The sequence below is a fragment of the Stenotrophomonas sp. 93052_Sma genome, assembly GCF_056481145.1.
The window spans coordinates 2,684,291-3,131,856 of sequence record NZ_CM151134.1 but is presented as its reverse complement, the minus strand read 5'-3'; the positions used below and the strand labels follow the sequence as shown (position 1 = coordinate 3,131,856).

The window sequence follows — 447,566 nt, the reverse complement described above, 5'->3', positions numbered from 1 at the left end:
GGCACGTGCAGGCGCTTGAGTACGCCCTGAACCTGGTCGTCGAAGGCTTTTTCGACCTTGTTCCAGGTACCGGAAGCCTTCTCGCGGGCCTCGTCCAGCGACGTTTCAACGTTGTCGCGCCAGCCCGGGCCCTGTTCGCCGTTGCGTTCACGGCGGCGGGCTTCCCAGGCTTCGCCTTCCTTCACCAGGCCGTCGAAGAAGCGGCTGCCTTCGGCCTGTGCACGGCCAAGAGCGCCCAGGCCGGCCAACCAGACCTGCTGCGCCGAGTCACTCAGCTTGCGCGAGAAGCGCTCGGCCTGGTCACCGAAAGAGGCGTCGTCGTTGCGGCGGTCGTCGTTCTCGTAGTGGTTCATCGCACTTCCCGTGGGAGTTGGGCCTGCCCCGAGAGTAGCGCTGGCGTTGCACGGCCGTGATGGCCGCCGCCGGGGTTCAGCCCAGCTTTTCCTTCAGCACGCGCTGGATCTCGCCTTCGACCATGCCCTTCATCGCCGACAGCAGGAAGCCCAGCTTGGCCGTGACGCGCACGGCGCCCGGCTGCAGTTCGATCGCGCCGTCCACGCCACTGCCGGAGAAATTCAGTACGTCGGCAGTCCAGGACGACTTCAGGCCGAAGCGCTCGGACAGCTTGGCGGCGACCTGTTCGATCGCGGCGCGCCTGTGCATCGGGCAGGGCGTGGGCGTGGCGGACATCGATGGTGGACATGCAGGCTCCTGGCGCAAAGCGGGGATGATCAATGAGGGCGAGCATTGTGCGCATCGAGGGCCTTCGCGCCAAGCACTCATCGTGGGTTCTTCTTCGTTGGCGACCAACCTGCTAGGCTGCGCCGCGTGCAGAACCTGCTTGTTCACTTCAGCCAACAACAACAGCCCGACCAGCCGCTGCGGCCCGGGGTGCAACGCATCGTGCGCCAGGCCAATGGCAGTGTGAGGCTCGGCGACGCCGGCCACGGAGCCCTGCTGCTGGCACAGTTCTGCGTGGATGATCGCGGCCTCTGGCTGCAGGTCGGCAACGGTATCCGCGGCATTCATGTGAACGGTCGCCCGGTGCGGCGCATGGCGCTGCTGCGTGCGGGCGATGCGGTGTATGTGGACGGCGTGGAAATGGTCCTGCAGGGCGAGGTGGAGAGCCTGCTGCAGGCCCCCGCACCGAACAGCGGTGACGGCACCAATGAGCAGCAGCGCCTGCTGCGCGGTGTCGGTGGCCTGCACCATGGCCGCAGCTTCACGCTGTCGCGGTCCCGCCTGATCGGCCGCGGTGGCGACGCTGACATCGAGATCAATGAGCCGGCCTTCGCCGAACAGCACGCCCGCGTGGAAGTGCATGGCGAGCGCGTGCTGTTGCGTGACCTGGGCAGTGCCGATGGCACACGGGTCAATGGCGTGGCCGTGCGCCACTGCTGGCTGCAGGCAGGCGACCAGGTGGTGTTCGATGGCCAGCACCGGTTCGTGCTGGAAGTGCCGCATGACCCGCGCCGGCGCCCGCTGCCGGATGAAGACGAGTCCAGCCAGGACGCCGAGCAGGCGCCGGTGCTGCCGGCCGCGCCGCGCAAGGTCCGGCGCTGGCCGTGGCTGCTGGTGAGTGCGCTGCTGCTGGCCGCACTGCTCAGCCTGCTGCTCTGGTTCGGCGCGCTGATCTGAACCGGCCGTATCCGCTCTGGTAGGTGCCGACCTTGGTCGGCACGCTCCTTCGGCGGGGATGACGCCTGACGGCGTACGCCGACCAAGGTCGGCGACTACCGGGGCAATGCTGCTGGCCAATGGATTCCAATGAAACCAAATTTCCCTTGCCGCACAAGGCCGCAAGGCTGGTGCACTGCGGCATACTAGGGATCTTGCCCCACAGGTGTGACATGACGCGCGCGTTCAACTTCAGTGCCGGCCCTGCAACCTTGCCGGAATCGGTCCTGCGCCAGGCGCAGGCGGAAATGCTGGACTGGCACGGTACCGGTGCCTCGATCGTGGAAATGAGCCATCGCGGCGCGGAGTTCATGTCCGTGGCCGCCGAGGCCGAGGCCGACCTGCGTCGACTGCTCGATATCCCCGAAGACTATGCGGTGCTGTTCCTGTCCGGTGGTGCCACCACCCAGCAGGCGCTGATCCCGCTCAACTTCGCCACCCCCGGCCAGCGTGCCGATTACGTGGTCAGTGGTCACTGGGGCAAGACGGCGGTCAAGCAGGCCGGTGTCTACGTTGATGTCAACATCGCCGCCAGCAGCGAGGCCGATGGTTACCGCACGCTGCCGCCGCGCGCCGACTGGCAGCTGTCGCCCGACGCCGCCTACGTGCACCTCACCGCCAACGAGACCATCCACGGTGTCGAGTTCCGTGATGTACCCGATACCGGAAACGTCCCGCTGATCGCCGACTTCAGTTCGTCCATCGCCAGCGAACCGCTGGATGTGCGCCGCTATGGCGTGATCTACGCCGGCGCTCAGAAGAACCTCGGTCCGGTCGGCATCGCGGTGATGATCATCCGCCGCGATCTGCTGGAGCGCAGCGGCCAGCCGCGGGCGGACATCTTCGATTACCGCTCGCACGTCGCTCGCGACTCGATGCTCAACACGCCGCCCACCTGGAACTGGTATCTGGCCGGCCTGGTGTTCAAGTGGATGCTGGCCGAGGGCGGCGTGGCCGAGTTCGCCAAGCGCAATGCCGCCAAGGCCGCGCTGGTATACGGCGCCATCGATGGTTCCGGGGGCTTCTACCGCAACGAGGTCGCACACCCGGCACGCTCGCGGATGAACATCCCGTTCTTCCTGCCCAATGCCGAGCTTGATGCCCGTTTCGTCGCCGAAGCCAAGGCCGCCGGCCTGCTGGCGCTGAAGGGGCACAAGGTGGTCGGGGGCATCCGCGCCTCGCTGTACAACGCCATGCCGCTGGCCGGGGCCGAGGCGCTGGTCGCCTTCATGGCCGATTTCCAGCAGCGTCACGGTTGAGCAATGAACGGCGCGCACCGTCGGGTGCGTGCCCCGCAACAAGGAACTCCGATGGCAAGCAGCAAATCCAGCAAGAAGGCGCCGAAGAAGGCTGAACCGGCCAAGGACAGCGCGCCCACCAAGGCGAAGGGCAAGGCCAAGGCCGCGTCGAACCCGGCACCCACCCTGGCGCCGCTGGCGCTGGCCGATGTGCGCTCGAAGATCGACCAGATCGACCGCGACATCCAGAGCCTGATCGCCGAGCGCGCGCGCTTCGCCCACCAGGTCGGCAAGGCCAAGGGCAAGCTTGCCGCCGCCGTCGACTACTACCGCCCCGAGCGCGAAGCGCAGGTGCTGCGCATGGTGGTGGACCGTAACGAAGGCCCGCTCAGCGATGAGCTGCTGGTGCACGTCTACCGCGAGATCATGTCGGCCTGCCTGGCCCAGCAGGAGCCACTGAAAATCGGCTACCTCGGCCCGGAAGGCACCTTCAGCCAGCAGGCCGTGCTCAAGCACTTCGGCCGCTCGGCGCTGGGCCTGCCGATGGCCAGCATCGAGGAAGTGTTCCAGGAAGTGGAAGCGGGCAACGCCGATTTCGGCGTGGTGCCAGTGGAGAATTCCGGGCAGGGCACCATCCAGATCACCCTGGACATGTTCCTGACCTCCAACCTGAAGATCTGTGGCGAAGTGGAACTGCGCGTGCAGCAGTACCTGATGTCGCGCAGCGGCCGCATCGAGGACATCGAGCGCATCTACGCGCATCCGCAGTCGTTCATGCAGACCTCGGCCTGGCTGCGCGCCAACCTGCCGAAGGCCGAGAAGATTCCGGTATCCAGCAACGCCGAAGGTGCGCGCCGCGCCCGCAATGCCGACGATGCCGCCGCCATCGGTGGCGAGAGTGCCGGCCATGTTTACGGCCTGAAGAAGGTGGTCACCAAGCCGATCCAGAACGATGCCGACAACACCACGCGATTCCTGGTGGTGGGCCGCAACATCTTCCCGACCTCCGGCCATGACCGCACCTCGGTGCTGGTGTTCATCCATGACAAGCCCGGTGCGCTGTTCGACGTGCTCAGCCCGTTCGCCCGCCACGGCATCAGCATGAACCGCATCGAGTCGCGGCCGTCGCACCACGGCAAGTGGGAATACGGCTTCTTCATCGACCTGGCCGGCCACATCGACGATGCGCCGATGCAGTCCGCGCTGGCCGAACTGGAAGCGCACTCGGCACAGATCAAGGTACTCGGCTCCTATCCGGTGGCCGTGCCCTGAGTGCTGCGGCGGCGGCCACGGCCGCCGCTCCCTGATGCATCGCCGGCGCTGCCGGCGTTTACGGAACGATCGAACGATGAGCAACGCGCAACACTGGATCGCCCGCAAGGGCCAGCCGCTGCAGGGCAGCCTGACCATTCCCGGCGACAAGTCGGTCTCGCACCGCTCGGTGATGTTCGCCGCGCTGGCCGATGGCACCTCGCATATCGAAGGTTTCCTGGAAGGCGAGGACACCCGCGCCACTGCGCGCATCTTCAGCCAGCTGGGCGTGCGCATCGAAATGCCCAGCGCTTCGCAGCGCATCGTGCACGGCGTCGGTATCGATGGCCTGCAGGCGCCCAGCGCACCGTTGGACTGCGGCAATGCCGGCACCGGCATGCGCCTGTTGGCCGGTCTGCTGGCGGGCCAGGCATTCGACTGCACGCTGATCGGCGATGAGTCGCTGTCCGGCCGCCCGATGCGCCGCGTGACCGGCCCGCTGTCGCAGATGGGCGCGAAGATCGACACCCAGGAAGACGGGACGCCGCCGCTGCACGTGCATGGCGGGCAATCGCTGCACGGCATCGACTTCGCCTCGCCGGTGGCCAGCGCGCAGATCAAGTCGGCGGTGCTGTTGGCCGGCCTGTACGCGCAGGGCGACACCCAGGTGACCGAACCGCACCCGACCCGTGACTACACCGAGCGCATGCTGTCCGCGTTCGGCGTGGACATCGAATTCTCGCCGGGCAAGGCGCGCCTGCGCGGCGGCCAACGCCTTCGTGCCACGGATATCGTGGTGCCGGCCGACTTCTCGTCTGCGGCGTTCTATCTGGTGGCTGCCAGCATCATTCCGGGCTCCGAGCTGCGCCTGAAACAGGTCGGCCTGAACCCGCGCCGCACCGGTCTGTTGCATGCGCTGCGCCTGATGGGTGCCGACATCACCGAAGAGAATCCGGCCGAGCAGGGCGGTGAACCGGTGGCGGACCTGGTGGTGCGCTATGCCCCGCTGAAGGGCGCACGCATTCCGGAAGCACTGGTGCCGGACATGATCGACGAGTTCCCGGCGCTGTTCGTGGCCGCTGCGGCCGCCGAAGGCCAGACCGTGGTCAGCGGGGCCGCCGAACTGCGGGTAAAGGAATCTGATCGTCTCGCCGCGATGGCGACCGGCCTGCGCGCGCTGGGCATGCAGGTGGACGAAACCGAAGACGGCGCCACCCTGCACGGCGGCGTGCGCCTGGGCAGTGGCACCATCGAAAGCCACGGTGACCATCGCATCGCCATGGCCTTCGCCATCGCCGGCCAGATCAGTGACGGCGAAGTGCGCATCAACGATATCGCCAACGTCGCCACCTCCTTCCCGGACTTCGATGGCCTGGCGCGCAGCGCCGGGTTCAATCTGGCCTGAAAGGCCACGCCCGGCGGATGACGCAACCCGATGGGTGCCAACCTTGGTTGGCACGCTCACATCACCCGGTAGGTGCCGACCTTGGTCGGCACGCTCATATCACCCGGTAGGTGCCAACCTTGGTTGGCACGCTCACATCACCCGGTAGGTGCCGACCTTGGTCGGCACGCTCATATCACCCGGTAGGTGCCAACCTTGGTTGGCACGCCTTTCCGCATAAAAAGACGGAGGCCGAAGCCTCCGTCGAAACATCACGAACCCCTCGTCCGCGATCAACGCTGCTCGGTACGGAAATCGACCGGGACCCGCACCACGCTTGCTACTGCGCGGCCGTCATGCACCGCAGGCTGGAACTTCCAGTTCTGCACGGTGTTCAGCACCGCACGGTCCAGGTCGCGGCTGCGCTCGCCGCTGCGCGAAACGATCGCAGCGTTGGCGACATTGCCACGGGTATCAACATTCAGGCTGGCGATCACGCTGCCCTGCACGCCACTGCGCAGTGCGGCAGCGGGGTAGGTGGGCATGCGGTTGCTGGCCAGAGGGCGTGCTTCGCGATTACGCGCGACCGGCGCAGTCTTGTGCTGGCTGGAGGCCGGGGCGGCCTGGCGCGTTGCAGGTGCTGCTGCATCGGTCACCGCAGCCTGCTCAGGGGCGGGCAACATGCGCTCACCGACCGGTGCCGGCGCCACATCCTCCTGGTTGGAATGGCGCAGCCACAGCAGGGCGGCCGCAAACATCGCCACAATCAGCGCGATCCACATCCAGGGCGACGTGGGCTTGTGCTGCACGCTCGAATCCTGCTGCAGCTGCGGCGAATGAAGGTCTTCGTGGGTGGTGGCAGTCATCGCAAACTCCTTCCGTCAACTGACGACGTGGGAAGTGTTGCCCGAGCCATGGACGGGAAGTGTCAGCGCTGCGTCAACGCCACCGGCAGGGTTCAGTTTGCCTGCCGGGAAGCGTTCAGTTACTGCGTCTTGAAGTCGAACGGCACTTCAATGCTGCCGGGCACGGCCTGGCCATTGCTCTGCGCCGGGGTGAAACGCCAGCGGCGCACCGCGTCGGTGGCGGCACGGTCGAGGTCGCGTGAACCACTGCGCTGGATCACTGTGGCGTTGTTGGGATAGCCGGTGGCGTCCACGTCTACGCGTACCACCACGGTGCCGGTTTCGCCGGCGCGCAGGGCGGCGGCGGGGTACGACGGCGGCGGCGACTGGCCGGCAATCGGCATCGGCTGGCTGTTGCTGGTCGCAGCCGGCGCAGCGCCCGGGGCGGCCGGGGCCGGCTCGGCGATCGGGGCGGGTGGCGGCGGAGCGGTTTCGACCAGCTTCGGCGCTTCTTCCTCCACCGGTGCCGGCTTGGCATCGGGCATGTCGCTGGAACCGGCGGCAGCGGCCAAGGGTTCCGGCAGGGGCTCGATCTGGGCGGTTTCCTGCGGGGTCTGTGCGGCCGGGTCGGCGCGGAAGAACTCCTTGTCACGGCCGGTCAGCCAGACCAGCACGAACAGCAGCACGCCCACGCCGAAGGCGATGCCGGCGATCTTCAGGGCGTTGCGCGGGATATGCACAGTGAACGACTTGGCGGACGACGAGCGGGGTGCAGACATGGACCGGACCAGTACGGAATAGCCCGATTCTGCCACGCCGGGAATGAACCGGGCGGCAGAAATCCGTATAACAAGCGATAATCCCATCCCTGATACCCACCACGACACCTGCCATGCTTGATCCAGCCCTGCTCCGCCACCAGCCCGCCGACCTCGCCGAACGCCTGCGCACCAGCCGCGGCTTCGAGCTCGACGTGTCTGCCCTGGAGTCCCTGGAGGCTGATCGCAAGCGCATCCAGGTGCGGACCCAGGAGCTGCAGAGCCTGCGTAACAGCCGTTCCAAGGCCATCGGCCAGGCCAAGGCCAAGGGCGAGGACGTCTCGGCCATCATGGCCGAGGTCGCCGCCTTCGCCGACGAGCTGAAGGCCTCGGAAGTGGCGCTGGACGAGCTGCGCGAGAGGATCGACGCCATCTCGATGGGCATTCCGAACCTGCCGGCCGATGACGTGCCGGCCGGTGCCGACGAGAACGACAACGTCGAGCAGGCGCGCTGGGGCACCCCGCGCCAGTTCGACTTCAAGGTGCTCGACCACGTCGAACTGGGCGCCCGCAACGGTTGGCTGGACGGCGAAACCGCCGCCAAGCTGTCCGGTTCGCGCTTCACCGTGCTGCGCGGCCCGATTGCGCGCCTGCACCGTGCGCTGGCGCAGTTCATGGTCGACCTGCACACCGGTGAGCACGGCTACGAGGAAACCAACGTGCCGCTGCTGGTCAACGCCGATTCGCTGCGCGGCACCAGCCAGCTGCCGAAGTTCGAGGACGACCTGTTCAAGACCGCCGTGGGCGACTCCACGCGCTACCTGATCCCGACCTCGGAAGTACCGCTGACCAACATCGTGCGCGATGAGATCGTCGATGCCGAACGCCTGCCGCTGCGCATGACCGCCCACTCGATGTGCTTCCGTGCCGAGGCCGGCAGCGGTGGCCGCGACGTGCGCGGCATGATCCGCCAGCACCAGTTCGAGAAGGTCGAGCTGGTCTCGATCAGCCGCCCGGAAGACAGCGATGCCGAACACCAGCGCATGACCCGCTGCGCCGAAGTGGTGCTGGAAAAGCTTGGCCTGCCGTACCGCAAGGTGCTGCTGTGCACCGGCGACATGGGCTTCTCGGCGGTGAAGACCTACGACCTGGAAGTCTGGCTGCCGTCGCAGGAGACCTACCGCGAGATCTCCTCGTGCTCGAACTGTGGTGACTTCCAGGCCCGCCGCATGCAGGCCCGCTGGCGCAACCCGGCCACCGGCAAACCGGAACTGGCGCATACCCTGAACGGTTCGGGCGTGGCGGTGGGCCGCGCGATGATCGCGGTGATGGAGAACTACCAGAACGCCGACGGCAGCATCACCGTGCCGGAGGCCCTGCGTCCGTACATGGGCGGCCTGGAAACCATCGGCTGATAGCCTGATGGGGTGGGTGCCATGCTTGCATGGCACTGCTCTGGCTCTGGTGGGTGCCATGCTTGCATGGCACTGCTGCGGCTCTGGTGGGTGCCATGCTTGCATGGCACCGTATCCACGCATGGCGTGGATCTACGATGCGGGCTACATCCACGCAATGCGTGGATGAACCACCGTGATCACTCCACAACCCGCACCTTCTCCAACGGCACCCATCCCGGGTCGCCCGTCTCCGGCACGCACCACGCCCAGCCATTGAGCGTGCGCTCGCCACGCAGCAGCTGCCCGGGATCCACATCCAGTTCGCGCGCACAGTAGTCTTCCGTGGCAAATGCGCCACCCTGCGCGTCGCGGCCGATCACCGGCGCGGGCACGAATCCCGGCTGCTGGCCCTCTGCCTCGCACAGGAACCAGTCTTCCCAGCCTTCAGGCCCTTCATAACGTTCGCCCACCACCAGCGCCTGGCCACGGCGCAGGGTGATCGGGTGCGGAAATTCGCTGCGGTGTGCAGTGGTCACGATGTAGTTCATGGCCCCAGCCTAACGTTCTGGTGAGCGTCGCGCATGGCAGCGTATCCATGCGCACGTGCGGTAGAGCCACGCCATGCGTGGATGACGTAGCGCTCAGTCCATACGCCACAAAAAAACGGCCCCGCAAAGCGGGGCCGCCAGGGTGGGCCGGGATGGGGGAGGGGATACCGGCCCGCGTTCAGCGCCCAGACGAGGAGAGAGCGGCGCCGAACGCTGGAACGCGTTACGCCGCGGCGGCCTCGGCCGCTTCGTGCGACGGCAGCGCAGCCAGTGCGCCGGCAATGGCGTCTTCGCGGTGCTGCGGCGAGTAGGCGATGCCTTCGGCACGTACGAACTCGACATCGTTGATGCCCCAGAAGGCAAACGTCTGGCGCAGGAACGGCTCCTGGAAGTCCGCGGGCGAATCGGTGTAGATGCCGCCACGGCTGCTGGCGATGATCACCCGCTTGCCACCGGCCAGGCCGACCGGGCCGTTCTCGGTGTACTTGAAGGTGCGCCCGGCCACGGCCACGCGGTCGATCCAGGCCTTCAGGGTGGACGGAATGCTGAAGTTGTACATCGGCGCGCCGATCACCACGATATCGGCCGCCAGGAACTGCTCGAGTACCTGTTCAGCATCGGCGGCTTCGGCAGCGTCGGCCTTGGCAAGCGATCCGCTGCGCAGGTGCGGTACCGGATTGGCGTCAAGATCGCGATAATCAACCTGCAGGTCGTCGATCTGCTGCGTGAACTGGGCCACCACGGCGGCGGTCAGGTGGCGGGAGACGGAGTTGTCGCCAAGCACGCTGGCGTCGATGTGCAGAAGCTTCATGGCAGTACCTAGGTTCGGGAGAGGTGGCGGACTTGCCGCCGACGGAGAGAACGATAGGTTGTTGCAAAGGCGGGATAAAGGTGGTTGAATGCCACGTATTGTTCTAGATATGGAACTCGGGCATGCATGACCTGAATGATCTGTACTACTTCGCGATGGTGGTCGACCATGGCGGATTCGCCGCCGCCGAGCGCGCACTGGGTATCCCCAAGTCGCGCCTGAGCCGCCGCATCAGCCAGCTGGAAACCGACCTGGGCGTTCGCCTGCTGCAGCGCTCCACGCGTCGTTTCGCCGTCACCGATGTCGGCACCAGCGTGCACCGCCACGCGCAGACGATGCTGGCCGAGGCACAGGCCGCACGCGAAGTGGTGGACCGCCTCAGCGCGGAACCGCGCGGCGTGGTGCGCGCCAGCGTGCCGGTATCGCTGGCGCAGATGCAGCTGCCCAAGCTGCTGCCCAAGTTCCTTGAGCAGTACCCGAAGGTGCGCCTGCAGTTGAACATCAGCAACCGCCGCGTGGACATCATCAATGAAGGCTACGACGTGGCCCTGCGCGTGCGCTCGCGCCTGGACGACGATGGCAGCCTGGTGATGCGCAGCTTCGGACAGGTGCAGGAACTGCTGGTGGCCAGCCCGAAGTACCTGGATCGCGCCGGCCGGCCGAAGGATCCTGAAGAGCTGACCCAGCACGTCACCCTCAGCATCAGCGAAGACGAAGCCCGCCAGCGCTGGGAGCTGCACGGCCCGGAAGGCGAGGTTCGCCGGGTCGACCTGCAGCCGCGCGTGGCCGGTTTCGACTTCCCGCTGCTGCAGAGCATGGTGAAGGACGGTTTCGGCATCACCATGCTGCCGGAAACCGTGTGCGCCGATGCGGTGCGCAACGGCGAGCTGGAAGTGGTGCTGCCGGACTGGTCGCTGCCGCAGGGCGTGTGCCATGCCGTGTTCGCCTCGCGCCGCGGCTTGCTGCCGGCGGTGCGCGTGTTCATCGACTTCCTGGCCGAGCACCTGCCGCCGCAGCTGGAGGCCTCGCGCCTGGATTGCGGTGGCGCCTGTGAAAAGGCCAAGGAGCGGATCAAGGCCAGTGCGCTGGGCGCGTTGGCGGTGGATGCGGGCTGAGGCTCCTGGCCGCAACCGCACCGCCAATCTGTGAAACGGTAGCGCCGGGCCATGCCCGGCGTTGCTGCTTTCCGGCCCCGGTCACTTCCGGCCGAACAGCCGATCCCAGAAGCTGCGCCGCGGCGGTGCGGTCGGTGTGGGCTCGGCAACGACCGGCGCTTCCAGCACCGCCATCAGTTCCGCGCTGCGTGGCTTCTTCAGGAAGCGGGCGTAGTCCATGTAGCTGGTCACCTTGCTCATGTGCAGGCGCTCCGGCATTGCCGGCAACGCGCCGCCCTGCAGCAGCACCCGCAGTGCCTGTGGACGGTCCAGGCGGATCGCCTCGAACAGGGCGGTGCCGCCGCAACCGGGCTCGATCTGGTTGGCGCGCTGTGGCGCATCCTTCAACAGCTCTCGCAGCGCATCCGGGTCGTCGCGGTCCACGGCGGCAACCAGCCGTGCCAGCGCTTCAGCTTCTTCGGGTGGAAGGCTATCGCGATAGGCCTGGTCGGCGATCTCGCGCTCGTCGCGCCCGTCACCGCCCTGGATGCACAGGAAGTCGGTGACCAGGGCGACCGGAATGCCGGAGGTATCCAGCGCCCAGTAGCTGGGATAGACGCCGTCGCCCCAGCCGCTGGTGAATACGACCAGGCCGTGTGGAGAGTCCTCGCCCCAGGGGCGGTACTCGGCGCCTTCATCCAGGCCGTCATGGTCGATCAGCGCATCCGACCATTCGCTGTCTTCGTCGCCATCGGCCTGTTCGATCAGGGCCAGCAGTGCCTGCTGGGTGTTGGTATCCATGAAGCAGCCGATGCCGGCGTCGACCGGATAGCCAATGAAGCTGTCCTCATCCAGTCCAGTGAGGTCCTGCGTGGTCCAGCGTGCCATCTGCCAGTGCAGGGCAGACGCAGTGAGGGCATCGCGGGGCTTGAACCAGACCACGGCCAGCGCCGGGCGGCCGCTGTGCACGATGATCTCGACCGGATGCCGGCCCAGCGGGGCGGTGTAGTCGGCCAGCGCGGGCGCCTCGGCCTGGACCAGCGGATCGCAGACCACCAGATGCCCACTGCTGACCGGCAGGTGCCCGGCGAACGTGCGGTGCAGGGCCACTGCGGCCAGCTGGGTGTCGTCCAGCAGGGTGGTGCGCAGGTTGGCCAGATCGAGGTGGGCCATGGGGGCTCCGATTGCAGTGAAGGCCCCACCGTGCCGGATGCGAAGGGCGGGGGCAAGGGTGGTCTTGGGCAAATGCTCTTCACGTGCGAGAATACGCCGCTGCCCGGGCGACCGGGACCCGATTGGAGAGATGGCCGAGCGGTTTAAGGCACCGGTCTTGAAAACCGGCGAAGGGTTAAACCTTCCGTGGGTTCGAATCCCACTCTCTCCGCCAATCCTTAGTAAGTGTTTGTTTTTAAACGACATTTTTTAAGGTCTTGAAGGGCGGCTTGGGGCACAAATCGGGGCACAACTCCGATGCGATTACCAAGCTATCTCACTCGCTCTTCCACAGGTCGTTACCAGTTTCGCATGCGCGTTCCGACGGACATGCGCGGTATCGTCGGCAAACCTTTCGTCAAGCATCCCTTGGGCATCCAACTGCATAGCGCAAGAGTGGCTGCCTTGGCCATCGCGCAGCGTTATGCTCAAGCATTCGATGCCATCAGGGATGGGTGCATGACCAAGAAGGGACTCACGGTTGAGGATGTTCTGCGCAGCGTCGCGGAGAACGGCTCCCGGCGTTATGAAATTGACTTGCCGGGCTTCCGTCTTCGGACCACGGATGCGGCCGACCATGCTCGAGCAATGGAGGCGCTGGAAGAAATCGGCAAGTTCCACTTCCGTGATGCGGGTGCAGTTCCGGCGGCGGCTGGGCCAAACCCGTTGGAATCAGCGGCGGCGCAGCCCCTGCCATCTGAGACCATCAGCCTGATCGATGCGAAGCGAATCTGGCAGGATAAAGTCGCCGCCGAGGACATCGAGGTCAAAACGGTCGGCATCAAACTGCTTCCCGTGACAGAGCTGATCGAGTTCTTGGGCGCCGAGCGCGAGCTGCACACCATCACGCGGCCTGAGATGGCCCGCTTCTACGACCATTTGGCCAAGCGCGGGTTAACGCGTTCTACGCTCAACAATCGCCAGAGCTACCTCGCAGGAAAGAGAGGATTCTTCACTTGGGCAATGGCTTCAGGCTACGTGCTCAAGGGAGACAATGTCGCCGCAGGTCACGTCAGCGTTTCGATGGCGGAGAAGCGCAAGCGCAGAAAATTTGGCTTCCAGGCCTTTACCTTGGATCAGGTTCATCAACTCTTCGCGCCTGATAGCTTCAAGCAGCTTTCAACGGGGCGCGCTGGGCGGCTTTGTTGGGCCTGTATACGGGCGCCCGGGCAGGTGAGGTGGGGCAGCTGTTTACCCTCGACGTCAAGGAAGAGGAGGGAATCCCGTGCATACGGTTTACCGATGAGGGGGAGGATCAGCGATTGAAGACCGATGTTTCCAATCGGGTCGTCCCGTTGCATCCCGACCTGATCAAGCTTGGTTTCTTGGACTACGTCGCCGAACGAAGGGAGAGCGGGGACTGGCGATTGTTTCCGCAGGCTGACAGTAAGGCGAAGAATGGTGCGGGGAACTGGATATCGAAGGCGTTCAGCTACTACCTCCAAAAGCACAGTGGTGGGTGGTCGAAAGCGAAACGTGGTTTCCATAGTCTCCGAAAGACCGTGATTCAGGAGATGCAGGGCAGCGGTGTGGCCTCTGAGATGCGAGCCCAAATCGTCGGCCACGAATTGGACGACGAACACCACGCGACTTACAGCAGGCCCTTTACGGTGAGTGAGAAGCTCAACGGTGCCGGAGGAACGCCAGCTTTGGGTGTCCTAGATTACGGAATCGACCTGGAGGCGCTGCGCACCCTGCCGGCGCGCAAGGTCGGGCGGCGAAGCAGCAATGCTGCCGCGCGCTCTTCAAAGGTCGGCCGTAAGGGGAGCGAGCCGAACTAATGGCCCTTACTGCTGCTGATGCTTACCGCCGCGCCATCGATCGCTTTCTCGGCAAGCTCTCTGGCACCGAAAACGTGGGCCAGATGGAGAAGAAGATCGCAGACCATTTGCGCCTAGCGAAACAGCGGCCCAAGGTGGACGTGGCGTTGAGCTTCAATGAGGCCGCTGGGGTGTTGGCGATCAGCACGGCCCAATTGCAACACCTCTTGAAGGAACACTCCCCAAAAGGGACGCTGTTCACGGTGAAGGGAACTCGCAAGCGCTCGACCACCCTTGTTCCGTTGATGGCCTGGGCAGCCGAGCTCAAGGCTAAGGGCCTGTGGAAGCCGTTGAGCGAACGGGGCGTTGCGATCGACACCCTCCTAACTGCAGAACTGCCGTTTCTGGTGGCCAAAGGGTCCAAGGCTAAGCAGTTCTTCCTGGAGCCACTGACTGACCAACCCATCAGCGATGCGTTAATTCGCCAGCTCCAAGCATTGGGCGTGCAAATCGGGCTTGGGATTCGGGTCTGCACGCTGACCGAGGCCTTCGCCCAGCCTTGGCAAAACCCTGACGTCAAGCGCCAGTGGGTGGACGCATTCAACAACGCAGCCCAAGCCCAGGCCAGCCGTCTGCGGGACCTGGCTCAGCAGCTCGACGCCTCGCGAGCTGGGGTGATCGAACAAGCGCTGCACGAACGCCTGCAGCCGGCGCCTCCAAAGATGCCCGACAAGCGCAATGGGCGAATGTAACGGCTGCTAACGGATATTGGAGGCCTCCAATATCCGTATCGATGGAGGCTCTCAGTTCGGATGATTACTCCAACGCCTCGGTGGTCGGGGCGATGGAGCAAGCCGATGGGCCTCGATATGTATGCGGTCAAGACCCGCACTGATGTGCGAGATCGCACTCAAGAACTATTTTTCTACTGGCGAAAGCATCCGAACCTTCATGGTTGGATGTTCAAGTTGCACAGTGCTAGGACGGGGCAGGTTGATCCCTTCGATTTCAACCAAGTTCCCGTATTCCTTGGATTGGACGATCTTGATGCGTTGGAACAGGCTGTGCTGAACGATGATTTGCCTTATACCCAAGGCTTCTTCTTCGGTGAATCGGATCCCGATCGAGCTGAAGAAGATCTGGACTTCATTGCGCAGGCCCGCGCATTGATCAACGACGGTTGGGACGTGTTCTACAACTCTTGGTGGTAACCCGCCGCCAGCAGCGCCTCTCGGGCTGGTTCAAGCCCAACTCCCAAAACCCATTCTTCAACGCGGCAACGCAGCCGTGCTGACGGAGCCTTGCCTGGAGAATCCTCATGCAGCCCAAGTCCAACGTTCTGCCGTTCAACGCAGCAACCCGCTCCAAGCGCCTCGTAGCGGCTAAACCCACCCGGCTCACCTCCGTTTGCTACAAGGCAAGCGACAAGGCCCACACGAGCGTCGATTGGTATACCCCGCCTGCCATCGTCAGGGCGCTGGGGGGAAGGCGCGGCTTTGACCTCGATCCTTGCACGCCCGAAGACCCGTCGCGGCTGCCCGCACCCACGGCCAGCCGGATGATCCCGCCGAGCCAGGACGGCTTGGCTACGCCGTGGCCCAAGCAGGCATTCGTGTGGATGAATCCGCCTTACGGAAAAGGGATTGAGAAGTGGTTGAGCAAGCTGGCCAACCACCCCGGCGGCGGTATCGCCCTGGTGCCGGTCAACATGGAGACGGGATGGATGCACGACTGCGTGCTTTCCCACCCCAACGCGACGGCGATCCTGTTCACCCGTGGGAGGCTGAGGTTTGTGCGTCCCGACGGAACCACCGGCACGGCAGCGCCGTCGGGATCGTTGGTGGTGACTTACGGCAAGCGCGCCGCCGATCACCTTCAGCAAGCGCAGGCGAGCGGTGCGTTGCACGGGAAGTTCTTTGCCATCCAGCGGGTAGGGCAGGTGGCCACGGCGAACCAGGAGAGCTCCAATGGCTGATCGCTGGAACGTTGTTGTCTTGGGCCGCGCGACGGCCGAATTGGAAATCCGAATCGACGCGGACTCAGAGGCGGCAGCCTTGGAGATTCTGAACTCGATGGGAGTGGCTGACATTCATGCCGGTGGCTGGCGTACCGAGTTGGAGGAGATCTACGGCTTTGTGGAGGTCATCAGCCCCGATGGTTCCGAACGCGAAGATCTCAACTGGCCTTGTCCAACCATGCGCCACCACCTCAACTATTAGGAGGAGCCGATGGGAACTTACGAATTCGTCGTCCGGGGTGACTACTTGGTGAGCAAGGTGATTGAGGTCTTTGCCCAGACCCAGTCCGAGGCAATGGAGGCATTCGCGCGACTGTCCTTGGCGGAGTTGGATGCCATCGATTGGCACCATGGCGCCCTTACGATTGAAGAACACGTGGTGGTGACGGAGGTGGAAAGCGGGAGGGAGTTTCAGCATCCGTTCTTGACCGATCGCAAGCGCGAGCAACTGGAGTGTTTGGCCGAAAATGAGTAGGAACTTCCGGCTGCTGGTCTTCCACTAGCCAGCAGCGATCGAAGGCCAGCAGGAAGACCAGTAGTGCAAGGTCGTTGAATCCCAAGGGATTTCTGCGACTAAAAGTGCGCTGCTGGCTTGCTGGCTTTCGATTCAACTCCCCTGTGCAAATGCGTCCAAATCGCATGGAAAGTGTTGGTATCTCAAATTTCAAAACCGATTCTTTTTTGACCCAGCAGACCAGCGGAACGGTTTTCTATGAATGCAAAGCTTTTGGAATCAAGGGTTTGTAGCTGCTGGTCTTCCTGCTGGTCTTCTCTTTCTGCTGGCTAATGGAAGACCAGCAGGGAAGGGAAAGCCAGCAGAACAGGGCTTCCGGAAAAAGTGCGAGAGATTCCGCAGTTTTCGTGTTTAGTCAAAAACCGTGGGTTGCGGAAAGCTCCTGGAGTGGTTGAGTGGAAGTGTCCCCCATGTGGGACACACCAAACCTTTCACCTTCGGAGTTGCCACCGTGAACGCCGCCACCCATCCCTCGTCGCCGCCGACTTACAGCATCCGCGCCAGCGTGAAAAAGCACGTTCGGATCAAACGCCCCTTGGCCGAACGCCTTCGTCTCGCCGCGGCCGAAAACGAGATGACAGAGAGCGAGTTCATTCGCCGCGCCTTGGAAACCGCTCTCCCGCGCGCTGCCTGAGCAAGCCTGTCCCCCCACAACGACAAACCCCCACCGGCCAGGGCGAGGGTTTGAGAGGAGCCAACAACAATGTCTACAACCAATGTGTCCCCAAAAGGGAAGGCTGTCAACCCGACGACGGAAGAGCCAAGCAACATCGTGCCATTCGAAGCGTCGCGCTTCCTGGGTGCGGAAGCCTCCGCCCGCAAGGTCAACCTGGAGGCAGAGGAGCACAAGCAGCTCTACCGCCACTCGGTTGATCGAGAGGGCCAGCGCAAGCCACCGTCGCTCCCCATCCTGTTTGCCCGCCGCACCACCGAATGCGTCGATCGCTTGTGGGCGTGCCAAGCCACCAGCGGCACCGGCGAGATCGTACACCATTGGAACGGTACCTACTGGCAAGCGATCAGCGACGCGGAAGGTGTGGGTGTGGCATCCGATTGGATCGACCGCAACGCCGATTTCGCGGGCAGCCCCAAGCTCGCCAAGGACTGCTGGGACATGGCTTCCCTTCGGCTGCGCCAGAAAAACCCCATGCCAGCCCAAGCCAAGCGGGCCATCGTGCCGGTGGCAGACGGCTACGTGGACATCCTTCCCGGCGGTTTCCATGTGCTCGCTCCTGATCCCGCCTTGGGCATGACCCACGCGGTCAGGGTGGCCTGTGGTGGCAGGCAGGGCCATGCATACAAGCCCCAGCCTTTGCCGGCTGACTCGCGATTCGCCAAGTTCCTCCGCCAAGCCCACGACGACCCGCGCGTCATCGACCTGCTCCAGGAGCAGTGCGGCATGACCCTGTTGCCGGGTGTCTACAGCCAGGCCGCCTGGTGGCACGGCGTCGCAGGTTCTGGCAAATCCACCCTGGCGGAAATCGTGGAAGCGATGCACCGTCAGGTGGCCCGCTGCAACCTTGAAACTTTGGGCGACCGCTTCAGCCTGGAACCCATGATTGGCGCCAGCCTGATCCTGGTGGACGAAGTGGAGTGCGAGAAGTGGGCCGAAGGTCGGTTCAAGACGATGGTCTCTGGCAATGGCATTGGCATCGACCGGAAGAACCAGAAGCAGCTGGCGAGCTACCATTCCACGGCCAAGTGGATCATCACGTCCAATTCGGCCCCCTTCATCCGCGACAAGAGCAACGGGGTGTGGCGCCGCCTCACCGTCGTGCACTGGAAGAAGGCGGTACCGGTCAACCAGCACGACCCTGATCTGGTCAAGAACATCCTGGCAGAGGAAGGCCAGCTTGTGCTGGACTGGATGCTCGAAGGCGCCCGACGCATCGTGGCCCGTGGTAGGGCGTTGTCCGACACCGACGCCGACATGCCCGAAGCCGTGCGCGCAGCGAAGCTGGCCGCCCGCCATGGCAGCGACCAGGTCATGGCTTGGGCTCAAGCCGAGCGCGTGGTGCGCATTGAGACGGATGAGTGCACGCTTTCCATGCGGCAGGTCTACGAGAACTACAAAAACTGGGGCTACCGACAAGGGCTGGCGGACATCGATCTCCTCACCGGTCGCCAGTTCTGGCGAGGCTTGAAAGAGATGGGCCTGGACGACGGCGCCCGCTCGAACCGTCGCATCAATGGCAAACAGGAAGAATGCGTGCGCCTGCGAATCAACGGAGCAGCCACCGTCGGCGAGGCCTGTGGCGATCTGCCGTTGAGATCATCGGCGACCGTGACAGCACTGCGCGTGGCGCAGGAGCGCTCTCAGTCTTTGGAGCCTTGGGAAACCGATGTGACGCCCACCCTCGAACAGCAAGGGGCTCGGCAGGAAGAGATAGAGCGTCGATTCGACCGCTTGAGCGCTCAGCAGCAGGCGGCTGAGATGGGAGCTCTCCATGCCGATGCGTTGAGGGAGGAGGCAGGGCGCACCAGAGCCAAGGCAATCCAACTCCAGCTGCAGGAACGTATCAATGAACTGGAGATTCGTGCGCTGTTCGGTGAGCCGTTGGCGGGCCGAGAAAGCAGCGAAACCCAAGGTGGCGGAAAGGTGGGAGATGGGGATGCGCGCCAACGGCGGTCGTAAAGGCGGGGCCAAATCCGTGTTCCCATCTTCCGTATCAGCTCTAGCCAATGGATTGGTCGGTGACGCTAACGGTCCAGCCCGGACTTGCCAAATCCGTATCCTGTCGCATGCTGAAACCATGACCCCTTCCGATGCCTTTGTAGACGACAGCATGGACCGCCAGGACTCCCTGGCGGCGTCCCCCCGTTTCACCGTGCAACGAACCCCCGAGGGCATCCGCGTGCAGCTCCAGGAGGGCGACGGGGGCCCCGGCACCGCTTTGACCATCGAACGGGCCTTGGCTTTGCTGGAGAACCTGTTGGAGCAGGGACGCGCCGTCACCATTCACGATTGAAGTTTCCAGCCTAACCCCCTTGGCGTTGCCGACAGGCGCCTTTCCTTGCCTTCCAGGAGAGCCTGCCCGTGTCCGATGCCACCCCCAACGAAAGCTTCCTTCAGCGCCATTCCCGCGACGTCGTCGAGCGCTTGATCCGCCAGATGGAGGAGGGCACCGGTCCCTTTCTCGAACCCTGGGACGCCCGCGTGGACCTCGGGTTGCCCATGAACCCCACGACTGGCAAGAGCTACCGGGGCGGAAACCTGCTCCACCTGTGGGCCCTTCAGAGCGCCTGGGACACCCAGGACAACCGGTGGATGACTTACAAGCAAGCCGCGGCCGTGGGCGCTCAGGTGCGCAAGGGCGAGAAGGCCAGCGTGATTGAGTATTGGGATTGGTCGCGGGTGGAGGAGGCCAAGAAGAGCGGGGACCCCGACCTCATCGCCAAGGCCCACCCCAAGGTCTTCTTCCCACGCGTGTTCAACGCGATGCAGATCGATGGGTTGCCGGCACTGGTCCTGCCAGCCGCGCGCCCAGAGCCCGACATTCACCAGGCCTGCGAAGCGGTGCTGAGAGACAGCGGAGCCGAGATCCACCACGACGGGGGCAACCAAGCGTTCTACCGTCCGATGACCGACAGCATCCACTTGCCCCAGCGCAACACCTTTCACTCGGCCAGCGGCTACTACGCCACCGCGTTGCACGAACTGGGCCACTGGACCGGCTTTCCCACCCGCCTCAACCGCGATCAGAAAGGGGCTTTTGGGAGCATCGACTACGCCAAGGAAGAACTGGTCGCGGAGGTGTCATCCATGCTGATGGGCGAACGCCTGGGCATTGGCCACGATCCCACCCAGCACGCGGCTTACGTGAAGTCGTGGATCCAAATCCTCCGGGACGATCCCCGGGAGCTCTTCCGAGCCGCGGCGGCGGCCGAGCGGGTGGTGGAGTTCCTGAAGGTGCCCGAGTTGGTTCGAGAGCCGCTCCAGAAGGTTGAGCAGCAGCGGCAGTCCGTGGCGGCCAATCTGCATGAGATCGAAAAACATGCCGCCAACGACCGGTCTCGATCGCGCTTCAAGGCAAGAGGGGCGCGCCTGAACTTGGCAGTTTGATTCGTGAACAAGCGACTGAACGCGCACCCGCCTGTCGGGAGGCAGCAGGGTGCGCGACAGTGGCTGACAAATTCTGGTTATTTATTCTTCGACAGCACGTCCATGCGCAGGAGCATCTGCTTGAGAACGTCGATGACGGAAACCTCGTCAGCATCCTTGGCCGGAGCCAGGGCAAGTGCCCAGTTGCGGACCGATGGGCTCAAGTCCTCTCCCAGTTCCACCACCAAGTCCTGAAGGTCGTCTAACGGCAGATAGGCCGTCGCAGCCAAGATATCATCGAGCTTTCCCGACAGGTCTTCTTCGTGTGCCTTCCGAAGTTCTCTCGCGGTGGCTCCGCGCTTTCTAAGCTCGGCGGCGTGCTCCACCTTGATCTCTTCAATCTTTGCTTTCGCTGATTTGCTCTTCTTGCGAACGGCGCCGCGAACAATGTCACGCACCAGCTTGGCGTCGTGCGTGTCTGTAAGGCTGGCAATGAGTGTGTCACTTTTAACGCGTGCCGGTCGGTAGACGCGGACCTTGCTGACCTCATCCCCCAGCACTCGCTGCGTCCACTTTTCCATCGTCTCCTTTGCCTTCTTTTGACCGGTTAGAGGCGACGGAACGTTCTTGAGGCGTGGTTTACCTTCGAAGTCCACCAGCAGGCCATAAGTCTTGAGGATGCGGTGGCTGTAGGTTGTGTCGGACATCCAATTTCCCCCTGTGAGTGATCCTGCAATTTTGCCAGTTCCGTAGACGGTTTGGCAGGTTGAGGGAGAGCGTTCCCACATCATCACAGGTTGAATGTCGATCAGGAACATTGCACGACAGGAGAGCTTGCCGGTTTCAGATTCCTTGCCAGACGCGGAGGGGCGAGAGAGAAAGGGGAAGAAATGGCCAGTCTGATCTACGTGCAGTAACAGAAATTCCGATCCGTGTGCTATCGAGCATGCGCGAACCCATCGTGCATCCCAACGTGTAGGCGCGGACTGCACCGCACTCCGCCGGCTGCTAGCCCTGCATGAACGGCCTCAGTGCGCTCGGGTTTGAGCGTCACGCCGCACTCTGGCTGCGCCAGCGGGGCATTGAGGTCAACGTGGCCTTTTGGTCCAAGGGCTTGAGCCACAAGTTGGTAAGAGCGGCCACCAAGGTTGCTAGCTTGGATGGCCACTTGCAGACATTGACGAAGCCTGCGCGACGTAGAGGGAAACCGCTTGTGGCAGTGGGCCAGGCAGAGCGGTTACTTCTTGGATGCCATGCGCTGGTAGAGCTTGTAGACGCCGAACATCGCCGCACCACCCGCAATTGGTGCAGCCGCGACCACCCCCAGTCCAGCAAGCATGCCACCGCCCACAACGCTCCCGACGGTTGCCAAGCCGGAGGTCACGGCGGCTGCACCGGCGGTCCCGGCCGCTGCACCACTGGTTACGCCGAGGATCGCAGAAGTTGCGCCAGCGACGGCTCCGCCGCCGGTCGAAATCGCGGCACCTGCGGCCGATGAACTCTTCTTCCTTGCCATACATTTCCCTGTTGGTTTTGAGTTGTGGGCAGAATCATCGCCTGAGCATCAATCTCTGTCCATATGCTTCATTTTGTCGCTTTTCCGTCAATTTAATGACGCGGACTGCAGTCTGTGTAACCGCGCTCCGAAGCCCCCCCCCCTTGCGCATTCCCAGAATCGATCTATGCATAGGTGAACCTACTCACGAAATGGAGGTGCACCTTGAAACCCATCGTTCTGGCCCTTGCATTGGCGTTGTCTGCTCCGGCCGCCTTTGCCGCCGATTCCACCTCCGCTCGCCGTTACGGTTCGTCCGAGGCCCTATCCGTCCAGGACGCCCGACTGGGCGAGGTCCTGATGGTTCGCACGGTTCAACTGACGTCCGACCAGCGTCTGAACGCCGGCTCCGCCATCGGGTCGGCCGTTGGTTATGGGGCTGCTAACCAGGTCAAGAACCGGGAATACCGCAATGCAGCCCGGGTGACCGGTGGCGTCATCGGTGCGGCTGCCGGAACCGCGGTTCACAAGGGCCTCAGCGGCCGGCGTGCGGTGGAGATCTACGTGCGCGATCTGTCCGATCGCCGCCAGCGCGTCCTCGCGGTGGTCCAAGACGCCGATGTGGATGTGCGCGAAGGTGATCGGGTCTTCTTGGTGGGGAAGGGTAAGAAGACCCGGGTGGTGCCGCTTGATGCTTCGCCGGTGCGCATTGGCGATTATTCGTGCGGAAGCCCTTGTGCCATTGGCATCAATGCCCGGTCGGACAACAACAGCGCTCGCGTGCGCGTGGGGCCGTAAGGATGCACAAAAGCGAACGCGTTGGTGGAGGCGTGTATTGCGAAGGCACGGCTTGCGGGCTTCTGGTTGAGCTCATGAAGCGGCCATCCGTTGCCCACCGCCGCTCCGAAGTCGCCCGGATGGTCCGAGAGGGACACGGCCGCGCCGCCATCGCCCAAGCCCTGGGCGTTCCATCGCCCGTGGTGAGCGCCGATCTGGCCCACCTGGGGTTGCGTCAAAAGCCCCGGCGCCCACTGGCTGACCAACACGCTCTGGTGGTGCGCCTCCTGGAGCAGGGGAACAACGGCCCTGCAATTGCCAAGCGCCTGGGCGTGACCCGACAGGCAGTCCACGCTTACCTGCAGGCCCATGGCCTGCTCCCAACCCAGAGGAGGATCCCATGACCGTTATTCTGGTGGTCGTGCTGTTTGAGCTCGCCATGTTTGCGATCACCTTCGGAATCGCGTGGCTGTGCGCGTCCAAAGCCCGCAGCGCACGCAGGGGCTGGGAGGCGTTCCAAGCCGGCCAAGAGGACGCCCCATCCGTGGTTGCGTTGATGTGGCATTTGGCCGTGTTCTACGCGTGCTTGGCACTGCTGGCTTACCAGCTACAGCACGTGGTGAGCCAAGTCTGGTTGGATCCTTCCAACCTATACCTGTCATCCACGCTGGCTCTTGTCGTTTATTCGATCGCATGCGGGCTGCTTCACGGCAGCGGGCTGGCGCGGAGGCGGGCATGAGAACGAGTCACGGTCGGTTGCGCCCAGACCCCGTCGACGCCCGCCCACGCCAGGATGGGCTGTTCCAAGGCGAAGACACAGGCGAAGAGATTCACGAAGAGCGTGACCCGTTGCTTCAAGCGCTTTACACCGAATCGCTCCATGCCCGCGGGGACGTGGACGCTGTCGATCGCTTGCTGGATGCCCACCGAGAGGCGCTTGGGGAGCCCGAGCAAGTCGCCTATGCCCGTCAGCAAGACGAACGCCATGATCGGACGTTGCCATTGCCGAGCGGTGGCCTGCCGTTGAGGCCGTCCACGGAGCGCTACCTAGAGGAGCATCGGTCATGGAACCCGCCGACCGCCAAAGAGGCCGCCATCGCACGTTCCAGGGGTCCCACCATGGTGCTCGAAGGGAAGGCATGGCGCGCTGAAGACGACGTTGCCGAGGTTACGGTGGAGGCTCCCAAGGACGACCCGTGGCAGCGGATGCGTTGAGTTCGTGTCTCAGCTGGAGAGACAGTTGGGCACCATCATTGCTGCTAGGAACACGGTGTTCCCTTCGGCTATCCTGCCCAGGGTATCCATCACTGGTATTGCTAACAACAGGGGGCGTTATGGCAAGCGTGACAGTAAGGACGCGGGATGAGCTGGAAGCGGCCAAGAATGCAAAGGCGCAGCAGATTGTGGTTGTGGGCAAGTTGGCAGACGACCTGAAGAAGACGCGCAAGTTCGCCAAGCTTGGTGCCGTCGGTGTTGCAGCAATCGTTGCTGCAGTTGGGCTCGCTCCAGTAACGGCTGGGCTCAGCACGCTCAGCCTGGGGGCGGTCGCGACAGTCACTGGAGTCGAGATCATCGGCATCATCACCGCCGCAAGCCTTGGTCTCTCTTTGATCCTCGCAATCTACAAAGGCTACGATGTGGAATACGAGGCTGGCGGAAAGGTCATTTTCAAGCGCAAGGAAGGAAAGTGATGCCCGGCTTCGTTCCAGGGGCGCCTTACCTTTTTGTTTGCGAGAAGTGCAGTCATCACTTTCAGCGGAAGATCAACTTGGGGCTCTTCTGTCCGGCATGCAAGTCGCTGTCCGTGAAGCCTCGTTTGGTCTGTAAGTAGTGCTCGTTGGCCGCCAGAAAGTTGGCGGCCACTTCCAATGACCGGTCGAATCGGGTTTAACATCGCGGTCTCAGGTGCCCCGTAACCCTTTTGCTTCAAAGCGCTCCAGTATCGCCGTCACGGCTTCTGCGGCACGGTCCGGTGACGCATCTATGCGTTCCAAGCCCGTCATGGCGACGGGCAACGGCGCATTCGGATCGGTCGTGGCCACCACGGCCAGGACTCTTCCTCGGATGGTGTCTTCCACCGTGGTCCATTCGTCGGCGAGACGCTGGGGTTTATCGGTGAGAAGGACCACCATGACGGGGCCGGGTGTCAGCAGGCGGTTGGAGCGTCCCCGAAGTGCTGCGCTGTTGTGGACATGGATGGCCCGGCGGTGCCCATCTTCGGTCAGTTGGACCAGGACGCTGTGGCAGCTCGGCGCGCCCATCTCGTTGCAAACGATGTGGATGCGACCCTTGGCCCATTCCTGAAAGCCCACTGAGGAGGGCGCCAACTCATCGCTGGTAAAACAAGCCTCCACGAACCGTCGGCCTGCGAGGCTCAGTCCTTTCTCTTCGATCAGGCCCCAGCGTTCAAAGGTCTGGCGATTGATGCTGCTTTTCGACTGCAGTCCAAGGAATTCTTTTGGGTCCAGGTTACCCCCGCCGGTGCCAGGAAACACGTGGTGACGCTCGGTGATTAAAGCGCGTCGCAGAAGATCGACCTGGCCAAACGACAGGTCGCTCAGCGCCTTAATGAAGTGGCGCTTGAGATGGCCTGCGGTTTTGCCGGTAGCGATTGAACAGGCAAGGCGGCCATAGACGGTGGCCTTCTCGGCCTCGATGTCCATCTCCAATGCCCGCAGCATGGCCAGAAAATCTTCCGAGGTCATGGCCTCCGCGTTCTCGGGGAACACCTGACCCTCAAGCGCGGCACGGGTGAACTCCCGGTAGCGCTCCTCAGTGCGCTTGGCAAGCCAGGCGGCGATGAATTTTGGGCCCTTCGAAAGAAGGGCGAACGGACCGGAGATTTCCTCCAGGGGGGCAAGGTCAGGGTAGTCCATCGGGGTCTCGTGACGGTTTGCGGGTCCAGGTAGCTCATCCTCAAGCCTTCAAGCCCGTTCTTCAATCCTCCGGTTGAATTCCCCATTGGCAACGCGCGTGAGCTCGAACAGGTTGAGCGCTGGGAGCGCTGCAAGGCTAGTCTGCGCGCGAAGGTCGAGCATCCGTTCCGGGTGATCAAGCGGCAGTTCGGCTACACCAAGGTGCGCTATCTCGGCTTGATCAAGAACACGGCACAGGTGCTCACCCTGTTCGCGCTGTCCAACCTGTGGATGGTGCGCCGGAAGCTGTTGGCGGCACAGGGGTAACTCCGTCTTGAGGTGCCCGCAAGGGCACTTCGAGAGCGGAAAACATGGCAGTCCGCCGCGTCTGAAGGCCCAGGATGACTCCGGCGCTGAAAACCCACGACTCAGTGTGAATTGATCAGACCATCCCTATTTCTACTTTTGGCCGCTGCTAAAAATGGGGGGATTACCCGACGAGCTCCGCCAGGCCGCTTTTGACGAGCATTGGGACGACGAGACAAATTAAGATGAGTGGAAGGAGGACGCCCGCATCGACAGCGGCAAGACTACGAGGCCTTCCTGACGGCCGCGACCGAGTATCCGCTCCACTTCGCTGTTGCATGCGGCGATGCAGAATGGGCCGGTGACCTGCTCAAGGCTGGACGCACGCCTCAGGATCCCGATTTAGAAGGAACAACGCCCACGGATCTTCTGGGGCGGCCAGGTAATGATCAATCCGATCAGGTCATTCGTGCCCACAACCGATCCAAGCTTTTTGACGAGCTCCTTCCCGCTGCCAATGCTTGGAAGCCACCGGAAGGCGGATTTGGGGCCGACGCCAAACGTCAAGTCGGTGCGGCCATGAAAGCCCAGGGTGAGGAAAGGGAAGCCAGAAGCCTCGAATCCGACAACGGTTTTGACATGGAAAAAGAAAGGCGGCAAGAGCCGTCTTCTTCTATTTAATTCCCTTGCGAGGTTCTGATTTTCTGCTAATGGTGGGAGGTCAAAATACTATTGTGGAGGTGTGGGTTGAATATTTCGAATCTCAAAGACGTTCTTCTGAAGCAAATCGGGCTTACCAAAATCCCCGCTGATGTGAACGCAAGGGATGAAGATTGGCTGGATCAAACGCCACTTCATGATGCGCATCACCCGCGCGAAGTTCGGAGGCTGTTGGATGCTGGGGCTGACATCGAAGCGAGGGATGGCCTTGGAAATACGCCGCTTCATTCTGTGACAAGCGAGGGAGCCGTGATTGAACTGATCAAGGCCGGGGCAGACATCAATGCGCAGAATAACCAAGGGGAAACACCGCTTTTTAACGCGAGAGGGCAAGGGGATGCCAGGGCGTTGATTGCGGCCGGGGCAGACATTCATGCGCGCGATAACCGAGGGAAAACGCCCCTTTTCGGAGCGAGCGAAGGGGCTTTAAGGGAGCTCGTGAAGGCTGGCGCTGACATCAACGCTCGCGACACCCAAGGGAACACCCCGTTGTTTGGCGCACACAACGACAGTCTCAAAGCGTTGCTGAAGGCGGGAGCGGATGTCAGCGCGAGGAATAATGAAGGGCAAACCCCTCTCTTCCGAGCAACCGGGCAGACGGAGGCCCGCGCCTTGATTGCGGCCGGGGCAGACATCCTAGCCCGGGATAACCGAGGGCGAACCCCTCTCTTCGAGGCGAACACGGGCGCGCTTAAGGAACTTCTGAAAGCAGGCCTTGATCCCGCGGCGAGCGATGACCAGGGGAATCAACCGCTGCATATAGCCAGGGACCCCGAGGCGGTGGCCTTGCTCACCCGTGCAGGCGCAGACGTCATTGCACGGCGAATGGACGGCCAGGCGCCGATCCACCGTGCGATTTTTCCAGAGACGATTGAAGCGCTCGCCAAGGCAGGGGCGGATATGAACGCCCAAGACAACAACGGGAATACCTCTCTTCATGCGGGCCGCGATGCCACTGTCTGGAGTGCGCTGATTGAGGCGGGCGCAGATCCCCACATCCAAAACCAAAAGGGCGAAGCGCCGATCAACAGCGGCAAGCCATTTTTCAACGACTTGCGGGCTCAAGAGAGGGCCAAGCTCCTGGTCAGCCTGCTCCCGCCCGCCAACGCTTGGAAGCCACCGGAAGGCGGGTTTGGGGTCGATGCCAAACGCCAGGTTGGTGCGGCCATGAAGGCCCACGGGCAGGACAGCCAAACCCAGGAAGCCCCTCGCTTGCGAGCGCGCTTCTAAGCCCAAGGGAAAGGCGGCGAAAGCCGCCTTTTTCTTTTCTAGATCCCGTTGCGCAAACCAAACCTTTTGTTATGGGTAGTGCAACCCATTCATGAAAGGAGGCCTCATGCGCGTCTTGGTTCTTTCTCTGGCCCTTGTCGGCCTGCTCCCACTGACCGCCTCCGCCGCAGACACCACGCCCGCCCGTCGCTAATCCCGCGCCGGTGGAGAAAGCAAGTGAAGCGAGCCAACGACATTCGGGCCCAATACCAGCTGGCCATGGACGATGAGGGCATCCTCTTGGCCGCCTCGCACATCTTGGAGCGTCGCCTGCAGCGCCACGAGGCCATCACCGACCCCTCCAGTGCCAGCAACTACCTCACTGCCCGCTGCGCGCACCTGGATCACGAAGTGTTTGGCACGGTGTTCCTGGACGCCCGCCACCGCATCCTTGCCACCGAGCACCTCTTTCAAGGCACCATCGATGGGTGCGAAGTCCATCCCCGCATCGTCGCCAAGAAGGCGTTGGACCACAACGCCGCCGCGGTCATCTTCTTTCACAACCACCCCAGCGGAAACCCCGAGCCCAGCGCTGCCGACCGCGCCATCACCGACCGCCTCAAGCAGGCCCTTGCCCTTTTCGACATTCGAGTGCTGGATCACCTTGTGATCGCGGGCACCTCGCACGTGTCGATGGCTTCACGAGGGTGGGTGTGACCACCCCCTTTAAAGCAAAGACCTGCGGCGGAAGCCGCCGGCGGCCGCTGCGCGCCGGCATCTGAAAAAGCATCCGCATGGATGGAAAGCACCAACGCCTTCGGCGCGATAAGTGATGTTAGGAAAAACTGCGGCCTTAGCGCCGCATTTTTTGCTTTTAGTCAAGATTTTGTCCACTAAGGCCGTGGACAAATTTCCAGGGCGATCTACCTTGAATTAAGGGGTAGGCAATGCCGCCGACCAAGCCAAGAGGTGTCACATGAGCGCAACCGTCACAACCAACGAAACCAAGATGATCGCGTTGGGATTGAATCCCGGCTTGATTGAAAATTATGCAGCGGTCTCCTTGGAGCCCGTCAGCTTTGAAGAGGACGACAGCCTGGGCTGGGCGACCACTTGGACCGCGGTTCATGCCGTCGAGCTCCACAACGGCGGGAAGGTCAACACTTACGGACGATCCTTCCACGTCCCCCAAGCCAAGCCCGGTTACAAACACCTGCTCAAGTGCTGGCGAGAAGAGCAGGGGCGGCGCGCAGAACTGGCTAATGATGGGTGACGTGACTCCTCCGATGAACGGTTATTGGGGAGACGGAGAGCTCGGAAAGAGTGAGAGGGCATCCGTGCTTCACGGCATCCATTTCGTCAGTCCCTCGGTGGGTGGCCCGCTCTTCAATACGGTGTGGCTTCCCACGCTTGCCGACTTGCGGGCGCTGCTCACTGACGCCGACCTTTGCAAAGCAGCCGAAACCGAGGTGAGGGCGTTCATTGACACGTTCGTGGACCCGTTGCCCCCTGAGCTCGACGAGGTCATTCACCAGCCATCGATAAAACAGATTTCCAGCTTGCCGGATGATTGCGGGATCGGCGTGGGCGTTTTTGTGACTGACGCGTTTGCGTTCGTCCTTCAGCGGATGATTCAGGAGGCAATGGCTCAGCACCGTGCGCGTGAGCTGGATGGGTTATGGAGACAGTCAGCGGCCGGTGGCAAACGAGCCAGGCTCTGACCGCTGGCTCAATGCCCACCCTTGCGCGTTTTCAGATTCGAGGTATCGGTAAGGGGATGGCCCATTCTGGGGCTACTCATCCCCACTCAATCCCTCTCAAGGAGACGATACCCATGACACGCAAGACCTTCCTTCGCGCCCTTCTGCCCATCGCCCTGGCTTCGCTTGCAGTGCCCGCGTTCGCCGCCGACACCACCGCGGACCTGACGATTCAGGGCACCTTGACCAACACCTGCCAGCTGTCCGTGACCTCCATCGAAGGCACGGACTGGTCGGGCATCTCCGAAGCTGCCGCCCGCACCTCCGGGCTGAGCATCGTGTGCAACGCGGGCACGACTTACTCCATTTCGCCGGGCCAGGGGCAGAACTTCGGCCTGCTGTCCGGGTATGGGACCTATCGGGCTGTGACCAACGGCGCCGGGGCTTACATCCCCTACGGTTTCTTCAAGGACCCGCAGGGAAGCCAAGTATGGGGGGATGACACCGACGCGTTCACCGGCGTTGGCGACGGCACCGTCCAGAGCTACAACTACGCGGTGCGCTTCCTGGCCCTCAAGCAGGCCGTGGGCGGCAACTACACCGACACGGTCACCGTCACCGCCACTTACAACTGATCCCCATCGGTTGTCCCGACGCCCCCGGCTTGCCCCGGGGGCTTTTTGTTGCCGAAAAGATGAGTAGGTATGGGTTGACGGAATGGTATTCCGATCTAGTTTGAATGGAGACGCCCCTAAAGGAGACCCCATGACCCATTCCCAACGTTTTTTGGCCGTGGCCGCCGCGTCCTTGCTGTCCTTTTCGGCGTCCGCCGGTTCCATCTCCGTCGGCCCCACCACCCTGATGGCCGATACCTCGGCCAAGCACGTCGCCGTGACCCTGCACAACAGCGGCGACGCGTCGGTGCGTTACCAGGTGAAAGCCGTGGGGTGGGATCAGGCCACAGGGCAGAACGTGTTTTCACCCACCACGGATATCGTGGGGGCGCCCACCTTCGTGGACGTCCCGCCCCAATCCAAGCGCACCGCCCGGTTGATGAGGGTGGGCGCGCTGGGCGAGCGGCGCTACTACCGCGTCCTGCTAATGCAGCTCAGGGCTCCCAACGTCCAAGGCGTCCAGTTGCTGGTCAACCAGGACTTGCCCGTGGCCTTTGAGGTCGCCAACGCGCCTGTCCCCCAGGTGACCGTCCAGGCGGTGCCCAAGGGCTACCGGCTGACCAACCACGGCCAGACCGCCGCCCGCGTGTCGTCCATCGGCCCGGCTGGTGGCAAGCCGTGGCGCGAGGGTGCGTTGGGTTGGACCCTGCCGGGGGCCTCAATGACCTACGAGGCCCAGCCCGGGCAGCGCGCTGAAAACCTTTCAATCACCGTCAACGGCCAGCCCGTCACCGTCCCTGTGGGGCGGTGATCCATGCGTGGCCACGCCTTGGCGTTGTTGTTGCTGGCTGCATCGTCGGCCAGCGCAGCGGTGCCCGAAGGCGTGGCACCCGCGTTCCTGGTGCCGGTGATCGGCGGCAAGGCCAAGGCGGATCCGCTCACGTTCTGGCAGCAAGGCGGTCAGTGGTTCGCCGAGCCGGCCACGTGGCGCGAGGTCGGACTCCAGCTTCCACCGGGTCAAACGGATCCGATGAGCGCCCAGGCGCTGGGCGTGGGCTTTGCCGTGGACGAGGCCAGCGCCACGGTCGCTCTGGACTTGCCGGCAGACCGGCTCAAAGCCCAGCGCGTGGCCCGTGTCCGCGCCGAGCGCGGCCCCATCGCGCCGCCCGCTCCCGGGGTGCTGGTGAACTACAGCGTGGCGGGCATGGTGTCCGAGCAACAGCAGGCGCTCTCCTTGGGGCACGAAGTCCGCAAGGCGGGCCGTTGGGGCGTTGTCAGCACCAGCGGGCAGGTCAACACCGACGCGTCGGGCACCGGCTACGTTCGCGGCGTGACGCGCTGGCAGAAAGACGATCCCAACCGCTTGGTGACTTACCAGGCCGGCGATGTGTTCGCTGGTCCGTCGTCCTCTCCGGTCAACCTGGCTGGGATGCGCGTGGCCAAGGACCCGCGGGCGTTGGACCCGTTGACGCCCACCTATCCCGTCCCGATGCTCGGTGGCGTGGCGCTCGATCCGGCCACGGTGGAAGTCCTGGCCAACCGCGCCCGTGTGCTGCAGGGCCAGGTGGGGAAGGGGCCGTTCACGGCCGATGGCAGCGCCTTGGGCACCGGTGCGCAGCAAACCCGAGTGGTGGTGCGAGACCCTTACGGCCGCGAAACCGTGGTGAGCGATCAGCGTTTCTACGTCGCCCCCACGTTGCTCCGCAAAGGGCTCACCACCTGGGAAGTCGCCGCCGGCCGTGTGCGCCAAGGGGAGAGCGATTATGGAGCGTTGGGCGCGACCGGGGCGGTGGCTTGGGGCCTCAATGACCGGTGGAGCCTGCGCGGCACCGCCCAAACCTCATCGAACGGTAAGGCCAACGTGGCGTTGGGGGCCACCACGGTGCTTGGCACCTACGGCACGCTGGATCTGGAAGTGGGCACGTCAACCCAAGGCGGCCAACGGCAGGCCATGGCTTACGACTACCGCGGCCCGGGGTTTGGCGTGCGCCTGGAGCACGAGCGCCAACAGGACTACTGGCGCCTGCGCGCCTCCAATGCGGTGGAGGTGGAGCAGCGCACCCGAGGCTCGGTCTTCTGGCGGCCCACGCCCCAGTGGTCCCTTCGGGCCAGCTATTCGGACGTGCGCACGCCACGCTTTCGCACCGCTTACGCCGACGCCGGGCTGACTTGGCGTGGCTACGGGCACACCGTGGCCGTCTCCGCGTTGCGCGATCTGGAGCGCAAGGAAACCCGGGTGGAGGTGGGCTACAGCTACGATTTCGGCCGGGGCAAGGGCGTGAGCGTTAGGGCCCGGCAAGCCCCCGATGCCACCGCTTGGGCCGTCCAAGGACGCGCCCGTCCCACGGTGTTGGGAACCCCTGTCGGCTTGTCTGCTTCGGTGGACGAGGGAGCGGCTGGCCAGACCGCCCGGGCCAACGCCAACTGGACCACCCGGGCAGGGTGGGCCCAGATCAACGCCGAGCACGGGCCCAGCGGCACCTGGGCTTCCGGTTCGATGGCCGGTGCCGTCCACCTGGACCGCCAGGGCGTGACGTTCCTAGGTCCGGCCGAATCCTTCGCCGTGGTGGACGTGCCCGGCCAAGCCGGGGTGCCGGTGAGGGTGGGCGGCAGATTGGTGGGGAAGACCAACGCCCAAGGCCGCCTGGTGGTGGGCGAGGTGACCCCGATGGTGCCCACGGAGGTCCGCGTAGACGATCGGGCGCTGCCACTGGGCACCCAATTGGCCGAGATCGAGCAAGCCGCCACCGCTGGCCGCCAAGCCGGCATGCACCTTACCTTCCCGGTCCTGACCGAGGCCGCGCGCACCTTCCGCCTCACTGGCTCGGCCATCGAAGCGGGCACGGTGGCCAAGACGGCGACCGAGACCACCCAGGTGGGCTATGACGGGGTGCTCTACCTGAAGCAGCCGCGCCCCGGCCAGACGGTGGAGGTGGAAGGGGTCTGCAAGGCCACGTTGCCCAGCAACTTGGGCAACGCGACGGTCGCTCTCGATCTGGATTGCAAGTAGAAATTTGTCAGGACGGCGTGCTAGCACTCCAGCGGTGATCGTTTCGGACCCCATCGGGCAATGGCCGAATCGATGGTGTGTATTTTCCAGACACGGCCGTTGCTTTGAGGGAATCGGACCAGCGCCACAGATCAATGAGGTCGCCGACGGTGCGCTCGGAAATGTCAGCGTCCGTTTCCCCCATTTCCTCTGAGTGCTTGTCCAGTCGTGACTGGATTCGTTTGAGGATCTCCAGCGCGTCTGCATACAGAACACTGCCTTGATAGCCCACGGAGTTGAAGGCCGTCTGGAGCTGGTGCAGCCGGCGATTGATCTTGTGGCCCTCTTCCTCAAGCTTTGCTAAGCAAGAGGCGGCGGCGACCCGTCCATCCTTTGGAGCTGGCTTGGTGAGTCTATGCTCCTGAAGAAGCCGTTCGTAATTTGCGTAACCGTTGATGGCGCCTTCAATGGCTTGGGTGATCTCACCCAAGATAGGCGCGATGAAGACTTTGGCTTCGGTGCGCTTTCGGCGCTCCTGCCAATTCGCGAGCCATGCACCAGCTCCAACTGCAAGGAACGAACCTACGGCCGGGCCGACAATGACGTTGGCAAGCTCTGGAACCTTGCTGTGTTGTGCTCCCATGAGAATACCTGCAATCAATGCAGTGACGACCAAGACGATCGCCCAAGGATTGATGGACAGCCATTCGGGCAAGCTGATCTTCTGCGAGTCTGTGTCATGAGCCATGCGGTTCCCCTTAATTTCCGTTTGAGAGCCTGCGCGTTGTCATCCCCTGCGCAGTTTTTACTACTCTAACCTCACTCGACCCCAAGCCGGGCGAGAGGCAGGTGCTCCAAGAGGTGTCGAGACAGGGGGGGGGGGGCAAGGCGAGGCCACTGTCTCAGGGGCTGAGAGGGGGCTCATATGCTGCTTATGAACAATGCTTGGGCCAACAAGCCGTGTCCTCTGGTGGTTTGGAGGTCGTGCGTAGCGATTGCCTGGTTCGCATGACGGCTCATCTACCGTGTGACTGCCGCCAGGAGGCTCATCACCTCCGGAGCACTACTGTCCCTGGTCCATGGATCTGAATCTGAAGGCTGGAAAGGGTAGTATCGCCGAAAGTATTGTTGTGATAAATGATTGATATGCTGGGCAACGGTAGACCTTCGGGGCTAACCAGGCTTCGTCGCTCGTCTTGCTGAAGGGCTCCTGCTGGTGGTGGACTACAACGGCGGGGACTGATCTACGGCTGGCCGGAAAATGGGAGGGCGCCTGGTCGGACAGTTGTGGGCCGAGCGCAGCGACGGGCGGGCCGTCTGCCTCATCGCGCAGTTGAGGGATGAAAACAACAGCAGCCTTACCGATCAGCTGCAGCGATCGGTAAGTAATCAGGATAACAGGGGGCAATGGAATGGCTGTCTACATCTCAAGTTTGGATGTTCTGAATTTTAGATCATGTGTTTCCACAAGCTTGCAGCTGACCAGCTTTACACCGCTGGTTGGGTTGAATAATTGCGGGAAGAGCAATTGTCTTACCGCGCTCCAATGGCTCGTGCGTAAGGCAAAGCTTGGTGTGGAAGATTTCCACGAGCCGACCCTGCCGGTGCAAGTGATGGGAACACTGCGTGGGATCACCGAGGCTGATCTGGCGGTCCTGGAGCAAAAGCACCGAAAGAAGATTGAAGGACACGTTCGGGACGGGGCGCTGATGGTTCGTCGCGAACAGCAGGTGCCTGGGGGCGACACCGAACTGACCGTGATGAATCCCGACACAGGCGACTGGGAGCCGAACCCTACGGGCATCGATAACGCCATCTCAGCACTCTTTCCAGATCCTATTCGCATCGGAGCAATGGAGAATGCTGAGGAGGACGCCAGTAAGGCCAAGACGACGACCACGATCGGCAAGCTGCTGGCCTCGATGCTTGCCGCTATCCAAGAGCAGCACGAGGAGGCCTTGACCCCGCACTTGGCAGCCATCCTAGGAATGATCTCTGCAGAAGGTGGGGATCGTTTTAAAGAGTTGGGTCGCATCGACGATTCAATCAATCGTAAGATTTCGGATCTTTTTCCTGGTATCCACATCAAGCTGGATTTCCCAGTGCCGGTCTTCAATGACCTCATTAAGGCGGGAACTGTCAAAGTTTACGAAGGGGAGGGGCGTGGACGTGCCTTCGGGTCATACGGCCATGGCGCGCAGCGCGCCATCCAGATGGCCATGGTCCGGCATCTGGCGGATCTCAAGCGTGGAGCAGCGGCTGCGGGCGGAGTAACGCTACTGCTGGTGGACGAGCCGGAACTCTTCATGCACCCCTTTGCAGTGGAGCAGGTGCGTGAAGCCTTGCGTGCGTTGTCAGAGGCTGGATATCAGGTCGTGTTCTCAACCCACTCTGCTCAGATGATCTTGGCCAAGGACGCGAAGAACGCTCTGCTAATGACGAAAAAGCATCCGGAGGGAACCAAAGCCCGTCCGCGCATGCAATCCGTCGTAGAACAATTGGTGGACAATCCCACGCATCAACTCCAGCAGCTATTCAGCCTGACAAATTCGTCTCAGATATTGTTTGCCGACAAAGTCGTGCTCACAGAAGGGAAGACCGAACTCCGGCTGTTGCCATCCATCTTCCAGTTGGTGGCGGGCAAAACCATGGGGCAGTCATCGTTGGCAATTGTTGCGATGAGTGGGGTCTCGGATACTCGTAAGTCAATGGAAGTTTTGTCTGCCCTAGGGTTGCCTGCGTGTGCCATCGTGGACTTGGATTTCGCTTTCCGCCAAGCAACAAAGCATGGTTTCCTGCAGGCGGATGATCCCGATGTTGCTGCGTGCAAGAACGTTCTCGCGAGGATGGCAGGCGCGGGCGTCGTGACTTTAGACGGAGCGTTGCCTTGCAAGGGGATTCAAGGGCCGGCTTCGAAGGCATTCGAGTTGCTTGCGGCCGATGACCAAGCAAAGCCCCACATCGCTGCTTTAATACAGAAACTGCGTGCTCAAGGCCTTTGGTTGTGGGGCGCTGGTGCCATTGAGCCTCACCTTGGGATTTCGGAGAAGTCGGAACACGCCTGGCTATCTCTCCAAGTCCGATTGGAGAGCGAGCCACTGGAAGATTGCTGCTCGGACGCAGATGGCATTCGATCCTTGATCGAATGGCTGGATGCCCCGCCTGCGGTTCAGCCGGCATGAGCGGCCGCGAGTGGAGCGCCTATCAGCTGGTGGATTCCGAACGGGAGCTCCGCGTCTCGGAGCATCGGTTCTACGTTGAGCAGGCCAAGACCCGCCTTCTGTCTCAGTTCGCCAACATTGAGGCGGAGGCCGATCAAGCGGAATCCGAGCACTGGGAGCGCAGCGGTCAGTCCTTCGACCCTGACTGGCACGACCCTGGCGATCTAGCGGACGCTGCGCGCGATCACGGCGTCGAGTTCTACCAGCTTCTAAGTGAGATGCATGATCGAACCCGCCTCAGTGTGGTGGCTGGCATGTATCACCATTGGGACAAGACATTTCGACGCTTCCTCGTTCGTGAGTTTAGGTGGCCCAAGTTGGTGATCGGCGACAACACGCGGCGCGCTCTTTGGAAGCTGGATAGCGCGAAGCTGGAGAGGTTGCTTGAAGCCATCGGCTTGGACCTTTCTGCTCTCGCCTGTTACCCACGCATTGATGCCATGCGGTTGGTCGTCAATGTGTTCAAGCACGGGGAGGGGAAGTCATTGGACGATCTCCAGCTGCGCTACCCGGAGTTCTTGCGAGCAAGTTCTCACGGATGGAACTTGTTCGACGACACCGACATGGAGGTGTCGGATGTTCACGTCGATGACTTTGCTGCGTCTATTGAACTGTTCTGGCGTGAATTGCCGGCTACCGTAAAGTTCGACGAGGCAAACCTAGATGTTCCAGACGATTTTGCAAAGGCCTGGAACAAAGACCTTGAGGCGCAGAAGGTATCTCGCTTTGTCAAACAGCACGACATTTAACCGGTGTTGTCTCTTTGAGTAGCCCGGGTGAGCGCTTGGTTCCATCGAAATAGTGAAATGGTGGAATCGAAGCGCTCGTGGCTCAGGGCGGAAGTCGGGGCTGGGGCGGCGGCGTTAGGTGCTCCGGAGCGCGATGTTCTAACGAAACTTTTCGTAGATGAGCTTTCCCGACCGTTCGAGCCCCGCATGGAGGATCGGGGTTTCCTCGGGGCCATGGTAGAACTCCAAGTCAACCGGGATGGGCAGTCGTTGCGCTAGTTCGGCCTCCCAGTGCTCGGAGTATCGGCTGAAGGTCGCGAACCCATCGCTAAAGTCGACTCCTGGTGCCGCTGAAAGATCAAGCTCCACCGCGATGTCAATGTCGCTGTCGGGGCGATGATCGCCTCTTAGCCGGCTCCCGAACAAGTGGATCTTCGCGATGATAGGTTCTTGGCGAGCCCATTTCAGCAGCACTGCTTCGATCACTTCTAGGTCCATTGCAACTCCAATGTCAGATCAGCTGTCCAGCTGGGGCGGACTTTATCATCCTATGATGCGTGCTCTTGGATCTGCTGCCGCGCGCACAGCAGCTTACCGGTCGGCCGGTGTCTGCCGGCGACAAGCTATTCGGTCTTCAGGTAAAGCATGGGCGTCCCATCTCCCCCACGGGCCTACCCCCGATCTAAGCGTGCCATAGTTCAGCAGGTGAAGCGGGCACTCGGCCACGTCCAGTGCGGCGGCGGCCCACTCGTCATCATCGCCCAAATGCGGCTCCTCCTTGCCCCCGTGGAAGAGGTTGTTGCGCACGCGGCGTGCCGCTTCGATCAAAGCGCGGGCATTGGATTGATGAAGGGGCAGGCGCTGGAAGACAGCGTGGTTGAGGCCGTTGATCACCGCCACCTCCTGGACCATCGGGCGATCACGTGGAGGTGTGAGGATTTGCTCGCGCGTGCTGTCCGACACCCGATCGAAGAAGAGTGGATCGTCCAGCCGTGACACCGCCTCATCCACCGCAGGCCAGTTCACCTGGGCCATTCGGTAGGGACCGGCCCGAAGAAAGCCTGGGTCGCTCTTGAGGCGAAACTCCAACTGCGCGAACGCCCGCAGCAGGTCGAACGCGAGGGGATCAGAGACGGGCATGGGTGCCTTCAAGGTCGGTGGAGGATGCGGGCTTCTGAATCTGTCGGCCAGAGGCCGCACATTCTGAGTTTAGCCGTCCCGAAGCCCTGGACACCGCGCCGCTCTCTGTTTGCATGGGGGAGAAGGAATACAAACGTATTCCAGAAAGGAGGGTGCATGAAGGGTTGGGACCGGGCGTGGGACATCCTGAGCGAGGTTGGTAAGTTCACCCTGGGGATGTCGGCGCTTTTTTGCGTCCTCTTCACCATCGCCGTTTTGACGGAGAAGCTGGAAAAGAAGGATGCGGTAACCAAGAGGGCGCAGGCGATCGAGGAGGCGATGCCCATGGCTGCCGAGATCATTGCCGTGGCCGACGAGGGCGTTCCCAAAGAATGCTCCGATGGAACGTGGGAAAAAGATGGGCTGACTTGCAGGCTGAACGAGGCGCGTGTGGCGGCAGCCGACAATTTTAAGGTGCTCTACCGGATGAACGTGCCGGGCACTGAGAAGATAGAGGCTTACAAGCTCTTCCAGAGGGGAGAGGATGAGGTTAAGCGCTACCAATGGGCGGTTTGCCTGAAAGGCGACAACAAGGAGTTGGTGGATTGGGAGGCCGACTACGCGCTTGGCGCTTATGAGTTTTCGAAGAACATTCTGGAACGTCCTTGCAGCCATTCCAGCCAATACCCTGAGGCGTGCAAGAAGGAAGGCCTCTGGTGATTGATCTCTCGTGCCTCTGTCGCCAGGACATCATCGCCCACGGCATTTCTTTCAGTGCGCTGTTGGGGACACCTTTGGACAGGCTTCGCTGGGGCGGTTCGTGCCTGTCTGTGTTGAAGTTGCGCGGACAGGTGACCGAGCAAGCCATGCGGCGCTTCGCGTTGGGCCAGGACTTCGATGGGATTCAGCAATTGTGGGAGGGCGCCGCTCATTACGAAAGTGCAGCGGGCTACCGGGTGGGGTTTCGCCTGCCGGAGGGATTTATCGATGAGTTGGCGATGGCTGACGCGGAACAACGCGACCTGCTGCGGTTCGCCCACCTTCGAGCCGTTGGACGTGCGTTGTTGTCGCTGGCATGCCAACGGGATCACCAGGTGCTGTTTGTCGCGTCCGATCGCTTGGGGGGCGACTGGACGCATCACTGGCTGTTCGCCACCGCCTGCGCCCCCGACGGAACCTGGGAGCGCCTGACTGAGGCCTTGCGCGTTGGGTTGGGCCCCGCGCCCGATCGCCAGGGCCACCTGGGCGGGGTTGCGCTGTTGAATTGCAGCGAGTAAGTCGGTGTTGGCCATGCGTCCTCCTGACCCACTGATTTTCCGCTGTAGCGGAAACGCGCAAGGGGAGGGTGACAGTTTGGCAAACTGTCGTGCAACCCCAGCGTTTTTCCGCTTTAGTCAGTAAAGCCCTCTGGACAGGATGTCCCTTTCTGCTTGCATGGATCTGAAGGGATACAAATGTATTCCATGGGGGGCTGACATGAATTTCGTGGCAAGTATAAAAAAGGGTGTGCGGGGATGGTTAAAGGATTTGCGTAACCCACCAAATCTATTTCAAGAGCCGATCTGGAAGGTTCGCGTGGAGTTCCTTGTATTGACGCTGCTGTCTCCAATCCTGATCCCCCGCTATGTCATTGAGAAACGCATGGGTAAATGGAGAAGGCATCGCCGGATGCCACCCATCTTTCAGCTATTCGACCGCGAAGGAGGGTTCCAGCTGAGGGAGCTTGAGCAGTTGATTGCAGATGGCGCTGATGTGAACGCTCGGGAGCGAAAAGATGGAAAAACGCCACTTATTCTTGCTGTTATGCAGGACAGTCCATGGGAAGAAAATGGGCGAAGGTGGCTCGAGGTTTGTCGCGTGCTGCTCGAAGCTGGCGCAGATCCGGACGCGGATTACGACTGTGGCGAGATAAGGCGGTCACCTATCTATTTCGCCTATCTGGCGGGCAACGTGGAGCTGCTCGACCTGTTGTTGCAGGCAGGGGCCAATCCGCGTTCGAAGGCTTGGTTGCAGTTTGTCAATGCAGAGCCACGTCCCGATGCGTGGCTCGAACAGCAACGTCCGGAAATACGCGATCGCCTATGCAGATGGGAAACGGAACAAGAGGCCCTGCGTTTGGATGCGACTCTCCCTGGCGCAACGAAAGCCGTTCCTAATAGTAGGGCACGGCTATGAGGGTGATCCCATGAACCTGCAACTCACCTGCCTCTGCCGGGAGGACGTGTTCGCCGATGGGTTCGCCTTCGCAGAACTGCTGGAGGCGCCCTTGGCCGCGTTGCGCTGGGGTGGTGCGTGGTTGACCCAGTTGAAGCCCGGTGGGCCAGTGACCGAGGAGGCCATGCGGCGCTTCGCTATGGGCCAGGATTTCGATGGGCAGCAGCGGTTGTGCGAAGGCGAGGGCCACCACGCCCGGGCGGCGGGCTACCGCGTTTCGTTGCGCCTGCCCAAAGGGTTCGCGGCGTTACTGGACACCGACGGCGAGGAGAGGGCACGGCTACAGGCTGCCCACCGCCATGCGGTTGACCAGGCGCTGTCGTTCCTGCCGTTCCAGCGTGATCACCGGGTGCTCTTCGTTGCATCCGATCGGTTGGAGGATGACTGGACGCACCACTGGTTGTTCGCCATCGCATGCGCACCGAACGGAAAGTGGGAACGGCTTGCGCTGAGCTTGCGGTTGGCGGCCAGCGAGGACGCTTATACCCACGCCATGGGGGCCTTCATGGAAGCGTTGCTGGAGACCAAACGATTGGAGCGCTTCTTCCGCCCAGCCCCCGTGGGCCGACTGAGGCAGAGGCTGTGACGCTGACGTCCAAGCCTCCCTTGACGGCCGTGCTGCCGAAAGTGTCCCTTTCTTCAACCTTGCGCCAGGCATTGGCCGCACGCGCTAGAGCAGCCGGGTGAGCGAGAGCGAAGCCGTGCGCCAATGGCTCACCGCCTACCTGGCGCGCCCCCAACTGCTGCGCTCTCCCGTTGCCGGCCCCAGGGACGACCGCTTGCCGCCTATCCGGGCTTCCCGAGACCTGGCCGACCGCGTCCGCCGCGAGGCGCAGCGGCAGCACGTGAGCGTGGCGGAACTCATCCGTCGGGTGGTTGCGTTCCACGCGTTTTGAGGCGCAACTTGGCCACGCTCGGCGGGTGCCACTTGCCCTTCGCCAAGCGTTTCTGCACGAACGCGCGGTAAGCCTCGGGGGAGGGCGGCGACTTGCGTTTGTGCCGGCGCATGTTGCAGAGCCAGCAGGCGGCAGCGATGTTGCCTACCACGTCCTTGCCGCCCTCTTGCTGGGCCACCAGGTGCTCAGCGGTGCAACGGAGCGGCGTGGCCGTTTTGGCGCTCAGGCCGAACGGCCTTAGTTCATCGGGAGAGGCGTTCCACATCGGCAGGCTGCAATAGCAGCACCGGCCCTTCTGGGCGAGGAAAGCCTCGGTTCTCAACCGTTGGAGTTTGGGCATGCTTAGATCTCAAAAAACAGGAAAAACCATCCCGTCGTCGCTTGTGCGATCGAATCGGGAACCTGTTGCCTTGAGCTAAGCAGGCAATACGCCGGGGGCATTTCCCCTCGCGGCAAGGGAGTTATCGCGCCCCAGGGTGGTGGGTGTCAAGATGGGGCCCGTTCGGGTGGCCATGCTAGGAACGATGGGCTATAACCGTTGGATTCCCTACCGGAGCGCTCCTTTGGCCCTGACCACCCTGAAATCCCTCAACGCCGAAATCAAACAGCTCTAAGCCCAGAAGAAACTGGTGGAGAAGCGCGACGGCGAGGTGCCCAAAGCCCTGGCGGTCCTGCAGAAGTATGCGAAGGTCCTCAGTCCGGCCCAGCGGCGGCAGGTGGCCAAGCTCATCGGAGAAACGATCGACGCCAAGCCGGCGCACGCCGCCAATGCTGCCCCGGGACCCCGAAAGGGCCGCAAGCTGGGCAAGGTCGCGCCGAAGTATCGCCTCCCAACCGGTGAGACGTGGGCAGGTCGGGATTTGGCCCCCAAGGCCTTCACCGCGTGGGCCAAGTCCGCCGAGGGCAAGGCGTGGGCTCAGGCCAACCCCGGAGCGAAGTTCCCCCGGCCCATGGCGCATCGAAGAAGGCACCGGGCAAGGTGGTCAAGAAGGCGGGCAAGCCGGTGAAGAAGGCCGCCCAGAAGGCCGTCAAGAAACTTGCGAAGAAAGCCGTCGCCAAGAAGGCCGGCAAGAAGGCCTGATCATGCGCGGCCTGTGCCCCAAGAAGAAGAGCCGGCTCTCGCCGCAAGGCAAAGCCATCGCGGCCGCCCACGTGCTGCTGGACAGTGCCGAGGGCCGATTGGACGAGAAGGCCGCCGGCAGGCGCTTGCGCGAGGAAGTGGGCCTCCAATGGTCCTACCTGACTTGCATCCAATACCTGTCAGGGCAAGAAGCCTTGGCGGCCATTGAATCGCTCCCCAAAGGGTGGGAGGAAAACGGGCGCACCCAGGGGCACCTGTTTGGGGCTGCAGTCATGGCTGCGCACACGGTGGCCAACCTGCGTTCGGACGGCAGCTCGTTGTGCGCCAGCTACTTGGCCCAAGAGCTCAAAGGGAAAACCGTGGAGCAGTGGCTGGCCGAGAAATTCGACGTGTTCCGGGAAGAAGTCTGACACCGGATGCCCATGGGCCCCTGATGGTGGCCCGAAGAGCTTTGGTTACCGTGGGTGTGCCGTCGAGGCCATCTCACCCGGCAACGGGGGACGGGGGCGAGAATCCCCATTCAAGCGCAGATCACCGCGGTCACACGCGAAGGGCCTTGGTTCGTCTGGCTTGCTGTTGCATCTGGTCCTGCATGCGATCAAATCAGGATGCAGCGGTAAAGGCCTAAGTCTTGATATCGAAACTGATGGGTGAGGGTGTGGTGCGGCAGAGGGAATTGAAGCTAGCTGCTGCCTGCCATTGGCCTCAGCGGCTAAAGCTGATCGGGCGTAGATGTCCGCCGGAGGCTTTTTCTTGGCGCCTCATCCGCGATCGATTGCGCACCAGCGCCGCATCTACTCGGTTGATTTTAGAAGCGGCGGGGAAACTGTGTCGAACGGTCAACGTGCGGGAGTTGACCCATCGGTAACGTAGCGGCCAGTGTCGGATGATTCTTCCGAAAGATTGGCAAGGCTAACTGATGGAAATAGGCACATTGCCTGAACCGTTCAATCAACTCGACTTGGCTGGGGTAGAGCGCCGATGCAGGGGTACCTTTGGGTGGATTCATAGGCAAACGATCGGCAGATGACTTTCACGCCGATGTCACGCGGTTGCGGCGATCTTCACCCCCAAGCGGACAGGGGGCCGCTGAGCGCCAATGGCCCGGGCGCTATGACTTGCTGCCAACCCGTGGGACTGTAGGACCCCATCATGGAACTACTTTTGTCTCTTGCTATGGTTATCTTGGCTTCCGCAACTGGTCTGGCGCTGCTCCAGCTTGTAATCGCGCTCTTCAAGGCGCCGTCCTGCCGGGAATGGTTGCGCCGCAGGAGAGCGAGATGATGCGTTCGTTTCACTACGCCTACCAGAAGGCTCGCGCTTGGCACAGCTCCGTAGCGACATCGATTTGGGCCGGAGTCCGCTATTCGTTGACGGGCGACACCGGCTATTTCAAGTCGCACGGTGGCTGGCGTCTGTCTCGCGTGCACCGGGGGTCTGAATCGGCGGAGCAATGATCGCTTCGGCTGAGCCTGTCGGGCCGCCAAAGGATTTAAGCCCTACACAGCCCGCTCGGTTTGTTTCGCTTACAGATCGGCCGTTTGTGGTGCGTGGAGCCCATCTACCCGGACGGCCAGAATGACGGGCGGCGCGCAGGCGTTGCTCTCACCGCTGCCGCTGTCGGATACTGATCCTGTCCATCGTTCGTAGCTCGCAATTCGCGCCGCCCACGGAGCCACAAGAGGGACGAATCGATCAATCAGGCCAACAACGAGCAGCCCGATGATACGTAGCAAGCTTGCTCACAGACGCGTTCTCGCCGAGGGCGGACCGATTCTGGTGTGGTTGACCTCGTTTAAAAATCATTACGTATTTACCGCCAGTGGCATCGGATTGTCTGGAAAATACGGTGTGGAGCTACGGCAGGACACGAAAGCAAGTCGGAGAGCCCTCCAAGCGCGCTTTGCGGGGTCGAAGTTTCACGAAGTGTTCGTGAGCGATGTGCCAGCTTCGGTGATCAGTGTCAACCGGTCTCTGACGTCGGCTGGGCCGCGAGACGGGATATTCTTCCTCTGCAACACAGAGGTCGTCCAAGCCGCGGTTCTCGCGCACCTCGGGGCCGTGATCCCTAGCGAGGTCATCGCTCTTGCAGCCAACTTGAGTCGGGGACGGGGCTAGCCATGGTGCACTCTTAAAGGTTCAGGAATAGCGCAACTGAAAACTGAAATTCAAGCTGGCCTGCGTTTTGTACACAGCTGATCCACGTTGGCCGGCTTGCACTGGTGCCGAGTGAAAGGTAGCCCGTAATGTCTAAGTGTGCGGTGGTGTTCGTAAGCGCGGCTGTGGAAGAGATCGGTGAGGAGCGCTTGCCCGAAGTCATGCGTGCAGGCCGAGAGTTCAATGCCAAGTGCGGCTCGCGTGCAGTTGTATGCTTCGACGGCAGCAGGTTTTTAACGTATTTGGAAGGCACAGCGAGTGCGGTGGCTGCGAGCTCCGTTTACACCCAGTCCTTCACCCTGCATACCGAAATCGTTGAGCTGGCGCGGGGATCCATCCAGCAGTTGCGGTTCCCTGCGCATGCATTGCTCTTCCTGCGGATTTCAGAAGCCGAGCTCAAAGCACTGATGAGGTCGAACTGGGTGAATTTCTCCCAACGCTTCGGAGGGAAATTCATCCCAGAAACGGGGATGGAGCGGCTTGCCGCATTGGTCGGCAATCGTCTCGATGACGTTCCGCAGTGATGGGTAACGGATTTCCTCTGTAGGCCGCCCGATTCACGTTGCACAGTGGAAGCAGGGGAGTCATGAATTTGAGGCATTCGACAGGGGCATGCCATGCGGTTGGAATTTACTCACAGCCACATCTACCCAGGGGCCACCGCGTCCCTGACAGGCGAGCAGGCTGAACTGGGCGAGAGAACCACCTGCTTGGTCGAGCTCAGTGACGGCGTGGTCCTCTCGACCAGCTGTCTGATTCAAGGGGGGGAGATCATGCTATTCATGCCGGACTACCTGACCGCCCGTGGGGCAAAGATTCCGGCGAAGGACTGGGTGCTGCGGAAGGATCTGGAAACAGGCGCCTGGAAGGCAAAATCAAAGGTTGCCGTGTAGCACTTGCTGCTCTTCCCGACCCGTCAGGTTGTTGGGTCTGAAGCAATCTTAGGAGCGTGTCATGCCAAACCGTGCGGTGGTTTTTGTGAGTGAGGCCAGCCCCTACCTTAGCCTTGGGCGGCTGGTTGAGTTGATAGCCGACGCGGAGCGGTTCAACAGACAGGCCGGCGTGACCGGGGTGACCTTGTGCGACGGGGCCCGGTTCCTGTCCTACCTGGAGGGTCCACCGGATGGCCTTCGCGTTGCCTACGCCAGGGCATCCGAAGTGCGCAGCCACCTGAACTTCATCGAGTTGGCACGCGGGCGTGTCTCGCAACGTCGGCTGCCGCGGTGGCCTATGCGGCTGTTTTTGGCCAAGGAGGGCCAGCTGCAGAGCATCGCGATGGCAGACTGGGCCAGCTTCTCTCAGCGGGGCGATGCGGACGCAATGAATTCAACGGCGATGGATCTCCTTGTGCGCTTTGCCGAAAGCAGAAGTCGTCCCAACTAGCTTGAACCAGCTGCTGACCGTGTGGAAAATTTGACCCGACCTTGTGGAACGGCAATCCACATGAACGTTCTCTTCGTGGACATTGAAACCTCCATCTGTGAGTTGGTTGGAGTCGAACTAAGAGAGCTCGGCTATGACGTCGAATGCTTGGAATTCAGCTCAGGAGCCTTGCGCGCAGCGCAAGCGGGGCACGTCGACGTCGTCATTCTGGATGTGCCCGCCAGCCCTGACGCCCGGCGCAGTGCATACAAGTTGGCAGACGAACTTCGGCGCGATGGCATCGCTTTCTTCTTTACCTCCACGCTTCATCCGAACGATGTGATCAGCCGGCACCGGGATCGGGGTGTTTTGTCCAAGCCCTACGGCGTCAAACAGATCGATTCCTGGATCGAGGCGCTTGGCAAAGATTGCAGAGGCGAACCGGCAGGCGCGCACGTGCGCTAGCTGACTGGCAACATGCATCCGCCCTTTGGAGTGCATTGGACCGCAAGCCTTCCTCTTTACAGTGGATACGCTGGAAGCGAACGTCGCTGCTGCCCATCAATGCGCGCTACTTGCATGATCAGAAGCACTGTCGTTCAGCACCGTCACTTTCAAGACGGCGACCAGATCGTTGTCCTGCAGACAGCGTTCAAGAACTGGCTCCTGAATACGTCGTTCGCCATTGGATTTCCCGACTCCAGCAATCGGCCGCTTTCTGATCGAGCGGAGCAGGCCAAGCGCGCTGTTGGCCACGGCGAGCGAGATCAAAGGCCACAGTTACCAGGAGGCCTTCGTCAGGTCTCCTTTCGCCGCGCTTATCTCCATTCATAGCGCGTTGAGTGCTTCAAGCCACGGCGACGCCGTGTTCTTCCTGTGCGCCGACGAAGCCACGTCGGAAGCATCTCCAAAAAACTGATGCTGGCATTCGCCATAACGACCAGCATGACCTTGGCGTTGGGCATCTTCACTATTGTCCGCGCGTCACATTCGAAGCAGGAGTTGTCCAGGATTGAGTCCGTCTGGGCGCCTGGCAGCTATGCCATCGGAGAGATGCGTGCGCAGTTCGGCGATCTCCGCATCTACGAAACCTCCCAGGTCAGCGAAGCCACTTCCGCTGAGGCCGTCAAGCAATACGAACAGCGGATCGTGGCGGGCAAGGCCAAGATCAACGAGCTGGTGAAGCAATACCTGCGGTCCTTCGCCGATGGCGAAGATGCCGCGTTGTTCAAGCCGGTCAGCGCTGCGTTGAGCGATTACTTTGTCATCCACGATCAGCTTCACGCTGCGCTCCTCGCTGGCGATGCCGAGGCCGCGCAGACGATCTCGGTGACAGAATCCAGGGCAAAGCGCGTGGCGCTGTTCGACGCCATGGATAAAGTCAGCGAATACAGCCTTCGCGGCATGAAGGCTGAACTCGCAACCAACGCAGCAAGCCTCAACAACCTGATGTCGATCACAGGCTTGGTCTTGGCGGTGCTGTACTTGGTCGCAAGCGTGCTGGGGTGGGCGATCAGCCGTTCGGTCACCCGGCCCATTGGTGAGGCGTTGCCCGCTATCCGCAGCGTGGCCAATGGCGACCTCAACGTGCGAACCGACTACCAGAGCCGCGATGAGGCGGGCCAGATGCTGCTCTCCCTCCGTCAAATGGTTGCCACCTTGGAGCGTTTTTCGAACGACACCAAGGTCATGGTCAAGCTTCACGAGGCCGAAGACATCTCGCACCGGATTCCGGAGGACCTGCCCGGTGTCTACGGCGAGCTGGCCAAGGGCATGAACACAATGGTGTTCGAGCACCTTGAGGCCATCCTGGATGCCATCCAAGTGCTCAACGAGTATGCGGCCGGTGACCTGCGGCGTGACGCGCGACGCCTGCCCGGCTCCCGGGCGTGCTCCACGAATCGATGGACGCTGCCAAAGCAAGTCTGCTGGCGATCAACACGGAGATCAAGCGGTTGGCAGTGTCGGCTGCCGACGGCGACTTCTCCGCCCGCGGTAACACGTCTGCGTTCCAGCACGACTTTGAATTGATGGTTTCGGACCTCAACCGTCTGATGGAGACAGCTGACCACAGCCTCAGCGCCGTCTCCACCTTGCTTCAGGCCATTGCCTCTGGCGACTTGACCCACCGCATGGAAGGCGACTTCCGCGGCGTCTTTGCGACGATGAGCGAAGACGCTAACGCGACCGTGGCTCAGCTGACCGATATCGTCTCCCGCATCCAGCAGGCATCCACGGCAATCAATACCGCGTCGACGGAAATTGCCGCGGGCAATGGCGACTTGTCGCGACGCACCGAACAACAAGCGGCCAACTTGGAAGAGACGGCGGCGTCCATGGAGGAGCTTACCTCCACCGTGCACCAAAACGCTGAGCATGCACGCCAGGCCAGCGAGTTGGCCAGTGGGGCCTCGCGCGTGGCCGGGCAGGGCGGTGGAGTGGTCGGGAAAGTAGTGGAGACGATGGGGGGTATCGAAGCCTCGTCGCGCCGCATCGGGGACATCATCTCCGTGATCGATGGCATTGCTTTCCAGACCAACATCCTCGCACTCAATGCGGCCGTGGAGGCGGCTCGAGCCGGGGACCAGGGTCGAGGGTTCGCCGTGGTGGCCTCCGAGGTGCGCACGTTGGCACAGTGCTCTGCCTCTGCAGCCAAGGAGATCAAGGGGCTAATCGAGGACTCTGTGGCCAAGGTCGCTCAAGGATCGGCGCTGGTTGACCAGGCTGGCCAGACGATGTCTGAGATTGTCAGCTCGGTTGAGCGCGTGTCCAACGTCATTGGTGAGATATCTGCCGCCTCTCAGGAGCAGGCGTCGGGCATCGAGCAAGTGAACCAGGCTGTTTCTCAGATGGACGAAACGACCCAGCAGAACGCCGCGTTGGTGGAAGAAGCGACCGCCGCTGCCCGATCCATGGAAGACCAGTCGGTACAGCTGGCAACCGCCGGCGCGGTCTTCAAGGTGAATGAACGCGCGCAGGGAAAGACGCCAGCCACGGCCAGTGCAAGCTTGGCCAAGCCAGGTGCTGTGGACGGCTCCCGCCTTTCTCAAACCGCCTACGCGGGCAAGCCAACCCCGCCGAAGGCATTGCCAGCTCGTCCCGCACGGCAGGTATCTGCGGACGCAGCGCACTGGCAGGAGTTCTAACCGCCCTTCCAAGGCCAGTGCGAACGCATGGTCGCTCGCAGGGCATGGTTGACCGAAGTTGCCGCTGAAGTCACCGTGGGTGAGGCCGCCTGGATGGCGGCCTCAGACCCGCAAGCGCGCCGAAAGCTCGGCGCCTTGCGCCGTGAGGCGGCGAGGCGGCAATGGCATTGGCCGAGGTTACGGCCGCCCGATGGCCGCTCCGCTTTGGCAGTTCAGCGGCTCGGAGACGGGGGAATGCCAGCCAATGGTTCCCTCAGGATGCCCAGCCATGGCTCGACGATCTCCTCGAACGCGAAGACATGGTCCCGGTGCTGGTCCATCCCTTGGAGGTAGTGCCGAATGCTGCGCTCAAACTCGTCTGCGACGTTGGCGTTGCCGGCGTTCGTGCGAAGCAGGAGCACTGTGGCGGCTTCCAGCGCCGCAACACGTATATGCATGCGATTCATTGCTTCTTGAAGACGCAAAAATGCGTCCCTGACCTCGTCGTTCACCAAGCCCTCCGCGAGCAGGCACATCAACACAGAAGAGGATCAGTGGCTGCTGCTTGAGCCCGGGATCGTCAGGCGAGCACGGTTGGCGGCGATCAGAAGGGCATTGCCAATTCGCTCCGCTTGCGTCGGAGTCATCGTCGAGCCGCACATGGTCGAGTCACCGGCCGCGTTGCGAACTTGGTAAAGCCCGAGTGCAACCACTGCTGTTTCGGCGTCAATGCCGACTTCAAACCTGTCCAGTGGGAACCACGTTGCTCCGTCGAATTTCTCCATCGAGCGCCCCATGCACGGAATCGCGTTGTCAGCCAGAGATTACCGCAAAGCGTGGAACTTGGAACGCGCGCGAATCGGTTGCAACTGAAAGCGGCAGCACCGTGCAGCATTGGGCAATCAACCTGAATCGATCTCCAGCCGTTGCTGAATGGATAGGGCACGACCAGGGTCAATGACGGCGACGCGTTTGCCGTTCCCCAGCTGCACGCCCTGCGGGCAGAGCTCAGCGAATCGGTCGCTGTGAGCGGCAGGCTCGGCACGCCAGGCAGACAGGCTCTCGATGACCAAGACTTCGTCCACTGCAAGGGCGAACAGCTGAACCGCGGATTGAACCAACAGCATTGCTGGACAACCCGTCCCGACTGCATCGCCTCCGGTGATCAAGCCCAGATCAACCACAGGGACGTCTTGCCCTCTGATCGAGACTACAAACTGGCGGTCCCGGGTTCGGGTCAGCGTCTCTGGTCCGCGTATTTCCACGGCCGACTCGACATCCACACCGAACAAATCGCAGCCCACACGCACAATCACCAGCTCCAGCAATGGCTCTGATGAGGCCTGCAGAAATGGATCATAAGGCAGGGGAACGGTCATGGTTTCTGTGGGCAAAGACCAAAGGGCGATCGCATCATGCCCTTAATGTGTCCACCGTGGCAATTCATGCCCTAGGAAATCCGAGGCGTTCAGATTGGCAGGCCAAGGGCCTCACTCTGACAAGACCTGCCCGTCGTCCGAAGACGATGGGTTAGCGGTGGCTGTAGCGTTCGTGCCGGCCATTCGCTTCATGAACTCTTCCAACCTCATCCGGCTCACCGCTTGGTGGTTCTGGCAGTGTGGGCACACCATCACACCGGCGCCTTCCAAGTCCGTCAGGCCCTCGCCCGGTGCTAGCAGCGAGGTGAGACCACAGCTGCTACAAGTGGCCTCAACAGCATGCAGACGCGCCAGAGCGCCGTCGGAGGTCAGTTCTCCATTGACAAAGCGAAGCAAAAAAAACCCGGTTTAGCCACGGGTAGGGTCCTGAAATAGGCCAGAGGCAGTCAGCGGCCTCAGCGATCTCGCAGACTTCCTGAAAGCGATACGCACGCTGCAGGATCCTTCCGCGTGCTTCCATCCGGGACGGTTCGTCGGCTGGAAGACCGAGTATCAAACTCCCTCGGGTCAGGGCGCAAGGAGCTCGGCCAACTCAATGGCGCTGATGGGTCTGGAAAGCGCGAAACCTTGAATTTCGTCACACCCAAGGCCTTGGAGCTTGGCGACCTGACCGTTCGTCTCGGCTCCTTCAGCGACGGTCGAGTAGCCCAGATCATGGGCCAGACCGACGATCGCTTGGACCTTGAGCAACGCGCGTTGGTCTTCGGAAATATCGTCTATCAGCGACTTGTCGAGCTTGAGCGTGTGAATGGGCAACTCGGTCAGGTATCCGAAATTGCTGTAGCCGCTGCCGAAGTCATCCACCGCGAGCCGAATGCCTGACGAGGCCATCCGCTTGAGTTGCTCGCCCGGCAGCGAGTTGACCCGCAGCCATTCTCCCTCGGTGATCTCGACCTCCACGTCCTGGCAATCCAACCCCTGCGCGTGGATTTTGGCCACGAGTTCATCGGCCATTCCTTGCCGCGCGACATTCCGAGCGGAGAGGTTGATGGAAAGGCTCAACGCAAGGCCAGCACGCTTCCATTGCGCCAATTGTGCCAATCCTAGGCGCAAGCGAGCGGCCCCTGGGGGCACTGGTGGCCGCGGCCACCCAGTCGCGTTACTCAATCTCCCCCGATTGGCAGCAGGAGCAGATTTATCGCCAAGGGGACATGGCCGAGCTCAAGGCCACTGGGGGCAACTGGCGTCAACAGCTGATCCACCCCGAGGACAGGCCCGCGGTGGAATTGGCCATTGCTCATGCCCCGGAGTTGGCGTCGCCGTTGGAGGTAGAACACCGCGCCTTGTTGCCAGACGGCTCCGTCCGCTGGATACAGTTGCGGGCAGTCCCGTTGATGGACAGCGAAGGCAACGTGAGCGAGTGGTTCGGTGCAGCCTCCGGCATCACCGATCGCCGCGTGGCTCAAGAGCGTTTGCAGCAGTTGACCGCAACGCTTGAAGAGCGGGTGCAGGCCGGCACTGACGAACTGATGGCGATGGAGGAACGGCTGAGACAGGGCCAGAAGATGGAGTCCCCCGGCCAACTGGCCAGCGGCATTGCCCACGACTTCAACAACATGCTCACCGGGGTCTCCATGGGCTTGGAGCTGTTGGAGATGCGCGTTGGCCAAGGCCGTTTGGAGGACCTGGGTCGCTACGTGGAGATGGCTCGAACGGGGGCCGACCGAGCTGCAGCGTTAACCCAACGACTGTTGGCGTTCTTTCGCCGGCGGACGTTGGCACCGTCGGCCATCCACGTGTCGGCCATGGTGAACAGGACGCTCCACATCCTGGCCCGCTCCATCGGGCCCTCCATTGAGATCGAGACGCGGTCGGATCAAGTGGAGGACGTCGTGCGGGTGGATGCTCCGCAGCTGGAAAACGCCCTTCTCAACCTGTGCATCAACGAGCGCGATGCGACGCCGGATGGAGGGCGCATCTCGATTGAGGCCGAGCTCTCACACGTCGATGGCGGACTGGCGGAGCGTTTGGTGCTGACGCCTGGACCCTATGTTCGCTTGTCGGTCCGAGACACGGGAACCGGCATGGACGCGAGCGTTGTTGAAAAGGTGTTCGAGCCCTTCTTCACGACCAAGCCGATCGGGTAGGGCACGGGGTGGGGCTTGCCGATCTACGTATTCACGCGCCAATCCGGCGGTCAGGTGGCGGTTGACTCCATCCCTGGGGTGGGAACCACGATGCACCTTTATTTGCCGCAAAGCACGGCTGATACCGATGACCGAATCCAGGAAACGCCCGCGCTTCCCCCAGCCACGTCGCCTGGTCGCTCGGTCCTTCTGGTAGAAGACGAGACCGCCATGCGCACGCTGGTGAAAGAGGTGCTGAGCAGTTTGGGCCACCGCGTGAAGGCGGCTGCAAACGGCAGCGACGCCCTCACTGTGCATGCCAGCGAAAAGCACTTTGATTTGCTGATTACGGACGTGGGCCTGACGGGCTCGCTCAATGGGCGGCAGGTGGCGGACGCGGGCCGGCAGCGCCGTCCGACACGCCGGTGTTATTCATCACCGGCTATGCAGCAAGCGTCGCGGTAGGAGCCGGCCAGCTTGAGTCTGGCATGGAGATACTCACCAAGCCGTTCGCCGCGGGGGAGTTGGAAAGAAGAGTGACCGAGTTGTTGCTGGAAGCCGTCAAAGCGTCGAACGAACCGTTCCCAGCAACTCCAGCAGCGTGAAAGCTTCTTGAGCAGCATAACGTCGTTTTCGAGGAAGTGTGGGTCTGCGCCGGAAACGCCCCCGTGACCGGTGACCAGCAGGACCGTCACGGAAGGGTGGCGTGCCATGGCGTGCTTGGCGAGATCGTGCCCGTTCATCCCCGGCAGGCCCACGTCGGAGATGAGGAGATCGAAGGCGGGTTGCTGTGCCAAGCGCTCCACAGCCGCTTCAGCGTCTCCGACCGCAGTGATGTCATAGCCGCTGTCTTTGAGAACGTCCTGCATCGATTCGCGGATGGCGACGTCGTGCTCTACAAGAAGGATGCGAGGGTACGAGAGGCAGTCATAGCAAACCTGGTTGATCAAAAATTCGAGGAATCATGCAGGACGGGGAGTAAAGCGCTGGTGCATCCCTGTGATGACGGCAATCACGGGAAGGCGAGGGCGCCGTCGCGCCTTGACGCGGTTTTGCCGCGAGGGCTGGATACTCAATCCCCACCCCCTCCCGCCTGGACACTCCCACTATGGCCCGATCCGCCCCCGATTTGCCGGCAGCGTCGCCCCACGCCCTTCGCGTCGAAATCATGCCGCTGGAGTGCGGTGATACCGCGGTGATCGTCGAATTTGAATCCGAACCGCCCGCGTCGTGGCGAGCTCTTCTGACGAAGAAGTTGGCAGACGTGGAGGGGCTTGAGCTGGCATCCGCCCAGTTTGAGGGGCGGGTTCTCTACGTGCTGGGTGCGGAGGGGGGTAGGGGAGGAAGCGTCCACAGGGTGAGTCAATTGTTGCGGTCTCTTCCCGGACGTCCTGGGGGCTCAAACCTGCTGGATGAGCCTGTGAGCCGGGGCGTCCCGGGGCCGGAGCAGGCTCTAGCGACGCACGCCTGAGCGCGTTGTTCAAAAGACGAGTTAAACGCCCGGCCGGAAGATAGGCCGAGCTCGGTTCGATGGCGCTAGCATCGCAGATTGATCACGCAAGGCAGCTATGTACGTTGAGGTATACCACCGGGTGGGATTTTGGGCCCGGATCACCGGGGCGGAAGGTTGGCGCTGGCGGCTGGTGGCGCCACGCGGGCATGTTTTGATGGCTCCCCGGGAGACGTTCGCCAGTCGGCAGGCGTGCTTGGCGGCCTTGGCTCTGCTGCAGATCGGGCCCATTTCAGCGGTGGAGTCGGCCGGAGATGCCCCGAACGCGGTGGGCGCGGCCCCCTCACTATGTCCCGCCCTTTCAACGCCATGACGGCCACCCCAGGTTGGGCAGGTCACGGTCACATCGCCGGCATCCAATGAGGACTGGGTCTGATCCATCGGGGGGCATTTCGCTTGAGTGTGACTCCCCGCGTCGCAGGAAGGCGATCAGTTGAGGCCAGCGGCGTTCGCGTGCACACTGCTTTTGAACAGTCAGGGTTCGAGGGCCATGGGTACTTCCAAGCCGGGCAAAGATTTAGAACGGGTCACCTTGTCGGTGGGAGAGCACGTTTACACCTCCGAGATCTGGCGGCTCAGTGAAAGCCGTTGGGTTCTTCTCGCTGTCGAGGTCCATGGCGTCGGAGGGCGCTCGGATTTGAGCATCAAAGCGTCGTCGTGCCTCCATGCGTTGGACGCGGGAGAGCGGATTGCGTCTGAGATTCTCAACAACCCCTATGGCTGAATTGGCGTTGGAAGGTTCAATCGACTGAATGGATCCCAAGGACGGCAGATGAGCATTTTGAACGTGTTGCTGAGTGCCGATCACTTGGCTGTGACCGTCGATACCCTTGCGCAAGATGCTCAAACCGGGGCGCACTCAGAGGGCGCCAAGTTGCTTCTGCTGCCTCAGCACAACGCCGTCTTGGCCACGCGTGGGTCGGCCCAGTTCTTCCTAAGAATCTACGAGCTCTGTCTCCAAGCCAGTTTTCGAGCAGACTTCACGATAGAGCGGCTGTCCGGCGAGCTTGGCGGCGTGATTGATCGCCTCTGGCCAAACTACGTGAGCGCGGCGGCAGCCGCTGGCATACCCATCAGCGCTATGCACACCGAGTTGGTTTTGGGCGGCTGGTCGGCGCACGCCCAGCGCATGGTTGCCACCGCTTATGCAAAGTCCGAAGATGGCCGTCCCGCCGTGGTCCAAGCGCTGGTGGGAGGCTTGGCGTCGCCAGGAGAGCCCTTGCGGAATCAGCCAGCAGGCATGGGACGGGCGGAGTTGATGGCAGCAGGACGCTTGCAAGCCGCTTACCTCAACGGCGACAGCGAGCGGCCATTAGCGGGCGGTCGTCTGTTGGCAGCAATTCTCTCAAAGGGCCAAGCAACCGTTCTCGATCTGGGAGGTCTCTAGGGGGCAGGGCAAAGCGTCGATTTGCTCGGCCACGGACCTCAGTCCATGACGCAAGCCAAGCAGAAAGTCTGCATTGGAGCGTTGGCTGGGGAGGCACATGGATGTCGACGATCATGGGCATCAGGTGGGCCCATGCAAGGCGCACCGCGGTGGGATTGGCAGAACTGGCCACCAAAGCCCTGACCGCATACTCCAAGGCATTGGTTTCGCCCTCAGCGTTGGGCAGGCGCCTCTCGCACTCGCTCAGGCGGAGCTCCAACTTGACCAACGCCTCCGTCTCAGCCTTGTGCATACCCCTCCTCCATTGGCTGGCCACCGAATCGCGGTCTGGCAGCAGGGTGGCCCCAAGCTCAAGCGTTGGAAACCGGTGAGCGTTCCGCTTGACTGCACCGTCAATCGGCCCTTTCGGGCCAGCACACAGCGGTCCACTCTTCAATCAAGACTCGCCATGCGCGGGTGGTTAGGTTGGGGGCAAAGCTTTTCCAACCTCGCGCGTGCCACCGCCTAGCGGTTGTCACAGAGCGGGCAAGTGAGCACGGCGGCGCCGTCCAAGTCCAGCAGGCCATGCCCTGGAACCGATCGCAGTTGGCGGCCGCATTCCAGACAAGCGCAACTGATCCGCGTGACCTGCAAGAGCGAGCCGTCGGCCCGCCGCACACCCTCAACCTGATCGATGAAGAAACGTCTAATGTTGGGCATGAAGATGAACAAAAAGCTGAACAGAGCGGAATGCATATGATGCACCGCGACAACCCCACCGGAACCAGATGAGACAATTGGATTCTGAAGAATTCATCTACGGGGTCGTCCGCGCAGTCCGCACGCCAGATACCGCTGTCCGATCCCTCTATTGCCGTCGCAGGAGCATGATAAAGAGGCGGGCTGCACGGCGACAGCCTTAGGCACAGGGAAGTAACCGAGCGGCGCTGTTGGAAAGCGCTGAGCCAGTTCGTTAACCAGCAAAAGGCCAGACCGGCGCCCAGTCGGTTGCGACCACTGCTGAGGGTGTGTGTCGCGCGTTGCCCTAAAGAGGCCGCCTGCTAGGGGTGCCGATCACGACGATGCCCTGAACTGCCGGGGCGTCACCTAGGGGAGGGGGAGTCACCCCTTTGGGTTCGGCGGCGCCAACTGGGGTCAGCGCCATAGCGGAGATTTTCACGATTGTCGCGTCCATCGGACGCACGGACATCTTGCTAGGGCGAACGTCAAGCGCCAGTGAACGCGCTCGGGTCGACCCGTGCGCGAGGGCTACCCAACTTGGATGGCGGCAAGCGCGTCTTTGGTTGAGAGAGGGCAGCCATAGTGCCACCCTTGGCCAATAGCCTCTGGAGCAATCCGGTAGAGCAGCAAATCTTGCGCCTCTGATTCGACGCCTTCTGCGATGACATCCAGCCCAAGCTCACGTGCGATGCGATACATCCCTGGCAAAACGGGCCGCAGGGGGGAGTCCTCGTTGATAGCGGCCACGAACATGCGATCGATCTTGATTCCTCGAAACGGCGATTGGGCGAGGCGGGAGAAGTTGGCGCTGCCGGTCCCGAAGTCGTCGATCAAGAACCGGTATCCCAGAACAGAGAGGGCCTGCATGTTGCTCTTTGCGGCAGCGGACACGAGTTCTTCCCGCTCGGTGATCTCGATGCGAATTTGCTCTGGCAACACGCCAAAATCGTTGGTGACGCTGCCGATGTAGCGAACGACGCACTCTTGGGCCATGTCCACGGGCTCGGCATTGATGCTTACGTAGAGGTTCCTATGCTCCCTCAGCGCGGGGGCGAGATCATTCATGGCACGGGCCAGCACGTATCGAAAAAGATCAGGACTCAGGCCGAATCGGTGGGCGATGGGCACGAAGATGGCCGGCGGGATTTCATCGTCTCCCGGCGGGCGCCAGCGGCTGAGCGCTTCAAATCCCACGAGCTCCCGCGTGCCAATTCGACGCAGTGGCTGGTAGGCCAGTTCGATCTCGCTGCGCTTCAGTGCAAGCACCAACCGTTGCTGGATGGTTTGCCGAGCCGTGATTTGGTGTTTGATCAGCAAGAACGCGAGCAAAAGCCCTACCGAGGCACCCGCTGCCAGGATGGTGGTGAGCAACGCCGAGGGCAGTTCGGACACCACGTGCCTAGGGCTGGTAACGAACGCGCAAACGTCGGCCACCCGGCTGCAATGTTGAGCTTGGACGAGAGACGGGCTGCCGACGCGGCTGGTCGGGGACAAGGTGCGGAATGTAAACGATCGGTCCTTCGTTTCGATGCTGATGGAGCTGCTGCGCGCAGGGTCCAAGCTCTCGAAGGCAGACGGGGAGGACACGGTGAACGTGTCGCCTTGGGCGATCAGATTGGACCCGGTGTAGGGGGAGCCAACGAGATCCGACGCGTGCCAAAGCCGGACAGCGCCGCTGGAGAAGCGTGGGGCGGGGAGGGTGTAGGGGCGCGAGCGCCCCCAGAGAGCGCTGCAGACAAGGCGTCCGTCTCGGATGCGACCGATGTCGCTCATGTAGATGGAGCGGAACGCGATCTCCTTTAGTGAGTCGATGTCGGTGTCGGAGCAAGGCGGCTGTCCGATGCGAGAGGCTTGTTCGGCCGCTACGCGCCGGTCACGAGATATGGCCTCCGCGCGCGTCACCGCGGCTTCCGCCACTGCCTCCGCCCCTTCCTTGTCACGCACGTAGAGGATGGCTTGGGCGACCGCGAGCATCGCCAAGAGGCACACCGCCGTGGCTCCTATTACGGTCGAGACGTAGCGACGCCGATTTTCTCGAACGCTCAAAGCAACCCCCGATCTGAAACGCGCCATCGCTTCGCTTGGCTTCTCGCCTCATTTACCTTGTTACAGGTTTATCGGCAAGCTTTCCATGAACTTCAGCCCCAGCTCCACTGGCTTGCAAGCCTCGATCGAACAACCATGCATCTGCGTCTGAACTGTACAGCAATAGGCCGTGAGCCCGGCGATCGCCAGCATTGACACCTGCGGCGTCTGTTACGAAGATCAATACGGTTGCACGGATGGCGCAAGCGGGCACTTGGTAGCGCCTAGGCTTGCGAGAGCACGCCTGCGCTCTCCGTCAGACACGCCATGCCCTTGTGCTATGGTGCAAGGTGCGGACGGGACGGCTGTCGGCAGCGTCGGGTGGGCGATGGCGCTTTCTGTGCGGTCATGGGCGCGCTAGGTTGCTCTTTGATCAGCCAAGCGAGGAAGGCAAGGCGGTCCGGGAGAATTTCAGGTCGAACGCCCAAGCGCAAATTGCACTCGAATTCGTCGAAGTAAGCCATTCCAGCCGAGAACTCCGCGTTGTTCGGTCGCATCGATTTGGCACTGGCGATTGGATCATCCACGGTCCCGCAGCAACACGCCTTCAGCATCTCCATCAGCTGGGACTTACCCAGCTTGGTGAGTCCAAACTGGGCTGGCTTGCCCGGCTGGAACCAGACCAGGTCTTGATCACACAACGCCGTCAGCCTCGCTGGCGAGGGACGAAACCCCTGGGCAGCCATGCACAGGTCTGCGAACTGATCAAGATGAACGGTCATAGCAGTGGTCGTCTTTGCTCATGAAAGGCCTTTTTTCACTGTGATCCCCTGCGATCGAAGGCGCAAGCCTCTATGCGTTCAGCGTTGGCCGAGGCTTCGACCGTCTTTAGGGGCGGCGGCGGCCCTCAAACCGCTCGAGCGCTCCCTTGCTGGCGCACCCGTCCAGGGAGCCCCGAGGTGGGACCGGGAAGCCCATTGGCCGATGATCGCCAAGGTTCGGCCGGCAGGTTCATGCTCAACGCCCTGCCAGTCAACGGGGTGGTCGCGCTCCGCCTCCCGGAGCCCAAAGACGCCTGAACCCCACGGGGCCCTTCGGGGTCCCTTTCATTTCCTAAGAGAGAACGCCCGTGACGACCATCAACGCCCAGTGGTGCACCGCCTTCAACGCCGCTCTGCAAGCGCACTTCGCCCTCCCCATCCAGAACGCGGGGCTCACCGACACCGAGTTGTCCCGCTACAGCGACCTGCAGCCCAAAGAGGCTGCCCTCACCTTTGGCGAAGACCACGATCTGGAGCGCGTGGATCGCGGGTGGTTTGGCTAGCCGCTTTGGCTGCCATGCCATGCCAGACAAACGCCACTGGGACCAACTCGGCTCGGGCAGACTGTGAGGGGTGTCACGCAATCGGTAAACTGTGCCCGCGCCAAGGTAGGCGCTATCAGGGGCACCATGAAAAAGTTCGTTCTTCCTCTCGGCATCTTGCTGCTGTCAGGCTGCGCCACGTTTGCGCCAGCGCCGCCGCGGCAGGTGGCTTTGACCACCACTTTCGATCCCAGCGAAGTTGCTTGGTTCTCTGAGAAAGGCACTGGCGCCATCAACGGCCAAGCCTTCTTCCAAACCCGGGGTGGTCAGCCCAGAACCTGCGCGGGGTTGGAAGTCTCCTTGCAGCCCAAGTCCGGCTATGGTCGCGAGCGCCTGCTCGCGCTTTACGGCAGTGCCGAGAGCGGGTATACCACCGTGGGTTCGGCCAACGTGCAGTTCATCCCTGACAGCGCCGATTACAAGCAGGCGCGTAAGACATCGGTTTGCGACGCCCAAGGCAATTTCAGTTTTACTGGGCTGCCTGCAGGAGAATATTTCCTGACCACCGGCATCATGTGGTCCGTTCCCGGTCAAGAGTTCATGCCTCCGCAGGGTGGGCTTTTGATGCAAAGCGTCAAGCTCTCGGATGGGGAATCCACGCGAGTCATCATGACCCGTTGAGGTTGGCCGCCGCAAAAACACCACGCCTTCAGCCGGCAGGTGAGTGAAGTGGACTGAGTGGGGGGGCATTGCGTGCCCCCCGAGTCAGTCAGCCAAGAAAGTTGGATGCTCGGTCGCGCCCTTGCCCAAGGGCATTGAATTGTTGAGTCAACGCCTGCAGCCCCTGCTGCAAGGTCGTGTTGTAGGTGAGCGTCTGGTGGCCGGCATGGGCGTCGGCCATTCCCGCGAGAGCCATGTTCCAAGCGACAGGCAGTAGTTGGGGGCTCGGGTGGCTGGCAATGATCGTTCGCAGCCCATGACCTGCCCCCTTTCTCAGGGCCACTAGCTACTTAGTAGAGTCCAGGTTGGGGAGCATACCGCTCCGGTGGGTCAGGTTTCGATCAGCGGTCGAACCAGTCAAGGCACCTTCGTTGCGCAGCGCGGCGGCGAACTCGGCAGGCGTGCATTTGGGCAGTGAGCTGTGCGGACGCACCTCGTTGTAGTCCTTGCGCCAGATGGCGATTACCGCCCGTGCGTGCTCGAGCGAGATAAACCAGTTTTCGTTCAAGCATTCGTCCCGGAACTTGCCGTTGAAGCTCTCCACATAGGCGTTCTGCGTGGGTTTCCCTGGCTGGGTCAGCACAAGCGTCACGCCGTTGGCGGTCGCCCACTGGTCCAGCGCCCGGCCGGTAAACTCGGGTCCCTGGTCGGTCCTGATCGCCGCGGGGTAGCCGCGGAAACGGCATACCGCATCCAGGATGTCGGCCACGTTCTGGCCATTTATCCTCCGGCCGACGGCGATTTCCACCGCTTCCTTGGTGCAATCGTCCACCACCGTCAGGCACTTGATCGGGCGCCCGTTGGCCAGGGCGTCGAAGACGAAGTCCATCGACCAGGTGTGGTTGGGCCCCGACGGCAGCTGCAGCGGACGGCGCTCGACGGCCACGCGATCGCGCTTGCGGCGCTTGCGCACCGCCAGGCCAGCGTTGCGGTACAGCCGGTAGATTCGCTTGTGGTTGGCGATCCAGCCCTCCCGTTCCAGCAGGATGTGCAGCCGTCGGTAGCCGAACCGGCGACGTTCGCCCGCCAACGCAACGAGCCTGGCCTGCAACGGCGCGTTCGCCATGCGCGGCTGGTAGTGCAACACGCTGCGTGACAAGCCCAGTGCCCGGCAGGCCCGCCGCTCCGACAGGCCCAGCTTCGCCCGCACGTCCGCGACGGCAGCCCGTCGCGTCGGCGGGCTCAGTATTTTCCCCGCGCCACGATCCTCAGCGCTTCGTTGTCCAACATCGACTCGGCCAACAGCTTTTTGAGCCGCGCGTTCTCCGCTTCCAGTGCCTTCAGGCGCTTGGCGTCGGGCACATCCATGCCGCCGAACTTGCGCCGCCACAGGTAGAACGACGCGTCACTGAAGCCGTGCTTGCGGCAAAGCTCCTTGACCGGCGTGCCGGCGGCCGCCTGCTTCAGGAAGCCGATGATCTGCTCTTCGGTGTATCGCTTCTTCATGTCCGTCCTCTTGTGAGACGGACTCTACTAAGATCAGGTTGGCCCGGAAAACGGGGGGCAGGTCACCCATACTCCAACGCCTTGAGATATCCGCGATGGGCTTCCAGATCGACTTCGCAGGCATCCAATCGCGCTGCCAGGTCTTCTAGGGTTTGGGCCATGATCGGGCTCGACAGGGGGGAGATGAGGCCCGATAGTGGCAGAAAGCCGCCAGACTTTTGCGATGAGCATCCTCAACGTTCTGCTGAGTGCCAACCAGCTGGTTGTGACCGTGGACACATGGGCCGAAAACGCGCACAGCGGACAAGCTTCGGCGGGAGCCAAACTGCTCCTCATTCCCCAGCACCAACTGTTGCTGGCGACCCGTGGGTCAGCCCAGTTCTTCCTTCGCATCTACCAACTGTGCCTGGAGGCAAGTTTTCGGGCCGATTTCACGATGGAGCAACTGAGTGCTGAGCTCGGGCTCGTGATCGATCAGCTTTGGCCCAACTACATGAAGGCCGTTGCCGAGGCTGGGTTGCCGGCGGAACACTGCACCACGGAGTTGGTCTTGGGTGGTTGGTCGCCCAAGAACGGCCGGATGATGGCCACGGCCTATGCCAAGCACGACTTGACCGTTCCAGCGGTTGTCCAGCCCATAGGAGGACAGCTGGCGTCGCCCGGCGATCCGCTCAGGGAGCGGCCGCCCAGCATGGCCACCCAGGAGCTGCTGGTGGCAGCGCAGCTCCAGGCTCGATACCTCAACGCCAGCATGAGGCGGACCGTCGCCGGCGGACGGTTGCTATTGGGCTTTTTGAAGCCTGGCCAGGCGGTGGTCAAAGACTTGGGCCCGATTTAGCCCTGCCAATTTCGTCAGTCGAACCGTTCAAAGCAATGCCCCAGTCGAGCGCCGGCTGACGGGCAAGTGCAGCCGCGCCTGCAGCGTGATCGGGCTTTTCTCCCAATTTTTAGCTTTAGTCAAAATAACCCCCTTGTGGGTTTCGCGTGTCGGTGTATCCCAAACGTATGACGTTCGCGATGCGTGCGTCTGACACCGACCAACGAAACGAAAGGGGGGAACATGTTCATTGGATTCAGACTGACGAAGCGGCTTGTCGTCAACGCCGTGGTTGTCCTGGTGCTGGCGCGATTGCTGTTTATGGGCATGGACGGCTTGGACCGGTTTTCCGACACGTGGAACCGCACCTTTGGGGCGAGCATGCCCAACGCCAGCGGGTTGCGCGGCGCCGTCAACGGCGCACGCCAGGTTTTCCCGTCTGGGTTGGACGAGTATGCGCGCCAGGCCGAACGGGACGCGGCCCAAAGCACCTCGCTGTTGGACGTGTTTGCCAGCGTGTTCGGACGCGTGAAAAACGAGGAGGTCATGTTGCCCTCCACCATCAATTCCGCTGGAGGGGAGGGCTCGATCTATGACCGCTATGACCATTGATTTTGAGTGGCTGTCCATCCTCTCCGGGTGGTCCTTGCTCAACGACAGCGCGGCGCTGCTGCGCACCCCCGGCCAACGCTGGGCGGGCTTGGAGGGATTGCTCATCGGCTACGGCCTCATCGCTGGACAGTGGTTCGTCCTGGCCACCATGGCAGGGGCGCTGGCATGACCACCGTGGGCGCGGTGTTGGCCGCCGTCCTGGCTGCAGCGTTCCTGGCCACCGTGTTGGGCCTGGCTGGCATCTTCTGGGTCAATGCACGGCACGCCAGCGGGGCGCTTCGTGTGCGTTACCGCTTGCGTGCCCAAATCCTGGCTGGGCTAGTGCTGGCGTGGGTGCTCACCCTGGCGAGGCTGTCCACGTGAGCCGGCCACCTTACGTGCAGATGGCCGTCCGCGTGCCACAGGAGCTGAAAGACCGGCTGGAACAGGCGGCAGCCCGGGAGGGGCTGCATGTCAGCGAGATGGTTCGCTTGTTGCTTTGCGAGGGATTGGCGCGCCGTGCGGCGATCAACGGGCAGGGGTCTTCACGATCCGGTGGTTTCGCAGCGGCCGAATAAAGTTGGCCGGTGTGGACTTGTCCAACGGTTGGGCGCGCACTTGGTATTGCCCGCTCTCGCACAAGCGCAACAGCTCAGCTTCGTCGTGGATCTCGCGCTGGCCATCCTTGGTGTTGCCCATTTTGGCCACCCGGAACGCCACGTTTCCCGTGTCTCGGTCCCTCATCCGCACCGCGACGATCACCCTTCCATCGTGGCGAACCAGGTGGAAGGCTCGGGCAAAACGGTCGCCGTTGGACGCCCTAGCTGGTGAAATCGGGTCAGGCGGCGTGGCACGCTGGATCGGTGCCGGTGCCGGTGCCGGGCGAGGCGGAGCTGAAAGGGGCTGCGCTGGGGCCTTGTGACCCAACGCTTGGCGCGCCAGCTGCTTCTTGCGGCCCGGTTCGGTGGCGGTGTCACCGTCGATCCAGGCTTGAAAGGTCCCGTTGGCCGGGCTGGGGTGCGACGCAAACACCCATGTCCGGCCTTGGGCGCTGAAGGCTACCTCGTTGATTTCTTGGAAGTCGTTGAATTGCTGGCGCATGAGCGCCTTGACCCCCTTCATGTAGGCATCGGTGGTCCCCAACAAGACCACGCGCTCCACACTGTCAGGCAACGGGTCCAGGTGGCGTGCCACGCATGTTTTCATGGCTTCCAAAGGCAACGACGAACGCATGGCCTTGGGCATGATGGTGCCACTGCTGACCAGCTTGCCGTTGTCCATCACCGACAACCCGCAGCGCACCAAGGAGGCGGCGCCCATGTGGCGGCTTTCGGCGGTCAGGGCGTCGTTGATCGTTTGCCCACCCAGATCGATCCCAAGCTCGTGCAATACAGCTGCGAGGCGAGGGCGCATAGCACCCGCGAAGGCGACCCCATCGAAGCTCCCGTGTTGGGCGGCGGCAATTTGGGTGGCCCCCTTGGAAAACCCCAGGACCAAGGTTTTAGGGACGCTGGTTCCCCAGTAGCCGGGATTGGCACGGAGGTGCCAGCCTCCCTCCACACGCACATCAAGTCCTGGTGCATGGCATGCGCGGCACGCCTGCCAGCCATGGTGAGTTGTCATGGGGCCTCCGCAGGATCCTTGAAGGCCCATACAGTTAAAGCACGTGCGAGCGGTATGCAAGAGCTTTTTGTCGGCTAAATGTGGCGGAAAAATGGGATGGCATGGGATGGCGTGCAATAGCTGCGTGGCAGCACGGTGTGGAGTAGCCTGACACCATCATACGAAGGTCAATGGCATGGATGATCCGGCTGAGTTGAACATGGAAGCGTGGCCGGCTGAGGTGGCCTTCGTGCCCTACGTCGGCCGCGGCTACTGGAAGGGAGTTGAAGGGCGCCGCGTCTTGCTACTGGGCGAGTCCCACTACCGGGAGGCTGGGTGGACCGACGACCCCGTTATCACTCGTCCATTCACCCGCGAGACGTTCGGCGACATGGAGACTTGCAAGAGGACAGGTGGTGGCAAGTTCTTTGATGAGCTGGATCGCCTGCTGACTGGTCAAAGCAGCCCAAATGTTGTGGATGCCGCCCACGCCTGGCAGCACGTCGCATTTTGCAACTTGTCCCAGCGCTTTGCCGGCAAGAGAGCTGGACACCGTCCGTCAGGAACCGACTTCAGTCAAGGCGGGAAGTTGTTGGTAGAGGTGATCCTCCCTCTGCTCCGGCCAGAGGTGATTCTGGTGCTCGGCCGCACCGCTTGGCGAATGTTCGATCACGGGAAGCGGTCGGACCAGCCTACCTTCCAGGCTCGCCATGCCAACTCCGAGGGCAGGAGGCGGCGCTATCTGGAGGAGCGCCACGTATGGTCTCTCGATTATGGCAACGGGGGGGGGCGTGGATGACTTGGGTCTACCATCCATCTTGGAACGTAGATTGCTGGGAAGATCGTGCCGCAGCTCTGAGGCATCTTTTGAAATACGCGAATGAAGGGCAAAGGATATGACGCACAATTCGTTGAAGGATGCGATCCGCGATGCGCTGGAGCCGCGTGCTGCCACGCGGCAGCCCACGGCGTTGGACATCGCACAGGAGGCCAGAGAGGCCAAGGCCAGCCTGGAATCGAACATGTCCTGCATGGCCCGCATCACTGTTCCCGCCGGCAGCGAGCGTCACCGGGCGGCTTTCCAACTGTTGAGGGCCTCGATGGACTACGGGCGTGCGTTGCTGTTCCTGTTGGAAACCCATCCCATCGATCTTCCAGCGGTGGCCTTGGCAATGCACCGCTCCCAGATTGAGCAATTCCTGCGGGCGGTGTTTGTCCAGTTCCTTGCCGACGACGAACAGCTGGCGGACTTTCTCCAGGAAGATCGGGGCCCTCGAAGGAAAAACGAGAAAGGAAAGTGGGTGGCTATTGCCCTCAAAGACCTGGCCGCGGACGTGGAGCAGGCCATTGCACGCATCGGGCAGGACGATGAGCCTCAGAAGCTGGCTCGGACGGTGACCAATTCGTGGGACCCTCTTTGCGGGCTGGTCCATGGCGGGAAGGCCATTCGGGTGATGTATCAAGATCCCAATGGACAGATCGGGGCGCACGTGCCGGCAGCCATTCTGTTTCAGACCACCGTCAACGCGGTGGCCACCACCAGCTTGTGCGTCATTGCAGCACTGACGGCGGTTGGGGTTGGGGCCTTTGAGGAAAGCCCCGTTGTTGAGCAGTGCGCCAGCGGGATGTTGCACTACATGCAACGGAGGAAAGCCCGCATGGAAGAGCTGGCCTGGCCGCCTTAAAGGACCGGACGCGTATTGTCGTGCCGCTCTGTATCCCCACCAACGATCGCTGGCGGGGAGAGTTGCAATCGGAGGTCTGCGAATCCTCGGTTTAGGCGGCGTGCCTTCTGGCCAAGGGATTCCCAGGTTGAGTCTGCGGCGTCGGATGGAGGCTTTTCGTTGAGGATCAGCTGGGCCGATGCCTTGAATCTCTCAAGAAGTGCTGCTTCATGCCCCGGTGGGTCCAGTTCAACGCGGTTGCGGGCCTCCGCTGCGTTGAGCTCCAGCATGTTCAGTTCGATCAGTGTGGCCATGGCAATGGCGGACCGGGTGGGCTCCGTCCTATTGCGGCGGCAGAGGTGGGTGATCCATGTCCACATGGGGTCGATTCGTCCTTGTTCGCCGATGCCCTAATCCTTGACGGGCGGTAACAGTTGCTCGATGAGTGCGTTGCGCTTCTTCGCCGGCAGCTCACCCAAAACGCCCAGCAGTTCGGCAAAACGTTCCTGCTGGGCCACGCTCTGCTCGCCCAAAGCCAAGATCGCATCGGCCATCGCTGGGCTGGTCGCCAAGAGATAGGCCGGGGGCACCTCCAAGGCCTGGGCCAGCTCGAAGAGGGCTTCCAGGCTGATCGACATGCCCTCGGATTCATACCGAGAGATGCGGGCCGACGCAGCGTCCTTGTCCATCCCCATCCGCACTCCGACCTCGCGTTGGCTAAAGCCCCGCAGGACGCGGGCTTGGCGCAAACGCGCGGCAACCACGGCTCGGGGAGCGGGCGGGGCGGCAGTCACGGGCTGAACGGATGCAATGCAGGCATGCGGACAGGATGACCCAGAGGCTACGCCCCGGGTAGACTCTACGTGCCACGTAAGTTGGCCGCAAGATCCCAAATCTATTGGTGGGAACAGGGGGTTCCATGAAGAGGGTCAGAAGAACCGTGCTGATCGGGGCGTTTGCCCTGACTGCAGCGGCTGGAGCGCAGGCACAATCGAGGGCCGGATCGGACCTGCTTCGCCACATCGGCCGAGCCATCCAAGGCACGCCGAAGGTGGTCAGCGATAGGTCGCGGAGCCCTTACCTTGAGCCGCCTGGGACCTACTGGGACCTGGATCAGGAAGGCTTGGAAGGGGTTCAACACCTGCGGGCCGGAGTGACGGCTGTCGGAGGCGGGGGCGTGGACACCTGCGACATGCAGCTGCTGGCAATGGCCCATTCGGCCTATCGGATCGACGCCGACAAGCGCCAGTGGTGCCTGAGGCAATGGTGGCTGATGGACACGAAGGCCCACGGCGCCAACGGTGTCTCGGGCAATGATCCGGCTGCCATCGAGCGCCGTTATGGCCCGGCCTTCGACGCGCGCCTGCAGCGCTTCAAGGCCATCCGACGGTTTGCGATTCGTCCCACGTTCCAAGCGCTGGGCGATGTCGCCTATCGGGCCGACCGTGGCGTGCTGGAAGGATTCATCCCGATGCCTCAGGTGTCCGCGGCGGGACAAAGCGTCACCGGCAAGGGCTTTGTGCCGTGGGTTCACCGCACCTCCACGGGGGTGTCCAGCCCACCCAACGCCGGCCGCTTCCATCTGCTCATCCGAATGGACGCCCAAGAGGCCGCGAACTTGGCGCGACAAGGTCGCAGCTACCGCGACGATTTGGTGGTGTTCTCCGTCAACCGGGTCTGGGTGGAGGGAACGGTGCCAAAGATGGACGTGACGATAGAGAGGGTTCGGCTCGGATACCGCGATGAAACGATCGACGTTGATTTGACCCATACGCAAGGAGCTCCGGCATGAAAGCAACCCTCGTTTCCCTCGGCCTGATCACCGCAGGGTTGGCTGCCTGCAGCAGCAAAGCTGATCTTCCCACCATCGAACAAGTCGCCCACGCTTACGAGGCGCATGCCAATGCCAACCTCTCCAGTGAAATGGGCCAACGAATCGAGGTCCGGGGTTGGAAAGACCTCACCGCGGATTGCACCTCAACTGGTCCCCAGCGTGCCACGTGCGTGACCGGTGGAACGTTGGACGTGGTCGGGTTCCAGGGCGGGCAGCAGTTGAAGCCCGATCCCGTCCCCGTGCCGCCGGCTTACGACTTCGTCTTTGAGAAGCAGCCCACCGGCTGGGTGCCGGCCGGAGCCCAGAAGAAGGGCTGACCTTGCCAAGGACCGGAATCGCGGTATGCATTGAGGAACACCACTTTAAGGAGGTCCCATGTCTTACAACGCTCACCACACCCCCGGCGGTCACATGCAGTGGGGCTTGTTGGCCCCCGCCACTGTGATCCTTGGGGGAGCGGGCTTGCTGTTTCTTGCCGGGGCCCAAGAGATCGGCCAGAACGAGGGCTACGGCTGGCAGGCCGGCCTGGCAGCCGCTGGTGGGGCAGCCGTGCTGCTCTTGCTGGCGATTCTCTACGTGTTGAACTGGCGAGCGGCCCGCGTGCGCGCGGCAAGGGCCAGCGGGCTCCCGGTTTCGCCGCCCAAAGGTGGCTTTGGAAAGGGCGCCCTGGTGGGCTTGCTCGTCGTCGTTGCCCTGCAGCTGGCCAGCGTTGCTGTGGGCCTGCTCTACCCGGGGTTGGAGGAGAGCGAGCGAAACTTCTTCACCTCCGTGCCCCCGATGGCTCTGACGGCGCTCATGCCGGTGGCCCTCATCGTCGGTGGCATCGCAGGCAAGCTTTGGCGCTCCACCAGCCTGTAAGATCAATCCATGTCCTTTGGGGCCCCCGCGAGGGGGCCTTTTTTTGTGCCAAGAAAAGCTCAGTGCCGCCACCGGTCGCTTCGCGCCGGCTTCTGTAAAAGCGGGGGTAGGAAAAGAGCGGATGACGCCTTCGGCGCGATAAGTGATGTTAGGAAAAGCTGCGGCCTTAGCTCCGCAGTTTTTGATTTTAGTCAATATTTTGTCCACCAGAACCGTGGACAAATTTTCAGGGCGATCTACCTTGGATACATGGGAAGGCAATAGTGCCAACCGACAAACAAGGATCTCGCCATGAACCACACGATGCTCATCACAAACGACACCATCACCGTCAAGGAAGCTCACGAAGCTGCGCATGCCGCTGCCAGCACTTTGTTTGACCAGTTGTCTGGGTATACCTATTCGACCGGCGCGGCGGGCTATCCCGCGTTCCAGTCTTCCGCTGAAGACGCATTGCTGGCTTTCCTGCTGAACCGCAATTGGGCAGAGCTGGGACGCGAAGACGACGAGCTGCTGGCTGAGCAAACCGTCTCTGTCAATGTGCAGCGTCAAGAGGACGGGGAGCTCCTCTATGAAGTGGGGCTCGACATCGAAGGGTCGGATTACGGCACCAATTGCAAGGTCAAAGACCTGGCGACGCTGAACGAATGGTTCGATGAAGAATGGATCGACGTGGAGTGCGCGGAGTGAGACGTGCTGACAAAAGAATACTCGCGTAAGAACAACCAATGTCCTTTAAGGCCCCCGCCAGGGGGCTTTTTTTTTGAAAAAAACAAAGCCCAGAGCCACTGCCGGTCGCTTCGCGCCGGCTTCTGTAAAAGCGGGGGTGGGAAAGGAGCAGGTGACGCCTTCGGCGCGAGAAGTGATGTTAGGAAAAAGTGCGGCCTCAGTGTCGCAGTTTTTGCTTTTAGTCAAGATTTTGTCCGCTACAGTCGTGGACAAAACTCCAGTGCGATCTACCTTGAATTTGTGGATGGGCAATCGCGCCTTCCGAAAACCACCAAGGAAATCGACATGAAAATTCATCACCTCGTCAGCGACGGAAACCAAGCGGTCGCCATCACGCAATCGGCATCGAGTGGTGGTGGTTACGCGCACCCGGTGAAGCTCTCCGCCATTCGCTTCAACGTGCAAGACGCTGAAGCGGCGCTTGGCGAGCTCAACAAGTCTGGCCACCGTCACGAGAAGGCGTTCGAAGTGATCGAGCGTTGGGACGTCGATGCTCGCAACCAAGGGCCAAAGTCAAAGTTCGGTCGAACCCTTGCCGCCCTTGTGGACGAAGCGCAGGGCCACTTGAAGGGGCCGGTGATCTACGAAGCCAAAAGCATGCAGGAGGACACCGCGCGTGCGCTCAACGCCGCAGCGAAGCAAGCCAGGCTTTCGCAGGTCCTTCCTGCTACAGGTGGCCCGAGCATGATCATCGGTGGGGAAGTGTGGAACCCGCGCCAAGAGGCCCAGAGCCAAGCGCCAGCTCCGGCGGCGGCCCTGGAACCTCCCCGTCAGCGCGTGCGTCTGTGACCGCCGTCCAAGGAAAGAGAAGTGCTTAAACCCGTCCGTTCCCCAGACTTGGCCACCCTTCCGTCCTCCCGGGGCTACTCCCGTGATCTGGAGCGCTTGCAGGCGGCCGCCGCGCGCGTGCAGGTCACGCGAAACGAAGCCGTGCGCCAAGTGCTCGCCATGTATGCCGCCAAACCTTACCCACTGAGCAAGCGTCGGCTGGGTGGGGAACGGGACGTGCGGCTGGCCTACCTTCCGCTGCAGCGCAGCGTCTTGGAGGCGGTGGAGCAGGGCGCGGTGAACGCTGGGATTTCCACCGCAGAAGCGGTGCGCCAGATCATCCGAGACTACGTCCAAGGACATCTCATTCGGAACCAGGTTCGGGGCAGCCGCCATGGCTGACCGCCACCCACCACCGCCAGGAAGTCCGAGCGCTGAGCTGATTCACGCGTGCGTCGAGGGAAGCCTTTTCGGCGCTCTACAGGCCCTGCGGCAGGGCGCCAACCCCAACGCGTGGCGCCTCAACGAAGGTCCCGCGCTCCATTCCGCACTTGCCTGGCCCCGCATCGTCGAAGCCCTCCTGCAAGCTGGTGCGCACCCTCAAGAGAGGAACCACTGGTGCGAGCGCCCGCTGGAAAAGCTGGCGGCGGACTACCAGCTGAGCGACGACGCCGACGAGCGCAGCCGACTTGAACAGACGGCGTTGCTGCTGTTGCGGCTGGGCGGCAACCCTCACCGGGGCAGCCCGTTCTGGAACACGCCATCGCTGAAGGCGGCGATGCCGCACGTGGTGGCCACGGTGGAAGCCGAACAACGTGCTGTCCACCTGGAGCATGCATGGGCAGCCCGGGGAAGTGTCAGTGCAAAGCGGGCAAGGCTGTAGAGCCAACGGCCCAACGCCGCCACCGGTCGCTGCGCGCCGGCATCTGTAGAAGCAGCGGTGGAAAAGAGCAGGTGACGCCTTCGGCGCGAGAAGGGATGTTAGGAATAACTGCGGCCTTAGCTCCGCAGTTTTTACTTTTTGTCAAGATTCTGTCCACTACAACCGTGGACAAATTTCCAGGGCGGTCTACGTTGGGATCAGGAAGAACGCAACGCTCTACCCACCGACTGGAACCGCCGACATGACCCTTTCTCTTCTCGCCATCGCTGCCCCCATCGCCCTTCCTTTCAGCGTTAGGTTGGCCCAGCGCCTTGAACGCTGCATCGATCGTGCCCTTTGGGCGCACTGAGGGAAACGCCATGACCACGCGTGCCGCCCGCCACCGCTATTACGCATACGAGCGCCGCGATGGTTCTGTGTGTTACCTGCCAAAACTGTTGCACGAGGGGATTCAGCGCTACCCACGAACGATTGCGCACTACCACCTGGTGCAGTGGCTGGGAGTGTCCAAGTTGCTCAGCAAAGACGAATACAAGCAAATGGCGTGGCTGGGTTCACAGCGGGGCACGCTCCGAAACACCCATGATTCAGCGCAGGCTCGTCTCACCGGCTGACACCCAGGCAGGGCAAAATGGCTCCATGACCCACGCTGCCCCTCCATCCACCCTTCAGGCTCCGGCCTACGGCCTGCTGCTCGGCCACACCGAGTGCCATTTCTGCCACGCCCCGACCCCCACCGCCGCGATCTGGGTGCCCTCGCTCGAGGAGCACGACGACGAGGGTCTGGTGGATCAGGGGGAGGGTGCCGTGTTGCGCTACATCGAGCGTTTGGACGAGGACACTGTCGCTTTCGTGGCGGGCCACGCGCCCTGGCTTCGTTTCGCCACTACTCGAACGTCAGGGCAAACCTACCTGGCCCATCACTGCACCACCTGTGGGGCCCTTCAAGGGGACCACTTCGTGTTCTCGCCGGATGGTCCTTACTGGCCCCAGAGCGACGTCGAGCTTGCACGCCTGACGTTTGTCCAGGGCCTTGGCCCGCTCACCGCCCAAGCATCGGCAGGGCAGAGCACCTGGATGGACCGGGTCCCTCTGGCCTGCGCCCAGGCCTGACGGTATTCCCAAGTTCAACGCCGAATCGGTGTGCCGCCCGCGGCACCTCATTCAAGCCCTGTGCGCTGCGCGCGGCCCCAACGCCCGGCTTCTCCGGTCAAGGGCCATTCCAGGGCCCGTGTCCTCGCTTCGCTGCGGGCCGCGCCAGCCCTTCCATTTCCTCCCTTGACCGCGCCGAGCGGTGGGGCGGTGGGTTTCCCATTCCAAGACATCCGCACCGGATGCCCTGGACCGGGCCATTACTCACCAAGCGAGGAAACAACATGTTCGAGCCTTCCGACCTCATCCATTCCTACACCCGCGCCCAGGCGATCGAGGACGGCGTCTTAGTGGACGTGTCCGACGTGGCCAAAGAAGCCGGTTTCAAGTTGCCCGTGGCCATCACCCGCGCTGCGTGGGCACGCTACGTGGAAGTGCCCGCGGGACTGGAGGTGCGCGGCCAGTCGGTGGACGGCCGGCTCTGGGATGTGCTTTTTATGCTCCACGTCGCCATCAAGCGGCATCAGGGCAACGGTTCGGAGATCCACTACCAGCTCCACGTGGCTCTGTCCGACGCCGGCGACTGGTTGTCAAACGAAGCCCACCCGGAGGCCGGGTCTGGCCTGACGCGGTCGACCCATCGCCTTGTCACCTTGAAAGCACTGTGTGGGCCCGGGGACGCCCTGGAGCCGGTGGTCACCATCATGCTGCCCAACGAGGATTGAGAAGGGAGGGGGCAGGACATCGGCCCCCATCGTTTTCCCGTGCTGGTCCCGCCGCTACCATGGCGAGACGACAAGGGAGGAGTAGAGGATGGAAAAGTTCGATTGGTCGAAGGTGGAGTTTGCACGCACACCCTGGCGGAGCCGGGTTATCCCGGACGCGCTGCCCATCCTCATCCGGTGGGCGCAGGAGGGTGAAGCTCATTCCTACAGCGACCTGGCCCAAGAGCTGCACGACACCTTCGGACACGAGATCAAACCCCGCAAAGACCTCTACGGCACCGTCGCCGGGGGAGTGGCCCAGGCCCTGCAGTGGCTCAGCGAGCAGTGGAAGGAACCCATCCCGCCCCTCCACGCAATCGTCGTCAACAAGAACACGAAACACCCTGGCGAGGGGGCGATCACCATCTCGCCAGCTTACTTCGCGGGGAAGAAGCTGGACACCGAGGAAGAGCGCCGTGCGCACTTGCGAGAGGCGATGGAAGACGTTTTCACCTATCCCAATTGGGACCGGGTCGCCCGCGCTCTGGGAGCCACCATGCTGACCCCGTCCGCCGGGGCGGTTGAAGAGGTGGCAGCGGATGCGCCTCTTCCCCTTCCTAAAGTCCAGGAGGGGGGGGCGGCCAGAGAGCGACGAGCACAAAGCGTTGAAGGCGTGGGTGGCCAGCCATCCCGAAGAGTTCGTGGACTTTGGGTACTTCCCCATGGGGAGCAACGAGAAGTTGTTGAGCTCGGGTGACCGACTGGACGCGCATTTCGATAACGGAAGACATCGCCTGGCGGTGGAAGTTAAAACCAGCAAGTGCTCGGAGGACGAACTCCAGCGAGGCGTCTATCAAGCGGTGAAATACCGCGCCGTTCTCCGGGCCGAGCAGAAGGCCATCCGCCACGTGCCCAACGGGGAGGCGGTGCTGGTGTCCACGCGCGCTCCGAACGCGGAAACCCGTGCGCTCATCAAGCGGCTGCAGGTGCGTTTCCAGCAGGTGCCGCTGGAGGCGGAGCAAGAATGAAGCCTGAGGAACTGGAACAACGTATTCGCCAAATCGATGGATTCGTTCGGGTGCTCACGCAGGAGTGCCACATCCTCGACGAGCGCCGGCACATTTTGTCCCCACTCATTCAAGACCCCGCGATCCAGGCAGGGCTCAAAGCCAAATTGGATAAGACCCCCGGCGCCAATGCGTGGAACCACTTGGCTCCGCTTCTTGGGCAAGACCTGGTGCGCGATCAGTCACGGCTTTTTCTGGACAACGATCTCAGGTCGGGTAGCCTGACCAACCTGTGGAGAAAGCTGCAAGCAGATCCAGCCATCAAGGAGCACTACCGGGAGCGCTACGGGCGCATGTTCGATCACTTCCACGACGAACCGATCAGTGACCTGCCGCCCGAAAGCTCGGCTGTTTTCCAGGAGAAGTTCAGACAGAGCGATCGGGACGAAAATTACTCGCGCTTCGATAATGGCTGGGAAAAGGTCTCCAATGAAATGGTGATCCTTTCGGCTGATCCCGTGGCAGCGAAAATCAAGACCCTACGGGACAAGCACCACGCCCACCTGGAAATGCGCAAGCTGGACGAGGAGCCTGGCGCGTTTGACATCAACACGCTTGGGTTGACCTTCAATGAGGTCTTGGCTTTTGGCGATCGCTGTCAGGCCATCGTGGCAGAGCTGGGGCTGCTGCTGACCGGGACCAGCTGGGATCCACAGCAATACGCATCGGTTCACGAAGCCCAGGGCAAGGCGATGTGGAAAACCCTGGCTGGGGTTTGACTTCGAGGCACAACAGCGAAGAGCCCAGAAGCCGCCGCAGGTGGCCAAGCCACCTGCCTTCTGAAAAGCACGCTTGGTGCGAGGGCATTGCCTCCGGTCGGTTTTGGAGATCCGAAGCTTTGCCACTTCGAACGTGAGGGATGCCCCCCGCCTTCTTTGCCGTCAGGGGCATTTGAATTCAAAGCCCACCCAGTCGCTCGCTCCCAGGTCTTGCCAGTAGAACCGCGCGCCTGGACCCACGACGCTGCACGAGCAAGCCGCCGGCCAAACCGCGGTGCCTGGGTGGTTGACGAAGCCGTAACCTGGCATCGGAGTTAAGTTGGCGCGCAGCGCGTAGACACAGGCTTCCAAAGCCGGTGTTGGGCGGGTCACGCCAGGTGGCTCTGGCGTAAACGTGGGGGTGTCGTTCGTTTCGTATTGCCAGGTGCATGCCAACGAGGTGGCTTGAAGCTCGGCCAGGGTCCGGGGAGCGTTGCAGAAGATCGCCCAGCCGTAGTGCCCTCCGTCTCCCCACGAATGCCAAGATCGCCCGGTGTATTCGGGAAACGTCGGGGGTGGTGCGTTGGGTGTGCATGTATTGGCCTCGTTGCGACGAACCCCCGTCTCCGCCCAATTTGTCCAAGTGGTGAACGTCGGGCTGGGCAGCGACCACGTGGTGGCCGGGCAGTTGTAAGACCCCATCCTGGTCCGCCGCTGCTCGGCCTGCCACGTGTGCGATCCACTTTGGCCTGCCGGGCAAGCGGCACTCGCGGCGACCCACTGGGTTTCGGCTTGTGGGAAAGGTGCTGGGCAAGCCGCGCAGGTGGTGTTGGTTTGCGTCCAAGCGTCCCACGAACCGGTGCCCGTGCATGAGAAGGTCCGCCGCTGGCCGATCGAGCCAAACTGACCTGCAGGGCATCCCACGTTGCGGGTCTCGGGAGCAGGGCACGGAGTGCAGGTGCTGCTGGTCGTGGTCCAACTGCCGGCCGTCGTGGACCCAGCCCACGCCTCGTAAACACTCGGGTCGGTTCCGCAGTGGTGACGGCGGTGTTGGAACACCTGGCCCACCTGGCCCACTGGGCAGTTGATCGTTCGGTTCTCGCTCCACTCTCGGCACGGCATCGTGGTGCTGATCGGCGGCGGCGTGACCGGCGGTGAAGTGGGCGGAGCCGGAGGCGTCACGCTCACCGGGGGAGCGGGCGGCGTGACCGGTGGGGGCGTCGTGGGCGGAACGCTTGGTGGCGGGGCGGTTGGGGGCGACACCGGCGTGGAAGGTGGCACCGGCCCCACGGGCCCCACCGGGAATCCCACGGGCGGAGAACCGGGTGGAGTGGCCGGAGGTGTTGCTGGCGGCAATACTAGAGGCGATCCGGTCCACTCGCCTCCCAACAATCCGCTGTGGTAGACGAAGACCACGCGCGATTTGTCCGCACACGTGCGGCTCAGCAATCCGACGTCGAGTTGGCCGCCGGTGTTTCGAATCACCGACACGTCCGACACCTGCGCGTCCCACACCCCGCCCGCGTTGGCCGCGACCAGGGCCACGCACGCTTGACGAGGAAGGCCGGCGTAGCTCACGGAGAACGAATCGCCGAAGCGATCCACGGTGTAAGGCTGGACGTCCACCGCGCCGCCCCACGCGTTGGTCAAAACGTTTTCCCCGGCGCCGAGCTGGGATTCAGGGGCCAATCCATCGACCACCACGGCCGTGGTGCTCACCCCGCGGAACGTCCCCACCACCCCAAAGCTGCTTTCAAGACGACGGGACAGCTCGCGCAGGTTGCGCGTCTCGCTGGCCACCTTGGACTTTGCATCGACCTGGCCAAAGAACAGGAACATCGCGCCCGTGGCGGCGGTCACGGCCCCGAGCGCAAGCAAGGCCTCGGTGAGGGTGAAGCCCAGCGCGCTGCGCACGCCCTTGGAAACGTGGGTGAGAGTGGGCGAACAACGGGGGCGGGTTGTGTGCGTCATGCACTCAGCATGCGATGCACCTGGGATTCCGCAAGCCCCTGTTTTTAGTCAAAAAAAGGTCGATTTTTCATCTTGACATTGCTCGGCGATCTGGTTGCATGAGGTCAAGTGAGTGGGTCGACCTACGCACGAACGTAGCTCCAAACAACCCAAGAGACCGCCACCATGATTGAAAGCCCCGCCAACTTGTCCCGCCTTATTGCTGGCCTTCCTTTCGCGCACATCCCTCCCACGGTTCCCGCGTTCCTGCCCGAAGGCAAACTTCGCCGGCAAGCCCGCCTGGCGCGCGAGCAACGCCACTTCGAGCGCCAGCTGCGCAAGGAGCTGAAATGGAAATGACCACAGACCGGCGTGCTCAACGGCTTCTGGATGCCATCGAGCACCGCAACCCACAGGCTTTGAAGAGAACCATTGCGGCCATCCGCGAGGCACGTCTGAAGGCGTGGAGGGGCCTGACGGCTTTCCCGTCCTTGGACCACCCGGTGGGGCCCAACGGAATCACCGCTTTCCACGTCGCTTGCATGGCGTGGCACGTGAACCAGGATGACCCGGCCAAGCGACAGTGCTACGACAAGATGACTGGAATGCTGGCTGAAGCCGGAGCGGACGTGTTCGCGGAGTTCGGTCCGGCAAAACAACGCTGGACGATCATCGAAGCACTGCATGGCGCTGCGCCACCGTCTGTCAAAGCATGGATGGCCTCTCAGCCGTTCGATCTGCATTGCTCGGCGTCAAACACCGCCCACACGCTGCGGTGGGACTGCCGTCGTCCAGCCGCCTTGTCGGAAGGATAGAAAATAATCCAAGGGCTGAACGGCCCGAAAGGGTTGCAAAAACATGCACTTGCGCTATGGCAGCGTCGGGGTAGATTCGAGAGAAACCCCTATCTACTCACGAAAGGATGTCCTATGCGACTGTGCAACTTCTCACTCAAGGGTGGCGTCGGCCGCACGACGCTGGCCCTGAATCTAGCCGGGTGCTATGCCCGTGACCCCAGCCTGCGTGTGCTGGTCAATGACCGGGACCCCCAAGGCGGGGCCTGCGCGTTTGCCTCACTGTCGGACGAAACACCGTTCAGTGTCGGGCGATCGCGCTCCCCTGGCTTCGACGTGGAGATCACCGACACCCCGCCGCGTCTGCCGGACAACGAGGTGATTCCCGAGGCGGACCTCTACCTGGTGCCGACGTTGCTCGACGGGGCCAGCTTCCTCATCTTCCTGCGAACCGTGGATGTTCTTGAAAAGAAGGGAAAGCGTTTCCTGCCCATCGCCAACCGGGCCAACGAGAGGCGGGCAGCCCATCGACGTCGCCTGGAGCACCCCAAGATGTCGGGCGCCATGCTGGTGCGGGATCGTGCGTTGTTTGCGGACTGCTACGAGGAGGGAAAGACCGTGTTCGACGCCAACGGCCGCTGGGCCCGGGTGGCCCAGGAGGAGATCCACGCCTTGGCGGTCCGGGTGCGCGACATCCTGGCTGCTGGTGCAGGCCGGAGGGCTGCGGCATGATGGAGCTTCCCTTGGTTTCCCTCCCAGACCTACCCATGGCCACTCGCAAAGCTCCTGCCAAGAAGGCTGCCACGAAGAAGGCCGTCAAGCGCACCTTGGATGACGTCAAGGACGTGACCCATGCCAAGCCCCGCCGGGCCAGCAAATCGGCAAGCGTTCCGATTGCCCGCATCCCGGAGCACCTGTTGCTGGGGCCAGGCGACTACCCGGAGCGCAAGTCCTACTTTGACTACGACGACAGCCAGAAGGCGGGAAGCGTGGGAGGCAAGCGGGTTCACATGGTCATGCCCCGATCGGTCACCCTGCACGACTACCGCCGTCGGGAGGACGGGCTGCGCCACCACCGGGCCATGGTGACGATCCCGCCAAAGCTCCGCGAGAACATCGCCAAGCTGTTCGGCTTTGACGATTCGGAGGACGCCGGGAGTGAAGTCGCGTTGACCACCGCCATGGTGGCGCTGGCAGACTACGCGGCCGCGTCGCTCATCCAAGACAACACGCTGTTGATCGTGAGCTCGCCGGTGGACGAGCACGCGGAGGACCGCAAAGCCGCCAGGGTAGCGGTGCGGAACTTGGGGATGAGCAAGAACGGAAAGATCTACTGACCCTCACAATCAGGGGGACGAAGAAAGCGGCTATGGCCGCTTTTCTGTGTCTGTGGATCATCCCGTGGGCAGAGCAAAAGCAGCTGAAAAAGCGTCCCCTGGCGGGAGCTGGCATACGCCTACGGCGCGAAGAACCGTTGATTGAACTTCCGGATCCACGCGGAGGGCGTTCCTATCATGAGCAATGATTCGATTTGTCCGATCAGCCGGAGCTTTGGGGCGGCTCATTGGGGAAGGCTAGCAACCTCCAGTTCGGACGATTCATTGCCCGCCAGTCGCCGCCGCAGGGCCTCTTTGGACATCTTGGGCGGAGTGTCCAGCGAGAGCTTCTTTCCGTCCAACGAACGGTAGAACGGATCGTCCACCCCCGCGCTGACGTAGACGACCAGGTCCGGCCCGATCGTTAACAGGCCTGCATCGAACAACGCGTGGATGTCCTTCCGTAGCAGTAAGCCATTGCTCAAAGCATTGGTGGCTGCCCCGTTGTAGGGGACGATGTGAGCGGCGTCGATGACGCTTGCCAAGGCGGTCCCGGTGACCATGCACACGGCTCCGTAGTGAGCGACTAGGCGTTTACGAAACTCCGCTTGGCCCTCTCGGATCACCCGAAGGACTTGTTCCACCCGCTTGCCCTCGGCAACGACGGCTTCCGCCGCTGGGGGCAGTGCCTGTTCCACTGCCAACCGCCCGCTCTCCTCAAGGACGCCCTGGAGGGCTTGGATGGCGTCGTATCCAAGCAGCTCTGCTGCCGGGCGCAGCTTTGGGTCAATGCCGGATCGGTGTCGGATATGGGCCAACAGGAGGGCGGCGTCTTCGAGGTAAGTGAGCTTCTCTCGGCGCATGCTCCAGAGCTGATTCAGCTCTTCTAGGTTCCAGGTGCGCAATGCTAGCCCAAGCTCATTGGTGGACATGCGTCGGGTGAGCTGGCCCTTCCCCAAGTGTTTGCGAACCAGGTGCTCTTCGAACTCCTTTACATCTGCAGCGTCCTTGTCCGTCAAGGTGAAATGACTGCTGTAGGACCTGCTGTTTTGCTCGTCCCACTTTCTCTCTCGCCGCATCTGCTTCGTCAGACGCCAATTTGCAATCCGTTCCTTGTCTGTGTCGTCCATGGTGGCTAGCTGGTCGTTTGAGGCTTGAACAATGGTAGTGGATCACGGCCGCTGAGAGCGGCCTTCCGCTTTCCGCTGGCGGGCTTTCAACCACGCAGCCGCCAGATCGTCCACGTCGGCCTGCAGCGCGGCCCGTTCCCCAGGGAGCCATGGCCTCAACGTCCCACTGGCCACCCCAGCGTCCCGGTCCGCTAAACGGCGCCGGGCATTGAGCCACTGTGCCTTGGTTTCCTCCTGACGAGTGGCTTGGCGCTGTGTCCGCATGCGAACCGCGTTGGGCTTGTCGCTGTAAGTCCGGGCATGGTCTTTGCCTTGGCTAGGCCAGGGTGTTTCGTGCGCGCCCTGTCGCCGCCGGCGGATCTGGCTCAGGCTTGGATACCGGGCCATCCACCGATTCTCAAACGTTCGATCGGGAGGGGGTGCTTCTTCTTGGGCCAGGGGGATGACCAAGGCGTGGAGGGCGATCAGTTGCCACACCGCTGATTGAAAAACATCCTCGGTCAACCGGAAGGCCACCACCTCGGGGTGTTCCAGCCATTCGCCTTGGTGCACGTTGCGCAAGAGCGCCGCCAAGTCGTTTCGCGTCAGATGGGCACGGTGGGCCAGTGGCCACCCCAGCATCCAGGTGTCCGAATGCCGTTCGGCATGAACGACGAATCGGGGGTGTTTCCAGCGCTCTTGAAGCTGGGCAAGGACGGTGGCTGGCTTGGCAAAGCGCCCTACCTCGACCAGGTGGTTATCGGAGCGCTGCAGGACAAACAGTCGGTCGGCCAGCAGGGCGTCCAGGGGTTCTGGTGGCAGCCGCTGGCTCAACTCGGGCCAGGCCAACAGGTCACGGGTGCCCCGCTCGGTGATGCAGCGCTTGCAAGCCATGCGCAGGTTCTCGGCGTCCCTTGGGCCGGCTAGGCTCAACGGAACGAGCGGTGAGAGCCCCCAGGCGTGGCGACGATCCAAGTCCAGGGGGGCGGTGCAGAAAGCGCACACAGGGCGTTCGGAACGGCGGGCCACGTCCAGCGTCCAACGGGGAGTGGCAGGCGCACGGGCGCCATGGAAGGCCAGCACGCGACGGGCAAACGCGCCCAGGTCAGCGGTGGTCATGGGAGCGCTCCTGAAACGAAAGCCGGCAAATCACCGATGGGCCAATGGCGGTGAATGGAGGTCATGGGGCGCACCCTCGCTTGACTAAAACGAAATGCGGCGAGGGCTCCGCGCTTCCCTTCCAGGGGTTCTTTGGCTCCCCACTTGTGATTCGGAAAACACGGTGGCGGTGTATCCATGGGCACTGCACACGTTTGACTAAAACCAATGTGGCTTGGGTGTCGTGGGTCGGTGCTGCGGGTGGGTGAGGGCAACCTGTCCTGGGGATCCGGGGCAATGCGAAACGGTGGGCTGAAAAACTCCACACGGACTCCTGGGGTGGGGCATCGGTGGGCGTGAGGGGTGGAAGAGCGGGAGCGTTGCGTGGGCATGGCGTGGGCGGTGGTCCTGTGGGGGCGAGGGGGCGTAGACCACCAATAGCGCAGTTGGGGCAACACGCAAGGGGCCGCCGAAAAGCAACTGCAAGAGCCCAACGTGGGTGGAAGCAGTGTCGGCAGGGGCAGAGAAGCAGGAGCCCGGACGGTTCCCCAGAGTCGTCATACACATGACGCACTGAAGTGGGAGTGCGCTTTTCGCCCAAAAATCGGCCTCACATCTGCCGGAACCTCAATGCAATCAAGGCCTGACCCTGTCACCACTGAATGGAGACAGTGTCAGTGCTTGTTAGCTCGTTTGGCCCATGTTTTTCAGGCTCCTGACGTGGGGCCTTGCCAACTCCGAGATTCGCGGTATCGGTGGAGTAGTCCAGAAACGGAGTTACTCGACCAATGGCGTTGGTTCGTCAAAACGTAAACCTCGACCGTGGGCAACTGAAACTTGCTCAGCGGCTTGCCCGTGAATCGGGCAGTGGGTTTAGCGCCTACGTGCGAGAGGCGCTGGAGCGACACAACACTTCCATGTCTGTGGCGAGTGTACTGGAGAACTCTAACGCTCACTTGGAACAGCTCATCGACGAGTTGCGGGAAGAGAACGCGTTGTTCCGGAGTGCGCTCCAGGAAGACCTGCGGCGGCTGCGAGACGAAACGAAGGCGGAACAGGACAGCGCCATCCAGCGCTACGAAGAAGCGCTTCGCAAGGTGGTGACGGCGGCCCTCTCGCAACCCTCTCCCAAAGGTTCTGGTGCGGCCAAGGTGCCCGCAGCCGGTCCCATGACTGCTCCACGCACCTAACTTTCCCCCACAGCAGGAGATCCAACCCATGAAACGTTTTTCCCTTTCTCTCACTCTCTGCCTGGCGGCGTTCATGCCGCTTCACGTTTCCGCCCAGGCCGCCGCTGATGCGGTCCATGCCGCAGAGGACGATGGCAAGCCCAAGGCCGATAAGAGGCGCCTGTTCAAGGCCGGAGGCATCGGTTGCGTGGCCGGCGGAGCCATCGCCTTGCTCACGGGCAAGAAAGACAAGGCCTTGGGCGCTTGCGCCGCGGGTGCTGCAGTGGGTGCTTCCGCGTCCTACGTGAAGCAGCAGCGGGAACACGCCGAGCAGGCCGCCGACGCTGCCCGTGCGGCTGGCATGAAGGCCGAAGTGGTCACCAAGACCGAAACCGTGGAGGGCAAGCAGGAAGCCGTCCTGGATTCGTTGCGCTTGAACTACAACCCCACCGACATGAAGCGGTTGAACAGCGACACCCGGGCCTTCCTCGACAAGTTCGCAGGTCTGTTGAACAAGTCCAGCAACGGGTTGACGGTGGTGTTCCAAGGAGCCGACAAGGCCGCCTGCCAAGTGCCCATCGTTGAGCTGGCCAAGCGTGGCGCGCTGTCCAAGGTCACGGTGGACGACCGCTGCGGCAGCGGTGAGCCCGTGATCGTCGTTACCCCGGTGCCTGACGTCCGGTGATCTCAGTGCCCGGGTGTCGCTCGATGCTCGGGCTTCCTTCCCCCTTCCGAGGAGCCCACATGACCCCAGAAGAAAAGAACCAGAGAATCCTGAAGCGCAAGCGCGAAGAATTGCTGAAGCGTGCCAACGCAACCCCGACCGCATCGCCCACGCAAGAAGAGCGGCTGGTTTCCGACGGCATGAAAGAAAACCTGAAAGCGGCCAGTCACTGGGCTGGAGTGATCAGCAAGCGCACTGCCGAGTTGACCCAGAAGGGCGTTGCTGCCGCTGCAGAGAAGGCAAAGGAAGCCAAGGCACAGCTGGACGCGAAGCGCGCCCGGGAAGCCCAGGAACATCGTGCTGTCGAAGAGAAGCCTCAAGACGCTCCGCTCACCTTGGAGGAGGAAATGTTGGTTAGGCAACTGACGTCCGATGCAGCTGCACCGGTTCTCGTAGGAGCGGGTGATAAGGGAATGTGCACCGTTTGGGAGCTGGTTGATGAATTTGGAGAGCCCGGCGCACAGGTTGCAGATGGATTGGGTGGCCCTTCGGTGGACGCCAAGGCGTTGAGCAATGAAGATACGGCAGCCTTGGTCAAGCTGTCTCAGCAGGACGCGGTGGAAGTCCTGTCCGTTTCCGCGGGGCCTGAAGGGTCCAACCGGCCCCCGGAGGCCGCGTCACCAGAGCAGCCAGTAACTCCAATCCAACCCAGCCCCCGCTCTCGTTTGCCTTGGGTCTTGACCGGTGTGGTGGCGGTGGCATTGGTCGTGGGGGCGATCTACTTCTTGCTTGGGAAGAACAACCAAGTGCCTCCAAGCACACCGGCTCCCATGGCACCGGTTGCCACTCCAGCCGCTCCCGAGCAGTTGCCCGAGGTGGTGGAAGTCCCCGTGGTTGCGCCTGCTCCAGCAGTGCTTTCAGAACAGGCCAAGCCAGAAGCCACGATCGAGAAACCCGCACCTGTCGCCGCTCCCCCGGTATCGACGACAGCGCCAATTGCGCCCCAGCCAATGCCTTCGCCGAAACGTGCAACCGCCCCATTGCCGAGGAAGCCCCCCGCACCCGCCGCCGAACCGCGGAACGACTGGCAGCAAAAAGCCAATGCAGACCTAGACGCTTGGGCGAAGAAGTCGGGGATCGACTGATCCCCCTTGCGCATCCGCGGATTCGATCTAGAAAGAAGTGACCTACTCACGAATAAGGGGGAAGCATGTTCAAGTGGCTGTTCACGCAATACCGGGAGCCCGGAAAACTTCATTTCGGCTCAAAGTGGCTGAACCTGCACGGGCGCTTGTTCCTCGGCAGCCCTGAATCGTTTGGCATGGGCCACCTGAGCGAAGGCGTCCGCCGCACTTTCTACTACTTGCGCGCCGATCGCAGGCCTCCGGTCAGAGACGACGCCGCGTATGACGCATGGACCAAGGATCGGCTCTACGCGAGCAAGGTTGAGCAGGTCGCAGAGCGCTGGGTGGCCAAAGCGGGCTTTCTGGCGTGCGCGCCGCTTTGCTTGGTGCTTGCCGTCTTGGCGCATTGGCTTCGTTGAATTGACAGGGGAGGGAGACAGAGATGGCAGCAATCAGTTTGTTCAACGTGCTTGACTGGACGAGCGGCCTGGGGCGCAAGTTCCGCCGGAAGAGCGGCGAGCCTTGGAACGTGAAGGAAGAAATCATCGTCAGATCCGCCGAGGAGTATGAAAACCTGGTGGGGCGCTTTGACGTGACCGATCGCGTTCGCAGTCGAGAGCTCGATGTGCCAGAGGCTGACCGGGATTTCGCGCTGGAGTGCGGCGCCGTCTGGGACGAGAACGCCCAGGGGTTCAAGGTGCCCGACGGACGCAGTGAGGACGAATTCCAGGAGTGGTGGCCGAAGGTTTCGGAAGATTTGCGCGACACCCAATCGCGGATCATCACGACGAAGCTTGGACGGCGTGCCGAGGGCTTCTTGCAGGGCAACGACATGGGGCAGGGCGGCGACAGCCTGGCCACTCCCTTGATGTATCTCGCCTTCCCCGTGATCGGCGTTCTGGCGACCTTCCTAGTGAGCCTCATCGGCTGGGCAGGCTGGGCCGCGCTGCTGCTGACCATTCCATACTTCATCGCCCTCAAGCAAGGCGAGGGCATGAAGGAGGCCCTGAAAGCCCTGGTGCTGCTGCAATGGGTTCCGATGGCGCTTCAGTTCATGGTCGGCGGCAGCAAGGGCGGCACCGAGGTGGCAATGCAAGCCGGCGGCATGGCTGTGTATGCCCAGATGGCCAAGACCTACCTGTGGTGGGCCTTTGGCTTGGTCGGCATCCTGTTTGTGGTTTGCTTTGTGGCGGCGGCCTCGCACCCGCACCGGGGCGTCATTGGCGGGACAGCCGCGCGCTTCATTCAAGCGATGAAGTGGGTGGGGCTCATCTTTGCCACACTGGTGGTCGCCAAGGTCCTGCCGTTTGGCTTGGGCGAGGCGGCGCCTTACGTGCTGGCATGCATGTATGCGATGCAATACGCCGAAGGCAACTTTGTCCAAAACGCCGCCCGGCTTTACCTGCAGAACAACGACAACAACCTGGCCACCCAGGGGGCGCTGATCAACGCGCACGTCAAGGCGCGTGAACAGCAAGCTGAGGCGGCACTGCGGGACAAGACCCCGCTGATCACCATTGGGCGCGCCACGGGACACCTTTCCGACAAGGGCTATGGCTACTCGCCCGACCTGGGCACCGTGATGATGTTCTCGTGGAGGGATTGTCAGCAGGGCCTGCTCGTGTTCGGAGCCATCGGATCTGGCAAATCCTTCGCCGCGCTCAGACCCATCGCTCGTCGGTTCCGTAGAGCCGCTTTGGCGATGGCATGTGTGGCGCCAGGCCACGCAGATGCAAGGGAGCGCTTGAAGCAGCAGAAGCTTGCCGGCGGTGGCGCGCTCATCGCCGACGGCAAAGACGGGGCGATCATCTCGGACTTGGAAGGTTTGTTCGATATCGTCGTCAAACCCGGGATGCGGGTGGCGCCATACGAGGGGTTGGCGCCCGATCAGGTCGTCCGGGCATTGCGCGGTGCAGCCGGTGGGCGAGTGGACGAGAAATCCAAGCTTTGGACGGACGGCGGTGACGCGTTTCTCTACCACACCGGCATCATCCTTCGTGCGCTCGTGGATCACGAGATGGCTTACAGGTCTTGGTGTTCGGCCAAGCTGGAAGGGCTGGAGCGTGCACAGTTGGACGCGGAGTTTGAGCTGGTCAAACAGCGCAAGCTGGACGAGGACGTGGCCGAGACTGAGGCATTGCTCGAGCGCATCGCCGAGCAGATCGCCATCCATCGAATCCCTGTGAGCGACGACAGACAATGGCAATACACGCCATTCCACCACGCCAAGTTGTTGTCCATTGTGGAACGCGTGATTCCCGCCAGCCCCGCGCCTCGTGCCAATGCAAAGCTGATGGAGGTGGTGAAATACTTGGGCTTGGAAGAGGCGGACACGAGCCATGACGAAGAAGGGCGGCTGGCCTACGCGGCCTACCTGCAACAGCACCGCCTTCGTCAAGAGAGCGCTCCGCAGACCATCCACCCGGATCTCTTCCGTCCCATGTCTCAGCTGCAGAGCTCGCTGGAATGGGCGTTCCTTGAGATTCCCGCGATGCATCCGGAACAGAGGCAATCGTTCACGCTCAACTCACGAGGGCTGCTGGAGAAGCTCTTGCGAGGCGAAAAGCTGCGTGACAGCAGAACGGACATGCCATGGCACTCGATCGAGAAGGGCGAGGTGGACGTGTCCGATGCGCTCTACGGAGCCATGGTAGGCCTCTTCTTGCCCCCGACCCAATTCGGTGAAGCGGGTGAAATGATGATGCGCCTGCTCAAACAGCGGGTCATGAATGGAATCAAAGCGCGTGGTGCATTCGGCGACAAGTGGCGCGAAGTGTTGCCTGGGCAAATTGAAGTGATGTTGATGATGGACGAGGCCCACCTGCTGTTGACGGCCGATGACATCAACCTGTTCTCCGTTTCGCGCTCGCTGGGGTTGATGCCCGTGCTTGCAACGCAAGGGTTTGAGAGCTTGGTCAACGCCTTTGGGTCGGTCAACGAGGCGGAGCTGATGGCCAACACGATGCAGTCGGTGATCGCGCTAAAGTGCTCGCACAACACCCACGAATACCTGGAAAAGCGGTTCGGGCAGGCCACATTGACCACCTTCAAGCAGCGCACCCGGGGCATCGACTACCAAGGCGGTATGAACAACTGGCGCCACTCTGTGCTCAACGACCCAGATCATGCATACGCGTCCGCCTACGACAAGATGCGCATGGAAGGGGCGGGGCGGTTGACGGCTTCGCGCATCGACGCCGTGACGGGTCGCCGCTGGCGGATTGGATCGGAGGACACGCTGGGCCAAGACGAGATCGCGCGCGACATCGACATGCCCACCGGGGGCAAGCGCGAGGTGCAGCCGCTCTTCCTGCAGGAAGAATACTCCGCTCTTCTTGAGCCCCGCGGTCACGCCATCGTGGCGCTGAGCCGTGCCGGCATCAAGCGCTTCGACCTGGCGGAGCTGCTGCCCGACGCGGATTGATGCGGATAGGCGAGGGGGTTTGCCCCCTTGCCAAACCTGCGGATTGATCAACGATGAGCCTATTCACCCCAGCGGAGGAAACAAACATGAGCAACACCCTCTCCCAACCCATCGAAGAAATGACCGAGCTGCGAGCACTCCAGGCGCAGCGCAACGAGCGGCTTCTGGGCGATCGCCCACCGCCCCAGAAGGACAGCGCGGCGCGGGCAGACTTCGAGCAGAACGTGGCCCAAGACCAAGCCGCCATCGAGCAACGCCGACAGCGTGTTCTGGATTGGGCAGAGAAGGCCTCGCCCGATCAGATCGCTGCGCTCCAGGCAAAGATCCAGGAGGCCGACAAAGCCGTTCGTGATGCAAAGCCGGACGACAAGCGCGAGCAGGTGGTTCATGCGACCGTTGCGCAGTGGCGGCAGCAACGCGGGGCCCAGCGGGAGGAGAGTCCTCCCATGTTGACCCGTGAGCAGCGGATGGAGAACGGACCTGGGCGCCTGGGATACGCCGATTACGCCCGCAGTTCGTTGAAGGAGGCGGCTTTCATGAAGGACTACGCTGCAAATTACGATTGGGAGAAGCACCAAAAGCAGGCCCAGCCGAACGTCTTCCGACAGTAATCTTTACCGATGTTCAGATCTGCCCGGTTCTTCGCAGAATCGGGCATTTTTGCGTCTTGACGTCCAGTTTTATGGTGCTTTACTGGTTAAGTAACGAGTAGGTAGACCTACTCATACAAACCCCAGGGAGAGCCACCATGTCCACGTTGTTCAATGCCCTCAAAGACTTCGCTTTCGAGAACGCGGTCCCACTGCTGACCGGCTTGTTCCTGCTGATCGCGGCCTTCGCAACGGCTGTCCTCGCCTACCCTCCGGCCGTTCCGGTTCTGCTCAAGGTAATGGCCATAGCGGCGGTGGGCTTTGTGACCATCGGGGTGGTGGTCCAGAGTTCCTTCCGGTGAGCAGGCGGCGCTGGCTCAAGCTGCGCGCGCGGTGCAGGAAGCGTTGGCGCCGGTTTGACTGGGAGGGGTTTGATCTCTGGTTCTATCCCGCGCTGATTTTCTACATGTTGGGTTGGGTCGTCTTTGGCCCGCCCGACAGCGTTTAACCCGTTAGCCCACTAATTCACCAGCGATCGAGCTGGACCTTTCCGATGAGGCACATCGGCTTACCACTGCAGGAGGACCCGATGAATATCAACAACACCAACTTCCACCGTTTTCCCGACGTTGCTCCCGAGCATTTGAGTTCTTTCGCCTTGGTCGGCGGGTATGTGGATTCCCAGGTTCTGGCTGGAAGGAGCTTGGACGGTGTGCTTCAGGAACTGGACAGCAGTAGCCCAGGGCAGAAGCTCTGGCATGACACAGAGATTCTTCGGCATTTCAGTGTTGCGGTGGCTACTCGCCTCAACAGCTAACACGTTCTCTTGACGGTCGCGGATTCGGCTTTACAACAATGGAGATGGACATCCAAGAATCTCTGTTGCGCCTCTTGCGTCCCCTGGGCCTCCAACGAGCGGAGGCCTTGGCGGGCGCGCTCGCGCGCGAAGCCGGCGCGTCCAAAGGCCTTCACGATTCGCAAGTGTTGGCGCGTGCCCACGCCCTGAGCGTTGCCCCTGTCGAGGGTCGATTGGGCGATCTGGTTTGGCAGGTGCGCCAGCGGGAGCACGATGGGGCACCGCAAGTGGACCTGCGTTGGGGCTTGCATCGGCTGGGGTTGGACGCACCCTCACGGGCCTCCACCCGGGACCTGGTGCGTGCTTACGAGAGGCGCTTGGCAGACCGTAACGAACCGATGGTTTACAGCACCCTGGCAGAGAGGGTGGCTGGGTCCATGGCTGAGCACACCTCGCTCTTCCAAGGCATGGCGATGGCGGTAGAGGAGGCGCGGGCTCGGCGGTCGGACGCAAACCGGTTGCGGGAGAACGCACCGTGGCAGGGCTGGCTCGTGGGGGCGTCCCGGGCGGGCCACGAAGCAGCACTGCTGGCCTGCATCGGCATGGGCGCAGACGCCCGGCTGCCCGATGCCAGCGGCAACACACCACTGCATCATGCGGCCCGGTTTGGTCACTTCTCGCTGGTCACGCCTCTGGTCGAAGCCGGCGCCGACGTGGCGGCCCTCAACGCCCACGGGTGGGCGCCGCTCCACCTTGCCGCCCTCCACAAGCACGCCCGGGCCTGCCTCCACCTGATGGCCCACGGCGCCAATCCTGAGCAGCCAGGGTGGCGGGGGCGGACCCCAACGCGCATGCACCGACATGAGCAAACCCAAGCCCTTTGACGCGCTGGGCGACGTGCCCGGCAGCGTTGCGCCTTCCCAGCCGGTCCGATACTGGCACCGCGCCGTTCTTGCCGGTGCATTCGTTTTTGGCTTGGCCTACGTGGGGAGCATGGGCGTTGCCTGGCTCATCCCGAATCCCGATGGCTCGCTCATCCGCTTCGCCGATGCTTTGAAAGGCGGTCTGGTGACCGCCTACCACTTCCTGACCGTCGGCATCTCGGCTCGCGCCCCGGCACGGGAGTTCATCGAACTGGTGTCCTACCATCACCCAGTGGCGACGTGGTCCCGGATCGGGGTGTCGCTTCTGCTGGCGGCGGGCCTCGGTCTGCGGGTGTTCCTCAAGGCGACCGAGCCGGTGAGCAACACCTGGCACCTGTCCGGACCGCGGTTGTTGGAAGGAAAGGAGGCCGTGGACGAAGCCCGGCACCGCTCGGTAACCCCTAAAGACGCCGAGGCGGATCCCTTCGCCCTGTCCCTCCACCCCGATCTGTTGCTGTCTAAAAAGCATTGGGCGCGCCACGTCCTGATCACCGGCTCGGTGGGGTCGGGCAAGAGCGTCATCCTCAAGCACATCCTGGAACAACTGACGCGAAAGAGGGACGCAAAGCTGTTCCTTTACGACATCAAGGGTGATTTCACGTCGATTTTCAAAAGGCCCATCATCGTGTCGCCCTTCGATGCGCGCTCCCACGTGTGGGACGTCGCCGCCGACGTGCGGACCCCGACCCAAGCGGCGGCGTTCGCCGCCTCTCTCATCCCAGAGGGCGACGGGAACGCCAAATTTTGGAGCATGGCCGCCCAGGACTTGTTGATTGGGTGCGTGCGCGAGCTCCAAAACACCCGGCCTGGCGAGTGGGAATGGCCCGATCTGGCGGCCTTGGTGCGCCGCCCGGCCGCGGAGATGGCCGCAGGCATGCGCCCGCATTACCCCCGCGGTGCCGCACTGGTGCGTGACCCGGAGAGCCAAACCACGTCCAGCGTGCTGTCTTCCCTGGGGGGCTTCACCCGCCTTATCGACGATCTGGCCACCGCATGGCCCAAGGTTGGCAAGCGCCGTTTCTCGATGACCGAGTGGATACGGGACGACTACAACGGGCGCAAGCAGGTCATTGTTCAATCCGGACCGGACCCAACCCTGACGAAGGCCTACATCGCCGCCATGATCAACGTGGCCGTCCCGGATCTCATTGGGCCGGGCTTGCCGGACGACGAGGGCGGGCGTGGGCTCTACTTCGTGTTCGACGAGCTGACCAGCGCCGGGCGCTTGAACATCGATCCCTTGCTGGCGTTGGGGCGCAGCAAAGGCGTGGTGGCCATCATGGCGGTCCAGGATCACTCCCAGGTTGAGCTGGTCTACGGGGACAAGACCGCGCAGGCCCTCTCGTCCCTGGTGGGCACCCACGTGGTGTGCCAAGTGCAGATGGGAGCCACCAGGGACAAGCTGGCCAGCCAGCTCGGCAAGCGGAAAATCGCGTGGCGCGGGCACGAGAACAAGGCCCAGGTCCACGAAGAAAGCCGCGCGTTGGTTTCCAGCGGTGAGCTCACCGACCGGCTGGGTTTCCGCAAAGGCAATCGCTACGGTCCCGAGAAGTGGGGCATCGAGGCGATCGTGCAGATGGGCGGGGACGTGCTGTTGCTGACATGGCCCGGGAAGAGCCATCCAACGGTTCGCGAGGGGCAGGTGGCCGCTGCGTGGACCACCAAGCCAGCCGGACCTGAAGGGCCGTCGCCGGCAACGTCCCCTTCAAACGCTGGCGCGTCGGCCTTCCCAACCACCGCCGAAGGCATCGATGCGGTGCAGCGGGTGTTGACCATGACACCCGAGGAAGTCGACGCGCTATTCTCCCGTTGAACACCATGTAGGGAAGCAAGTATGGCAACGATCACCGTGCCGATTTGGAAGCCAGTCGCCAAATACGCTGTGAAGGCAGCCTTGACCTCGCGTTTTCGGGAGGAGCTGGACGAGGTGGCCAACAATCGAAAGGGCTCCACCAGTCGGATTTTTACTTTGGTCGTCCTGTATCCCGATAACACCAACACGGCGGACCAAAACGCGGTGGCCGTCATGACACAACAGGCGCCACCCAGGATGCTTGGGTATTTGCCACGGGAGGTGGCCGCAGAATATCGGCAGCGCATGGCTCAGGCCGGCTACGAACACATGGTGTCTGCGTGTGAGGCGGTTCTGTCCGGCGGGCTGGTGACCACGGACAAGGTTTACGACTACATCTTGGAAGTGGACCTGGACATGTCCATCGACCCGCATCCGGATCACCTCGTCACTCATCCCGAGATGGTCCGCCATACCGCTGACCCGGAGTTCAAGAAGGACACCGATGGGGCATATCGCTTCAAGTGCTGGATCCCGCACGATGCGGTGGGCCACCTCCATCCGAAACAGCGCACCAAGGGTTGGACCACGGACTCCTGGACCACGGTCAACTACTACCTTAGCAACGCGCAGAGCATCGGCTTGGGTTTCAAGGTGCTTTCGGTGCCCAAGTCCAAGCACGCGGGAGTCTTCGGCGAAGAGCCAGTAACCGCCGTCGTGGAGGAGATAAAACGCCGTTGGGTCACGCTGCGCCTGGAGAAGTAAACCCCCCTTGCGCATTGGTGGTTTTCTGGGACCTTGGTTCAATCAACGTTCCAGGAGGTCCCTGTGATCAATTGCACCCGCATCGATGCCCGCGGCCACAACAAGCGCAACGGCAACATGTTCGACTACATGCTGGCCACCGAGCGCCTATCCATCGACAGCGCCGTGGCTTACTACGCGGGCAGCGGTCCTGATCCGAGGCAGACGCTCAATTGGGGCGGCAGCCTTGCCGCCGAGCTCTGCCTGGAAGGGCAGCCGGTCACCCGCGAGGTGATGGAAAAGCTGGGGAAGGGCTTTTCACCCACCGGAAGGCCGTTGTGCAAAAACGCGGGCAAGGAGGCCCGATTGGTCATCAAGACGGATCGCTGGGGAAACGTGCGGTTGGACGACGACGGCAAGCCGATGGAGAAGTGGGAGGGCGGCCACCGGGTGGGGTTCGATCTGACCATTTCCGCCCCCGGGGACGTGAGCGTGGCGTTTGCCCTTGCGGATGAACGCGAGAAGCTGGCCATCTTGGAAGCGCACCGCCAGGCCTGCGCCGTGGCGATGCGCTACATCGAGAGCAAGGTAGAGACCCGGCGCGGAAGAGCGGGGAAAGACGTTATAGACACCCAGGGGTTGGTGTGGGCAGCCGCCGATCACACAAGCAACCGGAACGTGCAGTGCGATTTGCACACCCACCATCTTGTCTTTGGTGTTTCGAAGGGGGAGGACGGCCGTTGGGGCACGTTTGATGCCATCGAGATCTACCGCCACCGCCATGCGGCCGATCACCTCTACAAGGCCGAGCTCTACAGCGCGATGAAAGCGCTGGGCTATGGGATTCAGCGGGAGCGCGAGGTGGACGTGATAGGGCGCGAGACGGGCCAGATTCTCACCACGATTGCCGGCATCGACCGTGAGCTGGTGCTTCAGACGAAGACCCGCCGCCAGGAAATCCTGGACTACGTCAAAGAACACCCCAACGCCAGCCACGACGAGGCCTGCAAGGCCACCCGCAAAAAGAAGGAAGAACCGCCCTTCGAGCAGGTGGTCAAGGACTGGCAGCAAACCTTCGCCAACATTGCCCGAGAAAGGCCAGACCTGGTTCCCACCACCCAGTCGCTCAAGCAGACCCAAGGCCAGCACCTGGACCCGCATACCTTTGACGAGGTCTTGCAGCGCATGCACGAGAACGAGGCGATGTTCTGCGAGCATGACCTGGTCCGGGAGCTGGGGATGGAGTTCGCCGGGCAAAAGAACGCGGAGGAGATCCTCAAAATGGTGAAGGAGTTCACCGAACAGGACGACCTGGTGCGCGTTAAAGCCGAACACCTCCACAAAGACGACCGTGGCACTCGTTTGGCACGCAAGCACCGGGAGGATCGCTTCTGCGCCACCTGGATGGTCGAATGGGAAGCCGAGATCATCCGTCGTTCGAAGGAGCGGGAGAACGAGACGGACCTGAAGCTGTTCCGCTCCACCGTAGACCGGGAAATCGCCGCCTATGAGAAGCGAAAGGGGTTCACCCTTACCGAAGAGCAGAAGGCTGCCATTGGTCATTTGACCCATGGAACGGCAGGTGTCGGCGTTATGTCAGGGTTGGCCGGGACCGGCAAGACCACCGTGGCCGAGGTCTACAAGCAGTGCTTCGAAGCCGAAGGAAAGCAGTTGATGGGCTTGGCCGTGTCGGGTAAAGCCGCGGCTAAGCTGGAAGAAGAGTCCGGCATGCTCTGCATGTCGGTTGCAAAGTTCTTTTCCCAGCTCCGGCAGGGCAAGGTTGCTCTGACGAAGAATGTTGTGGTGGTGCTCGATGAAGCCGGCATGGTGGCTACCGATGACACCTTGAAGCTCATGACCTACTGCCAGGGGGTCGGTGCCAAGCTTGTCATGCAGGGAGACAGTGACCAGCTTCAGCCCATCGCTGCGGGCAACGGCTTTGAGCTGGCGAAGATTGCCTTGGGCGACACGAAGCTGACCGAAATCCGCCGGCAGAAGAACGCCGGTGACCTGATCACTGCCAACAGCTTCTACGAGCGGGACCACCAGGGGAAGGTCAAGGACATGCGCCGCGGGCACCGCAGCCGCCAAGGCACCCTCGATATGGGTGCGCAGACCCTTCGCAATCTCAAGGAGAGAAATTGCATCGACGACTTCGGCACGGAAAAGCAGGCCATCAAGGCGTTGGTGGACGACTACCTGAAAGACCCCACCCCGACGGACGAGAAGTTGGTTCTGGCCCACACGCGCTCTGAAGTCAAAGCCCTCACCACGGGCATCCGAAAGGGGCTCCAGGAGCAAGGCGTGCTGGACAAAGAGGAGTTCACCTTCCGCTCGATCGTAAAAGGGCAGTGGGAGGACCTGACGCTCTCCCGCCGCGACCGTGTGATGTTCACGGCGACCAACAACGACTTGGGCGTCATCAACGGCACCGAGGGCACGGTTGAGAGCATTCGGAAGGACAAATCCGGTGGCTACGACCTGGTGGTGCGCATCGACTCTTCGAACCCGAAAGAGGACGGGCGCATCTTGAAGTTCAACACCAGCGAGCACAACGCCTTGGCCCACCGGTATGCCATGACCGTTCACAAGGCGCAGGGGCAGGGGAAATCCGAGGTTTACCACCTGGCCACGAACATGGGCATGCTCGACCAGCAGTCGGCCTTGGTGGCGTTCACCCGCCTCACCAAGGGCAGCTACCGCATGTATACGACCGACGAGATGATGGAGCGCATGGCCGAACGGCTGGGAACCGAACGGCACAAGGAAATGGCGCTGAGCGTCGGCTTGTCCGAGACCCAGGCTGCTCCGGTGCGCAACCTGGTCCAGGACGTGGAAGAGCTGTTGGCAGGATTGAAACCGCAAACCCAGGTGCCAATCACAAACGCGGAACGGCGCGAGATGAGGCTTACCCGGTGACGCATCGGGCCAGTGTCAATACGCTGATCACCACCACTACCCACGGCCACCACCCCACGCGTTCGGAAGGCGCTTTGACCGGTGTTCCCAGCTGCCACCGCCGTTGGTGGGCCAACCCGCGCACGTGGGCCGTGGCCCGCCGGTGGGGGTTGACCACGATCCCCGGTGGCTTGGCGTAGATGCGCCATCCCTCCCGGGAGGCCTTCACCCGCCACGCCTGCTCATACGCCTCGGTTTCCGCCCGGGTGGCTGTCACCACCTCCAGCGCATGGAACCGGAAGGGACGGTGCCAGCCGCCTTTGGGGGAGCGGTGCTGCTTCTCCCGCTGCTGGGGGTTTGAGCTTTGGCCGATGTAACAGCCCCCGTCGTCGAACAGCAGGGCGTAAAGGGTGCGGGGCAGGGCGTGATACTTCTCGCTGCGTCCCAGGTTGTGGCGGTGGGTCATGGTCTCTCCGTGAGTAAAACGACCCACTCACGAATAGATCAGAATTTGAAGTTGGCAAGCCTGCTGCGAAGGACGTGAGAGGCCACACGTCGCTTGCGTGTAATCTCTTCGCAGTTCATGGCGAGCATGGGGCGGGCGAGTGACCTTTAAGTTCCCGGTTGGACCTTCCAAGGGGCGTTGCAACATATGCGGGCAGGAAACCGACCTGACCGAAAACCACGTGCCACCCAAGGCGTGGGCTCAAGGCATCGCTCTGAGGGTGTCCAGCGTCGCCGACGCAATCAGTGGAGAGAAGAAGCCGCGGTCCCACAAGATGCCCAATGGTGTTTGCTTCAGGTGCATCTGCAGGACCTGCAACGGCTCGGTGCTTTCTCGATACGACAAGGCACTTGTATCGATGAGCCGGCAGGTGACGGAGATCTTGCGTGATCGAAGCAAGGTCACCTACAACCAGAGCATCCGCATCCAGCCGCAGCTTGTGGCAAGGGGAGTTCTGGGCCACTTGTCATCGGTGGGCTTGAATCGCTACGACGAACGCCACAGCCAGCACCTGTTCGATGACCGGTCAGATCTTCTACGCCAGGTTCGGCTTCACTACTGGGTGTATCCCTACAGTGGTCGAACGGTTCTTCGCGACTTCGGGCTGGGCATCTTGGGCGGGAAAGGCAGTTCGGCGATCTATGTCCTGAAGGCCTATCCGCTGGCCTTTGCAATGGTCTGGAACAGGGACTTTCAGTTCGAGGACTGGCAGCCGCAGAGCTTTGACCCGTTCGCTGGGTTCGAGCCAGACCAAGAGGCGAACCTCCCGCTGGAGTTCGTGGGCCTGCCGGGACAGGTTTGGCCAGAGCACGTCCAGGGGAACACGTTCGCGCTCCTTCATTCCGATGGTGCGTTCGTGGCAACGGAGAAAGGACGGGGCTAGGTTTGGGCGGTTTCGGCTCTTCCGGAGCGGAGGCGCTGCGGATAGCAGCAGCGTTCCAAAGAAAAAGCCCGGGCTGGGCCCGGGCTTTTCATATCGGTCAACGGGGAGCATGGCTCACCGCGCGTTGACCTGTGTAATGTAAGGAGCGCGCTTGCTCCTACAGCAATTGTCGTGTCGTAAATCACCTTGAAGCCCACGCCAAGGGCTCTGCAAAGCGGGTGTTTCTTGAAGCGTGTTGCGAGCGTGTTGCTGTTAGTTGTTTCTTTATTCATTGAAGTGTTCCTGTAATTGTTAGTGCTGCATGTGTCATCTTCCTTTGCGTCGTGGTTGGTCAACCATTCCCTGACGGCTTCTAGGGCAATGGCAAGCATTGGCGTGAGTAGTGCTACGACAGCGGTAATCACTGCAGGCGGGATTGTCAGTCCGGCTCCTACACTGCTTAGCGGTGCAGATGCTACCAGCTTCCAATGCCTTGGTAAATCGTAAGTTATTGTATATAGATACAATTTCAATAAATTGACGCCACGAACAAGGGCCCCGAAGGGCCCTTGCCGAGACACGATCACCTCCTTTTCGCTGCTGATATTCGTTACCAACCGATGGCCCAGGCTGCGCCCACGGCCGTGTCCTGCCCGCTGCGGGAAACCCCGATCGAGAAGGCCGATGGGGATCCGCGTGGGGTGGTCACGTCGCGGGTGTAGCCGATGGAAATGGCGGCTTGGCCGCTGCAGCCACCTACGCCTACGGCCAAGCGGTTGCGGTTCTCCCCATGGATGGCCGACGTCGAGGTGGCCATCTGGGCGTTGGCTTGGGCCATGGCGCAGATACCGCTCACCCGCTTGTCGAGCTGGCGGAAACGGCGGTCCGTCAGGTTCCAGCGGTCGTCTTGCTGCCGCTGGTAATCCCACAATTGGCCACCGTTGATCGCGTCCGAGGACCCTGCGGCGATCGCCCCCGCTGCCACCCCGGTTACCCGCTGGTTGCCGGCGTTGATCCCGGATCTGGTGACCGATGGACCGCCCTGGACAGTGAAGCCGTCGCTGTTGTGGATGGCCTTGGCCACCTGGACCGAGCCCTTTTCGGACAGTCCAACGTTGTCTTTCAAGCCAACGGTTTGGGTGCCGTCCCCGTTGTCAGTGACCTCGATGTTGGCCCCGGCCACCGTGGTGCTGCTTCCTCCGTCCTTACCGTCCTTGCCTGCTGGGCCTTGCGGACCGGTGGGGCCCTGTGGACCGGGGGTGCCACCACCGCCGCCAGGGTTTTGTTCCAGCTGGTGAACGCGCCCATCGAGATCGTAGATGGCACCGGCCACGGTGGTGTAGTTGTTACCGCTGCTCAGCTGGTAGTTCGGCGCCACGATCAAGCCGTTCACCATGGAGGCGCCAGCGCCCAAGGTTTCCACGGCGGTCCGCAGTTGGCTGACGGCCACGGCGTCGTCGTCCGCTTTGCCCAAGGCAACTTGGGTCAAGCGGCGGTTGCCAAAGGCTGCAGTGTCTTCTTCATCGCACGTGGTGTTGGCGCCCACGGCCACGCATCCCCATGCGTTGGCCACGGCACGGGGCCCCAATGCCACACTTTCTGTGGCGTTGGCCGTGGCAGACGCGCCGAAGGCGGCAGAGTAGGGCGCAAACGCCTGTGCCCATGGACCCACGGCGGTGCCGGCCTCGCCGGCAACGCCAGCGCTGTAACCGTAGGCGCCGGCAAAGTCGGCGGTTGCGTTGGCACCGGGCCCCACGGCGGATGCACCTTCGCCCTCGGTCTGGGATGCGGCGCCCAACGCGAGGTTGCGATCGCCTTGAGCATTCGCCCCGGCCCCGAAAGCCGCCGCGCCGTTTCCATCGGCTCTTGCGGTTGAGCCTACAGCGGTCCCGCCATCCCCGAGCGCGCGGGCACTAGAGCCGATGGCCACACCGGTGATCCCGCTGGCCAGGCTGTGCCCGCCAATGGCCACCGCGGAATCGCCGGTGGCTTGGGCTTGGGCTCCGACGGCGACGGCGTAAACCGCAAATGCCTGTGCGCGAGAGCCAATGGCGAGCGCATTTGAGCCCTGCGCTTCGCTCGAGAACCCCAGAGCGGTTGTATGGCATCCGCGAGCGGTGGCGCGATTGCCCACCGCAGTGGCCCCCAGGCACTCACCCGGAACGCCATTTTCATCCACCATTATCCCGCCGTCGGCGAGGGCGTCCGCCCCGATGGTCGTGGCCCCAACGGTCAACGATTGGGCGCGGTCGCCTACCGCAGTGGTCTCGGGTTTGGTGGCAACGGCACCGTTGCCCACTTGAACCTGGGCTTGCGCCGTGCCAGCAACAAGGCCTGCCAGCAAAGCGCAGTGGATGAGGGAGCGTTTCATGGGGTGGCCTCCTGGGTCTGAAATGAGTGAGCGTGTGCACTCACGAATAGATCAGATCCTGGAATGCGCAAGCCCCCCCCCAACGAAACTTCCCGGCGCAACGGCAGGAGGGGCCGTTGCGCCAGGAAGCGGTGGGGCCGACTTTTCCCCACCCCTGTTCTTCTACGACAGGGAAAAAATTCCGCAAGCCCCCTTGCGCGTTTTCGATTCTCCGCTTGCATGGGTGTATCGCTCATGTGAGTAAGGAGGCCTACTCATGTTTCAACGCTTGTTGCTCGCGCTCGCACTGGCCAGCGCACCCGTCTTGGTCCACGCGCACGCGGCAGCCACCGATTCCGTTGAGGTCCACGGGAAGAAGCCTGGGTTTTTCAAACGCCTGTTCCACCGCCACAAAGACGCCCCGCAGTGGGACGGTGTCCAGCCCGAGCTTCGCTCAGCGCTGGAACGCATCGCCTTGCAGATGAAGGACGAGGGCTACGACCTGCGGCTGATGGAGGGCTACCGTTCTAAACAGCGCCAGGCCGAGCTGCTCGCCAGCCAAAAGGGCGTGACCCAGGTGGGGCCAGGCAGCAGCTGCCACAACCACGGTTGGGCCGCGGACATGGTCATCTACAAGCGCGGGCGCCCTTCTTGGGACCTGAAGGACGAGCAGGTGCGGCAGGGCTACCAACGCTTCGGTGAGCTCGCCCAGCAGGCGGGATTGAGGTGGGGCGGGGCTTGGAAGAGCTTCAAGGACATGCCCCACGTCGAGATGCGCAGCGAGTGCCTGGTAGCCATTCGTGGCGGATCTGCCCCCCGCCGATCGCTGCAAACAGTGATTGCCAAGGCCGAGTCAGTGTCTGACGCACCGAAAGCACCCCGTTGGGCCTGGAGCGTCGATTCCGAGCTGGCGCCGGACTGGGCGTGCGAATCCGTGCTTTGCAGTGTGTCGTGGGCGACGGTGAGCCGGCCATGGAGCTATGGCGTAAGGCCGCCGTTGAAAGGACTCCGTCCAGAACCGTTTGCTGAGGCGTCCTGTCCCATGGCCCCAATTGCCCTGAGGCACACATGAGGAAGCGGTCCACCGGATTGCTTCCCTTTTCGGCGGAGAGTGGGGGCGAACGGGTCATCTGCCCTGATCGCGCCGGTTTGGAGAAGATCGAGATTGGCGATCCCAAGGGCGGCAAAAACGGCTGGATCCGTTGCACCGCAAGGGGTATGCTCATCGCGGGCACATTCAAGGGCACCTCCCAGATTCGTGAAACCCAAGCCGTCCAAGGGGTGAGGGCACTTCTCAAGGAAGTCCCACTCTCTCCGCCAGCTGTTTCAAAGAGCCCCTGGAAACAGGGGCTTTTTCGTTTCTACAGCCTTCGCTACCCGCCCGCTTACCCATCCACCTGCAAAGGTCGATTCTGCGCGATCTGCTGCAGAGCCCAGCCTTGCGCCTCGGATTGTATCCAGAGTGCGCGGCGACCGATGCGGATAGAGCGCGGGAAGCGGCCGGCCTTGATCTCTCCGCAGATAAAGGTGGTGTCCATACCGGTCATCTGGCGCACGCGATTCAGAGATAGCAACTCTTCCAGTTTTTCAGCTGCGCCCATGATGACCTCCGATACAGCGAGCCTTCGTAGAACGTTCGGCTAGCCCAAGCTGGAGCTGCAGAACGATGTCGATCCGCATATCGACCGATGCGGGACGCGCGCTGCGGGTCGGGCGATTCAGTCGGCGCCTGGCCTTGACGGCCTTGTCGGGATCGGCGTGCTTGCTGGTCGACCTGCAGGCGCACTCAACCAAGTAGCCACCGCCAGCGGACGCACAGCGTTTGTCGTAGATGTGGCGCGCGGTGACCGGCGGCGCAGTTCGGTAACCCTTCCGGGGGAGCTGATGTGTTCCTGGGGCATGTGTCAGCTCTGTTGGAAACGTGGGGGGCGGCGGGCGCTCTGAATCGTCGGGTTGATCTGTGCATCCGTCACCGCCGTGGCAGAATCCCGCCTGCCAAATTCCGAGATCCATTTATGCGTAGTTTCCTCACTGGGTTCCGTAGCTGGTTCTTGCAACCCCACGTTCTTGGACCGATATCGGCGGCAGTCGGAGCAGGCGCAGTAGTTTGCGTGTTAGGTATCCCAAAGCTCTGGACGGCTGAGGCAGCAGGCTGGGCGTCCGCTTTCGGCACTACTGTCGCCGCAACTGTTGCTTTGTATGTTGGCATCGCGCCAGAAGTTGCTCGCAGGAAGGCGAGCACCAAACGAGCGCTCGCGGTCACTCAGTGGGCGGAGGGATCGTTGGGCCGGCAGCTTGTACATCTGAAGTACGCAATCGAAGCTATGCGAGCCGCAGTTTTGAATCACGAAGAACGTGCGCTGGTTGTAGACGACCTGGGGGTTTTGGACGCCACTCCCGTGAGATCGATGGTGGACTACTTCGACTCGCTGGGACCAGAAGTTGTCCGGCATGCCGGTCGTTGCGTAATCGATATCGAGGCTGCGGTTCAGTCGACACGTAACATGAAATCGCTGCCGCGCGACTCCACGCTCGGCATGGACGGTACTCGAGAAATCTTTATCAACGCGTACATGTCGATTGACGACGCACGCATCGCATTCGCGACGTTGGTTTATGGAGAAGTGGAGAGCTTCTCGCCGCCCATTGAGGTCGTAATGGCGCGCAGAGCTGAACGCTACCGCGTGACACGACTGCAGGCTGACCAGCTGTAGGTGGGCTTATCCATTGCTCTGCTCCTGCGAGATGGTTGCCATGCGGGTGATCGTTCCGTCGGCTGCGACTTCGGCCGCGACGGTTGTGTCGCTGCCGGTGGCCAGGTCGAGGCCGATACGGGTAGGCGGAGGGATGGGCGGGATGCCGAGGCCATGGCGGCGAAGAAGTCGTGGTCGGTCACCACTGCACCCCTGTGAAGCTGAAATTGCAGGTGTGCTGACAGGTGCGGACCTTGGCCTCCCACAGCGGCGACGCGATTTCCTCCTCATGCGGTACCACGACGTCTTTGATGGCCTGGAACGAGGGCAGGGTGAAGTCTTGGAAGGCGGACAGCTTCTCGGCCAACCATATGGCGCGGTAGGGCGTCGGCAGACCGCGTTGCACGCACGCTCCGGTTTCCGCGTGTAGCAACGATGTTGTTCACGGTGGTGTCGGTGCTGTCGGCACCATTCATCGCCATTGACCGCCGGAAGTTCTCCTTCGCCTGGTTTCGGAGCAGCAGCGCACCCTTGGCGAGTGCGAGCTTGACCGGGCCGCCCCTCTTGCTAACAACGTCAGCCGGCAGCGCCTGTAGTGCCGAGAGCACGCTCTCGATCCCGTGAATCTGAACTTCGACCTTCATACCGGCTGCCGCCCGTCGTTGACGCCGGCTGACACCGGGAGGGTGATGTATTCGAGACCGGAAGCTTTGTCCGGCAGGAGGCTTGCGATGTTGCAGATCTCGCCTCGATGGATAAGGCGCATGGACGGCAACAGACAGTCGCGGAAAAGCATGGTGATGCGCGGTGACCGCCGATTGGGTCTGCCCAGACTGGATGAACTCACGGGCGGACAAAGCCATGAGGTTGCCACGGGACGGCGTGACGGCTGAGCTGAGGATGGATCTGCCGATCCCGCAGCTGGGCATCGTTCCAACTGCCGCCGCGCTCTGTGCGATCCGCATCGCCTTGTCCCCGAACTGGATGCTGATTACAGAGGCGCCGCAGGACGGCGTAAGGCTGATGTTTTGGGACTCAGTGAGCAAGCGGCCGGTGCTCGGCAGCTGGTGGGGCGATAACCTCAGGATCACGCACTATGCGGCCGAGCCGGTCGGACCGGAGTTTGACTGATGCACTTACAAATATGCTGTCGATCACTCACGCCTGATGAGACTTTCAATGGCCTTCTCGGCAGCCTTAGCCAACGGCATCAGACTCTCCGAGCACGACTCGAAAAATTTGTAGTCGTTCTCCTCGAAGGTCTCCTGAGCTCTGCAAGTAGCCAGATACCCGTAGACGGTTTGAGCCCCTGAAATGACGTCCAGCACAGGATGAATTGCATCGCCCAGGTCCAGGGCGTCCATCGCACGGTGTCTGATGCCAAGGTGTGCGCCATACTCCGCGAATGTTGTCGCAGGGCTTTTCAGGTTGTCTCGAAGATGGATTGTAGACACAACGGAGAGGAAGCCGGTCATCTCAATCCGCATAGAGACTGCAATGGCGCGAGCTCTTGTCGCTGCATTCGCGGTCTTTTCCTGCTGCAGCAAATCGGCGGCGGTCTTCCGCTCCAAAGCGCTTTTTTGCCGCTCCGCCCTCAGCTCTTCGTTAGATTCGGCTTTTTCTTTGGCGGCATTGTCGCTTGCTACCTTCTGGCGCCACATGGCAAACGCAAAGGTCCCAACAGTCAATCCTGCTTGGGTCCAGGTCGCCCATTCGCTTTGCGTCATGCAGATCGAGCTAGCGAGCCAGCTGCAGTAGTTGATTGGGTCCGCCACGCCACGTTCTCTGTAATTGTTCGGAGGATTGTATGCGCGAGGAACGCCTGATGCAGAGCAACCACAGGGATCGCGCGCTACTTGGCCTGGTCCACCAGTTCAGCTGCACCCTGCGAATTCTCTAGGTGTGCGAGGGCGGACCGAGCGAGCCATGCCACGGTAGTTAGTCTCGCAACGGGAAGGGCGCTAGCATCGAGGCCCACGACTGTGTCTTCGCCAGCGGGTCTCGGAGACTCCACCACGAGCGGACCCAAGGCAAACCCTTTCCGCGAAGAGAAGGCGGACATCTGGCGGCGGGCGAATGATCTAGAGGTGCTCCAGCTGTGGCGGCAGGGCCTCCCAAGGACATGGGCGGTGCGTGCATGAACGAGCTCATCCTGCCGTGGCCTAGCAAGGACCTGTCGCCGAACGGTCGCGTGCAAAGGAGTCAGAAGGCCAGGGCGGCGAAGCATGCCCGACAGACGGCGGTGGTGCTGGCGCACGAGGCCGGGTGGCGCGCTGCAGCTGCCGGCGGGGAAGCTGCACTTGTGGGTCAGCTTCCACCAGGCGCCGAGCAAGGCCCTGCCGGACGACGACAACATGCTGGGACGGTTCTAGGCGCACCGGGACGGCATCGCCCAGGTGCTGGGCTTCGACGACAAGCGGTTCATCAGCCACCCGCTCGTGAGCAGCGAGCGCCGGTCTCGCGGCCGGGTGGTGGTGCGGATTACGGGCGGGGCGGAGGCGGCCGGTCAATCAATGACAGGGGAATGGGCATGAATCCACGCGCGTCGATGGGGCGGCTGGGGCCGACGACGGTGAAGTTCGATATCGGCCGGGGTGGCGGCAAGCCGGACCTGACGAACCAGGACATTGCCGCGGCGCCGGGGATGGTGCTGGCCGGGCCGGGCTGGGCTGGGTCGGGAGCTGCTGGAGGAGTGCTGGTGGCCAGACGGCGGCGCCGCGCTGCGCCGGCACAAGCTGCGGGACGCGGTGATCGCGCTGGTGACGCTGGAGCTGCAGCGGCAGCAGCGCCGGCTGGCGGGGGCCCGGGCGGATCTTGGTCTGGCCGAGGTGTGCATCGGCTGGGGCGGCGCGGCGACGGCGGAGCGGCGGGCTAACCGGGATGCGGCCCAGCAGTGGCTGGGTCGGGTGAGGGCGCAGTGCTGGCCGATCAACACCCTTGAGTTGTTGCCGACGCTGGCGTCGGCGGTGATCGGCGAGATCGCCAAGCGCCCGCACTGCGCGGCCTGCGAGGGCAGGGTCCAGGCGATGCTTGGGGAGCTGCTGGTGCCATGCACGGTGTGCGGAGGGGCGGGGCTTGGCGCCGTAAGTGACGGCCGCAGAGCTGCCACCATTGGCCGGGATGAATTTACCTACCGGGCTAAGTGTCGCGGGGTCTATGAGTGGCTACTGCAGCGAATGGCTGAGGCTGAACAAGAAGCCGCTTGGGCGCTTATGATGACGCTGGACAGGGGAAATGGATAGGTTGCATGAATGGACACAAAGTTTAAGCGCCGAGCGCTGGCTGTAGTTATGTTGGGTGGGGCCCTGTGGGTGTTCGTGCGTAGGCCATTTGTTGTTCTTGCGTTCTGTGCGGCGCTTTACTTTAAGGCCGAGAGTTGGCTTGGAGTTCGGCCGCTGAGCGCGTTAGAAATCCTGCAAGTATTGTCAGGTGCCCCTGAGGTAGCTGTGGCTGGCGCTGGTGTGCTGGTGGCGATGGCGTCAGTAATCGCGTTCCGAAACGTCAAGCGCCTAGACTTGGAGCTGGCTGCCGCTGCGTCGATATCTGTTGTCATCCGGGACACTGGGGCGCTCCTAGTCCGGAATCGCCTGTACTGCGAGCATTTGCTGGAGGCACGAGATCTATACTTCGCGTGCTTCGATGGTGAAACGGCATCGTTTGCAGAGAGGACATCCGCGCGCAGGGATCGGGATGTCTCGTGGGCATGTCTTCTTGATACTACCGACCAAGCTCGAAAGGATCGCGCCGAGATATGGGTCCTCGTAAGAAGGATCATTGACCTGAATGATCAGCATGGGCCGATCATTCGAACCAGTATTATCGTACCGTGGCTCTTGGAGAGGGCCCAGGAAAACCTTGAGGTTCTGGCTGCGGCGACGGTTTTTGTCACCCCGGAGAGGGATAGCAAAATCACCGAATTCATGCCGGCTTTCTTTCTTAACGGAGTCAAAGATGCCGCTGATTATCTGTGTGTAGACGACAAGCATCGGCTGAAGGTACTTGCATACCTTGGCGGGGCGGCCTCAATTGGCTCCACGTCAGTGGCCCCTGTGTCGCTAGTCACTGCTGTCCGGATGTTCGCCAAGATATGGAGGATCTAGGTGCGGGATTGATGCTCCCGCACTTTATGGCGTAGATTCACTACCACCGCGCACGACCTGATCCCGGCCATCCAGCAGGGGCTTTTCATTTCCGGACCCGCCATGATTCTGACCGCCTCGACAATCCAGCAGGCTGTCGGCTGCAGTGTCGCAGTCGCCGCCCCATGGGTGCAGCCCCTGATCGAGGCCTGCACGGCGTTCGGCATCAGCACCCCGGCGCTCTTGTTCAAATCGGACGCGACGCCGATGACCGCGCCCACGCCTGCCAAGCCGTCATTGCAGCAGACCGTGCCGAGGTGACACCGTGAGCCTGCACGTCCGTCTGCATCGGATCGAGATGATGGGCGCGCCGCGAGGATCGCCCAGGGCAAGCGCTACGCTGAACGCTGGTGCGCGGCCAGGCTCTACCCGGAGATGCGCCTGCGTGCGGCTGTGGCCCGGCTGACTGACACCACGCCGATCCAGCGGGCACTGCCACCACCAGGGCTGCCGCTGACCTGTGAGCAGCAGCAACAGGCCCGGCGCTTGGCCGAGGCCGGAGCTGTAGAACTGGCGCGAATCAAGGAAGCGCTGGAACCGCGCCGACCGCCGAAGGGGATCAAGCCCAGGACGAAGGATCCGATGAAGGCATGGGTGAGGGCAGGGCGAGCGCAGCTCCGCAGGGGCTACTGACCAGTAGCCCGTTTCCGGCTTTCTCGAGCTCAAGCTAGGGAAAGTGGCTGCCAAGCTGCCAAGCATTACGAAGGCTCTGCCGCCGCTTGGCTGAGGTGGGAACGAATGAGCTGGAGCGAGTAAAGAAAGCGCTGAAGCCGCGTAGGCCGCCGGTGTTGGCCAAAGCTAGGGTCAATAGACCCAATAATGTCTTGACAAAGGAGTTGTGTTTTCTGGCTTTTAGCCTGAAGTAAATTAAAATGGGATGTCAAAAGGAACGATGTCGAGCTTTCCCAAGTATCGCGCTTTCTTCTTGAAAATTTCGCTCAGCTCGGCCTTAAGTTCGGCGTCTGTGTTTAGCGCCTCTGCTTCACGCTCCGTTAAATCAATTGATATTTCAAGTCCATCCTTGGTTGCGCTAAGGAATACATCGCCAGAAGGCATGGATATCCCCAGTCTCGCACACGCCTTGCTCAGGTATTGCTTTACAAGGTAGCTGGTCTCGCCTTTGAAGTATTCGCGGACTGCATGGGATGTGGTTATGGATTCGAAGCTTTTGCTTACTTCTTTTTCAAAAAAATCTCTGTTGTGAATATGAAGAAGGTTTAAATTATGTATCCATCCGTCAATGGCGGATGATTTAACAAAGTGCACAGATGCGCTCGTGTCCATCTTCTTTACGATGTAGCGAGTAAAGCAGGTGATGCCGTCGGTGGCATGTACTTTTTTTGATGTTCCATCGAATTGAACATCCACCATTTCTGCGTCGAATACGGCATGCAGGGAGAAGGTGTAGATTCGCTTTCGATGTGGTTTATCGGATTGAACTCTTTTGCTAAGCTCGTGATCAAGCGCCTTTATTAGGGTTGTGAATGAATTGAAGTAGGGTAAATTATTGTGCGCAGCTCCCTTATCGTCCACCATCTGGAAGGCAAATACATCGCGTTGGGCTATGAGCGTTTGCTTTACTGAGTCTTGCATACTCTCAAAGTATCGATCCTTCCATTTGGAACTTGCCAGGTGTGACTTCATCGGCTGTAGCCGGGTTACGTGATGGACTGGTTCCCAATCAGCATTTGGGTCCCTCGCTGGGCGTGGGCGCGATACAAATGCTGCAATATTCTTTGCATCTTTTTTACAGCTGATTAGCGCGCATGTGAGGACATGAATTTCATCTTGCTGGGCGATCTTGTAGGCAAGTATGTCAAGCTCCCGTGCTTGGTTGCTCACATCGTCTATGTAGTAGCTTCCGCTAATGGTCTTCCATCCTTCGTTCTGTAGAGAAGTCACTACGTCATGCTCAAGCACGAACCCGGTTTTAGCGATGGCTTCAAGTATTTTTTGATCCTTCGGCATTGAGGATTCCTCGCTAGTCTTCTGTTGGCCAATCATATCCCGCGCGCGTCGGCCAAGCCGATCACGTGCAGCGGGCCTAAGCCCATTTCCTACTCATCCATGTACCCGCCCAGCATACGCGGCTTCCTGCGAAGGCGTACGAACCAAGCCGGGTGATAAAGCGTAGCTGGCGCAAGGGCTGAGACTGGTTTCACGAAGGCGCGCGGACGCTAGGGACCCCGTAAGTTCAGACACTCTCTCCGCCAGGATTCCAGAAGGCACCTAGAGATAGGGGCCTTCTTGATTTCTCAGGCGTCTCTACCTGCGTAGCTGTCCTCAGCTGAGGGCAGGGATGGATGCTAAAACTCCTGGCAGAGCATCAAGAAATCGATTTAGACTTTTGCTGCAGTGAAGTGATCCCGCTGTTTCACGCGGAGTCTGCTTGCGCCGTATCCCTATGTCCTTGCTGAGCCGGCGGATAAGAAGCGCCTCCACTGGATCGGTGGGATGTACCGAGGGACAACAGCACGAAACGCCGTGTACTGAGCTAGTATTCAGGTTTCACGGACAGGACTAATCATGAGTGAAATGGATGCGGTGGACCCGGCTTCGGCAGAACAGTCACGAGTAGAGAGTGAGACGCTGCCGCTTGTCATCCAGACGGTCGGAGGTTTGTCGGCCGCGGTTGGCGTCATCAGCATCGTGTTGGCGCTTACTGGCATTGTTCCCTGGCTTTTGGGATCAGGCGTCTCCGCGCTTCTTGCTGCGCCTTTCCTCTATGGCTTTGCGGACATCGTGCTCAGCTTGAGAAGGCTGTGCTCAAAGCGTTGATGCAGGTGCTGGAAAAGGATCCATAAGCCGGCCCAGTGCCGGCTTTCTCTTTGTGGGAAAGTGGGAGTCCGTGGTCCTGCCGCCCGCTACAGCCGGCCGCTCACCGCTGAGGTGTGGTGTCTGCGTGCTCGAACGGATGGCATTTCTTGGACGGCTACCCGCGTCGCCCAACCTTCGGCTTGTTGTGGCACAACGGATAACTTGAGCACGACCGGAAAGCCCCATGCGGCCCATTGCGGTCCACAAACACGCCGACCTTGCACACTGGGCAGCGTTCTTCATTGATGGCCACGCCAGACAGGCTTGTTATTTCCACTGCCCCGTCCTTCACCAGCTCATCCAGGAACGGCGAGCGCTTCCCCTGCAGGGTGAACATGGCCACCGACCGTCGCGCCCGCGTCAGCGCGACATAGAACAACCGCCGTTCTTCGCTCAGTGGGTAGGTATCCCCCTCCGGCATTGCCAGGGAAAGCACCGGGTCATCCGCGCGCAGGCTCGGGAAGCTGCGGTTGATCATGCCCGGCAGGATCACGTAGTCCGCTTCGCGCCCCTTCGATCGATGTGCGGTCAGGAACTCGACATCCATCGTGCTGCCGAAGGCCGTCTTCCAATCTGAAGGCACTGCACCGCGATCCGCGCGATACCGCCCCAGAACAAAGACCGTCACACGCCCGTTGCGGCCCTGTGGAACGGCCCCGGACAGCAGCTGCTGATGCAGCTTGGCGAGGTACTGGCGAACACCATCCTGCACCTCCTCACGCCGGTTCATCTGGAACGCCTGCAGTACCGGGCCCATCGCCGGTGCAGCTGAGCGAACTGCTTTGGCGATCTGCGCGGGGTTGCGACTGATGAGGCGGCTGGACACATCGCAGAGCGCCTGTGGGCAGCGGAACGTCTGTTCCAGTTTCAGCACCTGGCCATGGCCCATCCACTCGCGGAATCCGGTCATCACCGAAACGTCGGCCCCGGCGAAGCGGTTGATCGATTGCCAGTCATCGCCCACCGCAAACAGATGGCGGCCCGGTTGGCTGACCAGCGCACGGCAGAGGCGTGCGCGGGCGCGCGAAGCGTCCTGGAATTCATCGGCCATCACCAGATCGTAAGGCGATTCGTAGCGGCCCTGTTCCAGCAGTCCAGCGGCCATATTGAGCATGTCTTCGAAGTCGATGCCACGCTCGTCAGCCAGCGCGTTGTCCCAGGCCTGGAAGACCGGCCCGGCGATTTCCAGGAAGCGACGGTGCCGCTCCTTGAACTGGTCTTCGGGCATCTGCCGCAGGCGTGCGGCCATATCGTCCAGCGTCAGGCAGTTGCTCTTGGCGTGGGCAATGAAGGTGCGCATCAAGCCGATCAGGTCCGCATCGGGCATCGGTTTGGCGCCCTGATCGGGCAGCTCGCGGTCCGGGTTCGGGTCGAGCTCGATGTCGCACTCGCCCAGCTTCTCTGCGAGGTCCAGCAGGGCATGCCCGCTGCGCAGGCCAAAGGATGTCGTCTCGACAAGGGCCGTGCCGCGTGCCACATGCTGCTGGCGCTTCCAGTGCATCCCTTCGCTGTAGTTGGCAATGTGCTTCGGCGGCTGACCATCAGCATCCAGCGCAAAGTGCTCGTGATACAGCCCGGCGTCCGGATAGTAGAAGTCCGGGCGATACTGGCGATGGGTGTCTGTCGCGGTATCGAACTCGTAGCGCCGCTCGTAGTCGTACGTCACGCCGTTGTAGAAGAGCCAGTCGGCGATGACGCACTCTTCCAGGCTCTTCACCCGTTCCCCCTGCAGGGTACGGATGTAGGGCGTGCCATCGCGGTCGTAGCCATCGGCCTCCATTTCCGCGCCGAATGGCGGCAGGTCGCGCCCGAACACCAAGCGGAACATGTCCCATTGGGTACGGAAGTGGGTCGAGCGATCCTTCAGATCGTCCACCAGTTCGGCCAGCTTGTTGAAGCCCAGAGTGGCGTCAGTGGTCCATTCGGGGATGTCGGGCTTGCGACCGGTGGCCTTGGCGACGATGGCCAGGCCGAGGGCGTGGAAGGTCCGGGCTTCAACCACGGTGTCGCCCATGCCGAGCCGGTCGAAGCATTGCTGCGCGCGCTCTTCAAGCTCCCTGGCGGCGTCCTTGTTGAAGGCGAGCATCACGATCCGTTCGGGTTCGACAAAGCCGCGATCAATGGCATAAGCGGCCTTGGCGACCATGGTGGAGGTCTTGCCAGAGCCAGCGGAGGCGACGACCTGCACGCGGTTGTCGAAACAGATGACGGCGCGGGCCTGTTCGTCGGTCAGCGGCTTGCTCTCGACCCGGTCCAGGAAGTCCTTGGCCAGTACCAGCTCCCGCGTCGCCATGGTCGCATTGGCGTCCCCCCATACGGCGGGCCAATCCAGCTGCCAGTCGTGCAGGGCATCCAATGCGGCACGATGGCTATGGGAGTGCAGGTCGTCGTGCACATCCTCATCAAGGAACAGCCGTTCCAGCTCGGCCGGCGACAAGGGCAGGGTGGGGCGCTCGGCCAGCAGGATGTGCTGCTGTTCGTGGGTGATCCAGCGGCGGCCGGCGGTGCCCCGGTCAGTGAGGGCGTCGGCCTCGGCCAGCCACGACTGGATCTGCTCCAGGATGTCCTCGAAAAGCGCCTTGCGCCCGCGTGTGGTGCGCGCGAAGAGCACCTGCTGGACAGCAGCCGCGAGGCGGGAAGCTTGGCCGTTGGGAAGGCCGTCCACGGACAGCGTTTCGCCGTCCTCGCTCTGCAGCGCAACCCTGGCCCAGAACAGGCCCGGAAGAATCCGCACACGCTGGTCATCATCGATGTGTTGGCGGTACTGCCGGCCTTCAATCAGAAGCTCGACATGCTCGCCATCCAGCCGCAGCCGCCAGTCCGGCGAGCGGGTCACACGCTGGCCCCAGCCCGAGGGGCGCCATTCCATAGACATCCAGATACTGCCTTGCGTACGTCACTGGGCGTAAAGTGCCCTTACAGCCCCATGATAAGGGGGCTTGATCAGGCGCGTGACTGTTGCCGTGTGGTCGGAGTGGGTTAGGCTGTCGCCATGCCGTAGCGGATGGCTCCGACTACTCCGTGGATGGCGCCCCGGGAAGGAATCCAATGCCTGCAGGAATGTTCTCTACATCTGGCCGCAACTGCCTTCTGGCTGTTGTACTGTCTTTGGCAGCACTGCCTGCGGCGGCGCAATCGTCCACCCCATCACTGTTCTGTGGCTTCTGGACTGAGGAAGCGGACGGAACATGGAGTGTGTCCCGGGAGGTGGACGCAGCAACGGGTGCCACGGCATCGCGCGACACCTACGAATGGACGTCAAACAGCACGCCATTCGGCACTGGCATGGCCAGCAGCTGGACCCTGAATTACTACTGGCCACAAGACGCGACGCGCCAGAAGGCTGTTCCAGAGGCTGAGGTCGTAGTGGTCATGGGTTTCCGTTTTGACGCCAAGGAAATCGGCCAGGAGCCGAAGGATCCCGGACACACCTGGATACACCTGTATCGGTCGGAAGATCCGAACAAGCAGTTTTCGGTCTACTCCACCAGCCTGACAGGCAATATGGACTGGAATCGCCGCCGAAACGGAAACCTCGGCGGAAGGGCTTTTCTGTCTTTGGATACGCTGCTGGCTTACGGTACGGGCCTGGAAAAACTGGTGTGGCACATCCGCGGTGCGCCTAACGCTCTGGGTGTGACGGAAAGTTACGCCAAGGGCGTGCTGCCCATCGCGACGATGCGCAGCAAGCTGGCGAAGATTCCGAAGCTACGTGCTGAACTGGACCGGAAAGCGGGGAAGTTTCGCAGCGAATGCAAGCTGCCGATTGAAGTTTCAGAATAGCGCTGCATTGACGCACAGCACGGCATCGGCCCCGCGGCGGCAGCGTGCCACCGCGGGACTGCCTGCCGTCACGCATTCACATCCACAACAATCCGCCCACGCAACTTGCCCGGAATGATCTGGTCGTAGACGTCCAGCACGCCGGCAAGCCCGATCAACTGCACGGTGCTTTCCAGCTTCTGCGGGTCCAGATCGGTGGCAAGACGATCCCAGGCGCGCTGGCGGACGGCCTGCGGCGCATTCACCGAATCCACGCCGGCAAGCGTCACGTTGCGGAGAATGAAGGGCAGCACCGAGCCATGCAGATCATCACTCTGCGCCAGCCCGCAGGCGGCCACTGCGCCACGGTATTTCGTCTCGGCAATGGCGTTGACGAGGGTGGGGCCGCCCGCCACATCGACCACGCCGGCCCAGCGCTCGGCACTCACCGGCCGCTCGCGCGGGGCTGAAAGCTGCGCGCGGTCGATGATCTCGGCGGCGCCCAGGCTGTGCAGATACTCGGCGTGTTCAGGTCGCCCGGTGGCAGCCACTACGCGATAGCCAAGCTTGGACAGGATCGCCACCGCAATCGAGCCGACGCCGCCGTTGGCGCCGGTGACCAGCACATCGCCCTTCCCGGGCGTCACGCCTGCATCTTCCAGTGCCAGCACGCACAGCATGGCGGTATAGCCTGCTGTGCCGATGGCCATGGCGTCGCGGGTGCTCAGGTTGGCGGGAATCCTGTTGAGCCATTCGCCGCGAACACGGGCACGCTGGGCGAGGCCGCCGTGGTGGCCCATGCTGAGATCCCAGCCGTTCAACACCACGCGGTCACCGGGTTGGAAACCGGCATTGCCCGATTCCAGTACAACGCCAGCCAGATCGATGCCAGGGATTAACGGGAACGTCCGGATCACCGGGCGCGTGCCGGTGAGGGCCAGCGCGTCCTTGTAGTTCAGCGTGGAGTACTCGACCTGCACCAGCACGTCGCCATCCATCAGGTTGGCTTCATCGAAATCGACCAGCTCCGTGGAAACGCCGTCGTTGGTCTTGCGGGTCAGCAGTGCCTTGAAACTCATGGTGCGGTCTCACGTTCAGTGGATGAGCCCATGCTAGGCTCGCACCGTTATCGCAACAAGAACGATGATTTTCCGTAGGTACTATGGTTTTCCGGAGTATGCATGCGTAGCAGGCGTTGGGACGGCAAGAGCGGTTGCGCGGTGGAAGTCACGCTGTCGGTGATGGGCGGCGTGTGGAAGCCGATCATTCTGTTTCACCTGATGACAGGCAAGCGACGCTTCATGGAGCTGACGCGGCGTGTGCCCAACGCCACCCAGTCCATGCTGACCAGCCAGCTGCGGGAACTGGAGGCTGACGGCGTGGTGATCCGCCACGTGTACCCGGAAGTGCCGCCGAAGGTGGAATACGAACTGTCTGAATTCGGGCGCACGCTGGTGCCGGTACTCCTTGCCATGCGCGAGTGGGGTGAAACCTATCGCGGCCATAAGAGCGAGGACGCCAACAGCTGAAGGATGAAGGGGCCGCGTACGTGCTTTCGCTGCGCGCACTTCGGTTTCGCCAACGGCCGCGGTCACCGGTGGGCAGCGTGTGTCTCGATGGACGTGTCGTGTATGGCTGGATAGGGTGTCCAGATAGCGCACGCCAGCCGGGCACGTTTGCTGGCGAAGTGCATCAGTCGATGGATAACCCGCCATGCCGTGACGCTACCGGCGTAAGACCGCGTCAGCGCGGGGTTTTCCTACTTCTCAGTGCAGGTTCAGTGCGGCAATCATGCCCGCGCCAAGGCACTCGCCCTGGCCGGGATTGGCGTCCCGAACTTACGTACCACTACCGGTCGTGCTTGCTGCCTTGGCGGCAGCCGCGACAATGCACCGCCTGCCAGTTCATGGCGGACGGTGCGTGGGGATTTCCTGATCCGCCGGCTTTATTGGTACGTATCCGGCACGCCAACCCGCACCGTCCGCCACCTTGCATCTGCAGGTGGCCACACCGTGAGGTTGTCGCCATGCCTGACCGTACCCCTGACGTTCCCCGCCTGCGCGAGCTGCTCGGCACCGCAGTGCGCGATCTTCCCGCGGCCCTGGCCGAGAAGCTGGAAGGCGCGCTCTGTGAATCTGCGGAATCCGTCGTGCCCTCAGCGTTCTTCGCGCACCTTCAAGCGCATGGCGGGAATCTGCGCGCCGACGGCCAGCTCTGGACCGAAACCCGGCTCAGCCCAGGCCGAGCCTTCGATCTGGCCCTGGCCACCCGCAGCGCGTCGGGCATCACTGCGCTTACCGCCTTGCTGCATGCCGCGCATGTGGCGCGGGAGAGCGACGATCCCGCGTGCTACCCGTCCGCAGCGCTGGTCGACGGGCTGTTCAACGCCTGCCAGGCCCTGTCGCTGCAGCTGGAATGCTGCCTGGTTCCGTGAAAGGCCGCGATGCGGTTCCTGTTCCGTTGACGCCCGCTTGCCTATAGTGGCCCAGGAGCCCTGCAATGGAATGCCCATGCACGTGATGTCCCCCCGCCGTTGTCTGCCGCTGGCACTTGCCATCGCAGTGAGTGCCAGCGCGTGTGCACGGCCGCCGTCCACCGAGAATGAAAGGAATCCCGCCATGTCCGGCGCAACCCAGACCGGCCGCACGATCAACGGCCACACCTATACCGATGCGCCCGTGGACGTGAAGCTCGGGCCGAATACCTTCCGCATTCCGGCCAATTATCTGGACAGCCAGATCGCACCGTGGCCCGGAGAAGGTGTGACCCTGGTCATCGAATGGCCGGACATGAAGCCGACGCCGCCGGGCGCCCGGGCGAACCCACGTACGAATGATTTCCGGAAGGAGATTCCCATTCGGATCAACTACGTTGATCGGGTTCCCGTCGAAACACTGCTCTCAAGGCTGTCGTCAAATGAAGCCATCACGGAGGAGGGTTCTGTGGAAAGGGAGGATCCCAGGGACCGTCTCGATCAACGCGTTGCACAGCCGGAGACCTTGGGTCTGACGCCCTATGCAATCGATGAAGCGAAGATGGTGTTGTACGCGAAGAAGCATGAGGCGCGGTACGGGAAGCCGCCTGTTCGCAATCCGGCCTATGAGAGAGACTGGTACATCGCACGCCAGGGCGATGGCCGGATCAGCTCGTTCATCAAATGTGACGGCGAGGAATTCCGACGCGATGGCGTGCGGTTGGAGGGGGGCGAGGTGATCAGCGAGCCGGGAGAAGTGGCAGCGGGCTGCGTTCACTATTTCGTGGACATCGACAACAGGCTGTCCATCAGCCTGGACTACAAGAGAGCGTTTCTGAAGGACTGGAAGCGTATGGAAGCGGCCGTCAGGGATGTCATCGCGCGCACCCGGTCCAAGTGATCGGTGGTTCAGGGAAGAGAAGGGGTAAGGCATGAGTGGATTGACCGAACACGATCTCAGAATCCTTGGCAGCTATGCCAGAGATGGCAACCGCGAGCTTTACTGGAACTACCTGTCGCAGCTGCCGGGCGCCGATGGGTACGGGACACTGGCGCTGGGTGTTGTACGCAATGACAGCCTGCCGGGGCGCGTAGCGAACAGCTATGCACAGAGCTACGCGAAGACCCAGCAGGAAGAGGGATCCCGTTTCTCGAATGCACAGTTGACCGAGCGGCAATGGGAGTCCTTCGGGCAGACCCTGCTCGAAAGAGATCTTGAACTGCGGCGGCAGTGGATGAACGAACGCCGCCCAGACCTGGCACTGAATCTTCCCGGCAAGGATGTGATGCTGGCCCACGACCGGGCATTTGAACGGCATGAGCTCGATCCCAACTGCTGGACGCCGCGCGTGCTGCTGCAGGCGGCGGAGCAGAAGAGCGGCCCCGAGAAGCTGGAACAGATCTGGACCAACATGCTCAACAACGACTACGCCGGAGGCCCCCGCGTAGGCAACACCAGCGTCGATGCCATCAGCCAGATGGGATGGACGAAGGGCGGCCAGTACCTGACCCGCTTGAGTGTGCTGGAAGCCACCCAGGCCCTGGAAGGGCGCTCGGCGGTCGATCCGAACATCATCGGTGGCAACAGCTATTACGCGATGTACTTCGAAGCGGACAGAAAATGGGCAAGCGTCAATGCGGGCGGCGGTCACATGTCGCTGCGCGAGATCACCGATCCCGCCCGTATCGCTGAACTCAACGACGCGCGCGAGGTTCGTCTGGAACGCCAGGAAAAACGTACCCAGTTCCACCCGGACGACCCGTATCGGACCATTACCCGCAGCCCGCTGACCGCAGCGGCGGACGACGTGCCGGATCCCTCACAGGCGCCGACCCGCCTGGCGGACATCGGCCCAGGCCATCGGGAGTACGCACTGATGCAGCAGGTGCGCGAAGGCGTTGCCGCGATCGATGCCAGCGCCGGGCGTACCCACGATGAGAACAGCGAGCGTCTTGTGGCGAGCGTGATGGCCTTGGCCCGCCGCAACCAGCTTGAACGCGCCGATCACGTGCTGCTGAGCGCCCAGACGGCCGACACTCCCGCAGGGCGGAACGTGTTCGTGGTGCAGGGCGAGATGAACGATCCCGCCCACCTGCGCGTTTCAATGCCCACAGATGTAGCAGTGCATACGCCGGTTGCGCAGTCGTTGCAGCAGATGGAAGCCGCCAGTCTGGAGCGGCAGCAGACCGCCGGGCAACACCAGCAGGATATCGAAATGCAGGCGCGCGAAAATAACGCGATGCGGATGGGATGAAATCACTCCGCCCACGCGTATGGAACCTCTTCAGTAGCAAGGGGCAGCGCCTGGCAGCCAATGCCAGCCCCCGAAATGGGGGCCGGCACACATCACGGCAGTGCGTGACTTACGGGATGGTGCAGCCGCTGTTCCGCAGGCAGCGGGCAAAAGCCGGGTAGCACACCTTCTCGCCATTGCCCGCTGCGAGGCAGGCCTCGTACGCGGTGTAGCACGGGGTACAGCGGGACTGCGCGGAGGCACTGCCGATTCCCAGGGTCAGTGCAGCAGCCGCAATAGCAACAGACAGCTTGAATCCAATCTTCATGCTTCACTCCGTTGATAGCCCTCCTTGGGCACCTCGGAGGCTAACGTGGGAAGAGGGTGTATTCAACCCGCACCGCGCCCGAATGGGTATCCATCTTCAGCGCCCCGCCCTGGATTTACTTTGTTGTTGCGTCTGCAGTCTGAGCGGCAACCATGGCCTGTTGCATTTCCTTCAGCGACAGATAGCCATCACCATCGGTGTCCAGGCCCGCGAAGTACTTCGCGATCTCCGGCACCACGTTGGCTTCCTCCTTGCTGATCCTGCCGTCTTTGTTCCTGTCCATCGCGGAAAACGCGGCGTCGATGGAATCGGCCTGCTTGCTGAAACGTTCCTGCTGAAATTTCGCGTACTCGACCTTGTCAACGCGTCCGTCGTTGTTGGCATCCATGGCGGTGAATGTGGCGTCGATGTAGGCCTGCTTCGGGTCGGTCGGTGAGGCCTGGGCCAGCAACGGAGCAGCGCACAGCGCGATCAGTAGAGTGATCCTGGTCATGGGTGGTTTTTCCTTGAGAGATACAAGTCAGCGGCAGGGATAGGTGTAGCCGTCGGAGCCGCGATAGGTGTCGTTGCGGCGGTCGTAGTTGCCGTAGCGGTTCATGCAGTAGTCGGCGCGCTCGCGGGTCTCACGCTCGCGTTTGGCGGCAGCGGCAATCACGCCGGCCACCACCGCTGCACCTACCACGCCCATCACGACACCGGCGGTCTTGGCATCGTGCCGGCGCTCGCGTTCGCGCTCATGATTCCGCTCACGTTCGCGCCGTTCCCATGCATCGCGCTCCCGATCGCGGTAGTCCTGGTTCCACTGCGGGTTGTAGCGGTCGCCACGCTGCGCATGGGCGTCGCCGGCGTACGGCATCAACACCAGCTGCGCAGCGACCGCCAGAATCAGCGCGGTTCTTCCTGTCTTCAGAAACATCGTCCAGCTCCTGTGCGGACATCGTTGGTAGCCGTAGTACACCCTGCAGACATTGCGCGAACCTGCCGTCAGGGCGAGCAATTGCAGCGGCTATCGAACCAGCGCCTCCACAGGATCCAGCTGTGCGGCACGGCGTGCCGGCAGGAAGCCGAAACCAACACCGATCAGGCTGGAACACACGAATGCAGCCAGAATCGAATTGACGGAGAACACCAGGCTGAAGCCCGCATCGGCCAGCTCCATCACCGCGCCCAGCGCCAGCGCCACGCCGATGCCGAGCACGCCACCGAGCAGGCAGACCAGCACCGATTCGATCAGGAACTGCTGCAGGATGTCGCTGCGTCGCGCGCCCACCGCCATGCGCACGCCGATCTCGCGGGTTCGCTCGGTCACCGAGACCAGCATGATGTTCATGACCCCGATTCCGCCCACCACCAGTGCGATGGCAGCGATGGAGCTGATCATCATGGTCAGGATGCCGGTGGTCTGTTCAATGGATCTACGGATCTGCGCGTTGTTGCTCATGTAGAAATCGGTGCTGCCGTGGCGGCGAGTCAGCAGTCGCGCGATGGCCTGCTCGGCCGCTTCCATGCTGATCGCATCCGAGACGCGCACGGTGATGCTGGAGACGTGGCTCTGCCCCAGTACGCGCGCCATTGCGGTGGTGTAGGGCAGCCATACCCGCAGCAGCGATGCATCACCGGCCGCACCGGCGTCCTTCTTCACCACACCCACCACACGCACCGGAACATTGCCCAGCAGCAGGGTCTGCCCGATCGGGTTGTCGGTCGCGGCGAAGAAGCGTGCGCGGGTATTGGCGTCGATCACCACCACCTGCTGGTAGCCGGCCACGCCGGGTGGACCGAAGAAGGCGCCCTCGCCGAGCTTCAGGCCATGCACGCGGAAGTACTGCTCGCTGACGCCCTGCACCTGCACACTGGCAGAGCGGTTGCCGCGCAGGGCGGTGCCGCTGGTGGCAACACCCGGGGTGGCGCTGTCCACGAATGGCTGCCGGGCCAAGGCCACGCTGTCGCCGGGGGTGAGTGTTTCCACCCGCGCCGAGTGCAGGTCGCCAAAACCGGAACCGGGATAGATCTCGATCGTGTTGGTACCCAACGAGGAGATGTTGGACAGGATGGCCTGCCGTGCACCGGTGCCCAGTGCTACCACCGCCACGACCGAAGCAATGCCGATGATGATTCCGAGCATGGTCAGGAAGGTGCGCATGCGGTGGGCGTTCATCGCGCGCAGTGCCATGCGGAAGGCTTCAGCGAACCGGTCCCGCCAGACCTGCCAGCCGCTGCTACCCACGGATTGGGGCGCGGCTGGCGTCGCCACGCCCGCTGCCAGAGCTGTACCGGTTGCACGATCATCCACGATCCGCCCATCGCGGATTTCGATGATGCGCTGCGCATGCTCGGCCACGGCCATGTCATGCGTGACCAGCACCACGGTATGACCCTCCGCGTGCAGCTCGCCGAGGATCTTCATCACCTCCTTGCCGGAATGCGTATCCAGCGCACCCGTGGGTTCGTCGGCGAAGATCACCGCGCCACCATTCATCAGCGCACGCGCAATCGAAACGCGTTGCTGCTGGCCGCCCGAGAGCTCGCCAGGGAGATGCTGCATGCGCTCGCCCAGACCCAGCCGCGACAGCAGGGTGGCTGCCCGTGCATGGCGTGCTTCGGCAGGCATGCCGGCGTAGATCGCAGGCACCTCCACATTGCTCAGCGCAGTCAGATCGGTCAGCAGGTGGTAGCGCTGGAAGATGAAGCCGAAGTGCTCGCGGCGTAGTTCGGCCAGTTCATCAGGCGACATCTGCGCGATCTCGCGCCCGGCGATCTGATAGACGCCGGCGGAAGGGCGATCCAGGCAACCCAGGATGTTCATCAGCGTGGACTTGCCCGAACCGGATTGGCCTACGATGGCCACCAGTTCACCTGCGTGAATATCCAGGTCGATGCCGTCGAGTACCACCAGTGTCTGCTCGCCCGCGGCAAATTCACGGCGTACGCCGCGAACGCGCAGCAGTGGCTCGGTCATGGTCGTACTCATTTGGGCTGAGCGGGTGCGCTGGTGGCTTCGACGTTGGCCTGCGCCAGCACGACCTGTTCGCCTTCCCTCAGCCCGTCGCGTACTTCCACCTGGATCTGGTCATCCAGCCCGGTGGTGATGCGCCGCGTGCTGGCGCGGCCGTCGGCACCACGGACCTGCACGCTGTAGCTGCCATCGGCGGTGCGCGCCCCCAATGCGGCCGAGGGAATGGTCAGTACGTCGTTGGCGCGGCCCAGCACGATGCGAACCTGCGCGGTCATGTAGCTGCGCAGGCGGCCATCGGCGTTGTCCACGTCGAACTGGCCGTTGTAGTACATGGCCGTGCGGCTGCCACCCGACACCGCCGGTGCGGCGAGGCTGGAACTGTCTTCGTTGGTGATCGATTCCGGTGCTGGCGCTATATCCCGAAGCCTGCTGCTGTAGCGGCGGCCGGCATCACCAAGGATGGTGAAGAACGCCTCCTGCCCAACAGCGGTGTGTACGACGTCAGCCTCGGAGATCTCGGCGTACACCGTCATCACGTCCTGATTGCCCAGCATCACGATGGTCGGTGCGCTCTGCACCGCATTCACGGTCTGCCCCTGGCGCGCGACCACGGCCAGTACGGTGCCGTCGGTGGGGGCGGTGATGCGGGTGTACTCGAGATTGGTCTGCGCGACATCGACGTCGGTCTGTCGGCGCGCAACTTCACCGTCCAACGCGGCGATCTGTTCACGGGTGGCGTCGACCTTGGCCTTGGCTGTATCGAAGTCGGCGCGGGCAACCAGTTGCACGGCAGCCAGTTGCTGCTGCCGATGCAGTGTCAACTCGAACTGGCGCAGGTCGGTGGCCAGTGCATCGCGGTTGGCGCCGCGGTGCGCTGTGCGGCCTGCGCGCTCAGCAATGCATTGCGCTGCGTGCGCGAATCGATATCGGCGATGGGATCGCCGGCTTTCACTTTGTCGCCCAGTTTCACATGCAGGGTGTCGATGCGGCCGGAGACCTGCGCACCCACGCTGACCAGCCGCGAGGGCTTCAGCGTGCCAGTGGCTTCCACCACCTGTTCGATGTTGCCGCGAACGACCGGCGCAACCTGCAGGTTCGGAGGTGGTGCGGGCCGCAACCATGCAAACAGAATCAGCGCGCTGCACAGCAGGGCGGCAGCAATCATGAGCGCCCGGCGGCGCTTGCGTGGTGCGGCGCTCATCGTCGCAGCATCCAGTAGAGACAGGTCATCGCGGGTCCTCGTGGCAGAAGAGACACACGTCTGGCGTGGCAGACGGGGTTGGCCGTCGAGTCTCGATGCGCTGGGTTGCGTGAACCTTGCGGGGCTATCGCTGTGTCAGCGTGCGGCAAGAAGGGCGAGCAATGCTACGGCGATGAACTGCAGGGCGCTACCGAGAACCAGCAGTGCATTGCGCAGCCGGTGACCTGACAATCGCGCACCGAAGAGTTGACTCACCGCGCCGGCCAACAACCAGAAGAATGCTGGAACAGGCAGCTTCGTCATTCCTGCACCGATGGCGATCAGCAGCGCGCTGGCAATCATTATCCCAGCGGCATGATCATCTAGAGCGCGCAGCAGTGGTGACATCGGGCGCGAGGTTGCCGCGCGCCATGCCGCCAACCCATGCAGCGCGGCATGCACGGCAACGAACAGGAGCACGGCAGCGGCCGCCGCTGCACTCGCGTGCCTATACGTTGAAGCCACCAGTGCAATGCCGGGCAGCAGCAGGAACAAGGCGCCGAACAACCGCATCAATACACCTGCGCGCTCGGTTTCGGGAACTGCCCGCAGCCAATGCGGCCAATGTTCCAGGCCGAGTGCGCGGCCAGTGCGTGGGCGGCGATTCCATGCGGCAGCGGTAAGGCCCGGCGAATTCCGCGGTGGCACAGTGCGCGTGGAAGAGGACGGTGGAGGAGCTCCTTGGGTCACATGCAGGCTTCCTGTCAGATCGGAACGCGGTGGCACGGCAGGTGCCACACCCCGATGCTCTGCAGCGAACATTGCCGCAACCTTGCCTGTCCTCGCTACCGGCTTCGCATGGACAGGTGCTAGTTACACAGGTGCATGCGGTGTGTTCAGTGCTCCAGCGGTGGCGCGCTGGTCACGCCCGGGTGCAGTGGAAACTCAACACGGATCAATGCACCACCGCCAGGCGCATCCAGAATCGTGACGTGGCCGCCGTGGCGGTCGATCACCTGGCGCACCAGGTTCAACCCCAGGCCTGCGCCTGTCTGCCGTGGCCGTAGCCGCTGGAAGGGTTCGAAAACCCGTTCGCGCTGGTCGGCCGGTATGCCGGGGCCGTCGTCCTCGACCTCCAGGCAGCTGCCCTGAACGCGCACGATGATCTGGCGTCCGCCATGTTCGGCAGCATTCAGCACCAGGTTGGAGATTACCCGCTCCACTGCGCCGGTCTCGCCGAACACCGGGAAGTGCGATTCCACCACCACGGCTACGGTCTTGTCCGACTGGATCAACAGCGGCGCCAGATCGGCGGCCACCCGTTTGGCCACCCGCGCCAGGTTGATGGTTTCCTTCGGCCCGTCTTCGTCCATGCGGTGCAGATCCAGCAACTGCTCTGCCAGTGTCGCCAACCGTGCCACTTCCACGGCCAGGTTGCGCGTGGTGGCGTCGTCGGCCGCATCGACCTTCACCCTCAGAATTGCAATGGGGGTGCGCAGCTCATGCGCGGCGGCGGCGATGAAGCGGCGTTGCCGCTCGTGCCCCTCGTCCAGCCGCTCCAGTGCTTCATTCACCGCCGTCACCAACGGAGCGATCTCCACCGGCACCGCGGTTTCTGTCAGGCGGACACCGCGCCGACTGGCGGAGATGTTGCGGGCTTCCTGGGCGATGCGCTCCACCCCGGCCAAGGCTCGTCTCACGATGATCGGTGTCAGGACGATGGTGGCCAGGCCCAGCAGCAGGAAGATCGGCAGGGTGATGATGTGTGCCGCCAACGCCATCTGCCAGGTCAGCGTATCGGTTTCGCCATGGGCCATGATGGTCAGCTTGCCGGCCGGCCCGCTGTGCTGGCGGACCACGACGGCCAGGCCATCGCTGCGGTCGCGCCCGCGCAGGTCGCCAAAGGGGATGCCATCCAGTGCGCCAACCAGCGAGGCATAGGCCGGCGGCACAGGCCCGAACGTAACGTGGTGGCCGTGCTCATCCTCGGCGATGAACCATGCACCGGGAACGACCTTCAGCAGTTCGGCCAGTTCCGGCGTGTTCTGCACGTAGAGGTCGCCATTGCGGTCGCGGTGCACCGCGTCGGCCGCCACCGGCGCGAAGGTCTGGATGGTGTAGTAGCCACCGCTGTCGGCACGTATCAGCACCATCAGCAGCGCGAAGAACGCCACCAGCAACGCCAGCAGCTGATAGATCAGCGTCTTGACGATCAACGGGCGCTTCAGCGAGGGACGGCGCGCCATTACTTGGCTTCCCGCATCAGATAGCCGACGCCGCGGATGGCGTGTATCTCTACTCCTGCATCGGCATCGGCCAGCTTGCGGCGAAGGCGCGAGACGTGCGAGTCGAGCGTGTTGGAATGGATGCCGTCATCGAATCCATACACCGCCATTTCAATCGACTCGCGCAGCACGGTGCGCCCCAGCCGCCGGGCCAACGCGGTCAGCACACGGATCTCGCGGCGCGGCAGCTCAAGCCGTTGCCCGCCCACACTGGCTTCACCCGATGCCGGGTCGAACACCAACCGGCCGATGCTGACCAGTTCCACCTGCATGCCGCTCGGCCGGCGCCCTGCAGCGCGGATGCGGGCGAACAGTTCCTCAAGTGCGAAGGGCTTGGTCAGATAGTCGTCCGCGCCCTCATCCAGGCCGGCGATGCGGTCCGGCAGCTGCCCCAGCGCGCTCAGCACGATGATCGGCACCCCTGGGTTGCGCTCACGCAGCAGGGAAATCAATCCCAGTCCGTCACCGTCGGGCAGGGTGCGGTCCAGCAGCACCAGATCGTGCGATCCGCACAGGGCCGCTTCGCGGGCCAGTGCCAGCGTGTTGGCCAGGTCCACCACGTAGCGCTCGCGCTGCAGGGCGGATTTCAGGGTGGCGGCCAGTTCGGCTTCGTCTTCGATCAGCAGGATGTGCATCGGCAGGGCTTGGGCAGGAAGGGCGTGGCAGGGCGGTTCGGCACGCGCCGGCACCGTATTACAGGAACATTGCGTGAACATGGCGTGCCTTCCCGATCTTCCGCACGGCTGTGGTGACGCAGGAAACACGCTGTCGGCGCAAGGTTCGCGCAATCCAGGCACTCCAGCCTTGGCGCCCACTCGCTGCCCCCCAATCCCTGGAGTACCCATGAAGTTGTTCGTTCCGTTGTTGCTCGTGGCCGCGTTGGGTGGCTGTACCACCGCGAAGATGACCGTTACCCCTGATGGCCGGCGCGGCGTCTCCATCGACTGCAGCGGCTCCAGTTCCTGGAGTGGCTGCTACGAAAAGGCCGGGCAGATGTGCCCAGGCGGCTATGTAGTCTTCAGCAAGGATGGCGACGACGGCAACGCCATCGCGGTGGGCAACAAGAACGGCTTCACCTCCACCCAGTTGGCCACCCGCTCGATGCTGGTGGCCTGCTCGCACTGACACCCACAGGGGAGGTGGGTTGCCACCTCCCCATCATCACCGCCCCCAGCCCTGCGTCAGAAGCTGTAAGCCGCCTGCATATACACCCGCCGTGGCTCGCCCGGGAAATGCCCGTTGCGTTCGATGAAGCCACTGGCCGCGTACACCTTGTCGAACAGGTTCTTGACGTTGGCCTGGAACTGCCACTGCTTCCATGTGGTCTTCCAGCTCATGTCGAACACGGTGTAGGCCTTGACCGTCTGCCCGTCCAGACTGACGCGCTCACCCACATGGTCAGCACCAAAGCCGATGGCCGAATTGATCGACGGCAGGTCGTAGCGCGTCCACAGACCCAGCTTGTTGCGCGGCGCATTGGCGAATCGGTCGCCGGAAGCGTTGGTGATGCCGTTCGGGCCTGCGTCCTTCACCCGCGCATCGTTGTAGGCGTAGGTCAGGTTCAGCACCCAGCGATCGGTCACGTCGGCCAGCAGGTCCAGCTCCATGCCGGTACTGCGTACCAGGCCCAGCGCGGCCAATTGGTTCACGCCACCGATCACTTCGCCGGTAGCCTGCACGATATTGCTGCGGTCGATCCGGTAGGCGGCCATGTTCAAGGTCACACGGTCGGCCAGCAGGGACTTCATGCCCACTTCCCACTGCTTGCTGCGCTCGGCATCGAACGGTCCGCCGGCAGCCGGATTCTGGTTGCCGGCACTTTGCGGTACGAAGCCGCTGGCCACATTGGCGTAGACATTCAGGCCTTCGCGGACGGTGAACGTGCTGCCCAGCCGCCAGCTGAGGTCGTTGCCATCCACGCTGCTGCCGGCAATGCGGTCGTCGTCCTTGAAGCCATCCCAGCGCAACCCGGCCAGCACATGCCAGCGTGTGCCCAGTGCCAGTTCGTCCTGCAGGTAGCCGCCATAGCGCGTGCTGCGGGTGGACGTGCTGCGCCAGGGCAGGGCCGCCAGGTTGTAGTCGTGCCAGGTACTGGCGCCGTACACGGGATTGAACAGGTCGATGCCGCGCACCGGCCCCGCACCACGGGCAAGGTCGGCGCTGTTGGCGGTCTGTGCAGTGAAATCCGCATCCAGCTGGTACACATCGGCACCGAACAACACCTTGTGCTCAACCGCGCCGGTCGTCACCCGCCAGACTGCATTGCCGTTGGCAGTGAATGCTTCGTTGTCGCGGATCTGGTTTCGCAGCTGGCGGGTCATCCACTCGGCCACGCCATCGCGGTCACGATCGATCAGGCCCATCGGCTCGTGGTACATCTGGTGCTCGTTGTTGCTGAACCAGCGAGCGGCGAAGTCCACATCCAGATTGTCGCGTGGTGCGAAGCGGTACTGCGCCAGCGCCACTTTGGCGCGCATGTCGAGGAAGTCGCTGGCCTCGTTGTGGTTCCAGCGGCGGTCGGTCAGGAAGGTGCCCGCATCATTCACCGGCACGCCGCGCAGGCGGTTGCCGCCGAGGTTCTGGGTGATGTCGGTGAACTGCAGCACCAGCTCGCCGGTCTGGCCGATGTCGAAGGCCAGCGAGGCGTCGCCGATCACGCTCTCGCTGTCGGTGTTCCAGCGCACGCCCTTTTCACTGTCGGCATACAGCCCGGCGCGATAGCGCACGCTGCCGGAGGCATTCAACGGCCCGGTACCCTCGATCGATCCGGCACGGAAGTTCTTGTCGCCCAGCTGGATCTCGATGTTGCGTCCGGCACTGGCTTTCGGTTTGCGGGTTACATAGTTGATGACGCCGCCTGCATCACCACCGCCATACAGCGCACCTGCCGGTCCCTTCAGCACTTCCACGCGCTCGATGTTGAACAACTGCGGGACCGAGAAACCTGCATACGGGTCGCCGCGCAGGCCGTCATACAGCACGTTCTCCTGGCGGAAGCCGCGCAGGGTCACCCCGGCATAGCTGAAGTAGCTGATGCCGCTGATGCTGCGATAGAGGTCGGTCACCTGACGCGCGGCCTGATCGTCGATCAGTTCACGCGGGATGACCTGGATCGATTGTGGGACCAGCTCCAGCGGTGTATCCGTGCGGGTGCCGACCGCAGCATCGTCCACCCGGTACAGGGTCTGTGCACGTCCGCGAACTTCGACCTTGTCCAGGTCCTTTGGCGCGGCAGTGGAGGGCTCGACAGCATGGGCAAGGGTTGCCAGGGGCAGGGTCAGTGCCAGGCACAGGGCGCGTTGCAGGGGCATTGGAAAAGGCATCGGGAGAGGGGGTGTGTCTGCAAATGAGAAAGATTAGCATTTGCAACACTTCGTGACCTATCCCCCGAATGCGTTATGGACGCGCCGGGGTCCGTATACGGGGTGCCCGCCAAGGCCACCAGTACCCCGCTGGCGCCGCGCACGATCAGCTGCAGCATGGCCTCACGCGGGTCCTCGCCCTGCAGTTGGCTTGCCAATCCCTTCTCATAGGCCGCCACCATAGACGCCAGCAGCATGGCCGCGCCCAATCGCGCTTCGGCGTCATGTTCGGGCCGGCCGGCAGCGTCGGCCATCAATCGCGCCAGGTCGTCAGTCAACTGCGCCTGCAGCCGTCGCGCGTGCGCGACCAGTACCGGGCTCTCCGCCACGGTGCCCCAGAAGGCGGCAGCGCCGGCATTGATGCGCAGCAGCGGATGGCCAGCCTCCAGCAACTCGCGCACCAGCGACTGGAAGGCCGCCAGCGGGGTCATGCCGCTGCGCGCCATCATGCCCTCGCGCAGCAGCATGCGCGCCTCCTCATCGCGATCGAACACCAGGTCTTCCTTGCTGGCGAAGTAGTTGAAGACCGTCTTGCGTGAGACGCCCGCGGCTTCGGCGATTTCGGACATGGAGACGGCCTCGAAGCCACGCCGGATGATCAGCTCGGTGGCGACGTTCGAAATCGCTTGTCGGGTCTCGGCCTTGCGTTGTTCGCGACGACCTGGAGGCGGGGTCATGGGCGGTTCACTTGTGTAAACGTACACCGAGTGTAACATGTGACCCGCCAGAGCGCCGACCCGGCGCTCACAAGGATTCCCCATGCTGTACGACGTCGTCATTGCCGGTGCTGGCCCGGTGGGCCTGTTCCTGTCCTGTGAACTGGCCCAGGCCGGGTGTTCAGTGCTGGTGCTGGAACAGGCCAGGTCCGCCGGTTCGCCGTTGAAGCGCTTGCCATTCGGGCTCCGCGGCTTGAACGCCCCCACGCTGGAGGCATTGGATCGGCGCGGCCTGTTGGACGCGGTCGCCGCGACACAGGTGCTCAAGCCTGAGAAGGGGGCGCCGCCGCCCGGCACCGCACATTGGCTCGCTCAGCCGCGGGCGCTGGGCGGCCACTTCGCCGGAATACCGTTTGTCTTGGACGACGTCGACCGCACGCGCTGGACCTGGCGCCTGCCGTCACCGGTGGGCACCCAGATGGCGGTGGAGCTGCAGGCCCTGGAAACGGTGTTGGCCGAACGTGCGACCACGCTGGGCGTGCGCATCGAAGGCGGGCGTGCGGTACAGGCGGTGCGCGCCGGTGCAACCGAAGTGGAGATCGAGACCGCTGACGGGGCGGTACGTGGTCGCTGGCTGGTAGGTTGCGATGGAGGCCGCAGCACCGTGCGCAAGCAATGCGGTTTCAGTTTCATCGGCACGGATCCCGAATTCACCGGTCATTCGCTGCAGGTCGATCTGGAAGATCCCGGCGTGCTGACCCCGGGCCGTCAGTACACCGCGCAGGGCATGTGCAATTTCAATCCCCCCGGTGTGCTCGCGCTTGCCGATTTCGATGGCGGTGCCGGGCATCGAAAACCTCTCGCGCTGGATGAAGCGCAATCGCTGCTGCGACGTGTGTCTGCCCGCGACGTGACCATCACCGCGCTGCATCTGCACAGCACCTGGACCGATGGTGCGCGCCAGGCCAGCGCCTATCGCAACGGCCGCGTGCTGCTGGCAGGCGACGCTGCGCACGTGCATTCCCCGTTGGGAGGGCAGGGCCTGAATCTGGGCATCGGCGATGCGATGAACCTGGGCTGGAAACTGGCCAGCGTGATACGCGGTGACGCTGACGTGGCGCTGCTGGACAGCTATCACGCGGAACGGCATCCAATTGGCGCCAACGTACTGGACTGGTCGCGCGCGCAGGTTGCGCTGATGCGTCCTGGAGCCGGTTCGCGCGTTGGCGGCGGTCATGGCCGATCTGGCCGGCACCCGCGATGGCGCCACCTATCTGGCCGAACGGGTCTGGGGCGTGTCGCAACAGCTCGATCTTGGCGATGGCCATCCATTGGCCGGTCGCAGCGTGCCGGACTTCCTGCTGGCCGATGGCCGCCGCATGGGAGAGGTGCTGAGGACGGGGCAGGGGGTGTTGCTTGTGCTCGATGAGAACGTCGCTTCGTACAACCCCGTCGACCGTTGGCGGCAGCCGTTCACCTGCATTGCCTCGGCGGTGGACGATGCGCTCGGCCTGGGGGCGGTACTGGTGAGGCCCGATGGAATTGTCGCGTGGGCCTGCGATGCGGGAGGTGATCAGGCAGGGTTGCGCCAAGCGTTGCAGCGCGGGTTCGGACTGCCGGAGGCTGACTGACGTACAGGGCGGAGGCGCAGCCGATGTGGGCTGCGCCGGGTGCGGTTACAGATCCTTCTTCTTGCCGCTCAGGTCGATCGGCCTGTCACTGCCCTTGCGCTCGCTCGACCACACTTCCATGCTCTTGTTGCAGCGGCTCTCGCGAGCAGCCACTTCGCGCGGCAGGTCCTTCAGATGCGGCGACTCCTGGCAGGCCTGATGCATGTTGCTGTCGTCATAGGTTGCACAGGCGCTGAGCGAGGCCAGGGTGATGGCGGCGAGGGTGGTGCGGAGCAGGGGCTGCAGGTTCATGGGAGTGTCTCGGGTGGTGCCGGGCTGGCCATGGAATTCAAATCCGTGACACCGGGCGCAGACAATCCGACCAATCGCACTTGTTATTCTGTAACAGATGCGCGATAGTCCGGCGCCTGCTGCTGTCAGGCGACGCAGATCATCAGCATCATGCTCAGCGCCAGCATCAGCACGAATACGCGCCGGCTGAGCGCAAGGCAGGCCAGGCAGGCGGCCAGTGCCCAGGCAGCCAGCAGCGCACAGGCCAGCAGCCACAGCCCGATCACAATCAAGGATCCGGTCGCCAGCGCCGACAACGCGATGGCCTTGTACAGAGCCACGCCCAACACGCTGCCGAGCACTCCCGCCTGCAGGGCAATGGCATCGTGATGTGCGGGGGCAGGCGCGTGAAGCATGGTGGCTGGATGGTTCCAAGCGTGAGCGGCGCGCGTACTGTGCCCGAATGCACATCCACGCCATGTGTACTTCGCCGACGACGTAATCAGTGACGGCGGCGCGATAGCAATAGCCCAATGCCCACCACGGGCACGATTCCAAGCATCGGTGCTTTGTACAACGGCCAGCCCTGCAGTACGCCCGTGATCACCAGTGCCGCCGTCGCCAGCAACAGGACCGCACCCCAAGCGCGTGCGGGCCAGGCACCGAAGAAGTGGCGACGTTGCGGAGCGGCGGCAGCATTGGCGGGCCGCTTCGCGAGAGCCTCTGCCAGCGCGTCCCGGAAGGTTGAGAATTCATGCGTCGATGCCCGTGTGCGCTGGAGCAGCACGCTCGGTCCATCGATCAGGGTCAGATCAACATGATCGTCCAGGTTGTAGGACCGGATCTGCTTGAACGGGAGAGGAGCACGGTGCTGGAATACCAGACGATCATGTTCCAGTGCCACCCGGTCCCGTCGAGGGGGATAGACAACGAAGGCGAGGATCAACGCCGACAGCGTGAAAACCGCTGCCGCACCCAGTGCGGTGAGAAGTCCAAGTTCGGGTGCGCGGGCGAACAGGAGTATTGCCAGTGGTACGGCCCCGATGGCAAACATGGCGTACTGGTGATAGCGCCTGAAGATGCGCACTTCACTGTCGATCTTCCGGGGCCGGGCGGGGAGGCGGGAGTGGGCGATGGGTAACTTCATGGACTGTGTTCGATCACGGCTTTCCGGCAAGAGAGCGTGGCGTCGCGTTGCAATGAAGTCCATGCAACTATTTTGAATCCACCCTTGCTGGACCTCTGTGTGAGTCCTCGTGCGCCTTCGCCCACGCATCTGCTCAGTCGAACTCACCCTCGGCCGATTCCAGCCGTTGCCGGTAGGCAGCGCGGTGCTGATACAGGCGCTGGCATTCGGCCGACCTGTGGATGCGGCTGCCGGGTTCGTTGGCTACCGAGTCGCACATCCGCGCAATATGATTGTTCTCTGCCAGCTCGGTGACGAAGAACACGGCGGTGATGCCGGTACCGAGCAGCAGCACGTAGAGCAGGCGGCTGAGCCAGCGCGACAGCTTGCGCTCGAAGTGCTGCTGGATGGTCAGGTCGAAGCGGATGATGCTGAGCACGATCCAGATGATCGCAACCAGGAAGCAGAGCGTGGGCAACAGGCCGCGCCAGAGCCCGGCCTCGTAGACCGATTCGTTGTAGTGGACAGCGGCCCCGGCACCGGCGATGGCGATGGCAAGTGCCCAGTTGCGGCCCAGCGAGAGCAGGTCATCGAGCAGCTTCTCGCGGTTCCTGGTCGATCCTGCTGCCACGTGGGTTCCATCTCCATGCTGCGACCGGCGGCGGACTGCCGCCGGCCCTGCAGATGGTGGAGCATCGCTGCGGCGATGAGAAGACCGCGCGGCTCAATGTGCGATGGCGCGGGCGCTGATCCAGCGCCGGTAGCGGCGGGTCCGACACTTTGCGGCCGCCTGTGCCAGCAGCAGTGCCCACGCCGGTGAAACCGTAGGTGCGGTGGGGTGGCGCCGGCTCAGCCGGCCCAGCTGATACTTCACTGCCGCCATGTGCGCGCTGGCCGCCAGCGGCTTGCTGCGCCAGTTGATGTTGCGCAGCGTCGGCACCGGGTCGCGGCCCTGCTGCCAGTGCTGTGGCAGATCCGGCTCGATCGCCAGTGCGGTGGCGATGCCGACCATGGCCACGCCGCTGGCCAGTACCTGTTCTGCCACCTCGCGGCGGCGGATGCCGCCGGTGACCATCAACGGCATCGTTGCCACCGTGGCGATCTCGCGTGCGAATTCGAGGAAGTACGCTTCGCGGGCCACGCTGCGATCGTCGCGTGCGGCGCCGGTCATGGCCGGTGCTTCATAGCTGCCGCCGGACAGTTCGACCAGATCCACGCCGAGGGGGGCCAGCATCTCCACCACTTCGCGTGCGTCCTCGGGCGAGAAACCGCCGCGCTGGAAATCGGCGGAGTTGAGCTTCACCGCCACCACGAACGTGGGCGCTACCGCCGCGCGTACACCCTGCACGATCTCCAGCAGCAGGCGCGCACGGTTTTCCAGGCCGCCACCCCACTGGTCCTCGCGCCGGTTCGACAACGGCGACAGGAACTGGCTGAGCAGGTAGCCGTGCGCGGCATGGATCTCCACCCCACTGAAACCGGCACGCTCGGCCAGTTCGGCACTGCGGATGAAGCGCGCGATCACCGAGTCGATGTCGTCCTCGGTCATCGCCTTCGGCGGCGCGAACTGCTTGGACAGCGCGCCCATCTGCAATGCAACGGCCGAAGGCGCGAGCGCGGGTTGACCGAGTGCGGCCGGCATCTGCCGCCCCGGGTGATTGATCTGCATCCACATCTGCGCACCCCGCGAGCGGGCAGTGTCCGCCCAGGCAGTGAAGCGGTCGAGGTGGCGGTCATCCTCCAGTACCACGCCGCCGGGCCCAGTCATGGCGCGCCCATCGACCATCACGTTGCCGGTGATGATCAGTCCGGCGCCGCCGTCGGCCCAGCGCTGGTACAACTGCAGCAGCGCTTCGGACGGAGCGTGGTCAGCGTCGGCCATGTTTTCCTCCATCGCCGCCTTGGCGATGCGGTTGCGGATGACGGCACCGGAGGGCAGTGCCAGGGGCGAGAACAGCGACATCGGACAGCTCCAGGACAGGGGAATGGGGCTACGCTAACCTTCAAGTTTGATTGAAGGTCAACAGGCTTCCATGTCGAGGATTCAGGCAGATGAAGATCGGTGAGCTGGCCCGCCGCACGGGCCTGGCAGCGTCGCGCATCCGCTTCTACGAAGAGGCCGGGTTGCTGGTGGTCCAGCGCCAGGCCAACGGCTACCGCGATTATCCGGAGCAGGCGGTGCTGCTGCTGGAACTGATCACCGGTGCGCAGCGCGCCGGTTTCAGCCTGGAAGAGATCCGCGCGCTGTTGCCGCCGGACATGGGCCAGTGGCAGCACGAGGCACTGATCACGATGCTGCAGCAGAAGGTGGCCGACATCGAGGCGCTGCAGCTGCGGCTGGCAGAGAGCCGTGCGCACCTGCTGGCCCTGATCGAAGATATCCAGGCGCGGCCGGAGGGCATTGATTGCGCGGCCAACTCGCGGCGGGTGCTGGACCGGGTGAAGCGTGGTGAGCTGGCGCGGCCGACGCTGGCGGCCGGCGATGTGGCGATGCTGCGACCGGATCGCCGCCGCCGCATGGGCCGCGACTGACGATCCGGCGCGATGTTCAGTGGCTGCCGGCTACGGCGGCCTTGCGCTTCTTGTCCAGCATCACCGCCACGCACCACAGCAGCAGGCCGCCGATGGCGGTGGCCGCGCCCACATAGCCAGTGCTGGCCGGGCTGAAGCCGGCGCTGATCGCCATGCCGCCCAGCCACGGGCCGAGCGCGTTGGCGGTATTGAAGGCGGCATGGTTGGAGGCGGCAGCCAGGGTCTGGGCTTCGCCGGCCACGTCCATCAGGCGCGTCTGCAGCACTGCCGCCAGCGCACCCATGGTGCCGACGGTGATGATCATCGGGCCGATGGTCCACACCGATTGCGCGGCCAGCGGATACAGCAGCAGCATCACGATCGACCACAGCAGCACCACCGCAGCGGCCTTGAAGTGGAACTTGTCGACCAGCCAGCCACCGGCGATGTTGCCGATGATCGCGCCGATGCCGAACACGCCCACGGCCAGTGGCATCCACGATTCGGCCACGCCGGTGACCTGCACCAGCGTCGGCGCGAGGTAAGTGAACACGCAGAACATGCCGGCGAAACCGACCGCGCCGATCGCCAGCGCCAGCCACACCTGGGGGGTGTTGAAGGCACGCAGTTCGCGCATCGGCGAGGTGCGCACCTCGTCCGGGTCCGGCAGCAGGAAGCGCGCGATCATCGCCACGGTGGCGATGGCCAGCACGCTGACCAGGGCAAAGGCGGTGCGCCAGCTCAGCTGCTGGCCCAGCCAGGTGGTCAGCGGATTGCCGACCAGGATCGCGATCGACAGGCCCAGCAGTACGCGCGACATCGCCTGGCCGCGCTGGCCGGCCGGACTGATTGCGGCGGCCACCAGCATCGCCACGCCGAAGTAGGCGCCATGCGGCAGGCCGGCAACGAAACGTGCGATCAGCATCGTGCCGTAGTTCGGTGCCAGTGCGCTGGCCAGGTTGCCGACAGCATAGAAGCCCATCAGCGCCAGCAGCAGCTTGCGGCGCGGGAAGCTGGCGCCGACGAAGGCGAGGATCGGCGCACCGACGACCACGCCGATGGCATAGGCGCTGATCAGGTGGCCGACCTGGGTTTCGGAGATCGACAGGCCACGGCTGATCTCCAGCATCAGGCCCATGCTGGCGAACTCGCTGGTACCGATGGCGAAGCCGCCCAGGGACAGGGCAAGGATGATCAGGGTGCGCTGACGGGGCGTCAGCCGCGCAGCCAGGGAAGAGTTGGGGCTCATGCGGGGGCGCGATGGGGGCGGGGAGCCGTGCATTGTACTGCTGCACCGCAACAGCAGCAGCCATGCTGAGGGTAAATCAGCGTTTGATCCGTGGGGTTGCGGCAAGCCGGGCACAGGCTCGGTACGAAAGCAGGTTCGGCGCATTGTTGTCGGCGTCCTGCATGTAATGACGACATGGACGTCGGCATGATGCGAAACACAGGGGCTGCGGAGTGCTGGAACAAGGAGGATGTCGATGCAGGAATTCAGGCATGTGCTGGAGACGCGCGGCCGCTATCAGCTGGTAGCGGTGTCCTACGCGCCGGTGTACGCTCCGGGCGATGTGGTCGGCCATGCGGTCGTCGCCGACGATGGGGATCGTCTGACCGACCTGATGTCGCTGGCCGAAGCGCGCCAACGCCTGCAGGCACTGGTGCGTGAAGAGGGCGAAGAGCCCGGGCTGGAGAACGAAAACCACCTGCGGAAGAAGGCGTCGCGCTGGCGCCGCCGCTAGGCCGTCGCGCCCTTGTGCGCATCATGGAGGATCCGGGTGTTGCCCAGTACGAAGTATCTGCTCATCGCCATCATCACGCTGGCGACTCTGCTGCTTGGTTTCGTGTTTTCCGGTTACCTGACCCTGTTGTTGCTGGGGTTGGACACCAAGCTGTTCACCTGGAACACGTACTACCAGTATTACCACGCCATTGGCCAGCCGCAGGTCGCGCCGTTCGTGGGCAAGATCAAGTGGGCCGGTTATCTCGGCTTCGGCCTGCCGCTGCTGGTGCTGCTGGTGACCGGCCTGGTGCTGCTGCTGAAGAAGGACAAGCGCTCGTTGCACGGCGACGCGCGCTTTGCCACCGGCGCCGACCTGTCCAAGCACGGCATGTTCAAGAAGACCGGCCAGAGCATCGTGGTTGGCAGCCATGGCGGCAAGCTGGTGCGGCTGGACGGCCAGCAGTTCGTGATCCTTGCAGCGCCCACCCGTTCAGGCAAGGGCGTGGGCGTCGTCATCCCGAACCTGCTGGAGTACGGCGAATCGCTGGTGGTGCTGGACATCAAGCAGGAGAACTTCGACCTGACCAGTGGCTGGCGTGCCAGCCAAGGGCAGGAGATCTACCTGTTCAATCCCTTCGCTGAAGATCGGCGCACGCACCGCTGGAACCCGCTCAGCTATGTGTCCGATGACCCGGCGTTCCGTGTCTCGGACCTGATGAGCATCGCCGCGATGCTGTATCCGGATGGTGCCGAGGACCAGAAGTTCTGGGTCAGCCAGGCGCGCAATGCGTTCATGGCCTTCACCCTGTATCTGTTCGAGAACTGGGATGACGAGCGCAGCAGCGGTTTCCCGGGCGGCTCGGGCACGCCCACCCTGGGCGCTGTCTACCGGTTGTCATCGGGTGACGGCAGCGATCTGAAGAAGTACCTCAAAGCCCTGTCGGAGCGGTCGTTCCTCAGTTCCAACGCGCGCTCGGCGTTTGCCAACATGCTGTCCCAGGCCGATGAGACCTTCGCCTCGATCCTGGGTACCTTCAAGGAACCGCTCAACGCCTGGATCAACCCGGTGCTGGACAAGGCCACCAGCAGCAACGACTTCCTGCTGACCGATGTCCGCAAGAAGAAGATGACCATCTACATCGGCATCCAGCCCAACAAGCTGGCCGAGAGCCGATTGATCATCAACCTGTTCTTCAGCCAGCTGATCAACCTCAACACCAAGGAACTGCCCAAGTCCAACCCGGACCTGAAGTACCAGTGCCTGCTGTTGATGGACGAATTCACCTCGATCGGCAAGGTCGAGATCATCGCCTCGGCGGTGTCCTACATGGCCGGTTACAACATCCGCCTGCTGCCGATCATCCAGAGCATGTCCCAGCTTGATGCCACCTACGGCCGGGAAGTGTCACGCACGATCATCACCAACCACGCACTGCAGATCCTGTACGCGCCGCGCGAGCAGCAGGACGCCAACGACTACTCGGACATGCTGGGCTACACCACCGTCCGCAAGAAGAACGTCACCCATGCCCGTGAGAAGACCCACAACTTCACCGAAGAGCGGCGTGCACTGATGCTGCCGCAGGAGCTGAAGGCGATGGGGCCGGACAAGGAAGTATTCCTCTACGAGGGCATACCGCATCCGGTGAAGTGCGACAAGATCCGCTATTACAAGGATCGCTATTTCACATCGCGGCTGCTGCCGAAGGTCGACGTTCCGATGCTTAACGTCTAATTCACGTCGCTAAATTTGTGACGTAGATTCATATTCACCGACGTGAAACCGTGAGCTGAGTCAAAAAGTCGGCATCTGTTCATGGATTTTCAGACTTGTCTGACATGGAATTGACGCGTGGTTGTGTAACTCTGTGTGCGTCATCCAGAAGTGTGTGCTGGATGGCAAAAGTTGTAACGCAGGGTGGCCAGGAGTTTGTGCCATGGAAACAAGGATGGTTTCGACGTTGGTGAGGGTGTGCGGGTGTGTCGTCGGCAACGTCTGGCGGCCCCGCGACCTGGTTGGCAGCTTTCGGGCTGCAGGGGAGCCGGGGCAGGTGTGCTGCATGCCAGCGCGCCTCCCCGATTCCGGCGTGCGCCATGCAGCGCCGGACGGCCAGGGAACCAACGCTCGGGACTGCTTTTTCGTACGTCAAAGTGAAGCCCGTATGAATCAGGCGTTTATCGCGAAAATCTCCATCGCCGCGGTCGCGGCGCTGATGGTGGCAGGGTGTGCCACCAAGCCGGCCCCCGATTTCGGCGGCCGCTGGAAGCCGGTCAACCGCTTCGCCGCGGCCACAACCGAGATCCCGCTGTACTCCAGCTACGTCTACCAGGCCTCGCCGATGGATGGCACGCTCAAAGCCATGCTCGAGCGCTGGGCCAAGGATTCTGGACGCACGCTCGATTACCGCCTCAGCTCGGACTTCACGCTGTATGGCGCGGTCTCGAAGATCGACACCACCAATGCGCAGCAGGCCGTGATCGATCTGACTTCGGCGTATTCGGCGCAAGGCATCTCCGTCTCCATCGTAGGCAACCAGATCGTTGTGCAGAGTGCTGGCTCGACGCCCACCGCGTCGGCGCAGGGCGCTGATTCCAACAGCGGCACCTGAGTCCACCTCGAAACCATCGAACGTGCCGCTCCCCGCGCCTGTCGCAGGGGCTCCATGCCCATTGATGTTTCAGCAGTACGGAAGAATCCATGTTCCGCAAGAAGGATCCCGGCAACAGTCCCAAGGTCGAGCAGTCGGTCGCCAAGGCGGTCAGCTACGAGATCACCGTGGCCGACATGGCGCGTCGCAGCGAACGCCGTGCCTGGTGGGTCGCCACGGGCTCGTTGCTGATGTCGCTCGCACTGGCGGGCGGCTACTACTACATGCTGCCGCTGAAGGAGAAGGTGCCGTTCCTGGTGATGGCCGATGCGTACACGGGTACCGCGACGGTCGCACGCCTGAGCGGGACCTTCCAGGGCGAGACGATTACCAGCAGCGAAGCGATCAATCGCAGCAATGTGGCCCAGTACGTACTGGCGCGCGAGTCGTACGACTCGGCGGTGATGGGCCTGCGCGATTGGGAACTGGTGTTCGTGATGTCCACCGATCCGGTGGCGCAGTCCATGCGCGTGCGCTATGCCGGCAACAACCCGCAGAACCCGTTCGTGATGTATGGCCGCGAGCGTGCCATCCGGGTCAAGATCCTCAGCATCACGCCGCTGGGCGCCGAAGCGAACGGCAGCTTCCGCGGCGCTTCGGTGCGCATCCAGCGCAGCCTGCTGGACAAGCGCACTGGCGTTGCCACCTACCTGGACAACCAGCTGGTGACGATGCGCTTCGGCTACAACCAGAACCTGGCGCTGTCCGAGCAGGATCGCATCCTCAACCCGCTGGCGTTCCAGGTCACCGAATACCGCGTCGACAACGATTACTCGCGTGGCGTGCCGGTGCCGGATGACGGCGCCATGCAGGCGCAGGCGCAGCAGGCCGCGCAGGCCGCGCAGCAGGCGCAGGGTGTCTACGATCCCAACAATCCGGCCGCGGCCACGATGATCGACCCGGCTACCGGCCAGCCGGTCGCGGTTCCGGCCAACAGCCAGGTGCCGGGCCAGCCTGTACAGGGTCAACCCATGCCGGGCCAGCCTGTACAGGGTCAACCCATGCCGGGTCAGCCGGTGCAGGGGCAAGCAATGCCGGGGCAGGCCGTGCCCGGACAGCCGGCCATGAGGCCGGCGCCGAACAATTCCACCGGAACTGCTGATGGAGCAAGCAACCGATGAGTAGTCGAAATATCAGGGGAAGCGCGCTGGCGCTGCTGTCGATGTTGTCGTTGCTGTTCTCAGCAGCGGCGATGGCGCAGGCGGTTGACCACTACGAGTACGAGAAGGACCGCATCTATCCGGTTCGCACCGGCCTGGGCCTGACCACCCAGATCGAGTTGAGCCCGAACGAGAAGATCCTCGACTACAGCACCGGCTTCAGCAGCGGCTGGGAACTGACCCGTCGCGAGAACGTGTTCTATCTCAAGCCGAAGAACGTCGACGTCGACACCAACATGATGGTGCGCACCGAGACCCATTCCTACATCTTCGAGCTGAAGGTAGTGGCCACCGACTGGCGCCAGCTGGAGCAGGCCCGCCGTGCAGGCGTGCAGTACAAGATCGCCTTCGTCTATCCGAACGACACCGTGTTCGGCGTCGCCCAGGAAGCGGTCGAGGAAGAGGCCAAGCCGTTGTTGAGCTCCGAACTGGCCAAGGACCGCCAGTACAACTTCAACTACTCCTATTCGACCAGCAAGGCGAAGAAGATGGGGTGGCTGATCCCGGTCAACGCCTATGACGACGGTCGTTTCACCTACCTGAAACTGCCGAATTCGCCGGAGTACAAGACCGGCATCTTCCCGGCGGTGTTCGGTCGCGAAACGGAATACGGTGAAGACTTCGTGGTCAACACCACGGTTGAAGGCAATACGCTGATCGTGCACGGGACGCACCCGTACCTGGTCATCCGCCACGGCGACTTCGTCGTCGGCCTGCGAAGGAACGTGAAGAAATGAGCCAGCAGAACACTCCCGGAAACGACCCGAACAACGGACGCGACGAGAGCCAGAGTCCGTACGGTGCACAGGCTGCTCCGGAGGCGCAGACGAATCCGTACTTCGGCACGACCCAGGCTGAGCCTGCACCGGATCTGGACGCGGCCGCGCCGCAGCTGCGCTCGGCTGAAGAGCAGCGATTGAACCGCAAGGCGCTGCTGTTCCTGGGCGGTATCGTGGTGCTGCTTGTTGCCATGGGCTTCCTGCTGTTCCGCAAGGGCCAAGACAAGGACGATGCGCCGAAGGTGCCGGATGTTGCGCGCGCGAGCACGCCAACACTGCCGGATGCTGTCCAGACCGATCCGGGTCCGGCGCAGGCAATGCAGCCCGTTGATCCGATTCCGATGTTGCCGCCGCCTCCATTGGGGCCGAGTCGCCCTGAGCCGCCAGTGACGTTGGAAGATCGCTCCGCGGGCCCTCGTGGTCCGACGCTTGCCGAACGTCGGATGGGTGCCAGTGCCGACGGTTTCGTTGGCAATGGCAGTTCACAGGATGAGGAGCGCTCGCAGCAGGCGGGCATGGACGAATACACGCGGGCAATGCTGCAGCAGATGAACGGGCAGCAGAATGCAGCGCCAGCGCGCGTGCGTCGTGGCCCCGACGTGGATGACGTGTCCAATGCCAGCTACATCCGCAGCCCCGATGCGCTGCTGGTGCGAGGAACCTATCTGCGCTGTGTACTGGAAACCCGCATCATCACTGATATCGCGGGCTACACCTCGTGCCTGGTGACAGAGCCGGTGTACTCGATCAACGGCCGCAATCTGCTGCTGCCGAAGGGCTCCAAGATCTATGGCGCCTATGGTGGTGGTCCTACCGGCAAGCGGGTGGAAGTGATCTGGGACCGCATCACCACGCCGAACGGTATTGACGTGGCAATGTCCAGCCCGGGCGTGGATCAGCTGGGTGGCGCCGGTCATCCGGGCCAGTACAGCGCGCACTGGGGTAGTCGTATCGCCTCGGCGCTGATGATCAGCTTGCTGGCTGATGCGTTCAAGTATGCCGCCGCCGAACATGGCCCGGAGACCACCACGGTGGCCAACAACGGCATGACCATCCAGTCGCCCTATGAGAGCGCCACCGCGCGCACCATGGAACGCCTGGCCAACGAGTCGCTCAGCCAACGTCGCCCGCCGACCGTGACCATCAACCAAGGCACCATCGTGAATGTGTACGTCGCCAAGGACGTCGACTTCACGAGCGTGCTGCATCCTCGCCGGTAACCCAACGAACGATCATGGACGCTGAAGTGTCACCCCTTGCCCTCGTCTCCAGCGATTTCCTGCGCTATCAGTACGAAGTGCTGGGCATCGCCGAGTACATGACTTCCCCGGAAGTGACGGAAATCTGCATCAACCGTCCCGGTGAGCTGTACCTGGAAACCCGGGCGGGGTGGCAGCGGGTGGATGTGCCGAGCCTGACCTTCGAGCGGGCCCGGCAGTTCTGCACGGCGGTGGTGAACGAGAGCAACACCGGCCAGCGCATCACTGATGCCGATCCGGTGGTCTCGCTCACGTTTCCCACCGGCCAGCGTGCCCAGTTCGTGATTCCGCCGGCGTGCGATGCAGGCAAGGTGTCGATCACCATCCGTCTGCCGTCCAAGCACACCAAGTCGCTCAGCCAGTATCACGAAGATGGGTTCTTCAACCAGATCCTGGAAAGCGATGGCAGCATCAGCGAGCAGGATCGCGAGCTGCTGGAGCTGCGTCAGCAGCGCGAGTACGCCGAGTTCTTCCGGCGTGCGGTGATGTACCGCAAGAACATCGTGGTATCCGGTGCGACCGGTAGCGGCAAGACCACCTTCATGAAAGCGCTGGTCAATCATATTCCGGACAACGAACGCCTGGTCACGATCGAGGACGCGCGCGAGCTGTTTCTGACCCAACCCAATGTGGTGCACCTGCTGTACTCCAAGGGTGGGCAGAGCACCAGCAATGTCAGTGCCAAGAGCTGCATGGAAGCCTGCCTGCGCATGAAGCCCGAGCGCATCATCCTGGCCGAGCTGCGCGGTGACGAGGCGTTCTACTTCATCCGCAACTGCGCATCGGGCCACCCGGGTTCGATCACCAGCTGCCATGCAGGCAGTCCGGAGCAGACCTGGGACCAGTTGGCCCTCATGGTGAAGGCCTCCACCGAAGGTTCGGGCCTGGAGTTCAACGTGATCAAGCGACTGTTGATGATGACCATCGACATCGTCGTGCATATCAAGGCGCACGCCGGTTCGCGCTACATCACCGGTATCGATTTCAATCCTGGGCGTGCCCAGGGGCAGGAGGGCTGAAGGATGCTGCCAGGACTGGAGATGATGGCGTGCCCGGAGATGGCGGTGTCGATGGACGTGATGCAGCACGTCATCAACGTTGAATCGTCACGCAACCCTTATGCCATCGGCGTAGTCGGTGGCGCTCTGGTGCGCCAGCCCAAGGCGCTGGACGAGGCACTGGCGACGGTTCGGATGCTGGAAGAGAAAGGCTACAACTTCTCCATCGGGCTAGCCCAGGTCAACCGCTATAACCTCGGCAAGTACGGTCTGGATTCCTACGAGAAGGCTTTCCAGCAATGCCCGAACCTGCAAGCGGGTTCTCGGATCCTCGCCGAGTGCTACAAGCGCTCCGGTGGTGACTGGGGCAAGTCATTCAGTTGCTACTACTCGGGCAATTTCGAGACTGGCTTCCGCCATGGCTATGTGCAGAAGGTCTATGACTCGATGCGCCGCGAGCAGCAGCTTGCCAGCAATGGTGTTGCACCGATCGACGTGGTGAGTCGCGGCGAACGCCGCAGCGTGAAGGTCGAGCATCACCCGCAGCTCGCTTCGCCGGCGCAGGCGCGCATCGTTGCGCAGGCGAGTGGCCCGGTGTACGTGCCGTCGGAAGACCCGGCACGTGCGTATGTCGTGTATCCGTCTACCGGTGCAATGGCGCGGGGCAGCCTGCTGAACATCGCCGACCAGGCGCTTTCCAAAGTGGTACTGGGCTCGGTGGATCGGATGATGCAGCCGCAGGCGCAGCCCACCCAAGGGGCCGCGTATCCGCAGCAACAGGCCGCTGGCATGCCGCAGCAGCTGCCTCAGCAGGGTCCGGCGCAGGCGATGGCCATGCCGCAGCAGTTGCCAGGTGCTGCAGGTGGCAGCAACGAGGGCCCTGTGATGTTGCGGCCCTGGAATGAGCGCAATCAGCCAGTGGCCGGCAATGGCAGTTCATATAACGCACCGGCACAGTCCGCACCGGTGCAGCAGATTCCCGCAGGGGATGCGGCCTTCGTGTTCTGACGAAGTCGTGGTACGGCCAGTCCCCCGGCTGGTCGATTCAGTTGTGTTAGTCCATCAACAAGGAAATCAATCCATGAAGCGATCCAATCTCGACCTCGTCCAGGCCCAGCGCACGCTGAAGACCCTGCTGATGGCCACTCTGTTCGTCGGCGCACTGTTTGCCCCGCAAGTCTTCGCCAACGGCGCCACCGACTTTGGCGGCACCGACAAGAAGGTCTGCAGCTTCTTCAACAACATCAACGGCCTGCTGAACATCGCCTCGATCGCCGTGGTCACCATCGCGGTGATCTTCGCTGGTTACCAGATCGCCTTCGCGCACAAGCGCATCGCTGACGTCGCCCCGATCCTGATCGGTGGCGTGCTGATCGGCGCCGCAGGCCAGATCGCGCGCATGCTGCTGGGTGATGGCAGCGACGGCAAGTGCGGTGGTGGCACCAGCACCTCCTACCTGATCAACCACGTGATCCAGTACTACAGTGCATAAGAACGTCGTGTTCCGCGGCTGCACGCGTCCAGCGATGTTCCTGGGCGTTCCCTACCTGCCATTCTTCATGGTGGCAGGCGGGCTGTTGCTGCTCAGCATGTACACGAACTTCTGGTTCCTGCTCACCATTCCGGTGGCGGTCTTCATCATGCGGCACATGGCCAAGCGTGACGAGATGATCTTCCGTCTGCTGGGCCTGCGCCTGATGTTCAAGCTGAAGGTGCGCAACGTGCAGGAGCACGATGGCATGTGGGTGCTCAACCCCAACCATTACCGCAACAAGCCGGCCCGAATGGATTGAGGTCCGGATCCGGCCTGGCGGGCATCCGCGCCCGCCAGGTCTCTTGAAACTTCTTGGCAGTACCTCTTTGGAAGCAGTCGTATGTTCAGCCCTGACACCTCCATCAGTGAGTTCATCCCGTTGTCGTCGCATGTCGCCCCGAACGTGGTCAAGACCACGGGCGGCGACTACCTGCTGACCTGGCATCTGGAAGGGCTGCCGTTTGTCGGCCGAGAGGAGTGGGAGCTCGAGCATCGCCACAACACGTTCAACCGTCTGCTGCAGACGTTGCGCGCCTGACTTTGTCAACGTAGCCTTCTGGGTGCACGACATCCGTCGCCGTCGCACGTTGAAGGGCAAGAGCAACTACAGGCAGCGCTTCAACCAGGACGTTTCCGACCAGTACATGGGCATGCTGTCCTCGCAGCGCATCATGCAGAACGAGCTGTACCTGACCATGATCTATCGCCCGGTGGTGGCGGGCAAACGCTTCGTCGAAAAGTCGGCGAACGTGGAGAAGCTGCGCGCCGAGCAGGAGCAGGCGGTAGAGAAGTTGATGGAACTGGCCGGCAACGTCGAGGCCGTGATCCGCGACTACGCGCCGTATCGCCTGGGTATGTACGAAGCCAAGAATGGCGTGGTGTTCTCGGAAACGCTGGAGCTGTTCGGTTACCTGATCAATCGCATCGACGAGCCGGTGCCGGTGCTGTCGGCACCGATCAAGGATTACCTGCCGGTCAGTCGCCACATGTTCTCGGCCAAGACCGGCGATTTTGCGATCAATACTCCCAACGGTGCCAATCACTACGGCGCCATTCTGAACATCAAGGAGTATGCCGAGGGGACTTACCCGGGCATCCTCAACGGCCTGAAGTACCTCGACTACGAATACGTCATCACCCATTCGTTCAGCCCGATGGGGCGCCAGGACGCGCTGAAGGTGCTCGACCGCACCAAGGGCATGATGATCTCCTCCGGCGACAAGGCGGTCAGCCAGATCGTCGAGCTGGACCAGGCCATGGATCAGCTGTCGTCGGGCAACTTCGTGCTGGGTGAATACCACTTCATCATGGCGGTCTACGGCGACACGCAGGCCAAGCTTTCGCAGAACGTCGCCTCGACCCGCGCCGAGCTGTCCAACGCCGGGTTCGTATCGACCAAGGAAGACCTGGCGGTTACCTCGTCGTTCTATTCGCAGCTGCCGGGCAACTGGCGCTATCGCACACGCCTGGCCAATGTCAGCTCGCTGAACTTCCTGGGCCTGTCGCCGCTGCACAACTTCGCCACCGGCAAGCAGCACAACAACCCGTGGGGCGACTGCGTCACCACGCTGCAGACCACCAATGGCCAGCCGTACTACTTCAATTTCCATGCGACCCATCCCTCGGAGAATTCGCTGGGTGAGAAGGCGATCGCCAATACCATGGTGATCGGCAAGTCCGGTACCGGTAAAACCGCGCTGATCAACTTCCTGCTCAGCCAGGTGCAGAAGTACGAGCCGTCGCCGACCATCTTCTTCTTCGACAAGGATCGCGGCGCGGAGATCTTCGTGCGCGCCTGCGGTGGCAACTATCTGGCCCTGGAGAACGGCGCACCGACCGGCTTCAACCCGTTCCAGTGCGAGAACAACGAAGCCAACCTGCAGTTCCTGGCTGACCTGATCAAGGTGCTGGCCGGCAAGCGCGAGTACAGCGCCCGTGAGGAAGAGGATATCTACCGCGCGGTGGAGAGCATGCTCGATACGCCGATGCACCTGCGCAGCATGACCAACTTCCAGAAGAGCCTGCCCAATATGGGCGACGATGGCCTCTACGCGCGCATGCGCCGCTGGACCTCGGGCAACTCGCTGGGCTGGGTGTTCGATAATCCGATCGATACCGTTGACCTGAGCAAGGCCAACATCATCGGCTTCGACTACACCGACATCATCGACAATCCTGAAGTGCGCGTGCCGGTGATCAATTACCTGCTGCACCGCTTGGAGTCGCTGATCGACGGTCGTCCGCTGATCTATGTGATGGACGAATTCTGGAAGATCCTGGACGGCGAAGGTGGCCTGAAGGAGTTCGCGAAGAACAAGCAGAAGACCATCCGTAAGCAGAACGGTCTCGGCATCTTCGCTACGCAGAGCCCGGAAGATGCGCTGAAGAGCGATATCTCCGCCGCCCTGATCGAGCAGACCGCTACCCTGATCCTGCTGCCGAACCCGAATGCCAGCAAGAGCGACTACATGGACGGCCTGAAGCTGACCGAGGCCGAGTTCAGGGTGGTGACTGCACTGGACGAGCGCTCGCGCTGCTTCCTGGTCAAGCAGGGCCATGCCTCCAGCGTGTGCCAGCTCAACCTGCGCGGCATGGACGACATCCTGTCGGTGATCTCGGCTTCGACCGACAACATCGATGTCATGCATCGGGTCCTGCAGACGGCCGCGGTCCGCAATCGCGTCACTGTAGACGAGCTCAGCCCGGAGCAGTGGCTGGAAGATTTCTACAAGAACCGGAAGGGGTCGGGAAAGGAACCCCGGTCCGACGCGGCCTGATGGCCGTGCGAGCAGGAGACAGGCAAGTGGACGTCAATCAGAACAACAGGAGTTTTCCCATGAACAACGTCAAGCGTCGGGCCAGCGCCCGCAAGGTACTCAAGCCGATGGCCAAGGTGCTCGGCGTTGCCTTGGCCCTCTCAGCGACCAATGCGGGCGCCATCGGCCCGGTGCAGGAAACGGGTCCTGCACTGTGGCAGCACATCCTCAATCAGATCAATACGTACCAGGCCCGTTTCCAGGAGAAGTACCAGTTCGTCAAGGAGAACACCCAGTGGGCACGGGACTGGGCGCAGACGATCAAGGAGTACCAGGAGACGATGGTCCAGATCCAGGGCATCGTGAATTCCTTCGGGTTGCCGGATTCCGCCCCGCTGACGCCGGTGCCACCCAATTATCTGGTTGCCGAGACCTGCGGAATCGGCACCGACCTGAAGACTCTCGCGACCCGGGTCGTTTTCAATTTCAAGGGAGATTGGAAAGATCAGCAGCAACAGATCTGCGTGAACATCCGGATGATGCAGAACCGCAAGTACAACGATGCGGTGGACTTCATGCTCAAGACGATGCCGTCGTTCTTCGATAGCCTCGATGCAATCGAGAAGCAGCGAAATGTCAGCAATCTGCTCGGCAACGTCAACGCAACGCAGAACGACACGTTGCGCACCGCGAACGACATGGCAGCCAAGGCAAAGTCCTTCGAGGCACAGCAGAAGGCCTACGATGCCTACATCGAGGTGATGGAAGCCAATCAGAAAGTAGTCGCACAGGCAGCGTTGAAGGGCGACCCGATGAAGACCATTGCCAGTGATCTGGTCAAGACGGCGGCGCTGAAGGCAGCGCTGTCCATCGACTGATGCATGGAATGGAGCACCAAGGGTGCGCGCGTCAGCGTCGCCCCTCATGTGATTGCAGTATTACCAAGGGAATGTGGGTATGACGATCAGGTCGATTGCCAACTTTGATTTTTCGGGCGGATTCCAGGATCTGATGGGGCACGTCGCACGTGTCCAGTCGATTGGCGATTTCGTGTTCTTCAAGCTGATCCTGGACTACCTGCGGGACAGGATCGGCAAGTTCGGCTTCGACCTGATGGACAACATGATGGCGTGGGTGGGCGGCATCGCGCTGACCCTCATGACCTTGTGGGTGCTGATCCAGGGCTATCGAATCGTTACAGGCCGCAGCCGCGACTCGATGATGGTCCTGGTAACCAACATGGCGCGGGCAGCGTTGATTGTGGCCGTTGCCACCAGCATGGGCATGTTCGGGCGCGATCTTCATGAGTTCCTGACCGAGGACGTGAAGGGGCTGATCACCCATGTTGTCACTGGCAAGGATCAGAAGCCGGAAGAGCAGATCGACAAGAGTCTGGCTTGGATGCAGGTGGCGCTGTCCAGCATTGATGGCATCAAGATTCTGAATGACCCTGGATTGCAGGAAGACAAGACCCGGGCCATGTGGTTCATCGGCCTCGGCACCGGTGGTCCAGCGGTAACTGCGGGTTCAATGCTTCTGCTCTACGAAGTAGCAATGGCGTTGTTCATCGGATTCGGGCCGTTGTTCATTCTTTGCCTTCTGTTCGACCAGACCAAGCAGTTGTTCCAGCGATGGCTGTTCTACGGCATTGGAACCATGTTCTCCATGGCGGTATTGGCAGCCATGGTCTCGATTGCGCTGGACATGGTGATTCGCGTGTCTGCGTCGTTCTGGGTGACGGCGCTGGTGAACAAGTTCCCGCTGATGGGCGCGTCCAGCGACGGCATGACCAGTCAGGCGATGCAGCAGGGCGGCATGGGATTGATCCTGACGACCCTGATTCTGACTGCGCCCCCAATGGCGGCCATGTTCTTCCAGGGCACCTTGGGTAGCTTCATGGCATATTCGCAGATAGGTGGCAGCCCTGTTGCGCAGGCGCCGGGCCCGAGTGGGCAGCCGCCGGGTAGCTACTACTCGCCGGATAAGCCGGAGAAGGGGCGTACTGCAGACGCCGGTGACTACAGTAATCAGTCAACAAGCCGCATGACATTGCCGCAGTCGGATGCAACAAGGATTGCGGAAACTGGCCAGCGAGCTGCTCATCCTGGTAGACAGTGATTTCAGGCGTATTGGAGAGTTAACGTGAAGCGCATTGTGATCTCCCTCTTTTGGATTTGCTCTGCTTTGTTCTTGCTTGTGACAGCAGATGTCCAAGCGGAGGGGCGCTGCCCGCCCGGACAGTATCCGATTGGCGGACAGGGGGTTGGTGGATGTGCGCCAATACCGGGCTCCAATGGAGGCGCTGCGGGGTCCAGTGGTCCGGTCGCGACAGGCCGCTGGATCAAAACCTGGGGAGCTATTGCAACCGCAGTAAGCACGGGCGATATGGGGGCATCAGTCGGAAGGCGTTCAAAGCAGGAAGCTGTGTCCGAGGCGCTTTCCCGTTGCGCGACCCATGGCGCTAGAGATTGCAAAGTCGGAACTACCTACAAGAACCAGTGCGTTGCATATGCTGATCCCGAGAGGGGGAGTAAGGGGCGCGTCTCCTATTCGGTTGCAGGCTCCAAGGAGGAGGCTACAAATCGAGTTTTGTCCCATTGCGCGGACATCGGTGGTGGGCAGTGCAAAGTTCTATATACAGATTGTTCTGAGCCGATCTTTGAGTCGTTCTAGTCTCATGATTGCCGTGACATCCCACCGAGATCGAGTGGCGCGACGGTCCTAGTGGGCAAATGTTCTTTTACTGCGCTGTGGAGAAGTGTTGCAAGGCTATCGAATCGTTACAGGCTGCAGCCGCGACTCGATGATGGTCCTGGTAACCAACATGGCGCGGGCAGCGTTGATTGTGGCCGTTGCCACCAGCATGGGCATGTTCGGGCGCGATAAGCAGCGCACGCTTTCCGCGCAACCTCAGGCCGGCGGGGCTGCGGGAGGCGATGCATCCCCGGCGCCATCCACCGCGGATCTGTTTTTCGGATAAGCCACCATTCACGTTAACTGCGCTTTTTCTGTGATCAAGTGCGCTTTTCATCCAAAGCTCCCTTCGACGAGCCCCGCCTCCTCGAAGTAAGCTGCGTGCGCGTCAAAATCCCGACGCATCGGTGCCATCGAACGCAGGAGCTTTTCCGTCCATGAGGACTCTGACGACCCACGATGCGGATGTTGATTGCGACCATCGCAGACGCCGCAGGGCCGGGGCTATCATCCGCCATGGTGGAAACCGGAGCCTGCAGCGCAGCGCATGGTTTCCCGGTCGTCGCGCGGGTACTGGAAAGTCAGGATTGAAGGAGTCGCAGGGGATGCAGAAGGGGAGTGGCGTACACATGGACAATGCCTTGGCGTTCGTTCCGTCCGGCGCGAACCTGCTGGAGGCGGTACGCGGCGATCTCACCGGCAACGGGATCGACGACCAGTTGCTGGTGATCGATCAACCGGCACCCGACGGCTTGGTGCCCGGCGAGCACGGTCCCAACCGGGTGTTGTTGCTGCTGCTGGGTGACGCCGCGGGCCGATGGCAGTTGGCCGCGCGCAACGACAAGCTGGTGCCGTGCTCCACCCGTGGGGGCATTGCCGGCGACCCCTTCGCGTACGTGACCATCGAGGATGGCGCGTTCAGTGTGATCACCAACGGCGGGAGCCGTGAGCGCTGGAGCAGCATCTACACGTTCCGCTACGTTCCGGCCGACGAGGCCTGTTGGGTGCATGGCGTGCAGCGCAGGGTGGTCGACACCGAGACCGAGGCCAGTCATACGCGCGATTTCTCGGCGGCCGAGCTTGGCCGGGTGCGGTTCGAGGATTTCGACCCGTCCGTCGTCGCCGACGTGAGCTTGCCCTGAGTGCCATGCCTGTGAGGAGGCGGGAGTACCCAACGATGATCGAGCAGGAGTTTCACCGTGTCGCAGGATAGAGAGTCGCAGTTGCTGCGGCAGGCCACGGAGGCCGGCATCACCTCGTCCCGGGAACTGGCCAACTTCATGGCGCAGGCCGGGCACGAGTCCCGTGGCCTGAGCCGGCTCAATGAAAGTTTCAACTTCACCCGGGGTATCTCGCAGATCCCGGTGGAAGCGGCGTGGCGCAATGGCAATGGCGCGCTTGAGGGCGCCCGCCAGGACGCGTTGCGCGGCCGTCCGGAGAATCTGGCCGAGCTGATGTACGGCGGGCGCATGGGCAATGATGCGCCCGGCGACGCATTGAAGTATCACGGTCGCGGCTATCTACCGCTGGTCGGCAAGGAGAATTACGAGCGTGCCGGCAAGGCGCTGGATCTGGATCTGGTGAATCAACCGGAACTGGCCGCGCAGCCTGAGCATGCGGGCCGTATTGCGGTGTGGCAGTGGCAAACGCGCGTGCCGGAGGCGGCGCGCGAGGATGTGCGCGAAGCGACGCGCGCGATCAATGGTGGCCTTAACGGCATCGAGGCCCGCCAGCAGCGATTCGATGCGTGGCAGCAGAAGCTGACGCCTGATGTGATGGCGCGGCTGGAGCGGGGCGAAGTAGGGGCGCCGGCGCAGCAGGCCACCCTGCGCGACATGTCGCAGCCGGGCGAGCCGGGACACGCCCTGTTCCAGGGGGCACGCCAGCACCTGCAGCAGATGGGGGCGCAGAGCGGACTGCGCAGTGAGCAGGAACTGGACAACGCCGCCGGCGCGCTGGCGTTGAGCGCGCAGAAGGCCGGCCTGTCGCGTATCGATCATCTGCTGGCGGGCAACGACGGGCGCACGCTGTTTGCGGTGCAGGGCGCGCTGGGAGATCCGGCGATGCTGCGTGCGTCCGTTGACCGGGAGCAGGCCGCCCAGCAGCCGCTGGCGCAGAGCAGCCAGCAGTTGGCTGCCAGTGTCGCCCAGCAGGACCCGGCGGCTGCGCTCGCCCGCGAGCAGGAGCAGCGTTCTCGATCCCTGTAACACCTGATGCCGGCGGGCAGGGTGCCCGCAGGCGCTTTACGTACGACGCGTGGCGCCCTGTGGCGCCGACATGGAAACCCACTCGTAAGGACACCACATGCGAATCGTTCCCTCGAATGCCCGGCACGCCGCCGCCCGCTGCAATGCATCGATGCGCCGCCTGCCGCCGCTCTGGCTGCTGTCGCTTGGACTTGCCGCAGCGTCGGCACAGGCTCAGGCTCAGGAGACAGCGGCGCCCGTCGTGGAGGCGCCCATCGCCGCCGAGGCGATCGTTGACGCGCCTGCAGGGATGGCACCTGTTGCAGCGCCCATGGCCACCGAAGCCGTTGTCGCGGTGCCGGCTCCTGATGTACCGGCTGCCGTGACACCTCCTGCGACACCAGTGGTGGACGCGCAGCCGGCGCCGGCTGCAGACCCGACGCCTGTGCCCGTTGCACCCGCAGCGGCGGCGCCTGTCGCTGCACCGCCTGCTGTCGTCGAGCCAGCCGTCCCGGCGGTAGCTCCCGCGCCACCCGCCTTGGTCATCGCGCCGTTGCCGCCCGAGCAGGCGACCGAGCGTGCGCTTGGTGCCCGCTGCCCGGTGGATCTGGCTGGGCGGCTGGCGGCCCAGGGCGAGCTGCTGATCGGCGCCTGCCAGGGCACGATGCCGGCGCATTTGGCCGCGCTGCTGGTCGCGCTGCCCCAGCAGGACATCCACCTGCCGCGCAGCTGGCGCGAGCGTGAGGTGCAACAGAAGGTTTGGTTCAAGGCGGTGCCGGGCTACGGCCAGCGCCCGGACTTCATCGCGCGGATGGGCGACATCTGGGTGCGCTCGCTGGAAGGACGCGACGCCGACAGCACGTTCTACCTGGTGTCGGCACCGTTCACCTGCAGCGACCGGGTCGCCAACCGCGATGAGTACGGCGCGGAGCCGGTACGTGTGCCAGCGGGTGACTGCGGCGAGGCCTATGTGGCCCAGCGTGTGTACCAGGTTCGCGGGGACGCCGCGCCGAGGGATGTGACCGCCGATGCCATGCCGGCCATGCCCCAGGTGACGGAGGCCGATCGTGCGCGGCAGCTGTCGCGCGAGGGCCGGATCAGCCTGGACCACAGCAAGTTGCAGTACGGCCCGGCCATGCGCTGGTTCGTGCAGTACCCGGAGACGGCGCAGAAGGTCGGTCCGCGTGCCTACAGTGACTGGAACCGCGAGCACCTGGCCTTCGTGGTCTGGACTGGGGATCGCTTCGAGCTGCGCGAGAAGGTCGCGCGGGCGCAGTGGCCCTGTGATCCGGTAGCACCGGGCGATCGCGCCTGTGGTGGCTTCCCGGATTCCGGGCCGGATCTGTTCGTGACCGCCGGTGCGTCCGCGCCGGTCGCGGCCTCCAGCCCCTGAGGCAGAGGGCCGAAGTGACGCGGGAGCCGGATTGACCGGCTCCCGCGCTGTTCATCAGGCCTGCATGCTGCGGGTCTGGTTCTGCTGTTGTTCCAGTTGTTGATCGCGGTCCTGTGCCAGGCGCTGTCCCGCAGCTTGCTGATCAATCCGCTGGCTGCTCTGCTCCAGCGGGGTGTTCATCGCCACGGCCGTGTCCACCGACACGCGCAGATGCGCCGGGTCGCCGCCCAGACCCTGCACCGCGAAGCTGCGCGAGGCGTCGGCATTCATCACCACCTCGTCGATGCGCTTGCCGCCTGCAGCGTGCATCTCCGCCGCCAGGCTACCGGCCAACTGCGTACTCATCACATCCGGCACGCGGCCGACACGAACGTCCTGCGCATGCACGCCACGGATCGCGTCGTTGAACAGCGGGTTGCCCAGGTGATTGGCATCGTCCATGCGCAGCATGCTGGTGTGATGGCCGTTCTTCTCCGCCTCGCGACGGGCCGGCTCACCGGGTTGCAGCGGGCCACGGATGTGGTCGTACAGATCGACGGCACCGCCCGGAATGCCACGCGCTGCACGGGTAACACCGCGGCGCAGTGATTCGACGTCGTCGCGGTACTCCTCGATCATCTTGGCGTTGTCTTTCGCCAGTTTCTGCGTTTCCGGGTGCTTCAGTACCGAGCCTTCGTTGAGGAAGTTGCCCAGTTTGTGCGCGCCGAATGAGCTGGTGGCCGCGATGATCGGACGGTCTGGAATCAGATCACGCAGGGCGTGATTGCTGAAGCCGTTCGCTGCCAGCGTCTTGATCTCGTCGGGCTTGGCGTAGATGCGGACCTGGCCGAAGTGCGGCGAGGCAGCGCTGACCGGATCGGAGGCCATGACGTGGTTGATCATGGTGTTGCCGCCTTCCGGAATGCGGTAGCTGAGGCTGACCGCGCCGTAGGCATTGAAGGTCTCGCCCTTGACGTTGAAGTGGTGCGAGGTGATCTGGGCCAGGGCACCGCCGAGGGAGTGGCCGGTGACGGTAACTTCGGGCGGACGTTGTCCGAGATCCTGCCCTTCCTTCTTGGCGTAGGCGAGGGCGCGTTGAGTCAGCGCGATGGCGTCCGGAGCCTGCACGTTGGTGCGGGCGACGACCATGCCACCATCGGTCAGAATTGCATCGCGTGCGATCTGTTCGGTGCCGCGATGTGCGACGACAATTTCATTGGTGTCGACTCGCTGGTAGATCGTTCCCTGATAGCCGTTCAGTCGATTATCAACATGCTCAAGAATCTTGTACTTGTGGCCGTTGATCGGGACGATCTCTTCTTGACCAGGTGCACGACGACCGACCGCATAATCCTTGTATGCATCTTCGGATAGTGCAGCATAGTCCTGGCTGTTGAGGCTCATTGGCGCACCTCACTGGCTTCAAGCGAAGCGGAGAACAGCGCATTCTGCAGTTCAGGCCGGAACTTGGTGGGATCTTCCTGGCCGCTTGCGCCGTAATCAGGAATCTCGTTCACACGCGGATAGTCTGCGCGAGGATAGTGGCGAGTTTCGGTCTCGCCTTTGACGAACGGCGCTGCCTCAATGAACGACAGGAAGCGCGTTTCACCCTCGGCGCCGGTGGCTTTCAGCATCGCGCCGGCGCCGCTGAATTCCCACTTGCAGACGCCACGACCGTAGTAGTCCTCATCCAGCATCCGGTCGAGGTACACGGTGCCGCGGTATTCGCCGTCGGCGACCTTGCGCAGCTCCACCGGCTCCTGGCTGGTGATGCGTGCGGCGGTACCGGTGGCCGGTTCGATGTGCCCGCACTGGTCTTCGTTGGTCACGTCGTACTGCGCGACACCTTCAACCAGCGCGAAATCACCGGGGGCATCCTTCAGGCGCAGCACCAGTTCATAGGCCTTGCGCGGGCTGGGGTTGAGCTTGGCGAGGCCACGCCCACCCTGGGCGACATCGGCTTCAGCAGCGGCACGTTCCTGGTTCATGGCGGTCTCCGGATTGCAGGCGGTCAATAGAAGCAGAGCAAGGCACGGGATCATCTTGTGGCGCAATGTCGGCCTCCTTGGGGGTAGGAATGGTTGAACTGGCAGCTCATGGCGCGAGTTTCTGCACAGTGGTGGTGGTCGAGAACAGCGCGTCGCGTAGATCTTCGCTGTACTCTGATGGATTCTCCTCGCCACTGGCGCCATAGTTGGCGACGGTGGCGGCGAGTGGATAGATCAACTTTGGGTAGTAGAGCGTCAGAGGAGACTCGTTCTCCATGCGCTCCTTGTCGATGAACGTCAGGAATCGCGTATCCGCCTCGCCGGTCGTAGCGCGCAACATCGCACCGACTCCCGTCAGCGCCCAATGGCAGACACCACGCCCGTAGTAATCCTCGTCCTGCATTCGGTCGAGGTAGAACGTGCCGCGGTATTCGTTCTCGCCCACCTGGCGCAGTGCGATAGGTTCCTGACTGGTGATGCGGCCCGCAGTGCCCGTTGCAGGTACGATCCGCCCACATGCTGCATAGTTGCGTGCGTCGTACTGGGCAACGCCCTCGACCACCGCGAAGGGACCAGGGGCATCCTTAAGTGTCAGTACCAGCTCGTAGCCCTGCTTTGGTGCAGGGGTGAGTTTGGCCAAGCCGCGTCCACCAGCAGCGACGTCGCGCTCGGCATCAGCATAGGGTGAGCATGCGGCCAGTGGGATAAGGGCGAGCAACGCCAGCAGCGGCTGCCTTTTCCTTTCAGGGAGCGCTACTCCCATGGCCTGATCCTGCATCGTGCGTCCATGTCCATATATCCTTCCTGGGTGACAGGTTTCTCGATTATGGAGCGTGTCAGGAACGCTGCGCCACCGCCGCGACGGCTTTTTGACGCGCCCGATGCGGTGTATTCCGGCGAATCGATTGCAGCACAGGGGATTCGGGCGTCGCGTTGGCCTTGCTGGCAGGGGCTGCTCGCGGCTGAATCTGCGACCTAAATCAATAATTCACGCATTCATCACATTATCAAAGGCGTTCTCTTGAACTGCATGATCCGCACCGAAACCACGGCCGACCACGCCGCCATCCATGCACTCACCGAGGCCGCCTTCCGCGAAGCCCCGCACAGCAGCCACACCGAGCAGTTCATCGTCGACGCCCTGCGCACCCGCGGGGAGTTGAGCATTTCGCTGGTCGCCGAAACTCAGGGCCAGGTGGTCGGTCACATTGCCCTGTCGCCGGTGACGGTCAGCGATGGCAGCACGGGCTGGTTTGGTCTGGGCCCGATCTCGGTAGTGCCCGCGTGGCAGGGGCAGGGCATCGGTGCGGCCCTGATGCGCGCCGCACTTGAAGCACTGCGTCAGCAGGGTGCGCATGGCTGTGTATTGCTGGGCGAGCCGGCCTATTACGGGCGCTTCGGCTTCCGTGCCGAGCCGGGCCTGGTGTTGCCGGGCGTGCCGGCGGAGTACTTCCAGGCGCTTTGCCTGCAGCCTCCGCTGGCTCAGGGCGAGGTGCAGTACTCACCGGCCTTCGAGGCGACAGCCTGAGCCACGGCGGGCGTGCGCCCGCTCAGGGCGCGCCAGACGGTCGGTTCGGGTTGCGGTTTCGGAATGCGGTAGCCGCCGATATGCTCGAGAAGTTCATTGGTACGACGCTGCTCGAGCAGTACCTCACGTAGCAGGTTGCGCACGGCGAAGATGGCGAACGGCACCAGGATCCAGACTAGGCTGATGCCCAGCGCAAACAGGGTCAACAGGGCTTTTGCACCATCCATGTACGGCATTCCTTGATCGAAAGCAGCCACGCTAGCACGCAGCTGCTGCCAACGGATGTCAGGCCTTATGCCGAAGGTGGATCAGCGGATACGGGCGGCCCTGCGAATCCAGCGGCGAACGACCGGTTTCGACAAAGCCCATGCGCAGGTAGAAACCTACGGCCTGCGCGTTCTGTGCGTTGACGTCGGTGGTCAGCTGCGGATGCTGGGCCAGTGCGTGCTGCAGCAGTTGACGGCCGATACCGGTACCGCGCACGCCCGGATCGATGAACAGCGCTTCCATGTGGGTGCCATCGATCAGCATGAATCCCTGCGGCTGGTCCTGTGCATCGACGGCGACGGTCATCGGCGCCTGCGGCAGGAAAGCGGCCACTTCGGCGTCGATGGCCTGGCGGTCTTCGGTACTGAGGAAGTCGTGGGTGGCGTCGACGGCGCGGCGCCAGAGGTCGACAAGGGCGGCGCCATCGTCAGCGCGAGAGGGACGGAGGGTGGTCATATGTTCACCAAGGTGCTTGCAGGAATGCGAAGTATGAAGCTTTCCGGTTGTGCCTGCAGGTACGGATTCATCCGGCATCGCGATGGCGGATGAAGGGACTGTAGGCAGTCGCTTCCGCGCACAGCGCCACACCATCCTCGAAGTCCTCGCTGTTGTTGAAGGGCACGGTCGGCCACTGCCGCCATCGCGACAGTCGCTCGCGGTAGGAAAGGGTGGCTGCAACCAATGCTTCGTCGTGGGCCTGCACGCGTTCCGCTGCAAGCCCTGAGCGCACGCCGTGCACCATATGCGGCTCCATCACCTCGAAGCCGACGTAGCGCAGGCTGTACATCAACGGCCACAGCAACAGCCGGGTATCGCCTTCGCGGCCATCGACCGCGCACGCCCGCGCCGAAGAGCCGGTGGTGACGCTCAGCAGCGCACGCTTGCCCTGCATCACGCCGCGCTCGTGGCGTTGCCGGCTGTTGTACATCGGCCCGTAGACCAGCACGCGGTCCAGCCAGCCCTTGAGGATGGCCGGCGCCGCGAACCACCACAGTGGGAACTGCAGGATCACCAGGTCCGCGGCCCGCAGCAGTTGCAGGTGACGCTGCACATCGGCGGGCAACTGGTCGTGTTCGGCGCTGTAGCGTTGTTCGCGCTGGGCATCGAAGCGCTCGGGCTGCAGGCGCCGTGGATGGTGCCAGGCCGCTTCCAGCGGATCGAAGCTTTCTGCATACAGGTCGACCATGTCCACCTGCAGATGGTTGTGCCGCAGCTGCTCGGCCGCCTGCGTGGCCAGGTGGGCATTGAAGGAGCGGGGTTCGGGGTGGGCCAGCAGGATCAGGGCGCGCATGAGGGAGGGGCGTATTGGGATGTGCGACCATCCTCGCGATGCCGGCATGCCCCGGCAATTACGCACTTTGAGGTAACCATGGCCTTTCCCGGTGATATCTATGCCGCCGACTGCTCGGCGCGCGATGCGCTGGCACTGATCTCCGGCAAGTGGGTGATGCTGCTGCTGCCGGCATTGGCCGAGGGCCCGCAACGCAATGGTGCGCTGCTGCGGAAGATCGAAGGCATCTCGCAGAAGGTGCTGACCCAGACCCTGCGGCAGCTGGAGCGCAATGGCCTGATCGAGCGCTGCGATCTGGGCGGCAAGCCTCTGCACGTGGAGTACCGGTTGACCGAGGTTGCGTGCAGTCTGGTAGACACCCTGACCGCGTTGGACCGTTGGGCCGAGCACAATTTCCCGGCGCTGGACGCTGCCCGCGAGCGCTTCGACGCGCGCTAGCGGCGCCTGCACGGCTGCGGGCGTACAATGCGGCCCCGGCGGCCATCCTGGCCCTGCAGACACGCGAGAACCGCCATGACCGACGCCCTGGGTGTGCCGGTGCACGACACCGACGAACACTGGATGCGCCACGCGCTGGCGCTGGCCGAGCGCGCACAACGCGAGTTCGACGAGATCCCGGTGGGTGCAGTGCTGGTCGGTGCCGACGGCCAACTGCTGGGCGAGGGCTGGAACCTCAACATCGCCTCGCATGACCCCAGCGCACACGCCGAGATCGTGGCCATGCGGGCGGGCGGAAAATTGCTGGCGAACCATCGCCTGCTTGGCAGCACGCTGTATGTGACCCTGGAGCCGTGTGCGATGTGCGCTATGGCGATCGTGCACGCGCGCTGTTGCACGGTTGGTCTACGGTGCGAGCGACCCCAAGACCGGTGCCTGCGGCAGCGTGTTCGACCTCATTGGCGATGCCCGCCACAACCACCGGGTGGAGATCCACGGTGGGGTACTGGCCAAGGAAGCCAGCATGCGCCTGACCAACTATTTCCGCGCCAAGCGTGGCAAGCCGCCGCTGTTGCTGGAAGACCACGCCGGCGAGGGCTGAGGGGCGAACGGGTATGATAGGCGCCTCTTTCCATCACCGGTAGGCCGCGCGCCTGCCCAGCAACGAGGCGACACATGGCGGACAACGGCGCGGCCAACGAACGACTGATCTGGATCGACCTGGAAATGACCGGGTTGGATACCGACAACGATTCGATCATCGAGATCGCCACCGTGGTCACCGATGCCCAGCTCAATGTGCTGGCCGAAGGTCCGGAATTCGCCATCCACCACCCGCTGGAAACGCTGGAAGCGATGGATGAGTGGAACCGCAACCAGCACCGCCGTTCGGGCCTGTGGCAGCGCGTGGTGGACAGCACCACCACCCTGGGCCAGGCCGAGGCGCAGACGGTGAATTTCCTGGCGCAGTGGATCCCGGCCGGCCTGTCGCCGATGTGCGGCAACTCCATCTGCCAGGACCGCCGCTTCCTGCATCGCCAGATGCCGCGCCTGGAGAAGTACTTCCACTATCGCAACCTGGACGTCTCCACCGTGAAGGAACTGGCCAAACGCTGGGCGCCGAACGTGGCCGCTGGCGTGGGCAAGAACAGCAACCACACCGCGCTGAGCGACGTGCACGATTCGATCGCCGAGCTGCGCCACTATCGCCAGTTCATGGGCGCGCTGTCCGGCCTGCCGGCTTCCTGATCGGTAGTGCCGGCCGCTGGCTGGCAATTCCAGGGCTTTCGTGAGGTCCAACAGGTTGCCGGCCAGCGGCCGGCACTACGCTTCGTTCAACTCCCTGGCGCTAAGATCGGCGCCATGAACGAGCCCATCCTGCTGCCCCGCGACATTGCCCACGACGCCCGCGACTGGTCCGACCTGCAGCGGGCGGTGACCCTGCTGGAAGCCCCGACCCTGACCGCACGCATGGCCAACCTGGTCGGCACGCCGTTGGAATTCGCGGTGAAGGCGCTGCCCAGTTCGGTCTCCAACCGCATCCATGGCGCGGTGCAGGCGGCGCTGTCCAAGTCGGCGCAGGCGGCGCTGTGGAGCATGGACAACACGCCCGGCAAAGGGGCCTCCACGCGCTGGCACAAGGTGGCGGCAGCCACCTCGGGCGCGGTCGGCGGGGCCTTCGGCTTCGCGGCACTATTCATCGAGCTGCCGGTGTCGACCACCATCATGATGCGCGCGGTGGCCGATGTGGCCCGCAGCGAGGGCTTCGACCTGTCCGAGTTCAGCACCCGCCAGGCCTGCCTGGAGGTGTTCGCGCTAGGGGGTAACTCACCGCGCGATGATGCCAGCGAGACCGGCTATTACCTGGCCCGTGGCTTTACCACCGATGTGATGCGCCATCTGTCGGCCGAACTGGCCGGGCGGGTGGTAACCGGCCGCGACCTGACCCTGGGCGTGGCACCGAAGGAGGCCGGCAAGCTGCTGGCGAAGATGGTGGAGAAGGTGGCCGCGCGCTTCGGCGTGGTGGTCACCGAGAAATTCGCCGCACAGGCGGTGCCGATCGTCGGCGCGGCTGCCGGTGCGACACTCAGTACCATGTTCACCGATTACTACCAGGACATGGCGCGCGGCCACTTCATCGTGCGCCGGCTGGAGTTGAAGTACGGGGAAGATGTGGTGCGCAGCTGCTATGACCGCGTGGCACACGGCGCGGTGAAGATCGAGCCGACTCTGTAACCGGCTTTGGGGTCAGAGCCCTTTGCGTTGCAAAGGGATCCGACCCCGGTTGCGCGTGGGGTCGGATCCTCTTCCGCAGGCAGGGGCTCTGACCCCTGGTCACGCCATCCTTGCCTCGGGGGAACAATTGTTTTGCCAGCGCATGCCTGTTGCGTGGCAGCCGGCATCCCCATCCTTTGCGGCACTCCCCCCCGCAAGAGATTGCCGCCATGATGTTCACTCCTCATCGCCTGGGTGCACTGACGCTGCCCAACCGCGTCGTAATGCCGCCGATGACCCGCTCGCGCTCCTCGGCCGGTAATGTGCCCACTGCCGAAATGGCCGCCTACTACGCGCAGCGCGCCAGTGCCGGCCTGATCGTCAGCGAAGGTACCCAGATCAGCCCGCAGGGCCAGGGCTATGCCTGGACCCCGGGCATCCACAGCCCGGAACAGGTGCAGGGCTGGCGCCGGGTGACCGATGCCGTGCACGCTGCAGGCGGTCGCATCTACGCCCAGTTGTGGCATGTGGGTCGGGTCTCGCACGTGGCGCTGCAGCCTGGCGGTGCCGCGCCGGTGTCGTCGTCGGCGCTGCTGGCCGAGGGCGTGAAGGTGTTTGTCGACCCCACCGGCGCCGGCCCGGAAGCGGGCGTGGGCGAGATGATCCAGCACTCGATGCCGCGCGCGCTGGCCGAGGCCGAGATTCCGGGCATCATCGCCGACTACGCGCAGGCCACCCGCAATGCGCTGGCCGCCGGCTTCGATGGTGTCGAGCTTCACGGTGCAAATGGCTATCTGATCAACCAGTTCATCGACTCGCAGGCCAACCAGCGCACCGACGGCTATGGTGGCTCGCTGCAGAACCGGCTGCGTTTTCTGCGCGAGGTCGTGCAGGCGGTGACTGCAGAAGCCGGTGGTGAGCGCGTTGGCGTGCGTCTGGCGCCGTTGACGACGTTGCAGGGCGCGGTGGACGATACGCCGCAGGCCACCTACCTGGCGGCGGCACACCTGCTGGGCGAGCTGGGCGTGGGCTACCTGCACATCGCCGAGGCCGACTGGGATGACGCACCGCTGATGCCAGTGGCGTTCAAGCAGGCGCTGCGCATGGTCTACCCAGGCACCCTGATCTACGCCGGCAAGTACACCGCCGAGCGCGCCGAGCAGGCACTGGCTGAAGGCTGGGCCGACCTGATCGGCTTCGGTCGCCCGTTCATCGCCAACCCGGACCTGCCCGAGCGCCTGCGTCTGGGGGCGGAGCTGAACCCGCCGGATCGCGCAACGTTCTTCGGCGGTGGTGCGGTCGGGTTCACCGATTACGCGACGCTGGAAGAAAGCGTCACCGCCTGATCCCGGAGGCTGCCGGCCAGCGGCCGGCACTACCGATGTATGGAGATGGGGTGGGTGCCGGCCAGCGGCCGGCACTACCAGGGTGCGCGGGGCAGGGTAGTGCCGGCCGCTGGCCGGCATTTCTGTTTGGGATCAGGGCTTGTCGCGCACCAGCGCATCGGCCTCGACCACGCCGCCATCCTTGCCGTGCAGGTACAGGTGCATGTCCTGCTGCGGATACGGAATGTTGATGCCGGCCTTGTCGAAGCCCAGCTTGAGCTGCTCCAGCAGCGTGACCTTGGTGCCGAACCAGTCGGCCGACTTCACGTAGCAGCGGATGCCAAGATTGATCGCGTGCGCCCCCAGCTCGTAGACGACCACGTCCGGTGCTGGTGCCTGCAGCACGCGCGGGTCGGCCTTCATCAGCGCCAGCGCCGTGTCGCGTGCCAGCTGGATGTTGTCTTCGTAACCGATGCCGATCACCAGTTCGACGCGGCGGGTCGGCTCGGCGGTGAGGTTGATGATCGGTGCGGCGGTGATTAGCGTGTTGGGAATGGTGGTGTGCTGGTTGTCGGCACCGGTGATGACGGTCTGGAAGATGCGCACTTCGCGCACCGTGCCGGTCTGGCCGGCCACGGTCACCACGTCGCCCACGCGGAACGGGCGCAGCGTCACCAGCATCACGCCCGACGCGATGTTGGACAGCGAATCCTTCAGGGCAAGGCCAACTGCCAGGCCAGCGGTACCGAGCACGGCCAGCAGCGGGGTGATCTGCACACCCAGCGTGCCGATCGCCAGCACCACTACGATCACCAGCGACGCGGCGTACACCACGTTGCGCAGGAAACTGCCCAGCATCGGGTCCACGCCCATGCGCGCGGTGGCGCGTGGCATCGCGTTGGACAGGCGTCGTGCCACCCACATGCCGACCAGCAGCACCACGATCGCGGCCAGCAATGGCACGCCGTAGGTCTCCAGCAGGCGTTCCCAATCGAGGGAGTGGAACCAGGGTGTTGCGGCGGGGGCGGGTGGGGCAGTGGCGAGCATGCGGGCTCCTTTGCAGCGGGGGAGGTGGCGCGCGCAGACGCCAGAAACAACAAGCCCCGCAGAGGCGGGGCTTGCATGCAGCTGAAGTATGGGCCGGCGCCGATGAAAGCGACGTCAGCCCTCAGCAATCACGGTCTCAGCCGTTGGCCTTCAGCTTGGCCAGGCGCAGCCAGGTATCGACCACGGTGTCCGGGTTCAGCGACACTGACTCGATGCCTTCCTGCATCAGCCACTCGGCCAGATCCGGGTGGTCGGACGGGCCCTGGCCGCAGATGCCAACGTACTTGCCCTTGGCACGTGCTGCCTTGATCGCCATCGACAGCAGCTTCTTCACCGCCGGGTTACGTTCATCGAACAGGTGCGCGACGATCGACGAGTCGCGGTCCAGGCCCAGGCTCAGCTGGGTCAGGTCGTTGGAGCCGATCGAGAAGCCGTCGAAGATCTCCAGGAACTCATCGGCGAGCAGTGCGTTGGACGGCACTTCGCACATCATGATGATCTTCAGGCCGTTCTCGCCCTGCTTCAGGCCGTTCTGTTCCAGCACCTCGATGACCTTGCGGCCTTCCTCCAGGGTGCGCACGAACGGAATCATGACCCACAGGTTGTCCAGGCCCATTTCGTTGCGCACGCGCAGCACGGCCTTGCACTCCAGCGCGAAGGCGGCCGAGAAGCTCGGGTCGACGTAACGGCTGGCGCCGCGGAAGCCGATCATCGGGTTCTCTTCGTGCGGCTCGTAGTTGCTGCCGCCGATCAGGTTGGCGTACTCGTTGGACTTGAAGTCCGACAGGCGCACGATCACGGCGTTCGGTGCGACCGAGGCGGTGAGGGTGGCGATGCCTTCGGCCAGGCGGTCCACGTAGAAGCTGACCGGATCACCGTAACCGGCGATCTTCTCGTCGATCTTCTTCCTGGTTGCCGCATCCTGGCGGTCGTATTCCAGCAGCGCGTTCGGGTGGATGCCGATGTGGCTGGCAATGATCATTTCCAGACGGGCCAGGCCGATGCCGGCGTTCGGCAGCTGGCCGAAGTCGAAGGCACGTTCCGGGTTGGCCACGTTCATCATGATCTTCAGCGGTGCCGGCGGCATGTTGCCCAGATCGGTGGTGGTGCGCTCGAAGCCGAGCTTGCCTTCGTAGATGAAGCCGGTATCGCCTTCAGCGCAGCTGACGGTGACCAGCTGGCCATCTTCGATGACCTTGGTGGCGTTGCCCGAACCGACCACGGCCGGCACGCCCAGCTCGCGCGCGATGATCGCGGCATGGCAGGTACGGCCACCGCGATTGGTGACGATGGCCGAAGCGCGCTTCATCACCGGTTCCCAATCGGGATCGGTCATGTCGGCGATCAGCACGTCGCCCGGCTGCACGCGGTTCATGTCGTCCAGCGTCTTCACCACGCGGGCCACGCCCGAACCGATCTTGGCACCGACGGCGCGGCCCTCGGCCAGCACGTTGCCGCCCTTTTCGGTCAGCGCGAAGCGCTCGATCTGGGTGGCATGGCTGCGCGACTTCACCGTTTCCGGGCGCGCCTGCACGATGAACAGCTTGCCGCTGACACCGTCCTTGGCCCACTCGATGTCCATCGGGCGGCCGTAGTGCTTTTCGATGACCAGCGCCTGCTTGGACAGTTCCTGCACGTCCTCGTCGCTGATCGAGAAGGTGTTGCGCAGTTCAGCCGGGGTGTCCTCGATCCTGACGCGCTCACCCGGAACATCCGAATACACCATGCGGATGGCCTTGCTGCCGAGCGAGCGGCGCAGGATCGCCGGCTTGCCGGCCTGCAGGGTGGGCTTGTAGACGTAGTACTCGTCCGGGTTGACCGCGCCCTGCACGACCATTTCGCCCAGGCCGAAGGACGAGGTGACGAACACCACATCGCGGAAGCCGGACTCGGTGTCCAGGGTGAACAGCACGCCGGAGGAACCGACGCCCGAACGCACCATCAGCTGCACGCCGGCGGACAGGAACACGTCTTCATGCTTGAAGCCGTGGTGCACGCGGTAGGCGATGGCACGGTCGTTGTACAGCGAGGCGAACACTTCCTTGACCTTGTGCACGACGTCGTCGGCGCCGGTGACGTTGAGGAAGGTTTCCTGCTGGCCGGCGAAGGAGGCATCCGGCAGATCCTCGGCGGTGGCCGACGAACGCACGGCCACGGCCACGTCGCCGCCGCCGTTGTCGGCGCTCAGCTGGGCGTAGGCAGTGCGGATGTCCTGGTCCAGCTGCGGCTGCAGCGGGGCATCGATCACCCAGGTGCGGATTTCCTTGCCCGCTGCGGTCAGCGCGTTGACGTCCTCGACGTCCAGCGTGGCCAGCTTGTCGAAGATGCGCTTGGACAGATCGTTGTGCGCGATGAAGTCCTTGAAGGCTTCAGCGGTGGTGGCATAACCGCCCGGCACCGAAACGCCCAGACCGGCCAGGTTGCCGATCATCTCGCCCAGCGACGAATTCTTGCCGCCTACGCGGGCCAGATCGGCCAGACGCAGTTCGTGCAACCACAGGATGTTCTCGTTCAAGCGCGATGCTCCGTTTGGCCATCGCCCGAGGCGGGCTGGAATGGCCGCGTCCGTAGGAAGAAGCCGATATGATGCCGGGCAGAGTACCGTCGGCACAAGCTTGTGCTGGCGGCCTTTTTAGGCTTCGTGGGGGGTAAAAGCGCGCATGTCGACCATCCGTCCGGTGTTCTACGTTTCCGATGGAACCGGTATCACCGCTGAAACCATTGGGCACAGCCTGCTTACCCAGTTCTCCGGGTTCAGCTTCATTACCGATCGCATGTCGTTTGTCGACGACCCCGAAAAAGCGCGTGAAGCCTGTGCCCGGATCCAGGCGGCAGGGGAGCGGTACCAGGTCCGGCCGATCGTGGTGAACTCCTGCGTGGACCAGAGCCTGAGCCTGATCCTGGCCGACAGCGGCGCGCTGATGCTGGATGTGTTCGCGCCGTTCATCGAGCCGTTGGAGCGTGAACTGGCCAGTCCGCGCCTGGCCCGGGTCGGCCAGGCCCACGGCATGGTCGATTTCGACACCTACCACCGCCGCATCAACGCGATGAACTTCGCCCTGACCCATGACGACGGCATCGCGGTGAACTACGACGATGCCGACGTGATCCTGGTGGCGGTGTCACGCGCCGGCAAGACGCCCACCTGCATCTACCTGGCCCTGCATTACGGGGTGCGCGCGGCCAATTACCCGCTGACCGACGAGGATCTGGAAAGCGACCGCCTGCCGCCACGCCTGCGCAACTACCGGCGCAAGCTGTTCGGCCTGACCATCGACCCGGACCGGCTGCAGCAGATCCGCCAGGAGCGCCGCCCGAACTCGCGCTACGCAAACCTGGACACCTGCAAGCGCGAGGTGGCTGCGGCCGAGGTGATGTTCCAGATGGAGCGGATCCCGACCCTGAGCACCACCCATACCTCGATCGAGGAGATTTCCAGCAAGGTGCTGGCCACGCTGGGGCTGCAGCGCGAGCTGTATTGATCCTCGTCTGGTAGAGCCGGCCGCTGGCCGGCTGGTGGATGAACCCTCGGCCGCGATGCAGAGCTGCCGGCCAGCGGCCGGCACTACCCAGGGGTTGGCTTGCACGTGCGCGCCCCCACGTTGAAGCACCAACGTGTAGGATCGACCCATGGCCCGAGCCTTGCCCCGCACCGAACGCATTCCCCGCCTGAGCCGGCTGAGCTGGCTCATGGGCCTGTACGCGGAAAACTACCGCCATCTGGTGCGTCTGTTCGAACCGGCCGGACTGGTGGCGGGCAGCTACATTTCCTCGATCGGCGACGGCCTGGATGTCCGCCTGGACGTGATCGAGTGCCACCGCTACACGGTGGAACTGCGCCTGACCTACGACCTGGCCGACCCGGTCACCGGTGAGCCGGATCCGTCGGCCTATGTGCGTCTGTACCGTGACGCGCGCCAGGCCGAGACCACCCATTGCTACGTCGGCCGCCGCTGGCAGGACACGATGGGCCTGTATCCGCCGCCGGCGGAGCTGATCAGCCACCGCATGCGGATGAACACCTTCCTCGGCAAGTGGCTGGAATACCTGGCCGAGCGTGGCCACGGTGTCGCCACCCTGCGCCGCGATCCCGACGGCGCCAGTGCGCCTGCCGAGCGTCGCCTGTCGCTGGTGCGCTGATCGGCCATAATCCACGGCTGACCTGCCGCTGGATGCTGCCCCATGCCGTACACCCCGATCGTCGCCACCCTGGGCTACGTGCTATCGCCGGATCGTCGCCAGGTGCTGATGATCCATCGCAATACCCGTCCCGGTGACCACCACCTGGGCAAGTACAACGGCCTGGGCGGCAAGATCGAAGCGGACGAGGATGTGGCGGCCAGCATGCGCCGCGAGATCGCCGAGGAAGCCGGCATCGACTGCACCGGCATGCGCCTGCGCGGCACCATCAGCTGGCCGGGCTTCGGCAAGCACGGCGAGGATTGGCTGGGTTTCGTGTTCGTCATCGATGGATTCGAGGGCACCCCGCACGGCGGCAACCACGAAGGTACGCTGGAGTGGGTGGACCTGGACAAGCTGGACACCCTGCCGATGTGGGAGGGCGACCGCAACTTCCTGCCGCTGGTGTTCGACGCCGACCCGCGCCCGTTCCACGGCGTGATGCCGTACAAGGACGGGCGCATGGTGAGCTGGTCCTTCAGCCGCCTGTGAGCCGGGAAATCGGGTAGCTGCCAACCTTTGGTCGGCACGCTCTTCTGGCAAATTAATACCCGGGCAATATTGACGGGAGAGAATTACCCGGGCAATATTCGCGCATCGCCTCTGATGCCGTTGCCATGCCTGCGTCCCGACTTCCTCCCTTCAGTTGTTTCGACGGCCATCGCCTGGTCGCTTCCGGTACGCCGGAAGTGGCCGCGCTGGCGCTGAAGCAGCTGCGTGCCGACAACGCTGCCGGTCCGCTGCTGGTGTTCGACAACGCCACCGGTCGCACCCGTGATTTCGATACGCGTGGCAGCGACGCAGAACTGCTTTCGCGGGTTGCTGCCGCGTTCCCATCGGCCGTGCAAGCGGACGCCGGAATCGCTCCTGAAGACGCGCCTGTTGCCCCGCGAGGCCGTGGCCGCCCCAAGCTGGGTGTGGTCGCCCGAGAAGTGACCTTGCTGCCGCGTCATTGGGCGTGGCTGGCCGATCAGCCGGGTGGGGCCTCGGTGGTGCTTCGCCGGCTGGTGGAAGCGGCCAGCCGTGCCGGTGCCGACAAGGACCGCCAGCGTCGTGACAGCGAGCGTGCCTATCACTTCCTGCAGACCATCGCCGGTGACCTGCCGGGTTTCGAGGAGGCGATCCGTGTCCTGTTCGCGCATGACCGCGCGGGCCTGGAAGCGGCGTTGCGGAGTTGGCCCGCGGATGTGCGCGCCCACGCTCTGCGCTTGGCCTTCGACGATCCTGCGGACCACATCGACGGCTGAGCCATCGCGCCGTTGCTGAGCGACGGCCCCACCTGACCGCGGGTCCAGACCCGCTTCCCCTGTGCGTGCTTTGCTGGCGGAAACGCCGGGCAGGGCGGCGCCTTGCCCAGAGAACCCCATGAGCCCCCCTGTACATCCGATACCTCCGGCAGCACCCCCGCTGTGGCGCACCTATCTGACCCTGCTGCTGCCGATGCTGCTGACCAATGCGCTGCAGCTGGCCGCAGGCACGCTGGACAACATTTACCTCGGCCATCTGCTCGGCACACAGGCAGTGGCTGCAGCGGCTGCGTTCTTTCCGGTCTTCTTCCTGCTGTTGGCCCTGGTAATGGGCCTGGCGACCGGTGCGATGGTGCTGATCGGCCAGGCCTGGGGCGCGGGCCGCCCGCAGCAGGCACGCGCCGTGGCTGGCAGCGCGGTGGCGCTGATCCTGCTGCTGTCGGTGCTGGTGATGGCTGTGGGCGGCGGCTTCGCGCCACAACTGCTGGTGGCGTTGGGCACGCCGGCAGCGGTCCTCAGTGAGTCCATTGTCTATGCACGCGTGCTGCTGCTGACGGCACCGGTGTTCTTCCTGCTGTGGCTGGCCACTGCGGTGAGCCGCGCGGTGGGCGATGCGAAGACACCGCTGCATGCGCTGCTGCTGGCAACGGTGGTCGGCCTGCTGTGCACGCCGCTGCTGATCCTCGGCTGGGCCGGCCTGCCGCAGCTGGGTTCGGCCAGTGCGGCAGTCTCGGCGGCGTTTGCCTCGCTGCTGGCCCTGGCCTGGCTTATGTGGCGGTGGCAGAGGATGGGGCACCCGTTGGCGCCGGGACGTGAGCTGCTGCGTGCCATCCGTTTCGATGGCGTGCTCATCCGCGCGATGCTGCGCATCGGCGTACCGTCATCGCTGCAGATGCTCAGCCTGGCCATTGCCGAAATCGTGTTGCTGGGCTGGATCAACCGCTACGGCTACACGGCCACGGCCGCCTACGGTGCGGTCAACCAGTTGATGAGCTGGGTGCAACTGCCGGCGATGTCGCTGGGGATCACCGCCACCATCCTCGCGGCGCATGCGATGGGTGCGGGGCGTACGGCACGGCTGCCCGCCATCGCTCGCACCGGTGTGCTGCTTGGGCTGGCGATGCTGAGCGTGGTGGTGCTGCTGGTGATGGCGCTGGCGCCCTGGCTGACCGGGCTGATTCTGGCGGCCGCAGAGGTGCGCGAATTGGCCGCATCGCAGCTGCGCACGGTGGTATGGGGCGTGCTGGCGATGGGAGGCAGCGCGGTGCTGGTCGGAGTGATGCGAGGCAGTGGCACGGTGATGTTGCCAGCGTTGCTGGGCATGGCAGCGGTACTGCTGCTGGAGCTGCCGTTGGCGATGTGGTTGCAGGCGCGGCATGGGCTGGCCGGCCTGTGGTGGGCGTGGCCACTGGGGCTGCTGGCGATGCTGGTGATGCAGGTGTTCTGCTTCGCGCGTTGGCGGCGCCGGGTGCAGGCTGGGTAGTGCCGGCCGCTGGCCGGCAATCCGGAATGCCGCGGCAGCCGGCCAGCGGCCGGCTCTACCACGTGGTCGGATCACCGTCGTTGCGGCGGCTGCGGTGGGCCGACCACTGGTGATGCGGGTGTTCTGTGTTGCTCGCTGGCGGCGGGTGCAGGCCGGCTCTACCACTTCAGCGCCGCTGTGCCAGCAGCAGATGGAAGTGCTTTTCGCGGATCTGGCCGTCATTGCCGGCTGCGGATTCCCGGTGGCTGCGCCAGGCCGAGACGCGGAAGCCCGATACCCGCAGCGCCAGCTCCACCGCGTCCAGCTCATGCAGTTGGAAGTCGGCAGCAAATGGCAGGCTTCGCATGAAGCTGGCGTCGCCAAAGGCCAGGCACAGGCGGCCGCCCCGGCGCAGCACCCGCGCCAGCTCGTCCAGCACCGGCGCCAGGTTCGGCCAGAAGTACAGGGTGTTGACCGCCAGCGCGGCATCCATCGCGGCATCGGCGACCGGCAGCGCATGAGCGTCGCCGTGTCGCATCGCGGCACGCTCGGCCAACCCGGCGCTGGCCAGGCGCTGGTTGCCGGCCTCGACCATGGCGGTGGACAGCTCAATACCCAGATAGTGGCTGTCGGTGGCCTGCAGCATCAGCGGCGCGAAGGCCGCATTGCCGGGGCCGATCTCCAGGACCCGTTCGCCAGTACCGACGGCCAGCAGCCCGATCGCGGCCAGGTTGAGTGCGCCGTTGCTGCGGTTCATCGAGTCAGCCACCGCCAGCGCGGCCTCGCCATGGGGCTGCCGCAGCTGTGCGGCCAGAGTGGGAGCATCCAGCATCATCATCGTCCGTTGCAGAGTTTCGGACGTGGCGGCGGCGGGTCCGCCGGTGACCATAGCGCCGACCTTGTGGCTTGGGAAGTAGGGAAACCCCGCTTCGGGGTGATGAGGAAATGTCCAGCGTCGCAGTCGGTGAGATCTGGTTGTCCACAGGGGGTGTGGATTACGCGTGGGCAACTTTGTGGATAAGCCGCGACAGGCGCCACCCCCCTAGGCTGTCAAGATGGGTGGCGAAAAATTCACCGCCGGTGAGGACAGGTGAGGGAGCGGTGAAGGCTGGGGCCTGCCAGCGCTGTCGCCAGTGGCGGCGCTCGCGGTAACCTGTGGGCCTTGATGCTCCGTGAGACCCCATGAAACGTCACTTCTCGATGCTGCGCGAATTCCAGCTGGCCGACTGGTTCACCCTGGCCAATGCTTTCTGCGGCACCGGTGCGGTCTTTGCCGCAATGCGCTTCCTGCAGGACGGCGAGCGCGGCTACCTGCTGTTCGGCATGGCGTTGATCCCGCTGGCTTTCATTTTCGACGCCCTCGACGGGCGCATCGCGCGCTGGCGCAAGTCCAGCTCCACCCTGGGCCGCGAGCTGGACTCGCTGTCCGACGTGATCTCCTTCGGTGTGGCCCCGGCGGCGCTGGCCTACGCCTGCGGCATGCAGGGCGGCTGGGACTGGCTGGTGCTGAGCTATTTCGTCTGCTGCGGCGTCAGCCGCCTGGCGCGCTACAACGTCACCGCAGAGGCGCTGGCCGGCGACGAGGGCAAGGTCGCGTATTTCGAGGGAACCCCGATCCCGACCAGCCTGGTGCTGGTGATTGTGCTGGCGATCGCCGCCGGTACCGATGCCATCGGCCAGAACATCTGGTTCGGCCAGTGGCAGATCGGCCCGTGGCAGCTGCACCCGATGGTGTTGTTGTTCGCCTTGTCCGGGTCGCTGATGATCAGCAAGACCCTGCGCATTCCCAAGCCATGAGCCAGCCCTGCGGAGGCCTGCGATGACCAGCTCGGCCCACGACGCCGGCAGCAGCGATTTCGAAACCCTGGCCCGGCAGTACTTCGGCGCCTGGGGCGATGCCCTGCGCCACGCCAGCACGCCCGGTGCGCCGGCAGGTGACGACCCCGGCAGCTGGCAACGGCTGTTCGACTGGTGGGGCCAGCTGTTGCCCGAGCAGGGGCAGGGCGCGCCGGAAGATGCCGTGCGCCGCTTCCGCGAACAGGCGGGCAGCTGGTACGGCACCATGCAGGAAGTGGCCGCGCGTTTCGCCGGCCGCGACGCCAGCAGTGCCGATGTGGCACAAGCCTGGCGCGAGGCGGTGCAGGGGCAGGGCGACGGCATGCTGCAGTGGATGCTGCAGGGCGCCCGTGGCAGCACCCACGCTGGCGCCGCTGTACCGGAGTTTGCCGCCTGGCTGCAGCAGTTCCAGCTGCAGGCCGGTCCGTGGCTGCAGAGCCCGGCGTTCGGGCCCGGCCGCGAGCACCAGGCGCGCTGGCAGGCGCTGCTGCGGGCGCAGGAGGAATACCAGCAGCATTCGCGCGCCTATGTCGATCAGATCAAGCAGGCGCTGGATGAGGCCTTCGCGTTGTTCGAGCAGCGCCTGGCCGAGCACGAGCAGCCGGGCAGCCAGCTGACCAGCGCCCGCGCGATGTTCGACCTGTGGATTGAAGTGGCCGAGGAGGCCTACGCCAAGGTCGCCATGTCCGAACCATTCCAGCAGGTGTATGCCGCGCTGGGCAACGCTCAGATGCGCCTGCGCGCCGGCCTGCAGCGCGAGGTGGAACAGATGAGTGAACGGATCGGCCTGCCGACCCGCAGTGAGATGGACGCCGCGCACCGCCGCATCGCCGAGCTGGAGCGCAGCCTGCGCCGACTGCAGGCACAGGTGGCGGCCATGGCCGGTACGGGCGAGGTCGATCCGGTGGCACAGCCGGCGCCGGCGAAGGTGAAGCCGGTCGCGCGCAAGGCCGCGAAGAAGGCCGCGCCGGCAAAGAAGGCGGCTGCGAAAAAGGCGCCTGCGAAGAAGGCTGCACCAAAGGCAGCACCCCGTACCTCCACGCGGACGCGTGACCGATGAAAGGACCGCTGGGCTTCAACGCTGATGACCTGATGCAGGAAACCCTGGCCATGCAGCGCAAGCTGATGGAAGGGCTGAAGCTGCTGCCGCAGGTGGAAGACGTGGACTATGGCGTGACCGCGCGCGAGGAAGTCTGGCGCGACGGCAAGGTGGTGCTGTACCGCTTCGTCGGCGAACAGGCACCGACCCGCCGCACGCCGTTGCTGATCGTCTACGCGCTGGTCAACCGGCCGTACATGGTCGACCTGCAGGCCGACCGTTCGCTGGTGCAGAAGCTGCTGGCGCTGGGGCAGGACGTCTACGTGCTGGACTGGGGCTACCCGGATCGCTCGGAGCGCTTCCAGACCCTGGAGGACTACCTGCTGCGCTACATCGATGGCGCGGTCGATACGCTGCGCGCGCGCAGTGGCGGCCCGGTCGACCTGCTCGGCATCTGCCAGGGCGGGGTGTTCGCGCTGTGCTACGCCGCGCTGCGCCGGCAGAAGCTGGGCAAGCTGATCACCATGGTCACCCCGGTCGATTTCCACACCGCCGACAACATGCTCTCGCACTGGGCGCGGCAGGTGGATGTGGACCTGCTGGTTGACACGCTGGGCAACATCCCGGCCGACCTGATGAATGCCAGTTACCTGATGCTCAAGCCGTTTCGCCTCAACGTGCAGAAGTACGTGGGCCTGCTCGACATCCTCGATGACAAGGCCGCGCTGGAGGATTTCCTGCGCATGGAAAAGTGGATCTTCGATTCGCCGGACCTGGCGGGCGAGGCGTTCCGCGACTTCATCAAGCAGTTCTACCAGGGCAACGGGCTGATGAACGGCACGGTGCGGATCGGCGAAGAGGCGGTGGATCTGTCGAAGGTGACCCTGCCAGTACTGAACATCTACGCCGAGCAGGACCATCTGGTGCCGCCGGATGCCTCGCGCGCAATGCGTGGACGCCTGGGCAGCGAGGATTACACTGAGTCCAGTTTCCGTGGCGGCCATATCGGCATCTACGTGTCCGGTCGCGCGCAGCGCGAAGTGCCGGCCACGATCGATGGCTGGTTGAAGGCGCGCGACGTGTAAGGCTTGCTTCGCTTTTGTAGAGTCGAGATCCTATGTTCGTGGTCAAGCCTGCTGGAAGCAGGCTTGACCCACCTTCAGCATGGCCGGATCGAAGTCCCGGCCGCTTTTGAAGACACCCCAGGCGATCCTGGCCAGCTTTCTGGCCAGGATGTTGAAGACGGCGGTGCTGGGGTGACCGCGTTTTGACAGCTCGTCGTAGAGCGGTTGCCCCTGGCGACACCGCTTGAGCCCCATTGCGGCCATGTAGAGCATCTGGCGCAGCACTGGCGCGCCCTGTTTGGACAGCCGACGCCGTCCCGTTCTGCCGCCAGACTCGTTGGGCCGGGGATCCAGGCCCGTGCAGGCGATCCACGCGTTGGCGTTGGCCAACGGCCAGCGCGTCATGTAGTAAATCAGGTGAGCGGCGACGGCGGGGCCGATACCAGGGATGGTCAACAGGCGCTTGTAGAGCGTGCCATGCTCTCCATCGCGACCCAAGCGCTGCAGTTCGCTTTCCAGCTCGGACAGCGTCCCAGCCAGAGCGCAGAACAGATCTGACAGCTCCCCGGGGGCACTTTTGCTTACCCCGAAGGATTGCTCCAGGCGCGCGTGTCTTTACCAGCGTCTGCCGCTTGCGCAGCAAATCGTGCATCTGTTGCTGCTCATCGGTACGCGGTACGTATTCACGCAGGCGATCGTTCTCCTTCTTCACGTATCGGGCGATCGCTTCGGCGTCCATGGCGTCTGTCTTGCCACGCGAGCCCGTCGCCCGGCCGTAGTGCTTGATCAGACGTGGATTGATCACATAGACAACGTGGCCTGCCTGGCCAGCCATCCGAGCCAACAACTCGTAGTACCGCCCCGTCGCCTCCATGCCAATCCGGCATCGCTGGGGCAAGGTGTTGAGCCACTGGGCTATGCCGGCCCGGGTGTTGGCGATCCTGTCGCCGGCCTTGCGGTCGGCCACTGCCGGTACGAACTCCTTGGAGTCCACGTCCACGCCAATATCGAGAGAATCAGACATTTGTACGGCTCCCAGCTATCTTTAAGGGGCTGGGGTGGTACCGCACCGACGTTAGCTTGCCTACATCGACGATCCCCTTTGGGGGCCGTACGATCCTTTATCGACGTTCGTGTGCGGGATGGGGATCGCTCGACTCGTCTGTCGGCTAGTATCCGCAGATGCATGCTTGACGGTCCCTCCACCCTGGCTCCTACATACCTCGTAGGAGCCGGGAGGAACATACAAGCTTGCTCGACTGCCTTGGAGAATAATGATGTCGCAACGGTTCACGCTGCTGCTTGCCACGCTGCTGCTGGCAGTACCTGTTGCCCACGCCGCACCCAGTACGGATGCACGCCGGGAGATCGCCCAGCTGATCTCCAGCCTGGACGGCTCCCAGTGCCGGTTCCAGCGCAATGGCAGCTGGTACGACGGCAGCGATGCGCGGTCGCACCTGCAGCGCAAGTACGATTACCTGCTGAAGAAGAACATGGTGGACAGCGCCGAGCAGTTCATCGAGCGCGCCGCCAGCCAGAGCAGCATGAGCGGCAAGCCCTATCGCATCCAATGCCCGGGGCAGCCTGAACAGACCGCGGCCGCTTGGTTCGGCGCCCGCCTGCAGGCCCTGCGCCACCGCACGCCGTAGACATAGGGGCGGTGTAGAGTCGAGCCTTGCTCGACTGCTTTTTCCCGTAGCCCAGGAGAACCGCCATGAACACCACGCCGCGCACGCTGTCACGTTCATTGAACGACCGCATGATCGCCGGCGTGATGGGCGGTATCGCCCACCGCTTCGGCTGGAACCCCACGCTGGTGCGGATCGTGTTCGTGCTGGTCTCGATCGGCTCGGCAGCCTTCCCGGGCATCCTGGTCTACCTGATCCTGTGGCTGCTGATTCCCAACGAGGCCGATTGAAGACTCCCGTGACGCCCTGGCCGGTCTGGCTGCGCGCTGCAGGTGCTGGGCGCGGTGTGGACGTCCCCCAATTCACTGCTCGGCCTGATCGGTGGACTGGCCGGCATGCTCGGCGGCGCGACGCTGCGCTGGAGCGGCCGTGACTGTGCGCTGGTTTTCGATCGCTGGCCGTGGGGGCCGGGTGGGGCGATCACCCTGGGCAATGTGATCCTGCACACCGGGCATGACCTGGGCATTTCCTGCCGCACCTATGCGCACCAGGCGGGGTGGGGCGTGGAGCCGCTGATCCGGCTGGATGACCACGAACGCGCGCACGTGTACCAATACATGGTGCTGGGGCCGCTGTACCTGCCGGTGTACCTGCTGTGTGGCGGGGTGAGTGCGCGCAACCCGTTCGAGCGCGGCCGATCATTTCGCCCGGTTCGGGCGTGGCTGGTGGCCGTAGGTTCCAGCCAACGGCGCAGCCCCTCGTGGCTTGGTCGCGGAATACGTTTCATGTGATTGGGCCGGGCGGGGTGGGTTCGCGGGACACGCCGTAAACCCGTCCCTGGGGGCTCGATGGCGCCATCCATGGCGCCAACGGTCCCGCGAACCCACCCCGCCCCGCCCCTGACAGTTTCCGTGCGCGTCCAGCCACGGAGAAGAAATAGAACAGCAGAAGCGGGGTCGCGCTGCGCTTGCTCGCGAGCGGGGCATGGCTTGGCTTGGCTTGGCTTGGCTCTACAGGAAGCAACAAATCAGCCGGCCAAGCTGTTTTTGCTTTTGATCTTCTTTTTTCTTTTCCGTGGGGGAGGCAGGCATCAGGAACCTGTCAGCGGCCGGGAGGGCGGGTGGGGCGGGGTGTCCGCGGCATGGATGCCGCGGCCAAGCCCCCAGGGTGAAGTGACCCCCGAGACTTGGACGGGGTCAGGCGGCCGATTGGGTCTGCTCCCGGTACTTTATCGGGCTCAGGCCTTTCAGTTTCAGTTTGATGCGTTCTTCGTTGTAGTACTGGATGTATTCCACCAGCCCAGCCTCCAGACTCTCGAGGCTGTCAAAGCTGTTCAGGTAGAAGAATTCCGACTTCAGCGTTCCAAAGAAGCTCTCCATCGCCGCATTGTCCAGGCAGTTGCCGCGCCGGGACATGCTTTGCTTCAACGAGTGCTTTTCCAGCATGTGCCGGTAGTTTTCATGCTGGTACTGCCAGCCCTGGTCGGAGTGGATCATGGGGCGCTCATCCGGGGAAAGCTTCTTGATGGCCTCCTCCAGCATTTGACCCACCAGATCAAATACGGGCCGACGCTTGATCTGATAAGCCACGATTTCGCCGTTGTAGAGGTCCATGATCGGCGACAGGTACAGCTTCCTGCCCTGCACCTTGAACTCGGTCACGTCAGTCACCCACTTCTGGTTGGGCCGCTCGGCATGGAACTGGCGATTGAGGTCATTGCCAACCACAACATTGGCCGCCCCCTTGAAGGCCTGGTAGCGCTTCACACGCACCCGCGATTTCAGTCCCATCTCCCCCATCAGGCGCTGAACCCGCTTGTGATTGGTCCGATGGCCCTGATTGGCTAATTCCAGCGTCACCGTGCGATAGCCATAGCGCCCTTGGCTTTGATCGTAGATTGCACGGATGCGCTCGCACAGGGCTGCCTCATCCTGATCCGGATGGGCCAGGACATGGTTCTGGTAATAGAACGTACTGCGTGACAGCTCAGCTGCTTCGAGCAGAAGCGACAGCGTATGAACCTGCCTCAATCCTTGGACGGCTTGCGCTTTGCGTCCTGCGCCGCCTGCTCTTCCCGGATCAAGGCATCGAGTTTTTTTAGGTAGTCGGTCTCCGCACGCAGATAGGCGACTTCCTTGAGCAGCTCATCGCGGCTCATATCTTCAGGTGGCTTGGACGAACGGGTCTTTTTCATCGGCTTTCGGGGCGGCGGCGGAGGGGGTGCCAACGCTTGGGCACCGCCTTGAGCATACAGGCGCCGCCATCGCCCCACCGCGCCGGCATCGCCAATTTGAAAGTAGGTGGTGGCCTCCCGCCCGGACAGGCCGTCCTGGCTCATTTTCTCCAGGACAGCCAGCTTGAACGGGAGGTCATAGGACCGGGCCTGGCGATGAAATCCCCGCCAACCATGCAGCCGATAGGTCGCCACCCAGCGCCTGACCGTGGAGAACTCCAGGCCGTGGCGACGGGCAATGGCTTTGACCGATGTGGAGGTCTTGCAGGCCTCTTTGGCGACCTGCAGTTTGAAACGCGCGTCGTATTTGTTCATGTATCCCTCGGGGTTGGATCTAGCGTCCAACTCCCGGGGGTCACTTCATGGACGGGTTCACGGCGTCCCCGCACTACCCACCCTCCCGGCCAGCCCCCGGGAAACCAGCTTTCCGCGAACAACCAAACCACCCACGAGGGGCTGCGCCGTTGGCGGGAATCCCCCACGGATTCGTTAGCCGGAAGTTAAAGATCCATAAGCATTCTGCTGCGATCCCGCAGTCATCTGCATGCAACCGATCGTCATTAGCCTTCGTGACGTTCCAGTCAGGTTCGACGCGGTAAGCTCTCCCTCGATGAGCTCGCAGCATCGCTCATCGAGTGCAGTACGCAGTAGCAATTTGGAGGAATACATCACATGGCAATCGTTCTTTATGTCGGTGGTAGCAAGGATGGCGAGAAGGGCGTGGTGCCCTACGGCTTCAGCAAATCCCGCGCCGACACCGCGCTGGGGCCGGAGTTCTACACGGAGCGGTTCATGGAACTGCAGGGTGTCGGCAAGGTCCGCCTGATGGCCCTGGAAGGCATGCGTGACGAGATCGTCATGCAGCGCGCCGCCCGCCACTACCGCTGACCTCCGCAACACGCGGCAGGGCGCGCCCACCATCGCGCGCCCGCGCCGGCATCCCAGCCCAGGGCCAGTCCGAGCCCTCTTTTCGCCAGGATGCCGGCGTCCACTCCGGCCCCGCCGCTGAACCTCGCCCCCTGTCAATGCCTTGTCCGGCTCCGTCGTGGATTGCCAGAATGGGGTCTTCCCGTAACGCGGCACAGACCTGAAGCAATGCACGACGCCAAGAACGCCCAGAGCGCGCTCGCCCAGCAGATCGCCCAGACCATCGCCGACGAGATCGGTGCCCAGTCCGCCCAGGTACGTGCCGCCGTCGGCCTGCTCGACGAGGGCGCCAGCGTTCCGTTCATCGCGCGCTACCGCAAGGAAGTGACCGGGGGCCTGGACGACACCCAGCTGCGCAACCTGGAAGTGCGCCTGACTTACCTGCGCGAACTGGAAGACCGTCGCGCGGCGGTGCTGGCCAGCATCGGTGAGCAGGGCAAGCTCAGCGACGAACTGCGCAACGACATCCTGGCCGCCGACACCAAGAGCCGGCTGGAAGACCTGTACCTGCCGTACAAGCCCAAGCGCCGTACCCGCGCCCAGATCGCCCGCGAGGCCGGTCTGGAACCGCTGGCTGATGGCCTGCTGGCCGACCCGACGCAGGACCCTCAGGTCTTCGCGGCTTCCTTCGTCGACACCGACAAGGGCGTGGCCGACACCAAGGCTGCGCTGGAAGGTGCACGCGCGATCCTGATGGAGCGCTGGGGCGAAGATGCCGCGCTGGTCGGTGAGCTGCGCACCTGGCTGGGCGAGACCGGCGTGATCCGTGCCCGCGTGGCCGAGGGCAAGGAAACCGAAGGCGCCAAGTACCGTGACTATTTCGAACACGCCGAGGCGCTGGCGAAGATTCCCTCGCACCGCTTGCTGGCGCTGTTCCGTGCGCGCCGCGAGGAGATCCTGTTCCTGGAGCTGGACCCGGGCAACGAGGCCGAGGCCGGCCACCAGTACGCCGAAGGACGCGTGGCGCGCAAGGCCGGCATCGCCGATCAGGGCCGCGCCGCCGACCGCTGGCTGCTGGATGCCTGCCGCCTGACCTGGCGTGCCAAGCTGCACACCCATCTGCTGCTGGACCTGTTCAACCAGGCTCGCGAAAAGGCCGAGGCCGAAGCCATCGCAGTGTTCGGCGACAACCTGAAGGACCTGCTGCTGGCCGCGCCGGCGGGCCCGAAGACCGTACTCGGGCTGGATCCGGGCATCCGCACCGGCTGCAAGATTGCCGTGGTCGATGCCACCGGCAAGCTGGTCGCGACCGACACCATCTACCCGCACGAGCCGCGCCGCCAGTGGGAGCAGTCGCTGCAGACGATCAAGCAGCTGTGCGCCAAGCACAACGTGGAACTGATCGCGATCGGCAACGGCACCGCCAGCCGCGAAACCGACAAGCTGGCCGGCGAAGCGATCAAGGCTGCCGCCAACCCGAAGCTGCAGAAGGTGGTGGTCAGCGAGGCGGGCGCGTCGGTGTACTCGGCGTCCGAGTTCGCGGCCAAGGAATTCCCGGGGCTGGACGTGTCGCTGCGTGGCGCGGTGTCCATCGCGCGCCGCCTGCAGGATCCGCTGGCCGAACTGGTCAAGATCGAACCCAAGGCGATCGGTGTCGGCCAGTACCAGCACGACGTGGACCAGTACCGCCTGGCACGGGCGCTGGATGCGCGGGTCGAGGACTGCGTGAATGCCGTGGGCGTGTACGTGAACACCGCTTCGGCCGCGCTGCTGTCGCGCGTGTCCGGCCTGTCGTCCACGGTGGCCGAGAACATCGTGCGCCATCGTGACGACAATGGCCCGTTCAAGCGTCGCAAGGACCTGCTGAAGGTCGCGCGCCTGGGCGAGAAGACCTTCGAGCAGTGCGCCGGCTTCCTGCGTATCGCCGATGGTGACCAGCCGCTGGACGCCTCGGCGGTGCACCCCGAAGCCTACCCGGTGGTCGAGCGCATCGTGGCCAGCACCGCGCGTCCGATCAAGGCGCTGATCGGCGATGGCAGCTTCCTGCGTAGCCTGAAGGCAGAACAGTTCACCGACGACACCTTCGGCGTGCCGACCGTGCGCGACATCCTGAAGGAACTGGAAAAGCCGGGCCGTGACCCGCGTCCGGAGTTCAAGGCGGCGCGCTTCGCCGAGGGCGTCGAGGACATCAAGGACCTGCGCGAGGGCATGGTGCTGGAAGGTGTGGTCAGCAACGTGGCCGCCTTCGGCGCCTTCGTCGATATCGGCGTGCACCAGGATGGCCTGATCCACATCTCGGCGCTCTCCGATACCTTCGTGAAGGACCCGCGCGACGTCGTCAAGGCCGGCGATATCGTCAAGGTCAAGGTGCTGGAGGTGGACGTGGCGCGCAAGCGCATCGCCCTGACCCGGCGCCTGGACGACACCCCCGGGCAGGCCACCAGCCGCCCGGGCCAGCGTGATGAGTGCGGCCAGGGGCAGGGGCCGCGCCGCGACGCAGGCGGCCAGAACCGCGGGCCAAACCGGGGCCAGGGCAATGGCGGCCGTCCCGCTCAGTCCGCGCCCCCGGCCAACAACGCCCTGGCGGAGGCCTTCGCCCGCGCCAAGCGCAGTTGAGGACCGTGTCCCCCGTCACGCTTGATTCGTGGCGGGGGACTTGTCGATTTTCCCCGTGATTGCGCACACTTGCGCCTGAGGGGGGCGTTTGGCCTCCCCGCTGTCGCTGGGGAGGGCCATGACGCCAGCAGGACCCGTTGTCTTCGTTGAGGGCTGCAGCGTTGTGCTGCGGCTGCTGCCCGCCTGTGCGGGCCGGGGACCGGATTGATGGCGGGCCAGGGAAACAACGGCAACGGGCTGCTCGAGCGGCGCCTGCAGGAACTGGCAGAGGAGCGCCGGCGCCTGGCCATGATCATCGACGGCACCGCTGCCGGTACCTGGGAATGGAACGTGCAGACCGGCGAAATGCGGGTCAATGCGCGCTGGGCGGAGATTGTCGGCTATCGCCTGGAAGAGCTGGAGCCGGTGTGCCAGAAGACGTTCCTGAAGCTGGTCCACCCCGACGACATCGTTCTGTCCGACGCGGCACTCGAGGATCACTTCGAAGGCCGCAGCGACAACTATGTCTGCCTGCTGCGCATGCGCCACAAGAATGGCCAGTGGATATGGATCCACGACCGTGGCCGCGTGTTCGAATGGGACGGGCAGGGACGACCGCTGTGGATGGCCGGTGCGCACGCCGACGTGACCGAGCTGCAGCAGGCGCGGCAGGATGCGGCCGAGAGCCGGCAGCGATTGCAGGCCGTGGTCGACGCGTCCGATGAGGTGGCGGTGATCGCGACCGATACCGAAGGCACCATCACCCTGTTCAATACCGGCGCGGAACGCCTGCTGGGTTACAGCGCGGAAGAAGTGGTCGGCCAGCGGCGACTGGGTGATTTCCACGATCCGGACGAGCTGGCGGCCTGGCTGCGTCCGCTGGCGGCTGCGGACGGAAGCCTGCCGGGCGCGTTTGAAGCACTCAGCGCCCGCGCCGATGAGCAGACCTATTCACGGCAGTGGACACTGCGGCGCAAGGATGGCCAGCCACGCCAGGTGCGCTTGTCGATCAGCCGCATGGATGGTGCCGGCGGCGCGCGGATCGGCTATGTCGGCATGTCCATCGACATCACCGAGATCCTGCAGGCGCGCCGGAAGCACGCCTGTCGGCAGAGAAATTCGCCGGTGCGTTCACGTCGGCGGCGCTGGGCATGGCGCTGGTGTCGCTGGAAGGACGCTGGCTGGACGTCAATGACGCACTGTGCCGGATCCTGGGCTACCCCCGCGAAGAACTGCTGCAGGTTGATTTCCAGCGCCTGACCCACCCCGATGACCTGCAGACCGACCTGGCCCTGGTGCAGGATCTGCTGGCCGGGCGGCGCAGCCACTACCACCTGGAAAAGCGCTATCTCGATCGCGACGGCAAGGTGATCTGGGCGCGGCTGTCGGTGTCGCTGGTGCGCACCGAGCACGGTGAACCGCTGCATTTCGTGTCGCAGATCCAGGACATCAGCGCCCAGCGCAGCAGTGAGCAGCGCCTGTTCGAGAGCGAGCAGCGCAGCCGTATCACGCTTGATGCGGTCGCCGACCTGGTGCTCAGTGTCAGCCTGGATGGCCGTATCGACTACGCCAATGCCGCCGCAGTACGCACCCTGGCGGGTGATGGCGCGCTGTCGCTGGCCGGGCACAAGGTGCAGGACGTGCTGGCACTGACCACCGAATATGCGCCCGGCTCGGTACTGGATGTGTCGGTCCTGCTGGACCCGGAAAGCAATGCGGTGGACCTGCACGCCGATCTTCTGCTGCGCCTGGGCACGGCCACGATCCCGGTCGACCTGACCCGTGCCTGGCTGCGCGATGATGAAGGTCATGTACGCGGTGCAGTGTGGGTACTGCGTGATGACACCCAGCAGCGCGCGCCAGCGCGAAGCGCGCCATCTGGCCGAGATCGATCCGCTCACCGAGCTGAGCAACCGTCGCGGTTTCGAGGTGCATCTGCAGCAGGCGATCACCCGCGTCGAGCGAACTGGCCAGGCCGCGTCGTTGATGTACATCGACCTGGACCGCTTCAAGCCGGTCAACGACACCTGGGGCCATCTGGCCGGCGATGCCGTGCTGTGGGCGGTGGCCAGCGTGCTGCGCCACGGTGTGCGCGATTCGGACGTAGTGGCGCGTCTGGGCGGCGACGAATTCGCAGTGATCCTGTCCGGCTGCACGCCGCGTCGTGCCGCGCGCATCGGCGGTGAACTGCTGCACACCCTGGCATCGCTGTCGATTCCGTGGGACCGGGACCGCCTGCATGTGGGTGCCAGCATCGGTATCGCGCCATTGGCGGGTGGGATGAGCGTGGACCAGGCCGTGGCAGCGGCTGATGCCCAGTGTTACCGGGCCAAGGCAATGGGTCGCAACAACGTACAGGTGCAGGGCGAGGCCAGTGAGCTGCCCGGCGATGATTCCGAAGCCGCCGAGGGCTGATCTCAGCCTGTGAGAGGGCGTGCGCGAATACTGCGCGCACATCCACTCATGCAGGTGATCCCATGAAGGTCTGGAACCCGGTTGCGATGCGGGCCTACGCCCCGGCGATGGTTGGCTGGTGCCTCGCGCTGGCCGCCTGCCTGCGTGCGGAACAGCTGCGCGGCGACCTTCACGCGCAGGCCCTGCTGCCGGTACTGCAGGGCGGCGCGGTCGCCCTGCTGGTGTTCACGCTGTCCTGTATCGGTGCCGCCAGCATCGTGCTGTGGCGGACGGGCAGGAAGGTAGTACCGCCTCATGCTTTTGATGCTCAGGCCCATGCTTCACGGAAAGACGCAGAGATCACCTGAAGGGAAAGAGATGTTACCTGTCGATAGAACGCCTGCAACACCACCCTTTGCATTGATGCCGTTGCAGTTTCCAACACCCAAGCGACGATTCTGAATGAACCGGTTGGAGCGGAATGTTGCCGTGGTACCGCCCGATGTCTCAAACACCGCTCCACCATAGTTCGCACCGCTTACAGCATTGTTTTCTGCAAAAAAGCGCTGTGAACCCTGTACGACGTCAATACCCCATTCACCAGGGCGTTCGATCACCGAGTTCTTGATGGTGCAGTCGACGCAGTTCACCAGATAGATGGCGCTGGCGCCGGAGTCGATGACGCGGGCGCCATCAATCATGACGTTGCTCGAGTTGTAGATGGCCATCTCGCCATCGCCCCCCGGGCCATCCTTGCGTCCGGTCAGCTGCCCATAGAGGATGGTGACGTCGCGGGAATCGGTGATCCACAGATTCGGGTCTGCCACATTGTTGCGCGCTATGCCGTTGGCACGCATGAAGGTGTCCCATATATCCACACCTTTCCCGCCCACGACACCAGTGCTGATCTGGAAGCCGACGATATCGAGGCTCCAGATGATGATGCGGTCCTGATGATAGGCCAGTACACCGAAGTTTCCGCCTGCACCGGTGGACAATGTGAAGTTGTGCAGCATGGTGCCGCTGCCGAGCCCGATTGCCTTCTGTGGGGAGCCATGGGCGGAGATCACGACGTCGGCCATGCTCGCACCCAATCCCTCGATGGTCGTGCCGGAGGGAACTTCCAGTGGTGCAGGCCCAGTGACGTAGGTGCCAGGCCGCAGGCAGATTTTCTTGCCAGGTGCGGCGGTCACTGCGGCAGCAAGGTCACCACCACTGTCGAGAGTGAGATCGCATGCCGAGGCCTGCGCAGCACCGGCCAGGCCTATGGCAAAGAGTACGGCGGAAATGCGTTGTTTCATTATGGGTTCCTTCCGTGGAGTGGTTGAAGTTGCATCCAAGATACCGCAGCCGACCGGCTTGACGTCAACGCAGTACTTCATCCGAACTGACCAGCTGCACGTCATGCATCAGGTTGAGGTAAGCCTCGTAGTAGCCCTTGTGCGAGGCACCGACGATGGTCAGCATGCGGGTGCCTGGATGCTGGCCCAGGATGTCGCGCATGTTGGCGACCATGCGCAGGTTGCGGGTTTCCCAGTAGCCCACGTAGTTGCGGCCGAAGCCTTCCGGCGAGGGCTCGACGAGGGTCGCGCCGAAATCGCTGTTGAAGGCCACCATCGCGGCCTCGGGCGTGTTGTAGGCGCGATACATTGCGAGCAATCCATCCGGTTGAGCAAGATTGGCCTCCAGTCGTTCATCGGCCGCCCTGCGCGCTTTGACGAAGGAATTGTCCCAGGCACCGCGTATGGCGGCAGCGTAGGCCTTCTGCTGCGATTCCGGTGTTGGCGAATCTGCAGTGTGGTCGTCGACCGACCACAGGCGCTCCAGCCCCAGGCGTGCCGCAAGTACGCCGGCCACCAGTCCGGCCTCGTTGCGGCGGGCCATACGCGTGTCGAGGAACTGCACCAGTTCCGGTGTCAGGCTGTCCGAAGCACGTCGCTCTTCCCTGGGCAGCCGCAGCCATTGGACGACTGCCGAGCTGCTTTCGCCCGCGGCTAGGAACACGGCGGCCAATCGGCGCCGCTGGGCAGCGGTCGGCGCCTTCGGCCAATCCGCAAGCAGGCGTTCCATCTCCACGTTGGCGCTGGGCACGTCCAGGCCGGTGGCGGCCTGCGCCGGTGCCGGATCGATGCAGTAGTCCGCTACGCTCTCCGCGTATCGGGCCGGATTGCGGCGCATGAAGTCACACTGCAGGCCGGACAGGTTCTCCACCGCGATCGCGGTGGGCCGCCAGGCTTCCAGGCGCTGCAGAAGAGGTTCCAGCATCGCCGGCGTGAAGGTCTCCGGCAGGCTGGACAGGTGCGGGCTGCCCAGCACCAGCACTTCGTTCGGGCGTCCTGCGGGTGGTCCCTTCAGCTGGTCGGGGTGGAAGGCGGGTCGATAGGCGGCGTCGTTGGCCAGCGCGCTGCTGCTGCACAGGGCCAGGAAGAGAAGGCTGGCAAAGCGAGGGAACATGCGATCTCCATGTCGATAAGCATCCTGCGGGACCTTCATGCTGGTCATTTTCTCCTGCTGGGGAATCCCGCATTGGTCATGTAAACCTTTCTGCCTTGAGCTGCATCCTTCTGCTGAGCGATGCTGTACGCAATGCCCAGGCGATGCAGAAGATGACATTGGACGACTGGACCATCGACAGTCCGCGGCTGCACCTCCGGCCATTCACGCCCGGTGATGCCGACGAGGCATTTGTGGCAATCACACCCGGGCTGACCCGCTATATGGCGTTCGAGCCGCCACCCTCGAAGGAGGCGTTTGCTGGCGTCTGGCGGGCGTGGCTGCTTACCATCGCCGACGGGACCGACATCACGTTGGTGATCCGCAGGCGCGGGGATGGGGTATTCCTTGGCCTGGCAGGCCTGCATCGAGCCCGTGAAGCAGAACCCGAACTGGGCATCTGGATCGCAGAAGTGATGCATGGGCACGGCTATGGCCGCGAGGCAGTGGCGGCGGTGTGGTCGGCGGCCTCCGGGCGCCTGCGCTGTGCTGCGTTCCGCTACCCGGTGGCGGAACGGAACCGGTCCAGCCGTGCACTGGCTGAGTCCCTTGGTGGGCAGGCTGTGGCACGTGAGCAGGGCGTGAAGTACGCGGCAATCGTCTACCGCATTCCGGCTGCAATGCACAGAGTTGCGACGGACGTCGCGGAATCCCGCTAAAGCGGCCGACGGCGTCGCCGATACTCCCTCTGGATCCCGCTCCAGTCACCCGCCGCAGGACCCCAGGCTGCCCCCGACGGGTGGTCCGCGCAGTGTGTTCCGCCGTTTCCAGATGCCGATCGCACCCGCAGCAGACGTTCTTGGCAGTCGCTCGAGAGGTGCCCGTTGGCACCTGTAGTCCCTGGCAACTGATGTTGCCGCCGGGCATCCCGCCCGTCGGGTCACAACCGCTTACCGGACACCGAGGATCAGACAATGCTCATTCCAGGCTTCACGGCAGGCGCGCAGGCGCCGGCCGAGCTGCATACCCGTTGGTCGCCCTGGCGTGCGCTGCTTGGCGTGCTGGCGCCGCAGCAACGCACCAGCACAGAGGCGGCGATGACCGACCGCACCGAGCTGGAAGCGCAGGTGGCCGCGCTGCATCGCGTGCAGGCCGTCATCGAGTTCGCTCTCGACGGCACCATCCTGCGGGCCAATGACAATTTCCTGCAGGCGATGGGTTACCGGCTGGAGGAGATCCAGGGCAAGCATCACTCCCTGTTCGTCGACCCCGAGCAGGCGCGCAGCGCGGAATACCGCGACTTCTGGGTGCGCCTGGGACGTGGCGAATATGACGCCGGACAGTATCGGCGCTTCGGCAAGGGCCAGCGTGAGATCTGGATCCAGGCCTCGTACAACCCGGTGCTGGACCGCCAGGGGCGGCCGTACAAGGTGGTCAAGTTCGCGACCGACATCACCGCGCAGAAGCTGCAGGCGGCCGACTCGGCGGGGCAACTGGCCGCGATCGCCAAATCGCAGGCGGTGATCGAGTTCAGCATGGATGGCCGCATCCTGTCGGCCAATGACAATTTCCTGGCCGCTACCGGCTACAGCCTGGACGAAGTGCGCGGGCAGCACCATTCGTTGTTTGTCGAGCCTGAGCATCGCAGCAGCGTCGAGTATCGCCAGTTCTGGGAGAAGCTCGGGCGCGGCGAATATGACGCCGGCCAGTATCGGCGCCTGGGCAAGGGCGGGCGCGAGGTCTGGATCCAGGCATCCTACAACCCGATCCTGGACCTCAATGGCAAGCCGTTCAAGGTCGTCAAGTACGCCACCGACATCACCGCGCAGGTGCACGAGAACCAGGCCATGCAGCGCGCCGTGGCGCAGACCCGCGAGGTGGTGGCTGCCGCCAAGCAGGGCGATCTGACCCAGCGCGTGGCCACCGCCGACAAGAACGGGTCGATCGCCGAACTGTGCGAAGGCGTGAATTCGCTGGTCGAGGCGATGGCCGCGATCATCGGCCAGATCAAGTTCGCCGCGGACACCATCGCAGTCGGCGCGACCGAAATCGCACAGGGCAACAGTGACCTCTCGCAGCGTACCGAGCAGCAGGCGGCCTCGCTGGAGGAAACCGCTGTGTCGATGAAAGGCCTGGCCGAGACCGTGCAGCGCACGGCCACCAACGCGCGCCAGGCCAGCCAGCTGGCCGGTGGAGCGGCCGACGTCGCCGCTCGAGGCGGCACTGTGGTGCATGAAGTGGTCGAGACGATGGCGGTGATCAATGCCTCGTCGCGGCGCATCGTCGACATCATCGGAGTGATCGACGGCATCGCCTTCCAGACCAACATTCTCGCGCTGAACGCAGCGGTGGAGGCTGCGCGTGCCGGTGAACATGGCCGCGGCTTTGCCGTGGTCGCCACTGAGATCCGCGAGCTGTCGCAGCGTTCGGCCAGCGCAGCCAAGGAGATCAAGCACCTGATCGATGAGTCGGTTGCCAATGTGGGCGCCGGCACGGCGCAGGTTGAGAGCGCGGGCCGTACCATGGATGAAATCGTGACCAACGTGCGCCGGGTCAGTGACCTGATGACTGAAATCAGCACGGCCTCGCAGCAGCAGAGCGACGATATCCAGCAGATGAATCATGCGGTCGACCTGATCGATCAGGGCACCCAGCAGAACGCGGCCCTGGTCGAGGAGGCGTCGGCGGCGGCGCGCAGCATGGAAGAGCAGTCGGCGCAGCTGCTGCAGACCGTGGCCAGTTTCCGCGTGCAGGGCGGGGCCGGGCACCGGCACGGAACAGCGGGGCTGCACGCGGTCTAGGCGCGGCGACCGGACGGGTCTTCCTTGCTATCGGTGTCGCCGCGTACGCAGTTGCGACCGGCATGTTTGGCGCGATACAGGGCCTGGTCGGCGCGTTCGACCAGGTCGCGCGGATCGCGGTCTTCGCCGGGTGCCTGCCAGGCCACGCCGATGCTGATGGTGACGGTGGCCTCGGGGGCGGGCAGGGCTGCGGCTTCGACCGAAGCGCGCAGCCGTTCGCCCAGGCCCAGGGCGTGGGCGGCATCGGGCGAGGGCAGGGCGGCGATGAACTCTTCGCCGCCATAGCGCGCCAGCAGATCGTCACCCCGTTGCAGGCAGCCATCAAGAATGGCGGCGACCGACTGCAGGCGACGATCGCCCTCCGGATGGCCATAGGTGTCATTGAGCCGTTTGAAGTGGTCGATGTCGATCATCAGTACCGCCAGCCCGAGTCCCTGGCGGCGTGCGCGGCCACGGGCATTGCCAAGAGATTCGTCGAAGCTGCGGCGGTTGCCCAGCCCAGTCAGCGGATCGCGCCGCGCCAGCGTTTCCAGCTCATCGCGCTGGCGCTGGATCTCCACCTGGCTCAGCACGCTGCGCAGGGCATAACTGAGCATGGCACCAATGAAGCCCACCGTGGCCAGGGTGGGCTGCAGGCGCGCGACCAGCAGCGCCACCATCATCAGCAGCAAGGGCAGCATCAACGGCACGCCGGCGTCGACGATGCGGCGCAGGCTGCGCGATACCTCCACCGCCGGATAGCGGCGCTTGCTGGCGGCCATGACGGCCAGCATCACGAACAGTCCGCTGATCAGCAGGTCCCCCCAGTTGCCGTCAGGCAGCTGCGGCTGGTAGGTGTTGATGTAGAACGCCAGCAGGAAGTAGCCCAGCGCGTAGATCGCAAGTGTCCGGAAAAAATCGCGGCGGTCGGGATTGTCCTCGGCCAGGAAGCGGATCAGCGCGAAGCAGAACACCAGGCTGTTCTGTAGGTTGCTCATGGCGTTCAGGCACTGCGTCCACAATGCGGCGTTGAAATGCGCCATCGCCCGCGTGTGCCCGAAGTACAGCAGCCACAGCAGTGCGATGATCAGCAGGTCCACCGCGCGGATGCAGCGGTTGCCGCCGCCCGGGCTGGCGGCCACGTAGGTCAGGGGGATGCGGTAGAACACGTACAGGATCAGCGAAGACACGGTCATCTGCGCAGGATCGAGGCCGGCCACATTGCGGTACAGCAGGGCGAGCAGGGCCAGCGAGAACAGGCCCACGGCAGTGCCCAGCGTCCGCCATTTGCAGGCCGCCTGGCGGCTGTCACGTGCACGCCGCACGCAGGCCAGTGCAGCCAGCAACGGGGCGGTGATCAGCATCAGGTAGGAGCCGACCGGGTCCTGCGGGCCAACAAAGGCAATGACGAGCGCGTGCGTGACCAGAAAAAACAGTGCCGCACGCAACGTCATGCATTCCCCCGCCCCCAGCTCCGGCTGGGATCACGATAGGCAGAAGCACGTGTGGCTTGCAAGAAAAGTGTGCGCTGCGTCTATTTCGAAGCTTGCCGGAAGTCGCAGTTGTGTTTCAGCATGGTGACGCGGAGCCTTCGACGCGGGCGTACATCCAGAAGTCACGGGGCTGTCCTCGAACCCGCCGGTAAGCGCGCAGCAGGCCTTCGCGCTGCATGCCGAGGCGTTCCAGCACGGCGATCGAGCGGGCGTTGCTGTCCAGGACAGTCGCCTGGATTCGGACCAGGGCGAGTGCGGCATGGCCCCATTCGAGCACCGCGCGTGCTGCGTGCGTGGCCAGTCCCTGACCCTGCCAGCGCGGATCGAGATCATAGGCAAGTTCGCCGCGGCCATGCGACAGGTCGATTCCGTTCAGGCCAACGGTGCCGATCAGCTGGCTGTCGGCGCCCACCAGCGCCCAGCGCTGGTCCGTTGCCGTGGGCAGGTAACCGGCGATCTGGCAGCGCAGTGCTCTTTCGGAAACGTCGCCCCAGCTGGTGTGCTCGGTCACGCCCGGCAGCGAGAGATAACGGGCCCAGGCGGCAGCATCATCCACGTGCAGTGGACGCAGACGTGCGGGCAGGGTGGCGGGGAGCGTGGGCAGGGCGGGCGTTGGCATCGTCGCCGGTGTCGGCGCTCCGGTCCTGAAAATGCAAAAGGCCAGGTCGGGGACCTGGCCTTTGATGCAGTGGTGCCGGTGAAAGGACTCGAACCTTCATGGGGTCACCCCCGGCTGATTTTGAGTCAGCTGCGTATACCATTCCGCCACACCGGCAGGCAGCGTGCGAGTGTAACCGAGGTCGGCACGGCTTTCATAGTGGGGAGGCCGATCGGGGCGCGTCCTGTCGGCTTCGGCCCTGTCATGGCTATACTGCGGCGGCTTGAATGCCTCCAGGAGCGGTAGCCGATGACAGTGTTGCAGGACCTGAGGGTGCTGGTGGTCGAGAACGACGAGATGAGTGCCGCACTGCTGCAGATGCAGCTGGTGCATGCCGGTGCGACGGTGGTGGGGCTGGCCGCGAGCGTGGCTGAAGCGCTGCGCCTGCTGCAGGCGTCGACCCCGGACGTGGCCCTGCTCGATTACCGCCTGGCCCGCAATGAGACCAGCGAGCCGGTGGCTGCGGCACTGTCGGCGCGCGGAGTGCCGTTCGTGCTGGCCACCGGGATGCAGGCCGAGCAGCTGCCCGAGCCGATGCTGGCCGGCGTGCTGCTGGTCAAGCCCTATCTCTCGGCAGATCTGAGCCAGGCGCTGGTACGCGCAGTGGGCCGCGCCAGCGCCAGCGCCAGCGCCTGATTGGCGCGTGCTGAAGCGGTGGGCGTATCCTGCCCGGGCCTGAATGCTCAGGCCTGCAAGGAGAGTGGCATGAAGAAGTGGATCAAGCGCATGGTTGCTGCGGGTGTCCTTTCGATGGCGGTCTTCGGTGGTACGGCCTCTGCCGCGTGGTGTGGCCAGCCCTGTTTCCAGCTCTACAAGAGCTGCATCGCGCGGGGTGGAGAGGTCGAACAATGCCTGCAGGAACAGGCCTTCTGCGAAGAGGCGATGTGCGGCGGCAATCCCTGATCCATGAACCCCGCCCAGGCGGGGTTTTTCATCTGTGCGCGGTGTTCAGCCCGCTTCTTCGTATACGTAGCGGATCTCCTCGTGGTCGTCGAGGATGCGGTACTGCCGCGCCAGGTCATCCGGATCGGGATTGAGCCAGGCATCGAGGTGTTCCTTGCGGATGGGAACGACGCCGCGGTCATGGCCCGCAGCGGCGACGTCGTGCGGAGGCGTGTCGGTGATCGTGGCAAATGACAGGAGGCGACCTTCCGGTCCTTCCCATTCCGCCCACAGGCAGGCCAGCAGCAGGTCGCGCGGGGGATCGGGCCGGAACTCCAGCACCACGTCCTGATCCTTCTCATCGGCACCCAGCGTACGGCCGGCGATGGCATGGCGTGGCACGTGCTCATAGAACGCCTGCACCACCACCACGCCGTGGCGCAGCCCGAATGCACCGCGCCAATAGCCTTCCAGGCTGTCGCGCCGCGCGTTGTAGGTGCCGGGATAGAGGATGTCGTTGCGCACCGGCTTGTCCGGCAGCCGGCACTGGTAGCGCATCGGCTTGATCACGCGTTTGCCGCCCTCGCTGATCATCACCGGTGCGTAGGTACCGGGGAAAATGCGGTTGTCGCGCGGCAGCAACTGCACCCGGTGCAGGTCTTCCAGCCGAGCCTGCGCACGATCGATGCGGTTGCCGGCCACGCGCAGGTCGTTGCGTGCCTTCTGGGTGGGGCGGGTCGCCAGCGTGGCATTGGCAATATCGCGTCGCTCGCGCTGGCGGGCCAGCTCCGCTTCCAGATCCTGGCGTTCCTGCGCATGCCACTGCTGGATTTTCGCGACGATGTCGCGGCCCTGCTCGGTGCGCGCGCCGGCGAAGCCGTCATCCATCGCCTTGGGAGTTCTGGGGCGCTTCTTGCCAGGATCGTGCGCGTACAGCTCCGCGAATTCTTCCAGCGACAGGATGGCGCCGAACTCGCGCACCAGCTTGGCGTAGTCGGCGCGGATGAGGGCGGAATAGCACATGGGAACTCTGCGGGCGTGCGTCGCAGCAGCTGCGACATGGATGAGGCAGGATAGCCCGACCTACAGGGAGATAGCGCATGAATGATTCCGTCGCCTGCCAGTTCCGCGACGCCGTGCCCACGGTCGAAGACTATTGTCAGCTGCGTGTGCTGGCGGGCCTCAGTGCCAAGAGCCAGGAGGCGGCGGCACGCGCGCTGCCCAATACCCTGTATGGCGTGTGTGCCTACCAGGGTAACGAGCTGGTGGCGATGGGGCGCATCGTCGGCGATGGGGGCTGCCACCTGCAGGTCTGCGATATCGCTGTGTTGCCGCGCCTGCAGGGGCAGGGCCTGGGCAAGGAAGTGATGCGTCGCCTGGAGGGCTGGATGCAGGCGAACCTGCCGCCGTCGGCATACGTCAGCCTTCTGGCAGATGGTGAAGCGCACCGGTTGTACGCGCAGTTTGGTTTCGCACCCACCGCACCTGCATCGATCGGGATGTATCGCCGGTTCTGAGGTGTGGCCGAGTTGAAGCCATCCACGCATGGCGTGGATCTACTGGGCCAACCGCCGCCGGATCCATCCCGGCCCTGCAGTAGATCCGCGCCATGCGTGGACAGGGCCTTCCCAGGAATCACAGGCAAAGAAAAACCCCGGCCGAAGCCGGGGTTTTAAAGAATTGGCGTCCCCACGGGGATTCGAACCCCGGTCGCCACCGTGAAAGGGTGATGTCCTAGGCCTCTAGACGATGGGGACGCACGAAAACTTCAAGTTGTAGATCCTTCGACGGCCTAATGTCGAAGTGGTGGAGCCAAGCGGGATCGAACCGCTGACCTCCTGCATGCCATGCAGGCGCTCTCCCAGCTGAGCTATGGCCCCAATGAAACTCCGGATGATCTGCCGGGAGCAGAGTCCGTTTTGAAACTGGCGTCCCCACGGGGATTCGAACCCCGGTCGCCACCGTGAAAGGGTGATGTCCTAGGCCTCTAGACGATGGGGACGCACGAAAAACTTCAAGTTGTAGAACCTTCGACGGCCTAATGTCGAAAGTGGTGGAGCCAAGCGGGATCGAACCGCTGACCTCCTGCATGCCATGCAGGCGCTCTCCCAGCTGAGCTATGGCCCCGTGTTACCGAGCCGCCTATCATACCTGCGTGTTCACGTTTGTGGAAGCTTTTTTTGAGCTTTTTTCGCTCCGGTTCAACCGCGACCACGAGGGCAGGAGAACCGCAACGCCACAACCTGAATGCCGGTAGGCGGTGAACAAAAAAGACCCGGTTATCGGCCGGGTCCTCGTTGTTCGTGATGAGTGGCGTCCCCACGGGGATTCGAACCCCGGTCGCCACCGTGAAAGGGTGATGTCCTAGGCCTCTAGACGATGGGGACGCAATTCTCATCAATGTTCTTTAGCGACCTTTCGACGGCCTAATGCCGAAAGATTGGTGGAGCCAAGCGGGATCGAACCGCTGACCTCCTGCATGCCATGCAGGCGCTCTCCCAGCTGAGCTATGGCCCCACGTCGCTGAGGAGCGAAATAATAGCCTTGCCCCAGGGGGTTGGCAAGCATTTGTTGCACTTTTCTTCACATGCGTTGCGAAGCCGATGTCAGTCGCCTTTCGCCTGTGCAGCGTCGTCGGTCAGTGCCGCCAGGATCGGGCACTGGTCCAGCGCGCCGTGACCTCGGCAGGCGTCGACCAGCAGCGAAAGTGCAGTGTGCATGCGTTGCAGCTCCGCCATCCGCTGTGCGATGTCCTGCAGGCGGGCCTGCGCGGTGTCACGCACGCTGCCCATGTCCTGCTGGTGGTGATCACTGAGCGCGAGCAGTTCTCCGATTTCCTCCAGGCTGAAGCCCAGTGCCTTGGCGCGGCGGATGAAGCGCAGCCGGCGCAGATCCGGCTCGCCGAAGATGCGGTAACCCCCCGCCGAGCGCGCCGCCGTCGGCAGCAGCTGTTGCCGTTCGTAATAGCGGACCGTATCGATCGGCACGCCCGCCTGACGGGCCAGTTGTCCAATGTTCATGGCGGATTCCTGCAGGGGCTGCCGACCATTGTGAAGCCTGGAGTCTGGTCGAGAGTCAAGGCTTGGCCCGGGTGCGCGCATTCAGCGCACTTTGCAACTTTCTTCATAGCCCCGCCGATGGACCAGTTCCTACCCTTCGCCTGAACCGGCCGTTCGATGGCCTGCAACGAACCGAGGAGGTGGTCTGTGGAAGGATTCAGGAACGAAGGATTCGTCGAGATCGCGGTGGTTGAATACCCGGGAGGTGATCCGTCTGCCGCCTCCGTACTGGCCGAAATGGCGCACGTTGCCAATCGCCTTGCCCAGCAGCAGCGTCGGCCGTTCAAGCGGGTGCTGGTCACCCGCTGGATCGTGCCGGCCAGCCAGACAGGGGTGCATCGTATTGCGGGTGCGGAAATGCTCGATGCGGCCATCCCGGCTGTGATCGCGGTTCCCGGCCAGATCAGTGCCGGCGCGTGCCTGCGCGCGGACGAGGTCCTGCTGGACTGGCTGCGTGCGCACTATGACGGCGGCAGCCTGCTGGCCGCCGCCAGTGATGGCGTCAGCGTGCTGGCACGCGCCGGGTTGCTGGCCGGGCGTACGGTCAGTGGCCCCGATCTCGGACGCCATCCAGGCCTGCAGGCGCAGGCCGCGAGCTGGGTGCCGAGCGAGCGGGCGCTGGTGGATGACGGTGACCTGCTGACGGTCGGCGGGGCCCAGGCCTGGCGCTTCCTTGGCCTGCGACTGTTGTACCGGCTGCACGGGCAGGGCGTGGCCAGTGCGGTCGCACAGCAACTGGGCATCACCGTGCCCGCCACGATCCAGCAGGACCTGGAGCGCTTCAGCGCCAACTTCGCACATGGCGATCGTGATGTGCTGAAGGCACAGCGCTGGCTGCACACCACGGCGGCACGCGGCGCCACCCTTGCCGCGATCTGCGAGGTCTCCGGGCTGGAGCCGCGCACACTGCAGCGGCGGTTCCTCAAGGCCACCGGCCTGCGGCCGATCGAATACTGCCAACGGCTGCGCATCGCCAAGGCGCAGACCCTGCTGCAGCAGGGGGCGGGTATCGATGAGGTGGCGTGGGGTGTCGGCTATGCTGATCAGAGTGCTTTCCGCCGGTTGTTCCTGCGCATCGTTGGCATGACGCCGGCCAACTATCGGCGTCACGTCAGCAGCAAGCGTCGCGAGCGGCCCTTGATGCCGTCGGTGGCAGGCAGCCTGCGCGGGCTGCAATCGCCGTCGGTGATGCAACTGGGGCGCAGCGCGGCCTGATGTCGGCGGCATCGTCGCGCTTGCAACCGGAGCGCGACACTTCGACCATGCAGTCAGTGGACGATTGAACAGGTGGTCTGATGTCGAGCGTTGGGCCGGTGCCGATGCCGGTGGTGTTGATTCTCGTGTGCGTAGTGATTGCCATGGCCGTGGCGCGTCTGTGGCCACGCAGGAAGGACGGCATGCCGCTGCCTTCTGCACCCAGCATGGTTCTGGACATGCTGCTGGTGGGCCTGCTGTGTGGTCGCATCAGCTTCGTGGCCTTGAACTTCGCCCTGTATCGCGAGGCGCCGTGGAGCATTCTGCAGATTGCCGATGGTGGCTACCACCTGGTGGTTGTCCTGGTTGCGGGATCGGCATGGGGGCTGTGGCGGGTGCGCCCATGGCGGGCGTTGCGCGCCCCGGTGCTGGGCGCGGCGTTGGCGGGTGTGCTGCTATGGGCGGGCGGTAGTCAGCTGCTGTCCGCATGGCAGGAGCGGCAGATGCCCTTGCCGGTACTGCAGGTTGCTGATCTGCAGGGGGGCAGGGTTGATCTGCAGCAGTTCCGGGGAAAACCGCTTGTGCTGAATCTCTGGGCGACCTGGTGCGGGCCCTGCCGGCGCGAGATGCCGGTCCTGGCTGCGGCGCAGCAGGCGCATGCGGACGTGCAGTTCGTGTTCCTCAATCAGGGTGAAACCCTTGAGGAGGTCCAGGGTTTCGTTGCGCGCGAACGGCTCCTGCTGCACAACGTATTGCTGGACGATGACGCTGCGGCATCCACGGTGCTGGGCGTGCAGGCCTATCCCTCGACCCTGTTCTTCGACGCCGAAGGGCGCCTGCGTGAACTGCACCTGGGCGAACTGACGGCAGCCGGTCTTGAACACAAACTGCGCCGGCTGCGGTAGCCTGCGCGGGCATCTCACTACGGAGTTCCCATGTTGTCGACTTCCCTGCGCACCGCCCCTGCGGTGCTGTTGCTGCCGGTCCTGCTGGCATTGGCCGCCTGCAGCCAGGCACAGACGCCACCGGGCAAGACAGCCGCGGCACCGGCAGCGAGCGCCACAGCCACGGCCAACAAGGGCGATCGTCCTGCGGTGCTGAAGGGCATCGAGAAGCATGGTTTCGAGGTCGTCGCAGAATTCGATGCCCCCGGTGGCCTGCGGGGCTTCGCTGGCGTGGTCGGCGGCCAGCAGCCGGCAGCGGCCTATGTCACCGCTGATGGCAAGCACGTACTGGTCGGCAGCCTGTTCGATGCGGAGGGCAACGATGTAGCCGCTGAGGCCGTTGAAAAGCTGGTGGCTTCGCCGATGTCGGCCAAGATGTGGACCAAGCTGGAAGCCAGCGCCTGGGTGCGTGATGGCAAGGCCGATGCGCCGCGCGTGGTCTACACCTTCAGCGATGCCAACTGCCCGTACTGCCACAAGTTCTGGGAAGCGGCACGGCCGTGGGTCGATGCCGGCAAGGTGCAGCTGCGTCACATCATGGTCGGCGTGATCCGCGAGGACAGCCCGGCCAAGGCCGCGGCGATCCTTGCCGCGCGTGACCCGAGCGCAGCGCTGCTGCAGAACGAGCACGATTTTGATCGCGGTGGCATCAAGGCGCTGCCGAACATCAGCCGCGAGATCGCTGGCAAGCTCGACGCCAATCAGGTGCTGATGATCGAGATGGGCTTCCAGGGCACGCCGGGCATCCTGTTCCAGGACGCACAGGGCCAGGTGCAGCGTCGTGCGGGTCTGCCGCAGGGTGCCGATCTGCAGACGGTGCTTGGCCCGCGCTGAGTGGCGCCAGCCCCATGAAACATTGCGCAGGCCCGCATGGCAGCATGCGGGCCTGTCGCATTCCATGGCGGGCATTGCGGTTGCGGGCCCGCGCAACAGTGGTTCATCGTCACGTCTGAATCGTGACTGACATCAAGCATCCCGCCTTGATTCCAATCAAGGCCAAAAACGACAGGCGGATTAGCCTGTGACGCATGGAATACAGCGTCAATGCGCGATGGATGCCGCGCTCGCCACGCCCTGATCAGGGTCGGCTGGCACAGCCATTCACGACACTCTCACTCCGTGCTTGTTACCCAGACCGCTGCGGTCGCCACCTCTCTGGCAGCGCGGCCTTGATGGCGTCGACATCGGTGCGGGCAGGACAGTGTCATCGTCCTGTTGCCTGCCATGCGCAGGCTGGCCGGTGTCGTCGACGCAGTATCCGCATTTCCAGCAACGGCAGCACGAGGCCGGAGTGGCGCATGCGTGCGTCCCGTCTGCGTGCTGCGAACAGGGGTCGTCCAGGGAGGATGCAATGCGCGTGGCGGTACTGAGCCTGGCCTGTGTGACAGCACTGGCGATCACGCCGGCGTATGCACAGGTGGATGACAAGGAGGACGCGCAGGCGCTGCGTCGTGAGATTGCGGTCATGCGGCAGGCACTGGAGGGCATGCAGCAGCGGTTGGACCGCCTTGAGCCGCGCGACGCAACCGTTGCGCCTGCTACAGCACAGGCACCCGCGGCCGTGGTCGCGCCTGCCAGCACTGCCAACCTGCTGCACCCCACCCAGGTACCGGGCGTGGCACAGCCGGTGCTGCCGCAGCGCGAATCGGTGGCCGATCCGTCCACCGCCGCGTCGCGACCGGACAGTGCGGCCGGCCCGACCGATCCGGATCTGAAGGGCTTCTTCGCCATTCCGGGTACTGACACGGTGATCCGTATCGGCGGCTACGCCAAGCTGGATGCCATCGCCGATTCGCGTGCAGCGGGGGATGAGGATCAGTTCATTCCCTCGTCGATGCCGGTCGGCGGCAGTCATCGTGATGTCTCAAACTTCAACATCCACGCCAAGCAGACCCGCTTCAGCTTCGAGGCGCGGCGTCCGACCACGCACGGCAACCTGCGCTTCTATCTGGAGAACGACTTCTTCGGCAGTAGTGACGGCTACGAATTCCGGCTGCGCCATGCCTATGGCCAGCTCGGCAATACCTACGCCGGCTATGGCTATTCCAGTTTCATGGATCCGGACAGCCTGCCCGACACATTGGATTTCGCAGGTCCCGGCGGTGCCGGCTACCTGCTGGTGGCAGGCATCCACCACAGCTTTGCGATGGGCAAGGGCAACAGCCTGACCGTCGCCGCCGAAGATCCGAAGACCGAACTGGCCGGCGCCAGCGATGAGCGAGCGGCAGTGAACCGCCTGCCCGACGTGACGGTGACCGCGCGCATGGAGCGCGACTGGGGCCACCTGCAGCTGGGCGCGGTGGCACGCAGCCTGGCCTATGACGGCGATGGCGAGCGCGACCGGCGCATGGCCGGTGGCCTGCAACTCAGCGGTTCGGCGTCGGTGGGCGAGCGCGACCTGCTGCTGTTCGGTGCCCTCGGCGGGCGCGGCCTCAGCCGTTACACCGCCGACCTGACCGGCTCCGGGCTGGACGCGGTGGTCGGTGCCGATGGCCGCCTTGATGCGCTGGACCTGCACGGTGGGTTCGTTGGCTACACCCACTACTGGTCCGAGCTGTGGCGTTCGAACCTGATCTTCGGCCAGCTGACCCTGGAGCGGAATGCTGCATTGGCAGCCGACGCATTCCGTCAGAGCCGCTACGGCGTGTTCAACCTGATCTGGAGCCCGGCACCGTCGTGGACGATGGGCATGGAGCTGCTGTACGGCCGCCTGGAACAGCAGAGCGGCGCGCGCGGCGACACGGTCCGGGTGCAGGGCAGTCTGCAATACAACTTCATCAAATAGGCGCCAGCGGTCGTACGCCAGCGTAACCGTCCCCACGCCCGGTTGTACCGGGCTCATGCCAGTACAGGAGATTGTCATGGCAGAAGCAAAGAAAATCGGGGTGGTCGGAGCCACCTTCCTCGTCGCCGGCAACATGATGGGCTCAGGCGTGTTCCTGTTGCCGTCCAGTCTGGCCAAGATCGGCACCGCCTCGATCTGGGGCTGGCTGATCACCACCGCCGGTGCGCTGCTGCTGGCCTTCGTATTCGCCAAGCTGGGCAAGCTGGCACCGAAGGCCGGCGGTCCCTATGCCTACGCGCGTGACTGGTTCGGGCCCTACATGGGCTTCCAGACCAATACCATCTACTGGTTCGCCAACTGGATCGGCAACGTCGCCATCCCGATCGCGGCGGTGGGCTACTTCAGCTACTTCTTCCCGATCCTGTCCGAGCCGCTGGTGCGCTGCATCGCGGTGCTTGTGCTGGTGTGGGCGCTGAGCTTCGCCAACATGATCGGCCCGGCCTTCGTCAGTCGCGTGCAGACGGTCACCACCAGCTTCGCGCTGGTGCCGATCCTGGGTATCGCCATCTTCGGCTGGTTCTTCTTCGATGCCGACATCTTCAAGGGCGCCTACAACGTGTCCGGTGAATCCAACTTCGGCGCGATCTCCAGTGCCGCGGCACTGACCCTGTGGGCCTTCATCGGCGTCGAATCCGCTTCGGTGACTGCCGGCGTGGTGGAGAATCCGGAAAAGAACGTGGCCCGCGCCACCCTGGCGGGCGTGTTCCTGGCTGCCATCGCCTACATCGCCAGTTCGTCGGTGATCATGGGCATGGTGCCCAATGGCGAGCTGCAGACTTCTGATGCACCGTTTGCACTGGCTGCCGCCAAGGCCGTCGGTGGCTGGGGTGGCGCGCTGGTCAGCCTGTGTGCCTTCATCGGCGCTGCCGGTTCGCTGGGCGGCTGGATCCTGCTGACCGCACAGAGTGCCAAGGCGGCCTCCGATGATGGCCTGTTCCCGAGCATCTTCAGCAAGACCAACAAGGACGACGTGCCGGTCAAGGGCGTGCTGATCGTGGCGGTGCTGATGACCCTGGCGGTGCTGGTCACCTCCACCTCGGAAACCGCGTCGGCCCAGTTCGACGTGATCACGTCGGCGGCGGTGGTGCTGACCCTGCTGCCCTACATCTACTCGTGCGTGGCCTGCTACTTCGTGGTCGAGCGTTCGCACACCCTGGTCCACACCGGTGCGTTCTGGACACTGACCAGCCTGACCGTCGTGTACTGCCTGTGGGCGATCTACGGCTCGTCGGGAACCATCGTGCAGTACGCCTTCCTGTTCGTGCTGTTCATCACCGTGTTCTATCCCTTCTTCAGCGAGGAGCGCCGCCAGCAGCGGCAGCGCGCCCGCGAGGCATCGGCCATCAGCGCCGGCGCCCAGCGTTCCTGAGTTAGTCAAGGAGAATCAACGTGTACTTCAAGTCCCTGGATTACCCGGTCATTGTCATCGACAACGACTACGAGTCGCCCCGCATCGGTGGCATCCTGATCCGCGCCCTGGTGGAAGAGCTGCGCAGCAACGACCAGCGCGTGCTGTGCGGCCTGAACCTGGATGATGCCCGCGCCGGTGCCCGCACCTACGTGGCGGCCTCGGCGGTGCTGATCTCGATCGACGGCAGTGAAGAGGTGGATGGCGAGTTCCAGCGCCTGACCGCCTTCCTGCGCGAGCAGAGCGCACGCCGCGCCAATCTGCCGGTGTTCCTGTACGGCGAGCGCCGCACCATCGAGAAGGTGCCGAGCAAGCTGCTCAAGTACATCCACGGTTTCATCTTCCTGTTCGAAGATACCAAGAGCTTCATCTCGCGGCAGGTGATGCGCGCGGCCGAAGACTACATGAAGAACCTGCTGCCGCCGTTCTTCAAGGCATTGATCCACCATGCGGCCGAGTCAAACTACTCCTGGCACACGCCCGGCCATGCCGGCGGCGTGGCGTTCACCAAGTCGCCGGTCGGGCGCGCGTTCCATCAGTTCTACGGCGAGAACACGCTGCGCAGCGATCTGTCGATCTCGGTGCCGGAACTGGGTTCGCTGCTCGATCACACCGGCCCGATCAAGGACGCCGAGAACGAGGCCGCACGCAACTTCGGTGCCGACCATACCTTCTTCGTCACCAATGGCACCTCCACCGCCAACAAGATCGTCTGGCATGGCACGGTGGCGCGCGGTGACGTGGTGTTCGTCGATCGCAACTGCCACAAGTCGCTGCTGCACGCGCTGATCATGACCGGTGCGGTGCCGGTGTACTTCACGCCCAGCCGCAACGCGCACGGCATCATCGGCCCGATCAGCCTGGACCAGTTCACGCCGGAGTCGCTGCAGCAGCGCATCGCTGCCAACCCGCTGGCCAGCCAGGCCTACAAGGCCGGCTCCAAGCCGCGCATCGCGGTGGTCACCAACTCCACCTACGATGGCCTGTGCTACAACGCCGAGAAGATCGCCGACGAGATCGGCAGCGCGGTGGACTTCCTGCATTTCGACGAAGCCTGGTACGCCTACGCTGCGTTCCATCCGTTCTACGAGAACCACTACGGCATGGCCAAGGGCAAGCCGCGCGAGCAGGATGCGATCATCTTCACCACGCATTCCACGCACAAGCTGCTGGCCGCGTTCTCGCAGGCCTCGATGATCCACGTGCGCAACTCGGCGCAGCGCGACCTGGATGCCGAGCGCTTCAACGAGTCGTTCATGATGCACACCTCGACCAGCCCGCATTACGGAGTGATCGCGGCCTGTGATGTGGCCTCGAAGATGATGGAAGGCGATGCCGGCCGTTCGCTGGTACAGGAAATGCACGATGAAGCCATCGCCTTCCGCCGCGCGATGCTGCATGTCCGCGATGATCTCGGCCGCGACGACTGGTGGTTCAGCGTGTGGCAGCCGACCCAGGTCGAGCGCAGCCTGGACAAGGGCGATACGCCGGCACCGATGGTGGCCAAGCGCGAGGAGTGGTACCTGCAGCCGGATGCGCACTGGCACGGCTTCGAGAACCTGGTGGATGACTATGTTCTGATCGACCCGATCAAGGTGACCCTGCTGACCCCGGGCCTGGCGATGGACGGCAGCATGGGCAAGCTGGGCATTCCGGCGGCGGTGCTGAGCAAGTTCCTGTGGGGCCGCGGCATCACCGTGGAGAAGACCAACCTGTACTCGGTGCTGTTCCTGTTCTCGATGGGCATCACCAAGGGCAAGTGGAGCACCCTGGTCACCGAGCTGATGGCGTTCAAGGAACTCTACGACCGCAACGCACCGCTGAGCCAGGCACTGCCGACGCTGGCTGCTGACTATCCGAATGCCTACGCCGGCTGGGGCCTGCGTGACCTGTGCGACGCGCTGCACGCGTTCAACCAGGAATTCGCCGTGGCCAAGGTGATGCGCGAGATGTACGTGGATCTGCCGACGCCGGTGATGACCCCGGCCGATGCCTACAACCACCTTGTGAAGGGCGAGATCGAACGGGTCGACATCGAGCAGATCAGTGGCCGCATTGCGGCGACCATGCTGGTGCCGTACCCGCCGGGCATCCCGACCATCATGCCGGGTGAGCGTTTTGGTGACAGCGACGAGCCGATCATCCAGTCGCTGCGCATCGCCCGCGAGCAGAATGCGCGTTTCCCGGGCTTCGAGTCGGACGTGCACGGGCTCATCATCGAGCAGGAGGGTGATGCGGTTTCGTACAAGGTGGAGGTGCTGAAGGCCTGACCGGCAACGGTCGGCCGTTCGGCGAACGATGGATACCGCGCGCGAGCAACGCATCCTGAAGTTCTCGATCGGGGTCACCCTGGCGGTGAGCGCGGTCGGCTTCATCGGTGGCCTGCTGGTGGGATCGCAGGCCATCCTGTTCGACGGCGTGTACAGCCTGGTCGATGTCGCCCTGACCCTGGTGTCGTTGTCGGTGCTGCGGCTGGTAGCGCGGGAACAGAGCCCGCGCTTCCAGTACGGCTACTGGCACCTGGAGCCGATGGTCGAGGCGCTGGGCGGTGTGATCCTGTCGCTGGCTTGCGTGTATGCGCTGGCCAACGCGGTGATCGGTTTGACCACGGGCGGACACGAGGTGAAATTCGGGCCCGCGCTGTGGTGGGCGGCGCTGCTGAGTGCCAGCAACCTGGCGATGGCGGCGTTCGTCGCCCAGCGGGCGCGGCGCCTGCGCTCGGCGCTGTTGTGGCTGGATGTACGGGGCTGGCTGCTGGGTGGGTTGATGAGCCTGGCGGTAGTGCTGGCCTTCGTACTGGCCCTGGTCCTGCATGGCGGTGAGTGGCACCACTGGGTGCCGTACCTGGATTCGATCGTGCTGGCATTGATCAGCCTGGCGGTACTGCCGGTACCGGCGCGCAGTGCGTGGAAGGCCATGCGCGAAGTACTGCAGGTGGCGCCGGATGATCTGGACCGGCGCGTGCAGCGGGTGATGCAGGCGTTCGTCGCCGAGCGTGGCTATGCCGGTTTCACCAGCCATGTGGCGAAGATGGGGCGGATGCGCTTCATCGAGATTCACGTGCTGGCCGACCCGGCCACGCCGCTGGGTTCAGTGGGCGAGGTCGATGCGATGCGTGACGAGATTGCGGTGCGGCTGGATGCGCGGGGCAGCACGTTCTGGTTGACCATTGATTTCACCGCAGACCCAGCGTGGACGTGACCACGCTTCTGTAGAGTCGAGCTTGCTCGACTGCTTCTGGTCGGTGGAAGTCGAGCAGGCTCGAGTCCACGGGAACGCGCGATCGTTGCGCATGGCGGACTACTCTGTTGCACAGGACCCATTTGACCTCAACCGGAGTTGAGGTCACAGACTGCCGGCATCCCCCACGAGGCGCGCGGCATGAACCTGCTGACCACACCGGACCTCAGCCATGGCCTGATGGAACTGTTCAATCCACCGGGTCTCTACGATCCTTCGGCCAACGGCTACTCACACGTGGCGGTGGTGCGCCTGCCGGCGCGGGTGATCCATGTCGCAGGGCAGGGCGGCGAAGATGCCCAGGGCCGCCTCTCGCCCAGCTTCGAAGAACAGGTCGGGCAGGCGCTGGACAACCTGCAGACCGCGCTGCGATCGGCGCAGGCAAGTCTGGCCGATGTGGCGCGGCTGCGCATCCTGGTGGTCGACCACGATGAGGACCGGCTGGGCATCATTGCCCACCAGGTGCGGCGGCGCTGGCCGAACCGCGCGGCGCCCACCTGCACACTGATCCCGGTGCCGCGACTGGCGTTGGACGGCATGCTGTTCGAGATCGAGGCGGAGGCCTACGCCGTCTAGCGCAGGTAGTACTCCACCGGCACCACCAGTTCCTGTGGTGCCTTCAGTTCATCGGGAATGGGCGGCAGCGGCTGCGCGACGGAAGGTCTGCAGCGCAGCGTCATCGAGCATCGGCTGGCCACTGGACTGCTCCAGCCGCAGCGCCAGCAGGCGACCTTCGCGGTCGATGCTGGCCCTGACCCAGGCAGTGCCCTGCTGCCGGCGCGAGCGCGCGGCGGCAGGGTAATAGCGGTAACGCTCCAGCCGTGCCATCAGGCGGGCTTCCCACTGGTCGCTGGCGGCGCCGGCCTGGAAGTCCGCCGGTGGCGCGTCTGGAGCGGGCGGCGCGGCCGTGATCGATGCCGGTGCGGGACTTGCATCGGTCGCGGCCGCAGGCGGGGCGACCGGCAGCGGCTTTCGACCCGTCCCGCCCGTTTCGCTGGCGGCCAACTCGCCCTCTCGCGCGGCGGTAGGCTTCGGTGGTGGCGGCGACTTGGTCGGTTGCGATGCACGCGCCTGCTGCGCCTGGCTGGGGGTATCGGCCTGGCGCTCCTCTACGGGCTGTGGCGGCGTGGCCGGTGCCAGCAGGCGCAGGCTGATGCGCACGTCCTGCTCCGGCGGTGGCAGCATCGGCGGCATTGCAACCCAGTGCACCAACAGCAGCAGGGGCAGCAGGTGCAGGACGACGGTGATCACGATCGCCTGCCAGTGTTGGCCGCGCTCACTCATCGTCCAGCACCCACAGCAGATCGGCATCAGCAGCACCGACGGTTTCACCCGGCGAGGCCAATGCGATCACCAGCGCAGGCGTATCCGGTGACAGGTAGCCCGGCACCCCGGTGCCGCGCAGCACATGCCAGCGACCGGCTACCAGCAGCGCGGGTGCGGGGGCTGTGGTCAGCACCTGTGCCATGCGCGTGTCGCGGGCCTGTTGCACGGCCAGCATCCCTTCCAGCATCGGTGCCGCGTCTGCGTGCTGGGCCAGTACCACATCCGACAGGCGTTGGCGGGCGGCGGCCAGCGGGAACCGCACCGCATCAGCGGACGCCAGGTGGGCGTTGACCTCGACGCGCGCGAGATTGCCGCCGAACAAGGGGATGCCGGCAGCGGTGGCGTCCTGCACCAGCCCGCCGTAGGCGGTCCACGGCCATCGTGTATCCCAGCCCAGCAGCTCCTGCAGGCGTGCACCGTCGGCATGGTTGCCCTTGGCCAGCCAGCGCTGCACCCGCTGCAGGCGCGGCTGGCGTTCGCTGGCAATCATCTCCAGCACCAGCGCGCCTTGTAGACGCTGCTGCTGCAGCGCGTGCAGCAGCCAGCGCTGGGCAGCGTGGTCACCGGCCAGGTCGTGGCGTTCACCCAGCAGCAGTCGCGGAGCGTTCGCTGCGCGCTTCACGAACGCAGCTTCGTCCAGGGTCTGGCCGCTGGCGAGGTCCAGCACCTTGCCGGGCATCGGCTGCGCGCTGGCCATCGACGCGAGCGCGAGCAGGCACAGCGGCAGCCAGTGGCGGCTAGAACGCCACATTGACGCCCATCGAGACGGTGCGGCCACGGCCGTTGCCGCGGTCCAGGATTGGACTGAAGATGCTGTCGATCGAGGCATTGTTGTCATAGGCCTTGTTCTGCAGGTTTTCGATGTTCAGCCACAGCGTGGTGTTGGCCTGCGGCTTGAAGCTGGCGTAGAAGTCCAGCAGCACGCCGGTGCCGCCGGTCTTGCGGGTCTGGAAGAAGTCGTAGCCTTCCTCGGTCGGACCGGAGTACTCGGCGCGCAGGCCGGCCTGCACGCGCTGCTGCCACCAGCGGCCGCCCACGTCCAGCGTCCAGTAGCGGTCGGGCAGGGCGGTGATGTCTTCCAGGTTGACGAACTCGATGGCCGGCGCGCTGGTGCGCGAGCGGGTCCAGCTCAGCGTGGCGTGGTAGTGCTCGCTGGCGTAATGGGCTTCCAGTTCGATGCCGCGCATGCGCACCACGCCGGGGTGGTTCATCCAGCGCGTGGTGGCGCTGAAGTCGTCGGCGTCCAGCGCATCGGTCCAGGCAGTGAGCTGCGGATCGCTGTCGATCGGCACCACGAACGGTTCCACTTCCGGCGGATGCACGATCAGCAGATACTGCGGCTTGATGTAGTCGCGGATGCGGTTGTCGAAGCGGGTGATCCTCAGCTGTGCCAGGTCACCGTCGACCAGCAGCGAGTCGGTGCTGAGGTTGGCGCCGAACTGCAGGTTGCGCGAGCGCTCGCGGCGCAGGAACGGGTTGGCGCCCACGCCATCGGCATCGCTCATGCCTTCCAGCGGGATCTTCTCGAAGAACATCTCCTGCACCCGCGGCGGCCGCGACGTGCGCGAGACCTCGGCGAACAGCTGCATCCAGTCGGTGGCCTGCAGTGAAACCGCCAGGCTCGGGCTGAGTGCGCGCTCTGTGCGACGCACGTCGATGTCGCCGCCATTGATCTCCGCGCACTGGCCGGGCACATCCGAGCACACCGGGATGTGACCACGGATGCCGAAGCGGTCCTGGCGCAGTCCTGCGGTCAGGGCATAGATGTCGTACTGCAGCTCCAGCGTGCTGAACACACTGTCCAGCTGGCTGCGACCCTGCGGGTTGGCACCGCGCAGGATGGGCGTATCGGCCACATAGATGTCCGATTGGTGCTTGATGCCGGTGTTCCAGCGCGCCTGCAGTGCACCGATGTCGAAGCGGCTGGTGTTGTCCACGGTCCAGCTGCTCAGGCTGCTGTGGGTGCGGCGGCCGATGTAGCTGGAGTCCTCCACCGGCGGGTAGAACAGCCGGGTCTTGTTGCTGGCGAAGGTCGCACGCAGGTCGATCCACGGCGAATAGGGTGTGTAGTGGTAACTGGCGCGCTGGTTGCGCGCGGAAATCTGCCACGGATAGTTGTGGTAGAAGTCGTTTTCGTAACGCATGTGGCTCAGGTCCAGCCGATGCTGGTCGCTGGGCTGCAGGCGCGCCTTCAACAGCCAGCTGCTGGGCTGCTGGCTGCCCGGGTCGGCGTTGTTCTTCTGCCCGCGTGCGGTCGCGTATTCGCTGCTGCGGCTGCTGCTGGCGGCGGCCAGCAGGCCGAACTGGCGGTCGCCCCCTCTTCGCTGTGGCGCCAGGCACCGGCGAAGGTACGGCCACTGCCGTAGCCGTTGTTGCCGTGGCGGTAGCCCGCACGCAGGCCCCAGTCGCGCCCCTCGCCGAGCAGATCGTCGATGTCCAGCGTGCGGAAGTTGGCACTGCCGGCCAGCGTGCCGGCGCCATCACCACCGGCGACCGCACCGCGCTGCACGTCCACACCGGCCAGCAGGAAGGGATCGACATAGGCGAACGGGCCGCCCGAGCCGTGCCCGGCATTGTTGCGGAAGGTCTGGGTGACACCGTCGATCATGGTGTTGACCCGGCCGGCACCGGTCATGCCGCGGATGTTGACCTGCAGGCCCGGCTGGCTGCGCGAATGGAAGCTGTGGGTGCCGGGCATCGAGCGCAGCAGGCTGTTGCCTTCCTGGCGTTCGGCCATCGCCACACGCTCGCTGCCCACCGAGGGCGCAAAGCCATCGCGGGTGGCCGGTACATATTGACTGGCGCCGGCACCCGGTGCCTGACCGTGTGCGGTAGTACCCTGCACCCGCAGCGGGCCAGTGCGACGGCTGCCATCGGCGCGTTCAGCCGGTGCCGGCTCCAGGGCGGCACGACGCGCATCGACGAAGCGCGGGCGCAGGCCGCTGCCTGCCAACAGGCGCGACAGGGCCTGCGCATCGTCGAAATCACCACGCAGGGCAGGGGCAGCGTGGCCGGCGGGCAGCGCCGCGCCGATCACCAGATCGACGCCGCTCAGGCGGCTGTAGGTATCCAGCGCGGCCGCCAGCGGCTGTGCGGGCAGATCGTAGTGGCGGCTGACAGCCTGCGCCTGGGCGCTGGCAGGCAGCAGTGGAATCGCGCTGGCACAGGCCAGCGACAGGGCGAGGACAAGGGGGCGGTGGCACAGCATCGGGGGCTCCAGGGGCTGACGCAGAGCGTCGTCATCCTGGGTAGACGCAGCCGCAGGCCGGATGTCAGGGTCCATCACGCTGTTCCCTGCGTGGCGGCAGCCACACCTGTATGCCGTCGCCGAGGCGCAGCACGCGCACCTGCAACTGAGTGGCCAACTGGTCGCGGTTGCTGGCTGCACCGTCGGCACTGCCAAGCAGGGTGACCGGCTGCTGGCGCAGCTGCTCGCCGACGACCCACGTGTGCCCGCCGTGCCAGCGGTCCAGGCCCTGCGTGACGTCGGCCAGCGGGGCCGAGACCCAGTGCAGGCGCCGCTCGCGCCAGGCCAATGCTCCGGGGGCGGTCGTTGTTGCATGGGCTGTTGCCTGCCCATCGAAGCGCAGCTGTTCGCCGTGGTCAGCCAGCATGCTGACGTTGCCGCTGTCCACGCGCACGCGATGCTCGGTAACGGTGACCACGCTGCTGTTGCCCTGCACGGCAAGATCGAATGCGGTCCCCAGTGCAGTGACGGTGCCCTGTGGGGTATGCACCTGGAAGGGCCGGTCGGCATCGGCGGCGACCTGGAACCAGGCCTGGCCGTGCTGCAGCTGGAGCTGGCGGCGCTGCCCATCGATGCGCACCTTGACTTCGCTGCCGGGTGACAGCATTACATGCGAGCCATCCCGAAGGGTCTCCTCGCGGATCTCGCCAGCGGCCGTTCGCAGGACCTGCGCTACGGGCGGCGACACATGGCGGCTGTAGAGACCCAGCGCGCACAGCAACAGAACCGCAATGCCGGCTTCGCGCAGGCGACGGCGTTGCCTGCGCTGCTGTTGCCGCTGCAGGCTGGGCAGCGTCGCACCGGCCTGCCACAGGTGTTGCAGATGCTGGTACTGCGCAGCATGGCGAGGGTCGGCCTGGTACCACTGCTCGAACGCGTTCTCGTCGCGGCCACCGTCGTGCCCGTCCAGCCACCAGCGTGCAGCTTCGCGCGATCGCGTCCAGGCTCATGCGCCCGGCACCTGCTGCAGGGCGACCAGTGCGCGCAGCAGATGGCCGTGCGCGGTCTGCCGGCTGATGCCGAGCTGGCGCCCGATCTCGGCCAGCGCCAACTGTTCAACCCGCGCCAGCAGGAACACCTGGCGCGAGCGCGGTGGCAGCGCGGCGATGATCGCGTCGAGGTGGCGCAGCTGTTCGGCGTCGAGCAGTCGCTGCTCGGGCAGCGGCGCAGGATCGGCGATGGCATGCAACTGCGTGTCATCCAGCGCTTCTTCGCGACGGCGCTGGCGTTGCCGGTAATGGTCGGCAATCAGGTTGTGGGCAACACGGTACAGGTAAGCGCGGCCATTGCTCAGCAGGCCACTGGCGGCGACCTTGACGACACGCAGCCAGGTTTCCTGGACGACGTCATCAGCGTCGCTGCGTTGCGGGAGTTTGCGGCGGACATGGGCGTGCAGCGGCCGGTAATGGGCCGCGCACAGCTGCGCGACATCCGTCGGTTCGACAGGCGTGGACACGGGGCGGGCGACAACTGGGAAAGGGAACAGCCCGCGGCGGCAAGGGCAGCGGCTGCACCTTACAGCAAAAGAGAATCATTTGCATCAAAGAGGCGAGCGGCGAACGATGCACAGCCAGCCGCGGGGGTCATCGTGGGAGGTAATCGCAGTGGATCTGCAGCGCTTCGGTGGGGTTGTGATGCAGCTCGAAGCCGCAGTGCTGCAGGCTGCGCTTCGCTCGTGCGACCGGCTCGGCATACCGGGCGATGCGGCGGTGCTGCCAGCGCGGCGGGGTGAACACGCCCAGGGGCAGCAGCCGCAGCCGCTCGCCGTGCAGTACCAGTGAGACATCGACATGACGGCCATCGATGTCGTGGCCGTTGGCGCCGAAGATGGCGTCGACTTCATCCCGGCGCTGCGGATAACAGGCACGGAAGAGGGTGATGCCGAGCCGACGCACCAGGCGGCGGAAGCCACCGAGACGGCTGTGGCTGGGTTCGAAGCCACGGGTGAGCAGTAGCCGCAGCCCCACAGGCAGCATTGCCTGCGCGTCGAGCAGGCGTTGCAGTACCTCTTCTTCCAGTTGGATGCGGGTGGAGGGCCAGCGCGGGGCGATGAGCAGTCCGTGGTGGTTGCCGCGTTGCAGGGTCAGCATCGGTGAAGCTTCGCACGCGGCCGAACAGCCGGGGTAGTGCCGGCCGCTGGCCGGCAGATTCGAGTACCGGCCAGCGGCCGGCACTACCGTGACGATCGTCAGAGATCGCGGTACTGGATCTGCGAAGCCAGTACGCGCAGGCCGTCGGCATTGCTGGACAGGATGCGCTCTTCGCCAACACCTTTCTGCCGTTTCAGCTGGAAGCCCTGATCCGCAGGCAGTTGTGCGGCGATGGCGTCCATGCGCTGCAGGGCATCAGGGCCGCTGCAGTCGAAGTGGCCCCAATAGACGCCATCGCGGTGGATCTGTAATCGATAGTTCATCGCGGTGTCTCCGGCAGGTCCTGCAGCCAATGGTCGAACATCGCGGTGGCGGCCGCGGCCAGTGGTGCGCCATAGCGACGCGCCTGCGCGCGCAGATCATTCGGATCGATGCCGGCCTGGGCCAGCTCCAGCGTGTGGCCGACCAGCCAACGCTCGAACTGGCGGGCGTCCAGTTCCGGATGGCATTGCAGGGCCAGTGCGTGGTTGCCGATGGCGAAGGCCTGGTGGCGGCAGGCCGGCGTGCTGGCCAGGCGGCGTGCACCGGCCGGAAGGTCGAACGCCTCACCATGCCAATGCAGTACCGGAATGCCCTGCAGGGCCTGCAGCGGTGAACGCTGGCCTTCATCGGTCAGCAGCAGTGGCGCAAAGCCGATTTCCTTGCCGCCGCTGGGAGCGACACTGGCACCGAGTGCACGCGCCATCAGCTGTGCACCCAGGCAGATGCCCAGGGTTGGCCGCTGCTGCTGCAGCCGGCGCTGCAGCAGGGCGATGCTGTCGGTGACGAAGGGATAGGTCGCTGTGTCATTGGCACTGATGGGGCCGCCCAGCACCACCAGCAGGTCGGTCACTTCGGCCGGATCGAGCGCATCGACGCCGGCCTGCAGCACCTGCAACTGCCAGCCTTGTGCCAACAGCAGAGGCTGCAGGGTGCCGAGGTCTTCAAAGGCAACGTGTTGCAGGACAACCGCGTGCTTCATGCCGGGGCTCCGCTGTTCGGCCAGTAGAAGCTGTCCGGGGTGGCGCGGGCGCCGAAGATGGCCTGGCCGACGCGGACCACGGTGGCACCTTCCTCGATGGCCACTTCGAAATCACCGGACATGCCCATCGACAGCTGCGACAGGTCGAGGCCGGGCGGGGCGGTGCGTTGCAGCTGGTCGCGCAGTTCGCGCAGGCGCACGAAGCAGGCGCGCACGCGCTCGACGTCGGGGGTGAAGATGGCCAGGGTCATCAGGCCGCGCACCTGCAGGCGATCGAAGGCCGGCAGCTGCTGCACGAAGGCCTCGACCGCGTCGGGTTCCAGTCCGTACTTGCTCGGCTCGGCCGAGGTGTTGACCTGCACGAACACATCCAGCGTGCGGTCTTCCAGTTGCAGGCGCTGCTGCAGGGCCTCGGCCACGCGCAGGCTGTCCAGCGCCTGGAACTCGCTGGCAAAGCGCGCCACGTAGCGCGCCTTGTTGGTCTGCAGATGGCCGATCACCGACCAGTGCACGCCCAGGTCGGCCATCGTTTCGGCCTTGCGTTGTGCTTCCTGCACCTTGTTCTCGCCCAGTTCGTGGCAGCCTGCAGCCACCGCCATGCGGATGCGGGCGTCATCGACGGTCTTGCTGACCGGCAGCAGGCGCACGCTGGCCGGGTCCCGGCCGACGCGCGCAGGCATCGGTGATGCGTTGGCGCACCGTGACCAGGTTGGCGGCGATCTGTTCAACGGACTGGGCGACGGGCCAGTCGGCAGCGGCAAGGGGCATGCGGGCACCTCCAATGCAGGATGGCTAGGGTGGGATACACTGGCACAGGACAAGATATATTTTGGCATAGGACAAAATGAAAATCACCGGGCATAGCGCCGAGTCGATCTTCGACAGCATCCGCGACGGCATCGGCAAGGGCCGCCTGCCGGCCGGCAGCGTGCTGCCGCCGGTGCGTGAACTGGCCGAGCAACTGGGCGTGAACCGCAACACCGTGGCCGCTGCCTACAAGCGCCTGGATGCGGCGGGCCTGGCCAGCACGGCGGGCCGCCGTGGCACGGTGGTGCGCGGATTGCCGCCGACGCTGGCGCGCGAGGGCAGTACGCCCGGGCTGGCGCTGCAGGACCTGGCCGGTGGCAATCCGGATCCGCGGCTGCTGCCGAACCTGCGCCTGGCCCCGGCCGCGCCGCGTTTGTACGGCGTAGGCACGGTCGACCCGAGGTTGCAGGCGCTGGCAAGGGCCTCGCTGGATGCGGACTGCCCGGAGGGCTATGCGCTGGAGCTGACCCATGGCGCGGTTGATGGCATCGAGCGCCTGCTGGCGGCGTGGTTCCTGCCAGGAGACCGCATCGCGGTGGAGGATCCATGCTTCCTCGGTAGCCTCAATGTGCTCAATGCTGTGGGCCACGCGCCGTTGCCGGTAGCGGTGGACGCGCATGGCATGCAGGTCGATTCGCTGCGGCAGGCGCTGGAGGCCGGCGCACGCGCGGTGCTGCTGACCCCGCGGGCACACAACCCGACCGGGGCCAGCCTGGATGCGAAGCGGGCACGGGCGTTGCGGCAGTTGCTGGCGGCCTACCCGCAGGTGGCGGTACTGATCGACGATCACTACGCACTGCTCTCGCAGCAGGCCTATCACTCAGTGCTGCCGCTGGATGGCCGGCGCTGGGCGCTGCTGCGTTCGTTGTCCAAACCACTGGGTCCGGACCTGCGGCTGGCCTGGCTGGCCTGCGATGAGGAGACCGCATCGCGGTTGCGGCTGCGATTGGCGTCCGGCACCGGCTGGGTCAGCCACCTGCTGCAGGATGCAGCGACTTCGGTGCTGGCGTCGGCAACGCAGCGGGCGAAGATCGCCTCGGCGGGTGAGCGCTACCAGCAGCGCCAGCAGTCGCTACAGGAGCTGCTGCGCCGCGTGGCATGCCGACGCCGCAGCCGATGGAAGGATTGAACCTGTGGCTGCCGTTGCCGGCCGACAGCCATCCGCAGGTGCTGGCGCTGGCCTCGCGCGGCTGGCATGTGCGCGCGGGCGAAGTGTTCGCGGTGGCGGCACCGGGCCATGGTCTGCGCATTACGTGTTCGGCGCTGGGACCGGCGCAGCTGCGGCAGCTGGCCGATGACCTGGCGGCGGTGTGTGGTTTGTAGCGTCGGGCCATGCTCGGCTTTGCTTCGCCTTTGTAGAGCCGAGCCATGCTCGGCTGCTGTTGGTAGAAGCAGTCGAGCATGGCTCGACTCTACATGACCGGTAGTCGAGCATGGTTCGACGCTACAGAAGCAGATCAAGGCGCGGCGTTCGCGCCCGGGCGCACGTAGTAGGACTGGCCGCTGTCATCGACGAACATCAGCTCCGGCTTGCCCTGCCAGGAGGTGAGCATGGCGCCGGTGTTGTTCTGGTGCTTGACCATGAGGCTGGCGCCACGGTCCGGATTGGCGACGACCTTGAACACTTCGGTGGTGCCGGTGGCATCGTCCAGGGTGAGCAGGGCTTCGCCGCCGCGGTCGCTGGTGCCGTAGCCGCCGCGTTCGGAGCCGTCGGGACCGAGCAGGATCAGGCCGGACAGGGCGGTGGCGCGCGGCCCCTGGGTGCGGCCCTGGCTGAGCGGATCGGGAACCGGTGCGCCGAGGATCACCCGCGGCTGGCCGCTTGCATCGTGGATGATCAGCCCGCGTGCCTCGATGATGCGCTGTGGCGATTGGCTGCGATGCAGGCTCCAGGCGGTCCAGCCGGAAACAAGCAGGGCGAGGGTCGAGACCACCAGGGTGGTCAGCAGCAGCGCACGGGACATCGGGTCGTCCTTCCTTGGATGTGCCGACGATAGCGGATGCAGACCGGCAATGGCCAGTTCGTTGTGTGACGTTGTGTATCGTCAATGGAAATCGCGGCTGTGGCTGCGCAGCCCCTGCAGCAGTTCATCCAGGCAGTGCATGCGCTGCACGATGACATGCTGCACGCCATCGACGCGTTCCAGGCGGCCATCGATCTGCATCAGCTGGGTGTCGACCAGCACCCGGTGCTGGCGATCGGCCAGGTGCCGCCAGACCACGGCGTTGACCATGCCGGTCTCGTCCTCGAGCGTGAGGAAGGTGACGCCGCTGGCGGTCTGCGGGCGCTGGCGCATGCGCACCAGGCCGGCGATGCGCACGCGCCGGCCATGGCCGTGGGCAGCCAGTTGTGCGGCATCCAGGCAGCCACGGCTGCGCAGTTGCGCGCAGGAACGAGATCGGATGGCGGCCCAGCGTGGTGCCGGTGCTGCGGTAATCGGCCTGCATGTCTTCCCAGGCGCTGGGCAGGGGCAGTGGCACGCGGGCTTCGGTGGTGGCGCGGGCCTGGTCGAACAGCGGCAACCGGTTTTCCACACCGGAGATATCCCAGCGCGCACGATGGCGATGGCCGCTGAGCCCACGCAGCGCCCCGGCATCGGCCAGCAGGCCCTGCTGGCGGCGGTCCAGAGCGGTACGCTGGCACAGGTCACCCACATCGTCGAACGGGCGCCGCGCACGTTCACGCATGATGGCCTGCACGGCGGGCTCGTTGCAGCCATCGACCAGGCGCAGGCCGAGCCGGATCGCCGCCGCGCCCTTGCTGAAATCCAGCGTGCAGTCCCAGTCGCTGTGGCGCACGTCCACCGGCAGCACGCGGATGCCATGCCGGCGCGCATCCTGCAGCAGCTGGTCGGGGCTGTAGAAGCCCAATGGCTGGCTGTTGATCAGGCTGGCGGTGAACGCGGCCGGGTGATGGCACTTCAGCCAGCAACTGTTATAGGTCAGCAGGGCGAAACTGGCGGCGTGACTTTCCGGAAAACCGTAGTCACCGAAGCCCTTGATCTGTTCGAACAGGTGCTCGCCGTACTCGCGGCTGAAGCCGTTCTTGAGCATGCCGGCCAGCAGCTTCTCGCGATGCGGTTCCAGGCCGCCACGGCGCTTCCACGCCGCCATCGAGCGGCGCAGGGCATCGGCCTGGCCCGGCGTGTAGCCGGCCGCTTCCACCGCCAATTGCATGACCTGTTCCTGGAACAGTGGCACGCCGAGGGTGCGCGCGAACACGCGTTCCAGCCGCGCTGGATAGAGTGGATTGTCTGGATCGTTCAACGCGTCAGGACCCTGCTCGCGCAGGATCCTTCGCCGTTCCAGGTAGGGGTGCACCATGTCACCCTGGATCGGGCCGGGGCGCACGATCGCCACTTCGATCACCAGGTCGTAGAAGGTGCGCGGCTGCAGGCGCGGCAGCATCGCCATCTGCGCGCGCGACTCGATCTGGAATACGCCGATGGTGTCGGCGGCGCAGATCATGTCGTAGGTCTTCGTATCCTTGGGAGGAATCGCATCCATGCGTCCTTCGTGCAGGCCATGCTGCTGCAGCATCGCCAGGCATTTGCGGATGGCGGTGAGCATGCCCAGCGCCAGGCAGTCGACCTTCATCAGGCCGGTGGCATCCAGATCGTCCTTGTCCCACTGGATGACGGTGCGGTCGGCCATCGCCGCGTTCTCCACCGGCACCAGGGTTGACAGCGGATGCTCGGAAATCACGAAGCCGCCCGGGTGCTGCGACAGGTGGCGCGGGAAGTCGATCAGTTCGGCGGTCAGCGCCAGCAGCCGCCGCATCAGCGGGGTTTCCGGATCGAAGCCGCGCTCGCGCAGGGTCTCCGGCAGCGGCACATGGCCGCCCCAGTGGTCCATCGCCGCGCCCAGTTCGTTGACCTGGTCCATCGGCAGGCCGAGTGCACGGGCCACGTCGCGGATCGCGCTGCGGCCACGGTAGCTGATCGCCACCGCAGTCAGGGCGGCGCGCTCGCGGCCATAGCGCTTGAATACATACTGCAGCACTTCCTCGCGGCGCTCGTGTTCGAAGTCGATGTCGATATCCGGTGGTTCGTCGCGCTCGGCGGAGATGAAGCGCTCGAACAGCAGGTTGCTGCGTGCCGGGTCGATCTCGGTCACGCCCAGTACGAAGCACACCGCGGAGTTGGCCGCCGAGCCACGACCCTGGCAGAGGATGTCCTGGCTGCGCGCGAAGCGCACGATGTCCTGCACGGTGAGGAAGTACGAGGCGTAGTTCTTTTCCCGGATCAATGCCAGTTCGTGCTCGATTTGTTTGCGTTGTGCCGGTTCGATGCCGCCTTTCCAGCGCCACGGGATGCCGCGCTCGACCAGCACGCGCAGCCAGCTGTCCGGATCGTGGCCCTCGGGTACCAGTTCGCGCGGATAGGTGTACTGCAGCTGCTCCAGGGTGAAGTGGCAGCGCTCGGCGATGCGCAGGGTCTCGGCCAGCAGTTCGGGCGGATACAGTTGGGCCAGCGCGGTACGCGGGCGCAGGTGGCGCTCGCCGTTGGGAAACAGGCGCCAGCCGGCCTCGGCCACGCTGCAGCGGTGGCGGATGGCGGTCAGTGTGTCCTGCAGGGCGCGGCGGCGGCGCACGTGCATGTGTACATCACCACTGGCCACCAGCGGCAGGTGGTGGCGTTCGCCGAAGGCCTGCAGCTGCTGCAGGCGACGCGCGTCGTCATGCTCATGGTGCAGCTCCACCGCCAGCCACAGGCGATCATCGAAGCCGGCGCGCAACAGTTCCAGATCGGTGGCCGCTGGTTGCCGGTCCAGCCACAGGCACAGCAGGCCCTCGGGCAGGCCGAGCAGGTCCTCGCGCAGGCAGCGGTATTCGCCCTTGGCCGCGCGCCGCCGGCAGGTGGTGATCAACTGGCACAAGCCGGCGTAGGCGGCCTGGTCGGTGCACAGCAGGGCCAGCTTCGGCCCGTCCTCGACCTGGAATTCGGCGCCGACGATCAGCGCCACGCCATGCGTCTTGGCGGCCTGCCAGGCACGCACGATGCCGGCCAGCGAGCATTCGTCGGTGATCGCCAACGCGCGGTAGCCCTGGCCAGCTGCGCGCGCGAACAGTTCTTCGGCGATCGAGGCGCCACGCTGGAAACTGAAGGCCGACAGGCAGTGCAGTTCGGCGTAGCCGGGCAGTTCGCTGTGCATGGCGGCTCAGCCGAACCAGCCGTGCAGCATCCACGGCGCATGTGGATCGTTGCGGTCACGGAAGGCCCAGCCGCGCTGGCCATGCGCGGTTTCCACCACGTAGTAATCGCGGCGCGCATCGGCCTGGTCCCACCAGCCCGATTCGATCCGCTCCGGCCCGGTGACGATGCGCAGGCGGGGATCACGCAGCGGTTGCGGCGTGTCCAGCAGCCAGCCCGGACGCAGTGGCCAGTACGACGGAGGCTTGGCCGCAGGCTGGGTGCCGCTGGCGCGCTCGGGGCGGTGGTCGGCCTGTACGGCCAGCGACTGCACGGCGTCATCGCCCAGCCGCGCCCGCAGGCGCTCGCGCAGCTGGTTCCAAGGCATCGCCTGTGCCGGCCGGGTATCGAACAGGTCACGCGCGGCGGGCACGAACGGTGGCAGCTGTTCGGCCTGCAGGCGCAGTGCGCGGCTGCCGGCCGGCAGGGCGAACGCTTCCATGCGGTTGCGTGCGATCTCGAACAGCAGCGCGGGATCGCGCTCGGGTGCCAGCAGGCCGATGGTCAGCACGCTGGCCGGCAGCAGGTCATGCTCGAAGTGCAGGTCGAAGCGCTGTACGCCGCCATCGCGCGAGCACAGGAAGGCTGCCAGGTCCAGCAGCAGGCGGCGCAGCGGGAACAGCAGGGCCTGGCTGGATTCGATCTCGTATTCGAATTCGATGCGTGCATCGAAACGGTCCGGTGGCTGGTAGTAGCGCAGTGGCGCGGTGGGCAGGCCGCGCAGCGCATCCAGTTGCTGCAGCACCTCGGGTGAGAAGCGCCGGGCCAGGCTGTCGCGCGGCAGTTCGAGCACCGCACCCAGCGTGCGCAGACCGGAACGACCGAGCACGGTCACCGCTTCGCTGGGCAGGCCGCAGCGCGGCAACGGCAGCTGCGCCAGTGCCGCTGGCAGCTGCTGCGCATCGATGCCGAGGCCGTCGTGGACGTTGGCCAGCACGCGCGCGGCATGCGCGGTGGGTGCGGCCACCAGGCGGTGGCGGAAACCAAGCTCATGCAGTTCGCCGCGCAGGCGCTTTTCGATCGTCAGCCAGTCACCGAACAGGGCGCGACTGGCGCCGATCTCCATGACCAGCGCGTGCGGAAAATCGAGGCTGACCTGCGAGCTGTAGGCGTAGGCCCAACTGGCCAGCAGCTGCCGGGTGTGCTGTTCGGCGTTCGGGTCGTAGTCGTGCAGGTGCATGTCCTGCACCAGCACCTGTGCGGCCGACAGCAGCATGCCCGGGCGCAGTCCCGCTGCGCGTGCCGACGGGCTGACCGCTCGCAGCACGCGACGCTGCGCCGGCCCCTGCAGCAGCACCAGTGGCCGCTGCGGGTCCGGCTGCAGGCGCAGCACGCTGTCCAGTGCCAGCTGCGGCAACAACAGGCAGGCCCAATGCATGACGCGGCCTCAGTGGGCGATGGCCAGTGGCAACGGCTGCGCCGGTGGCAGGCCGCCACGGCACTTCAGCACCCGCACCTGGCCGTGGTCGAGCTGCAGGCGCAGGCTGGCCGGGGAGGGGTTGCGCGCTGCCTGCGCCTCGCGGAACACGAAGCCCAGGCACTGGCCGCTGTCGGCAGCCACCTGCAGCCGGCGCAGTGAGCGGTCGTCGGCCTGGTGTGGCCAGCACAGTACCGCCGCGCAGGCCGCAGAGCGCAGGCACTGTTCGGCGGCCCACAGCGCCTGTTTCGGTGCGGCGTGGATGATCTGCAGCTGGGCCAGGTCCAGCCCGGCCGCCGCCCAGGCCGGGGCATGCGGGCGATAGGGCGGGGCGACCAGCACGATCGGGCGGTCGCGCTGGCTCAGCTTCGCCAGCGCCGGCCAGACCAGGGCCAGCTCGCCCACGCCGGGCGCGGCCTGCAGCACCTCGCACAGCCCGCTGGCCGGCCAGCCACCGCCGGGCAGGCGCGCATCCAGTGCCGGGTGGCCGCTGGCCAGGTGATCGCTGGCCGGGCCCTGGCGGGCCGGGCCGCGCCACAGCTGGCGCCCGTCCAGCAGCCGGTCGAGGGCGACGACAGCACCCATCAGCCGGTCCTCCAAGGGAGGCGCCGGGTTGGCTTGAAGCGGCAGGAACGGGCGGAAACGGCAGGCATGGCGCGAGTATCGACGGGCCGGTATCAGGGGCTGAGACCGGACATGCTACTCGCCTTGTGAGTAGAATTACTAATGAAATCGGAAGGTCGGGTTTCAGGTTGCTGAAGGGGTAAAGGAGTGCCGACCAAGGTCGGCACCCACCCGGCATGGGAGGGAATGCCGACCAGGGTCGGCACCTACAGGCACGGGCACTCCCGGTTACGGGCGGACCGGCAGCGCGACCGGGCGCAGCGGCGCGGCATCGCCGCCGCGGATCTTCAGCGGGCCGCCGATGAAGGCGAACTCATAGACCTTGTCGCGGGCCAGTTCGTCCAGCGCCACCAGCTCGATGATCGGCGCGCCCTGCTGGGCCAGCAGGTAGGTGTGCAACGGCACGTAGTCGTCGGACACCTCCGAGGGGAAGGTCTCGAAGCTGAGGTTGTCGGCGCCGACGATCATCGCGCCGCTGTCCTCCACCAGGAAGCGCGCCGCGTCCAGGCCCATGCCCGGCGGGTTGGCCATGTACGCCTTCGGCTGTTCGAACAGGCGCATGCGGCCGGTGCGGATCAGCACCACGTCGCCCTGCTGCAGCTTCACCTGCTGGCGTGCCAGCGCATCCTTCAGGTCCTGGCGGGTGACGCGGTAGCTGTCCGGCAGCATGTCCACACCCTTGGCGCCGGCCACGTCGATCAGCACGCCACGCGCGATCAGCGGCGGGAATTTCTCGATGCCGGTGACATTCCAGCCACGGTCACCGAGGTGCTTGTCGGCCTCGAAGCCGTTCCAGATCTTTCCGTGGATGCCGAAATGGTTCAGCGCATCGATGTGGGTGCCGGTGTGGCTGTACATCGAGAACGCGGTGCCAGTGTAGCTGCGGGTGAGGTTCATGGTTTCACCCACGCCCATTGGATCATCCATCACCGTGCCGCGCGGGGTGTGGGTCATCCAGAACTGGTAGTGCGGGTCGCCGGCATCCTGCCAGCTGGGCATGCCGACGTAGTATTCGGTGGCCAGGTCATAGGCCTTGCCGCCGCTGACCCGCGACAGGATCGCCGCACGCGAGGCCTCGGTGATCAGGTTGAGGCGGCCGATCTCGTCCTTCGGCCCCCAGGGGCTGGTGCCGACCTGTTGGCCGGAGGGAACGCGTTCGTGCGCGGAAACGGTGGTGGAAGCGGCGGTGCCGGCCAGCAGCAGGGCCAGCGCGGTGGCCAGGGTACGTGAGGTCATGGGGAATCTCCTTGCAGGGTGGGGGACGGTGCGGCTCAGGCCGCGACCAGGTGCGCCAGGGCCTGGCGCAGTTGCGGCAGCGGCAGGGTCTGCAGGCGCAGGCCGTTGCCGCCGATCACGGTGGGAATGGAGCGGATGCCGAGGGTCGCGGCTTCGGCACGGTCAGCCTGCACACGCCGGGCTGCTGCGTCGCTGCGCATGTGGTCAGCGAAGGCGCCACGCGGGTGGCCCAGTGCTTCGGCGATATCCAGCAGTACTTCGGCGTCGCCGATGTTGCGGTGCTGGTGCAGGTGCGCCCACTGCACGGCATCGAACATCGCGCCATGGGCGTCGTTGCCACCGAGCATGCCGGCGGCTTGGCAGGCCAGTGCGCCGAGCCAGCCGGACGGATACTCGAAGTCCTGTGCACGCATGCCTTCGATATCGATGCGCGCAGTGTCTTCATGCGCGGCGCAGTCGGTCCAGTGGCGCAGGATGATCGCCTTGGCGCGCTCCATCGAGCCGAACACCTCGACCATCTGCGCCGCGAGTCCTGCAGCACGAAGCTGCGGTGACGCACCTGGATGCCGAGTTCGGCGGAGACCTGCTGCAGGCGCGGGGCCAGCACGAAGCACCAGCCGCAGACCACGTCGTGGAAGAAATCGACCACCGGCGCGGCGGTGGCGGGGGAAGGAACGGAAGACATCTGCCTGCCATCGGTGAGAGGGGAGGCGGCAGAGTAGGCAGCGCGGCGCGTCTGAAACAGCACGCCGCGGGCAGCTCAGTTTTCGCTGGCGGTTACGAATCCAGGCCAGCGCAGCCGGGCAGCTCGGCGTGCAGGAAATCGATGAAGGCACGCACCTTGGGCTGCAGGTGGCGCGAGGTGGGGTAGACCGCATGCACGAAGCGCGGCGGATAGCGGTGGTCGGGCAGCACCTGCTGCAGTTCGCCACGGGCCAGCGCCGGTGCCGCCAGGAACGAGGGCAGGGCGCCGATGCCCATGCCGGCCACCAGCAGGTCGCGCAGCAGCAGGCTGTTGTTGACGGTGACGCGCGCCGGCAGGGTGATCGTCACCTGGCCGTCGGGGCCGAGCAGCGGCCAGCTGCCGGGCGAGTCGGACAGGCTGTAGGCCAGCACGCTGTGCGCCTGCAGATCGTCCACCGCCTGCGGTGCCGGATGCTGCTGAAGGTAGGACGGAGCCGCGCACAGCACCTGCTGCAACGAGGCCAGGCGGCGCGCTACCAGTCGCGAGTCGTCCAGCTCGGCACGCAACCGCAGCGACACATCGAAACCTTCGCCCACCGCATCAAGCAGGCGGTCTTCCATCACAAGGTCCAGCGACAGTTGCGGATGCTGCTGCAGGAAGCGTGGCAGCAGCGGCGACAGCGTGCTCAGCGCGAATGATTGTGGTGCATTGACGCGCAGGCGCCCGGCCACGTCGCCGCGCTGTTCGGCGATGCCACGCTCCAATGCATCCAGCTCGTCGAGCAGCCGGCAGCATTCGCGGTAATAGGCGTGGCCGGTCTCAGTCAGGCTCATGCGCCGCGTGGTCCGCTGCAGCAGCACCACGCCCAGGTGCGCTTCCAGGGTGCGCAGCTGCTTGCTCAGGCCGGCCGGCGACATGCCCAGGTCTTCGGCGGCGCGGGCCAGCCCGCCGCGTTCGACGATGCGGCGGAAGGCACGCATCAGGTTGAAGGAATCCATGCCGGTCCCGGGCGCGATGAGGGCGCCATTGTAGATCCACGCCATGCATGGATGTGGGAAACGTGGTGCCGTCCACGATGGTCATCCACCGGGGAGCGCGCCGGGTTGCGCCGTTTGTTCAAGCCGGCGCCCCATACGCGGCGCCAGCATGCAGGCCCCTTACTTTCCGGATTGCCCATGAAGCACTGGATGCTCCGCCTGTATGCCCCGTTGTTCCTGCTGGGTTTCGTTGCCGTCGCCGTCGCCTGGGTCGGCCACCTCCACGGCGACCCACTATGGCTGCTGGCCTTGCTGGCGGTTGCCATCGCGGTCTCGTTCGCTGCCGAACGTGCTTGGCCGTATGACCCCGCGTTCAACCACGACCACGGCGACAGCCTGCGTGACACCCTGCATGCGCTGGTCAACGAGAGCCTGAACCTGCTGTCGATCGCGGCGGTGCCACTGCTGGCAGCCATCATTCCGTGGCAGGCCTGGCCGCTGCAGTGGCCATTCGCGCTGCAGGTGCTGCTGGCCGTCATCTGCGCCGATCTCGGCATCACCCTGGTGCACTACGCCAGCCATCGCATCGGCTGGCTGTGGCGGCTGCATGCGGTGCATCACAGCGTGACCCGCATGTATGGCTTCAACGGTCTGATGAAACACCCGCTGCACCAGGCGGCCGAAGCGGTGGGCGGCGTGCTGCCGCTGCTGCTGTTGGGCCTGCCGATGCCGGTAGCCGCGGTGCTGGCGTTCGCCATTGCCATCCAGCTGCTGCTGCAGCATTCCAACGTGGACATGCGCCCCGGCGTGCTGGGCCGGGTGATGGCCTGGGCACCGCTGCATCGCTTCCACCACATGCGTTACGGCACCGCCGGCGACGTCAACTTCGGCCTGTTCCTGACTGTCTGGGATCACCTGCTGGGGACCGCCTTCGATGCGTCCGGCTATCGGCTGCAGCAACGCGACCTCGGCATCGGCAGCCAGCCGGACTATCCGCGCGATTATCCCGGGCAGCTGCTGGCACCGTTCCGTGAACTGCCGCATGGCGAGGTGCCGGAGCTGCCGGAAGGTCTGCGCAGGCGCGGATGATGGGGCGTGTCAGGCCGCGTGCAGCTGCAGGCCCTGCAGCTGCGCGGCACTGATGCCGAACATGCGGCGCAGGCTGCGCGACAGATGGGCCAGGTCAGCGAATCCGGCCGCGTGCGCGCTGTCGGTCAGGTTGTGCCCGCGCAGATGATGCATCAGTGCGCTGCGCAGCCGTTGCCACAGCACCCAGCCGCGCAGGGTCACCGCCAGATCGGACTGGAAACGCCGATGCAGCTGGCTGGCCGACAGATGCGCCGCCTCGGCGATATCGGCAGCCGGCACCGGGCCGGGCAGGTGCTGGGCGATACGGGACAGCGCGGCCTGCACGCGGCGGTCCAGCGGTTGCGGGCGACTCAGCCGTGGCAGCCAGTCGTGCAGCGCCAGCGCGTTGCCCGGCAGCGCGTGCAGGTGCTGCTGGATCTGCCCGGGATCGGCATGCGCGGGTTCGAGGAACACCGTGCAGCCCGCTTCCGGCGCCGACAGGATTGCGTGCGGCTGGAATGACGGCAGCCACAGCCGTTGGCCCTGCTGCCGCACCCCATCAACCTCGACCTGCCAGAGCGCGCCGTCGCTCAGCAACAGTTGATGGGCGTAGTGCGCGTGCGTATCGCTGCCACCGGCGTGGCCCTGCAGCACGGCCACGTGAGCATCCAGCAGCAGCGTGCCGTTCCAAGGCAGGGCGGGAGAGGACATGGAGGAATTGTAGATCCACGCCATGCGTGGATGAACCTCCACCGGAATCGAATATCTCGTGTTGATTTGAAAAGCATCCACGCATGGCGTGGATCTACTGGCCACCAGCCAGCTGTCGAAGGCGGGGCACTGTGGGTTTGCGGGGTGTGAGCCGCATGGATGCGGCGACCAAGGCTACATGGACGTACTTGCGCCGTCCCCGCAGACCCACAGTGCCCCGCCATCCCACGGGATGCGGCATTTGATTCTGCTGTAGCGTTGGCCGTTGCCTCTGCGGGTGCCGGGCGCAGCCCGGCCGTCACCTCACCGCCCCTGCGGATCCGGCCGGTGATGTACGTACTCGACCACGGTGCCATCGGGATGCACCGCATTGAACGCCGCCCCGGTCGGTACCACCTGTAGCGGGAAGATGATTTCAGCGCCAGCCGCCACCAGCTTGTCGTGATAGGGCCGAACGTCATCGACCAGCAGTGTCCCCGTGGTCGAAGTGAACGGCGCCAGCGCCGCCTTGCTGCCCTCGATCAACAGGAACGCACCGACCATCGCCAGACGCAGGCCGGCCTCCGGAAACGGGAACCCGGCATCGGCCACCACGCCCTGCAACTGCTCGTAGAACGCCACGCTGCGCTCCAGCTCACCGGGGGCCACGAACACCCGGATCAGCACGCGCGGCGCGCGCTGGCTGGAGGTATCACAGCGGTCGCGCCAGAGATGGTCGAAGTCGCGATGTACGGTCATGGGCTCGATTCGTGGCCAGGGACCCTCATTATCAGCAGCCTCGCGCGGCGCGCTGATGACCGCCGGTGATGGCCTGATAACCAGTGGCTGGGGGCAGCCTGTGACTTAGGTCCTGTTGACAGGTGTGAACGCCCTCGCACAATCTTCACATGATTGGGTCGCCCTGCGCGGCCCGGACAGGCAGGTTGTCACGCCGGGAGGAGGGTCCCAGGCGCAGACCGGCCCGTCCTTCGGCCTGCGGGACGTTGCCTGGCAACCCCTGCGCGGCATGAACGCTGCACCCTTCGGCGGCACTTTCCCTGGACCGATTGCCTTGGCAACGGAATTACGCCTGCCGATGAAAACGTTTACAAAGCCGCTTGCACTGTCCCTGGCGCTGTCAGCCGCACTGGCCGCCCCGGCCTGGGCCGACCCCGCCGCGTTCACTGTGCTGACCCTGGAACAGGCCCCGACCGCCGAGGCCATGCCGGCCCTGGCCGCCCAGCTGAAGACCCTGCAGGTGGACGCGGTGAGCGTGCGCCAGGTGCAGCGCGGCATCGGCCAGGTTGATCCGCTGCAGGTGCTGGCCGATGGGCTGGGCTACGCGTACCGCTTCATTGCTGCGGGCAAGGACGATGGCCAGACCCAGCGTGGCCAGGCCGTGCTGACCCGGCTGCCGATTGCCGCTGAGTCCGGCCCGGACCAGCCGGGCCTGAACTACCTGCGCCTGGACGATGGTCGCCACACCGTGGCGGTCTACACCGATGCTGGTGCAGGTGCCGTGCAGCTGCCGGCGCTGGTCACCCGTTCGCGGCTGGGCGCACCGGCGGTGCTGCTCGGCGCAGTGGCTGGTGAATCGGCCAAGGCCGCAGGCTTCGACCCGGCACGTGTGGCGCTGGAAGCCGATGCCAGCTATTTCAGCGACGGCTTCCAGGCCGCCAGCAGTGCACCGTTCAAGGTGGAAGGCAGCGCCCTGCGTGCCACGCTGCTGACCCTGGCCTATGCCGCCGACAAGCACGGCGACACGCCCTGGATGGACACCACCCTCAATGCCGATGCGCGCTGCGCTGCTGCTGAAGGCGATGACCGAGGATGAGAAGTTCCAGATGCTGCACAGCTACTTCGGGCTGGGCAAGGACGGTGGCCCGCTGCCGGAAGGCGCGGTCGGGTCGGCCGGTTTCGTGCCGGGCGTGGCGCGCCTGGGCATTCCATCGCAGCAGTCGGCCGATGCCGGCGTCGGCGTGACCAATCCAGGCGGCATCCGCCCGGGCGACTTCGCCACCGCCATGCCGTCGGGCCCGTCCACCGCCTCCACCTGGAACCGTGCGGTCGCCTTTGCCGGCGGCGCAACGATGGGCCGCGAAGCGTGGCAGCAGCGCTTCAACATCCTGCTGTCCGGCAGCGTCAACCTGCAGCGCGACCCGCGCAACGGCCGTAACTTCGAATATGCCGGTGAAGATCCGCTGCTGGCCGGTTCGATGGTCGGCGCCCTGATCCAGGGCGTGCAGAGCCAGCACGTGATCTCGTCGATGAAGCACTTCGCGCTGAACGACATGGAGACCCGCCGCAACTTCCACGACGTGCGCATCGGCGAACAGGCCATGCACGAGTCGGACCTGCTGGCCTTCGAGATCGCGCTGGACGCCGGCCGCCCGGGCGTGGCGATGTGCTCGTACAACAAGATCAACGGTACCTACGGCTGCGAGAACGGCTACCTGATGAATCAGGTGCTGAAGCAGGAATGGAAGTTCCCCGGTTTCGTGATGTCCGACTGGGGCGGCGTGCACAGCGGTTCCAAGGCAGCGCTGGCCGGCCTGGACCAGCAGTCTGCCGGTGAAGTATTCGATGCAGCGGTGTTCTTCGATGAGCCGCTGCGCCTGGCCGTGCATGGTGGCGTGGTGCCGCAGGAACGCCTGAACGACATGGTGGCGCGCATCCTGCGCACGATGTTCCTGCACGGCAACTTCGACAACCCGCCGCAGCACCAGAAGGTCGATGCCGAGGCTGGCTTCGCCGTCGCCCAGCGCACGGTGGAAGAAGGCAGCGTGCTGCTGCGCAATGAAGGCAACCTGCTGCCGCTGGCCGACAGCGTGAAGCGCATCGTCATCATCGGCGGCCATGCCGACAAGGGCGTGATCGGTGGCGGTGGTTCGTCGATGGTGGGCGTGACCGCCAAGGGCACCAACGCGGTGCCGGGCGTGCTGCCGACCACCTGGCCGGGCCCGGTGATCTTCCACCCGTCCTCGCCGCTGGAATCGCTGCGTGCGGCGCGTCCGGATGCAACCATCGAGTATGTGGACGGCAGCAATGCCGCCGCTGCGGCCAAGGCCGCCGCGCAGGCCGACGTGGCCATCGTGTTCGCCACCCAGTGGGCGGCCGAATCGGTGGACCTGCCGGACATGCAGCTGCCGGACAAGCAGGACGCACTGATTTCGGCGGTGGCCAAGGCCAACCCGAAGACCGTGCTGGTGCTGGAAACCAACGGCCCGGTGCGCACGCCGTGGCTGGCGCAGGTGCCGGCGATGCTGCAGGCCTGGTACCCGGGTATCCGCGGTGGCGAAGGCATTGCCGCACTGCTGACCGGCCAGGTCAATCCGTCCGGGCGCCTGCCGGTGACCTGGGTAGTGGATGAATCGCAGCTGCCGCGCCCGCACATCGACGGCCTCGGCTTCAAGCCGGCCAAGCCGTTCGGCGATGTGTTCGATTTCGATATCGAAGGCGCCAACGTCGGCTACAAGTGGATGGCGGCCAAGGGCCTGACCCCGACCTTCGCCTTCGGTCACGGCCTGTCCTACACCTCGTTCGCCTACGAGAATCTGAAGGTGAGCGTGGAAGGATCGCGCCTGGTCGCCAGCGTCGACATCCGCAACACCGGCAAGCGCGCCGGTGCCGACGTGGCCCAGCTGTACCTGAAGTTGCCGGCTGGCAGCACCACGCCGATCCGCCTGATCGGCTACGACAAGGTGACCCTGCAGCCGGGCGAACAGCGCCGCATCCGCATCGAAGCCGAGCCGAAGACGCTGGCTCACTACGATGCGCAGGCCCGCCAGTGGAAGATCGATGGCGGCACCTACCAGGTGCAGTTGTCGCGCAACGCCGCCGAACCGCTGCAGACGGTGGACGTACAGCTGGTGGAGCAGGTGCTGCGCTGATGCCTGAAGGCATGGCCCCGCAAGGGGCCATGCAAAAAAGGGGACGGAGGGGATTAAGTCGTTTATGCATAAACGACTTAATCCCCTCCGTCCCCTTTTTTCAGGTGACAAACCACCCGCGCAGGAAATCGATCAGCTGCCGCACCTTCGGTGAGGGCTGCGTGCTGTGCGGGTAGACCGCGTACACGCTCTGCTGCGGGAACCGGTGCTGGCGCAGCACCGGGCGCAGCCGGTCCTGGGCCAGGTCGTCCTCGATCAGCCAGCGTGGCAGCACGGTGACTCCGGCGCCGGCCACGGCGAAGGCGCGCAGGCTGCTGGCACCATCCACGCGCACAACTGCATTGCCCGGGTTGGTGGCGAACAGGGCGTCGCTGCCATCCGGTGCCACCACCGGCACGTCGGCCAGGCGTGGGTAGCCGAGGCGGGGCAGGGTGCCCAGCTGCACGGGGTCATCGGCAGCATCGGCGGAGGGCAGGCGTGCCAGCAGGGACGGAGCCGCCACCGCGCATAGTGGGTGCCGTTCCAGCTCACTGGCATGCAGGCCGGAATCGGGCAGGCGGCCGAGGCGGATCGCCAGGTCGAAACGTTCGGGAATCAGGTCCGCCGGCGCGGGTGACGTCGACAGGTGCAGCTGCAGAGCCGGATGCCGCGCACGGAACGCCTCCAACGCAGGAATCAGGCGCAGCTGGGCGTACTCTGGGGTGGTGGTCAGGCGCAGCACGCCCTGCAGCTGATGCTGGTCGCGGCGGGCGGCATCGATCGCCGCCTGTGCGGCGTCCAGCGCCTGCACGCAGTGCTGCAGGAACTGTTCGCCGGCCTCGGTCAGGGCCAGGTGGCGGGTACTGCGCAGCAGCAGGGTCACGCCCAGCTCCTGCTCCAGCCGCTTCAGGTTGAAGCTGACCACCGCACGGCTCAGGCCCAGGCGATCGGCGGCAGCGGTCAGGCTGCCGGCCTCGACCACTGCACGGAAGATATCGAAGCGATCGAGGCTGACCATGGCAATTCATTGTCAAAGAAGATTTGACAGTGTTGCAGTTGCTGTCGTGTTTTTCCAACAAGGCCCGCACGGCATGCTGGCCGCTTCCCTGCTGGAGCGTCGTCGATGCCGTCCCCCCGCCTGCGCCATGAGGCCATCTTCCTGCTGGTGTTCGCTCTGGATCTGGTCAACATGTTCATCGCCACGGTGGCCTATCCGGCGCTGGCGGCGGAACTGCATGCCGACGTCGGTACCCTGGCCTGGGTCGGCACCGCCTACATGCTGGGCCTGAGCGTGGTGATTCCGCTGGCACCCTGGCTGGCCGCGCGCTGTGGTGAGCGCCGCTTGTTGCTGGTGGCGTTGCTGCTGTTCGCCGCCTCCGCAGTGTTGGCCGGGGCTGCACCGGGTATTGGCTGGCTGTTGGGCTGGCGCCTGCTGCAGGGCCTGGCTGGTGGCCTGCTGATTCCGGTGGCACAGGCGGCAGCGTACCGGCACTGCACGCCCGACCAGCGTGGCGCGCTGACCCGCCGCATCCTGCTGGTGGCGCTGCTGGTGCCGGCACTGGCGCCTGCGCTCGGTGGGCTGCTGGTGCAGTGGTTGTCCTGGCGCGGTGTGCTCTGGGCCAGCCTGCCGCTGGCCGTGGTGGCGATTGGACTGGTGCTGGCGTGGATGCCGGCCGATGGCGCGCGTAGTGCGCCACGCCTGCAGGCCTATGCGCTGTCCACCGCGATGGCGGCGCTGGGCGCGCTACTGCTGGCGTTGACCTGGCTGGGCGAGCCCGGACATCGCGGCGCCGGTGCCGTGTTGCTGCTGGTCGCACTGCTGCTGGCGGCGGCCCACCTGCGGCATGCACGGCAGCAGGCGCAGCCCCTGCTGCGCTGGTCGTTGCTGTCCCATCGGGGCCTGCGCCTGGCGATGCTGATCTATCTGGCCGTACCCGGTGTGTTCATCGGCAGCCAGCTGGTCAGTACCCTGCAGTTGCACCAGGCCGGCTATAGTGCCGCGCGCATCGGCGCGCTGATGCTGCCGTGGGCGCTGGCCTCGGCCATTGCGATCACGGCCAGCAAGCGCCTGCTGACCCGCTTCGGCCCAGCCACGGTACTGCGCGCCGGCATGCTGCTGCAGGCCGGCGGCCTGCTGTTGATGGCGCTGCTGCCACACCCGGTCTTTGCTATTGCAGCATTGCTGTTTGCCTTGATGGGCGCCGGCGGCAGCCTGTGCAGCAGCACGGCGCAGACGCTGGCCTTCCATGGGGTCGATGGCGAAGCATTGGGCGATGCCAGTGCGCTCTGGAACCTCAATCGCCAGCTCAGCTTCTGCCTGGGCACCGCGGCCATCGCGCTGCTGCTGGCCTTGGCCATGCAGTGGCTGCCGGCCCGCGGCACCGGCGTGGCGCTGGGTCTGGCCGCCGTACTGACCCTGCTGCCGATGGCGTTGCTGCGCCGGCCGCAGTTGCTCACCCTTTCGCAACCGGAGAACACCTGATGTATACCACCGCAGAACACGAAGTCCACCACCTGCACGACAAGCTGCAGGCCTGGTTCGGCGCCGACGTCGGCACCGACGCACTGGAGAACCTGATGGCGCATTTCTGCGCGGACTTCAGCATGGTCGGTATCGCTGGACAAAGGCTGGATCGGAATGCCTTGCAGGCACTGTTCGCGGGTGGCCATGGCGCGCGTCCAGGGCTGCAGATTTCCATCGACGCCGTGCAGGCGGTGGAGGCGCCATCACCGCTGGCGGTGCTGCGCTATCGCGAAGGGCATGCGATCGATGGCGGCGAGCCCGTATGGCGGGAATCGCTGGCGGTGCTGCGGCAGGAAGAGGGGCGTTGGCGCTGGCTGGCGCTGCATGAGGTAACGGCAGCCTGATCGGTAGTGCCGGCCGCTGGCCGGCAACCGCGTACCGTGCCCGAGGTGGATGAAGTTGCCGGCCAGCGGCCGGCACTACCGGTTGCCGACGAGCGCAGCAGCTGGTCGCACATGTGCCATCAGTCCTGCCTGCATCCACCGCAGAATGCAAAGCCTGCACACACTTCACGGCTCAAGGCAGGAGTAGGCTTGAAGCTTTCCTGCCGGGAGGGGTTGTCCATGCGTGTGCGTGCCGTCGCTGTAGCCATTGCCCTTTGCCTGTCCAGCACCGTGCTGGCCGTCGAAACCCCGCCGATGACCCCGGACATCAGCGGCAAGCCCTTCGTTGCCCCTGATGTCGGTCGTGACTACGACAAGCGCGTGGTGATGGTGCCGATGCGCGATGGTACCAAGCTGTATACGGTGATCGTGGTGCCCAAGGGCGCGCAATGCCCCGATCCTGCTCACCCGCACGCCTTACGATGCTGCCGGCCGCGCCAGCCGCAGTGATTCGCCGCGCATGCGTGACCTGCTGCCGCAGGGCGACGAGGTATTTGTCGATGGCGGTTACATCCGCGTATTCCAGGACATCCGCGGCAAGTACGGCTCCGAGGGCGATTACGTGATGACCCGGCCGCTGCGCGGGCCGTTGAACAACACCAGGGTGGACCACTCCACCGACGCCTGGGACACCATCGACTGGCTGGTGAAGAACGTGCCGGAGAGCAACGGCAAGGTCGGTATGCTCGGCTCGTCGTACGAGGGCTTCACCGTGGTGATGGCGCTGACCGAACCGCACCCGGCGCTGAAGGTGGCCGCGCCGCAGAGCCCGATGGTCGATGGCTGGATGGGCGACGACTGGCTCAACTACGGCGCGTTCCGCCAGGTCAATTTCAACTACTTCGCGATGCAGACCGAGAAGCGCGGCAAGGGCACGCCGCTGCCCAGCCTCGGCTACGATGACTACAGCACCTTCCTGCGTATCGGTTCGGCTGGCGACTACGCGCGTTTCACCGGCGTGGACCAGCTGACCTGGTGGAAGAAACTGGTCGAGCACCCGGCCTATGACGGCTTCTGGCAGGGCCAGGCGCTGGACGCGGTAATGGCGAAAACACCGTTGAAGGTGCCGACCATGTGGCTGCAGGGCCTGTGGGACCAGGAAGACATGTGGGGTGCCAACCACGCCTACCAGGCAATGGAAGGGCGCGACAGCGGCAACAACCGCAACTACCTGGTGATGGGGCCGTGGCGGCACAGCCAGGTGAATTACAGTGGCAGCGAGCTGGGCGCGCTGAAGTTCGATGGTGATACCGCACTGCAGTTCCGCCGCGACGTGCTCAAGCCGTTCTTCGACCAGTATCTGGTGGACGGTGCGCCGAAGGCGGACACGCCGCCGGTGCTGATCTACAACACCGGCGAGAACCACTGGGATCGCCTGAAGGGTTGGCCTCGCAGCTGCGACAAGGGTTGCACCGCCAGCAGGAAGCCGCTGTACCTGCGTGCCGGCGGCAAGCTGGCGTTCCAGGCGCCGGCGGTGGGCGAGGGTGACTTCGAGGAATACGTGTCCGACCCGGCCAAGCCGGTGCCGTTCGTGCCGCGTCCGGTGCGTTTCGGGGACCGTGACATGTGGACCACCTGGCTGGTCAAGGATCAGCGCTTCGTTGATGGCCGCCCTGACGTGCTGACCTTCATCACCGAACCGCTGACCGCGCCGCTGCGCATCGGCGGCGCGCCGGTGGTGCACCTGCAGGCCTCGACCAGCGGCACCGACAGCGACTGGGTGGTGAAGCTGATCGACGTGTATCCGGACCAGGAAGCGTCGACGCCGGAGATGGGCGGCTACGAGCTGCCGGTGTCGCTGGCGATCTTCCGTGGCCGCTATCGCGAGAGCTTCAGCGATCCGAAGCCGCTGGCCGCCAACGAGGTGCTGCCGTACCGCTTCGACCTGCCCAACGCCAACCACACCTTCCAGAAGGGGCACCGGGTGATGGTGCAGGTGCAGTCCAGTCTGTTCCCGCTGTATGACCGCAACCCGCAGACCTACGTGCCGAACGTCTACCTGGCCAAGCCCGGCGATTACCAGAAGGCCACGCAGCGGGTCTGGCACAGCGCGGCGCAGGCCAGTTACATCGATCTGCCGGTGTATTGAGGTTGATGAGGTGCGCCGGGTGCGCGATACCCGGCGGTGCGCGGTCGTGCCGGCCGCTGGCCGGCATCCGTGATGGCGTGAAGCAGAAGCTGCTATCCGACCTTTGAGGGTCCGGTGCGCCAGCGGCTGGGTACCAGGCCGAAACGCTTGCGGAATGCAGCCGCGAAGTTGCTGGGGTGGCGGTAACCACTGGCGGCCGCAGCCTGCTCGACAGTCCAGCCGTCTTCGCGCAGGCCCTGCTCGGCGTGGCGCATGCGTTGTTCGTGCAGGTAGTCGAACACCGAGCAGCCGTACTGCTGGGCGAAATGACGGCGCAGCGAACTTGGGCTCATGCAGGCCAGCTGGGCCAGTTCGATCAGACTATGCGCGTGGCTGGGATCGTCATGCAGGTAGGCACGCACGCGTTCCAGGCGCTCGCGCTGGCCAGCCCGCAGCGTTCGCACATGATCGGTCTGCAGATCCTCGGCCTTCAGCCCAACGGCCAGCAGCTGCAGTGCGACGCCTTCGCGCCACAACGCGTCGATGCCGTCCTCCCATGGGCTTTCGAACAGCTGGCCCAGCACCGGCAGCAGGGTATGCGGAATGGTCCAGTGGCGGCATTCCAGGTGGGTGTTGAGCGCGGTCTCCAACTGTGGCAGCTGGAACAGGTCCGGATCGATCTGGCCGGGCACCATCACGCTGACGCCGCGCATGCGCGTTTCGCCAGGATGCGCACCCGTCATCTCAACCTGTTCGCGGTGGTGCGCGGTCATCGCCGTACCAGCACGCAGGGTGAAACCACCACGTCGCGGAATGCGCACATCAACCTGGCCCTGCAGCATCACGCGGATGGCCAGGCCGGGACTCTGCTGGGCGGTGGCGACATAAGGGAAGCGATTATGGACGTCGGAGGCGATCAGGCTCATGCCGCCGCGCAGGAACTGCTCGTTGACCTCGCCATGGCCGGCCCACTGGTCGTCGCGCAGGTGTTCCGGGTCGGCGCGGTAATCGAAGCCATGGCGGTGGCCGAAGCGGCGGTAATCAGCAAAAGTGAAATATCGGGACATCGCTCGGCACGTGCTTTGGAGGTGGACGCTGGCATTACCTCGCCCACGCGCTCTGCAATGCAGATGCAGATCCCGTCGTTACCCGTGCAGACATGCTGGGAAGCAGGGGCGTGGGCACGCTGGATGGTGGGGGAACACCAGGTTGAATGGAATGTGTCGAAGAAACTGGAAACGTTTCCCATTGTCGCCTTGATTCGCGCGCTTTTGATTTCAATATGGTCAAAACGATTGACGATTACGGCCAAAGTGAAAATGCCGCCGAACATACGCCAGCGTTTTGCATGCATATCCGTACGCAATTCCATACATCAACTTGAGTTGAGGTTTCATGGCTGGAACGATCACCCGTAGACGCGATGTCGGCCGCGCCATCACGAGCGGGCGCGTAGGGTGGGGCGGTTGGCCATTGCAGGTCACATCGATACCCCCACTGATGGAGAACGCAGATGATTGACTACCAGCTCACCGGCAAGACCGCGATCGTGACCGGCGGCGTGTCCGGTATCGGCCTGGCCGTGGCGCAGACGCTGGCCGCATCCGGTGCCCGTATTTCGGTCTGGGACCTGAAGCAGGATGCAGTCGATGCCACCGTGACGCAGCTGCGCAGTGCCGGTGCACAGGCCATCGGCATTGCACTGGACGTTACAGACGACGCGGCCGTGGAGGCGGCGGTGCAGCGCACGATCAAGGAACTCGACGGCCTGCATGTGGCAGTCAACAACGCCGGTATCGGCGGGCCGGCCGCAAGCAGCGGTGACTATCCGATCGATGGCTGGCAGCGGGTAATCGACGTCAACCTCACCAGTGTGTTCCTGTGCCAGCGTGCGCAGATCCAGGCGATGCGCACGGCCGGAACCGGTGGCAGCATCATCAACATGGCCTCGATCCTGGGCCAGGTGGGCTATGCCGGTTCCACCGCGTACGTGGCGGCCAAGCACGGCGTGGTCGGGCTGACCCAGACCGCCGCCTGGGAGCATGCGGCCGACGGCATCCGTGTCAACGCGGTCGGCCCGGGCTTCATCAGCACGCCGCTGCTGGAGAAGATGGACCCGAAGGTGCGCGCCACGCTGGAAGGCCGCCACGCGTTGAAGCGGCTGGGCACGGCCGAGGAAGTGGCGGCGCTGGTTGCCTGGCTGGCCAGCGACGACGCCTCGTTCGCGACCGGCACATACTATGCGATCGATGGTGGTTATCTGGCGCAATGATCGAGTGCGTGAAGGTTACGCATGGCGATGGCCAGTAGATCCAGGCCATGCGTGGATGAGCGCATGCGGTGAAGCATGCGGTGAAGAGGGCGTGCCATCGTCTTCACCGCCATCCCACGGCTGCCGAGCAACGCTCCGGGAAACGCCCGGAGCCTGCCCATGGAACTCACCCAGGATGTCTCGATCCTGCTGCGCGTGGCCGCAGCAATGCTGTTCGGCGGCGTGCTCGGTGTCGAGCGCGAGATGGGCAAGCACGCTGCGGGCCTGCGCACCCACATGCTGATTGCCGGCGCTGCTGCGCTGATTGTTGGACTCGGCGATTCAGTGGCAGAGCACTTCCAGCAGGAGCGTTACCGCGACCTGCTGCAGGTCGACCCGGTGCGCCTGATCGAAGCCGTGGTCGCCTGCGTCGGCTTCGTTGCCGCCGGCACCATTCTGCGTGGGTCACGCGAGGATCAGGTCAGCGGCCTGACCACGGCCAGCTCGCTGATCATGGCGGCGGCCATCGGCATCGCCGTGGGCATCGGCAAGTACGTGATTGCCATCGGGGTGAGCGTGCTGTGCGTGCTGGTGCTGGCGGTGATGCGGCGGTTGGAGAAGAAGATCTAAGGGGTTGAGGGAGTGGGATCAGAGTCCCTTCGGGGGATCTGATCGTGATTCCAAGGCGGAGTTGAAGCAGTCAGGTCTGCTGCGAAGTGTTGCGCTGCAGGATGGCCAGTGCTCTGGCCAGCATCTGGTCAGGAACATCCGTCGTAGCGCCGTACAGATCTGCGATTCCCACTTCAACGCAGGAACAGATCAGGTCATTCAACTCCTCGTGCTTGTCTGTGGCGATCTGCCCCAACAGAGATCGCGGCAATGGATCGCCTCGACCCGCGATCTGAAGCTCTGAGCCTGCCTGATCCCAGTCTGGCAGGGCCATGGGTTCGCCCGAATCCGGATATGCGCGCAGGTGGGCGATGAGCGCATCCAAGCCTGCATGATTGAGAAGGTTCGCTTCAGCGTAGCCGGCCAGGCAGTCAGCTGCCTGTTGCTGCATGGACTGCAGGTCGCGGGTGGGGGCGAGTGTCATTCGTGTACCAGAGATGGGGCAGGATCCAGTGTGGTGGATGCGCGCCACTGTCTCAACCGTCTTAATGGTCGTACCAATAATTGATTCTAGCCCTATGGTCTAATAGGCTCTTCGCGCAATCAGCGGTTCAATCTGCGTCCAGCGGCTCCATAAATCCATTATTGGTACGACCAATAATGTTGGAGCCCATGACCGCCCACCCCTGCGGTGTTGAACCCGTCCCCAGTCGAGAGTCTTCATGCAGCCCTGGCAACACCTGTACGACCCCGCCGGCAACCTGTGGTTGTCCAGCCTGATCGCGCTGCTGCCGATCGCGTTCTTCTTCGTTGCCCTGGCCGTGCTGCGCATGAAGGGCTGGCTGGCCGGCACGATCACCGTGGCCATCGCGCTCGGCGTGGCCCTGCTGTTCTACCGGATGCCGTTGCCCCAGGCGCTGGGTGCGGCTGGCTTCGGCTTCGTCTACGGCCTGTGGCCGATCGCCTGGATCATCATCGGCGCGGTATTCCTCTACAAAGTCTCGGTCAAGACCGGGCAGTTCGACATCATCCGCGCCTCGATCCTGTCGGTCACCGAGGACCAGCGCCTGCAGATGCTGATGGTCGGCTTCGCCTTCGGTGCCTTCCTGGAGGGTGCAGCCGGTTTTGGTGCACCGGTGGCGATCACCGCGGCACTGCTGGTCGGGTTGGGCTTCAAACCGCTGTATGCCGCCGGCCTGTGCCTGATCGTCAACACCGCGCCGGTCGCCTTTGGTGCAATGGGCATTCCGATCATCGTGGCCGGGCAGGTCACCGGTCTGGATGCCTTCGAGATCGGCCAGATGGCTGGGCGCCAGCTGCCGTTCCTTACGATCATCGTGCTGTTCTGGATCATGGCGATCATGGATGGCTGGCGCGGCATCAAGGAAACCTGGCCGGCAGTGCTGGTGGCCGGTGGTTCGTTCGCCATCGCGCAGTATCTGACCTCCAACTTCATCGGCCCGGAGCTGCCGGACATCACCGCGTCGCTGGCCTCGCTGGTCTGCCTGACGCTGTTCCTGCGCCGCTGGAAGCCGGTGCGGATCTTCCGTTTCGATACCGAAACCAGCGCCGAGGCGGCCGCACAGGCGCTGGAGGCGCCGCGCTACAGCGTCGGCCAGATCGCCAAGGCATGGTCGCCGTTCCTGATCCTCACCGCGATGGTCACGCTGTGGAGCATCAAACCGTTCAAATCGCTGTTCGCGGCGGATGGCCCGCTGGAAAGCTGGGTGCTGAAGCTCCCGGTGCCGGGCCTGGACCAGATGGTGCAGAAGATGCCGCCGATCGTGGATGCACCGCTCAGCTACGAGGCGATCTACAAGTTCGACTGGTTCTCGGCCACCGGCACCTCGATCATCCTCGCTGCGGTGATCGCCATCATCGCGCTGCGCATGCCGGCCCGTTCGGCGCTGCAGACCTTCGGTGAGACCGTGCGTGAGCTGCGCATGCCGATCTACTCGATCGGCATGGTGCTGGCCTTCGCCTTCATCGCCAATTACTCGGGCCTTTCGGCGACGCTGGCGCTTGCACTGGCGCACACCGGTGATGCGTTCCCGTTCTTCTCGCCGTTCCTTGGCTGGTTGGGCGTGTTCCTGACCGGCTCGGATACTTCATCCAACGCCTTGTTCTCGGCACTGCAGGCGACCACCGCGCAGCAGATCGGCGTGTCCGACGTGCTGCTGGTGGCGGCCAACACCACTGGTGGCGTGACCGGCAAGATGATCTCGCCGCAGTCGATCGCCATTGCCTGCGCGGCGGTCGGCCTGGCCGGCAAGGAATCGGACCTGTTCCGTTTCACGGTCAAGCACAGCCTGATCTTCACCACGATGGTCGGCCTGATCACCCTGGCCCAGGCTTACTGGCTGACCTGGATGATTCCCTGAGCCATGCACGGTCAGCCGACCACCCGCTGCGCGCTTCGGGCCACAATGGCACCATGAGCACGCAACGTATTTCGGACAAGGTGGCCGCGCAGCTGCGCGGCCTGGTGCAGGAACAGCGGTTGCAACCGGGCGACCGGCTGCCGGCCGAGCGCACCCTGGCGGTGCAGCTGGGGGTCTCGCGCACCGCGCTGCGCGAGGCCATCGCGCAGCTGGCCAGCCAGGGCCTGCTGACCGCACGGGTTGGTGGCGGCACCTACGTGGCCGAACCCGCGGCGCGCGCGGCAGGCGCTGGATGAACCGCTGGCGCCGTACCTGCCGCTGTTCCAGGGCGACCCGGAATACCGCTTCGACGTGCTGGAGATCCGCCACGCGCTGGAAGGTGCCACCGCCTGGCATGCGGCGCTGCGCGCGACCGACGAGGACCGCACGCGCATCGCCCAGGCCTTCCAGACCATGATGGACGCGCATGGCAAGGATGACCCCACCGGCGAAGCGGAGGCCGACGCGGCCTTCCACCTGTCCATCGCCGAGGCCTCGCACAACCTGGTGCTGCTGCAGGTGATGCGCGGCCTGTTCGAACTGCTGCAGACCAACATCTCGCAGAGCCGCGAAAAGCTCTACACCTCGGCGAGGACCTTCTCGCCGTTGTCCGACCAGCACCGCGAGATGATGGACGCGGTGCTGGCCGGTGACCCCGAACGCGCGCGCCGCCGCGCATGCCCACCTCGAGTTCGTGCACACCACGCTGCGCACCCTCGATGACAACGAAGCCCGGCGTGCGCGGGCCTCGCGTCTACCTTCCCCACACGGTTGACCCCATGATCATCTCCGCCTCCACCGATTACCGTGCCGCAGCGCAACGCCGGCTGCCGCCGTTCCTGTTCCACTACATCGATGGCGGCGCGTATGCCGAGCACACGCTGAAGCGCAACGTTTCCGACCTGTCCGACATCGCGCTGCGCCAGCGCATCCTGCGAAACATGTCCGACCTGAGCCTGGAAACCGAACTGTTCGGCGAAACGCTGGCGATGCCGGTGGCACTGGCGCCGGTCGGCCTGACCGGCATGTATGCCCGACGCGGTGAAGTACAGGCGGCGCGCGCGGCCGACAGTCGAGGCATCCCGTTCACCCTGTCCACCGTATCGGTGTGCCCGATCGAGGAAGTGGCACCGGCCATCCAGCGGCCGATGTGGTTCCAGCTGTATGTACTGCGCGACCGTGGCTTCATGCGCAACGCGCTGGAGCGGGCGCAGGCTGCGGGCGTGACCACCTTGGTATTCACCGTGGACATGCCGGTGCCGGGTGCGCGCTACCGCGATGCCCACTCCGGCATGAGCGGTCCGAACGCCTCGCTGCGCCGCATCGGCCAGGCCATCACCCACCCGCACTGGGCGTGGGACGTGGGCCTGTTCGGCCGCCCGCATGATCTGGGCAACATCTCCACCTATCGTGGCAACCCGACCGGGCTGGAGGATTACATCGGCTGGCTGGGCAGCAACTTCGATCCCTCCATTTCGTGGAAGGACCTGGAATGGATCCGCGAATTCTGGAAGGGCCCGATGGTGATCAAGGGCATCCTTGATCCGGATGACGCGCGTGATGCGGCCAAGTTCGGCGCCGATGGCATCGTGGTCTCCAACCACGGCGGCCGCCAGCTCGATGGCGTGCTGTCCACTGCGCGTGCTTTGCCGGCGATTGCCGATGCGGTGCAGGGCGACCTGAAGATCCTCGCCGATTCCGGCATCCGCACTGGCCTGGACGTGGTGCGCATGCTGGCACTGGGCGCCGACACCGTGCTGCTGGGCCGTGCCTTCGTCTACGCGCTGGCCGCGCAGGGCGAGGCCGGCGTGGCAAACCTGCTGGACCTGATCGCCAAGGAAATGCGCGTGGCGATGACACTGACCGGTGCGCGCCGCATCGCTGACATCGGCCGCGATTCGCTGGTCAACCTGCCGTGAGTGGCCACGATGCCGTGCTGGCGCAGTTGCGCGATGCGGTCGGCAACCGCCATGTACTGACCGGCGACAAGGCCACCCGCCGTTTCCGCCGTGGCTACCGTTTCGGCGACGGCCCGGTGCTGGCGGTGGTGCGCCCGGGGACGCTGCTGGAGCTGTGGCGTGTGCTGCAGGCGGCGGTGCAGGGCGGGGCAGCGATCATCCTGCAGGCGGCCAACACCGGCCTGACCGGTGGCTCGACCCCGGATGGCAACGACTATGGGCGTCCGATCGTGCTGGTCAGCACGCTGCGCCTGACCGGCATCCAGCTGTTGAACGAGGGCCGCCAGGTGCTGTGCCTGCCCGGCGCGACGCTGGACCGCCTGGAGCAGACGCTGGCACCGCTCGGCCGCGAACCGCATTCGGTCATCGGCTCGTCCTGCATCGGTGCGTCGGTACTCGGTGGCATCTGCAACAACTCCGGCGGCGGCGCTGGTGCGCCGTGGCCCGGCCTACACCGAGCTGGCACTGTATGCGCAGGTCGATGCGCAGGGCCAGCTGCAGCTGGTCAACCATCTGGGCATCGCGCTGGGCGATACGCCCGAGCAGATCCTGCAGCGCCTGCAGGCGGGCGACTACCGTGCTGCCGACGTTGGGGACGGCGATGGCCGCGCCGCCTCCGATCCACGCTACGCCGAGGAAGTGCGCCGGGTCGATGCCGATACGCCGGCACGCTTCAATGCCGACCCCAGCCGCCACTTCGAGGCAGCGGGGTCTGCCGGCAAGCTGGCAGTATTCGCGGTGCGCCTGGATACCTTCGAGAAGGAGGCCGCCGAGGTCTTCTATATCGGCAGCAACCGCACCGACAGCCTCACCGCGATCCGGCGCCAACTGCTGACCGGCTTCGAACGCCTGCCGATTGCCGGCGAGTACATCCACCGCGATGCCTATGACATCGGCGAACGCTACGGCAAGGACAGCTTCCTGTTGATCGACCGCCTTGGCACCGCGCGTGTGCCGGCCGCCTTCGCATTGAAGAGCCGGGTTGATGGCTGGTTCGAGCGGCTGGGCCTGCGCAGCGTGACCGACCGGGTGATGCAGGTGCTGACCGGCCTGCTGCCCTCGCACCTGCCCAAGCGCATGGGCGAGTTCCGCCAGCGCTACGAGCATCATCTGCTGCTGAAGGTCTCCGCGCAGGACGCCGCGGAAACCGAGGCCTGGCTGCGCGGCTTCTTCGCCGACCATGAGGGCGGCTACTTCCACTGCACGGCCGATGAGGGGCGCAAGGCGTTCCTGCATCGCTTCGCTGTGGCCGGCGCCGCGGTGCGCTACCGCGAGGTACACCGCGACCAGGTGCAGGACATCGTCGCGCTGGACATCGCCCTGCGCCGCGATGATGCCGACTGGTTCGAGCAGCTGCCGGTCGATATCGATGGCCGCCTGCTGCACAAGCTGTATTACGGGCACTTCCTGTGCCACGTATTCCACCAGGACTACATCGCGCAAAGGCGAAGACCCGATGGCGATCGAGCATGCGATGTGGGCGTTGCTGGACCAGCGTGGCGCCGAGTATCCAGCCGAGCACAACGTCGGCCACCTGTACCCGGCCAAGCCGGCGCTGGCCGGGTTCTACAGGCAGCTGGACCCGAGCAATACCTTCAACCCGGGTATCGGCCAGACGTCGAAGGCGAAGGGGTGGGGTGGCTGCGACTGTAGTGGGCATTAGCGGCGCACTCTCTGAAAATTCGGATCTCTTGCATTCATCACTGATCGGGTTCGCACTAGGCTGAGGTCTTGGCTGAAACGGATACAGAACCAATGCAGAGTGCAGATCAGATATGGGCGTCCATCAAAGCGTCGCTTCACGAGAAGAATTGTCTGGATGAAGTGCAGTTGCGACCGGGAGCTTCCGAAAGCGAGCTGGTTGAACTGGAAGCTCAGCTTGGAGTCGCTTTGCCAGATCTGCTCAGGCAGCTGCTGATGATTCACGACGGGCAGGATGGGGCCGGGCTTCTGTTCGGCACTCAGATGCTCTCGTCCATGGAGATCAGGCGGCAGTGGCAGGGTTGGCGTGAGATCGAGGCCGACGGCATGAACGAGGACTGCGCGGAGTTCATGAAGTCCAGTCCTGCGGGGGTGGTGAAGCCGATGTATACCAATGCACGTTGGATACCGCTGACTCACGATGGTGGCGGCAATCACATGGGATTGGATTTCGACCCCGACATTGACGGTGCTGAAGGACAGATGATTGCCTTTGGTGCGGATGAAGACACCAAGTACCTTCTTGCTCCCACTTTCGCTGACTTCGCTGAGAAGGCTGTGGAGTGGATCACTCAGGCAAGCTGGGATGGTGAGAATCTCGAGTCGTCAACTGATGACGGCTTCGCTCCCCCGGCCATTCTCCGTACTGCTGGAGGGGCGTAGTTGGGAGCGCCGTTCTGACAGGTAGTGTGCCGCTTGGGTTCCGGTTCACCGGGCTGGTCGCGATCGTTCCGTTATTCCTGCGCTACCATCTTGATTCCACGAGCAGGAATCTCATCCATGCCCCCCGTCCTTGCCCGCACGACCGTGTGCGTTGCACTGCTGGCCACCCCGATGCTGGCGCTGGCGCAGGGCTCAATCCTGCCGCAGCAGCGTGACGCTGCGGGCAACGTGATGGAGCCGTTGGGGCAGGTGCTGATCGCCAGTGAGACGGGGCCGGTGGGGCTCTACGAGTGCACGCGGGACGGCAACTGGTGCGTGCGCGTGCAGCCGGTTGCCAAAGATGGTGACCGGCCGACCGTGCTGGAAGTACTTGAGAAGGAACCGGGCCAGGGCACGCCACACACCTACCACGTCAGCATCGACGTGCCGCAGGAAAGCGAGCTGTCGCTGTGGCCGTGGATCGTGCGGCTGGCACCTGGCGTGGGCAGCGATGAACCGGTGACCGACCCGCAGCAGCGCGCCCGCCAGAATGTGCTGGTGGGTGGCATCGTCACGTTCAGCGCCATGTACTCCGGTGGAGGTGCCGACGCATCCACGCTGCAACTGGCACGCGTGCGCCACCTGCAGGACGACATCCAGGTGGACGACGACGTGTTGACCGTGCCATGGCTGGGCAATGCGATGATCCGCGCCTGTTTCAGCGAACAGGACATCAAGCAGCGCGCAGGTGCCTGCCATGACGAATACGGCTTCTCGGCGAAGCTGGCGCTGGATACGGTCGCCGAGGGCATGCCGGTGCTGCGCTACCAGACCGTGGCGACCCGGTTCCCGGCCGGTGTTTCGCGCTTCGAGGATTCGCTGGCCAAGGGGCCGTTGAAGAAGCAGGATCTGCGCACCGAGCAGGACCCGGCGTGCACCTACACGCGGCTGTTCCGCTTCAGCGATGGGGTATTCCACCCCGACCAGGCGCTGCCGGATTGCGCGGGGTATACCGAACCCTGAAATGTAGAGTCGAGCCATGCTCGACTGGTTTTCGGATGGGTCGCGCAGAAAACCAGTCGAGCATGGCTCGACTCTACAAAAGCCTGCTGCCGCGCTTACTCGCAGCGGGTGGACGTGATGATGTTGTCCTTGTCCACGAACACGCGCAGGCGGTCCGGGCGGATGTCCTTGGTGGTGATGGTGCTGGGGCCGATCGGGTTGACCAGGCCGGCACCGCTCTCGCGGGACAGGCGACGGATGTTGGGCTCGTTGGCCGGCTGGCCGATCGCCCAGCCCAGCTGGCTGGCGTCGCAGCGGCCACTGCCTTTGACTTCCGGGCCAGGGGTGCTGACGCAGGCCGACAGCAGCAGGGCGGAGGCCGGCAGCAACAGGGACAGACGGAATGCAGACATGTGAGCGCTCCTGCGCAGGGGACGATGGCGGGAACGATAGCACCGAGCGTGCGAAAGGCGTCAGCGCCCCGGTCATTGCCGGCACAGCGTGGTCATTGCATAGTGGGAGGAATAGCTGGCAGTACGCCAGCGGGCAGGCCGGGCCTTTCCGGCGCAGGTGTTGGATACGGTATGACGGCAGGCAGTTTCCGCGGCAAGGACAAGACAATGACGGCCCTGATGTTGTCGTTGCTGGGCGTGGCGTTTGCCGCCTCCGCTGCCGATCCGGAATCCGAGCAGGTCCAATCCCCGGTATTCGGCGCCTGGCGCAACCTGCAGACCGAATCCGGCTACGCGCCGGCGCAGCGTAACCTGGCCTTCGCCATGCTGCCGCAGGCGGCCACCCGCGGCGACCGTTTCGCCATCCTCGACCGCGAGGGCAAGCGGGCGGTGTGCTGCCTGCAGGTGGCCAGCCCCTCGCTGGGCGTCGCTGCGCTGCGCGGGGAGTACCACCTGCCGCAGGCCTGGGTGACGGACCTGAGCAATGGCCGTAGCCCTGCACGACCCTATGTGCCGCACGTCTATGCGATGCAGCGGGTGGACGAGCTGGCCGACTACAGCTTCGCCGATGTACCTGGCGCCTACAGCGACCTGGGCGGTCTGCTGATTCCGGAAGGTGCCGCGCTGGAGGCCGACGGCAGTGCCGTGCGCCTGGGGGACAGCCGCTACCCGCTGCAGTTCCAGCGCCAGCCGCACGCCGATGACGATGGCGCGCTGGACCGCTACAGCCTGCAGGCCGGCGAGGGTGCCGCCCCGATCGTGGTTGAAGTGCCGTTCGGCACCTACTGATTGCAGCGTTGCACTGGCTAGAATGCAGCGCGGCGCTGTCTGCCGTGCCTGCTCCGTGAGTCGTGCCGTGTCCTTGCGTCCCTTCCTGCTGTCGTCCCTGCTGCTGTTGTCTGCCTGTGCCAGCGCGCCTCCGCCGCCGGCCCATTCCGATGCATTGTGGCGATTGATTGAACGTGACTGCCAGGGCGCCGAAGGCCCGCGTGGCGATTGCCTGCGGGTGGAGACGGCAGCAGACCGCCGCGATGTGCTGGTCAAGGACGCGCACGGCGACTACCAGTTCCTGCTGATGCCGCTGGACAAGGTCAGCGGCATCGAGAGCCGCAGCCTGTACCAGCGAGGTGCACCGAACTACTTCGCTGCAGCCTGGCAGGCGCGCAGCCACACCGAACAGGCCTTGCGGCAACCGCTGCCGCGCAACGTCGCCAGCCTGGCGTTGAACTCGCCGCACGGCCGCTCGCAGCACCAGTTGCATATTCATGTGGATTGCCTGCGTGCCGACGTGCTGCAGGCGCTGGACACGCATGCTGCCGCCCTGGGCAGCCAGTGGACACCGCTGCCGGGGCTGCTGCGCGGCCATCAGTACCAGGCACGCCTGCTGCCGGGCGCAGAACTGACCGCCAATCCGCTCAATCTGCTGGCCTACGACCTCGCAGGCGTGGACGACGTCGGCCAGTGGAGCCTGGTTGTGGCGGGCCGGGACGCCGTGCAGGGCGTCCCGGGCTTCATCCTGCTGGCCACCCGTGTGGACGCGGGCACCGGCAACGAGGCCAGCGCCGAAGAGCTGCAGGACCACGCCTGCTCGGTGCTGACCGGTGCCGGCAACGCGCTGGAGCGGGTGCGCTAGTCCAGCACCCTGTGCTTGTTCCGCCACATGGGTGCGGTCAGCGCCAGCAGCTGGCGATCCTGCCAGCCATCCAGATCCAGATGATGGTCGCGCAGCAGGCCTTCCTGCTCGAAGCCGAAGGCCCGCAGCGCGGTGGCGAACGGATCACTGCAGTCCGGTGGCAGCATCACGAACAGGCGATGCAGGCCGACATCCTCGAACAGGAACGGGCACAGTGCACGCAGCGCGGCATCGGAATGCGGGTGCCAATGCTGCAGCGACAGCAGTTCGGCGCTGCGCGCGTGTAGTGATTGCAGCCGTACGTGCAGCTGGTCCAGTACGTTGCCGTGCTCGTCATCGAACACCCCCAGCAGCAGCTGGTCGTTGTCCTGTTCCAGGCGTGAGCGATGCATGTGGGCGAGGAAGCGCGCTTCCTCATCGATGACGGACGGATCGCGGCGGCCGCGCCGGCGGCGGTCATCGAACAGGCGCCAGCGCGGCAGGTCGGCACGCTGGAAAGGGCGCAGGGGGACCGGTGCGGCCTGCAGCTGCAGCAGGTGACGGCGCAGCACCGGGCGCAATGGGGGAAGGAGGGAAGTGGGGTACGGGGTCATCATCCCCGGCACGATGGCCGTGCCTGCAGCCCTGCACCATTCAAAACATTGCAAAAGTGTGGTGGATGGCACTGCGGGTCTGATTCGGTTCAGGCATAAGGCCATCAGGCCTGGTCATTTCCGTTGAAACCCCCCATTCAGGACACTTTCGTTACGGGATCGTTATGCGCCGTACAGGCCGCTGCCCCCGTACCACCACCCGCCCAACTCCCCAGGAAGCCCATGTCCGCCTCCCACAAGGCGCTGCGCCCGCGTCCGCTGGTGCTCGCACTGTCGTCCCTGATGCTGGTCTCGCTGCCGGCCTTCGCGCAGGAAAGCGCACCCACCACATTGCAGGAAGTGAAGGTCACCGGCTCGCGCATTCCACGCGCCAGTGTCGAGGGCCCGTCGCCGGTGACGGTGATCAGCCGCGAGCAAATCGATGCGCAGGGCTACCGCAATGCCTTCGACGCACTGAGCGCGCTGACCGAGAACACCGGCAACGTACAGGGCGAGGACTTCGGCAACACCTTCACCCCGGCCGCCAACACCATCAACCTGCGCGGGCTGGGCCCGAACCGCACGCTGGTGCTGGTCAACGGCCGCCGCCAGGCCGACTACCCGCTGGCCTACGAGGGCTCGGTGAACGTGGTCAACCTGGCCAACATTCCCAGTGCGCTGATCGAGCGCATCGAGGTCCTGGCGGCAGGTGCGTCGGCGGTGTACGGCTCCGACGCCATCGCCGGCGTGGTCAACATCATCCTCAAGGACCGCTTTGAGGGTGTGGACGTGAACGTGCGGGCCGGCGGCACCCAGCAGGGCGGTGGCGACAACCAGCGCGCAGGTCGTCGGTGGCAGTTCCGGCGAGCGCTGGGATGCCCTGTTCGGCTTCGAGTTCGACGTGCGCAAGGCGATCCATGCGCGCCAGCGCGACTTCATGGACTCGCTGGATGATGACCCGGCCGGCAAGGCGCCGCAGGCGACCGCGATCGCGTATCGCCGCAACGCCGCGACCGGTCGCAACATCGATCCGGGCGCCAATGGCTGCGACGCGGCGTCGGACATCTATGGCGGCAGCGTGTTCCGTGCCTTCAACCCGCGCCAGGGCTGGTATTGCGGCAGCAACGAGGCCGCCGCCAGCTACTGGACGGTGCAGACCGAGAAGCGCAACCTCAACGGCTACGGCCTGCTGACCTTCCACGTCAACGAGACCACCGACCTGTTCGCCGATCTGGCCGTGGGCAGCGCACGCATCACCAACAACACCCGTGCGCCCACCTGGACCTCGGCCCGCAACTACTTCTACAACCAGACCACCGGCAACCTGGAAAGCTGGTACCGCCGGTTTGCGCCCGAGGAAATCGGTGGCCTGCCGCGCAATGCCAACCGCTTCCTGGAAAACTCGTGGTCATTCAACGTCGGGCGCGCGGCCAGATCGGTGACAGTGGCTGGGACTATGAGGCGGTCTACAGCCGTTCGCGTTACGAGAACCGCACCCGCCGCCCGGTGCTGCTGGCCGGTATCAACGAATACCTGCTTGGCCCGAAGCTCGGTGTGCGCAATGGTGTGGAGGTCTATGCGCCGGATCCGGCGCGCCTGTTCCAGCCGCTGAGCCCGAACGAGTACCAGAGCCTGTCCGGCTACCAGGAGAGCCGCAACGCGGCGTGGCTGCAGACCTTCAGCGCCAGCGTCAACGGCCGGCTGTTCGCACTGCCCGGTGGCGACGCTGCGCTGGCTGCGGTGGTCGAAGCCGGCAGCCAGGGCTACCGCAACCGCCCGGACCCGCGACTGGGCACCGGTGAATTCTGGAACACCAGTGCCGGTATTGGCGCCGGTGGCGAGCGTGACCGCTACGCTGCAGGTGTGGAGCTGCAATTGCCGCTGCTGCAGTCGCTGACCACCACCCTGGCCGGTCGTTATGACCAGTACCGTGCCGGTGGCGAGCACATCGGCAAGGCCACCTGGAGTTTCGGCGTCGAGTTCCGTCCGATCGAGAGCCTGCTGATCCGTGGTACGGCGGCGACCAGCTTCCGTGCGCCGGACATGAACTACGTGTTTGCCACCGAAACCCGCGGCTACAACCCGGGCATGACCGATTACTGGCGCTGCCGCACGGCGGGCCAGTCGTACGACAACTGCGACTACAACGGCCTGTCGATTGATTACAGCAACCGCGCCAATGCGCAGCTGCAGCCGGAATCGGCCAAGTCGTATGGTTTCGGCGTGGTCTGGTCGCCGCTGTCCGGCCTGGATTTCAGCGCTGACTACTACGACATCCGCATCGACAACGAAGTGACCAGCCTCGATACCAGCCGCATCCTGCGTGATGAGGCCGATTGCCGCCTGGGCCGGACGCTGGGCGGCGAAGCGCGCGATATCGGTTCGCTGCTGTGCCAGGACGCGCTGTCGCGGGTGATCCGCAATCCGTCCAATGCCACCGTGCAGCCGGACCAGGTGACCCGCGTGCTGATCAATCCGATCAACGCGGCCTCCGAATCGGTTCGCGGTCTGGACCTGAAGGGCAACTGGCGTTTCGATGCCGGCCGCTATGGCCGCTTCACCACGCGCCTGGCCTACACCGTGGTGCTGGAGCACAAATACCGACAGTTCTCCGATGATCCGGAGCGTGACATCCGCAATTCGCTGGATGACTACCAGTGGCGCAGCAAGGCCAACGGCAGCATCACCTGGAACCAGGGTGACTGGACCACCACGCTGTACGGCAACCGCTTCGGCTCGCTGCCGAAGACCGATGGCAGTGGCCGCATCGCGCCGTACATGACGTACAACGCCAGCGTGTTCCGCCAGTTCGGCGAGAACCTGTCGGTGGGCGTAATCGTCAACAACCTGCGTGACAGCCGCCCGCCGGCGGACAAGAACGGAGGCGGCTGGCCGTTCTATCCGGTTGGCAACTACGACCCATATGGCCGCCAGTACTGGGTGCAACTGGACTACCGGTTCCGCTGATTCCGCAGGCGAACGAAAGGCCCAGCATTGCTGGGCTTTTCGTTGTGCAGTGCACCCGTGTTGCCGCTGCGCGCGTGGCATGCTGTGGCGCTACCCGGAGGAGGATGCGCATGGATGTCAGGGTGTGGAGTGTGATTGCAGTGGTGGCCATTGCAGGTTGCAGTGGCAGGCAGGCGGCCAGCGTGGAGGATGCCGCGGAGGTGGCCAATGCCGCGCCTGCGCAGTCTCACGCGCAGCCAGCGGAGCACGCTGGGCCATCGCGCGGCAACGGCATCGAGTGCCACGACGGCGGCAGCTGGGCTCGCGCAACCGGAGGGGCACTTCCTCGAGGGCGAGCGCATGCTGCTGAGCGAGGGTGCGGTGTCCGTGCAGAAGAGCGAGGCGCTGCTGGGTTCCGACAAGGCTTTCGCGCAGGCGATCAGCCAGTTCGAGCGCGATGCGGCCGGCCACCCGGAAGTGCAGGACCTGACCCGGCTCTACAGGACGGCCGCGACCCGGCTCATCGGCAGCGACGGCACGCTGGTGTCTTTCGCCTGTGGCTACAGCCTGTGTGTTGGCGAGATCCGAAGCCGTACCGATGAGGATTTCAGTGCCTGGTCCGAGGCGATCGGCACGGACAAGGCGGCCCCGGTCTACAGTCTGACCACGGCGCCGATGACATGGGGCAGGGACCAGCGTGGTGGGCGCTTCGTGTTCTCGGTGGATCCTGCAGCCAACGCCATCACGGGCCCGTAGCCGGCGGATGCCCGGCGCCGCGGCGCGTTACGGAAGCGTCTGCTGCAGGTACGACTCGATGACGTAGCTGAAAGGCTGCTGCTGGCGGTCGCGCAGCAGGGCACGCACTTCCAGGATCACGCCGTGATCGCCTTCGCCCCGCGGCGGCCAGAACGTCTGGTCAGCCAGGGTCTGGCGCTGGAAGCCGAGCGGGCCGACCACGCGACCGAACGGTTCGTCGGTGCTGTCCAGCACCTGGTTCATGGCCGGGCTGAGGTGACCAGGCAGGTACCAGTTGTCGGCCTCGGACAGCACGCGGCTGCCGCAGACCAGCTGCACGCGGCGATAGCGCAGGTCGGTACCCGGCTTCACGCCCAGCGCCTGCAGCACGTCGGCGGGGGCAGGCTTGTCCTGGCCGTGTATGCGCACGGCGCGCACCCGCGCCTGTTCGGCCAGGCCGTGCTCTGCGCACCAGTGTTCCAGCGTGGCGGTGGCGCTCTGCCCGGACAGCACGCGCTGGTGCAGGCGCTCGACCAGCGCAGCCGGGGCGATGCGCTGCTGGCCCGGCGGCGACTGCAGCGGCGCGGCGGCCGCAGCATCAGTGGCGGACAGGCTGGCGATCGGAGCGGCGGCAAGCAGGGACGCGGCCTGCCAGCGGCGGAGACGATCGTGGCGGTCGGACGGGCCCATGCGGCATCACAGCGGAAACAGGCGCCCATGTTACCCGTTCAGGGGTGTGCACGGCGTGGCTGCGACCGGTTGTCGCAGGGGGAATCATCGTTCTGGTGAATGCGTGCCATCCAGATATTTCGTTGGCCGATGGCGCTATCGAGGCGCAGGATGGCGCCAGTCTTGGCTTTCCGGGAATTCCCGATGACCCTGCAGTTCATCCACGGCGGTGTCGACCGCGACGGTGCACCGCTGCACTTCCACATCCGTGATGGCCGCATCAGCGGGCTCAACGGCCATACCGGCCCGGCTGAAGGGGCGGAAAGCGTCGATCTGCAGGGCTTTGCGGTGCTGCCGGGGTTGGTGGATGGCCACATCCACTTGGACAAGAGCTTCGTCGGCGACCGTTGGCATCCGCATCAGCCGGTGAACAGCCTGCGTGAGCGGTTGGCGGTGGAAAAGGCGGCAGTGGCGGCTGCGGCGCCGATGGTCGATCGCGCCGAGGCGCTGATCCGCCAATGCAGCGGCTTCGGCACAGTGGCAATGCGCTGCCATGTCGATATCGATGGCAGCACCGGCCTGCGTCACCTGGAAGCGGTACACGAGGCCGCATTGCGCTGTGCCGACATCATGCGCATCCAGCTGGTGGCGTTCCCACAGGCCGGGGTGATGTCCTGCGCTGGTACCGCAGCGGTGCTTGAGCAGGCCCTTGCTGCGGGCGTGGAGGTGCTCGGCGGCATCGACCCGACCACGCTCGACGGTGATGCCGAAGGCCAGCTGGCGCTGCTGTTCGGCCTGGCTGAGCGCTATGGCGTGCAGCTGGACATCCATCTGCATGAGCCCGGCGAAACCGGTCTGGCGCAGCTGCTGCGCATCGCCGCGCGCACCCGGGCCGCTGGCCTGCAGGGTCGGGTGGCGGTCAGCCATGCCTATTCGCTGGGCGACGTGCCGCTGGCGCGCGCTGCAGGTGGGCGAGGCGCTCGCCACGGCTAGCGTAGCGATCATGAGCAACGCGCCGGGCGATCATCCGTTCCCGCCGCTGCGCGCGTTGCATGACGCTGGTGTGCGCGTGTTCGCCGGGAACGACAACATCCGCGACTGCTGGTGGCCGTATGGCAACGGCGACCTGTTGCAACGCGCGATGCTGCTGGGCTACCGCTCCGGCTTCCATACCGATGCCGACCTGATGCTGGCGCTGGACATGGTGACCACCCATGCCGCGCAGGTGATCGGCCTGCCGCAGCATGGCATTGCCGAAGGCCGGCCGGCGACGTTCGTGGCCGTGCGTGCCGACCACGGCCCGGCCGCCGTGGCCGGAGTGCCGGTGGAGCGCCGCGTGGTGGTCGACGGCCGCTGGCTGTAGATCCACGTCATGGCGTGGATGCGCCATCGCGTGGTCTCATTCATCCACGCATGGCGTGGATCTACCCCGATGTGCCGTCAGGCGTAATCGTCGGCGCGCGTGGCGACGAATTCCTCAAGCCACGCCAGCAGGTGGGCGATGTCGATGACTTCGCCCTGTTCGACGCGCTTGAGCAGCAGTGTGCTGGCGCCGATCTGCAGGCTGCTGTCGGCATAGCGCAGCACCGCATCGATGCCCCAGGCATCGGTGACCTGCATCCAGGCCAGACCCGGCACGCGCTGGGCCAGGGTGTCACCGAACGCCACGCCCAGCGCTTCCCAGCCATCGCAGTCGGCACGGTCGATCAGCTCGGCATCGACCACGCGCTGCAGTGTGCTGGCCGCCAGCGGCCATTGCACCGGCAACGTCGGGAAGCCGGCCGCCACGCGCGCGGCGATCAGCGAGCGCTGGTGCTGCAGATGCGTCTGCAGCGCCGCAGGCAGCGGATCGAAGCGGGTGGGGATTTCGTCGGACATGGCAGGCGCCGTGGAGCACGGAAACAACAGGCACTCTACGAGGCGATTGTTGCCCGCTATACGGCCGGAGTGACCATGTTTCGATGCGTGATGCGCGAAAGGCATCCACGCATGGCGTGGATCTACCGTGGTCAGTCCGGTTCGCGCTGCACCTGCCGCCACAGCTCGCTGGCCAGTGCACGCACGGCATCATCGGCGTCCGCGCGATGCAGCAGGCCGATCTCGTAGTTGTCGATCACCGGCAGCTCGCGCTCTCCATCGATGATGCGGTGCTCGCGGCTGACCGCGCGGCGCGGCAGCAGGCTGATGCCGATGCCATCGGCCACCGCGCCCTGGATGCCGCTCAGCGACGAGCTGGTGAAGGCGATGCGCCAGCGCAGGCCCAGCGCTTCCACGGCATGGATCATCTCGTCGCGGTACAGCCCGCGCGGCGGGAAGGTGACCAGCGGCAGCGGGTCCTGCTGCAGGCAGCCGCTGCGCAGGCTGTCGATCCAGTGCATCGGCTCGCGCCGGCAATGCACCGCCTGGCGGCTGTTCCGGCGTTGCTTGACCAGCACCAGGTCCAGCTCACCGTGGTCGAAGCCCTGCGCCAGGTCGCGGCTGAGGCCGCTGCTGATCTCCAGCTTCACCTGCGGGTGGCGACGGCTGAAGGCGGCCAGCATGCGCGTGGTCTGCGCGTTGACGAAATCCTCGGGCACGCCGATGCGGACCGCGGTCTCCACCGTCGCACCGGCCAGCGCCTGCGCCATTTCCTCGTTCAGGTCGAGCATGCGCCGCGCGTAGCCGAGCAGGGTGTGGCCGGCGTCAGTGGGGTGCACGTCGCGATGGCCGCGTTCGAGCAGGCGATGCCCGGCCAGTTCCTCCAGCCGGCGCACCTTCTGGCTGACCGTGGACTGGGTCGAATGCAGGCGCGTGGCCGCCGTGGTGAAGCTGCCGCAGTCGGCCACCATCACCAGCGCCCGCAGCAGGTCCAGTTCGAACAGGGTTCTATTCGATTTGGCACTGTCTTGCATTTGAACATTTCACTTCTGGATACCCAGGCCGACTTCTACCATGCAGGGCAGGGGCCGGCAATGCCCGGCTGTTGCTACCGTCGCACGGCGTTCCGTGGCGACGGACATGAGGAGACACTGTCATGCGCGTCCATCATTCCGCTGGCTGGCCTGCGCCGTTCACGCGCGTGCTGCTGTTGTGCCTGCTGGCCATGGTCACCCCCGCCTGCACCGCCACGTCCAGGGCCGACGCAGACGCGCGCCTGCGGGATGCTGCCAGCCGCGGCGACGCCGATGCGGTGCGACAGGCGATCGAGGATGGCGCCACGCTGGAGGCGCGCGATGGCCAGGGCCGCACCGCGCTGCTGCTGGCCACGCATGGCAACAACGTGGATGCCGCGCGTGAGCTGATCGAGGCCGGGGCAGACGTCAACGCCAAGGACGCGTTGCAGGACAGCGCCTACCTGTACGCCGGTGCGCGCGGCCTGGACGAGATCCTGGCGATGACCCTGGCGCATGGCGCCGATCTGCGCAGCACCAACCGCTATGGCGGCACCGCGCTGATTCCGGCCGCCGAGCGCGGTCACGTCGCCACTGTGCGCACGCTGCTGCGGGCCGGTGTGGCGGTGGACCATGTCAACCGGCTGCACTGGACCGCGCTGCTGGAAGCGATCCTGCTCGGCGATGGCGGCGCGCCACGTGCAGATCGTGCAGCTGCTGCTGGAGGCCGGTGCCGACCCGGAGCTTGCCGACGGCGACGGCGTGACGCCGCTGGCGCACGCGCGTCAGCGCGGCTATACCGGAATTGAGACCCTGCTGCGCCAGCACGGCGCGGTGCGTTGAATGCAAACCCCTTCCACCCGCACGCTGGGCGTGCCCATCAGGATGCTGTCCATGTTCCGTTCCCGTCCGTTGCCCCTTGCCATCCTCCTTGCGGTAGCACCGCTGTCGGCGTCTGCCGCCGAGCGCGCCGACCTGCTGATCCGCAATGCCACCGTGGTCGATGTCGAGCACGCCAGCACCCTGGCCGGGCAGAGCGTGGTGATCCGTGGCGAGGACATCGTCGCCGTCGGCCCGGACGCGCAGCTGCGCAGTCAATGGAGTGCGGCCCGCCAGATCGATGCCAAGGGCAAGTACCTGATTCCGGGCCTGTGGGACATGCACGTGCACTTCGGTGGTGGTCCGGCGCTGATCGAAGAGAACAAGGCGCTGCTGCCGCTGTACATCGCGCACGGCATCACCACGGTGCGTGACTGTTCCGGCGATCTGCCCGAGCAGGTACTGCAGTGGCGCGGCGAGATCGCCAAGGGCACGTTGTTCGGTCCGCGCCTGCTGAGTTCGGGCGCGAAGATCGAAGGCATCAAGCCGGTCTGGAAGGGCACGATCGAAGTGGGCAGCGAGGCCGACGCCGACAAGGCGATCGCCCGCCTGCAGCACGACAAGGTCGATTTCGTGAAGATCACCGACAGCACGCTGAAGCCGGACCTGTTCCTGTACTCGGCCAGCGCTGCGCGCAAGGCCGGCTTCAAGGCCTCGGGTCACATTCCGATGGCGCTGACCGTGGAGCAGGCGGTCGATGCCGGCCTGGCCTCGATCGAGCATCTGGACTACGCATTCAAGGCCGGCAGCAAGGACGAAGCGCAGATCGCCGCCGACTTCGGTGCCGGTCGCATCGACCGCGCCGAAGCCAACCGCCGCCTCGACGCCAGCTTCGATCGTGACACGGCGATGCACGCCTACCGCGATTTCGCCAAGCGCGGCGTGTTCGTGACCCCGACCCTCAACGGTGGCCGCATCCTCGATTTCCTTGACCAGGATGACCACGCCAACGATCCGTACCTGGCCTACATCGGCCCTGGCCTGCGTGCGACCTACCAGTGGCGCGTGGACCGCGCGGCGAAGGCCACGCCGGCACAGATCGAAGCGCGCCACGCGCAGTACCACCAGGTGGCCGCGGTGCTGCCGATGCTGCAGGAGGCCGGTGTGACGATCATTGCGGGCACCGATGCGGGCTTCCTCAACTCGTTCAACTTCCCGGGCATCGCCCTGCACCAGGAATTGCAGCTGTTCGTGAAGGAAGGCCTGAGCGCACCGCAAGCGTTGTCGGCCGCAACCCGTTCCGGCCCGGCCTGGTTCGGCCAGATGGACCGCTACGGTGGTGTCGCACAGGGCAAGGCCGCCGATCTGGTACTGCTGACCGCCAACCCACTGCAGGACATTGCTGCCACCGAAAAGATCGACAGCGTGATCCTGCGCGGCAACGTGTATGACCGCGCCGCGCTGGACAAGATGCTGGCCGACACCAAGGCCAGGGTCGCAGCGTGGAATGCCGAGGCGGCCAAGGCCAACTGATTGCGGGGCGGGGCGGGGCAGAATCCACGCATGGCGTGGATCTACCCATAACCGTCATGGCCTCCATACCTGCGGTCAGCAGTAGATCCATGCCATACGTGGATGAGCCCCTTGCTTCCGGCACGGGAACGATCCGATGCGGGCACCTAGCATGGTGCCCGTTTCCGGTTTGAATCCCTGCATGCCTGTTTCCCCTGCCGTCTTGCTGCCTGCCGCGGAGCCACCGCTTTCGTTGCCACGCCCGTGTTGGGTGATGCTGGCCCTGTGGGGGCTGCTGATCGCCACGTCCATTCCAGCGGTACACCTCAGTCAGCAACCAGGTGGCCTGCTGCCTGCGGCGTTGTTCATCCTCGGCGCCGAGCTGCCCTGGATGCTGGCGACGCCGCTGTTGTGGGCCGCGTGCCGGCTCTGGCCACTGTCTGGACGCCGGCATCTGGCCGGATGGTTGGCGCTGTGCCTGTTGCTGACTCCGCTGCTGACGGCATTGGGATGGACCCTGGGCCACATGCTGCTGCAGCTGTGGCAGGGGCAACCCTGGCCAGCACCGCAGCAGGTGCTGCGCGCAATCGGCATCAACGCGCTGTTTGCGTTGCCGACCTTCATTGCGGTGGCGGGCGTGGGCCATGGCCTGGCCGGACTGCAGCGGTTGAGGGCGCAGTCAGAGGTGCTGCAGCAGGCTCGTGAAACAGCCCTGCGCCAGCATCTCCAGCACCACTTCCTGTTCAATGCGCTCAACGCCATCGGTGGCTTGGCGCTGCAACGTCCACGGGCAGCGGACACCGCACTGGCGCAGCTGTCCTCGCTGCTGCGCGATACCCTGCAATGCCCGTCGCAGCGCTGCTTCGCCGATGAACTGGTCGCAGCACAGGACTATGTCGCGCTGCAGTCGCTGCTGCACGATCAGGAGGTGCATCTGCATCTGCAGGCCACCGCGGCTGCATTGGCCTGTATGGTCCCCGGTCTGTTGCTGCAGCCGTTGATCGAAAACGCGGTGTTGCACAGTGGCTGGCAGCCTGGTGATGGGCCATTGCGGATCGAACTGCGCGCCGCTGTGGAAGACGGCATGCTTGATGTAGCGCTGTTCAACCCCTGCCTGCGTCCCGGCACGAACGATGGACTGGGCACTGGCCAGGCTGCACTGCAGCGGCGCCTGGCGATGATGGGAGGCCGTTTGCAGGCCGCCAGCGAGGGCGGCGGCTATCGTGCACGCGTGACCTTGCCGGAGTGCATCGCGTGACGCGTCCGCTGAGCGTGCTGCTGGTGGATGACGTGGCGCTGGCACGTGATCGCCTGCGCCAATTGCTGGCGGGCATTCCGCAGGTCAGGGTCGATGCCGAAGCCGCCACCCTCGCGCAGGCACGCGAGCAGCTTCAGGGGCGCCGTTTCGATCTGCTGCTGCTGGATCTGGTCCTGCCCGACGGTCGTGGCTGGGAGTTGCCTCAGCAGCAGCCGGCGCTGGCCGCGCACACCATCTTCGTGACCGCCCTGCCGCAGCATGCGCTGCGCGCGTTCGAACTGGGCGTCGCAGACTATCTGCTCAAGCCGGTGGCAGCGCAGCGGTTGCGTGAAGCGATCGAGCGCGTGCGCCGCCTGGCAGGCCTGACACCGCGTACGGAGGACTGTGCGCAGACCCTGGCCGTGCCTGGCAGTGGTGGTGTCCAGTATGTACCGCTGGCGGAGATCGACTACATCGACATGGCCGGTCATTACGCGTGCGTGCACGTGGGGCAGCGACTGCACCTGCTGCGTGAGCCGCTGGCGCAGCTGGCCGAACGGCTGGCGGATGGAGGACTGTTGCGCGTGCACCGCTCGGCGCTGGTCAACCCGTTTGCGCGTGCACCGCTCGGCGCTGGTCAACCCGTTGCGGGTGCGATCACTGATCGAGCGCCACAACGGCGATGCGCTGCTTGAACTGGCCGATGGCGTGCAGCTGCCGGTGAGCCGCAGCTACCGGCCGGCGCTGGAGGCGGCCTTGGCGGCACGCACCTGACACACGGCTGGTGCCTGCAGCGGCACGGTTGGTGCCATCCTCGCCGAAGTACGCAATCCAGTCGTTGCGGCCAGTGCACCCTGCGCATTTCCAGATCAGGGTGGAGCATGCGGATGCGGTGGTGCTTGGGTGTGTTGCTGGGCGTGCTGGCGCTGCCTGCGTTGGCCGATGTGCGGATCATTGTCGATGACCATCAGGGGCGCGCCGATCGTGCTCCAGCCATTACGGTCGAAGGACTGGCGGCGGCCGAAGTGGTGCAACTACGGTTGTCGATGCAGGACAGCGGGGGCCAGCGCTGGCAGTCACAGGCGGCACTGCGCGCGGACCTGCAGGGGACGGTCGACACCGCACGCAGCGGCTCGGAACAGGGCAGCTATCGAGGCGTCGATGCGAGCGCGCTGATCTGGTCGATGCAGCCGCAGGAAGGAAGGGCCAACGCACTTCCCCTGCAGTGGCAGCGCTCCGATGACGGCTTGGGATTCCAGTCGCAGGCCTTCGAACTGGAGGTGGAACTTGCAGGATCGGTGGTCGCACGGCGGGCCCTGCAGCGCCATCTGATGCTGCCGGGCGTGCAGGTGCAACGGGTCGAAATCGGTGGCCGCGAAGCACATCTGTACCTGCCATCGGGCCAGCAGGCTGATGCACGGGCGCCAGCATTGGTGACGCTGGGCGGTGCCGAAGGCGGATTCGACGGTGGTGACCTCTATGCCGCCTGGCTGGCCAGCAACGGCTATGTCGCGGTGTCGGTGGCGTGGTATCGCGGGCCGGGCGTGCCCAAGGACCTGATCGAGGTTCCGTTGGAAACCGTGCGTGACGCAGTGCACTGGCTGCAGCGCCATCCCCGGGTGGATCCACAGCGGGTAGGGCTGATGGGGGGCTCCTGGGGCGGCATCGTAACCATGGCCACGGCGGTGCATCTGCCTGAGCTCCGCGTCGCTGTGTCCTGGGTGGGCAGTCCAGCCCCGTTTCGTGGCATCGCCCGTGACGTGGTCCCGGCCGATTTCCGAGCGGTGGACCGCTCGCCGTTGAGCTGGCGGGGCGAACCCCTGCCGTGGCTGCCGTATCGCGAGGAGGTTGACTGGGGCAGGCCGGGACCGCACTGGGAACCGGCATTGCGTACCGCGATGCTGCCCATCGAGAACATTGCCGCACGCACGTTGTGGATCGGAGGTGGTGACGATCGGCTGGGTGACTCAGGCGTGATGCTGGCTGTTGCACAGCGTCGGCTTGCAGCGGCAGGGCGTGGTGACCGTGACCGTTTCCTGTACTACTCGGATGCGGGGCATCTGATCACACCGTTCCTGCAGCCAACCACCCATCGCCATGATACAGGCCCGTACATTGAAGTGGGGGGCACGGCCGAGGGTCATGCCCGCGCGGACCGAGAGGTAGGGCCAGCGGTGCTGGCGTTCCTTGCCGAGGCGCTGTAGCCGAAAGTGCTGCCCCCGGTTCTTCCTTCCAGATGTTCGATTCCGATCCGATTGAGCTTCATCCACGCATGGCCTGGATCTACCGTGTCGACCAAGGTCGACACCTACCAACACCGCCCCGCCATCCCACGGAAAGCCCGCTGTTGCTGTAGAGGTTGCCGGCCAGCGGCCGGCACTACCGCGGGTGCAGGGCTGCAAGCCCTGCCGAACAACCCCCTAATCGTGACCGCTGTCGTCCAGGCTGATGATCCCGCGCCGCAGCGCCTGGGTCACCGCATGCGTGCGATCACCCACGCCCAGCTTGTCCATCAGGCTCTTCATGTGCGCCTTCACCGTCTGCTCGGAAATCTGCATGCGCTCGCCGATGCGCTTGTTCGACAGGCCCCCGGCCACATGCCTCAGTACCTCGGTTTCGCGCGGCGACAACCGGTCTTCCACCACATGCGCGGCGATGCTGGCCGCCACCGCCGGGGGAATCGGTGCGCGGCGGCCGCCAGCGACCATGCGGATCGTATCGACCAGCTCATGGCGCAGCATGTCCTTCAGCAGATAGGCGCTGGCGCCGGCCTGCAGTGCCCTTACCGCGCGTACGTCACCACGGTAGGTGGTCAGCACGATGATGCGCGCGCGGGTCCATCGCGCGGATCCGCACGATCGCTTCCACACCATCCAGCCGTGGCATCTGCAGGTCCATCAGCACCACGTCGGGCTGCAGCCGCTGGTAGCAGGCGATGGCCTCTTCGCCATCGGCAGCCTCGCCGAGCAGGCGCAGGTCGGGTTGTGCGCCCAGCAGGGCGGCCAAGCCGTCACGCAGCAGCGGGTGGTCGTCGACCACCAGTACGCCGATCGGGGCAGGGGACTCAGTCATGGTTTGCTTTACTCCAGGGCCAGCGCCAGCGCGATGGACTGCGGTGATACAGGCGCCGTGCCGGGACCGCCAGCGCCACTTCGGTGCCCAGGCCGGGCCGGGTCCACAGCTGCAGTTCGGCGCCAAGACGTTGTGCACGTTCACGCATGCCCTGCAGGCCCCAATGACCATGGCCGGCATTGTCGTCGGCGATGCCGACGCCATCGTCGCGCACGTGCAGCAGGAAGCACCGCGTGCCGTAGGACAGCTCCACTTCGATGGCGCTGGCGTTGGCGTGACGCAGCGCATTGCGGATGGCTTCGCGTCCGATCAGGAACACTTCTTCGGCCGCGTCGGCCTGCAGCGGTGGGGTTGCACCTTCCACGGTCAGGCGAAGTGGGTTGGTGCCATGCCCGGCGTACTCGGCATGCACATCGGCCAGTGCCGAAGCGAGGTCGCGGCCAGCGAACGGTCCCTCACGCAGGGCATTGACCCGCTCGCGGCCCTCGGCCAGGTTACGCTCTGCCAGTTGCATCGCCGATTCCAGCTGGCCGCGTACCGGCTCCGGGGTCTGCGGCGACTGGCTGATCGCGTGCAGGCGCAGGATCAGGCCCTGGCTGCCCTGCAGCAGGGTGTCGTGCAGGTCGCGTGCGATGCGTTCGCGTTCGCCATTGCGTTCCTGCAGGCGCGCGCGGAACAGCGCGGCCAGCTGCCCGCTGCGGATGCGCACCGCCATCACCAGCAGCGCGAGGATCGCGGCCGCACACAGCAGCTTGAACCACACCGTCTGCATGAAAGTGGGGGCGATGCGGAAGCTGCGACTGGCCGGTGCAGTGCTCCAGATGCCGTCTTCGTTGGCGGCTTCCACCTCGAACCGGTAATTGCCCGGGGCGAGGTTGGTGTAGTACGCCCGCGTGCTGCTGCCGGCATCCTGCCAGCCGTCGTCGACGCCGGACAGGCGATAGCGGTAGCGGTTGCGCTCCGGGCGCGCCAGCGACAGCGCCACGTAATCGATCTGCAATTGGCTGGTGCCGGCCGGAAGGCGCAGGCCATCGCGCAGTGGCTCGTGCTCACTGCCATACAGCACTTCGCCGATGCGCACGCTGGGCGCCATGGTGTTGACGTGCGAGCGGGTGGTGTCCAGCCAGGCCAGGCCCTGGTTGGTGGCCAGCCACAGCAGTCCGTCATCGGCCAGCGTGGCGGTGGCGATCGGTCCGCTCTGCAGGGCGATGCCCGGCATGCCATCCACTGCATCGAACAGGCGTGGCGTCACCGGCAGCCCGGTCCGCAGCGTCCGTCGCAGCTCATCGCTCCCCAGCCGGACCAGGCCACGGCTGCCATTGAACCAGAGGTGTCCGTTCGGATCGGCCACCATGCCGGTGATGCCTTCCAGTACACCGGCCATGTCGGTTCGCACCGGAACGAAACGACCGTTGCCAACGCGCGCAGCCAGACCGGCTTCGCCGGCGACCAGCAGCAGGTCCTGGTGATGCAGCATTGCGGTGATCGGCCCGACCGACAGGCCCTGGCTGGCATCGAAGCTCTCGATGTGGCCCGCGCTCATCCGGCGCAGGCGGCCGTCGGCATAGCCGAGCAGCAGCTGGCCATGGGCATCCAGCGCCAGCGATGAGCAGGCCTGCTCGGGCAGGCGGACCTCGCGCTGCCATTGGCCATGCAGGTAGTGCAGGACGCCGCGTTCACCCGTGCATACCCAGGCCTGCGCGTCGTCGGGGAACAGCAGGGCGTGCAGCGGTTGCCCGGTGAACGGGGCCGGCAGCGGGATCAACGAGGTGTGGCCGGCGACCGTGCGTGCAAGATTGACCCAGTCGAACTGCCAGATCGGCGTGGGTGCCTGGCGCGCGGCGGCCTGCAGCTGCGGGGCACTGCCATCCAGCAGAGTGCGCCGCAGATCGTAGGGTTTGAGGTCTTCGCCATAGCCATACACGCGGCCATCGCTGGCCCGCACCAGCGAGCGGTAGGGATCACTCGGGCCCACTGCCAGGGTGTGCACGCTGCGTGCGCGGAAGCGGTTGAGGCCGAGGTTGGTGCCGACCCAGAGATTGCCTTCGCGATCGACGATGATCGGCACCGCGGAGGTGGCGGTCAGCCCGTGCGGCGAATCGAAACGCTCCATGCGCACGGCGCGGCTGCCGTCGAAGGTGATGCGGGCGACGCCGCCGTGCGGGCTCATCGTGGCCCATAACGCGCCATCGGCAGTGAACTGCAGGCGTGCAGCAACCAGTTCCGGAAGACGCCGCGCTTCACGTTCGCTGGCCGCCAACAGGCCCTGCGCGTTGGCCAGGGGTGAGGTGCCGCGCACCCGGTCGGCCAACCACACTTCACCCTGCGGGCTTTCGGCCAGCGTTGCCATCTGCGAGACCGCGATGCCGGTGTCCTCGAACGTGGTCTGGCCGGCCGCACGCATCCAGATCTTCAGGTCGGCCAGCACCCAGAACCTGCCCCGGCTGTCGTGCAGCACCCACTGCACACGGCGTTCGGGCAGGCCGGCTGCGGCCGGCAGTGGCTGCCAGCGCTGTCCATCAAAGCGGCGCAGCCCGCCATTGATCGCCGCCCACAGCTGGCGCTGGCGATCCTGGCTGAAGCGTGGGACCACGCCGACCGGCACCCCCTGCTCGCGGCCGTAGTTGTGCAGCCTCCCCTGCGCGAACCGGCTGATGCCGGCCTGGAAGTAGCCGATCCACAGGGCACCGTCGGCGGCATGTGCCAGCGTGACCATGTTGGTGGACGGGAACTGGCTGCCGACGGGCGCTGCCTGCCGTTCGAAGCGACGGCCATCGAAGCGGTACAGGCCCGAGCCGGTGGCCAGCCACAGCAGGCCGTCGCGGTCCTGGGTGATGTCCCAGATATCGCCGGGTGCACCCTGGCCGACCCGCCACGCGGTGTGCTCGTAACCGGGCAGCCCGCCGCTCACCGGCGGGCGCTGCACGGCAAGAGCGGGCAGGGCGGTCCACAGCAGCAGGCACGTCAGCAGCGTCGGCAGGCGACGCAGGAACGGGAAGGGGCGGCCACGCATGGCGCGCATTCTGGCAGGTGCGGGGCAGTCCGGGGTGACCCGAACGGGGTAGGCGGCGGCCACCGCGGTCGGTTATCACGCCGGCATGCCCTGTGGAGCCCGGCCATGCAGCGCCTGTTCGTGATGTTCCCCGACCGCGGGCCGGGCATCGGCCTGCTGTGGCTGCGGCTGTGCCTGTCCGCGGCACTGTGCACGCCCGGCACGCATGCGGGCGGGTGGTCGGCGCTGTGCCTGCTGGCAGTGCCGATGCTCACGCTGGGTGTGTTGACGCCACTGGCCGTGCTGATGGCGGCCGTGGGCCTGTTCGCGCAGCAGGCGCCGTGGTCACAGGTGGTGCTGCCCTTGGCGCTGTTGATGTTGGGCCCTGGCGCCTATTCACTGGATGCGCGGTTGTTCGGTCGTCGCCTGCTCGGGCGTCGGCCTCCCCCATTCGGGTAGGTGCTGGCCTCGACCGACGGGGGTAGGGCATCGTGCGGCGGCCACGCACCATGGGGCACCCCCTCGCGGCGTCCCGCATGGCCACCGTCTTTTCGCCCGATCCGCCCGCCGTGGCGCTGGCACCGCAGCAGGCCGCCGCATTGCAGCGCGCCCTGCGCTATGTCGATGAGCACCTGTCGCAGCCGCTGCGGGTGACCGAGCTGGCCGCAGCCGCCTGCGTCAGCCGCTTCCATCTGGTGCGCCTGTTCCGGACCGGTACCGGCGCCAGCCCGCTGCGCTACGTGCGCCGTCGCCGCATCGAACGTGCGCGCCAGTTGTTGCCGGTCGCGCAGCTGCCGATGTCCTGCCTGGCGCAGCAGCTGGGCTTCTTCGACCAGAGCCATTTCGTCCGCAGCTTCCGCGCCGAGACCGGCTGCAGCCCCGGCCAGTACCTGGCCGGCGATGCGGCCCTGTTGCTTCCCCCTGATCGTGTTTCCAACGGAGTCCAACCATGAGCCTTGCCACCGCCACGCCCGCCCCGGCCCTGTTGTCGCCCACCGACCATGCCCTGGTGCTGATCGACTTCCAGTCGCAGATGGCATTCGCCACCCACACCATCGATATCTCCGCGCTGCGCAACAACGTGTCGTTGATCAGCAAGGCCGCCAAGGGCTTCAACGTGCCGGTGCTGCTGACCACCGTTGCCGAAGCGTCGTTCTCCGGCCCGATGTTCCCGGAACTGCCGGAGATCTTTCCGGGCCAGCCAGTGTTCGACCGCACCTCGATGAACACCTGGGAAGACCAGCCGGTGATCGACGAGATCAACCGCATCGGCAAGCGTCGCCTGGTCGTTGCCGGCCTGTGGACCAGCGTCTGCATCGTCGGCCCGGCGCTGTCGGCGCTGGCGCAGGGTTTCGAGGTGTATGTGATCACCGATGCCTGCGGCGATGTCAGCGAAGAAGCCCACGAGCGTGCGATCACCCGCATGGTGCAGGCCGGTGCGGTGCCGATGACCAGCGTGCAATACCTGCTGGAGCTGCAGCGTGACTGGGCGCGTGGCGAGACCTACGAGCTGACCACCGGCATCGCCCGCGACCACGCCGGTGGCTATGGCATCGGCATCCAGTACGCCAAGCGCATGTTCGGCGCGCAGGAAGGCGGGCACTGAGCATGCTGGCTGGCCATGGCCTCGACCTGGCCCTGCTGATGCTGCGCGTGGCAGCCGGGGGATTCCTGCTGCCCCACGCGCTGGGCAAGCTGTTCGGTTGGTTCGGCGGTCCTGGGCTGGCCGGCTTCGCCACCGAGCTGCGCGGCTTCGGCCTGCCAGCGGTGGCACCGCTGCCGCTGCTGCTGGCCCTGCTGCAGGTGCTGTCAGGGCTGGCCGTGCTGCTGGGCTGGCAGACCCGCGTCGCCGCGCTTGCAGCGGCGGCCTTCATCGGCTTCACCGTTCTGTTGGCCCTGCCCAAGGGCTGGTTCTGGATGCGCGGCGGCAGTGAGTACCCGTTGATGTGGACCACGGTACTGCTGGCCCTCGCGCTGACCGGGCCCGGCGCCTGGGCACTGGACGGCCAACGCCTTCCGGGAGATCTCGCATGAGTCACGATCCACTCGATCACGGCCGCCGCAACGTGGTGCTGGCCGGCAGCGCCGCGGTGGCGCTGGGCCTGGCCGGCCGTGCCGGTGCCGCACTCGATTCCACTTCCAAGGAGCGTCGCATGAGCACGCTGGTCATCCGCAATGCCCGCATCACCACCCTCGACCCGCAGCAGCCGCATGCACAGGCGCTGGCCGTGCAGGAAGGGCGCATCGTTGCCGTCGGCAGCGACGAGGAGATCATGCGTGGCTGGGGCAATGAAGCGACCCTGATCGACGCCCAAGGCCGGCGCCTGCTGCCCGGCCTCAACGACAGCCATACCCACCTGATACGTGGTGGCCTGAACTACAACCTGGAACTGCGCTGGGACGGCCTGCGTTCGCTGGGCGATGCCTTGGACATGCTGAAGGCGCAGGTCGACCGCACGCCTGCACCGCAGTGGGTGCGCGTGGTCGGTGGTTTCACCGCCACCCAGTTCAACGAGAAGCGCCTGCCCACGCTGCAGGAGCTCAACGACATCGCGCCGGACACGCCGGTGTTCCTGCTGCACCTGTACGACCGTGCGCTGCTCAACCGCGCCGCACTGCGTGCCTGTGGCTATACCAAGGACACCCCGGATCCGCCGGGCGGCCAGATCGTGCGTGATTCGCTGGGCAACCCGACCGGGCTGCTGCTGGCCAAGCCGAATGCGCTGATCCTGTACGCGACGCTGGCCAAGGGGCCGCGCCTGCCGATCGAGTACCAGGCCAATTCGACGCGTCACTTCATGCGTGAACTGAACCGGCTCGGCATCACCTCGGTGATCGACGCCGGCGGTGGTTTCCAGAACTATCCCGAGGACTACCAGGTCATCGAGCAGCTGCACCGCGATGACCAGCTGACCGTGCGCATCGCCTACAACCTGTTCACCCAGAACAAGGGCAAGGAAGTGGATGACTTCCGCGGATGGAGCGAGATGCTGCAGCCGCGGCAGGGTGATGACCTGCTGCGCCACAACGGTGCCGGCGAGATGCTGGTGTTCTCCGCGGCCGACTTCGAGTTGTTCAACGAGCCGCGCCCGGAACTGCCGCCGGAGCTGGAGCCGGAACTGCACGATGTGGTGAAGCTGCTGGTCGAGAAGCGTTGGCCGTTCCGCATCCATGCGACGTACGACGAGAGCATCACCCGCATCCTCGATGTGTACGAACAGGTCAACCGCGAGGTGCCGTTCGATGGCCTGCACTGGTTCATCGATCACGCCGAAACCATCACCCCGCGCAACATCGAGCGCATCCGTGCGCTGGGTGGCGGCATCGCCGTGCAGCATCGCATGGCCTATCAGGGCGAAGCCTTCGTCGAGCGCTACGGCGTGCAGGCCGCGCGGCATACGCCGCCGGTCAAGCGCATGCTGGCCGAAGGCGTGCCGGTCGGTGCTGGAACCGATGCCACCCGTGTGGCCAGCTACAACCCATGGGTGGCGTTGTCCTGGCTGGTGACCGGGCGCACCGTCGGCGGGCTGGCCCTGTATGGCGATGAGAACCTGCTCGAACGTGAGCAGGCACTGCGCCTGTGGACCCAGGGCAGTGCCTGGTTCTCCGGCGACGAAGCAGTGAAGGGTACGTTGAAGGTCGGCCAGTTGGCCGATTTCATCCTGCTCTCGGCCGATTTCTTCCGCGTGGATGATGCGCAGATCGCCGACATCACCAGCGTGTTGACCGTGGTCGGTGGCCGCATCGTGCATGCCGACGCCGACTATGCAGGGCTTGCGCCGCAGCTGCCGCCGGCGATGCCCAACTGGTCGCCGGTCAACCGGTTCGGCGGCTACCACGTCGGCGGTGCCGCCACCGGGTTGGCCGCCGCCCATCGTCACCATCACGGCGTAGCCTGCAGCACTCACGGTGCTCATGGTCATGCGGCCCGGCACGCGGCGCCCACCGATGACCTGATCGCGTTCTGGGGCGCGATGGGATGCTCGTGCTTCGCGTTCTGAGCCTGGCATTGCTGGCCGCACCGTCGCTGGTGCAGGCCTGCGACGGCGGTCATTGCAGCGCGGCTGGGGACGGCCAGCTGCAATGGGACGCATCGCTGCGGGCGCGTGGCCTGTACTACCACCCGACCCGGTTCGGCATTGGCGGCAGCGAGGATGGCTATGGCCTGCTGCGCGCGCTGGCCTCGGCCACCTATGTGGAAGACAGCTGGCAGGCGAAGCTGCAGCTGGGTGTGCATGGGGAGAATGGCAAGGCCGGCGGCCCGGGTCGCACCGACCGCAGCGCGCTGGATGTGCAGCAGGCGTACTGGCGCTGGCAGCGCGATGGCTTCCATCTGCAACTCGGCCGGCAGGAAGCCGGCTATGGCAGTTCACGGCTGCTGTCGGTGCGTGATGGGCCGAACATCCGCCTGGCGTTCGACGGTGCACGTGCAGGATGGAAAGGCCGCTTCGGCACGTTGGATCTGATGGCGCTGCGTCCGGTGGAGAACCGACCAGGTGCCTTCGATGATCGCGGCGAACACGGCGCGCATCTCTGGGGCGCGTATGCCACGACGGCGCGCGGGCAGCGGGCGGGTCAGTGGGATCTGTATCTTCTGGACTACCGCCGTGAGGGCGCGTGCTTCGCCGCGGGTGTGGGTACCGAACGTCGGCACACTCTGCGGCGCGCTGGTTCGGCCAGGCCGGTGCACTGGACTGGAACAGCGAGCTGGTGGCGCAGGGCGGTGAGCTTCGGACGACCGCCGGCACCCTCGATATCCGCGCCTGGACGCTGGCGACCGATACGGGGTGGCGCTGGACAAACCTGCCGCTGCAGCCGCGGTTGGGGCTGAAGGCCGACATCGCCAGTGGCGATGGCAACCTGCATGACGGCCGCCTGGGAACCTTCAACGCCTTGTTCCCGAAATCGGCCTACTTCAGCGAGGCCAGCCTGCTGGCCCCGGCCAACCTGATGGACCTCCAGCCGACCCTGACCCTGCGCCTGCACGACGCGGTGACGACGGAGCTGGGCGTACAGATGGCCTGGAAGCATCGTCGTGCCGATGCGGTCTACACCACGCCGGCACCGCTGGTGGCGTTGCCAGGCAGCGCCGGTGGCGCGCGCCGCATCGGTAATCAGTACAAATCCGAAACCCGCTGGCAGGCCAGCGAACACTGGCAATGGCAGCTGCAGCTGGCCTGGGTCGACGCCGGTCCTGCGCTGAAGCAGGCCGGAGGCCAGGACACGTTGTTCGCCTCGATCGTTGGAGCATGGCAATGGTGAACGCAACCGCGTCGCAACCCCCCGCACAGGCCGCAGGCGCCTGGTCCCCGCTGAAGATCCGGATGTTCCGCTCGATCTGGCTGGCGATCCTGGCCAGCAACATCGGCACCTGGGTCAACGATGTGGCCGCCGCCTGGGTAATGGCCGAGCGCACCGGCTCACCACTGATGGTGGCGCTGGTGCAGTCGGCCACCACGGTGCCGATCGTGCTGCTGGCGCTGGCCGCCGGCACCCTGGCCGACATCGTCGATCGCCGCAGGTACCTGCTGGCCACCCAGGGCTGGATGCTGCTGGTCGCCGCGGTGATGGCGGCACTGACCGCGATGGACATGCTGACCCCGCAGCTGCTGGTGCTGCTGACCTTCTGCATGGGCTGCGGTGCGGCGATGGCGATGCCGGCGCAGGCCGCGATCGTGTCCGAACTGGTGCCTCAGCCGATGCTGGCTTCGGCGGTGGCGCTGAACTCGATCGGCATCAACATCGCGCGCTCGATTGGCCCGGCCATCGGTGGCGTGATCGTCGCCCAGCTGGGTGCAGTCTGGGCGTTCGGCTTCAACGCCATTACCTTCGCCGCGATGCTGTTCGTGGTATGGGGCTGGAAGCGCGACCCGAAGCAGTCCAGCCTGCCGCCGGAAGGGTTCGGTGCTGGCCTGAAGGCGGGCCTGCGCTATGCCAGCCGCGCCGGGCGGTTGCAGGCGGTGTTGATCAAGTCGGTTGGCTTCTTCTTCTTTGCCGCAGCGATGAACGCGTTGCTGCCGGTGGTGGTACGCGGCCAGATGCAGGGTGGGGCGGGGCAGTACGGCATGCTGCTCGGCTGCATCGGGATCGGTGCCGTAGGTGGTGCGTTGTTGCTGCCGAAGCTGCGCGCGCAGATGGATCGCGACCTGCTGGTGCTGCTGGCCACGCTGTCGCTGGCGCTCAGCCTGGTCGGGCTGGCGCTGACCCGCAGCTGGTACGTGCTGCCCTTGGTGATGCTGATCAATGGCTTTGCCTGGATCACCGTGCTGTCGTCGCTGCAGATTGCCGCGCAGACCGCAGTGCCAGCGTGGGTACGGGCGCGTGCACTGGCGCTGTACATCATGGTGTTTTCCGCTGGCATGGCGGCTGGTGGCCTGAGCTGGGGTGCACTGGCGCAGCGCACCTCGCCGGAGCTGGCCTTGCTGGTGGCTGCCGCGGGTGCGGTGATCGGCGGATTGCTGGTGTGGCGCGTGCGCATTGCCGGTACTGAAGACCTGAACCTGCGCCCGGCGGGACACTGGCCGGCACCGGAACTGTCGGTGCCGGTATCCAACGATCGCGGCCCGGTACTGGTCACCCTGGAGTACCGCATCGACGAGGCTGACCGCGCCGCGTTCCAGGCGCAGATGCGCGCGCTGGGCACGATCCGCCGCCGCGATGGCGCCGTGGTCTGGGGCGTGGTGGAGGATGTGGCCAGCCCGGGCATCCACCTTGAGTATTTCGTGACCCCGTCTTGGCTGGAGCATCTGCGCCAGCACGAGCGCATCACCGCCGATGACAAGGCGATCCAGGAAGTGCTGCGCGGGCTGCATCGCGGTGAGCGTGCACCGGTGGTACGCCACTTCGTGGGCGGGCATGACCCGCTGCCGAAGACCGGGGTCCCGCACCACCACAGCGATATCTGACCCAAAAAGGGGACGGAGGGGATTAAGTCGTTTGTGCACAAACGACTTAATCCCCTCCGTCCCCTTTTTGCGCGATCAATCCATCCCGATCCTGCGCAGCCGGCCAGCGGCCGGCTCTACCACAGGGGCGGCGGCGCTGGGTGGCGCCGCCGCAGTCCATCACCCGCGTGCGAACGCCAGCAGGTCGGCGTTGAACCGGTCGGCGTGAGTGACGGTCAGGCCGTGCGGCGCACCGGCGTACACCTTCAACTCGGCGTCCTTGATGATCTGCGAGGACAGCTTGGCTGAGGCATCGAATGGCACGATCTGGTCGTCATCGCCATGCACCACCAGCGCTGGCACATCGATCTTCTTCAGGTCCTCGGTGTAATCCACTTCCGAGAATTCGTGCACGCAGTCGTACTGGCCCTTGACGCCACCGAGCATGCCCTGCAGCCAGAACGAATCACGCATGCCCTGGGTAACGCTGTTGCCGTCGCGGTTGGCGCCGAAGAACGGCGTGGTCAGGTCCTTGAAGAACTGCGAGCGGTCACCGCCGTTGCCCTTGCGGATGCCGTCGAAGACCTCCAGCGGGGTACCGGCCGGGTTGGCATCGGTCTTCAGCATCAGCGGCGGCACGGCGCCGACCAGCACCACCTTGGCCACGCGCTTGCTGCCGTGGCGCCCGATGTAATGGGCCACTTCGCCGCCACCGGTGGAGTGGCCGACCAGGATCGCGTCCTTCAGGTCCAGCGCCTCGAGCACGGCGGCCAGGTCGTCGGCGTAGGTGTCCATGTTGTTGCCGTCCCAGGTCTGGCTGGAGCGGCCGTGGCTGCGACGGTCGTGAGCGATCACGCGGAAGCCGTTCTGGCCCATGAACAGCATCTGCGGGTCCCAGGCATCGGACGACAGCGGCCAGCCGTGCGCGAACACGATCGGCTGGCCGGTACCCCAATCCTTGTAGAAGATGCGCGCGCCGTCGGCGACGGTGACGAAGTTGCTCATTGTGGTTTCCTTGACGGAAGGGAGGGAAGGCGCTGGCGTGGATGCCGGTGCCTTCGGCAGTACAGCGCAGCGCCAGACCGACGACTTGCACGGCTGTGCTGGATTACGCCGGATGTGACGTGTATCGCTCTGGCACGAAGCCGTGCCGGCATCGAGGATGGCGGCAGCCCTGACGAGGAGCCTGCAATGTCGAACGCGTGTTGGAGCCCGCTGTTGTACCTGCTGCTGGCCACGGGGGCGCATGCTCAGACCAACGTCTACAAATGTGTGGACGGGCCGCATCCGGTCTACCAGCAGACGCCGTGCCAGGGGCGCGCGGAATGGCGCTGGGAGGTGCCGGCGGAGCCGTCCTCAACAGGTGCGAGCGCGGCCAAGGCAGCGAGCCCAGCTTCAATGCGTCCGCGTGTGGTGCAGCAGCGGCGTGCGCGGGCTGCAGTGATACCGATCAGCGCGGATCCCGCCGCCTGTGAGCGCGCGGCAGCATCGTGGGAAGGTGCTGGCCAATGGCAAGCGCATGGACTTCGTGCAGCGCCGGCAACTGGACGATGCCGTGCATGAGGCGTGCCGTTGAAATGGAATGGTGCCGGAAACGACAACGGCGCCCGTAGGCGCCGTTGGACGGCACGCCAGGCGCTGGACCTCAGCGACCGTCGCTGGCGGCCGCCGGTGCCGGCGAGGGCACGCTGTCCGGCTTGGGCAGGCTCAGCTCCGGGTTGCCCTGTTCGGCCTGCAGGATCTGGATGCGGCGCTGCAGGGAATCCAGCTGGCTGTTGGTGCTCTGCACGTCGCTGCTCAGGCTGACCGCCTGCTGCTGGGCCTGCTGCAGGGCAGCGCTGACCTGGGCCGACTGTGCCTGCTGCTGTTCCATTTCCTGCTGCAGGGTGCGCAGGCGCTCCTCGTTGTAGGCCACCAGGCGCTCGGTATAGCGCTTGCCGGCTTCCAGTCGGGTGGTGTCGATGTAGACCTGGGCCAGCTGCTCTGACTGCTGCGCGAAGGTGCGGTAGACACGCTCGGCGTTGTCGACGGCATCGGTCTTGATCACCCGCCAGAAGTTCTTCTCCTGGAACAGGGCGACGTAGTAGGTCAGGGTGTTGGCATTGAACAGCAGGCTGGCGCCGTAGTTGCCGTTGTAGGTGGTGCGCAGCTCGGTCAGCTGGCGGGCATCCATCAGCTGCTTGAGCTCGTCAACGGTGTTGCGCACCACCGGTGCGGTACGTGCGGCCGGCTCTGCGGCTGCTTCGCGGTCGCCACGGGCAGCCATCGCCGCCGGTGCCACCAGCATCATGGCCACGGCCAGCAGTGCCGCGCCGCGCGCGTGCCGGGCGAAGACCGCGCCCCCTGAAGTTTCTCGCATGTCTAGACCATCCACGGATGAGTGTGGGTTGAGATGAAGGTGGTTCCCCACCGGGAGTCTAGCATGTGCGCGGGCGCCGCCAAGGGCGCCCGTCACGGGTCAGTAGACCAGCTGTGCGGGCGTGCACTGGATGGACTGGACATGCACATCCGTACGGCCCAGTTCCAGGCCCAGCACCTGCGCCAGCAGCGAGCGCAGCAGGGAGCCGACGCTGTTGAGCAGCGGCTTCAGGACGTCCAGGGCGGGCTTCAGCAGCAAGCACAGCAGGCCCGAACAACTGACCGGGCCATTGCCGGGGGCGGTGACGCCGTCGCCGGCGAACTGGTCCAGGAAGCCGGCATCGGCGGTCTGCAGGTAGGAAGTCAGGTTGTACTTCATGCAGTTGTTGTAGGTGGTGTCATCCAGCGCGCCAATCAGGCTGTTGCACTGCTTGACCAGCAGCCCACCCACAAGCGCTCCCAGTACGCCATCGAGGAGCCCCGAGCCAACCCCGGTCACTGCGTTGCGGAATCCTTGCCAGACCTTGCCGTCGACCATGCAGGTCACCAGCACACAGCTGGTAGGTACCCCCTTGGTGATGTCCCAGTTTCCAAGTGGTTTCAATCCCTGCGTGCTGTCTCCGAATTCCAGCAGCTTGATGGTTGCGTCAACATCGTATCGCTTGCGACCAACGTTGGCTGCTTTCAGGTAGCGATCGGCCAACTGCGCTGCGGTCGAGCCCTGGCTCATGCCATCGTCGCGCGGATCGAGCATGCCGGACAGTACGCGCAGCAGTTCGCTGACCAGCTCGGACACGGCGGTGCCCACCTCCAGGGAGTTGACCTGGGTTGAACCGGTCGCGCCGGCGGGGAGGGTGAGGCTTTGCGTGTCGGTCAGCGTATTGACCTTGATGCTGTCATTGATCAACGGGGCGCCGAGCAGTGTGAGCATCTGTTCCTTCTGCAGGGTGTCGCCACAGACATTCTGCTTGGAGAACCGCTCGCTGTCGGCCACCTTGCCGACGCAGGCGCGCAGCACGGAAGACTCGACCTTGATCGTCGCCGTGGGAGGCGTGCTGCCACATTGCAGGCTGGTCAGGGTCGCCATTGCATTGGTCACGTCCGCATGGACCGGCAGCTTCAGGCGGATGCCCAGCAGTGAAAGCACGCCGCCTGCAACGGGAATGTTGTTGGTGTCGATGTCGAGGAAGACACGGATCTGCGCGTTGTAAGCGCGCGAGCCAACGCCACCGATGGCGATGGAAGGCGGTTCCACCACAGCGGCTTTGGCATTGACCAGGCCCAGCAGGTTGAGTTCATCGACCGAGACCGCACGGCCGCCATTGGCGATGCTGATGCTGGTGCCGATCAGGTCCAGCACATTGACATCGGCCTGCAGCGCGCTGGAAATCGTTCCATCCGGCGCGACCACGCGTGCGAACAGGCCGCCACCGCTGTCATCGGAGCCGAGTTTCACCTCCAGCTGCTTGAGGTCGATGCCCTTCACGACCAGGGCATTTTCCAGTGCACTCAGGTCCACGTGGGCAACGCCCTGCTGGGTGAGCAGGTCAACGGTCGCCTGAAGGATCTTGCCCAGCTTGACCTTGCGGCCGGCCAGCAGATTGTTGAACTCCGCCACGCCCATGTTGACGTCGATCGGAATGCCCAGTGCCTGCAGCAGTCCATTCGGGGTGATATGCGCCTGTGCAAGGCCGTCGTAGCCGAGCAGGGTGGTCTTGTCGAGGTCGGCGCCCACCAGTTTCAGGACATTTCCCAGTGGCGTGTTGCCATTGATGCGCAGCAGTTGCGAGCCGACACTGAAAACCGCCGTGGGTTCTGCACGGCGCGCCACCGCCTGTGCGGTCACGGTCGGCAGGCTGCTGTTCTGCCCGAAGAAGGGAAGCACCGCGCGGCGGGTGATGACACGGACGGCGTTGCGTTGATTCGCTGCATCGACGACCGGGCTGAAGTGCCCTTCGGTGGCACGGGTCACGTTCCAGTTTCCGCAGCGGATTTCCAGGCTTCCTGCGAAGGTGTTCTGGGTGAGTGCGCTCTGCCGCGCAGCACTGTTGTCGCTGTTGTCCGAGGTGCACAGTTCCAGTCGCTGCGCTCCGGCCAGTGCGGCCAGATCAGCGACTTTCTGTGCATCGCGCTTGGCCCAGAACAGGTAACCGATCTCGATCAGGCCCAGCATCGCCAGCAGTGCCAGCATGACCAGCATCATGGTGATCGACATGCCGCCCCGTGGGCGGCTGAAACTGAACTGGCGTGGGCGTTTCATGGCCTACCTCAGCGTCCGGATGAGGATGATCCCTTGGACTTGGCGACATCGGCTTCAAAGAAGTCCGGGATCTCGTGTTCGAAACTCTTCATGTAGCGGGCGTAGCTCAGCGTCGCCTGGTCGCCGAGGATCGGCAGGTGCTGTCCGGCCTGTTGCCCCGATGCCTGCAGGCGGAACAGATTGCGCGTGGTGTCGCCGATCTGGCTGCGGCCGGGCCGCGGGGCTGCAGTGCTGCCGTCGGTGTTGGCCACTGCTGCAGGCGCCGCCTGAGGCACCGGTGCTGGCGGGGCCGCCAGGTCCACGGTGGGCAGTGACTCGGACTGCAGCGGCTGCGAAGCCGACGCAGCCGGCGTGCTGCCGCCAAGCATCTGCCCGGTCAGCGGCTGTTGCTGCGCCTGCACGGCGGCGGCTGGCAGCAGGCAGATCAGAACGGGCAGCAGGCGTCGGGTCAGGGGCGTCGCGGTCATGGTGTGTTCCCGTTCGGGTGGTCGGAGGCGCTGAAGCGTTCCAGCATCGAGGGCGGCAGGCGCTGCGGATCGCGTTCATCGCGGCTGTCGCGGCGCGGTTCCGCCGCCAGTCGCGTGGCGCCGGGCGGGTTGCCGGCGGCATCGCTGGCGAGAGCACGGGCAGCGGCCGGCACGACTGCGGCGGCTGCCGCTGCGGCTTGGCGCTGCTGCAGGCGGGCACGGATCTGCGCCGCCTGCTGCTGGATGCTGAACCGGGTCTCGTCGTTGAGGTTCGCTTGCTGGGCGAGGCGTTCGGCAGTGGCGGTGTCGCCCCGCAGTACCGCCCAGAGGGCGAGGTTGGCGGTGGCCTTGGCATTGCCCGGCGACAGCTCCAGCGCCTTGGCCAGGGGTTCGCGCGCGCTCGAACTGCCCGGCGCGCAGCCGCGCATAGCCCAGGTCGCCGAGATAACTTGTATTCAATGGCTGCAGTTCGGTCGCCCGCGCCAACGCCTGCTCACTGCCGGCGTCGTCGTCGCGGCGCGCGGCAATCAGGCCCAGGCCATGGGCGGCCGCGGCGGCCTGGGGGCCACTGGAAAGATCGCGGTACAGGGTGACCGCGGCATCGGCCTGGCCGGTCTCGCGCAGCGCGTCGGCCTGCAGCAGGCGCAACGCCGGCGGATCGCCGTAGCGCTGGCGGAAGGCGTCGACGTGGGCGAGCGAGGCATACCATGCGCCTTGCTGCTGCATGCGCTCGATCAGCTCCAGGTAGGCATTGCGGCTGTCCTGCGGTGCCGGTTCGGGCGCGGCCAGGCTGGGCGCGCGCAGGTACTTCGGCGTGGTCGATGCACAGCCGCTGGCGCCGGCAACGGCAGCCAGGGCAACAATCAGGCAGGAAGTGCGCAGGGCAGGCATCAGGGGGACCCCATCTTGGACATGGTGGTGGCCAGCGCGACCAGCGCCGGACCGGCAAGGACCAGCATCAACGCTGGCAGCAGGGTCAGCATCATCACCACGGTCATCTTCACCGAGAGCTTGCCGACCTTTTCCTTCAGCGTGTTGCGACGCTGTTCGCGCAGGCGGATGCTGAACTGCCGCAGGGGCTCCTGCACCGCGCCGCCATGGGCGTGCACCTGCAGGATCAGCTGCATCAGGCTGGTCAGGTCATCGTCGGCATAGACCTCGCTCAGCCGGCGCAGGGACTGTGCGCGCGTGCGGCCGTGGGTATAGGCGATGTTGGCCTCCTGCAGCTCGCCGCCGAGGACCGGCAATGCATCGCGCAGCTTGTCGCCGAGCGTCTGCAGGCTCTGGTCCATGCTGAAGCCCACGCCCTGCAGCAGACGCAGCAGGTCGATCAGCAGCGGCAGCTCGTTGTCGACCGCTCGTCGGCGCCGTTTCACCCAGGAGGAGAGAACGAACTTGGGCAGCAGCAGGCCGGCGGCGAGGGCGCCGATGATCACCATGATCCTGGCCAGCCCGGTGACGCTGCTGAATGTCAGCACCAGTACCAGCACCAGCACGGCCAGCAGCAGGCGCAGGCCGAGGTAGATGGCCGTACCGCGGCGGGTGTTCCACCCGGCCAGATCCAACAGCAGCCGGTCTTCATTGGCCAGCAATGCCGTTTCCAGCCGGCCGCCGCTGAGGGCACGGCCGAAGCGTTCCAGCCAGCCCAGCGAATCGTGCCGCGCAGGCTCGGTGTCACGGGACGCCTCGCGCGGCTGCAGGGCGGTCTTCAAGGTGGCCGTTGTACGTTGCTCACGATGGCTGCGTACCCAGCCGCCGATACCGAGCAGGGCGATACCGGCGGCCAGCACGAGCAGGGAGAGGGCGAACCAGGCGCTGGCGCTCATCGGTTGTCTCCGGCGGGGCGAAGGGGGTTCATAGGGACTTGGCCAGGCGATACAGCAGGAAGCCACCGACAAGTTCCATGCCCAGTGCAAGCAGCAGGATCTTGTGGCCCAGCGGATCGTGCAGCACCGGCTGGAAGAAGTCCGGGCTGGTGATCGCCATCAATACCGCGCAGGCCGGTGGCAACAGGCCCAGCACCCACGCTGACATCCGCGTCTCCGAGGTGGTCGCTGCAAGCTCCTGCTGGGCCTGTTCCAGATCGCGCATGAAATCGCCCATGCGCTGCAGGATCTGGTCGGAGCGCCCGCCGATGCGCACGCTGACACCGATCACCACCGACAACACCTTCAGCACATCCATGCGATAGGGATGCGAGGCCTGTGCGAGTGCACGGTCCAGCTCCATGCCGCTGCGTGCAAAGCGCACCGTGGTGTCCAGCAGCCCGCGCAACGGCGCGCTCGTCTGCATCGACGCAACCTGGAACGCGGCCTGCAGGCTGTTGCCCAGTGCGGTCAGCCGCACCAGGTTGTCGAGGAAGTCCGGCAGCTGATGCAGCAGTTGCGCACGCAGCTTCGTGGTCCGCCGCATCACCCACAGCCAGCAGCCAAGCAGGTACAGCAGCAGGGTCAGCGGAAACATCCATGCGGTGCCCAGCCGCAGCATCGCCACCACCGACAGTACCAGCCCCGGTACCAGCAGCATGATGGGAATTTTCCAGCCGGTCTGCAGCCCTGCGCGCTGCAGCAGGCCATCCAGCGGCAGCACGCGGCGCCCGGCGCTGGCGGGCCGCGCCGGGTCGTTGGCAGCGGTGACGGACGGCCCGGCGGGTGCTGCGCCCGTGGCGCTTCCGCGCGAAAGCTGCTGCTCGGCGTGCCGCATTGAAACCTGGCGCTGCTCACGGCTGCTGGCCGTGCCCCACAGCCAGGCTGCCAGCGCCAGCAGCACCGCGATGATGCTCAGCATGCCCAGCAGCGCGCCGGTTCCCATGCTCAGAAGTCTCCGTAGAGCGATTCGCGCAGCTGCTGGCGGAACGGCTCCAGCTTGTGCGAGTGCGGATGGAAGCCCAGCCCGACCCAGCGATCGATCTCTTTGCCGTTGCCGTCGATCTGCAGCTCGTGGCGGAACATTTCCTGGGTGGTGATCAGGTTGTCGCTGACTCCGGTGATCTCGGTGATCGAGACCAGCACGCGGCGCCCGCTGCCCAGGCGCGAGATCTGCACGATGAAGTCGATGGCACTGGCGATCTGCCGGCGCAGGCTGTCCTCGCTGCCCTGGAAGCCAGCAAAGCCGGCCAGCATCTCGATCCGGTACAGGCAGTCGCGGGGCGAATTGGCGTGGATGGTGGCCATCGAGCCGTCGTGGCCGGTGTTCATCGCCTGCAGCATTTCCAGCACCTCGGCACCGCGCACCTCGCCGACGACGATGCGGTCGGGGCGCATGCGCAGACTGTTGCGGACCAGATCGCGGATGCTGACCGCACCGTGCCCTTCGGCGCCGCCGATACGGCTTTCCAGGCGAACTACATGCGGGTGGTTGAGCGAGAGCTCGGCGGTGTCTTCGACGGTGATCACGCGCTCGTTCGCGGGGACGTAGCTGGCCAGGGCGTTCAGCAGCGAGGTCTTGCCCGAGCTGGTGCCGCCGGACACCAGGATGTTGCAGCGACCCAGTACCATCGCCTTCAGCAAGGCCTGCATCGGCGCATCGAAGGTGCCCTTGGCCAGCAGTTCATCGGGGGTGAACGGGTCCTTGCGGAACTTGCGGATGGACACCATCGGTCCATCCACCGCCAGTGGCGAGATGATCGCGTTGAGACGGCCGCCGTTGGGCAGGCGCGCATCGACCATCGGATTGGAGTCATCCAGGCGGCGCCCAAGCGGGGCGAGGATGCGGCGCAGGATGCGCAGCAGATGCGTATCGTCGGTGAAGCGCTGGGTGGCCCGCTTGAGCTGGCCGCCCTGGGACACGTGCACATCCTTGAAACCGTTGATCAGGATGTCTTCGATGGACGGGTCGTGCAGCAGGTCGTCCAGCGGGCCGAAGCCGGTCAGCTCCTTGACCAGGCCGTCGGCGACCACCTGCATCTCCTCTTCGTTGATCGGGATGCGCCACTCCTGGATGAAGCCCACCGTCTGCACCTGCACCCAGCGGGCGATGGTGTCGGGGGCCCAGGAATCGATGTCGATGCGCTCGTCCTCGATGCTGTTGAGCAGGTGCTCATGCGCGGCCGACAGCACCTTCTGGTACTGCTCGGTCTGCGCGAACGGCTGATGGCCCGGCGAGCTTTCGGGCAGCACCGGCCGGGCAACGGCATGCGGGAACGGGGTTACCTTGTCTTCCATTGCGATCCACCCAGGGCAAGGGAGAGTCTTTCCCGCAGGCCCTGCGCCTGGACCGGGCAGGCAGCCGGATCCAGGCGCGAAACCAGCGGGGCGAGGGCACGCAGGTAGGGGTCGCGCGGCGCATCCTGCAGCAGCAGGTGGCCCTGGCTGGCAGCCAGGCGCACGCGCGGTCGTTCGGGAAGCGTGGCCAGCAGGGGAACCTCGAAGCGGCGCGCGATCTGCTCCGGGCCCATGCCGCTGCTGTCATCGTGGCGGTTGATCACCAGCTGCAGGCGCTTCTCGCGTTCGCGCTGGCCGGCAAGATGCTTCAGTGCCTGGTCGAGCGACACCAGTGTGGCAATGGAGGCATCGGTGACCAGCCAGATCTCGTCGGCCTGGTCCAGCAGCAGCGGCGGCAGCTGACGCAGCGGGCAGCCACCGGCATCACACAGCACGCTGGCGAACACGGTGCGCAGGCGCTGCAGCAGCGCACCCGGATCGGACGGCGGTACCGCATCGCTGCCGCTGGCGCGGTCCAGCAGCACCAGTCCGGAATCGTGACGGGCCATGGCCGTACGGGCGAGGGTGGCGTCGATGCGGCTGGCGTTGCGCAGCGCGTCTTCGTAGTGGAAGCGGCTGTCCAGGTTGAGGTACAGGGCGAGGTCGCCCGAAGGCTGGGCCAGCTCCATCAGCAGGCCATCCTGCTGCAGTGCCTCGCCCTGTGCCAGTGCACGGGTCTGCTGTGCCAGCACCGAAAGATGCGCGGCCAGCGTACTGGTGCCGACCCCGGCGCGCACGCCCAGCAGGACGATCAGGCGGGCCTTGTGCGCCTGCTGCGCGGCGGCAGCCGGTCGTGGTGACAGGGCGCGACGCAGCGCGGCCTCGATGCCGACGTTGTCGCTGTCCAGGTCCAGCACATCACGCAGGCCCGCCCGCAATGCGATGACAACGCCTTCCACCTGGCCGGCACTGGTGGCACCGACCGCAACCAATGCCAGATCCGGCTCGGTCTGCTGCAGTTGCTGCGCCAGCACGCTGGAGGCGGCCGCATGTTCCGGGCGGAAGTCGAGCAGCACAAGGCTCTGCGGCCCGCGTTGCAGGTCCTGGGCGGAGGTCGGCGTGCTGCTGTCCTGCCAGTGCAGGGTGGTGGTTGGCGGCAGTTTCGCCGCCAGCCGGGGCAGCAGTTCGCGATCCATTCCGTACAGGACCAGGTTCATCGGCGGTCCTTGCGGATGCAGCGGCTGGGCAGTGGCGTAGGGCATGGGCGTGGTATCGCAGGCATCATGGAATCAGCGTGAGAAGCCGGGCACCGGGTCCTGGCTGATCGGACCCAGCAGCCAGGCGCCCCATTCGGGCATGTGCGGCTTGGCCTCGCGGTCGCCGGGCAGCGGCAGCTCGGTGTTGCGTGCCAGAGGCTTCACCAGGCGTGGCGTGACGATGATCACCAGTTCCTTGTCCTGGCGCTTGTAGTCGAAGTTGCGGAAGAACGAGCCGATGATCGGCAGGTCACCCAGCAGCGGGATCTTGCCGACGCTGGAAACCACGTTGGAACTGACCAGGCCACCGATCACGAAGCTCTCGCCATCGCCCAGTTCGACCGTGGTATCGGCGCGGCGGGTGGTGATGGAGGGAATCTGCACGCCGTTGAGCGCGATGGCGTTGCTGTAGTCCAGGTCGCTGGCTTCCGGTGCGACTTTCAGGGCGATGCGGTTCGGTGCCAGTACCGTCGGTGTCACGGTCAGGCCGATGCCGAAGGGCTTGTAGGTGATGGTGGTGGTGCCCAGCCCCTGCGGTTCCAGGATCGGCAGCTCGCCGCCGGCCAGGAAACTGGCGCTCTGCCCGGACAGCGCGACCAGTGTCGGTTCGGCCAGCACACGCGCCATGCCATTGCTCTGCAGCAGGTCGACGTCGGCATTCCACAGGCCCTTGGTCGAGCCGAACACCAGGCGGAAGGCCGAAGAAATGGGCGATTCGGCTTCGTTGCCGGAGTTGCCTTCCTTCATGCCGGGCAGGATGCCGGTGTTGCCCGGCAGCTGGCCGCCCGGGCGGGCGAAGCCGTAGGCGAAGTTGCCATTGCGGTTCTGGAAGCTGATGCCGATCTGCTTCAGTGCGGTCTTGTTGAACTCGACCACCTTGACCTCGACCTGGACCACGCCGCCGCTGCTCACCGTGGATGCGTCGGCAAGCAGGCCATCCTTGCCCAGGGCCATGGCAGCAGTCTTCTGCTCCTGCATGTGCGACAGCACGCTCTCGGTGCTTCCCTGCAGCAGGCCCTGATTGTCCTGCTGGGTGAATACCAGCCCGTTCGCGCCGGCGTCGGCCGCACCCTGCACCGCACTTTGTACCCGCACCTGCAGGCGCTGTGGTTCGGTTTGCTTGCGGTGCCAGAGCAGGAGCGTGGTGGTGCCCGGCGCCTTGCCGACCAGCAGGGCCTGGCGCTGGCCGCGCAGCATCACGATATCGGCCACGCCCGGATCGGCAATGGCGACCCGCTCCAGATCGCCCGGCAGCGTCCAGGGGCGCTGCTCACGCGCCTGCAGCACCAGGTCGTCGGCGGCCACGCTTGTCGCCGGTGCCAGCAGCACCAGCAGCAGGGCCAGCCAGCGCTGGCGGGGGGAAGGGCGTGGACTGCGGCGACGTTCGGTCATGGATGCGCTCGATGCAGGTCAAAGGGAACCACGGGGGGCGGAGCTGTCACCTCGGATGATTTCGATGCCCGATGCGCGTGGGGCGCTGCGCCGTGGTGCGGGTGCGCGTGCCGGGGCATCCTGGGTGCTGCGCGCGGGCGCGTTGCTGCGGCCGGCCAATGCATCGCCGTCGATGCCGGCGAAGGCGTGATTCTCTGGCCGCTGCAGCGCAAGCTGCTGTTCCGCATCCAGGCCACGCAGGGGATCAATCACCCCGCGTGCCTGCGGGAACAGCGCCAGATCGGGCTGGCCGGAATCGGCAGGGTTGCGCAGGGCGAGGAACAGCTTGCCCTGCTGCGCACCCAGCAGCAGCCGGTTGGCATCGGCCACCGGCACCGCCAGTACCGCGCTGCGTGCCGGCTGGGCGGTCCCGCTGCCCGTGTTCTGGGTGCTGCTGCTTCCGGTGATGTCGGCGGCGCGTGGATCGTTGCGGCCATCGGCCTCGTTGCTGGCAACAGCGTCATGGTTGGCCGGGGCGATGTCCTGCTGGCCATAGCTGAGCACGCGCAGGCGCGACAGCAGCAGGCGCGTCTGTGCTGCGTCGGCCGGGCCGCTGGCAGTGGATTGGGCATTGCGCAGGTTGAGGAACACGTCGACGAAATCACCGGGCAGGATGCGGTTGCCGGCCCCCACCAGCTCGTCGACCGGGACCGCCAGTGCGCGTTCCCCGGGGCGCAGCTGCAGCGAGAATCCCTGCGCGAGTGCGTTGCTGCTGATCGCCGTGCCTTCGGCGATGTCCTGCACCGGCACCTTTCCGACCACGGCGGAAATGCTGGTGGCGGCACCGGAAACCGGGGCGCTGCGCTGTGCGAGACGCAGTCCGTTGGCAGAGATCGGTTCGCCAGCCGGCAGTCGCGCCACCGCTTCCACCACGGTGATCGCCTGGGCTTCGCTCTGCGTCATCGGGGCAACCGTGGCCGGTGCGGCCGGCTTGCGCCCGATCATCAAGGCGATCACCGCCAGCAGCACGGCCAGCCCGATCAGGGCGACGGCAGCAATGCGGGTCAACTTGAGCATGGAACCGTCTCCTGTACCGAACGTCAGTTGCCGCTGCCGAGGTCGAGCTGAGCGACCGCGACGCTGCGGATGGGAGCCCGCATCACCCACTTGTAAAGCGTGGCCGTGCCTGGCAGGAAGGGATGGCTTGCGTAGTCGTAGCTGACCGTCACGGTCATGCACTGGGCGCTGGCCAGTCCGGCGCAGGGGGCCTGCGCGGAGACCAGAATGGCGTTGTTTCCGCCATTGCTGCAGTCGACCGGCTGACCCGAGAAGTTCAGCAGCCACTGCATCGAACTACGCGCTGCAACGCAGGCGGCAGTACGGCGTTCGTTGGCGCTGCCATAGCGCAGCGATGCACGTGCACCCTCGGCCGAGGCGGTTGCCAACGTCTGCTGGGCCGCCATGATCATTACGCCGGAGAACGTGAACAGCAGCAGCGGCAGCAGGCCCAGCATCAACATCAGCGCGAACTCGATGCTGGCCGCGCCACGTTGCCGGCGTCGGTTGTGGATGTTCATGCCACGCCTCCGTACGTGCTGATGAGGACCCAGGCGATGGCGGATACCGCCAGGTAGGCGGCGTAGGGAATGCCTTGGCGTCCCTGGCGGGCGCTCTGCATCCCGCGCAGCGCCGGGTGCGAATGCCATTGCGAACTTGCCCGATGCATATGGGCTTGAAGGCCGATGGGCAGTACTGGACCCAACCGTCGCGATACCAGCACCAGTGCGGCATGTGCGCCCGCGGCCAGGCTGGCCGCGATCCAGATCGGCAGTAGTGCCTGCCAGCCCAGCATCAATCCCAGTACCGAAAAGAATTTGACATCACCGGCGCCCATCCAGCGCACTGCATGGAAAGGCAGCAATGCGACCAGGCCGAGCGCCGCGCCGGCAACGTGGGAAGCCCACGGCAGGCGCGGCGCGTTGAACTGTCCGGCGATGAGCACGACAACGGTGATCGCGCATGCGGACAGCAGCCAGGCGTTGGGCACCCGACGGGCGTACAGATCGCTGATCGCGATCCGCAGGCACACACCGATGGCCAGCAATCCCAGCAGTGTCATCGCACCCTCCATTGTCCGTCAGTGGACGGTCAGCCGCCGCCTTCTGCAATGAGCCGCAAGCGCAGCCTACGGCTGCGCGCGGTCCCGGTCAGTTCCCGCCGGCAGGCGGTGCTGCACTACCGGAGGCCTTGGTGGCCAATGCGGAGAGATTGGTGAACAGGGTCTCGAAGAAGGACTTGATCTGCGCATTGCCGACCGCGATCAGGATGCCGGCAATCACAGCCGCCAGCAGGCCGTACTCGAGTGCGGTAACGCCATCTTCTTCCTTCAGGAACTTGCGGATCGATGCGTTCATGACGTTTGTCTCCCTCTACCTGTCTGCTACAGGACACCTGTTGGGCGGTGGCCCGGCTCCGCCGGGATCGTCCGTGGACCTCCGCACGTCCTGGCGGAGGAGGCACGGCGGGATGGACCCGCTGTGCTCAAGCAGGGTGATCGTTTCCAGGCGGGACGCCGTTCGCGCAACCGCGACCGCGCGGCGCGGGGCCGGTGGTCGACGTGTCGAGCGATACGTGCATGGTCATGCTGTCCCCCTGGGTGCGGTCATTATCAAAGACCGGATCACCGTGTTATCGACTTTGCCTGAATGGCGGCCGGCTGCAACCGGAACCTATATGCAAATTCGGCAGAATCCCATTGCTCCTTAATTTTCAAGCCGGGTTCTGTGACGGAAATCCGTTCGCCCGCACAACGATTCATCGACGTGCAGATAATGTGAGGCAGGCTTCAGGTCGCATGCGAAAACTGTGCCAGACGCGACAATCTGATTTTCACCTCTGTATCCATCTTATTCAACGCGGTGCAGATGTTTACCCCGTTGAATTATCGGGCATACTCGCATTCAAGTACTCGCGTTTCTTTTGGGGTGCGCACCTTGGCGGCGCGCATCCCGGTGATGGAAGAGATTCCATGAGAGGTGCGCGCCCTGTCAGGCAGTGGGGGCCGTACCGCACGGCGGATAATCGGGGGGACGACACTGTCATGGTCGATGGTGGGGTAGGAGACAGCGACGACAGCGGCCTGCGGTCGATCGACCTGGCGACGCTGAGCGGCGTGCTTCGTGTATGTGATGTCGAACTGCTTCTGCTCGATGGCAATGGGCCGCGGGCGGCCTTCGCGTCACGCGTGCACGAGGAGGCGTTGTTCTGCAGCATCAGCTGTGGATTCCATTGCCGTGGACGTTTCATGCTGCCGCCGGACTGGGCGATGCTGGGGTATCTGCATGCGACCGATGAAACCCTGAGCTGGTGCCATGGCGTACCGCTTGCCCCTGGGATGGCGCTGACCGTGATGCCCGAGGGCATCAGCGAGTTCACCCTGAGCCCGGGCACGCACATGACCCTGATGCTGGTGCCGGTGGCACGGGTGCAACGCAAGCTGACCGAACTGAGCCTGCGCAGCACGCCGCCGGCCGGACAGGCGCTTTCACTGTTCAATCTCACCAGCGAGGCCGCCCCGCTGGCACAGCATTACCAGCAGCTGCACCTGCAGCTGGGCCAGGGCACGGGCCTGCAGCCGGAAGAAACCGAGCGGCTGCTGCACGAACACGTGCAGGCACTGCTGGGTGCGGGTTCCGCCGAACGCCCGGGTTGCAGCCGTGCGCGGCGCACGCATTATCTGATCGCACAGCGGGCGGAAAACTTCATGCGCCTCAACCTGCGCCGCAATATCTACATGAATGAGATCTGCGACGCTGCCGGTGTCAGTGAGCGTGGGCTGCGCTACGCGTTCGAGGACCTGTTCGGTACGTCGCCCAATCGTTACCTGTCGATGCTGCGCCTGTGCGCAGCCTGCCGCAGCCTGTCGATGGCCGATTCCAGCCGCCGTTCGGTCAAGGCCATCGCCCTCAGTTGTGGCCTGTGGGACCTGTCGCGTTTCGCCGACAACTACCGCAAGGTCTTCGGTGAACTGCCGCGTGACACGCTGATGCGCGCACCCGCGCAGATCGGCCAGCCCGCCTGATCCAGGCCCCATAAGGGTTTCCCGGCGGTTCCTGCCGGAATTGCATATCCGCTTGCCGATATGGTTGCCGCTTCTGCATAACCGGCTGCCGATTCCGACCGTGGATTTGCCGGAATGCGCGATTGCCGTGCCGGAATGAAGTGCGCAGCCGCCGTTGCAAACGCTGAAATGTCAATCACCTGCCTAACGGCAAGTCCACTGACATTCCAGTTGTTCGCCTACGGGGGAAATGCTCATGAACCGCATCTACCGGCGTGTATGGAACCGCCAGCTCAATGCTCTGGTTGTGGCCTCGGAACTGGCCACCGGCGATAGCGGCGGCAGCGCCGCCCGCGATCCGCGCAGTGTCCTGCTGATGCCGACCGCACTGGCCCTGGCCCTGCTGTGTGCGCTGGCCAGCGGGAATGCAGGAGCATCCGAATCCAATCAGTCGCTGCGTGATCTGCAGGCACTGGCCGCGAAGTACGCGCAGCCGATGCCGGTCAAGGTCGACGCAGAAGTCGCGCTGGCCGCGGCATCGCGCCAGGCGCAGAGCAGTCCGGCGATCAGCGCAGACGCGCGTGTGGGCCTGCAGCTGAGTACGACCTCGCTGCCGATCGTGCGCGACGTGCTGCCGGCTACCGTACAGGTGAAGCTGGCGGCGAACGCCGCGCCGAAGCAGGTCGCGGTTCCTGCACTGGCCGCCGATGTTCGCGCCAATGTCGGGCTGGGGCACGCAGCGTCCAATGTGGCGAAGATGGATGCCTCGCTGGCGGCCAACGTTGCGCCGTCCGCGCATGCGCCGCTCGGTGTGGCTGCGGATGCGCAGGCGAAGGCCAGGGTTGGCATCGCCGGTGCCCAGGTGGCCTCGATCGATACCGGTGCCAAGGCGGCCGCCGCTGTTGCTGGCGCATCCGCTGGCTCGCTGTCCGGCCTCAAGGCGTCCGTTGACGGCAAAGTGGATTCGCAGCTGAAGCTGGCGGGCCACCAGATCGATGGTCAGGGGCAGGTCAAGGCGACGGCGGCGGTCACGTTGCCGGCAAAGGAGGAGCTGCCGGGCGAGACCCATGATCGTGCGATCACCGCAGCTTTCGATACCGGTGTTGCCGGCAAAGTGCGCGTGCAGGCGCCCGATGGCCAGGAGGTCGTGGCCGACCGCAATCTGAAGCTGGCCGGCCAAGCGACTGTGGCAGCGCAGAACAGCGCACTGGGCGTGGGTGGCCTGGTGGGCGGCGTTGTCGGCGCGGCAGGTGGCGCCGTGGGTGGCGTGCTTGATGGCACCGTAGGCAACACGGTTGGTGCGGTCGGCGGCGCCTTGCACGGCGCGGTTGGAGCGGTAGGCGGCGCAGTGGGCAGCACGCTCAATGGCGCCGTTGGTACGGTTGGTGCAGTCGGCGGCACCGTCGGTGGTGCGCTCAACGGCACGGTCGGTTCGGTCGGCAGCGCCGTCGGCGGCGCACTCAGCGGTGCGGTTGGCACGGTTGGTGCAGTCGGCGGCACTGTGGGTGGTGCACTCAACGGCACGGTCGGCTCGGTCGGCAGCACCGTCGGCGGTGCACTCAACGGTGCAGTTGGCACGGTTGGTGCTGTCGGCGGAACTGTGGGCGGCACGCTCAACAATACAGTGGGTGCGGTGGGCAGCACCGTCGGCGGTGTACTCAATGGCGCTACAGGTGGCAGCACCGGCGGCCTGGGGGGCCTGCTGGGCGATACGCTCGGCAATGTCGGCGGCGCCGTCGGCAACCTGCTCAATGGCAACCTCAACGGCACCATCGGCAATCTCGGCAGTGCCGTAGGCGGCCTGGTCGGCGGCACCCTCGGCGGTCTCGGCCTGACCAAGCCCTCGGCGATCCCGCCGACCAGCCCGAAGGCGCCGGCTCCGGCCGATCCGAACGCGGGCCTGATCATCGGCACCGGCGGCCTGGTTGGCAACGTCGGGCAGCTGATTGGCCCGACCACCACCAGCCTGTTTGGCGGCAACGGCTACCTGAGCAACGGCAACCTCAAGCTCAGCAACGCCAACGTGATGCAGACCTACTCGACGGTCAATGTGCTGGGCCTGCCCGTGGTCAACCTGTCGCCGGTCGGCAGCACTCTCAACGGCCTGGGTGGCGCCGTCACCGGCGGCAGCTCGCACCTGACCCTGATCGGTGGTGTCACCTCCGACAGCTACATCTACAACATCAACAACGGCAATCCGGGCGGCCTGCTCGGGCTGCTGCTACCGAAGGATTCGCCGGCGTGGGCGGCCAAGTGCCTGGACATCGCCCTGGCCGACATCTCCTGCTGGGCAGTCAATGCGGCGCAGGACTACCAGGTGCTGATGGGTGACGGCGCCTTTGCCAACGGTTCGAAGGAAGTGGTGATTGGCGCCAATGCCCGCCACGAACTGCCGAAGGTCGATGCCAACGTGGCCTTCCCAGGTGCAGGCACCAATGACCCGAGCAACCCGACCGGTGTGCCGACCGCGGACTACGCCGCACGCATGGGTCATTCGGTGATCGTCGGCGACAGCGCGGTGGGCACGGCCAACGGGCAGACCCTGCTCGGTGCCGAGGCGACCTCTAACCAGGCCAATTCGGTCGCACTGGGCTACCGTTCGGCCGCGCTGCGCGGTGCCCAGGCCAGCTACAGCGCCTATGGCCTCACTGCGCCGCAGGTCTCGGCCGGTGAAGTGTCGGTGGGTACCGCCGGTGGCGGCGAGCGCCAGATCACCAACGTGGCCGCCGGTAGTGTCAATACCGATGCGGTCAACGTGGCCCAGCTGAAGGGTGCCATCAGCCTGATCGATGATGTGGCGGCCGCTGCGGTGACCTACGATCTGGACGGTGCCGGCAATCCGAACTATCGCCGCGTCACGCTCGGTGCGGGCACCGGCACTACCACCATCGGCAACCTGGCCGGCGGTGCGGTCACCGCCGGCAGCCTGGAAGCGGTCAATGGCGGCCAGTTGGCGGCGACCAATGCGGCCATCGCCAGCTTCTTCGGCGGTCGCGCAGCCTTCGATCCGGCCAGCGGTGCATTCACCGCACCACTGTTCGAGATCAGCACCATCTCCACCGGCGGTGCGATCGCCAAGGGTCTGTATGAGAACGCCACCGATGCCTTCGCCGCGGTCGATGGTTCGCTGGTCAATCTCAACACGCAGATCACCGACATCCGCAACGGTGGCACCAAGTATCTGCGGGTGAACTCGACCGGTACCGAGGCACTGGCCAGCGGCGCCGACTCGATCGCGGTCGGTACCAACGCCCGCGCCACCGCCGCCAACAGCATCGCGGTGGGTGCCGGCAGCCTGGCTGACCGTGCCAACAGCGTGTCCATCGGTGCCGCCGGTGCCGAGCGTCAGGTCACCAACCTGGCTGCGGGTACCGCAGCGACCGATGCGGTCAATGTCGGCCAGCTGCAGGCGTCGGAACAGGGGGCACTGCGCTATGACCTCAATGGCGACGGCAGCGTCAACTACGCCAGTGCCACGCTCGGCCAGACCGGCACGGCTACCACGCTGCGTAATCTCGGCCCGGGCCAGGTCAGTGCCACCAGCAGCGAGGCCATCAACGGCGCCCAGCTGTTTGCGGCCAACCAGGCCGTGGCCACCCACCTCGGTGGTGGCGCAGCGGTCAACGCCAGCGGCGTGCTGACCGCACCGACCTACTCGATCAACAACGTCGCCGCCAACGGCACCGTGACCAAGGGCAGCTACAACGACGTCGGTACCGCCTTCGATGCGGTCAGCAACTCGCTGGCCAACGTCGCCGACCAGACCGGCGAGATCGACAAGCTGGCCGTGAAGTACGATGTCGATGGCAGTGGCAACGTGCTCAACAGCGTGACGCTGACGGGTACCGGCACCGGCGCGGTGAAGATCACCAACGTCGCCGCCGGCAGCATTCTGGCCGGCAGCAGTGACGCCATCACCGGCGACCAGCTGTTCAGCACGAACAGCACCATCGCCAACTACTTCGGTGGCACCACCGCGTACAACGGCACCACCAACGTGTGGACCGCGCCGAAGTTCAGCATCTCCAGCATCGCCACCGACGGCACCTTTACCAGCGGCGACTACAACAATTTCACCGCCGCCTTCACTGCGGTGGACGGCTCGCTGAAGGTCCTCAACCAACGCATCACCAACAACAGCGGTGGCAGTGCCTATCTGGCAGTGAACTCGACCGCAGCGCCTGCAACGGCTGCCGGTACGGAAGCGGTGGCGGTCGGCCCGCAGGCCAGTGCGGCCGGTGCCAACAGCGTGGCGGTCGGCAACGGCGCCAGCGCCAGTGCCGGCAACAGCGTCGCCCTGGGTGCCGGGTCGGTGGCCAGCGTCGGTGCGCAGAGCGGCTACACCGGCGCCTATGGTCAGACCGGCGCCAGCAACTCGGCCGGTGAGGTTTCGGTCGGCAGCACCGGCAGCGAGCGCAAGATCACCCATGTCGCCGACGGTTCAGATACGTACGACGCAACCAATGTCGGCCAGCTGAAGAACGGCGTGAACTACGCCATCGACGAATCGAAGAAGTACACCGACCAGAAGATCCAGAACATCACCAACGTGGCCGGCAGCTTCCGCGCCAACAACACCAACAACCTGGCCGATCCGTCCGCCAGCGGTGCCAACTCGGCTGCCGGTGGTGCAGGCTCCACCGCCGCCGGTGCCAACTCGACCGCGCTGGGCAATGGCTCGCAGGCGCAGGCCGACAACTCGGTGGCGCTGGGTGCGGGTTCGGTGGCGAACCGGGCCAACACGGTCTCAGTGGGTGCCGCCGGTGCCGAACGCCAGGTGGTCAACGTGGCCGACGGTTCGCAGGCTACCGACGCGGTCAACGTACGCCAGCTGCAGGCCTCGCAGCAGGGCACGATCCGTTACGACACCACGGTGAACGGCGCAACCAACTACAACAGTGTCACGCTGGGCAGCACCAGCAGCGGCCCGACCACGGTGCGTAACGTCGCCGCCGGCACCGCCGGTACCGACGCAGTCAACGTCGACCAGCTGAAGTCGGGCATGGCGCAGACCCTGGACTGGTCGAAGGCCTACACCGACGAGCGCATGGGTGGCTTCGAGCGCGACCTGCGCAAGACCGACAACCGCGCCTCGGCCGGTATCGCCTCGGCAATGGCCACCGCAGCACTGCCGCAGCCCAGCGAAGCGGGCCGCAGCATGGCCTCGGTCGCCGCCGGCAGCTACAACGGCGAGTCGGGCGTGGCGGTTGGTATCTCCGGTGTTTCCGAAGGAGGGCGCTGGATCTACAAGTTCAGCGGCTCCACCAACAGCCGTGGCGAGGCCGGTGTGGCCGTCGGTGCAGGCATCCAGTGGTGATCCCCGCCGCCGGGCCGCACGCGCGGCCCGGCATCGCGGAAACGTCCAAAGGGGGAATGACATGAAACAGCATCGCATCGCCCGCACCGGCCAGATGGCCGCAGTGCTGGGCCTGGTCCTGGGAATGGGCCTGCTGGCCGCCTGCCGCAGCCATGCGCCGGCCGCCGAGGGTCCTGCCGAAACCACCGCCGTGCAGTTCCCGGAGGCCTCGAAGGCCTCGTTGAAGGAAGGCATCTATCCCGACGTCGCCGACCTGCGCCGTTTCGCGCCGGGCATGAGCAAGCGCCAGCTGTACACGCTGCTGGGCACGCCGCATTTCAATGAAGGCATGTGGGGCGTGCGCGAGTGGAACTACCTGTTCAACTTCCGCACCGCACAGGGGGCCGAATACTTCACCTGCCAGTTCCAGGTCCGCTTCGACAGCAAGGGCATCGCCCAGGGCGGCTACTGGAAGCCTGAATCATGTGCGGCGGTGCTGGACCCGCCGCGGCCTCCGGCCCCGCCCGCACCGGCGCCGTTGCCGGAGCAGCCGCTGCGCCTGTCCGCCGACGCGTTGTTCGGTTTCGACAGCGCGGTGCTCAGCGCCGAGGGGCAGCAAGCAGTGCAGGGCGTGCTGGCACAGGTGCGCGAGGCCAGTCAGGTGCAGTCAATCCGGGTGACCGGGTATACCGACCGTATCGGCAGTGCCAGCTACAACCAGGCCCTGTCGCAGCGACGTGCCGAGGCCGTGCGCAGCGCGCTTGTGCAGGGCGGCGTGCCTGCAGCCAGCATCAGTGCCGAAGGACGCGGCGCGGCCGAGCCGATCGTGCAGTGCGAGCAGCGCAACCGTCGCGAGCTGATCGCCTGCCTGGCGCCGAACCGGCGCGTGCAGATCGCGGGTGTGGCGCAGCCACGCTGAGAATCCTGCGCCGGGGCGAGTCCCCGGCATCCCGAGTCCCCCCTGACCGCCGGCAGGACGTGGCCACGTCTCCCCCGTTGTCCACGCCTGCCGGCGGCTCAGGTTTTCCATGGTGCACGCGATGAACGCCCAATTCCTGCCTCTTTCCATGAAGACGGAAACCACACTGAGTGTGTACGGCCAGCTCGGCAATCATGCGGTGGTGCGCATTCCCGGGCGGCGCCTGCCGGGGTTGATCCTGCAGGCCGATACCGTGGCCGGCTTCCTGGCCCAGCTGCAGGAAGCCCAGGCCTGCCTGCGCAGTGGGCGCGCGCAGCGCACCGACGCCGAGCTGGACATGCTGATCGACGTGCTGCAGCAGTGGTATGCGCTGATTGAATCGCGCCTGGCGGACGCCGGCGAGGCGCTGTAGTAGAAAAAGGGGACGGAGGGGATTAAGTCGTTCTTGCCCCGGCTGTGCCGGAAACGACTTAATCCCCTCCGTCCCCTTTTTTGTATCAGGCGCGGGCGCGGACCAGCCAACAGGCGGCATCGACGCGCACACGGTCGCCTTCGATGAAGGGCGCGAACGCGGCCAGCGCCTTGTTTCGAAGTGCGTCGGCGCGGTCTTCGGGCAGGTTCCGCAGCGCCAAGCCCAACGGGCCCAGCTGGCCGACATAGGTCGGCAGTTCATCGCGGGCGATCGAGCAGGGCAGGTCTACCGCGACCAACTCCACATCCTTCCAGCCGGCGGCCTGCAATAGACGCTGCACGCGCTGGCCATCGGCAAAGGCAAATTGGCCGGGTGCTCCTGGTGCGCGTGGGGGTAGATCGAGTTCATCGCCAATGGCACGCTCGGCCGTCGTCATGAATGGGTTCTCCTCTGCGCTGCGCCAGGCGATGAAACGCAGGCCGGCACCCGGTCGCGCGGCGTGGTGCAGGTTGGCGAAGGCCGCGCCGGTATCCTCGAAGAACATCACACCCAGCCGCGACTGGATCCAGTCGAAGTGCGCGGAGGGCAGCGGATGCTGCTGCGCATCGGCCAGGATGAAGTCCGCGTCCAGTCCGGCCGCCTCGGCGCGCTGGCGGGCCAGTGCCAGCATCGGCGCGGAGATGTCCAGGCCGGTGCTGTGTGTCGCCGGGCGAGCGGCGGCTGATGCCAGCAGGCTCGCGCCGGTGCCACAGCCGATATCGAGCAGTTGCGTGACGGTTTGCGGAAGCTCGGCCACCAGCAGGTCGGCCATGGGCTGGAACAGGCCGTCGAGGATGGCCTGCTGGGCGACCCAGATCTGGCCGCCAGGGCCATTCCAGAGCGCATTCTGATCAACGGGGGATGTACTGGCCATGGCCTTGTCCTGCCGGGAAGTTGCCCATAGGTTGATGCTTGAAGGCGACTTGAGGTCAAGCCCATGCGTGAACTGGATATCGGCGAGGTGGTCAAGCGCAGCGGCGTGCCGGCCTCGACCCTGCGTTACTACGAGCAGCTCGGGTTGTTGCAGTCGCTGGGCCGTCGCGGCCTGCGCCGGCAGTACGACGAGCAGGTGCTGGAGCGCCTGGCGTTGATCGGCCTTGGCCAGTCGGCCGGGTTGTCGCTGCAGCAGATCGGGTTGTCGCTGCCGCCTCAGCGCGGATGCATTACGCTGGATCGCGAAGCCCTGCTGGCACAGGCCGATGTGCTGCAGCAGCAGATCACCCAGCTGCAGCGGGTGCGCCGCCATCTACAACGCGCGGCGGCCTGCCCGGAAGCGCAGGATGCGCGCCAGTGCGGTTCGTTCCGTAAGTTGCTGCGGGCCCAGCAGCGCCTGGCGGGTGGGTGAACCCGCGCAGCCCCGTCAATCGCGGGTACTGACTTCCCAGGTGGCATGCAGCACGCCCGGCACGTGCTCCATCCGCGCCAGCACCACGTCCAGCTCATCGGCACTCACGGCGGTACTGACCAGCACCGCGATCACATCAGTGGGCGCGTCGGCATGCTCGACCACCTGCACATCACCGACCGGATACTGCGCGGCCTCCAGCGCATCGACCAGGCGCTCGCGGACGCGCGGCACGGCTTCGGCATCCACACTCAGGCGCACCTCGTAGGTGGCCTCGGTGGCCGTCTCGTTGATCGGAATGCGGTTGATCGCATTCACCAGCGGCCGCAGCAGGGTGTTGCCGGCGATGATCAAGACCGTCAGCAGCACGCCTTCGGCCAGCATGTCCGCGCCGGTACAGCTGCCGACCGCCGCCGAGCACCACAGGGTGGCGGCGGTGTTGAGGCCGCGCACGTTCATGCCTTCCTTCATGATCACGCCGGCGCCGAGGAAGCCGACGCCGGAGACCACGTAGGAGATCACCCGCACCGCCTCGGCGCTGCCGGCGATGCGCATGCCCAGGTCGACGAAGGCAGCGGCGCCGACGGCGACCAGCACGTTGGTGCGCAGGCCGGCGGTGCGTTGCCGGTACTGGCGCTCGGCGCCGATCAGCGTGCCCAGCACGAAGGCGGCCAGCAGGCTGATCACGGTGTCGGCGAAGGGGCCGGGCTGGAAGGTTTCAATGAAGCGCATGGCCGGAGTCTACCCGGTCGAGGTGACAGTAGATCCACGCCATGCGTGGATTTCGAGGGGCCAGAAACGACTTAATCCCCTCCGTCCCCTTTTTGCGGGGTCAGTCGGTGTCCTCGACGCGCTCGCCCATCAGTTCGCGCTGGCGCTTGTCCAGTTCCTCGGCGTAGCGCTTGCGCACGAAGGCTTCGGAGACCACGCCCAGCACCTGGCCGTCGGCGGCGACCACGGCCAGTTCGTCGGCCTGGGTGTGGTCGAAGCGCTGCATCACGGTCACCACGTCCGCGCTCGGCAGCAGTGACACGTCGCGGTTTTCCGCCAGTTCGCCGATCATGGTCTCGGGCTTCACGCCGTCGCCGTAGACGCGCGGGATCTGCACGATGCCGGCATAGTGGCCTTCGCTGTCGATCAGGATCACCCGGCTGCCCGATCCCAGCGGGAAGCGCTGGCGGAAGGCGGCGGCGTCGAGGTCGGCCGGCGCGGTGGCCACGCCCTTGCGCATCAACCGGCCGGCGTTGAGGTTCTGCACCCAGCCGACGTCGCGGGCGCTCTTGATGGTCTCGCCGCGCAGGTGCATGCGCCAGGTCGAGAACGAGTAGCCGAACCACTGCCGCACCAGCGTGCTGGAGACCAGCACCGCGCTCATCACCACGCTGGTCAGCAGGAAGTCGTGGGTGCCTTCCAGCACCAGCATGGCCATGGTCATCGGTGCGCCGACCACCGCAGCGGCCAGTGCGGCCATGCCGGCCAGTGCGGCCGAGGTGGCATCGATCACCGGCACGCCGGTGGCCATCGCCAGCAGGCCGGCGAACAACGCGCCGACCAGGGTGCCCATGAACAGCGAGGCGAAGAACAGGCCGCCACGGAAGCCGAAGCCCAGCGAGATGCCGGAGGCCAGGCACTTCAGGGTCAGCAGGCCGCCGATCCAGATCAGTGGCAGATGCGTGGTCAGGTCCAGGTGCAGCGCGCCATGGCCGGACGACAGCACCTGTGGGCTGGCCAGGGCCAGCGGAATCAGCAGCAGGCCGCCCACCACCGGCCGTCCCCACAGCGGCAACGGACTGCGCTTGACCGTGCCCTCGATCGAGGCAATCAGCCGCATCACCGCGATGCCGACCATCGCGCAGCAGCAGCCGAGCAGACCGTAGATGGCGTAGTCGGCGGCGCGGACATCAATCGTCGAGGCCGCCGGCAGCAGGTAGGCCTCGATGCCGGCCTGGTCGGCCACGAACGCGCCGGCCAGCGCGGCGACCGCGACCGGGGCGAGTGCGGCCGGGGTATAGGCGCCGATGACGATCTCGAAGGCGTAGAACGCACCGGCCAAGGGTGCACCGAAGGCGGCGGCGATGGCACCGGCGGCACCGGCGCCGACCAGGATGCGCACATCGTTGCGGCGCAGGCGCATCACCCGGCCCAGCTGCGAGCCGCTGCCCGCGCCCATCTGCGTGTACGACGCTTCCAGTCCGACCGAGGCGCCACAGCCGTTGGACAGCAGGGTCTGGGTCAGCACGATCAGGTTGTCGCGCATCGACATGCGGCCGCCATGCAGGGCGTTGGCTTCCACCGCATCGAGCAGGGGCCGCTTGAGCCGGGTCGCAGCCAGGCTGACCAGCCCGACCAGCAGGCCACCGAGCGGCAGCACCAGCAGCGCGGTCCAGGTCAGCGAGGGCAGGGAGCTCAGGCGCATGCCTTCGTCCAGCCCGTACAGGGTGCCCTGCAGCCAGCGTGCGATGCCGGACTGCAGCAAGGTCAGGTAGCCGGCGATCAGGCCGACCAGCAGGGCAAGCGCAATGAACCACAAGTCACTGCCGCGCAGCCGCAGGCGCAGGCCCTGGAAGGCCGCATGCAGGCGCGATGGCGAAACAGGCAGTGACATGGTGGCGGCATGATACGCCGCCACCGTGATCGCCACCGTCACTGCATCGGGTGGTTACCGGCTTAGAAGCGGTAGCGGCCCTGCACGTAGAAGGCTCGCGGTGCGGCTACCATGCGGCCGGCGTTGCCATCGACGTTGCGGGTATACCAGCGCTTGTCGGCCAGGTTGTTGACGCCCAGCGCGATCTCGCTGTCACCCAGTCCCGGCACCTGCCAGGCCACCTGGGCATTCCACAGGCGCACGCCGGGCACGCGGCCCACGCGCGCATCGGCGCTCTCGGCCCAGGTGTTGGCGGCGTCGGCGTACTGGCCGCTCTGGTGGGTGCTGGAGAGATTGAAGGTCCAGCCGCCCAGCGCGTAGCGGGCGCCGACGCTGTCGGTGTCGCGCGAGTAGAAGGGCACGTCCAGGCCACGGTTGTCGCCGGACTGCTGGATCGCCTTGGTCCAGGTGTAGTTGGCGTACAGCTCCAGCCCGGCCAGCGCGCTGTCCTCGGCGAAGCGGTATTCCAGTGCGCTCTCCACACCCTTGTGATCGGTGGCGCCGATGTTCTGGAAAGTCGGCGGAGTGATCCCCGGCACCTGCAGGATCTGGTTGTTGAAGCGCATCTTGAACACGGTCACTTCCGCGCGCAGTGCACCGTCCTGCCAGCGCGCACCGAGTTCGGTGGTCTTTGCAACTTCTGGGTTCAGCGGATTGCTGGCGCTCTGCGAATTCAGCTGGATGTTCTGCACCGGCCCGAACGAGGTGGTGTAGTTGCCGAACACGGTCAGCTGCGGGGTCAGCAGGTAGGCGATGTTGAGCGAGGGCAGGGCCTTGTCGTTGCGGCTGCTGAAGGTCGCCGTGCCACCGGCCTGGCGGCGGTCCATGTCGATCCATTCCATGCGCACGCCCGGGGTGATCCGCCACTGGCCGATCGCAATGCGGTCGTCGATGTAGAACGCGTGGGCGTCGGTGGCGTTGTCGAAGCGGTTGGTGGCGCTGGCCACGCCGGTGCGGCGGGTGACGGTGTAGCTGCGGTCGTTGCCACGTTCGCGCAGGAAGCGGTAGCCGGCGGTGATGTCGTGCACGCTGGCGCCCCAGTGCAGGCGCTGGGTGTAGCGCGGCTCGATGCCGAGCACGCGGTAGTCACGCGGCTGCACGGTCAGCTGGGTGTTGGCGGCGTTGATCAGCGAGCTGGCGCGGCTGCTTTCGTTGTAATAGGCCAGCACCTCGAACTCGCTGTTGGCCGACAGCGTGTTGGTGTAGCCCAGGTCGATGCCGGTGCGGTGGCCTTTCCAGAAATCGGTGGGGCGGGTGTTCTGGAACGGGTCGGCCTCGTACTGGGCACGGGTCAGGCCGCCCGGCGTCAGCGAGCGCACATCGTAGTAGGAGAGCTTGGCGCGCAGTTCCTGCTGTTCGTCGATGGCGTAGGCGAACTTCAGCGCGAGGTCGTTGAAACGGTCATCGCTGCCCTGGCGCCAGCCGCGGCCGTCCTGGCCGGAGTACAGCAGGGCGGCGCCCAGGCCGTTGTCGCCGGTGCCGCCGAGGAAGGCGTTGTACTGGGTGCTGTCACCGCCGCCATGGTCGTAGGCGGTGTAGCGCACGCCCGCTTCGCCGTGCAGGCCGACCTCGGTGGGAATGGCGCGGGTGCTGAAGTTGATGATGCCGCCCACGTTCTGCGGGCCATAGCGCACCGCGCCGCCGCCGCGCACCACGTCGATCGATTCGATGTTGGACAGGCTGGTCGGCGCGAACGACAGCTGCGGCTGGCCATACGGCGCCACCGCCAGCGGTACACCATCCAGCAGTACAGTCGAGCGCGGCGAGTAGCGCCCGGTCAGGCCACGCACGCCGATGTTCAGCGAGACCGAACTGCCGGCGGTGCCGGAGTTGTCGGTGACCTGCACGCCGGGGATGCGGCGCATGGCATCGCCGATGCTGGCCGCGCCGCTGGCCTCGATGCGCTGGCGGTCGACCACCGTGCGTGCGCCGGCAAAGCTCTTGACGCTGTCATGCAGGCCGGTGCCCAGCCAGCTGCCGGAGACCTGGATGCTGTCCAGCGTGGTGGCGCCGTCCTGGGCGAAGGCACTGGTGGCCGGGAGCAGGCACAGGGCGAGGGCGGCAGCCAGGGGCAGGCGGGCCGGTTGCAGGGCGTGGATGGGCATTGGCGCGGGTCGTGGAAGGTGGTAAATGAGAATTATTGCTGATTCCATTCGCCATTGGAATGCGCCGCCGGTTCATGCCGATGGGCCGGTGGTAGAGTGGGCGATTGCTTCCTGACTCGCTGAGATCTGCCATGTCCCAAGCCGCTTTCTACCCCGTCGGAACCCCTGGCCAGCCGTGGGGAGCGGCGGAACGGGAGGCGTGGCGTGGCCGCCAGCAGCGCCTGCGTCGCTATGACGAGGAGGTGCTGCCGCGCATCGAGGCGCTGGCCTCGTGCTTCGACAAGGTGGCCTATGGCCAGCTCGACTATGCCGGCGAGACCTACACGCTGTTCGCTCTGCGCAGCCGCGACTGGAACCCGGCGCTGCCGGCCGCGCTGGTCACCGGTGGCGTACATGGCTACGAGACCAGCGGCGTGATGGGCGCGCTGGAGTTCCTCGAGAAGCACGCGGCCGACTATGCCGGCAGGGCCAACCTGCTGGTGGCGCCGTGCGTGAACCCGTGGGGCTTCGAGCGCATCAACCGCTGGAACTTCGATGCAATCGACCCGAACCGCAACTTCCGCGCCGATGGCCCGGCCCGTGAGTCGACCGCGTTGATCGAGCTGATCACACCGATCAAGGACCAGTTCGTGCTGCACATCGACCTGCACGAAACCACGGACAGCGACGAGAGCGAGTTCCGCCCGGCGCTGGCCGCGCGTGACGGCAAGCCGTTCGAGCCGGGCCTGATTCCCGATGGGTTCTACCTGGTGGACGACAGCGAGAACCCACAACCGGCCTTCCAGCAGGCGGTCATCGCCGCGGTGGAAAAGGTCACCCACATCGCGCCGGCCGACGACAAGGGCGAGATCATCGGTTCGCCGGTGGTGGCGCATGGCGTGATCGAGTACCCGCTGGTGAAGCTGGGCCTGTGCGCCGGCATTACCGGGGCGAAGTACACCACCACCACCGAGGTCTACCCGGACAGCCCGCGTGCGACCCCACAGCAGTGCAACGACGCACAGGTGGCGGCGGTTTGCTCGGCGCTGGATTACGCGCTGGCGCACCGCTGATCGGTAGTGCCGGCCGCTGGCCGGCAACTGAAAAAGGGGACGGAGGGGATTAAGTCGTTTGTGCCACAAACGACTTAATCCCCTCCGTCCCCTTTTTCGGTTCACCCCAACGCGTCGGCCCACCATAGTGCGGCTGGGCCTGGCGGCGTGTCGCGGCGCCACAGCAGGTCGCTGTGGATGCGCCTTGGCCAGCCGGGCAGTACCAGTTCCACCAGCCGCCCGCGGTCGTAGCGCTGTACCAGTGCGCGCGGTAGTTCGGCCCAGCCGAGGCCGTCCTCGGCCATCTCCATCACCATCAGGTAATCGGTGGCGGTCCAGGCCAGGCCGGTGACCACGCGCGATTGATCGACTTCCGCGCTCAAGCGCACCTGTCTATGCCGCGCCAGCTGTGCGGCGGCGCGACGGCCAGCGCTGGCCAGCGGATGCTCGCGCGCCACATACACCGACAGTTCGCTGTGGTGCGCCAGCGGACGTGCCACCAGTCCGTCCGGATAGTGCTCCTGCCGTGGCAGCAGACCCAGCGCGGCGCGTCCGTTGCTCACCAGTTCCAGCACGTCCTCGCCCTCGGCATCCAGCCATTCCAGCTCGATCTCCGGGAACGCCTCGGCGAAGCGTTGCAGCACCCGTTGTTCCGGGTCCAGTTGGTAGACGTCGGAGAATGCCACGGTCAAGCGCGGCTCGACCGGTGCGGCCAGGCGTACGCTCAACTGCTGCAGGCGGGCATCGGCAGCCAGGATCTCCTGCGCGTGGCCAAGTACCTGTCGCCCGGCCTCGGTCAGCTGCGGGTAGCGCCCGCTGCGATCGAACAGACTCACGCCCAGGTCGGTTTCCAGGTGGGCAATGGCGGTACTGACTGTCGACTGGGTCTTGCGCAGGCGTCGCGCCGCAGCCGAGAACGAGCCCAGCGCCGCGGCTTCCACGAAGGCCTGCAGGGATTCAGGGGAGTAGGGCACTGATCCATCGCTCCTGTCGATGGAATCCATTTTGATACCACCGTAAAAGGCGATGATACTGGCTTCCGTCGCCCCCGTCTGCGGGGCGTTCCGGACCCTCCACGCTCGGCGTGGATCCATTGATGAGGCGGCGTGGTCCCCGCCCTGCAAGGAGCTTCACATGTCCCGTACTGTTCCCGCCCGTGGCGCGCTGGTCGCCTGGGCCTGCCTGACCGTGGCGATCGTCGCCGAAGTGGTCGGCACCTCGTTCATGGCCCATGCCGCTCGCGATGGCGGCTGGACCGGCTATCTGATCATGGCCGGCGCGCTGGCGCTGTCCTACTTCTTCCTCGCGCAGTCGGTGCGCCGCATCGCCGTGGGCGTGGCCTATGCGGTCTGGGAAGGCCTCGGCCTGACCCTGCTCACTGTGGTCGGCCTCACCGTCTTCGGTGAAAGCCTGTCGCTGCAGCAGCTGGCCGGCCTGGTGCTGGCAGTGGTCGGCATCGTCTGCGTCACCCTCGGGGAGGCGCACTGATGAATACCTTGGCGTTGTTTTTCGTGATCTGTTCGGCCCTGATCGACGTCGCCGCCAACATGATGGTGGCCAAGTCGGAAGGCTTCCGCCGCTGGCGCTGGGGCGTAGCTGCGATCGTCATGGTCTGGATCGCCTTTGCCCTGCTGGGCCAGGCCGTGCGTTACATGGATCTGGCCACCGCCTATGCGATGTGGGGTGCGATCGGCGTGATCGGTACCGCTACCTGCGGCCGCCTGTTGTTCGGCAACCGCCTGCGTCCGATCGGCTGGGTCGGTATCGCACTGGTCACCACCGCGGTACTGCTGCTCAGTACCGCGCAGTAACGCGTCGCTGTGCCAACCAAGGTTGGCACCTACCAGAGCGTGAGCCGCCGCAAGCCAACGCCCCGGGGATGATCTCCCCGGGGCGTTGCGGTTTCTGCAGCACTCAGAAACGTGCGGTGAAGTTCAGCCGCGTGGTGCGGCCCGGGCCGGGCATCAGGCTCATCGCCAGCGTGTCCATGTAGTAGGTGTTGCGCAGGTTGCTGACCACCAGCTCCACTTCGCTGCGCGGTGTGAACTGCCAGCGTGCGTAGAAGTCATAGATCGCGGTCGGCAGGTAGATGTTCTGCAGGCCGGTCGAGCCGGTGGTGTTCCAGGGCTTGTCCAGTTCGTGGGTGGGGCCGCTGTTGTAGGTGCGGCGGATGCCGGTATCCAGCCGCTTGTCGAACAGGCGGAAGCCCAGCGTGCTGTGAATCGAGTACTTCGGTGGGTTCTGCGCGTTGACGAACGAGGTGCCGAAGCCGCCGTCCACGCAGTCCGGAGTGGTGTCCAGCTTGCTCCACTTCGCATAGGGGTCTTCGCGCAGGCGCTTGGCGGTGGCCGCATCGCAGGTACCGCGCGCTGGTAGTAGCTGGCCGACAGGTCCAGGTAGGCGATGCCGGCGTCATAGCCGGACTGCAGCTCATAGCCGGACACGGTGTAATTGTCGACGTTGTCGACATAGAACGCCCAGTTGCTGGAATCGAAGCGACGGGTGATCGCGTTGTCGATATCGTTCTTGAACCAGGCCACCTTGAACGCCAGGCGGTCACCGTCGCGCCACACGTCCTGCTTGAGCAGGCTGAAGCCGATGTCCCAGGAACGGTTCTTCTCCGGCTTCAGGTCGGCCACCGGCGCCGAGGTGCTGTTGCCCAGCGTCGACTCGAACAGGCTGGGCATCTTCCAGCCCTGTGCGTACTTCACGTAGAAGAACATGTCCTCGTCGAGGTTGAAGCGCGCCTCTGCATACGGCGCGAAGCCGTGGCCGGAGCGCCGGATCGCCGGCTTGTAGCCCCAGGCGGTGGGAATCTGCTTGGTATAGAAACCGTTGGCGCCGCGCGGATCAGGAATGAAGCCGTCGAAATCGTAGGCCTGGCCCAGCGTGCTGTCGCCATAGGGCGTGGCGCGCAGCGAGTCATAGGTGTAATTGCCCTGGGCATCCGGGTACCACTCCTTGTACCAGCCGGGCAGCAGCTGGCCGCCCTTGCTCAGGCGCGCGAAGGTGTAGCGCAGGTCGCGCGATTCACTGACGAAGGCCACGCGGTTGCGGTCGCGGGTGCGGTAGTCGGTGAAGCGGCCGCCCGCGGTCAGCGACAGCCAGTCCCACGGCTGCCATTGCAGCGAGGCGACGACGCTGGCCTCGCGGCGCGTGCCCGAGCGCAGGTAGCGGTTGTTGTTGAAATCCACCGGCAGCACCGGTGAGTTGGGCGCGGTGTCCTCGTGCTGGAAGGAGGCGCCATAGCGCAGCGTCCAGTCGCCCAGATCATTGCTGAAGCGCGTGGTGTTGCTGCTGTCCACGCCCCAGCGCTGGGTCTTCACGTCCGACTGCAGTCCCGGGCCATAGGTCTCGCCCAGCGTGTCGGGCATCTGGTCGTTGGGCACGTCCTTGAACAGCGGCGTGTTGGCGATGTTGCTGTTGAACATGCGGCTGGTGGCGGTGGTGAACCACAGCGTGCTGCTCAGATCCAGCCACGGATGCGCCTCGGGCCGGTAGCGATGGCGCAGCGAGGTGGCGTTGACCCGCATTTTTCCCGGCTCGAACTGGAACATGGTGTTGGCCTTGTCCACGTAGGTCACCCATTCGTTGGACTCGCCCACGCGTCCGATCGCCGACGGCATGATCTCACCGAAGCTGGAGTTGAAGTAGCGATGGCTCAGCTCCAACCGCTGGTCCGGACTGGGCGTCCAGGTGAATTTAAGCAGTGCGGATTCGTTGTCGGTATGCGTGTTGAGCACTTCATCGCCCGGACGGAAGAGCTTGGACACCGCCTGGCTGGACATGCCGGTACCGCCGCTGGACAGGTGCTGGTTGTCGTAGCGATGCGCACCGTTGCTGCCGGCGAAGAAGTTGCCCTGGCGGCGCCGCGCATAGGCCGCGACCAGCTGCCAGTCTTCGCCACGCTGGGCGAAGGCCACGCTGCCATTCCAGTCGCGCGGGTCGCGCAGGCTGTTGCGGTTGTCGCTGCCGCGCGCGATCTGCTTGAAGGTGCGGGTGCGGTCGATGCTGTTGTCGGCCACGCCGCCGCGCATGCGCAGGCCCCAGGTCTGGCCATCGTCGAGGATGTCATCGACGTTCAACGTTTCCATGTAGACCACGCCGCCGATCGCGCTGGCGGCGTTGGCGGCCAGGCTCGGTCCCTTTTCAATGCTGACCGCACTGATCAGATCGGGATCGAGATAGCTGCGCTGCTGCACGCCGGCATAGCCGCGGTACACGTCGATGGCCTGCTGGCCGCCGTCGATGATCACCGGCACCCGGTTCTGGCCCTGCAGGCCGCGGATGTTGACGTCCAGCGCACCGCCGTTGCGAACGTCAGCGGTGTGCACGCCCACCGCACCGGCCAGCACGTCGCCGATCGACTGGCCGCGGAAGCGTTCCAGTTGCTGATGGTCCAGGTGCACGCGCGAGCCGCTGTCACGGTAGACCGCATCGGCATCGGCAAGCCCCCACGGTGAAGCGCCTTCGCCGGCCTGGCCAGCCACGCGCAGGGTGCCGATCTGGCGTACCCCGGCTTCAGCGGTAGGTGCCGCCTGCAGCACCACACCGCTGGCATCACGCTGGAAGGCCAGGCCGGTGCCGGCCAGCAGCTGCGCCAATGCGGCGTCAGTACCGAGCGTGGCCTGCACGCCGCTGCTGTGGCGGCCGCGGGTCAGGCGCGCATCGGCAGCGATCGACAGGCCCGACTGCTGGCCGAACGCGGTCAGGGCCTGGTCGAGCGGGCCGGGCGCAATCTGCCAGCGGACCGCAGCGGCGGTCTCCTGTGCATGGGCCGAGGCAGGCAGCAGGCAGGGGGTCGCCAGGGCCATGCACAAGGCGATGGCCAGGGGGCGAGGGGAGGGGCAGGACAGTTTCATGGGGGCGGCAACATCCGCAATGGGTTCCCTTGTAGTGCCCGGTGAGCGCGCAGAAAGGGAACCGCGATTTCAAAGCGGACGCACGACGGTCCACCACGGCCAGCGCTGCTCGACACGGATCGGCAGGGCGCGGGCCAGCAGATGCAGCGCCTGGGTGCTGTCCAGGCGTGGCAGTACTGCCGTGACCTTCAATGCGGCGAGCGCCGGATCACAACCCAGATAGCCCTGATGGTGGCGGGCCAGCTCATCGATGACGCGGACCAAAGGCGTGTCCTGTACCTGCAGGCGTCCGTCCTGCCAGTCACCGCGCAGAGGATCGGCAGCGACCGTTGTGAGCCCGCCCATCGGGCCGATCCGCACCGCGCCTCCGGCAGCCACATCCAGCGCCGCACCGAACATCGGCAGGCAGCGCACCACGCCCTCGAACACATCCAGGCGGCTGCCTTGCGCCTCACGACCGACCGCGAAGCGGGTGCCGATCGGCTGCAGGCGTGCGCCCGGCACATGCACGGTCAACGGCTGGCCGGCGAACGCAGGGTGATGGCCGGTCTGCAGCAGCAGCTCGCCACGCAGCAGATGCAGGGCGCGGCGGCCGCTGCCGATGTCGATGGTGACTTCGCTGTCCGCGTTGAGCCACAACTGGCTGCCATCAATCAGCCTCCAGTGCCCGGTGCGCCCGGCAACGGTGCGCTGCGTCTGCAGGCCGCGTTGCGCCTTCAGGCCATGCAGGCCCAGCAGTGAAACCGCGCCGATGCCAAGTGCACCACCGAGGCTGCGCAGAGCCTGCCGGCGACGACGGCCTGCGGCATCCAGCGCGGTGGCGGCGGCCGGCGCCGACAGGGGCGCAAAGGACTGCCAGACCGACTCGACCCGACGCCACGCATCGGCGTGGCCGGCATCAGCCTGCAGCCATGTGCGCCAGCGGTACTGTTCGTCATCACTCCAGCCCTGCTCGCGCAGCGCGAACCACTCTGCCGCCTGCTCCAGTGCCGGGCTGGCCAATGCGGCACTCATGCCGCCGCGTCGCCGGACAGGCGCAGGCAATGCAGCATCGCCTGCGCCATGTACTTCTTGACCATGCGCTCGGACACGCCCAGCTGTTGGCCGATTTCCGCATAGCCCAGGCCGGACAGTCGTGCCAGCAGGAACGCACGCCGCGGGCGTTCGGCCAGGCCGGCCAGCATGTCGGCGATGGCGTGCAGCAGTTGCAGTGCCTGCGTGCGTTCTTCCGCCGATGGATGCACCGGCTCCGGTTGGGCGGCCAAGGCCGTCAGGTAGGCGCGCTCCAGATCCGCGCGCTGCCAGTGGTTGACCAGCAGGGCGTGCGCGATAGTGCTGAGGTAAGCACGCGGCAGGCGCAGTTCGGACGGATCGACACGACGGCTGAGCAGGCGCACGAAGGTGTCCTGGGTCAGGTCGGCGGCGCAGTCGGCGTTGTGGGTGCGGCGGCGCAGCCAGCCCAGCAGCCAGCCATGGTGTTCGCGGTAGAACCCCACCAGCGCGGTGCTGGAGGCGGCGGGCACGGCCATCGGCATCGATCATTAATGAGAATGATTCCCATTATAGTGTGATCGGGAGGTGTACGACAAACCCTGCGCAGGGGGGGGGGGGCAACGGCCACGGCGTTTGCGATGACCGCCGGGCTCGCCGACACTGCGGTCTTTCCGCAGGGAGTGCCCGCATGTTCAGCCACATCACCGTTGGAACCAACGACATGGACGCCGCGCATCGCTTCTACGATGCCCTGTTCACCGCATTGGGCGCCCGTCCCGGTGTCTTCGATGACAAGGGGCGCCTGGTGTATTTCAAGGACGGCCGCATGTTCATCGTCACCGCACCGATCGATGGTGAGCCGGCCTGCCATGCCAATGGCGGCACCATCGGCTTCACCCTGGACAGTGCCGATGCCGTGCGTGGCTGGCAGGACGCAGGCGTAAGCCACGGTGGCACCGCCATCGAAGACCCGGCCGGCATCCGCAACATGGCCGGGCGGCAGCTGTTCCTCGCCTACCTTCGCGATCCGGATGGCAACAAGCTGTGCGCGGTGCATGTGATGTCGTGATTGGACAGTACGCGCGTGGCCGCGATGCACGCGGTCCGCGCGCGGCTGCGCTCGCAGGCACGCTTCGGCGCGCGTGATAACACGGAATGGTGGGCCGGGCCTGTGACCGCAGGCCGCAACTTCATGCTCTGTCCACTGCGGTTCAGCCAGAATCGGTCGGCTAACCCTTTGATCTACCGGAGAACGCCGCCCCCATGGAAGCATTGGAGCCGCAACAATCCCCGGTGCGCACCCTTCGGCCTGTGTTCGCCTTCGCGGCGATCGTTGTCGTGGCGTTCGCGCTGTTCGTCAGCCTGTTCCCGCTCGGTGCGGGCCGCCTTCTGGTCAAGGCGCAGGACTGGGCCGCCCTCAATGTCGGCTGGTACTACCTGCTGGCGATGACCCTGTACCTGGTGTTCGTGGTCGGCGTGGCGCTGTCCAAGTACGGTGGCATCAAGCTTGGTGCCGACCATGACGAGCCGGAGTTCAGCTATCTCTCCTGGGCCGGCATGCTGTTCGCGGCAGGCATCAGCATTACGCTGTTCTTCTTCTGCGTCTCCGAACCGCTGACCCATTACCTGCAGCCGCCGCAGGGCGACCCGGCTGCGGGCGAGGCCGGGGCGCGCCAGGCCATGCAGCTGCTGTTCCTGCACTGGGGCCTGCATGGCTGGGGGGTGTTCGCGCTGGCGGCGATGGCGATGGCCTACTTCGCCTATCGCCACAACCTGCCACTGGCCCTGCGCTCCGCGCTGTACCCGCTGATCGGCAAGCGCATCAATGGGCCGATTGGCTACACCGTGGACGCGCTGGGCATTGTCGCCACCGTGTTCGGCATCGGCGCCGACATGGGCTTCGGCGTGCTGCACCTCAACGCCGGCTTGTCGCATCTGTTCAACATCCCGCACTCCAACCTGGTGCAGATCATCCTGGTGGTCAGCATGATGGGCGCGGCGGTGGCCGTGGCCGTCTCCGGGGTGGAGAAGGGCGTGCGCTGGATGGCCAACATCAACATGCTGCTGGCGATCGCGCTGGTGCTGTTCATGCTGTGCGCCGGCCCCACCCAGTATCTGCTCAGCACGCTGATGCAGAACCTGGGCGACTACCTCGGCAGCGTGGTCGGCAAGAGTTTCGACGTGTACGCCTATGGCGGCCGACCGGAATGGCTGGGCGGCTGGACGGTGTTCTACTGGGCCTGGTGGATCGGCTGGGCGCCGTTCGTCGGCCTGTTCATCGCGCGCATCTCGCGTGGCCGCACCATCCGCGAGTTCGTGTTCGGCGTGCTGCTGATCCCGCTCGGCTTCACCCTGGCGTGGCTGTCGATCTTCGGCAACAGCGCGCTGGACCAGGTGCTGCACCATGGCCAGCAGCAACTGGCGCAACTGGCGGTAGATGATCCACCCACCGTGCTGTATGCCCTGCTGGATGGGTATCCGTGGAGCAAGGCGGTGATCGCGGTGACGGTGTTCGTCAGTTTCATTTTCTTCGTGACATCGGCTGACTCCGGCGCGGTGGTGCTGTCCACGTTGTCCTCGCATGGCGGGGCGCCGGAGGATGATGGTCCGCGTTGGCTGCGCGTGTTCTGGGGCACGGTGATCGCGGTGCTGACCGCCGGGTTGCTGCTGGCCGGCAGCATCGATGCGCTGAAATCGGCGGTGGTGCTGGCGTCGCTGCCGTTCTCGGCGGTGTTGTTGCTGATGATGTGGGGCCTGACCCGCGCCTTCAGTGACGAATCGCACCGCAAGCGCGCTGCAGTACCGTCCCTCGCCGCTGATCGGTGACGACCGCCACCACCAGGGCTGGCGCCAGCGCCTGAGCCAGGCCATGCACTTCCCGGTGCGCGACCAGGTCTACCGCTTCATGGACGACACCGTGAAGCCAGCGATGGAGGCGGTGGCCGAGCAGCTGCGCGGGCAGGGCTGGGATGTGGCCACGCGGTTCGAGGCCGGCGACATGGAATTGACGGTGAATCACGGCGAGCAGCAGGACTTCCTGTACCGGGTGATCCTGAGTGGCTACCTGACGCCGTCGTTCGCCGCGCAGCAGCTGCGCAACCAGCGCTACTACCGCGCTGAAGTGCACCTGTTCGAAGGCAGCCAGGACTACGACCTGGTCGGCTACAGCCGCAAGCAGATCATCAACGACATCATCAGCCAGTACGAACGGCACCTGCAGTTCCTGCACCTGAGCCGCTGATTCGGTGGGTGCGGACCGTTGGTCCGCACACCCCTTTGCCCCATCAGAACCGGTAGCGCGCCCCCAGCGAGACGAACTGCCCGCGCAGGTTGTACTGGCTGATGTCGAAACCGTTGGAGCCACCGGCCGGGTCGAACGGCGGGTCCTTGTCGGTCAGGTTCAGCACCGACAGCGACAGCGTGGTGTTGGGAATACCTTCGTAGGCGACGTAAAGATCCAGCTGGTGATACGGCTTGATGCGGTCACGCAGCCCCGGGTTGCTGGTGACCGTCGCCACACGCTGGTCGTAGCCACTCACGTACTGCAGGCTCAGCGTGCTGCTCCAGTCGCCCACCGCCCAGTTCAACGACGTGGTGCCGCGCGTACGCGGCAGTGCGCCGTGGCGGTTGTTGCCGGCCCCGTCATAGGGCGCCTGGCCGGCCACCAGCGGCTGCTTGAAGCTGAGCAGGTGGGTCCAGCTGCCGGCGACGGTGAAGTTGCCCCAACCGTCGGTGCGGAAGGTACGGCTGGCGTCCAGGTCCAGCCCCGAGGTGGTCAGTTCGCCCTGGTTGGCGTACTGGTTGGTGATGAATTGGATGCGTCCGTTCTCGCGTTGTACGCGGCCCGGGAACAGGGTCGGGTTGTCGACGATGAACTGCGCACTGTCCGGCTTGACCAGGTTGTCCTGTTCGATGCGGTACCAGTCCAGGCCGATGCTGGTATCGCCATCCGGCGACCACACCGCACCCACGTTGAAGTTACGCGAACGCTCGGCCTTCAGGTCCGGGTTGCCGGTGCGGATGTTGGTCACGCCGCGGCTGCCACCCGGTTGCAGTGGGTCGAACGGATCGATCACCGAGCCGTAGCTGACGGTCTGGCCCGGCGCGATCTCCGGCAGCGACGGCGCACGGAAGCCACGCGAGAACGAGCCGCGCAGCAGCAGGCTGTCCAGCGGCTGCCAGCGCAATGCCACCTTCGGCGAGAACGCCTTGCCGAAGTCGTCGTAGCGGTCGCCGCGACCGGCCAGCTGCAGTTCCAGCGTGCGGTGCAGCGGCACGCTCAGTTCGGCGTAGGCGGCACTGACCTGGCGCTCGCCGTTGACCACATTGATGGCCGGGCGCAGCTCGGTGCCCGACAGCACCTGCGCGCTGGTACGCGCGTCCAGTGATTCCTTGCGGAACTCGGCGCCCCAGGCGAAGCCGACCGCACCGGCCGGCAGCTCCCACAGCGTGGTCGACGCCTTTACGTTCAACGAGTGCAGCTTGTACCAGCCGGGGCGTTTGGTCTGCAGGCGCAGTGCATCCAGCGCCCCCGGCGTGCTGGACGGGTTGAGGAAGTCGTAGCTGCCATCGCGCAGGATCTGCTCGAAGGCGTAGCGGTTGACGAAGTTGTCGACGTACTCGCGCTGTGCACTCTGCGAGGTCAGCGCTGCCACTTCCCAGTCCCAGCGCTCGCCACTGCCACGCACGCCGGCCAGCGCACGGTAGAACACCTGGGTGTTGTCCTTCAGGCGCGGGCCGAGATCGAAGAAGGTGTACTCGAACGGCAGCGGCGTGCTGCCCGGGTTGTTCGGGTGGCCGACCGGCAGCACCGCCGGCACATCGATCAGGGTGCCGGTGGCCGGGTTGTAGGCACGCAGGCCCGGCCCGACGGTCAGTGGCGCGCTGAAGATCTGGTCGGCTTTGTTGTGGCTGTACAGCACATCGGTGAAGGCCTCGACGCTGTCATTGAAGCGGTAGGTCGCACTCAGCGACGCCTGCAGGCGCTCGGCGCCGGGCTGCAGGGTCTTGAACGGCTGCGCATTGAAGGCGCAGGCCTGGCCGGGCAGGGTGCTGCCGAAGTCGCTGTACGGGCGCAGCTGGCTGCCGTCGGGGCAGTTGGCGAACGGTTGCGGCGCACGCGGGTTCCTCAGCCAGTTGCCACCGGCAGTGGACCACCCGGCCAGGCGACCGCCCGGCTTGTCGCGGAAATCGCCGCTGCGGGTATAGGAACGGTCATCGCCATCGAGGCGGTCGCGCTTGAGCAGGTCCAACCCGAACAGCACGTTCCAGCCCTGCTGTTCCAGATCACCGAAGCCGGCCAGCAGGTTGGCCTTGCGTTCGTTCAGGCCGCCCTGGGTGGCGGTACCGAAGCCGCCGCCGACTTCCACGCCCTGGAAGTTCCTGCGCAGGATGATGTTGATGACGCCAGCGATGGCGTCGGAGCCGTACACCGCCGAGGCGCCATCCTTCAGCACTTCGATGCGCTCGACCGCACTGATCGGCAGTGCGTTGAGGTCGACGAAGGTGTCCTGGGTATTGAGTGCGAAGCCGAAGTTGGACACCCGATAGCCGTTGACCAGCACCAGCGTGTTCTTCGGCGACAGGCCGCGCAGGCCGATCGAGGCCGAGCCGGCGGCGAAGCTGCCGGTGTACTGTTCGTCGAAACTGTTGCCGGCATTGGCCGACAGGTTGCGCAGCACGTCGGTGAGGGTGGAGCGGCCGGTCTGTTCGATCTGTTCGCGGCTGACGATCTGCACCGGGTTGGGCCCGGCGGTATCGCTGCGCTTGATGTTGGAGCCGGTCACCAGCACGGTGCCGAGGGTGGTGCTGTCCTTGCCGGAATCGGCAGTTTCAGCGGCGCCGGCAGCGCCGGCGGTGAGGCCCAGCGCGATCGCGCCGGCAAGCAGGTTCAGGGTGGTGCGGTACATGGAAGCGACAACGCCGAACTGGGGAGGAGCCGTCAGTACCGCACGCAGGTACATGCGCCTTCCAATGACGAAAGCGCATTCAGTTATACATCACAGGTTCTTAACGAAGTGGCTGCTTCTTGCTCTCGGTGGGTGCGGACCGTTGGTCCGCACGCTCTCGTAGAGCCGAGCCTACGCTCGGCTCCGCACACTGACAGGAAAGCAGCCGAGCATGGCTCGGCTCTACAGAAGGCAGTGCCAGCCCATCAGGGCCGCAGCAGCACCTTGCCGTTGCGGCCCGAACCCGCACCGGCCTTTGCTGCCTGGGCGATGTCGTCCAGCGCGAAGACCTGCTCCACCGGCAGGGTCAGTTCTCCGCTCGCCGCACGCTTCAGCAGTTCGCCAACCAGCCGGCGCTTGTCCTCCACCGCCATCGCCTGGCTGACCTTGCTGCCCCAGAAGCCCTTCACCGTGGCTTCCTTGTAGATCAGGCCGCCGGCGGGAATGCGCATCGGCTCGCCGCTCATTACACCGAACGACACCAGCGTGCCGTGGTGGCCAAGCAGGTCGACCAGATCGCCGCTGGCGTCGCCGCCAATGGAATCCACCGCGGCCGCGGCCTGCGCTTCGCCGGTCGCCTCACGCACGCGATCCTTCCAGCCGTCCACCGAGGTGTCGAACACATGATCGATGCCCAATGCCTGCAACTGTGCGACCGCATCGGCATTGCGCACTAGGTTGGCCACATGCACGCCACGCGCCCGCGCCAGCATCGCCAGCGATTTGCCCACCGCGCCGTTGGCGGTGTTCTGCACGATCCACTGGCCCGCCTCGACGTGCAGGAACTCCAGCAGCATCAGCGCGCTCAGCGGCATCGCGATCAGCTGTGCGGCCATTTCGTCGGGGATCGCCTCCGGCATCGGAATCACCATGCGTGCAGGTGCGATGAAGGCCTCAGCCCAGGTGCCGTGCACCGAGGCGGCGGCAACCCGCTCGCCGATCTGCAGGCCGTCGACGCCGTCGCCGAGTGCATCGATCACGCCCAGTGCTTCACTACCACCGATCGCCGGCAGCGTCGGCTTGTAGCCGTAGAGGCCACGCACGGTCAGCAGGTCGTGATTGTGGATCGAGGCCAGCACGGTGCGGATGCGCACTTCGCCGGGGCCGGGCTCGGGCAGGGCGGCATCGGCAATGGCAAGGACGTCGGCCGGGTCGCCGAAGGAGGGGTACTGGGCAGCGCGCATGGGCGGTGTTCCGGGGAAAGTTGATGTTGTACCGAACTGGGGACGCAGGCGTTGTCGACAAGGCGGCGCAGGTGCAACACGGCATCCTGCGACTGATCGTCGCGACATGTGCTGATTACCGCATCTTGTGTTGACGGGTTGGAATATCCCCACTATGTTGTGTCCGTCACTCCCGGTCAGCCGCCGCCGCCGGACATGCAACAAACGTCCCGCGGCCCGCCCCTGAAGGCTTGCCGTGTCGACGCGGCCGCCATCGAGCGGACCCAGATCGCCCCCACGGCCCGGATACCGGCCGCAGGCGCAGGCTGTTGCCGACGATCTGGTGTTCCCGCGCTTTGGCATCCCACCCCGACCGCCCCGTGCGCCGGTATCGCGTGCAGGGCCGCCATGGCATCGACCGCCAACGCGCGTGCGAGCCTGGAGTTTCACCACCATGACCGACAGTACCTTCCGCGTGGCCGATCTGGCCGGCGCTGGCGACGCCTTGCGCGCCGGTGGCGAGCGCGTGCCGACCTGGATCACCAAGGAGGCCGGCAACCGTCGCCTGCCGTTCGAGGCCGAGCGCCTGCAGCGCAGCATCGACGCCGTGCATGCCGAGTTCCCGCAGCTGGATGTGAGCGACTACCGCCGTGTAGTGCAGTCGATGGTCGAACGCAAACCGAGCATCAGCGCCGATGACCTGGTCGATCTGCTGATCCGCGAGGCCGAATCGCGCGTGGACCTGGTCGCGCCGGAGTGGGAACAGTTTGCCGCGCGCATCTACCTGCGTCGCCTGTACAAGCGCGCCAGCCGCAACCGCTTCTACGACGTCGGCCTGAAGTACGGCTCCTACGTGGGCCTGCAGGAAAGCCTGGCCGATCGCGGCATCTACAGCAACGACATCCTGCGCTGCTACTCGAAGGAAGAATTGCAGCAGGCCGGCGAGATGATCGATCCGGAACGCGATCGCCTGTTCGCGTACAACGGCCTGTACCTGCTGGCCACGCGCTACCTGGCCAGCGACCGCAGCCGTGAGGTCTACGAACTGCCGCAGGAGCGCTGGCTGACCATCGCGCTGTACCTGATGCAGGAGGAAAAGCCGCGCGAGCGGCGCATGCAGCTGGTCGGAGAGGCGTACTGGGCGCTGTCCAACCTGTACATGACGGTGGCCACACCGACCCTGGCCAATGCCGGCAAGGTGGGCGGGCAGTTGTCGAGCTGCTTCATCGACACGGTGGACGACAGCCTGCAGGGCATCTATGACTCCAACACCGATATCGCCCGCGTGTCCAAGCACGGCGGTGGTGTTGGAGCCTATCTGGGCTATGTGCGCAGCAGCGGCGCGCCGATCCGTGGCGTGGCCAATTCCTCCGGTGGCGTGGTGCCGTGGATCAAGCAGCTCAACAACACTGCGGTGTCGGTTGATCAGCTCGGCCAGCGCAAGGGCGCGGTGGCGGTGTACCTGGACATCTGGCACCGCGATATCGAAGCCTTCATGGACCTGCGCCTCAACAACGGCGACCAGCGCCTGCGCGCGCACGATGTGTTCACCTCGGTCTGCGTGCCCGACCTGTTCATGGAAGCGGTCGAGCGTCGCGCCGACTGGTACCTGTTCGACCCGCACGAGGTGAAGCAGGCCAAGGGCTGGTACCTGCAGGACTTCTACGACGAGAAGCGTGGTTCGGGCAGCTTCCGTGACCGCTACGCCGAGCTGGTGGCCGATGAGCGCATCAGCCGCCGCACGGTGAAGGCCATCGATCTGTTCAAGCGGATCATGCTCAGCCAGCTGGAGACCGGCAACCCGTTCCTGTTCTACCGCGACGAGGTCAACCGCCGGAACCCGAACAAGCACGCGGGCATGATCTATTCCAGCAACCTGTGCACCGAGATCCTGCAGAACATGAGCCCGACGCGGATGATCCAGGAGATCGTCAGCGGCGACCAGATCGTCACCACACGCCGGGCCGGTGACTTCGTGGTCTGCAACCTGTCCTCGATCAACCTCGGTCGGGCGATCAGTGCGCCGGATGACCTGTTGGCCACCGATGTGCTGGAACGCCTGATCCCGATCCAGGTGCGCATGCTCGACAACGTGATCGACCTCAATGCGCTGCCGGTGCCGCAGGCCACCATCACCAACCGCAAATACCGCGCCATCGGCCTGGGCACCTTCGGCTGGCACCATCTGCTGGCGCAGCAGGCGATCCAATGGGAATCGCCGGATGCCGAAGAGCTGGCCGACCGCCTCTACGAGCGCATCAACTTCCTGACCATCCAGGCCAGCGCGCAGCTGGCGAAGGAGAAAGGCAGCTACCCGATGTTCGCCGGCAGCGACTGGCACAACGGCCGCTACTTCAGTGACCGCGACTACAGCGGCGCGGCCTGGGACAGCCTGGCCCGCGAGGTCGCCACGCACGGCCTGCGCAACGGCTGGCTGCTGGCGGTGGCGCCGAACATGAGCACCGCGCAGATTGCCGGTTCCACCGCCTCCATCGACCCGATCTACAGCGCGTTCTACTACGAGGAAAAGAAGGATTTCCGGCGTCCGGTGGCTGCACCGGGCCTGTCGCTGGAGACCTGGCCGTACTACGAGAAGGGTGCCTACAAGGTCGACCAGTTCGCCAGCGTGCGCCAGAACGCACGCCGCCAGCGCCACGTCGACCAGTCGATCAGCTTCAACCTGTACGTGCCAAGCACCATCCGCGCCAGCACGCTGCTGGAGCTGCATCTGAGCGCCTGGCGCGAGGGCCTGAAGACCACCTACTACGTGCGCTCCAACGACATCGACATCAGCGAATGCGAGTGGTGCTCCAGCTGACCGCCGGCGACCCACGGTAGTGCCGGCCGCTGGCCGGCAACACGATAGAAAGAGAACGAAGGCAGAAAACCATGGCAACCCCCCTCGACCGCATCAAGATCCTCGAACCGCGCCATCCCAACCGCAGCACCGGCATCATCAACGGTCGCACCAGCGGCATCCTCAACTGGAACGACATCCCGTACCCGTCGTTCTATCGGGCCTACAAGGAGCTGTCGACCAACTTCTGGATTCCTGACGAGGTCGACATGAAGCTCGATGCCCGCCAGTACGGCGAGCTCAATGCGCGCGAAAAGAACGCCTACGACTCCATCATCGGCCTGCTGGCCACGCTCGACTCACCGCAGACCCGCTTCATCTACAACGTGGCCGAGTACATCACCGATCCCGCCGCGCATGCCAATGCAGCGATCATCGGCCAGCAGGAAGTGATCCACAACGAGAGCTACAGCTACGTGCTGGCCTCGATCACCGACCTGCCGAACCAGAACCGCATCTTCGAGATCGCCCGCACCCACCCGACCATCATCAAGCGCAACGCACCGATCATGGGCGCGTATGACGACTTCATGCGCGAGAAGACCGCCGAGACCCTGCTGAAGTCGCTGATCCAGTCCTCGATCCTGGAAGGCATCAACTTCTATTCCGGTTTCGCCTACTTCTACAACATGGTGCGGCAGAACCGCATGAACGGCACCGGCAAGATCATCAGCTTCATCAACCGCGACGAGCTGGCGCATACCAAGTTCATCAGCGAGTTGATCCGCGCCATCATCGGTGAGAACCCTGAGCTGCAGACCAACGAGCTGACCGCCTACGTGCACCAATCATTCGAACACGCGATCGAGCTGGAGACGCAGTGGTCGTCGGAGGTGCTGGACGGTATCGACGGCATCGACGTGGACGAGATGGTGCGCTACGTGAAGTACCGCGCCAACAAGATGGCCGGCATGCTCGGCATCGAGCGCCTGTACAGCGACACCACCGACAACGTGATGCCGTGGATCAAGGCCTACGCCGACAACTTCACCGAAACCAAGACCGACTTCTTCGAGATGCGCAATGCAAGTTACAAGAAGACCAACGTCGACAACGGCTTCGACGACCTCTGAGCCCAGCGAAGCGCTGAGCATCCTGCTGGTGGTGGCCTCGTTGAGTGGCAACACCCGCGAGCTCGGCCGGCAGATTGCCGAGCGTTGCCGCGCAGCGGGCCATGCGGTGCACTGGCAGGAGGCCGACGACCCGCGCCAGGCGCCGCCTCTGGCCGCCGATGAGGCCGACCTGGTGCTGCTGGGCTGCTGGACCGACAACGCCGGCCGCACGCCGGCGGAGATGAAGGCGTGGGTGGCCGGTATTACGGAGCGCGGCGAGCGGCCACGGCAGCTGGCGGTGTTCGGTACCGGCGAAACGCAGTGGGGGCAGGAGTACTACTGCGGCGCCGTGCACCGGCTGATCCGCTACTTCCGCAGCGACTACCCGCCGCTGGAGATCGAACAGATGCCGCATGGCGTTCGCCATGCCGCGGCCATCGAGGCCTGGACCGACGCGGTCCTGGCCCATTACTGGAGCAACACCGATGCAGATCATCGACGCCACCACGCCTGAGCAGTTCCAGCAGCTGCTGGCCGAACATCCGAGGGTGCTGGTGGATTTCCACAAGGACCAGTGCCCAGGGTGCCGGATGCTGGAGATGTCGCTGCACCGCGTGGCGATCAGCAGTGCAGGGCAGGGCATCACCCTGCTGCGCGTGCAGCTGGAAGTGCTGGGTGAAGCGTTCTTCAGGGGACTGGGGTTGCGGCAGACGCCGACGCTGTCCCTGTTCCGTGACGGCGACGAACGCACCCGCCTGGCCGGGTTCCAGTCGCCGCAGCAGATTGAAGCCGCCATTGCGCTGCATCTGTAGAGTCGAGCCATGCTCGACTCTACAAAGGCATACACGCGTGGCGCGGATCTGCTGGCGGGATTTGCTTTCTGTAGAGTCGAGCCATGCTCGACTGCTTTGCGCGCGGTGTGCGATGAGTCGAGCATGGCTCGACTCTACAAAGGCATCCACGCATGGCGTGGATCTACCCGCCGCTGAAGGTATCCACCAGCAGCTTCACGTTCAACGCCACGATCACCAGTGCGATCACCCAGGCGATGCCGCCCAGCCAGCGCGGGGCCACCAGCGCGCCCATCGTCACCTTGTCGGTCACGATCCGCACCAGCGGGATGATCGCGAACGGCAGCTGCATCGACAGCACCACCTGGCTCAGCACCAGCAGCTTTACCGCCCCCTGGTCGCCAAACAGCATGATCACCACCACCACCGGAATGATCGCCAGCGCCCGCGTGATAAGCCGTCGCAGCCACGGTGGCAGACGCAGGTGCAGGAAGCCTTCCATCACGATCTGGCCGGCCAGCGTGGCGGTCACTGTCGAGTTCAGGCCGGAGGCCAGCAGCGCAATCGCAAACAGCGTCGCAGCGGCGCCCACGCCCAGCATCGGCGCCAGCAGCTGGTGCGCCTGCTCGATGTCTTCCACATCAAATCGGCCATTGGCATGGAACACCGCCGCCGCCAGGATCAGGATGCTGGCGTTGATGAACAGTGCCAGGGTCAGTGCAAGGGTGCTGTCGGTCACTGCCCAGCGCAGCGCGCTGCGTCGGCCTTCATCGGTGCGCGGGTAGGCACGGGTCTGCACGATGGACGAGTGCAGATAGAGATTGTGCGGCATCACCGTGGCACCAATGATGCCGATGGCGATGTACAGCGCGTGCGGATCAGTTACCACCTGCGCGCGCGGAATGAACCCGCCCAGCACTTCCATCACCGGCGGTGCAGCCAGCGCGATCTGCACCACGAAGCAGCCGAAGATCACCATCAGCAATGCGATCACGAAGGCTTCCAGCGCACGGAAACCGCGGTTCATCAGCAGCAGTACCAGCAGCGTGTCCAGGGCGGTGATCACCGCGCCCCACAGCAACGGCAGGTCGAACAGCAGCTTCAGTGCGATCGCGGTGCCGATCACCTCGGCCAGGTCGCAGGCGATGATCGCCGCCTCGCACAGCGCCCATAACGCCAGGTTCACCGGCTTCGGGTAGCGGGCACGGCAGGCCTGGGCTAGGTCCATGCCGGTAGCGATGCCGAGCCGCGCCGACAGCGCCTGCAGGATCACCGCCATCAGGTTGGAGATGAGGATGACCGACAGCAACAGGTAACCGAAGCGCGAACCGCCGGCGAGGTCGGTGGCCCAGTTGCCCGGGTCCATGTAGCCGACCGAAATCATGTAGCCCGGGCCGAGGAAGGCCAGCAGGCGGAACCACCAGTGGCCCTTGTCGGGCACCGCCACCGAGGCGTTGAGCGCACCTAGGCTGGCCGGAGTGGAGGCCGAGGGGTCGCGGGATGCCAGGGTGTTCATGGCTCCGAATATAGCTCCTGCTATAGTCATTAGCAATGTGAAACAATCGTCTTTATCGCGTTACTGGTCCAGAATTCAGGTTCAACACCGGAACAACCGGAAGGACAGGCGCAGGCGTGGGCAAGACCGACGATTCGACATCGCTGAAAAGCACCCCCTTGATCGAGGCCGAGCGCCAGGTCGAGAGCTTCCGGCAAGTGCGCGAGGCGCACCGGATGGAGCTGGTGGAGGACTATGTCGAGCTGATCTCGGACCTGCTGGCCGATGGCGGCGAGGCCCGCCAGGTTGACATCGCCACCCGCCTGGGCGTAGCCCAGCCCACCGTGGCGAAGATGCTGCGGCGGCTGGCCCGCGATGGCTGGGTGGTGCAGCGGCCGTACCGCGGCGTGTTCCTGACCCCGGAAGGCGAGGCGCTGGCGCATGCCAGCCGCCAGCGCCATCAGACCGTGGAGCGTTTCCTGCTGGCGCTGGGCGTGGACCCGGATACCGCGCGGCGCGATGCCGAGGGTATCGAGCACCATGTAAGCGAGCAGACGCTGGCGCTGTTCGAAGCGTTCGTGCGCAAGGCGGAGGGCGGGGCGCCGTAACGGTTGCGTCGGGCCATGCCCGGCGGCTGTTCGCGCGGTGATGGAATGAGTCGAGCGTGGCTCGACTCTACAGATCGGGCGGACAATGGGCCTGCTGCTGCGCGCACGCCTGCTTCGTCCATTCCTTCATCACGGGTTGCAGGCCTTCGTAACGCCGGCCTTGCCAACCATTGGCCAGCACCTTGCCGTCGGCATCGATCAGCACCAGATTCGGCGGTGCCAGCCCGGCCAATGCCTGCAGTGCCGGCATGCGCGCGGCACGGCGCGGGTCCAGCACCGGCCACGGCATGTCCTGCGCGTGCATGTAGCGGCGCAGCGCGGCCTCGCTCTCGTCCCGGCTGACGTACACCACTTCGGTATCGGCGCCGGCCTCGCGCAATGCGTCACGCACGCTGCGCAGTGTGGGTACGAAGGCATGGCAGGGCGCGCACCAGTCGGCGCCGAAGTACAACGCCACCAGCTTCGGTGGCGATGACCACTGCATCGGCCGCAGCGAGCGCTGTTCCGGCCGCATCAGCGAGGCCGAGACCTGCGCGTGCAGGTCCGCAGCCATCGCCGGCGCGGCCAGCAACACGGCACAGGCCAGCAACAACGCTCGTAGTGGCTTAGAACGCATAACGCAGGTTGACGTACCACGAGCGCGCGAAACGCGGCCCGTAGACATAGTCGCTGTCACGCAGTGCCCCCACTTCCAGGTCTTTCTGGCGCTGGTCGAACACGTTCTTGACGCCTGCGGCCACCGACACTTCCTGCTGCGCCTGCGCGCCCAGGTGGCGGTGCCAGCGCGCACCCAGATCGGTCACCAGGAATGAACGCGTGCGGTGCAGTTCGCCCAGCCGGTTGTTCAGCACCGACATCGGCCCGGTGTGGCGCAGCGCGACGAAGGTCTCCCACGGCTCGGCCGGCATCCAGCTGAGCTGGGCCAGGCCGGTCCAGCGCGGGGTCTTCAGGTAGTCGCGGCTTTCAATGACGGTGTCGCCGCCGACGCCGGTGTCGTCGAAGATGCGCTGCGGTTCGCGGAAGCGCGAGCGGTACCACGAGGCACCGGCGGTCAGGCGCCACTGCGGCGACGGCTGCCAGCCCAGGTTGGTTTCCGCGCCCAGCACATTGGAGCCGGAGGCGTTGTAGCGCAGCTGGCTCAGTTGCCCGTCATCGCCGCGCTGGATCTCGCCGAGTGCGAATGTGTCGCGGATGCGCGCATACGAGGCGGTGGCATCCCAGCTCCACACCGGATTGGCCGGGTCAGATCGCCAGTCGAAGCCGAACAGGGTGGTCAACGCGCTCTTCCTTCAGGCCGTCGGTGTTGCGCACGCGCACCTGTTCGCCACCCAGCGTATCGACATGCACATCCTCGACGAAGATCTCTGGGGCACGGAAGCCGGTGGCAATGCCGGCGCGCCACTTCAGGTTGGGCGTGGCCTGCCAAGCCAGCGCGATGCGCGGCGAGAACACCGCGCTGTCCAGCTCCGAGCTCTTGTCCACGCGCGCACCCAGCACCAGGTCGACGTTGTCGCGCAGGCTCCACTCGTCCTGGATGAAGGCGCCCAGGTTGTGGAAGGTAGCGTCCTCCAGCACTGCCAGCCGCTGGCCGTCACCGGTGCGGTTGTCGTCGCGCAGCGCCTCGTGCTTGTACTGCACGCCGAAGGCCAGCGCGTGCGCCCCCAACCGCCAGTTCAACTGGCTGTCGATGTAGTGCAGCGGGTTGTGGGTGCGGCCGTACTGGCGCCACGACCGCGAGGCCGCGCTGCCGGCCACGTTCGGGTCCAGCTGCGACGGGTCATAGCCCGGCGCAGACGGATCGGTGACCACGTCGCCCAGGCCGCCATAGAAGCTGTCGCGGTCGATGTCGGCGAAGGCATAGGCCAGGCGGAAATCGACGTCGGCATTGATCTCCTGGTCCCACGACACGCTGCCGCGCCGGTACTTCGTATCCAGCGATTCGGCGATGTTGGCCAGGTACTCGGGCTGGTCCAGGCGGTTGCCGCCGCGGCGGGTTTCATCGGTCACCTGCAGGTCCAGGCGCAGCCGTGTGCCCGGTGTGGGCGCATACCAGGCCTGCAGCCCGCCGACCTTGAGATTCTTGCGGGTGATCTCGGTATAGCCGTCACCGTTGTAGTCGATGCCACTGTTCCAGTTGCGCTGGGCGATCACCGACAGCCCGGCGTCGGCGTCCTTGGCAACCAGGTCTAGGCGCACATCGGCATTCTTCTGCGGCGTGCCTTTCAGCACATCCACGCCGGCCTGCACATGGCCACCGCTGCGCGCCGGCAGTGGCGGGATCAGGTTGATCACACCGGCCACCGCGCCCGGGCCGTACAGCGCCGAGCCGCCGCCCTTGACCACTTCGATGCGGTCGACGAATCCGGCCGGAATCTGTTCCAGGCCGTACACGCTGCCCAGCGTGGACAGCAGCGGGATGCCATCGAACAGCAACTGGTTGTAGGCGCCGGGCAGGCCCAGCAGCTGTACCTCGCTAGTGTTGCAGTTCTGGCAGTTGCTTTCCACGCGCAGGCCATTGATCAGTTCGGCGGCACGCGAGAAGTCGGTGGCCGCGCGCAGCGCGATGTCTTCCTTGCGCAGCACTTCGGTGCGGATCGGGACATCGGACAGCAGGCGTTCGCTGCGGGTGGCAGTGCTGACCTTGACCTGCACGCGATCCAGCTCGGTCGGCTTTGGTGTGGCGGCCAGTACGGGCAGTGGCAGGGTCAGGGCGATGGCGGCAGCCAGAGGCAGCCGGCGGGAAAAGGTTCTGGAAACGGGCATGAAGGCGTCGTCCTTGGGAGAGGAAAGGCGGCGAGGGCGACCTGACTGACGCATATGAAAGCAGAGGGTCATAGATATAGCAACGGCTATATAAATAAGTCCGTGCAATCACGAAGCCGGAAGCAGGGTCAGAACATCGCGGACGACAGGGTTATAACATTACACTTAAGCACCAGAACCCTGCCGGATGTCATGCCCGGCAGGGTGCGAGGGAAATCGAGGAACGCCGCCCTGGGCCGGTCCCAGGGCGGCGAGGGGCTTACCAGGCGGCGCGCAGGCCGACCTGGGCACCGTGGTTGCGATAGCCGCTGTCGCCACGCTGCACACGCAGGTCACCCCATGCGCTCCAGCGCTGGCCCAGCTGCAGCTGGGCACCGGCCTGCACTTCGTAGCGGTTCTCCGGCGTCTTCGCGCTCAACGACTCACTGTTGAAGCGCATGGCCTCATCGCGCTGGCCACGCAGCCAGTTCGCCGCCAGGAACGGCTGCACGCGGTTGCCCTGCAGCGTGCCGTGGCCAAACAGGCGTACGCCGAGGCGGCTGTTGAGGCCGCCGCCGCGACCATCCTCGACCGTGGTGCCATTGTTTTCGACCAGGCTGTCACCGTCGTAGTCGGTCCAGGTCAGCTGCGCCTGCGGCTGCAGATACAGCGTGCTGGCCTCACTGCTGCGGATGGCCCAGGCATAACCGGCTTCCAGCGATGCGCTGCGGGTCTTGGAGTCGTAGCTCTCGCGGGCGATGCCTTCGCCCTGCACCTCGTTGTCGAAGCGCGCCGCCTGCAGCCAGCCGTCCACGTACAGGCCGGCACTGCTCTGTGCATCCTGCACCCAGCCCAGGTAGACACCGGCCGACTTGCCCTTGACCTTGCCGCGGGTGCCATAACCGCTCAGATTCGACACCGCCTGCGTGGTCGCCTCGCCGGTGCCGAGCATCACGCCGATCTGGCCACGGCCATCGCCCCAACGCCAGACATCGCTGCCCAGCTGCAGGGTGTTGATGTGGGTACGGGCGTCAACCTGGCCGGCCACGTTCGCCTGCAGCTGGTCACGCCCGGCGCGCACCCAGGTGCCGATGCGGGCGCGGTCGAAGCCGGGCTCGCCGCGGTCGTGGCGGCGCAGCTGGAACATCTGCACGGCCGCGGCCTGGTTGGCCAGGTACGCGCCCGGCTCCGGACGCAGCACGGGGACCGGATCGACGGGATTGACCGGATCCACCGGATCGACCGGATCGATCGGGTCAACAGGATCGACCGGATCCACCGGACCAGTGCCCTGGCACTCCGGCAGCGCCGGATTGATGTCGCACGGATTGCCGGTGTAGGCCGAGGTCAGGTACCAGTTGCCGTTGGTCGCGCCCGGAGTGCCCTTGCGCAGGAAATACTCGTACATGCCACCGATGGCGCGGCCCTGCATGGCGAAAGTTGCGGTGGAGGTGCCATCGACCTGCACCAGCGGAATGCCGTTGATGGTCTGCGCACCGGCGCCATTGATGTTGTTGACCACGATCCGGGTGCTGCCGCTTGCATCGCCGGTGACGTGCACCTTCGAAGTCGGCGCATCGTCGGCGGCCATCACCGTATTGAAGTGCAGCGTGCCGCCCTGGCCGACATAGTTGCCGTTGACGGTCAGCTGGCGGAACTCACCCGGCCCGAGCAGGATGTCGCTGCCTGCACCCAGAGTGAGATTACCCGTGTTGCTGTCGCCGGACAGCGTCCAGCGACCGCCCTGGTCGACGATGACGTCGGCCGGGCCGAGGATGCGGCCGGTGAGGTCGAGGCCATCGAGCAGGCTGATCTTTGCGGTGGCGGTATTGGCGATGGTGATATCGCCCTTGAGCGTGGAGGTGCGGGCGGTGAAGTCGAGCAGGGCGTTGTCGCGCGCTTCGATCATTACGCCATTGCCGCCGATGAGGCTTGCGCCGTTCTGTGCGGTGATGCGGACGGTTTCGTCACCGCTGCCGCGGGTGACGAGGATCGCGCTCCCGGCGGTTCCGGTGACCGAGGATCCATCGATTGTCAGTCCCCACTCGCTGAAGTTCTCCGCAAATCTCGTATCGCCGTTGTAGTTGACGGAGATGCCGTTGGTATCCCCTTTGACGGACGTCCCGGCGTTGAGATTGACCGTGGCGCCGGTGACGAGAATTCGGCTGTTGAACAGGGTGGCTTCGCTATCGAGGCGACCACCAGCCGATGCGGCGAAAGAGATGCCTCCTGTTCCGGTGACGGTGCTTCGAATCAATGTCACATGAGAGCGCGGAAGCGCAGAAGCACCCACACTTGTGGACAGTGTGATACGGCCGTCAATATTCGAGTCCTGGATGACGGCGTTGCTGTTGACCAGGCTGTTTATGCCTCCGCCGGTGACCGTAGCGTTCTGCAGTGAAACGGAGGCAGGGGCGTTGTTCGCGTAGCGGCCCGTGATCGTGGACGTTCTGGCGTTCTGGACGATCAGCGTTCCACCATTGACGGAGAATGCCTCACCTTCCAGCGCGCTTCCTGACGTGACGGTTACTGTCTGCCCGGGATTGACGGTTGCTGCACCGGTAGAGCCTGCGGCAGTGAAGAGCAATGAGGCGACCACGGCCAGGCCAAGTCGTGAGCGCTCTGGGGGAGTGGACGCAAGCATTGGCGTGAACTGCATCATGCGCATGGGTGTTTCTCCTTGAAGCCTATTGGGGGGACCTGCATCCGCAGGACCGGAGGCGGCACTGTGCGGATCGGGTCTTGCCTGGGCCATGCAATTAATCTGAAACGACTGCAGCGGCACTTGCCGGATTCAAACCCCGTTCAATAATTCACCAAACTAAATGGAGCGCGTGGTCTGAATAATTCAGCGTGCGTGAGAGCGCAGTGAATGGCGCGTGCAGGATGCTCAAGCTGCGCATCTGCAATCTAAATCCGTGACAGCGGCCACAGTTCATCGGCGCCGTGGCGCTGCGTGTCGGGGGGTCATGGAGTCGGGGACGGCTCAGAGCCCTTTCCTCTGGAAAGGGAGCCGACTCAGGGGCCTCGATCAGCCGCGGCGGAACGCGGCGGGGGTACGGGCGCCGACGATGATCATGCGGATCATCGTGGAGATCTGTTCAACCAGCTCCGGATCCTTCTCCGGTGGCAGGTCCATGGCGGTGGCACCCATCGCGAACACCAGCCGGGTGATGGCCTTGGCCACCAGTTCCGGGGCATGCAGTACGGCGCCATCCAGTGCGGCCAGGCGCACCAGGTCGTGCTGCAGCTCTTCCTCGAAATAGTGCAGCTCGCGTTCGACCGCGTGCTTGAAGTCGTCCGAGCCGACTGCGCCCTCGCGCAGCAGCACGTGCAGCAGCTTGTCGTCGGCGCGCAGCTGTTCCATGAAGGTCTCCACCGAGACCCGCACCACGCTGGTGGCGGTGGAGGTGGCGCGCTGCCGGGCCTCGCCGATGATGGTGCGCAGCGAGCGGCCGGCCGCATCGATGAGCGCCACGGCCAGTTCGTCCATGTCGCGGAACTGCCGGTAGAAGCTGTTCGGCGCGATGCCGGCCTCACGTGCCACTTCGCGCAGGCTGAGCGTGGACAGGCTGCGGTGCGGCCCGATCAGTTTCAGGGCAGCAGCCAGCAGATCCTCGCGGCTCACCGTACGGCGGGCCGGGCTGTTGGCATCTTCGGGCGTCGACAAGGCGGTGGCGGCGGCCATGGGGGTTCCGGTGGGGCGAGGCTGAATCATACCCAATCCGGTTCAATATACACATGTATACACAGGTGTATGTGCGCCCGTATAGTGCGCCCATGAGCGCTGTCGTCCGTCCGTCCCTGTTCTCTCCGTACCGCTGGGTCTCGCCGTCGCTGTTCGATTTCTGGGCGGGCCAGCTCAATCCCCTGTGGACCCTGCGCGAGCCGGTGGCCCGCCTGGTCCGGCGCGAGCCGGCCGGCGAGGGCGCGGCGACCCTGGTCCTGCGCACCAACCGGCACTGGGCCGGCATGCGCGCTGGCCAGCACGTCACCCTCGGCGTCGAGATTGAAGGGCGCCTGTGGCAGCGCAGCTACAGCCCCACCGCACTGGGTCGGCGCGAGCTGGCGATCACCGTCAAGGCGATCGAAGGCGGCCGGGTCAGCCAGCATCTGGTCAATCATGCGCGGCCGGGCGAACTGTTCCGCCTCGATGCCGCCTTCGGCGAATTCCATATGCCGGCCGCGGCGCCGGTCCTGCTGCTGGCGGCCGGCAGTGGCATCACGCCGATGCGCAGCCTGTTGCGCGACGCCTGCCAGCGCCCGCTGGCCGCGCCCGTGGACCTGTTCTACTGGGAGCGTACCGCTGCCCATCTGCAGTTCCGTGATGAACTGCAGGCGCTGGCCGCAGCGCATCCGAACCTGCGCGTGCATCTGCTGACCACCCGCGAGGGTGAGGCGCCGGCCGCGCGTATCGATACCCATGATCTGCAGGTGGCCGGCGATGACACGCCGTTGGCGCAGCGCCATGTGCTGGCCTGCGGCCCGGACGGCTTCGTTGCCGCTGCGCGCGAGCGTCTGGCGCACCAGGTGGCCGGTTTCCAGGCCGAAGCCTTCACCCCGCCGGCGCCGCTGCGCGATGCCAGCAGCGAAGGTGAGGTGTCGCTGACGCTTGCGCGCAGTGGCCGCCAATTGAGCGTGCCGCGTGGCCGCTCGCTGCTGGAAAGCCTCGAAGCCCATGGCATCAAGCCCAAACACGGCTGCCGCATGGGTATCTGCAACAGCTGCAGCTGTGACCGCGTCAGTGGCGCCACCCGCCACCTGCGCACCGGCGACCTGCAGTCCGAATCGGCACAGCCGGTGCGGATCTGCGTGAGCGCACCGACCACCGACCTGACCCTGGATCTCTGAGGACGCCTGCCATGACCCGCGCTACCGACCGTGCCCTGAGCACCGCCGAGATGCATGCCTTCGGTGAGGAACTCGACGCGATCCGCGACCGTGTGATCGGCAGCCTCGGCGCCTCCGATACCCGCTACATCCGCCGCGTGGCCGCCGCCGTGCGCTGGTTCGGCGTGGGTGGCCGTGGCCTGCTGTTCCTGGCGGCGTTCTCGCCACTGTTCTGGATGCCGCTGCTGTGGCCGGCCGCGATCACCGGCACGCTGCTGCTGGCGCTGTCGAAGATCCTGGAGAACATGGAGCTGGGCCACAACGTCATGCACGGCCAGTTCGACTGGACCGGCGACCCCAAGCTCAACGGCAACACCTACGAGTGGGACATCGTTGCCACCGCCGACAACTGGCGCAAGACCCACAATTTCCGCCACCACACCTACACCAACGTGCGTGGCATGGACGATGACATCGGCTACGGCCTGCTGCGCATCTTCCCGGAACAGCGCTGGAAGCCGTTCTACCTGCTGCAGCCGATCATCGCGCCGATCTTCGCGCTGCTGTTCCAGTGGGGCGTGGCCGCGCAGGACCTGCGCCTGGGCCGTTGGCTGAAGGGCCGCATCAGTGGCCGTGCGATGTGGATGCAGACCCGCCCGGTGGCGCGCAAGATGCTGCGCCAGGTTCTGAAGGACTACGTGTTCTTCCCGCTGCTGGCCGGCCCGTTCTTCCTCACGGTGATGCTGGGCAATCTGGTGGCCAACGGCCTGCGCAACATCTGGACCTACGTGATCATCTTCTGCGGCCACTTCACCGCCGAATCGGAAACCTTCCCGAAGGAGTGCCTGCGCAATGAGTCGCGCGGCCATTGGTACCTGCGCCAGCTGCGCGGTTCGTCCAACATCAGCGGCGGCTTCCTGATCAACGTGCTGTCGGGCAACCTCAGCCACCAGATCGAGCACCACTTCTACCCGGACCTGCCGGCCAACCGCTATGCGGCCATCGCCAAGGAAGTGAAGGACATCTGCCGCCGTTACGGCCAGCACTACAACAACGGCTCGCTGCCGCGCCAGTTCGGCCAGGTGGTCTGGCGCATCCTGCGCCACGCGTTCCCGAGCAAGCCGCGCCGCCTGCCGATGTCGGACATCATGTCCGCACCGGCATCGGCCAACGCGGGCTGATCGACTCAGCCCGCCTTCGCCAGGGCCGCCTGTTCGCGGTCCAGGCGACGCAGGAATACCTGCATTTCCTTGCGTGCCTGCTGGTCGCCCTTGCTGCCGGCCACGCTCAGCCCGCGTTGCCACGCTTCGCGCGCCGCCTGCGGCTGGCCACTGGCCAGCCAGGCCTTGCCCAGCAGCTTCCACGCCGCCGAATACTGCGGATCAAGGACCACGCAACGGCCCAGATGGGTCGCTGCGCGCACCGGGTTGCCGGCATCCAGCCAGCCCTTGCCCAGGCCGAAGCGCAGCAGCGCGCCGTCCTTGCCGCTGGCGAGCATGCATTCCAGAGCCTCGATGTTCATCAGCGCACCTCCACCAGCAGCTCGGCCGGTCCCGGCTGGAAGCGGCCGCGATGGAACAGCAGTGGCGCGCCGCCGTTCTCGTGCACTTCGATGATGCGGCCGGCCAGCAGCAGGTGATCGCCCACCGGCCACTGCGCATGGCGGGTGCAGGTGAGATGCGCTACCGCACCGGCGATGCGTGGCGGGGCGTCCTCGTCGTCATCCAGCAATGCCAGACCGTCGAAGCGGTTGCGTACCTGCGGATCGGCAAAGCGCCGGGCCAGTGCTTCCTGGTCGGCCGCCAGCACGCTGATCGCAAAGCGGGTGGCGCGCTGGAAGGTGGAAAGACTCTGCGCGTGCAACGCCAGGTTCCACAGCACCAGTGGCGGCTGCAATGACACCGGCACGAACGAATTGATGGTCAGGCCGATGGGCTTGCCCTGCGCATCGCGCGCGCAGACGATGGCCACGCCGGTAGGAAAGTGGCCGAGCAGCCGCCGCAGGGCACGCGGCGGCATCTCGACCGACGGCACCGGGGCCGGGGCGGGGAAGAAAGACCCCCGCCCACGGCCCGGCGTACGGCAGTGTCTCGCCGCTCATGAGGCCCGGGCCTGGCGGTAGCGCCGGCCGACCTCGGCCCAGTTGATGATGTTGAAGAACGCACCGATGTAGTCCGGGCGGCGGTTCTGGTAGTGCAGGTAGTAGGCGTGTTCCCAGACGTCCAGTGCGAGGATCGGGGTATTGCCGGACAGGCCGACCGTTGCACCCATCAGCGGGCTGTCCTGGTTGGCGCTGCTTTCGACTTGCAGGCGGCCATCGCGATCGCTGGTCAGCCAGGCCCAGCCACTGCCGAAGCGGGTCTGCGCGGCCTTGGTGAAGGCCTCCTTGAAGGCATCGAAGCCGCCCAGATCGCGGTCGATGGCGGCGGCCAGCTCATCATCGGGCGTGCCGCCGTTGGCGCTGAGCACGGTCCAGAACAGGCTGTGGTTGGCGTGGCCACCGCCGTTGTTGCGGACTGCTCCACGCTGCGCCTCGGGCACTGCATCGAGGTTGGCGATCAGCGCCTCGACCGGCTGCTCGGCGATGCCGGCCTGCTCGATGGCGGCATTGAGGTTGTTGACGTAGGTCTGGTGGTGCTTGCTGTGATGGATTTCCATCGTGCGCGCATCGAAATGCGGCTCAAGGGCGTCATAGGCATAGGGGAGCGGGGGAAGCGAGTACGACATCGAAGCAATCTCCGTGGGGAAGGCCAAGGGGGCTGGCCGTGGGAGACTGTTATCGCACCTCAACATTGGTTGAGGTCAAGAGATCAAGAGGTCAAGGCCGAGGCATGGTAGTGCCGGCCGCTGGCCGGCATTCAGCGAAGGTCGGGTTGCCGGCCAGCGGCCGGCACTACCAGAACCCGCCTTCCGAACCCTCACCGGCGCGCTGATGCGCTGCCCCCGCCCCCTCCCACACGGATCAACAAAAGCGCCGGCAGGCGAACCCGCCGCCAGCGCTTTCATCAACTCAACTCAACCAGTCCTTGCAGGCGCCATCCACCTGGTCACCGCACGCCTGCTGCATCCGCTGCTGCAGCCGTGCCAGCGTCTCCGCACCCTGGTGCTTGCCGCTCCACGCCTTCAACTGCCCGGCAAGTCGCTCGAAGCGCTGGCGGGTACGCTGGTGGTAACCCGACGGCTGTGCCTCCAGCTCGGCGATCAGCGACGCGGTCGCCTGCTCGATGCGCGGTGCATCGTCCGGCGCCAGTTTCAGCAGGCCTTCCACGTACAGCACGCCCCATTGCACTCGGGTGGCCGGGCCCTGCGCACCATCGTAGGCACGCTTCAACCACTCCAGCGCGCCGGCGGCGTCGCCGCGCTGCTCGGCCAGTTCGGCCAGCTCGGGCATGTAGTAGTACGGCTGCTCGCTGCGCTTCAGCTCGGCCAGCAACAGCGCCTCGGCACCCGCGTCGTCACCTACCTCGCGCAATGCGTACACCGCGCTGCTGATCGTGGCCTGGCGTGCATGCGCATCGGTGGCGGCGGCATCAGCAGCGGCCACGCGCTGCTTGACCCGCTCGACCAGCGCCGCGGGCAGTGCGCCCTTGGGCTGTTGCTGGCGGGCCAGCGATACTTCGGTCAGCGCACGCGACAACGCGTCGTCGGCGCGATCACCGCGCTCGGCATCGGCGCGCTCCAGTGCGACCAGCAATTGCTGGCCCAGGGTGTTGGACGTGGCCGGCCCGGCACTGGCCTGCTTGACCAGCTGCACGCCTGCATAGCCGAGCAATTCACGGTTGCGGCGCACTTCCGCCGGTTGTGCCAGTACGGCCTGCAGCAGCTCGCGCACTTCGGTGGGCGAGGCATCGGGCTTTTCGGCTGTAGCCAGAGCCAGCAGGGCGAAACGGCGCTGCAGGGCGGCGTCGGGTGCCGCCCTGGACAACTGGCGCAGCACGTCCTGGCTCCTGCGCTCGCCGGCCAGGCGGTTGGCGTCCACTTCCCAGCCGTAGTCGCCCAGCACCTGCCAGTCTTCGGCGGCCAGCCGGTCCGGCGTTGCCAGCGCTGTGGCCAAGGTGGCGGCAACAGCACTGCGGCGGCCTGCAGCGACGGTCAGGGCCCGGGTCAGTTCGGCGGCGTCATTGCCACCGGCCACGCGGGTGATTTCGTTGCGCTGTGGGTCCAGCACGATCAGGGTCGGATAGCCGCGTACGCCGAAGCGTTCGCCCCAGGCCTGCGCACCTTCCTCGTCGCCATCCAGGTAGACGGGAACGAATTTGCTGGTCAGCGCGATGAAGGCCGGGTCCTTGAACAGGCCCGCCTTGAGCTGGTTGCACGGCGGGCACCAGACCGCACCCCAGTACAGCAGCACCGGCTTGCCGCTGTCGGCGGCTTCGGCGAAGGCATCGTCCACATCGCCCTGGCGCCAGGCGATGGCGGATGCCGGCGCGGGTGCCTCGGCAGAGTTGGCGGTGGATACCGGGGCCGGGGTGCAGGCGCTCAGCGCCGAAGCCAGCAGCAACACGGAAAGCGCGACGCGCATCGGCAGCATCTCGAAGGGCAGGGTGACAGGCCATTGTAGGAACCGCCGGGGAGCCTGCTGATTCAGTTTGCTTATGACAGGCGTGCCGCAGGGCATGACGCCCACCGGGCATTGCCGGGCGGATGCCTTCAGGCCGCTGCCCGCACCATCTGCTGGTACACCAGCCCGTTGAACTCGCCGACCTCCCCATCCAGCACAAAGCCATAGCGCAGGTAGGCAGGTACTGCGTTGAGCGAGGCGCGCACCGTCAGTACCGGCTCGCGTACCTGCGGCAGCACGGCTTCGAACAAGGCATGGCCGATGCCCTGGCCCTGGCAGGCGGGATCGACGAACAGCATTGCCAGGTGCCGGCCCTCCTTCAGTTCGACCACGCCGACCACGCGCGCATCCTGTTCGGCCACCAGGATGTGGTTGTCACCCTGCAGGCGCGCACCAAATGCGTCGGCTGCTGCGATACTGCCGAAGGTGGCGATGCCGGCCGCGCTGAGAGACGGCGCCACTGCCTCGTTGAACGCGGCCAGGCATACCGCGCTGATCGCAGGCAGGTCATCGACGTGGGCAGGGCGGATCCTTGGCATGCAGTGTTCTTCCTGTAGTGGGCGGCGCATCATCGTTGCCGCAGACCTGCAGGCTAAGCTGGCGGCATGAGTGAATTCAATCCCGCCCATGCTTCGTTGTTTCCGCAACAGGGTCTGAGCCTGGGCCTGATGACGCCGGTTGCGGCGCATGGACTGGCCGATCCGGACGAGGCGCGGCGCATCGCACGGCTGGCCGATGATCTTGGCTTCGCCGCGCTATGGACGCGCGACGTGCCATTGATGGTGCCGCAGGGCCCGGATGCAACAGCGAGTGCGCTGGATGACCCGTTCCTGTGGCTGGGCATGCTGGCTGCAGCGACCGAGCGCATCGTGGTCGGCAGCGCAGCCATTGTGCTGCCGCTGCGGCAGCCGTTGCAGGTGGCGAAGTCGGCGCTGAGCCTGGACCGGATCAGTCGCGGACGTTTCGTGCTCGGGCTGGGTTCGGGTGACCGCCCGGAAGAATTTGCCGCGTTCGGTGAGGATCTGGAGGGCAGGGCGGCGGCGTTCCGTGAGCGCTGGACGTTGTTGCGCGCAGCGTTGTCACCAGAGGCCGATGAACGGACCGCCGTACTGCAGGCGACCGGTGGTTTCGACGTGTTGCCGGCGCCGGCAACGCGGATTCCGATGCTGGTGGTGGGTACTGCGCGGCAGAGCCTGCAATGGATCGCGCGTGAAAGCGAAGGCTGGGCCACCTATCACCGCGAGGAGGTTGCGCAGGAAGGACGCATCGGCCTGTGGCAGCAGGCGCTCGTGCAGCGCGGCGGGCCAGGCAAGCCGTTCGTGCAGTCGATGCTGCTGGACCTGCAGGCGGATCCGGAGGCGCCAGCCGAACCATTGCCGCTGGGCTTGAAGGTCGGCCGCGACGGGCTGCGCGACTATCTGCGGCGCGTGCATGCGCAGGGCGTGGCGCATGTGATGTTCAATCTGGTCGACAACGGACGGCCGATGGACGTGGTGCTGCGCGAGATCGGCGAGCAGGTCCTGCCGGATGTGCTCCGGTAGGTGTCCACCTTGGTGGACACATTCCAGCAGTCGAGCACGGCTCGACTCTACATGGGGTTCGCATCTGCGTATCATTCGCATTTGATATCCCGCTGCCGGAGCTCCGCGTGACCCAACGTTCCCCCATGCACCCGACTGGACGCCTGTTCGCGGTGGTCGCTTTCATCGAGGCCGTGACCTGGGCCGGCCTGCTCATCGGCATGTGGATGAAGTACGGCCCGATGGCCAACGTTGCGCTGGTCAAGCTGTTCGGGCCCCTGCACGGCGTGGCGTTCCTGGTCTATGTGGCGGTGACGCTGTTCGCGGCAGTGCGGCTGCGCTGGCCGTGGTGGGCCAGTGCCCTGGCCCTGCTGGCGGCGATCCCGCCGCTGGTGACGCTGCCGCTGGAGTGGTGGTTCAAGCGCGGTGGTCTGCTGGGCCTGCGTGCAATGCGCTGAACCCACTGTTGCATGCCCATTCAAGAGAATGGGTATCAAATGCAAATACGAGCCGTTATCATTTAAGGATGGCATCGGGCCCTGAGCAGGACCGGTGCCGGGCGGGGGCGTACAGGCGCGCCCGGCCATCCTTTCCTGTTACGGCTGGTGTTTCATGCACGCACGTCCCGTCGTTCCCGGCTTGCCGGCGCTGGTGTTGGCTGCCCTGATCGGCACCATGGCGATGATGTCCTTCGTCGCCGTGATCGGCCCGGTGGTCCGCATGCTCGGTTTGTCCGAGTGGCATGCCGGCCTCTCGGTCACCGCCGCCGGTGTGTTGTGGATGCTGGCCGCGCGCCCGTGGGGCCAGCTCAGCGACCGCATCGGCCGCAAGCGCGTGCTGATGCTGGCGATGAGTGCCTACACCGTGGTCTACATCGCGCTGGCGGTGTTCATCGACGTGGCCCTGCAGGCGGTGCCGCCTGTGTTGGTATCGGTGCTCGTGCTGGTCGGTGCGCGTGGCCTGATCGGCCTGTTCTACGCCGCGGTGCCTCCTACCGCTGCCGCGCTGATCGCCGACAAGGCACCGACCGGGCAGCGTGCGAAATTCCTCGCTCGCCTGGGCAGCGCCAACGCGCTGGGCATGGTGCTTGGCCCGGCCGCCGCTGGCTGGCTGGCCTATACGAATCTGTCGCTGGCGCTGTATGTGGCCGCATTGTTGCCGCTGCTTGCGCTGGCATTGCTGGCGTGGCGGTTGCCGGCCACACCGCCGGTGGAGAGCGCTTCTGCGCAACGCCGCCAGCCGATGAGCCGTCTCGACCCGCGCCTGCGCCTGCCACAGCTGGCGGCGTTCATCGCCATGATCTCGGTGACCATCGCGCAGGTCACGGTCGGCTTCTTCGCAATCGACCGCCTCGGCCTGGATGCAGCGGCGGGCGGCGCGCATGGCCGGCATTGCACTCACAGCGGTTGGCGTCGGCCTGATCCTGGCGCAGGCGCTGGTGATGAAGCTGGAGGTACATCCACGCCGCTGGATCGTCCTCGGCGCACTCATTTCCGGCATCGGCTTCGCTTCGGTGGCTGGCGTGCAGCAGGCCTGGCAGTTGCCGACGGCGTACGCGCTGGCCGCGTTCGGCATGGGTTTCGTATTCCCCTCGTTCCAGGCGCTGGCTGCCGACGCGGTGGAAGCAAACGAGCAGGGTGCTGCCGCCGGCACCGTTGCTGCCGCGCAGGGGCTGGGCATGGTGGCCGGGCCGATGCTCGGCACGTTGTTGTATCGCGGTGGGCCCAGCCTGCCTTACCTGCTGGTGGGCGCGCTGCTGCTGTTGCTGTGCGCGCTGGCCGCCGCGTATCGGATGAAGGAGACCTCATGAACGATTCCCTGATGCAGGGCGCGTGGCCGGAGGCTGCGCCGGCTGCGCCGGAAAGCACCGACGACGCGTCGTTGTTCCTGCTGCAGCATGCCGGCCAGCACGTGCACGCACGTGGCTGCCGCGCCGCGCTGCCGGCCGGTGCACTGGCGACGCTGGCAGAGCGCGTTTCGGAGTTCTTTGCCCAGCAGCGCGGTGGTCCGGGCCTGTTGGTTGGCGCGGTGCCGTTCGAACCGCGTGCGGACGATGCGTTGTACCAGCCCGAGCGCCTGTTGCCTGCGCTGGCATTGCAACCGCAGGCCGCACCGCCGCTGGACGGCGCCCTGCGGGCCGAGCCTGCGCCACAGGACTATGCGTCAGCGGTTGCCGCGGCGGTGCAGGTCCTGCGTGCGCCCGAGCAGAACCTGCACAAGGTGGTGCTGGCGCGCAGCCTGTTGGCACGCACCCGCCAGGCGCTGTCGCCGGACGTGCTGCTGGCACGCCTGGGCGCGGATCCGTCGGTGGCGACCTACGCGGTGCCGTTGCCGGTGGAGCTGGGCCAGGCGCCGGCGTGGCTGGTGGGGGCAACCCCGGAACTGCTGCTGCGCAAGCGCGGTGCCGAACTGCTGTCGCATCCACTCGCCGGTTCAGCACGCCGCAGCGCCGATGCTGCCGAGGACGAGCGTGCCGCGCAGGCGCTGCTGGCCTCGACCAAGGACCATGACGAGCATCGCCATGTGGTGGACGCCATCGTCGAGGGCCTGGCACCGTACTGCAGCCACATCGATGCACAGCCACGGCCGGTGCTGCATGCCACCGCCAGTATGTGGCACCTGGGCACCCGCATCCATGCCACCCTGAAGGATCCGCAGACGTCTGCCGCCGAACTGCTGGCACAGCTGCACCCCACGCCGGCGGTCTGCGGTACGCCGCGGCTGGCGGCACTGCAGCGCATCCGCGAACTGGAACCGGTGCCGCGCGGCTTCTACGCCGGCGCCGTGGGTTGGCTGGATGCGCAGGGTGACGGCGACTGGTACGTGGCGATCCGCTGCGCACGCCTGCAGGGCACGCAGCTGCGCCTGTATGCCGGTGCCGGCATCGTCGCCGAATCGGAACCCGAGGCCGAGGTGGCCGAAACCGCGGCGAAGTTCGCTGCCCTGTTGAACGCGCTGGGTGTCCATGAATCCGCGCCCGCCATCGAGCCTGCCGCATGACTACCTCCATTGATTCCTCCCGCCTGCCACTGCAGCAGGTGTGGCCTGATGAGCTGATGGCGCGCTATCGTGAGGCCGGCCACTGGCGGGGCGAGACCTTCCCGGCGTTCCTGCGCGAGCGCGGAACGCTATGCGGATGACATCGCGGTGGTCGCCGGCGATGTCCGCCTGAGCTACGCGCAGCTGTGGCACGAAGCCGGTCGCATCGGTTCCGGACTGCTGGCACTCGGCCTGCAGCCCGGTGAGCGGGTGCTGGTGCAGCTGGGCAACACCGCCGGATTCATCACCACCGTATGCGGACTGTTCCGTGCGGGTCTGGTGCCGGTATATGCGTTGCCGGCGCATCGCATCACCGAACTGGTGCACTTCGCCAACAAGGCCGAGGCCAGTGCCTACATCACTGCCGACCTGCACGATGGCTTTGATCATCGCGGGCTGGCGCGGGCGCTGCAGGCCGAGGTGCCGGCGCTGCGCCACGTGGTCATCGATGGCGATGCAGCGGAGTTCACCGCGCTGGAGTCGCTGCAGGGCGACCGCAGCCAGCTGCCGGCCGATCCGGATCCGCAGTCGGTGGCGTTCCTGCAGATCTCCGGTGGCAGTACCGGGTTGTCCAAGCTGATTCCGCGTACCCACGACGACTACATCTATTCGTTCCGCGCCAGCAATGACATCTGCGGTATCGACCGCGACAGCGTGTATCTGGTCGCGCTGCCGGCCGCGCACAATTTCCCGATGAGCTCGCCCGGTTTCTTCGGCGCGCTGTATGCCGGTGCCCGCGTGGTGCTCAGCCCCGGCCCCGGCCCGGATGCGGCCTTCCCGCTGATCGCCCGCGAGCGCGTGACCTGCTGTGGCCTGGTGCCGCCGCTGGCGCTGCTGTGGGCGCAGGCAGCGGCTACGAGCAAGCATGACTTGTCCAGCCTGCAGGTGCTGCAGGTGGGCGGCGCCAAGCTGGTGCCGGAAGCTGCGCGGCGGGTGATCGACGGCCTGGGCTGTACCCTGCAGCAGGTGTTCGGCATGGCCGAAGGCCTGGTCAACTACACCCGCCTGGATGATCCGGAGGAACTGATCGTGGCCTGCCAGGGCCGGCCGATCAGCCCGGACGACGAAGTGCGCGTGGTCGATGACCACGACCAGCCGGTGGCTGAGGGTGAAGTGGGTCATCTGCTGACCCGCGGCCCGTACACCATCCGTGGTTACCACAACGATGCGGTGGCCAACGCGCGCTCGTTCACCGACGATGGGTTCTACCGCACCGGTGACCGCGTGCAGCAGTTGCCCGGCGGCTATCTGGTGGTGCAGGGCCGTGCCGGTGACCACATCAACCGCGCGGGCGAGAAGATCTCCGCCGAGGAGATTGAAGATCACCTGCTGGCCCACCCCGGCGTGTTCGACGCCGCCGTGGTCTCCATTCCTGACGAGTATCTCGGTGAGCGCAGCTGCGCGTTCGTGATCCAGCAGGGGGAGCCGATCAAGGCGCCGGCACTGAAGGCCTGGATGCGTACGCGCGGCCTGGCGGCGTTCAAGGTGCCGGACCAGGTCGTGTTCGTCGACAGTTTCGATACCACCGCGGTCGGCAAGATCAGCCGCCGCGAACTGCGCGCGCAGCTGCGTGCGCGTCATCTGCAACAGACAGGAGGAACGCGCTGATGGCGCTGCCCCGTATCACCGATTACCCCTTGCCGACCGCCGCCGAACTGCCGCAGGCCCGTGGCCCGTGGCGCCCGCAGCGTGATCGTATTGCGCTGCTGGTGCATGACATGCAGCGCTACTTCCTGGCGGCATTCGACGCCGGTAGTACGCCGCTGCGGCCGGCGGTGGACAATATCGTGCGCCTGCTGGCGCATTGCCGCGCGCACGGCATTCCCGTGTTCTACACCGCCCAGCATGGCGACCAGGATCGCCGTGACCGTGGCCTGCAGGCCGATCTGTGGGGGCCCGGAATGCGCCGCAGCGCCGACCATGAACCGATCATCGAGGCGCTGGCACCGCAGCCGGGTGAGCACGTGCTGGTGAAGCACCGCTACAGCGCGTTCCAGCGCAGCAATCTGGAGACGCTGATGCGGGTGCGTGGCCGCGACCAGCTGCTGGTGACCGGTGTGTACGCGCATATCGGCTGCACTGCGACCGTGGTGGAGGCGTTCCAGCGTGACATCGAGGCCTTCATCGCCGCCGATGCGGTGGCGGACTTTTCGCGTGCCGATCACGATCAGGCGCTGCACTGGATCGCACGCACCTGTGGCGTGCCGATGACCACCGATCAGTTGCTGGAGGTGCTGTGATGGCTGCCACGGGTGATGCGCTGGATCTGGAGCGGATGCGTACCGACGTTGCGCGCGTGCTGGAGTGCACGCCGGCCGAGATCGGTGACGACGACAACCTGATCGACCTGGACCTGGACTCGATGCGCATGCTCGGCCTGGTCCTGGCCTGGGGCAACACCGGGTTGCCGCTGGAGTTCTCGCAGTTGGCCGAACACACCACGCTGCGCCAGTGGTGGGGTGTGGTGCAGAAGCTGCAGGCCGCGCAGAACGCATGAACGTCGCTGTGCTGGCCACGCCGGTGGCACTGACCGAGGCCCAGGCCGGACTGTGGTTCGCGCAGCGGCTGGCACCGGAGAATCCGTCGTTCAATACCGCGCATGCCGTGTGGATCGAGGGTGCGCTGGACGAGGCCGCGTTCGTCGCCGCGGCAGACCAGGCAGCGGGCGAAGCCCAGGCCTTCGCACTGCGCTTTGCCGAAGGGGCCGACGGCCAGCCGCTGCAGTGGCATGACCCGGCACATGTGCCGCTGCTGTCGGTGCGCGATCTATCCGGCGAGACAGACCCGGCATCGGCGGCGCGTGCCCTGATGCAGGCCGACCGGCTCAGCGCGGTCGATCCGACCCGCGACCGCATAAGCCAGCAGGTGTTGTTTGATCTGGGTGGGCAGCGCTGGGTCTGGTATCTGCGTGTGCATCACCTTGCAGCCGATGGCTATGGCATGGCGCTGTTCACTGATCGCGTATGTGCCTTGTATGCCGGTCGTGCGGGTGAGGCACTGCCGGGACTGGCGGGCGTGCTGGCCGATGATGCCGCCTATCGTGCCGACCCGCGTCGCACGCAGGCGGGGCAGTGGTGGCGCGAGCAGATGCAGGGCGCGCCGGCGGGCGCGGGCCTGGCCGGTACGCTCGCGGCCAGTGACGACGCGCTGCGCTGGGTGCAGCCGCTCGATGCTGCATTCCGTGAGCAGCTGCTGCAGGCATCGGTGCGTTGGCTGCAGCCCTGGCCGGATGTGCTGGCCGCGTTGTCGGCCGAGTACCTGCGGCGGATGAGCGCCGCCGATGAAGTGGTGCTGGGGGTGCCCTACATGGGGCGGCTCGGCAACGCATCGGCGCGGGTGCCGGCGATGGTGATGAATGTGCTGCCGCTGCGCGTGGCGGCTGGCGAGGGCAGCGTCGAGGCCTATACCCGCGGCCTGGGGCGGCAGCTCAGCCAGGGTCGCAAGCATGGCCGCTATCGCGGCGAGCAGTTGCGCCGTGACCTTGGTCTGGTGGGCGCACAGCAGCGGCTGCACGGTCCGCTGGTGAATGTGCAGCCGTTCTACAAGCCGCTGGCGGTGACTGGCGTGCGGGCGACGCTGGAGGTGCTGTGCACCGGTCCGGTGGATGATCTGACGCTGGGTTTCCGTGGCGATGGCCAGCACCTGCTGGACCTGGAGATCGAAGCCAATCCCGCGTTGTACAGTCGGGAGGATGTCGAGGCGCACGCGACCCGGTTGCTGCATTTCGTATCGGCGGCGCTGGAGGCCGGAGACATCGCGGCGGTGCCGCTGGCCACCGTCGCAGAAGCGCAGCAGGTGGTGCATGGTTTCAATGCCACCGCGCATGCGCTGCCACAGACTACGTTGGTTGAACTGCTGCAGCAGGGCATGGACCGTGATCCGCACGCGCCTGCGCTGGTGTCCGGCGACACCACGCTGGACTACGCAACGCTGGAAGCGCGGAGTTTCGCGCTGGCGGCACAACTGCGCGCGATGGCGGTCGGTCCGGGCAGTGTGGTGGCGGTGGCATTGCCGCGCTCGCTGGAACTGGTGATCGCGCTGGTGGCGGTGCTGCGTGCGGGTGCCGCCTACCTGCCGCTGGACCTTGCCCATCCCGATGAGCGCCTCGCGCGCATTCTCTCCTCGGCGCAGCCGGCGTGCGTACTGGCTGCGGCAGAGGTATCGGCGCGCATGGACGGCGTGCCGGTGCTTGCCCCCGACCAATGGACCGCGCTGAGTTTCGCAGCACCGTGGGCCGATCCGGCGCCCAGCGATGCAGCCTATGTGATCTATACCTCCGGTTCGACCGGCGAGCCGAAGGGCGTGGTCATCGAGCACCGTGCCATCGTCAATCGCCTGCTGTGGATGCGCGAGCACTACGGCATCCGTTCCGATGACCGTGTTCTGCAGAAGACCCCGGCGACCTTCGATGTTTCGGTCTGGGAATTCTTCCTGCCGCTGCTGTGCGGCGCGACGCTGGTGGTGGCGGGCCCGGACGCGCATCGCGATCCGACCGAGCTGGCGCGGCTGATCCGTGCGCATGCCATCACCACCGCGCATTTCGTGCCGTCGATGCTCGACGCGTTCCTCGCCGCACCAGCCTCCGAAGGCCTGCAGCTGCGCCGCGTGTTCACCAGTGGCGAAGCGCTGGACGCATCGCTGCGTGATCGTTTCCATGGGCGCATGCAGGCCGAACTGCACAACCTGTATGGCCCGACCGAAGCGGCCGTGGACGTGAGCTACTGGCCGGCCTCGGCGCAGGACCGCTCACGGCCGGTACCGATCGGCTTCCCGGTCTGGAACACCCGCCTGTACGTGCTGGATGCGCGGATGCAGCCGCTGCCGGTCGGTGTGCCGGGCGACCTGTATCTGGGAGGGGTGCAGCTGGCGCGTGGCTATCTTGGCCGCGATGACCTGACCGCCGAACGTTTCCTGGCCGATCCCTTCCTTCCAGGCGAGCGCATCTACCGCACCGGCGACGTGGCGCGCTGGCGCGCCGATGGTGCGGTCGAATACCTCGGCCGCAGCGACCACCAGGTGAAGCTGCGCGGCCTGCGCATCGAGCTGGGCGAGATCGAGGCGGCGCTGCGCGAGCTGCCGGGCATGGAGCGCGTGGAAGTGCTGCTGCGCCAGGACACGCCGGGCGACGCGCGGCTGGTGGCCTATGTGCCAGCGGCGCTTGCCGATGCCGTGATGCTGCGCAGCCATCTGGCCACGCGCGTGCCGGACTACATGGTGCCCTCGGCGTTTGTCGGTGTGGATCACTGGCCGGTGACCGCGAACGGCAAGCTCGACCGCAACGCCTTGCCGAAGCCGCCGCAGAACGAGATTGCCGGACTGGCACCGCGCACGCCGCTGGAGCAGGAACTGGCATTGCTGTTCGCACAGGCGCTTGGGCGTGAGGCGCCGGTGGCGGTGGATGCGGACTTCTTCAGTCTCGGCGGTGACTCGCTGTCGGCGGTGCACCTGCTGCTGGCGATCGAACAACGCTGGCGCTGTGACCTCGGCCTCGGTGCCTTGTTCGCGCAGCCGACCGTGGCCGCATTGGCGACGCGCATTGCCGAACCGCCGGCACTGGCCGACCACGCATTGGGGCCGGTGATCTCGCTGGCTGCCACTGATGCTGACGGACCCATTCCGTTGTTCGTGCTGCACCCGGCCGGTGGCATCGCCTGGAACTACCGGACGCTGGCGCGCCCTGCAGCCGGCACGCCCGGTATATGGCCTGCAGTCGCCCGCGCTGGATCCGAAGCAGCCGTTGCCATCCAGCATCGAAGCCATGGCCAATGACTATGTGCAGCGGGTGGTCACGCTGCAACCGAAGGGACCGGTGCATCTGCTGGGCTGGTCGGTGGGCGGCATCCTCGCCCAGGCGATGGCGGTGCGTCTGCATGAAATCGGGCGTGAAGTCGGTGAACTGGTGCTGCTCGACGCCTACCCCAGCGAATGCTGGCGGGCTGAGCCGGAACCCGATGCCATCGCCGCATTGCGTGCGCTGCTGGCGATTGCAGGCCATGACCCGGAGGCGCATCCGGAGCTGGACAGCCGTGAACGCATTCTCGGCTTCCTGCGTCGCGGTGGTAGTGCGCTCGGCAGCCTGCCGGACGTGGTGCTTGATGGCGTGGTGCGCGCAGTGACTGGCACCAACCGGCTGATCCGCGAACACATCCACCGTCCGTTCGACGGCACGCTGGTGCACGTGCGCGCGGGGCGGGACCACCAGGCGCGGCCGCAGCTGCAGTCGGCGTTGTGGCGCGCACGCACGCAAGGTGCAGGCGCTGGAACTGCCGTTCCTGCATGCCGAGCTGACCGGCCGCGATGCGGTGGCGCAGCTGGCACCGTGGTTGTCGGCGCGCCTGCGCCACTGGGATGAGCAAGAGGAGATCGCAACATGCAGTTGACCGGCTTTGAAGGTCGCGTGGCACTGGTGACCGGCGCCGCCGGTGGCATCGGCGAGGCCCTGGTACGGCTGTTGGCCGAGGCTGGCTGCACGGTCGTGGCAACCGACCGTGAGGCGCCCGTGGTAGTGGATGCACGTGTGCAGGCGCTTGCGCTCGATGTGACCGACAGCGTAGCGGTGGACGCACTGGTGGATCGTGTGGAAGCCAGCATTGGGCCGATCTGTCTCGCCGCAAGCGTGGCGGGTGTTCTGCATGTGGGAGCTGTTGCGGAGACCGCGGATGCCGATTGGCGCCGGGTGTTCGCGGTCAATACCGATGGCGTGTTCCATGTTGGCCGTGCGCTGGCGCGGGTGATGTCACCGCGGGGTCAGGGCGCGATCGTCACCGTCAGTTCGAATGCCGCCGGCGTGCCGCGGCACGGCATGGCGGCCTACGCCGCGTCCAAGGCAGCCGCCACGATGTTCAGCCGCTGCCTCGGGTTGGAACTGGCGCCGCTGGGCATCCGCTGCAATATCGTCGCCCCGGGTTCAACGCTGACCTCGATGCAGACCGGCATGTGGCAGGACGAGCATGGCGCAGAGCGAGTTATCGCCGGCAACCTGGAGACGTACAAGGCCGGCATCCCGCTGCGCAAACTGGCCACCCCGGAAGACATCGCCCATTCGGTGATGTTCCTGCTCTCCGAGCAGGCCGGGCATGTGGCGATGAGCGACCTGTACGTCGACGGCGGCGCCACCCTGCGCGGCTGAGCCCCGACGGCGGCCTGCCGGCAATGGTAGTGCCGGCCGCTGGCCGGCAACCCACAGCCCCGGTAGTGCCGGTCGCCGGCCGGCAATCCATAGTCTCCGGTAGTGCCGGCCGCTGGCCGGCAACCCACAGCCCCGGTAGTGCCGGTCGCCGGCCGGCAATCCATAGTCTCCGGTAGTGCCGGCCGCTGGCCGGCAACCTTATTCAACTTCAGACATCTCCGAACATCCATCGAGGCATGGCCTGACGTTCAACGCGCAATGATCGCTCCACCATGGGGCATGAGCAGCCATCGCCTCCGCCTGGGCCGGCGTTCCATTGTCGGTCAGGTCTACGTTCTGACAACGACCACACATCAGCGCCGCCGGCTCTTTGAAAGCGAAGCTGCAGTGGCATGTGTAATCGACCAGCTTCATTACATCGAACAGCGCGGGCTCGTACAGTCACTCGCATGGGTCGTCATGCCGGATCATGTCCACTGGATGTTCGAGCTGCGTGCAGCTCATCTTCCAGACATTGCGCGCCGAATGAAGTCGTCGAGCGCGCTTGCCCTGAATCGCCTGGTGGGTCGTCGAAGTACGGTGTGGCAGCCAGGCTACTTCGATCATGCCGTGAGGGCCGAGGAGTCGCTGGCGCGGCAAGCGCTGTACATCCTGGGGAATCCGGTACGCGCCGGTATTGCCCGGCAGATTGGCGAGTATCCGCATGCGTGGTCGGCCTGGACGTGATGCCGGCCAGCGGCCGGCACTACCGGTTACGGTGAGGGCTGAGCAGGCGCTGTACATCTTGGCGAACCCGGTACGCGCCAGTATTGCCCCGCAGGTTGGCGAGTATCCGCATGCGTGGTCGATATGGGCGTGATGCCGGCCAGCGGCCGGCACTACCAGGGGTTCGAACATGGCGGTTGCCGGCCAGCGGCCGGCACAACCCGTTGCAGTCAGGGTAGGGTCAGTCGGTAGACCAGAATGCGGTTGTCGTTGTCGTACGCGCTGTCGCAGGATTGGCCCTGCATGCGGCAGCGGCGGGCGATGAAGTCGTTGTCGTTGCCGATCAGCAACAACACGTCGTTCGGATGCTGCGGGTCCAGCGCTGGCAGTACGTCCATGGCTTCCCACTTTTCCGAGAGCAGCCCGGCATGCGGGCCGCGCTTGGTGTCCAGGTCAAGGCCGGCACGCGCGAGCTGCGGGCGGTCGAGCAGGTTCATCAGTTCATCGCTGCGTGCGGGCACGATCCCTGCCTCCAACGAGGTGTCCGCCGCATCAGCCAGCACCGAGGCGGTGCCGGTTTCATAGGCGCTTCCTGCCAGGTTGCTGGCATCGGCCACATCCACCAGCAGCACCGACTTGTAGACGATCGGGTCATCGCCGTCCTTGCCCAGACCGTTGCCATCGCGGGCCAGCAGCAGGAAGCGGTGGGCATCCAGTGCACGCAGCTCGCTCTGCGCGGCGGTACGGTCCAGCTTGCCCTTGCCGTCGTGTGCATAGGCGGGCAGGGCCATCACGTAATGGCCGATCGGTTGCTGCGGCGTCGGCGAGGCCGTCACGTCGTAGACCAGCACGCGGGTGTTGATGCGCCCGGCCGCGTTGCCTTTTGCGCTGTCCTGCAGCGTCGCGCTCTGAAGGGCCACGAACAGGCGGGTACCGTCGGGGGACAGGCCCATGCCTTCCACGCCCTGGTTGTTGCGGCGCCCAGTCTGCGGCGCCGCCAGCGAACCGAAGGCGGGCTTGCCATCGCGCTGCGGACGGATCGCCGGCGGCGCCACGATCACGCCCTGCAGCTGGCCCTGTGCATCGAAGTAGTAGACGTTGGCGGTGTACTCATCGCCGATGTAGAAGTGGCCATCGGCGGTGAACTGCAGCGACTCCGCATCCAGCGAGACCTTGCCCGCGCCTGCGCCGCTGGCCGGTGAGGGCAGCACCACATCGCGCTGGGTGATCGTGTGCTCACCCGGGTCGGCACCGGTAAACGGCTGCCCCTTGAAATCCTTAAGTACCACGCCCTTGTCGGGCACCATGCTCAGCGTGCCAAGCGCAGGCTTGCCCGGGGTAACGTCGATGCGCAGTTGCATGCGCTCCACGCGACCGGCGTAGTCGTAGAACAGGCCGGCCTCGGGATCATTACGACCGCGGTCGGGCAGGGTCCAGAGCACGCCTTCGTAGCCGCTGGCGGTGCGCTTCCAGGTGCCGGGCTGCACCGCCAGCGACGAAAACGAGCCCAGCGTATCGCCGAGGAAGTCCACCGTGCTCGCGGGCAACCGTCCGGCAGCGACCAGGCCCTTGTCCACATAGGTACGACCGCCCAGCTGCAGGGTGCGCGGTGGTGCACCCGTTGCCTCATGCGGAGCGGAGTATCCGCTGGCGGAGAGGGTGGCCAGCAGCAGGGCGGTCGCGAACATCGGCGGACTCCGGGCGGTCGATCAGAAGCGAAGGTCGATCGTACCGAACACCTGGCGCGGTGCCGAGGCATGGAACACGTACAGCTTGCCGGCCGGGTCGCTGGGCGCGAACACGCTCGAATCCAGGTTGCTGGCGTAGCGCTTGTTGGTCAGGTTGGTCACGTTGAACGACAGGCGCATGCCCTTGGCGAAGCCGACCTCGCCGAAGTCATAGCCACCGGCGAGGTCGAACACGGTGAAGCCGCCGAAGCCCTGGTCGTTGGTGTAGGTGTAGAAGCGCTCGCCGGTGTACTTGCCACGCAGGCTGGCGAACCAGCCGTTGTCGCGCCAGGTGATCTCGGTGGCCAGCAGCTGCTTGGGCGTGTCGGTCTGGATCCTGCCCTTGATCTGCTGCTCGACACCGGCCTGCACGTAATTGGAGGCATAGGTCGAACGGTTCAGCGAGGCCGAGGTGTACCAGCTGAAGTGCTCGTTCGGGGTCCACAGCACGGTCAGCTCGGCACCGCGGCTGTCGACGCCGCCGACGTTGTAGAAGCGGTTGCCGCAGGTCGGGCCGACCGGTTGCCGCGAATCGCAGGGGTTGTACTGCAGCAGGCGGTTGTCGAAGCGCACGCTGTAGGCCGCGATCGAGGCCTGCAGAGTATCGGTGACGAAGCGGTAGCCGGCTTCGACTGAGCGTGACTCCTCCGGTTTCAGGTTGCCCTGCGCATTCCAGGTCGCCTGGCTGACCGCCTGCGGGCCCAGCTTGAAGCCGCCCTGGAACATGGCGATGTTCTCGGCGTAGCTGGCGAAGATTTCGTGGTGCTCGGCCAGGCGGAAGTTTGCGCCGATGCTGGGCAGGAAGTTCTTGCTGGCCTTCAACGAACCGGTGGCGAACTGGTTGTTCGAGGTCGGCGAGATCGGCGTCTTCGCGTCGCCCGGCAGTGCCTGTGCATCGGAGGTGGCATGCGGGCTCTTGGCGCCGAACTCCAGGGTCAGGCGATCATCGAGCAGGCGCCAGGTGTCCTTCAGGAAGAACTGGTGGGTCTTCCAGCGGGTGCGCTGGGCGAACACGCCCACATCGGAGGGCAGGGTGTTCATGCCGCTCAGGTCACGCGGGCCGTCCACGGCGGTCTGGTAGCGCTCGGCGCTGCTGGTGTTGCGCTCATACCAGACGCCGCCTTCGATGCGGTGCGCGCCCAGTTCCCAGTCGAAGGACAGCGTGCCGCCGTCGCGGTCGATGGTATAGATGGTGTTGCGGAAGATGATCGGAATCTCCTGCGCGGTGCCCTTGTTCGACCACGCGCCGCTGTTCCAGTTGTGGCCTTCGCCGCGGTCGTCGTGGTGGTAGGCCAGGGCGCGGAGGCTGAAGCCATCGGCCAGGAAGAAGTCGCCGGCCAGGTAGTACAGGTTATCGTCGCGCAGGATCTGCCCGGCGGTGAAGGCACCATCGGCATCCTTGTCCGGGCCGCTGCTGTCGCACTTCTTCGCGTTGAAGCTGGCGGTGTTGCAGTAGGCCTTGGCCACGGCCTTGTTCCAGTCCGGCGCGTAGCCGCCCCAGTCCCAGCCCAGGCCGCGCGACATCTCGTCCTTGGACAGGTAGAAGTAGTCCGCCTGGGTGGTGCGCGAGGTATCGACGAAACCGGTGATCTGGCCGCGGCCAAAGTTCCACACGCCCTTGGCGTTGAACTGCTTGGTGGTGGATTTGTTGTAGGCGGTCTGGTCGTTCCACAGATCGGAGACGGCATTCATGCCGGAAACGTAGCCGGAGAAGCCGTTGTACTCGCCGCTGTCCACGCGCACGAAGGTGCGGCGGTTGGCATCGCTGCCGAAGGTCTGCACCACGCGGCCACCCAACTCCTGGGCTGGGCGGTCAGAGGTATACGAGATGGTGCCGCCGAGGTTGCTGGTGGACGGCGTGCCGAGGCTGCCGATGCCCACCGCCAGTTCCGCGCCGGCCATGTTCTCGCTGATCAGCGCACGGTTGATGGTCAGGCCGTTGTAGTTGTTGTACGCGCCATCGCCCAGCGGCACGCCGTCGAGCGTGTAACCGAGACGGGTGGAGTTGAAGCCGCGCAGGCTGAGGGTCATCGACTGCTCGTTGGTGCCCAGCGCATCGGCCGACTGCGCGTTGACGCCCGGCAGTAGATTGAGCGTCTTCTGCAGGCTGGTGCCCGGCGGCAGGATGTCGAGGTTCTCGCGGGTGATGCGCTGCACCTGGCGCGCTTCACCGCTGCCGATCACCGAAACCGCATCGAGATCGGTGGCGGACGTGCCAGTGGAGGTCGGGGCAGCATCCTGCGCCCAGGCCGCGGGAGCGAGCGCGATCGACAGCGCAGCGGCCAACAAAGTCTTCGTCATGTTACGGACACTCAGGCAGGCACGAGCCACCGCAGGGGCGCGGAGCTCATGGAGTTCAAAAGGGGAGACAAGCGATGCGACCGGTGGCGCTGCAGGCGCCGTGGATCAACGTGAAAATGGTGCGCTAGACAGATGACTGTCTGGTGACACCGCTACACGCGTGCATGCCGACGCGTGCATTGGTAGATGCCAACCTTGGTTGGCATGCGCGGCATCGTTGGTGGAGCGCCAACCAAGGTTGGCGTCTACCAGGAGCGCGGAACAGGATTGTCGTATCCAGGGGGGCCGAACGAGGTCGGCATCAACGCGCGATCAACCCGCGTTGCGCGGCTTGCGCGTGCGCTTCGGCTTCGCGGTATCGCCGCCGCTGGCGGCGCCATCCTGCAGCGCCTGCAGCCAGGACAGGGTGTCCACGTAGTCGATGAAATGCCGCAGGTAGCCAGGGCTGGTCGCCTGCATCGTGTCCAGCATGCGTTGCACCAGCACCGCCGAATTCAGCGGACCGCCATCGGCCGGGGCCTCGGTGCGCAGCGAGCGGCGTACCTGCAGTTCGCTGCGCAGTTCCGACCACTCGCGCTGCACCTGCTGCAGCATCGGCACCTGCGGGTAATGCGGCAGCGAACGCGATCCCGCATCGAGATCGCGCACCAGTGCGCGCAGGCCATCCAGTGCGGGCGGCTTACTTGGCATCCGCGGCCTTGGGCTTGGGAATCGGTGCGATTTCCACGCGACGGTTGCGCGCGCGGCCATCTTCGCTGGCATTGGAGCTGACAGGCTGCTCGCTGCCGAACGCGGCGGCAAACACCGCATCGGCCGGTACGCCATCGGCAATCAACGTGCGGGTCACGGTCAGCGATCGCTGCGCTGACAGCTCCCAGTTGTCGGCAAAGCGACGATTGCCTTCGCGCACCGGTGCGTCATCGGTGAAGCCGCTGACCATCAGAATCTCTTCGCGCGTGCCCAGGTAGGCGGCCAGCGGCGCAGCCAGGCTGCGCAGCAGCTCCTGGCCTTCCGGCTGCAGCTGGTCCGAGTTCAGTGTAAACAACACGCTGCCACTGATGCCGATGCGTCCATCGACCAGGGTCACGCGACCGGCGGCCAGCGGGCCCGCCAGCGCCTGTTCCAGGGTCTGCAGGCGCTTGGCTTCGGCCTGGCGCTGCTTCACTTCCTGGTCCAGTCGCTGCGACAGCTCCAGCTGCACGGCAACCACACCGACCAGTATCAGCACGAACGCGCCCAGCAGCACCGACATCAGGTCGCCGAAGGCGGCCCAGATCGGGGCGTGTGAGCCGCCGTCGACCTCCAGCTCGTCGCTCATGCGCTGCCGGCCTTGCCGCGGCGCGCGGCCAGCTGCTGCAGTTCTTCCATCACCTGCTTCTGCGACAGCAGGCTGAGCTCGACCACCTCGCGCGCCTGCGCCACGTAGTAGGCCAGCTGCTCGTCGCTGCGCGCCAGCGAGGCATCCAGTGCGCCGCCGATCTGTTCCAGGCGGCCGGACAGCTCGGTGGAAGCGCTGCCGAACTGCGCAACCGCGTCGCCGAAGGCGCCAGCCAGCTGGCCGACGTCACCGGCGCTGCCGCTGAGCGCTGCGGCAATGCCATCCAGCTTGCCGGTCTCGGCGGCGATATGATCAGTGAAGCGGTTGCCGACGCGTTCCAGCAGCTCGGCCGAACCGCCGACCAGCGCGTCCACCGCGGTGCGCTGCTCGTGCGAAGCATGGTTGATCGCATCCAGCAGGGTCTGCACGGTGGCCAGCAGGCGGCCGCGCTCTTCCAGCATCGCGTTGTCGCGCACCAGGCTCTCGGAGAGCGTGCTGCGCAGCTCGTTGATGACGTCGGCGGCGGCCTTCGGCGCAGCGGCGGCGGTCTGCAGCAGGGTGGACACTTCCGCCAGCGTGGCGCTGGCCTGGGCGCGGCCGTTCTCGCCGATCTGCTGTGCGGTGGCCGCCAGCGTGTCGCAGACCTGCTGCTGCTGCGCGGCCAGGCGTTCACCGTTGGCTTGCAGGCGCTCGGCCAGATCGGCGGAAACGTGCTGCAGGGCATCGCTCCAGCGCTGCAGGCGCTGTTCGTCGCCGCGCTGCAGCTGGGCCTGCAGCGCGGCGTGGGCCTGCTGCAGTTCGGCACTGACCGCATCCCAGCGTGCCTGGCGCTGCTGCTCGCGGCTGTCCAGGCTGGCCTGCAGTTCGGCGTGCGCGGTCGCGGCGGCGGCCTGCGCGGCCTGCCACTGCTGCGAGCGCTGCTCTTCATGATCCTGCAGCAGCGACTGGCTGGCGCTGTGATGCTGTTCCAGTGCCTGCAGCAGCGCCTGCGCACGCGCGTCCAGATGCTCGCTGGTGGCCAGCAATGCCTGCTGCTGGCGTTCGACCAGCGCGCTGTTCAGTGCCTGCTGCTGTTCGGCGGCGGCGCGCCAGGCCTCGGCATTGCCGCTGGCATCGGCATGCAGGCGCTCGCCGATGCGTGTCACCAGTGCTTCGGCCTGCGTGCCCTGGCCATCGCTGAAGGCCTGCAGGTGCTGACGCAGATCACTGACCAGTGCCTGCTGTGTCTGGCTCTGTTCACTCAACGCCTTGGCCCAGCTGGCCTCGGTCGCCACGCGGCTGCGCTCGAAGCCTTCGCTCAGGCCAGACAACTGCTGCTGCACCGCCTGTTCGACACGGGCATGCAGCGCCTCACCATGGTGGGCCAGTCCGGCCAGGGTGGTCTCGGCCATCGGCTGCAGCGCGCCACCGATGGCGGCGGCGCTGGCCTCGGCACCCTCGCGCAGCGACTGCTGCAGCGAGACGGCCAGGCGTTCCTGCAGCGCTTGGCTCTGGGTCAGGAACTCGGCCTGGCCGGCCAGCAGGCGCTCATTGGCGGCTGCACTGTGCTGTTCGAAGCTGTTGGTCATCGCCTGCAGGCGGTCGACCAGCGCCGGCAGTGCGGCGGACTGCGCCTGCAGCAGGCGCAGCGATTCGGCGCGCTGCCAGGCCTGCGAGTATGGGTGCAGGTCGCCGGCAATGGCGCGGTCCAGCTGCTGCACGGCCTGCAGGCGGTCGCGGCGCAGCAGCGCTGCCAGCAGGCCGAGCATGGCGGAGCTGGCCACACCGGCGATCGAGGTGCCGAAGGCCACCGCCAGGCCCTGTACCGGCGAGGCCAGCGAGCCGCGGATGGCTGCCATGTCGGTCGCGCTCTGCAGGGCCAGTCCAGTGCCGCGCAGCGTGTCCATCATGCCGAGCAGGGTGCCGAGCATGCCCAGCAGCACCAGCAGGCCAACCAGATAGGGGGTCAGCACCGGCGCGGGCAGGGCGGTGCGCTCGCCTTCCACGCGCAGGCGCACGGCGTTGCGCAGGCCCATCGGCACGCGCTCCAGCCAGGGGGCAAGGCTTTCCTTCGCGCTGGACAGGTCACTCAGCGCGCTGCGCAGGCCGTTGCTGGCCTGGCGGTAACGGTACAGCTCCACCCCACCAGCGATGTAGCAGGCCGCGATGATCGCCGCCACCGCTGCACCCAGCGGATGCACCGAAACGTAGCCAATGCCGATCCAGCACACGGCCAGCAGGCCGACAAGGAAAACAACGACATGGAAAGCAGTTCTGGACATGGTGTTCCGGTCAGTGGGAGCGCAGGGCGTCTTGCAGCCCTTCGATCGGGTGGAAGCGCAGCTGCAGCTCGGCAAGCAGCAGGGTGCGCATGTCATGGCGGAAGGCCGTGCGCCAGCCGGGCTGGCCGTGCACGCGTTCAAAACGGGCGCCGAGCACCGCCGGCGCGGTGGCCAGCAGGCTGTGCTCGCGCGGGGTGAGGGTCTGTTCCATCACCGCATCGACCTCGGCCAGCCGTGCCAGCTCGGGTGAAGCCTGCACCAGCTGATCGCGCAGGCGGCCCCGCAGGCGCCCGGTGGCGGTCTGGATGGCCTGCTGCAGTACCCGGTAGCGCTGGCGCAGCGAGGCGAAGTTGGGTGCGGCGGCGGCTTCGGCCAGATCCAGCAGGCGCTCGGCCTCGGCATCCTCACTGATCGAGGCCAGCAGGCTGGCATGGGCCTGGGCGCAGTCGTCCAGCACATCCCCGGCCGCTTCGGTGGCCTCACCCGGCTCGGGCAGGCGTCCGCCGAGCGCCCCGGACAGGGCCACGGCACGGCTCCAGTCCACCCATTGGCCGAGGCGATCGGTCAGGGCGGGACTGCTGGCCGGCATCGCGCCGTCGCTGAGACGGGCGAGCAGGCGGAGGAATTCCGGTCCACCCAGGACCGGCTGCGCTGCTTTCGCCATCAAGGGGTGAGGGGCCAAAAACCGTTGATTTTACAACCAGATGACCCTGCCTGGATGAAGGCGGGGCGGGGGAGGGGACCCGCAGGCGCGACAAGGCTTAGAATGACCGGCTGCACCCATCCCGTTCGACCCTTGGAGTACCCAATGACTGTTGCGCAGTTCTACCCGATCGGCACCCCCGGACAGCCCTGGGGCGACGCGGAACGCGCACAGTGGCGGGCGCGCCAGCAGCGTCAGCGCAGCTACCACGACGACGTGGTGGCCGCCCTTGAACGCCTGGACGACAGTTTCGACGTGATCCAGTACGGCCAGCTGGACTATGCGCCGGACCATTACCCGCTGTTCGCCGTGGTCAACCACGACTGGAACCCGGCGCTGCCGACCGCGTTGATCACCGGTGGCGTGCATGGCTACGAGACCAGCGGCGTGCATGGCGCCCTGCAGTTCCTGGAACAGCAGGCCGAGCGTTACCTGGGCCGGCTGAACCTGATCGTGGCGCCGTGCGTCAGCCCGTGGGGCTACGAGCGCATCCAGCGCTGGAACCCGGATGCCATCGACCCGAACCGCAGCTTCCGTGACGGCGGCCAGATCGAGGAAGCCGCCGCGCTGATGCGCTGGGTGGCCGAGCGCAAGCCGAACCTGCTGGTGCACCTGGACCTGCACGAGACCACCGACAGCGACCTGCACGAGTTCGATCCGGCGCGCTGCGCCCGCGACGGCAAGCCGTTCGAGCGCGACACCATTCCGGATGGCTTCTACGTGATCGGCAACAGTGAAGATCCGCAGGCCGAGTTCCAGAAGGCCCTGATCGCCGCAGTGGCGCCCATCACCCACATCGCCCCGGCAGACGCCGAAGGCAACCTGGTCGGCCTGCCGCTGCAGTCGCCGGGCGTGGTCTGGGGCGAGTCGCGTTCGATCGGCGCCTGCGCCGGCTTCACCGACGCGCGCTTTGCCACCACCACCGAGGTCTACCCGGACAGCCCGCGCACCAACCCGCAGGAATGCAATGATGCGCAGGTGGCGGCGGTGTGCGCAGGCCTGGATTTCGCCCTGACGAAGTAAGGCACGTGGGTGTGCAAGCGGACCCGGCAGGTTCCTGCACGATGCGCCGGGTCACAGGATCGATTGTCGGGTTACGATCGGGCGATGACCACGACCAAGATTCTGCTCCGGCCATCACTCGTGTCGGTCCTGGTAGCGACGACCGCACTCGGTGGATGCAAGCTGTCGGCGCTCGATCTGACGCCGCCGCGGGTGATCCAGCTGTCCTGCAGCAGCACAAGCGCCACGCCCCAGGCGCCGATGGTGTTGATCCTGGACTCCGGCCAGGCGTCGGTGGTCTGGGTCAACCGTCCGAGCGCGCGCGCGGCAAGCTGGAGGTGGAGGCGAACCTGTATCGGCTGGATTTTCCTTCGATCGCTGGCGCGGGCAGGCTGCAGGCGGTGATCAACCGCTACGACGGTAGAATGGCGTTGAGCGGGCCTGGCACAGATGTGGCCGGCGCTGGCCAGCCGCAGATGTCCTGTGAGGTACAGCCTGTGCAGCCCAAGGTATGAACATGCCCGATACATCGTCTGATCTGATCGCCGTGCTTACCGGCGACCTGGTCAAGTCCACGGAGATGGACGCGGCCACCATTGATGACGTCCGTGAAGTGATTTCCGTTGCCGTGGCCCAGGCCATGGAGTGGCCTTTGCCGGGCATTGTCGGCCCCGAGTTCTACCGGGGCGACGCCTGGCAGCTGGCGGTCACCCAGCCGCACGGTTTCCTGAGGTTGGCGACCTGGATCAAGGCCAAGCTTGCCGCGTCGGAGTCGCGGGCGCGCACGCGGATCGCGATTGGACTGGGTACGGTAGAGGCATTGGACCGGAAGGCGGTGTCGCGTTCGCTGGGTGAGGCATTCGTGCTGTCCGGTCGGTTGCTTGAATCCATGGGGCGCACGCAGGACATGGACGTAGCCCTGCCAGTACAACGGGAGGATCTGTACTGGTTACCGGCAGTGGTGTCTGCCTGCGATGTTATTGTTGCGCGCTGGACACGCAGTCAGGCTGAGGTGGCGTCGTTGTTTCTGATCCCCGATGCCCCCTCGCAGTTGGAAGCTGCCAATGCGTTGAACCGGCACCGACAATCGGTGAACCGGGTCTATCACGATGCTGGCGTCTTTGCCTTGCTGGCGCTGATCACCGCGGCTGAACGTGCACTGATGCAGCCGTACGGGAGCATTCACGGTTCTGGAAAAGCAACTAAATAGCGTTGCTTTGGCTTAAGCAACTAAATTTCGTTGCTTTTCGCGGCGACTTGGCTATCGCGACGCGAGCCACAGGAAGGACTCACAGGCAGAAAGGACATGCTTGAAACGCTGCTCGTACTGTTGACCGCTCACCTTGTCGCCGATTTCGTGCTGCAGACCACGAAGATGATCGCGCGCAAGCAGGAACTGCATGGCCTGCTACTGCACGTAGCAGTGGTGCTGCTCGTCATCGCCGCGCTGACCGGTTCAATCAACCCGTGGGTCTATCTCATCATCGGTTTCAGCCATGCGGTGATGGACTGGATCAAGGTGCATTGGCTCCCCGATGGCGTGCACGCATTCGTCATTGACCAGTTGGTGCATATCGCCTTCATCGTGTTGATCGCGTTGATGTTCCCTCACGTTGCCCGCGATGGCTGGTACGGGATGATCCCGACCCAGGTCCAACTGTTGATGTATCAGGGCATGTCGATCGCGAGCGGCTTGATCCTGGTGGTCAACGTCGGCGGCGTCCTGGTGGAGAAGCTGCTTGCGCCGTTCACGGCAGGACTCAATATGGGAAGCGCCGAATCGGCGCCTACGACCGCAGCCGTGCAGGGCGACGATCACAAGGGCATGCAGACCGCAGGGCGCTATATCGGGCGGCTGGAAAGAGGCTTGATCTTCATGTTCCTGCTGCCGGGCCAGCCGGAGGGCGTGGGGTTGATGCTGGCCGCCAAATCGGTGCTGCGCTTCGCCGACCGGCAGGCGCGGGCACACACCGAATATGTGATCATCGGTACCATGCTGAGCTTCGGTTGGGCCATCGCCGCAACCATGTTGACCAAGCTCGCCATCTCGCATTGGCGCTAGCGGCTGCGGCGTTGTGGCACCGGGCCATGCCCGGCGGGTCGGGCGCGAGCTAACCCAGCAGGATCACGCCCCACACCGAGCCGACCATCAGCAGTGCGGTGGTCTGGGCGGCGCTGCCCATGTCCTTGGCGTTCTTGGAAAGTGGGTGGTGGTCAAGCGAGATGCGGTCGACCACCGCTTCGATGGCCGAGTTCAGCAGCTCCACCAGCAGGCTGATGAAGCAGACCGCCAGCACCACGGCGCGTTCGACTCGGCTGATGTCCAGCAGGAACGCGGTGGCGATCAGCAGCGCATGCAGCAGCAACAGCTGCCGGAAGGCCGCTTCGCCACGGAAGGTGGCGATGAAGCCGTCGCGCGAATGGATCAGCGTGTAGAAGATGCGGCGGAGGCCGGTCTTGCCATGCGGGTACTTGCCGCTGTCCTTGGGGGAGGGTGGCTGCATGCCGGTCCTGCCATGAAGTGATCTCACGACAGGATGTGCAGGCGGGCGTCGGGAAAGCGTCGGACGCCCGTTGGATTTTCCTTCAGCCGGCCTGGCGCTGCGCCTGGATGGTCTGGTCGAGGGCATCCAGATCGTCCGTCGGCGAGGCCAGCCAAGCCGGGTACGCCTCGGTCTCGACGAAGGCGGAGGATCGCAGCACATCATCGAACGCCGGATTGTCCTTCTCCGCATGGCTCAGCAGGCCGGACATCAGCGCGCAGATGCGGACGGCCGCCTGGAAGGCACCCTGCAGCGAACCGGCCGGCTCGGTGACCGTGTTGAGGAAGGCCGCATAGGCCGGGCCATCGAAGATGAAGTCCTCGCGCTGCTGGAAGGCTTCGCCGCTGAGATTGGTTTCGCCGGAGACGTGCCGGGAGAATCCCCAGGACCAGATGTCGAGGAAGCGCAGGTCATCCAGCATCCGGCGCGCATCGTCATTCAGTGGAACGGCGCCGGACAGCGCGTGCTCCAGCGTGGCCGCTGCGAACGGCTCGGTGCCCTGGTGGGCCAGGAAATCGCTCAGGCAGCGCAGTGCAGCGGGATGGTCCGGGTCCAGCTGCAGCGCCCGGTAGATCACCCGTGCGCCTTCCACGTGACGGCCCTGGGCGATGAAGATGTTGAGCGCGTGGTGGGCGAGCTGGTCGGCGTTGAGGTCGGCAATCCGGGTCATCGGGTCTGGCTGGCGTAGGTGAACGGTGGGCGCCAGTCTGACAGATCACTCATTCGGCCGGGCTGCGTGAATCGCGCATCGAGTAGATCACCGAGAAGATCTTCCAGCCCCGCTCGGTGCGGACCAGTTGCCACATCTCCTTGCCCCAGTTGGTCTTCACTCCATCGTCGTGGAAGCTGTAGTCAAACGACACCGAGGCCACATCGCCATCCGTTTCGATCTTCGTGTTGAAGAATTTCTCCTCCTTCGGTTTCGGCGACGCAACGACGCCGTCGATCAGCGCGATGAAGTTGTTGGCGGGAATCTGCCGTGCCTTGATCGCATCGGGCTTGGCCTTGCGGATGTCCTGCAGGCGCACATCCTCGGAGACAAACTGCCAGCCGATGTCTTCCGCCTTGTCCGAGAAGAACAGGCCCATGTAGGTCGGCTTGTCCTTGTTGATCAACGAGGTGCGGAACGATTCGACCACCTGTTCGATGGCTTTTTCATCAGCTGGACTGTGGGCTGGACTGTTGTTGCCGGCATGGCCTGGCGAGGCTGACAGCAGAAGCGCGAGGAGGGCGAGTGGTGCTCTTGATGTCTGCATCTGCAGCTTCCGGGGACAAGGGGATGCTGCCGGGACGTTTCGTCACATCGGTGCCCCGGCGCATCCCCTCATTCAACGATGCAGCGCGTCGATGATCAACCCGGTAGCAATCTCCACCAGCAGGTACTCGCTATCGGACTGCCGGACCCAACGCTGGTCGCGGCCCGGCTCGCGCAGGTGGTAGCGCGCATAGTCATCCACCCAGTAACGGCGGTCCACTTCCGCCCATGGCAGGCGCTCGCCGCGACGCCAGGCCTTCTTCTGCCAGCCCGGCGGCGGCGCATCGCGGTTGTGCGGGCCACCGGCGTGCGGCGGTGGCCCGTTGCCGCGCGCATGGTGCGGAGGATCGGCGAAGGCCGGTGCCGCGGCCAGCGCGGCAGCCGTGGTCAAAACGATGGCGAACAAGCGTGCGGTGTTCATCGCAACCTCCGGGCTTGCCGCTGCATGCGGCGTCGTGCCGTGAAGTATGGATCAGGGAGTGTGAACGGACTTTTGAGCTGTCACCGTTGCAGCTGGGCGCATTCCACGGCGTTGCAACTGGTGGCTCGGGCACGACGCAGCGGCCTCCGGCATGGCTGCCTCAGGCGCGCTCGCGTACCTCATACCAGTCGCGCGATCGGTTCACGATCTTGACCACCGAAAGCATCACGGGTACTTCAATCAGCACCCCCACCACCGTGGCCAGCGCCGCACCGGAGTGGACACCGAACAGGCCCACGGCCGTCGCCACCGCCAGTTCGAAGAAGTTGCTGGCGCCGATCAGTGCCGACGGCCCGGCCACACAATGCGCCACACCCAGGCGCCGGTTGAGCAGGTAGGCCAGGCCGGAGGTGAAATAGACCTGGATCAGGATCGGGACCGCGATCACCGCAATCACCAGCGGCTGCTGCACGATCTGCTGGCCCTGGAACCCGAACAGCAGCACCAGCGTCAGCAGCAGCGCCAACAGTGACAGTGGCCCCAGCCGGCGCAGCGCCGTCTGCAGCCCGGATTCGCCATGGCGTGACAGGATCCAGCGCCGCAGCACCGCGGCCACCAGCACCGGCGCCACGATGTACAGGCCGACCGACAGCAGCAACGTATCCCACGGCACGGTGATGGCCGACAGCCCCAGCAGCAGCGCCACCACGGGTGCATAGGCCACCACCATGATCGCGTCGTTCAGTGCCACCTGGCTCAGCGTGAAGTTGGCATCGCCGCGGCACAGGTTGCTCCACACGAACACCATGGCCGTGCAAGGCGCGGCGGCCAGCAGGATCAGGCCGGCGATATAGCTGTCGATCTGGCCGGCGGGCAGCCAGTCCGCAAAGACGTGGCGCAGGAAGAGCCAGCCCAGCAGCGCCATCGAGAACGGCTTCACCGCCCAGTTGATGAACAGCGTCACCCCGATGCCTTTCCAGTGCTGCCCCAGCTGGCGCATCGCACCGAAATCCACCCGCAGCAGCATCGGAATGATCATCAGCCAGATCAGCACCGCCACCGGAAGGTTGACCTTGGCCACTTCAGCCGCCGCCAGGGAGGCGAAAGCACCTGGCAGGAAGTGCCCGAGCAGCGTGCCGACGATGATGCACAGCGCGACCCAGAGCGTCAGGTGGCGCTCGAACAGGCCCATGGGTGCCGCTGTGCTCATGGCGAGCGCGCTGCCGGCAGCAGATGGCCGATCTGGTCCAGCGCCTGCTGCAGCATTCCGCGGTCCTGCCACACGTGCCCGGGCAGCGCCAGCAGGGCCTGCACGCGTGCCTTCACGATGGCATGCGCGTGGGCGAAGGCGGCAGCCTTGTCGGCATCGCTGCCCTCTGCCTCGGCTGGGTCCGGCAGACCCCAATGGCTGCGGATGAAATCACCAAACACTACGGGGCAGGCTTCCGCTGCCGCTGCATCGCAGACGGTGATCACCAGATCCATCGGAGCCGCGTCGGCGAACTCATCCCAGGATTTGCTGCGCAGTCCCACGACCGGCATGCCTTCGGCGCGAAGCTGTGCAAGCGCGAACGGATTGACCTGGCCGGTCGGGTGGCTGCCGGCACTGTAGGCCGTGAAGCGGCCGCCGCCCCATGCGCGCAGGGTGGCTTCGGCCAGCACACTGCGGGCGCTGTTGCCGGTGCAGAGAAACAGGATGGAGCGGGACATGATGGCGTTTCCGAATCAGCAGCTGCAGGGATTGCCCAACGGCGCGCACTGTTCGCTGGGCGAACCGGCGCAGCAGTTGTGCGTGAGGTACTCGATCAGGCCGGTCATTGCGCTGAAATTCGCGCGGTAGCAGACGTGGCGGCCCCGGCTCTCGCTCTCGACCAGTCCTGCCTGTACCAGCTCCTTCAGGTGGAAGCTGAGGGTGGCGGGAGGAACCTGGAGGGCTGTGGCGATGTCCCCGGCCATGCGACCGGCCGGGCCGGCTTCGACCAGCAGGCGGAAGGCTGCCAGGCGGGTGGCGTGGCCGAGTGCGGTGAGCGCAGCGATTGCATTTGATGTTTCCATATTTCTAGAATAGTCGAATGAACAAGTCGATCACAAGTCCTTCGCTGCCCCATCTGAGGGAGGCTTCGCTTCCCCAGCCAGATCACCAGCGGTTAGCGGCCGAACGCCAGGGACCGCCACGCATCCTGCTGCTGTATGGCTCACTGCGTCCGCAATCGTTCAGCCGCAAGCTGGCACTGGAGGCCGAACGCCTGCTGCAGCATCTGGGCTGCGAAACGCGCGTGTTCGATCCACATGCCTTGCCGCTGCTGGACAGCGTGGACAAGGGGCATCCGGAAGTGCAGCGGCTGCGCGAGTGGTCGCACTGGTCGGAAGGGCAGGTGTGGGTCAGCCCGGAGCGGCACGGCACGGTGACCGGCGTGTTCAAGAACCAGATCGACTGGCTGCCACTGGAAGACGGCAGCGTGCGGCCGACCCAGGGCCGGACGCTGGCGGTGATGCAGGTCTGCGGCGGTTCGCAGTCGTTCAACACGGTCAATACGCTGCGGGTACTGGGCCGCTGGATGCGCATGCTGACCATTCCCAACCAGTCGTCGGTGGCCAAGGCCTGGCAGGAGTTCGACGAAGACGGGCGGATGAAGCCTTCGCCCTACTACGATCGTGTGGTGGATGTGGTCGAAGAACTGGTGAAGTTCACGCTGCTCACCCGCGGCCGCGCCGACTACCTCGTGGACCGTTACAGCGAGCGCAAGGGCGATGCGTTGGCGGTGGAGCTGGCGCGGGCGGCGGGAGCGACCGGCGTCTGACTAGAACTTCACGCGCATGCCGCCGTTGGCCACGAAACCCTCCAACGGCGCCCAGGCATCCACCGTCCACTGCCCGTCGTCGGCGCGGCGTGGGCGCAACATCGGGTTGTAGCCGCTCTGTCGCACGTTGAGCAGGTTTTCCAGGTTGAGGAACAGGCTGACCTTGCCCAATACGATTTCACCCAGAGCGCCCAGCTCTACATACGGCCGGCTGCGCTGGCGCCACGGGTTGTCATCCAGTACCTGGATTCCGGTGTAGTACGCCTCAAGACCCACCCGGCCCCGGCCATGCTGCTCCCACATCGCGACCAGTCCGGCAGTATGGCGTGGAGTCAGTGCGACCGTCCTGCGGCCAACTCCCTCCACGCCGGGCTCCCGCGCGTCGGTGTAGACGTAGCTGCCGGTCACCGTGACGTCCTGCCAGCGGTAGCGCAGCAACAGTTCGCTGCCACGTGTGCGGGTCATGCCCTGCACACTCACCAGTTGCACGCGCTCGCCGGGCATCGTCGTGGAATCAACCAATCGGACCGCATGATCGATGTTCGATGCGAACAGGCTCAGATTCGCTTCCCAGGCACCCTGCGCATAGCCGACATCGATGGCACCGGTGGTCGCCGTCTCGGCGCGCAGGCCTTGTAGTGGTTCGAGTCGTGACAATCCTGCAGCCTCGATCCCTTCCACGAAGGGCGTGGGTGCATGGAATCCCTTGCCCAGCGATGCACGCACGGTCCAGTCGCGAGGGCGGAACAGCAGTGACAGGCGCGGGCTGAAGTGGTTGCCATAGGCACTGTGCTCATCCCAGCGTGCGCTGCCTGACAGGATCAGATCATCGAGCAGCGTCTGCTCTGCCTGTACGAATACAGCGGGTACCGTATAGCGGTAGTCGAAGGACTGGAACTGGCGCGAGCGGAAGCGGTCCTGCTGCGCGGCCACGCCAGCCAGCCAATTCGTGTTGCCGAAACCTGAGCCATAGCTCAACTCGGCGAAGCCGGTCTGATGGGTGTCGTTTTCCGGCGATGCGCCGTAGCGGTGCCGATGGCGTGTGGTCATTGCCGAAGCGCGCAGCTGCAGGCGATCACTTTCACGCATGGGCAGTTCGACCACCGCGCCAGCGTCATAGCGTTCGGTGTGCTGGGTCAATGTGAAGGGCTGCCCATCAGCCACAACCCGGCCGGGCAGGGTGCCGCCCTGGCGGTTTTCCCGGGTAGCACCCGCGGTCAGCAACGCACGCGCGCCGTCTTCCGATTCCCAGAACACGCGCGGGCGCAGGGTCATGCGTTCGTAGCCAGGCATGTCCGCCCACCCGTCGCCATCCAGGTCCTGCCGATCCTGGCGGTGATAGCCGCCCACCATCGACAGGCCCCAGTGTCCGCCCAACGGGCCGGCCACATAGCCGGTAAGGTCCTGGCCGCCACGGCTGGTGGCATTGAGCAGTACTTCGGCCTCGCGGGTGTCGCGAGTGCGGCGCGAGATCAGGTTGACCACGCCGCCCAGCGCAGCCGGCCCATACAGCGCCGAAGCACTGCCCTTGATGATCTCCACACTTCCCAGATCCGTAGGCGGGATCTGCAGCAGGCCGATGGAAGACGATTGCCCTCCATACAACGGCAGACCGTCTGCAAGCAGCTGCGTGTAGCGTCCGCGAAGTCCCTGTATGCGGATGTTCGATCCGCCCATGCCTGGCGAGGTGTTCTGCACGCGCACGCCGGCGGTCTCGGCGACCAGCATCGATACGTTGCCGGGCGACATCAGCTGTTTTTCTTCGATCTCTTCCTGCGATACCACGTCCACGCGGATGGGCTCGTCCGATACCCGGCGCCCCGAGCGTGTGGACTGCACCGTCACCGCGTCCAGTTCCACTGCTTCGTCGCCATGGCCTTCATGCGCCGCAGGAGGCTCATGCGCGAAAACGGGGGCGGTGCTGGCAAGGAGTGCAGTAGTGAGTGCCAGGAACAGGGGCGTGGAACGCAGGTACTGGGGCATGGTGTCGTCAGGGCGGCCAGGCCGCACGGTGGCGAAGTGACCCGGCGTTGTAAACCTTGAAGCGGCTACAAGGTCAAGCTGCCGGTGTGGGCCGCAGGGCTTCCAGTACCCGGCATTCGGCCACGCGCCCGCCGGGGCAGTTGCCGATCATCCGCTGCAGTTCGCCCTGCAGCACTTGCAGGTCGGCAATCCTGCGCGCGATGTCGGCAATGTGCGCCTTCACCACGTCATCCACCGAACTGCACTGGTGCTCGCGTTGTTCGCCGAAGGCGATCAGTTCGCGGATCTGCTCGATGGCGAACCCCAGCTCGCGCGCACGGCGCACGAATGCCAGCCGCCGTTGGTCCTGTGCGTCGTAGCAGCGGTAGTTGCCCTGCGAACGCAGCGGCGGCTGCAGCAGGCCGATCTTTTCGTAATAGCGGATGGTCTCTGCCTTGGTGCCTGTCTGGCGGGCCAACTGGCCGATGGTGAGTGGGGCTGTCATGGGCTTGACCTTGTAGGGGCTACAAGGTTGATAAAGGCAGCTCCCTTTCATTTCAAGCCCGGGCACGCCCGGCGGAGCGCCCCCATGGACCAGTGCTGCGGCCACAAGCGCCAGGAGCTGGCATCGATAGCGCTGCACAGCGCCCAGCGGCGGGTGCTGGTGGCGGTGCTGGCAATCAACCTGGCGATGTTCTTCATCGAGTTCGGCGCGGGCCTTGCCGCGCGATCCAGCGCCCTGCAGGCCGATGCGGTCGACATGCTGGGTGATGCCATCGTCTATGGCCTGAGCCTGTGGGCGGTAAACCGGGGCGCGCTGGGAAGCGGGCGCGGCGCTGGCCAAGGGCCTGCTGATCCTGGCCTTCTTCGTGTTCATCGTGTTCGAAGTGGCCGGCAAGCTGGTCAACGGCGTGCCACCGTCCAGCACGCTGATGTTGATGTTCGGTGGCATTGCCCTGGTGGCGAACCTCACCTGCCTGGCGCTGCTGTGGCGTTTCCGCAGCTTGAACATCAACATGAAGAGCACGTTCGAGTGCTCGCGCAATGACGTGGCCGCGAACCTGGGCGTGCTGGTAGCCGCAGGTGGCGTGGCGATGACCGGGCGCGGCTGGCCGGACATTGTCGTCGGTGCGGTGATCGCCCTGTTGTTCCTGAGGTCGGCAGTGGGCGTGATCGCGGAAGCGTGGCCGGCATGGCGGGCAGCACGCCGACAGTGACTCAGTTGCGGTGGTGCCTGCTTGGGCAGATCGCCACCTGTTGGCTGCGCTGATCGATCAGCACCACCGCTTCCTGCAGCGCATGGGCGCCCACCACCGCTTCGGGATAGCGCTCGGACACCCGTACGTGCAGCCCCTGCAGTGCCAGGCCGCCAATCAATACGGTGGCATCCAGCCGTGCGCGTCCGCCATCGACCTCGCCGTGACTGAGGGTCAGTCGATCCCCGGTGGTCACTGCGATACCGGCGGCCTGCCGGAAGAGTGCGGTGGGCAGCACCATCGCGACGTTGGCGCCGGTGTCCAGCTGCGCCTCCGTGCTGACTGCTCCAATCTTCACCGGGATGCGGAAGGCGCGTGCATAGGCCAGCGTGTCTGGTTGCGCGGGCAGGAGATCGATGTCGCGGCGGAACTGCAGGCGCCGTTGCGGGTAATCGATGATCAGCACGCCATCAGCGAAGAATCCGCGCGCAAGGATGCCGTCGAACACTGCGTCTTTGGATTGCCGTGCGTTGTAGTCGCGGGTGAGCGCGGTCACGTCGCTGTGGCGCAGCCCTCCGAGCGCGAGGGCGTTGATGCGCACCGTATCGGCCCAGGCTGTCTGCACGCCGTCGGAGTGGCGGGTGCTGGCGTCCGCCGGCAGCGCCAGTTGACGCACCAGGCGCGCGTCCGCGCGGGCCATGCCGCTGGCGCCGGTATCGATGGCGAAGCGGTACGGGCCGCTGCCGTTGACCTGCACCTGCACATGGATGCGCCCGTCGATGACGTCAAAGGGAACGTCGATGATGCGCTCGCCCGGGCGGGCGGGGAGGGTACAGGTGCTATCCGCCACGGGTGAGGCGAGGGTGGCCACGGGAAGCGTCAGCAGAGTGAGGATGGCGATGGCAGTGCTGCGCCAACGGCGAGTGCCAAGTGCGGTACGGCGATGCGGGGGAATGCGCCTCATGATCCTGTTCCATGGGTGTCCAGGATCTTCTGATGCGTGAGGGATGCAGACGGTTGCAGGTGTTTCCTGCCCGCAGGCTGCTCCGAAAGCTGTCGCGGTAATCGGCTGGATCTGGAATCCGCGCGGGTGGAAATGTGACGGATGTCGCAGGCCTTGACTTGAATATGTCATCGCCTTCAACGATAAAGGCGGCATGTGGCACTGCCGCATTCCGGACCAGGGACGATCCGAAGCATGACGTGATGGGGCTCTACCCCCGCGTTCTCGTTCCCGCCGGCGCTGTGTTCGTCCAGGAAGGAGAACAGGGATGTTGGAACGACTGAAGACCCTCTCGCGTGCCGTGCTGGCGATGGTTGCCCTCGGCTGCTTCGCCTCTGCAGTGGCACAGGCGCAGGAAAGCAAGATTACCTGGCGCATTTCGCAGCCCGGCGGCGATGCGACGCAATACAAGACCCAACAGGCGGCGGTGGCTGCCATCAAGAACCTGCCCGCACCCAGCCCGTTCCCACCGGAGTTCCAGTTCGGCTGGCAATCTGTCGACAAGATCAAGTCGAAAGTCGTGGACTTGAACGGAAACACGTCGATCACCTACTGGATGGGGAAGACGCAGCCCTCCGACCCGGACTGGTCCTACATCGGGCGTGACATATTCCCGACGGAAGAGGCGATGGTGGCCGATTTTCTTGCGGACCAACAAGCCAGCAATCCCGTGTGCCCCGGGGCGGCGGTCACTCCGTCTGGCGATTGGTTTGCGGCTTCGCCCGATCAGGAAGGTGTCATCGAGTCACGCTACTACGATCTGACTTCAATGGCTGGCAACAATACGGCTGAATCGCCGTGCACCCCGTATACCGGGACGGTTGCGGTCGCGCGTACCCGGCGCTTGAACTGCCCGGTTCCGCTCACGCAGTGGTCCAACAAGCACAGCGCCTGCGTCAGCGAAGAGTTCGTTGCGACCATCACCTCGAAGTCGCAGAAGTGCGACAAGGATGGCGGCAACGGCAGCTGCCCGATGTCCCGTAACGATACAGCTACGAACATGAGTCCGCTTCCCGACAAGGACCCGGCCTCCAACGGCGGTACCTGCGACGGCAATGTCGGCAATCCGTGTGACGTCAAAACGGGCGAGAAGTACGAGATCGCGCCGGACTTCGATCTGGGCTGGATCGCGCTGACGCGCTTCTATCACTCCGGCATCTCCACCTCATCCGGTGGCTTCGGCTATGGCTGGACCCACTCGCTGGGCGCCCACCTGGCACTGGATGGCGTTGACAGTGTGGGCATCATTGAAAGTACCGGTTTCCAAAGGGCATTCAAGAAAATCGGCCAGGCCTATGAGGCGGACGACGACAGTGGCGATCGTCTGGTCCAGAACGGCAACTGGACCCTGTACTCGGCGGATTCCATCTCGATCTTCGGCCCGGACGGGCGTCTGGTCGCCAAGCGCTTCCCGGATGGCACGTCGCTGACCTATATCTACGATGACAGCGATCGCCTTGCGGCCGTCACCCACAGCAGTGGCCGCACGCTGGAGTTCGTTTACCAGTCCAACGACTACGAGGCGCTGATCAGTTCGGTGCTAGTCGAAGGCATTCCGCTGGCCACCTATACCTACACGCCTCAGAACCAGGTCGCCACGGTGACCTATGCGGGTGGCGGGGTGCGCACGTATCACTACGAGAACCAGGACTTCCCCCAGCACCTGACCGGCATCACCGCCGAGGACGGTCGGCGCTACAGCACCTTTACCTATGATTCCATCGGCCGTGTTATCTCCAGTCAGCACGCTGGCGGTGCCGATGGCGTGACGCTCGCCTACAGCCCCAACGGCGGTGCAGTCGTGACTGACGCGCTTGGGCGGCAGACCGACTACACCCTGACACCCGGCGGCGACACCGCGCCGTCGCGCAAGGTAACCGGCCTGAGTGATTCGCAGGGAGCCGTCAGCCGGACCTACTACGACCAGAGTGTCGACTTCCGCCGCCGTCTGGATACCTACACCGATCACCGCGGCATCCAGACCAAGCACACCTATGCGCAGGGCACCGACCCGGTGAGCGGTCGTGCCGTCAGCATCCATACCGTGACCGAAGCGGTCGGCCTGCCCGAACAGCGGGCGGTGACCACCGCGCGACGACGTCGAAACCAATGCGGTACTGACCACCCGCATCGGCAATCGTGAAACCCGAACGTCCTTCAATACCCGGCGCCAGCCGACAACCAACACGGTGACCGACATCGCTTCCGGTCAGGCGCGCATCACCAGCTACACGTATTGCGAAGCTGCGGACGTGGCTGCGGCAGGGAGCTGCCCTGTGGAAGGGCTGCTGAAGAGCGTGGATGGTCCGCGCACGGATGTGGTCGATGCCGTTACCTACGCCTACTACCCGGCGGATGATGCGGGATGCGCGGCCAATGGCGCCTGCAGCTATCGCAAGGGCGACCTGCGCAGCGTGACCAATGCGCTGGGCCAGACGGTCGAGACCTTGGCCTACGACGCGTTCGGGCGGCCGTTGTCGGTCAAGGACGCCAACGGCGTGGTCACCGATTACACGTACCATGCTCGCGGCTGGCCGACCTCGATCACCGTACGCGGCGCGACCACTGCCGAGGATCGGGTCACCCAGCTGAGCTATTGGCCGACGGGCCAGGTGCAGAAGATCTCCGAGCCGGATGGCAGCAGCGTTTCCTACGTCTACGATGCTGCGCTGCGCTTGACCGACATCGAGGACAACGCAGGCAACACGATCCACTACACGCTGGACAATGCCGGCAACCGCCTCAAGGAAGACACGCTGGATGCTGGCGGCACCCTGCGTCGTACCCTGGCAAGGACGTTCAACACGCTCGGCCAGCTGACCGCGCTGAAGGATGCAGGTAATCACGCCACCGGCTTTGCCTATGATGCCAATGGCAACCCGCAGACGGTGACCGACGCCCTGCAGCGGGTGACCAGCCAGCAGTTCGATCCGCTGAACCGTCTGGCGCAGACCCTGCGGAACGTCGGCGGCGTGGCGGCGGAGATGCGCAGCCAGTACAACGCGCTGGACCAGGTCACCCAGATCACCGACCCGAAGGGACTGCACACCACCTACGCCTACAACGGGTTCGGTGACCTGACCGGCCAGGTCAGCCCGGACAGTGGCGCCAGCAGCTTCACCGTGGATGCGGTCGGCAATCGCAAGACGGCCACCGATGCGCGTGGCGTCACCGCCACCTATCACTACGATGCACTCAACCGCCTGATCGGCGTCGCCTATCCGGACCCCAATCTGGATGTGGGCTACAGCTATGACGTGGCGCCGGCTGCCTGCGCCGCAGACGAGCGCTTTGCCAAGTGGCGCCTGGGGCAGGTGCTGCATGCCAATGGCAGCACCCAGTACTGCCATGACCGCTTCGGCCAGGTCACCCGTAAAGTGCAGACGATCAATGGTGTCGCCAGCACGCTGCGCTACGTCTACAGCAAGTCGGGTCGCCTGACTGCGTTGACCTACCCCGACGGCAGCGTGGCCGACTACGTGCGCGATATCCAGGGCCGCATCAGCCAGATCGGCATGACCCGGCCCGGCCAGGCCCGCCAGATCGTGGTGAACCACGTGACCTACGCGGCCTTCGGCCCGGCGACCGGTTGGACCTATGGCAATGGTCGCCAGCTGCAGCGTCCGCTGGATCTGGACTACCGCCCCCAGGCGGTGCATGACCCGGCCGCAGGCGGCCTGTCGCTGGGCTATGGCTATGATCCGGTGGGTTCGATCACCGAACTGAAGAACGGCACAGGCTCGACGGTGCTGGCCAAGTACGCTTACGACGCGCTGGGTCGCCTGACCCAGACCCAGGACGGTACGACCGGCACACCGATCGAAACCTATGCGTATGACGCCACCGGTAATCGCACCGCGCTGACCACCTCGGCAGGTACCGCCAGCTACACCTATCCCGCAACCAGCCACCGCCTGACTGCGGTGGATGGCGAGGCGCGCACCTATGACGCAGCGGGCAACACCACCAGCATCGGCAGCAAGACGTTCAACTATAACGACGCCAATCGCATGAACGCGGTGAAGCAGGGTAACGCCACACTGGAGAGCTACGGCTACAACCATCGTGGCGAGCGCGTGCTGCGTACCCCGGCCGGTGGCGCAGCGCAGATCACCCTGTATGACGAGGCAGGGCAGTGGCTGGGCAACTACTCGGCCACGGGCCAGGCGCAGCAACAGGCCATCTGGCTGGATAATTACCTGGTGGCGCTGATCAATGTGCCGGGTACCGGCGTGCCGGAGCTGGCCTACGTCCAACCAGATCATCTGGGCACGCCGCGCGTGGTGATTGATCCGGTGCGGAATGTCGCGATCTGGGAGTGGAGCAACAAGAGCGAGGTGTTCGGCAACCAGATACCAAGTGCCGACCCGGATGCCGATGGTGTGGTGTTCGAGCTGGCTCTGCGTTTCCCAGGGCAGCAGGCAACGGATGCGAGTGGGCTGTTCTACAACTACCAGCGCGAGTATGACCCGGCAGCAGGGCGGTACTCGCAGAGCGACCCCCTTGGATTGAACGCGGGGATGGCAACTTACGCATACGTGTCGTCAGGTCCGCTTGGTGCTGCTGATCCGTTTGGTCTGTGCGAGGATGATCACGTCTATCGTATTGATCGATTCAGTCTCTGCTCTCCGCAGTCAGCATTCAGAGCTGCAAAGGTGGTAAGTGCCCCAGGTGCGCCGCCGGCCAGAGAGGGATTCACCCCTGACGTTGAGCTTGTCGGGAACGGCGGACGAAACCACATTTCGCAATGGGTGGACTCAAAGAGCATGACAATCGTGAATTCAACGCGTCCCGGCCATCAGTTCCATCCAGGCACGGTATCGTGGAAGGTGGCGCCTGGGCCGCTGGGAATCGGGTCGCAGATCACAATCGTGGGCGAAGGATCCGGGCCCAATCCGATACTCAACGATGCGCTTGGTTTCCTGATTTTTGGTCCGGCGGCGACATTGGCCGCAACGCTTTGCATCGTTGGGCCACGATGATGGTAAAGCTCCTGACAGTGGTACTTCTGATTGGAGTGGGATTTGGATTATCCGATGGCGCTTGCGCCATCGGAAAACGGCCCTTCAAGATGATCCAGTTCTGCGTGCACGACCAAGAGGGCCTGGATCTGTTCAAGCAGACCCTCAGCGCTATCGCCAAGGACGAAAGAATGCAGTTCTTTGATGGCAGTGCTGAATTGGATCGGCAGCTTGCCAGGTCAAAGGTCGACGTGAAGCGTCCTGTCGTCTACGTCGGAGTCAAGCGGGAAGATGGCTCGGGACTGGAGGCGGGGAATCTCGGATTGGATCGCTTCGAAATAGCCATCGGCTTCTCTGAAGGAAGGACGCCCGCCGAGGCCCAGTCATTTTCTGTCCGTGTCGAACGCACCTTGGCCGAGCGCTGGAATGTACTCGCGATTCCACCGGACAAGGGCGCTACGCCGCTGGCATGTCGGGCGGGAAGGCCACAATCGGTCGCGCGATGAAAGAGCTTATGTCGGATGATGGAAGGAGCAGCCTGATCGTCCGCTGCCATTACGGATCAATCTGCAACCGCCCCATCGCCTGCGCGCACAACGACTGGCAGGCCATGACCAACCCCTCCATCACCCGGTCTCCCACGTACTCTTCCGGTTCGCCGTTCTGTCGGGTGCGTTCGGCCGCCAGCATCATTTCCAGCACCACCCGCAATCCACTCAACGCGCAATCGGCATCGGCCAGGGCCAGGCAGCGCCCGGGCAGCTGATGCCGCTCCCGCCAGGGTTGGCCATCGGCCGCCGCACCGACGCCGATGCGATGGAGGTTGGCAATGAAGGTGTTCCTGTCCACTGCGGGCACAGCCTGTGGCGAACCGTCGTCGTGGGCGGTGCTGCGGTAGGCGTGCAGATGCGGGAAGTCCGATTCGTTCATGGCAAGGCTCCGTGCAGGGCAATCGGTAGCCGCCACTCATAAAAGTGGCGGACGGTACGTGGTTCGAACACCGGGTTGATGTCAGTCCGGCGGGCCCGAAGGCCCCCACGCACCGCCCGCCATAGCCGGCAGACGGATTGCCAGCCGGCGCCACGCTAAGGTGACGCCGGCTGGCAAGCGCATACATCAACATCAACTCGGGTGTTCGAAGCCCGGCCACCCTTTTCCGGTGGCACGCCATCTGAGCCCCTGGCGCTGTGCAATGCCAATCAGAAGAGTTGCAAACATCACTCGATTGGAGACGCTTTCGGCATTCTCCCACGCTGTTAAGCACTGCCAGCGCTGGCTGGCGTGGTGATCCGTCCACACCGTGCAATCTGCGACAGGTGTCGAGGTTGGGGGAGGGAAGGGCACGGGTGGGGCGGGGCGATGGCGACAGGCTCCGCAAGGGCCTGAGTCGAGCGTCGCTGGCTCTCCCCCGGCGCCAAAGCGTGACGTGCGACTCGGGTTGACGTTCCCAGCCACCAAGCGCAGGCTGGTCCGGCACGTTTCCTAACCAGAAGGAGACTTATGACCGCGACCGCTTCGCTGCACCCAACCCCCGACACCCAAGGCCGTTCGCGCCTCTGGAGTGTGTTCTGGCTGCAGGGCGTCATTCCCAGCAACATTCTGTGGGCGGTAGCCCTCTGGGCCCTGGCCAACCAGCGCACCACGCTGCTGCTGGGGGTATTTGCCGTGCTGCTGCTCTATACCGGCTGGATCATCCCGGCGGTGTGGCGGGCGGCGCCCACCGCGCACAACCCCAACCTGGGCGTAGCCGCGCGTGGGCTGACCGTCGCCTGGGGGCTGAACACCGTGCTGGTGATCTTCTTCCTGACCCTGCAGCTGGTGGCTCAATAGAACTGAACGGGCTCGCCGCCACGGTCGAAGGCGGCGAAGCGGCCGATCTGACCGTCATGGATGGCGTTGACCATCAGCTGCAGCGGGCGCGCGGCTTCGTCGCTGTTGGGCGCGAAACCGGCGCGGCCGTCCAGCGCCGCCACGAAGACCAGGTCCCAGTCGATGCCGGTGGTGGTCGATTCGGTGGCCAGCGCCTGGAAGCTGGGCACCTCGGCCGGGAGCTTGTCCACGCACAGCACCGGCGACAGGGTGCCACCCTCGCGGCGGTCATGCCGGTCGCGCTGGTCGCTGGTGGGCGATTCGGGCAGCTCGGCGCGCACGAATACGAACAGCAAGCGTTGCGGTTCAGCCTGCTGGCCGGCGGCGTGCAGCAGCTGCTGGAAATCGTTCATCATCATGAGGGTTGTCACACGCCCGCTGCACGGAAAGCCGCATGCTGCCACAACGCCTGCCACGCGGGGCCGAAGACGATTGATTTAAGTCATGCCCATGGAACTGACTGCCGCGTACTCTGGCAATCGTTCCAGCAGACGAGGGTTTCCGGGCCGTTCCGGGCACAGGCAAGACGGTGGAGCAACAAGGTGGACCAGCCATGAGCCAACTCACCGACGGTTTCGGACGCAGCTTTCCGTACCTGCGCCTGTCGTTGACCGAAGCCTGCAACTTCCGTTGCAGTTACTGCCTGCCCGACGGTTACCAGGCCGATGGCCGCCCGCGCTTCCTGCAGGTGGATGAAATCGCGCGCCTGGTGCGTGCGTTTGCCGCGCTGGGCATGAGCAAGATCCGCCTGACCGGTGGCGAGCCCAGCCTGCGCAAGGACCTTGACGAGATCATCGCCACCGTGGCGGCAGTGCCGGGCATCCGCAAGGTGGCCATCACCACCAACGGCACCCTGCTGCCGCGGCGCCTGCCGGGCTGGCACCGCGCCGGCCTGACTGCGCTGAACGTGAGCATGGACAGCCTGCAGCGCGAACGCTTCAGGACCATCACCGGGCATGACCGCCTGCCGGAGATCGAACAGGGCCTGGCCTTGGCACAGGCGTTGGGCCTGCCGGCGATCAAGCTCAACGCGGTACTGCTCCGCGGCCTGAACGACGACGAGCTGCCGCAGTGGATGGACTACCTGCGCGACCGTCCCTTCAGCGTGCGCTTCATCGAACTGATGCGCACGGGCGACAACGAAGCCTATTTCCAGCGCCACCACCTGCGCGCCGACGTGGTGATCGAGCAGCTGCTCGCCGCTGGCTGGCACGAGCGTCCGCGCGCGGCCGATGCCGGCCCGGCGCGCGAGTTCGGCCACCCCGACCATCGCGGCAGCATCGGCATCATCGCCCCGTATTCGCGTGACTTCTGCAAGGGCTGCAACCGCCTGCGGGTGACCGCCAAGGGCGACCTGCGGCTGTGCCTGTTCGGCGAGTTCGGCGTGCCGCTGCGCCCGCTGCTGCAGCGCGACGATGACCACGACGCGCTGCTGGCACGCATCACCACACAGCTTGGCCTGAAAGCGGCCGGGCATGGACTGCACCAGGGCCAGACCGGGCTGACCCCGCACCTGGCCTCCATCGGAGGATGAGCAACACGATGAGTGGGGAATTGAATGCGGCCTTCCACATGGCCGATGTCCGCGACAAGCGCATCACCCGCCGCCGTGCGGTGGCGGTGGGCGAGCTGCATGCCGGCCCGGTGGCCTATCCGCTGATCGTCGAGCGCCGCCTGCCCAAGGGCGATGCGCTGGTGATGGCCGAGATTGCCGGCCTGCAGGGCGCCAAGATGGCCTCGATGCTGATGCCGCTGTGCCACCCGCTTCCGCTGGAGCTGGTGCAGGTGTTCTGCGCGGCGGTGCCGGAACGGCAGGCGATCCGCGTGTGGTGCGAGTGCGCCAGCGAGGCGCGCACCGGCGTGGAGATGGAGGCGCTGGCTGGCGTCAACGCGGCACTGCTGACCCTGTACGACCTGAGCAAGCCAGTAGAGCCGGCACTGCGCATCGAAGGCATCCGCCTGCTGTTCAAGGAAGGTGGCAAGCGCGGTGTGTGGCTGCACCCCGACGGCATGGACGATGCCGAGCGCGCGCGTTTCAAGCCGCGCGCCGAAGGGGTTGGAGGGCGCCGCCTGCGCGGTGATCACGCTGAGTGATCGTGCCAGCGAAGGCACGTATGAAGATGTGTCTGGCCCGACCCTGGTGACCGGCGTGAAAAAGCTGGGCGGCGAGGTGGTGACGGCCGAGGTGTTGCCCGATGGCATCGAGCCATTGGCGGGCCGCCTGCAGGCGTTGGCCGCCGATGGCGTGCGCCTGTGCCTGTGCACCGGCGGTACCGGGCTGGGCCCGCGTGACCTGACGCCGGAGGCGCTGCGTTCCTTGAACGCACGGCCGGTGCATGGCCTGGCGCAGATGGTGCGGGCACTGAGTGCGCAGCACACGCCGATGGCCTGGCTGAGCCGCGCCGAAGTGGTGCAGCTGGGCAACATGCTGGTGTTCGCATTGCCCGGCAGCCCGAAGGCGGCGGCGCAGTGCCTGGACATCCTAGCGCCGGTACTGGGCCACGCCCTGGCGATGGTCGATGGTGGTGGCCACTGATGATTGCCTACAGCGAAGCCCTGCAGCACCTGCTGGACGCGGCCACGCCGCTGCCGGCCGAGCACCTGCCGCTGCATGAGGTCGCTGGTCGCACTCTGGCCAGTGACATCGTCAGTGGGCAGTCGCTGCCGCCGTTCGACAATTCGGCAATGGACGGCTTCGCGCTGCGCGCCAACGGCGCGACGTTCGAAGCTGGTACCGAATTCGCGGTGCAGGGCTGGCAGGCGGCCGGCGATGCCGGTGCCGAAGGCGGCGAGGGTGCCTGGGAAATCATGACCGGCGCGCGCATGCCGGTTGGGCTGGATACGGTGGTGCCCGTCGAGAACGTGGACGTCCTCGCCAGCGAGGATGGCCGCCCGACCCGCATCGCCTTGAAGGGCACGGTGAAGCCGGGCCAGAACGTGCGCCTGCGCGGCCAGGATGTGAGCGACGGCGAGCGTGTGCTGCAGGCCGGGCAGGTACTGGACATCAACGCGCGCACCCTGCTGCATGCCATCGGCGTGGGCGAGGTGGCGGTGGTGGCGCGGCCGAAGGCGGCGGTGATCGCCACCGGCAAGGAGCTGGTGACCGAGGCGGCGCAGACGCTGGAATCGGGCCAGATCCGTGACAGCAACCGGCCGTATCTGGTTGCCCGCCTGCAGGCCGCCGGTGCCGAAGTGGTCTGGCAGGGCACCGTGGGCGATGACGTGGCCGCGTTCAATGGGGTGCTGGATGACGCGCTGGCTGCCGGCGCGCAGCTGCTGATCAGCACGGGCGCGGTGTCGGCCGGCCGCTACGATTTCGTTCCCGATGCGCTGCGTGGTCGTGGCGCTCGCATCGTGTTCCACAAGGTGGCGATCCGCCCGGGCAAGCCGCTGCTGTTCGCGGTGCTGCCCAATGGCGCGCTGTATTTCGGCCTGCCCGGCAACCCGGTCTCGGCCGCCGTGGGCCAGCGCTTCTTCGTGGAGCCGGTGCTGCGCCGCCTGCTGGGGCTGGCACCGGAACCCGTGTTGCAGCTGCCGCTGCAGGCCGACGTGCGCACGCCGCCGGGCCTGCGCTTCCATGCGCGGGCGCGAGTGGAAGTGGACGGTCAGGGGCGCCTGAGTGCGCGCGTGCTGTCCGGGCAGGAGTCATTCCGTTTGATGTCCATGCTGCAGGCCAACGCCTGGGTGGTGCTGGAGGCCGAAGGCGACCTGGCCACCGCTGGCACCCCGGTGCGGGTACAGGGCTGGGGTCACCATGACCCGGTGCAGCTGGTGAGCCAGGAGTCATGATGAAACAGGTGAATCTGCAGTTGTTCGGTGCGTTTTCCGATCTGGATGCCAGCCGCGAGATCGCGGTGGAGGTGGCCGGTGGCACCGTGGCCGACCTGCGCCAGGCGCTGCGCGAGCTGCTGCCGGTGCGTTGGCCGGACTTCCGTGCCGGCCTGCTGGATTATTCGGCGTTCGCCGACCAGCAACGCGTGCTGCGTGACCACGAGGCGCTGCCCGACGATGGCCGGGTGGCGATCCTGCCGCCGGTAAGCGGGGGCTGAGCGATGAGCGAGAAGATCATCGCCAAGGTGGTGGACCGCGCGCAGGCGGCGATCGATCCGGCCGAGGGCATCGCTGCGGTGTCCGATCCGGGTTTCGGTGGCATCGATGTGTTCATCGGCAAGGTGCGCGACGTCAACATCGGCCGGCCGGTGAACGGGATTACCTATGACCTGTTCGAGCCGCTGGTGCTGAACGAGTTCAAGCGCTTGGCCGCCGAGGTCGAGGCGACGTTCGGTCCGAAGCTGAAGCTGTATGTGGCCCATGCCAAGGGCCGGTTGGGCATTGGCGATGTGGCGGTGGTGGTGGCTGCGGGCAGCCCGCATCGAGACGAGGCATTCAGGGCCTGCCGGCAGTTGATCGAGGTGGTGAAGCACCAGTGCCCGATCTGGAAGCAGGAGCATTACGAGGACGGCGACAGCGAGTGGAGCGAGGGTTGCAGCCTGTGCCATGCGGACAGCGAACCCGCACATGCCCATGACCATGCGCACGACCACCACCATTGAGTCCGCTGCAGCCACGCATGGCGTGGCTCTACCACCGAATGTCTGGATGGCCGTGGGGTTCAGTAGATCCACGCCATGCGTGGATGGGGCCGTTCCCGCGTATCCAACCGGCGCAGCCACGCATGGCGTGGCTCTACCATGAATGGAACCATCAACGGCATCGTGCTGGCCGGCGGCCTGTCCAGCCGGATGGGCCGCGACAAGGCGCTGCTGCCGTGGCAGGGGCGCACGCTGCTGGAACACATGCGTGGCCTGCTGCTGCAGGCCGGCGCCGAACGGGTGTGGGTCAGCGGCGACTATCCGGCCTTCGGCGGCATCCCCGATCAGGTGGCGCGCTGCGGTCCCCTGGGTGGACTGCACAGCGTGATGCAGCAGATGCCCGATAGCCCGGGTTGGGTGGTAGCGGTGGACACCCCGTTGCTGGCGCCGCGGCTGCTGCAACGGCTGGCTGCCGAGGGGCAGGGCGCATGCACGATCTTTGACGGGCATCCCTTTCCCATGCTGTTGAATGTGGACAATGCCACTCGTAGCGTGCTGGCCGCGATGCTGGATGATGCGCAGGGGCCGCGCTCGGTACAGGCCTTCCAGCGTCGCCTGCAGATGCACGTGCTGGCGCTGGAAAGCGTTGACGAAGCCTGCCTGGTCAACTGCAATACCCCCGAACAATGGGAGGATGTTGCGTCATGAAAGTGCAGTTGCAGGACCAATCGGTACGGCTTCGCCTGGATGAGGCCGAACTGGCGCGCCTGCTGGCCGGCGAATCGGTCGAGAACATGACCCGCTTCGGCGGTATCGAAGGCTGGGGCATGGCGGTCTCGCTGCATGGCGGCGAGCAGCCCGTGCTGCTGGACGGTGGCACCTTCTGCCGCCTGGTGCTGCCACGTTCGGCCGTTGAGGCCTTGGCGGCGCGGCTGCCGTGCCGTGATGGCCTGCCGTTCGACATTGCCCTGGAAGATGGCGGCCAGCTTCAGCTGCAGTTCGATGTGGACGTGCGTGACAGCGTGCGCCAGCGCGGGGTGACCCGCCGCAACACCGCTTCACCGGTTTGACATTTGTCAGGGGCAGGCTGGAAACCGGCCCCTGATTGATCCAGATCAACCCCGTCGTCCGTGCTGCACGGCCTAATGGCTGCATGACGACGGGTCACAACTTGAAACGCAGTACCCACGTCATTCCACAGCCTTGGAGCCATGTATGACCGTCGGTAGCGATCCTGTTGTCCGCAGCACTGCCCGTCCGGGTCGCGTCATCAGCGACTGGACGCCGGAGGACCCCGGCTACTGGGAGCGCACCGGCAAGCGGGTCGCCACCCGCAACCTGGTCATCTCGATCCCCTCGCTGCTGCTGGCCTTCTCGGTCTGGGTGCTGTTCTCGGCGGTGTCGATCAGCCTGCCGAAGATCGGCTTCAACTTCAGTACCGACCAGCTGTTCTGGCTGGTAGCGCTGCCCAGCCTGTCCGGCGCCACCCTGCGCATCTTCTATTCGTTCGTGATTCCGATCTTCGGCGGCCGCCGCTGGACCGCGCTGTCGACCGCGTCGTTGCTGGCGCCGACGCTCTGGCTCGGCTTTGCGGTGCAGGACCCGGCCACGCCCTACTGGGTGTTCGTGGCCATCGCGATCCTGTGTGGCTTCGGTGGCGCGAACTTCTCGTCGTCGATGTCCAACATCTCCTTCTTCTACCCCAAGCAGAAGCAGGGCTTGGCGCTGGGCCTGAACGCCGGTCTGGGCAACGTGGGCGTGTCGGTGGCGCAGGCGGTGATTCCCCTGGTCATCACCGTGGGCGTGTTCGGTGCGCTGGGTGGTGCACCGCAGCCCACGGTGGAGGGTGGGGCGCCGCTGTTCCTGCAGAACGCCGGCTTCATCTGGGTGCCGGCCATCGCGCTGTGCGCCCTCGCGGCCTGGTTCGGCATGAACGACCTGACCAGCGCCCGCTCGTCGTTCTCCGAACAGGCGGTGATCTTCCGCCGCAAGCACAACTGGCTGATGTGCTGGTTGTACATCGGCACCTTCGGTTCCTACATCGGCTTTTCGGCCGGCTTCCCGATGCTGGTGAAGAGCCAGTTCCCGGACGTGAACCCGCTGGCCTACGCCTTCATCGGCCCGCTGCTGGGTGCGTTGATGCGTTCGGTGGGTGGCAGCATGGCCGACCGCTGGGGCGGCGCACGCCTGACTTTCTGGGTGTTCGCGCTGATGATCGCGGCGGTGTTCGGCGTGCTGCACTTCCTGCCCAGTGATGGCCAGGGCGGCAACTTCAATGGCTTCCTGCTCAGCTTCATGGCGTTGTTCGTGCTCAGTGGCATCGGCAACGGCACCACGTTCCGCATGATCCCGGTGATCTTCCGCACCCTGCACGAGCGCTGGTCGGCCAACGACAACGCCGAGGGCAAGGTGGCTGCTGCCCACCAGGCCAGCATCGAATCGGCCGCGGTGGTCGGCTTCTCCGGTGCGATCGGTGCCTACGGCGGCTTCTTCATTCCCAAGAGCTACGGCTCGTCCATCACCTTGACCGGCAGCCCCGACATGGCGCTGTACGGATTCGTTGTTTTCTACGTCACCTGCCTGGCCGTGACCTGGTGGTGGTACTACCGGCGCGGTGCCGAGACACCCTGCTGACGACATGAAAACGCACCGCAGCCAGATGACACACACAGCCACGATGCCGATGTCCGCAAAGGGAGACCCCCGATGAGTTATTTCCTCGATCGCTTGCAGTTCTTCAAGCGTGACCCCCAGACCTTTGCCGATGGCCACGGATTCGCCAAGAGCGAAGGCCGTGACTGGGAAAACAGTTACCGCGCCCGCTGGCAGTACGACAAGATCGTGCGTTCCACCCACGGCGTGAACTGCACGGGTTCGTGCAGCTGGAAGATCTACGTCAAGAACGGCCTGGTCACCTGGGAAACCCAGCAGACCGACTACCCGCGTACGCGCCCGGACCTGCCCAACCACGAACCGCGTGGCTGCCCGCGTGGCGCCAGCTATTCCTGGTACCTGTACAGCGCCAACCGGCTGAAGTACCCGCTGATCCGCGGCACGCTGCTGCGCCTGTGGCGCGAAGCGCGCAAGAGCAAGGGCCCGGTCGACGCCTGGGCCAGCATCGTGGAGGACAAGGAGAAGGCGCGCTCGTACAAGACCCGCCGCGGCATGGGTGGCTTCGTGCGCCTGCAGTGGGAAGAGGCCAACGAGATCATCGCCGCCTCCAACCTGTACACGGTGAAGCAGTATGGCCCGGACCGCGTGGTCGGCTTCTCGCCGATTCCGGCGATGTCGATGGTGTCCTATGCCGCCGGCGCGCGTTACCTGTCCCTGCTGGGTGGCGCCTGCCTGTCCTTCTATGACTGGTACTGCGATCTGCCGCCGGCCTCGCCGCAGATCTGGGGCGAGCAGACCGACGTGCCCGAATCGGCCGACTGGTACAACAGCCGCTACATCATCGCCTGGGGCTCGAACGTGCCGCAGACGCGCACGCCCGATGCGCACTTCTTCACCGAGGCGCGCTACAACGGCACCAAGACGGTGGCGATCTGCCCGGACTATTCCGAGCTGGCCAAGCTGACCGACCATTGGCTGCACCCGAAGCAGGGCACCGATGCGGCGCTGGCCTTCGCCTTCGGTCATGTGATCCTGCGCGAGTTTCATGTGGATTCGCCCTCGCAGTATTTCCAGGACTATTGCCGGCAGTACTCGGACATGCCGATGCTGGTGCGCCTGGAGCGCCGCGACGACGGCCGCCTGGTGCCGGGCCGTTTCCTGCGTGCCAGTGAACTGGGCGGGCTGGGTGAAGCCAACAACCCGGACTGGAAGACGCTGGCCTACGACGAGAACAGCGGCCAGATCGTGGTGCCCAACGGCTCGATCGGCTTCCGCTGGGGCGAGAAGGGCAAGTGGAACATCGAGGAGAAGGAAAGCAAGGGCGCCGATACGCGCCTGCGGCTGAGCCTGGCCGACGCCCATGAGGGCATCGAGGCGGTCAGCTTCCCGTACTTCGGTGGCATCGAGACCGACGGCTGGACCGCTGCGCCGGCCGACGACGTGCTTGAGCGCAACATCCCGGTGCGTCGCCTGGCCCTGGCCGAGGGTGGCGAGACCCTGGTGGCCACGGTCTACGACCTGCTGCTGGCCCAGTACGGCGTGGACCGTGGCTTTGGCGGCGGCAACGTGGCATCGAGCTTCGACGACATGGTGCCGGGCACGCCGGCGTGGCAGGAGCGCATCACCGGCGTGTCGCGCGCCGAGGTGATCGAGATCGCCCGCGAGTTCGCGCGTACCGCCGACAAGACCCATGGCCGCTCGATGATCATCGTCGGCGCGGGCATGAACCACTGGTTCCACAACGACATGAACTACCGCGGCCTGATCAACATGCTGATCATGTGCGGTTGCGTGGGCCAGACCGGTGGCGGCTGGGCGCACTACGTGGGCCAGGAGAAGCTGCGCCCGCAGACCGGCTGGCAGCCGCTGGCGTTCGGCCTGGACTGGAGCCGCCCGCCGCGCCACATGAACGGCACGTCGTTCTTCTACTTCAACACCGGGCAGTGGCGCTACGAGAAGCTGCAGGTGGATGAGCTGCTGTCGCCGCTGGCCGATGCCAGCAAGTACAGCGGCAGCCTGGCCGACCTGAACCTGCGCGCGGTGCGCATGGGCTGGTTGCCGTGTGCCCCGCAGCTGGACCGCAACCCGCTGCAGTTGGCACGCGAGGCCGAAGCGGCCGGCGTGGCCCCGGCCGACTATGCGCTGGGCAAGTTCAAGGACGGTTCGCTGGACTTCGCCTTCGCCGACCCGGACGCCAGCCAGAACCACCCTCGCATGATGTTCATCTGGCGCTCGAACCTGCTCGGTTCCTCGGGCAAGGGCCACGAGTACATGCTGCGGCATCTGCTGGGGACGCGCCACGGGCTGCAGGGCAAGGACCTGGGCGAGATGGGGGCGATCAAGCCGGAGGAAGTGAGGTGGCGTGACGAGGCACCGGAAGGCAAGCTGGACCTGCTGGTCACGCTCGACTTCCGCATGTGCACCACCGCGCTGTACTCGGACATCGTGCTGCCGACCGCGACCTGGTACGAGAAGGACGACCTCAATACCTCGGACATGCACCCGTTCATCCACCCGCTGTCGAAGGCGGTGGATCCGGCGTGGGAATCGCGCAGCGACTGGGAGATCTTCAAGGAGGTCGCCCGTACGGTGAGCGAGATGGCGCCGGGCGTGCTGGGCGTGGAGAAGGACCTGGTGCTGGTGCCGACCCTGCATGACACCCCCAACGAGCTGGGCATGCCGTTCGGCGTGGCTGATTGGAAGAAGGGCGAGTGCGAGGCCATTCCGGGCCAGACCATGCCGTCGATGACGGTGGTGGAGCGCGACTACCCCAATCTGTACCGCAAGTTCACCTCGCTGGGCCCGCTGCTGGACAAGCTGGGCAACGGCGGCAAGGGCATGAGCTGGGACACGAAGCACGAAGTCGAATTCCTCGGCAAGCTCAACCACACCGTGCACGACGAGGGCGTGAGCCAGGGCCGCCCGGCCATTTCGACCGCGATCGACGCGGCCGAGGTGATCCTGCACCTGGCGCCGGAAACCAATGGCCACGTCGCAATGAAGGCGTGGGAATCTCTGGGCACGTTCACCGGCCGCGAGCACACCCACCTGGCGGTGGGCAAGGAGCACGAGGCGATCCGTTTCCGTGACATCCAGGCGCAGCCGCGCAAGATCATCTCCTCGCCGATCTGGTCGGGCCTGGAGGACGACAACGTCAGCTACAACGCCGGCTATACCAACGTGCACGAGCTGATTCCGTGGCGCACGGTGACAGGTCGCCAGCAGTTCTACCAGGACCACGAGTGGATGATCGACTTCGGCGAGGCCTTCATGGGCTACCGGCCGCCGGTCAACACGCGCACGGTGGAGCCGCTGCTGAACCAGCGCCCGAACGGTAACAAGGAGATCGTGCTGAACTGGATCACGCCACATCAGAAGTGGGGCATCCACAGCACCTACAGCGACAACCTGATCATGCAGACGCTGTCGCGCGGTGGCCCGATCGTGTGGCTGAGCGAGGACGACGCGCGCAGTGCCGGCATCGTCGACAACGACTGGATCGAGCTGTTCAACGTCAACGGTGCGATTGCCGCGCGTGCGGTGGTCAGCCAGCGCGTGATGCCGGGCATGGCGATGATGTACCACGCCCAGGAACGCATCATCAACGTGCCGGGCTCGGAGATTTCCGGGACCCGTGGCGGCATCCACAACTCGGTGACCCGCATCGTGCTCAAGCCCACCCACATGATCGGCGGCTACGCGCAGCTGGCGTACGGCTTCAACTACTACGGCACGTGCGGCACCAACCGCGACGAGTTCGTGATCGTGCGCAAGATGGACAAGATCGATTGGTTGGACGATGAACAGCCCGCTGGCGCTTCGGCATCGGCCAGCAAGGAGGTGGTGTGATGAAGGTCCGTGCACAGATCGCGATGGTGCTGAACCTGGACAAGTGCATCGGCTGCCATACCTGCTCGATCACCTGCAAGAACGTCTGGACCTCGCGCGAGGGCGTCGAGTACGCCTGGTTCAACAACGTGGAAACCAAGCCGGGCATCGGCTACCCGAAGGAATGGGAGAACCAGGACAAGTGGAACGGCGGCTGGGTGCGTACCCGCGCAGGCAAGCTGGTGCCGCGTGCCGGTGGCCGTTGGCGCATGCTGGCCAAGATCTTCGCCAATCCGGATCTGCCGCAGATCGACGACTACTACGAGCCGTTCGATTTCGACTACCAGAACCTGCACACCGCCAAGGACAGCCAGCACCAGCCCACCGCGCGGCCGCGCTCGCTCATCAGTGGCGAGCGCATGCAGAAGATCGAGTGGGGCCCGAACTGGGAGGAGATCCTGGGTTCGGAGTTCAGCAAGCGCTCGCGCGACTACAACTTCGACCAGGTGCAGAAGGAGATCTACGGCGCCTTCGAGAAGACCTTCATGATGTACCTGCCGCGCCTGTGCGAGCACTGCCTGAACCCGGCGTGCGTGTCGGCGTGCCCGTCGGGTGCGATCTACAAGCGCGAGGAAGACGGCATCGTGCTGATCGACCAGGACAAGTGCCGCGGCTGGCGCATGTGCGTCTCGGCCTGCCCGTACAAGAAGATCTATTACAACTGGAAGAGCGGCAAGTCGGAGAAGTGCATCTTCTGCTACCCGCGCATCGAGATGGGCGAGCCGACCGTGTGCTCGGAAACCTGCGTGGGCCGCATCCGCTACCTGGGCGTGATGCTGTACGACGCCGACCGCATCGCCGAGGCGGCTTCGGTGGCCGCCGAGAAGGACCTCTACCAGGCCCACCTGGACATCTTCCTGGACCCGAACGACCCGGCGGTGATCGCCGCCGCGCGCAAGGAGGGCATCCCGGACAGCTGGCTGGATGCGGCCAGGCAGTCGCCGGTGTACAAGCTGGCGATCGACTGGAAGCTCGCGCTGCCGCTGCACCCGGAATACCGCACGTTGCCGATGGTCTGGTACGTACCGCCGCTGTCGCCGATCCAGTCGGCTGCCGAACGTGGCCGGGTGGGCATGAGCGGCGAGCTGCCGGACGTGGCCTCGCTGCGCATCCCGATGCGCTACCTGGCCAACCTGCTGACGGCGGGTGACGAAGCGCCGGTGGTACGCGCGCTGGAACGGCTGATGGCGATGCGGGCCTGGCGCCGGGCCAAGAACGTGGACGGCGTGGAAGACACCGCGGTGCTGGAACAGACCGGGTTGAGCATCGCCCAGGTGGAAGAGATGTACCGCTACCTGGCCATCGCCAACTACGAGGACCGTTTCGTGATTCCGACCGGCCACCGCGAGTACGCCAACGATGCCTTCGGCGAGCGCGGCGGCTGCGGCTTCACCTTCGGCAACGGCTGCAACGGTGACAGCCCGGCCGACCTGTTCGGCCAGCGCAAGAGCACCACCTTCGTGGTGGACAAGGGGCCGAACCACCGCCGCAAGGAGGTGGTGTGATGAGCGTGCTCAAGCTGGTCGGGGTGCTGCTGGACTACCCCCGTGAAGAACTGTGGCAGCACGGCGAGGAACTGCTCGCCGCCTGCGACGACCCGGCGCTGGGCGCCGCCCGCCGCCAGCAGCTGCGCAGCTTCGTGCAGCAGCTGCTGGACACCGATGCGCTGGACGCACAGGCCGCATGGCTGGCCAGTTTCGACCGTGGCCGCTCGATGAGCCTGCTGCTGTTCGAACACATCCATGGCGAGTCGCGCGACCGCGGCCAGGCCATGGTCGATCTGGTCGAGACCTACCGCCGCAACGGCTTCGAACTGGATGCACGCGAGCTGCCGGACTATCTGCCGCTGCTGCTGGAGTTCCTCGCCCATCGCCCCGGCAGCGAGGCCCGCGAGTGGCTGCACCACATCGGCCATATCGCCGGGATGCTGGCGGCGCGCCGCCGAGCGTGAGCTGCCGCACCGGGTGCTGTTCGAGATCCTGGTCGAAGCCGGCGACGGCAAGGCCGATCTGCAGGCGCTGCGCCAGCGTGCCAGCGAGGAAGTCCGCGACGATACCGCCGAGGCCATGGACCGCTTGTGGGAGGAGGAGGCGGTGCGCTTCGGTGCCGAAGCCCCTGCCGAAGACTGCAAGCCGCCCGTGCGTTCGCCGGTCCGTCCTTCGCATCGAGAGGTCCAGCCATGAGTTACTCCGTGCATCAATTCGCCTTCCAGTACTACCCGTACATCGCCGTGGCGGTGCTGCTGATCGGCAGCTGGGCCCGCTACGACAAGGCCATGTATACCTGGCGCACCGGCTCCAGCCAGATGCTGTCGGACAAGGGCATGCGGATCGGCAGCAACTGCTTCCACATCGGCATCCTGGCCATCCTCGGTGGCCATCTGGTCGGCCTGCTGACCCCGCATGCGGTGTACGAGCACTTCATCACCTCGTCGCAGAAGCAGATGCTGGCGATGGTGGTGGGCGGCGTGTTCGGCGCGCTGTGCTTCATCGGCATCAGCATCCTGCTGGTACGCCGCCTGTTCAATGCGCGGGTACGGGCTACCGGCAGTTTCGGTGACACCCTGGTGCTGGTGCTGCTGTTCGCCCAGCTGTGCCTGGGCCTCTACAGCATCCGCATCTCGTCCGGCCACCTGGACGGTGGGGTGATGGTGCAGCTGGCCGAATGGGCGCAGCACATCGTGACCTTCCGCGCCGGTGCCGCCGACTACATCGAGGGCGTCAGCTGGGTCTACAAGACGCACATCTTCCTGGGCCTGACCCTGTTCCTGATCGCGCCGTTCACCCGCCTGGTGCACGTGTGGAGCATTCCGATCAGTTACCTGTGGCGGCCGTACCAGGTGGTGCGCCGCCGCCAGGCCACGCTGCGCTACGGTCCGCGGGAGTAAACCATGGACAGCCTACCGAAATTCCTGCCGATCACCGTGATCGACTCCACCGCACCGGTGCCGGCCGAGGCGCATTCGCATCACCACGACGCGGCAGCGCAGGGGCCGCGCTCGCTCGGGCAGCCGGCGCCGTGCCGGCTGTTCGTGGACGAGACCGCGATCAGCGAGGCCGATATCGCCCGTGAAATGCAGCACCACCGGGCGATGCGCCCGGAACAGTCACGCGCCGAAGCGGCGCGTGCACTGGTGGTGCGCGAGCTGCTGCGACTGGAAGCGCAGCGGCTGGGCCTGCAGGCGCCGGAGGGCGGCCGGGTCAGCGATGAAGAGGTGCTGATCCAGCAGCTGCTGGAAGACGCGATCGAGGATCGGGTGCCGACCGACGCGGACTGCCGCCGCTACTTCGCGCAGAACCCCGAGCGCTTCCGCTCGCCCGATCGCGTGCGCCTGCGCCATATCCTGCTGGCCGCGCCGGCCGACGATGTGGCCGGGCGCTTCGCCGCTCGCACCGAAGGCGAGCGGCTGGTCGGGTTGCTGAAGGAATCGCCGCACCTGTTCGCCGATTTCGCCCTGCGCCATTCGCGCTGCCCGTCCAGCAGCGAAGGTGGTGACCTGGGCTGGCTGCAGCGCGGGCAGACCACGCCGGAGTTCGACCGCCAGGTGTTCCGCCTGCGCGAGGGCCTGGCCGGGTTCCCGGTGGAGTCGCGCTGGGGCTACCACGTGGTCTGCGTCGATGCCCGCGAGGAGGGCCAGCCGCAGCCATTCGAGGCGGTGCTGCCGCAGCTGCGTGACTATCTTGAACTGCAGGTGCGCCAGCGCGAGGTGCAGGCTTACCTGCTGCAGCTGCAGGAACGCTACCCGGTGCGCGGGCTGGACGCGATCGAAGCCGAAGCGGATATCGGCTGACCCCCATTGAACGAGGAAACCCCATGAACCAGGCCCTTGCCCCCGCCAGTGCCGGGCAGCAGCAACGTGCGCTGTGGCTGAGCACGTTCGCCTTCACCGTGTGCTTCGCGGTGTGGATGATCTTTTCGATCATCGGTATCCAGATCAGCCAGCAGCTCGGGTTGAATGACACCCAGTTCGGCCTGTTGATCGCCACGCCGGTACTGACCGGTTCGGTCAGCCGCGTCTTCCTCGGCATCTGGTCCGACCAGTTCGGTGGCCGCAAGGTGATGGTGCTGGTGATGCTGTGTGGCGCAGTGGCCACCTGGATGCTGACCTATGCACAGACCTACACCCAGTTCCTGATCGCCGCGCTGTGCGTGGGCATCGCCGGCGGCAACTTCTCGGTGGGCGTGGCCTACGTGTCAAAGTGGTTCCCGGCCAGCAAGCAGGGCACCGCGCTGGGCATCTTCGGTGCCGGCAACATCGGCTCGGCGGTGACCAAGCTGTTGGCGCCGCTGCTGATGGTGGCCGCGGGTTGGACCATGGTCGCCAAGGTCTGGGCGGTCGCGCTGGCCGTCACTGCGGTGCTGTTCTTCCTCTTCAGCAAGGAAGACCCGTCGCTGGAGCAACGCCGCCGCGAGGGCGTGAAGCCGGTGCCGTTCGCCGAGCAGATGGCGCCGCTGAAGAACCTGCAGGTGTGGCGGTTCTCGCTGTACTACTTCTTCGTGTTCGGCGGCTTCGTGGCGCTGGCGCTGTGGCTGCCGCACTACCTGGTGGGCGCCTATGGCATGGACGTGGGCCACGCCGGCATGCTGGCTGCGTGCTACTCGATCCCGGCCAGCCTGTTCCGCGTGGTCGGTGGCTGGATGTCGGACCGGATGGGCGCGCCGGGTGATGTACTGGACCTTCGGCGTGTCGGCCATCTGCACCTTCCTTCTGGCGTATCCGGATACCGAATATGTGGTGAAAGGCATCCACGGCCCAATCCACTTCCATCTGGCCATCGGCGTGGTGATGTTCACCGTGCTGGTGTTCGTGCTGGGCTTCTTCATGTCGCTGGGCAAGGCGGCGGTCTACAAGCACATTCCGGTGTACTACCCGCAGCACGTGGGTGCGGTGGGCGGTGTGGTCGGCATGATCGGAGGCCTGGGTGGCTTCATCCTGCCGATCGTGTTCGGGGCATTGAACGATGCCGTGGGCATCTGGAGCAGCTGTTTCATGCTGCTGTTCGTGCTGGTGGCGGCTGCACTGGCCTGGATGCACTTCGCGATCCGTCGCATGGAGCGCCGTCACTTCCCGCAGATCGACCGCGAGACCGACCTGCCCGAAGCCATCGATGCGGCCGCCGCCGAGCGGGTGCGCGGCAGGTGAACGGGGTTGCCGGCCAGCGGCCGGCACTACCGGGACGGTGCGCGGTGGGTGAACGGGGCTGCCGGCCAGCGGCCGGCACTACCGGGTAGCGGGTGAAAGGGTAGTGCCGGCCGCTGGCCGGCATGAACCCACCGATGCACCGCGCTTGATTTCAATCAGGGCCACGCGAAGAGGAACGCCCGAAGATGTGTGCCATGAGCTTCCACGTCGATGAGAGTGAGGACACTGCGCTGCAGGCGGCATTGCTGCGGCAACCCCGGTATGTGCTGTTTCCGGCGGCTGACCAGTTCAGCACCGGGTTTGGCGAAAGCGGCTGGCGTGCCGCCGTGCGTGCCAGCAACGAGCACCTGATCCCGCGTGGCTTGACGCTCGGCTTCCAGGCCGGTCGTGGCGGGCGCGATGTGCCGCCACAGGCGTATCTGGACACGTTGCTGCTGGCCCTGCAGCTGCAGGCCGATGCCCTGGCCGAGGACCGCGAAGTGGTGGCGATGGTGTTGCAGCTGGGATTGGCCGAGACGTTGCCGCCGCCGCAGCTGGGCCAGCTGCTGGACGCGGTGCCGCAGCACCTGCGCACGGTGGCGCGCCCGCAGGTGGAGGTGCGGCTGGACGCCGGCAGCGCGCTGGCGCCGGCGCAGCTGCGCGCGGTGGGCTGCACCCGCCTGAACGTGATCGATCGTGCCGATGCGCCGGGGCCGACCCTGCTGGCACAGGCGCGGCAGGTCGGCTTCACTGCGCGCTACTACCAGCTGCGCGTGCCCAGCTGCGAGGACGCCGGCTTCATTGAACGGCTGCATGAGGTGCTGGCCGAAGCGCCTGAGCGCATCCTGCTGCCGGCGCCGTGTGCGCTGCCACGGGATCCCTCGGCGGCGCACTGGCTGCAGGCCTGGCGCCTGCTGCGCGCGGCCGGTTACGAACCGATCGGTGGTGATCACTACCAGCGCGGCGACCTGCCCAACCCACATGGGCCCGGCGATGGCCAGCGCCACTGCGACCTGGCCGGCGTGCCACGCCGCGACCGCAGTGATTTCATCGGGCTTGGCCTGTCCGCCTGCAGCCAGATCGGCGAAGTGTTCTACCGGCTGGAGGACGAACTGGGCGAATGGCGGGCGCGATTGCAGTCCGGTCACATGGGCGTTGCCGCGGGCCTGATCCTGTCCGAGGACGAGCGGATGGCGGCCGAGGTGGCACAGAGCATCGCCTGCGACCATGCGCTCGATGCGGCCGCCTTCGAGTGGCGCAATGATGAACCGTTCGAGGAATGCTTCGCCGAACAGCTGCCGGCGCTGTCGCCGTTGCTGGCGCGCGGTTGGGCACACTGGGATGCACGCGTGCTGCGGCTGGCCGAAGAAGGCCGCCTGCTGTGGCGTATGATGGCCGCATGCTTCCGGCCGGCGGCCGCCATCGCTTGAGTCCTGCCTCGATGTCTTCGAATCCGCCTTCCCAGGGCCGTCTCGGCCGGGCCACGCCGAACCCCGCCGCCGCCGATGATGGCGACGCGCTGCACTTCTGCAGTACCTGTGCATTTTCCGATGCCTGCATGTCACAGGGTTACGACAAGACCGCGCTGGGCGACCTGCACGTCCTGGTCGACCACGTCGGCCCGTTCCATGCGGGTGACTACATCTTCCGCGCCGGCGAATCGTTCGATTCGATCGCCGCGGTACGCGCCGGCATGGTCAAGACCTTCGTCGATGACAGCCAGGGCAACGAGCAGGTGCTGGGCTTCAGCCTGCCGGGCGAAGTGATCGGCCTGAATGCGATCCACGGCTCGCGATTCCCCTGCAATGCGGTGGCGCTGGATACCGTGCACCTGTGCCGCATCTCGTTCCCCAAGCTCAGCCTGCTGGCCACGCGCATGCCGGGGCTGCAGGCCAAGCTGTTCAGCCTGCTCAGTGCGGAGATCGGCAAGGTCGCCACGCTTGCCGCCAATCACCGTACTGAAGAGCGCATGGCCGCGTTCCTGCTGGACATGTCCGAGCGTTACGCGCGTCGCGGTTTTTCCGCCACGCGTTTCAACCTGACGATGGCACGTACCGAGATCGCCAATTATCTGCGGATGGCGCCGGAAACCGCCAGCCGCGTGCTGCGCCGCCTGAGCGATGATGGGATCATCGCGGTGAAGCAGCGTGAGATCCTGCTGCTGCAGCCCGAGCGTCTGGCGGCGCTGGCGGTGGCCGACGAATCTGATCCGAACTGAACCTGGCCGGGAGCCGATGATGAAGCGCGCTGGACTGTTGTTGCTGGGACTGCTGGCCACGCTGCCGGCCTGGGCGGCCGAGCTGACGGTGTCGGCGGCCTCCAGCCTGACCGAGAGCTTCCGCGAACTGGGCGCTGCCTATGAGAAGGCGCACCCGGGTACCAAGGTCGATTTCAACTTCGCCGCCTCTGGCGTGCTGCTGCAGCAGATCAGCCGTGGCGGGCGCCGGTGGACGTGTTCGCGTCGGCCGATGAAACCACGATGGACCAGGCCCAACAGCAGGATCTGCTGGCGGTTGGCACCCGCGAGGTGTTCGCTATGAACGCGCTGTGGGTGGTGGTGCCGCCGCAGGCCAAGGCCGCGCCGCGTAGCTTGAAGGACCTGGCCGGTGCCGGCGTGCAGCGCATCGCACTGGGCAACCCGGACAGCGTGCCGGTCGGCCGCTATGCCAAGGGCGCGCTGCAGGCAGCCGGCCTGTGGCCGTCGGTGCAGGGCAGGATCATCACCACGCAGAACGTGCGCCAATCACTGGATTACGTGGCGCGCGGTGAAGTGGATGCCGGCTTCGTCTATGCCACCGATGCGCAGGCGATGCCCGACCGGGTGCGCCGCGCCTTCGCGGTGCCGGTGTCGGGGCGCATTGCCTATCCGTTGGCGGTGACCAAGGCCAGTGCGCAGCCGGCCGAGGCCAAGCGGTTTGCCACGTTCGTGCGTTCGGCGCAGGGCCAGGCGATCCTGGCCAGGCATGGGTTCGGCAAGCCCTGAGGCATGGATCTCGACTGGAGCGCACTGGGGTTGTCGCTGAAGGTGGCCGGCTGGGCCACTGCGATCAATCTGGTGCTGGGCGTTGGTCTGGGCGCGCTGCTGGCGCGCCGTCGCTTTCCCGGTCGCGAGCTGCTGGATTCGGTGTTGACCCTGCCGATGGTGCTGCCGCCGACCGTGCTGGGTTATTACCTGCTGGTGCTGATCGGCCGCAACGGACCGATCGGTGCATGGCTGCAGTCGTGGTTCGGCATCAACCTGGTGTTCACCTGGCAGGCGGCGGTGATTGCTGCGGCGGTAGCTTCGCTGCCGCTGGTGTTCAAACCGGCGCGCCGCGGCGTTCGAGGAAGTGGACGGTCAGCTGGAGCAGGCCGCACGCACGCTCGGTGTGTCCGAAGCGGCGGTGTTCTTCCGCATCACGTTGCCACTGGCCTGGCGCGGCATCCTCGCCGGCCTGTTGCTGGCGTTTGCACGCGCGATGGGCGAGTTCGGCGCCACGCTGATGGTGGCCGGCAGCATTCCGGGCCGCACGCAGACGCTGTCGATCGCCATCTACGAAGCGGTGCAGGCCGGTCAGGACGGCAAGGCCAATGCGCTGGTGATCCTGACCTCGGTGGTGTGCATCGTGATCCTGCTGCTGGCCGCGCGGCTGGTGGGCAGGCGTCGCCGGGAGCTGCGTGATGTGGCTTGACCTGCAGGTACAGCGCCGACTGCAGGCGGCCGGCCAGAGTTTCGTGCTGGACGTGGCGTTGCAGTGCACGCAGCGGCAGGTGGTGCTGTTCGGACCCTCCGGCGCGGGCAAGAGCCTGACCCTGAAGGCGGTGGCCGGGCTGCTGCGGCCTGGCCAAGGTCATGTGCGGCTGCAGGGGCAGACCCTGTTCGATGCGGCCACCGGTGTGGATCTGCCGCCGCAGCGCCGCCGGCTGGGCTACGTGTTCCAGGATTACGCGCTGTTCCCGCACCTGAGCGTGCGCCAGAACGTGGCGTTCGGTCTGGAGAAGGGGTGGTTGAATCCGCGCCTGGGCCAGCGCTTCGATGTGGTGGAGCAGTGGCTGCACGCATTCCGCATCGACGCGGTGGGCGACCTGCTGCCCTCGCAGGTATCCGGGGGACAACGCCAGCGCACGGCATTGGCGCGCCCTGGTGACGCAGCCGCAGGCGCTGCTGCTGGATGAGCCGTTCTCCGCGCTGGACCATGACCTGCGCCAGCACCTGCGCCAGGAGCTGGAAACCGTGCTGGACAAGACCGGCATTCCATTGCTGTTGATCAGCCACGATCCGCAGGATGTGGCCATGTTCGGCCAGCAGGTGGCACGCGTCGTCGACGGCCGCATCGTCGGCGGTTGATCCGTGATGGACGCACGGGCGATGGTTGGTTAAGTCTGATGGTAGTGCCGGCCGCTGGCCGGCAACCACGGAATCCGGGGCACCCGGCCAGCGGCCGGCGCTACCATTCCAGCGTTCGCGCAATCCAGTGGAATGGATCAATACAACTCGCAGTGCGTGCGGCCTTCGCCCCGCAGCGCGTCCCAGTGCCCTTCGCCACTGATGGCATCGATGGCCTCGCGCACCGCGCCTTCCAGGTGGCTCTTGTTGCCGCACAGGTAAAGATGCCCGCCGCGGGCCAGCACATCGCGCACTTCATCGCCGCGCTGCTGCAGCACATGCTGCACATAGACCTTTTCGGCGCCATCGCGCGAGAACGCGGTATGCAGGCCGGCCAGCACACCACGCGTGTGCCAGTCCTGCAGCTGGTCGCGATACAGGTAGTCGTGCTGGCTGTGCTTCTCGCCGAACACCAGGTGCACTTCGCGTTGGCAGGCGGTGGCCTGCAGCTCCTGCATCAGGCCCATCAGCGGCGCGATGCCGGTGCCGGTGCCGACCAGCAGAAGGGGAGCTTCGCCGGTATCTGGCAGATGGAAGCCGGGATTGGAGCGGCAGTACACACGGGCATGGTCGCCGCCGTGCAGCAGGCTGCCGGTGGCAGTGCCGAAGCGCTCGCGACCGCGCAGGGTGTAGCGTACTTCGCGCACGCACAGGCTGAGTTGGTCGTTGCAGGGGTGCGAGGCGATCGAATAGGCGCGCGGCAGTCGCGGTGACAGTAGTTCGCGCAGCCGGGCCAGCGGCACGCTGTCCGGCGTGGCGTGGTCCTGCAGCACGTCCAGCACGTCCAGCCCGTGCAGGTAGGCTTCGAGCTCGCGCTTCTGGCTGACCTTCAACAGGCCCTTCAGCACCTCGCTGCCGCCGAGCTTGGCCAGTTCGCGCAGCACGCCCTTGCTCAGCAGGCGCAGCTCGCGGTCATGCAGGGCGGCCACGGCGGCGGTGTCGCCGTACCAGGTGGCCAATGCCTGCAGCAGGGCAGGGTCGTTCTCGGGTACCACGTGCAGGGTGTCGCCCGCGCGGTAGGCCATGCCACTGCCGGCAATGTCCAGCTGCAGGTGCCAGGCGGCCGGGTCGCTGCTGTTCAAGCGGCGGCGTTCGAGAATGTGGGCGGCAAAGGCATTGTCTTCGCCATAGGCGGTGACCTGCAGGTGCAGGTCCTGGCCAGCGTTCACGTCGCCGTCCAGGACCTGGCCCAGCACCGGCTGCCATTGCTGGAAGAACTGCTCGTAGCCCAGATCGGCATCGACGCGATGCAGCAGTGGCTGCGCCTGGCGCTCGCTCAGCGCGGCATCCAGCGCCTTGGTGAAGCCGCAGAAGCTGGGGTAGCCGGTGTCGCCGAGGCCGAACACCGCATAGCGAAGGCCGCTCAGCGTCGAAGTCTGGCGCAGGGTTTCAAAGAACTGTTCGCCGTTGGCCGGCGGTTCGCCATCGCCGAACGAGCTGGAGATCGCCAGCAGCACATCGCCGTGGCCGAGGCTGGCCACGTCGATGTCGTTGAACGGAAGCACCTGCGGCCCGTGCGGCTGCAGGTCCGCGCCCAGGCGCTGGGCCAGGGCGCGGGCATTGCCCGACTCGGACGCGAAACCCACCAGCAGGCGGCTGAAGGGCGTACTGGTCGGGAGGGCGTTCACGCGGCCTCGTAGAAGTCGTCGAACTTTTCCTTGCTGAACTCGACCAGGTCGTAGTTCTGCATCAGGTCGTTCACCACGCGGCGGATGCTGATGTACGAGGTGATGTTGCCGTCGGCGTCGAACAGCGGCTGCACGGTGGTGTCGACCACGTAGAGCACGCCGCCCTTGCCGAGGTTGGGCACGATGCCGGTCCAGGTCTTGCCGGCCTTGATGGTGTCCCACATGTCCTTGTAGACCGCCTTGGGCACGTCCGGATGGCGCACGATGCTGTGCGGCTGGCCGATCAGCTCCTCGCGGGCGAAACCGGTGAGCGTGCAGAACAGGTCGTTGGCGTAGGTGATGTTGCCCTGCAGGTCGGTGGTGGAGATCACCATGACGTTCTGCATGGCGTTCAGCAGCTGGGCGTTGTCGGGGGTGTAGCTCATCGCAGGTCCTTTGGATGCCGGTAACGCCGGCGTATTGGGTTCCTGCATAGAGATACGCCCGCGCAGCGGCGGGCGGATTGACATTGATCAAGTGGGTGGCGGGATCGGCTGCGACCGGGTGTCGCAGGGCGCGTTCACTGCTGCAGGGGAAAGCCGATCGTCTCGTGGCAATGCCGCATCAGGTGGCGGCCTCCCTCATTGATGTGCAAGGTGTCCGCGTCACCGAAGAACCGCAGCAGCGCTCCCCCGGTCGTACTGCCTGCATGCGCGGAGCGCCTGGCTGCCGATGGCAGAAACGGATCAGCTCGCGGATCGTGTCCGCCAGGCAGATCCGCACGTGCAACGGCGCCTTCGATCATCAGCTGGGCACATGCGCCTGCCAGATAGGCGTCTGGTTCGCGCTGCCCGCCGCGCCGAGGCTGTCCTGCCAATGCGGTGGCGATATGCTGGAACTCATGGGCGGTGGTGGCGATCACGCGCCTGCGCAGCGAGTCGGTGTCGGGGCCGGAGGGAAACCAGAAGCTGACCATCTGACCCGGCGGCTCTGGTCCCGGCAGCTGTCGCCAGATGCCGCCTCCGTCACTTACGATCGTCAACTGATAGCGCATAGGCGTCCGTTCCTGCCCATTGGCCTGGAGCGGCAGTCCAGCGGATCGTGCGGCGGCCTCGCAGAGCCGTGACGCCTGCATGGCCGAAAGCGCTCGATCTGCCCAGAGAACTCGAGTTGCGACGGATGACCACCCGCACTCGATGGACCGATTGGGGAACTCCGAGCTTTCCGGGCCGGGAAGCATCGACACTGTGCTGATCTTCAGATGTGAGGAAGGGCCTCGCAGCAGGGTGGCATACCCTCCATCGGTACTGACCAGGTTCCGGGGAGGCAGCTGGATGGATTGGCACGCACTTGTGGCCAGAAGGATTGCCGCCAGCACAGCATAGAGCCCAAGCGCGGGGCCCGGTCGGGTACGCCTGGACTGACGGCGCTGCATCAGAGGGGCAGCCCGCGAGTAGATGTGAGGGGGATACCGATTGCTGCCACGACAACTCGCAGATTGCTCATTGGTACTCTCCACGTTGGACGTCGATCGACCGATCAGCTCAACCCGCTGATTCGGCAGTCGATCCGTACCGGCCCAGGCTCGATCAGGCAATCGGAATTGTTTCAAGCACCTCCAGTAGGTGGCTCCGGGCCACGTTTGAGGCGGCACGCAAATGTGCAGGTCGAGCTGATAGCGACCGTCGCGCCTCCAGTCACACACACGTGGGTACCTCGCGCGTGCGTCAGCCCATCAGATAGCGCAGTACACCCGCCGAGACCACGCCGATCAGCACCGTCGGCAGCATCGACAGCCGTGTGGCAGCCAGCAGGGTGATCGCCAGCGCGGCGAGGTCGGCGGGCTTGTCGGCGACGAAGTCGGGCGCGATCACCGAGATCAGCACGCAGCCGGGTGCGGCTTCCATCACCGTCACTGCGCGCTTGCTCAGTGTGCGGTTGCGCAGTGCGAGGAAGCCGATGATGCGGGTCAGGTAGGTGGCAGCGGCCATCAGCACGATGGTCAGCACCGAGGTCCAGTGGATCAGTCCGTTGAAGATCATGCCGCGTCCTCCGCCAGCAGCCAGGCTGCGGCCAGGCCGGCCAGCGCGCCGCTGGCCACGTACCAGGCGCCGGGAACCAGCAGGTAGGTGGCCGCGGCCACCACCAGGCTGACCAGCCACGGACGCGCTGCTTTCATACCCTGCCACATGCCGCGCAGCAGCACCAGGAACACGGCCGGGAAGGCCATGTCGAAGCCGTAGGCGTGGATGTCGCCCAGCATCGGCCCAACGATCGCGCCCAGCGCGGTGCAGGCCACCCAGACCGTGTACAGGCCTGCCGACACGCCCAGGTAATAGGCCAGGCTGAAGCCGAGCGCACGGCGCCGTGCATCGGCCACGCCCATCGCCCAGCTCTCGTCGCACATGAAGAACAGCGCCGGCAGCACGCGGCGGCGCGGCAGGTGCTGCAGCAGCGGGGCCAGGCTGGCGCCCATCAGCAGGTGGCGGCTGTTGACCAGCGCGGTGATCGCGACGATCAGCGCGATGTGCGGCGGCGAGGTCCACAGTTCGACGGCGGCGAACTCCGAGCCGCCGGCGAAGTTGAGGCCGGTCATCAGCGGCACTTCCAGGGCGCTGAGGCCTTTCTGGGCGGCCTGGGCGCCGAGCACCAGGGCGAAGGGAATGAAGCCGATCATCACTGGCACGGCGGCGCGCAGGCCGCGCAGGAATTCGGCACGCGGGGCGGTATCGCAGGTGTCGGGCAGGGGGAGGGTGGTACGGGCGTCCATGGAACGGCACAACATGGTGGGGGTGGCCCATGCTATCGGTCCGATCGCGAAATCGGGTTGCGTTGATGCCATTCAGTTCGGGAATATTGAGATTCCATGCGGCCAAGGTCGCCAACGGTGAAATCCCATGCAGTATCAGCTCGACAACCTCGATCGCCGCATCCTCGATGCCCTGCAGCGTGATGGTCGCCTGCAGAACCTGGAGCTGGCCCGGCTGGTGGGCCTTTCGCCCTCAGCCTGCCTGCGGCGGGTGCGGTTGCTGGAGGAGGGCGGCTACATCGACCGCTACGTTGCCCTGCTGAATGAGGCGAAGGTGGGTCGTGGCTTCACGGTGTTCGTGCGGGTCTGGCTGCGCGGGCAGGACGAGGACACCACCAACCACTTCATCAACAGCATCAAGTCGTTCCCGGAAGTGCTTGAATGCCATCTGATGGCGGGTGACTGTGACTTCCTGCTGCGGGTGGCGGTGGCGGACCTTGATGCCTACCGGCAGTTCCAGATGCAGCACTTGAACCGGATTGCCGGGGTGCAGAACACCAAGACCGAGATCCCGATGCAGCGGATCAAGCAGACCACCCAGCTGCCGCTTTGAGGATGGGTGGTTCCGGCCGGGTTGCACCCGGCACCCGCGGTAGTGCCGGCCGCTGGCCGGCAACCTCAGAAGCAACAGCAACCGCAACGGCGATGGTCCAAGGGCGGCGGGGCGGTGTGGCCAGGCAGGACACGCCGTAGACCCGTCCATGGGGGCTCGATGGCGCCATCCATGGCGCCAACGATCCTGCCTGCCCACACCGCCCCGCGCCTGACAGTTCCCCGCGACCTGTTGGGGTCGGATCCCGTTGCTGTGCAACGGGCTCTGACCCCGGGAGCAGATGAACATGTCTGCTCGATTCATTGATGCCTGATGCGTTGACTGGCTTCACGGAGCCTGGCTCGCCGCCGGCTGTGGGCGACGGTCATCGCAATGACATGTGCCCCCGGTACGGTTTGAGCCCGCTTGCTGGTCGTGCGCGGGCCGGGATTCCGGTCGTGGCGCGCGTCCACTGCAGCTGCTGTCGCTGCCGAGGGTCATGTGTTCTACGTCAGGGGGCTGAATGGACACCATGCGGTCAGAACTTGGAAGGTGGCCATCGCCGCATGGCTGCTGCTGTCCTCTGCCGCTGCCGCGCAGGACGGTGTTCATGCCTACGATATCCCTGCGCAGCCGCTGGAACAGGCGGTCGAGCGCTTCAGTGTCATCAGCGGGTGGTCGGTGATGTACCCGGGCGACCTCGCCGCGGGCCGCAGCAGCCATGCGCTGCGCGCCAGCCTGATGCCGCTGCCTGCGTTGCAGATGCTGCTGCAGGACACCGGCATCGAGGCCGAGGTGATCGGCGAGCAGCGCGTGGTGCTGCGCCGGGGCACGCCCGCGGCAGCCGAACCCGGTATTGGCGCCGAGCTCCCGGATGTTGAACGTCGGCGTCGCTACGGCGGCCTGCAGCAGCGGCTGCGTGCGGCGTTCTGTGACGACCCCGAGATCGCGCCCGGCCGCTATGCCGCAACGCTGCGCTTCCGCGTCGACGGCGAAGGTCAGGTGCAGCAGCCCGAGCTGCTGTCGGGCAGTGGCAGTGCCCGCCGCGATGCGCGCCTGTTGCAGGCGCTGCAGGGCCTGGTGCTGGCGCCCGATGCCGCTGCGCTGCCGCAGCCGGTGACGCTGCAGATCCGTCCTTCCGGCACCGACCACGACTGTGGCCGGCGCGCGCCCCTTCCATGACTTCAAGGATTCGAACATGAGCAACGGTACGGCTGGGGCAGTTGACCTGATGGACCACCTTCTGGGGGCCTACGACGAGCTGAAGCGCCGCTTGGTGCGCAAGCTGGGCTCGGAAGAGCTGGCCGGCGACGCGCTGCAGGACACCTGGATGCGCCTGAGTGCGCGCCGTGACCGTCTGGATGCCGTGCAGAATCCCGCGGCCTACCTGCTGCGCATGGCGATGAACACCGTGATCGACCGCCAACGTGCCGACCACCGCCTGCTGAGCCTGGAAGAGGTGGATACGCTGATGGAGATGGCCGACCCGGCACCGGGCCCGGCGCAGGCGGCCGAACTGGATTTCGCGCTGGAAGACATGGTCGGCCTGCTGCAGCGCATGCCCGAGCGCCGACGCCGCATCCTGCTGGCGATCCGCGTCGATGGCCTGCAGCAGCGCGACGTCGCCGACCAGCTGGGCGTGTCGCTGCGGCTTGTGCAGCGCGAGCTGAAAGCGGCCCAGGACTACCTGGCCGAGCGCAGTGGACAGGGGCGTCAGGTGCGGTTCTGAGCGACGGCATCCGTCTACACTTTGACGCCGAGCAGAACCCCGCAGCGTGCGGGTCCGGCATGAGCCCCCATGGATCCTGACGATCGCCCGCAACGCCCGCTGGATGCCGTCGAGCGTCAGGCCCACGCGTGGGTGGTGCGGCTGACTTCGGGCGAGGCGACCGCCGCCGATGGGCGCAGGTTCCGCGAGTGGTGCGAGGCTGACCCGCGTCATCGCGAAGCATTCGGCCGTGCGCGCCGGCAATGGGAGCGGGTACGCCTGGCCGGCGAACAGCTGCCCGCCGCTGCGCGCCAGCCGGTCGCGCCGACGCCGTCCCAGCGCTGGAGCCGGCGCGCCTTCCTGGGCGCCGCGATTGCCGCACCGGCCAGTCTGGTGGTGGTGGCGGCGATCCGCCCGCCGTTGGGGCTGTGGCCCTCGGTGACGGCGATGGCGGCCGATTTCCACACCGGCACCGGTGAACGGCTGCAGATCGCGCCCTTGCCGCAGCTGAAGATCGAACTGGATACACAGAGCAGCCTGCGCCGTCGTTCGGAAACGCAGGGCGAAGGCTTCGAGCTGGTGCAGGGCCAGGCCGCGATCGAAACCCAGGCAGGCCTGCGCCTCGCCCTGTTCGCGGGGCCGGGCTGCGTGATCGCCGATGAAGGTGCGGTGCGCCTGGACGTCCGCAACACCCACGGCCAGGTACGGGTGACCTGCCTGCAGGGCAGCGCCCGCATCGAGCACCCGCAGGGCCGCCTGCAGCTGCAGGCGGGCCAGCAGACCCAATACGACGAGCGCCTCAGTGGCGTGGTGGCCGAAGCCCTGGCCTCGGAAGTGAGCGCCTGGACCGAGGGTATGCTGGTGTTCCGTCGCGCTCCATTGCGCGAGGTGGTGGATGAAATCAACCGCTACCGCCGCGGCAAGGTGCTGCTGGGCGAATCGGCGTTGGCGCGGGCCCCGGTCAGCGGTCGCTTCCGCATCGATGATCCGGACGCGGCGCTGGAGCAGCTGCGACTGACGATGTCGCTGGATCTGCGTCGCTTTCCGGGTGGCATTGCCGTCCTTGGTTAGGTGAAGACGCTGGCCGTGTGCGCCGCGCAGGGCTGTTGCAAGCAAGGAGACGCCAAGGATGCGCAACGAGACCATCGGTGTGCTGGATCTGCGCCGCAATCTGTCGGCGTTGCTGGAAACCACGCAGCGACGGCCCTTGATGGTGCATCGCTATGGATCGCCGTGGGTGTGCGTGGTATCCGATGCGCAATGGCAGCAACAGGCCGTTCTGCTGGAGTTCGATCCGCAGTCGCATCCGTTGGCGATGCTGTTGCGGCTGCAGCAGCAGGTGCTGCCCCTCGCTGAGGCCGGCACGCTGCCGCCTGCGGCGATGGCGCGCGTGCTGCTGCTGATGGGCATGCACGGCATCGACGATCTCGTGCAACTGCACGAACAGGTGCAGCACCATCGTCTTTGGCACTGGTTCGTGGCCGGCACCCATGGCGTGATGGATGACTGGCAGCTGCCGGCGCTGCGTGTTGCGATGGCGTCATGGTGCGATGACGTGGATATGTCCAATGCGCTGACAACGTTCGCCGCACGCAGCGATGTGGCGATACTGGCGCGCCGTTGCGGGGGCGAAGCGCCGCGACTGGAGCGCGAAGCCTGCAGGCAGATGACGCTGCGATGACGTTGCTGATGAAGCGCCACGCAGCGCACAGAGACGCATTCGCGTTGTCGCTTCACCTGCCTTGCTGACGTCTTCTCCAGAGTACGACGCACCACGCGTCGTGGAGCACGGGCGGCGCCGATGGCAGATAGTCGCAGGATCAGCATGCTGGAACTGGATCGCCACCTGAGCCAGTCGCTGGAGCAGGCTCGGCACACGCCTGTGAACGTGCAGCGCTATGGGCACTCGTGGGTCTGGGTGCTGTCCAGTGATGCCTGGGCCGATGCGGCGCGCTGGGCGGCACTGGACAGCAGCGCGCATCCGCTGGCCGCGCTGCGGCGCGCCCTCGATCTGCAGCTGCGGCCCTGGCCCGAAGCGGCCATGAATGCGCTGCCGCTTGACGCGGGCGATGTGCGGCAGCTGCAACGTGCGGCGTTGCTGGTGGTCGTGCGTGATCTCAACAGTGTGCAGCGCGTGTACGACGACCTGCGCTACCACCAAGCCTACCGGATGTTCATCGGCCTCGACCATGGCACCGCGTGGTCGCCGATGCAGTGCGTACGCCTGCTGCAGGCCTGCGCGCACCCGTTGCTGCGCGGCTGCATCGACGATGCGCTGGCCAGCGTGCCACAGCACTTGTTCGAGTCTGCATGTGTACCTGCGGCACGTGCTGCGCCTGCACAGGCACACGCGCAGCGAATAGCAGGCGGATGTTTATCGTACTGACACATGCACCGCTGACCATGGCACAGCGGTCTCTTCCAGGATGACGAGGGCGGAACAATGGCAAGGCAGGTGGGTGGTCGCAGGGCTCGGCAGCAGGGCTTCAGCCTGATCGAGATCATGGTGGTGGTGGTGATCATCGGCATTCTTGCCGCGTTGATCGTGCCGCGGTTGATGGACCGTCCCGACCAGGCGCGCGTGGTGGCGGCGCGCCAGGACATCGCGGCGCTGATGCAGGCATTGAAGCTGTTCAAGCTGGACAACGGGCGCTATCCCAGCGCCGAACAGGGCCTGCAGGCGCTGGTGAAGCCGCCGCAGGGCGGCGGTGCGATGCCGGTGACACCGTATCTGGATCGCCTGCCGAATGACCCATGGGGCCATCCGTACCAGTACCAGATTCCCGGAACCCATGGCGACATCGATGTGTTCTCGCTGGGTGCGGACAGCAAGCCCGGTGGCGACGCCGGGAACGCGGACATCGGCTCCTGGCAGCTGTGAGGCGTGCAGATGACAGCCCGGACGCGTTCGGTCCCGTGCACCCGCCAGCGCGGCATGGCGGTGATCGTCGCCCTGCTGGTGGTGGCATTGGTGGCGGTGATTGCCACTGCACTGCTGACCCGGCAGTCGGCACAGCTGCGTGCGCTGCGTGGCGACCAGCTGCGTGCGCAGGTGCGCATGGCGGTCGATGCCACCCTGGAGCGCGCGGCGCAGCAGCTGCGTGACGATGTAAAGGAGCAGTTGACCACGGTGCGCAGCGGCCGTTGGGCGCGTCCACTGACGCTGCAGGCGCCGCTGCCGGTGCAGTTGCAGCTGGTCGATGCACAGTCCATGTTCAACCTGCGCAACCTGCTGGCCTATGGCAAGCCGGACCCGGAGGCACGGCGCGCGTTCATCGCGCTGTGTGCCGGGCAGGGCCTGGGGCAGGGTGCCTGTGCATCTGCTGCCGATCACATCCAGGCGAGGCTGCGTGATGGCGACCTGCAGGCGCAGGCGCCGTTGCCGCGTGAATCGCTGATCGAGCAGGCCTTGGCGGGCGCCGACCCAGTGGCGGTGCAGGCACTGGCACGGCGCACCGTGGTGCTGCCGGCCCAGACCCTGGTCAATGCCAACACCAGTGACATCAGCGTGTTGCAGGCGGTCACTCCCGGCGTGGAGCCGGGGCGCCTGCAGGCGCTGCTCGGTGAGCGCGACGGTGGCCATTGGCTGCTCAACCGCGGTGATATCGCCAATCGACTGCAACTGAGCAGCGCGCAGATGGCCGTGGTGCCGCTTGGCATTCATAGCGAGTGGTTCCTTGCCGTCGGCCAGGTACAGGCCGATGGCAATGCGGTCGACTTCCGGGCCCTGATCTGGCGCGAGTACCGCGATGACAGTGTGCGCGTGCAGCGTGTGTGGACGAGGATTGGAGCATGAGCGTGCAGCTGAGGGTGCGCCTGCCGGCGCTGGAACACCTGCGCGCCGACAGTACGGTCGAGTGGGCGCAGATGCACAAGGGTGGGGTGCTGGCCCATGGCCGCGAGGGCTTGGCCGTGCTCGGGCAACGTCATCCGCAGGCCGAGGTGCTGGCCTGTCTCGATCCGCAGGACCTGATCCTGCTGGAACTGCAGCTGCCGCCGCTGTCGGGCCGCAGGCTGCAGGCCGCATTGCAGGGCGAAGTAGAGGCGATGCTGCTGGATGACCTGCAGGAGGTGGCGCTGGCGCACGGTGCACAGGCGGCTGACGGTACCGTTCCGGTGGCCTGGCTCGGCCAGCAGGCGGTCCTGCAGGCGCAGCAGCTGCTGGCCTCGTGCGCACTGCAGCTGCAGGCGCTGTATCCGACGCCGCTGCTGCTGCCGTGGCAGGACGGACAGGCCACGCTGCAGGTCAGCGGCGAGCACCTGCTGGTGCGCAGCGGGCGCGATCGTGGGTTCGTCCAATGGTATGGCGGACGTGACGCGTGTGCCGTGATGCAAGCCCTGGCCGTGCGCCTGCAGCAGGCCGGCGTGCAGGCCGTGCAATGGATCGACAGCGTGCCGTCGGCGTGGCCGGAGAACCTGCCGGCCACCGTGGTCGCGCATGAACGGCAGGCCAGCGGACCCGTGCCAGCGTGGTCGTTGCCACTGCCGGGTCGCAGCAGGCAGGCACCACGCGTGGCGATCGGCCTCGCATTGGCGGCGGTGTTGCTGGCTGCGCTTGGGCTGCAGCTGCAGGTCTCGCGCTGGCGCAGCGAGGGCGAGGCGTTGCAGCAGGACATGGCGCGGCAGTTCAGCTCGCACTTTCCGGAGATCACCGATGTGGTGGACCCGGTGCTGCAGGCGCCGGCGCGCGCTGGCCGTGCCTTTGCCGGCGCCGCCGTTGCCACCGGTGCAGCGGCAGGTCGCAACGACGCTGCAGGCGATTCCGGAGTTGGGCGGCCAGGTGCGCGGCCTGCGCTATCAACCCGGCCAGCTGGAACTGGAGCTGGACGCCGATATGCAGGCAGCAGCCGATGACGCACAGCGGCTGGAGCGGTGGCAGCAGGCGGCGCAGGCGCAGGGCCTGCAGCTGGCGCGCGAGGCCGGTGGACGCCTGCGCGTGAGCGGGGGCGGACAGTGACCGCCAGAGCCGTGCGCCTGGGCGAGGGTCTGGCCGGTCTGCAGCAGCGCTGGCAGCACCTGCCGCCGCGCGACCGCTGGATGCTGGGGGTGATGGTGCTGGCGCTGCTGGCAGCGGGGCTGTGGTCATTCTGGCTGGAGCCGCTGCTGAAACAGCGTGCGCACTGGCAGGCTGAGCTGCCGCGGCTGCAGGCGCAGGCGCGCACTGGCGCCGCTGCTGCGTGCACGCGAACGCCAGCAGCAGGTGCAGGGGCAGCGCCCGACGCTGGCCGCGCTGCGTAATGGAATCAAGTCCGCCGGCCTCGCCGATGGACTGCATGTCGAAGCACGCGACGGGCGTTGGCACCTGCAGGTGCAGGCCGTACCTGCTGACGCACTGTGGAACTGGCTGCTGCCCGTGCTGGCCGATCCGGCCATCGAACTGCAGCAGCTGCAACTGACACGCACAGGGGATGCGAACATGCCGGCGGCACGGATATCCGGAAACATCGTGATGGCACTCACTGCGGGTGGCCATTCATGAGGGCGATGCGCAGCCTTGCCTGCAGCACTGTACTGGCCCTGATCGTGGGTGGCGCTCAGGTTGTTGCACCGGCACAGGCGCAGGACGCCCCCGATGAACCGGTGCAGCTGAACCTGGTGGATACCGATATCGGCGGCGTGCTGCGCATGGCGGCACGGTTCACCGGCCGCCAGTTCCTGGTCGACCCGCGGGTGACCGGCAAGATGACGGTGGTTTCCGATGGCCCGGTCAGCCGTACCCAGGCCTACCAGTTGCTGCTGGGCGCGCTGCGCATGCGTGGCTTCGCGGTGGTCGAGAACGGCGGCGTCAGCCGGGTGGTGCCGCAGGTCGAGGCCAAGCTGTTGGGAGGGCGCGTCGGCACCGGTGGTGCAGGGGGCGAGGTCGCCACGCGTACCTTCGCGCTGCGCTACGAGAACGCGGCTGCGCTGGTGGCGGTGCTGCGGCCGATGATCAGCCCGGACAATCCGATCACCGCCAACCCGGGCAACAACACCCTGGTGATCACTGACTATGCCGACAACCTGGAGCGCATCGCGCGGGTGATCGCCAGCGTCGATACACCGGCCGGTATGGACACCGATGTGGTGAAGCTGCAACAGGGCATTGCCGTTGACGTAGCGGCGATGGTCGCGCCGTTGCTGGATGCGCAGGGCGCCGAGCCCAGCCAGAAGGTGGTGGTGATGGCCGACCCCCGCAGCAACAGCGTGCTGCTGCGCTCCAGCAGCCCAGGCCGCACCCGTCTGGCGCGGCAGCTGGTGGAGAAGCTGGACCGCGCCCAGGACGAGTCCGGCAACCTGCATGTGGTCTACCTGCGCAATGCCCAGGCCAACCAGCTCGCCGGTGTGCTGCGCGGCGTGGTGGCCGGGCAGAGCGATGCACCGGCAATGGGCAGCAACGAAGGCATCACGCCACTGCCCGGCGATGCAAACCGTTCCACACCCGCGCAGCCGTCGCAGCCACAGCAGGCCAAGACCGGTGGCAATGCGCTGGAATCGCAGCGGCTGGACCCGAACCGCCGCGACCCGATCGACGCCGGAAGCACGGGCTTCAGCCAGAACGGCATTTCGGTGCAGGCCGACGTGGCCACCAACACGCTGCTGATCTCGGCGCCGGAGCCGGTCTACCGCAACCTTCGGCGGGTGATCGACCAGCTCGACCAGCGCCGTGCACAGGTGCTGGTGGAAAGCCTCATCGTGGAGGTCAACCAGACCGACGCGGCCGAACTGGGCGTGCAGTGGATGCTGGGCAATGGCCGCACCTTCGGCGGCACCCATTTCGGTGGTGTCACCGGCGGCAGCGGCCTGAACACCGCCGCGCGCACCACCCTGGACGTGCTGCCCAAGGACGGTCTGAAGATCGGGGTGATCGACGGCACCATCAATCTGCCCGGTGTCGGCCAGATCCTCAACATGAAGGCGCTGGCCAACGCACTGCAGAGCAAGGGTGGTGCCAACATCCTGTCCACGCCGAACCTGATGACGCTGGACAACGAGGCGGCCAGCATCATGGTCGGCCAGACCGTGCCGTTCGTCAGCGGTCGCTACGTGACTGACGGTGGCGGCGGCAGCAACAACCCGTTCCAGACCATCGTGCGCGAGGATGTGGGCCTGAAGCTGCGGGTCCGCCCGCAGATTTCCGAGGGCGGCACGGTGAAGCTGGACATCTACCAGGAAGTCAGCAGCATCGACGCGCAGAGCGCGAACAGCACGGCCGGCATCATCACCAACAAGCGAGCGCTGGATACCAGCGTGCTGCTGGACGATGGCCAGATCATGGTGCTGGGTGGCCTGCTGGAGGACAACGTCAGCCACGGTCGTGACGCGGTGCCGGGGCTGGGAAAGATCCCGGTGCTGGGGGCGCTGTTCCGCAGTGATACGCGCAAGCGCTCCAAGACCAACCTGATGGTGTTCCTGCGGCCGCACGTGGTGCGCGACCCCGCCGCTGGCCAGCGCCTGACCCGCGACCGCTACGACTACATGCGCAACGCGCAGGCCGGCGCGCAACCGGTGCAGAGCTGGGCCTTGCCGGCGCTGTCGGCACCGCAACTGCCGCCGCAGGACCTGTCCGTACTCGGCCAGGGCAATGCGCGCGATGGCCAGGGCCAGCCGCTGCAGAACAGCAGCCTGGCGGCGCTTTACCCGTCCGGTGACGGCGATGCGCAGCTGGTGCAGTTCGCGCAGGGGTTGGACCCCGCGCGTGCCAGCCAGGGCGTGGCGCAGGTGCGGGCACTGGGCCTGCAGGCCTATGCCGAAGCGACGCCGGGTGAGAGCGGGCAACGCCTGCGGGTGCGATTGCCGCGCGACCCGGCGACGCTGGATCCGGCGCTGCAGCAGCTGCGCGGGCTGGGCTACACGCCGGAACTGGTGATCGGGCCGTGAGCACCGCCGCGCCACTGCCGTACGCCTGGGTGCGCAGCCACGGCGTGATGCTGTCCGAAGTTGGCGGCGAGTCGGTGCTGCTGGGTACCGCCGAAACCGCGGCGTGGGCCGTGGCCGAACTGCGCCGACGGCATGGTCCGCTGCCGTTCCAGGCTATGGATGCCGCGACCTGGCAGCAGCGGCTGGGTGAGCAGTACCGTGACGGCGGCGATGCCGCTGCCGTGGTCGGTGCCGCTGAAAGCGAAGTCGATCTGGACCGGCTGATGCAGGACATGCCGGAAGTCACCGACCTGCTGGACGCGCAGGACGATGCGCCGGTGATCCGCATGATCAACGCGCTGCTGGCACAGGCCGCACGCGATGGCGCCAGCGACCTGCACATCGAGCCATTCGAGACCCACTCGGTGGTGCGCTACCGGGTGGACGGCACCCTGCGCGACATGGTGCAGCCGCGGCGCGCACTGCACGCGGCGCTGGTGTCGCGCATCAAGATCATGGCGCACCTGGACATCGCCGAGAAGCGCCTGCCGCAGGACGGGCGCATCGCGATCCGCGTGGGTGGGCGTCCGCTGGATATCCGTGTCTCCACGGTGCCGACCGGGCATGGCGAGCGCGCCGTGCTGCGACTGCTGGAAAAGGATGCCGGCCGCCTGCAGCTGCAGCGCCTGGGCATGGCCGATGACACACTGGCCACGTTCACCGGATTGATCCGGCAGCCGCATGGCATCGTGCTGGTCACCGGGCCGACCGGCAGCGGCAAGACCACTTCGCTGTACGCCGCGCTGGGCCAGCTCGACAGCAGCACCAGCAACATCCTCACCGTGGAAGACCCGGTGGAGTACGACTTCGCCGGCATCGGCCAGATCCAGGTCAACGCGCGTATCGGCATGAGCTTCGGCACGGCGCTGCGCGCGATTCTGCGCCAGGACCCGGACACCATCATGATCGGTGAGATCCGCGACCTGGAAACCGCACAGATTGCGGTGCAGTCGTCGCTGACCGGCCATGGCGTGCTGGCGTCCCTGCACACCAACGACGCGATCTCGGCGGTGACCCGCCTGGCCGACATGGGCGTGGAACCGTTCCTGCTGGCCTCGTCGCTGCGCGGTGTGCTGGCGCAGCGGTTGGTGCGGCGGCTCTGCACGCAATGCAGGCGTGCCGAGGTGGACGGCGAGGGCCGTACCGTGTGGCGAGCGGTGGGCTGCGCGGCCTGTGCCAACAGCGGCTACCGGGGACGCACCGGCATCCATGAGCTGTTCGTGGTCGACGACCGCGTGCGTGCGTTGATCCATGAAGGGCAGGGTGAACCTGCGCTGCGCGAGGCTGCGCGGCGTGCCGGCATGCGGACCTTGCGCCAGGACGGCCAGCGTTGGGTCGACAGCGGGGTGACCACGCTGGAAGAGATCCTGCGCGTCACCGGCGACGACTGAGGCCTGCATGGCACTGTTCGACTACCAGGCTGCCAACGCGCAGGGCCGCATCGAGAAGGGTCAGCTGGACGCCGACAGCCCGCGCGGCGCACGCCAGCTGCTGCGCGGTCGCGGGCTGACACCCGTGCAGGTCAGCGCGGCGCGCGGTGCGGGCAGTGGCTGGGGCGCCCGCCGGCTGTCTGCCAGCGAGCTGGCCTGGGCCACGCGCCAGCTGGCCAGCCTGCTGGCCGCGAGCCTGCCGTTGGAAGCCGCATTGACTGCGGTGATCGAACAGGCCGAGCGCCCGCATGTGGCCCAGGCACTCACCGCCGTACGCGCCGACGTGCGTGCCGGCCAGCGCCTGACCGTTGCGCTGGCCGCGCGGCCGCGCGATTTCCCGCCGATCTATCGGGCGCTGGTGGGCGCAGGTGAAGACTCCGGTGACCTGGCGCGGGTGATGGAGCGCCTTGCCGACTACATCGAAGAACGCAACGCGCTGCAGGCCAAAGTACTGACCGCCTTCATCTACCCAGCGGCAATCAGCCTGGTGTCGGTGGCGATCGTGATCTTCCTGCTCAGCTACGTAGTGCCGCAGGTGGTGACCGCGTTCGTGCAGGCGCGGCAGACGCTGCCGATGCTGACCCAGGTGATGCTGGCGGCCAGCGCGTTCGTGCGCGGCTGGGGCGTGTGGGTGGGGCTCGGCATCGCTGCGTTGGTGGTGGCATGGCGGTTGGCTCTGCGCAAGCCCGAGCTGCGCCTGCGCTGGGACGCGATGCTGCTGCGGGTGCCGATGGTCGGTCGTTTCGTACTGGGTGTGAACAGTGCGCGCTTTGCCTCGACCCTGGCGATCCTGCTGGATGCCGGCGTGCCGCTGCTGCGTGCACTGGAAGCGGCGCGGCAGACGCTTGGCAATGCGCTGCTGGCGCGTTGCGCTGATGACGTGTCCGCGCGTACGCGAAGGTGCCGCGCTTGGCTCTGCGCTGAAGGTGCAGAAGGTGTATCCGCCGATCCTGGTGCACCTGGTGGCCAGCGGCGAGAAGACCGGCGCATTGGCACCACTGCTGGATCGCGCGGCACAGACGATCTCGCGCGAGATCGAGCGCCGCGCGATGGCACTGACCGCGTTGCTGGAGCCGACCATGATACTGGTGATGGGCGGCGTGGTGCTGACCATCGTGCTGGCCGTGCTGATGCCGATCATGGAAATGAACCAGCTGGTGCAGTGATGCGCAACGGACATCACGGGTAGCGCCGCGCCATGCCCGGCGAGCGCGCAGCGCGGCACGCTTCCGATTCTCCACACAATCCTCCACACCTTTTTTCGATCTTCCACAGGTTTCTTAAGCGGCCTGTCATCGGCGCGGACCAGCATGGACACGTCGCCGCAGAGTGGGCTGGGAGGCCCTCGGCGGCAGCAGGCGTGTAGTGACCGTTCCTCCCTTGGTGTTTCCCTTCGCAGTAAACCCTTCAGGAGAAGATCATGAACAAGTACAAGACCCTGGCCGCGCTGGTTGCCACCGCGCTGCTCGCTACCGTTGGCGCCGCCTCGGCGCAGACCGTTACCGGCGGCGGCGCTTCGCTGCCGGCCGACCTCTACAAGGGTTCGTCCGACAGCATCCTGCCGGCGAACTTCACCTACGCCGTGACCGGTTCGGGCACCGGCAAGAAGGCCTTCCTGGAAAACAACTCGCTGCTGTTCTCGACCACCGGCACCGTGCACTTCGCCGGCAGTGATTCGGTGCTGAGCAGCACCGAGCTGAGCACCTACACCACCAACTTCAACCAGCCGACCAACGCCAACCGCTACGGCGCGCTGATCCAGGTGCCGTCGGTGGCCACGTCGGTCACCATCCCGTTCAACAAGGCCGGTTCGGCGGTGGACCTGAGCGTGGCGCAGATCTGCGGCGTGTTCTCGGGTGCGATCAGCGACTGGTCGACCATCGATTCCAACCGCAGCGGTCCGATCCAGGTGGTGTACCGCCCGGAAAGCAGCGGTACCAGCGAAATGTTCAGCCGCTTCCTGACCGCCGCCTGTGCCGCTGAGAACGCTGAAACCTCGAAGCTGGTGGGTGGCAAGTTCGCCATCAAGTCGACTTTCGCCGACCTGTACAAGCGCGATGACAACGGCGCCCTGCCGGCGTTCCTGGTGGCCGCCCCGGCCACCGGTGGCACCTCGCTGTACAACGCTGTCTACGCTGCTGAAGGCCGTATCGGCTACGTCGGCCCGGACGTGATCCCGAGCCTGACCGATGCGACCAAGGTCGCCAAGGTCAAGGGCTTCTCGCCGGACCAGGTGAGCGTGCAGGCTACCCTGGACACCGTCGCTCCGCCGACCGGCGCCGCTGCTGAGGACCCCGCCAACTGGGTGCCGGTGTTCGGCAACCCGTCGGCCGGCTATCCGATCGCCGGCTACACCAACCTGGTGATCGGCCAGTGCTACAAGGATTCGAGCGTCGCCACCAGCCTGCGCGGCTTCCTGGCCCGCCACTATCCGGCGACCTACACCGTCGCTTATGAGAAGTCGATCACCGACCACGGCTTCATCCCGCTGACCAAGGCCTGGCGCGATGCTATCCGCAACCGCTTCGTGCTGGCCAGCAGCGCTGCCGGCCTGAACAACCCCAGCACCTGCTCGGGCATCGGTCGTCCGCTGTAATCCGCAGCACTGGTTGAGTCCTGCTTGACCCGACGCCGGCCTTCTGGGCCGGCGTCGCCATTTCCGCGACGGTGCCGCCGCTGCAGCGTTTCGCTGTCGGCTTCGTGTCACGTGAACCGTCTATCTGTGGCAGGGCATGCGTTGCGCGTGCCTCCCCGATCGTCGCCGCAGCCGCGGCCCACCAGGTTGATGAGGTTCCGATGTCGCACCCGCTCCCGTCCGCTGTTCATCCGGCCGCGCCGATGCGCCGCAATCATCCGATGGCGTGGGCCATCGCGGTCGCCCTGGGCAGCATGGTGGCCCCGGCCAGCCAGGCGCAGCAGGCATTCAGTCCGGGCTGGTTCGCCGACCGCGGCGCGGCCCAGGGCAGCGCGGCACAGAGTGGCCGCATGCCCAACGGCGTGCCGATCCAGTTCCAGTTGCCGGCCCAGCAGCAGGATGCAGCACGGCAGAAGCTGCAGCAGTCGATCGACAATCTCGGCACCGCAGCGCAGGCGATTGCCCTGCAGCAGCGCTTGCAGGAACAGGCGCGGCAGGCGCGCCGCGAGGCTGGCTTCATCGTTGCCGATGGCCTCGGCAAGGACGGCCTGAGCGTCGACCAGAACCCGCTGACCCGTGGCTGGCTCAACGCGCGCGACGCGGTCCAGTCGCAGGGCAGCGACGGGCGGGTGCAGGTCACGGTCGAGCAGACCGCGGACAAGGCGATCCTGAACTGGGAGACCTTCAACATCGGCGGTAACACCACGCTGAACTTCCTGCAGAACCCTGACTGGGCCGTGCTGAACCGGGTCAATGACCCGGGTGCGCGGCCCAGCCAGATCCTGGGGCAGCTCAACGCCAATGGCACGGTGTTCGTGGCCAACCGCAATGGCGTGGTGTTCGGCAACAACAGCCAGGTCAATGTACGTAACCTGCTGGCAGCCGCAGCACGGATCAGCGATGCGCAGTTCCGCGACAACGGCCTGTACAGCCCCGACGCCAGCAGCAGCGCGCTCAGCGATGCATTCGGCAAGGTGATGGTGGAGCAGGGCGCCCGCATCGCGACCCATGAGCCGACCAGTGCGACGCGCGGCGGTGGTTACGTGCTGCTGGCCGGGCACAGCGTGGAGAATGCAGGACATATCGAGGCGCGCAAGGGCCAGGTGCAGCTCGCTGCCGGTGACAGTTTCGTGATCCGGCGCGGCGTGGGTACGGCGACCAATACCAGCTCCACCACCCGCGGCAATGAAATCGCGCCGCGCTTCATCGCTGGCAGCACGGCTGGCAGCGTGCGCAACACCGGCCTGCTGCGCGCCCGCGAGGGTGACGTGACCCTGGCCGGGCGCAGCGTCGAGCAGGCCGGTGTGGCCGTGGCCAGCACCACGCTTGCGCAACGCGGCACCGTGCATCTTCTGGCTTCGGCCAGTGATGCCGGCAGCAGCGTCACGCTTGCCGATGGAGCCACCACGGCGGTGCTGATCGAGGACGATGGCAAGGCCACGGTGCTGGATACGCAGCGCGACAGCCTCATCAAGGAATCGGCAGAGCAGGACGCGATCCGCGCCGGCGCGCTCGGCAACCTTCGACAATCTGTCCCAGCACAATGATCGCCGGGACCAGTCGCGGGTGGAGATCGTCTCGGGTGGCAACATCCATTTCAGTGCGGATTCGCTGACGGTTGCCACGGGCGGCCAGATCATTGCCGATGCGGCGGCCCGCAGCTACGTAGACGACGCGGCACGCGTGGATGTTTCCGGTGCAGTGGGCGTACAGGTGTCGATGGAGAGCAACAATGTCCAGGTCAAGGTCCAAGGCAACGAACTGCGCGATGCCCTGGACAACCGCGACAGCGGCAAGCTGACCAGCAGCGAGGTCTGGGTCGACCGCCGCCGGCTGGTCCACGTTCCGGCCGGTACCGGGGGCTACGAGGGTGAGCGCTGGTACGCGGCGGGTGGCCTGCTGGAAGTGGGCGGCTACCTCGACAACCAGGGGCACTCGATCGGCGAATGGGCCGCGCAGGGAGGCACCGTCCTGCTGGGCGGCAGGGAAGTGATCACGCATGGCGGCTCACGCATCAACCTTGCCGGTGGCAGTCTGGATGTGCAGAGCGGCGTGATCCGGCAGAGCTGGGTGCGCGGCGTCGATGGCCAAGTCTACCGCCTCGATGATGCGCCGGCGGAGATGCTGTTCGATGGGTTGTACAGCGGCCATGAAGTAAAGCAGGAGCGCTGGGGCATCACCGAGACCTTCCGTGATCCGATCGTATTCGCGGCGCAGCGTGTCGATAACGGGTACACGGTCGGCCGCGACGCAGGACGCCTGATCGTCTCCGCACCGACCGCGGTGCTGGATGGGCAGGTTGAGACTGCCACCTTCCAGGGCGCGCAGCAGAACCGCAGGCCGGATTCCGCGCTGGAGGGTTATGCGCAGGCGCAGACGGCGGCCGCACGCAACGCGCAGCTGTACCTGGGGCGCTACGACGGCCAGGGCCGCAGCGGTGTGTTCGGCTCGGAGGTGCGCCTGGATGACAAGGCTCCGACGAAGGCGGCGTGGTCGCTGCTGGCGCCGGTCAACGAGGAGCAGCGTGACACAGTGTGGCTGGATACCGCAGAGCTGAGTGCCCAGCAGTGGGGACGGATCGACCTGGCGACCGCCGATCGCATCCGCATCGATGGCAGCCTTCGCCTTCAGGCAGGCGGACAGCTCAATCTGACCGGCAGCGAGGTGGAACTGGCAGGCGACATCGGCATTGCCGGCGGCCAGCTGTCGGCGGGCAACCTGCTGGATGTCCAGGGCCGGCCGACGGCGCTGCTGCACGATGGCCGCGCCCGCACCGCCATTGCCGACGGCACGCGGATCGATCTCTCCGGTGAATGGAGCAATGCGTCACTGGCGATGCCGCTCGACGCCAGCGGTGCATGGACGGATGGCGGTCGCCTGAGCCTGAGCAACAGTCATGACGTGGTCGTGGGCGCCGAGGCATCGGTTGACGTGGAGGCCGGCGCCGCGTTGGACCTGCGCGGCAAGGGCCGCATCGGCAAAGGGGGCAGCGTCAGCCTGCAGGCGAACAGCAGCACGGTTGCGACCGACGGCAGTGGACGGGTGCAGCTGGGCGAGGGGAGCCGGTTCAGTGGCCGAGGACAGGGCAGTGGTTCCTTCTCGCTGGGAACCGGTGGCCACGTTCGGGTGGGCGATGCGGACCCGGCGGGCGCGTCGCTGCGACTGGACCCCGGCCTGTTCGGCAGTGGCTTTGCGCAGTACGACATCAATGGCCACCAGGGCCTGGAGGTGACCGATGGCGCGCAGCTGGTCGCTGCCCTGCCGGGCCTGCAGCTGACCCAGGGCGCTCGGATGGCAACTGATCGGGCGAGCGCGCTGGCGGCGTGGGATGCGCCGCTGTACAGCGCCGATCCGTCGAGCGGGCGCGTCAGCCAGCGCGCAGGCGCGAGCATCAGCCTGCGTTCGGACCGCAACAGCGTGGGCGGTGACCTGCGGGTCGGCACGGATGCACTGGTGGCGGTCGATCCAGGGCAGACGATCTCGCTGCTTGGTGCAGGCAACATCGATGTTGAAGGCACGCTGCGCGCCAAGGGCGGCCGCATCCTGATCGACGATGTGCGACCGGAAAACGCGCTGTACGCCGGGCAGCGCACCGAACGCACCTGGCGTTTCGCCGAAGGCGCGCTGCTGGATGCCGATGCCGACGCGATTTCGCTGCCCGATGCCAGCGGCCGCCTGCGCGGGCAGGTGCGCGCGGGCGGACGCATCGAGATTGGTGGGGCGCTGGACTGGGAGAGCACAGCATTCGTCGACAACCGTCCACCGGAAGCCTTCGTGGTGGTCGAACGCGGTGCGCGCCTGCAGGCGCGGGGCGCGTCGGCCGAACTGGACATCGACGGCCAGGGCCGTGTGCGCGTGGACAGCGACGGCGGGCAGATCGTGCTGCGCTCTGCCAATGCGCTGTACCTGGACGGCGGGATGGACGCGGCCGCCGGTGGTGCCGGCGCACGCGGCGGCACGCTTGGCCTGGCCTTTGGCGGCAGCATCCATGCACGTGGCGCCAGCGATGAGGTACTGCGGGCGCGTGCGATCAGCCTCAGCCAGCACAACGCACCGGCGCAGCCACTGCCGGCCGCATTGGAATATGGCCACGCCGCGTTGTCGGTCGAGCAGCTGCAGGCCGGCGGCTTCGGTAGCCTGTCCGTGTTCGGTGACATCCGCGCCGCCGGCGATGTCGACCTGCGCCTGGCCCAGAGCCTGCGCTTCCACGGCCAGGGAACGTCGAGCCTGGGCATGGCCGTGGATGCCGGACCGTCCTCGGGGCTGCGACTGAGTGCGCCCTACGTCCGCCTGGCGCAGGCACGCTGGCGCCAGCTGCCGGGCGAGAACCTGCTGGTCACGGCCGATGTTGCCTCGGCGGCGCCGGACCAGCATGCGCTGGCGGTGCAGGCCGAGCTGATCGACATCCGCGACGTCACCTGGCTGCCCGGGTTCGAACACGTGGCGCTGGAAAGCCGCAGTGATGTGCGCCTGACCAACAGCATTGCCAGCAATGGCAACACCAGCGCGTTGATGACGGCCGGTTCGATGGATGTGACCGCTGCCCGCCTGTACCCCACCACGGGTGCGGCCGGCACGCTGGTGGCCGGCGCTTCTGCGCAGACCGTGCAGACCGCTGATTACTGGGCTGATCCAGATGCCGTGCTGCGCATCCACGGCATCGGTGCGGGTACGCAGCCGGCGCCGGAATCGGCGCGGGGCACGCTTCGCCTGGTGGCCGCCACGGTGCAGCAGGGCGGCAACGTACAGGTGCCGATGGGCACGCTGCAGCTGGGCGGCCTGATCCAGAACGGAACCGTCGGCAGCCGGGTGGAACTGCTCCCGGGCAGCGTTACCTCCACCAGCGGTGCCGGCCTGTCGCTGCCCTATGGTGGCACCGTCGATGGTGTCGACTGGCGGGTCGGCACGCGCAGCGTGAGTTCGCTGACGCCGGCCGGCATCTCCTCGATGGGGGTGACCCTGAAGGCCAACGAGGTCGAGGTGGCGCCGGGGGCACTGCTGGACATGTCCGGCGGTGGTGAGTTGACGGGTGCGGCCTTCGTGTCCGGGCGCGGCGGCTCTGTCGACGTGCTGCGCACGGCGTTGGCCGACGCCAATCCGCGCTATGAATTCAGTGCGTCGGGCAACCCGGTGTATGCAATCGTGCCGGGACGCGCCGGGACATTCGCCCCCAGCGGCGAGGAAGGATTCGCCGCACCGGGGGTGGGTCAGCAGATCACCGTGCCGGCGGGCGTGCCCGGCCTGGTGGCAGGCACCTACACGCTGATGCCGGCCAGCTATGCGCTGCAGCCCGGTGCCTTCCGGGTGGAGCTGGGCGCCACCGGGGCCTCGGGCATCGCGCAACCCATCGCGACCGGCACCGGCACCTGGCGTGTGTCCGGGCAGCAGCGCGCGGCGCTGGGCGCGGCAATCTCGCCGTTGCTCACCGACATCCTGCTGACCCCCGCCGCGGTGGTACGCCGGCACTCGGGCTACAACGAAACCTCCTACAACAGCTTCGCGCAATCGGTGGCCGACCGCCGCGGCGAGTCGCGCGGCTGGCAGACCATCGATGCGCTCGGGTTGACCCTGGCGCTGGGCGAAGGCGCAGGTCGTGCAGACACGCCTGCCATCCGCTTCGCCGGCACCGCGCGGTTCGGCGCCGCCACCGACAACGGGCGCGGCGGCACGCTGACAGCCACGTTGGCCAGCCCGGCGGTCGGTTCACTGGAGATCGTCGATGGCGGTGCGCAATCGCAGGCGCGTGATCGCGGTGCCACCTTCAGCGACGACGCGCTCAATGCCTTCCTGCCTGTGCGGATGATGATCGGCGGGCAGTTCAACCAGGTGACTTCGCAGGTGGCGGTGACCGGCCAGGCACGCAGCGTGGCGATCCGTTCCGGAGTCACCCTGAACGCACCGGAAGTGCTGGTGGCAGCGGCCTCCGGTGGCAGCGGCGTGCTGGTCGAGGCCGGTGCGACCCTCGATACACTGCCGTTCGCATCCGCCAACGCGGATGCCAGGGCGACGCTGCCTTACCAGGTCTCCGGCGGCCTGCTGGCGGTGTCCAACCAGCGCCTGAACCTGATCACCGGCACCACCGGCGTGGAGGCCGGTCCGGTGGCAATCGACATCGGGGGGTGCCAGACGGCGTGCGACGGCCAGACCCGGCTGGTTTCCGATGGCAGCATCGCGGTAGCGACCGATGGCACGCTGCAGATGCGCGACTCGGCCAGCTATGGCACCCGTCAGCTCGGCCTGAGCATGGCGGCGCTGAACCTCGGCAGTGCCGAAGCGATCGCGCAGGCCGCTGCGGCAGGGGCGCTGCCCAGTGGCATGACCATGAACCAGTCCGTGCTGCAGCAACTGCTGCGCGGCAATGATGCCACCGGCGCGCCGGCGCTGGACACGCTGAGCCTGGTCGCGCGGGATTCTGTCAACGTCTTCGGCAGCGTCGACCTGGATGCGCGCGACAGTGCCACCGGCCGCGGTGGCCTGCAGACGCTGGTACTGGGCGCGCAGGCCATCCATGGCTATGGTGCGGCGAGCGACCGTGCGCGCATCCTGGTGGACACACTGGTCTGGGACGGTTCGCTGGCGGCGACGCAGGGTCCGGGCAGCGATGCGTCGGTGCCGCCGGCCGATCCGATGGTGGACCGGCTCGGCGCCGGGCAGCTGGACATCGTCACCCGCAACCTGCAGCTGGCGCGCCCCGTTCAGCCGTCCCAGCTCCGAGGTGCCTGCCAACCGTCAGGTACTCGGATTCAGTGCGCTGAACCTGAGTGCTTCGGAGCAGCTGTCGTTCTCCGCGCAGGGCACGCTGGACGTGTTCCAGCAGCGCGGCGACTATCTGGCCGACAAGGGCTGGCAGTACAGCGGAGGCAGCCTGGGTATCGATACACCGCTGTTGACCGCCGATCCCGGCGCGCAGCTGCGCGTGCGCACCGGCGGCGACTTCCGCCTGCAGGGGGGCACCGGCAAGGCGGGTGGCGATGCACTGGGCAGTGAGCTGAGCATCGACGCCAACCGGATCACGCTGGACAGCACGATCGCGCTGGCGTCAGGACGGCTGTCTGCGAACGCGCGCGAGGGCATCACGCTTGGCAGCCGGGCGGCGCTGGACCTTGCCGGGCGCAAGGTCTCGCTGTACGACGTGGACAAGTTCAGCTGGGGCGGTGATGTCCTGCTGTCCAGCGACACGGGGGACATCCGCACCGATGCGGCCTCCCGCATCGATGTTTCCGCCCGCAACAACCGCGGCGGGCGCATGACGGTCACCGCAATGGCCGGCCGAGCCGATCTGGCGGGTGATCTGCAGGGCACCGCCAGTGGCCGCTACGATGCCGGTGGCACGCTGGTGCCCTACGACGGTGGTGAACTGGTGGTGCGGGCACGCCAGTTGCAAGACTTCACCGGCCTCAACCAGCGATTGACCGCCGGCGGCGTCGTCGGTGGTCGCAGCTTCCAGATCGGTGAAGGCGATCTGCGGATCGGCGACGAAGTGAAGGCGCGCCGGGTCGACATCAGTGTCGACGCGGGCAGCATGACCGTGGCCGGCCGCATCGATGCCAGCGGCGAGCAGGTCGGCAGCATCCGCCTGTACGCCCGTGATCAGTTGCAGGTGGACGGCACGCTGGACGCGCACGGTACCGGCCTGCGCGTGGACAGCCATGGCAAGATCATCGACAGTCCGAACCGCGCCACCATCACGCTGGGCAGCGCCGAAGGCGCCGTTGGTCTGGGCAGCGCGGCACACCTGGACATGCGTGCAGGCAGCGACGTTGCCCTCGGTGACGGCCCTGGACAGAACGACGGCATGGCGCGGGGCTCGCTGAAGATCGATGTGCCGCGGCTGGGCAGCAACGACGCGGCGATTGCCGCGGCCAGCGGCCTGCGCATCGATGGCGCGGCCGACATCCAGCTCAATGGTGTCCGTCGCTACGACGATGCGCCCCTGGCCACCACCGCTGATGTGCGCGGCAACCGCGCGCAGCTGGTCACCCAGCAGTGGCTGGACCAGGTGGTCGATCCGCACAGCGTGGCCTGGATCGATGGCGCGCTGGGCAATCCGGATCTGCAGCAGCGCACCGCCGCGCTGGGCGACGTCCGCCTGCGTCCCGGCGTGCAGGTGGTGGCGCGGCGCAGCGAGGCCAATCCCGAGGGCGACCTGACCATTGCCGGCGACATCGATCTGTCCGGCTACCGCTACGGGCCCGAAGCCAACCGCGCCGATCCATCGCGGCGTGGCTTCGGTGAATCGGCTTCGCTGGTACTGCGCGCCGAAGGCAACATCAACGTCTATGGCAGCATCAACGATGGTTTCGCACCGCCGCCGTCCACGCCGGACGAGGGCGGTTGGCAGTTGTATGAGGCTCGCAATGGCAGCGCCGGGCACACCCCCTTCGGTGGCGACCTGGTGGTGCCGGTGGACGGAGTGAAGCTGCAGCCCGGCACCGAGTTCCAGGCCGGCACCCGCCTGAACTATGACGTGCCGGTCGAATCGGTAACGCTTCCGGTCGGTACCGTGCTGCCCGCGCCGATGGTGATCTCGCAGACCCTGCGCCTGCCTGCGGGCACGGTGCTGGGTGCGGCGGTGACCACCGACTCCGGGCAGACGCTGGCGGCGGGCACCGTGCTGCAGGAGCCGCTGGTGCTGGCGGCCGGTGCGCGCCTGGGGGCCGGCTTCCGCCTGCGCAGCGCCGTACAGATGGCGGCACAGGAGTGGCCCGCCGGCGCGGTGCTGCCGGTTGCGCTGCGCCTGGCACGCGAAGTCGAGCTCAAGGTGGGCGCCTACATCCCATCGTTGACCAAGGTGGAGCTGCCCGGCAACGGGCCGGTGAATCTGCGGCCGGCCGATGCCAACGGCAACCAGGGGCGCAACTGGGCGCTGGCGCCGATGCTGGCCGAGGGCACCACCTCCTGGGACCTGACCGTGGTTGCCGGTGCCGATTCCGGGGCGGCCGATCCACGCAGCCGGCGCTGGGGCGCCGAAGGCAGCGTGGTGCTGGCCGATACCCACCAGGGCTCGATCGGTACGGTCAAGACCGAAATCATCTGGGTGGGTGATCGTGTGTTGACTGAGCGGGCATCGCTGGACTGGATCGGCGACACCTCCTATGCGGGCCGTCCGATCGCGGAGCTGGCCGACATGTACGGCTTCACCGAAGATGAGTTCTGTGCGATGTCGGCTGACTACTGCGGCCCGGCCCCCCGCCAGGTGGCCGCGCAGGGCTCGCTGGATTACTGGGGCGATGAGTCCTACGTGGGCACCCCTGCGAAGGACTTCGCGGCGATGTTCGGCATGACCGAAGACGAGTTCTGCAGCACCGCACCCAGCTACTGCGCCGGCGGTGGCACGCAGACCGAAGTGACCACCTACGGCAAGCGCGCGGGCACGCCGGCCTGGAGCGTGCTGCGCACCGGCAAGGGGGACCTGGAACTGCTCGCTGCCGGTGATGTCGTGATGAAGTCCGGCTTCGGTGTGTACACGGCGGGCACTCCCACCACGCTGGGCGAGGGCCGCGACGCTGCCTTCAATTCGCCCCGTGCAGCAGCCCCCAGGAACACCGCACTGCTGGGTCCGAACCTGGTGCCGGGCAGCTATGATGCCGCGTTGGCCGCCTACCAGGCCTGGTATCCCGATCATGGCGGCAACCTGCGCGTCGAAGCCGGGCGAGATATCGTCGGTGACGTCTGGACCGGGCGCGCAGAGTCGGGCACCAGCGAGCGTGACTGGGCGCTGTACTCCAGTGCCGCGGTCGGCAATTGGCTGTGGCGGCAGGGAACCGGCAGCACCACCGGCGTGGAGCCGGTGCCGACCAGCTGGTGGGTGAACTTTGGCGCCTACACCAACGTGTCCGCTGCTGCTGGCGCCTCTCCGCGGATGGTCGGCTTCACCGGCTTCGGTACATTGGGCGGCGGCAACTTGACGCTGGAGGCCGGGCGTGACGCCGGCGTGCGCGATGCGATAGGTGACGCGCTGGACTCGACGATCGCACCGCGCTCGGGTGCGATCATCGCGGCGGTGGGATCGACCGGCCGGGTCAGCGATGGCCAGCTGCACCTGACCGGCGGCGGCGACCTGCAACTGCGTATCGGTGGCGCACTGAATCCGAATCTGCGGGCGACGTTCTCCAGCCTCAATGCCTCCAGGGCGGGACAGAATCTCGACCTCAACGGTACCTTCAGCAATCTGCGTGGCAGCCTGCAGCTGGATGCGGGACGCATCGGTGCAATGGGCGTCACCCTGGAAAGCTACGCGACGCTGGGCCAGCTGCGTGCGGCCGATCTGTTCGCCGCCGACGCCGCTCGCCCGATGGGCGGGCCGGTGCTGGTGCTGGGCGATGCGGTCGCGCAGCTGCAGGCGCGGGGTGACGTCGTGCTCGGCGGCGTCGCCGATGCCGGTCGGGTTCCACCGGCCAACTACAGCGCGGTGGTGCAGGACAACGGCAGCCGCGCTGCGGGCAGCACCTGGTTCTCCCTGTGGACCGACACGACCGCCGTGGACCTGTTCAGTGCCGGTGGCGACCTGGCGCCGGGCCTGGCCGGGCCGGATAACGTGACCGGCAGCAATCTGTGGCCCGAGCAGGTTGCGCTGGCACCGGGCAGCCGGGAGGAGCTGCTGAACTACTGGCTCTATCCTTCGCGCTTCAGCGCCGTTGCTGCGCAGGGCGACGTCAAGCTGGACCGGATCAGCACCACGCCGGGGACGCAGGATGTGATCCTGCTGGCACCCTCGGCGACAGGACGGCTGGACGTCCTGGCCGGTGGCGGCATCTTCGCCCAGCGTGGCGCGACCCAGATCGCGCGCTCCGCCAGCGACGCGCGCCTGCCGGGACCCTTCGACCCTGCATTCATGGCCGAGCAGGGGGATTCCAGCGGCAATGTGACCCGCTCGCGTCACAACCTGTCGGTCGACGGCAACATTGCATCGCCGCAGGCGTCGCTTCCGCTGTTTGCGTTCGGTCCGAATACTCCGCTGTCCACCGTGTCTGCGGCCCTGGCGCCGAGCCGCTTCTACGCGGTGCAGGGCGACATCATCGGTCTGGCCACCGGCGCCCAACGCACGCTGACTCCCAACGGGGGGCAGCGCACGCAGCTGAACTGGTTCGAGGCCGCCGGCGCCGTGCAACTGCGGGCAGGCCGGGACATCCTCGGGGTGTCGATGACCGCGCTGAACACCGCGCCCACCGACTTCACGGTGGTGGCGGCGGGCCGCGACATCGTGCATCTGAACGCGACCATCGCCGGCCCCGGCAACACCGAGATCAATGCCGGCCGCCAGCTGCGCCAGGAGGATGCGGGCAGCATCGTCAGCCTCGGTGGCATCGTGCAGGGCGATAACCGTCCCGGCGCCAGCATCGCGCTGATGGCCGGCAACCAGCAGATCGATTTCGCGGCCCTGCGTGCCCGCTATCTGGATCCTGCGAATCTGGCCGATCCCGCGCAATCGCTCGCGTCGCAGCCGGGCAAGGCCGTCAAGGTCTACAACCAGGAGCTGAAGCAGTGGCTGCAGCAGCGCTTCGGCGTGGCTGCCGACGGCGACGGGGCGCTGGCTGCATTCGACGCACTGCCGCAGGAACAGCAGCGCATCTTCCTGCGTCAGGTGTACTACGCCGAACTGCGCGAAGGTGGGCGTGAGTACACCGATGCAGAAGGGCCCCGCTTCGGCTCCTACCTGCGCGGGCGCGAAGCCATCGCCACGCTGATGCCGGACAGGAATGCGGCCGGTGCGACGATCGACCGTACCGGCGATATCGTGATGTACGGCGGTTCCGGCGTGCGCACCGAGGCGGGCGGCAACATCGAACTGATGGCACCGGGCGGACAGATCGTGGTCGGCGTACAGGGCGTGGTGCCGCCTGCCAGCGCCGGCCTCGTCACCCAGGGGCAGGGCGATATCCGCCTGTTCAGCCAGGACAGCGTGCTGCTGGGCCTGTCGCGGGTGATGACCACGTTTGGCGGCGACATCCTGGCCTGGTCGGAGCAGGGTGACATCAATGCCGGTCGCGGTTCGCAGACGACGCTGCTGTACACGCCACCGCGTCGCCTCTATGACGGCTGGGGCAATGTGATCCTGTCGCCGCAGGCTCCCGCCAGTGGCGCAGGCATTGCGACCTTGAACCCCATCGCCGAAGTGCCGCCGGGCGACGTCGACCTGATCGCGCCGCTGGGCACCATCGATGCGGGCGAGGCCGGTATCCGCGTCTCGGGCAACATCAATCTGGCGGCGCTGCAGGTGCTCAACGCCGCCAATATCCAGGTACAGGGCGAGAGCAAGGGCCTGCCGGTGCTGGCCACGGTGAACGTCAATGCGCTGGCCTCGGCCAGTGCGGCGGCGAACAGTGCCAGCCAGGCCGCACAGGATGTGATGCGCAAGAGCCAGGACGATGCACGGCGCAACCAGCCATCGGTGATCAGCGTGCAGATTCTGGGCTTTGGCAGTGGTACAAGCAGTATCGCTCCGCCTGCGCGTGGCACGACCGCCGGCAGTGGCTACGACACCAACAGCGCCTTCCAGTTCCCGCAGGCCAGCCGGGACGAGGGCACCGAGCGCCGCTAGGCATCCACGCCCCGGCAGGTGCCGACCTTGGTCGGCACGCATTGCCCGGTGCAGCGCATCGGGCTGCAGCATCGGGCCAGCCGCCACGGAACGGTGGCGGCCCCAGCCAGGACGGCACGGAGGGCAGGGAGCGGCCATCAGCGGTGAGGACCACCGACACAGCGCCGTCGGGTGCAGGAGAGCACCCGGCGGCAGGAGGGCAGGGAATCCATGCCATGCCTGGAGCAGTCTCTGCAGTAGATCCTCGCCCTGCGTGGATGGCGGGGCTGGCGCAGTGCCGACCAACGGTCGGCACCCACCAGAGCAGCCTCAGCAGTAGATCCACGCCATGCGTGGATGCGGTGCCACGAACGAACCCTACAACTCCAGCACCCGCCGGTAGCTCAGCGGCCCACGCCCATCGCGAAGGCCCAGCCGCAGCTCCAGCCCCGTCGCCGGCAATACCTCGCCTTCGCCCGGCAGCACCGCCCAACCGGCACCGGGCTGCCAGGCACGCACCTCGAACCGCTGCACATCACGGGCCACCGCGATGCCCCTCGATTGCTCAGGCGCTGGCAGCGGATACCGGTCGGTCGCCTCGCCACTGGCCCGCCACAGCGTGTTGCCCTGTTGCCACCAGCGCACCCGCTGCCAGCGCAGCCCGTCGCTGCCGACGCTGCGGGTGATCTCCAGCGCGAAGCTGCCATCCGGATGCCGTTCGCTCACCAGCGAAGGTGGCAGCAGTCGCTGCGGCTGGTCCGCCGGGCGCACGGCGCCATTCATCAGCGCGTCGTCTGCGCGCATGTCGATATCACGCTGGAACTGCTGCAGCACGCGCAGCGCCGTGGTGGTCTCGGCATCGGCCTGGCGCAGGCGCTGGTCGCTGCTGGCCACGCTGTCGAGCGTACGCCAGCAGATCAGCGCCAGCACGCCCATGATGGTGATCGCGATCATCACCTCGATCAGGGTGAAGCCGCGCACGGCGCGCTTCACGGTGCGAGCGTCCACGGCAGCTGCATCCGCGCCAGCGGTCGCCGCGGTGCGTCCTCGGCCACCACGCTCAGTTCCAGCTGCGGCTGGCCGTCGCTGCCCGTGCCAAGATGCTGCAGCACCAGGAAGCTGCCGCGTCCCTGCACGCAGCGCTGGCGGCCATCCTGCGCTGCCTGTCCGGTCAGGCGCAGTTCCTGCCAGCGGTCCTGCGCGCACATCAGCGCCAGGCGGCGATCGCGCAGCCGCGATTGATCGTCGGTCGCCACCGCCACCGAACGCATCACCGCCGCCAACGCAATCGATACGATCGCCAGCGCGATCAGCACTTCGATCAGGGTGAATCCTCGCATCGCCTGCTTCACTGCACGACCTGCAATTGTCCGCTGCCATCATCACGAAGACGCAGTGTGCGGCCCTCCAGCGACAGCCCCAGCTCCCAGGCAGTGCCGATCCATTCCGGGCTCAGTTCGATGGCGCTGGCGGGCACTACCGCAATGCCAGCGGCCTGCCACTGCTGCGGCCGCAACAGGTCATCGCGTTCCACGGTCACCCAGCGGCCGCCTTCGCGGCGGCTGAAACGATAGCCCTTGGCATCGGACTGCCAGCGCAGGGGCCGGCCATCGATTCGGGCTTCGTCGCGTGCCACCTGCAGCCGCTGCGCCAACCGCTCGGCTTCCTGGCGCAGTTGCCGGGCCGGATCGAGCAGGCTGCCCAGGCCAAGGCCGATACCGGCAGTGCAGATGCCGATGATCACCAATACCACCATCAGCTCCAGCAGGGTAAAACCGCGCGGGATGCGTTGCACCGACATTGCCTCCGGTCCTTGCCGATACGCGCCAGCATAGGCCTGTACGATGAAACAAAAGCGTCAGCCGCAGCTGCTAGCGTAGGCGGACACGAACGTTGCGATGGTGCGGAACATGGATGGCAGGCGCTGGGATCGCAATCGCATGCTGACCCTGCTGGCAGCGATGCTGCTGCTGGCCGTGGTGGCCTATTGGAGTGTCACCCTGTCTGCGGTGGCGCCAGCGGTGGCGGCCGGTGAAGCGCAGGCCGAGGCGCCGGTACGGCCCCTGTTCGATGCGATGGCCAGCCTGCCGCTGGTGCGGCTGCTGTCCCCCGGTGCGGTACGGACCGAGGTGGTCGTGCTCGGCGTGATGGCCGGCGAGCACGCGCCACTGGCGCTGCTGTCGGTGGATGGTCGTCCTGCGCAAGCGTACGCACCCGGGCAGCGGCTGGGGCCTTGCACGGTGCTGGCCAGCATCAGTGCCAGTGCCGTGGAACTGAATCAGGCCGGCCAGTCGCGCAGCGTGCCGGTGCCCGAGCTGCCGCCGGTGCCGACCGATGGCATCGTGCCTGCGCCCTCGAACGGTGGCTCACTGTAGAGCCGGGTCCACGCCCGGCGGCTTCTGCATGAACGTTGAAGGGCACGCTGGAGCAGCCGGGCGTGGACCCGGCTCTACAGCTTCGCAGGCTCAGCGCGCCGGGCGCTGCGGCACCACCGAGCGACCGAAGGCATCGCCCATGCGCTGCCGCGTGCCTTCCAGGTTGTACTGCATCAGCTGGTTGCCGGGCTGCCGCATCAGGCGTTCAGCTTCAGGCAGCGCCGGTGACTTGGCTGGCTTCGCCGCCGGTGCCAGCTTGCGCTGCAGGCAGTCCCACGCCGGAATCCGCTCGCCGTTGACCTGCACTTCAATGCACGGCACGGCCTCTTCCCGCGTCTTTGTCTCCTCGGCACGGAGCGATGGCAACGCCAGCAGCAATGCCAGCGCCAGGGCAGGGCGGATGCCCGCTATCGATAGTGCACTCATTTCCAATCTCCCGCGGCAACCGGCGTTCTGCAAGGAAGACGTGTGGCGAAGGCAGTCTCCGCCCGCCACCGTTTCGGCAGGGTCAAAAGATGACAGTGCTGTCACAAAACTATTGGCGGTTTTGACGCGACGTGCACGTCCTGTTGGTAGACCCACGCGCCGCTCCCTGGCCACTCCCTTCGATACGACGCGATGCCTTCGATGACTCCTGTTCCGTGCCGAGCCGTCCGCCTTCCGCTGCACCTGCATCCGCTGGTGCTGGCCCTGGCCGCGATGCCGCTGCCGTTGTTCGCGCAGGCGGCTGCACCTGCGCCCAGCGTGAACATCAATGAATACATCGTGCGCGGCAACACCGTGCTCGATCCGCGCCAGATCGAACGTGCGGTGGAGCCGTTCCTCGGCCCGGGCAAGACCCTGGCCGATGTCGAGAAGGCGCGCGATGCCGTCAATGCGCTGTACCAGCAGGCAGGCTACCAGTCGGTCTACGTCGAGCTGCCCGAGCAGCAGGTCAGTGGTGGCGTGGTGCTGCTGAAGGTGCAGCAGACGCCGATCGGGCAGCTGCGGGTCGTAGGCACGAAGCACGAATCGCCCGAACGCATCCGCGAACGCGTGCCGGCACTTGCCGAGGGCAAGGTGCCGGACTTCGACCAGGCGCAGAAGGAACTGACCGCGCTGAATGAAGGCGGACGTCGCCAGGTGATGCCGCTGGTGCGAGAGGGCCAGGTGCCGGGCACGATGGATGTGGACCTGCAGGTCGAGGAGAAGTCGCCGTGGCGTGCCAGCGCGGCGCTCAACAACGACCACAGTGCCGATACCGAGAAGCTGCGCCTGAGTGCATCGCTGGCCTACGACAACCTGTGGAAGCGCGGCCATAGCGCCAACATCGGCGTGTACCTGGCGCCGGAAGATACCAAGCAGGCCAAGGTCTTCTCGGCCTCGTACATGATGCCGTTCGAGGGCACGCCGTGGAGCCTGGAAGCGTCCGGCTACAAGTCCGACAGCCGCGTGCTGAACGCGGGCGGACAGGTCGGTACCGGCACCGGAACCAATGTGATCGGCAACGGCCATTCGATCGGTCTCAAGCTCAACTATCGACTTGCCGGCAGCAGCCAGTGGTGGCGCCAGCTCAGCCTCGGCGTGGACTTCAAGGACACCGAGGAAGACACGCAGATGGGCAAGGAAAGCCTGAAGACGCCGCTGAAGTACGCGCCGATCACCCTGGCGTTTGTCGGTGTGCGCCAGGGCGAGCAGGATCAGTTGAGCATCAACACCCAGCTGGTGGCCGGCACCCGCCGCCTGTTCGGCTATGGCAGCGATGCCATCGGATTCGGGCAGAAGCGCTACTGGGCGGACCCCAGTTTCATCGCGTTCAAGGCCGATGTGGCCAACACCCACACCTTCGGCAGCGACTGGCAGTGGTACGCGCGCGGCTCGCTGCAGGTGACCGACGCACCGCTGGTGTCGGCCGAGCAGTTCGCCGCCGGTGGCATGTACACCGTGCGCGGCTATCTGTCGGCCGAGGCGATCGGCGACTACGGCGGCCTGGCCAGCCTGGAATGGCGTACCCCGGCGTGGTCGCTGTGGAGCGGCACGGATCTGCGCGTCTACAGCTTTGCCGACGCCGCCTACCTGCGCCTGCGCCAGCCGCTGCCCGAACAGCGTGACAAGTACAACCTGGCCTCGGTCGGCCTGGGCGCGCAGCTGCGCCTGGGTGAGCACCTGCAGCTGCGCCTGGACTACGCCTGGCCCTATGCCGATGGCCCGGTCACGCGCAAGGACGACCCGCGCCTGCATTTCAACATCAGCACCAGTTACTGACCCATCCCTTGAACATGCGTTCTCCGGAGACCCTTCGCATGGACCGTTTGCTTTCCCGAGTGTTGCTGCTGCTGGCCGCGCTGGTTGCGTTGCCTGCTGCTGCGGCCGATGCCAATTGGTGGCAGGCCGAATGGAAGTACCGCAAGCCGATCACCGTCGACGCCGGTCCGCAGGGCGCGGGCCTGGCCGGTGACCCGGGCCGCACGCCGCTGCTGCTGCGCCTGCATACCGGCAACTTCGGTTTCGACGGTACCCAGGACGCGGGCAACGACCTGCGCTTCGTGTCGGGCGATGGCCGCACCGTGCTGGCCCATCAGATCGAACAGTTCGATCCCAAGCTGGGCCTGGCCCTGGTCTGGGTGGACGTGCCGGCAGTCAGCGCCGCGGCGCCGCAGACGATCTGGATGTACTACGGCAACGAGAAGGCCCCGGCCAGCGGCAACGGCCAGCAGGTGTTCGACCCGGACTACACGCTGGTCTACCACTTCGCCGAAGCCAATGCGCCTGCACGCGACACCACCGCCTACGGCAACAATGCCGGTGCTGTGGTGCCGCCGTCCGAAGGTTCGGTGATCGGCCGTGGCGTGCAGCTGGGTGCGGGCCCGCTGCCACTGCCGGCCAGCGCCTCGCTGGCACAGGAAGCGGGGGCGCCGTTGACCCTCTCGGCCTGGATCAAGCCGGGCAGCAACAATGCGGCGCAGGCGATCTACGCCCGTCGTGATGGCGCGTCCGAGCTGGTGCTGGGTATGGAGAACCGGGTGCCGTTCGTGCAACTCAATGGCCAGCGCAGTACGCCGGCACAGCCGATTCCGGAAGGGCAGTGGGCGCACGTGGCACTGACCGCGGAGAAGGGTGCGCTGCAGCTGTACCTCAACGGCCGTGTAGTGGCCCAGCTGAGCGGCGAGCTGCCGGCGCTGGGTACCGCGCCGGTGGTGGGCGCCGATGCCCCGGGTGCTGCACAGCCTCTGGCCAACTTCGAAGGCGCTCTGGATGAGCTGCGCATCTCGCGGGTTGCACGTCCGGCGGCGCTGCTGCTGGCCGATGCCACCGCTCAGGGCGCCGACTCGCGCCTGATCAGCTACGGCGCCGACGAGCAATCCGCCGGGCAGAGCCACTTCGGCTTCATTCTCAAGGCGATGCCGTTCGATGCCTGGGTGGTGGTCGCCATCCTCGGCCTGATGATGCTGATGTCATGGGCGATCATGATTGCCAAGAGCCGCCACTTCGGCCGCACCAGCAAGGCCAACGCGGTATTCACCGAGAGCTTCGGCAAGTTGTCCGGTGTGCCGCTGCGCACTCTGTCCGAGATGGACCGCCAGGGCAAGGCGCCGACCGCGATGCACGACGGCTCGCTGTGGCGCATCTACCAGGTGGCCATCGATGAAATGCAGCAGCGCCACCAGCGCGACGGCAACAGTGGCTACCTGAGCGGCGCCACCATCGCCGCGATCCGTGCCTCGATGGATGCGGTGATGGTGCGCGAGCAGGAAGCGATGGCACGGCGCATGAACTGGCTGTCGACCACCATCGAAGGTGCGCCCTACGTGGGCCTGTTCGGCACCGTAATCGGCATCATGCTGGTGTTCGTGGTGGCGGCGATGGCCGGCGCGGTGGACATCAACTCGGTGGCGCCGGGCATGGCTGCAGCGCTGCTGTGTACCGCAGCCGGCCTCGGCGTCGCGATCCCGGCGCTGTTCGGCTACAACTACCTGGGCGCACGCGCCGAGGCGATCGGCGCCGACATGGCGGTGTTCATCGACGAGTTCGCCGCGCGCCTGGCCGAAGAGCAGGACGGGCGCGGCCCGGCCGCGGTCCAGGGCTGAGGGGCGCGCCATGGGCCAGAAGGCGAAGTTCGGCATCAAGAAGCGCGAGAAGGGCATCAACGTAACGCCCTTCGTCGACGTGCTGCTGGTGGTGCTGGTGATCTTCATCCTGACCAGCAATGCCTCCATCCCCGGTATCGAGGTCAATCTGCCGAAGGCCAGCAACAGCGTGGCCCTGGAAAAGCCGAAGACCAAGGCGATCACCATCGACCCCAGTGGCCAGGTGTTCCTGGATGCCTACCCGGTGACGATGGCCGAGCTGGAAGACCGGCTGCGTACCGAACGCGCGACCACGCCGGATTTCCCGGTGATCGTGCGCGGTGACGCGCAGGTGCAGTACGCCCGCGTGGTCGAGGTGCTGGACCTGCTGCGGCGCCTGGAGCTGGCCCAGGTCGGCCTGGTCACCGGCAAGGCGCAGGGCTGAGGCATGACGGCCCATCAACCCCCTCGACCGGAGCCCGGCATGCGCGGTCGCCAGTTGCTGGTGACCGTGGCACTGGTGCTGGCCGCGTTGCTGGTGCTCGGTATCGCGGTGTGGTGGCTGTTGTTCAAGGACACCGCCAGCACCCGTCGGCCGGTGGTGCAGCCGCCGATGCTGGCGCTGCCACCCCCTCCGCCGCCGCCCCCGCCGCCCCCGGAAAAACCACCGGAGCCGGAGACACCGCCGGAAGAGACGATGCCCGAACCGGAGCCGCTGGATCAGCCGACGCCGGCCGAAGAGCCGACGCCGACGCCGGATAACAGCGATCCGGTGACGATGAATGCCGACGCGCAGGCCGGTGGTGACAACTTCGGTATCCAGTCCGGCAGTGGTGGCGGTTCGTCCGGCGTTGGCCGTGGTGGCGCCGGCAACGCTACCTACGGCCGCTACCTGGGCTACCTGATGCAGCAGGCGATCTCGCGCGACGACAAGGTCAAGCGCCTGGCGTTCCAGCTGCAGGTGAATGTGTGGCTGGCCAACGACGGCCGCCTGGAAAAGGTCGAACTGGTACGCGGCAGTGGCAACGAGGAGGCCGACGCGGCCGTGCTCGATGCCCTGCGTCGCATCGGCAAGGTTGACCAGGCACCGCCGCCGTCACTCGATTTCCCCGCCCGCGTCCTGATCCAGGGCCGCCGGCCCGGGGCCTGACTCCGACTTCCGTGATTTCCCTTCTTTCGATGAGAACCGTGATGAACGACCACGTCCGCGCACGAACCGACTCCCGCCGCCCGCGGCCGGCCCGACGGGCGCTGCTGTGCTGCGCCGTGCTGCTCAGCCTGGCCGCCCCGGCCGGTGCGATGGCGGCCGAAACCACCATGGTCAAGCTGATCAAGGGCCTGATCGCCAGCGGTGCGCTGAAGCCCGAAGATGGCCAGGCATTGCTGGTGCAGGCCGAAGCCGAAGCGGCGGCCGCACAGCGCACTGCAGCCACGGGCAGCACCGCGGCGAGCGGTGGCGTGGCCCTGGAGGCCGGTGACGTGCGCGTGCCGTACGTACCGCAGAGCGTGCGCGACGGTATCCGTGACGAAGTGCGCCAGGACGTGATGGCGCAGGCGAAGTCGGAAGGCTGGGCGGCACCCAACGAAGTGGCCGAGTGGACCAAGCGCATCAAGGTCACCGGTGACATGCGTGTGCGCAGCGAGTCGCGCTTCTACTCCGAGCGCAACAGCGACATCGTGAGCAACTGGTCGTCGATCAACTCCGGCAACGGCTTCGACACCAACACCAATACCAACCTGCAGTTGCCGCCGCTGCTGAACACCCGCCAGGACCGCCGTAACCTGTGGCGCATCCGTGCCCGCCTGGGCATCGAGGCAACCATTGGCCAGCACACCACGGCCGGCGTGCGCCTGGCCAGCGGCAGCAGCAATGGCCCGGTATCGACCACCGAGCAGCTGGGCGGCGGCCTGAGCAAGAAGGACGTGTGGCTGGACCAGGCCTGGCTGGCCTACAGCCCGGCGGACTGGGTGACGGTGCGTGGCGGCCGCTTCGGCAATCCGTTCTGGACCAGCGACACGCTGTTCTCCAACGATCTCAACTTCGATGGCCTGGCCGCGAACCTGAAGTATGACTTCGATGGTGGCGACCTCGACCTGTTCGGCAACCTCGCGGTGGTGCCGCTGGAGTACACCTCCGACAGCTCGCCGAGCCAGAGCAAGGTCAAGACTCCGAACGAGAACAAGTGGCTGTCCGGTGCCCAGGTAGGCGTGAACTGGCGCTTCAACGATGACAACGCGCTGCGTGCCGCGCTGGGCTACTACGACTTCAAGAACATCAGCGGCCGCCTGTCCTCAACGTGCTCGCTGTATTCGGGCGCGGTGGGCTGCGACACCGACTGGTCGCGCCCGGCGTTCATGCAGAAGGGAAATACCCTGATGCTGATCCGCGACATCGCGCGCAATCCGGTGGATCCGGCCGGTACGCCGACCCCGCAGTATGTCGGCCTGGCCTCGGCGTTCCGCCTGGCCACGCTCAACCTGCGCTGGGATACACAGCTGGCGCAGGGCATCGGTCTGCGCCTGGATGGCGACTACATCCGCAACCTGGCCTACGACAAGCAGGCCATGTTCAGTCGTGCCCAGAACGGCATCGTCAACAACTACGGCGCCGGCGATACTGTCGGCATCGATACCTTCCGCAGTGGCGACACCGCTTGGATGGTGCAGGCCACCTTCGGCGCCACCGAGCTGAAGGAGAAGGGCCAGTGGCAGGCGCTGCTGGGCTACAAGCACATCGAGGCCGACGCACTGCCCGATGCCTACAACGATCCGAACTTCCACCTGGGCGGCACCAACGCCCGCGGTTACTACGTGGGCGGTGCCTACGCGCTGGACGCGCGCAGCTGGATCAGCGGCAAGTGGATGGCGGCCAAGGAAGTGTCCGGTGCGCCGCTGTCGATCGACGTGTTCCAGCTGGAGTTCAACACCGGCTTCTGAGTGGCGGGCGTGATGCGGATCACGTAGTGCGTGGCGGGGGCGCAGCGATGCGCCCGTCTAAGGAAAGGAGACCACGCGTTGTTCAAAAGGAGGAGTGGATGAGCCGTCGCAAACTGTTCGAGAGTCCCGAACCGTCCAGCCAGATGCTGGGTGTTGGACCGGCCTATGTTTCAGTGGAGGGCCTGCGCCAGCACCTGGCCGAGTTCCTGCTGTACGCAGGCCGGCCGGTGGTGATCATGCGCGGGCGCAGCGAAGTGGGCTATTTCCTGCCGGCGCGCTGCTGGCGCCAGCGTGACGATGATCCGCTGGCGGCGGCTGCCGCCGACCAGCTGCTGGATGCGGCCGGTTTCCAGGCCGAGGACATCCAGCAGGTCGAGCAGGAATTCAACGCGATGCGCCAGCGCACCGTGCTGCATTCACGGCGCTGAGCCTTCCGTAGAGCCGGGCCCATGCTCGGCTTTTCGGGCGGTTGCACGCGACGTTGGCAACAGCCCCTGTCGTTGTCTTCGCCTCTACAGTAGATCCACGCCATGCGTGGATGGCACACGCCCGGCCGCAGCTACAACGCCAGCACCTGTCCCGGTTCCAGCGCCTGCAGAAATGCGTCGTCATGCGACACCACCACCAAAGTGCCCGGGAACACCCGCAGCACCTGCAGCAAGTGCATCCGCAGCGTCATGTCCAGGTTGTTGGTGGGTTCGTCCAGAACCAGCAGCGTCGGGGGTTTGGCCGCCATCAATGCCAATGAAAGCCGCGCCCGTTCGCCACCGGACAATGCGGACACGGGCGTCTGCGCCGTGGCATCGCCGCGGAACAGGAAGTCGGCCAGGTGCAGCCGGCACTGGGTCTGGCTCCAGTCCGGCATCTGGGCAGACAGCGCCTGGAGAGGCGTGGCCTGCATCGGCAGGTCCCGATAGTGCTGGTCGAGCAGGGCGATCTGATCAGCTGGCGGCAGCAACCAGTCACCATCACGGCAGATGCTTGGGTCGCCGCACAGCGCGCGTGCCAGCGTGGACTTGCCGCTGCCGTTGTCACCGGTGATCGCCAGGCGATCGCCGACATCCAGGCGCAGATGCAGTCCACCCAGCACCGTTTCCGTGGCATGCGCCACGCTGGCGTCGGTCAGCTGCACCACCACTCCCTCACGTCGCCAGCCGGCCGGCAACGCGAAAGTGGGCTCGATGATGGTCTCGCGCTGCAGGTCATTGCGACGAGCCTCGATGTCTTCCTGCTGCTTACGGATCTGCAGTTGCTTGCTGCCGGCGGTGGTATTGCCACGGCCGAGCTTGGTGGCTGAACGGACGCCGCCCCACTTGCGCTGTTCGACCTTGCGCACGCCGCGTTCCCGCGAGCTCGCGGCGCGCTGCTGTTCGCGCATCAACGCCTCATGGGCCTGGCCGCGCTCCTGATCCAGCTGGCGCAGCTGCCGGTCGCTGGCCTCGCGTCGCTGCTGCAGGTCCGCCTGATAGTCGCGGTAGCGACCGCCGAAGTGGCTCACGCGCCCGCCACGTATGTGCCAGAGCTCATTACAGAGCGCATCGATCAGGGCTTCATCGTGGGTGGCCACCAACAGCGCGCCATGGAACTGGCGCAGGCGCGCGATCAGCGAGCGGCGTGCACTGCGGTCCAAGTGATTGCTGGGTTCATCCAGTAGCAGTACGTCGGGGTCGGCATCAAGCGCGCGGGCGAGCGCATGGCGCATCTGCTCGCCGCCGCTGCGAGAGGAGTCATCGAGCACTGCTGCGGCACGTAGGCGATGCGTGCGCCATCGCGCCGGATGATGGTCCCACCACTGGGCACCAGAGTACCGGCCAACATCTGCAACAGGCAGCTCTTGCCGCTGCCGTTGTCGCCGATCAGGGCGATGCGGGCACCTGAGGGCAGGTGCAGGTTGACGTCGGCCAGCAGGGCGCGGCCGTTGAAATCCAGATCCAAAGCATGGGCACGTAACATCGCGTGCGGTCCTCCTGTTGCTGCGCGCTCACTGCATCCGAACGCGGACGCGCAGCTTGGAACAGGGGCGAGGCCGGCACAAGCGAGGAACCGGCCAAGATCCGCCGCAGGTGGGCCAGACCTCCTTCAGCCGCGCTCACTGGTGATGCGCGCACCTTCGCGCATCACCAGCGTCACCGGGGTCTTTTCCACCACCTCCAGCAACCGCTGCCACTGCGCATCGCTCAGCTCGGCGCTGGCATGCAGCACGCGGTGCACGTGGAAGCGTCCATCTTCGTCGCGTTCCGAGCGCAGCTCGGCATGGAACTCGCCCAGTTCCCAGCCCTTGCGCTGCGCATACATGCGCAGAGTGATGGCGGTGCAGGCCGCCAGCGAGGCCAGGTACAGATCGAAGGGCGCGAAGCCCTTGCCCTGGCCGCCCAGCGAGGCGGGCTCGTCCGCGTCCACATCAAAGCTGCCATTGCTGATGTGGTGCAGGTAGTTGTCGCCGGTCGAAACAATGCGCGCGTAGGCCATCGGAGTCTCCATCTGTCTATAGCGTCGAGCCATGCTCGACCAACCCACTGTAAAGTCGAGCCGTGCTCGACTGCTCCACAAGGCGGCGCCAGCCAAGGCCAGCGCCGCCACGAAATCACTCGGTACGATCGTACGAGAACTGGATGCCTGCCGTACCACCGGTTTCAATGAAGAGATTCATGAACGCCGGCACCGTTTCCGAACGGGCCCAGTCGCGCTGCAGCTCGCAGAACAGCTGCGGTACGCTGATCAGCTGGCCCCCGGCCTGTTCGATGCGGCGCAGCGCGGCATCGTGCGCGGCCAGCGAAGTGCCGCCGACGGCGTCGACCACCACGTACACCTCATAGCCTTCCTTCAACGCATCCAGGGCCGGGAAAGTCAGGCACGCCTCGGTCCACAGCGCGGTCATGATCAGCTTGCGGCGGCCGGTGGCTTCCACCGCCTTGCGGAACTCGACGTCCTCCCAGGAATTGATGGTGGTGCGGTCGTAGGTGGGGTAGTCGCCCAGCACCTTGCGCAGCTGCGGAATCGGCGGCTTGTTCAGGCCGGTCTTGACGTTGACCGTCGAATGCACGATCGGCAGACCGTAAGCCACAGCAGCCTTGGCGGTGCCGACGATGTTGTTGATCAGCAGCTGGCGGTCCATCGAGGCGATGGAGTTCACCTGCACCGGCTGGTAGTCGATGATGATGAAGGCGGAATTCTGCGGGGTCAGCAGGTGGTCGCTGGCCGGGTCGCGGATCGGTTCACTGGACATGATGGGTCTCCGGTTTGGAGGAGTGCCGGCAGCGGGCCGGCACCCCCGGGGGTAGCTCAGCTGCGCTGCGAATCCAGCTGCTCCTGGTTCTTCTGCACGTCCTGCGCCTTCAGGTAACTCTCGATCAGCAGCTGGTAGTTCGGGAAGATCTTCGTGTAGACCTCGGCCCATTGCTGGGCATCGTCGCGGTTCCAGCTGCGCTGGATCTCCGAGGCCACCGCGGCGGTGTCCATCGGCACCACGCCGGCCTGCACCACGCGGGCCAGGGTGATCTCTTCGGCCATCTTCGAATAGGTGCCCGAGGCATCGATCACCGCGAACACCTGGTAGCCATCGGCCACGGCGGCGATCGACGGGAAGGCCATGCACACGCTGGTGATGGTGCCGGCGATGATCAGCTGCTTGCGGCCGGTGGCCTTCACTGCAGCAACGAATTCCGGGTTGTCCCAAGCGTTGATCTCACCCTTGCGCGCCACGTACTGAGCATGCGGGGCCGCGTCGTGGATCTCCGGGATCAGCGGGCCGTTCGGGCCCTGCGGGACCGAGGCGGTGGTGATCACCGGCATCTTTGCCAGCGTGGCCATCTTCGCCAGCGCAGTGGCGTGGGCGCGCACGCTGGTGAATGGCATGTCACCGATGGTCTGGAACAGGCCGCTCTGGTGGTCGATCAGCAGCATCGCGGCGTTGTCCGGATCGATCACCGGGCGGGCACCGTTGAAGTTGGCGGGGGTACTCATGGTCGGTCTCCTGGGGAAGGTGGGCGATGGCCCGTTGGCGCGGCGGGTCATCACCCGCCGCGCGGAAGCGCTCAGTGCGCGATCTGGCCGAAACGGCCGCTGTTGAAGTCGTTGACCGCCTGTGCGATCTCGGCCTGGCTGTTCATCACGAACGGGCCATAGCCCACCACCGGCTCGTCGATCGGCTCGCCGCTGAGCAGCAGCACAGTGGCGTCGCTGTCGGCGTCGACGAACACGTCCTCGCCGCTGCGGTCGAAGGTGACCAGCTGTGCTTCGCCGACCGGTTGGCCGCCGTTGATCCGGACCGTGCCCTTCAGCACCACCACCGCCAGCGTGCGGCCATCGGCCACCGGCAGTTCGGCGTGGTGGCCCTGCTGCAGGCGGATGTCCCAGACATCCATCGGCGTGTGGGTACGTGCCGGACCGGCGTGGCCGTCGAAGCGGCCCGCGATGACACGCACGCGGCCGGCGCCCTCAGGCAGATCCACCGAGGGAATCTCTGCGTCAAGCAGGGTCTGGTAGCCCGGTGCGCCCATCTTGTCCCGCGCCGGCAGGTTGACCCACAGCTGCACCATGTCCAGCGTGCCGCCGCGCTTGCTGAATTCCGGCGTGTGGAATTCCTCGTGGAGGATGCCGGAGGCAGCCGTCATCCACTGCACGTCACCCGGGCCGATGGTGCCGCCGGCCCCGGTCGAATCGCGGTGCGCGACCTCGCCCTCATAGACGATGGTGACCGTCTCGAAACCGCGGTGCGGATGCTGGCCGACCCCACGCGGGGTATCGCTGGGGGCGAAGCTGTACGGGCCGGAATAGTCCAGCAGCAGGAACGGGCTCAGGTGCTGGCCGTGGGTGTTGTAGGAAAACATCGAGCGGGCGGGGAATCCATCGCCCACCCAGTGCGGGCGGGGGGCGCTGTAGGTACCGGTGACACGCTTCATGGCGATCTCCTGGCCGGGGCTGCCGGCCGCTGTTCTTCGTTGCAGGAGACGATATCGCCGCGACAATTGGGCCGGTAGACGCCAACATTTGCCGTCATAGTCCTATCTGGTGAACAATGGCGGCAGGCCGTGGGCCGCAGGAGATCGCCCCGTGTTCATCGCAGATATCCGCCGTTGTGACCTCAACGACCTGTTCTATTTCGCCATGGTGGTCGAGCACGGCGGCTTCTCGCAGGCCGGGCGGGCGCTGGCCATGCCGAAGTCGAAACTGAGCCGGCGCATCGCGCTGCTGGAAGAACGGTTGGGCGTGCGCCTGATCCAGCGCTCGACCCGGCGTTTCTCGGTCACCGAGGTCGGCCAGGACTACTACCGCCACTGCAAGGCGATGCTGGTCGAGGCCGAGGCCGCAGAAGAAGCCATCGCGATGTCGCGCGCCGAGCCGCGCGGCACCATCCGCCTGGCGTGCCCGATCGCGATCCTGCACGCGCGCATCGGCCCGATGCTGGCCGACTTCCTGGCCCTGCACCCGCAGGTGACGGTGCAGCTGGACGCTACCAACCGCCGCGTGGACGTGGTGGGCGAGGGCGTGGATGTGGCGATCCGGGTACGGCCGCCGCCGCTGGAGGACAGTGACCTTGTGGTACGCGTGCTGGCCCGTCGGGTCTGGTGCACCAGTGCCAGCCCGGCGCTGCTGCAGCGGCTGGGCACGCCGCAGGTGCCGGCCGATCTGGCGATGATGCCGACCGTCGATCTGGCCTCGCCCAGTCAGCAGCATGTGTGGGAATACAGTGGGCCCGGCGATGTCCAGGCCAGCGTGCATCACCGCCCGCGCCTGGTCAGCGATGACATGATCGCGTTGCGCGCCGCCGCGGTGGCCGGGGTCGGGCTGTTGATGCTGCCGCGGATGATGATCACCGATGAGCTGGAGAGCGGGGCGCTGCTGCCGGTGCTCCCCGAGTGGGTGCCGAAACACGGCATCGTGCATGCGGTGTTCCCTTCGCGGCGTGGGCTGCTGCCGGCGGTACGCGCGTTGATCGATTACCTCGCCGAGCGTTTCGAGGCGTTGGACGAACCGTAGGCTCCGCATCCACGCATGGCGTGGATCTACTGGATCTGCCGCCAGGGAGATCCACGCCATGCGTGGATGATCCTGGTGCCGCGCGACGGGCCTTCGCTTGCCGCCTGCGGCCGTGCAGCCCACAATCCACGTCCGGACCGTCGCCATCACGCCCATCATTCCCCGGTCCGGCCTTGGCACCTATGTCTCCCAATGCCCTGGCGCTGGTCGAGCTGCTGATCCGCGAGCGCCGTGCGTTGTCTCGCTTCATCGCGCGCTATCTCGACCCGGCCAGTACCGAGGACATCCTGCAGAACCTGTACCTGAAGGCCAGCAGCGTGCCCGGTGATCCACCGATCCTTGAGCCGCGCGGCTATCTGTACCGGATGGCCTATCACCATGCGCTCAACCGCAGCCAGGCCGACGCCCGCGAGCGGCGCGCGATGGCCGAGTACGCCATCGACATGGCCGAGGCGGGCCACGACGGCGAGGCCCAGGCGCTGGACCAGGCACAGCTGCGCGAGATCACCCAGACCATCCTCGCGCTGCCAGCGCAGGTCCGCGAGTGCTTCGTGCTCAACCGCTACCTGGGCCTGAGCGAGCGCGAGATCGCCACACGGCTGGGTATTTCCAAGAGCCTGGTCGGCAAGCACGTGCTGCGCGCGGCACTGTTGATCCAGCAGCACCAGCAGGGAACGCGCCGATGACCGGCGATTGCCGTGGGCAGATCGCGCCCGCCGTTGTCACAACAGGAAAGCGCACCCGTTCGTGGTGCGGCAGGCCACAACCATGACCACGTCCGAACCCTCGCCGCGTCAGGCCAGGCAGGCGTTGCGCTGGGTGATCCAGTGCAGTGCAGGCCCGCTGCCGGAACGCCAGCAACGAGCCCTGCAGCGCTGGTTGCAGGCCGATCCGCGCCATGCGCTGGCCTGGCGCCAGCAGCAGGCCTTCTGGCAGGGGCTGGATGCCGCCGGGCCCGACGTGCTGGCGGCGCTGCCTGAACTGACCGCCGACCGCCAGGGATTGCGTCCGGTCGCACCGCGCCGTCGCCTGCCATGGCTGTTGGCCAGCGCCGCCGCTGTGGTTCTGATGGTCGCGGCCGCACCGCAGGCGCTGTTGCTGGCGCGCAGTGACCTGCGCAGCAGTGATGCGCCGCGCGTGGTGCAGCTGGACGACGGCAGCACTGCCGTGCTCGATGCGGGCACCGCATTGGCGGTCGAGTTCGATGGCCAGCAGCGGCACCTGCGCCTGCTGCGCGGGCAGGCCTGGTTCCAGGTGGCGCACGAAGCTCGCCCGTTCCAGGTCGAGGCCGCGGGCGGCCGGGTCCGTGATATCGGCACCGCCTTCAGTGTGTCGATGCAGGACGCCACGGTCACCACCCAGGTCAGTGAGGGTGTGGTCGAAGTGCGGCCGGGCGATGGCAGTGTGCAGCGCCTGCATGCCGGGCAGTCACGGGCGTTCCGTGACGGTCGCTGGCTGCAGCCGGTGTCGAAGTGCGGCCGGGCGATGGCAGTGTGCAGCGCCTGCATGCCGGGCAGTCACGGGCGTTCCGTGACGGTCGCTGGCTGCAGCCGGTGCAGCTGGAAGACCCCGAGACCATGGCGCCGTGGCGGCGTGGCGAGGTAGTGATCGATGATCAGCCGGCCACGCAGGCCATCGCCGATCTGGCGCGCTACCATCGCGCCCCGGTCTGGGTACTGGGTGGGCAGGGTGCAGGCGTACGGGTCAGTGGCTTGTTCCACCTGCAGCAGCCGGAGACGGCCATCGATGCGGTGGCCGCGCAGGCAGGACTGCGCGTGCAGCGCTTGCCCGGCGGCGCGCTGGTGGTGTGGTGAGGCCCGCGCAGCACCTGGATGAACGGGCCGCATGAAAAAAACATGAAAAAACCGTGGGCACCTGCAGTGTCCCGCTGTCTATAGAGGTATAGCCAGAGCGAAACACCGTTTTTCCTCAAGCCAGACACACCACCGGCACCGGATGTGCCCGTGGTCCAGCCACGCTTGAGGAGTTCCTGTCCATGCCGTCCACGGCATCTGCCTGTCATCGCCGCGCCACCGTTCTGGCCCTGGCCGTTTCCACCGCATTGCTGCCGCTGGCCTGGGTGCCGGCCGTGCAGGCACAACCGGCGATCGTCGCGCCGGTGCGCCAGTACGCCATCCCGGAGCAGCCACTGGCTGATGCCGTACGTGCCTTTGGCCGCCAGGCCGATGTGCAGGTGGTGTTCCGCAGCGACCTGGTGGAAGGCCGCCGCTCCAGCGCAGTGAAAGGCGAGTACAGCCAGATGCAGGCGCTGCAGCAGCTGTTGCGCGGCAGCGGCGTGCGCGCACAGCGCGGCATGGACGGCACCTGGAGCCTGCGGGCCGCAGCGGAGGCGGGTGAAGGGGAAGGGGTGCGGGTGACCGAGACACTGGACGTGGCCGGTCGCCTTCAGTCGGAAGGGGGTGAGGCCCGCGATCGGCGCGGCTACGATGATGTGTTCGCGCTGGACCTGACCACGGCGTATTCGGGGCGCGACCGGGTGGAGCGCTACCGCGGCTCCAACCCGGCCGACGTGGTCAAGGATCTGGTCGGCGTGTTCAGCGGCGATGCGCGCAACAGCGGCGCGCTGGACATCAACATCCGCGGCATCCAGGGGCCCGGGCGGGTGCCGGTCAGCATCGACGGTGGCGAACAGGCGCTCACGGTCTGGCGTGGCTACAACGGCGTCAGCAACCGCAACTACATCGATCCCAACCTGATTGGTGGCATCCAGGTCATCAAGGGGCCAGGGCTGGTGCGCGATGTGCACAGCGGGATCGGTGGTGCGCTGGTGATCAAGACCATCGACGTTGACGACATTGTTGCTGCCGGCGAGCGCTTCGGCGGGGAGCTGAAGATCGAAGGCAGCAGCAATGCGGTGGCCCCACGCCTGCCTCGCCTGCACACCGGCGAGGACTACCGAAACGTACCGGGCTTCCCGCAGGGCTCGCCGAACTCGCCCTATGACGACCGCACCCTGGTGGTGCCGGTGAAGTCGCGCAGTGGCAACAACCCCTTCGATGGCGAAGACCAGGCCTGGCGGTTGGCACTGGGCGTACGCGGCGACAACGTCGACCTGATGGCTGCCTACGCCTGGCGCAAGCGCGGCAACTACTTCTCCGGCAGCAAGGGGAGCGCGTACTACGACCAGGACCGGCGCGAGCAGTACGAGTACCAGGGCATCGACTACATCACCACGCTGGCGCGTTACTTCAAACCGGGCGATGAAGTGCCCAATACATCCAGCGAACAGGAGTCGTGGCTGGTCAAGGGCAGCTGGCAGATCAACGATGACCAGCAGTTGAAGGCGACCTGGCGGCGCACGCTGTCGCACTACGGCGAGATCATGCCGTCGCGCATCCTGTCGGCGCCCGACTACGGACGCATCCAGTGGCCGCTCAGCCGGGTTGCGTCCGATGCCTGGAACCTGGAATACCGCTTCCAGCCGGCCGGCAGCCGCTGGCTGGACCTCTACGCCAACCTGTGGCGCACCGAGACAGACAGCGATACCTATACCGCCGGTGGGTTTCCCAATTTCGCACCGGGCAATCCGGCGTGGAATCCCGGGGTCAGCCCGATCCTGCGCAACACCGCACTGGCAAATGCGCGCAATGACCGCACCGGCCTGACCCTGAGCAACCGCTTTGCGCTGCATTCCACCCTGGACCTGACCGTGGGCGGCAACTGGCAGTACGAGAAGCTGGGTTCGCGCGACCCGTACTTCGGCACGACCGATGGATGGCGCATGTTTCCACGTGCTGGCCGGCGCCAGGAGGGCGAAGGCTATCTCAACCTTGAATGGCGTCCGGTCGACTTCCTGACCCTCAACGCCGGCGTGCGCTACAGCCGCTACTGGGCCTTCGATGATTTCCTGCAGGCGCATCCGGAGCTGCTGACCAAGGGATTGGGCAGCAAGGAGGCGACCTACCGGACGAATGAGCTGCCCGAGCGGCCGGCCAGCCTGCAAGCGGAGATCGATGCACTGGAGGCCGAACGCGAGTTCTGGGAGAGCATCGGCATGGGTTCGGTGATTGACGATGCACTGCATGGTCTGCTGGCGTACTACGAGACGCCGCAGGCGGTGGAACATCGGCTTCCGTGGTTGCCCGATGCCAACGGCAACTATGCCCGTGCGACCAACCCCTGTCTCAACGGCAGGGTGGCGGCGATACCCGGCGTGCTGCCGATCTACCCCGGCAGCGACCTGGTCTGCAATATCGGCAACACCATGCAGTCGCGGCCGGTGGACGGGCGCAATGACCGCCGCCGCGATCACGCGTGGTTGCCCACTTTCTCGGCCACGGTGAACCTGTCCAGGGCCGCGCGTCTACCTGCGCTACAGCGAAGCAGTGCGCTTCCCCAGCATGTTCGAAAGCACCATCGCTTTCTCCAGCAGCCTCAATCCGCTGTACACGCTCAAGCCCGAGCATGCCTACAACTACGAGCTGGGCTACGTGCACAACCTGTCGGGCCTGTTCGGCAACACGGCCGATGCCGACGTCAAGCTGGCCTATTACGTGCACAAGACCCGCAACGTGATCGAGCGCGACGCCTACTTCCTGTTCGACAACATCGACAAGCAGACCATCCGCGGCATCGAGCTGCAGGCACGCTTCGACAACCGGCGGTTCTTCACCGACCTGGGTATTTCGCGCACGCTGGAGAACGAGGTGTGCGACGAAAGCACGGCAGTGCTGCTGGACGCCAACCGTGGCCTGGTGCCGAACTGCGTGCAGGACGGTTTCGTCAGTGGCTACCTGCTGACCCAGGCGATTCCGAAGTTGTCGGTGAACCTGTCGCTCGGTACGCGCCTGTTCGATGAACGGTTGGAACTGGGCAGCCGCATCGTGCACTACCAGCGCCACGAAAACCCCGACCTGCAGGCCTACCGCGACCGGTTGCTGGCCGGTGGCAGCAGCCTGCTGTGGCAGAACGTGCCGTTCACCTGGGGCAACATCACCACCGTCGATGCATACGCGCGCTGGCGCTTCAACGAGCACGCCAGCGTCGAGCTGGTGGGCAGCAACCTCGGCAACCGCTACTACGTCGACCCGGCCACGCGCTCCACGCTGCCGGCGCCGGGCCGCACCCTCAAGCTCGGCATCACCGCGCGCTTCTGACCTCCCGCTTTCAAGCGTTGTACCCGTAGTTCCCACAACCCAAGGAGCAATACCATGAAGATGATCTCCCGCTCGGTGCTCGCCGTTGCTGCCACCTTTGCCCTGGCCGGCGCCGCGCATGCCGCTGACATCGTCGGTGCGGCCAGCCCGGTGACCGACGCCGAGCTGTACGTCGCCGTCGGCGAATCGCAGGTCAACGGTGGCCCGCACCAGGCAGGCAAGGCCGGTATCGGCGTCGGCACCGTGTCCAACGCAAAGCCGGTCGATTTCCAGGGCCTGAGCCTGTACTCGGGCACCACCACCGTCAATGGCACCGCCGTGCGTACCCTGGCCATGCCGATCACCGGCGCACCAGGTAGCCATGCCGGCATGGGCCACTTCAACTTCGTCAAGGTCGGCAGCGGCGATGTGTGGTTCGGCGAATGGTCCAAGGATGGCGCCGCCGGTGGCTTCAACAACCGCCAGGTGTACTTCGTCGGTGACCGTGCCGGCACCACGCTGCCCGCCGGTGTGGCCACCTACAGCGTCGCGGGCCTGAACAAGTTCAACGGCAGCAACCTGCTGTCCGGCACCTTCCGTGCGGACTTCGGCAGCGGCAAGCTGCTCGGCGGCCTGACCGGTGGCGGCCTGGCGATCAACGTCAACGCCAACATCAACGCCGCCAACGCCTCGTTCGCGGGTACCGCCACCGCCAACGGCACCGTTGCCGGTGCCACCCAGGGCCAGTTCTTCGGCGCCAACGCCGCCACCCTGGCCGGTATCGCCACGTTCGCCGGCAACAGCCAGTACGACACCGCCTTCGGCGGCAGCAAGAACTGATCGCCACGCCCCTGACGGGGCAGGGCAGGGACAAGCCGCGATCCGCCAGTCCCTGCTTCGGCCCGCTGCATGCACCACCACGGATCGACCATGCGCCACTCCATCTTCCTTGTCGTACTGCTGTTGGCTGCCACCGATGTGCGCGCCCAGCAGGACGATCTTCGACGCGTGCTTGAACAGGGCACCGACCTTCGCCACCAGCAGCAGGACCAGCAGCGCCTGCAGCAGGCCGAGTCGGCGCGGCCGACCATCACCATCGACGGCCAGACCCTGCGCGTGGAGCGCACGGTCGACGATCTGGGCCAGGCGCTGTACCTGTCGCTGCAGCATCAGCAATGGGGCGCCGCGCAACGCTTCCTGGATGAATACATCGAACTGCCTGGCCACGACCCGTTGCTGCGCCACTATGCGCAGGGCGGCCTGGCGCGGGTGGCCGGCAATCACCATCGCGCGGCCAACGAGTACGAAGCGCTGCTGGAGGCACAGCCGGATTTCCTGCCGGCCCGCCTTGAATTGGCGCGCGTCTACGCTGAGGACCAGCGCGATCGCGATGCGGTGGCGTTGTTCACGGCGATCGCGGATGGCATCAATGCCGATGACCCTGCCACCGCAGGTGTACGCGGACGGGTGGACGCCTATCTGGCTGCGCTGCAGGCGCGCCAGCGCTGGAAAGGCGCGCTGTCCGCCGGCCCGGCATGGAGTGACAACATCAACCGTAGTTCGGCCAGCCGCACCTGCCTGTTCGGGGTAGGCGACACCTGCATCATCCAGCGCAATCTTCCCGATGCCCAGCGCGCCATGGGCCTGGACTACGACGGTAACCTCGAACGTCGCTGGGCCCTGAGGGGCCACCATGGCGTGTACGTGCGTGGCCTTGCATTCGGCCAGGCATGGCGCGGGCAGAGCGCCTACAACGAGCTAAATGCCAACGTGCAGGCGGGTTACAGCTGGCGTAGCGCACGGCATACCCTTCAGATCGCCCCCAGCTATGACTATCAGAGCCTCGGCAACCGGGCCCTGCAGGGCGGCAGCGGGCTGCATGGCGAATGGCAATATGCCCTGGATGCGCGCAGCCTGCTCAAGCTGGAGGCCGACTGGAAGCGCCAGCGGTATCGCCAGCAGGGCCTGGCCAGCAACTACGACGGCGAGCTGGCATCGTTGTATGCCACCTGGTTCCGCGCGTTCAATCCGCGCTGGACGGTGTTCGCCGGGCTGGATGTCACCGGCAGCAGCGCAGCCGACCCGGCCAACGGCTACCGCCAGCGCGGCCTGCGGCTGGGCGCGGCACGGCAGTGGAGTGGCACCACGGCCACGGTGTTCGTGTCGCTGCGCCATCGCGATTACGATGCCTGGAGTCCGCTGCTGGAGGCGCGCAGGCAGGACGACGAACAGAACCTGATCGCCATCGTGCGCAGCGAGCGTCTTGCCGTGGCCGGGCTGGTACCCAGCCTGAGCCTGCGCTACGCGCGCATCGACAGCAACGTTGGCTGGCTGTACAGCCACGACCGCAGCCTGCTCAGCCTGAAGTGGGAGCGGGCCTTCTGAACACGCCGCTGCAATGCCGCGGTGAACGGGCCGTGGCCGCGATCTTCATCCATCATCACGCGCTCTTGTAGCCCGGTTCGCGCATCCTGCGGGCGTTGCGGCAGAGCTGGGCCGCGTGTATCGAGGAGCGCCGGTCGTGCTGGAAGCGGGCAACAAACCAGAGGGCCTGAAAGGGCTGCGTGTACTGGTGGCGGAGGATGAATTCGCCATCGCGATGTTCCTGGTCGACTATCTGGAGCTGAAAGGCGCACAGGTGGTGGGGCCGGCCGGTGACCTGCAGGCGCTGGGGCAACTGGTCGATACCCATCCCATCGATGTGGCATTGCTGGACATCAACCTGGGCGGTGAGCAGGTCTATCCGCTGGCCGATCGGCTGGCCGAGGCGGGTACGCCCTTTCTGCTGACCTCCGGTTACGACGACAACCTGCCCAGCCGCTTCGCCAGCGCGCCGCGCTGTACCAAGCCTTATCACATCGAAACCCTGGTGCAGCAGCTGGCCGGGCTGGTGGCGGCGCCGCAGGTCTCTGCGGGCATCGCCTGATTGCGCGGCATGTCGCGCGGTCCTGAAGGCATCCACGCTGCCAAGCTGCGTGGCTCGATGCCACCTGCGCCGCGCCAGCATGCGCGCCACGATGGCATGGCCGCGCGCATCGCCCGCCACGACTGGTCGTCCACGCCATTGGGTGCCTGTGAGCAGTGGCCGCCCCACCTGCGCGCCACCGTCGACCTGATGCTGGCCCATGGCTTCCCGATGATCGTGCTGTGGGGCGAGCAGCTGGTGCAGCTCTACAACGATGGTTATGCCGAGATCCTGGCCGACAAGCATCCCGGCGGGCTCGGCCAGCCGACCCGCGAGTGCTGGCCCGAGGTGTGGCATATCAACGGGCCGATCTACCAGCGCGTCTGGCAGGGCGAAACCATCACTTACGAGGACAAGCTCTATCCTCTGGCGCGCCGAGGGCGGTTGGAGGACGTCTGGTTCACCATTACCTACAGCCCGATCCGTGGCGAGGAGGGGCGCATCAACGGCGTGTTGGTGACCATGTTCGAGACCACAGCGGCACATGTGGCCCAATTGGCACGCGAGCGCGAAGAGCAGAAGCGGCGGGAGGCGGACCGGCGCCTGGCATTGGCCTTCAAGGTGCTGCCGGTAGGTGTCTGCATTGTCGACACCGAGGGGCGCTTGCAGCTGTCCAACGACCAGATGCGTGCCTACCTGCCCAGCGGCAAGGTGCCTTCCACGGATGAGGTGAACCTGCATCGATGGCGCGGGTGGCATGCGGACGGTAACGCCATCGAGGCGCACGACT

General features: G+C 65.4%; 391 protein-coding genes, 8 tRNA genes and 49 pseudogenes (2 of these 448 running past the window's edge). 273 read left to right on the top strand and 175 right to left on the bottom strand.

All coding sequences use genetic code 11. The features are described from left to right. Nucleotides 1–353 carry the 5' portion of a phasin family protein gene (locus ACZK2V_RS14805; protein WP_164080436.1) on the bottom strand. Its footprint begins 139 nt before the window's first position, so 353 of the gene's 492 nt are visible here — the first part of the coding sequence; it begins with the start codon at nucleotides 351–353; its stop codon lies beyond the left edge, outside the window. Between the two features lie 76 nt (nucleotides 354–429). Continuing rightward, a pseudogene (locus ACZK2V_RS14800) lies at nucleotides 430–703 on the bottom strand (polyhydroxyalkanoic acid system family protein). A gap of 125 nt (nucleotides 704–828) precedes the next feature. On the opposite strand from ACZK2V_RS14800, the gene ACZK2V_RS14795 reads away from it, so the two are divergent. From ACZK2V_RS14795 to aroA, 4 genes are all read left to right on the top strand, one after another. Beyond that, a complete protein-coding gene (locus ACZK2V_RS14795; RefSeq protein ID WP_486322543.1) occupies nucleotides 829–1,638 on the top strand; it encodes an FHA domain-containing protein in 810 nt (269 codons plus the stop codon). A 212-nt stretch (nucleotides 1,639–1,850) separates the two neighbouring features. Then, nucleotides 1,851–2,936: a 3-phosphoserine/phosphohydroxythreonine transaminase gene (gene serC / locus ACZK2V_RS14790; RefSeq protein ID WP_049399654.1), complete on the top strand. Its 1,086-nt coding sequence runs from the start codon at nucleotides 1,851–1,853 to the stop codon at nucleotides 2,934–2,936. Nucleotides 2,937–2,987: 51 nt separating this feature from the next. Further along, entirely contained in the window at nucleotides 2,988–4,187 is a 1,200-nt protein-coding gene (gene pheA / locus ACZK2V_RS14785; RefSeq protein WP_107432863.1) for a prephenate dehydratase, read from the top strand. A 76-nt stretch (nucleotides 4,188–4,263) separates the two neighbouring features. Beyond that, nucleotides 4,264–5,571: a 3-phosphoshikimate 1-carboxyvinyltransferase gene (gene aroA, locus ACZK2V_RS14780; protein ID WP_486322542.1), complete on the top strand. Its 1,308-nt coding sequence runs from the start codon at nucleotides 4,264–4,266 to the stop codon at nucleotides 5,569–5,571. A 272-nt stretch (nucleotides 5,572–5,843) separates the two neighbouring features. On the opposite strand, the gene ACZK2V_RS14775 is transcribed toward aroA, so the two are convergent. Further along, nucleotides 5,844–6,416, bottom strand: a complete 573-nt coding sequence (locus tag ACZK2V_RS14775; RefSeq protein ID WP_032127721.1) for an energy transducer TonB — start codon at nucleotides 6,414–6,416, stop codon at nucleotides 5,844–5,846. Nucleotides 6,417–6,535: 119 nt separating this feature from the next. Continuing rightward, nucleotides 6,536–7,174: an energy transducer TonB gene (locus ACZK2V_RS14770; protein WP_049422116.1), complete on the bottom strand. Its 639-nt coding sequence runs from the start codon at nucleotides 7,172–7,174 to the stop codon at nucleotides 6,536–6,538. Nucleotides 7,175–7,287: 113 nt separating this feature from the next. Here ACZK2V_RS14770 and serS point away from each other — a divergent pair, with 113 nt between their 5' ends. Continuing rightward, a complete protein-coding gene (gene serS / locus ACZK2V_RS14765; protein WP_049422117.1) occupies nucleotides 7,288–8,568 on the top strand; it encodes a serine--tRNA ligase in 1,281 nt (426 codons plus the stop codon). Between the two features lie 179 nt (nucleotides 8,569–8,747). Here the strand turns inward: serS and ACZK2V_RS14760 are convergent, their stop codons facing one another. Continuing rightward, on the bottom strand, nucleotides 8,748–9,098 hold the full coding sequence (locus ACZK2V_RS14760; protein ID WP_458074080.1) for an SH3 domain-containing protein: 351 nt from the start codon (nucleotides 9,096–9,098) through the stop codon (nucleotides 8,748–8,750). Between the two features lie 223 nt (nucleotides 9,099–9,321). Beyond that, nucleotides 9,322–9,909, bottom strand: a complete 588-nt coding sequence (locus tag ACZK2V_RS14755; RefSeq protein WP_486322541.1) for an FMN-dependent NADH-azoreductase — start codon at nucleotides 9,907–9,909, stop codon at nucleotides 9,322–9,324. A 122-nt stretch (nucleotides 9,910–10,031) separates the two neighbouring features. On the opposite strand from ACZK2V_RS14755, the gene ACZK2V_RS14750 reads away from it, so the two are divergent. Further along, nucleotides 10,032–11,024 carry a LysR family transcriptional regulator gene (locus ACZK2V_RS14750; RefSeq protein ID WP_005410175.1) on the top strand — a complete coding sequence of 331 codons (993 nt, stop codon included), beginning with the start codon at nucleotides 10,032–10,034 and terminating at the stop codon, nucleotides 11,022–11,024. A gap of 81 nt (nucleotides 11,025–11,105) precedes the next feature. Here the strand turns inward: ACZK2V_RS14750 and ACZK2V_RS14745 are convergent, their stop codons facing one another. Continuing rightward, nucleotides 11,106–12,176 carry a DUF4241 domain-containing protein gene (locus ACZK2V_RS14745; protein WP_486322540.1) on the bottom strand — a complete coding sequence of 357 codons (1,071 nt, stop codon included), beginning with the start codon at nucleotides 12,174–12,176 and terminating at the stop codon, nucleotides 11,106–11,108. Nucleotides 12,177–12,300: 124 nt separating this feature from the next. On the opposite strand from ACZK2V_RS14745, the gene ACZK2V_RS14740 reads away from it, so the two are divergent. From ACZK2V_RS14740 to ACZK2V_RS14685, 12 genes are all read left to right on the top strand, one after another. Beyond that, nucleotides 12,301–12,390 (top strand) — tRNA-Ser (locus ACZK2V_RS14740). A 155-nt stretch (nucleotides 12,391–12,545) separates the two neighbouring features. Beyond that, the gene (locus ACZK2V_RS14735; protein WP_486322539.1) at nucleotides 12,546–13,481 is read left to right on the top strand and encodes a hypothetical protein; all 936 of its coding nucleotides are present in this window, start codon (nucleotides 12,546–12,548) and stop codon (nucleotides 13,479–13,481) included. Further along, nucleotides 13,478–13,996 (top strand): site-specific integrase, encoded by a 519-nt coding sequence (locus ACZK2V_RS14730; RefSeq protein ID WP_478426842.1) that lies wholly within the window; start codon nucleotides 13,478–13,480, stop codon nucleotides 13,994–13,996. The genes ACZK2V_RS14735 and ACZK2V_RS14730 overlap by 4 nt, the downstream gene beginning before the upstream one ends. Continuing rightward, a complete protein-coding gene (locus ACZK2V_RS14725; protein WP_006375976.1) occupies nucleotides 13,996–14,727 on the top strand; it encodes a hypothetical protein in 732 nt (243 codons plus the stop codon). Before ACZK2V_RS14730 ends, ACZK2V_RS14725 begins: the two co-directional genes overlap by 1 nt. 105 nt (nucleotides 14,728–14,832) lie before the next feature. Further along, entirely contained in the window at nucleotides 14,833–15,186 is a 354-nt protein-coding gene (locus ACZK2V_RS14720) for a hypothetical protein (RefSeq protein ID WP_012480712.1), read from the top strand. A 107-nt stretch (nucleotides 15,187–15,293) separates the two neighbouring features. Further along, complete coding sequence (locus ACZK2V_RS14715; protein ID WP_049400621.1) at nucleotides 15,294–15,950, top strand: DNA N-6-adenine-methyltransferase; 657 nt, start codon at nucleotides 15,294–15,296, stop codon at nucleotides 15,948–15,950. Beyond that, complete coding sequence (locus tag ACZK2V_RS14710) at nucleotides 15,943–16,194, top strand: hypothetical protein (RefSeq protein WP_006375905.1); 252 nt, start codon at nucleotides 15,943–15,945, stop codon at nucleotides 16,192–16,194. The genes ACZK2V_RS14715 and ACZK2V_RS14710 overlap by 8 nt, the downstream gene beginning before the upstream one ends. A gap of 9 nt (nucleotides 16,195–16,203) precedes the next feature. Beyond that, complete coding sequence (locus ACZK2V_RS14705) at nucleotides 16,204–16,467, top strand: hypothetical protein (RefSeq protein ID WP_006375902.1); 264 nt, start codon at nucleotides 16,204–16,206, stop codon at nucleotides 16,465–16,467. Between the two features lie 490 nt (nucleotides 16,468–16,957). Next, entirely contained in the window at nucleotides 16,958–17,140 is a 183-nt protein-coding gene (locus tag ACZK2V_RS14700) for a ribbon-helix-helix protein, CopG family (protein WP_141098938.1), read from the top strand. 69 nt (nucleotides 17,141–17,209) lie between these two features. Beyond that, nucleotides 17,210–19,141, top strand: coding sequence for a DNA primase family protein (locus tag ACZK2V_RS14695; RefSeq protein ID WP_164171073.1), 1,932 nt, complete (start codon nucleotides 17,210–17,212; stop codon nucleotides 19,139–19,141). Nucleotides 19,142–19,259: 118 nt separating this feature from the next. Then, nucleotides 19,260–19,475, top strand: a complete 216-nt coding sequence (locus tag ACZK2V_RS14690) for a hypothetical protein (RefSeq protein ID WP_024956732.1) — start codon at nucleotides 19,260–19,262, stop codon at nucleotides 19,473–19,475. 68 nt (nucleotides 19,476–19,543) lie between these two features. After that, nucleotides 19,544–20,569 (top strand): ArdC family protein, encoded by a 1,026-nt coding sequence (locus ACZK2V_RS14685; RefSeq protein WP_164171071.1) that lies wholly within the window; start codon nucleotides 19,544–19,546, stop codon nucleotides 20,567–20,569. Nucleotides 20,570–20,646: 77 nt separating this feature from the next. Here the strand turns inward: ACZK2V_RS14685 and ACZK2V_RS14680 are convergent, their stop codons facing one another. Both ACZK2V_RS14680 and ACZK2V_RS14675 read right to left on the bottom strand, forming a co-directional pair. Further along, nucleotides 20,647–21,366, bottom strand: a complete 720-nt coding sequence (locus ACZK2V_RS14680) for a hypothetical protein (protein WP_024956731.1) — start codon at nucleotides 21,364–21,366, stop codon at nucleotides 20,647–20,649. Nucleotides 21,367–21,785: 419 nt separating this feature from the next. Continuing rightward, on the bottom strand, nucleotides 21,786–22,064 hold the full coding sequence (locus ACZK2V_RS14675) for a hypothetical protein (RefSeq protein WP_006375898.1): 279 nt from the start codon (nucleotides 22,062–22,064) through the stop codon (nucleotides 21,786–21,788). 204 nt (nucleotides 22,065–22,268) lie between these two features. On the opposite strand from ACZK2V_RS14675, the gene ACZK2V_RS14670 reads away from it, so the two are divergent. Further along, nucleotides 22,269–22,841, top strand: coding sequence for an outer membrane lipoprotein (locus ACZK2V_RS14670; RefSeq protein WP_486322538.1), 573 nt, complete (start codon nucleotides 22,269–22,271; stop codon nucleotides 22,839–22,841). Nucleotides 22,842–23,220: 379 nt separating this feature from the next. Next, complete coding sequence (locus tag ACZK2V_RS14665; RefSeq protein WP_032971199.1) at nucleotides 23,221–23,559, top strand: hypothetical protein; 339 nt, start codon at nucleotides 23,221–23,223, stop codon at nucleotides 23,557–23,559. Here ACZK2V_RS14665 and ACZK2V_RS14660 read toward each other — a convergent pair. Continuing rightward, nucleotides 23,526–23,807, bottom strand: coding sequence for a hypothetical protein (locus tag ACZK2V_RS14660; protein WP_061478953.1), 282 nt, complete (start codon nucleotides 23,805–23,807; stop codon nucleotides 23,526–23,528). The two genes, ACZK2V_RS14665 and ACZK2V_RS14660, sit on opposite strands and share 34 nt — an antisense overlap. A gap of 347 nt (nucleotides 23,808–24,154) precedes the next feature. Between ACZK2V_RS14660 and ACZK2V_RS14655 the strand changes: the two genes are divergently transcribed. Continuing rightward, nucleotides 24,155–24,511 (top strand): hypothetical protein, encoded by a 357-nt coding sequence (locus ACZK2V_RS14655; RefSeq protein ID WP_006375896.1) that lies wholly within the window; start codon nucleotides 24,155–24,157, stop codon nucleotides 24,509–24,511. A 210-nt stretch (nucleotides 24,512–24,721) separates the two neighbouring features. On the opposite strand, the gene ACZK2V_RS14650 is transcribed toward ACZK2V_RS14655, so the two are convergent. Next, nucleotides 24,722–25,696, bottom strand: a complete 975-nt coding sequence (locus ACZK2V_RS14650; RefSeq protein ID WP_006375894.1) for a hypothetical protein — start codon at nucleotides 25,694–25,696, stop codon at nucleotides 24,722–24,724. Nucleotides 25,697–25,780: 84 nt separating this feature from the next. Here ACZK2V_RS14650 and ACZK2V_RS14645 point away from each other — a divergent pair. The 9 genes and pseudogenes from ACZK2V_RS14645 to ACZK2V_RS14605 all read left to right on the top strand — a co-directional run. After that, nucleotides 25,781–26,002, top strand: a pseudogene (locus ACZK2V_RS14645) (transposase); the annotation flags it as partial. A gap of 228 nt (nucleotides 26,003–26,230) precedes the next feature. Further along, nucleotides 26,231–26,662, top strand: a complete 432-nt coding sequence (locus ACZK2V_RS14640; RefSeq protein WP_125892011.1) for a hypothetical protein — start codon at nucleotides 26,231–26,233, stop codon at nucleotides 26,660–26,662. Nucleotides 26,663–26,728: 66 nt separating this feature from the next. Further along, nucleotides 26,729–27,931 (top strand): ankyrin repeat domain-containing protein, encoded by a 1,203-nt coding sequence (locus tag ACZK2V_RS14635; RefSeq protein WP_164171070.1) that lies wholly within the window; start codon nucleotides 26,729–26,731, stop codon nucleotides 27,929–27,931. A gap of 216 nt (nucleotides 27,932–28,147) precedes the next feature. Then, nucleotides 28,148–28,627 (top strand): JAB domain-containing protein, encoded by a 480-nt coding sequence (locus ACZK2V_RS14630; RefSeq protein ID WP_061478952.1) that lies wholly within the window; start codon nucleotides 28,148–28,150, stop codon nucleotides 28,625–28,627. 259 nt (nucleotides 28,628–28,886) lie between these two features. After that, entirely contained in the window at nucleotides 28,887–29,183 is a 297-nt protein-coding gene (locus tag ACZK2V_RS14625; RefSeq protein ID WP_049403041.1) for a hypothetical protein, read from the top strand. Continuing rightward, complete coding sequence (locus ACZK2V_RS14620) at nucleotides 29,176–29,631, top strand: hypothetical protein (RefSeq protein ID WP_125892007.1); 456 nt, start codon at nucleotides 29,176–29,178, stop codon at nucleotides 29,629–29,631. Before ACZK2V_RS14625 ends, ACZK2V_RS14620 begins: the two co-directional genes overlap by 8 nt. 113 nt (nucleotides 29,632–29,744) lie before the next feature. Then, nucleotides 29,745–30,245 (top strand): Csu type fimbrial protein, encoded by a 501-nt coding sequence (locus ACZK2V_RS14615; protein ID WP_164171068.1) that lies wholly within the window; start codon nucleotides 29,745–29,747, stop codon nucleotides 30,243–30,245. Nucleotides 30,246–30,375: 130 nt separating this feature from the next. Further along, on the top strand, nucleotides 30,376–31,035 hold the full coding sequence (locus tag ACZK2V_RS14610; RefSeq protein ID WP_061478950.1) for a fimbrial biogenesis chaperone: 660 nt from the start codon (nucleotides 30,376–30,378) through the stop codon (nucleotides 31,033–31,035). A 3-nt stretch (nucleotides 31,036–31,038) separates the two neighbouring features. Next, nucleotides 31,039–33,234, top strand: a complete 2,196-nt coding sequence (locus ACZK2V_RS14605) for a fimbria/pilus outer membrane usher protein (protein WP_061478949.1) — start codon at nucleotides 31,039–31,041, stop codon at nucleotides 33,232–33,234. Nucleotides 33,235–33,241: 7 nt separating this feature from the next. On the opposite strand, the gene ACZK2V_RS14600 is transcribed toward ACZK2V_RS14605, so the two are convergent. Beyond that, nucleotides 33,242–33,961, bottom strand: a complete 720-nt coding sequence (locus ACZK2V_RS14600) for a hypothetical protein (RefSeq protein WP_049430732.1) — start codon at nucleotides 33,959–33,961, stop codon at nucleotides 33,242–33,244. A 664-nt stretch (nucleotides 33,962–34,625) separates the two neighbouring features. Between ACZK2V_RS14600 and ACZK2V_RS14595 the strand changes: the two genes are divergently transcribed. Then, on the top strand, nucleotides 34,626–36,395 hold the full coding sequence (locus ACZK2V_RS14595) for an ATP-dependent nuclease (RefSeq protein WP_082783310.1): 1,770 nt from the start codon (nucleotides 34,626–34,628) through the stop codon (nucleotides 36,393–36,395). Further along, nucleotides 36,392–37,183, top strand: a complete 792-nt coding sequence (locus ACZK2V_RS14590; protein ID WP_046272134.1) for a hypothetical protein — start codon at nucleotides 36,392–36,394, stop codon at nucleotides 37,181–37,183. The genes ACZK2V_RS14595 and ACZK2V_RS14590 overlap by 4 nt, the downstream gene beginning before the upstream one ends. A 138-nt stretch (nucleotides 37,184–37,321) precedes the next feature. On the opposite strand, the gene ACZK2V_RS14585 is transcribed toward ACZK2V_RS14590, so the two are convergent. Beyond that, nucleotides 37,322–37,660, bottom strand: coding sequence for a nucleotidyltransferase domain-containing protein (locus ACZK2V_RS14585; protein ID WP_046272133.1), 339 nt, complete (start codon nucleotides 37,658–37,660; stop codon nucleotides 37,322–37,324). A 93-nt stretch (nucleotides 37,661–37,753) separates the two neighbouring features. Beyond that, nucleotides 37,754–38,302 (bottom strand): hypothetical protein, encoded by a 549-nt coding sequence (locus ACZK2V_RS14580; RefSeq protein WP_061478947.1) that lies wholly within the window; start codon nucleotides 38,300–38,302, stop codon nucleotides 37,754–37,756. A gap of 156 nt (nucleotides 38,303–38,458) precedes the next feature. On the opposite strand from ACZK2V_RS14580, the gene ACZK2V_RS14575 reads away from it, so the two are divergent. The 4 genes from ACZK2V_RS14575 to ACZK2V_RS14560 all read left to right on the top strand — a co-directional run bounded on the left by ACZK2V_RS14575 (nucleotide 38,459) and on the right by ACZK2V_RS14560 (nucleotide 41,081). Next, a complete protein-coding gene (locus tag ACZK2V_RS14575) occupies nucleotides 38,459–39,001 on the top strand; it encodes a hypothetical protein (RefSeq protein ID WP_061478946.1) in 543 nt (180 codons plus the stop codon). Further along, nucleotides 38,998–39,558 carry a hypothetical protein gene (locus ACZK2V_RS14570; RefSeq protein ID WP_061478945.1) on the top strand — a complete coding sequence of 187 codons (561 nt, stop codon included), beginning with the start codon at nucleotides 38,998–39,000 and terminating at the stop codon, nucleotides 39,556–39,558. The genes ACZK2V_RS14575 and ACZK2V_RS14570 overlap by 4 nt, the downstream gene beginning before the upstream one ends. Before the next feature lie 199 nt (nucleotides 39,559–39,757). Next, complete coding sequence (locus ACZK2V_RS14565) at nucleotides 39,758–40,456, top strand: ankyrin repeat domain-containing protein (protein ID WP_157805965.1); 699 nt, start codon at nucleotides 39,758–39,760, stop codon at nucleotides 40,454–40,456. 10 nt (nucleotides 40,457–40,466) lie between these two features. Further along, nucleotides 40,467–41,081, top strand: coding sequence for a relaxase domain-containing protein (locus tag ACZK2V_RS14560; protein ID WP_157805966.1), 615 nt, complete (start codon nucleotides 40,467–40,469; stop codon nucleotides 41,079–41,081). Nucleotides 41,082–41,356: 275 nt separating this feature from the next. Here the strand turns inward: ACZK2V_RS14560 and ACZK2V_RS14555 are convergent, their stop codons facing one another. Continuing rightward, nucleotides 41,357–41,731, bottom strand: a complete 375-nt coding sequence (locus tag ACZK2V_RS14555; protein WP_082783308.1) for an HNH endonuclease — start codon at nucleotides 41,729–41,731, stop codon at nucleotides 41,357–41,359. A gap of 743 nt (nucleotides 41,732–42,474) precedes the next feature. On the opposite strand from ACZK2V_RS14555, the gene ACZK2V_RS14550 reads away from it, so the two are divergent. The 5 genes from ACZK2V_RS14550 to ACZK2V_RS14530 all read left to right on the top strand — a co-directional run bounded on the left by ACZK2V_RS14550 (nucleotide 42,475) and on the right by ACZK2V_RS14530 (nucleotide 46,456). Next, nucleotides 42,475–42,882, top strand: a complete 408-nt coding sequence (locus ACZK2V_RS14550) for a hypothetical protein (RefSeq protein WP_061478942.1) — start codon at nucleotides 42,475–42,477, stop codon at nucleotides 42,880–42,882. Nucleotides 42,883–44,718: 1,836 nt separating this feature from the next. Beyond that, on the top strand, nucleotides 44,719–45,153 hold the full coding sequence (locus tag ACZK2V_RS14545) for a BLUF domain-containing protein (protein ID WP_006375649.1): 435 nt from the start codon (nucleotides 44,719–44,721) through the stop codon (nucleotides 45,151–45,153). A gap of 93 nt (nucleotides 45,154–45,246) precedes the next feature. Beyond that, nucleotides 45,247–45,522: a hypothetical protein gene (locus tag ACZK2V_RS14540; RefSeq protein ID WP_049452609.1), complete on the top strand. Its 276-nt coding sequence runs from the start codon at nucleotides 45,247–45,249 to the stop codon at nucleotides 45,520–45,522. A 61-nt stretch (nucleotides 45,523–45,583) separates the two neighbouring features. Further along, nucleotides 45,584–46,012, top strand: coding sequence for a BLUF domain-containing protein (locus ACZK2V_RS14535; RefSeq protein ID WP_061478940.1), 429 nt, complete (start codon nucleotides 45,584–45,586; stop codon nucleotides 46,010–46,012). A gap of 60 nt (nucleotides 46,013–46,072) precedes the next feature. Beyond that, nucleotides 46,073–46,456, top strand: a complete 384-nt coding sequence (locus tag ACZK2V_RS14530; protein ID WP_046429004.1) for a response regulator — start codon at nucleotides 46,073–46,075, stop codon at nucleotides 46,454–46,456. A gap of 96 nt (nucleotides 46,457–46,552) precedes the next feature. On the opposite strand, the gene ACZK2V_RS14525 is transcribed toward ACZK2V_RS14530, so the two are convergent. Continuing rightward, complete coding sequence (locus ACZK2V_RS14525) at nucleotides 46,553–46,762, bottom strand: hypothetical protein (RefSeq protein ID WP_486322537.1); 210 nt, start codon at nucleotides 46,760–46,762, stop codon at nucleotides 46,553–46,555. 147 nt (nucleotides 46,763–46,909) lie between these two features. Here ACZK2V_RS14525 and ACZK2V_RS14520 point away from each other — a divergent pair. Further along, nucleotides 46,910–49,137 (top strand): annotated as a pseudogene (locus ACZK2V_RS14520) (methyl-accepting chemotaxis protein). A 212-nt stretch (nucleotides 49,138–49,349) separates the two neighbouring features. Here the strand turns inward: ACZK2V_RS14520 and ACZK2V_RS14515 are convergent. The 4 genes from ACZK2V_RS14515 to ACZK2V_RS14500 form a co-directional block, all read right to left on the bottom strand. After that, the gene (locus tag ACZK2V_RS14515; RefSeq protein WP_125892001.1) at nucleotides 49,350–49,628 is read right to left on the bottom strand and encodes a hypothetical protein; all 279 of its coding nucleotides are present in this window, start codon (nucleotides 49,626–49,628) and stop codon (nucleotides 49,350–49,352) included. Between the two features lie 39 nt (nucleotides 49,629–49,667). Further along, complete coding sequence (locus ACZK2V_RS14510; protein ID WP_125892000.1) at nucleotides 49,668–49,901, bottom strand: hypothetical protein; 234 nt, start codon at nucleotides 49,899–49,901, stop codon at nucleotides 49,668–49,670. A 117-nt stretch (nucleotides 49,902–50,018) separates the two neighbouring features. Then, nucleotides 50,019–50,495, bottom strand: a complete 477-nt coding sequence (locus tag ACZK2V_RS14505; protein ID WP_046272126.1) for a chemotaxis protein CheW — start codon at nucleotides 50,493–50,495, stop codon at nucleotides 50,019–50,021. 567 nt (nucleotides 50,496–51,062) lie between these two features. Then, nucleotides 51,063–51,557 carry an EAL domain-containing protein gene (locus ACZK2V_RS14500; RefSeq protein WP_459062152.1) on the bottom strand — a complete coding sequence of 165 codons (495 nt, stop codon included), beginning with the start codon at nucleotides 51,555–51,557 and terminating at the stop codon, nucleotides 51,063–51,065. A gap of 74 nt (nucleotides 51,558–51,631) precedes the next feature. Between ACZK2V_RS14500 and ACZK2V_RS14495 the strand changes: the two genes are divergently transcribed. Continuing rightward, entirely contained in the window at nucleotides 51,632–52,642 is a 1,011-nt protein-coding gene (locus tag ACZK2V_RS14495) for a sensor histidine kinase (RefSeq protein WP_082783306.1), read from the top strand. A gap of 15 nt (nucleotides 52,643–52,657) precedes the next feature. Then, the gene (locus ACZK2V_RS14490) at nucleotides 52,658–53,086 is read left to right on the top strand and encodes a response regulator (protein ID WP_065427813.1); all 429 of its coding nucleotides are present in this window, start codon (nucleotides 52,658–52,660) and stop codon (nucleotides 53,084–53,086) included. Here ACZK2V_RS14490 and ACZK2V_RS14485 read toward each other — a convergent pair. After that, nucleotides 53,050–53,571, bottom strand: coding sequence for a response regulator (locus ACZK2V_RS14485; RefSeq protein ID WP_061478936.1), 522 nt, complete (start codon nucleotides 53,569–53,571; stop codon nucleotides 53,050–53,052). The two genes, ACZK2V_RS14490 and ACZK2V_RS14485, sit on opposite strands and share 37 nt — an antisense overlap. A gap of 1,050 nt (nucleotides 53,572–54,621) precedes the next feature. Between ACZK2V_RS14485 and ACZK2V_RS14480 the strand changes: the two genes are divergently transcribed. From ACZK2V_RS14480 to ACZK2V_RS14470, 3 genes are all read left to right on the top strand, one after another. Next, nucleotides 54,622–54,855 carry a hypothetical protein gene (locus ACZK2V_RS14480; protein WP_106468504.1) on the top strand — a complete coding sequence of 78 codons (234 nt, stop codon included), beginning with the start codon at nucleotides 54,622–54,624 and terminating at the stop codon, nucleotides 54,853–54,855. Between the two features lie 48 nt (nucleotides 54,856–54,903). Further along, complete coding sequence (locus ACZK2V_RS14475; RefSeq protein WP_032971128.1) at nucleotides 54,904–55,518, top strand: hypothetical protein; 615 nt, start codon at nucleotides 54,904–54,906, stop codon at nucleotides 55,516–55,518. A 564-nt stretch (nucleotides 55,519–56,082) separates the two neighbouring features. Next, nucleotides 56,083–56,289, top strand: coding sequence for a hypothetical protein (locus ACZK2V_RS14470; protein ID WP_164170796.1), 207 nt, complete (start codon nucleotides 56,083–56,085; stop codon nucleotides 56,287–56,289). Between the two features lie 477 nt (nucleotides 56,290–56,766). Here ACZK2V_RS14470 and ACZK2V_RS14465 read toward each other — a convergent pair whose 3' ends face one another. Further along, nucleotides 56,767–58,212, bottom strand: a complete 1,446-nt coding sequence (locus tag ACZK2V_RS14465) for an EAL domain-containing protein (protein ID WP_235650041.1) — start codon at nucleotides 58,210–58,212, stop codon at nucleotides 56,767–56,769. 1,180 nt (nucleotides 58,213–59,392) lie between these two features. Here ACZK2V_RS14465 and ACZK2V_RS14460 point away from each other — a divergent pair. Both ACZK2V_RS14460 and ACZK2V_RS14455 read left to right on the top strand, forming a co-directional pair. Then, entirely contained in the window at nucleotides 59,393–59,587 is a 195-nt protein-coding gene (locus tag ACZK2V_RS14460; protein WP_061478933.1) for a hypothetical protein, read from the top strand. Between the two features lie 126 nt (nucleotides 59,588–59,713). After that, a complete protein-coding gene (locus ACZK2V_RS14455; RefSeq protein ID WP_061478932.1) occupies nucleotides 59,714–60,247 on the top strand; it encodes a hypothetical protein in 534 nt (177 codons plus the stop codon). A gap of 88 nt (nucleotides 60,248–60,335) precedes the next feature. Here ACZK2V_RS14455 and ACZK2V_RS14450 read toward each other — a convergent pair whose 3' ends face one another. Continuing rightward, entirely contained in the window at nucleotides 60,336–60,467 is a 132-nt protein-coding gene (locus ACZK2V_RS14450) for a hypothetical protein (RefSeq protein WP_486322536.1), read from the bottom strand. A gap of 105 nt (nucleotides 60,468–60,572) precedes the next feature. Next, nucleotides 60,573–61,732, bottom strand: a protein-coding gene (locus tag ACZK2V_RS14445) for an IS3-like element ISPa39 family transposase (protein WP_086009122.1) whose coding sequence is annotated in 2 segments (ribosomal slippage) — nucleotides 60,573–61,474 and nucleotides 61,474–61,732 — 1,161 coding nt in all. Because the reading frame shifts where the segments join, the coding sequence is not laid out codon by codon here. Between the two features lie 223 nt (nucleotides 61,733–61,955). Between ACZK2V_RS14445 and ACZK2V_RS14440 the strand changes: the two genes are divergently transcribed. From ACZK2V_RS14440 to ACZK2V_RS14425, 4 genes are all read left to right on the top strand, one after another. Further along, a complete protein-coding gene (locus tag ACZK2V_RS14440; RefSeq protein WP_111008259.1) occupies nucleotides 61,956–62,570 on the top strand; it encodes an apurinic/apyrimidinic endonuclease family protein in 615 nt (204 codons plus the stop codon). A gap of 222 nt (nucleotides 62,571–62,792) precedes the next feature. After that, nucleotides 62,793–63,161, top strand: coding sequence for a hypothetical protein (locus ACZK2V_RS14435; RefSeq protein WP_061478930.1), 369 nt, complete (start codon nucleotides 62,793–62,795; stop codon nucleotides 63,159–63,161). Further along, entirely contained in the window at nucleotides 63,151–63,330 is a 180-nt protein-coding gene (locus ACZK2V_RS14430; protein ID WP_046272123.1) for a hypothetical protein, read from the top strand. Before ACZK2V_RS14435 ends, ACZK2V_RS14430 begins: the two co-directional genes overlap by 11 nt. Further along, on the top strand, nucleotides 63,327–63,524 hold the full coding sequence (locus ACZK2V_RS14425; protein ID WP_046272122.1) for a hypothetical protein: 198 nt from the start codon (nucleotides 63,327–63,329) through the stop codon (nucleotides 63,522–63,524). Before ACZK2V_RS14430 ends, ACZK2V_RS14425 begins: the two co-directional genes overlap by 4 nt. Nucleotides 63,525–63,668: 144 nt before the next feature. Here ACZK2V_RS14425 and ACZK2V_RS14420 read toward each other — a convergent pair whose 3' ends face one another. Then, the gene (locus ACZK2V_RS14420; protein ID WP_486322535.1) at nucleotides 63,669–64,763 is read right to left on the bottom strand and encodes a hypothetical protein; all 1,095 of its coding nucleotides are present in this window, start codon (nucleotides 64,761–64,763) and stop codon (nucleotides 63,669–63,671) included. Nucleotides 64,764–64,938: 175 nt separating this feature from the next. On the opposite strand from ACZK2V_RS14420, the gene ACZK2V_RS14415 reads away from it, so the two are divergent. Further along, a complete protein-coding gene (locus tag ACZK2V_RS14415) occupies nucleotides 64,939–65,541 on the top strand; it encodes a uracil-DNA glycosylase family protein (RefSeq protein WP_269777737.1) in 603 nt (200 codons plus the stop codon). A 97-nt stretch (nucleotides 65,542–65,638) separates the two neighbouring features. Further along, entirely contained in the window at nucleotides 65,639–66,427 is a 789-nt protein-coding gene (locus ACZK2V_RS14410; RefSeq protein ID WP_486322534.1) for a DUF6988 family protein, read from the top strand. Here the strand turns inward: ACZK2V_RS14410 and ACZK2V_RS14405 are convergent. After that, on the bottom strand, nucleotides 66,424–66,720 hold the full coding sequence (locus ACZK2V_RS14405; protein ID WP_143568383.1) for a hypothetical protein: 297 nt from the start codon (nucleotides 66,718–66,720) through the stop codon (nucleotides 66,424–66,426). The two genes, ACZK2V_RS14410 and ACZK2V_RS14405, sit on opposite strands and share 4 nt — an antisense overlap. Before the next feature lie 96 nt (nucleotides 66,721–66,816). Then, on the bottom strand, nucleotides 66,817–67,170 hold the full coding sequence (locus tag ACZK2V_RS14400) for a helix-turn-helix domain-containing protein (RefSeq protein WP_082783312.1): 354 nt from the start codon (nucleotides 67,168–67,170) through the stop codon (nucleotides 66,817–66,819). A gap of 413 nt (nucleotides 67,171–67,583) precedes the next feature. Between ACZK2V_RS14400 and ACZK2V_RS14395 the strand changes: the two genes are divergently transcribed. The 13 genes from ACZK2V_RS14395 (at nucleotide 67,584) to ACZK2V_RS14335 (ending at nucleotide 75,060) form a co-directional block, all read left to right on the top strand. After that, entirely contained in the window at nucleotides 67,584–68,198 is a 615-nt protein-coding gene (locus ACZK2V_RS14395) for a hypothetical protein (protein WP_241776755.1), read from the top strand. Continuing rightward, complete coding sequence (locus ACZK2V_RS14390) at nucleotides 68,195–68,557, top strand: hypothetical protein (RefSeq protein ID WP_061478925.1); 363 nt, start codon at nucleotides 68,195–68,197, stop codon at nucleotides 68,555–68,557. Before ACZK2V_RS14395 ends, ACZK2V_RS14390 begins: the two co-directional genes overlap by 4 nt. A 58-nt stretch (nucleotides 68,558–68,615) precedes the next feature. Then, a complete protein-coding gene (locus tag ACZK2V_RS14385; protein ID WP_061478924.1) occupies nucleotides 68,616–69,098 on the top strand; it encodes a hypothetical protein in 483 nt (160 codons plus the stop codon). A gap of 291 nt (nucleotides 69,099–69,389) precedes the next feature. After that, a complete protein-coding gene (locus tag ACZK2V_RS14380; protein WP_111008242.1) occupies nucleotides 69,390–69,788 on the top strand; it encodes a hypothetical protein in 399 nt (132 codons plus the stop codon). A 3-nt stretch (nucleotides 69,789–69,791) separates the two neighbouring features. After that, nucleotides 69,792–70,616, top strand: coding sequence for a hypothetical protein (locus ACZK2V_RS14375; protein ID WP_125895663.1), 825 nt, complete (start codon nucleotides 69,792–69,794; stop codon nucleotides 70,614–70,616). Nucleotides 70,617–70,712: 96 nt separating this feature from the next. Next, nucleotides 70,713–70,997 carry a hypothetical protein gene (locus ACZK2V_RS14370; RefSeq protein WP_148099975.1) on the top strand — a complete coding sequence of 95 codons (285 nt, stop codon included), beginning with the start codon at nucleotides 70,713–70,715 and terminating at the stop codon, nucleotides 70,995–70,997. Further along, nucleotides 70,990–71,478 carry an ankyrin repeat domain-containing protein gene (locus ACZK2V_RS14365; RefSeq protein ID WP_012480707.1) on the top strand — a complete coding sequence of 163 codons (489 nt, stop codon included), beginning with the start codon at nucleotides 70,990–70,992 and terminating at the stop codon, nucleotides 71,476–71,478. Before ACZK2V_RS14370 ends, ACZK2V_RS14365 begins: the two co-directional genes overlap by 8 nt. A 359-nt stretch (nucleotides 71,479–71,837) precedes the next feature. Continuing rightward, the gene (locus ACZK2V_RS14360) at nucleotides 71,838–72,092 is read left to right on the top strand and encodes a hypothetical protein (RefSeq protein WP_061478920.1); all 255 of its coding nucleotides are present in this window, start codon (nucleotides 71,838–71,840) and stop codon (nucleotides 72,090–72,092) included. A gap of 25 nt (nucleotides 72,093–72,117) precedes the next feature. Beyond that, nucleotides 72,118–72,591, top strand: coding sequence for a hypothetical protein (locus ACZK2V_RS14355; RefSeq protein ID WP_061478919.1), 474 nt, complete (start codon nucleotides 72,118–72,120; stop codon nucleotides 72,589–72,591). 263 nt (nucleotides 72,592–72,854) lie between these two features. Beyond that, nucleotides 72,855–73,295: a DUF6573 family protein gene (locus ACZK2V_RS14350; protein ID WP_044570520.1), complete on the top strand. Its 441-nt coding sequence runs from the start codon at nucleotides 72,855–72,857 to the stop codon at nucleotides 73,293–73,295. An 88-nt stretch (nucleotides 73,296–73,383) separates the two neighbouring features. After that, on the top strand, nucleotides 73,384–74,031 hold the full coding sequence (locus ACZK2V_RS14345; protein ID WP_235649998.1) for a hypothetical protein: 648 nt from the start codon (nucleotides 73,384–73,386) through the stop codon (nucleotides 74,029–74,031). Beyond that, nucleotides 74,018–74,302, top strand: a complete 285-nt coding sequence (locus tag ACZK2V_RS14340) for a hypothetical protein (protein WP_235649999.1) — start codon at nucleotides 74,018–74,020, stop codon at nucleotides 74,300–74,302. Before ACZK2V_RS14345 ends, ACZK2V_RS14340 begins: the two co-directional genes overlap by 14 nt. Beyond that, nucleotides 74,299–75,060, top strand: a complete 762-nt coding sequence (locus ACZK2V_RS14335; RefSeq protein ID WP_024956683.1) for an AbiU2 domain-containing protein — start codon at nucleotides 74,299–74,301, stop codon at nucleotides 75,058–75,060. Before ACZK2V_RS14340 ends, ACZK2V_RS14335 begins: the two co-directional genes overlap by 4 nt. Before the next feature lie 162 nt (nucleotides 75,061–75,222). Here the strand turns inward: ACZK2V_RS14335 and ACZK2V_RS14330 are convergent, their stop codons facing one another. Further along, complete coding sequence (locus ACZK2V_RS14330; RefSeq protein ID WP_162292566.1) at nucleotides 75,223–76,953, bottom strand: type 4 pilus major pilin; 1,731 nt, start codon at nucleotides 76,951–76,953, stop codon at nucleotides 75,223–75,225. 222 nt (nucleotides 76,954–77,175) lie between these two features. On the opposite strand from ACZK2V_RS14330, the gene ACZK2V_RS14325 reads away from it, so the two are divergent. The 4 genes from ACZK2V_RS14325 to ACZK2V_RS14310 all read left to right on the top strand — a co-directional run bounded on the left by ACZK2V_RS14325 (nucleotide 77,176) and on the right by ACZK2V_RS14310 (nucleotide 79,120). Continuing rightward, a complete protein-coding gene (locus ACZK2V_RS14325; protein ID WP_156476632.1) occupies nucleotides 77,176–77,349 on the top strand; it encodes a hypothetical protein in 174 nt (57 codons plus the stop codon). Further along, nucleotides 77,340–77,804, top strand: coding sequence for a hypothetical protein (locus ACZK2V_RS14320; RefSeq protein ID WP_164170795.1), 465 nt, complete (start codon nucleotides 77,340–77,342; stop codon nucleotides 77,802–77,804). Before ACZK2V_RS14325 ends, ACZK2V_RS14320 begins: the two co-directional genes overlap by 10 nt. A gap of 114 nt (nucleotides 77,805–77,918) precedes the next feature. Continuing rightward, complete coding sequence (locus ACZK2V_RS14315) at nucleotides 77,919–78,515, top strand: ParA family protein (RefSeq protein WP_061478917.1); 597 nt, start codon at nucleotides 77,919–77,921, stop codon at nucleotides 78,513–78,515. After that, nucleotides 78,512–79,120, top strand: a complete 609-nt coding sequence (locus ACZK2V_RS14310; protein ID WP_061478916.1) for a hypothetical protein — start codon at nucleotides 78,512–78,514, stop codon at nucleotides 79,118–79,120. Before ACZK2V_RS14315 ends, ACZK2V_RS14310 begins: the two co-directional genes overlap by 4 nt. A 224-nt stretch (nucleotides 79,121–79,344) precedes the next feature. Here the strand turns inward: ACZK2V_RS14310 and ACZK2V_RS14305 are convergent, their stop codons facing one another. Together ACZK2V_RS14305 and ACZK2V_RS14300 are read right to left on the bottom strand one after the other, a co-directional pair. Further along, nucleotides 79,345–80,229 (bottom strand): HNH endonuclease, encoded by an 885-nt coding sequence (locus ACZK2V_RS14305; RefSeq protein WP_107432784.1) that lies wholly within the window; start codon nucleotides 80,227–80,229, stop codon nucleotides 79,345–79,347. Between the two features lie 42 nt (nucleotides 80,230–80,271). After that, nucleotides 80,272–81,327, bottom strand: coding sequence for a hypothetical protein (locus tag ACZK2V_RS14300; RefSeq protein WP_235650001.1), 1,056 nt, complete (start codon nucleotides 81,325–81,327; stop codon nucleotides 80,272–80,274). Nucleotides 81,328–82,094: 767 nt separating this feature from the next. Here ACZK2V_RS14300 and ACZK2V_RS14295 point away from each other — a divergent pair. The 12 genes from ACZK2V_RS14295 (at nucleotide 82,095) to mobF (ending at nucleotide 95,451) form a co-directional block, all read left to right on the top strand. Further along, entirely contained in the window at nucleotides 82,095–82,496 is a 402-nt protein-coding gene (locus ACZK2V_RS14295) for a hypothetical protein (RefSeq protein ID WP_012480692.1), read from the top strand. Between the two features lie 28 nt (nucleotides 82,497–82,524). Beyond that, on the top strand, nucleotides 82,525–83,160 hold the full coding sequence (locus ACZK2V_RS14290; RefSeq protein ID WP_012480691.1) for a hypothetical protein: 636 nt from the start codon (nucleotides 82,525–82,527) through the stop codon (nucleotides 83,158–83,160). Between the two features lie 59 nt (nucleotides 83,161–83,219). Beyond that, nucleotides 83,220–84,284: a hypothetical protein gene (locus ACZK2V_RS14285; protein ID WP_232503858.1), complete on the top strand. Its 1,065-nt coding sequence runs from the start codon at nucleotides 83,220–83,222 to the stop codon at nucleotides 84,282–84,284. Between the two features lie 65 nt (nucleotides 84,285–84,349). Next, nucleotides 84,350–84,682 (top strand): hypothetical protein, encoded by a 333-nt coding sequence (locus ACZK2V_RS14280; RefSeq protein ID WP_012480689.1) that lies wholly within the window; start codon nucleotides 84,350–84,352, stop codon nucleotides 84,680–84,682. 23 nt (nucleotides 84,683–84,705) lie between these two features. Further along, complete coding sequence (locus tag ACZK2V_RS14275; RefSeq protein WP_012480688.1) at nucleotides 84,706–87,687, top strand: TraM recognition domain-containing protein; 2,982 nt, start codon at nucleotides 84,706–84,708, stop codon at nucleotides 87,685–87,687. Nucleotides 87,688–87,773: 86 nt separating this feature from the next. Continuing rightward, nucleotides 87,774–88,298 (top strand): hypothetical protein, encoded by a 525-nt coding sequence (locus ACZK2V_RS14270; protein ID WP_061478969.1) that lies wholly within the window; start codon nucleotides 87,774–87,776, stop codon nucleotides 88,296–88,298. A 137-nt stretch (nucleotides 88,299–88,435) separates the two neighbouring features. Then, on the top strand, nucleotides 88,436–88,639 hold the full coding sequence (locus ACZK2V_RS14265; RefSeq protein WP_012480686.1) for a hypothetical protein: 204 nt from the start codon (nucleotides 88,436–88,438) through the stop codon (nucleotides 88,637–88,639). Between the two features lie 227 nt (nucleotides 88,640–88,866). After that, complete coding sequence (locus tag ACZK2V_RS14260; RefSeq protein WP_099475959.1) at nucleotides 88,867–89,094, top strand: hypothetical protein; 228 nt, start codon at nucleotides 88,867–88,869, stop codon at nucleotides 89,092–89,094. Between the two features lie 416 nt (nucleotides 89,095–89,510). Beyond that, on the top strand, nucleotides 89,511–89,957 hold the full coding sequence (locus ACZK2V_RS14255) for an ankyrin repeat domain-containing protein (protein WP_230548553.1): 447 nt from the start codon (nucleotides 89,511–89,513) through the stop codon (nucleotides 89,955–89,957). Further along, nucleotides 89,935–91,809, top strand: a complete 1,875-nt coding sequence (locus ACZK2V_RS14250; protein ID WP_061478913.1) for a helicase HerA-like domain-containing protein — start codon at nucleotides 89,935–89,937, stop codon at nucleotides 91,807–91,809. The genes ACZK2V_RS14255 and ACZK2V_RS14250 overlap by 23 nt, the downstream gene beginning before the upstream one ends. 21 nt (nucleotides 91,810–91,830) lie before the next feature. After that, nucleotides 91,831–92,553 (top strand): HIRAN domain-containing protein, encoded by a 723-nt coding sequence (locus ACZK2V_RS14245; protein ID WP_012480682.1) that lies wholly within the window; start codon nucleotides 91,831–91,833, stop codon nucleotides 92,551–92,553. Nucleotides 92,554–92,616: 63 nt separating this feature from the next. Continuing rightward, nucleotides 92,617–95,451 (top strand): MobF family relaxase, encoded by a 2,835-nt coding sequence (gene mobF, locus ACZK2V_RS14240; RefSeq protein ID WP_486322533.1) that lies wholly within the window; start codon nucleotides 92,617–92,619, stop codon nucleotides 95,449–95,451. Here mobF and ACZK2V_RS14235 read toward each other — a convergent pair. Then, nucleotides 95,441–95,896 carry a GIY-YIG nuclease family protein gene (locus ACZK2V_RS14235; RefSeq protein ID WP_012480680.1) on the bottom strand — a complete coding sequence of 152 codons (456 nt, stop codon included), beginning with the start codon at nucleotides 95,894–95,896 and terminating at the stop codon, nucleotides 95,441–95,443. The two genes, mobF and ACZK2V_RS14235, sit on opposite strands and share 11 nt — an antisense overlap. A gap of 397 nt (nucleotides 95,897–96,293) precedes the next feature. On the opposite strand from ACZK2V_RS14235, the gene ACZK2V_RS14230 reads away from it, so the two are divergent. Next, the gene (locus ACZK2V_RS14230) at nucleotides 96,294–96,818 is read left to right on the top strand and encodes a hypothetical protein (RefSeq protein ID WP_049420549.1); all 525 of its coding nucleotides are present in this window, start codon (nucleotides 96,294–96,296) and stop codon (nucleotides 96,816–96,818) included. Between the two features lie 589 nt (nucleotides 96,819–97,407). On the opposite strand, the gene ACZK2V_RS14225 is transcribed toward ACZK2V_RS14230, so the two are convergent. Then, nucleotides 97,408–99,168 carry an adhesin gene (locus ACZK2V_RS14225; RefSeq protein ID WP_061478911.1) on the bottom strand — a complete coding sequence of 587 codons (1,761 nt, stop codon included), beginning with the start codon at nucleotides 99,166–99,168 and terminating at the stop codon, nucleotides 97,408–97,410. A gap of 256 nt (nucleotides 99,169–99,424) precedes the next feature. On the opposite strand from ACZK2V_RS14225, the gene ACZK2V_RS14220 reads away from it, so the two are divergent. Beyond that, nucleotides 99,425–100,219, top strand: coding sequence for a M15 family metallopeptidase (locus tag ACZK2V_RS14220; protein ID WP_061478910.1), 795 nt, complete (start codon nucleotides 99,425–99,427; stop codon nucleotides 100,217–100,219). Between the two features lie 313 nt (nucleotides 100,220–100,532). Here the strand turns inward: ACZK2V_RS14220 and ACZK2V_RS14215 are convergent, their stop codons facing one another. Then, nucleotides 100,533–100,748: a helix-turn-helix transcriptional regulator gene (locus ACZK2V_RS14215; RefSeq protein ID WP_486322532.1), complete on the bottom strand. Its 216-nt coding sequence runs from the start codon at nucleotides 100,746–100,748 to the stop codon at nucleotides 100,533–100,535. Nucleotides 100,749–101,258: 510 nt separating this feature from the next. On the opposite strand from ACZK2V_RS14215, the gene ACZK2V_RS14210 reads away from it, so the two are divergent. Beyond that, complete coding sequence (locus ACZK2V_RS14210) at nucleotides 101,259–101,861, top strand: hypothetical protein (RefSeq protein ID WP_486322531.1); 603 nt, start codon at nucleotides 101,259–101,261, stop codon at nucleotides 101,859–101,861. Between the two features lie 178 nt (nucleotides 101,862–102,039). Here ACZK2V_RS14210 and ACZK2V_RS14205 read toward each other — a convergent pair whose 3' ends face one another. After that, the gene (locus tag ACZK2V_RS14205) at nucleotides 102,040–102,246 is read right to left on the bottom strand and encodes a hypothetical protein (protein WP_486322530.1); all 207 of its coding nucleotides are present in this window, start codon (nucleotides 102,244–102,246) and stop codon (nucleotides 102,040–102,042) included. A 401-nt stretch (nucleotides 102,247–102,647) separates the two neighbouring features. Here ACZK2V_RS14205 and ACZK2V_RS14200 point away from each other — a divergent pair, with 401 nt between their 5' ends. After that, nucleotides 102,648–102,971: a hypothetical protein gene (locus ACZK2V_RS14200; protein WP_486322529.1), complete on the top strand. Its 324-nt coding sequence runs from the start codon at nucleotides 102,648–102,650 to the stop codon at nucleotides 102,969–102,971. Between the two features lie 23 nt (nucleotides 102,972–102,994). Here the strand turns inward: ACZK2V_RS14200 and ACZK2V_RS14195 are convergent, their stop codons facing one another. Beyond that, nucleotides 102,995–103,567 carry a hypothetical protein gene (locus ACZK2V_RS14195; RefSeq protein ID WP_143050535.1) on the bottom strand — a complete coding sequence of 191 codons (573 nt, stop codon included), beginning with the start codon at nucleotides 103,565–103,567 and terminating at the stop codon, nucleotides 102,995–102,997. 410 nt (nucleotides 103,568–103,977) lie between these two features. Here ACZK2V_RS14195 and ACZK2V_RS14190 point away from each other — a divergent pair. The 4 genes and pseudogenes from ACZK2V_RS14190 to ACZK2V_RS14175 all read left to right on the top strand — a co-directional run bounded on the left by ACZK2V_RS14190 (nucleotide 103,978) and on the right by ACZK2V_RS14175 (nucleotide 106,240). Continuing rightward, a pseudogene (locus ACZK2V_RS14190) lies at nucleotides 103,978–104,374 on the top strand (hypothetical protein). A gap of 213 nt (nucleotides 104,375–104,587) precedes the next feature. Then, entirely contained in the window at nucleotides 104,588–105,082 is a 495-nt protein-coding gene (locus ACZK2V_RS14185; RefSeq protein WP_486322528.1) for a hypothetical protein, read from the top strand. A 9-nt stretch (nucleotides 105,083–105,091) separates the two neighbouring features. Then, complete coding sequence (locus ACZK2V_RS14180; RefSeq protein WP_227199653.1) at nucleotides 105,092–105,940, top strand: hypothetical protein; 849 nt, start codon at nucleotides 105,092–105,094, stop codon at nucleotides 105,938–105,940. A 102-nt stretch (nucleotides 105,941–106,042) separates the two neighbouring features. Beyond that, entirely contained in the window at nucleotides 106,043–106,240 is a 198-nt protein-coding gene (locus ACZK2V_RS14175; RefSeq protein WP_486322527.1) for a hypothetical protein, read from the top strand. 606 nt (nucleotides 106,241–106,846) lie between these two features. Here ACZK2V_RS14175 and ACZK2V_RS14170 read toward each other — a convergent pair. Beyond that, complete coding sequence (locus tag ACZK2V_RS14170; RefSeq protein WP_486322526.1) at nucleotides 106,847–107,947, bottom strand: hypothetical protein; 1,101 nt, start codon at nucleotides 107,945–107,947, stop codon at nucleotides 106,847–106,849. Between the two features lie 558 nt (nucleotides 107,948–108,505). Between ACZK2V_RS14170 and ACZK2V_RS14165 the strand changes: the two genes are divergently transcribed. Then, nucleotides 108,506–108,757: a hypothetical protein gene (locus ACZK2V_RS14165; RefSeq protein ID WP_486322525.1), complete on the top strand. Its 252-nt coding sequence runs from the start codon at nucleotides 108,506–108,508 to the stop codon at nucleotides 108,755–108,757. 154 nt (nucleotides 108,758–108,911) lie between these two features. Here the strand turns inward: ACZK2V_RS14165 and ACZK2V_RS14160 are convergent, their stop codons facing one another. After that, nucleotides 108,912–111,665, bottom strand: a complete 2,754-nt coding sequence (locus tag ACZK2V_RS14160; RefSeq protein WP_486323331.1) for a UvrD-helicase domain-containing protein — start codon at nucleotides 111,663–111,665, stop codon at nucleotides 108,912–108,914. Nucleotides 111,666–111,844: 179 nt separating this feature from the next. On the opposite strand from ACZK2V_RS14160, the gene ACZK2V_RS14155 reads away from it, so the two are divergent. After that, nucleotides 111,845–112,579 (top strand): hypothetical protein, encoded by a 735-nt coding sequence (locus ACZK2V_RS14155; RefSeq protein WP_486322524.1) that lies wholly within the window; start codon nucleotides 111,845–111,847, stop codon nucleotides 112,577–112,579. 68 nt (nucleotides 112,580–112,647) lie between these two features. Here ACZK2V_RS14155 and acuI read toward each other — a convergent pair whose 3' ends face one another. Next, nucleotides 112,648–113,637, bottom strand: a complete 990-nt coding sequence (acuI, locus tag ACZK2V_RS14150) for an acrylyl-CoA reductase (NADPH) (protein ID WP_486322523.1) — start codon at nucleotides 113,635–113,637, stop codon at nucleotides 112,648–112,650. Nucleotides 113,638–113,739: 102 nt separating this feature from the next. Between acuI and ACZK2V_RS14145 the strand changes: the two genes are divergently transcribed. The 4 genes from ACZK2V_RS14145 (at nucleotide 113,740) to ACZK2V_RS14130 (ending at nucleotide 117,286) form a co-directional block, all read left to right on the top strand. After that, nucleotides 113,740–114,087 carry a winged helix-turn-helix transcriptional regulator gene (locus tag ACZK2V_RS14145; protein ID WP_049398249.1) on the top strand — a complete coding sequence of 116 codons (348 nt, stop codon included), beginning with the start codon at nucleotides 113,740–113,742 and terminating at the stop codon, nucleotides 114,085–114,087. A gap of 497 nt (nucleotides 114,088–114,584) precedes the next feature. Then, on the top strand, nucleotides 114,585–114,992 hold the full coding sequence (locus tag ACZK2V_RS14140; protein ID WP_486322522.1) for a hypothetical protein: 408 nt from the start codon (nucleotides 114,585–114,587) through the stop codon (nucleotides 114,990–114,992). A gap of 76 nt (nucleotides 114,993–115,068) precedes the next feature. After that, nucleotides 115,069–115,932, top strand: a complete 864-nt coding sequence (locus ACZK2V_RS14135; protein ID WP_486322521.1) for a Smlt3025 familytype IV secretion system inhibitor — start codon at nucleotides 115,069–115,071, stop codon at nucleotides 115,930–115,932. A 31-nt stretch (nucleotides 115,933–115,963) separates the two neighbouring features. Beyond that, nucleotides 115,964–117,286 carry a Smlt3024 family type IV secretion system effector gene (locus tag ACZK2V_RS14130; protein WP_049422481.1) on the top strand — a complete coding sequence of 441 codons (1,323 nt, stop codon included), beginning with the start codon at nucleotides 115,964–115,966 and terminating at the stop codon, nucleotides 117,284–117,286. Between the two features lie 109 nt (nucleotides 117,287–117,395). On the opposite strand, the gene ACZK2V_RS14125 is transcribed toward ACZK2V_RS14130, so the two are convergent. From ACZK2V_RS14125 to ACZK2V_RS14090, 8 genes and pseudogenes are all read right to left on the bottom strand, one after another. Continuing rightward, on the bottom strand, nucleotides 117,396–117,593 hold the full coding sequence (locus tag ACZK2V_RS14125; protein WP_032128612.1) for a hypothetical protein: 198 nt from the start codon (nucleotides 117,591–117,593) through the stop codon (nucleotides 117,396–117,398). Between the two features lie 115 nt (nucleotides 117,594–117,708). Then, nucleotides 117,709–118,086 (bottom strand): EF-hand domain-containing protein, encoded by a 378-nt coding sequence (locus ACZK2V_RS14120; protein ID WP_486322520.1) that lies wholly within the window; start codon nucleotides 118,084–118,086, stop codon nucleotides 117,709–117,711. Nucleotides 118,087–118,113: 27 nt separating this feature from the next. Then, complete coding sequence (locus ACZK2V_RS14115) at nucleotides 118,114–118,509, bottom strand: hypothetical protein (protein ID WP_486322519.1); 396 nt, start codon at nucleotides 118,507–118,509, stop codon at nucleotides 118,114–118,116. 90 nt (nucleotides 118,510–118,599) lie between these two features. Then, entirely contained in the window at nucleotides 118,600–120,564 is a 1,965-nt protein-coding gene (locus tag ACZK2V_RS14110; protein ID WP_049422478.1) for a MacB family efflux pump subunit, read from the bottom strand. Further along, nucleotides 120,561–121,750, bottom strand: a pseudogene (locus tag ACZK2V_RS14105) (efflux RND transporter periplasmic adaptor subunit). Before ACZK2V_RS14105 ends, ACZK2V_RS14110 begins: the two are co-directional and overlap by 4 nt. A 135-nt stretch (nucleotides 121,751–121,885) precedes the next feature. Further along, nucleotides 121,886–122,302: a hypothetical protein gene (locus ACZK2V_RS14100; protein ID WP_049422476.1), complete on the bottom strand. Its 417-nt coding sequence runs from the start codon at nucleotides 122,300–122,302 to the stop codon at nucleotides 121,886–121,888. 323 nt (nucleotides 122,303–122,625) lie between these two features. Beyond that, nucleotides 122,626–123,975, bottom strand: coding sequence for a sensor histidine kinase (locus tag ACZK2V_RS14095; protein WP_049422475.1), 1,350 nt, complete (start codon nucleotides 123,973–123,975; stop codon nucleotides 122,626–122,628). After that, nucleotides 123,975–124,649 carry a response regulator transcription factor gene (locus ACZK2V_RS14090; RefSeq protein WP_032128606.1) on the bottom strand — a complete coding sequence of 225 codons (675 nt, stop codon included), beginning with the start codon at nucleotides 124,647–124,649 and terminating at the stop codon, nucleotides 123,975–123,977. The genes ACZK2V_RS14095 and ACZK2V_RS14090 overlap by 1 nt, the downstream gene beginning before the upstream one ends. A 208-nt stretch (nucleotides 124,650–124,857) precedes the next feature. On the opposite strand from ACZK2V_RS14090, the gene ACZK2V_RS14085 reads away from it, so the two are divergent. Further along, a complete protein-coding gene (locus ACZK2V_RS14085; RefSeq protein ID WP_049422474.1) occupies nucleotides 124,858–125,139 on the top strand; it encodes a hypothetical protein in 282 nt (93 codons plus the stop codon). Nucleotides 125,140–125,195: 56 nt separating this feature from the next. Here the strand turns inward: ACZK2V_RS14085 and ACZK2V_RS14080 are convergent, their stop codons facing one another. Further along, nucleotides 125,196–127,337 (bottom strand): TonB-dependent siderophore receptor, encoded by a 2,142-nt coding sequence (locus ACZK2V_RS14080; protein WP_486322518.1) that lies wholly within the window; start codon nucleotides 127,335–127,337, stop codon nucleotides 125,196–125,198. A gap of 80 nt (nucleotides 127,338–127,417) precedes the next feature. After that, a pseudogene (locus ACZK2V_RS14075) lies at nucleotides 127,418–128,053 on the bottom strand (TetR/AcrR family transcriptional regulator); the annotation flags it as partial. An 82-nt stretch (nucleotides 128,054–128,135) separates the two neighbouring features. Here ACZK2V_RS14075 and ACZK2V_RS14070 point away from each other — a divergent pair. Next, nucleotides 128,136–129,663 (top strand): annotated as a pseudogene (locus ACZK2V_RS14070) (FAD-dependent monooxygenase). 45 nt (nucleotides 129,664–129,708) lie between these two features. Here the strand turns inward: ACZK2V_RS14070 and ACZK2V_RS14065 are convergent. From ACZK2V_RS14065 to ACZK2V_RS14045, 5 genes are all read right to left on the bottom strand, one after another. Further along, nucleotides 129,709–129,954 (bottom strand): hypothetical protein, encoded by a 246-nt coding sequence (locus tag ACZK2V_RS14065; protein WP_197615117.1) that lies wholly within the window; start codon nucleotides 129,952–129,954, stop codon nucleotides 129,709–129,711. A gap of 125 nt (nucleotides 129,955–130,079) precedes the next feature. After that, nucleotides 130,080–130,349, bottom strand: coding sequence for a hypothetical protein (locus ACZK2V_RS14060; RefSeq protein WP_049422469.1), 270 nt, complete (start codon nucleotides 130,347–130,349; stop codon nucleotides 130,080–130,082). 86 nt (nucleotides 130,350–130,435) lie between these two features. Then, nucleotides 130,436–131,080, bottom strand: coding sequence for a hypothetical protein (locus ACZK2V_RS14055; RefSeq protein WP_154352855.1), 645 nt, complete (start codon nucleotides 131,078–131,080; stop codon nucleotides 130,436–130,438). 133 nt (nucleotides 131,081–131,213) lie between these two features. Next, nucleotides 131,214–131,690 carry a hypothetical protein gene (locus ACZK2V_RS14050; RefSeq protein WP_049422467.1) on the bottom strand — a complete coding sequence of 159 codons (477 nt, stop codon included), beginning with the start codon at nucleotides 131,688–131,690 and terminating at the stop codon, nucleotides 131,214–131,216. Between the two features lie 93 nt (nucleotides 131,691–131,783). Then, nucleotides 131,784–133,022 (bottom strand): NADH:flavin oxidoreductase/NADH oxidase family protein, encoded by a 1,239-nt coding sequence (locus ACZK2V_RS14045; RefSeq protein WP_486322517.1) that lies wholly within the window; start codon nucleotides 133,020–133,022, stop codon nucleotides 131,784–131,786. An 89-nt stretch (nucleotides 133,023–133,111) separates the two neighbouring features. On the opposite strand from ACZK2V_RS14045, the gene ACZK2V_RS14040 reads away from it, so the two are divergent. After that, complete coding sequence (locus ACZK2V_RS14040) at nucleotides 133,112–133,591, top strand: MerR family transcriptional regulator (protein WP_049422464.1); 480 nt, start codon at nucleotides 133,112–133,114, stop codon at nucleotides 133,589–133,591. A gap of 16 nt (nucleotides 133,592–133,607) precedes the next feature. On the opposite strand, the gene ACZK2V_RS14035 is transcribed toward ACZK2V_RS14040, so the two are convergent. Beyond that, nucleotides 133,608–134,819, bottom strand: coding sequence for an MFS transporter (locus tag ACZK2V_RS14035; RefSeq protein WP_201116594.1), 1,212 nt, complete (start codon nucleotides 134,817–134,819; stop codon nucleotides 133,608–133,610). 235 nt (nucleotides 134,820–135,054) lie between these two features. Between ACZK2V_RS14035 and ACZK2V_RS14030 the strand changes: the two genes are divergently transcribed. From ACZK2V_RS14030 to ACZK2V_RS13965, 14 genes and pseudogenes are all read left to right on the top strand, one after another. Next, entirely contained in the window at nucleotides 135,055–135,312 is a 258-nt protein-coding gene (locus ACZK2V_RS14030; protein ID WP_006374755.1) for a hypothetical protein, read from the top strand. A 36-nt stretch (nucleotides 135,313–135,348) separates the two neighbouring features. Beyond that, a complete protein-coding gene (locus ACZK2V_RS14025; protein WP_486322516.1) occupies nucleotides 135,349–137,028 on the top strand; it encodes a type IV secretory system conjugative DNA transfer family protein in 1,680 nt (559 codons plus the stop codon). 427 nt (nucleotides 137,029–137,455) lie between these two features. After that, nucleotides 137,456–137,902, top strand: coding sequence for a hypothetical protein (locus tag ACZK2V_RS14020; RefSeq protein WP_049398230.1), 447 nt, complete (start codon nucleotides 137,456–137,458; stop codon nucleotides 137,900–137,902). A gap of 89 nt (nucleotides 137,903–137,991) precedes the next feature. After that, nucleotides 137,992–139,062, top strand: a complete 1,071-nt coding sequence (locus ACZK2V_RS14015) for a VirB8 family type IV secretion system protein (RefSeq protein WP_486322515.1) — start codon at nucleotides 137,992–137,994, stop codon at nucleotides 139,060–139,062. Then, nucleotides 139,059–139,838, top strand: a complete 780-nt coding sequence (locus tag ACZK2V_RS14010; protein ID WP_014037652.1) for a TrbG/VirB9 family P-type conjugative transfer protein — start codon at nucleotides 139,059–139,061, stop codon at nucleotides 139,836–139,838. Before ACZK2V_RS14015 ends, ACZK2V_RS14010 begins: the two co-directional genes overlap by 4 nt. Further along, nucleotides 139,835–141,100, top strand: a complete 1,266-nt coding sequence (locus ACZK2V_RS14005) for a TrbI/VirB10 family protein (RefSeq protein ID WP_032129527.1) — start codon at nucleotides 139,835–139,837, stop codon at nucleotides 141,098–141,100. Before ACZK2V_RS14010 ends, ACZK2V_RS14005 begins: the two co-directional genes overlap by 4 nt. Nucleotides 141,101–141,114: 14 nt before the next feature. Then, nucleotides 141,115–142,158 (top strand): P-type DNA transfer ATPase VirB11, encoded by a 1,044-nt coding sequence (virB11, locus tag ACZK2V_RS14000; RefSeq protein ID WP_032129526.1) that lies wholly within the window; start codon nucleotides 141,115–141,117, stop codon nucleotides 142,156–142,158. A 3-nt stretch (nucleotides 142,159–142,161) separates the two neighbouring features. Then, nucleotides 142,162–143,145: a lytic transglycosylase domain-containing protein gene (locus tag ACZK2V_RS13995; protein ID WP_486322514.1), complete on the top strand. Its 984-nt coding sequence runs from the start codon at nucleotides 142,162–142,164 to the stop codon at nucleotides 143,143–143,145. A 73-nt stretch (nucleotides 143,146–143,218) separates the two neighbouring features. Continuing rightward, nucleotides 143,219–143,629 carry a TrbC/VirB2 family protein gene (locus ACZK2V_RS13990; RefSeq protein WP_006374697.1) on the top strand — a complete coding sequence of 137 codons (411 nt, stop codon included), beginning with the start codon at nucleotides 143,219–143,221 and terminating at the stop codon, nucleotides 143,627–143,629. Then, nucleotides 143,622–143,930 (top strand): VirB3 family type IV secretion system protein, encoded by a 309-nt coding sequence (locus tag ACZK2V_RS13985; protein WP_006374695.1) that lies wholly within the window; start codon nucleotides 143,622–143,624, stop codon nucleotides 143,928–143,930. The genes ACZK2V_RS13990 and ACZK2V_RS13985 overlap by 8 nt, the downstream gene beginning before the upstream one ends. An 81-nt stretch (nucleotides 143,931–144,011) precedes the next feature. Continuing rightward, a pseudogene (locus ACZK2V_RS13980) lies at nucleotides 144,012–146,448 on the top strand (VirB4 family type IV secretion/conjugal transfer ATPase). A gap of 59 nt (nucleotides 146,449–146,507) precedes the next feature. Then, a complete protein-coding gene (locus tag ACZK2V_RS13975) occupies nucleotides 146,508–147,305 on the top strand; it encodes a hypothetical protein (protein ID WP_049398226.1) in 798 nt (265 codons plus the stop codon). 79 nt (nucleotides 147,306–147,384) lie between these two features. Next, complete coding sequence (locus ACZK2V_RS13970; protein WP_486322513.1) at nucleotides 147,385–148,545, top strand: TrbL/VirB6 family protein; 1,161 nt, start codon at nucleotides 147,385–147,387, stop codon at nucleotides 148,543–148,545. A gap of 267 nt (nucleotides 148,546–148,812) precedes the next feature. Continuing rightward, entirely contained in the window at nucleotides 148,813–149,100 is a 288-nt protein-coding gene (locus ACZK2V_RS13965) for a DUF4189 domain-containing protein (RefSeq protein WP_332838308.1), read from the top strand. Between the two features lie 67 nt (nucleotides 149,101–149,167). Here the strand turns inward: ACZK2V_RS13965 and ACZK2V_RS13960 are convergent, their stop codons facing one another. Then, on the bottom strand, nucleotides 149,168–149,458 hold the full coding sequence (locus tag ACZK2V_RS13960) for a hypothetical protein (protein ID WP_154354767.1): 291 nt from the start codon (nucleotides 149,456–149,458) through the stop codon (nucleotides 149,168–149,170). Between the two features lie 268 nt (nucleotides 149,459–149,726). Between ACZK2V_RS13960 and ACZK2V_RS13955 the strand changes: the two genes are divergently transcribed. The 3 genes from ACZK2V_RS13955 to ACZK2V_RS13945 all read left to right on the top strand — a co-directional run bounded on the left by ACZK2V_RS13955 (nucleotide 149,727) and on the right by ACZK2V_RS13945 (nucleotide 152,700). After that, nucleotides 149,727–150,263, top strand: coding sequence for a hypothetical protein (locus ACZK2V_RS13955; RefSeq protein ID WP_032129521.1), 537 nt, complete (start codon nucleotides 149,727–149,729; stop codon nucleotides 150,261–150,263). Nucleotides 150,264–150,320: 57 nt separating this feature from the next. Then, the gene (locus ACZK2V_RS13950; protein ID WP_201116582.1) at nucleotides 150,321–151,328 is read left to right on the top strand and encodes an XVIPCD domain-containing protein; all 1,008 of its coding nucleotides are present in this window, start codon (nucleotides 150,321–150,323) and stop codon (nucleotides 151,326–151,328) included. A gap of 97 nt (nucleotides 151,329–151,425) precedes the next feature. Further along, nucleotides 151,426–152,700: a hypothetical protein gene (locus ACZK2V_RS13945; protein ID WP_486322512.1), complete on the top strand. Its 1,275-nt coding sequence runs from the start codon at nucleotides 151,426–151,428 to the stop codon at nucleotides 152,698–152,700. A 54-nt stretch (nucleotides 152,701–152,754) separates the two neighbouring features. Here ACZK2V_RS13945 and ACZK2V_RS13940 read toward each other — a convergent pair whose 3' ends face one another. Genes ACZK2V_RS13940 through ACZK2V_RS13930 form a run of 3 tightly spaced genes read right to left on the bottom strand, consistent with a single transcriptional unit; the run spans nucleotide 152,755 to nucleotide 155,445 of the window. Next, nucleotides 152,755–154,083, bottom strand: a complete 1,329-nt coding sequence (locus tag ACZK2V_RS13940) for an XVIPCD domain-containing protein (protein ID WP_486322511.1) — start codon at nucleotides 154,081–154,083, stop codon at nucleotides 152,755–152,757. Further along, entirely contained in the window at nucleotides 154,080–154,733 is a 654-nt protein-coding gene (locus tag ACZK2V_RS13935; RefSeq protein WP_423174531.1) for a hypothetical protein, read from the bottom strand. Before ACZK2V_RS13935 ends, ACZK2V_RS13940 begins: the two co-directional genes overlap by 4 nt. 40 nt (nucleotides 154,734–154,773) lie before the next feature. Next, nucleotides 154,774–155,445, bottom strand: coding sequence for a hypothetical protein (locus ACZK2V_RS13930; protein WP_486322510.1), 672 nt, complete (start codon nucleotides 155,443–155,445; stop codon nucleotides 154,774–154,776). 243 nt (nucleotides 155,446–155,688) lie between these two features. Between ACZK2V_RS13930 and ACZK2V_RS13925 the strand changes: the two genes are divergently transcribed. Continuing rightward, nucleotides 155,689–156,195 (top strand): GNAT family N-acetyltransferase, encoded by a 507-nt coding sequence (locus ACZK2V_RS13925; protein ID WP_428993064.1) that lies wholly within the window; start codon nucleotides 155,689–155,691, stop codon nucleotides 156,193–156,195. Here the strand turns inward: ACZK2V_RS13925 and ACZK2V_RS13920 are convergent. From ACZK2V_RS13920 to ACZK2V_RS13910, 3 genes are all read right to left on the bottom strand, one after another. Continuing rightward, the gene (locus ACZK2V_RS13920) at nucleotides 156,150–156,452 is read right to left on the bottom strand and encodes a hypothetical protein (protein WP_486322509.1); all 303 of its coding nucleotides are present in this window, start codon (nucleotides 156,450–156,452) and stop codon (nucleotides 156,150–156,152) included. The genes ACZK2V_RS13925 and ACZK2V_RS13920 overlap by 46 nt on opposite strands. A gap of 28 nt (nucleotides 156,453–156,480) precedes the next feature. Then, nucleotides 156,481–156,918, bottom strand: coding sequence for an acetyltransferase (locus tag ACZK2V_RS13915; protein WP_154263898.1), 438 nt, complete (start codon nucleotides 156,916–156,918; stop codon nucleotides 156,481–156,483). A 67-nt stretch (nucleotides 156,919–156,985) separates the two neighbouring features. Then, nucleotides 156,986–157,753: an NAD(P)H-dependent oxidoreductase gene (locus ACZK2V_RS13910; protein ID WP_486322508.1), complete on the bottom strand. Its 768-nt coding sequence runs from the start codon at nucleotides 157,751–157,753 to the stop codon at nucleotides 156,986–156,988. 78 nt (nucleotides 157,754–157,831) lie between these two features. On the opposite strand from ACZK2V_RS13910, the gene ACZK2V_RS13905 reads away from it, so the two are divergent. The 5 genes and pseudogenes from ACZK2V_RS13905 to ACZK2V_RS13885 all read left to right on the top strand — a co-directional run bounded on the left by ACZK2V_RS13905 (nucleotide 157,832) and on the right by ACZK2V_RS13885 (nucleotide 161,751). Further along, nucleotides 157,832–158,191 carry a winged helix-turn-helix transcriptional regulator gene (locus ACZK2V_RS13905; RefSeq protein ID WP_329809798.1) on the top strand — a complete coding sequence of 120 codons (360 nt, stop codon included), beginning with the start codon at nucleotides 157,832–157,834 and terminating at the stop codon, nucleotides 158,189–158,191. A gap of 75 nt (nucleotides 158,192–158,266) precedes the next feature. Further along, nucleotides 158,267–158,792, top strand: a pseudogene (gene tadA / locus ACZK2V_RS13900) (tRNA adenosine(34) deaminase TadA). Nucleotides 158,793–158,866: 74 nt separating this feature from the next. Continuing rightward, the gene (orn, locus tag ACZK2V_RS13895) at nucleotides 158,867–159,439 is read left to right on the top strand and encodes an oligoribonuclease (RefSeq protein ID WP_486322507.1); all 573 of its coding nucleotides are present in this window, start codon (nucleotides 158,867–158,869) and stop codon (nucleotides 159,437–159,439) included. Between the two features lie 114 nt (nucleotides 159,440–159,553). Beyond that, nucleotides 159,554–160,426: an EcsC family protein gene (locus ACZK2V_RS13890; RefSeq protein ID WP_486322506.1), complete on the top strand. Its 873-nt coding sequence runs from the start codon at nucleotides 159,554–159,556 to the stop codon at nucleotides 160,424–160,426. 209 nt (nucleotides 160,427–160,635) lie between these two features. Continuing rightward, nucleotides 160,636–161,751 (top strand): alkene reductase, encoded by a 1,116-nt coding sequence (locus tag ACZK2V_RS13885; RefSeq protein WP_486322505.1) that lies wholly within the window; start codon nucleotides 160,636–160,638, stop codon nucleotides 161,749–161,751. Between the two features lie 132 nt (nucleotides 161,752–161,883). Here ACZK2V_RS13885 and ACZK2V_RS13880 read toward each other — a convergent pair whose 3' ends face one another. After that, nucleotides 161,884–162,777, bottom strand: a complete 894-nt coding sequence (locus tag ACZK2V_RS13880; RefSeq protein WP_486322504.1) for a mechanosensitive ion channel family protein — start codon at nucleotides 162,775–162,777, stop codon at nucleotides 161,884–161,886. Nucleotides 162,778–162,913: 136 nt separating this feature from the next. Continuing rightward, nucleotides 162,914–165,292, bottom strand: a complete 2,379-nt coding sequence (gene ppsA, locus ACZK2V_RS13875) for a phosphoenolpyruvate synthase (protein ID WP_486322503.1) — start codon at nucleotides 165,290–165,292, stop codon at nucleotides 162,914–162,916. Nucleotides 165,293–165,437: 145 nt separating this feature from the next. Between ppsA and ppsR the strand changes: the two genes are divergently transcribed. The 5 genes from ppsR to ACZK2V_RS13850 all read left to right on the top strand — a co-directional run bounded on the left by ppsR (nucleotide 165,438) and on the right by ACZK2V_RS13850 (nucleotide 169,686). Continuing rightward, on the top strand, nucleotides 165,438–166,259 hold the full coding sequence (gene ppsR, locus ACZK2V_RS13870) for a posphoenolpyruvate synthetase regulatory kinase/phosphorylase PpsR (protein WP_006452040.1): 822 nt from the start codon (nucleotides 165,438–165,440) through the stop codon (nucleotides 166,257–166,259). 148 nt (nucleotides 166,260–166,407) lie between these two features. Beyond that, nucleotides 166,408–166,917 carry a DUF1249 domain-containing protein gene (locus tag ACZK2V_RS13865; RefSeq protein WP_032130357.1) on the top strand — a complete coding sequence of 170 codons (510 nt, stop codon included), beginning with the start codon at nucleotides 166,408–166,410 and terminating at the stop codon, nucleotides 166,915–166,917. Nucleotides 166,918–166,959: 42 nt separating this feature from the next. Beyond that, nucleotides 166,960–167,448 carry an NUDIX hydrolase gene (locus tag ACZK2V_RS13860; protein ID WP_049462146.1) on the top strand — a complete coding sequence of 163 codons (489 nt, stop codon included), beginning with the start codon at nucleotides 166,960–166,962 and terminating at the stop codon, nucleotides 167,446–167,448. 125 nt (nucleotides 167,449–167,573) lie between these two features. Beyond that, complete coding sequence (locus tag ACZK2V_RS13855) at nucleotides 167,574–168,203, top strand: DUF2239 family protein (protein WP_049462147.1); 630 nt, start codon at nucleotides 167,574–167,576, stop codon at nucleotides 168,201–168,203. A 118-nt stretch (nucleotides 168,204–168,321) separates the two neighbouring features. Further along, on the top strand, nucleotides 168,322–169,686 hold the full coding sequence (locus ACZK2V_RS13850) for an MATE family efflux transporter (protein WP_032130354.1): 1,365 nt from the start codon (nucleotides 168,322–168,324) through the stop codon (nucleotides 169,684–169,686). A 166-nt stretch (nucleotides 169,687–169,852) separates the two neighbouring features. Here ACZK2V_RS13850 and ACZK2V_RS13845 read toward each other — a convergent pair whose 3' ends face one another. Beyond that, on the bottom strand, nucleotides 169,853–170,503 hold the full coding sequence (locus ACZK2V_RS13845; protein ID WP_049398211.1) for a class I SAM-dependent methyltransferase: 651 nt from the start codon (nucleotides 170,501–170,503) through the stop codon (nucleotides 169,853–169,855). Nucleotides 170,504–170,847: 344 nt separating this feature from the next. Here ACZK2V_RS13845 and ACZK2V_RS13840 point away from each other — a divergent pair, with 344 nt between their 5' ends. Genes ACZK2V_RS13840 through ACZK2V_RS13830 form a run of 3 tightly spaced genes read left to right on the top strand, consistent with a single transcriptional unit; the run spans nucleotide 170,848 to nucleotide 173,625 of the window. After that, nucleotides 170,848–171,462, top strand: a complete 615-nt coding sequence (locus ACZK2V_RS13840; RefSeq protein WP_032130352.1) for a CDP-alcohol phosphatidyltransferase family protein — start codon at nucleotides 170,848–170,850, stop codon at nucleotides 171,460–171,462. A 22-nt stretch (nucleotides 171,463–171,484) separates the two neighbouring features. Next, nucleotides 171,485–172,561 (top strand): class III poly(R)-hydroxyalkanoic acid synthase subunit PhaE, encoded by a 1,077-nt coding sequence (phaE, locus tag ACZK2V_RS13835; protein ID WP_032130351.1) that lies wholly within the window; start codon nucleotides 171,485–171,487, stop codon nucleotides 172,559–172,561. Next, nucleotides 172,558–173,625 carry a class III poly(R)-hydroxyalkanoic acid synthase subunit PhaC gene (locus ACZK2V_RS13830; RefSeq protein WP_486322502.1) on the top strand — a complete coding sequence of 356 codons (1,068 nt, stop codon included), beginning with the start codon at nucleotides 172,558–172,560 and terminating at the stop codon, nucleotides 173,623–173,625. Before phaE ends, ACZK2V_RS13830 begins: the two co-directional genes overlap by 4 nt. Before the next feature lie 42 nt (nucleotides 173,626–173,667). On the opposite strand, the gene ACZK2V_RS13825 is transcribed toward ACZK2V_RS13830, so the two are convergent. Next, nucleotides 173,668–174,102, bottom strand: coding sequence for a transposase (locus tag ACZK2V_RS13825; protein ID WP_486322501.1), 435 nt, complete (start codon nucleotides 174,100–174,102; stop codon nucleotides 173,668–173,670). 166 nt (nucleotides 174,103–174,268) lie between these two features. After that, nucleotides 174,269–174,628, bottom strand: a pseudogene (locus tag ACZK2V_RS13820) (IS110 family transposase); the annotation flags it as partial. Between the two features lie 253 nt (nucleotides 174,629–174,881). On the opposite strand from ACZK2V_RS13820, the gene ACZK2V_RS13815 reads away from it, so the two are divergent. From ACZK2V_RS13815 to ACZK2V_RS13805, 3 genes and pseudogenes are all read left to right on the top strand, one after another. After that, complete coding sequence (locus ACZK2V_RS13815; RefSeq protein WP_478463769.1) at nucleotides 174,882–175,253, top strand: YfeK family protein; 372 nt, start codon at nucleotides 174,882–174,884, stop codon at nucleotides 175,251–175,253. A 65-nt stretch (nucleotides 175,254–175,318) separates the two neighbouring features. After that, nucleotides 175,319–175,522, top strand: a complete 204-nt coding sequence (locus tag ACZK2V_RS13810) for a PspC domain-containing protein (protein ID WP_006374017.1) — start codon at nucleotides 175,319–175,321, stop codon at nucleotides 175,520–175,522. Continuing rightward, a pseudogene (locus tag ACZK2V_RS13805) lies at nucleotides 175,519–175,967 on the top strand (hypothetical protein). The gene ACZK2V_RS13810 and the pseudogene ACZK2V_RS13805 overlap by 4 nt, the downstream one beginning before the upstream one ends. A 461-nt stretch (nucleotides 175,968–176,428) precedes the next feature. On the opposite strand, the gene ACZK2V_RS13800 reads toward ACZK2V_RS13805, so the two are convergent. Then, nucleotides 176,429–177,780 (bottom strand): IS3-like element ISStma2 family transposase gene (locus ACZK2V_RS13800; protein ID WP_486322500.1). Its coding sequence is split into 2 segments (ribosomal slippage): nucleotides 176,429–177,333 and nucleotides 177,333–177,780, totalling 1,353 coding nucleotides; the frame shifts between segments, so codons are not numbered across the junction. Between the two features lie 357 nt (nucleotides 177,781–178,137). Between ACZK2V_RS13800 and ACZK2V_RS13795 the strand changes: the two genes are divergently transcribed. From ACZK2V_RS13795 to ACZK2V_RS13780, 4 genes and pseudogenes are all read left to right on the top strand, one after another. Then, a complete protein-coding gene (locus ACZK2V_RS13795; protein WP_005410085.1) occupies nucleotides 178,138–178,353 on the top strand; it encodes a hypothetical protein in 216 nt (71 codons plus the stop codon). Between the two features lie 207 nt (nucleotides 178,354–178,560). After that, nucleotides 178,561–180,948, top strand: coding sequence for a Tex family protein (locus ACZK2V_RS13790; protein WP_486322499.1), 2,388 nt, complete (start codon nucleotides 178,561–178,563; stop codon nucleotides 180,946–180,948). A 207-nt stretch (nucleotides 180,949–181,155) separates the two neighbouring features. Continuing rightward, a pseudogene (locus ACZK2V_RS13785) lies at nucleotides 181,156–183,342 on the top strand (PAS domain S-box protein). Nucleotides 183,343–183,404: 62 nt separating this feature from the next. Next, nucleotides 183,405–183,689 carry a hypothetical protein gene (locus tag ACZK2V_RS13780; RefSeq protein WP_229301042.1) on the top strand — a complete coding sequence of 95 codons (285 nt, stop codon included), beginning with the start codon at nucleotides 183,405–183,407 and terminating at the stop codon, nucleotides 183,687–183,689. On the opposite strand, the gene ACZK2V_RS13775 is transcribed toward ACZK2V_RS13780, so the two are convergent. Then, nucleotides 183,663–184,622 (bottom strand): right-handed parallel beta-helix repeat-containing protein, encoded by a 960-nt coding sequence (locus ACZK2V_RS13775; protein WP_195763301.1) that lies wholly within the window; start codon nucleotides 184,620–184,622, stop codon nucleotides 183,663–183,665. The genes ACZK2V_RS13780 and ACZK2V_RS13775 overlap by 27 nt on opposite strands. A gap of 64 nt (nucleotides 184,623–184,686) precedes the next feature. Further along, nucleotides 184,687–185,775: a DUF5694 domain-containing protein gene (locus tag ACZK2V_RS13770; RefSeq protein WP_486322498.1), complete on the bottom strand. Its 1,089-nt coding sequence runs from the start codon at nucleotides 185,773–185,775 to the stop codon at nucleotides 184,687–184,689. 95 nt (nucleotides 185,776–185,870) lie between these two features. On the opposite strand from ACZK2V_RS13770, the gene ACZK2V_RS13765 reads away from it, so the two are divergent. Continuing rightward, complete coding sequence (locus tag ACZK2V_RS13765) at nucleotides 185,871–186,473, top strand: GNAT family N-acetyltransferase (protein WP_486322497.1); 603 nt, start codon at nucleotides 185,871–185,873, stop codon at nucleotides 186,471–186,473. A 255-nt stretch (nucleotides 186,474–186,728) separates the two neighbouring features. After that, a complete protein-coding gene (locus ACZK2V_RS13760) occupies nucleotides 186,729–188,555 on the top strand; it encodes a methyl-accepting chemotaxis protein (protein WP_049461921.1) in 1,827 nt (608 codons plus the stop codon). On the opposite strand, the gene ACZK2V_RS13755 is transcribed toward ACZK2V_RS13760, so the two are convergent. The 3 genes from ACZK2V_RS13755 to ACZK2V_RS13745 form a co-directional block, all read right to left on the bottom strand. Beyond that, a complete protein-coding gene (locus tag ACZK2V_RS13755) occupies nucleotides 188,552–189,988 on the bottom strand; it encodes a GGDEF domain-containing protein (RefSeq protein ID WP_486322496.1) in 1,437 nt (478 codons plus the stop codon). The genes ACZK2V_RS13760 and ACZK2V_RS13755 overlap by 4 nt on opposite strands. A gap of 115 nt (nucleotides 189,989–190,103) precedes the next feature. Further along, nucleotides 190,104–190,646, bottom strand: a complete 543-nt coding sequence (locus ACZK2V_RS13750) for a GNAT family N-acetyltransferase (protein WP_478463759.1) — start codon at nucleotides 190,644–190,646, stop codon at nucleotides 190,104–190,106. Nucleotides 190,647–190,716: 70 nt separating this feature from the next. Further along, nucleotides 190,717–190,802, bottom strand: a tRNA-Leu gene (locus tag ACZK2V_RS13745). Nucleotides 190,803–190,934: 132 nt separating this feature from the next. Here ACZK2V_RS13745 and ACZK2V_RS13740 point away from each other — a divergent pair. After that, complete coding sequence (locus tag ACZK2V_RS13740; RefSeq protein ID WP_329810519.1) at nucleotides 190,935–191,321, top strand: response regulator; 387 nt, start codon at nucleotides 190,935–190,937, stop codon at nucleotides 191,319–191,321. 69 nt (nucleotides 191,322–191,390) lie between these two features. Next, complete coding sequence (locus ACZK2V_RS13735; protein WP_010484956.1) at nucleotides 191,391–191,588, top strand: hypothetical protein; 198 nt, start codon at nucleotides 191,391–191,393, stop codon at nucleotides 191,586–191,588. Nucleotides 191,589–191,633: 45 nt separating this feature from the next. On the opposite strand, the gene ACZK2V_RS13730 is transcribed toward ACZK2V_RS13735, so the two are convergent. Continuing rightward, nucleotides 191,634–192,590 (bottom strand): SOS response-associated peptidase family protein, encoded by a 957-nt coding sequence (locus ACZK2V_RS13730; protein ID WP_486322495.1) that lies wholly within the window; start codon nucleotides 192,588–192,590, stop codon nucleotides 191,634–191,636. A gap of 77 nt (nucleotides 192,591–192,667) precedes the next feature. On the opposite strand from ACZK2V_RS13730, the gene ACZK2V_RS13725 reads away from it, so the two are divergent. Next, entirely contained in the window at nucleotides 192,668–193,084 is a 417-nt protein-coding gene (locus ACZK2V_RS13725; RefSeq protein WP_010484960.1) for a GNAT family N-acetyltransferase, read from the top strand. A 164-nt stretch (nucleotides 193,085–193,248) separates the two neighbouring features. On the opposite strand, the gene ACZK2V_RS13720 is transcribed toward ACZK2V_RS13725, so the two are convergent. The 7 genes from ACZK2V_RS13720 to ACZK2V_RS13690 form a co-directional block, all read right to left on the bottom strand. Beyond that, nucleotides 193,249–193,324, bottom strand: a tRNA-Glu gene (locus ACZK2V_RS13720). A gap of 47 nt (nucleotides 193,325–193,371) precedes the next feature. Then, nucleotides 193,372–193,447 (bottom strand) — tRNA-Ala (locus ACZK2V_RS13715). Nucleotides 193,448–193,493: 46 nt separating this feature from the next. Further along, a tRNA-Glu gene (locus ACZK2V_RS13710) sits at nucleotides 193,494–193,569 on the bottom strand. Nucleotides 193,570–193,618: 49 nt separating this feature from the next. Then, nucleotides 193,619–193,694 (bottom strand) — tRNA-Ala (locus tag ACZK2V_RS13705). Nucleotides 193,695–193,878: 184 nt separating this feature from the next. Continuing rightward, a tRNA-Glu gene (locus ACZK2V_RS13700) sits at nucleotides 193,879–193,954 on the bottom strand. Nucleotides 193,955–194,008: 54 nt separating this feature from the next. After that, nucleotides 194,009–194,084: transfer RNA gene (locus ACZK2V_RS13695), tRNA-Ala, on the bottom strand. An 89-nt stretch (nucleotides 194,085–194,173) separates the two neighbouring features. Continuing rightward, nucleotides 194,174–194,587 (bottom strand): heavy metal-responsive transcriptional regulator, encoded by a 414-nt coding sequence (locus ACZK2V_RS13690; protein ID WP_486322494.1) that lies wholly within the window; start codon nucleotides 194,585–194,587, stop codon nucleotides 194,174–194,176. A 186-nt stretch (nucleotides 194,588–194,773) separates the two neighbouring features. Between ACZK2V_RS13690 and ACZK2V_RS13685 the strand changes: the two genes are divergently transcribed. The 8 genes from ACZK2V_RS13685 to ACZK2V_RS13650 all read left to right on the top strand — a co-directional run bounded on the left by ACZK2V_RS13685 (nucleotide 194,774) and on the right by ACZK2V_RS13650 (nucleotide 204,833). Continuing rightward, nucleotides 194,774–195,841 (top strand): GlxA family transcriptional regulator, encoded by a 1,068-nt coding sequence (locus ACZK2V_RS13685; protein ID WP_032129381.1) that lies wholly within the window; start codon nucleotides 194,774–194,776, stop codon nucleotides 195,839–195,841. Between the two features lie 80 nt (nucleotides 195,842–195,921). Then, the gene (locus tag ACZK2V_RS13680; protein WP_032129380.1) at nucleotides 195,922–196,725 is read left to right on the top strand and encodes a TlpA disulfide reductase family protein; all 804 of its coding nucleotides are present in this window, start codon (nucleotides 195,922–195,924) and stop codon (nucleotides 196,723–196,725) included. A 30-nt stretch (nucleotides 196,726–196,755) separates the two neighbouring features. Continuing rightward, complete coding sequence (dsbG, locus tag ACZK2V_RS13675) at nucleotides 196,756–197,598, top strand: thiol:disulfide interchange protein DsbG (protein ID WP_049422839.1); 843 nt, start codon at nucleotides 196,756–196,758, stop codon at nucleotides 197,596–197,598. A gap of 517 nt (nucleotides 197,599–198,115) precedes the next feature. Further along, entirely contained in the window at nucleotides 198,116–199,549 is a 1,434-nt protein-coding gene (locus tag ACZK2V_RS13670; RefSeq protein ID WP_486322493.1) for a DcaP family trimeric outer membrane transporter, read from the top strand. A 76-nt stretch (nucleotides 199,550–199,625) separates the two neighbouring features. Beyond that, nucleotides 199,626–200,978 (top strand): arginine/agmatine antiporter, encoded by a 1,353-nt coding sequence (gene adiC / locus ACZK2V_RS13665; RefSeq protein WP_006461445.1) that lies wholly within the window; start codon nucleotides 199,626–199,628, stop codon nucleotides 200,976–200,978. Between the two features lie 20 nt (nucleotides 200,979–200,998). Continuing rightward, nucleotides 200,999–203,287: an Orn/Lys/Arg family decarboxylase gene (locus tag ACZK2V_RS13660; RefSeq protein ID WP_486322492.1), complete on the top strand. Its 2,289-nt coding sequence runs from the start codon at nucleotides 200,999–201,001 to the stop codon at nucleotides 203,285–203,287. A gap of 28 nt (nucleotides 203,288–203,315) precedes the next feature. Next, nucleotides 203,316–204,218 carry a cation diffusion facilitator family transporter gene (locus tag ACZK2V_RS13655; RefSeq protein ID WP_486322491.1) on the top strand — a complete coding sequence of 301 codons (903 nt, stop codon included), beginning with the start codon at nucleotides 203,316–203,318 and terminating at the stop codon, nucleotides 204,216–204,218. Between the two features lie 180 nt (nucleotides 204,219–204,398). After that, a complete protein-coding gene (locus ACZK2V_RS13650) occupies nucleotides 204,399–204,833 on the top strand; it encodes a RidA family protein (protein ID WP_154263854.1) in 435 nt (144 codons plus the stop codon). On the opposite strand, the pseudogene ACZK2V_RS13645 reads toward ACZK2V_RS13650, so the two are convergent. From ACZK2V_RS13645 to ACZK2V_RS13605, 9 genes and pseudogenes are all read right to left on the bottom strand, one after another. Next, nucleotides 204,830–205,541 (bottom strand): annotated as a pseudogene (locus ACZK2V_RS13645) (energy transducer TonB family protein). The gene ACZK2V_RS13650 and the pseudogene ACZK2V_RS13645 sit on opposite strands and share 4 nt — an antisense overlap. Beyond that, nucleotides 205,534–206,334: a ChaN family lipoprotein gene (locus ACZK2V_RS13640; RefSeq protein WP_486322490.1), complete on the bottom strand. Its 801-nt coding sequence runs from the start codon at nucleotides 206,332–206,334 to the stop codon at nucleotides 205,534–205,536. The pseudogene ACZK2V_RS13645 and the gene ACZK2V_RS13640 overlap by 8 nt, the downstream one beginning before the upstream one ends. Continuing rightward, nucleotides 206,321–208,791, bottom strand: a pseudogene (locus ACZK2V_RS13635) (TonB-dependent receptor). The gene ACZK2V_RS13640 and the pseudogene ACZK2V_RS13635 overlap by 14 nt, the downstream one beginning before the upstream one ends. 64 nt (nucleotides 208,792–208,855) lie before the next feature. Next, nucleotides 208,856–209,740 carry a FecR family protein gene (locus ACZK2V_RS13630; protein WP_486323330.1) on the bottom strand — a complete coding sequence of 295 codons (885 nt, stop codon included), beginning with the start codon at nucleotides 209,738–209,740 and terminating at the stop codon, nucleotides 208,856–208,858. A 36-nt stretch (nucleotides 209,741–209,776) separates the two neighbouring features. After that, nucleotides 209,777–210,286 (bottom strand): RNA polymerase sigma factor, encoded by a 510-nt coding sequence (locus tag ACZK2V_RS13625; protein WP_032129371.1) that lies wholly within the window; start codon nucleotides 210,284–210,286, stop codon nucleotides 209,777–209,779. 127 nt (nucleotides 210,287–210,413) lie between these two features. Then, nucleotides 210,414–210,920, bottom strand: a complete 507-nt coding sequence (locus ACZK2V_RS13620; protein WP_486322489.1) for a hypothetical protein — start codon at nucleotides 210,918–210,920, stop codon at nucleotides 210,414–210,416. Nucleotides 210,921–211,018: 98 nt separating this feature from the next. Continuing rightward, entirely contained in the window at nucleotides 211,019–211,243 is a 225-nt protein-coding gene (locus ACZK2V_RS13615; protein WP_032129370.1) for a hypothetical protein, read from the bottom strand. Beyond that, a complete protein-coding gene (locus ACZK2V_RS13610; protein WP_486322488.1) occupies nucleotides 211,240–211,941 on the bottom strand; it encodes a glutamine amidotransferase in 702 nt (233 codons plus the stop codon). The genes ACZK2V_RS13615 and ACZK2V_RS13610 overlap by 4 nt, the downstream gene beginning before the upstream one ends. Then, a pseudogene (locus tag ACZK2V_RS13605) lies at nucleotides 211,938–212,709 on the bottom strand (YggS family pyridoxal phosphate-dependent enzyme). Before ACZK2V_RS13605 ends, ACZK2V_RS13610 begins: the two are co-directional and overlap by 4 nt. A 76-nt stretch (nucleotides 212,710–212,785) precedes the next feature. On the opposite strand from ACZK2V_RS13605, the pseudogene ptsJ reads away from it, so the two are divergent. Continuing rightward, nucleotides 212,786–214,071: pseudogene (gene ptsJ, locus ACZK2V_RS13600) on the top strand (MocR-like B6 salvage transcription factor PtsJ). Between the two features lie 134 nt (nucleotides 214,072–214,205). On the opposite strand, the gene ACZK2V_RS13595 reads toward ptsJ, so the two are convergent. The 7 genes and pseudogenes from ACZK2V_RS13595 to ACZK2V_RS13565 form a co-directional block, all read right to left on the bottom strand. Further along, nucleotides 214,206–214,712 (bottom strand): hypothetical protein, encoded by a 507-nt coding sequence (locus ACZK2V_RS13595; protein ID WP_006373615.1) that lies wholly within the window; start codon nucleotides 214,710–214,712, stop codon nucleotides 214,206–214,208. Between the two features lie 81 nt (nucleotides 214,713–214,793). Next, nucleotides 214,794–217,902, bottom strand: a pseudogene (locus ACZK2V_RS13590) (error-prone DNA polymerase). 6 nt (nucleotides 217,903–217,908) lie between these two features. Continuing rightward, complete coding sequence (locus ACZK2V_RS13585) at nucleotides 217,909–219,318, bottom strand: Y-family DNA polymerase (RefSeq protein WP_414578030.1); 1,410 nt, start codon at nucleotides 219,316–219,318, stop codon at nucleotides 217,909–217,911. 9 nt (nucleotides 219,319–219,327) lie between these two features. Then, a complete protein-coding gene (gene imuA, locus ACZK2V_RS13580; protein ID WP_012511391.1) occupies nucleotides 219,328–219,942 on the bottom strand; it encodes a translesion DNA synthesis-associated protein ImuA in 615 nt (204 codons plus the stop codon). 267 nt (nucleotides 219,943–220,209) lie between these two features. Then, nucleotides 220,210–221,217, bottom strand: a complete 1,008-nt coding sequence (locus tag ACZK2V_RS13575) for a cyclase family protein (protein WP_049422824.1) — start codon at nucleotides 221,215–221,217, stop codon at nucleotides 220,210–220,212. A gap of 35 nt (nucleotides 221,218–221,252) precedes the next feature. Then, nucleotides 221,253–221,902, bottom strand: a pseudogene (locus ACZK2V_RS13570) (DsbA family oxidoreductase). Between the two features lie 92 nt (nucleotides 221,903–221,994). Then, nucleotides 221,995–222,945, bottom strand: coding sequence for a LysR family transcriptional regulator (locus tag ACZK2V_RS13565; RefSeq protein ID WP_180862776.1), 951 nt, complete (start codon nucleotides 222,943–222,945; stop codon nucleotides 221,995–221,997). Between the two features lie 132 nt (nucleotides 222,946–223,077). Here ACZK2V_RS13565 and ACZK2V_RS13560 point away from each other — a divergent pair, with 132 nt between their 5' ends. Beyond that, nucleotides 223,078–223,968, top strand: a complete 891-nt coding sequence (locus ACZK2V_RS13560) for a sterol desaturase family protein (protein WP_049422822.1) — start codon at nucleotides 223,078–223,080, stop codon at nucleotides 223,966–223,968. Nucleotides 223,969–223,977: 9 nt separating this feature from the next. Here ACZK2V_RS13560 and ACZK2V_RS13555 read toward each other — a convergent pair whose 3' ends face one another. Together ACZK2V_RS13555 and ACZK2V_RS13550 are read right to left on the bottom strand one after the other, a co-directional pair. Beyond that, nucleotides 223,978–224,682 carry a helix-turn-helix domain-containing protein gene (locus tag ACZK2V_RS13555; protein ID WP_486322487.1) on the bottom strand — a complete coding sequence of 235 codons (705 nt, stop codon included), beginning with the start codon at nucleotides 224,680–224,682 and terminating at the stop codon, nucleotides 223,978–223,980. Nucleotides 224,683–224,961: 279 nt separating this feature from the next. Continuing rightward, on the bottom strand, nucleotides 224,962–225,396 hold the full coding sequence (locus ACZK2V_RS13550) for a VOC family protein (RefSeq protein WP_049422820.1): 435 nt from the start codon (nucleotides 225,394–225,396) through the stop codon (nucleotides 224,962–224,964). 337 nt (nucleotides 225,397–225,733) lie between these two features. Between ACZK2V_RS13550 and ACZK2V_RS13545 the strand changes: the two are divergent. Continuing rightward, a pseudogene (locus ACZK2V_RS13545) lies at nucleotides 225,734–228,527 on the top strand (beta-glucosidase). Between the two features lie 100 nt (nucleotides 228,528–228,627). Here ACZK2V_RS13545 and ACZK2V_RS13540 read toward each other — a convergent pair. Beyond that, on the bottom strand, nucleotides 228,628–229,524 hold the full coding sequence (locus ACZK2V_RS13540; protein ID WP_180845398.1) for a LysR family transcriptional regulator: 897 nt from the start codon (nucleotides 229,522–229,524) through the stop codon (nucleotides 228,628–228,630). A gap of 105 nt (nucleotides 229,525–229,629) precedes the next feature. Here ACZK2V_RS13540 and ACZK2V_RS13535 point away from each other — a divergent pair, with 105 nt between their 5' ends. The 3 genes and pseudogenes from ACZK2V_RS13535 to ACZK2V_RS13525 all read left to right on the top strand — a co-directional run bounded on the left by ACZK2V_RS13535 (nucleotide 229,630) and on the right by ACZK2V_RS13525 (nucleotide 233,502). Then, the gene (locus ACZK2V_RS13535; protein WP_486322486.1) at nucleotides 229,630–230,988 is read left to right on the top strand and encodes an MFS transporter; all 1,359 of its coding nucleotides are present in this window, start codon (nucleotides 229,630–229,632) and stop codon (nucleotides 230,986–230,988) included. Further along, nucleotides 230,988–231,374 (top strand): DUF4440 domain-containing protein, encoded by a 387-nt coding sequence (locus ACZK2V_RS13530; protein WP_486322485.1) that lies wholly within the window; start codon nucleotides 230,988–230,990, stop codon nucleotides 231,372–231,374. Before ACZK2V_RS13535 ends, ACZK2V_RS13530 begins: the two co-directional genes overlap by 1 nt. A 219-nt stretch (nucleotides 231,375–231,593) precedes the next feature. After that, nucleotides 231,594–233,502: pseudogene (locus ACZK2V_RS13525) on the top strand (CocE/NonD family hydrolase). A gap of 92 nt (nucleotides 233,503–233,594) precedes the next feature. On the opposite strand, the gene ACZK2V_RS13520 reads toward ACZK2V_RS13525, so the two are convergent. Beyond that, complete coding sequence (locus ACZK2V_RS13520; protein ID WP_486322484.1) at nucleotides 233,595–234,548, bottom strand: helix-turn-helix transcriptional regulator; 954 nt, start codon at nucleotides 234,546–234,548, stop codon at nucleotides 233,595–233,597. A 57-nt stretch (nucleotides 234,549–234,605) separates the two neighbouring features. Between ACZK2V_RS13520 and ACZK2V_RS13515 the strand changes: the two genes are divergently transcribed. From ACZK2V_RS13515 to ACZK2V_RS13505, 3 genes are all read left to right on the top strand, one after another. Further along, nucleotides 234,606–234,899 carry a hypothetical protein gene (locus ACZK2V_RS13515; protein ID WP_125894599.1) on the top strand — a complete coding sequence of 98 codons (294 nt, stop codon included), beginning with the start codon at nucleotides 234,606–234,608 and terminating at the stop codon, nucleotides 234,897–234,899. Nucleotides 234,900–234,994: 95 nt separating this feature from the next. Next, complete coding sequence (locus ACZK2V_RS13510; RefSeq protein ID WP_049398446.1) at nucleotides 234,995–235,753, top strand: SDR family NAD(P)-dependent oxidoreductase; 759 nt, start codon at nucleotides 234,995–234,997, stop codon at nucleotides 235,751–235,753. 159 nt (nucleotides 235,754–235,912) lie between these two features. Next, nucleotides 235,913–236,362 (top strand): MgtC/SapB family protein, encoded by a 450-nt coding sequence (locus ACZK2V_RS13505; protein WP_032129616.1) that lies wholly within the window; start codon nucleotides 235,913–235,915, stop codon nucleotides 236,360–236,362. Nucleotides 236,363–236,432: 70 nt separating this feature from the next. Here the strand turns inward: ACZK2V_RS13505 and ACZK2V_RS13500 are convergent, their stop codons facing one another. Continuing rightward, nucleotides 236,433–236,825, bottom strand: coding sequence for a hypothetical protein (locus ACZK2V_RS13500; RefSeq protein ID WP_486322483.1), 393 nt, complete (start codon nucleotides 236,823–236,825; stop codon nucleotides 236,433–236,435). Nucleotides 236,826–237,063: 238 nt separating this feature from the next. Between ACZK2V_RS13500 and lldP the strand changes: the two genes are divergently transcribed. From lldP to ACZK2V_RS13470, 6 genes and pseudogenes are all read left to right on the top strand, one after another. Next, a complete protein-coding gene (gene lldP / locus ACZK2V_RS13495) occupies nucleotides 237,064–238,722 on the top strand; it encodes an L-lactate permease (protein WP_486322482.1) in 1,659 nt (552 codons plus the stop codon). Nucleotides 238,723–238,775: 53 nt separating this feature from the next. Further along, nucleotides 238,776–239,536, top strand: a pseudogene (lldR, locus tag ACZK2V_RS13490) (transcriptional regulator LldR). A gap of 4 nt (nucleotides 239,537–239,540) precedes the next feature. Further along, a complete protein-coding gene (gene lldD / locus ACZK2V_RS13485) occupies nucleotides 239,541–240,680 on the top strand; it encodes an FMN-dependent L-lactate dehydrogenase LldD (RefSeq protein WP_049422810.1) in 1,140 nt (379 codons plus the stop codon). Beyond that, nucleotides 240,677–242,382: pseudogene (gene dld / locus ACZK2V_RS13480) on the top strand (D-lactate dehydrogenase). The gene lldD and the pseudogene dld overlap by 4 nt, the downstream one beginning before the upstream one ends. Nucleotides 242,383–242,474: 92 nt before the next feature. After that, nucleotides 242,475–243,083 (top strand): SMI1/KNR4 family protein, encoded by a 609-nt coding sequence (locus ACZK2V_RS13475; protein WP_201116522.1) that lies wholly within the window; start codon nucleotides 242,475–242,477, stop codon nucleotides 243,081–243,083. Nucleotides 243,084–243,200: 117 nt separating this feature from the next. Then, complete coding sequence (locus tag ACZK2V_RS13470; protein ID WP_182266290.1) at nucleotides 243,201–244,085, top strand: hypothetical protein; 885 nt, start codon at nucleotides 243,201–243,203, stop codon at nucleotides 244,083–244,085. A gap of 95 nt (nucleotides 244,086–244,180) precedes the next feature. Here the strand turns inward: ACZK2V_RS13470 and ACZK2V_RS13465 are convergent, their stop codons facing one another. Next, entirely contained in the window at nucleotides 244,181–244,477 is a 297-nt protein-coding gene (locus ACZK2V_RS13465; protein WP_006373100.1) for an I78 family peptidase inhibitor, read from the bottom strand. A 171-nt stretch (nucleotides 244,478–244,648) separates the two neighbouring features. On the opposite strand from ACZK2V_RS13465, the gene ACZK2V_RS13460 reads away from it, so the two are divergent. Together ACZK2V_RS13460 and ACZK2V_RS13455 are read left to right on the top strand one after the other, a co-directional pair. Then, complete coding sequence (locus ACZK2V_RS13460; RefSeq protein WP_201116510.1) at nucleotides 244,649–245,305, top strand: decarboxylase; 657 nt, start codon at nucleotides 244,649–244,651, stop codon at nucleotides 245,303–245,305. 67 nt (nucleotides 245,306–245,372) lie between these two features. Continuing rightward, the gene (locus ACZK2V_RS13455; protein ID WP_201116508.1) at nucleotides 245,373–246,149 is read left to right on the top strand and encodes a CDP-diacylglycerol diphosphatase; all 777 of its coding nucleotides are present in this window, start codon (nucleotides 245,373–245,375) and stop codon (nucleotides 246,147–246,149) included. On the opposite strand, the gene ACZK2V_RS13450 is transcribed toward ACZK2V_RS13455, so the two are convergent. Further along, nucleotides 246,146–246,745 (bottom strand): GNAT family N-acetyltransferase, encoded by a 600-nt coding sequence (locus ACZK2V_RS13450; protein WP_486322481.1) that lies wholly within the window; start codon nucleotides 246,743–246,745, stop codon nucleotides 246,146–246,148. The genes ACZK2V_RS13455 and ACZK2V_RS13450 overlap by 4 nt on opposite strands. A 219-nt stretch (nucleotides 246,746–246,964) precedes the next feature. Here ACZK2V_RS13450 and ACZK2V_RS13445 point away from each other — a divergent pair. Both ACZK2V_RS13445 and ACZK2V_RS13440 read left to right on the top strand, forming a co-directional pair. Then, nucleotides 246,965–249,688 (top strand): annotated as a pseudogene (locus ACZK2V_RS13445) (TonB-dependent receptor plug domain-containing protein). Between the two features lie 207 nt (nucleotides 249,689–249,895). Next, entirely contained in the window at nucleotides 249,896–250,423 is a 528-nt protein-coding gene (locus tag ACZK2V_RS13440) for a hypothetical protein (RefSeq protein ID WP_486322480.1), read from the top strand. A 27-nt stretch (nucleotides 250,424–250,450) separates the two neighbouring features. Here ACZK2V_RS13440 and ACZK2V_RS13435 read toward each other — a convergent pair whose 3' ends face one another. After that, a complete protein-coding gene (locus ACZK2V_RS13435; RefSeq protein ID WP_071229110.1) occupies nucleotides 250,451–251,092 on the bottom strand; it encodes a hypothetical protein in 642 nt (213 codons plus the stop codon). 183 nt (nucleotides 251,093–251,275) lie between these two features. Between ACZK2V_RS13435 and ACZK2V_RS13430 the strand changes: the two are divergent. Continuing rightward, nucleotides 251,276–252,434 (top strand): annotated as a pseudogene (locus tag ACZK2V_RS13430) (amidohydrolase family protein). A gap of 77 nt (nucleotides 252,435–252,511) precedes the next feature. On the opposite strand, the gene ACZK2V_RS13425 reads toward ACZK2V_RS13430, so the two are convergent. Next, a complete protein-coding gene (locus ACZK2V_RS13425) occupies nucleotides 252,512–252,949 on the bottom strand; it encodes a DUF3806 domain-containing protein (protein WP_049422802.1) in 438 nt (145 codons plus the stop codon). A 131-nt stretch (nucleotides 252,950–253,080) separates the two neighbouring features. Further along, nucleotides 253,081–253,962 (bottom strand): LysR substrate-binding domain-containing protein, encoded by an 882-nt coding sequence (locus ACZK2V_RS13420; RefSeq protein ID WP_149501180.1) that lies wholly within the window; start codon nucleotides 253,960–253,962, stop codon nucleotides 253,081–253,083. 122 nt (nucleotides 253,963–254,084) lie between these two features. On the opposite strand from ACZK2V_RS13420, the pseudogene ACZK2V_RS13415 reads away from it, so the two are divergent. The 6 genes and pseudogenes from ACZK2V_RS13415 to ACZK2V_RS13390 all read left to right on the top strand — a co-directional run bounded on the left by ACZK2V_RS13415 (nucleotide 254,085) and on the right by ACZK2V_RS13390 (nucleotide 259,713). Next, nucleotides 254,085–254,784, top strand: a pseudogene (locus tag ACZK2V_RS13415) (ankyrin repeat domain-containing protein). A 51-nt stretch (nucleotides 254,785–254,835) separates the two neighbouring features. Then, the gene (locus ACZK2V_RS13410; protein ID WP_486322479.1) at nucleotides 254,836–256,293 is read left to right on the top strand and encodes an amidohydrolase family protein; all 1,458 of its coding nucleotides are present in this window, start codon (nucleotides 254,836–254,838) and stop codon (nucleotides 256,291–256,293) included. A 253-nt stretch (nucleotides 256,294–256,546) separates the two neighbouring features. Beyond that, entirely contained in the window at nucleotides 256,547–257,530 is a 984-nt protein-coding gene (locus ACZK2V_RS13405) for a sensor histidine kinase (RefSeq protein ID WP_239669967.1), read from the top strand. Then, nucleotides 257,527–258,204, top strand: a complete 678-nt coding sequence (locus ACZK2V_RS13400) for a LytR/AlgR family response regulator transcription factor (protein ID WP_486322478.1) — start codon at nucleotides 257,527–257,529, stop codon at nucleotides 258,202–258,204. The genes ACZK2V_RS13405 and ACZK2V_RS13400 overlap by 4 nt, the downstream gene beginning before the upstream one ends. Next, complete coding sequence (locus ACZK2V_RS13395; protein ID WP_486322477.1) at nucleotides 258,161–258,283, top strand: hypothetical protein; 123 nt, start codon at nucleotides 258,161–258,163, stop codon at nucleotides 258,281–258,283. The genes ACZK2V_RS13400 and ACZK2V_RS13395 overlap by 44 nt, the downstream gene beginning before the upstream one ends. 113 nt (nucleotides 258,284–258,396) lie before the next feature. Then, nucleotides 258,397–259,713, top strand: coding sequence for an acyl-CoA thioesterase/bile acid-CoA:amino acid N-acyltransferase family protein (locus tag ACZK2V_RS13390; RefSeq protein ID WP_229655226.1), 1,317 nt, complete (start codon nucleotides 258,397–258,399; stop codon nucleotides 259,711–259,713). A gap of 216 nt (nucleotides 259,714–259,929) precedes the next feature. Here the strand turns inward: ACZK2V_RS13390 and ACZK2V_RS13385 are convergent. Together ACZK2V_RS13385 and ACZK2V_RS13380 are read right to left on the bottom strand one after the other, a co-directional pair. Beyond that, nucleotides 259,930–260,581: pseudogene (locus ACZK2V_RS13385) on the bottom strand (response regulator). Further along, complete coding sequence (locus tag ACZK2V_RS13380; RefSeq protein WP_486322476.1) at nucleotides 260,574–263,603, bottom strand: sensor histidine kinase; 3,030 nt, start codon at nucleotides 263,601–263,603, stop codon at nucleotides 260,574–260,576. The pseudogene ACZK2V_RS13385 and the gene ACZK2V_RS13380 overlap by 8 nt, the downstream one beginning before the upstream one ends. A 96-nt stretch (nucleotides 263,604–263,699) precedes the next feature. Between ACZK2V_RS13380 and ACZK2V_RS13375 the strand changes: the two genes are divergently transcribed. From ACZK2V_RS13375 to ACZK2V_RS13345, 7 genes and pseudogenes are all read left to right on the top strand, one after another. Next, the gene (locus ACZK2V_RS13375; RefSeq protein ID WP_032128091.1) at nucleotides 263,700–264,032 is read left to right on the top strand and encodes a hypothetical protein; all 333 of its coding nucleotides are present in this window, start codon (nucleotides 263,700–263,702) and stop codon (nucleotides 264,030–264,032) included. Nucleotides 264,033–264,082: 50 nt separating this feature from the next. Further along, a complete protein-coding gene (locus tag ACZK2V_RS13370; RefSeq protein ID WP_053091059.1) occupies nucleotides 264,083–264,526 on the top strand; it encodes a helix-turn-helix transcriptional regulator in 444 nt (147 codons plus the stop codon). Beyond that, nucleotides 264,523–265,179, top strand: a complete 657-nt coding sequence (locus ACZK2V_RS13365; protein ID WP_486322475.1) for a hydrolase — start codon at nucleotides 264,523–264,525, stop codon at nucleotides 265,177–265,179. Before ACZK2V_RS13370 ends, ACZK2V_RS13365 begins: the two co-directional genes overlap by 4 nt. 2 nt (nucleotides 265,180–265,181) lie before the next feature. Continuing rightward, nucleotides 265,182–265,607, top strand: a complete 426-nt coding sequence (locus ACZK2V_RS13360) for a DoxX family protein (protein WP_049398467.1) — start codon at nucleotides 265,182–265,184, stop codon at nucleotides 265,605–265,607. A gap of 119 nt (nucleotides 265,608–265,726) precedes the next feature. Beyond that, nucleotides 265,727–267,574, top strand: a complete 1,848-nt coding sequence (locus ACZK2V_RS13355; protein WP_486323329.1) for an amidohydrolase — start codon at nucleotides 265,727–265,729, stop codon at nucleotides 267,572–267,574. Then, nucleotides 267,553–268,835 (top strand): annotated as a pseudogene (locus ACZK2V_RS13350) (alginate export family protein). Before ACZK2V_RS13355 ends, ACZK2V_RS13350 begins: the two are co-directional and overlap by 22 nt. Continuing rightward, nucleotides 268,829–270,478, top strand: a complete 1,650-nt coding sequence (locus ACZK2V_RS13345; protein ID WP_293794667.1) for an MFS transporter — start codon at nucleotides 268,829–268,831, stop codon at nucleotides 270,476–270,478. Before ACZK2V_RS13350 ends, ACZK2V_RS13345 begins: the two are co-directional and overlap by 7 nt. Nucleotides 270,479–270,637: 159 nt before the next feature. Here the strand turns inward: ACZK2V_RS13345 and ACZK2V_RS13340 are convergent, their stop codons facing one another. Next, a complete protein-coding gene (locus ACZK2V_RS13340) occupies nucleotides 270,638–271,462 on the bottom strand; it encodes an alpha/beta fold hydrolase (protein ID WP_486322474.1) in 825 nt (274 codons plus the stop codon). A gap of 186 nt (nucleotides 271,463–271,648) precedes the next feature. Between ACZK2V_RS13340 and ACZK2V_RS13335 the strand changes: the two are divergent. After that, nucleotides 271,649–272,033: pseudogene (locus ACZK2V_RS13335) on the top strand (hypothetical protein). A 69-nt stretch (nucleotides 272,034–272,102) separates the two neighbouring features. Here ACZK2V_RS13335 and ACZK2V_RS13330 read toward each other — a convergent pair. The 13 genes and pseudogenes from ACZK2V_RS13330 to ACZK2V_RS13270 all read right to left on the bottom strand — a co-directional run bounded on the left by ACZK2V_RS13330 (nucleotide 272,103) and on the right by ACZK2V_RS13270 (nucleotide 284,725). Then, a complete protein-coding gene (locus ACZK2V_RS13330) occupies nucleotides 272,103–272,816 on the bottom strand; it encodes a DUF2968 domain-containing protein (RefSeq protein ID WP_043402505.1) in 714 nt (237 codons plus the stop codon). A gap of 99 nt (nucleotides 272,817–272,915) precedes the next feature. After that, nucleotides 272,916–275,075 carry a TadG family pilus assembly protein gene (locus ACZK2V_RS13325; RefSeq protein WP_121503516.1) on the bottom strand — a complete coding sequence of 720 codons (2,160 nt, stop codon included), beginning with the start codon at nucleotides 275,073–275,075 and terminating at the stop codon, nucleotides 272,916–272,918. An 8-nt stretch (nucleotides 275,076–275,083) separates the two neighbouring features. Next, nucleotides 275,084–275,542: a DUF3613 domain-containing protein gene (locus ACZK2V_RS13320; RefSeq protein WP_032128080.1), complete on the bottom strand. Its 459-nt coding sequence runs from the start codon at nucleotides 275,540–275,542 to the stop codon at nucleotides 275,084–275,086. After that, nucleotides 275,539–276,433: pseudogene (locus tag ACZK2V_RS13315) on the bottom strand (tetratricopeptide repeat protein). The gene ACZK2V_RS13320 and the pseudogene ACZK2V_RS13315 overlap by 4 nt, the downstream one beginning before the upstream one ends. Further along, complete coding sequence (locus ACZK2V_RS13310) at nucleotides 276,433–277,368, bottom strand: type II secretion system F family protein (RefSeq protein ID WP_032128078.1); 936 nt, start codon at nucleotides 277,366–277,368, stop codon at nucleotides 276,433–276,435. The pseudogene ACZK2V_RS13315 and the gene ACZK2V_RS13310 overlap by 1 nt, the downstream one beginning before the upstream one ends. A 28-nt stretch (nucleotides 277,369–277,396) precedes the next feature. After that, nucleotides 277,397–278,353, bottom strand: a complete 957-nt coding sequence (locus ACZK2V_RS13305) for a type II secretion system F family protein (protein ID WP_486322473.1) — start codon at nucleotides 278,351–278,353, stop codon at nucleotides 277,397–277,399. A gap of 2 nt (nucleotides 278,354–278,355) precedes the next feature. After that, nucleotides 278,356–279,705: a TadA family conjugal transfer-associated ATPase gene (locus ACZK2V_RS13300; protein ID WP_049398477.1), complete on the bottom strand. Its 1,350-nt coding sequence runs from the start codon at nucleotides 279,703–279,705 to the stop codon at nucleotides 278,356–278,358. Beyond that, complete coding sequence (locus tag ACZK2V_RS13295; RefSeq protein ID WP_071229090.1) at nucleotides 279,690–280,946, bottom strand: CpaE/TadZ family protein; 1,257 nt, start codon at nucleotides 280,944–280,946, stop codon at nucleotides 279,690–279,692. Before ACZK2V_RS13295 ends, ACZK2V_RS13300 begins: the two co-directional genes overlap by 16 nt. Nucleotides 280,947–280,973: 27 nt before the next feature. Further along, nucleotides 280,974–282,332, bottom strand: a complete 1,359-nt coding sequence (locus ACZK2V_RS13290; protein WP_049398479.1) for a type II and III secretion system protein family protein — start codon at nucleotides 282,330–282,332, stop codon at nucleotides 280,974–280,976. An 18-nt stretch (nucleotides 282,333–282,350) separates the two neighbouring features. Next, nucleotides 282,351–283,388, bottom strand: coding sequence for a Flp pilus assembly protein CpaB (cpaB, locus tag ACZK2V_RS13285; RefSeq protein WP_486322472.1), 1,038 nt, complete (start codon nucleotides 283,386–283,388; stop codon nucleotides 282,351–282,353). A gap of 23 nt (nucleotides 283,389–283,411) precedes the next feature. Then, complete coding sequence (locus ACZK2V_RS13280) at nucleotides 283,412–283,888, bottom strand: TadE/TadG family type IV pilus assembly protein (RefSeq protein ID WP_049398481.1); 477 nt, start codon at nucleotides 283,886–283,888, stop codon at nucleotides 283,412–283,414. Beyond that, a complete protein-coding gene (locus tag ACZK2V_RS13275; RefSeq protein ID WP_032128071.1) occupies nucleotides 283,885–284,430 on the bottom strand; it encodes an A24 family peptidase in 546 nt (181 codons plus the stop codon). Before ACZK2V_RS13275 ends, ACZK2V_RS13280 begins: the two co-directional genes overlap by 4 nt. Nucleotides 284,431–284,518: 88 nt before the next feature. Next, nucleotides 284,519–284,725: a Flp family type IVb pilin gene (locus ACZK2V_RS13270; protein ID WP_126927984.1), complete on the bottom strand. Its 207-nt coding sequence runs from the start codon at nucleotides 284,723–284,725 to the stop codon at nucleotides 284,519–284,521. A 686-nt stretch (nucleotides 284,726–285,411) separates the two neighbouring features. On the opposite strand from ACZK2V_RS13270, the gene ACZK2V_RS13265 reads away from it, so the two are divergent. From ACZK2V_RS13265 to ACZK2V_RS13250, 4 genes are all read left to right on the top strand, one after another. Beyond that, the gene (locus tag ACZK2V_RS13265) at nucleotides 285,412–286,392 is read left to right on the top strand and encodes an AraC family transcriptional regulator (protein WP_486322471.1); all 981 of its coding nucleotides are present in this window, start codon (nucleotides 285,412–285,414) and stop codon (nucleotides 286,390–286,392) included. Between the two features lie 235 nt (nucleotides 286,393–286,627). After that, complete coding sequence (locus ACZK2V_RS13260; protein WP_486322470.1) at nucleotides 286,628–291,688, top strand: YadA-like family protein; 5,061 nt, start codon at nucleotides 286,628–286,630, stop codon at nucleotides 291,686–291,688. Between the two features lie 61 nt (nucleotides 291,689–291,749). Continuing rightward, the gene (locus ACZK2V_RS13255) at nucleotides 291,750–292,586 is read left to right on the top strand and encodes an OmpA family protein (protein WP_012511335.1); all 837 of its coding nucleotides are present in this window, start codon (nucleotides 291,750–291,752) and stop codon (nucleotides 292,584–292,586) included. A gap of 121 nt (nucleotides 292,587–292,707) precedes the next feature. Then, entirely contained in the window at nucleotides 292,708–292,998 is a 291-nt protein-coding gene (locus tag ACZK2V_RS13250; RefSeq protein ID WP_019659952.1) for a DUF6959 family protein, read from the top strand. Between the two features lie 85 nt (nucleotides 292,999–293,083). Here the strand turns inward: ACZK2V_RS13250 and ACZK2V_RS13245 are convergent, their stop codons facing one another. Continuing rightward, nucleotides 293,084–293,911 carry a class I SAM-dependent methyltransferase gene (locus ACZK2V_RS13245; RefSeq protein ID WP_049423069.1) on the bottom strand — a complete coding sequence of 276 codons (828 nt, stop codon included), beginning with the start codon at nucleotides 293,909–293,911 and terminating at the stop codon, nucleotides 293,084–293,086. A gap of 63 nt (nucleotides 293,912–293,974) precedes the next feature. On the opposite strand from ACZK2V_RS13245, the gene ACZK2V_RS13240 reads away from it, so the two are divergent. Further along, nucleotides 293,975–294,382: a MerR family transcriptional regulator gene (locus ACZK2V_RS13240; RefSeq protein ID WP_049423068.1), complete on the top strand. Its 408-nt coding sequence runs from the start codon at nucleotides 293,975–293,977 to the stop codon at nucleotides 294,380–294,382. A 15-nt stretch (nucleotides 294,383–294,397) separates the two neighbouring features. Here the strand turns inward: ACZK2V_RS13240 and ACZK2V_RS13235 are convergent, their stop codons facing one another. The 3 genes from ACZK2V_RS13235 to ACZK2V_RS13225 all read right to left on the bottom strand — a co-directional run bounded on the left by ACZK2V_RS13235 (nucleotide 294,398) and on the right by ACZK2V_RS13225 (nucleotide 299,131). Then, the gene (locus ACZK2V_RS13235) at nucleotides 294,398–295,114 is read right to left on the bottom strand and encodes an MgtC/SapB family protein (RefSeq protein ID WP_049423067.1); all 717 of its coding nucleotides are present in this window, start codon (nucleotides 295,112–295,114) and stop codon (nucleotides 294,398–294,400) included. A 100-nt stretch (nucleotides 295,115–295,214) separates the two neighbouring features. Further along, nucleotides 295,215–296,987, bottom strand: coding sequence for a chloride channel protein (locus ACZK2V_RS13230; RefSeq protein WP_049423108.1), 1,773 nt, complete (start codon nucleotides 296,985–296,987; stop codon nucleotides 295,215–295,217). 62 nt (nucleotides 296,988–297,049) lie between these two features. Then, on the bottom strand, nucleotides 297,050–299,131 hold the full coding sequence (locus tag ACZK2V_RS13225) for a TonB-dependent receptor family protein (protein ID WP_486322469.1): 2,082 nt from the start codon (nucleotides 299,129–299,131) through the stop codon (nucleotides 297,050–297,052). Between the two features lie 131 nt (nucleotides 299,132–299,262). Here ACZK2V_RS13225 and ACZK2V_RS13220 point away from each other — a divergent pair, with 131 nt between their 5' ends. Continuing rightward, nucleotides 299,263–300,183 (top strand): M14 family metallopeptidase, encoded by a 921-nt coding sequence (locus tag ACZK2V_RS13220; RefSeq protein ID WP_486322468.1) that lies wholly within the window; start codon nucleotides 299,263–299,265, stop codon nucleotides 300,181–300,183. Nucleotides 300,184–300,284: 101 nt separating this feature from the next. Here ACZK2V_RS13220 and ACZK2V_RS13215 read toward each other — a convergent pair whose 3' ends face one another. Further along, nucleotides 300,285–301,136: a LysR family transcriptional regulator gene (locus ACZK2V_RS13215; RefSeq protein WP_423174908.1), complete on the bottom strand. Its 852-nt coding sequence runs from the start codon at nucleotides 301,134–301,136 to the stop codon at nucleotides 300,285–300,287. A 160-nt stretch (nucleotides 301,137–301,296) separates the two neighbouring features. Between ACZK2V_RS13215 and ACZK2V_RS13210 the strand changes: the two genes are divergently transcribed. Both ACZK2V_RS13210 and ACZK2V_RS13205 read left to right on the top strand, forming a co-directional pair. Further along, on the top strand, nucleotides 301,297–301,650 hold the full coding sequence (locus ACZK2V_RS13210; protein WP_010485170.1) for an SMR family transporter: 354 nt from the start codon (nucleotides 301,297–301,299) through the stop codon (nucleotides 301,648–301,650). Continuing rightward, nucleotides 301,650–301,973: a DMT family transporter gene (locus ACZK2V_RS13205; protein ID WP_049423063.1), complete on the top strand. Its 324-nt coding sequence runs from the start codon at nucleotides 301,650–301,652 to the stop codon at nucleotides 301,971–301,973. The genes ACZK2V_RS13210 and ACZK2V_RS13205 overlap by 1 nt, the downstream gene beginning before the upstream one ends. A gap of 159 nt (nucleotides 301,974–302,132) precedes the next feature. Here the strand turns inward: ACZK2V_RS13205 and ACZK2V_RS13200 are convergent, their stop codons facing one another. The 3 genes from ACZK2V_RS13200 to ACZK2V_RS13190 form a co-directional block, all read right to left on the bottom strand. After that, entirely contained in the window at nucleotides 302,133–304,976 is a 2,844-nt protein-coding gene (locus tag ACZK2V_RS13200; protein WP_486322467.1) for a TonB-dependent receptor, read from the bottom strand. Nucleotides 304,977–305,093: 117 nt separating this feature from the next. Further along, entirely contained in the window at nucleotides 305,094–306,038 is a 945-nt protein-coding gene (locus ACZK2V_RS13195) for a FecR family protein (RefSeq protein WP_486322466.1), read from the bottom strand. After that, nucleotides 306,035–306,553 (bottom strand): sigma-70 family RNA polymerase sigma factor, encoded by a 519-nt coding sequence (locus tag ACZK2V_RS13190; protein WP_486322465.1) that lies wholly within the window; start codon nucleotides 306,551–306,553, stop codon nucleotides 306,035–306,037. The genes ACZK2V_RS13195 and ACZK2V_RS13190 overlap by 4 nt, the downstream gene beginning before the upstream one ends. A gap of 152 nt (nucleotides 306,554–306,705) precedes the next feature. Between ACZK2V_RS13190 and ACZK2V_RS13185 the strand changes: the two genes are divergently transcribed. Next, nucleotides 306,706–307,086 carry a VOC family protein gene (locus tag ACZK2V_RS13185; RefSeq protein ID WP_049423060.1) on the top strand — a complete coding sequence of 127 codons (381 nt, stop codon included), beginning with the start codon at nucleotides 306,706–306,708 and terminating at the stop codon, nucleotides 307,084–307,086. A 194-nt stretch (nucleotides 307,087–307,280) separates the two neighbouring features. Beyond that, nucleotides 307,281–309,258: pseudogene (betT, locus tag ACZK2V_RS13180) on the top strand (choline BCCT transporter BetT). 43 nt (nucleotides 309,259–309,301) lie between these two features. Here betT and ACZK2V_RS13175 read toward each other — a convergent pair. Next, nucleotides 309,302–311,980 (bottom strand): TonB-dependent receptor, encoded by a 2,679-nt coding sequence (locus ACZK2V_RS13175; RefSeq protein WP_486322464.1) that lies wholly within the window; start codon nucleotides 311,978–311,980, stop codon nucleotides 309,302–309,304. A gap of 191 nt (nucleotides 311,981–312,171) precedes the next feature. Continuing rightward, nucleotides 312,172–313,149: a zinc-binding dehydrogenase gene (locus ACZK2V_RS13170; protein WP_049423059.1), complete on the bottom strand. Its 978-nt coding sequence runs from the start codon at nucleotides 313,147–313,149 to the stop codon at nucleotides 312,172–312,174. Nucleotides 313,150–313,582: 433 nt separating this feature from the next. Here ACZK2V_RS13170 and ACZK2V_RS13165 point away from each other — a divergent pair, with 433 nt between their 5' ends. The 4 genes from ACZK2V_RS13165 to ACZK2V_RS13150 all read left to right on the top strand — a co-directional run bounded on the left by ACZK2V_RS13165 (nucleotide 313,583) and on the right by ACZK2V_RS13150 (nucleotide 317,849). Continuing rightward, a complete protein-coding gene (locus tag ACZK2V_RS13165) occupies nucleotides 313,583–315,946 on the top strand; it encodes a ribonucleoside-diphosphate reductase subunit alpha (protein ID WP_049423058.1) in 2,364 nt (787 codons plus the stop codon). 71 nt (nucleotides 315,947–316,017) lie between these two features. Beyond that, a complete protein-coding gene (locus tag ACZK2V_RS13160; protein ID WP_024957408.1) occupies nucleotides 316,018–317,058 on the top strand; it encodes a ribonucleotide-diphosphate reductase subunit beta in 1,041 nt (346 codons plus the stop codon). A gap of 13 nt (nucleotides 317,059–317,071) precedes the next feature. Continuing rightward, the gene (locus ACZK2V_RS13155) at nucleotides 317,072–317,551 is read left to right on the top strand and encodes a flavodoxin (RefSeq protein ID WP_049423104.1); all 480 of its coding nucleotides are present in this window, start codon (nucleotides 317,072–317,074) and stop codon (nucleotides 317,549–317,551) included. Then, nucleotides 317,523–317,849 carry a thioredoxin family protein gene (locus ACZK2V_RS13150; protein WP_486322463.1) on the top strand — a complete coding sequence of 109 codons (327 nt, stop codon included), beginning with the start codon at nucleotides 317,523–317,525 and terminating at the stop codon, nucleotides 317,847–317,849. Before ACZK2V_RS13155 ends, ACZK2V_RS13150 begins: the two co-directional genes overlap by 29 nt. A 163-nt stretch (nucleotides 317,850–318,012) precedes the next feature. Here ACZK2V_RS13150 and ACZK2V_RS13145 read toward each other — a convergent pair whose 3' ends face one another. After that, the gene (locus ACZK2V_RS13145; protein WP_486322462.1) at nucleotides 318,013–319,344 is read right to left on the bottom strand and encodes an Nramp family divalent metal transporter; all 1,332 of its coding nucleotides are present in this window, start codon (nucleotides 319,342–319,344) and stop codon (nucleotides 318,013–318,015) included. Nucleotides 319,345–319,460: 116 nt separating this feature from the next. Here ACZK2V_RS13145 and mntR point away from each other — a divergent pair, with 116 nt between their 5' ends. After that, complete coding sequence (mntR, locus tag ACZK2V_RS13140) at nucleotides 319,461–319,931, top strand: manganese-binding transcriptional regulator MntR (protein ID WP_014037494.1); 471 nt, start codon at nucleotides 319,461–319,463, stop codon at nucleotides 319,929–319,931. 67 nt (nucleotides 319,932–319,998) lie between these two features. Here mntR and ACZK2V_RS13135 read toward each other — a convergent pair whose 3' ends face one another. The 4 genes and pseudogenes from ACZK2V_RS13135 to fabR form a co-directional block, all read right to left on the bottom strand. Next, nucleotides 319,999–320,547 (bottom strand): thioredoxin-like domain-containing protein, encoded by a 549-nt coding sequence (locus ACZK2V_RS13135; protein ID WP_486322461.1) that lies wholly within the window; start codon nucleotides 320,545–320,547, stop codon nucleotides 319,999–320,001. Further along, a pseudogene (locus ACZK2V_RS13130) lies at nucleotides 320,537–322,694 on the bottom strand (TonB-dependent receptor plug domain-containing protein). The gene ACZK2V_RS13135 and the pseudogene ACZK2V_RS13130 overlap by 11 nt, the downstream one beginning before the upstream one ends. Nucleotides 322,695–322,953: 259 nt before the next feature. Next, on the bottom strand, nucleotides 322,954–325,317 hold the full coding sequence (locus ACZK2V_RS13125) for an autotransporter family protein (protein ID WP_486323328.1): 2,364 nt from the start codon (nucleotides 325,315–325,317) through the stop codon (nucleotides 322,954–322,956). Between the two features lie 387 nt (nucleotides 325,318–325,704). Further along, the gene (gene fabR, locus ACZK2V_RS13120; protein ID WP_005409961.1) at nucleotides 325,705–326,361 is read right to left on the bottom strand and encodes an HTH-type transcriptional repressor FabR; all 657 of its coding nucleotides are present in this window, start codon (nucleotides 326,359–326,361) and stop codon (nucleotides 325,705–325,707) included. Nucleotides 326,362–326,453: 92 nt separating this feature from the next. Between fabR and ACZK2V_RS13115 the strand changes: the two genes are divergently transcribed. Both ACZK2V_RS13115 and ACZK2V_RS13110 read left to right on the top strand, forming a co-directional pair. Beyond that, nucleotides 326,454–327,524, top strand: coding sequence for a ferredoxin reductase (locus ACZK2V_RS13115; RefSeq protein WP_486322460.1), 1,071 nt, complete (start codon nucleotides 326,454–326,456; stop codon nucleotides 327,522–327,524). Between the two features lie 11 nt (nucleotides 327,525–327,535). Then, nucleotides 327,536–328,684, top strand: coding sequence for a fatty acid desaturase family protein (locus tag ACZK2V_RS13110; RefSeq protein WP_088026244.1), 1,149 nt, complete (start codon nucleotides 327,536–327,538; stop codon nucleotides 328,682–328,684). 5 nt (nucleotides 328,685–328,689) lie between these two features. Here ACZK2V_RS13110 and ACZK2V_RS13105 read toward each other — a convergent pair whose 3' ends face one another. The 5 genes and pseudogenes from ACZK2V_RS13105 to ACZK2V_RS13085 all read right to left on the bottom strand — a co-directional run bounded on the left by ACZK2V_RS13105 (nucleotide 328,690) and on the right by ACZK2V_RS13085 (nucleotide 332,603). Continuing rightward, the gene (locus ACZK2V_RS13105; protein WP_008267331.1) at nucleotides 328,690–329,025 is read right to left on the bottom strand and encodes a tetratricopeptide repeat protein; all 336 of its coding nucleotides are present in this window, start codon (nucleotides 329,023–329,025) and stop codon (nucleotides 328,690–328,692) included. Further along, nucleotides 329,025–329,604 (bottom strand): annotated as a pseudogene (locus ACZK2V_RS13100) (flavin reductase family protein). Before ACZK2V_RS13100 ends, ACZK2V_RS13105 begins: the two are co-directional and overlap by 1 nt. Continuing rightward, nucleotides 329,601–330,230 carry a superoxide dismutase gene (locus tag ACZK2V_RS13095; RefSeq protein ID WP_201116433.1) on the bottom strand — a complete coding sequence of 210 codons (630 nt, stop codon included), beginning with the start codon at nucleotides 330,228–330,230 and terminating at the stop codon, nucleotides 329,601–329,603. The pseudogene ACZK2V_RS13100 and the gene ACZK2V_RS13095 overlap by 4 nt, the downstream one beginning before the upstream one ends. A gap of 283 nt (nucleotides 330,231–330,513) precedes the next feature. Beyond that, nucleotides 330,514–332,034: a thioredoxin family protein gene (locus ACZK2V_RS13090; protein WP_486322459.1), complete on the bottom strand. Its 1,521-nt coding sequence runs from the start codon at nucleotides 332,032–332,034 to the stop codon at nucleotides 330,514–330,516. Nucleotides 332,035–332,153: 119 nt separating this feature from the next. Further along, complete coding sequence (locus ACZK2V_RS13085) at nucleotides 332,154–332,603, bottom strand: GNAT family N-acetyltransferase (RefSeq protein ID WP_486322458.1); 450 nt, start codon at nucleotides 332,601–332,603, stop codon at nucleotides 332,154–332,156. A 66-nt stretch (nucleotides 332,604–332,669) separates the two neighbouring features. On the opposite strand from ACZK2V_RS13085, the gene ACZK2V_RS13080 reads away from it, so the two are divergent. The 10 genes and pseudogenes from ACZK2V_RS13080 to ACZK2V_RS13035 all read left to right on the top strand — a co-directional run bounded on the left by ACZK2V_RS13080 (nucleotide 332,670) and on the right by ACZK2V_RS13035 (nucleotide 344,478). Beyond that, the gene (locus tag ACZK2V_RS13080; protein WP_486322457.1) at nucleotides 332,670–333,605 is read left to right on the top strand and encodes a TIGR03571 family LLM class oxidoreductase; all 936 of its coding nucleotides are present in this window, start codon (nucleotides 332,670–332,672) and stop codon (nucleotides 333,603–333,605) included. Between the two features lie 125 nt (nucleotides 333,606–333,730). Beyond that, nucleotides 333,731–334,042 carry a DUF3817 domain-containing protein gene (locus ACZK2V_RS13075; protein WP_486323327.1) on the top strand — a complete coding sequence of 104 codons (312 nt, stop codon included), beginning with the start codon at nucleotides 333,731–333,733 and terminating at the stop codon, nucleotides 334,040–334,042. A 154-nt stretch (nucleotides 334,043–334,196) separates the two neighbouring features. After that, a pseudogene (locus ACZK2V_RS13070) lies at nucleotides 334,197–335,394 on the top strand (MFS transporter). Continuing rightward, nucleotides 335,391–336,584, top strand: coding sequence for an isochorismate synthase (locus ACZK2V_RS13065; RefSeq protein WP_486322456.1), 1,194 nt, complete (start codon nucleotides 335,391–335,393; stop codon nucleotides 336,582–336,584). The pseudogene ACZK2V_RS13070 and the gene ACZK2V_RS13065 overlap by 4 nt, the downstream one beginning before the upstream one ends. Continuing rightward, nucleotides 336,581–338,231 (top strand): annotated as a pseudogene (locus ACZK2V_RS13060) ((2,3-dihydroxybenzoyl)adenylate synthase). The gene ACZK2V_RS13065 and the pseudogene ACZK2V_RS13060 overlap by 4 nt, the downstream one beginning before the upstream one ends. Next, nucleotides 338,231–338,863: an isochorismatase family protein gene (locus ACZK2V_RS13055; protein WP_032129987.1), complete on the top strand. Its 633-nt coding sequence runs from the start codon at nucleotides 338,231–338,233 to the stop codon at nucleotides 338,861–338,863. The pseudogene ACZK2V_RS13060 and the gene ACZK2V_RS13055 overlap by 1 nt, the downstream one beginning before the upstream one ends. After that, nucleotides 338,863–339,120: a phosphopantetheine-binding protein gene (locus ACZK2V_RS13050; protein ID WP_049401311.1), complete on the top strand. Its 258-nt coding sequence runs from the start codon at nucleotides 338,863–338,865 to the stop codon at nucleotides 339,118–339,120. The genes ACZK2V_RS13055 and ACZK2V_RS13050 overlap by 1 nt, the downstream gene beginning before the upstream one ends. After that, nucleotides 339,117–343,003, top strand: a pseudogene (locus ACZK2V_RS13045) (amino acid adenylation domain-containing protein). The gene ACZK2V_RS13050 and the pseudogene ACZK2V_RS13045 overlap by 4 nt, the downstream one beginning before the upstream one ends. After that, a complete protein-coding gene (locus ACZK2V_RS13040) occupies nucleotides 342,994–343,752 on the top strand; it encodes a 2,3-dihydro-2,3-dihydroxybenzoate dehydrogenase (RefSeq protein WP_486322455.1) in 759 nt (252 codons plus the stop codon). Before ACZK2V_RS13045 ends, ACZK2V_RS13040 begins: the two are co-directional and overlap by 10 nt. A gap of 279 nt (nucleotides 343,753–344,031) precedes the next feature. Continuing rightward, entirely contained in the window at nucleotides 344,032–344,478 is a 447-nt protein-coding gene (locus tag ACZK2V_RS13035; RefSeq protein ID WP_049423040.1) for an REP-associated tyrosine transposase, read from the top strand. A 209-nt stretch (nucleotides 344,479–344,687) separates the two neighbouring features. On the opposite strand, the gene ACZK2V_RS13030 is transcribed toward ACZK2V_RS13035, so the two are convergent. From ACZK2V_RS13030 to ACZK2V_RS13005, 6 genes are all read right to left on the bottom strand, one after another. Next, complete coding sequence (locus ACZK2V_RS13030; RefSeq protein WP_486322454.1) at nucleotides 344,688–346,145, bottom strand: esterase-like activity of phytase family protein; 1,458 nt, start codon at nucleotides 346,143–346,145, stop codon at nucleotides 344,688–344,690. Nucleotides 346,146–346,166: 21 nt separating this feature from the next. Continuing rightward, nucleotides 346,167–348,485: a TonB-dependent receptor gene (locus ACZK2V_RS13025; RefSeq protein ID WP_486322453.1), complete on the bottom strand. Its 2,319-nt coding sequence runs from the start codon at nucleotides 348,483–348,485 to the stop codon at nucleotides 346,167–346,169. Between the two features lie 312 nt (nucleotides 348,486–348,797). After that, nucleotides 348,798–349,235: a DUF2894 domain-containing protein gene (locus ACZK2V_RS13020; protein ID WP_239509137.1), complete on the bottom strand. Its 438-nt coding sequence runs from the start codon at nucleotides 349,233–349,235 to the stop codon at nucleotides 348,798–348,800. Then, nucleotides 349,165–349,803, bottom strand: coding sequence for an OmpA family protein (locus tag ACZK2V_RS13015; protein WP_486322452.1), 639 nt, complete (start codon nucleotides 349,801–349,803; stop codon nucleotides 349,165–349,167). Before ACZK2V_RS13015 ends, ACZK2V_RS13020 begins: the two co-directional genes overlap by 71 nt. After that, a complete protein-coding gene (locus ACZK2V_RS13010; protein WP_486322451.1) occupies nucleotides 349,800–352,064 on the bottom strand; it encodes a DUF802 domain-containing protein in 2,265 nt (754 codons plus the stop codon). Before ACZK2V_RS13010 ends, ACZK2V_RS13015 begins: the two co-directional genes overlap by 4 nt. 10 nt (nucleotides 352,065–352,074) lie before the next feature. After that, complete coding sequence (locus ACZK2V_RS13005; RefSeq protein ID WP_486322450.1) at nucleotides 352,075–352,728, bottom strand: DUF3348 family protein; 654 nt, start codon at nucleotides 352,726–352,728, stop codon at nucleotides 352,075–352,077. Nucleotides 352,729–352,872: 144 nt separating this feature from the next. On the opposite strand from ACZK2V_RS13005, the gene ACZK2V_RS13000 reads away from it, so the two are divergent. From ACZK2V_RS13000 to ACZK2V_RS12985, 4 genes are all read left to right on the top strand, one after another. Then, nucleotides 352,873–353,790, top strand: coding sequence for a M14 family metallopeptidase (locus ACZK2V_RS13000; protein ID WP_032129976.1), 918 nt, complete (start codon nucleotides 352,873–352,875; stop codon nucleotides 353,788–353,790). Between the two features lie 84 nt (nucleotides 353,791–353,874). Next, nucleotides 353,875–354,174, top strand: coding sequence for a hypothetical protein (locus ACZK2V_RS12995; protein WP_486322449.1), 300 nt, complete (start codon nucleotides 353,875–353,877; stop codon nucleotides 354,172–354,174). A gap of 106 nt (nucleotides 354,175–354,280) precedes the next feature. Continuing rightward, a complete protein-coding gene (locus tag ACZK2V_RS12990; protein WP_154352712.1) occupies nucleotides 354,281–354,979 on the top strand; it encodes a hypothetical protein in 699 nt (232 codons plus the stop codon). 96 nt (nucleotides 354,980–355,075) lie between these two features. Then, entirely contained in the window at nucleotides 355,076–355,831 is a 756-nt protein-coding gene (locus ACZK2V_RS12985; RefSeq protein ID WP_154352711.1) for a DUF3307 domain-containing protein, read from the top strand. Between the two features lie 49 nt (nucleotides 355,832–355,880). Here the strand turns inward: ACZK2V_RS12985 and ACZK2V_RS12980 are convergent, their stop codons facing one another. The 7 genes from ACZK2V_RS12980 to ACZK2V_RS12950 all read right to left on the bottom strand — a co-directional run bounded on the left by ACZK2V_RS12980 (nucleotide 355,881) and on the right by ACZK2V_RS12950 (nucleotide 360,043). Then, the gene (locus ACZK2V_RS12980) at nucleotides 355,881–356,273 is read right to left on the bottom strand and encodes a diacylglycerol kinase (protein WP_486322448.1); all 393 of its coding nucleotides are present in this window, start codon (nucleotides 356,271–356,273) and stop codon (nucleotides 355,881–355,883) included. An 82-nt stretch (nucleotides 356,274–356,355) separates the two neighbouring features. Beyond that, nucleotides 356,356–356,982, bottom strand: coding sequence for a hypothetical protein (locus tag ACZK2V_RS12975; RefSeq protein WP_486322447.1), 627 nt, complete (start codon nucleotides 356,980–356,982; stop codon nucleotides 356,356–356,358). A gap of 49 nt (nucleotides 356,983–357,031) precedes the next feature. After that, nucleotides 357,032–357,568 (bottom strand): Cif family virulence factor, encoded by a 537-nt coding sequence (locus tag ACZK2V_RS12970; RefSeq protein ID WP_329809938.1) that lies wholly within the window; start codon nucleotides 357,566–357,568, stop codon nucleotides 357,032–357,034. Between the two features lie 72 nt (nucleotides 357,569–357,640). Then, nucleotides 357,641–357,988: an RcnB family protein gene (locus ACZK2V_RS12965; protein WP_180844400.1), complete on the bottom strand. Its 348-nt coding sequence runs from the start codon at nucleotides 357,986–357,988 to the stop codon at nucleotides 357,641–357,643. Between the two features lie 160 nt (nucleotides 357,989–358,148). Beyond that, the gene (arsB, locus tag ACZK2V_RS12960) at nucleotides 358,149–359,180 is read right to left on the bottom strand and encodes an ACR3 family arsenite efflux transporter (protein ID WP_486323326.1); all 1,032 of its coding nucleotides are present in this window, start codon (nucleotides 359,178–359,180) and stop codon (nucleotides 358,149–358,151) included. Between the two features lie 14 nt (nucleotides 359,181–359,194). Further along, nucleotides 359,195–359,698, bottom strand: a complete 504-nt coding sequence (locus tag ACZK2V_RS12955) for an arsenate reductase ArsC (RefSeq protein ID WP_486322446.1) — start codon at nucleotides 359,696–359,698, stop codon at nucleotides 359,195–359,197. Between the two features lie 15 nt (nucleotides 359,699–359,713). Further along, nucleotides 359,714–360,043 (bottom strand): ArsR/SmtB family transcription factor, encoded by a 330-nt coding sequence (locus ACZK2V_RS12950; RefSeq protein WP_110712550.1) that lies wholly within the window; start codon nucleotides 360,041–360,043, stop codon nucleotides 359,714–359,716. Nucleotides 360,044–360,060: 17 nt separating this feature from the next. Between ACZK2V_RS12950 and arsH the strand changes: the two genes are divergently transcribed. Then, on the top strand, nucleotides 360,061–360,789 hold the full coding sequence (gene arsH, locus ACZK2V_RS12945; protein ID WP_423174212.1) for an arsenical resistance protein ArsH: 729 nt from the start codon (nucleotides 360,061–360,063) through the stop codon (nucleotides 360,787–360,789). Here arsH and ACZK2V_RS12940 read toward each other — a convergent pair whose 3' ends face one another. Beyond that, nucleotides 360,790–362,772: a TonB-dependent receptor plug domain-containing protein gene (locus ACZK2V_RS12940; protein WP_486322445.1), complete on the bottom strand. Its 1,983-nt coding sequence runs from the start codon at nucleotides 362,770–362,772 to the stop codon at nucleotides 360,790–360,792. Between the two features lie 73 nt (nucleotides 362,773–362,845). Then, nucleotides 362,846–363,256, bottom strand: a complete 411-nt coding sequence (locus ACZK2V_RS12935) for a MerR family transcriptional regulator (protein WP_277778474.1) — start codon at nucleotides 363,254–363,256, stop codon at nucleotides 362,846–362,848. A gap of 84 nt (nucleotides 363,257–363,340) precedes the next feature. Here ACZK2V_RS12935 and ACZK2V_RS12930 point away from each other — a divergent pair. Both ACZK2V_RS12930 and ACZK2V_RS12925 read left to right on the top strand, forming a co-directional pair. Continuing rightward, nucleotides 363,341–363,499 (top strand): annotated as a pseudogene (locus ACZK2V_RS12930) (cation transporter); the annotation flags it as partial. 121 nt (nucleotides 363,500–363,620) lie between these two features. Continuing rightward, nucleotides 363,621–363,968, top strand: a complete 348-nt coding sequence (locus tag ACZK2V_RS12925; RefSeq protein ID WP_486322444.1) for a cation efflux transmembrane domain-containing protein — start codon at nucleotides 363,621–363,623, stop codon at nucleotides 363,966–363,968. A 1-nt stretch (nucleotide 363,969) separates the two neighbouring features. On the opposite strand, the gene ACZK2V_RS12920 is transcribed toward ACZK2V_RS12925, so the two are convergent. Continuing rightward, the gene (locus ACZK2V_RS12920) at nucleotides 363,970–364,911 is read right to left on the bottom strand and encodes an aspartyl protease family protein (protein WP_486322443.1); all 942 of its coding nucleotides are present in this window, start codon (nucleotides 364,909–364,911) and stop codon (nucleotides 363,970–363,972) included. A gap of 307 nt (nucleotides 364,912–365,218) precedes the next feature. Here ACZK2V_RS12920 and ACZK2V_RS12915 point away from each other — a divergent pair. Both ACZK2V_RS12915 and ACZK2V_RS12910 read left to right on the top strand, forming a co-directional pair. Beyond that, a pseudogene (locus tag ACZK2V_RS12915) lies at nucleotides 365,219–369,932 on the top strand (RHS repeat-associated core domain-containing protein). Then, nucleotides 369,929–370,417: a hypothetical protein gene (locus ACZK2V_RS12910; protein ID WP_229301028.1), complete on the top strand. Its 489-nt coding sequence runs from the start codon at nucleotides 369,929–369,931 to the stop codon at nucleotides 370,415–370,417. The pseudogene ACZK2V_RS12915 and the gene ACZK2V_RS12910 overlap by 4 nt, the downstream one beginning before the upstream one ends. Before the next feature lie 49 nt (nucleotides 370,418–370,466). Here ACZK2V_RS12910 and ACZK2V_RS12905 read toward each other — a convergent pair whose 3' ends face one another. Beyond that, nucleotides 370,467–370,841 (bottom strand): hypothetical protein, encoded by a 375-nt coding sequence (locus ACZK2V_RS12905; protein ID WP_154352705.1) that lies wholly within the window; start codon nucleotides 370,839–370,841, stop codon nucleotides 370,467–370,469. A gap of 570 nt (nucleotides 370,842–371,411) precedes the next feature. On the opposite strand from ACZK2V_RS12905, the gene ACZK2V_RS12900 reads away from it, so the two are divergent. Then, nucleotides 371,412–371,741, top strand: a complete 330-nt coding sequence (locus ACZK2V_RS12900; protein WP_005416862.1) for a hypothetical protein — start codon at nucleotides 371,412–371,414, stop codon at nucleotides 371,739–371,741. Here ACZK2V_RS12900 and ACZK2V_RS12895 read toward each other — a convergent pair. Further along, nucleotides 371,735–372,139 carry a ribonucleotide reductase subunit alpha gene (locus ACZK2V_RS12895; RefSeq protein ID WP_075677990.1) on the bottom strand — a complete coding sequence of 135 codons (405 nt, stop codon included), beginning with the start codon at nucleotides 372,137–372,139 and terminating at the stop codon, nucleotides 371,735–371,737. The genes ACZK2V_RS12900 and ACZK2V_RS12895 overlap by 7 nt on opposite strands. A gap of 194 nt (nucleotides 372,140–372,333) precedes the next feature. Here ACZK2V_RS12895 and moaA point away from each other — a divergent pair, with 194 nt between their 5' ends. The 19 genes and pseudogenes from moaA (at nucleotide 372,334) to ACZK2V_RS12800 (ending at nucleotide 392,262) form a co-directional block, all read left to right on the top strand. Then, on the top strand, nucleotides 372,334–373,314 hold the full coding sequence (gene moaA / locus ACZK2V_RS12890) for a GTP 3',8-cyclase MoaA (protein ID WP_014037448.1): 981 nt from the start codon (nucleotides 372,334–372,336) through the stop codon (nucleotides 373,312–373,314). An 8-nt stretch (nucleotides 373,315–373,322) separates the two neighbouring features. Continuing rightward, nucleotides 373,323–374,316: pseudogene (moaCB, locus tag ACZK2V_RS12885) on the top strand (bifunctional molybdenum cofactor biosynthesis protein MoaC/MoaB). Further along, a complete protein-coding gene (locus tag ACZK2V_RS12880) occupies nucleotides 374,316–375,569 on the top strand; it encodes a molybdopterin molybdotransferase MoeA (protein ID WP_486322442.1) in 1,254 nt (417 codons plus the stop codon). Before moaCB ends, ACZK2V_RS12880 begins: the two are co-directional and overlap by 1 nt. Then, on the top strand, nucleotides 375,569–375,829 hold the full coding sequence (locus tag ACZK2V_RS12875) for a MoaD/ThiS family protein (protein WP_049423015.1): 261 nt from the start codon (nucleotides 375,569–375,571) through the stop codon (nucleotides 375,827–375,829). Before ACZK2V_RS12880 ends, ACZK2V_RS12875 begins: the two co-directional genes overlap by 1 nt. Nucleotides 375,830–375,832: 3 nt before the next feature. Beyond that, a complete protein-coding gene (locus tag ACZK2V_RS12870; protein ID WP_125895830.1) occupies nucleotides 375,833–376,333 on the top strand; it encodes a molybdenum cofactor biosynthesis protein MoaE in 501 nt (166 codons plus the stop codon). 138 nt (nucleotides 376,334–376,471) lie between these two features. Further along, nucleotides 376,472–377,020, top strand: a complete 549-nt coding sequence (gene mobA / locus ACZK2V_RS12865; RefSeq protein ID WP_486322441.1) for a molybdenum cofactor guanylyltransferase — start codon at nucleotides 376,472–376,474, stop codon at nucleotides 377,018–377,020. Further along, nucleotides 377,017–377,382 (top strand): DUF7009 family protein, encoded by a 366-nt coding sequence (locus ACZK2V_RS12860; RefSeq protein WP_486322440.1) that lies wholly within the window; start codon nucleotides 377,017–377,019, stop codon nucleotides 377,380–377,382. Before mobA ends, ACZK2V_RS12860 begins: the two co-directional genes overlap by 4 nt. Before the next feature lie 145 nt (nucleotides 377,383–377,527). Beyond that, nucleotides 377,528–378,946, top strand: coding sequence for a NarK family nitrate/nitrite MFS transporter (locus tag ACZK2V_RS12855; protein WP_486322439.1), 1,419 nt, complete (start codon nucleotides 377,528–377,530; stop codon nucleotides 378,944–378,946). A gap of 72 nt (nucleotides 378,947–379,018) precedes the next feature. After that, nucleotides 379,019–382,774 (top strand): nitrate reductase subunit alpha, encoded by a 3,756-nt coding sequence (locus ACZK2V_RS12850; RefSeq protein WP_486322438.1) that lies wholly within the window; start codon nucleotides 379,019–379,021, stop codon nucleotides 382,772–382,774. Then, on the top strand, nucleotides 382,774–384,318 hold the full coding sequence (gene narH / locus ACZK2V_RS12845; protein WP_110712538.1) for a nitrate reductase subunit beta: 1,545 nt from the start codon (nucleotides 382,774–382,776) through the stop codon (nucleotides 384,316–384,318). The genes ACZK2V_RS12850 and narH overlap by 1 nt, the downstream gene beginning before the upstream one ends. After that, nucleotides 384,318–384,996 (top strand): annotated as a pseudogene (narJ, locus tag ACZK2V_RS12840) (nitrate reductase molybdenum cofactor assembly chaperone). Before narH ends, narJ begins: the two are co-directional and overlap by 1 nt. After that, complete coding sequence (gene narI / locus ACZK2V_RS12835; protein WP_201116393.1) at nucleotides 384,993–385,700, top strand: respiratory nitrate reductase subunit gamma; 708 nt, start codon at nucleotides 384,993–384,995, stop codon at nucleotides 385,698–385,700. Before narJ ends, narI begins: the two are co-directional and overlap by 4 nt. 3 nt (nucleotides 385,701–385,703) lie before the next feature. Further along, nucleotides 385,704–386,603, top strand: a complete 900-nt coding sequence (locus ACZK2V_RS12830; protein ID WP_486322437.1) for a peptidylprolyl isomerase — start codon at nucleotides 385,704–385,706, stop codon at nucleotides 386,601–386,603. Between the two features lie 23 nt (nucleotides 386,604–386,626). Continuing rightward, a pseudogene (locus ACZK2V_RS12825) lies at nucleotides 386,627–387,956 on the top strand (MFS transporter). Nucleotides 387,957–388,150: 194 nt separating this feature from the next. After that, nucleotides 388,151–389,365, top strand: coding sequence for an oxygen-independent coproporphyrinogen III oxidase (locus ACZK2V_RS12820; RefSeq protein WP_486322436.1), 1,215 nt, complete (start codon nucleotides 388,151–388,153; stop codon nucleotides 389,363–389,365). 11 nt (nucleotides 389,366–389,376) lie between these two features. Continuing rightward, a complete protein-coding gene (locus tag ACZK2V_RS12815; RefSeq protein WP_014037435.1) occupies nucleotides 389,377–390,153 on the top strand; it encodes a helix-turn-helix domain-containing protein in 777 nt (258 codons plus the stop codon). 19 nt (nucleotides 390,154–390,172) lie between these two features. Beyond that, a pseudogene (gene modA / locus ACZK2V_RS12810) lies at nucleotides 390,173–390,918 on the top strand (molybdate ABC transporter substrate-binding protein). A 3-nt stretch (nucleotides 390,919–390,921) separates the two neighbouring features. Beyond that, nucleotides 390,922–391,606, top strand: a pseudogene (gene modB, locus ACZK2V_RS12805) (molybdate ABC transporter permease subunit). Next, nucleotides 391,596–392,262, top strand: a pseudogene (locus tag ACZK2V_RS12800) (ATP-binding cassette domain-containing protein). Before modB ends, ACZK2V_RS12800 begins: the two co-directional pseudogenes overlap by 11 nt. A 137-nt stretch (nucleotides 392,263–392,399) precedes the next feature. Here ACZK2V_RS12800 and ACZK2V_RS12795 read toward each other — a convergent pair. The 5 genes from ACZK2V_RS12795 to ACZK2V_RS12775 all read right to left on the bottom strand — a co-directional run bounded on the left by ACZK2V_RS12795 (nucleotide 392,400) and on the right by ACZK2V_RS12775 (nucleotide 396,678). Continuing rightward, nucleotides 392,400–393,929, bottom strand: a complete 1,530-nt coding sequence (locus ACZK2V_RS12795) for a diflavin oxidoreductase (RefSeq protein ID WP_486322435.1) — start codon at nucleotides 393,927–393,929, stop codon at nucleotides 392,400–392,402. After that, a complete protein-coding gene (locus tag ACZK2V_RS12790) occupies nucleotides 393,926–394,354 on the bottom strand; it encodes a PAS domain-containing protein (protein ID WP_005409905.1) in 429 nt (142 codons plus the stop codon). The genes ACZK2V_RS12795 and ACZK2V_RS12790 overlap by 4 nt, the downstream gene beginning before the upstream one ends. 134 nt (nucleotides 394,355–394,488) lie before the next feature. Further along, nucleotides 394,489–394,962, bottom strand: coding sequence for a hypothetical protein (locus ACZK2V_RS12785; protein ID WP_197615662.1), 474 nt, complete (start codon nucleotides 394,960–394,962; stop codon nucleotides 394,489–394,491). 673 nt (nucleotides 394,963–395,635) lie between these two features. Beyond that, nucleotides 395,636–395,950, bottom strand: a complete 315-nt coding sequence (locus tag ACZK2V_RS12780) for an AzlD family protein (protein WP_032128129.1) — start codon at nucleotides 395,948–395,950, stop codon at nucleotides 395,636–395,638. After that, a complete protein-coding gene (locus tag ACZK2V_RS12775; protein WP_014037422.1) occupies nucleotides 395,947–396,678 on the bottom strand; it encodes an AzlC family ABC transporter permease in 732 nt (243 codons plus the stop codon). The genes ACZK2V_RS12780 and ACZK2V_RS12775 overlap by 4 nt, the downstream gene beginning before the upstream one ends. A 127-nt stretch (nucleotides 396,679–396,805) precedes the next feature. Between ACZK2V_RS12775 and ACZK2V_RS12770 the strand changes: the two genes are divergently transcribed. The 16 genes and pseudogenes from ACZK2V_RS12770 (at nucleotide 396,806) to ACZK2V_RS12695 (ending at nucleotide 423,459) form a co-directional block, all read left to right on the top strand. Continuing rightward, complete coding sequence (locus tag ACZK2V_RS12770; RefSeq protein WP_005413654.1) at nucleotides 396,806–397,270, top strand: Lrp/AsnC family transcriptional regulator; 465 nt, start codon at nucleotides 396,806–396,808, stop codon at nucleotides 397,268–397,270. Nucleotides 397,271–397,750: 480 nt separating this feature from the next. Then, on the top strand, nucleotides 397,751–398,431 hold the full coding sequence (locus ACZK2V_RS12765; RefSeq protein WP_486322434.1) for a TonB C-terminal domain-containing protein: 681 nt from the start codon (nucleotides 397,751–397,753) through the stop codon (nucleotides 398,429–398,431). Between the two features lie 16 nt (nucleotides 398,432–398,447). Beyond that, entirely contained in the window at nucleotides 398,448–398,978 is a 531-nt protein-coding gene (locus tag ACZK2V_RS12760) for an RNA polymerase sigma factor (RefSeq protein WP_032128154.1), read from the top strand. A 69-nt stretch (nucleotides 398,979–399,047) separates the two neighbouring features. Next, complete coding sequence (locus tag ACZK2V_RS12755) at nucleotides 399,048–400,028, top strand: FecR family protein (RefSeq protein ID WP_486322433.1); 981 nt, start codon at nucleotides 399,048–399,050, stop codon at nucleotides 400,026–400,028. 58 nt (nucleotides 400,029–400,086) lie between these two features. Next, nucleotides 400,087–400,638, top strand: coding sequence for a hypothetical protein (locus tag ACZK2V_RS12750; protein WP_486322432.1), 552 nt, complete (start codon nucleotides 400,087–400,089; stop codon nucleotides 400,636–400,638). Nucleotides 400,639–400,782: 144 nt separating this feature from the next. Then, nucleotides 400,783–401,343 (top strand): hypothetical protein, encoded by a 561-nt coding sequence (locus ACZK2V_RS12745; RefSeq protein WP_486322431.1) that lies wholly within the window; start codon nucleotides 400,783–400,785, stop codon nucleotides 401,341–401,343. Between the two features lie 57 nt (nucleotides 401,344–401,400). After that, complete coding sequence (gspG, locus tag ACZK2V_RS12740) at nucleotides 401,401–401,838, top strand: type II secretion system major pseudopilin GspG (protein WP_110712520.1); 438 nt, start codon at nucleotides 401,401–401,403, stop codon at nucleotides 401,836–401,838. 9 nt (nucleotides 401,839–401,847) lie between these two features. Continuing rightward, a complete protein-coding gene (gspK, locus tag ACZK2V_RS12735; protein WP_154352691.1) occupies nucleotides 401,848–402,753 on the top strand; it encodes a type II secretion system minor pseudopilin GspK in 906 nt (301 codons plus the stop codon). Continuing rightward, a pseudogene (gene gspL / locus ACZK2V_RS12730) lies at nucleotides 402,750–403,914 on the top strand (type II secretion system protein GspL). Before gspK ends, gspL begins: the two are co-directional and overlap by 4 nt. Continuing rightward, nucleotides 403,911–404,195: a type II secretion system protein GspM gene (gene gspM, locus ACZK2V_RS12725; protein ID WP_486322430.1), complete on the top strand. Its 285-nt coding sequence runs from the start codon at nucleotides 403,911–403,913 to the stop codon at nucleotides 404,193–404,195. The pseudogene gspL and the gene gspM overlap by 4 nt, the downstream one beginning before the upstream one ends. After that, nucleotides 404,158–404,436: a hypothetical protein gene (locus tag ACZK2V_RS12720; protein WP_486322429.1), complete on the top strand. Its 279-nt coding sequence runs from the start codon at nucleotides 404,158–404,160 to the stop codon at nucleotides 404,434–404,436. Before gspM ends, ACZK2V_RS12720 begins: the two co-directional genes overlap by 38 nt. Continuing rightward, the gene (gene gspD, locus ACZK2V_RS12715) at nucleotides 404,433–406,814 is read left to right on the top strand and encodes a type II secretion system secretin GspD (protein ID WP_486322428.1); all 2,382 of its coding nucleotides are present in this window, start codon (nucleotides 404,433–404,435) and stop codon (nucleotides 406,812–406,814) included. The genes ACZK2V_RS12720 and gspD overlap by 4 nt, the downstream gene beginning before the upstream one ends. Continuing rightward, nucleotides 406,811–408,244, top strand: coding sequence for a type II secretion system ATPase GspE (gene gspE, locus ACZK2V_RS12710; protein ID WP_486322427.1), 1,434 nt, complete (start codon nucleotides 406,811–406,813; stop codon nucleotides 408,242–408,244). Before gspD ends, gspE begins: the two co-directional genes overlap by 4 nt. 7 nt (nucleotides 408,245–408,251) lie before the next feature. Further along, nucleotides 408,252–409,449: pseudogene (gene gspF, locus ACZK2V_RS12705) on the top strand (type II secretion system inner membrane protein GspF). A gap of 254 nt (nucleotides 409,450–409,703) precedes the next feature. Next, nucleotides 409,704–410,879: a substrate-binding domain-containing protein gene (locus tag ACZK2V_RS12700; protein WP_049422989.1), complete on the top strand. Its 1,176-nt coding sequence runs from the start codon at nucleotides 409,704–409,706 to the stop codon at nucleotides 410,877–410,879. A gap of 200 nt (nucleotides 410,880–411,079) precedes the next feature. Next, a pseudogene (locus ACZK2V_RS12695) lies at nucleotides 411,080–423,459 on the top strand (filamentous haemagglutinin family protein). 357 nt (nucleotides 423,460–423,816) lie between these two features. On the opposite strand, the gene ACZK2V_RS12690 reads toward ACZK2V_RS12695, so the two are convergent. The 3 genes from ACZK2V_RS12690 to gspH are packed head-to-tail and all read right to left on the bottom strand — an operon-like array spanning nucleotide 423,817 to nucleotide 425,233. Continuing rightward, nucleotides 423,817–424,431, bottom strand: a complete 615-nt coding sequence (locus tag ACZK2V_RS12690) for a prepilin-type N-terminal cleavage/methylation domain-containing protein (protein WP_049423096.1) — start codon at nucleotides 424,429–424,431, stop codon at nucleotides 423,817–423,819. Next, nucleotides 424,428–424,778 (bottom strand): type II secretion system minor pseudopilin GspI, encoded by a 351-nt coding sequence (gene gspI / locus ACZK2V_RS12685; protein WP_193391262.1) that lies wholly within the window; start codon nucleotides 424,776–424,778, stop codon nucleotides 424,428–424,430. The genes ACZK2V_RS12690 and gspI overlap by 4 nt, the downstream gene beginning before the upstream one ends. Nucleotides 424,779–424,786: 8 nt before the next feature. Next, the gene (gene gspH / locus ACZK2V_RS12680; protein WP_049423094.1) at nucleotides 424,787–425,233 is read right to left on the bottom strand and encodes a type II secretion system minor pseudopilin GspH; all 447 of its coding nucleotides are present in this window, start codon (nucleotides 425,231–425,233) and stop codon (nucleotides 424,787–424,789) included. A gap of 115 nt (nucleotides 425,234–425,348) precedes the next feature. On the opposite strand from gspH, the gene ACZK2V_RS12675 reads away from it, so the two are divergent. Further along, nucleotides 425,349–425,813: a general secretion pathway protein gene (locus ACZK2V_RS12675; RefSeq protein WP_049423092.1), complete on the top strand. Its 465-nt coding sequence runs from the start codon at nucleotides 425,349–425,351 to the stop codon at nucleotides 425,811–425,813. Nucleotides 425,814–425,903: 90 nt separating this feature from the next. On the opposite strand, the gene ACZK2V_RS12670 is transcribed toward ACZK2V_RS12675, so the two are convergent. Beyond that, entirely contained in the window at nucleotides 425,904–426,239 is a 336-nt protein-coding gene (locus tag ACZK2V_RS12670; protein ID WP_049422986.1) for a hypothetical protein, read from the bottom strand. A 201-nt stretch (nucleotides 426,240–426,440) separates the two neighbouring features. Here ACZK2V_RS12670 and ACZK2V_RS12665 point away from each other — a divergent pair, with 201 nt between their 5' ends. The 6 genes from ACZK2V_RS12665 to ACZK2V_RS12640 all read left to right on the top strand — a co-directional run bounded on the left by ACZK2V_RS12665 (nucleotide 426,441) and on the right by ACZK2V_RS12640 (nucleotide 433,224). Beyond that, nucleotides 426,441–428,057 carry a ShlB/FhaC/HecB family hemolysin secretion/activation protein gene (locus tag ACZK2V_RS12665; RefSeq protein ID WP_486322426.1) on the top strand — a complete coding sequence of 539 codons (1,617 nt, stop codon included), beginning with the start codon at nucleotides 426,441–426,443 and terminating at the stop codon, nucleotides 428,055–428,057. A gap of 38 nt (nucleotides 428,058–428,095) precedes the next feature. Further along, nucleotides 428,096–429,880, top strand: a complete 1,785-nt coding sequence (locus ACZK2V_RS12660) for a DUF2341 domain-containing protein (RefSeq protein ID WP_486322425.1) — start codon at nucleotides 428,096–428,098, stop codon at nucleotides 429,878–429,880. Between the two features lie 10 nt (nucleotides 429,881–429,890). Then, complete coding sequence (locus ACZK2V_RS12655; protein WP_005409874.1) at nucleotides 429,891–430,304, top strand: ExbD/TolR family protein; 414 nt, start codon at nucleotides 429,891–429,893, stop codon at nucleotides 430,302–430,304. A 39-nt stretch (nucleotides 430,305–430,343) separates the two neighbouring features. Continuing rightward, nucleotides 430,344–431,009: a cell envelope integrity protein TolA gene (gene tolA, locus ACZK2V_RS12650; protein ID WP_049399763.1), complete on the top strand. Its 666-nt coding sequence runs from the start codon at nucleotides 430,344–430,346 to the stop codon at nucleotides 431,007–431,009. Between the two features lie 41 nt (nucleotides 431,010–431,050). Beyond that, a complete protein-coding gene (locus tag ACZK2V_RS12645) occupies nucleotides 431,051–432,796 on the top strand; it encodes a putative porin (protein WP_197612605.1) in 1,746 nt (581 codons plus the stop codon). Between the two features lie 98 nt (nucleotides 432,797–432,894). Then, nucleotides 432,895–433,224, top strand: coding sequence for a hypothetical protein (locus ACZK2V_RS12640; RefSeq protein WP_005409871.1), 330 nt, complete (start codon nucleotides 432,895–432,897; stop codon nucleotides 433,222–433,224). Nucleotides 433,225–433,355: 131 nt separating this feature from the next. Here the strand turns inward: ACZK2V_RS12640 and ACZK2V_RS12635 are convergent, their stop codons facing one another. From ACZK2V_RS12635 to ACZK2V_RS12610, 6 genes and pseudogenes are all read right to left on the bottom strand, one after another. Then, nucleotides 433,356–434,426: an ATP-binding cassette domain-containing protein gene (locus tag ACZK2V_RS12635; protein WP_486323325.1), complete on the bottom strand. Its 1,071-nt coding sequence runs from the start codon at nucleotides 434,424–434,426 to the stop codon at nucleotides 433,356–433,358. Nucleotides 434,427–434,489: 63 nt separating this feature from the next. Next, nucleotides 434,490–434,749, bottom strand: a pseudogene (locus ACZK2V_RS12630) (ATP-binding cassette domain-containing protein); the annotation flags it as partial. A gap of 126 nt (nucleotides 434,750–434,875) precedes the next feature. After that, on the bottom strand, nucleotides 434,876–435,265 hold the full coding sequence (locus tag ACZK2V_RS12625; RefSeq protein ID WP_032129425.1) for an OsmC family protein: 390 nt from the start codon (nucleotides 435,263–435,265) through the stop codon (nucleotides 434,876–434,878). A gap of 115 nt (nucleotides 435,266–435,380) precedes the next feature. Continuing rightward, nucleotides 435,381–436,022, bottom strand: a complete 642-nt coding sequence (locus ACZK2V_RS12620) for a hydrolase (protein WP_486322424.1) — start codon at nucleotides 436,020–436,022, stop codon at nucleotides 435,381–435,383. Nucleotides 436,023–436,078: 56 nt separating this feature from the next. Next, complete coding sequence (locus tag ACZK2V_RS12615; RefSeq protein ID WP_071227966.1) at nucleotides 436,079–436,759, bottom strand: hydrolase; 681 nt, start codon at nucleotides 436,757–436,759, stop codon at nucleotides 436,079–436,081. 71 nt (nucleotides 436,760–436,830) lie between these two features. Further along, nucleotides 436,831–437,697 (bottom strand): pirin family protein, encoded by an 867-nt coding sequence (locus ACZK2V_RS12610; protein WP_486322423.1) that lies wholly within the window; start codon nucleotides 437,695–437,697, stop codon nucleotides 436,831–436,833. 151 nt (nucleotides 437,698–437,848) lie between these two features. On the opposite strand from ACZK2V_RS12610, the gene ACZK2V_RS12605 reads away from it, so the two are divergent. From ACZK2V_RS12605 to ACZK2V_RS12570, 8 genes and pseudogenes are all read left to right on the top strand, one after another. Then, complete coding sequence (locus ACZK2V_RS12605) at nucleotides 437,849–438,775, top strand: LysR family transcriptional regulator (protein ID WP_049422979.1); 927 nt, start codon at nucleotides 437,849–437,851, stop codon at nucleotides 438,773–438,775. 182 nt (nucleotides 438,776–438,957) lie between these two features. Next, nucleotides 438,958–439,461: an RNA polymerase sigma factor gene (locus ACZK2V_RS12600; protein WP_486322422.1), complete on the top strand. Its 504-nt coding sequence runs from the start codon at nucleotides 438,958–438,960 to the stop codon at nucleotides 439,459–439,461. A gap of 82 nt (nucleotides 439,462–439,543) precedes the next feature. Further along, nucleotides 439,544–440,589 (top strand): annotated as a pseudogene (locus ACZK2V_RS12595) (FecR family protein). Nucleotides 440,590–440,771: 182 nt separating this feature from the next. Beyond that, a pseudogene (locus ACZK2V_RS12590) lies at nucleotides 440,772–443,892 on the top strand (TonB-dependent receptor). A gap of 54 nt (nucleotides 443,893–443,946) precedes the next feature. Continuing rightward, nucleotides 443,947–444,711, top strand: coding sequence for a Slam-dependent surface lipoprotein (locus tag ACZK2V_RS12585; RefSeq protein ID WP_049422975.1), 765 nt, complete (start codon nucleotides 443,947–443,949; stop codon nucleotides 444,709–444,711). A gap of 90 nt (nucleotides 444,712–444,801) precedes the next feature. Continuing rightward, nucleotides 444,802–446,256 (top strand): surface lipoprotein assembly modifier, encoded by a 1,455-nt coding sequence (locus tag ACZK2V_RS12580; protein WP_049422974.1) that lies wholly within the window; start codon nucleotides 444,802–444,804, stop codon nucleotides 446,254–446,256. A gap of 136 nt (nucleotides 446,257–446,392) precedes the next feature. Further along, nucleotides 446,393–446,797 carry a response regulator gene (locus ACZK2V_RS12575; protein ID WP_019337750.1) on the top strand — a complete coding sequence of 135 codons (405 nt, stop codon included), beginning with the start codon at nucleotides 446,393–446,395 and terminating at the stop codon, nucleotides 446,795–446,797. 9 nt (nucleotides 446,798–446,806) lie between these two features. Beyond that, nucleotides 446,807–447,566: the start of a sensor histidine kinase gene (locus ACZK2V_RS12570; RefSeq protein WP_486322421.1), read on the top strand. The gene runs 836 nt beyond the window's last position; only the first 760 of its 1,596 coding nucleotides appear in the window; the start codon lies at nucleotides 446,807–446,809; its stop codon lies beyond the right edge, outside the window.

What these genes read in the sequence shown, in the direction of transcription:
- lldP (WP_486322482.1), top strand. Translation starts at nt 237,064, where the DNA reads ATGCAGCCCTGGCAACACCTGTACGACCCCGCCGGCAACCTGTGGTTG.
- ACZK2V_RS13810 (WP_006374017.1), top strand. Translation starts at nt 175,319, where the DNA reads ATGAACACCACGCCGCGCACGCTGTCACGTTCATTGAACGACCGCATG.
- ACZK2V_RS13515 (WP_125894599.1), top strand. Translation starts at nt 234,606, where the DNA reads ATGCAGATGCAGATCCCGTCGTTACCCGTGCAGACATGCTGGGAAGCA.
- ACZK2V_RS14285 (WP_232503858.1), top strand. Translation starts at nt 83,220, where the DNA reads ATGACCCCAGAAGAAAAGAACCAGAGAATCCTGAAGCGCAAGCGCGAA.
- ACZK2V_RS14590 (WP_046272134.1), top strand. Translation starts at nt 36,392, where the DNA reads ATGAGCGGCCGCGAGTGGAGCGCCTATCAGCTGGTGGATTCCGAACGG.
- ACZK2V_RS14705 (WP_006375902.1), top strand. Translation starts at nt 16,204, where the DNA reads ATGGGAACTTACGAATTCGTCGTCCGGGGTGACTACTTGGTGAGCAAG.
- ACZK2V_RS13175 (WP_486322464.1), bottom strand. Translation starts at nt 311,980, where the DNA reads ATGTACCTGCGTGCGGTACTGACGGCTCCTCCCCAGTTCGGCGTTGTC.
- ACZK2V_RS13265 (WP_486322471.1), top strand. Translation starts at nt 285,412, where the DNA reads ATGGTCGATGGTGGGGTAGGAGACAGCGACGACAGCGGCCTGCGGTCG.
- ACZK2V_RS12660 (WP_486322425.1), top strand. Translation starts at nt 428,096, where the DNA reads ATGGACCGTTTGCTTTCCCGAGTGTTGCTGCTGCTGGCCGCGCTGGTT.
- ACZK2V_RS12780 (WP_032128129.1), bottom strand. Translation starts at nt 395,950, where the DNA reads ATGATCTTCAACGGACTGATCCACTGGACCTCGGTGCTGACCATCGTG.
- ACZK2V_RS13275 (WP_032128071.1), bottom strand. Translation starts at nt 284,430, where the DNA reads ATGACACTGCTGGGATTGCTGGCCATCGGTGTGTGCCTGCGGATCGCG.
- ACZK2V_RS13165 (WP_049423058.1), top strand. Translation starts at nt 313,583, where the DNA reads ATGACCGACAGTACCTTCCGCGTGGCCGATCTGGCCGGCGCTGGCGAC.
- ACZK2V_RS13310 (WP_032128078.1), bottom strand. Translation starts at nt 277,368, where the DNA reads ATGAGCGCCAGCGCCTGGTTCGCCCTCTCCCTGCTCGTGCTGGCCGCC.
- ACZK2V_RS12995 (WP_486322449.1), top strand. Translation starts at nt 353,875, where the DNA reads ATGACCACGACCAAGATTCTGCTCCGGCCATCACTCGTGTCGGTCCTG.
- ACZK2V_RS12755 (WP_486322433.1), top strand. Translation starts at nt 399,048, where the DNA reads ATGGATCCTGACGATCGCCCGCAACGCCCGCTGGATGCCGTCGAGCGT.
- ACZK2V_RS14320 (WP_164170795.1), top strand. Translation starts at nt 77,340, where the DNA reads ATGGAAATGACCACAGACCGGCGTGCTCAACGGCTTCTGGATGCCATC.
- ACZK2V_RS12760 (WP_032128154.1), top strand. Translation starts at nt 398,448, where the DNA reads ATGAGCAACGGTACGGCTGGGGCAGTTGACCTGATGGACCACCTTCTG.
- ACZK2V_RS14125 (WP_032128612.1), bottom strand. Translation starts at nt 117,593, where the DNA reads ATGAAGATTGGATTCAAGCTGTCTGTTGCTATTGCGGCTGCTGCACTG.
- ACZK2V_RS14585 (WP_046272133.1), bottom strand. Translation starts at nt 37,660, where the DNA reads ATGGACCTAGAAGTGATCGAAGCAGTGCTGCTGAAATGGGCTCGCCAA.
- ACZK2V_RS14180 (WP_227199653.1), top strand. Translation starts at nt 105,092, where the DNA reads ATGGACACAAAGTTTAAGCGCCGAGCGCTGGCTGTAGTTATGTTGGGT.
- ACZK2V_RS13470 (WP_182266290.1), top strand. Translation starts at nt 243,201, where the DNA reads ATGCCCCCCGTCCTTGCCCGCACGACCGTGTGCGTTGCACTGCTGGCC.
- ACZK2V_RS14480 (WP_106468504.1), top strand. Translation starts at nt 54,622, where the DNA reads ATGGGTACTTCCAAGCCGGGCAAAGATTTAGAACGGGTCACCTTGTCG.
- ACZK2V_RS14435 (WP_061478930.1), top strand. Translation starts at nt 62,793, where the DNA reads ATGTTCATTGGATTCAGACTGACGAAGCGGCTTGTCGTCAACGCCGTG.
- ACZK2V_RS14475 (WP_032971128.1), top strand. Translation starts at nt 54,904, where the DNA reads ATGAGCATTTTGAACGTGTTGCTGAGTGCCGATCACTTGGCTGTGACC.
- ACZK2V_RS14035 (WP_201116594.1), bottom strand. Translation starts at nt 134,819, where the DNA reads ATGAGCCCCAACTCTTCCCTGGCTGCGCGGCTGACGCCCCGTCAGCGC.
- ACZK2V_RS13135 (WP_486322461.1), bottom strand. Translation starts at nt 320,547, where the DNA reads ATGCGTTCTAAGCCACTACGAGCGTTGTTGCTGGCCTGTGCCGTGTTG.
- ACZK2V_RS13170 (WP_049423059.1), bottom strand. Translation starts at nt 313,149, where the DNA reads ATGCGCGCTGCCCAGTACCCCTCCTTCGGCGACCCGGCCGACGTCCTT.
- ACZK2V_RS14430 (WP_046272123.1), top strand. Translation starts at nt 63,151, where the DNA reads ATGACCATTGATTTTGAGTGGCTGTCCATCCTCTCCGGGTGGTCCTTG.
- ACZK2V_RS14555 (WP_082783308.1), bottom strand. Translation starts at nt 41,731, where the DNA reads ATGCCCAAACTCCAACGGTTGAGAACCGAGGCTTTCCTCGCCCAGAAG.
- ACZK2V_RS13995 (WP_486322514.1), top strand. Translation starts at nt 142,162, where the DNA reads ATGCTGCCAGGACTGGAGATGATGGCGTGCCCGGAGATGGCGGTGTCG.
- ACZK2V_RS14040 (WP_049422464.1), top strand. Translation starts at nt 133,112, where the DNA reads ATGAAGATCGGTGAGCTGGCCCGCCGCACGGGCCTGGCAGCGTCGCGC.
- ACZK2V_RS14530 (WP_046429004.1), top strand. Translation starts at nt 46,073, where the DNA reads ATGAACGTTCTCTTCGTGGACATTGAAACCTCCATCTGTGAGTTGGTT.
- ACZK2V_RS13620 (WP_486322489.1), bottom strand. Translation starts at nt 210,920, where the DNA reads ATGCTGACCCTGCAACGCGGCAACCACCACGGACTGCTCATCGCCCCG.
- ACZK2V_RS13755 (WP_486322496.1), bottom strand. Translation starts at nt 189,988, where the DNA reads ATGACGTTGCGTGCGGCACTGTTTTTTCTGGTCACGCACGCGCTCGTC.
- ACZK2V_RS12880 (WP_486322442.1), top strand. Translation starts at nt 374,316, where the DNA reads ATGATTGCCTACAGCGAAGCCCTGCAGCACCTGCTGGACGCGGCCACG.
- ACZK2V_RS14245 (WP_012480682.1), top strand. Translation starts at nt 91,831, where the DNA reads ATGGCAACGATCACCGTGCCGATTTGGAAGCCAGTCGCCAAATACGCT.
- ACZK2V_RS13085 (WP_486322458.1), bottom strand. Translation starts at nt 332,603, where the DNA reads ATGCCAAGGATCCGCCCTGCCCACGTCGATGACCTGCCTGCGATCAGC.
- pheA (WP_107432863.1), top strand. Translation starts at nt 2,988, where the DNA reads ATGGCAAGCAGCAAATCCAGCAAGAAGGCGCCGAAGAAGGCTGAACCG.
- ACZK2V_RS14680 (WP_024956731.1), bottom strand. Translation starts at nt 21,366, where the DNA reads ATGTTCCTGATCGACATTCAACCTGTGATGATGTGGGAACGCTCTCCC.
- ACZK2V_RS12830 (WP_486322437.1), top strand. Translation starts at nt 385,704, where the DNA reads ATGGACAGCCTACCGAAATTCCTGCCGATCACCGTGATCGACTCCACC.
- virB11 (WP_032129526.1), top strand. Translation starts at nt 141,115, where the DNA reads ATGGACGCTGAAGTGTCACCCCTTGCCCTCGTCTCCAGCGATTTCCTG.
- ACZK2V_RS12785 (WP_197615662.1), bottom strand. Translation starts at nt 394,962, where the DNA reads ATGCGCTATCAGTTGACGATCGTAAGTGACGGAGGCGGCATCTGGCGA.
- ACZK2V_RS13295 (WP_071229090.1), bottom strand. Translation starts at nt 280,946, where the DNA reads ATGCCCTACGCCACTGCCCAGCCGCTGCATCCGCAAGGACCGCCGATG.
- ACZK2V_RS14020 (WP_049398230.1), top strand. Translation starts at nt 137,456, where the DNA reads ATGAATCAGGCGTTTATCGCGAAAATCTCCATCGCCGCGGTCGCGGCG.
- adiC (WP_006461445.1), top strand. Translation starts at nt 199,626, where the DNA reads ATGGCAGAAGCAAAGAAAATCGGGGTGGTCGGAGCCACCTTCCTCGTC.
- ACZK2V_RS13090 (WP_486322459.1), bottom strand. Translation starts at nt 332,034, where the DNA reads ATGCTGCCGATGCGCGTCGCGCTTTCCGTGTTGCTGCTGGCTTCGGCG.
- ACZK2V_RS14410 (WP_486322534.1), top strand. Translation starts at nt 65,639, where the DNA reads ATGACGCACAATTCGTTGAAGGATGCGATCCGCGATGCGCTGGAGCCG.
- ACZK2V_RS14605 (WP_061478949.1), top strand. Translation starts at nt 31,039, where the DNA reads ATGCGTGGCCACGCCTTGGCGTTGTTGTTGCTGGCTGCATCGTCGGCC.
- ACZK2V_RS13770 (WP_486322498.1), bottom strand. Translation starts at nt 185,775, where the DNA reads ATGTTCCCTCGCTTTGCCAGCCTTCTCTTCCTGGCCCTGTGCAGCAGC.
- ACZK2V_RS12975 (WP_486322447.1), bottom strand. Translation starts at nt 356,982, where the DNA reads ATGACCCGGATTGCCGACCTCAACGCCGACCAGCTCGCCCACCACGCG.
- ACZK2V_RS12580 (WP_049422974.1), top strand. Translation starts at nt 444,802, where the DNA reads ATGCGCCACTCCATCTTCCTTGTCGTACTGCTGTTGGCTGCCACCGAT.
- ACZK2V_RS13655 (WP_486322491.1), top strand. Translation starts at nt 203,316, where the DNA reads ATGGATACCGCGCGCGAGCAACGCATCCTGAAGTTCTCGATCGGGGTC.
- ACZK2V_RS14165 (WP_486322525.1), top strand. Translation starts at nt 108,506, where the DNA reads ATGAGTGAAATGGATGCGGTGGACCCGGCTTCGGCAGAACAGTCACGA.
- ACZK2V_RS14175 (WP_486322527.1), top strand. Translation starts at nt 106,043, where the DNA reads ATGATTCTGACCGCCTCGACAATCCAGCAGGCTGTCGGCTGCAGTGTC.
- ACZK2V_RS13450 (WP_486322481.1), bottom strand. Translation starts at nt 246,745, where the DNA reads ATGATGACCCCGTACCCCACTTCCCTCCTTCCCCCATTGCGCCCGGTG.
- orn (WP_486322507.1), top strand. Translation starts at nt 158,867, where the DNA reads ATGGCGGACAACGGCGCGGCCAACGAACGACTGATCTGGATCGACCTG.
- ACZK2V_RS13505 (WP_032129616.1), top strand. Translation starts at nt 235,913, where the DNA reads ATGGAACTCACCCAGGATGTCTCGATCCTGCTGCGCGTGGCCGCAGCA.
- ACZK2V_RS12670 (WP_049422986.1), bottom strand. Translation starts at nt 426,239, where the DNA reads ATGAGTGCACTATCGATAGCGGGCATCCGCCCTGCCCTGGCGCTGGCA.
- ACZK2V_RS13780 (WP_229301042.1), top strand. Translation starts at nt 183,405, where the DNA reads ATGAAGGTCTGGAACCCGGTTGCGATGCGGGCCTACGCCCCGGCGATG.
- ACZK2V_RS12955 (WP_486322446.1), bottom strand. Translation starts at nt 359,698, where the DNA reads ATGTCCCGCTCCATCCTGTTTCTCTGCACCGGCAACAGCGCCCGCAGT.
- ACZK2V_RS14275 (WP_012480688.1), top strand. Translation starts at nt 84,706, where the DNA reads ATGGCAGCAATCAGTTTGTTCAACGTGCTTGACTGGACGAGCGGCCTG.
- ACZK2V_RS13830 (WP_486322502.1), top strand. Translation starts at nt 172,558, where the DNA reads ATGAAAGGACCGCTGGGCTTCAACGCTGATGACCTGATGCAGGAAACC.
- ACZK2V_RS13225 (WP_486322469.1), bottom strand. Translation starts at nt 299,131, where the DNA reads ATGCCCATCCACGCCCTGCAACCGGCCCGCCTGCCCCTGGCTGCCGCC.
- ACZK2V_RS13015 (WP_486322452.1), bottom strand. Translation starts at nt 349,803, where the DNA reads ATGAGCGACGAGCTGGAGGTCGACGGCGGCTCACACGCCCCGATCTGG.
- ACZK2V_RS14760 (WP_458074080.1), bottom strand. Translation starts at nt 9,098, where the DNA reads ATGAACTACATCGTGACCACTGCACACCGCAGCGAATTTCCGCACCCG.
- imuA (WP_012511391.1), bottom strand. Translation starts at nt 219,942, where the DNA reads ATGGGTGCTGTCGTCGCCCTCGACCGGCTGCTGGACGGGCGCCAGCTG.
- ACZK2V_RS12745 (WP_486322431.1), top strand. Translation starts at nt 400,783, where the DNA reads ATGCTGGAACTGGATCGCCACCTGAGCCAGTCGCTGGAGCAGGCTCGG.
- ACZK2V_RS13850 (WP_032130354.1), top strand. Translation starts at nt 168,322, where the DNA reads ATGAGCCCCCCTGTACATCCGATACCTCCGGCAGCACCCCCGCTGTGG.
- ACZK2V_RS14090 (WP_032128606.1), bottom strand. Translation starts at nt 124,649, where the DNA reads ATGCACATCCTGCTGATCGAAGACGAAGCCGAACTGGCCGCCACCCTG.
- ACZK2V_RS13230 (WP_049423108.1), bottom strand. Translation starts at nt 296,987, where the DNA reads ATGTCACTGCCTGTTTCGCCATCGCGCCTGCATGCGGCCTTCCAGGGC.
- ACZK2V_RS13210 (WP_010485170.1), top strand. Translation starts at nt 301,297, where the DNA reads ATGTCCCGTACTGTTCCCGCCCGTGGCGCGCTGGTCGCCTGGGCCTGC.
- ACZK2V_RS13240 (WP_049423068.1), top strand. Translation starts at nt 293,975, where the DNA reads ATGCGTGAACTGGATATCGGCGAGGTGGTCAAGCGCAGCGGCGTGCCG.
- ACZK2V_RS14745 (WP_486322540.1), bottom strand. Translation starts at nt 12,176, where the DNA reads ATGGCCCACCTCGATCTGGCCAACCTGCGCACCACCCTGCTGGACGAC.
- ACZK2V_RS14160 (WP_486323331.1), bottom strand. Translation starts at nt 111,665, where the DNA reads ATGGAATGGCGCCCCTCGGGCTGGGGCCAGCGTGTGACCCGCTCGCCG.
- ACZK2V_RS14095 (WP_049422475.1), bottom strand. Translation starts at nt 123,975, where the DNA reads ATGGCGCGCCGTCCCTCGCTGAAGCGCCCGTTGATCGTCAAGACGCTG.
- ACZK2V_RS12900 (WP_005416862.1), top strand. Translation starts at nt 371,412, where the DNA reads ATGACCGCGACCGCTTCGCTGCACCCAACCCCCGACACCCAAGGCCGT.
- ACZK2V_RS14650 (WP_006375894.1), bottom strand. Translation starts at nt 25,696, where the DNA reads ATGGACTACCCTGACCTTGCCCCCCTGGAGGAAATCTCCGGTCCGTTC.
- ACZK2V_RS14215 (WP_486322532.1), bottom strand. Translation starts at nt 100,748, where the DNA reads ATGGGCGCAGCTGAAAAACTGGAAGAGTTGCTATCTCTGAATCGCGTG.
- ACZK2V_RS12855 (WP_486322439.1), top strand. Translation starts at nt 377,528, where the DNA reads ATGACCGTCGGTAGCGATCCTGTTGTCCGCAGCACTGCCCGTCCGGGT.
- ACZK2V_RS12585 (WP_049422975.1), top strand. Translation starts at nt 443,947, where the DNA reads ATGAAGATGATCTCCCGCTCGGTGCTCGCCGTTGCTGCCACCTTTGCC.
- narI (WP_201116393.1), top strand. Translation starts at nt 384,993, where the DNA reads ATGAGTTACTCCGTGCATCAATTCGCCTTCCAGTACTACCCGTACATC.
- ACZK2V_RS12860 (WP_486322440.1), top strand. Translation starts at nt 377,017, where the DNA reads ATGAAAGTGCAGTTGCAGGACCAATCGGTACGGCTTCGCCTGGATGAG.
- ACZK2V_RS13970 (WP_486322513.1), top strand. Translation starts at nt 147,385, where the DNA reads ATGACGATCAGGTCGATTGCCAACTTTGATTTTTCGGGCGGATTCCAG.
- ACZK2V_RS12850 (WP_486322438.1), top strand. Translation starts at nt 379,019, where the DNA reads ATGAGTTATTTCCTCGATCGCTTGCAGTTCTTCAAGCGTGACCCCCAG.
- ACZK2V_RS14085 (WP_049422474.1), top strand. Translation starts at nt 124,858, where the DNA reads ATGAAGTTGTTCGTTCCGTTGTTGCTCGTGGCCGCGTTGGGTGGCTGT.
- ACZK2V_RS14380 (WP_111008242.1), top strand. Translation starts at nt 69,390, where the DNA reads ATGAACCACACGATGCTCATCACAAACGACACCATCACCGTCAAGGAA.
- ACZK2V_RS13040 (WP_486322455.1), top strand. Translation starts at nt 342,994, where the DNA reads ATGCAGTTGACCGGCTTTGAAGGTCGCGTGGCACTGGTGACCGGCGCC.
- ACZK2V_RS14235 (WP_012480680.1), bottom strand. Translation starts at nt 95,896, where the DNA reads ATGACCCACCGCCACAACCTGGGACGCAGCGAGAAGTATCACGCCCTG.
- ACZK2V_RS12645 (WP_197612605.1), top strand. Translation starts at nt 431,051, where the DNA reads ATGAACGACCACGTCCGCGCACGAACCGACTCCCGCCGCCCGCGGCCG.
- ACZK2V_RS13330 (WP_043402505.1), bottom strand. Translation starts at nt 272,816, where the DNA reads ATGCGAGAAACTTCAGGGGGCGCGGTCTTCGCCCGGCACGCGCGCGGC.
- ACZK2V_RS13585 (WP_414578030.1), bottom strand. Translation starts at nt 219,318, where the DNA reads ATGCATTGGGCCTGCCTGTTGTTGCCGCAGCTGGCACTGGACAGCGTG.
- ACZK2V_RS12965 (WP_180844400.1), bottom strand. Translation starts at nt 357,988, where the DNA reads ATGAACACCGCACGCTTGTTCGCCATCGTTTTGACCACGGCTGCCGCG.
- ACZK2V_RS13340 (WP_486322474.1), bottom strand. Translation starts at nt 271,462, where the DNA reads ATGAGCAACTTCGTCACCGTCGCCGACGGCGCGCGCATCTTCTACAAG.
- ACZK2V_RS14080 (WP_486322518.1), bottom strand. Translation starts at nt 127,337, where the DNA reads ATGCCTTTTCCAATGCCCCTGCAACGCGCCCTGTGCCTGGCACTGACC.
- ACZK2V_RS14350 (WP_044570520.1), top strand. Translation starts at nt 72,855, where the DNA reads ATGTTCGAGCCTTCCGACCTCATCCATTCCTACACCCGCGCCCAGGCG.
- ACZK2V_RS14470 (WP_164170796.1), top strand. Translation starts at nt 56,083, where the DNA reads ATGCCCTGGAACCGATCGCAGTTGGCGGCCGCATTCCAGACAAGCGCA.
- ACZK2V_RS13435 (WP_071229110.1), bottom strand. Translation starts at nt 251,092, where the DNA reads ATGGGCCCGTCCGACCGCCACGATCGTCTCCGCCGCTGGCAGGCCGCG.
- ACZK2V_RS13860 (WP_049462146.1), top strand. Translation starts at nt 166,960, where the DNA reads ATGCCGTACACCCCGATCGTCGCCACCCTGGGCTACGTGCTATCGCCG.
- ACZK2V_RS14550 (WP_061478942.1), top strand. Translation starts at nt 42,475, where the DNA reads ATGCGCGGCCTGTGCCCCAAGAAGAAGAGCCGGCTCTCGCCGCAAGGC.
- ACZK2V_RS13110 (WP_088026244.1), top strand. Translation starts at nt 327,536, where the DNA reads ATGACCCGCGCTACCGACCGTGCCCTGAGCACCGCCGAGATGCATGCC.
- ACZK2V_RS14360 (WP_061478920.1), top strand. Translation starts at nt 71,838, where the DNA reads ATGACCACGCGTGCCGCCCGCCACCGCTATTACGCATACGAGCGCCGC.
- ACZK2V_RS14250 (WP_061478913.1), top strand. Translation starts at nt 89,935, where the DNA reads ATGAGCAAACCCAAGCCCTTTGACGCGCTGGGCGACGTGCCCGGCAGC.
- ACZK2V_RS12950 (WP_110712550.1), bottom strand. Translation starts at nt 360,043, where the DNA reads ATGGAAACATCAAATGCAATCGCTGCGCTCACCGCACTCGGCCACGCC.
- ACZK2V_RS14290 (WP_012480691.1), top strand. Translation starts at nt 82,525, where the DNA reads ATGAAACGTTTTTCCCTTTCTCTCACTCTCTGCCTGGCGGCGTTCATG.
- ACZK2V_RS13880 (WP_486322504.1), bottom strand. Translation starts at nt 162,777, where the DNA reads ATGCTCGCCACTGCCCCACCCGCCCCCGCCGCAACACCCTGGTTCCAC.
- ACZK2V_RS14675 (WP_006375898.1), bottom strand. Translation starts at nt 22,064, where the DNA reads ATGGCAAGGAAGAAGAGTTCATCGGCCGCAGGTGCCGCGATTTCGACC.
- ACZK2V_RS13370 (WP_053091059.1), top strand. Translation starts at nt 264,083, where the DNA reads ATGGGGCACCCCCTCGCGGCGTCCCGCATGGCCACCGTCTTTTCGCCC.
- ACZK2V_RS12750 (WP_486322432.1), top strand. Translation starts at nt 400,087, where the DNA reads ATGCGCAACGAGACCATCGGTGTGCTGGATCTGCGCCGCAATCTGTCG.
- ACZK2V_RS13690 (WP_486322494.1), bottom strand. Translation starts at nt 194,587, where the DNA reads ATGAACATTGGACAACTGGCCCGTCAGGCGGGCGTGCCGATCGATACG.
- ACZK2V_RS13815 (WP_478463769.1), top strand. Translation starts at nt 174,882, where the DNA reads ATGTCGCAACGGTTCACGCTGCTGCTTGCCACGCTGCTGCTGGCAGTA.
- ACZK2V_RS13075 (WP_486323327.1), top strand. Translation starts at nt 333,731, where the DNA reads ATGCACCCGACTGGACGCCTGTTCGCGGTGGTCGCTTTCATCGAGGCC.
- ACZK2V_RS13440 (WP_486322480.1), top strand. Translation starts at nt 249,896, where the DNA reads ATGCCGCGCCTGCGCAGTCTCACGCGCAGCCAGCGGAGCACGCTGGGC.
- ACZK2V_RS14695 (WP_164171073.1), top strand. Translation starts at nt 17,210, where the DNA reads ATGTCTACAACCAATGTGTCCCCAAAAGGGAAGGCTGTCAACCCGACG.
- dsbG (WP_049422839.1), top strand. Translation starts at nt 196,756, where the DNA reads ATGTTGTCGACTTCCCTGCGCACCGCCCCTGCGGTGCTGTTGCTGCCG.
- ACZK2V_RS14540 (WP_049452609.1), top strand. Translation starts at nt 45,247, where the DNA reads ATGCGGTTGGAATTTACTCACAGCCACATCTACCCAGGGGCCACCGCG.
- ACZK2V_RS13260 (WP_486322470.1), top strand. Translation starts at nt 286,628, where the DNA reads ATGAACCGCATCTACCGGCGTGTATGGAACCGCCAGCTCAATGCTCTG.
- ACZK2V_RS13640 (WP_486322490.1), bottom strand. Translation starts at nt 206,334, where the DNA reads ATGTGGCGTTCTAGCCGCCACTGGCTGCCGCTGTGCCTGCTCGCGCTC.
- ACZK2V_RS14660 (WP_061478953.1), bottom strand. Translation starts at nt 23,807, where the DNA reads ATGGCGTTCGTCTTGCTGACGGGCATAGGCGACTTGCTCGGGCTCCCC.
- ACZK2V_RS14140 (WP_486322522.1), top strand. Translation starts at nt 114,585, where the DNA reads ATGCCTGACCGTACCCCTGACGTTCCCCGCCTGCGCGAGCTGCTCGGC.
- ACZK2V_RS14510 (WP_125892000.1), bottom strand. Translation starts at nt 49,901, where the DNA reads ATGGAGAAATTCGACGGAGCAACGTGGTTCCCACTGGACAGGTTTGAA.
- ACZK2V_RS14060 (WP_049422469.1), bottom strand. Translation starts at nt 130,349, where the DNA reads ATGCTTCACGCGCCTGCCCCCGCACATCACGATGCCATTGCCCTGCAG.
- ACZK2V_RS12895 (WP_075677990.1), bottom strand. Translation starts at nt 372,139, where the DNA reads ATGATGATGAACGATTTCCAGCAGCTGCTGCACGCCGCCGGCCAGCAG.
- ACZK2V_RS13320 (WP_032128080.1), bottom strand. Translation starts at nt 275,542, where the DNA reads ATGACCGCGACGCCCCTGACCCGACGCCTGCTGCCCGTTCTGATCTGC.
- ACZK2V_RS12675 (WP_049423092.1), top strand. Translation starts at nt 425,349, where the DNA reads ATGGATGGCAGGCGCTGGGATCGCAATCGCATGCTGACCCTGCTGGCA.
- ACZK2V_RS13855 (WP_049462147.1), top strand. Translation starts at nt 167,574, where the DNA reads ATGCCTGCGTCCCGACTTCCTCCCTTCAGTTGTTTCGACGGCCATCGC.
- ACZK2V_RS13650 (WP_154263854.1), top strand. Translation starts at nt 204,399, where the DNA reads ATGAACCTGCTGACCACACCGGACCTCAGCCATGGCCTGATGGAACTG.
- ACZK2V_RS12985 (WP_154352711.1), top strand. Translation starts at nt 355,076, where the DNA reads ATGCTTGAAACGCTGCTCGTACTGTTGACCGCTCACCTTGTCGCCGAT.
- ACZK2V_RS13500 (WP_486322483.1), bottom strand. Translation starts at nt 236,825, where the DNA reads ATGACACTCGCCCCCACCCGCGACCTGCAGTCCATGCAGCAACAGGCA.
- ACZK2V_RS14270 (WP_061478969.1), top strand. Translation starts at nt 87,774, where the DNA reads ATGAGCAACACCCTCTCCCAACCCATCGAAGAAATGACCGAGCTGCGA.
- ACZK2V_RS13410 (WP_486322479.1), top strand. Translation starts at nt 254,836, where the DNA reads ATGTTCCGTTCCCGTCCGTTGCCCCTTGCCATCCTCCTTGCGGTAGCA.
- ACZK2V_RS14420 (WP_486322535.1), bottom strand. Translation starts at nt 64,763, where the DNA reads ATGACAACTCACCATGGCTGGCAGGCGTGCCGCGCATGCCATGCACCA.
- ACZK2V_RS14425 (WP_046272122.1), top strand. Translation starts at nt 63,327, where the DNA reads ATGACCACCGTGGGCGCGGTGTTGGCCGCCGTCCTGGCTGCAGCGTTC.
- ACZK2V_RS13795 (WP_005410085.1), top strand. Translation starts at nt 178,138, where the DNA reads ATGGCAATCGTTCTTTATGTCGGTGGTAGCAAGGATGGCGAGAAGGGC.
- ACZK2V_RS13345 (WP_293794667.1), top strand. Translation starts at nt 268,829, where the DNA reads ATGGTGAACGCAACCGCGTCGCAACCCCCCGCACAGGCCGCAGGCGCC.
- ACZK2V_RS14005 (WP_032129527.1), top strand. Translation starts at nt 139,835, where the DNA reads ATGAGCCAGCAGAACACTCCCGGAAACGACCCGAACAACGGACGCGAC.
- ACZK2V_RS13610 (WP_486322488.1), bottom strand. Translation starts at nt 211,941, where the DNA reads ATGAAGCACGCGGTTGTCCTGCAACACGTTGCCTTTGAAGACCTCGGC.
- ACZK2V_RS12615 (WP_071227966.1), bottom strand. Translation starts at nt 436,759, where the DNA reads ATGAGTACCCCCGCCAACTTCAACGGTGCCCGCCCGGTGATCGATCCG.
- ACZK2V_RS12870 (WP_125895830.1), top strand. Translation starts at nt 375,833, where the DNA reads ATGAGCGAGAAGATCATCGCCAAGGTGGTGGACCGCGCGCAGGCGGCG.
- ACZK2V_RS12905 (WP_154352705.1), bottom strand. Translation starts at nt 370,841, where the DNA reads ATGAACGAATCGGACTTCCCGCATCTGCACGCCTACCGCAGCACCGCC.
- ACZK2V_RS14775 (WP_032127721.1), bottom strand. Translation starts at nt 6,416, where the DNA reads ATGACTGCCACCACCCACGAAGACCTTCATTCGCCGCAGCTGCAGCAG.
- narH (WP_110712538.1), top strand. Translation starts at nt 382,774, where the DNA reads ATGAAGGTCCGTGCACAGATCGCGATGGTGCTGAACCTGGACAAGTGC.
- ACZK2V_RS13250 (WP_019659952.1), top strand. Translation starts at nt 292,708, where the DNA reads ATGAACGCCCAATTCCTGCCTCTTTCCATGAAGACGGAAACCACACTG.
- ACZK2V_RS13220 (WP_486322468.1), top strand. Translation starts at nt 299,263, where the DNA reads ATGTCCCAAGCCGCTTTCTACCCCGTCGGAACCCCTGGCCAGCCGTGG.
- ACZK2V_RS13325 (WP_121503516.1), bottom strand. Translation starts at nt 275,075, where the DNA reads ATGAAACGCCCACGCCAGTTCAGTTTCAGCCGCCCACGGGGCGGCATG.
- ACZK2V_RS14750 (WP_005410175.1), top strand. Translation starts at nt 10,032, where the DNA reads ATGCATGACCTGAATGATCTGTACTACTTCGCGATGGTGGTCGACCAT.
- ACZK2V_RS14170 (WP_486322526.1), bottom strand. Translation starts at nt 107,947, where the DNA reads ATGCCGAAGGATCAAAAAATACTTGAAGCCATCGCTAAAACCGGGTTC.
- ACZK2V_RS13725 (WP_010484960.1), top strand. Translation starts at nt 192,668, where the DNA reads ATGAATGATTCCGTCGCCTGCCAGTTCCGCGACGCCGTGCCCACGGTC.
- ACZK2V_RS14305 (WP_107432784.1), bottom strand. Translation starts at nt 80,229, where the DNA reads ATGGACGACACAGACAAGGAACGGATTGCAAATTGGCGTCTGACGAAG.
- ACZK2V_RS14610 (WP_061478950.1), top strand. Translation starts at nt 30,376, where the DNA reads ATGACCCATTCCCAACGTTTTTTGGCCGTGGCCGCCGCGTCCTTGCTG.
- ACZK2V_RS14755 (WP_486322541.1), bottom strand. Translation starts at nt 9,909, where the DNA reads ATGAAGCTTCTGCACATCGACGCCAGCGTGCTTGGCGACAACTCCGTC.
- ACZK2V_RS14220 (WP_061478910.1), top strand. Translation starts at nt 99,425, where the DNA reads ATGTTTCAACGCTTGTTGCTCGCGCTCGCACTGGCCAGCGCACCCGTC.
- ACZK2V_RS14390 (WP_061478925.1), top strand. Translation starts at nt 68,195, where the DNA reads ATGAAAGCAACCCTCGTTTCCCTCGGCCTGATCACCGCAGGGTTGGCT.
- ACZK2V_RS14115 (WP_486322519.1), bottom strand. Translation starts at nt 118,509, where the DNA reads ATGTTTCTGAAGACAGGAAGAACCGCGCTGATTCTGGCGGTCGCTGCG.
- ACZK2V_RS13030 (WP_486322454.1), bottom strand. Translation starts at nt 346,145, where the DNA reads ATGTTCGCGACCGCCCTGCTGCTGGCCACCCTCTCCGCCAGCGGATAC.
- ACZK2V_RS13025 (WP_486322453.1), bottom strand. Translation starts at nt 348,485, where the DNA reads ATGACGAAGACTTTGTTGGCCGCTGCGCTGTCGATCGCGCTCGCTCCC.
- ACZK2V_RS13095 (WP_201116433.1), bottom strand. Translation starts at nt 330,230, where the DNA reads ATGTCGTACTCGCTTCCCCCGCTCCCCTATGCCTATGACGCCCTTGAG.
- tolA (WP_049399763.1), top strand. Translation starts at nt 430,344, where the DNA reads ATGCGCGGTCGCCAGTTGCTGGTGACCGTGGCACTGGTGCTGGCCGCG.
- aroA (WP_486322542.1), top strand. Translation starts at nt 4,264, where the DNA reads ATGAGCAACGCGCAACACTGGATCGCCCGCAAGGGCCAGCCGCTGCAG.
- ACZK2V_RS14280 (WP_012480689.1), top strand. Translation starts at nt 84,350, where the DNA reads ATGTTCAAGTGGCTGTTCACGCAATACCGGGAGCCCGGAAAACTTCAT.
- ACZK2V_RS14465 (WP_235650041.1), bottom strand. Translation starts at nt 58,212, where the DNA reads ATGCTCGCGGTCGCCCAAGCCATCCTCTACGTGCGTGACAAGGAAGGG.
- arsH (WP_423174212.1), top strand. Translation starts at nt 360,061, where the DNA reads ATGAACAAGTCGATCACAAGTCCTTCGCTGCCCCATCTGAGGGAGGCT.
- ACZK2V_RS13730 (WP_486322495.1), bottom strand. Translation starts at nt 192,590, where the DNA reads ATGTGCTATTCCGCCCTCATCCGCGCCGACTACGCCAAGCTGGTGCGC.
- ppsR (WP_006452040.1), top strand. Translation starts at nt 165,438, where the DNA reads ATGTCGACCATCCGTCCGGTGTTCTACGTTTCCGATGGAACCGGTATC.
- ACZK2V_RS14770 (WP_049422116.1), bottom strand. Translation starts at nt 7,174, where the DNA reads ATGTCTGCACCCCGCTCGTCGTCCGCCAAGTCGTTCACTGTGCATATC.
- arsB (WP_486323326.1), bottom strand. Translation starts at nt 359,180, where the DNA reads ATGGGCCTGTTCGAGCGCCACCTGACGCTCTGGGTCGCGCTGTGCATC.
- ACZK2V_RS14300 (WP_235650001.1), bottom strand. Translation starts at nt 81,327, where the DNA reads ATGACCACCGCTGACCTGGGCGCGTTTGCCCGTCGCGTGCTGGCCTTC.
- mobA (WP_486322441.1), top strand. Translation starts at nt 376,472, where the DNA reads ATGAATGGAACCATCAACGGCATCGTGCTGGCCGGCGGCCTGTCCAGC.
- ACZK2V_RS13305 (WP_486322473.1), bottom strand. Translation starts at nt 278,353, where the DNA reads ATGGGAACCGGCGCGCTGCTGGGCATGCTGAGCATCATCGCGGTGCTG.
- ACZK2V_RS13910 (WP_486322508.1), bottom strand. Translation starts at nt 157,753, where the DNA reads ATGCGCGCCCTGATCCTGCTGGCCCACCCCGAACCCCGCTCCTTCAAT.
- ACZK2V_RS14575 (WP_061478946.1), top strand. Translation starts at nt 38,459, where the DNA reads ATGAAGGGTTGGGACCGGGCGTGGGACATCCTGAGCGAGGTTGGTAAG.
- ACZK2V_RS14295 (WP_012480692.1), top strand. Translation starts at nt 82,095, where the DNA reads ATGGCGTTGGTTCGTCAAAACGTAAACCTCGACCGTGGGCAACTGAAA.
- ACZK2V_RS13555 (WP_486322487.1), bottom strand. Translation starts at nt 224,682, where the DNA reads ATGGCGTGGATCTACAATTCCTCCATGTCCTCTCCCGCCCTGCCTTGG.
- ACZK2V_RS13380 (WP_486322476.1), bottom strand. Translation starts at nt 263,603, where the DNA reads ATGCGCGCCATGCGTGGCCGCCCCTTCCCGTTCCTGCGTCGCCTGCCG.
- gspD (WP_486322428.1), top strand. Translation starts at nt 404,433, where the DNA reads ATGAGGGCGATGCGCAGCCTTGCCTGCAGCACTGTACTGGCCCTGATC.
- ACZK2V_RS14455 (WP_061478932.1), top strand. Translation starts at nt 59,714, where the DNA reads ATGAAAAAGTTCGTTCTTCCTCTCGGCATCTTGCTGCTGTCAGGCTGC.
- ACZK2V_RS13150 (WP_486322463.1), top strand. Translation starts at nt 317,523, where the DNA reads ATGCAGATCATCGACGCCACCACGCCTGAGCAGTTCCAGCAGCTGCTG.
- ACZK2V_RS12920 (WP_486322443.1), bottom strand. Translation starts at nt 364,911, where the DNA reads ATGAGGCGCATTCCCCCGCATCGCCGTACCGCACTTGGCACTCGCCGT.
- ACZK2V_RS13185 (WP_049423060.1), top strand. Translation starts at nt 306,706, where the DNA reads ATGTTCAGCCACATCACCGTTGGAACCAACGACATGGACGCCGCGCAT.
- ACZK2V_RS14720 (WP_012480712.1), top strand. Translation starts at nt 14,833, where the DNA reads ATGGGCCTCGATATGTATGCGGTCAAGACCCGCACTGATGTGCGAGAT.
- ACZK2V_RS13405 (WP_239669967.1), top strand. Translation starts at nt 256,547, where the DNA reads ATGCTGGCCCTGTGGGGGCTGCTGATCGCCACGTCCATTCCAGCGGTA.
- ACZK2V_RS13160 (WP_024957408.1), top strand. Translation starts at nt 316,018, where the DNA reads ATGGCAACCCCCCTCGACCGCATCAAGATCCTCGAACCGCGCCATCCC.
- ACZK2V_RS14315 (WP_061478917.1), top strand. Translation starts at nt 77,919, where the DNA reads ATGCGACTGTGCAACTTCTCACTCAAGGGTGGCGTCGGCCGCACGACG.
- ACZK2V_RS12820 (WP_486322436.1), top strand. Translation starts at nt 388,151, where the DNA reads ATGAGCTTCCACGTCGATGAGAGTGAGGACACTGCGCTGCAGGCGGCA.
- ACZK2V_RS13940 (WP_486322511.1), bottom strand. Translation starts at nt 154,083, where the DNA reads ATGAGCCTCAACAGCCAGGACTATGCTGCACTATCCGAAGATGCATAC.
- ACZK2V_RS14565 (WP_157805965.1), top strand. Translation starts at nt 39,758, where the DNA reads ATGAATTTCGTGGCAAGTATAAAAAAGGGTGTGCGGGGATGGTTAAAG.
- ACZK2V_RS13195 (WP_486322466.1), bottom strand. Translation starts at nt 306,038, where the DNA reads ATGAGTGCCGCATTGGCCAGCCCGGCACTGGAGCAGGCGGCAGAGTGG.
- ACZK2V_RS14195 (WP_143050535.1), bottom strand. Translation starts at nt 103,567, where the DNA reads ATGACGCAAAGCGAATGGGCGACCTGGACCCAAGCAGGATTGACTGTT.
- ACZK2V_RS13460 (WP_201116510.1), top strand. Translation starts at nt 244,649, where the DNA reads ATGACGGCAGGCAGTTTCCGCGGCAAGGACAAGACAATGACGGCCCTG.
- ACZK2V_RS14545 (WP_006375649.1), top strand. Translation starts at nt 44,719, where the DNA reads ATGTCTAAGTGTGCGGTGGTGTTCGTAAGCGCGGCTGTGGAAGAGATC.
- ACZK2V_RS12790 (WP_005409905.1), bottom strand. Translation starts at nt 394,354, where the DNA reads ATGAGCTACACCCCCGACAACGCCCAGCTGCTGAACGCCATGCAGAAC.
- ACZK2V_RS12770 (WP_005413654.1), top strand. Translation starts at nt 396,806, where the DNA reads ATGCAGTATCAGCTCGACAACCTCGATCGCCGCATCCTCGATGCCCTG.
- ACZK2V_RS14110 (WP_049422478.1), bottom strand. Translation starts at nt 120,564, where the DNA reads ATGAGTACGACCATGACCGAGCCACTGCTGCGCGTTCGCGGCGTACGC.
- ACZK2V_RS14310 (WP_061478916.1), top strand. Translation starts at nt 78,512, where the DNA reads ATGATGGAGCTTCCCTTGGTTTCCCTCCCAGACCTACCCATGGCCACT.
- ACZK2V_RS13200 (WP_486322467.1), bottom strand. Translation starts at nt 304,976, where the DNA reads ATGGCCCTGGCGACCCCCTGCCTGCTGCCTGCCTCGGCCCATGCACAG.
- fabR (WP_005409961.1), bottom strand. Translation starts at nt 326,361, where the DNA reads ATGGCCGCCGCCACCGCCTTGTCGACGCCCGAAGATGCCAACAGCCCG.
- gspG (WP_110712520.1), top strand. Translation starts at nt 401,401, where the DNA reads ATGGCAAGGCAGGTGGGTGGTCGCAGGGCTCGGCAGCAGGGCTTCAGC.
- ACZK2V_RS14265 (WP_012480686.1), top strand. Translation starts at nt 88,436, where the DNA reads ATGTCCACGTTGTTCAATGCCCTCAAAGACTTCGCTTTCGAGAACGCG.
- ACZK2V_RS12620 (WP_486322424.1), bottom strand. Translation starts at nt 436,022, where the DNA reads ATGTCCAGTGAACCGATCCGCGACCCGGCCAGCGACCACCTGCTGACC.
- ACZK2V_RS13360 (WP_049398467.1), top strand. Translation starts at nt 265,182, where the DNA reads ATGCTGGCTGGCCATGGCCTCGACCTGGCCCTGCTGATGCTGCGCGTG.
- ACZK2V_RS13055 (WP_032129987.1), top strand. Translation starts at nt 338,231, where the DNA reads ATGGCGCTGCCCCGTATCACCGATTACCCCTTGCCGACCGCCGCCGAA.
- cpaB (WP_486322472.1), bottom strand. Translation starts at nt 283,388, where the DNA reads ATGCTCAAGTTGACCCGCATTGCTGCCGTCGCCCTGATCGGGCTGGCC.
- ACZK2V_RS13840 (WP_032130352.1), top strand. Translation starts at nt 170,848, where the DNA reads ATGAAACGTCACTTCTCGATGCTGCGCGAATTCCAGCTGGCCGACTGG.
- ACZK2V_RS13560 (WP_049422822.1), top strand. Translation starts at nt 223,078, where the DNA reads ATGAAGCACTGGATGCTCCGCCTGTATGCCCCGTTGTTCCTGCTGGGT.
- ACZK2V_RS13615 (WP_032129370.1), bottom strand. Translation starts at nt 211,243, where the DNA reads ATGAACTATCGATTACAGATCCACCGCGATGGCGTCTATTGGGGCCAC.
- ACZK2V_RS12940 (WP_486322445.1), bottom strand. Translation starts at nt 362,772, where the DNA reads ATGCCCCAGTACCTGCGTTCCACGCCCCTGTTCCTGGCACTCACTACT.
- moaA (WP_014037448.1), top strand. Translation starts at nt 372,334, where the DNA reads ATGAGCCAACTCACCGACGGTTTCGGACGCAGCTTTCCGTACCTGCGC.
- ACZK2V_RS12970 (WP_329809938.1), bottom strand. Translation starts at nt 357,568, where the DNA reads ATGCAGACATCAAGAGCACCACTCGCCCTCCTCGCGCTTCTGCTGTCA.
- ACZK2V_RS13790 (WP_486322499.1), top strand. Translation starts at nt 178,561, where the DNA reads ATGCACGACGCCAAGAACGCCCAGAGCGCGCTCGCCCAGCAGATCGCC.
- ACZK2V_RS14415 (WP_269777737.1), top strand. Translation starts at nt 64,939, where the DNA reads ATGGATGATCCGGCTGAGTTGAACATGGAAGCGTGGCCGGCTGAGGTG.
- ACZK2V_RS14535 (WP_061478940.1), top strand. Translation starts at nt 45,584, where the DNA reads ATGCCAAACCGTGCGGTGGTTTTTGTGAGTGAGGCCAGCCCCTACCTT.
- ACZK2V_RS12815 (WP_014037435.1), top strand. Translation starts at nt 389,377, where the DNA reads ATGTCTTCGAATCCGCCTTCCCAGGGCCGTCTCGGCCGGGCCACGCCG.
- ACZK2V_RS13965 (WP_332838308.1), top strand. Translation starts at nt 148,813, where the DNA reads ATGGGGGCATCAGTCGGAAGGCGTTCAAAGCAGGAAGCTGTGTCCGAG.
- ACZK2V_RS14385 (WP_061478924.1), top strand. Translation starts at nt 68,616, where the DNA reads ATGTCTTACAACGCTCACCACACCCCCGGCGGTCACATGCAGTGGGGC.
- ACZK2V_RS14595 (WP_082783310.1), top strand. Translation starts at nt 34,626, where the DNA reads ATGGCTGTCTACATCTCAAGTTTGGATGTTCTGAATTTTAGATCATGT.
- ACZK2V_RS13425 (WP_049422802.1), bottom strand. Translation starts at nt 252,949, where the DNA reads ATGTCCGACGAAATCCCCACCCGCTTCGATCCGCTGCCTGCGGCGCTG.
- ACZK2V_RS14620 (WP_125892007.1), top strand. Translation starts at nt 29,176, where the DNA reads ATGGGTGACGTGACTCCTCCGATGAACGGTTATTGGGGAGACGGAGAG.
- ACZK2V_RS13245 (WP_049423069.1), bottom strand. Translation starts at nt 293,911, where the DNA reads ATGGCCAGTACATCCCCCGTTGATCAGAATGCGCTCTGGAATGGCCCT.
- ACZK2V_RS14690 (WP_024956732.1), top strand. Translation starts at nt 19,260, where the DNA reads ATGACCCCTTCCGATGCCTTTGTAGACGACAGCATGGACCGCCAGGAC.
- ACZK2V_RS13065 (WP_486322456.1), top strand. Translation starts at nt 335,391, where the DNA reads ATGAACGATTCCCTGATGCAGGGCGCGTGGCCGGAGGCTGCGCCGGCT.
- ACZK2V_RS13125 (WP_486323328.1), bottom strand. Translation starts at nt 325,317, where the DNA reads ATGCTTGCGTCCACTCCCCCAGAGCGCTCACGACTTGGCCTGGCCGTG.
- ACZK2V_RS14010 (WP_014037652.1), top strand. Translation starts at nt 139,059, where the DNA reads ATGAGTAGTCGAAATATCAGGGGAAGCGCGCTGGCGCTGCTGTCGATG.
- ACZK2V_RS13235 (WP_049423067.1), bottom strand. Translation starts at nt 295,114, where the DNA reads ATGCGCTTCATTGAAACCTTCCAGCCCGGCCCCTTCGCCGACACCGTG.
- ACZK2V_RS13845 (WP_049398211.1), bottom strand. Translation starts at nt 170,503, where the DNA reads ATGATGATGCTGGATGCTCCCACTCTGGCCGCACAGCTGCGGCAGCCC.
- acuI (WP_486322523.1), bottom strand. Translation starts at nt 113,637, where the DNA reads ATGAGTTTCAAGGCACTGCTGACCCGCAAGACCAACGACGGCGTTTCC.
- serS (WP_049422117.1), top strand. Translation starts at nt 7,288, where the DNA reads ATGCTTGATCCAGCCCTGCTCCGCCACCAGCCCGCCGACCTCGCCGAA.
- ACZK2V_RS13535 (WP_486322486.1), top strand. Translation starts at nt 229,630, where the DNA reads ATGCCGTCCCCCCGCCTGCGCCATGAGGCCATCTTCCTGCTGGTGTTC.
- ACZK2V_RS13050 (WP_049401311.1), top strand. Translation starts at nt 338,863, where the DNA reads ATGGCTGCCACGGGTGATGCGCTGGATCTGGAGCGGATGCGTACCGAC.
- ACZK2V_RS13955 (WP_032129521.1), top strand. Translation starts at nt 149,727, where the DNA reads ATGCAGAAGGGGAGTGGCGTACACATGGACAATGCCTTGGCGTTCGTT.
- ACZK2V_RS14130 (WP_049422481.1), top strand. Translation starts at nt 115,964, where the DNA reads ATGAGTGGATTGACCGAACACGATCTCAGAATCCTTGGCAGCTATGCC.
- gspK (WP_154352691.1), top strand. Translation starts at nt 401,848, where the DNA reads ATGACAGCCCGGACGCGTTCGGTCCCGTGCACCCGCCAGCGCGGCATG.
- ACZK2V_RS13300 (WP_049398477.1), bottom strand. Translation starts at nt 279,705, where the DNA reads ATGGAAGACAAGGTAACCCCGTTCCCGCATGCCGTTGCCCGGCCGGTG.
- ACZK2V_RS13575 (WP_049422824.1), bottom strand. Translation starts at nt 221,217, where the DNA reads ATGACCTCACGTACCCTGGCCACCGCGCTGGCCCTGCTGCTGGCCGGC.
- ACZK2V_RS13105 (WP_008267331.1), bottom strand. Translation starts at nt 329,025, where the DNA reads ATGAACATCGAGGCTCTGGAATGCATGCTCGCCAGCGGCAAGGACGGC.
- ACZK2V_RS13550 (WP_049422820.1), bottom strand. Translation starts at nt 225,396, where the DNA reads ATGACCGTACATCGCGACTTCGACCATCTCTGGCGCGACCGCTGTGAT.
- ACZK2V_RS14045 (WP_486322517.1), bottom strand. Translation starts at nt 133,022, where the DNA reads ATGTCGCTGTTCTCGCCCCTGGCACTGCCCTCCGGTGCCGTCATCCGC.
- ACZK2V_RS12640 (WP_005409871.1), top strand. Translation starts at nt 432,895, where the DNA reads ATGAGCCGTCGCAAACTGTTCGAGAGTCCCGAACCGTCCAGCCAGATG.
- ACZK2V_RS13885 (WP_486322505.1), top strand. Translation starts at nt 160,636, where the DNA reads ATGATGTTCACTCCTCATCGCCTGGGTGCACTGACGCTGCCCAACCGC.
- ACZK2V_RS13205 (WP_049423063.1), top strand. Translation starts at nt 301,650, where the DNA reads ATGAATACCTTGGCGTTGTTTTTCGTGATCTGTTCGGCCCTGATCGAC.
- ACZK2V_RS13355 (WP_486323329.1), top strand. Translation starts at nt 265,727, where the DNA reads ATGAGCACGCTGGTCATCCGCAATGCCCGCATCACCACCCTCGACCCG.
- ACZK2V_RS14015 (WP_486322515.1), top strand. Translation starts at nt 137,992, where the DNA reads ATGTTCCGCAAGAAGGATCCCGGCAACAGTCCCAAGGTCGAGCAGTCG.
- ACZK2V_RS13990 (WP_006374697.1), top strand. Translation starts at nt 143,219, where the DNA reads ATGAAGCGATCCAATCTCGACCTCGTCCAGGCCCAGCGCACGCTGAAG.
- ACZK2V_RS14450 (WP_486322536.1), bottom strand. Translation starts at nt 60,467, where the DNA reads ATGGCCGACGCCCATGCCGGCCACCAGACGCTCACCTACAACACGACC.
- ACZK2V_RS14055 (WP_154352855.1), bottom strand. Translation starts at nt 131,080, where the DNA reads ATGAAGTTACCCATCGCCCACTCCCGCCTCCCCGCCCGGCCCCGGAAG.
- ACZK2V_RS13035 (WP_049423040.1), top strand. Translation starts at nt 344,032, where the DNA reads ATGAGCAGCCATCGCCTCCGCCTGGGCCGGCGTTCCATTGTCGGTCAG.
- ACZK2V_RS14615 (WP_164171068.1), top strand. Translation starts at nt 29,745, where the DNA reads ATGACACGCAAGACCTTCCTTCGCGCCCTTCTGCCCATCGCCCTGGCT.
- ACZK2V_RS13740 (WP_329810519.1), top strand. Translation starts at nt 190,935, where the DNA reads ATGACAGTGTTGCAGGACCTGAGGGTGCTGGTGGTCGAGAACGACGAG.
- ACZK2V_RS14225 (WP_061478911.1), bottom strand. Translation starts at nt 99,168, where the DNA reads ATGAAACGCTCCCTCATCCACTGCGCTTTGCTGGCAGGCCTTGTTGCT.
- ACZK2V_RS13375 (WP_032128091.1), top strand. Translation starts at nt 263,700, where the DNA reads ATGCAGCGCCTGTTCGTGATGTTCCCCGACCGCGGGCCGGGCATCGGC.
- ACZK2V_RS14325 (WP_156476632.1), top strand. Translation starts at nt 77,176, where the DNA reads ATGATTGAAAGCCCCGCCAACTTGTCCCGCCTTATTGCTGGCCTTCCT.
- ACZK2V_RS14355 (WP_061478919.1), top strand. Translation starts at nt 72,118, where the DNA reads ATGACCCACGCTGCCCCTCCATCCACCCTTCAGGCTCCGGCCTACGGC.
- ACZK2V_RS13905 (WP_329809798.1), top strand. Translation starts at nt 157,832, where the DNA reads ATGGCCTTTCCCGGTGATATCTATGCCGCCGACTGCTCGGCGCGCGAT.
- ACZK2V_RS14145 (WP_049398249.1), top strand. Translation starts at nt 113,740, where the DNA reads ATGCGTAGCAGGCGTTGGGACGGCAAGAGCGGTTGCGCGGTGGAAGTC.
- ACZK2V_RS13735 (WP_010484956.1), top strand. Translation starts at nt 191,391, where the DNA reads ATGAAGAAGTGGATCAAGCGCATGGTTGCTGCGGGTGTCCTTTCGATG.
- ACZK2V_RS13270 (WP_126927984.1), bottom strand. Translation starts at nt 284,725, where the DNA reads ATGAACGCATCGATCCGCAAGTTCCTGAAGGAAGAAGATGGCGTTACC.
- ACZK2V_RS13890 (WP_486322506.1), top strand. Translation starts at nt 159,554, where the DNA reads ATGAACGAGCCCATCCTGCTGCCCCGCGACATTGCCCACGACGCCCGC.
- ACZK2V_RS14655 (WP_006375896.1), top strand. Translation starts at nt 24,155, where the DNA reads ATGGCAAGCGTGACAGTAAGGACGCGGGATGAGCTGGAAGCGGCCAAG.
- ACZK2V_RS13865 (WP_032130357.1), top strand. Translation starts at nt 166,408, where the DNA reads ATGGCCCGAGCCTTGCCCCGCACCGAACGCATTCCCCGCCTGAGCCGG.
- ACZK2V_RS13775 (WP_195763301.1), bottom strand. Translation starts at nt 184,622, where the DNA reads ATGAAACAACGCATTTCCGCCGTACTCTTTGCCATAGGCCTGGCCGGT.
- ACZK2V_RS13915 (WP_154263898.1), bottom strand. Translation starts at nt 156,918, where the DNA reads ATGACCACCCTCCGTCCCTCTCGCGCTGACGATGGCGCCGCCCTTGTC.
- ACZK2V_RS13190 (WP_486322465.1), bottom strand. Translation starts at nt 306,553, where the DNA reads ATGGCCGTGCCCGCCGCCTCCAGCACCGCGCTGGTGGGGTTCTACCGC.
- ACZK2V_RS14345 (WP_235649998.1), top strand. Translation starts at nt 73,384, where the DNA reads ATGGAAAAGTTCGATTGGTCGAAGGTGGAGTTTGCACGCACACCCTGG.
- ACZK2V_RS14365 (WP_012480707.1), top strand. Translation starts at nt 70,990, where the DNA reads ATGGCTGACCGCCACCCACCACCGCCAGGAAGTCCGAGCGCTGAGCTG.
- ACZK2V_RS13255 (WP_012511335.1), top strand. Translation starts at nt 291,750, where the DNA reads ATGAAACAGCATCGCATCGCCCGCACCGGCCAGATGGCCGCAGTGCTG.
- ACZK2V_RS14735 (WP_486322539.1), top strand. Translation starts at nt 12,546, where the DNA reads ATGCGCGGTATCGTCGGCAAACCTTTCGTCAAGCATCCCTTGGGCATC.
- ACZK2V_RS12775 (WP_014037422.1), bottom strand. Translation starts at nt 396,678, where the DNA reads ATGGACGCCCGTACCACCCTCCCCCTGCCCGACACCTGCGATACCGCC.
- ACZK2V_RS13115 (WP_486322460.1), top strand. Translation starts at nt 326,454, where the DNA reads ATGAGCGCTGTCGTCCGTCCGTCCCTGTTCTCTCCGTACCGCTGGGTC.
- ACZK2V_RS13680 (WP_032129380.1), top strand. Translation starts at nt 195,922, where the DNA reads ATGTCGAGCGTTGGGCCGGTGCCGATGCCGGTGGTGTTGATTCTCGTG.
- ACZK2V_RS13010 (WP_486322451.1), bottom strand. Translation starts at nt 352,064, where the DNA reads ATGTCCAGAACTGCTTTCCATGTCGTTGTTTTCCTTGTCGGCCTGCTG.
- ACZK2V_RS14505 (WP_046272126.1), bottom strand. Translation starts at nt 50,495, where the DNA reads ATGACCGTTCCCCTGCCTTATGATCCATTTCTGCAGGCCTCATCAGAG.
- gspI (WP_193391262.1), bottom strand. Translation starts at nt 424,778, where the DNA reads ATGCGAGGATTCACCCTGATCGAAGTGCTGATCGCGCTGGCGATCGTA.
- ACZK2V_RS13540 (WP_180845398.1), bottom strand. Translation starts at nt 229,524, where the DNA reads ATGGTCAGCCTCGATCGCTTCGATATCTTCCGTGCAGTGGTCGAGGCC.
- ACZK2V_RS12980 (WP_486322448.1), bottom strand. Translation starts at nt 356,273, where the DNA reads ATGCAGCCACCCTCCCCCAAGGACAGCGGCAAGTACCCGCATGGCAAG.
- ACZK2V_RS14065 (WP_197615117.1), bottom strand. Translation starts at nt 129,954, where the DNA reads ATGAACCTGCAGCCCCTGCTCCGCACCACCCTCGCCGCCATCACCCTG.
- ACZK2V_RS14135 (WP_486322521.1), top strand. Translation starts at nt 115,069, where the DNA reads ATGCACGTGATGTCCCCCCGCCGTTGTCTGCCGCTGGCACTTGCCATC.
- ACZK2V_RS13290 (WP_049398479.1), bottom strand. Translation starts at nt 282,332, where the DNA reads ATGACCGAACGTCGCCGCAGTCCACGCCCTTCCCCCCGCCAGCGCTGG.
- ACZK2V_RS12935 (WP_277778474.1), bottom strand. Translation starts at nt 363,256, where the DNA reads ATGACAGCCCCACTCACCATCGGCCAGTTGGCCCGCCAGACAGGCACC.
- ACZK2V_RS12625 (WP_032129425.1), bottom strand. Translation starts at nt 435,265, where the DNA reads ATGGCCTACGCGCGCATTGTTTCGACCGGCGACAACTACCTGCACCAC.
- ACZK2V_RS14710 (WP_006375905.1), top strand. Translation starts at nt 15,943, where the DNA reads ATGGCTGATCGCTGGAACGTTGTTGTCTTGGGCCGCGCGACGGCCGAA.
- ACZK2V_RS12910 (WP_229301028.1), top strand. Translation starts at nt 369,929, where the DNA reads ATGATGGTAAAGCTCCTGACAGTGGTACTTCTGATTGGAGTGGGATTT.
- ACZK2V_RS14030 (WP_006374755.1), top strand. Translation starts at nt 135,055, where the DNA reads ATGCAGGAATTCAGGCATGTGCTGGAGACGCGCGGCCGCTATCAGCTG.
- ACZK2V_RS13945 (WP_486322512.1), top strand. Translation starts at nt 151,426, where the DNA reads ATGCGAATCGTTCCCTCGAATGCCCGGCACGCCGCCGCCCGCTGCAAT.
- ACZK2V_RS13420 (WP_149501180.1), bottom strand. Translation starts at nt 253,962, where the DNA reads ATGCAAGACAGTGCCAAATCGAATAGAACCCTGTTCGAACTGGACCTG.
- ACZK2V_RS13005 (WP_486322450.1), bottom strand. Translation starts at nt 352,728, where the DNA reads ATGGCGAAAGCAGCGCAGCCGGTCCTGGGTGGACCGGAATTCCTCCGC.
- ACZK2V_RS14665 (WP_032971199.1), top strand. Translation starts at nt 23,221, where the DNA reads ATGACCGTTATTCTGGTGGTCGTGCTGTTTGAGCTCGCCATGTTTGCG.
- ACZK2V_RS14100 (WP_049422476.1), bottom strand. Translation starts at nt 122,302, where the DNA reads ATGCGGTTGTTCGGCGCCTTGTTCCTGCTGCTGCCCGGCATTGCACTG.
- ACZK2V_RS14405 (WP_143568383.1), bottom strand. Translation starts at nt 66,720, where the DNA reads ATGGCCACACTGATCGAACTGAACATGCTGGAGCTCAACGCAGCGGAG.
- ACZK2V_RS13080 (WP_486322457.1), top strand. Translation starts at nt 332,670, where the DNA reads ATGAGTGAATTCAATCCCGCCCATGCTTCGTTGTTTCCGCAACAGGGT.
- ACZK2V_RS14715 (WP_049400621.1), top strand. Translation starts at nt 15,294, where the DNA reads ATGCAGCCCAAGTCCAACGTTCTGCCGTTCAACGCAGCAACCCGCTCC.
- ACZK2V_RS12610 (WP_486322423.1), bottom strand. Translation starts at nt 437,697, where the DNA reads ATGAAGCGTGTCACCGGTACCTACAGCGCCCCCCGCCCGCACTGGGTG.
- ACZK2V_RS13390 (WP_229655226.1), top strand. Translation starts at nt 258,397, where the DNA reads ATGCGGTGGTGCTTGGGTGTGTTGCTGGGCGTGCTGGCGCTGCCTGCG.
- ACZK2V_RS12665 (WP_486322426.1), top strand. Translation starts at nt 426,441, where the DNA reads ATGACTCCTGTTCCGTGCCGAGCCGTCCGCCTTCCGCTGCACCTGCAT.
- ACZK2V_RS13475 (WP_201116522.1), top strand. Translation starts at nt 242,475, where the DNA reads ATGCAGAGTGCAGATCAGATATGGGCGTCCATCAAAGCGTCGCTTCAC.
- ACZK2V_RS13960 (WP_154354767.1), bottom strand. Translation starts at nt 149,458, where the DNA reads ATGAAAAGCGCACTTGATCACAGAAAAAGCGCAGTTAACGTGAATGGT.
- ACZK2V_RS13595 (WP_006373615.1), bottom strand. Translation starts at nt 214,712, where the DNA reads ATGTCCCGTGCGCTGCTGCTGACCACCCTGGTGGTCTCGACCCTCGCC.
- ACZK2V_RS12600 (WP_486322422.1), top strand. Translation starts at nt 438,958, where the DNA reads ATGTCTCCCAATGCCCTGGCGCTGGTCGAGCTGCTGATCCGCGAGCGC.
- ACZK2V_RS13565 (WP_180862776.1), bottom strand. Translation starts at nt 222,945, where the DNA reads ATGGCGTGGATCTACAATGGCGCCCTCATCGCGCCCGGGACCGGCATG.
- ACZK2V_RS12655 (WP_005409874.1), top strand. Translation starts at nt 429,891, where the DNA reads ATGGGCCAGAAGGCGAAGTTCGGCATCAAGAAGCGCGAGAAGGGCATC.
- ACZK2V_RS13670 (WP_486322493.1), top strand. Translation starts at nt 198,116, where the DNA reads ATGCGCGTGGCGGTACTGAGCCTGGCCTGTGTGACAGCACTGGCGATC.
- ACZK2V_RS14440 (WP_111008259.1), top strand. Translation starts at nt 61,956, where the DNA reads ATGAGCATCCTCAACGTTCTGCTGAGTGCCAACCAGCTGGTTGTGACC.
- ACZK2V_RS14260 (WP_099475959.1), top strand. Translation starts at nt 88,867, where the DNA reads ATGAATATCAACAACACCAACTTCCACCGTTTTCCCGACGTTGCTCCC.
- ACZK2V_RS13530 (WP_486322485.1), top strand. Translation starts at nt 230,988, where the DNA reads ATGTATACCACCGCAGAACACGAAGTCCACCACCTGCACGACAAGCTG.
- ACZK2V_RS14560 (WP_157805966.1), top strand. Translation starts at nt 40,467, where the DNA reads ATGAACCTGCAACTCACCTGCCTCTGCCGGGAGGACGTGTTCGCCGAT.
- ACZK2V_RS14155 (WP_486322524.1), top strand. Translation starts at nt 111,845, where the DNA reads ATGCCTGCAGGAATGTTCTCTACATCTGGCCGCAACTGCCTTCTGGCT.
- ACZK2V_RS14230 (WP_049420549.1), top strand. Translation starts at nt 96,294, where the DNA reads ATGAGCCGGCAGGTGACGGAGATCTTGCGTGATCGAAGCAAGGTCACC.
- lldD (WP_049422810.1), top strand. Translation starts at nt 239,541, where the DNA reads ATGATCATCTCCGCCTCCACCGATTACCGTGCCGCAGCGCAACGCCGG.
- ACZK2V_RS12990 (WP_154352712.1), top strand. Translation starts at nt 354,281, where the DNA reads ATGAACATGCCCGATACATCGTCTGATCTGATCGCCGTGCTTACCGGC.
- phaE (WP_032130351.1), top strand. Translation starts at nt 171,485, where the DNA reads ATGACCAGCTCGGCCCACGACGCCGGCAGCAGCGATTTCGAAACCCTG.
- ACZK2V_RS13510 (WP_049398446.1), top strand. Translation starts at nt 234,995, where the DNA reads ATGATTGACTACCAGCTCACCGGCAAGACCGCGATCGTGACCGGCGGC.
- ACZK2V_RS14600 (WP_049430732.1), bottom strand. Translation starts at nt 33,961, where the DNA reads ATGGCTCATGACACAGACTCGCAGAAGATCAGCTTGCCCGAATGGCTG.
- ACZK2V_RS14625 (WP_049403041.1), top strand. Translation starts at nt 28,887, where the DNA reads ATGAGCGCAACCGTCACAACCAACGAAACCAAGATGATCGCGTTGGGA.
- ACZK2V_RS14580 (WP_061478947.1), bottom strand. Translation starts at nt 38,302, where the DNA reads ATGCCCGTCTCTGATCCCCTCGCGTTCGACCTGCTGCGGGCGTTCGCG.
- ACZK2V_RS13365 (WP_486322475.1), top strand. Translation starts at nt 264,523, where the DNA reads ATGAGCCTTGCCACCGCCACGCCCGCCCCGGCCCTGTTGTCGCCCACC.
- serC (WP_049399654.1), top strand. Translation starts at nt 1,851, where the DNA reads ATGACGCGCGCGTTCAACTTCAGTGCCGGCCCTGCAACCTTGCCGGAA.
- ACZK2V_RS13930 (WP_486322510.1), bottom strand. Translation starts at nt 155,445, where the DNA reads ATGCAGGATCAGGCCATGGGAGTAGCGCTCCCTGAAAGGAAAAGGCAG.
- ACZK2V_RS14255 (WP_230548553.1), top strand. Translation starts at nt 89,511, where the DNA reads ATGGCTGAGCACACCTCGCTCTTCCAAGGCATGGCGATGGCGGTAGAG.
- ACZK2V_RS13520 (WP_486322484.1), bottom strand. Translation starts at nt 234,548, where the DNA reads ATGTCCCGATATTTCACTTTTGCTGATTACCGCCGCTTCGGCCACCGC.
- ACZK2V_RS12700 (WP_049422989.1), top strand. Translation starts at nt 409,704, where the DNA reads ATGAACAAGTACAAGACCCTGGCCGCGCTGGTTGCCACCGCGCTGCTC.
- ACZK2V_RS13750 (WP_478463759.1), bottom strand. Translation starts at nt 190,646, where the DNA reads ATGCCAACGCCCGCCCTGCCCACGCTCCCCGCCACCCTGCCCGCACGT.
- ACZK2V_RS13975 (WP_049398226.1), top strand. Translation starts at nt 146,508, where the DNA reads ATGAACAACGTCAAGCGTCGGGCCAGCGCCCGCAAGGTACTCAAGCCG.
- ACZK2V_RS13280 (WP_049398481.1), bottom strand. Translation starts at nt 283,888, where the DNA reads ATGAACATCCACAACCGACGCCGGCAACGTGGCGCGGCCAGCATCGAG.
- ACZK2V_RS14120 (WP_486322520.1), bottom strand. Translation starts at nt 118,086, where the DNA reads ATGACCAGGATCACTCTACTGATCGCGCTGTGCGCTGCTCCGTTGCTG.
- ACZK2V_RS13000 (WP_032129976.1), top strand. Translation starts at nt 352,873, where the DNA reads ATGACTGTTGCGCAGTTCTACCCGATCGGCACCCCCGGACAGCCCTGG.
- ACZK2V_RS13020 (WP_239509137.1), bottom strand. Translation starts at nt 349,235, where the DNA reads ATGGCCGCGCGCGCAACCGTCGCGTGGAAATCGCACCGATTCCCAAGC.
- ACZK2V_RS13145 (WP_486322462.1), bottom strand. Translation starts at nt 319,344, where the DNA reads ATGAACACCCTGGCATCCCGCGACCCCTCGGCCTCCACTCCGGCCAGC.
- ACZK2V_RS14725 (WP_006375976.1), top strand. Translation starts at nt 13,996, where the DNA reads ATGGCCCTTACTGCTGCTGATGCTTACCGCCGCGCCATCGATCGCTTT.
- ACZK2V_RS12875 (WP_049423015.1), top strand. Translation starts at nt 375,569, where the DNA reads ATGAAACAGGTGAATCTGCAGTTGTTCGGTGCGTTTTCCGATCTGGAT.
- ACZK2V_RS14335 (WP_024956683.1), top strand. Translation starts at nt 74,299, where the DNA reads ATGAAGCCTGAGGAACTGGAACAACGTATTCGCCAAATCGATGGATTC.
- ACZK2V_RS13760 (WP_049461921.1), top strand. Translation starts at nt 186,729, where the DNA reads ATGCTCATTCCAGGCTTCACGGCAGGCGCGCAGGCGCCGGCCGAGCTG.
- ACZK2V_RS13465 (WP_006373100.1), bottom strand. Translation starts at nt 244,477, where the DNA reads ATGTCTGCATTCCGTCTGTCCCTGTTGCTGCCGGCCTCCGCCCTGCTG.